370 protein-coding genes, 4 tRNA genes, 1 other RNA gene and 1 riboswitch (2 of these 376 only partly in view) are annotated in these 461,373 nt (G+C 33.4%); of the genes, 143 read left to right on the top strand and 232 right to left on the bottom strand.

Annotated elements, in window-relative coordinates:
- From FUA22_RS07435 to FUA22_RS07425, 3 genes are all read right to left on the bottom strand, one after another.
- Positions 1-15 carry the start of an AAA family ATPase gene (locus FUA22_RS07435; RefSeq protein ID WP_147767260.1) on the bottom strand. Its footprint begins 1,947 nt before the window's first position, so only the first 15 of its 1,962 coding nucleotides appear in the window; it begins with the start codon at positions 13-15; the stop codon falls past the left edge of the window.
- Between the two features lie 55 nt (positions 16-70).
- Positions 71-1,138, bottom strand: a complete 1,068-nt coding sequence (locus FUA22_RS07430; RefSeq protein WP_147767259.1) for a hypothetical protein — start codon at positions 1,136-1,138, stop codon at positions 71-73.
- Positions 1,139-1,274: 136 nt separating this feature from the next.
- On the bottom strand, positions 1,275-2,618 hold the full coding sequence (locus tag FUA22_RS07425) for a microtubule-binding protein (protein WP_147767258.1): 1,344 nt from the start codon (positions 2,616-2,618) through the stop codon (positions 1,275-1,277).
- A 328-nt stretch (positions 2,619-2,946) separates the two neighbouring features.
- Here FUA22_RS07425 and FUA22_RS07420 point away from each other — a divergent pair, with 328 nt between their 5' ends.
- Together FUA22_RS07420 and FUA22_RS18530 are read left to right on the top strand one after the other, a co-directional pair.
- Positions 2,947-3,168, top strand: a complete 222-nt coding sequence (locus tag FUA22_RS07420) for a hypothetical protein (RefSeq protein ID WP_147767257.1) — start codon at positions 2,947-2,949, stop codon at positions 3,166-3,168.
- Positions 3,169-3,180: 12 nt separating this feature from the next.
- Entirely contained in the window at positions 3,181-3,360 is a 180-nt protein-coding gene (locus FUA22_RS18530) for a hypothetical protein (protein ID WP_206667092.1), read from the top strand.
- A gap of 235 nt (positions 3,361-3,595) precedes the next feature.
- Here the strand turns inward: FUA22_RS18530 and ettA are convergent, their stop codons facing one another.
- The 6 genes from ettA to FUA22_RS07395 form a co-directional block, all read right to left on the bottom strand.
- Positions 3,596-5,287: an energy-dependent translational throttle protein EttA gene (gene ettA, locus FUA22_RS07415; protein ID WP_147767256.1), complete on the bottom strand. Its 1,692-nt coding sequence runs from the start codon at positions 5,285-5,287 to the stop codon at positions 3,596-3,598.
- Positions 5,288-5,326: 39 nt separating this feature from the next.
- A complete protein-coding gene (locus FUA22_RS18405; RefSeq protein WP_170309866.1) occupies positions 5,327-5,509 on the bottom strand; it encodes a CAL67264 family membrane protein in 183 nt (60 codons plus the stop codon).
- 83 nt (positions 5,510-5,592) lie between these two features.
- On the bottom strand, positions 5,593-6,465 hold the full coding sequence (locus tag FUA22_RS07410; protein WP_241664781.1) for a pirin family protein: 873 nt from the start codon (positions 6,463-6,465) through the stop codon (positions 5,593-5,595).
- A 50-nt stretch (positions 6,466-6,515) separates the two neighbouring features.
- The gene (locus tag FUA22_RS07405; RefSeq protein ID WP_147767254.1) at positions 6,516-6,953 is read right to left on the bottom strand and encodes a MarR family winged helix-turn-helix transcriptional regulator; all 438 of its coding nucleotides are present in this window, start codon (positions 6,951-6,953) and stop codon (positions 6,516-6,518) included.
- Between the two features lie 29 nt (positions 6,954-6,982).
- A complete protein-coding gene (locus FUA22_RS07400) occupies positions 6,983-7,513 on the bottom strand; it encodes an NADPH-dependent FMN reductase (protein ID WP_147767253.1) in 531 nt (176 codons plus the stop codon).
- A gap of 3 nt (positions 7,514-7,516) precedes the next feature.
- Positions 7,517-7,873 carry a DoxX family protein gene (locus FUA22_RS07395; protein WP_147767252.1) on the bottom strand — a complete coding sequence of 119 codons (357 nt, stop codon included), beginning with the start codon at positions 7,871-7,873 and terminating at the stop codon, positions 7,517-7,519.
- Positions 7,874-8,018: 145 nt separating this feature from the next.
- On the opposite strand from FUA22_RS07395, the gene FUA22_RS07390 reads away from it, so the two are divergent.
- Together FUA22_RS07390 and FUA22_RS07385 are read left to right on the top strand one after the other, a co-directional pair.
- Complete coding sequence (locus tag FUA22_RS07390; protein WP_147767251.1) at positions 8,019-9,662, top strand: acyl-CoA carboxylase subunit beta; 1,644 nt, start codon at positions 8,019-8,021, stop codon at positions 9,660-9,662.
- Between the two features lie 58 nt (positions 9,663-9,720).
- Positions 9,721-10,143, top strand: a complete 423-nt coding sequence (locus FUA22_RS07385; protein ID WP_147767250.1) for a DoxX family protein — start codon at positions 9,721-9,723, stop codon at positions 10,141-10,143.
- A 53-nt stretch (positions 10,144-10,196) separates the two neighbouring features.
- On the opposite strand, the gene FUA22_RS07380 is transcribed toward FUA22_RS07385, so the two are convergent.
- The 8 genes from FUA22_RS07380 to FUA22_RS07345 form a co-directional block, all read right to left on the bottom strand.
- A complete protein-coding gene (locus FUA22_RS07380; RefSeq protein WP_147767249.1) occupies positions 10,197-11,261 on the bottom strand; it encodes an AMP-binding protein in 1,065 nt (354 codons plus the stop codon).
- The gene (locus FUA22_RS07375; RefSeq protein WP_147767248.1) at positions 11,251-12,225 is read right to left on the bottom strand and encodes a CPBP family intramembrane glutamic endopeptidase; all 975 of its coding nucleotides are present in this window, start codon (positions 12,223-12,225) and stop codon (positions 11,251-11,253) included. Before FUA22_RS07375 ends, FUA22_RS07380 begins: the two co-directional genes overlap by 11 nt.
- 3 nt (positions 12,226-12,228) lie before the next feature.
- On the bottom strand, positions 12,229-13,266 hold the full coding sequence (locus FUA22_RS07370; protein WP_147767247.1) for an o-succinylbenzoate synthase: 1,038 nt from the start codon (positions 13,264-13,266) through the stop codon (positions 12,229-12,231).
- A complete protein-coding gene (locus FUA22_RS07365; protein ID WP_147767246.1) occupies positions 13,267-13,944 on the bottom strand; it encodes a metal-dependent hydrolase in 678 nt (225 codons plus the stop codon).
- 39 nt (positions 13,945-13,983) lie between these two features.
- Positions 13,984-15,480 (bottom strand): hypothetical protein, encoded by a 1,497-nt coding sequence (locus FUA22_RS07360; RefSeq protein ID WP_147767245.1) that lies wholly within the window; start codon positions 15,478-15,480, stop codon positions 13,984-13,986.
- A gap of 22 nt (positions 15,481-15,502) precedes the next feature.
- Positions 15,503-16,405 (bottom strand): 1,4-dihydroxy-2-naphthoate octaprenyltransferase, encoded by a 903-nt coding sequence (menA, locus tag FUA22_RS07355; protein WP_147767244.1) that lies wholly within the window; start codon positions 16,403-16,405, stop codon positions 15,503-15,505.
- A gap of 1 nt (position 16,406) precedes the next feature.
- On the bottom strand, positions 16,407-17,246 hold the full coding sequence (locus tag FUA22_RS07350) for a 1,4-dihydroxy-2-naphthoyl-CoA synthase (protein ID WP_147767243.1): 840 nt from the start codon (positions 17,244-17,246) through the stop codon (positions 16,407-16,409).
- A 456-nt stretch (positions 17,247-17,702) separates the two neighbouring features.
- Complete coding sequence (locus FUA22_RS07345; RefSeq protein WP_147767242.1) at positions 17,703-18,368, bottom strand: uracil-DNA glycosylase; 666 nt, start codon at positions 18,366-18,368, stop codon at positions 17,703-17,705.
- 64 nt (positions 18,369-18,432) lie between these two features.
- Here FUA22_RS07345 and FUA22_RS07340 point away from each other — a divergent pair, with 64 nt between their 5' ends.
- Positions 18,433-19,926 carry a YfcC family protein gene (locus tag FUA22_RS07340; RefSeq protein WP_147767241.1) on the top strand — a complete coding sequence of 498 codons (1,494 nt, stop codon included), beginning with the start codon at positions 18,433-18,435 and terminating at the stop codon, positions 19,924-19,926.
- 4 nt (positions 19,927-19,930) lie between these two features.
- On the opposite strand, the gene holA is transcribed toward FUA22_RS07340, so the two are convergent.
- Positions 19,931-20,935 (bottom strand): DNA polymerase III subunit delta, encoded by a 1,005-nt coding sequence (gene holA, locus FUA22_RS07335; protein WP_147767240.1) that lies wholly within the window; start codon positions 20,933-20,935, stop codon positions 19,931-19,933.
- 26 nt (positions 20,936-20,961) lie between these two features.
- Between holA and FUA22_RS07330 the strand changes: the two genes are divergently transcribed.
- The 3 genes from FUA22_RS07330 to FUA22_RS07320 all read left to right on the top strand — a co-directional run bounded on the left by FUA22_RS07330 (position 20,962) and on the right by FUA22_RS07320 (position 23,338).
- Positions 20,962-21,408, top strand: a complete 447-nt coding sequence (locus FUA22_RS07330) for a type I restriction enzyme HsdR N-terminal domain-containing protein (protein WP_147767239.1) — start codon at positions 20,962-20,964, stop codon at positions 21,406-21,408.
- Positions 21,405-22,394: a glycosyltransferase family 2 protein gene (locus FUA22_RS07325; protein WP_147767238.1), complete on the top strand. Its 990-nt coding sequence runs from the start codon at positions 21,405-21,407 to the stop codon at positions 22,392-22,394. The genes FUA22_RS07330 and FUA22_RS07325 overlap by 4 nt, the downstream gene beginning before the upstream one ends.
- Positions 22,395-22,501: 107 nt before the next feature.
- Positions 22,502-23,338: an OmpA/MotB family protein gene (locus FUA22_RS07320; RefSeq protein WP_147767237.1), complete on the top strand. Its 837-nt coding sequence runs from the start codon at positions 22,502-22,504 to the stop codon at positions 23,336-23,338.
- Between the two features lie 172 nt (positions 23,339-23,510).
- Here FUA22_RS07320 and FUA22_RS07315 read toward each other — a convergent pair whose 3' ends face one another.
- Positions 23,511-24,131, bottom strand: coding sequence for an L-threonylcarbamoyladenylate synthase (locus FUA22_RS07315; protein WP_147767236.1), 621 nt, complete (start codon positions 24,129-24,131; stop codon positions 23,511-23,513).
- A gap of 10 nt (positions 24,132-24,141) precedes the next feature.
- On the opposite strand from FUA22_RS07315, the gene FUA22_RS07310 reads away from it, so the two are divergent.
- The 3 genes from FUA22_RS07310 to FUA22_RS07300 are packed head-to-tail and all read left to right on the top strand — an operon-like array spanning position 24,142 to position 27,022.
- Complete coding sequence (locus tag FUA22_RS07310; RefSeq protein WP_241664780.1) at positions 24,142-25,047, top strand: alpha/beta hydrolase; 906 nt, start codon at positions 24,142-24,144, stop codon at positions 25,045-25,047.
- 44 nt (positions 25,048-25,091) lie between these two features.
- Positions 25,092-26,057, top strand: coding sequence for an aspartyl protease family protein (locus FUA22_RS07305; protein WP_147767234.1), 966 nt, complete (start codon positions 25,092-25,094; stop codon positions 26,055-26,057).
- Positions 26,054-27,022, top strand: a complete 969-nt coding sequence (locus FUA22_RS07300) for a hypothetical protein (RefSeq protein ID WP_147767233.1) — start codon at positions 26,054-26,056, stop codon at positions 27,020-27,022. Before FUA22_RS07305 ends, FUA22_RS07300 begins: the two co-directional genes overlap by 4 nt.
- Positions 27,023-27,025: 3 nt before the next feature.
- Here the strand turns inward: FUA22_RS07300 and FUA22_RS07295 are convergent, their stop codons facing one another.
- Both FUA22_RS07295 and FUA22_RS07290 read right to left on the bottom strand, forming a co-directional pair.
- Complete coding sequence (locus FUA22_RS07295; protein ID WP_147767232.1) at positions 27,026-27,676, bottom strand: hypothetical protein; 651 nt, start codon at positions 27,674-27,676, stop codon at positions 27,026-27,028.
- 14 nt (positions 27,677-27,690) lie between these two features.
- Positions 27,691-30,021, bottom strand: a complete 2,331-nt coding sequence (locus FUA22_RS07290; RefSeq protein ID WP_147767231.1) for an ATP-dependent helicase — start codon at positions 30,019-30,021, stop codon at positions 27,691-27,693.
- Between the two features lie 264 nt (positions 30,022-30,285).
- Between FUA22_RS07290 and FUA22_RS07285 the strand changes: the two genes are divergently transcribed.
- Both FUA22_RS07285 and FUA22_RS07280 read left to right on the top strand, forming a co-directional pair.
- A complete protein-coding gene (locus FUA22_RS07285; protein WP_147767230.1) occupies positions 30,286-31,857 on the top strand; it encodes an FMN-binding glutamate synthase family protein in 1,572 nt (523 codons plus the stop codon).
- A 5-nt stretch (positions 31,858-31,862) separates the two neighbouring features.
- Positions 31,863-32,384, top strand: coding sequence for a DUF7935 family protein (locus tag FUA22_RS07280; protein ID WP_147767229.1), 522 nt, complete (start codon positions 31,863-31,865; stop codon positions 32,382-32,384).
- A gap of 7 nt (positions 32,385-32,391) precedes the next feature.
- Here FUA22_RS07280 and FUA22_RS07275 read toward each other — a convergent pair whose 3' ends face one another.
- Positions 32,392-33,306: a patatin-like phospholipase family protein gene (locus tag FUA22_RS07275; RefSeq protein ID WP_147767228.1), complete on the bottom strand. Its 915-nt coding sequence runs from the start codon at positions 33,304-33,306 to the stop codon at positions 32,392-32,394.
- A gap of 8 nt (positions 33,307-33,314) precedes the next feature.
- Complete coding sequence (locus FUA22_RS07270; protein ID WP_147767227.1) at positions 33,315-35,279, bottom strand: M1 family metallopeptidase; 1,965 nt, start codon at positions 35,277-35,279, stop codon at positions 33,315-33,317.
- Between the two features lie 70 nt (positions 35,280-35,349).
- Here FUA22_RS07270 and recG point away from each other — a divergent pair, with 70 nt between their 5' ends.
- From recG to FUA22_RS07255, 3 genes are all read left to right on the top strand, one after another.
- Complete coding sequence (gene recG, locus FUA22_RS07265; RefSeq protein ID WP_147767226.1) at positions 35,350-37,455, top strand: ATP-dependent DNA helicase RecG; 2,106 nt, start codon at positions 35,350-35,352, stop codon at positions 37,453-37,455.
- Positions 37,456-37,685: 230 nt separating this feature from the next.
- Positions 37,686-39,851, top strand: coding sequence for an endonuclease MutS2 (locus FUA22_RS07260; RefSeq protein WP_147767225.1), 2,166 nt, complete (start codon positions 37,686-37,688; stop codon positions 39,849-39,851).
- A 34-nt stretch (positions 39,852-39,885) separates the two neighbouring features.
- Positions 39,886-40,761: a polysaccharide lyase family 7 protein gene (locus tag FUA22_RS07255; RefSeq protein ID WP_147767224.1), complete on the top strand. Its 876-nt coding sequence runs from the start codon at positions 39,886-39,888 to the stop codon at positions 40,759-40,761.
- 68 nt (positions 40,762-40,829) lie between these two features.
- Here FUA22_RS07255 and FUA22_RS07250 read toward each other — a convergent pair whose 3' ends face one another.
- Together FUA22_RS07250 and FUA22_RS07245 are read right to left on the bottom strand one after the other, a co-directional pair.
- The gene (locus tag FUA22_RS07250) at positions 40,830-41,741 is read right to left on the bottom strand and encodes a leucine-rich repeat domain-containing protein (protein WP_147767223.1); all 912 of its coding nucleotides are present in this window, start codon (positions 41,739-41,741) and stop codon (positions 40,830-40,832) included.
- A gap of 28 nt (positions 41,742-41,769) precedes the next feature.
- The gene (locus FUA22_RS07245) at positions 41,770-43,350 is read right to left on the bottom strand and encodes a thiol-activated cytolysin family protein (protein ID WP_147767222.1); all 1,581 of its coding nucleotides are present in this window, start codon (positions 43,348-43,350) and stop codon (positions 41,770-41,772) included.
- Between the two features lie 283 nt (positions 43,351-43,633).
- On the opposite strand from FUA22_RS07245, the gene FUA22_RS07240 reads away from it, so the two are divergent.
- From FUA22_RS07240 to FUA22_RS07230, 3 genes are all read left to right on the top strand, one after another.
- Positions 43,634-45,511, top strand: a complete 1,878-nt coding sequence (locus FUA22_RS07240; protein WP_147767221.1) for a tetratricopeptide repeat protein — start codon at positions 43,634-43,636, stop codon at positions 45,509-45,511.
- A gap of 17 nt (positions 45,512-45,528) precedes the next feature.
- Entirely contained in the window at positions 45,529-45,948 is a 420-nt protein-coding gene (locus FUA22_RS07235) for a thiol-disulfide oxidoreductase DCC family protein (RefSeq protein ID WP_147767220.1), read from the top strand.
- A gap of 118 nt (positions 45,949-46,066) precedes the next feature.
- Positions 46,067-47,992, top strand: a complete 1,926-nt coding sequence (locus tag FUA22_RS07230) for a DUF4139 domain-containing protein (RefSeq protein ID WP_147767219.1) — start codon at positions 46,067-46,069, stop codon at positions 47,990-47,992.
- A gap of 35 nt (positions 47,993-48,027) precedes the next feature.
- On the opposite strand, the gene FUA22_RS07225 is transcribed toward FUA22_RS07230, so the two are convergent.
- The 7 genes from FUA22_RS07225 to aroC all read right to left on the bottom strand — a co-directional run bounded on the left by FUA22_RS07225 (position 48,028) and on the right by aroC (position 54,269).
- Positions 48,028-49,188 (bottom strand): flavohemoglobin expression-modulating QEGLA motif protein, encoded by a 1,161-nt coding sequence (locus FUA22_RS07225; RefSeq protein WP_147767218.1) that lies wholly within the window; start codon positions 49,186-49,188, stop codon positions 48,028-48,030.
- Between the two features lie 2 nt (positions 49,189-49,190).
- On the bottom strand, positions 49,191-50,021 hold the full coding sequence (locus tag FUA22_RS07220; RefSeq protein WP_147767458.1) for an N-formylglutamate amidohydrolase: 831 nt from the start codon (positions 50,019-50,021) through the stop codon (positions 49,191-49,193).
- Positions 50,022-50,023: 2 nt separating this feature from the next.
- Positions 50,024-50,845, bottom strand: a complete 822-nt coding sequence (locus tag FUA22_RS07215; protein ID WP_147767217.1) for a sulfurtransferase — start codon at positions 50,843-50,845, stop codon at positions 50,024-50,026.
- 12 nt (positions 50,846-50,857) lie between these two features.
- Positions 50,858-51,370, bottom strand: a complete 513-nt coding sequence (locus FUA22_RS07210) for a hypothetical protein (protein ID WP_147767216.1) — start codon at positions 51,368-51,370, stop codon at positions 50,858-50,860.
- A 13-nt stretch (positions 51,371-51,383) separates the two neighbouring features.
- Positions 51,384-52,421, bottom strand: coding sequence for a glutathione synthase (gene gshB / locus FUA22_RS07205; protein ID WP_147767215.1), 1,038 nt, complete (start codon positions 52,419-52,421; stop codon positions 51,384-51,386).
- Positions 52,422-52,493: 72 nt separating this feature from the next.
- Positions 52,494-53,030, bottom strand: coding sequence for an acyl-CoA thioesterase (locus FUA22_RS07200; protein WP_147767214.1), 537 nt, complete (start codon positions 53,028-53,030; stop codon positions 52,494-52,496).
- 177 nt (positions 53,031-53,207) lie between these two features.
- Positions 53,208-54,269 carry a chorismate synthase gene (aroC, locus tag FUA22_RS07195; RefSeq protein ID WP_147767213.1) on the bottom strand — a complete coding sequence of 354 codons (1,062 nt, stop codon included), beginning with the start codon at positions 54,267-54,269 and terminating at the stop codon, positions 53,208-53,210.
- Positions 54,270-54,563: 294 nt separating this feature from the next.
- Here aroC and FUA22_RS07190 point away from each other — a divergent pair, with 294 nt between their 5' ends.
- The 5 genes from FUA22_RS07190 (at position 54,564) to FUA22_RS07170 (ending at position 59,217) form a co-directional block, all read left to right on the top strand.
- Positions 54,564-55,052, top strand: coding sequence for a porin family protein (locus tag FUA22_RS07190; RefSeq protein ID WP_147767212.1), 489 nt, complete (start codon positions 54,564-54,566; stop codon positions 55,050-55,052).
- Between the two features lie 137 nt (positions 55,053-55,189).
- Positions 55,190-56,254, top strand: a complete 1,065-nt coding sequence (locus tag FUA22_RS07185) for a ThuA domain-containing protein (RefSeq protein ID WP_147767211.1) — start codon at positions 55,190-55,192, stop codon at positions 56,252-56,254.
- A gap of 7 nt (positions 56,255-56,261) precedes the next feature.
- Positions 56,262-56,681 (top strand): DUF1801 domain-containing protein, encoded by a 420-nt coding sequence (locus tag FUA22_RS07180; RefSeq protein WP_241664779.1) that lies wholly within the window; start codon positions 56,262-56,264, stop codon positions 56,679-56,681.
- Between the two features lie 13 nt (positions 56,682-56,694).
- Complete coding sequence (locus FUA22_RS07175) at positions 56,695-58,824, top strand: beta-N-acetylhexosaminidase family protein (protein WP_147767210.1); 2,130 nt, start codon at positions 56,695-56,697, stop codon at positions 58,822-58,824.
- 21 nt (positions 58,825-58,845) lie between these two features.
- Positions 58,846-59,217: a VOC family protein gene (locus FUA22_RS07170; RefSeq protein WP_147767209.1), complete on the top strand. Its 372-nt coding sequence runs from the start codon at positions 58,846-58,848 to the stop codon at positions 59,215-59,217.
- On the opposite strand, the gene bshA is transcribed toward FUA22_RS07170, so the two are convergent.
- The 9 genes from bshA to FUA22_RS07125 form a co-directional block, all read right to left on the bottom strand.
- On the bottom strand, positions 59,218-60,354 hold the full coding sequence (bshA, locus tag FUA22_RS07165; RefSeq protein WP_147767208.1) for an N-acetyl-alpha-D-glucosaminyl L-malate synthase BshA: 1,137 nt from the start codon (positions 60,352-60,354) through the stop codon (positions 59,218-59,220).
- A 10-nt stretch (positions 60,355-60,364) separates the two neighbouring features.
- Positions 60,365-63,283 (bottom strand): glycoside hydrolase family 3 N-terminal domain-containing protein, encoded by a 2,919-nt coding sequence (locus FUA22_RS07160; RefSeq protein WP_147767207.1) that lies wholly within the window; start codon positions 63,281-63,283, stop codon positions 60,365-60,367.
- Positions 63,284-63,405: 122 nt separating this feature from the next.
- Positions 63,406-64,629, bottom strand: a complete 1,224-nt coding sequence (gene serB, locus FUA22_RS07155; RefSeq protein WP_147767206.1) for a phosphoserine phosphatase SerB — start codon at positions 64,627-64,629, stop codon at positions 63,406-63,408.
- Positions 64,630-64,705: 76 nt separating this feature from the next.
- Positions 64,706-65,191, bottom strand: a complete 486-nt coding sequence (locus tag FUA22_RS07150) for an ABC transporter ATPase (protein WP_147767205.1) — start codon at positions 65,189-65,191, stop codon at positions 64,706-64,708.
- 1 nt (position 65,192) lies between these two features.
- Positions 65,193-65,807, bottom strand: coding sequence for a hypothetical protein (locus tag FUA22_RS07145; protein WP_147767204.1), 615 nt, complete (start codon positions 65,805-65,807; stop codon positions 65,193-65,195).
- A 19-nt stretch (positions 65,808-65,826) separates the two neighbouring features.
- Positions 65,827-66,618, bottom strand: coding sequence for a (Fe-S)-binding protein (locus FUA22_RS07140; protein ID WP_147767203.1), 792 nt, complete (start codon positions 66,616-66,618; stop codon positions 65,827-65,829).
- 19 nt (positions 66,619-66,637) lie between these two features.
- Positions 66,638-67,975, bottom strand: coding sequence for a (Fe-S)-binding protein (locus tag FUA22_RS07135; protein WP_147767456.1), 1,338 nt, complete (start codon positions 67,973-67,975; stop codon positions 66,638-66,640).
- 1 nt (position 67,976) lies between these two features.
- Positions 67,977-68,918, bottom strand: coding sequence for an MlaD family protein (locus tag FUA22_RS07130; protein WP_147767202.1), 942 nt, complete (start codon positions 68,916-68,918; stop codon positions 67,977-67,979).
- 50 nt (positions 68,919-68,968) lie between these two features.
- Positions 68,969-70,087, bottom strand: coding sequence for an N-acetylmuramoyl-L-alanine amidase family protein (locus tag FUA22_RS07125; RefSeq protein WP_147767201.1), 1,119 nt, complete (start codon positions 70,085-70,087; stop codon positions 68,969-68,971).
- Positions 70,088-70,238: 151 nt separating this feature from the next.
- Here FUA22_RS07125 and FUA22_RS07120 point away from each other — a divergent pair, with 151 nt between their 5' ends.
- Genes FUA22_RS07120 through FUA22_RS07110 form a run of 3 tightly spaced genes read left to right on the top strand, consistent with a single transcriptional unit; the run spans position 70,239 to position 74,446 of the window.
- Positions 70,239-72,962, top strand: coding sequence for a putative LPS assembly protein LptD (locus FUA22_RS07120; RefSeq protein WP_147767200.1), 2,724 nt, complete (start codon positions 70,239-70,241; stop codon positions 72,960-72,962).
- Between the two features lie 5 nt (positions 72,963-72,967).
- Entirely contained in the window at positions 72,968-73,348 is a 381-nt protein-coding gene (locus FUA22_RS07115) for a RidA family protein (RefSeq protein WP_147767199.1), read from the top strand.
- Positions 73,349-73,405: 57 nt separating this feature from the next.
- Positions 73,406-74,446, top strand: coding sequence for a GMP reductase (locus tag FUA22_RS07110; protein ID WP_147767198.1), 1,041 nt, complete (start codon positions 73,406-73,408; stop codon positions 74,444-74,446).
- 72 nt (positions 74,447-74,518) lie between these two features.
- Here the strand turns inward: FUA22_RS07110 and FUA22_RS07105 are convergent, their stop codons facing one another.
- Positions 74,519-75,931 carry a fasciclin domain-containing protein gene (locus tag FUA22_RS07105; RefSeq protein WP_147767197.1) on the bottom strand — a complete coding sequence of 471 codons (1,413 nt, stop codon included), beginning with the start codon at positions 75,929-75,931 and terminating at the stop codon, positions 74,519-74,521.
- Positions 75,932-76,067: 136 nt separating this feature from the next.
- Complete coding sequence (locus FUA22_RS07100) at positions 76,068-77,015, bottom strand: NAD(P)H-dependent flavin oxidoreductase (RefSeq protein WP_147767196.1); 948 nt, start codon at positions 77,013-77,015, stop codon at positions 76,068-76,070.
- Positions 77,016-77,194: 179 nt separating this feature from the next.
- Between FUA22_RS07100 and FUA22_RS07095 the strand changes: the two genes are divergently transcribed.
- A complete protein-coding gene (locus FUA22_RS07095) occupies positions 77,195-77,695 on the top strand; it encodes a nicotinate-nucleotide adenylyltransferase (protein ID WP_147767195.1) in 501 nt (166 codons plus the stop codon).
- Here FUA22_RS07095 and FUA22_RS07090 read toward each other — a convergent pair.
- Together FUA22_RS07090 and dnaK are read right to left on the bottom strand one after the other, a co-directional pair.
- Complete coding sequence (locus tag FUA22_RS07090) at positions 77,692-78,915, bottom strand: class I SAM-dependent rRNA methyltransferase (RefSeq protein WP_147767194.1); 1,224 nt, start codon at positions 78,913-78,915, stop codon at positions 77,692-77,694. The two genes, FUA22_RS07095 and FUA22_RS07090, sit on opposite strands and share 4 nt — an antisense overlap.
- Before the next feature lie 111 nt (positions 78,916-79,026).
- On the bottom strand, positions 79,027-80,937 hold the full coding sequence (gene dnaK, locus FUA22_RS07085; RefSeq protein ID WP_147767193.1) for a molecular chaperone DnaK: 1,911 nt from the start codon (positions 80,935-80,937) through the stop codon (positions 79,027-79,029).
- Positions 80,938-81,296: 359 nt separating this feature from the next.
- Here dnaK and FUA22_RS07080 point away from each other — a divergent pair, with 359 nt between their 5' ends.
- The 5 genes from FUA22_RS07080 (at position 81,297) to FUA22_RS07060 (ending at position 86,547) form a co-directional block, all read left to right on the top strand.
- A complete protein-coding gene (locus tag FUA22_RS07080; protein ID WP_147767192.1) occupies positions 81,297-82,718 on the top strand; it encodes an L-serine ammonia-lyase in 1,422 nt (473 codons plus the stop codon).
- 69 nt (positions 82,719-82,787) lie between these two features.
- Positions 82,788-83,003, top strand: coding sequence for a PLDc N-terminal domain-containing protein (locus tag FUA22_RS18680; RefSeq protein ID WP_147767191.1), 216 nt, complete (start codon positions 82,788-82,790; stop codon positions 83,001-83,003).
- 572 nt (positions 83,004-83,575) lie between these two features.
- Positions 83,576-84,394 (top strand): 3-methyl-2-oxobutanoate hydroxymethyltransferase, encoded by an 819-nt coding sequence (gene panB, locus FUA22_RS07070; protein WP_147767190.1) that lies wholly within the window; start codon positions 83,576-83,578, stop codon positions 84,392-84,394.
- Positions 84,395-84,408: 14 nt separating this feature from the next.
- The gene (locus FUA22_RS07065; protein WP_147767189.1) at positions 84,409-85,104 is read left to right on the top strand and encodes an RluA family pseudouridine synthase; all 696 of its coding nucleotides are present in this window, start codon (positions 84,409-84,411) and stop codon (positions 85,102-85,104) included.
- A gap of 60 nt (positions 85,105-85,164) precedes the next feature.
- Positions 85,165-86,547, top strand: coding sequence for an aldehyde dehydrogenase (locus tag FUA22_RS07060; protein ID WP_147767188.1), 1,383 nt, complete (start codon positions 85,165-85,167; stop codon positions 86,545-86,547).
- On the opposite strand, the gene FUA22_RS07055 is transcribed toward FUA22_RS07060, so the two are convergent.
- The 6 genes from FUA22_RS07055 to FUA22_RS07025 form a co-directional block, all read right to left on the bottom strand.
- Positions 86,531-87,340: a sensor histidine kinase gene (locus FUA22_RS07055; RefSeq protein WP_147767187.1), complete on the bottom strand. Its 810-nt coding sequence runs from the start codon at positions 87,338-87,340 to the stop codon at positions 86,531-86,533. The genes FUA22_RS07060 and FUA22_RS07055 overlap by 17 nt on opposite strands.
- Before the next feature lie 40 nt (positions 87,341-87,380).
- Complete coding sequence (locus FUA22_RS07050) at positions 87,381-88,097, bottom strand: hypothetical protein (protein ID WP_147767186.1); 717 nt, start codon at positions 88,095-88,097, stop codon at positions 87,381-87,383.
- Positions 88,090-88,830 carry a hypothetical protein gene (locus FUA22_RS07045; protein WP_147767185.1) on the bottom strand — a complete coding sequence of 247 codons (741 nt, stop codon included), beginning with the start codon at positions 88,828-88,830 and terminating at the stop codon, positions 88,090-88,092. The genes FUA22_RS07050 and FUA22_RS07045 overlap by 8 nt, the downstream gene beginning before the upstream one ends.
- Before the next feature lie 745 nt (positions 88,831-89,575).
- On the bottom strand, positions 89,576-90,103 hold the full coding sequence (locus FUA22_RS07035; protein ID WP_147767183.1) for a hypothetical protein: 528 nt from the start codon (positions 90,101-90,103) through the stop codon (positions 89,576-89,578).
- A gap of 86 nt (positions 90,104-90,189) precedes the next feature.
- On the bottom strand, positions 90,190-90,816 hold the full coding sequence (locus FUA22_RS07030) for a CPBP family intramembrane glutamic endopeptidase (protein WP_147767182.1): 627 nt from the start codon (positions 90,814-90,816) through the stop codon (positions 90,190-90,192).
- Positions 90,817-90,818: 2 nt separating this feature from the next.
- Positions 90,819-91,277 (bottom strand): Lrp/AsnC family transcriptional regulator, encoded by a 459-nt coding sequence (locus FUA22_RS07025; RefSeq protein WP_147767181.1) that lies wholly within the window; start codon positions 91,275-91,277, stop codon positions 90,819-90,821.
- Between the two features lie 157 nt (positions 91,278-91,434).
- Here FUA22_RS07025 and FUA22_RS07020 point away from each other — a divergent pair, with 157 nt between their 5' ends.
- Positions 91,435-92,661 (top strand): aminotransferase class I/II-fold pyridoxal phosphate-dependent enzyme, encoded by a 1,227-nt coding sequence (locus FUA22_RS07020; protein ID WP_147767180.1) that lies wholly within the window; start codon positions 91,435-91,437, stop codon positions 92,659-92,661.
- 3 nt (positions 92,662-92,664) lie between these two features.
- Here FUA22_RS07020 and FUA22_RS07015 read toward each other — a convergent pair whose 3' ends face one another.
- Complete coding sequence (locus tag FUA22_RS07015; RefSeq protein ID WP_147767179.1) at positions 92,665-93,687, bottom strand: metal-dependent hydrolase; 1,023 nt, start codon at positions 93,685-93,687, stop codon at positions 92,665-92,667.
- Between the two features lie 91 nt (positions 93,688-93,778).
- Here FUA22_RS07015 and nhaC point away from each other — a divergent pair, with 91 nt between their 5' ends.
- The 4 genes from nhaC to FUA22_RS06995 all read left to right on the top strand — a co-directional run bounded on the left by nhaC (position 93,779) and on the right by FUA22_RS06995 (position 96,610).
- A complete protein-coding gene (nhaC, locus tag FUA22_RS07010; RefSeq protein ID WP_147767178.1) occupies positions 93,779-95,263 on the top strand; it encodes a Na+/H+ antiporter NhaC in 1,485 nt (494 codons plus the stop codon).
- Between the two features lie 143 nt (positions 95,264-95,406).
- Positions 95,407-96,051: a peroxiredoxin gene (locus FUA22_RS07005; RefSeq protein WP_147767177.1), complete on the top strand. Its 645-nt coding sequence runs from the start codon at positions 95,407-95,409 to the stop codon at positions 96,049-96,051.
- A 6-nt stretch (positions 96,052-96,057) separates the two neighbouring features.
- On the top strand, positions 96,058-96,372 hold the full coding sequence (locus tag FUA22_RS07000) for a thioredoxin family protein (protein WP_147767176.1): 315 nt from the start codon (positions 96,058-96,060) through the stop codon (positions 96,370-96,372).
- Positions 96,353-96,610 carry a DUF6952 family protein gene (locus FUA22_RS06995; RefSeq protein WP_147767175.1) on the top strand — a complete coding sequence of 86 codons (258 nt, stop codon included), beginning with the start codon at positions 96,353-96,355 and terminating at the stop codon, positions 96,608-96,610. Before FUA22_RS07000 ends, FUA22_RS06995 begins: the two co-directional genes overlap by 20 nt.
- A 158-nt stretch (positions 96,611-96,768) precedes the next feature.
- On the opposite strand, the gene FUA22_RS06990 is transcribed toward FUA22_RS06995, so the two are convergent.
- Both FUA22_RS06990 and katG read right to left on the bottom strand, forming a co-directional pair.
- Positions 96,769-97,239 carry an ankyrin repeat domain-containing protein gene (locus FUA22_RS06990; protein ID WP_147767174.1) on the bottom strand — a complete coding sequence of 157 codons (471 nt, stop codon included), beginning with the start codon at positions 97,237-97,239 and terminating at the stop codon, positions 96,769-96,771.
- A 77-nt stretch (positions 97,240-97,316) separates the two neighbouring features.
- The gene (katG, locus tag FUA22_RS06985) at positions 97,317-99,509 is read right to left on the bottom strand and encodes a catalase/peroxidase HPI (protein ID WP_147767173.1); all 2,193 of its coding nucleotides are present in this window, start codon (positions 99,507-99,509) and stop codon (positions 97,317-97,319) included.
- Between the two features lie 241 nt (positions 99,510-99,750).
- On the opposite strand from katG, the gene tpx reads away from it, so the two are divergent.
- From tpx to ribB, 6 genes are all read left to right on the top strand, one after another.
- Positions 99,751-100,251, top strand: coding sequence for a thiol peroxidase (tpx, locus tag FUA22_RS06980; protein WP_147767172.1), 501 nt, complete (start codon positions 99,751-99,753; stop codon positions 100,249-100,251).
- Between the two features lie 6 nt (positions 100,252-100,257).
- Positions 100,258-100,626, top strand: a complete 369-nt coding sequence (locus tag FUA22_RS06975; protein ID WP_147767171.1) for a diacylglycerol kinase — start codon at positions 100,258-100,260, stop codon at positions 100,624-100,626.
- 64 nt (positions 100,627-100,690) lie between these two features.
- A complete protein-coding gene (locus FUA22_RS06970) occupies positions 100,691-103,078 on the top strand; it encodes a DNA translocase FtsK (RefSeq protein ID WP_147767170.1) in 2,388 nt (795 codons plus the stop codon).
- A 5-nt stretch (positions 103,079-103,083) separates the two neighbouring features.
- The gene (locus tag FUA22_RS06965) at positions 103,084-103,725 is read left to right on the top strand and encodes a LolA family protein (protein ID WP_394344016.1); all 642 of its coding nucleotides are present in this window, start codon (positions 103,084-103,086) and stop codon (positions 103,723-103,725) included.
- A 7-nt stretch (positions 103,726-103,732) separates the two neighbouring features.
- Positions 103,733-105,721, top strand: coding sequence for an LptF/LptG family permease (locus tag FUA22_RS06960; protein WP_147767169.1), 1,989 nt, complete (start codon positions 103,733-103,735; stop codon positions 105,719-105,721).
- Positions 105,722-105,737: 16 nt separating this feature from the next.
- Complete coding sequence (gene ribB / locus FUA22_RS06955) at positions 105,738-106,898, top strand: 3,4-dihydroxy-2-butanone-4-phosphate synthase (RefSeq protein ID WP_170309864.1); 1,161 nt, start codon at positions 105,738-105,740, stop codon at positions 106,896-106,898.
- Positions 106,899-106,902: 4 nt separating this feature from the next.
- Here ribB and FUA22_RS06950 read toward each other — a convergent pair whose 3' ends face one another.
- A complete protein-coding gene (locus FUA22_RS06950) occupies positions 106,903-108,096 on the bottom strand; it encodes a DegT/DnrJ/EryC1/StrS family aminotransferase (RefSeq protein ID WP_147767168.1) in 1,194 nt (397 codons plus the stop codon).
- 122 nt (positions 108,097-108,218) lie between these two features.
- Positions 108,219-108,848: an NAD(P)H-dependent oxidoreductase gene (locus FUA22_RS06945; RefSeq protein WP_147767167.1), complete on the bottom strand. Its 630-nt coding sequence runs from the start codon at positions 108,846-108,848 to the stop codon at positions 108,219-108,221.
- Positions 108,849-109,034: 186 nt separating this feature from the next.
- Here FUA22_RS06945 and FUA22_RS06940 point away from each other — a divergent pair.
- Both FUA22_RS06940 and FUA22_RS06935 read left to right on the top strand, forming a co-directional pair.
- Positions 109,035-109,119: transfer RNA gene (locus FUA22_RS06940), tRNA-Ser, on the top strand.
- 240 nt (positions 109,120-109,359) lie between these two features.
- On the top strand, positions 109,360-110,598 hold the full coding sequence (locus FUA22_RS06935; RefSeq protein WP_147767166.1) for a site-specific integrase: 1,239 nt from the start codon (positions 109,360-109,362) through the stop codon (positions 110,596-110,598).
- Between the two features lies 1 nt (position 110,599).
- Here the strand turns inward: FUA22_RS06935 and FUA22_RS06930 are convergent, their stop codons facing one another.
- The 17 genes from FUA22_RS06930 to FUA22_RS06845 form a co-directional block, all read right to left on the bottom strand.
- Positions 110,600-111,400 carry a DUF4138 domain-containing protein gene (locus tag FUA22_RS06930; RefSeq protein WP_147767165.1) on the bottom strand — a complete coding sequence of 267 codons (801 nt, stop codon included), beginning with the start codon at positions 111,398-111,400 and terminating at the stop codon, positions 110,600-110,602.
- Positions 111,401-111,416: 16 nt separating this feature from the next.
- On the bottom strand, positions 111,417-112,349 hold the full coding sequence (gene traM, locus FUA22_RS06925) for a conjugative transposon protein TraM (protein ID WP_147767164.1): 933 nt from the start codon (positions 112,347-112,349) through the stop codon (positions 111,417-111,419).
- Positions 112,330-112,956 (bottom strand): conjugal transfer protein TraK, encoded by a 627-nt coding sequence (locus FUA22_RS06920; RefSeq protein WP_147767163.1) that lies wholly within the window; start codon positions 112,954-112,956, stop codon positions 112,330-112,332. The genes traM and FUA22_RS06920 overlap by 20 nt, the downstream gene beginning before the upstream one ends.
- A 57-nt stretch (positions 112,957-113,013) precedes the next feature.
- Positions 113,014-113,853: a hypothetical protein gene (locus FUA22_RS06915; RefSeq protein ID WP_147767162.1), complete on the bottom strand. Its 840-nt coding sequence runs from the start codon at positions 113,851-113,853 to the stop codon at positions 113,014-113,016.
- The gene (locus FUA22_RS06910; protein WP_147767161.1) at positions 113,853-114,434 is read right to left on the bottom strand and encodes a conjugal transfer protein; all 582 of its coding nucleotides are present in this window, start codon (positions 114,432-114,434) and stop codon (positions 113,853-113,855) included. Before FUA22_RS06910 ends, FUA22_RS06915 begins: the two co-directional genes overlap by 1 nt.
- Positions 114,435-114,489: 55 nt before the next feature.
- Positions 114,490-116,895 (bottom strand): TraG family conjugative transposon ATPase, encoded by a 2,406-nt coding sequence (locus FUA22_RS06905; protein ID WP_147767160.1) that lies wholly within the window; start codon positions 116,893-116,895, stop codon positions 114,490-114,492.
- Positions 116,896-117,165: 270 nt separating this feature from the next.
- The gene (locus FUA22_RS06895; protein ID WP_147767158.1) at positions 117,166-117,453 is read right to left on the bottom strand and encodes a hypothetical protein; all 288 of its coding nucleotides are present in this window, start codon (positions 117,451-117,453) and stop codon (positions 117,166-117,168) included.
- A gap of 555 nt (positions 117,454-118,008) precedes the next feature.
- Positions 118,009-118,608, bottom strand: a complete 600-nt coding sequence (locus tag FUA22_RS06890) for a hypothetical protein (protein ID WP_147767157.1) — start codon at positions 118,606-118,608, stop codon at positions 118,009-118,011.
- A 273-nt stretch (positions 118,609-118,881) separates the two neighbouring features.
- Positions 118,882-119,091, bottom strand: coding sequence for a hypothetical protein (locus FUA22_RS06885; RefSeq protein WP_147767156.1), 210 nt, complete (start codon positions 119,089-119,091; stop codon positions 118,882-118,884).
- Between the two features lie 86 nt (positions 119,092-119,177).
- Positions 119,178-119,315, bottom strand: a complete 138-nt coding sequence (locus tag FUA22_RS18395; protein WP_170309863.1) for a hypothetical protein — start codon at positions 119,313-119,315, stop codon at positions 119,178-119,180.
- A 25-nt stretch (positions 119,316-119,340) separates the two neighbouring features.
- Complete coding sequence (locus FUA22_RS06880) at positions 119,341-120,054, bottom strand: STING domain-containing protein (RefSeq protein WP_147767155.1); 714 nt, start codon at positions 120,052-120,054, stop codon at positions 119,341-119,343.
- A gap of 8 nt (positions 120,055-120,062) precedes the next feature.
- Positions 120,063-121,124: a hypothetical protein gene (locus tag FUA22_RS06875; RefSeq protein ID WP_147767154.1), complete on the bottom strand. Its 1,062-nt coding sequence runs from the start codon at positions 121,122-121,124 to the stop codon at positions 120,063-120,065.
- A 216-nt stretch (positions 121,125-121,340) separates the two neighbouring features.
- Complete coding sequence (locus FUA22_RS06870; protein WP_147767153.1) at positions 121,341-124,307, bottom strand: tetratricopeptide repeat protein; 2,967 nt, start codon at positions 124,305-124,307, stop codon at positions 121,341-121,343.
- A 339-nt stretch (positions 124,308-124,646) separates the two neighbouring features.
- Positions 124,647-125,309, bottom strand: a complete 663-nt coding sequence (locus FUA22_RS06865) for an ATPase (RefSeq protein WP_147767152.1) — start codon at positions 125,307-125,309, stop codon at positions 124,647-124,649.
- Positions 125,310-125,839: 530 nt separating this feature from the next.
- Positions 125,840-126,118, bottom strand: coding sequence for a helix-turn-helix domain-containing protein (locus FUA22_RS06855; RefSeq protein ID WP_147767150.1), 279 nt, complete (start codon positions 126,116-126,118; stop codon positions 125,840-125,842).
- A 270-nt stretch (positions 126,119-126,388) separates the two neighbouring features.
- The gene (locus FUA22_RS06850; protein WP_241664777.1) at positions 126,389-127,180 is read right to left on the bottom strand and encodes an RteC domain-containing protein; all 792 of its coding nucleotides are present in this window, start codon (positions 127,178-127,180) and stop codon (positions 126,389-126,391) included.
- Between the two features lie 81 nt (positions 127,181-127,261).
- Positions 127,262-129,658, bottom strand: coding sequence for an aminotransferase class I/II-fold pyridoxal phosphate-dependent enzyme (locus FUA22_RS06845; RefSeq protein ID WP_147767148.1), 2,397 nt, complete (start codon positions 129,656-129,658; stop codon positions 127,262-127,264).
- 204 nt (positions 129,659-129,862) lie between these two features.
- Between FUA22_RS06845 and FUA22_RS06840 the strand changes: the two genes are divergently transcribed.
- The 4 genes from FUA22_RS06840 (at position 129,863) to FUA22_RS06825 (ending at position 132,133) form a co-directional block, all read left to right on the top strand.
- Positions 129,863-130,240, top strand: a complete 378-nt coding sequence (locus FUA22_RS06840) for a DUF7793 family protein (RefSeq protein ID WP_147767147.1) — start codon at positions 129,863-129,865, stop codon at positions 130,238-130,240.
- An 84-nt stretch (positions 130,241-130,324) separates the two neighbouring features.
- The gene (locus tag FUA22_RS06835) at positions 130,325-131,284 is read left to right on the top strand and encodes a helix-turn-helix domain-containing protein (protein WP_147767146.1); all 960 of its coding nucleotides are present in this window, start codon (positions 130,325-130,327) and stop codon (positions 131,282-131,284) included.
- A gap of 103 nt (positions 131,285-131,387) precedes the next feature.
- Positions 131,388-131,855 carry a MauE/DoxX family redox-associated membrane protein gene (locus FUA22_RS06830; protein ID WP_147767145.1) on the top strand — a complete coding sequence of 156 codons (468 nt, stop codon included), beginning with the start codon at positions 131,388-131,390 and terminating at the stop codon, positions 131,853-131,855.
- A gap of 35 nt (positions 131,856-131,890) precedes the next feature.
- Positions 131,891-132,133: a DUF6520 family protein gene (locus tag FUA22_RS06825; protein ID WP_147767144.1), complete on the top strand. Its 243-nt coding sequence runs from the start codon at positions 131,891-131,893 to the stop codon at positions 132,131-132,133.
- A 166-nt stretch (positions 132,134-132,299) separates the two neighbouring features.
- Here the strand turns inward: FUA22_RS06825 and FUA22_RS06820 are convergent, their stop codons facing one another.
- The 3 genes from FUA22_RS06820 to FUA22_RS06810 form a co-directional block, all read right to left on the bottom strand.
- On the bottom strand, positions 132,300-134,606 hold the full coding sequence (locus tag FUA22_RS06820) for a zinc-dependent metalloprotease (protein ID WP_147767143.1): 2,307 nt from the start codon (positions 134,604-134,606) through the stop codon (positions 132,300-132,302).
- Between the two features lie 80 nt (positions 134,607-134,686).
- The gene (locus FUA22_RS06815; RefSeq protein WP_147767142.1) at positions 134,687-136,120 is read right to left on the bottom strand and encodes a RagB/SusD family nutrient uptake outer membrane protein; all 1,434 of its coding nucleotides are present in this window, start codon (positions 136,118-136,120) and stop codon (positions 134,687-134,689) included.
- Positions 136,121-136,139: 19 nt separating this feature from the next.
- Entirely contained in the window at positions 136,140-139,199 is a 3,060-nt protein-coding gene (locus FUA22_RS06810; RefSeq protein WP_147767141.1) for a SusC/RagA family TonB-linked outer membrane protein, read from the bottom strand.
- A gap of 813 nt (positions 139,200-140,012) precedes the next feature.
- Here FUA22_RS06810 and FUA22_RS06805 point away from each other — a divergent pair.
- Positions 140,013-140,318, top strand: a complete 306-nt coding sequence (locus FUA22_RS06805) for a helix-turn-helix domain-containing protein (protein WP_241664776.1) — start codon at positions 140,013-140,015, stop codon at positions 140,316-140,318.
- Positions 140,319-140,754: 436 nt separating this feature from the next.
- Here the strand turns inward: FUA22_RS06805 and FUA22_RS06800 are convergent, their stop codons facing one another.
- The 10 genes from FUA22_RS06800 to rhaT form a co-directional block, all read right to left on the bottom strand.
- Positions 140,755-141,666 (bottom strand): nucleotidyl transferase AbiEii/AbiGii toxin family protein, encoded by a 912-nt coding sequence (locus tag FUA22_RS06800; RefSeq protein ID WP_241664775.1) that lies wholly within the window; start codon positions 141,664-141,666, stop codon positions 140,755-140,757.
- Between the two features lie 37 nt (positions 141,667-141,703).
- Complete coding sequence (locus tag FUA22_RS06795) at positions 141,704-142,303, bottom strand: hypothetical protein (RefSeq protein ID WP_147767139.1); 600 nt, start codon at positions 142,301-142,303, stop codon at positions 141,704-141,706.
- A 168-nt stretch (positions 142,304-142,471) separates the two neighbouring features.
- Positions 142,472-142,720, bottom strand: a complete 249-nt coding sequence (locus FUA22_RS06790) for a hypothetical protein (protein ID WP_147767138.1) — start codon at positions 142,718-142,720, stop codon at positions 142,472-142,474.
- A 140-nt stretch (positions 142,721-142,860) separates the two neighbouring features.
- Positions 142,861-144,441, bottom strand: coding sequence for a type IV secretory system conjugative DNA transfer family protein (locus tag FUA22_RS06785; protein WP_241664774.1), 1,581 nt, complete (start codon positions 144,439-144,441; stop codon positions 142,861-142,863).
- 10 nt (positions 144,442-144,451) lie between these two features.
- Positions 144,452-145,471, bottom strand: a complete 1,020-nt coding sequence (mobB, locus tag FUA22_RS06780) for a MobB family relaxase (RefSeq protein ID WP_147767137.1) — start codon at positions 145,469-145,471, stop codon at positions 144,452-144,454.
- A gap of 2 nt (positions 145,472-145,473) precedes the next feature.
- Positions 145,474-146,052, bottom strand: a complete 579-nt coding sequence (locus tag FUA22_RS06775) for a BfmA/BtgA family mobilization protein (protein ID WP_147767136.1) — start codon at positions 146,050-146,052, stop codon at positions 145,474-145,476.
- Positions 146,053-146,497: 445 nt separating this feature from the next.
- Positions 146,498-146,695 carry a hypothetical protein gene (locus tag FUA22_RS06770; RefSeq protein ID WP_147767135.1) on the bottom strand — a complete coding sequence of 66 codons (198 nt, stop codon included), beginning with the start codon at positions 146,693-146,695 and terminating at the stop codon, positions 146,498-146,500.
- A 15-nt stretch (positions 146,696-146,710) separates the two neighbouring features.
- Positions 146,711-147,154, bottom strand: coding sequence for a JAB domain-containing protein (locus FUA22_RS06765; protein WP_147767134.1), 444 nt, complete (start codon positions 147,152-147,154; stop codon positions 146,711-146,713).
- A gap of 76 nt (positions 147,155-147,230) precedes the next feature.
- Positions 147,231-147,572 (bottom strand): single-stranded DNA-binding protein, encoded by a 342-nt coding sequence (locus FUA22_RS06760; RefSeq protein WP_147767133.1) that lies wholly within the window; start codon positions 147,570-147,572, stop codon positions 147,231-147,233.
- 806 nt (positions 147,573-148,378) lie between these two features.
- Positions 148,379-149,431: an L-rhamnose/proton symporter RhaT gene (rhaT, locus tag FUA22_RS06750; protein ID WP_147767132.1), complete on the bottom strand. Its 1,053-nt coding sequence runs from the start codon at positions 149,429-149,431 to the stop codon at positions 148,379-148,381.
- Positions 149,432-149,842: 411 nt separating this feature from the next.
- On the opposite strand from rhaT, the gene FUA22_RS06745 reads away from it, so the two are divergent.
- The 3 genes from FUA22_RS06745 to FUA22_RS06735 are packed head-to-tail and all read left to right on the top strand — an operon-like array spanning position 149,843 to position 152,536.
- Positions 149,843-150,595 (top strand): (Fe-S)-binding protein, encoded by a 753-nt coding sequence (locus FUA22_RS06745; RefSeq protein ID WP_147767131.1) that lies wholly within the window; start codon positions 149,843-149,845, stop codon positions 150,593-150,595.
- 2 nt (positions 150,596-150,597) lie between these two features.
- Positions 150,598-151,965 (top strand): LutB/LldF family L-lactate oxidation iron-sulfur protein, encoded by a 1,368-nt coding sequence (locus FUA22_RS06740; protein WP_147767130.1) that lies wholly within the window; start codon positions 150,598-150,600, stop codon positions 151,963-151,965.
- Positions 151,931-152,536 carry a LutC/YkgG family protein gene (locus FUA22_RS06735; RefSeq protein WP_170309862.1) on the top strand — a complete coding sequence of 202 codons (606 nt, stop codon included), beginning with the start codon at positions 151,931-151,933 and terminating at the stop codon, positions 152,534-152,536. Before FUA22_RS06740 ends, FUA22_RS06735 begins: the two co-directional genes overlap by 35 nt.
- 80 nt (positions 152,537-152,616) lie before the next feature.
- On the opposite strand, the gene aldA is transcribed toward FUA22_RS06735, so the two are convergent.
- The 5 genes from aldA to FUA22_RS06710 all read right to left on the bottom strand — a co-directional run bounded on the left by aldA (position 152,617) and on the right by FUA22_RS06710 (position 160,337).
- Positions 152,617-154,056 carry an aldehyde dehydrogenase gene (gene aldA, locus FUA22_RS06730; protein ID WP_147767128.1) on the bottom strand — a complete coding sequence of 480 codons (1,440 nt, stop codon included), beginning with the start codon at positions 154,054-154,056 and terminating at the stop codon, positions 152,617-152,619.
- Positions 154,057-154,084: 28 nt separating this feature from the next.
- Positions 154,085-155,374: a class II aldolase/adducin family protein gene (locus FUA22_RS06725; protein ID WP_147767127.1), complete on the bottom strand. Its 1,290-nt coding sequence runs from the start codon at positions 155,372-155,374 to the stop codon at positions 154,085-154,087.
- Between the two features lie 79 nt (positions 155,375-155,453).
- The gene (locus FUA22_RS06720; protein ID WP_147767126.1) at positions 155,454-156,830 is read right to left on the bottom strand and encodes an FGGY-family carbohydrate kinase; all 1,377 of its coding nucleotides are present in this window, start codon (positions 156,828-156,830) and stop codon (positions 155,454-155,456) included.
- An 8-nt stretch (positions 156,831-156,838) separates the two neighbouring features.
- Positions 156,839-158,119, bottom strand: a complete 1,281-nt coding sequence (locus FUA22_RS06715) for a sugar isomerase (RefSeq protein WP_147767125.1) — start codon at positions 158,117-158,119, stop codon at positions 156,839-156,841.
- A 112-nt stretch (positions 158,120-158,231) separates the two neighbouring features.
- The gene (locus FUA22_RS06710) at positions 158,232-160,337 is read right to left on the bottom strand and encodes a bifunctional aldolase/short-chain dehydrogenase (RefSeq protein WP_147767124.1); all 2,106 of its coding nucleotides are present in this window, start codon (positions 160,335-160,337) and stop codon (positions 158,232-158,234) included.
- Positions 160,338-160,646: 309 nt separating this feature from the next.
- Between FUA22_RS06710 and fbp the strand changes: the two genes are divergently transcribed.
- Positions 160,647-161,669: a class 1 fructose-bisphosphatase gene (fbp, locus tag FUA22_RS06705; RefSeq protein WP_147767123.1), complete on the top strand. Its 1,023-nt coding sequence runs from the start codon at positions 160,647-160,649 to the stop codon at positions 161,667-161,669.
- 148 nt (positions 161,670-161,817) lie between these two features.
- Positions 161,818-162,861: a GntR family transcriptional regulator gene (locus tag FUA22_RS06700; RefSeq protein WP_147767122.1), complete on the top strand. Its 1,044-nt coding sequence runs from the start codon at positions 161,818-161,820 to the stop codon at positions 162,859-162,861.
- A 1-nt stretch (position 162,862) separates the two neighbouring features.
- On the opposite strand, the gene FUA22_RS06695 is transcribed toward FUA22_RS06700, so the two are convergent.
- The 25 genes from FUA22_RS06695 to FUA22_RS06575 all read right to left on the bottom strand — a co-directional run bounded on the left by FUA22_RS06695 (position 162,863) and on the right by FUA22_RS06575 (position 211,039).
- The gene (locus FUA22_RS06695; RefSeq protein ID WP_147767121.1) at positions 162,863-164,011 is read right to left on the bottom strand and encodes a lactonase family protein; all 1,149 of its coding nucleotides are present in this window, start codon (positions 164,009-164,011) and stop codon (positions 162,863-162,865) included.
- A 77-nt stretch (positions 164,012-164,088) separates the two neighbouring features.
- Entirely contained in the window at positions 164,089-165,495 is a 1,407-nt protein-coding gene (locus FUA22_RS06690; RefSeq protein ID WP_147767120.1) for a sulfatase, read from the bottom strand.
- 14 nt (positions 165,496-165,509) lie between these two features.
- Complete coding sequence (locus FUA22_RS06685) at positions 165,510-167,006, bottom strand: sulfatase family protein (RefSeq protein WP_241664773.1); 1,497 nt, start codon at positions 167,004-167,006, stop codon at positions 165,510-165,512.
- A gap of 12 nt (positions 167,007-167,018) precedes the next feature.
- Positions 167,019-168,671, bottom strand: a complete 1,653-nt coding sequence (locus FUA22_RS06680) for a sulfatase-like hydrolase/transferase (protein WP_147767119.1) — start codon at positions 168,669-168,671, stop codon at positions 167,019-167,021.
- 30 nt (positions 168,672-168,701) lie between these two features.
- Positions 168,702-171,206: a GH39 family glycosyl hydrolase gene (locus tag FUA22_RS06675; RefSeq protein ID WP_170309861.1), complete on the bottom strand. Its 2,505-nt coding sequence runs from the start codon at positions 171,204-171,206 to the stop codon at positions 168,702-168,704.
- A gap of 192 nt (positions 171,207-171,398) precedes the next feature.
- The gene (locus FUA22_RS06670) at positions 171,399-171,788 is read right to left on the bottom strand and encodes a hypothetical protein (protein ID WP_147767117.1); all 390 of its coding nucleotides are present in this window, start codon (positions 171,786-171,788) and stop codon (positions 171,399-171,401) included.
- A gap of 79 nt (positions 171,789-171,867) precedes the next feature.
- Complete coding sequence (locus FUA22_RS06665) at positions 171,868-173,391, bottom strand: sulfatase (protein WP_147767116.1); 1,524 nt, start codon at positions 173,389-173,391, stop codon at positions 171,868-171,870.
- 28 nt (positions 173,392-173,419) lie between these two features.
- Positions 173,420-175,345: a hypothetical protein gene (locus tag FUA22_RS06660; RefSeq protein WP_147767115.1), complete on the bottom strand. Its 1,926-nt coding sequence runs from the start codon at positions 175,343-175,345 to the stop codon at positions 173,420-173,422.
- Between the two features lie 43 nt (positions 175,346-175,388).
- Positions 175,389-176,723, bottom strand: a complete 1,335-nt coding sequence (locus FUA22_RS06655; protein ID WP_147767114.1) for a sulfatase-like hydrolase/transferase — start codon at positions 176,721-176,723, stop codon at positions 175,389-175,391.
- Between the two features lie 21 nt (positions 176,724-176,744).
- Complete coding sequence (locus tag FUA22_RS06650) at positions 176,745-178,166, bottom strand: BNR-4 repeat-containing protein (protein ID WP_147767113.1); 1,422 nt, start codon at positions 178,164-178,166, stop codon at positions 176,745-176,747.
- A 109-nt stretch (positions 178,167-178,275) separates the two neighbouring features.
- Positions 178,276-181,122 (bottom strand): glycoside hydrolase family 2 TIM barrel-domain containing protein, encoded by a 2,847-nt coding sequence (locus FUA22_RS06645; RefSeq protein ID WP_147767112.1) that lies wholly within the window; start codon positions 181,120-181,122, stop codon positions 178,276-178,278.
- Between the two features lie 430 nt (positions 181,123-181,552).
- Positions 181,553-183,859, bottom strand: a complete 2,307-nt coding sequence (locus FUA22_RS06640) for a glycoside hydrolase family 78 protein (protein ID WP_147767111.1) — start codon at positions 183,857-183,859, stop codon at positions 181,553-181,555.
- Positions 183,860-183,863: 4 nt separating this feature from the next.
- Complete coding sequence (locus FUA22_RS06635) at positions 183,864-187,196, bottom strand: DUF5107 domain-containing protein (RefSeq protein WP_147767110.1); 3,333 nt, start codon at positions 187,194-187,196, stop codon at positions 183,864-183,866.
- A 71-nt stretch (positions 187,197-187,267) separates the two neighbouring features.
- Positions 187,268-188,653 (bottom strand): sugar porter family MFS transporter, encoded by a 1,386-nt coding sequence (locus tag FUA22_RS06630; protein ID WP_147767109.1) that lies wholly within the window; start codon positions 188,651-188,653, stop codon positions 187,268-187,270.
- A gap of 199 nt (positions 188,654-188,852) precedes the next feature.
- Positions 188,853-191,882 (bottom strand): sugar-binding domain-containing protein, encoded by a 3,030-nt coding sequence (locus tag FUA22_RS06625; RefSeq protein WP_147767108.1) that lies wholly within the window; start codon positions 191,880-191,882, stop codon positions 188,853-188,855.
- A 243-nt stretch (positions 191,883-192,125) separates the two neighbouring features.
- Positions 192,126-194,903 (bottom strand): alpha-L-rhamnosidase, encoded by a 2,778-nt coding sequence (locus FUA22_RS06620; protein ID WP_241664771.1) that lies wholly within the window; start codon positions 194,901-194,903, stop codon positions 192,126-192,128.
- On the bottom strand, positions 194,896-197,682 hold the full coding sequence (locus FUA22_RS06615; protein ID WP_147767107.1) for an alpha-L-rhamnosidase: 2,787 nt from the start codon (positions 197,680-197,682) through the stop codon (positions 194,896-194,898). Before FUA22_RS06615 ends, FUA22_RS06620 begins: the two co-directional genes overlap by 8 nt.
- 391 nt (positions 197,683-198,073) lie before the next feature.
- Positions 198,074-198,769 (bottom strand): fibronectin type III domain-containing protein, encoded by a 696-nt coding sequence (locus FUA22_RS06610; protein WP_147767106.1) that lies wholly within the window; start codon positions 198,767-198,769, stop codon positions 198,074-198,076.
- Position 198,770: 1 nt separating this feature from the next.
- Entirely contained in the window at positions 198,771-200,963 is a 2,193-nt protein-coding gene (locus tag FUA22_RS06605) for a BNR-4 repeat-containing protein (protein WP_147767105.1), read from the bottom strand.
- 122 nt (positions 200,964-201,085) lie between these two features.
- Positions 201,086-201,400: an L-rhamnose mutarotase gene (rhaM, locus tag FUA22_RS06600; RefSeq protein ID WP_147767104.1), complete on the bottom strand. Its 315-nt coding sequence runs from the start codon at positions 201,398-201,400 to the stop codon at positions 201,086-201,088.
- A 118-nt stretch (positions 201,401-201,518) separates the two neighbouring features.
- Positions 201,519-202,364 (bottom strand): T9SS type A sorting domain-containing protein, encoded by an 846-nt coding sequence (locus FUA22_RS06595; protein ID WP_147767103.1) that lies wholly within the window; start codon positions 202,362-202,364, stop codon positions 201,519-201,521.
- Between the two features lie 295 nt (positions 202,365-202,659).
- A complete protein-coding gene (locus FUA22_RS06590) occupies positions 202,660-204,831 on the bottom strand; it encodes a beta-xylosidase (protein ID WP_147767102.1) in 2,172 nt (723 codons plus the stop codon).
- Positions 204,832-204,855: 24 nt separating this feature from the next.
- On the bottom strand, positions 204,856-206,247 hold the full coding sequence (locus tag FUA22_RS06585; RefSeq protein WP_241664770.1) for a cellulase family glycosylhydrolase: 1,392 nt from the start codon (positions 206,245-206,247) through the stop codon (positions 204,856-204,858).
- Between the two features lie 155 nt (positions 206,248-206,402).
- Positions 206,403-207,986 (bottom strand): RagB/SusD family nutrient uptake outer membrane protein, encoded by a 1,584-nt coding sequence (locus tag FUA22_RS06580; RefSeq protein ID WP_147767101.1) that lies wholly within the window; start codon positions 207,984-207,986, stop codon positions 206,403-206,405.
- An 11-nt stretch (positions 207,987-207,997) separates the two neighbouring features.
- Positions 207,998-211,039 (bottom strand): SusC/RagA family TonB-linked outer membrane protein, encoded by a 3,042-nt coding sequence (locus tag FUA22_RS06575; protein WP_241664769.1) that lies wholly within the window; start codon positions 211,037-211,039, stop codon positions 207,998-208,000.
- A gap of 319 nt (positions 211,040-211,358) precedes the next feature.
- Between FUA22_RS06575 and FUA22_RS06570 the strand changes: the two genes are divergently transcribed.
- Entirely contained in the window at positions 211,359-212,240 is an 882-nt protein-coding gene (locus tag FUA22_RS06570) for a hypothetical protein (protein WP_147767100.1), read from the top strand.
- 79 nt (positions 212,241-212,319) lie between these two features.
- Here FUA22_RS06570 and FUA22_RS06565 read toward each other — a convergent pair whose 3' ends face one another.
- The 10 genes from FUA22_RS06565 to FUA22_RS06520 all read right to left on the bottom strand — a co-directional run bounded on the left by FUA22_RS06565 (position 212,320) and on the right by FUA22_RS06520 (position 228,564).
- Positions 212,320-212,562 (bottom strand): hypothetical protein, encoded by a 243-nt coding sequence (locus tag FUA22_RS06565; protein ID WP_147767099.1) that lies wholly within the window; start codon positions 212,560-212,562, stop codon positions 212,320-212,322.
- 192 nt (positions 212,563-212,754) lie between these two features.
- Positions 212,755-214,230 carry a glycoside hydrolase family 30 protein gene (locus FUA22_RS06560; RefSeq protein WP_147767098.1) on the bottom strand — a complete coding sequence of 492 codons (1,476 nt, stop codon included), beginning with the start codon at positions 214,228-214,230 and terminating at the stop codon, positions 212,755-212,757.
- Positions 214,231-214,251: 21 nt separating this feature from the next.
- On the bottom strand, positions 214,252-215,688 hold the full coding sequence (locus tag FUA22_RS06555; protein ID WP_147767097.1) for a glycoside hydrolase family 30 protein: 1,437 nt from the start codon (positions 215,686-215,688) through the stop codon (positions 214,252-214,254).
- Positions 215,689-215,790: 102 nt separating this feature from the next.
- Positions 215,791-216,663, bottom strand: a complete 873-nt coding sequence (locus FUA22_RS06550; RefSeq protein WP_147767096.1) for a hypothetical protein — start codon at positions 216,661-216,663, stop codon at positions 215,791-215,793.
- A gap of 18 nt (positions 216,664-216,681) precedes the next feature.
- Positions 216,682-218,193, bottom strand: a complete 1,512-nt coding sequence (locus FUA22_RS06545; protein ID WP_147767095.1) for a RagB/SusD family nutrient uptake outer membrane protein — start codon at positions 218,191-218,193, stop codon at positions 216,682-216,684.
- 16 nt (positions 218,194-218,209) lie between these two features.
- Positions 218,210-221,326 (bottom strand): SusC/RagA family TonB-linked outer membrane protein, encoded by a 3,117-nt coding sequence (locus FUA22_RS06540; RefSeq protein ID WP_147767094.1) that lies wholly within the window; start codon positions 221,324-221,326, stop codon positions 218,210-218,212.
- A 269-nt stretch (positions 221,327-221,595) separates the two neighbouring features.
- On the bottom strand, positions 221,596-223,239 hold the full coding sequence (locus FUA22_RS06535) for a DUF6377 domain-containing protein (RefSeq protein ID WP_147767093.1): 1,644 nt from the start codon (positions 223,237-223,239) through the stop codon (positions 221,596-221,598).
- A gap of 229 nt (positions 223,240-223,468) precedes the next feature.
- Positions 223,469-223,837, bottom strand: coding sequence for a VOC family protein (locus FUA22_RS06530; protein ID WP_147767092.1), 369 nt, complete (start codon positions 223,835-223,837; stop codon positions 223,469-223,471).
- An 83-nt stretch (positions 223,838-223,920) separates the two neighbouring features.
- Positions 223,921-226,893, bottom strand: coding sequence for a glycoside hydrolase family 2 protein (locus FUA22_RS06525; RefSeq protein WP_170309859.1), 2,973 nt, complete (start codon positions 226,891-226,893; stop codon positions 223,921-223,923).
- Positions 226,894-226,905: 12 nt separating this feature from the next.
- Positions 226,906-228,564: a GH39 family glycosyl hydrolase gene (locus FUA22_RS06520; protein WP_241664768.1), complete on the bottom strand. Its 1,659-nt coding sequence runs from the start codon at positions 228,562-228,564 to the stop codon at positions 226,906-226,908.
- A gap of 188 nt (positions 228,565-228,752) precedes the next feature.
- Here FUA22_RS06520 and FUA22_RS06515 point away from each other — a divergent pair, with 188 nt between their 5' ends.
- Positions 228,753-230,165 (top strand): sulfatase, encoded by a 1,413-nt coding sequence (locus FUA22_RS06515; protein WP_147767089.1) that lies wholly within the window; start codon positions 228,753-228,755, stop codon positions 230,163-230,165.
- 12 nt (positions 230,166-230,177) lie between these two features.
- Here the strand turns inward: FUA22_RS06515 and FUA22_RS06510 are convergent, their stop codons facing one another.
- Entirely contained in the window at positions 230,178-231,998 is a 1,821-nt protein-coding gene (locus tag FUA22_RS06510; RefSeq protein WP_147767088.1) for a tetratricopeptide repeat protein, read from the bottom strand.
- 127 nt (positions 231,999-232,125) lie between these two features.
- Between FUA22_RS06510 and FUA22_RS06505 the strand changes: the two genes are divergently transcribed.
- Both FUA22_RS06505 and FUA22_RS06500 read left to right on the top strand, forming a co-directional pair.
- Positions 232,126-232,533 carry a c-type cytochrome gene (locus FUA22_RS06505; RefSeq protein WP_147767087.1) on the top strand — a complete coding sequence of 136 codons (408 nt, stop codon included), beginning with the start codon at positions 232,126-232,128 and terminating at the stop codon, positions 232,531-232,533.
- Positions 232,534-232,538: 5 nt separating this feature from the next.
- A complete protein-coding gene (locus FUA22_RS06500; RefSeq protein WP_147767086.1) occupies positions 232,539-233,891 on the top strand; it encodes an FG-GAP repeat domain-containing protein in 1,353 nt (450 codons plus the stop codon).
- A gap of 146 nt (positions 233,892-234,037) precedes the next feature.
- Here the strand turns inward: FUA22_RS06500 and FUA22_RS06495 are convergent, their stop codons facing one another.
- From FUA22_RS06495 to FUA22_RS06440, 12 genes are all read right to left on the bottom strand, one after another.
- On the bottom strand, positions 234,038-235,825 hold the full coding sequence (locus tag FUA22_RS06495) for a glycoside hydrolase family 43 protein (RefSeq protein ID WP_147767085.1): 1,788 nt from the start codon (positions 235,823-235,825) through the stop codon (positions 234,038-234,040).
- Between the two features lie 13 nt (positions 235,826-235,838).
- Positions 235,839-236,798 carry a T9SS type A sorting domain-containing protein gene (locus tag FUA22_RS06490; RefSeq protein ID WP_147767084.1) on the bottom strand — a complete coding sequence of 320 codons (960 nt, stop codon included), beginning with the start codon at positions 236,796-236,798 and terminating at the stop codon, positions 235,839-235,841.
- A gap of 154 nt (positions 236,799-236,952) precedes the next feature.
- Positions 236,953-238,275 carry a BNR repeat-containing protein gene (locus tag FUA22_RS06485; protein ID WP_170309858.1) on the bottom strand — a complete coding sequence of 441 codons (1,323 nt, stop codon included), beginning with the start codon at positions 238,273-238,275 and terminating at the stop codon, positions 236,953-236,955.
- A 60-nt stretch (positions 238,276-238,335) separates the two neighbouring features.
- Positions 238,336-241,200 (bottom strand): alpha-L-rhamnosidase, encoded by a 2,865-nt coding sequence (locus tag FUA22_RS06480; protein WP_147767082.1) that lies wholly within the window; start codon positions 241,198-241,200, stop codon positions 238,336-238,338.
- A 258-nt stretch (positions 241,201-241,458) separates the two neighbouring features.
- Entirely contained in the window at positions 241,459-241,761 is a 303-nt protein-coding gene (locus FUA22_RS06475; protein ID WP_147767081.1) for a hypothetical protein, read from the bottom strand.
- Between the two features lie 225 nt (positions 241,762-241,986).
- Positions 241,987-243,378, bottom strand: coding sequence for a sulfatase (locus FUA22_RS06470; RefSeq protein ID WP_147767080.1), 1,392 nt, complete (start codon positions 243,376-243,378; stop codon positions 241,987-241,989).
- Between the two features lie 116 nt (positions 243,379-243,494).
- Positions 243,495-247,016, bottom strand: coding sequence for a glycosyl hydrolase (locus FUA22_RS06465; protein WP_147767079.1), 3,522 nt, complete (start codon positions 247,014-247,016; stop codon positions 243,495-243,497).
- 14 nt (positions 247,017-247,030) lie between these two features.
- Positions 247,031-250,312: a glycosyl hydrolase gene (locus FUA22_RS06460; protein ID WP_147767078.1), complete on the bottom strand. Its 3,282-nt coding sequence runs from the start codon at positions 250,310-250,312 to the stop codon at positions 247,031-247,033.
- A gap of 12 nt (positions 250,313-250,324) precedes the next feature.
- Positions 250,325-253,213 (bottom strand): glycosyl hydrolase, encoded by a 2,889-nt coding sequence (locus FUA22_RS06455; RefSeq protein WP_170309857.1) that lies wholly within the window; start codon positions 253,211-253,213, stop codon positions 250,325-250,327.
- Between the two features lie 10 nt (positions 253,214-253,223).
- Positions 253,224-254,636 carry an L-fucose/L-arabinose isomerase family protein gene (locus tag FUA22_RS06450; protein WP_147767076.1) on the bottom strand — a complete coding sequence of 471 codons (1,413 nt, stop codon included), beginning with the start codon at positions 254,634-254,636 and terminating at the stop codon, positions 253,224-253,226.
- A gap of 40 nt (positions 254,637-254,676) precedes the next feature.
- Positions 254,677-257,502: a glycosyl hydrolase gene (locus FUA22_RS06445; protein ID WP_170309856.1), complete on the bottom strand. Its 2,826-nt coding sequence runs from the start codon at positions 257,500-257,502 to the stop codon at positions 254,677-254,679.
- Positions 257,503-257,577: 75 nt separating this feature from the next.
- Positions 257,578-260,853: a family 78 glycoside hydrolase catalytic domain gene (locus FUA22_RS06440; RefSeq protein ID WP_147767074.1), complete on the bottom strand. Its 3,276-nt coding sequence runs from the start codon at positions 260,851-260,853 to the stop codon at positions 257,578-257,580.
- A 192-nt stretch (positions 260,854-261,045) separates the two neighbouring features.
- Here FUA22_RS06440 and FUA22_RS06435 point away from each other — a divergent pair, with 192 nt between their 5' ends.
- Positions 261,046-261,930 carry an AraC family transcriptional regulator gene (locus tag FUA22_RS06435; RefSeq protein WP_147767073.1) on the top strand — a complete coding sequence of 295 codons (885 nt, stop codon included), beginning with the start codon at positions 261,046-261,048 and terminating at the stop codon, positions 261,928-261,930.
- A 1-nt stretch (position 261,931) separates the two neighbouring features.
- On the opposite strand, the gene FUA22_RS06430 is transcribed toward FUA22_RS06435, so the two are convergent.
- The 3 genes from FUA22_RS06430 to FUA22_RS06420 all read right to left on the bottom strand — a co-directional run bounded on the left by FUA22_RS06430 (position 261,932) and on the right by FUA22_RS06420 (position 269,181).
- Positions 261,932-263,848, bottom strand: coding sequence for a hypothetical protein (locus FUA22_RS06430; protein WP_147767072.1), 1,917 nt, complete (start codon positions 263,846-263,848; stop codon positions 261,932-261,934).
- Between the two features lie 139 nt (positions 263,849-263,987).
- Positions 263,988-265,547: a T9SS type A sorting domain-containing protein gene (locus FUA22_RS06425; RefSeq protein WP_147767071.1), complete on the bottom strand. Its 1,560-nt coding sequence runs from the start codon at positions 265,545-265,547 to the stop codon at positions 263,988-263,990.
- Positions 265,548-265,728: 181 nt separating this feature from the next.
- Positions 265,729-269,181 carry a glycosyl hydrolase gene (locus tag FUA22_RS06420; RefSeq protein ID WP_147767070.1) on the bottom strand — a complete coding sequence of 1,151 codons (3,453 nt, stop codon included), beginning with the start codon at positions 269,179-269,181 and terminating at the stop codon, positions 265,729-265,731.
- Between the two features lie 235 nt (positions 269,182-269,416).
- Between FUA22_RS06420 and FUA22_RS06415 the strand changes: the two genes are divergently transcribed.
- On the top strand, positions 269,417-270,346 hold the full coding sequence (locus FUA22_RS06415; protein ID WP_147767069.1) for a hypothetical protein: 930 nt from the start codon (positions 269,417-269,419) through the stop codon (positions 270,344-270,346).
- Between the two features lie 292 nt (positions 270,347-270,638).
- Here FUA22_RS06415 and FUA22_RS06410 read toward each other — a convergent pair whose 3' ends face one another.
- From FUA22_RS06410 to FUA22_RS06345, 14 genes are all read right to left on the bottom strand, one after another.
- Positions 270,639-272,402, bottom strand: coding sequence for a sulfatase family protein (locus tag FUA22_RS06410; protein WP_147767068.1), 1,764 nt, complete (start codon positions 272,400-272,402; stop codon positions 270,639-270,641).
- An 84-nt stretch (positions 272,403-272,486) separates the two neighbouring features.
- Positions 272,487-273,614, bottom strand: coding sequence for a glycoside hydrolase family 88/105 protein (locus tag FUA22_RS06405; RefSeq protein ID WP_147767067.1), 1,128 nt, complete (start codon positions 273,612-273,614; stop codon positions 272,487-272,489).
- A gap of 6 nt (positions 273,615-273,620) precedes the next feature.
- Positions 273,621-275,885, bottom strand: a complete 2,265-nt coding sequence (locus FUA22_RS06400) for a glycoside hydrolase family 3 N-terminal domain-containing protein (protein ID WP_147767066.1) — start codon at positions 275,883-275,885, stop codon at positions 273,621-273,623.
- Between the two features lie 15 nt (positions 275,886-275,900).
- Positions 275,901-277,256, bottom strand: coding sequence for a family 43 glycosylhydrolase (locus FUA22_RS06395; protein ID WP_241664767.1), 1,356 nt, complete (start codon positions 277,254-277,256; stop codon positions 275,901-275,903).
- A gap of 9 nt (positions 277,257-277,265) precedes the next feature.
- Entirely contained in the window at positions 277,266-278,237 is a 972-nt protein-coding gene (locus tag FUA22_RS06390) for a Gfo/Idh/MocA family protein (protein ID WP_147767065.1), read from the bottom strand.
- Between the two features lie 236 nt (positions 278,238-278,473).
- Positions 278,474-280,327 carry a DUF5060 domain-containing protein gene (locus FUA22_RS06385; RefSeq protein WP_147767064.1) on the bottom strand — a complete coding sequence of 618 codons (1,854 nt, stop codon included), beginning with the start codon at positions 280,325-280,327 and terminating at the stop codon, positions 278,474-278,476.
- A 6-nt stretch (positions 280,328-280,333) separates the two neighbouring features.
- Positions 280,334-282,436, bottom strand: a complete 2,103-nt coding sequence (locus FUA22_RS06380) for a BNR-4 repeat-containing protein (RefSeq protein WP_147767063.1) — start codon at positions 282,434-282,436, stop codon at positions 280,334-280,336.
- 64 nt (positions 282,437-282,500) lie between these two features.
- Complete coding sequence (locus tag FUA22_RS06375; RefSeq protein ID WP_147767062.1) at positions 282,501-286,013, bottom strand: family 78 glycoside hydrolase catalytic domain; 3,513 nt, start codon at positions 286,011-286,013, stop codon at positions 282,501-282,503.
- Between the two features lie 499 nt (positions 286,014-286,512).
- Complete coding sequence (locus tag FUA22_RS06370) at positions 286,513-287,688, bottom strand: DUF5627 domain-containing protein (RefSeq protein WP_170309855.1); 1,176 nt, start codon at positions 287,686-287,688, stop codon at positions 286,513-286,515.
- 40 nt (positions 287,689-287,728) lie between these two features.
- Positions 287,729-289,447: a RagB/SusD family nutrient uptake outer membrane protein gene (locus tag FUA22_RS06365; RefSeq protein WP_147767060.1), complete on the bottom strand. Its 1,719-nt coding sequence runs from the start codon at positions 289,445-289,447 to the stop codon at positions 287,729-287,731.
- A gap of 27 nt (positions 289,448-289,474) precedes the next feature.
- Entirely contained in the window at positions 289,475-292,555 is a 3,081-nt protein-coding gene (locus tag FUA22_RS06360) for a SusC/RagA family TonB-linked outer membrane protein (protein ID WP_147767059.1), read from the bottom strand.
- Between the two features lie 39 nt (positions 292,556-292,594).
- Positions 292,595-294,469: a RagB/SusD family nutrient uptake outer membrane protein gene (locus FUA22_RS06355; protein WP_147767058.1), complete on the bottom strand. Its 1,875-nt coding sequence runs from the start codon at positions 294,467-294,469 to the stop codon at positions 292,595-292,597.
- 12 nt (positions 294,470-294,481) lie between these two features.
- Positions 294,482-297,604: a SusC/RagA family TonB-linked outer membrane protein gene (locus FUA22_RS06350; protein ID WP_170309854.1), complete on the bottom strand. Its 3,123-nt coding sequence runs from the start codon at positions 297,602-297,604 to the stop codon at positions 294,482-294,484.
- 326 nt (positions 297,605-297,930) lie between these two features.
- Positions 297,931-298,932, bottom strand: coding sequence for a GntR family transcriptional regulator (locus FUA22_RS06345; protein ID WP_147767056.1), 1,002 nt, complete (start codon positions 298,930-298,932; stop codon positions 297,931-297,933).
- 651 nt (positions 298,933-299,583) lie between these two features.
- Between FUA22_RS06345 and FUA22_RS06340 the strand changes: the two genes are divergently transcribed.
- Positions 299,584-300,378, top strand: coding sequence for a gluconate 5-dehydrogenase (locus tag FUA22_RS06340; protein ID WP_147767055.1), 795 nt, complete (start codon positions 299,584-299,586; stop codon positions 300,376-300,378).
- A gap of 129 nt (positions 300,379-300,507) precedes the next feature.
- Here FUA22_RS06340 and FUA22_RS06335 read toward each other — a convergent pair whose 3' ends face one another.
- A complete protein-coding gene (locus tag FUA22_RS06335; RefSeq protein WP_147767054.1) occupies positions 300,508-303,303 on the bottom strand; it encodes an outer membrane beta-barrel protein in 2,796 nt (931 codons plus the stop codon).
- A gap of 708 nt (positions 303,304-304,011) precedes the next feature.
- Here FUA22_RS06335 and FUA22_RS06330 point away from each other — a divergent pair.
- The 3 genes from FUA22_RS06330 to FUA22_RS06320 all read left to right on the top strand — a co-directional run bounded on the left by FUA22_RS06330 (position 304,012) and on the right by FUA22_RS06320 (position 307,345).
- Positions 304,012-304,770, top strand: a complete 759-nt coding sequence (locus FUA22_RS06330; RefSeq protein ID WP_147767053.1) for a carboxypeptidase-like regulatory domain-containing protein — start codon at positions 304,012-304,014, stop codon at positions 304,768-304,770.
- 62 nt (positions 304,771-304,832) lie between these two features.
- Entirely contained in the window at positions 304,833-306,398 is a 1,566-nt protein-coding gene (locus FUA22_RS06325; RefSeq protein ID WP_147767052.1) for a hypothetical protein, read from the top strand.
- An 80-nt stretch (positions 306,399-306,478) separates the two neighbouring features.
- Positions 306,479-307,345: a glycoside hydrolase family 16 protein gene (locus tag FUA22_RS06320; RefSeq protein ID WP_147767051.1), complete on the top strand. Its 867-nt coding sequence runs from the start codon at positions 306,479-306,481 to the stop codon at positions 307,343-307,345.
- Between the two features lie 115 nt (positions 307,346-307,460).
- Here FUA22_RS06320 and glyA read toward each other — a convergent pair whose 3' ends face one another.
- Entirely contained in the window at positions 307,461-308,735 is a 1,275-nt protein-coding gene (gene glyA / locus FUA22_RS06315) for a serine hydroxymethyltransferase (protein ID WP_147767050.1), read from the bottom strand.
- Positions 308,736-308,949: 214 nt separating this feature from the next.
- Here glyA and fahA point away from each other — a divergent pair, with 214 nt between their 5' ends.
- The gene (gene fahA, locus FUA22_RS06310; protein WP_147767049.1) at positions 308,950-310,233 is read left to right on the top strand and encodes a fumarylacetoacetase; all 1,284 of its coding nucleotides are present in this window, start codon (positions 308,950-308,952) and stop codon (positions 310,231-310,233) included.
- Positions 310,234-310,358: 125 nt separating this feature from the next.
- The gene (locus FUA22_RS06305) at positions 310,359-311,540 is read left to right on the top strand and encodes a hypothetical protein (RefSeq protein WP_170309853.1); all 1,182 of its coding nucleotides are present in this window, start codon (positions 310,359-310,361) and stop codon (positions 311,538-311,540) included.
- A gap of 58 nt (positions 311,541-311,598) precedes the next feature.
- Here FUA22_RS06305 and FUA22_RS06300 read toward each other — a convergent pair whose 3' ends face one another.
- Positions 311,599-313,875 (bottom strand): alpha-L-fucosidase, encoded by a 2,277-nt coding sequence (locus tag FUA22_RS06300; protein WP_147767048.1) that lies wholly within the window; start codon positions 313,873-313,875, stop codon positions 311,599-311,601.
- A 258-nt stretch (positions 313,876-314,133) separates the two neighbouring features.
- Here FUA22_RS06300 and FUA22_RS06295 point away from each other — a divergent pair, with 258 nt between their 5' ends.
- Positions 314,134-315,705 carry a helix-turn-helix transcriptional regulator gene (locus tag FUA22_RS06295; protein WP_170309852.1) on the top strand — a complete coding sequence of 524 codons (1,572 nt, stop codon included), beginning with the start codon at positions 314,134-314,136 and terminating at the stop codon, positions 315,703-315,705.
- On the opposite strand, the gene FUA22_RS06290 is transcribed toward FUA22_RS06295, so the two are convergent.
- Positions 315,702-317,387, bottom strand: a complete 1,686-nt coding sequence (locus tag FUA22_RS06290; RefSeq protein WP_147767046.1) for an RluA family pseudouridine synthase — start codon at positions 317,385-317,387, stop codon at positions 315,702-315,704. The genes FUA22_RS06295 and FUA22_RS06290 overlap by 4 nt on opposite strands.
- Before the next feature lie 269 nt (positions 317,388-317,656).
- Here FUA22_RS06290 and FUA22_RS06285 point away from each other — a divergent pair, with 269 nt between their 5' ends.
- Complete coding sequence (locus FUA22_RS06285; protein WP_147767045.1) at positions 317,657-318,151, top strand: hypothetical protein; 495 nt, start codon at positions 317,657-317,659, stop codon at positions 318,149-318,151.
- A 3-nt stretch (positions 318,152-318,154) separates the two neighbouring features.
- Here FUA22_RS06285 and FUA22_RS06280 read toward each other — a convergent pair whose 3' ends face one another.
- The 6 genes from FUA22_RS06280 to FUA22_RS06255 form a co-directional block, all read right to left on the bottom strand.
- A complete protein-coding gene (locus FUA22_RS06280; RefSeq protein WP_147767044.1) occupies positions 318,155-320,263 on the bottom strand; it encodes an outer membrane protein assembly factor BamB family protein in 2,109 nt (702 codons plus the stop codon).
- A gap of 65 nt (positions 320,264-320,328) precedes the next feature.
- Entirely contained in the window at positions 320,329-321,552 is a 1,224-nt protein-coding gene (locus FUA22_RS06275) for an ATP-binding cassette domain-containing protein (protein WP_147767043.1), read from the bottom strand.
- A gap of 98 nt (positions 321,553-321,650) precedes the next feature.
- Positions 321,651-322,511 carry an N-acetylglucosamine kinase gene (locus FUA22_RS06270; RefSeq protein WP_147767042.1) on the bottom strand — a complete coding sequence of 287 codons (861 nt, stop codon included), beginning with the start codon at positions 322,509-322,511 and terminating at the stop codon, positions 321,651-321,653.
- A gap of 83 nt (positions 322,512-322,594) precedes the next feature.
- The gene (gene gap, locus FUA22_RS06265) at positions 322,595-323,602 is read right to left on the bottom strand and encodes a type I glyceraldehyde-3-phosphate dehydrogenase (RefSeq protein ID WP_147767041.1); all 1,008 of its coding nucleotides are present in this window, start codon (positions 323,600-323,602) and stop codon (positions 322,595-322,597) included.
- An 18-nt stretch (positions 323,603-323,620) separates the two neighbouring features.
- Positions 323,621-324,607, bottom strand: coding sequence for a 6-phosphofructokinase (gene pfkA / locus FUA22_RS06260; protein WP_147767040.1), 987 nt, complete (start codon positions 324,605-324,607; stop codon positions 323,621-323,623).
- Between the two features lie 152 nt (positions 324,608-324,759).
- Positions 324,760-329,139 carry a translocation/assembly module TamB domain-containing protein gene (locus FUA22_RS06255; protein WP_147767445.1) on the bottom strand — a complete coding sequence of 1,460 codons (4,380 nt, stop codon included), beginning with the start codon at positions 329,137-329,139 and terminating at the stop codon, positions 324,760-324,762.
- Positions 329,140-329,323: 184 nt separating this feature from the next.
- On the opposite strand from FUA22_RS06255, the gene tsaD reads away from it, so the two are divergent.
- Genes tsaD through FUA22_RS06205 form a run of 10 tightly spaced genes read left to right on the top strand, consistent with a single transcriptional unit; the run spans position 329,324 to position 336,960 of the window.
- Entirely contained in the window at positions 329,324-330,346 is a 1,023-nt protein-coding gene (gene tsaD / locus FUA22_RS06250; RefSeq protein WP_147767039.1) for a tRNA (adenosine(37)-N6)-threonylcarbamoyltransferase complex transferase subunit TsaD, read from the top strand.
- A 3-nt stretch (positions 330,347-330,349) separates the two neighbouring features.
- Positions 330,350-331,054 carry a 16S rRNA (uracil(1498)-N(3))-methyltransferase gene (locus tag FUA22_RS06245; RefSeq protein ID WP_147767038.1) on the top strand — a complete coding sequence of 235 codons (705 nt, stop codon included), beginning with the start codon at positions 330,350-330,352 and terminating at the stop codon, positions 331,052-331,054.
- Between the two features lies 1 nt (position 331,055).
- Positions 331,056-331,697 (top strand): DUF4159 domain-containing protein, encoded by a 642-nt coding sequence (locus FUA22_RS06240; RefSeq protein WP_147767037.1) that lies wholly within the window; start codon positions 331,056-331,058, stop codon positions 331,695-331,697.
- Positions 331,698-331,754: 57 nt separating this feature from the next.
- Positions 331,755-332,042 carry a hypothetical protein gene (locus FUA22_RS06235; protein WP_147767036.1) on the top strand — a complete coding sequence of 96 codons (288 nt, stop codon included), beginning with the start codon at positions 331,755-331,757 and terminating at the stop codon, positions 332,040-332,042.
- Positions 332,042-332,233 carry a hypothetical protein gene (locus tag FUA22_RS06230; RefSeq protein WP_147767035.1) on the top strand — a complete coding sequence of 64 codons (192 nt, stop codon included), beginning with the start codon at positions 332,042-332,044 and terminating at the stop codon, positions 332,231-332,233. The genes FUA22_RS06235 and FUA22_RS06230 overlap by 1 nt, the downstream gene beginning before the upstream one ends.
- Positions 332,234-332,260: 27 nt before the next feature.
- Positions 332,261-332,761, top strand: coding sequence for a TrmH family RNA methyltransferase (locus FUA22_RS06225; protein WP_147767034.1), 501 nt, complete (start codon positions 332,261-332,263; stop codon positions 332,759-332,761).
- 43 nt (positions 332,762-332,804) lie between these two features.
- Complete coding sequence (locus FUA22_RS06220; RefSeq protein ID WP_147767033.1) at positions 332,805-333,893, top strand: AI-2E family transporter; 1,089 nt, start codon at positions 332,805-332,807, stop codon at positions 333,891-333,893.
- 6 nt (positions 333,894-333,899) lie between these two features.
- On the top strand, positions 333,900-335,075 hold the full coding sequence (locus FUA22_RS06215; RefSeq protein ID WP_147767032.1) for a THUMP-like domain-containing protein: 1,176 nt from the start codon (positions 333,900-333,902) through the stop codon (positions 335,073-335,075).
- Between the two features lie 9 nt (positions 335,076-335,084).
- Positions 335,085-335,444, top strand: a complete 360-nt coding sequence (locus FUA22_RS06210) for a hypothetical protein (protein WP_147767031.1) — start codon at positions 335,085-335,087, stop codon at positions 335,442-335,444.
- 52 nt (positions 335,445-335,496) lie between these two features.
- Complete coding sequence (locus tag FUA22_RS06205; protein WP_147767030.1) at positions 335,497-336,960, top strand: arylsulfatase; 1,464 nt, start codon at positions 335,497-335,499, stop codon at positions 336,958-336,960.
- A 1-nt stretch (position 336,961) separates the two neighbouring features.
- Here FUA22_RS06205 and FUA22_RS06200 read toward each other — a convergent pair whose 3' ends face one another.
- The 5 genes from FUA22_RS06200 to FUA22_RS06180 all read right to left on the bottom strand — a co-directional run bounded on the left by FUA22_RS06200 (position 336,962) and on the right by FUA22_RS06180 (position 339,886).
- Positions 336,962-337,420, bottom strand: coding sequence for an RNA methyltransferase (locus tag FUA22_RS06200; protein ID WP_147767029.1), 459 nt, complete (start codon positions 337,418-337,420; stop codon positions 336,962-336,964).
- A 62-nt stretch (positions 337,421-337,482) separates the two neighbouring features.
- A tRNA-Arg gene (locus FUA22_RS06195) sits at positions 337,483-337,559 on the bottom strand.
- A gap of 6 nt (positions 337,560-337,565) precedes the next feature.
- A tRNA-Pro gene (locus FUA22_RS06190) sits at positions 337,566-337,640 on the bottom strand.
- Between the two features lie 17 nt (positions 337,641-337,657).
- Positions 337,658-337,741 (bottom strand) — tRNA-Ser (locus tag FUA22_RS06185).
- Between the two features lie 96 nt (positions 337,742-337,837).
- On the bottom strand, positions 337,838-339,886 hold the full coding sequence (locus FUA22_RS06180; protein WP_147767028.1) for an HD family phosphohydrolase: 2,049 nt from the start codon (positions 339,884-339,886) through the stop codon (positions 337,838-337,840).
- 191 nt (positions 339,887-340,077) lie between these two features.
- Here FUA22_RS06180 and FUA22_RS06175 point away from each other — a divergent pair, with 191 nt between their 5' ends.
- Together FUA22_RS06175 and FUA22_RS06170 are read left to right on the top strand one after the other, a co-directional pair.
- The gene (locus FUA22_RS06175; protein ID WP_147767027.1) at positions 340,078-341,256 is read left to right on the top strand and encodes an acetyl-CoA C-acyltransferase; all 1,179 of its coding nucleotides are present in this window, start codon (positions 340,078-340,080) and stop codon (positions 341,254-341,256) included.
- A 9-nt stretch (positions 341,257-341,265) separates the two neighbouring features.
- On the top strand, positions 341,266-342,015 hold the full coding sequence (locus FUA22_RS06170) for a C40 family peptidase (protein WP_147767026.1): 750 nt from the start codon (positions 341,266-341,268) through the stop codon (positions 342,013-342,015).
- A 52-nt stretch (positions 342,016-342,067) separates the two neighbouring features.
- Here FUA22_RS06170 and FUA22_RS06165 read toward each other — a convergent pair whose 3' ends face one another.
- Both FUA22_RS06165 and gyrA read right to left on the bottom strand, forming a co-directional pair.
- Positions 342,068-343,324: a tetratricopeptide repeat protein gene (locus FUA22_RS06165; RefSeq protein WP_147767025.1), complete on the bottom strand. Its 1,257-nt coding sequence runs from the start codon at positions 343,322-343,324 to the stop codon at positions 342,068-342,070.
- A 17-nt stretch (positions 343,325-343,341) separates the two neighbouring features.
- Positions 343,342-345,912, bottom strand: a complete 2,571-nt coding sequence (gene gyrA, locus FUA22_RS06160) for a DNA gyrase subunit A (RefSeq protein WP_147767024.1) — start codon at positions 345,910-345,912, stop codon at positions 343,342-343,344.
- Between the two features lie 262 nt (positions 345,913-346,174).
- Here gyrA and FUA22_RS06155 point away from each other — a divergent pair, with 262 nt between their 5' ends.
- The 4 genes from FUA22_RS06155 to FUA22_RS06140 all read left to right on the top strand — a co-directional run bounded on the left by FUA22_RS06155 (position 346,175) and on the right by FUA22_RS06140 (position 350,703).
- The gene (locus FUA22_RS06155) at positions 346,175-348,721 is read left to right on the top strand and encodes an ATP-dependent Clp protease ATP-binding subunit (protein WP_147767023.1); all 2,547 of its coding nucleotides are present in this window, start codon (positions 346,175-346,177) and stop codon (positions 348,719-348,721) included.
- 118 nt (positions 348,722-348,839) lie between these two features.
- Positions 348,840-349,403 (top strand): RNA polymerase sigma factor, encoded by a 564-nt coding sequence (locus FUA22_RS06150; RefSeq protein WP_147767022.1) that lies wholly within the window; start codon positions 348,840-348,842, stop codon positions 349,401-349,403.
- Between the two features lie 12 nt (positions 349,404-349,415).
- Positions 349,416-349,970, top strand: coding sequence for a hypothetical protein (locus tag FUA22_RS06145; RefSeq protein WP_147767021.1), 555 nt, complete (start codon positions 349,416-349,418; stop codon positions 349,968-349,970).
- Positions 349,971-349,980: 10 nt separating this feature from the next.
- Positions 349,981-350,703, top strand: a complete 723-nt coding sequence (locus tag FUA22_RS06140; protein WP_147767020.1) for a head GIN domain-containing protein — start codon at positions 349,981-349,983, stop codon at positions 350,701-350,703.
- Positions 350,704-350,758: 55 nt separating this feature from the next.
- On the opposite strand, the gene FUA22_RS06135 is transcribed toward FUA22_RS06140, so the two are convergent.
- Together FUA22_RS06135 and FUA22_RS06130 are read right to left on the bottom strand one after the other, a co-directional pair.
- Positions 350,759-352,060, bottom strand: coding sequence for an MFS transporter (locus FUA22_RS06135; protein ID WP_147767019.1), 1,302 nt, complete (start codon positions 352,058-352,060; stop codon positions 350,759-350,761).
- A 61-nt stretch (positions 352,061-352,121) separates the two neighbouring features.
- Entirely contained in the window at positions 352,122-352,940 is an 819-nt protein-coding gene (locus FUA22_RS06130) for a M48 family metallopeptidase (RefSeq protein WP_147767018.1), read from the bottom strand.
- 163 nt (positions 352,941-353,103) lie between these two features.
- Between FUA22_RS06130 and msrB the strand changes: the two genes are divergently transcribed.
- Together msrB and FUA22_RS06120 are read left to right on the top strand one after the other, a co-directional pair.
- Positions 353,104-353,583 (top strand): peptide-methionine (R)-S-oxide reductase MsrB, encoded by a 480-nt coding sequence (gene msrB / locus FUA22_RS06125; RefSeq protein ID WP_147767017.1) that lies wholly within the window; start codon positions 353,104-353,106, stop codon positions 353,581-353,583.
- A 3-nt stretch (positions 353,584-353,586) separates the two neighbouring features.
- Positions 353,587-354,138 carry a DinB family protein gene (locus FUA22_RS06120; RefSeq protein ID WP_147767016.1) on the top strand — a complete coding sequence of 184 codons (552 nt, stop codon included), beginning with the start codon at positions 353,587-353,589 and terminating at the stop codon, positions 354,136-354,138.
- A gap of 49 nt (positions 354,139-354,187) precedes the next feature.
- On the opposite strand, the gene FUA22_RS06115 is transcribed toward FUA22_RS06120, so the two are convergent.
- Both FUA22_RS06115 and FUA22_RS06110 read right to left on the bottom strand, forming a co-directional pair.
- A complete protein-coding gene (locus tag FUA22_RS06115) occupies positions 354,188-355,114 on the bottom strand; it encodes a nuclear transport factor 2 family protein (protein WP_147767015.1) in 927 nt (308 codons plus the stop codon).
- A gap of 107 nt (positions 355,115-355,221) precedes the next feature.
- A complete protein-coding gene (locus FUA22_RS06110; protein ID WP_147767014.1) occupies positions 355,222-356,505 on the bottom strand; it encodes an NAD(P)/FAD-dependent oxidoreductase in 1,284 nt (427 codons plus the stop codon).
- A 106-nt stretch (positions 356,506-356,611) separates the two neighbouring features.
- Between FUA22_RS06110 and lpdA the strand changes: the two genes are divergently transcribed.
- Positions 356,612-357,988, top strand: a complete 1,377-nt coding sequence (lpdA, locus tag FUA22_RS06105; protein WP_147767013.1) for a dihydrolipoyl dehydrogenase — start codon at positions 356,612-356,614, stop codon at positions 357,986-357,988.
- Positions 357,989-358,082: 94 nt separating this feature from the next.
- On the opposite strand, the gene FUA22_RS06100 is transcribed toward lpdA, so the two are convergent.
- The 3 genes from FUA22_RS06100 to FUA22_RS06090 all read right to left on the bottom strand — a co-directional run bounded on the left by FUA22_RS06100 (position 358,083) and on the right by FUA22_RS06090 (position 359,906).
- On the bottom strand, positions 358,083-358,565 hold the full coding sequence (locus tag FUA22_RS06100) for a PorT family protein (RefSeq protein WP_147767012.1): 483 nt from the start codon (positions 358,563-358,565) through the stop codon (positions 358,083-358,085).
- 13 nt (positions 358,566-358,578) lie between these two features.
- Complete coding sequence (aroQ, locus tag FUA22_RS06095) at positions 358,579-358,992, bottom strand: type II 3-dehydroquinate dehydratase (RefSeq protein WP_147767011.1); 414 nt, start codon at positions 358,990-358,992, stop codon at positions 358,579-358,581.
- Between the two features lie 68 nt (positions 358,993-359,060).
- Positions 359,061-359,906 carry a hypothetical protein gene (locus FUA22_RS06090; RefSeq protein WP_147767010.1) on the bottom strand — a complete coding sequence of 282 codons (846 nt, stop codon included), beginning with the start codon at positions 359,904-359,906 and terminating at the stop codon, positions 359,061-359,063.
- An 89-nt stretch (positions 359,907-359,995) separates the two neighbouring features.
- Here FUA22_RS06090 and FUA22_RS06085 point away from each other — a divergent pair, with 89 nt between their 5' ends.
- Positions 359,996-360,328, top strand: coding sequence for a TM2 domain-containing protein (locus FUA22_RS06085; RefSeq protein WP_147767009.1), 333 nt, complete (start codon positions 359,996-359,998; stop codon positions 360,326-360,328).
- Positions 360,329-360,394: 66 nt separating this feature from the next.
- The gene (gene xerD, locus FUA22_RS06080; protein WP_147767008.1) at positions 360,395-361,291 is read left to right on the top strand and encodes a site-specific tyrosine recombinase XerD; all 897 of its coding nucleotides are present in this window, start codon (positions 360,395-360,397) and stop codon (positions 361,289-361,291) included.
- 49 nt (positions 361,292-361,340) lie between these two features.
- Here the strand turns inward: xerD and rny are convergent, their stop codons facing one another.
- From rny to FUA22_RS06060, 4 genes are all read right to left on the bottom strand, one after another.
- Entirely contained in the window at positions 361,341-362,915 is a 1,575-nt protein-coding gene (gene rny, locus FUA22_RS06075) for a ribonuclease Y (protein ID WP_147767007.1), read from the bottom strand.
- A 57-nt stretch (positions 362,916-362,972) separates the two neighbouring features.
- Positions 362,973-363,081: non-coding RNA, 6S RNA (ssrS, locus tag FUA22_RS06070), on the bottom strand.
- A 56-nt stretch (positions 363,082-363,137) separates the two neighbouring features.
- Positions 363,138-363,431: a cell division protein ZapA gene (locus FUA22_RS06065; protein WP_147767006.1), complete on the bottom strand. Its 294-nt coding sequence runs from the start codon at positions 363,429-363,431 to the stop codon at positions 363,138-363,140.
- A 15-nt stretch (positions 363,432-363,446) separates the two neighbouring features.
- On the bottom strand, positions 363,447-363,737 hold the full coding sequence (locus FUA22_RS06060) for a hypothetical protein (protein WP_147767005.1): 291 nt from the start codon (positions 363,735-363,737) through the stop codon (positions 363,447-363,449).
- A 177-nt stretch (positions 363,738-363,914) separates the two neighbouring features.
- Between FUA22_RS06060 and FUA22_RS06055 the strand changes: the two genes are divergently transcribed.
- The 4 genes from FUA22_RS06055 to FUA22_RS06040 are packed head-to-tail and all read left to right on the top strand — an operon-like array spanning position 363,915 to position 369,806.
- Positions 363,915-365,600 carry a M23 family metallopeptidase gene (locus tag FUA22_RS06055; RefSeq protein WP_147767004.1) on the top strand — a complete coding sequence of 562 codons (1,686 nt, stop codon included), beginning with the start codon at positions 363,915-363,917 and terminating at the stop codon, positions 365,598-365,600.
- Between the two features lie 13 nt (positions 365,601-365,613).
- Positions 365,614-368,073: a TonB-dependent receptor gene (locus FUA22_RS06050; protein WP_241664766.1), complete on the top strand. Its 2,460-nt coding sequence runs from the start codon at positions 365,614-365,616 to the stop codon at positions 368,071-368,073.
- A gap of 10 nt (positions 368,074-368,083) precedes the next feature.
- Positions 368,084-369,289 carry a retropepsin-like aspartic protease gene (locus tag FUA22_RS06045; RefSeq protein WP_147767003.1) on the top strand — a complete coding sequence of 402 codons (1,206 nt, stop codon included), beginning with the start codon at positions 368,084-368,086 and terminating at the stop codon, positions 369,287-369,289.
- Complete coding sequence (locus tag FUA22_RS06040; protein WP_147767002.1) at positions 369,273-369,806, top strand: PH domain-containing protein; 534 nt, start codon at positions 369,273-369,275, stop codon at positions 369,804-369,806. Before FUA22_RS06045 ends, FUA22_RS06040 begins: the two co-directional genes overlap by 17 nt.
- A 1-nt stretch (position 369,807) precedes the next feature.
- Here FUA22_RS06040 and FUA22_RS06035 read toward each other — a convergent pair whose 3' ends face one another.
- Positions 369,808-370,953 (bottom strand): cysteine desulfurase family protein, encoded by a 1,146-nt coding sequence (locus FUA22_RS06035; protein ID WP_147767001.1) that lies wholly within the window; start codon positions 370,951-370,953, stop codon positions 369,808-369,810.
- 163 nt (positions 370,954-371,116) lie between these two features.
- Here FUA22_RS06035 and FUA22_RS06030 point away from each other — a divergent pair, with 163 nt between their 5' ends.
- Entirely contained in the window at positions 371,117-372,022 is a 906-nt protein-coding gene (locus tag FUA22_RS06030; RefSeq protein WP_147767000.1) for a hypothetical protein, read from the top strand.
- On the opposite strand, the gene FUA22_RS06025 is transcribed toward FUA22_RS06030, so the two are convergent.
- Both FUA22_RS06025 and FUA22_RS06020 read right to left on the bottom strand, forming a co-directional pair.
- A complete protein-coding gene (locus tag FUA22_RS06025) occupies positions 372,015-372,575 on the bottom strand; it encodes a Smr/MutS family protein (RefSeq protein ID WP_147766999.1) in 561 nt (186 codons plus the stop codon). The two genes, FUA22_RS06030 and FUA22_RS06025, sit on opposite strands and share 8 nt — an antisense overlap.
- 1 nt (position 372,576) lies before the next feature.
- The gene (locus tag FUA22_RS06020) at positions 372,577-372,765 is read right to left on the bottom strand and encodes a hypothetical protein (RefSeq protein ID WP_147766998.1); all 189 of its coding nucleotides are present in this window, start codon (positions 372,763-372,765) and stop codon (positions 372,577-372,579) included.
- A 288-nt stretch (positions 372,766-373,053) separates the two neighbouring features.
- On the opposite strand from FUA22_RS06020, the gene FUA22_RS06015 reads away from it, so the two are divergent.
- From FUA22_RS06015 to FUA22_RS06005, 3 genes are all read left to right on the top strand, one after another.
- Positions 373,054-374,700 carry a T9SS sorting signal type C domain-containing protein gene (locus tag FUA22_RS06015; protein WP_170309851.1) on the top strand — a complete coding sequence of 549 codons (1,647 nt, stop codon included), beginning with the start codon at positions 373,054-373,056 and terminating at the stop codon, positions 374,698-374,700.
- Between the two features lie 82 nt (positions 374,701-374,782).
- Positions 374,783-375,067: a DUF2752 domain-containing protein gene (locus tag FUA22_RS06010; RefSeq protein WP_147766996.1), complete on the top strand. Its 285-nt coding sequence runs from the start codon at positions 374,783-374,785 to the stop codon at positions 375,065-375,067.
- A 10-nt stretch (positions 375,068-375,077) separates the two neighbouring features.
- A complete protein-coding gene (locus FUA22_RS06005; RefSeq protein ID WP_147766995.1) occupies positions 375,078-375,401 on the top strand; it encodes a CCC motif membrane protein in 324 nt (107 codons plus the stop codon).
- Between the two features lie 44 nt (positions 375,402-375,445).
- On the opposite strand, the gene rocD is transcribed toward FUA22_RS06005, so the two are convergent.
- The 3 genes from rocD to FUA22_RS05990 form a co-directional block, all read right to left on the bottom strand.
- A complete protein-coding gene (rocD, locus tag FUA22_RS06000; RefSeq protein WP_147766994.1) occupies positions 375,446-376,693 on the bottom strand; it encodes an ornithine--oxo-acid transaminase in 1,248 nt (415 codons plus the stop codon).
- A gap of 138 nt (positions 376,694-376,831) precedes the next feature.
- Positions 376,832-377,218: a DUF6768 family protein gene (locus FUA22_RS05995; protein ID WP_147766993.1), complete on the bottom strand. Its 387-nt coding sequence runs from the start codon at positions 377,216-377,218 to the stop codon at positions 376,832-376,834.
- On the bottom strand, positions 377,208-377,765 hold the full coding sequence (locus FUA22_RS05990; RefSeq protein ID WP_147766992.1) for an RNA polymerase sigma factor: 558 nt from the start codon (positions 377,763-377,765) through the stop codon (positions 377,208-377,210). Before FUA22_RS05990 ends, FUA22_RS05995 begins: the two co-directional genes overlap by 11 nt.
- A 133-nt stretch (positions 377,766-377,898) precedes the next feature.
- Between FUA22_RS05990 and rlmD the strand changes: the two genes are divergently transcribed.
- The 3 genes from rlmD to FUA22_RS05975 are packed head-to-tail and all read left to right on the top strand — an operon-like array spanning position 377,899 to position 380,591.
- Positions 377,899-379,308: a 23S rRNA (uracil(1939)-C(5))-methyltransferase RlmD gene (rlmD, locus tag FUA22_RS05985; RefSeq protein WP_147766991.1), complete on the top strand. Its 1,410-nt coding sequence runs from the start codon at positions 377,899-377,901 to the stop codon at positions 379,306-379,308.
- A gap of 40 nt (positions 379,309-379,348) precedes the next feature.
- Positions 379,349-379,894, top strand: coding sequence for a DUF6452 family protein (locus FUA22_RS05980; RefSeq protein ID WP_147766990.1), 546 nt, complete (start codon positions 379,349-379,351; stop codon positions 379,892-379,894).
- Positions 379,866-380,591, top strand: coding sequence for a DUF6048 family protein (locus FUA22_RS05975; protein ID WP_241664765.1), 726 nt, complete (start codon positions 379,866-379,868; stop codon positions 380,589-380,591). The genes FUA22_RS05980 and FUA22_RS05975 overlap by 29 nt, the downstream gene beginning before the upstream one ends.
- A 51-nt stretch (positions 380,592-380,642) precedes the next feature.
- Here FUA22_RS05975 and ychF read toward each other — a convergent pair whose 3' ends face one another.
- Positions 380,643-381,737, bottom strand: coding sequence for a redox-regulated ATPase YchF (ychF, locus tag FUA22_RS05970; RefSeq protein WP_147766988.1), 1,095 nt, complete (start codon positions 381,735-381,737; stop codon positions 380,643-380,645).
- A 254-nt stretch (positions 381,738-381,991) separates the two neighbouring features.
- On the opposite strand from ychF, the gene FUA22_RS05965 reads away from it, so the two are divergent.
- On the top strand, positions 381,992-383,941 hold the full coding sequence (locus tag FUA22_RS05965) for a T9SS type A sorting domain-containing protein (protein WP_170309850.1): 1,950 nt from the start codon (positions 381,992-381,994) through the stop codon (positions 383,939-383,941).
- A 38-nt stretch (positions 383,942-383,979) separates the two neighbouring features.
- On the opposite strand, the gene FUA22_RS05960 is transcribed toward FUA22_RS05965, so the two are convergent.
- Both FUA22_RS05960 and FUA22_RS05955 read right to left on the bottom strand, forming a co-directional pair.
- Positions 383,980-385,428 (bottom strand): hypothetical protein, encoded by a 1,449-nt coding sequence (locus FUA22_RS05960; protein WP_147766986.1) that lies wholly within the window; start codon positions 385,426-385,428, stop codon positions 383,980-383,982.
- Positions 385,429-385,650: 222 nt separating this feature from the next.
- Positions 385,651-386,004 carry a 4Fe-4S dicluster domain-containing protein gene (locus FUA22_RS05955; protein WP_147766985.1) on the bottom strand — a complete coding sequence of 118 codons (354 nt, stop codon included), beginning with the start codon at positions 386,002-386,004 and terminating at the stop codon, positions 385,651-385,653.
- 76 nt (positions 386,005-386,080) lie between these two features.
- On the opposite strand from FUA22_RS05955, the gene FUA22_RS05950 reads away from it, so the two are divergent.
- The 8 genes from FUA22_RS05950 (at position 386,081) to FUA22_RS05915 (ending at position 393,867) form a co-directional block, all read left to right on the top strand.
- On the top strand, positions 386,081-387,139 hold the full coding sequence (locus FUA22_RS05950) for an acyl-CoA reductase (protein WP_147766984.1): 1,059 nt from the start codon (positions 386,081-386,083) through the stop codon (positions 387,137-387,139).
- 76 nt (positions 387,140-387,215) lie between these two features.
- Positions 387,216-388,280, top strand: coding sequence for a 3-phosphoserine/phosphohydroxythreonine transaminase (gene serC, locus FUA22_RS05945; protein WP_147766983.1), 1,065 nt, complete (start codon positions 387,216-387,218; stop codon positions 388,278-388,280).
- A gap of 49 nt (positions 388,281-388,329) precedes the next feature.
- The gene (locus tag FUA22_RS05940; RefSeq protein WP_147766982.1) at positions 388,330-389,280 is read left to right on the top strand and encodes a D-2-hydroxyacid dehydrogenase; all 951 of its coding nucleotides are present in this window, start codon (positions 388,330-388,332) and stop codon (positions 389,278-389,280) included.
- A gap of 113 nt (positions 389,281-389,393) precedes the next feature.
- Positions 389,394-390,032, top strand: a complete 639-nt coding sequence (locus FUA22_RS05935; protein WP_147766981.1) for a DUF937 domain-containing protein — start codon at positions 389,394-389,396, stop codon at positions 390,030-390,032.
- Positions 390,033-390,246: 214 nt separating this feature from the next.
- Positions 390,247-390,690 carry a DUF6146 family protein gene (locus tag FUA22_RS05930; RefSeq protein WP_147766980.1) on the top strand — a complete coding sequence of 148 codons (444 nt, stop codon included), beginning with the start codon at positions 390,247-390,249 and terminating at the stop codon, positions 390,688-390,690.
- Positions 390,691-390,725: 35 nt separating this feature from the next.
- On the top strand, positions 390,726-391,223 hold the full coding sequence (locus FUA22_RS05925; protein WP_147766979.1) for a DUF6787 family protein: 498 nt from the start codon (positions 390,726-390,728) through the stop codon (positions 391,221-391,223).
- On the top strand, positions 391,216-391,554 hold the full coding sequence (locus FUA22_RS05920) for a hypothetical protein (RefSeq protein ID WP_147766978.1): 339 nt from the start codon (positions 391,216-391,218) through the stop codon (positions 391,552-391,554). Before FUA22_RS05925 ends, FUA22_RS05920 begins: the two co-directional genes overlap by 8 nt.
- A gap of 54 nt (positions 391,555-391,608) precedes the next feature.
- The gene (locus tag FUA22_RS05915; protein ID WP_147766977.1) at positions 391,609-393,867 is read left to right on the top strand and encodes a TonB-dependent receptor; all 2,259 of its coding nucleotides are present in this window, start codon (positions 391,609-391,611) and stop codon (positions 393,865-393,867) included.
- A 35-nt stretch (positions 393,868-393,902) separates the two neighbouring features.
- On the opposite strand, the gene FUA22_RS05910 is transcribed toward FUA22_RS05915, so the two are convergent.
- On the bottom strand, positions 393,903-394,172 hold the full coding sequence (locus FUA22_RS05910) for a hypothetical protein (protein WP_147766976.1): 270 nt from the start codon (positions 394,170-394,172) through the stop codon (positions 393,903-393,905).
- Positions 394,173-394,226: 54 nt separating this feature from the next.
- Positions 394,227-394,814: a GTP cyclohydrolase I FolE gene (gene folE, locus FUA22_RS05905; protein ID WP_147766975.1), complete on the bottom strand. Its 588-nt coding sequence runs from the start codon at positions 394,812-394,814 to the stop codon at positions 394,227-394,229.
- Between the two features lie 136 nt (positions 394,815-394,950).
- Between folE and FUA22_RS05900 the strand changes: the two genes are divergently transcribed.
- Entirely contained in the window at positions 394,951-395,613 is a 663-nt protein-coding gene (locus tag FUA22_RS05900; RefSeq protein WP_147766974.1) for an ABC transporter ATP-binding protein, read from the top strand.
- An 11-nt stretch (positions 395,614-395,624) separates the two neighbouring features.
- Here FUA22_RS05900 and FUA22_RS05895 read toward each other — a convergent pair whose 3' ends face one another.
- Positions 395,625-396,170, bottom strand: coding sequence for a VOC family protein (locus FUA22_RS05895; RefSeq protein WP_147766973.1), 546 nt, complete (start codon positions 396,168-396,170; stop codon positions 395,625-395,627).
- A gap of 107 nt (positions 396,171-396,277) precedes the next feature.
- Between FUA22_RS05895 and FUA22_RS05890 the strand changes: the two genes are divergently transcribed.
- The 3 genes from FUA22_RS05890 to FUA22_RS05880 are packed head-to-tail and all read left to right on the top strand — an operon-like array spanning position 396,278 to position 399,238.
- The gene (locus FUA22_RS05890) at positions 396,278-397,042 is read left to right on the top strand and encodes a TIGR02757 family protein (protein WP_147766972.1); all 765 of its coding nucleotides are present in this window, start codon (positions 396,278-396,280) and stop codon (positions 397,040-397,042) included.
- 44 nt (positions 397,043-397,086) lie between these two features.
- Positions 397,087-398,574 carry a S10 family peptidase gene (locus FUA22_RS05885; protein WP_147766971.1) on the top strand — a complete coding sequence of 496 codons (1,488 nt, stop codon included), beginning with the start codon at positions 397,087-397,089 and terminating at the stop codon, positions 398,572-398,574.
- 7 nt (positions 398,575-398,581) lie between these two features.
- Positions 398,582-399,238 carry a hypothetical protein gene (locus tag FUA22_RS05880; protein ID WP_147766970.1) on the top strand — a complete coding sequence of 219 codons (657 nt, stop codon included), beginning with the start codon at positions 398,582-398,584 and terminating at the stop codon, positions 399,236-399,238.
- Positions 399,239-399,430: 192 nt separating this feature from the next.
- Here FUA22_RS05880 and FUA22_RS05875 read toward each other — a convergent pair whose 3' ends face one another.
- Positions 399,431-401,323, bottom strand: a complete 1,893-nt coding sequence (locus FUA22_RS05875; protein WP_147766969.1) for a M61 family metallopeptidase — start codon at positions 401,321-401,323, stop codon at positions 399,431-399,433.
- A 97-nt stretch (positions 401,324-401,420) separates the two neighbouring features.
- Here FUA22_RS05875 and FUA22_RS05870 point away from each other — a divergent pair, with 97 nt between their 5' ends.
- Genes FUA22_RS05870 through FUA22_RS05840 form a run of 7 tightly spaced genes read left to right on the top strand, consistent with a single transcriptional unit; the run spans position 401,421 to position 407,728 of the window.
- Complete coding sequence (locus tag FUA22_RS05870) at positions 401,421-402,428, top strand: glycosyltransferase family 2 protein (protein ID WP_147766968.1); 1,008 nt, start codon at positions 401,421-401,423, stop codon at positions 402,426-402,428.
- Positions 402,429-402,462: 34 nt separating this feature from the next.
- The gene (locus FUA22_RS05865) at positions 402,463-404,388 is read left to right on the top strand and encodes a BatA domain-containing protein (RefSeq protein WP_147766967.1); all 1,926 of its coding nucleotides are present in this window, start codon (positions 402,463-402,465) and stop codon (positions 404,386-404,388) included.
- The gene (locus FUA22_RS05860; protein ID WP_147766966.1) at positions 404,385-405,641 is read left to right on the top strand and encodes a dihydroorotase; all 1,257 of its coding nucleotides are present in this window, start codon (positions 404,385-404,387) and stop codon (positions 405,639-405,641) included. Before FUA22_RS05865 ends, FUA22_RS05860 begins: the two co-directional genes overlap by 4 nt.
- Positions 405,642-405,643: 2 nt before the next feature.
- A complete protein-coding gene (locus tag FUA22_RS05855) occupies positions 405,644-405,982 on the top strand; it encodes a hypothetical protein (protein ID WP_147766965.1) in 339 nt (112 codons plus the stop codon).
- Positions 405,983-405,985: 3 nt separating this feature from the next.
- Complete coding sequence (locus FUA22_RS05850) at positions 405,986-406,639, top strand: alpha/beta hydrolase (RefSeq protein ID WP_147766964.1); 654 nt, start codon at positions 405,986-405,988, stop codon at positions 406,637-406,639.
- Positions 406,640-406,673: 34 nt separating this feature from the next.
- Complete coding sequence (locus FUA22_RS05845; RefSeq protein ID WP_147766963.1) at positions 406,674-407,186, top strand: YybH family protein; 513 nt, start codon at positions 406,674-406,676, stop codon at positions 407,184-407,186.
- Positions 407,187-407,200: 14 nt separating this feature from the next.
- Positions 407,201-407,728, top strand: coding sequence for a hypothetical protein (locus FUA22_RS05840; RefSeq protein ID WP_147766962.1), 528 nt, complete (start codon positions 407,201-407,203; stop codon positions 407,726-407,728).
- A 107-nt stretch (positions 407,729-407,835) separates the two neighbouring features.
- Here the strand turns inward: FUA22_RS05840 and FUA22_RS05835 are convergent, their stop codons facing one another.
- The 13 genes from FUA22_RS05835 to FUA22_RS05775 all read right to left on the bottom strand — a co-directional run bounded on the left by FUA22_RS05835 (position 407,836) and on the right by FUA22_RS05775 (position 420,514).
- Positions 407,836-408,540, bottom strand: coding sequence for a response regulator transcription factor (locus FUA22_RS05835; RefSeq protein WP_147766961.1), 705 nt, complete (start codon positions 408,538-408,540; stop codon positions 407,836-407,838).
- 3 nt (positions 408,541-408,543) lie between these two features.
- On the bottom strand, positions 408,544-410,118 hold the full coding sequence (locus FUA22_RS05830) for a sensor histidine kinase (RefSeq protein WP_170309849.1): 1,575 nt from the start codon (positions 410,116-410,118) through the stop codon (positions 408,544-408,546).
- Between the two features lie 76 nt (positions 410,119-410,194).
- Complete coding sequence (gene coaE, locus FUA22_RS05825; RefSeq protein ID WP_147766960.1) at positions 410,195-410,782, bottom strand: dephospho-CoA kinase; 588 nt, start codon at positions 410,780-410,782, stop codon at positions 410,195-410,197.
- On the bottom strand, positions 410,779-411,738 hold the full coding sequence (locus tag FUA22_RS05820) for a YbbR-like domain-containing protein (protein WP_241664764.1): 960 nt from the start codon (positions 411,736-411,738) through the stop codon (positions 410,779-410,781). Before FUA22_RS05820 ends, coaE begins: the two co-directional genes overlap by 4 nt.
- Complete coding sequence (locus tag FUA22_RS05815) at positions 411,735-412,742, bottom strand: glycosyltransferase (protein ID WP_147766959.1); 1,008 nt, start codon at positions 412,740-412,742, stop codon at positions 411,735-411,737. Before FUA22_RS05815 ends, FUA22_RS05820 begins: the two co-directional genes overlap by 4 nt.
- Positions 412,743-412,944: 202 nt before the next feature.
- Entirely contained in the window at positions 412,945-413,763 is an 819-nt protein-coding gene (locus FUA22_RS05810) for an enoyl-ACP reductase FabI (protein ID WP_147766958.1), read from the bottom strand.
- 58 nt (positions 413,764-413,821) lie between these two features.
- Positions 413,822-415,474 (bottom strand): DNA repair protein RecN, encoded by a 1,653-nt coding sequence (gene recN / locus FUA22_RS05805; protein ID WP_147766957.1) that lies wholly within the window; start codon positions 415,472-415,474, stop codon positions 413,822-413,824.
- Between the two features lie 16 nt (positions 415,475-415,490).
- Complete coding sequence (gene porD / locus FUA22_RS05800; protein WP_147766956.1) at positions 415,491-416,378, bottom strand: type IX secretion system protein PorD; 888 nt, start codon at positions 416,376-416,378, stop codon at positions 415,491-415,493.
- On the bottom strand, positions 416,371-417,582 hold the full coding sequence (coaBC, locus tag FUA22_RS05795) for a bifunctional phosphopantothenoylcysteine decarboxylase/phosphopantothenate--cysteine ligase CoaBC (protein WP_147766955.1): 1,212 nt from the start codon (positions 417,580-417,582) through the stop codon (positions 416,371-416,373). Before coaBC ends, porD begins: the two co-directional genes overlap by 8 nt.
- A gap of 159 nt (positions 417,583-417,741) precedes the next feature.
- Positions 417,742-418,071, bottom strand: coding sequence for a DNA-directed RNA polymerase subunit omega (locus FUA22_RS05790; protein WP_147766954.1), 330 nt, complete (start codon positions 418,069-418,071; stop codon positions 417,742-417,744).
- An 11-nt stretch (positions 418,072-418,082) separates the two neighbouring features.
- Positions 418,083-418,937 carry an outer membrane protein assembly factor BamD gene (locus tag FUA22_RS05785; RefSeq protein ID WP_147766953.1) on the bottom strand — a complete coding sequence of 285 codons (855 nt, stop codon included), beginning with the start codon at positions 418,935-418,937 and terminating at the stop codon, positions 418,083-418,085.
- 184 nt (positions 418,938-419,121) lie between these two features.
- Entirely contained in the window at positions 419,122-419,994 is an 873-nt protein-coding gene (gene dapA / locus FUA22_RS05780; RefSeq protein ID WP_147766952.1) for a 4-hydroxy-tetrahydrodipicolinate synthase, read from the bottom strand.
- Positions 419,987-420,514 (bottom strand): DUF6913 domain-containing protein, encoded by a 528-nt coding sequence (locus tag FUA22_RS05775; RefSeq protein WP_147766951.1) that lies wholly within the window; start codon positions 420,512-420,514, stop codon positions 419,987-419,989. The genes dapA and FUA22_RS05775 overlap by 8 nt, the downstream gene beginning before the upstream one ends.
- Before the next feature lie 98 nt (positions 420,515-420,612).
- Here FUA22_RS05775 and FUA22_RS05770 point away from each other — a divergent pair, with 98 nt between their 5' ends.
- Genes FUA22_RS05770 through FUA22_RS05760 form a run of 3 tightly spaced genes read left to right on the top strand, consistent with a single transcriptional unit; the run spans position 420,613 to position 422,686 of the window.
- Positions 420,613-421,329, top strand: coding sequence for a 5'-nucleotidase C-terminal domain-containing protein (locus tag FUA22_RS05770; protein WP_241664762.1), 717 nt, complete (start codon positions 420,613-420,615; stop codon positions 421,327-421,329).
- 6 nt (positions 421,330-421,335) lie between these two features.
- Positions 421,336-422,253 (top strand): bifunctional metallophosphatase/5'-nucleotidase, encoded by a 918-nt coding sequence (locus FUA22_RS05765; RefSeq protein ID WP_147766949.1) that lies wholly within the window; start codon positions 421,336-421,338, stop codon positions 422,251-422,253.
- 52 nt (positions 422,254-422,305) lie between these two features.
- Entirely contained in the window at positions 422,306-422,686 is a 381-nt protein-coding gene (locus FUA22_RS05760) for a DoxX family membrane protein (protein ID WP_147766948.1), read from the top strand.
- A gap of 14 nt (positions 422,687-422,700) precedes the next feature.
- Here FUA22_RS05760 and FUA22_RS05755 read toward each other — a convergent pair whose 3' ends face one another.
- The 4 genes from FUA22_RS05755 to FUA22_RS05740 form a co-directional block, all read right to left on the bottom strand.
- A complete protein-coding gene (locus FUA22_RS05755) occupies positions 422,701-423,441 on the bottom strand; it encodes a hypothetical protein (RefSeq protein ID WP_147766947.1) in 741 nt (246 codons plus the stop codon).
- An 85-nt stretch (positions 423,442-423,526) separates the two neighbouring features.
- A complete protein-coding gene (gene ligA, locus FUA22_RS05750; protein WP_147766946.1) occupies positions 423,527-425,524 on the bottom strand; it encodes an NAD-dependent DNA ligase LigA in 1,998 nt (665 codons plus the stop codon).
- Positions 425,517-426,392 (bottom strand): peptide chain release factor N(5)-glutamine methyltransferase, encoded by an 876-nt coding sequence (gene prmC, locus FUA22_RS05745; RefSeq protein ID WP_147766945.1) that lies wholly within the window; start codon positions 426,390-426,392, stop codon positions 425,517-425,519. The genes ligA and prmC overlap by 8 nt, the downstream gene beginning before the upstream one ends.
- Positions 426,389-426,880, bottom strand: a complete 492-nt coding sequence (locus tag FUA22_RS05740; protein ID WP_147766944.1) for a GNAT family N-acetyltransferase — start codon at positions 426,878-426,880, stop codon at positions 426,389-426,391. Before FUA22_RS05740 ends, prmC begins: the two co-directional genes overlap by 4 nt.
- Before the next feature lie 46 nt (positions 426,881-426,926).
- Here FUA22_RS05740 and FUA22_RS05735 point away from each other — a divergent pair, with 46 nt between their 5' ends.
- From FUA22_RS05735 to FUA22_RS05720, 4 genes are read left to right on the top strand one after another with little or no spacing between them, the layout of a single operon-like run.
- On the top strand, positions 426,927-427,388 hold the full coding sequence (locus tag FUA22_RS05735; RefSeq protein ID WP_147766943.1) for an LEA type 2 family protein: 462 nt from the start codon (positions 426,927-426,929) through the stop codon (positions 427,386-427,388).
- A 4-nt stretch (positions 427,389-427,392) separates the two neighbouring features.
- Positions 427,393-428,397 (top strand): bifunctional diaminohydroxyphosphoribosylaminopyrimidine deaminase/5-amino-6-(5-phosphoribosylamino)uracil reductase RibD, encoded by a 1,005-nt coding sequence (gene ribD, locus FUA22_RS05730; protein WP_147766942.1) that lies wholly within the window; start codon positions 427,393-427,395, stop codon positions 428,395-428,397.
- Positions 428,390-429,004: an HAD family hydrolase gene (locus FUA22_RS05725; protein ID WP_147766941.1), complete on the top strand. Its 615-nt coding sequence runs from the start codon at positions 428,390-428,392 to the stop codon at positions 429,002-429,004. Before ribD ends, FUA22_RS05725 begins: the two co-directional genes overlap by 8 nt.
- Positions 429,001-429,609, top strand: coding sequence for an IMPACT family protein (locus tag FUA22_RS05720; protein WP_147766940.1), 609 nt, complete (start codon positions 429,001-429,003; stop codon positions 429,607-429,609). The genes FUA22_RS05725 and FUA22_RS05720 overlap by 4 nt, the downstream gene beginning before the upstream one ends.
- Here the strand turns inward: FUA22_RS05720 and FUA22_RS05715 are convergent.
- Positions 429,606-430,010: an acyl-CoA thioesterase gene (locus tag FUA22_RS05715; protein ID WP_147766939.1), complete on the bottom strand. Its 405-nt coding sequence runs from the start codon at positions 430,008-430,010 to the stop codon at positions 429,606-429,608. The genes FUA22_RS05720 and FUA22_RS05715 overlap by 4 nt on opposite strands.
- A 186-nt stretch (positions 430,011-430,196) precedes the next feature.
- Here FUA22_RS05715 and dnaA point away from each other — a divergent pair, with 186 nt between their 5' ends.
- From dnaA to FUA22_RS05700, 3 genes are read left to right on the top strand one after another with little or no spacing between them, the layout of a single operon-like run.
- Complete coding sequence (gene dnaA, locus FUA22_RS05710; RefSeq protein ID WP_147766938.1) at positions 430,197-431,624, top strand: chromosomal replication initiator protein DnaA; 1,428 nt, start codon at positions 430,197-430,199, stop codon at positions 431,622-431,624.
- A gap of 12 nt (positions 431,625-431,636) precedes the next feature.
- Complete coding sequence (locus tag FUA22_RS05705) at positions 431,637-432,086, top strand: low molecular weight protein-tyrosine-phosphatase (protein WP_241664761.1); 450 nt, start codon at positions 431,637-431,639, stop codon at positions 432,084-432,086.
- Position 432,087: 1 nt separating this feature from the next.
- The gene (locus tag FUA22_RS05700; protein ID WP_147766937.1) at positions 432,088-432,801 is read left to right on the top strand and encodes an SAM-dependent methyltransferase; all 714 of its coding nucleotides are present in this window, start codon (positions 432,088-432,090) and stop codon (positions 432,799-432,801) included.
- Between the two features lie 5 nt (positions 432,802-432,806).
- On the opposite strand, the gene FUA22_RS05695 is transcribed toward FUA22_RS05700, so the two are convergent.
- The 5 genes from FUA22_RS05695 to dapF form a co-directional block, all read right to left on the bottom strand.
- The gene (locus FUA22_RS05695) at positions 432,807-433,454 is read right to left on the bottom strand and encodes a peptidoglycan-binding protein LysM (protein WP_147766936.1); all 648 of its coding nucleotides are present in this window, start codon (positions 433,452-433,454) and stop codon (positions 432,807-432,809) included.
- A gap of 111 nt (positions 433,455-433,565) precedes the next feature.
- Entirely contained in the window at positions 433,566-434,474 is a 909-nt protein-coding gene (locus FUA22_RS05690) for a DUF2279 domain-containing protein (RefSeq protein ID WP_241664760.1), read from the bottom strand.
- Complete coding sequence (mltG, locus tag FUA22_RS05685; protein WP_147766935.1) at positions 434,474-435,517, bottom strand: endolytic transglycosylase MltG; 1,044 nt, start codon at positions 435,515-435,517, stop codon at positions 434,474-434,476. The genes FUA22_RS05690 and mltG overlap by 1 nt, the downstream gene beginning before the upstream one ends.
- The gene (locus FUA22_RS05680) at positions 435,507-436,043 is read right to left on the bottom strand and encodes a GNAT family N-acetyltransferase (RefSeq protein WP_147766934.1); all 537 of its coding nucleotides are present in this window, start codon (positions 436,041-436,043) and stop codon (positions 435,507-435,509) included. Before FUA22_RS05680 ends, mltG begins: the two co-directional genes overlap by 11 nt.
- A complete protein-coding gene (gene dapF, locus FUA22_RS05675; protein WP_147766933.1) occupies positions 436,040-436,813 on the bottom strand; it encodes a diaminopimelate epimerase in 774 nt (257 codons plus the stop codon). The genes FUA22_RS05680 and dapF overlap by 4 nt, the downstream gene beginning before the upstream one ends.
- Positions 436,814-436,964: 151 nt before the next feature.
- Between dapF and FUA22_RS05670 the strand changes: the two genes are divergently transcribed.
- The 4 genes from FUA22_RS05670 (at position 436,965) to FUA22_RS05655 (ending at position 441,531) form a co-directional block, all read left to right on the top strand.
- A complete protein-coding gene (locus FUA22_RS05670) occupies positions 436,965-438,374 on the top strand; it encodes a trypsin-like peptidase domain-containing protein (protein WP_147766932.1) in 1,410 nt (469 codons plus the stop codon).
- A gap of 141 nt (positions 438,375-438,515) precedes the next feature.
- Positions 438,516-439,964 carry a glyceraldehyde-3-phosphate dehydrogenase gene (locus FUA22_RS05665; RefSeq protein WP_147766931.1) on the top strand — a complete coding sequence of 483 codons (1,449 nt, stop codon included), beginning with the start codon at positions 438,516-438,518 and terminating at the stop codon, positions 439,962-439,964.
- A gap of 122 nt (positions 439,965-440,086) precedes the next feature.
- Entirely contained in the window at positions 440,087-440,701 is a 615-nt protein-coding gene (locus FUA22_RS05660; protein WP_147766930.1) for a tRNA (guanine-N1)-methyltransferase, read from the top strand.
- A 188-nt stretch (positions 440,702-440,889) separates the two neighbouring features.
- Positions 440,890-441,531: an SIR2 family NAD-dependent protein deacylase gene (locus FUA22_RS05655; protein ID WP_147767439.1), complete on the top strand. Its 642-nt coding sequence runs from the start codon at positions 440,890-440,892 to the stop codon at positions 441,529-441,531.
- Between the two features lie 6 nt (positions 441,532-441,537).
- Here the strand turns inward: FUA22_RS05655 and FUA22_RS05650 are convergent, their stop codons facing one another.
- The 6 genes from FUA22_RS05650 to FUA22_RS05625 all read right to left on the bottom strand — a co-directional run bounded on the left by FUA22_RS05650 (position 441,538) and on the right by FUA22_RS05625 (position 449,557).
- Positions 441,538-442,245, bottom strand: coding sequence for an alpha/beta fold hydrolase (locus tag FUA22_RS05650; protein ID WP_147766929.1), 708 nt, complete (start codon positions 442,243-442,245; stop codon positions 441,538-441,540).
- 69 nt (positions 442,246-442,314) lie between these two features.
- Positions 442,315-443,796 (bottom strand): sulfatase family protein, encoded by a 1,482-nt coding sequence (locus tag FUA22_RS05645; RefSeq protein WP_147766928.1) that lies wholly within the window; start codon positions 443,794-443,796, stop codon positions 442,315-442,317.
- Between the two features lie 11 nt (positions 443,797-443,807).
- Positions 443,808-444,431 carry an alpha-ketoglutarate-dependent dioxygenase AlkB family protein gene (locus FUA22_RS05640; RefSeq protein ID WP_147766927.1) on the bottom strand — a complete coding sequence of 208 codons (624 nt, stop codon included), beginning with the start codon at positions 444,429-444,431 and terminating at the stop codon, positions 443,808-443,810.
- Between the two features lie 24 nt (positions 444,432-444,455).
- Positions 444,456-447,770 (bottom strand): Ig-like domain-containing protein, encoded by a 3,315-nt coding sequence (locus tag FUA22_RS05635; protein WP_170309848.1) that lies wholly within the window; start codon positions 447,768-447,770, stop codon positions 444,456-444,458.
- Between the two features lie 60 nt (positions 447,771-447,830).
- On the bottom strand, positions 447,831-449,072 hold the full coding sequence (locus FUA22_RS05630; protein WP_147766925.1) for a glycosyltransferase: 1,242 nt from the start codon (positions 449,070-449,072) through the stop codon (positions 447,831-447,833).
- 11 nt (positions 449,073-449,083) lie between these two features.
- A complete protein-coding gene (locus FUA22_RS05625) occupies positions 449,084-449,557 on the bottom strand; it encodes a heme-binding domain-containing protein (protein WP_147766924.1) in 474 nt (157 codons plus the stop codon).
- 49 nt (positions 449,558-449,606) lie between these two features.
- On the opposite strand from FUA22_RS05625, the gene FUA22_RS05620 reads away from it, so the two are divergent.
- The 3 genes from FUA22_RS05620 to FUA22_RS05610 all read left to right on the top strand — a co-directional run bounded on the left by FUA22_RS05620 (position 449,607) and on the right by FUA22_RS05610 (position 451,830).
- A complete protein-coding gene (locus FUA22_RS05620) occupies positions 449,607-450,182 on the top strand; it encodes an adenylosuccinate lyase (protein WP_147766923.1) in 576 nt (191 codons plus the stop codon).
- A 106-nt stretch (positions 450,183-450,288) separates the two neighbouring features.
- Complete coding sequence (gene purB, locus FUA22_RS05615; protein ID WP_147766922.1) at positions 450,289-451,632, top strand: adenylosuccinate lyase; 1,344 nt, start codon at positions 450,289-450,291, stop codon at positions 451,630-451,632.
- 9 nt (positions 451,633-451,641) lie between these two features.
- On the top strand, positions 451,642-451,830 hold the full coding sequence (locus tag FUA22_RS05610) for a hypothetical protein (protein WP_147766921.1): 189 nt from the start codon (positions 451,642-451,644) through the stop codon (positions 451,828-451,830).
- Between the two features lie 57 nt (positions 451,831-451,887).
- On the opposite strand, the gene FUA22_RS05605 is transcribed toward FUA22_RS05610, so the two are convergent.
- The 4 genes from FUA22_RS05605 to FUA22_RS05590 are packed head-to-tail and all read right to left on the bottom strand — an operon-like array spanning position 451,888 to position 454,036.
- The gene (locus tag FUA22_RS05605; RefSeq protein WP_147766920.1) at positions 451,888-452,430 is read right to left on the bottom strand and encodes a DUF4252 domain-containing protein; all 543 of its coding nucleotides are present in this window, start codon (positions 452,428-452,430) and stop codon (positions 451,888-451,890) included.
- Positions 452,431-452,444: 14 nt separating this feature from the next.
- Positions 452,445-453,038 carry a DUF4252 domain-containing protein gene (locus FUA22_RS05600; protein ID WP_241664759.1) on the bottom strand — a complete coding sequence of 198 codons (594 nt, stop codon included), beginning with the start codon at positions 453,036-453,038 and terminating at the stop codon, positions 452,445-452,447.
- A 19-nt stretch (positions 453,039-453,057) separates the two neighbouring features.
- Positions 453,058-453,540 (bottom strand): hypothetical protein, encoded by a 483-nt coding sequence (locus FUA22_RS05595; RefSeq protein WP_147766919.1) that lies wholly within the window; start codon positions 453,538-453,540, stop codon positions 453,058-453,060.
- On the bottom strand, positions 453,527-454,036 hold the full coding sequence (locus FUA22_RS05590) for an RNA polymerase sigma factor (protein ID WP_147766918.1): 510 nt from the start codon (positions 454,034-454,036) through the stop codon (positions 453,527-453,529). The genes FUA22_RS05595 and FUA22_RS05590 overlap by 14 nt, the downstream gene beginning before the upstream one ends.
- Positions 454,037-454,183: 147 nt before the next feature.
- Between FUA22_RS05590 and FUA22_RS05585 the strand changes: the two genes are divergently transcribed.
- The gene (locus FUA22_RS05585; protein WP_147766917.1) at positions 454,184-455,668 is read left to right on the top strand and encodes a S41 family peptidase; all 1,485 of its coding nucleotides are present in this window, start codon (positions 454,184-454,186) and stop codon (positions 455,666-455,668) included.
- Positions 455,661-456,380, top strand: coding sequence for a Dph6-related ATP pyrophosphatase (locus tag FUA22_RS05580; protein ID WP_147766916.1), 720 nt, complete (start codon positions 455,661-455,663; stop codon positions 456,378-456,380). Before FUA22_RS05585 ends, FUA22_RS05580 begins: the two co-directional genes overlap by 8 nt.
- Before the next feature lie 76 nt (positions 456,381-456,456).
- On the opposite strand, the gene FUA22_RS05575 is transcribed toward FUA22_RS05580, so the two are convergent.
- The gene (locus FUA22_RS05575) at positions 456,457-458,328 is read right to left on the bottom strand and encodes a TonB-dependent receptor plug domain-containing protein (protein WP_147766915.1); all 1,872 of its coding nucleotides are present in this window, start codon (positions 458,326-458,328) and stop codon (positions 456,457-456,459) included.
- A gap of 67 nt (positions 458,329-458,395) precedes the next feature.
- Positions 458,396-458,580: riboswitch (cobalamin riboswitch) on the bottom strand.
- 126 nt (positions 458,581-458,706) lie between these two features.
- Positions 458,707-459,348: a Dph6-related ATP pyrophosphatase gene (locus FUA22_RS05570; RefSeq protein WP_147766914.1), complete on the bottom strand. Its 642-nt coding sequence runs from the start codon at positions 459,346-459,348 to the stop codon at positions 458,707-458,709.
- An 87-nt stretch (positions 459,349-459,435) separates the two neighbouring features.
- Between FUA22_RS05570 and FUA22_RS05565 the strand changes: the two genes are divergently transcribed.
- A complete protein-coding gene (locus tag FUA22_RS05565) occupies positions 459,436-460,575 on the top strand; it encodes an ABC transporter substrate-binding protein (protein WP_147766913.1) in 1,140 nt (379 codons plus the stop codon).
- Positions 460,576-461,373: the 5' portion of a FecCD family ABC transporter permease gene (locus FUA22_RS05560; RefSeq protein WP_241664758.1), read on the top strand. It continues 231 nt past the right edge of the window; only the first 798 of its 1,029 coding nucleotides appear in the window; it begins with the start codon at positions 460,576-460,578; its stop codon lies off the right edge, out of view.

Here is a 461,373-nt window from a genome sequence, read left to right as displayed (position 1 = left end):
TGAGTTATGTTCCATTTTTAAGTTTTCAGTTATAAGTTAAAAGTGCTCTTCGGTTTTCAGTCTTCTGCTTCTAACTTTTTATTTTATCAATTTTCAAACTAGCCATTTCAATAGGTGGTTTAGCCAGCTGATTCATTAATTCAGGGGTTTTATTATATAAGAGCTGAATAATTCTATGCGGTGCAAATACGTATTTTTGTCTAAACACATCATCCCACCTTTGTAAAATCTGTTTATTGAAAAAGCTACCTTCTTTAAACTCACTTTTAGATTGCACTTCATCTATTTTAAATGATAATGCATAAGATTCAATCGGTATATCCTTTTTGCTAATGCCTTCTAAAATGGTATGTGTTAATTCGTTTTCATCTTTAGCAAACATGTTATGTAATGGGCCCAGATCAATTCTCTTTATAAGCTTTGGCGATACTTTGGCTAATTTTCTGTCAATACCATAAGCCATGGTATCTAAATTCATTTTTCTATCTGCAACATGTTTCAAAACTTCATATATATCATCTTTATAATCGTTAACCTTATGTCCGTCATAATTGAAGTACATAAAACAAACAAAAGGGCGGTTACTAGCAACATCATAAAAACTCCAACTAGTCAATAAATCGGCTCCTGAATCTATTGGTGCATTAACTATTTTACCTTGAACAAACCGATTGAATATATAGCGTTTATTAACAGAGGAATAGTATACAATTGACGCCGCTTGAAATAACTTACTTCGCTTTATTGGCTCCTTTTTACGCATCAGAGTGTCTAAAAACTCTTCTTGCAGTGTATCAACCGGTGTGAGGTTTCCTAAATAATCGTCACGCAGTTCCAGATCGTTAAATAAATACCGAAACTCTAAATAATTAGGGAACCCAGACTCTGTTAAATCCACCTTCATATTATCCTCATCATCATACATATACTTAATACGCATAGCCTCAACTGAATACAATAGCAAATCGCAGTATTGCCTGAACATATCAAGCTCTTGATTATTGAGAATCCTGTTACGTTGTACAGCAACTATGAGCTCTTTAAACACATAGTCTACCATTTTGTGGTAAAAAATATAATGTTCTTTAGAGTCTAGAATTGCCGAATCTAATGGTGTGGTAATATGATTAATTGACATATTCAATTAGTAATTGACAGATACTTTTGTTTGCGTTAAGGATTAATGCGGTATCCTTTTTTATGACCTTAGACATAAAAAAGATTTAGCGGAAAGCCTGACCACGCTTATTCAGCGTGGTAACGCCCCAATAATTTTAAGATAACAAATCGTCTTCTTCAGCATCTGGTTTAGGGTCTCCTTCTGGAGCATCACCTTCACCCGATGGTTTGTTTGCATCTGCTTTATAATAATCTTCAAAAAGTTCTTTCATATCAATACCATAACGCTCTGCAAAATTCTTTTGGATATCAACATCTTTTGCTCGAATTTCTTGTAAAGCCTCTGCATAACTGCTGTATACACCCTGCATTACTTTTTCATGAACCGGAATATTATCCATCATGTCTTGACGTGCTTTAGCACTTGCTGTATGCATTGCTGCAAGGGTTTCACCTATATGCTCATCGGTTTTAACACCTAAATGCTCTAAAATAGCTGCAAACTCTTGGTCTGTACGTGCTTTTAAAGCCACAATGTAGCCATCATAATACTTCAATCGCTCCTCAGTATCAGATTTTAATTTAGCTCTATGCGTTTGTAAGTTGCTACGTAATGACGTTAGCACCTTAATGGTTAAATTATGCTTGTGTACAAAGCTGTCTTTACTGGCAGCTAGTGTAGTATAAGCATTTTTAATACCTTCTAACTCTTCCACCTTTTGCTCTAGTTCTGTTACTTTACCAATGGCTTGAGCATATTCTGCAGATTGTTTATCTACAATGTCTTCTAACTCTTGTCTAGCTTGCTTTAATAAGGCATATTGTTCTTCAAGTTTATCTTCAACCTCTTTCTTCTTCTCTAAAGCTTTGGTGTGATTTTTAGTAGCTTCTACTATAGCAACCTGTAGTTTGTCTTCAACCTCCTTAATTTCAAGCTCACGGTTCTTTAAACGGGTAACAGCTGCTTGACTTTTATAAGACAACTCACTTAAAAGGGTTTGTACATCGGCATTTTCAATACGCTCTTGAAACATAGCCTTCGCTTTATTATCGGCCGCAGCTCTAACTTTTTCAGCTGCCTTGAGCTCTTCTTGAGCCTTTTTAATCTTGCTTTTTCGTCCCCAAAGGTTGTTCCACCAAGTATCTGGTTTACTTTCGGCATCTTCCAATTCTACTCTGGCGCGTTCTAATGCTTTTTGTGCATCATCAATCACTTTCTGCTCTGTAGCATTTAATGAAGAAAATTTTTCAAATAAAATTCCAACTTCGTCCTGATAATCTGTTAAGTCTTTAATAGCATCAAGAAGTGTAGTTCTATCTTTTTCAGCCATATGCACTACATCATCTAAAGTGGCGTTTAGTATTTTTTGGCGTACTTCAGGGTCGTCTTCTTGAGATAACTTAGATTTCATAGTGTCAATGGCTTTTCCCCAATTAACATCTACTTTCTCTGTTTTTTCATTTGAATTGGTTTCTAATAAATCGAAATCATCAGACATAGTCAGTTTAGTATTTAAGTTGAACAATTTTACGGACAAGCAATTTCGTTAAAAAAGATGACTTTTGAAATAGAAATCACTCAAATAATTGGTATGAATTATTATTAAAATGTTACATCAATTTTCTGTTTTCGATGAAATACATATATATAATGTAAGATTTTATAACTATAACAAGTAATCTAAAACCCTTGAATTTAAAGAAATTAGAGACGAATCATCCCCAAACTATTAACATATTATGTTTATATCCTTTTCATTTTAAATTGTTTAGAGGTCTAATTAATGGTATATTTGAAATGGAATTAACCAGATTTCAGACTTAATTATGTCTTTTAACCTAGCTTCATATATTCTTCTAACTAGTGAATACACTATACTTACAGTTTTAATTGTAGTTGTTATTTTTTTTGCGTTGTTATTGATTTTAGGAATTAGAAAATCCTATAAATTGAAAAAGGAAAATGAAAAACTTAACAAGATAAGTGAAGACCTTGCAAAGAAAAAGGATGAATACAAAGACTTTACTGGAGGTCATATGTACCAATAATACTCAACTGTTATGGGAGCCATATTTATACCTGTAATCTTTTTAATTATAATGGTTTATGCTGTTATAAAAAGAATACGGATTCAGATGAAACTAGATGACACAATCAAAAAGTTTAATACTCTAAAAGATTCTATATGTAATTTAAACGATTCCAATTATGAAATAGGAACTGGTCATTTATACGAATAAAACCTGCTATCATGAAAATTTTAATAACCTACTTGATTCTCTTTTTGAACATACATGAACAAAAAGAATCTCTAGCCACCCTAATTAGTATTTTATCAATATTCTCAATTACAGTACTACTTCTTCTAATTTTAAACCTTATAAAGGTTTACAAACAGAAAAAAAGGATTGAATTTTTAGAAGATCAATTAAATTCATAAAAAAAGCTCACTTTTCAGTGAGCTTTTTTTATATTCTATCTTATTAGCTTTTTATACTTTATTCGTTTAGGCATCAAATCACCCCCTAGTCGTTTCTTTTTGTTTTCTTCATAATCTGAAAAACTACCTTCAAAGAAATATACTTGAGAATCGCCTTCAAAAGCTAAAATGTGCGTACAGATTCTATCTAAGAACCATCTATCATGCGATATTACAACAGCACACCCTGCAAAGTTTTCAAGACCTTCTTCTAATGCTCTTAAAGTATTGACATCAAGATCATTAGTGGGCTCATCTAAAAGCAACACATTACCTTCCTCTTTCAGAGTCATTGCCAAATGCAAACGGTTTCTTTCACCACCAGAAAGTAGGCTTACTTTTTTATTTTGTTCACTTCCTGAAAAGTTAAATCTGCTTAAATAGGCACGAGAATTAACTTGCTTTCCTCCCATCATAACCAACTCCTGTTCATCACTGAAATTTTGCCATATGGTCTTTTCAGGATCAATATTTGTATGACTCTGATCTACATAAGCTATTTTAGCTGTATCACCTACTTGAAACTCACCTTTATCCGGAGTTTCTTCTCCCATTATCATTCTAAAAATGGTAGTTTTACCAGCTCCATTAGGACCAATAACTCCAACAATTCCTGCTTGCGGTAATTTAAAGTTTAAGTCCTCGTATAGTAATTTATCTTCATAGCCTTTACTAACTCCAATAGCCTCAATTACATTAGTCCCTAAACGAGGTCCGTTTGGAATATAGATTTCAAGCTTTTCGTCTAATTGTTTTTGATCTTGGCTCATCAACCTATCATAATTCTTTAAACGCGCTTTTTGCTTAGTCTGACGTCCTTTAGCACCTTGTCTTACCCATTCCAACTCACGTTCCAAGGTTTTTTGACGTTTTGAAGCAGCTTTACCTTCCTGAGCCATTCGTTTAGACTTTTGGTCTAACCAAGATGAATAGTTCCCTTTCCAAGGAATACCTTCACCTCTATCTAATTCTAAAATCCAACCGGCAACATTATCTAAGAAGTACCTATCATGCGTTACAGCAATCACAGTACCTTTATATTGACCTAAATGATGCTCTAACCAATGAACAGATTCCGCATCTAAATGGTTGGTAGGTTCATCTAAAAGTAATACGTCTGGCTCTTGAAGCAATAAGCGACATAAAGCCACCCGACGACGTTCACCACCAGATAATACTCCAATTTTTTTATCACCATCTGGGGTTCTTAAAGCGTCCATTGCAATTTCTAATTTGGTATCTAACTCCCAAGCATTGGCTGCATCTATTTGATCTTGAAGCTCCGCTTGACGGTTCATTAGCTTCTCCATTTTGTCCGGATCGCTATATACCTCTTCTAAACCAAACTGATCATTAATACTATTGTATTCATCAAGAATAGCAACGGTTTCTGCAGCTCCCTCACGAACTACTTCCATTACCGTTTTTTCATCATCTAACTGAGGCTCTTGTTCTAAATACCCTACCGAATAGTCTTGTGAAAAGACTACATCTCCCTGATAATTTTTATCAACTCCAGCAATTATTTTAAGTAAAGTAGATTTACCAGAACCATTTAAACCTAAGATTCCAATCTTAGCGCCGTAGAAAAAACTTAAATATATATTTTTAAGTACTGGTGTATTAGCAGACTGAAATGTCTTTGTAACACCAGACATTGAGAAGATTATCTTTTTATCGTCACTCATTATTTTAGATTAATTAAAATTTTAGAAAATTAGATTTCTTTAGACACGTCCTTTAAGCGCATTAAACACCCAGGCATTGGCAAAAAAGCCGAATCCTACTGCTGCAAAGCCCCAACCGGCTATTTCATCATATCTAAAAGCTCCAAGAGCGATTAAACCTAAACCTACAAAAATCATAATCCAAGTTGCCCATGCTAACACGGTATTTTTATTCATTGCCATATTTTGTGCTATTTATTCTTTTCAGGATAGCAAATATCGCATTTTTAAATAAAAAAGCATTCAAAAATTTGAATGCTTCTTTATTAAGAGTTTGCTAAAAACCCCATTTTCCCCATTTGGTAGTCCCTCATGGCCTCTAAAATCTCTGTTTGAGTATTCATTACATATGGTCCGTAAGACGAAACGGGCTCCCTTAAAGGTTTTCCTGAAAGGAATAGCAACTTAGACGTATCTTTACCTTGAATATGAAACCCTTCTCCATCTTCATTAAAATGAATAAGTTGATTTTCATTTTGCTTTAATGACATTGAATTATTAATCAGAACCTGTCCATTTAATAGGTAAAGCATGGATTGATGCTTATTATTAGTTGGAATATTGAAACTACCTCCTTCTTTAACATTAATCAAATAAGCATTAACTGATGTTTGTGTTTGAATACTTCCAAAAGTTTCATTCAAATTTCCGGCTATAATTTGGATGTTTACCTTTCCATCTTCAGAAGAAATTACTCCAAATTCATCCTTAGATACATGTTGGTAATTGGGTTGTATCATCTTTTTTTCTGCTGGTAAATTCAACCAAAGCTGGATACCTTCAAGAGTACCACCCTTTTCAACAAACTCTTTTCTTGGTCCTTCCGCATGAATAATACCTCTTCCTGCAGTCGTCCATTGTACATCACCTGCTTTTACAACGCTTTCATTACCTAAAGAATCTCTATGTAATTGTTCACCTTGAATCAAAAACGTAATGGGCTCAAAACCACGATGTGGATGTGGCCCTAGATCGAAAGGGTTGTTATCTGCCGAAATTTCATAAGGACCATAATGATGTAATAACACGAACGGATCTATATTATCAATTAGACTTGTTGGAAACGGTTGTCTTAATTTTATTGGTCCCATATTAACGAAATCACTTCGCCCTACTGTTTTTATTGTATTTAATTTCATAATAATTGTTTTTAAAATAGTTTCCATGGAAACTATTTGGTTAAATTTTTTTAGCGAATCTTATCTAAAAGATTGCTTAATTGTTTTGCTTCTTCTTTGGTTAAATTCTCTAATAAATCCTCTTTAAAATCTTTATCTATAGTATCTAACAATTGTAGGCCTTTATCTGTTATTTCAATATGTACTACACGTCGGTCACCAGGACAAGGCAATCTATTAATAAACTCCTTAGCACATAATTTATCCATTAAGCGTGTCGCATTAGGTGCTCTTTCAATCATACGCTCTTTAATAGTTTGCACCTTAATAGCCTCTCCTGCTCCGCGTAGAATGCGCAAAATATTAAATTGTTGGGGTGATATGCCAAAAGGTTTAAAAAACTCATTCTGATGACTGTTAATCCAATTAGCCGTATAAATAATATTAATCAAAGCTTTCACTTTATCATTTACAAACGTTGAGTTTATATCTTTTGAAAGATCTCCCATATTTTTAAAAATTGAATTTCAGCATAAAGTTACAAAGCTTTACTAAATGTGTCTACTTTTAATAATAAAGCTGCGTTTAATTCTTCATTAGTAATTTTACCTTCTGAAAAATTAGCTCCAAATGAAGGAAAGCTAAAATCGGCCACAATATTACCACCCATATAAGGAAATCTACTTTTAGCAATTTCTAGAACACTAGCTCCTCCTCTAGCTCCTGGAGACGTTGCCATAAGCAGCATAGGTTTTTCAGCCCATAATTTTCCATCTATTCTAGACATCCAATCAAAAATGTTTTTAAAAGCGGCTGAATAAGCCCCATTGTGTTCTGCTAATGATAATACCACTCCATCAGATTCTTGAATTAATTTCAAAAATTTTTGCGCATTATCTGGTATGCCATGTTCATTTTCATAATCTATTCCGTAAAGAGGCAGTTCATAATCGTTTAAATCTATAATACTAACTTCGGCTTCTTGAACCAAGTTAGCTGTGTAAGTTGCCAATTGTTTATTTATAGATTCTTTACTGTTACTTCCTGCAAAGGCTATTATATGTTTCATCTGTTATTTGTTTATTCTTTTGTTAAATATATAGGATATAATTAGTAAAATCATTGCTATTATAGCTCCTGCTTGTTCTCCATCTCCAATCATAAAATGAGCAAAAAACGCCAATATAAAAGCAAAGAAAAAGCCAGCATAAGCCCACTCTTTAATAGCTTTAAAATTAGGATTCCAAATTGCAAATAGCCCTAGTAACTTCGCTGCTCCGTAGGGGTAAATGATATATGTTGGATATCCAAAACTTTTAAACATTCCTGATATTTCTTCATGATTAAAGAAATACATACTTGCCGAAAATAGCATTAATAAGGATAATAATCCGGTTGATATATAAAATATAATTTTATCTCTTTTCATTTTACTTTGTTTTGATAGGTCAAAAGTACAACATATATATTTATATTCCTAGGAATATATTTCCATGTTATATTTTTTATGATTTCGTTAACAATTTCCTCAGAAATAACAACTTTTGTACTTTAGCATAAACTAATGACTTAGGATGGATATCAACTTCAACAAAAACGAAGATCACAATAAACTTTTATTATCAGAATTAAACCAAAGACTTGCTAAAGTTAAATTAGGTGGTGGAAAATCTAGAATTGAAAAACATCATTCTAAAGGTAAAATGACCGCCAGAGAACGTGTTGATTTCCTGTTAGATGATAAATCAAAATCTATTGAAATTGGTGCTTTTGCTGGTGAAGATATGTATCAAGAACATGGTGGCTGTCCGTCTGGAGGTGTTGTTGTAAAAATAGGCTATATAAAGGGTAAACAATGCTTAGTTGTGGCCAACGATGCCACCGTTAAGGCAGGTGCTTGGTTTCCTATTACTGGAAAAAAGAATCTTAGAGCACAAGAAATTGCCATAGAGAATAAACTTCCTATTATTTATTTGGTCGATTCTGCCGGAGTTTATCTGCCAATGCAAGATGAGATCTTTCCGGATAAAGAGCATTTCGGAAGAATTTTTAGGAATAACGCTGTAATGAGCAGTATGGGAATCACCCAAATTGCTGCTGTAATGGGTAGTTGTGTTGCTGGTGGTGCTTATTTACCAATAATGAGTGATGAAGCTTTAATAGTTGATAAAACTGGAAGTATCTTTTTAGCTGGAAGCTATTTGGTTAAAGCAGCTATAGGAGAAAGTATTGATAATGAAACTCTGGGTGGTGCCACTACACATTGCGAAATATCTGGAGTTACGGATTATAAGGCTAAAGACGATAAGGACGCTTTAAATACGATAAAAAATATAGTTGACAAAATTGGGGATTATGACAAAGCTGGTTTTAACCGAATAGAAACAAAAAAACCAAAAGATAATCCAGACGATATCTACGGTATTCTTCCAAAATCTAGAGCAGACCAATACGATATGTATGAGATTATAAAACGATTGGTTGATAACTCTGAGTTTGATGAATACAAAGCTGGGTATGGGCAAACAATCATTACCGCTTATGCTCGTATTGATGGGTGGGCCGTTGGTATTGTTGCCAATCAACGTCAAATTGTAAAAACCAAAGGTGCCAAAACCAAACCAAGTGAAATGCAATTTGGTGGGGTAATCTATAATGACAGTGCTGATAAAGCAACTCGATTTATTGCTAACTGTAATCAAAAGAAAATCCCATTGCTTTTTTTACAAGACGTTACCGGCTTTATGGTAGGTAGTAAAAGTGAACACAGTGGCATTATTAAGGATGGTGCTAAAATGGTGAATGCTGTAAGCAATTCAATCGTTCCCAAGTTTACAGTAATAATTGGTAATAGCTATGGCGCTGGTAATTATGCCATGTGTGGTAAAGCTTATGACCCAAGATTAATTGTTGCATGGCCAAGTGCGGAATTAGCAGTTATGAGCGGAAACTCAGCGGCAAAAGTTTTACTTCAAATTGAAAAAGCTTCTTTAGAAAAACAAGGCGAAAAATTTACCAAGGAAAAGGAAGAAGCCCTTTATAAAAAAATCAAAGACCGATACGATAATCAGGTATCCCCGTATTATGCCGCGGCAAGAATTTGGACAGATGCCATTATTGATCCTTTAGATACTAGAAATTGGATTAGTATGGGTATTGAAGCAGCTAATCATGCACCTATCGATAAGCCGTTTAACTTGGGTATACTTCAGGTATAGTTCGCATTTCTTTTTATTTTTTCGTATCTTATAAGTGTAAATCAACAACTTATAAGTCATGGGGACAATAAAAGTATTAAACAAATGGGCGAATAGGCATTCCTATTTACCTCTTGATATTCTACGTGTTGCCTTGGGTGTGTTTCTTTTTATAAAGGGAATAGACTTTATGGGTAATAGCGCAATGTTAGCAGAGCTTTTCAAACCAATTCAAAATATGGCTGGCGGTATGATTATGATTCATTATGTAGCCCCTGCTCATTTTATAGGTGGTTTATTGATAGCGACAGGGTTATTAACAAGATGGGCAATTTTGGCTCAATTACCTATTTTAATTGGGGCAATAGCTATAAATTTTGTTGGAGATATGCATACAACAAACCTAATCCTAGCCATAATTACGATATTAATTTGTGGTTTTTTCTTAGTATATGGTTCAGGCAAACACTCTTTAGATTACTATTTTAAAATGCAGAAATAAGAAAGAGCAACTTAAAGTTGCTCTTTCTGTTTTTAAATTATGACCTAACATAATTACTTCAATAATTCTAATGTTTCTCTACGTTGAATTTTACCAGATCCAGTTTCAACAAATTTCTTAACAGAATGAACAGCCTTAGGTTTTTCAAATTTCTCTAAACTATCAAATGCCGCCGTATCTATTTGGCTTGTATCACCTTGAATAACCAAAACAACTTTTTCGCCTAAAGTTTCATCTGGTATAGAACCAATAAAAAAGCGTTGATCTATAACACCTCTAAGTTTTTTCTCAATCTGCTCAGGAAACACTTTAACACCTCCAGAATTAATCATATTATCATAACGTCCTAACCATTCAAACTCTGTTTTTGAATAAAGTTTTACAATATCATTTGTAACAATTTTTTCATCATTAAGATAAGGTGCATCAATTATCAAACAACCTCTATCGTCCTGAGAGATTTGAATGTTTGGTAGTATTTTATAATGCAAATCATGTGGTCTTCCAATGTTATTAAGCTTTTTTAATGCTATATGTGTAACGGTCTCAGTCATTCCATAAGTAGCATAGACTATACTTGGAAAACTCTTAATTTGTTTTAATATAGCTCCTGAAACAGCAGCTCCTCCAACAATAATAGTCTTAATATTATGGCATCTTTCTATAGAATTACGCAACTGCATAGGGACCATGGCACAAAAATCATAATCCTTTGTGCTATCAAAAACAGGAGTAGCCGAAGGCTCAATAATATCTACTTCAAGGCCCAATATTATAGACCTAACAAGCATCATTCTCCCAGCAATAAAAGTGGCTGGAATACAATGAAGAGCCTTATCTCCAGGGTTTAAATGGAAAAAATCTCCTGTTGCTATAGCCGAATTTACCATAGCCTGCTTGTTTACTTGAATAAACTTTGGTGTACCTGTAGAACCTGAAGTTTTAACTGTTATGCTCTCATTTTGATCTAACCAATCTAATAAGAAATTACCTAAATCTTGTTGGTAAGACTCACCTTCTTTTACGTAACTATACGCTACTTCCATGAGGTCTTCATAAGTATAATGAATACCATTAAGTTTAAACCTATTATGTACTTTATTATAACTAGGAATCATTGCTAATATCTTCTAAAATTTTATAATCTTCTTTTGGAGGAGGCACTACAGCTCCGAATAATTTATCTTTCCAATTGGTCCATTTATACTTTTTAGAAAGAACAAATAGTAATATAGGGAATACTACAAAAACCGGAACAAAAATTTCCATAATACCAATTTTCCCTGGATCTGACATATCTTTTAAAACAGAATGTGTTTGGAAAGCAGTCCAATCTGCGGTTAATAACAAAGCGGTAAACAAATTATTTGCCGCATGAAACCCAAGAGCTAACTCCAAACCTTCATCCATTAGGGTCATTATACCCAAAAACAGGCCGGTTCCTATATAATATACCATGATAACGTAACCTAATTTCTCAACTTCAGGATTCATGATATGAAGCATACCAAACACTACAGAAGTTATAATTAAAGGCACCCATTTATTTCTTGCTAAAACGCCAATTCCTTGCATTAAATAACCTCTAAATAAATACTCCTCAAAACTTGTTTGCAGCGGCACCATAAGTATTGCTATAACACAAAGAATAAGAAATGGTATAAGTTTAAAATTGACTTCATAATTTTCTGGAGTCAAAAAATATTCTACAATAATAAAACCACTTGAAACAACACCCCATAAAATAAATACAAACCAAAACCGTTTCCAATCTATTTTTTTTCTAATGGTTGTTAAGTGTGTTAATGACTGCTTATGTAAATATTTTGATACTAATAAAACTCCTACCAAACCAACCGCAAAAGATAATAGCATTAAAAATAAATTTAAGTTTGGTTCAAGTAGTGATAACATTTTAGATTCATCTAAGTTAGACATATCACTACCATTGGCAAAAGCTTTTGCTATTACTGCAACCGTAAAGGGAATTTGCCCAATTACAACAGCAATTACCACAATTATGACACCAACTAAATACCTCCACCAATCGTGTAATACGTTAAAAGCTTGACTTATATACATACTTTATAAATTAAAATTCCACTCTATTTTTTTATTGTAGCGCAATGTACCATTTTTTACTTGTAAAGGACTATCAAAATTATTTGTAAATAAGCTACCTGTTCCTAATCCTTGGGGTAATTTACTGTTTTTCAAATAAGTATATTGTGCTATGGCATTAAGGCCAACATTACTTTCTAGAGCACTGGTAATCCACCATCCAACATTATTCTTTTCGGCTAAATTAATCCATTCATCACTACCCACATAACCTCCAACTAAACTAGGTTTTAAAATAATAAATTGAGGATTTATGGTTTGTATCAATTCACGTTTATTTGTTACAGAAAAAACACCTATTAATTCTTCATCCAAAGCAATAGGTAATGGGGTTTCTTCGCATAGTTTAGCCATTTCATTTATTTGACCTTGTTTTATAGGTTGTTCTATGGAGTGTAAATCAAAATCTGATAAGGTTTTTAGTTTATCTAGAGCCTCGGAAACAGAAAAAGCGCCATTCGCATCTACACGCAATTCAATTTCTTTTGAAGAAAATGATGCTCTAATTGATTTTAGCAGATTGCACTCTGTTTCAAAATCAATAGCTCCTATCTTCATTTTTATACAACTGAAACCCGCTTTGATTTTATCCTCAATTTGCTGTTTCATAAAGGCTTCAGACCCCATCCAAACTAAACCATTAATTGAAATTGAATCTTTACTTTGTGTAAACTTTGAAGGAAATATTTCAAAAACATCTTCACTTTTTAATGACCTGAAGGCTATTTCTAAACCAAATTGAATGCTTGGGAATTCTAAAAGCTGTTTTAATAATTCCTCAAAACCTAAATTTATATTTTCACAAACCCATTTAAGTTTTTCTTCGTAATCAAGTCTATCATCAGCAGACAAACCTCTAAATAAGCTGCATTCTCCTATGCCTACTTTACCATTTGAATTTAAAATAATAAACCAAGTCTCTTTGGTTTTGAGAATACCACGAGAGGTACCGCTGGCTTGTTTAAAGTTGAGTATGTATTTTTGGTAAGATGCTTTTATCATTTATAATTCTATAAACTCACCAATTTCTAAAAGCATTAAATCTTTTTCCTTCTCAAAGAATTTTCTCTTAGCAGCATCATGATCAATTTCTATATAACCAAATGTGTCAAAATGATATCCCAAAATTTTATCACAGTCAACAAAATCACTTGCAATAATTGCATCGTCTACGCCCATTGTAAAATTGTCGCCTATTGGTAAAATTGCCAAATCTAATTTGGTTTGCATGGAAATTAGTTTCATGTCATATGTTAAAGCAGTATCCCCAGCAATGTAGATGTTTTTGTGCTCCCCTTCAATTACAAAGCCTCCTGGTTGACCACCATAACTTCCGTCAGGAAACGAAGAAGTATGAATAGCATTTACATATTTTACTGTTCCAAAGTCAAAATTCCATTGCCCACCATGATTCATTGGGTGCCCTTCAATACCTAGATTTCCATAATGGGTCACAATTTCATAATTAGAAACAATTTTAGCACCCGTTTTTTTTGCAATAGTCTCAACATCTAAAATGTGATCTTGATGTGCATGAGTAATAAGAATATAATCGGCTGCAAGCTCTTCAATATCAATATTAGATGCATTGGGGTTTCCAGTAATAAAAGGGTCTACCAGAATATTTACGCCTTTAACATGTATGCTTAAACTAGCATGACCTAAAAATGTGATTTTCATTTATTGAGAGTTTAATTTTGATACAGTAAAATAGTGAATTTACTCCAGAATTAAAAATTGTTTTTTACCACCACTTCTGCTAATTGTTACAAAGCGATCGCCGTTGTAAGCTCCATAATAAGGGGTGTAAAATGTATTACCTTTATTGTCTTGAATCTTGTTATATTGAACTCCTGCTTCATCAAAAACAATATCATATAAAGATGTAGATTCTAACCATCCTTTTGAAACTTTCACTCTACCATCTTCTTTTTCTGATAGATTTTTTCCTGAATTTAAAATAACATGCAACTGATTATCTTTAACAAAAGCATTATAAGATGGCGCCGAGGCTCGTTTAAAAATACTTCTTCCCCATTCTAATTCGCCAGCTTTATTAAGTTTAATAACCAATACATTATTATAATGAAACGTTGTTGTCCAATACCCTCCATTCATTCCATTAGATACATAAACTTGCGTGATAAAAAATTCTTCTGCTAACAAATACGTGTTACCTAAACTATCATCCAAAACATAATCAACATAATAACTAGATAATTCTGCTTCCTTATCTTTTTTTCTTTTTGCTTTGTTTTCGCTATACAAATCTTTGTAAACAGATTCTGGTAATTTAAAAACTTTGTTTTCTGTAATTTTCAGATAATCAGTATCTACATTAAAAATTAAAGTTCCCTTTATTTTACCTGCTCTTTCATCTGAATAAAAACCAATTAATCTAATTTCATTATTAATGTTTGAAATAATCAAAGAATTTATATGTTCGTCTTTACTATCATTAACTTTTTCCGTAATAATACCACTTTCTGAAATTTTGTTTAACAAAAAATCATAATTAGCTCTACCCCCTTTTTTTTCACTTCGTCCGTTTAGAAATAACTTGCCTAAAGAGTAAACATTGCGGTTGTCATCAATTGACAAATCATTAGCTTCATAAAACTTCTCTTTGTTTTCTTGATATTCCTTTTTAAATATTAAATCTAAAGTCTCAGAATTAAAAATATGAACCGTATACGAATTAGAATTTTTCTTGATGTTATCTGTAGAGACTACAAAATATTGTCCGTTAGGGGACATTGCAAACCCCGTTTCTCTTTTATTTCCACCAGAAAATATGCTCTGATTTTTCTCTACTTCAGTTCTAAATAGCTTTGTTTTACTATGTGAGCCATCACTAATATTAAACTCATGACAGTAAACTATTCGCTCCTTTTTTGATGGAGAAAATACTGTGAAAATCTTAGTTATATTTCCAAATGACAAGTTGCCATAAACAGATTCTTTTTTATCAATTTCTATGAGTATATTTTTCTTCCTTTCAAGAGATTCATTAAAAACATCAAAAAGCAAATGCTTTTTACTGTTTCTAACAATCCCTGTTAAACCAGAAGGTGAGGTATGTAAAGAAATTACACCTTCGGATTTCACCTTATCCTTAAATTGATTACTCTCAGATACTTTTAATGAGGTTGTTTTTTGTGAATAGCCCATTGATGTTATAAAAACAATTATAACACAGTAGATTAATTTTTTCATGTATTGAAATGATTTAAAGCTTCTATAATAAATGTCCTATACCCATTAGAATAGCTAACAAAACAGTGGTTAAGGCAAGCTTTTTTAATTCAGGGTCCAATAATTTAGGATTTGTATTTTTTTGTACGGTTCTTAAATGCATGATTAGCGGAATATATGCTACAAAAAAAATAAGATTAAAAGGTGAGGTGTAGTACAATATTCCGAATAATGTTGACAAAATAATTGCAAACACAACAATGGTGTAGTGATACTTTTTTATTGCTTTTCCTCCTAATTTAACTGCTAATGTTACCTTTTCAGATTTTTCATCCGAAATTATATCTCGCATATTATTAAGATTCAATACAGCCGCACTTAATAAACCTATAGTGCAAGCTGGCAATAACGTAACATGGTCTATAGTTTTAGCATACAATACGTAGCAACCACAAACACTTACTAACCCGAAAAATATAAACACAAAAACATCACCCATTCCTCTATAGCCATATGCATTACCTCCAACTGTATACCTAATAGCAGCAACAATACTAGCTATTCCAAGCAAAAAGAAAATTAAAGTGAGAAAAAAATGATGTACCCCAAACGCCGAAAAAATAAGTGTAAATGCTAAACCAATAGATATTAAAACATTAATTTTTATAGCATTAAACATTTCTTCAGGAGAAATTTTACCAGTTTGTATGGCTCTTTCAGGACCAATTCTATCATTGTTATCAGTTCCTTTTATACCATCACCGTAGTCATTAGCAAGGTTAGAAAGTATCTGTAAACTTAAAGTGGTTAAAATAGCCAGAATAAAAATGTTCCATTTAAAATAGCCATTGTACTCAGCTAGACAAGAGGCCAGAATAATTCCAGAAATAGATAAAGGAAGTGTGCGCAAGCGCATTGAGGTAATCCAAACAGAAATGCTTTTCATACTAAGGAATCCATTTTTTTTCAAAATTAGGAGCTCGTTTTTCTAAGAAAGCATTTCGTCCTTCAACTGCTTCATCTGTCATATAAGCTAATCTTGTAGCTTCTCCAGCAAATACCTGTTGCCCCACCATACCGTCATCTGTTAAATTCATGGCGAATTTCAACATTTTTATTGAAGTAGGCGATTTGGCTAAAATCTCTTGAGCCCATTCGTAGGCAGTGTCTTCTAACTCATTATGCGGAATAACAGCATTAACCATACCCATCTCAAAAGCTTCCTGTGCAGAATAGTTTCTACCTAAAAAGAATATTTCGCGTGCTTTTTTCTGTCCAACCATTTTTGCTAAATACGCAGAACCATAACCGCCATCAAAACTGGTAACATCTGCATCCGTTTGCTTAAAAATAGCATGTTCTTTACTAGCCAACGTTAAATCGCAAACAACATGCAAACTATGTCCGCCACCCACAGCCCAACCAGGTACCACAGCAATAACTGCTTTAGGCATAAAACGAATTAATCTTTGAACTTCTAAAATATTTAAACGATGATAACCATCTTCACCTACATATCCCTGATGTCCTCTTGCTTTTTGATCGCCACCACTACAAAATGAGTAAACACCATCTTTGGTTGAAGGCCCCTCAGCAGATAAAAGTACAACCCCTACATTTACATCTTCATTCGCATTATAAAATGCGTCATATAATTCACTTGTTGTTTTTGGCCTAAAAGCATTTCTAATATTTGGTCTGTTAAAAGCAATACGCGCTACTCCATTACACTTTTTATATGTTATGTCTTCGTATTCTTTAGCTACTATCCAGTTAGCTTTCTCCATTATTCAATGTTTTGTTCAAAAATAAATTTATTTCAACAAAAAGCTTAGTATTAATTAAATAATTTTAATGTTAAAAAATTGCAGTTTTGAAAGAAAAAACACCCAAGAATTATACATCTGCTAAAAAGATAAATTAGTAGATGTACGTATATTTTTGTAGTATTTTTTTTAGTAAATTTGTGATTAAGTTCTAATAATTAGACAAAATTTGTTTTTTAACGATAAAAAATGTATTTTGTCGAAGTTTTAATCCCAAACGCCTATGTTATTAACTATTACTCTAACCATTACATCATTAGTTATTTTTAATTTATTACTGCTAAAATTTAGTGTTAATAAAATTAAAAGGTCTTCTAATATTAATAAAAAGCCTGTTATTCTCCATCCAAACGCCTCTGTTGATTTAGGAAAACAAAAATTAGCACCAACTGGAAGTTAATTTTATAAGCTTTCTCATCACCATTGTATAAAGGGAACACCAAGGTCTCTTAAGATACTGTTCGTTTTGCTAAAATGACCGTTCCCAAACCAATAGCCTCTATTAGCACTTAAAGGAGAAGGGTGACCAGAAGTTAATATATGATGCTTATTGCTGTCAATTAGTTTTACTTTTTTTTTGGCAAAACCACCCCACAGCAGAAATACTATATCTGATTTATTTTCACTAATTGTCTTAATAATAGCATCAGTAAAAGTTTCCCAGCCTTTTTTTTGATGACTCCCTGCATTGTGAGCTCTAACCGTTAATGTGGCATTTAAAAGCAAAACCCCTTGTTTAGACCACCGCAATAAATCACCGCTCTTTGGGTAAGGTAAACCCAAGTCTTTTTCAATTTCTTTAAATATATTTATTAATGATGGTGGGTGTGTAATACCTTCTTTAACAGAAAAACATAAACCATTGGCTTGCCCAAAATTATGATAAGGATCTTGACCTATTATAACAACTTGTGTATCATCAAAACCACAATGATTAAAAGCATTAAAAATTTCTTTCCCTGAAGGAAAGCATGTGTAATTTTCATATTCATCCTTTACAAAATCAACCAAACTCTTAAAGTAGGGTTTGTTGAATTCTGTTTCTAAATAAGGTTTCCAACTTGGATGGATATCTACATTCATAATGTCTATTTCTAAAATCAAACTAAAATAATATTATCTTCGGAGGAATTAAAAATTATTTAGATTGAAAAAAATAAAGTTTCCTTCAGCACAAACCATTCTTCTAATTATTGCCGCTTTAACTGCTTTACTAACCTGGGTTATTCCTTCTGGAAAATTTGACACATTAGGATACAATAAGGTAGATAAGCATTTTACGAAAACCAGTTTAGATAAGACTGAAATTTTAGAAGCATCTCAAGAAACTTTAAACAACTTAGAAATAAAGATACCTTTAGAAAAATTCACCAATGGTGATATTTGGAAACCTATTAGTATTCCGAATACTTATAAAAAGGTAGAAGCCACACCCCAAGGGGAATTGGCATTTATAAAATCACCTATTAAAGGAATAATTGCTGCCGCCGATATCATTTTTCTAGTTCTGTTTATTGGTGGACTAATTGGCATCATGAATCATACAGGTGCTTTTGATGCGGGAATCTCTTGGTTAGCATCCACTTTAAAAGGCTATGAATTCATATTAATAATTCTGGTTACATTGCTCATTGCCGTGGGAGGAACTACTTTTGGACTTGCAGAAGAAACCATTGCCTTCTACCCTATTTTAATACCCATATTTTTAGCAGCAAAATATGATGCTATGGTAGCATTGGCTTGTATTTATATAGGATCTTCAATAGGAACGATGTGCTCAACAACAAATCCGTTCAGCGCCATAATTGCCTCCGATGCTGCAGGAATCAACTGGACTACTGGTTTAACCGGAAGAGTAATTATGTGGACGTTGGGATTAATTATTTGTATCATTTACATTCTCAGGTACGCCCAACGCGTAAAAAAAGACCCAACAAAATCTGTTATTTATGATCAAAAGGAAGAAATTGAAAAGTTGTTTAAAAACAATATTAGTTCAACTTCAAAGTTAACCATACAACTCAAAGTGATACTTTTTGTTTTTGCTATGTGCTTTGTTGTTATGGTTTACGGTGTTTCAAGATTAGAATGGTGGTTTGAAGAAATGACAGCTGTATTTTTAGTAGGAGCCATTCTCATTGGGGTCATTGGGCGTATTAAAGAATTTACTTTTATAGAAACCTTTATGAAAGGTGCTGGCGACTTATTAGGTGTTGCTGTTATAATAGGAATTGCTAGAGGTGTTTCGGTTCTTATGGACGACGGACAAATAAGCGATACCATGCTTTATTACGCTAGTACAGCAACAAATGACATGAATAAAGGTGTTTTTATAAATGTCATGTTATACATATATGGAGGCTTATCCTTTTTTATCCCATCTTCTTCAGGAATGGCAGTCTTAACCATGCCAATTATGTCTCCACTTGCAGATGGAGTCGGTATTGGTAGAGAACTTATTGTTAATGCCTATCAATATGGCATGGGTTTATTTGCTTTTATAAATCCTACTGGCTTAATATTAGCATCTCTTGCCATTGTTAAAGTTGGTTATAATAAATGGTTAAAGTTTGTAATGCCACTGGTAATAATTCTAACAATTTTTACAATGCTGGTATTAACTGTATCAGTTTATTTGTAAAATTCTAATTTAATATTGTAGAAAGCAATTCCTTTAGTAAATCACCTTGTGGAACTGCATTAGCACCTACTCCTTTACTTTTAACATCGAAAGTTCTTAAAGTAGCCACAACAGTACTTACTTTTCGCATGGGGTAGTTTCTAGCAGCGGTAATATACTCTTTTACAAAATACGGGTTCACCCTTAAAGCAGATGCAACATTTCTTGGTGACTTATCAGTTAACCCATGAAAATGAAGTAATTGAGAAAAGAAATTAAATAGTAAGGAAACCGTTACAACCATAGGATTATCTTTTGGGTTTTCGGCAAAATAATTAGCGATTCTATATGCTTTAACGGCATTCCGTTCTCCAATCGCTTTACGCAACTCAAAATTATTAAAGTCTTTACTTATGCCTATATTTTCCTCAACATGCTCTGGTGATATCTGGGTTCCCTTGGGTAAAATAATTTGAAGCTTCTCAAGTTCGTTATTAATCTTGCTTAAATCAATTCCTAAAAACTCCACTAGCATTTGAGCCGCTTTTGGTGAAATAGAATAACCTTTTGGCGACAAAACACGTCTAATCCAATCCGCCACCTGATTTTCATAAAGCTTTTTACTTTCGTAAACAACGCCGGATTTTTTTATTGATTTATAAAGCGCTTTACGCTTGTCTATTTTCTTATACTTGTAATTAACAACTAATACCGTTGAAGGCTGTGGATTATCAGCGTAAGAGGCCAATTTTTCAATAGTTCTAGATAAATCTTGTGCTTCTTTTACTATAACCACTTGGTATTCCGCCATCATTGGGAAACGTTTTGCATTTCCAACAATATCTTCAACTGAAACGTCACGACCGTATAAAACCATTTGATTAAATCCGCGCTCTTCTTCTGCTAAAACATTATGTTCTATGAAATCAGAAATCTTATCAATATAATAAGGTTCCTCACCCATTAAAAAGTATATGGGTTTAAGGTTTCCGTTTTTAATATCGGTAACTAATTGCTTGACTTCGTCCATTGAAAAAAAATCACCAAATTTGTGATGTGCAAAAACTAAATTTCCCTACATATTCGTTTCGATTCAAAAGTAACGAAAATAAAGTTTCTATTTTCGATAGTATTCGCAAAAAGTTTGTGGTTTTACAACCAGAAGAATGGGTGCGTCAGCATTGTGTTCAATATCTAATTGACGAAAAAAAATATCCGAAATCATTGATTAATGTAGAAAAGGAATTGATAGTGAATGACTTAAAAAAACGATACGATATCGTAGTTTTTAATCCTAACGGAAGTATTCACTTAATTGTGGAGTGTAAAGCCTCAAAAATTGAGATCGACCAAAATACATTTGACCAAATAGCCAGATATAATCTAGTATTGAATGCTAGTTATTTAATGGTAACTAATGGATTAAATCATTATTATTGCCAAATGGATTTTGAACAAGAACGTTATAACTTTTTAAAAGATATCCCAGATTATTCCTTATGAAAATTGCCGTAGTCATATTAAATTGGAATGGAAAAGGCTTGCTTGAGCAATTTTTACCATCGGTTATAGCATATTCAAAAGAAGCCAATATTTATGTTGCTGACAATGCTTCGTCGGATGATTCAGTAGATTTTGTACAGAAAAATTATCCATCAATCCAAATTATTCAAAATAAAGAAAACGGAGGTTATTCTAAAGGTTATAATGATGCTTTAAGAGATTTAGACGAAGATATTTTCTGTTTATTAAATAGTGATATAGAAGTTACTGAAAATTGGTTAAAACCAGTGATAACCACTTTTGAAAAAGAACAAAATACAGCTATTGTTCAGCCCAAATTATTAGATTATAAGCAAAAAGATTATTTTGAATATGCTGGAGCCGCAGGAGGCTTTATTGATAAGTATGGCTACCCATATTGTCGTGGAAGGATTTTTAATACCTTAGAAAAAGACGAAGCCCAGTTTAATGATAATTCGAATATTTTTTGGGCATCAGGCGCTTGCCTATTCATAAGAAAAATTGTTTTTAAAGAACTAAATGGGTTAGACGAAACCTTTTTTGCGCATATGGAAGAAATAGATCTTTGTTGGCGTGCTAAAAACTCAGGTTATAATGTAAAATATGTTGGAGATTCAGAAGTCTATCATATTGGAGGTGCTACGTTAAAAAATACCAACCCAAAAAAAACATTTCTCAACTTTAGAAATAGTTTATTTGCTTTAACTAAAAATGCAAAAGGAAATATATTTCCTCTTGTTTTAATTCGTCTTATTCTTGATGGCGTTGCAGGTATTAAATTTTTACTAGAATTTAAACCAAAACATACTTTTGCAGTCATAAAAGCTCATTTTAGTTTTTATAATAATTTAAGACAATTATTAGAAAAGCGGAAATCTGTTAAAAGTAGAATAAAATATTATCAAAGAACATCTATTGTAGTTGATTATTTCGTAAATAGAAAGACCATTTATAAGCGTTTATAACATAGTTAGCAAAAGTTTTGTTAACTATACTTATTTAACTGGTTTTTTATATATTTTTGCACAGTCAACTAAATAAATTAATCCATAAAATTTTCTTATAATTCATTATGAAAAAACTCTTATTACTTAGCTTATCTTCATTATTAGTTTTAAGCTCATGCGTATCTAAAAAAGAATTTACAGCGCTACAGGAAAAACAAAAAGAAACTCAAGATTTATTAAATTCTGCAACAGTTAAACTAAACTCTTGTTTAGAGGATAGAGCTTCATCTACAGCAAGAGCTCAGGCTTTAGAAGAGCAAGTAGCAGATTTACGAAAGTATAATGAAAACTTACAAGTGTTATCTGCTAAAGGAGCAAGTAACATTGAAAAAACTTTAGAAAGTCTTAAAGAAAAAGATTTAAAAATTACACGTTTATCAGATGCACTTACAAAAAAGGACAGTGTTACTTTAGCTTTAGTTACAAGCTTAAAGCGTGAAGTTGGTATTAACGACCCAGATATTGAAGTTAACGTTGAAAAAGGCGTTGTATTTATTTCAATTGCCGATAAGTTATTATTCCAAAGTGGAAGCTACAATGTAACTGCTCAAGCTAAATCTGTTTTAGCTAAGGTTGCTAAAGTTGTTAACAGTAAGCCAGATTTTGAATGTATGGTTGAAGGACATACAGATAGTAGATCTTACCAAAAAGGTGTGTTATTAGATAACTGGGATTTAAGTGTTAAGCGTTCTACTTCTATTATTAGAGTGTTAGAAAGCTTAGATGTTAACCCAAGTCAGTTAATAGCTGCTGGACGTAGTTCTTATGTTCCTTTAGTAGATAATGACACTGCTGAAAACAGATCAAAAAACAGACGTACTCGTATTGTTGTTTTACCAAAAATCGATCAGTTTTATGACATGATTGAAAAAGAAATGAAAACACTTTCTGCTGGTAACTAATCAGTATTTCAATAAAAAATTAAAAGCTCAACTGTTAAGTTGGGCTTTTTTTTGTCCTGAATATATTTCAGAAAACCACTATTAATTTAGAATTACCATTTGCAATTTAGACATTTGGAGGTCACTTAGACAAAAATACATCCCTCAATCTTCAGCTTATTCAAACTCGATTTTAAAAGATCTCTGCACTTCCTTTACCTGCCCTTAGAACAACAGGTTCATCATCAGATAAATCAATAACTGTGGAAGGCTCATTCCCTCCGTAACCACCGTCTATTACTAAGTCAACCAAATTACCCCACTTTTCTAAAATTAATTCTGGATCTGTGGTATATTCAATCACCTCATCTTCATCTCTAATAGAAGTGGATATAATGGGGTTACCCAATTGTCTAACAATTTCTAAAGCAATATTATTATCAGGTACTCTAATACCAACCGTCTTTTTCTTTTTAAACGGATTTGGTAAAGATCTAGAACCAGCAAGAATAAATGTATAAGGACCTGGAAGCGCCCGTTTTAATATTTTAAAAACAGATGTGCTTATTTGTTTCGCGTAATCACTCAAATTACTCAAATCATGACAAACAAAAGAAAAGTTAGATTTCTCTAACTTAACTCCTTTTATTCTGGCAATACGCTCCAATGCTTTTATATTAGTTATATCACACCCTAAACCGTATACCGTATCTGTTGGGTAAATTACTAATCCGCCTCTTTTAAGAATCGCTACAACCCTATCAATCTCTCTTGGGTTTGGGTTTTCTTCATATATTCTTATAAACTCAGCCATAATAATTATATTGCAATATCGTTTACAAAGTAACTATTATTTTCTTATGAAACTACTGAGATTTGTCATCTTAAATTTTTTAATATTAGCTATATGTTTTAGTTGTGAAACTGAAAAGACAGATATTAATCCAGAAGAAGGTATCATAATTGAAACTCTAGAAGCTTACCAGGAATTAGATGTTTCTTACGGAAGCGATACTAACCAGACTTTTGATTTATACTTACCAGAAAATAGAACCACAAATACTAAAACAATTATTTTGGTTCATGGAGGAGGCTGGACTTCTGGAGACAAAAGCTCTATGAACTATATAAAAGATTTATTGCTTCAAGAAATTCCTGATCTTGCCATAGTTAATATAAATTACAGATTGGCCGATGCTAATAATTTGGCCTACCCCATGCAGATTAACGACATAACATCTATTGTTAATCATTTAAAAGACAAACAATTAGAATATGTTATTTCAGATAAAATTGGTTTTATAGGAACAAGTGCTGGAGGTCATTTATCATTACTCTGGAGTTATGCTTTTGACACCGAATCAAAAGTAAATATGGTATGTAGTATTGTTGGACCAACAAACTTTACAGATCCAGAATATTTGAATAGTACAGACCCTACCATTCTAGGTTTAATAAGTTCATTTGGTTTGAACCCCACAATTGAATTTTTAGAAGAAGTAAGCCCTTATCATCAAGTTACTGCAGGTGCTCCACCTACAATTTTGTTTTATGGCGGACAAGATCCACTTATACCAGAAAGTCAAGGGATTGATTTAAGTTTAAAACTTCAAGATTTAAACGTAAAAGAAGAATTTGTTTTTTACCCTAACGAAGGCCATGGTTGGATTGGAGTAAACACATTAGATACTTGGGCAAAACTTAAACTTTTCACAATTAACAATTTATAAGGATAAACTGTAACATTTCCTAAATAAATTAGTCTTAGTAATATATGCTAAGGCAAATTAAATTCATATTATTTTTAGTATTAGGCACCAACTTTGTTTATGCAAATAATGGCGCCCTAAATCCTATTCTCTTTTCTAAAGCTGAAACTGTAAATCCACATACTACTAGGATACCATTTAAACTTGTAGATCATTTAATGATTGTTGAAGCTGAACTTCTTGACCAAAAAGGGAATTTTATTATAGATACGGGTTCAGAAAGTATGATACTTAACAAAGTTCATTTTTCAAAATTGTATGAGCATCAAAGAAAATCACAAAATTCTTCTGGAGTATTAAACGGCGTTGAGGATTTATACGAAAAACAAATAAATGAATTCATACTACATAACTTCAAATTAGAAAACAGAACCTCCGATGTTATTGATTTAGCTCACATTGAAAAAACTAAAAAAGTTAAAATTCTAGGTATCATTGGTTATAATATTTTGAAAGATTATGAGGTCTTTATAGATATGCACTTAAACCAAATTACTTTAACAAAAGTGGATGCTCTTGGAAATAAATTAGATAATCGTGTATATTTAGAAAAAATAGTGGATAGTTTAGATTTCAAATTAAAAAATCACACTATTATTGTTAACGGAACTATCAATGACCAAAAGGTAAAACTAGGAATAGATACAGCCGCAGAATTCAATCAAATTAATAAAAGTATTAATAAAAAAGCTTTAAAATACTTTATCCCAAAAAAGCGTCTATCACTCTCAGGGGCAAGTAAAAGGCGTATTGAAGTTTTGGCAGGAAAGTTGCACCGTGTTAAATTGAGTAATTCTATTTATTTTGGACCTATGTATACAGTACTTACTAATTTAAACAAAATGAATGAAGCCTTTGGAACCGATTTAGACGGTATTTTGGGTTATGAATTTTTTGCTCAAAAAAGAACTATTATTAATTATCAAAAGGAAAAATTATACTTTATAAATTATCCGCTAAACCATCAGTGAAACAAATAATAACGCATATAACTTTTATAATAATTGTATTTTTCCATTTTACAGCCTTTTCTCAAAAAGAAGATTTTAAAGGTTATAAGATAGAGAATGATACAGTAGTTTTTACTTTTGATGTTCGCGAATACTCTAAATTCACCCAAGAATATTCAGGTCAAGTCATAGAATTTGATGATTTTGATATAGAAAACGTTGTTGTTGCGGGAGAATTCAACCTTTGGTCTAGAGATCATTGGAAAATGAATAAAGTAAGTGAGCATATTTATCAGCTTAAAAAAAGTGTTTTTGACTTTACGGATGAATTCTCTTATGAATTCAAATTTGTTATTAATAACGCATATTGGGCTGAGCCTTCTAAAAAAGTACCAAACATTACAAAAGCAACCAAGAATGGTAGAAAATTAAGAGGCATCTATAATTTAAAAATGTATACCGCGTATCCTGATGAAAACGGTAATGCTCATTTTAAGTTGCTTGGATTTACCGATGCAAAAAAGGTGGTTTTGGCAGGTTCATTTAACAAATGGAATGAGTCACTTTTCAAAATGAAAAAGACAAGTACTGGTTGGGAATTAACACTTCAAATGAAGCCCGATGTATATCAATATAGATTTATTGTTGATGGGCAATGGATGGAAGATCCACACAATACCAACAAAACACATAACGAGTACAATGAATATAACTCAGTTATTGATATAAAGGAATATACAGCATTTAAACTTAGAGGCTACACCAATGCTAAAAAAGTAATTCTTTCTGGCTCTTTTAATAATTGGAATGAACATCAATTTGAAATGAACAAAATGGATTACGGATGGAAATATGTTGTACCTTTATCTGGTGGAAAGCATCACTACAAATTCATTGTTGACGGAGAGTGGATTATAGATCCAACTAATGAAGTTAAAGAATATGACGGTGAAGGGCATATCAATTCCGTTTGCATGGTAAAATAAGATTTATCCCCGGCCACCACCAGCACCTTGTCCTGCTCCTTGCATTCTTTGTCCTCCTTGTTGATTAAAACCTCTTTGTGAATTTCCCGAAGTATTTCTATTAGGTCTATCACCATTACTTCTATCGGGTCTTAAACTGGCTTTAACTTCAATTTGATAGTTTTTCCATTTTTTGAATTGCTTTTCATTAAGCAATCCATTCAAATCATCATTAAGTTTAGATTCCTCTTTCATTACAGAGCGTCTCACCGGTCTTATCTTTTCTTGTACAGAACCACGAATATTTTGTATCTTACTTCTATCTCCATCAGCTTGTAAAGATTTCATAACATCATTCATATAAACATTTAAAGTATCAAAATTATGTTTATTCTGTAAAGCTATTTTCTTTACATTTTGGTTGTAGTTGTTAATTGATTTTTCAACAGCAAACTTTAGTTTATTATCATCCTTAATTTTAAGTCTTTTTATCGTCTTATTTACGTCATAATAAGCTATACCAGCCGCATTTGAAGCTTCAAAAGCAATTGCTCTTTGACCTTGCGGCATTTGGCGCATACTATTTCCTTGCCCTGAACGCCCAGAACTACCTTGTCTTTGGGCATTCAAACCAATAACACTTATAAAGCTAAAAAAGAATAGGATATGTTTCATAGCAATAATTTTATTTAACCAACAACCTCTAATTTAGCAAATCTTAGCAATAGTTTCTTAACACCACCACTATCAAACTTAATTTCAGCCTTCATATCTGCTCCAGTTCCTTCAATTTTCAAAACCTCACCAGTACCAAAACGTAAATGCTTTACCATATTACCAACTGCCAACTTACTATCAAATAAATTAGTGTTTCCATTAGATTTTGATACAGGTTTTAAGTTTTTCGGTGTGGTCACTTGAAATTTGGTAGGTTCTTTTTTTGGAGCACCTTTTTTTATTGAGACTTGTTTAGCAGGTTTAAACCTAATTTTATTCGGTTCCGGGTCTCCAAAAATATCAGCATCCAACATGGGGTTAAAACGGCGTTCTTCCACAGGTGTTAACACCTCCAAATATTGTTCATCTATTTCCTCTATAAACCTACTAGGGTCAGAATCCACTAATTTACCCCAGCGGTAGCGGGATAAAGCATAGGTTAAATACGCCTGCTTTTCCGCTCTGGTTAAGGCTACGTAAAACAATCTTCGTTCCTCTTCCAATTCACTGCGTGTATTCATACTCATAGCACTTGGAAACAAATCTTCTTCCAACCCAACAATGTACACATACGGAAACTCCAACCCTTTAGCCAAATGAATAGTCATTAATGCTACTCTATCCGGATCTCCCTTATCATTATCAAGATCTGTAGCTAAAGCAACATCCTCTAAAAATTCGGCTAAAGACCCTGTGGCATCAGCAATCTCTTTTTGTCCTTCAACAAAATCTTTCATACCATTTAGGAGCTCTTCTATATTCTCCATTCTGGTAACACCTTCGGGTGTGCCATCTTTATTGAATTCTCTTATCAAACCACTAGTTCTGGTAACATGTTCAGCCAGCTCAAAAACATCGGCTGTTTGATTTAATACCTGAAAACTCTCAATTAGCGTGACAAAATCCTGTAACTTGTTTTTTGTACCAGAATTAACCTTAACATCCGCCCTATCAATGTTCTTCATTACCTCAAAAATAGTACTATTATAACCATTAGCAGCTACAATGAGCCTATCAACTGTTGTTTGACCAATGCCCCTAGGCGGAAAATTAATAACACGTTTTAAAGCTTCTTCATCAGCAGGGTTTACAACCAACCTTAAATAAGACAAAACATCTTTAATTTCTTTACGCTGATAGAAAGATAATCCTCCGTAAATTCTATACGGAATATCTCGCTTACGTAATGCATCCTCTATAGAACGCGATTGCGCATTAGTTCTATACAAAATAGCGAAATCACTATTCTGTAACTGATGATTCATTTTATTATCAAAAATGGTACTTGCTACATAGCGTCCTTCATCGGCATCAGTTAAAGAACGGTGTACCTTTATCTTTCCTCCTTCATCATTGGCAGTCCAAACTATCTTATCTAATTTAGTTTGATTTTTATCTATAATTGAATTTGCAGCATTAACAATATTTTTTGTGGAACGATAATTCTGCTCCAATCTAAATACTTTCACATCATCATAATCCTTTTGGAAATTCAGAATATTATTAATATTCGCGCCACGGAAAGCATAAATACTCTGCGCATCATCACCTACAACACAAATATTTTGAAATTTATCAGATAATGCTCTAACAATCAAATATTGAGAATGATTGGTATCTTGATACTCATCTACCAGAATGTATTTGAACCTATTCTGGTATTTAGCTAAAACTTCAGGAAAACGCGTTAACAACTCATTGGTTTTCAATAACAAGTCATCAAAATCCATCGCACCTGCCTTAAAGCATCTATCTACATATTCTTTGTAAATATCACCAAGTCTTGGTCTACGTGCCATAGTATCGGCTTCAATCAACTCTGGATTTTGAAAATAAGCTCTAACCGTAATTAAACTGTTCTTATAAGACGAAATTCTAGACCGTACCTGTTTATACTTGTAAATATCCTTGTCAAGATTCATTTCCTTGATAATAGAAGCAATTAATCTATCAGAATCTTGTGTATCATAAATTGTAAAATTACTCGGGTATCCCAATCGTTCAGACTCAATACGCAAAATCTTTGCAAATACAGAGTGAAACGTTCCCATCCACAAATTTTTAGCTTCACTAGCACCAACAATAGTGGCAATACGTTCTTTCATCTCCTTAGCAGCCTTATTTGTAAAGGTAAGCGACAATATATTGAAAGGGTCAATCCCCTTACTCATCATATAAGCAATCCTATATGTTAATACGCGCGTTTTCCCAGAACCAGCACCTGCAATAACAATCATTGGGCCATCAATCTGTATGGTAGGCTCTAATTGAGCATCGTTTAACTGGCTTAAATACTTTTCCAAATCATCTTCATTTTATCTCGTGAAAATAACTAATGTTGCGCTTTTATTAAGAGCTAATTATTAATAATTATAAACAATTCTAAGTATTATTTGGGTGTTCGCACGCTAAAGACGTGGTCGGGCTTTCCGCGTTACAAGGTAACTTGCTACAATCCCTAACACTACTACCTGCTATGTTAATTATTAAAACTAGTTTTGTATGATTCAAGAACCTATAGTTCCTTAAATTTTGAATATATTTAACTTCAAATATTTTCAAACCGAATGAATATAATTCTAGATACAATTTCTTTATGGCCTTGGTGGGCTTGGGTTTTAATAGTTTTAGCACTAGTGGCCATACGTGATGTTTTTTTTCAAAAGAAGCATACCATTAGCCACAACTATCCCATAGTTGGACATTTGCGTTATTGGTTAGAAAGTGTTGGTCCAGAAATGCGCCAATATTTTGTTGCAAACAACAGAGAAGAATTACCATTTAACAGAATAGAACGTGGCTGGATTTATGCTTCAGCCAAAAAAGAAAACAACTACGAAGGTTTTGGAACCGACAGGGATATTTATGAGCATCAACACATTTTTGTAAACAATGCTATGATGCCTTTTAAACTTAAGGACAACCATCCTAACATTACGGACAAAACCTTTCTGCCCTGCGCAAAAGTAATGGGTCTACATAGCAAACGAAGAAAACCATATCGTCCTGCCTCTATAATTAATGTTTCGGCAATGAGCTTTGGCTCTTTGTCTGCCAAAGCAGTAGAATCTCTAAATAAAGGCGTTAAAATAGCCGATGCCTATCATAATACTGGCGAGGGTGGATTATCACCATACCATAGTAATGGTGGTGATGTCATATTTCATTTTGGAACAGGATATTTTGGCGTAAGAGATGATAACGGAAATTTCTCAATGGAGAAAATGATTAAATTGGTTGAAGACAACCCCTTCGTCAAAGCTATTGAAGTTAAACTATCACAAGGAGCAAAACCAGGGAAAGGTGGCGTGTTACCAGGAAAAAAAATCACCAAAGAAATAGCAAAAATAAGAGGTGTTGAAATTGGGAAAGATGTGTTATCTCCCCCAAATCATTCAGCATTTTCTAACGTCCCAGAACTAGTAGATTTTATTGAGGCTATTGCAGAAGCTACCGGTTTACCCGTTGGCATCAAAGCTGCCATTGGAAAACTAGACCAATGGGAAGAGCTGGTAAATATCATGATTTCAACCGGTAAAGGTCCCGATTTTATAGCGGTTGACGGTGGCGAAGGAGGTACAGGTGCAGCGCCTCCAAGTTTTGCAGACCACGTGTCATTACCTTGGGTTTATGGTTTTAGTGATTTATACAAACTCTTTAAGAATAAAAGTTTAACGGAGCGTATCGTGTTTATTGGTAGTGGGAAACTTGGTTTTCCTGCTAAGGCAGCTATGGCTTTTGCCATGGGTGCGGATTGCATAAATGTTGCACGAGAAGCTATGATGAGTATTGGTTGTATTCAAGCTCAGGTGTGTCATACCAATCGTTGCCCAAGTGGTGTTGCCACACAAAGTAAATGGTTACAAAATGGCATTGATCCTACTTTAAAATCTGTCCGGTTAGCCCAATATTTCAAAACATTCAGAAAAGAACTTATAGAAATCACGCATGCGGCAGGTTATGAGCACCCTTGCCAGTTTAAAATGGAAGACATTGAATTGAATGTTGATGATCACAACCTCTCAAAAGAATTAAACAGAACCTATATGTATGAAAAGGATTCTATCTCCTTTTCCGGCATACAAGATTTAAAAGAATGTGTATATTTGGGAGGCAAATACAAACCCCAATCTCAATAGAAACTATGGATGTAGAACAGATTTTAGGCCTATTTTTATACGCTGTACCAGCTTTAATTACAGGTATTATTGCATATTATTTTTTTAAAGAACACACTAAGAATGAAGATGGTAGAAGGCGTTTTTTATTAAAAAAAGATTTACAAGTAGATGCACTTCCAATACGGTTACAAGCTTATGAAAGAATGGCTTTATTTTTAGAGCGCATTACACCATCTAAATTATTAATTAGGGTTAACCCAACTTCTTCAAGTAAAGAAAGTTATGAAGCTTTACTCATTCAAAGCATAGAGCAGGAGTTTGAGCATAATTTATCTCAACAAATTTATTTAAGCGATAAATGTTGGAATATTATTGCCGCTGCAAAAAATGCTACCATTCAGCTAATTAGAAAAGCGAGTTTATTAGAGAAAACAAATTCCGCAAACAAGTTAAGAGAAGTACTTTTAACAGAAATGATGGAACGTCGAGCACCTAGTGACGCAGCTCTTGCCTTTATAAAAGAAGAAGTAAAGAACATATGGTGATTATAATTTAATCTTCTAATCTTAACTCATTAAACCTAGCCTGTTCACATTTTAATTTTGCATAATCAAAACCCTGCTCCCACCAATTAGTCATTAATTTTTTGTCAAATATTAAGGAATTCTCTGTGAGTTTTGATGGCGTATAATACAAATTAAGTTTTACATTATTTGTTTTAGCAGCCAACTTTCCTATGGTTACATCGTTTCGCTCCATTCTATCCAAAAGATGTCCAAACAAACTAATCATTAATGAAAAAGGGTTTTTACCAAGAATTTTATTCTGATCTAATGATTCAGATTTTAAAACAATAGCATCCACCTCTGTTGCGCCTCTTAAAATAGCCTCTCGAATAGGTACAATACAACCCAAACCACCATCACCATATTCGTAACCATTCTTTTTTACTAAAGACATAAAAGGTATATAGTTACAAGAAATCCATATCCAATCACAAAACTCATCATATGTACAATCCTTAATAGATTTGTATTCTACACTATTTCTAGATAAATTAGAGACCGTAATTACCAAATCATCTTTAGTTGCCCTAACTATATCATATTCTTCCTTTGTGAATTTTCTTCTAATTAATTTACGAAGTGATTTACTTTCACCAAAGGTTCGTTTCATTTTAATAAATTGCCAAAGTGTATTTAAAAAATCAATCGATACAAATTCACGATTCCCTCTTTTTCTTATAACAAACGGATTCACACTAAAAATATCACTTTGACTGACATTGGTATAAATATCATGTAATTTATCAATTCTATTTGCTGCCAAATGAGGTACTAATAAGCTTCCAGTGGATGTGCCTAAAAATAAATCATAGTCATGTCCTTCTTCCTCAATTAAATACTGTGCCACACCTCCAGCATAAGCTCCTTTACTACCACCTCCCGAAATAACCAATGCTCTCATTTTTCTAATTATTTTAAAAGTGTTTTGGCAAACTTTTTAAATCGCCAGTTATGATGTTTTCCTGCTTGTTTTAAATTTTCTTTACATGCATCATTACAAGCTTTAATCTGATTTAAATACTGAAATGCATTTTGACGCACTTCATACCCGTATTTTGAACTTGTATAATCAGTTAATTCATCAAAATATGACTTTTTGTTTTCTGGCTCGTAATCTTCCGTTATTAAAGCTAATGTTAACCAAAGTGTTCTAATGTTCTTATCATTAAAACCATCAATATCTTTAACTTGATTAAGATATTTTGTTTTTTCTTCTGGGAAATTACGCCATAAATTGAACAAAGCAGCTTCAATAGTAATATATGATTTATCGTTGAGAAGTGATTCGTAATCTGCTTTTAAATCGGTAGTAATATCCGATAAACTTTGAGCAATAGCTTGTCTTACTTTTAAAGGATTTATAAACGCCTCTTTTTTAATAAGTTCATGGTTTTGAAATATTATCTTTGATTTCGCTTCATCAGAAATCCATGATGATAAATACTCATAACACTTTGAAGTTTCTACCTCACAGTCAACCATTAAATATTCTTGAATAAAAGTCGACTTCTTAAGGCTTTTCATGGCTTTATCATACATAAACGCCTTATTATTCAACCAAACCTTTACAAACTCACTCAAATCCTGTCCACTTGCCTTTTCAACTTCACCCATAAAATCATCAGTCTTCACATTTTTAAATTGATGTTTTAATAAATAGTTCTTCACAGCTTCTTTAAAAGCCTCATCTCCCACTTTCTCTCGCAACATATGCAATACCCAAGCACCTTTTTTGTAAAATGTTGTACTACTTGATTTAGGGTCTAATAAAGACGTGCTTTGTCCTGCTTTATCCTGTTCTAACAATTCCTGAGCATATTCATACAATCGCCAATAATAGTAATCTTCTCCAAAAATGTCTTTTTCGGCTAACAAAGCATAATAAGTAGCAAAACCCTCTTGCAACCAGTGGTGTGTCCCTGATGTTTCGGTAACCAAATCTCCGAACCATTGATGCGCCAATTCATGCGCATTAATATTTACAAAATTCTTATCTACAAAAGCAATGGAATCTACCACAAAAGCATCAGAATATATATTAAGGCTTGTGTTTTCCATTCCGGCATATAAAAAGTCTTTTACCGGAACCATTTTATAATTTTGCCAAGGATAAGACACACCAATTTCTTCTTCTAAAAAATCAAACATCCGTTTAGTATATCTATATGTGGGTTCAAATTTTAAAGAATCCTCAGGATAATAAAACATTTCTAGAGGGATACCGCTTTTAGAGTTCTCTACTTTCTTGTTGTATTTACCAATAGTCAAAGCCACTAAATAGCTAGACATTGGTTTTTCCATATCGTAACGCCATGTCGTAGTGAATTCATTGGTTTTCTTATCCGTTAGATTACCATTAGCAACAATTTCATAATCCTTATCATAGGTTATTGACAAATCGAATTCAATTTTATCATTCATGTCATCAATACTAGGTAGCCAATTGCTGGTATATTTTCCTTGACCCTGTGTCCAGATTTGATTTCCTTCATCCTTTTCGATGAAATAGAGTGCTTTTTTAGGTAAAGCTGAATAATTCATATGCAGTTCAAAAATCTGCTCTCTTTTAAAATTATTATAAACTATTATTTGTTTTGAGTTGTTTTGGTATCTTATTCCAATATATTCCGTGTGTATATGAGGTCTAATTTCTAATAGCTGCATGCTATCTAGTTTTATGCTTTGAGCATCCAAATAAATAGAATCTACATCTTTTAGTATCTCAAATGTATATTCAATATGCCCTTCAACTTGTTTCTCCTTGGAATTGATACTAATTTCGACCTTAGCCTCTTTAAAATCCACATAATCTGTTTGTTGAGAAAAACCAAAAAAGCTTAATAAAAGAAGGAAAATGAGGCATACTCTAATCATATAACTAATATAACAAACTTTAGTCCAAAATGCCACTTGCAATTCGTTTCAAAAGAATTATTTTAGTTTTATGAATACCGCTTTATTACAAACCCCTATAGATTACCTTAAAGGTGTTGGCCCCAATAGGGCTGATTTAATGCGTAAAGAGTTAGGTGTTCACACATATCAGGATTTATTAAACTTGTTTCCTAACAGATATATAGACCGTACCAGATACTATAAAATCAATCAAATAAAACAAAGTAGCGCAGAAATACAGGTAGTTGGCGTTATAACCGGATTTAAAGAAGTAGCTCAAAAGCAAGGTAAACGTTTGGTAGCAACTTTTCAAGATGATACTGGAACTATGGAATTGGTATGGTTTAGAGGGCAAAAATGGATTAGAGACAGTCTAAAACTAAATACGCCTTATGTGATTTTTGGCAAAACCAATTGGTTTAATGGTAGATTTAATATGCCACATCCCGATATAGAAACTACTGAAGAACATAAAAAAGGACTAAGCTCGGGTATTCAACCTATTTACCCCTCAACCGAAAAATTATCAAATAAAGGTATTAGCAATCGAGTGGTAAGTAAAATAGTCCAACAACTATTTTTAGAAACCAAAGGACGATTTACAGAAACACTATCTCCAGATTTACTTTCAGAATTACGATTAATTTCAAAAAGTGATGCCCTGCTAAATATTCATTTTCCAAAGAGTCAGGAGTTACTTTCTAAAGCACAATCTAGATTAAAATTTGAAGAATTATTCTTTATTCAGCTACAATTAATTCTGAAAAATTTAATCCATAAATCGAAAATTAAAGGACATTCTTTTGATAAGGTTGGAGAATACTTCAACACCTTTTTTCAGGAACAATTACCCTTCAATTTAACAAATGCACAGAAGCGTGTATTGAAGGAAATAAGATCAGATTTAGGAAGTCATGCCCAAATGAATCGTCTTTTACAAGGGGATGTGGGTTCCGGCAAGACCATAGTGGCGTTCATGTCAATGTTAATAGCACTTGACAACGGTTTTCAAGCTTGCTTAATGGCTCCGACTGAAATTTTGTCAGTTCAACACTATAATGGATTATTAGATTGGTGTAATAAACTGAATATCAGTGTAAAACTGTTAACTGGATCAACTAAAACTTCAAATAGAAGAAAGATTCACGAATCTTTAGAAAATGGCCATTTACAGATACTCATTGGCACTCATGCGTTACTTGAAGATAAGGTGAAATTTAAAAATTTAGGACTAGCAATTATCGATGAGCAACACAGATTTGGAGTTGCTCAAAGAAGCAAATTGTGGCATAAAAATATTTCTCCCCCACACATTTTAGTTATGACCGCCACCCCTATCCCAAGAACTTTAGCCATGTCAGTATACGGTGATTTAGATATTTCAATAATTGATGAATTACCACCCGGAAGAAAGTCAATTAAAACCGTTCATCGCTATGATAAAAACAGATTAAATGTTTTTCGTTTTATTAGAGATGAGATTCAAAAAGGCAGGCAGATATATATTGTCTACCCATTAATAAAGGAAAGTGAAAAAATGGATTATAAAGATTTAATGGATGGCTATGAGAGCATCTCTAGGGATTTCCCTATGCCTGACTACCAGATTTCTATAGTTCATGGTAAAATGAAACCAGCTGACAAGGATTACGAGATGCAACGCTTTATAAAAGGAGAAACTCAAATCATGGTTGCTACTACCGTTATTGAAGTTGGCGTTAACGTTCCCAATGCTTCCGTAATGATTATAGAAAGCGCAGAACGTTTTGGCTTGTCTCAATTACATCAATTACGCGGACGTGTGGGTCGAGGTGCAGAACAGAGCTACTGTATTTTAATGACTAGTCACAAACTAACAAACGACAGTAAAACGCGCTTAGAAACTATGGTTAAAACCAATGATGGATTCGAAATTGCTGAAGTAGATTTAAAGCTTCGTGGCCCTGGAGACGTTATGGGGACACAACAAAGCGGTGTATTAAATTTGCGTATTGCAGATATAATAAAGGATAAAGATGTTTTACAAAACGCAAGACATTATGCTAAACAAACTCTAAAAGGCGACCCTACTTTATCTAAACAGGAAAACTTAAATATTTTAAACACTTACAGAGCTATGTCTAAATACAAAAACATCTGGAATTATATAAGTTAAAAAACCCAATCATTTCTGATTGGGTTTTACACTTAGCCGTTCGTAGTTTGATTAATGTTTGTATTTCTTTTAGATTTCAATTACAAGGTAAACACTATCTCAATACACATACGTTAGAGTTTTGTTAAAGAATTACCTCACTTTGTTAATTAACATTTATTATGATGACTTTAGCATTAGAAACATCTGAATAGAATGTGTAAATTTGCTAGCCTTAATTGAAAACTAGAATGATAAACATTCACGAAAAGACATTACAAGATTTAGAATTCCCAACTGTTTTAGAACAAGTGAGCAATCACTGTATTACACCCCTTGGAAATGAACGTGCATTACGGTTATCACCTTACAAAAACAAAAATGAAATTCTACAAGCCCTAACGCTTACTAATGAATTTTTATCTTCTTTTGATAACGATAATCGTATTCCAAGTCACAGATTTGAAACTATAAACAAAGAGTTGAAGTTACTAAACATAGAAAACACATACTTAGAAGTTTATAGTTTAAAAAAAATAATCTCAATATCCTCAACAACCAATGAAATTGTTCTTTTCTTAGAAAAATTTAAAGAGTACTATCCGCAGCTAAATAATTTCAGTTCAAACATAGAAATCACCAAAGAGATCATTCAAAAAATTGATAGTATTATTGATAGATTTGGTGATATAAAAAACAATGCTTCAGACCTTCTTTATCAATTAAGACAATCTATAAATCTGGTTAAAGGAAAAATAAATCAAAGTTTTGTAACCGCATTAAATCTATATCACGGTCAAGATTATTTAGACGACATCAGAGAATCTGTTGTAGAAAACAGACGAGTACTTGCTGTTAAAGCCATGTATAGAAAAAAAGTTAGAGGCTCTATAATGGGTAGTAGTAAAACAGGCAGTATTGTTTATATAGAACCAGAAACCACACTTCAATACACCAGAGAATTAAATAATTTGGAATATGAAGAGAAAGAGGAAATTGTTAGAATTCTAAAAGATCTTACCAACTTCATAAGACCATTTACACCGCTTTTAAAAGATTCTCAGGAGTTTTTAATTCAAATGGATGTTATTTCTGCCAAAGCAAAATATGGGCATTCTATGAATGCCATACTCCCTGAAATTAACGAAGAACGTAGTATGTTCTTGCGGGACGCCTACCACCCTCTGCTCTATTTAACCAATTTAGAAAAGAACGAGAAAACTTTCCCACAAACCATTAAACTAAAACAAGACAGTAGAATTATTGTAATCTCTGGCCCTAATGCAGGCGGAAAAAGTATTACGCTTAAAACTATTGGCCTATTACAGGTTATGCTTCAAAGCGGTATGCTAATTCCGGTTCATGAACGTAGTAAAGCTTGTTTTTTTGATAGAATTTTAAGTGATATTGGTGACAATCAATCCATTGAAAACCATTTAAGCACATACAGCTACCGATTAAAGCAAATGAATTATTTCTTAAGAAAATGCAATAAGAATACTTTGTTTTTAATTGATGAATTTGGAACGGGAAGTGATCCTGAGCTTGGTGGTGCTTTAGCTGAAACTTTTTTAGAAGAATTCTATCACCGTGAAGCTTTCGGTATTATTACAACCCATTATTCAAATCTAAAGATATTAGCTACAGAATTACCTTGTATGATAAATGCTAATATGATGTTTAATGAGCGTACTCTAGAACCTATATTTAAACTAGTTGTTGGACAAGCGGGAAGTTCGTTTACTTTTGAGGTAGCTCAAAAGAATGGTATCCCATACAGCCTAATTAATAGAGCCAAAAAGAAGATTGAACGTAGTAAGGTTAGGTTTGATGCCACCATAGCCAAACTTCAAAAAGAACGTTCTAGACTAGAAAAAACGGGACAGTCACTGAAGTTTAATGAAAAGAAAAAAGGTGAAGAAGCTGATAAATTGGAGGAAATCAATGCTAAAATCCAGCGAAAGTTAGAAAGCTATCAAGAATTATATGATAGTAATCAACGTTTAATTTACCTAGGGCAGAAAGTCAATGACTTAGCCGAAAAATATTTCAATAACAAACAAAAACGAGAGTTAATGTCTGAACTTTTTAAGTTAGTTCAAATTGAAAACTCTAAGCGTAAAAAGGTTTCGGTAAAACAAAAAAAGGCAGAAAAAGCCAAGGAAACTGAAGTAAAACAAGAGGTAGAAAAGAAGGTAGCCGTTATTAGGAAAAAGAAAAAAACAGAAAAAGCACTTAAGGCTAAACAGCCACCAAAGCCCAAACCAATTTTAAAAATTGGAGATCGTGTGAGAATGGAAGATGGGCGTTCCGTAGGAACCATTGATAAAATTGAAAAAAACAAAGCAGTGGTTAACTACGGCATGTTTACAACCAATGTTAGCGTTGACCAATTAGAGTTAGTAGAAGCTAAATAAAGAACTTTAAATTATCTTTACAAATAAAAAATTAATGAAAAAGAATGCTATAATACTTCTGTTTTTATGCTCAATTGGGCTAATTTATAATTGTAGTTCACAAAAGAATGAAGATGATATAGAGCTTGAAGAAGAGCAAAATGAAGAAGAACAACCGGAAACCCCTGATGAAAACATAGTTTGGAAAAATTGGTATTTGTCCGTTCCTCTTAACAATGGAGAAGGAAAAGCTACATCTATATTTTATCAAGACATTGTAAATGATAAACTTACGGCAGAAGAAGCTAAATATTTTTACAAAAACGATGATGGAAGCTACACCATGTACACAAAGTTTACAGGCTATACTACCTCAGGTTATTCTGAATTAGGAGGCAAATATTGTAGAACTGAACTTAGAGAATTTTGGCAAGGTAATCAAACTACTACAGATAACTGGTCTATGTCTACAGGAACGCATATTCTAGAAACTACGTTGAAGGTGCGTTTTGTTGAAGGCAATGGCAGAACCATAGTAGCTCAAATTCATGGTAAAGAAACCCCTGGTTTAGAAGGAGCTCCAGCGACGGTTAAAATAAGATGGAATAGCGGTACTATACAAGTAGATTATTACACAAAACCGGATAGTGGCGAACCATGGACCAGTGCTTTTGACGACAAAATAAATATTACCGATGTTGATAACGAAATTTTCACTTTTAAAATTAAAATTGAAAATGGTAAATTTTATTATGGTTTAGTATGTGAACCTAAAGGTATTGATATAGACTACACATTAGTATATGATTATGTTGGCAATGGTTATGGTCATGAAAACTATTTTAAAACTGGTAATTATTTCGGCTGGCACGACGATTATATAAAAGCTGCACAGGTTACCTTATATAAAGTAGTTACAGAGCATTATTAAAAATAACAGCCAACACCAAGTTGCTGAATCACAACTTAAGGTGCCGACTGATTTAAAAAGATTGCTTTTTAGTTTTTAATAAACTTTATAACGTCTTTATCATTAAATATCAAGAAGTACAATCCTGGAACCACACCTTCTAAATTAATAGATTCCTTATTTAAAATTTCACTTTTTATTACCACGTTCCCTAAAACATCATGAATTTTAAATGATTCAGGTTGGTCTAATCCGGAAACTTTTAACTCATTTATAACAGGGTTAGGATAAACTTTTAATGTTTTTGTGAATTTTACAGTATCTGTACTAAGTATACTAATACTGCCGAAGTCTTGCCAAACAGATGCTGAAGCATAAGCGCTTTCACTACCTGATGGTACATTTAAGGTTATTAATGATAAATCAAGATTCCAAAACATATGTATAGAAATAGCAATGGGAGATACCACAAATATGTTTACGGTACTTAAACTACTACAACCACTAAACGCATAGGTAGCTATTGATGTAACAGATTCTGGTATAGTAATAGACATCAATTCATAACATTGCGAAAAAGTTCCATAATTAATAGTTGTTAAATTTTCAGGTATGTTGATAGACACCAATTTAGTACAATATAAGAAAGCAGACCTTTCAATAAGTAATACAGAATCAGGTATGGTCAAAGATGTAATTTTTCTGCAATTTCTAAATCCATATTCTCTAATAATAGTTAAAGAATTTGGCAAAACAACACTAGTAAGGTTTGAACAATCTCTAAAAGCCTCATAACCAACAGTAGTTACATCATATGTACTAGAATCATAATTTACAGTAGCAGGCACTGTTATATTCCCTGTATAGTACCCCGCTTTAGCTATAACTTCAACATCAGTTGCATTTAAAATATTATAATTAATACCATCTACTTCAAAAGTTTGTGCTGTTAGTTCTCCTACACCCAATAGGATAAACAATAAGTATATATATAATTTCATTTTTTTATTTTTTTAATTATGAAGTTGATTAGTAAATACGCCACACATAAAAATAAGCTCTCATATCACTACCTGGGTCATCTTGTAGGTTTAACCTAATGTATGGTTCCTTTGTGCTTTGAACATCTTTTAACAATATCTTCTTAGAAACACTACCAAAATAATCATCGTATACAGCATCTTCTTCTGAAAACTCTGCCCATATTTCTACATAATCAGTTTCTAAATTGGGCTTGTATAATTCTACTTCCATGGCATCAACATTTACATTGTAAAATAGACCTTCTTGAACCTTAACAACACTTTTATCATCTCTCCACCAAAACACATCATTAATTCTTGAATTGTTCTGATAAACCTCACCTGTCATCCTACCATAAATTTCCAGAGTACCAGACTCACCATCATTATCCACACAATTAAACCCATGCAGCTGAATACCGAATTTTTGATATGCTTCATAACATACTCTAACATTATATTCACTAGATAATACTACATTTGCAATTGGAAAATCTTTTTTAATATATCTAAGCGTATAAGCAAGTGGCGCTCCAGGAGAATCACTAGAATATTCACCTCCATTTGTTATGTAATCATACGCACCAGAAGGTCCGTTAACAATTTTTGCTGCATCACCAGAAGACCCACCAACCACCAAAGCCTTTACAGTTGAGCTATTCCAAAACCCTTGATGTTCTCCAGATGCCCCAGCTGACCCACCACTGAATGCGGCATTAAATGCAGCTTCAGTATCGGTAAGCTCAGAATCTGTTTCAACTGTATATAACAACATTCTACCATATTTTACTGAAGAAACAATTACGGGACTAGTACTATCTAAATTAGGCTTTCCTGTAAATAAAGCTGCTGGATTATCGTTTTCTGGTAATGTTAAATCTATTGTATAATATACCTGCAGATATTTAATGATATATCTGTATTTTTTAGTTGACTTACTAAAATCAAACGAAGCTGATACACTATTTTTTCCTTTAGAATAACTTGCTCCCAAAGCAACACTTAAGTGCTCTTCTGAATATACTTCTTCTGTTGTAAAATTAACTCTAGCCGAAGCAGACCCTGTAACCCCTTGCTGAAGAAGGTTTTTAACACCTTCTCTTACTGTATCTAACCTTGGGTTTTCAACTACAGCTGAAGGTTTACCATTTAGATTTTCTAATGATACTGAAAGCGTTATTGGTGCTCTACCACCATTAATACCAATGTATTCCCCTGTAGGAATAGACTCCCCCTTTAACATGGCTCCAGGATAAATGACATCACTAGTAGGATCCAATAAAATCATTTCACTAAATCCAGGAGCTACTTTGTATTTTTCTACAACACACTCGTTAGTTTGACCTTCTCTTTCAGGATTATCTGTCCCATCATCTAGTAGTTCTTCTTCTGATGCTTCAGGTTGGCTAAACTTATTTAATGTAGCTAAATAATCGTTTATTTCTTTTGATATTTCTTCTGAAACTTCATTACTGTCTTCATCATTATTATTAATATTTTCACTACTACATCCGTAGTAATTAAATATTAAGACGATAAAACTTAAAACATAAATAGTTCTTTTAATTGTTAATAGTTGTGTTTTCATGATTTCTGTTTTTTGTGATTCAACACTTCAAAACTAAATTGCAGCTCACCAGAAATCTAATTCTTCATCCGGACATAATCTGGACAACTTACTTCTTTTTTAAATTTAGAATGCAAAAACGTCTAGATTACAAAATCTTATAACACTGTTTATCAGTTATTTACACTTGACTTATGGATAGACCTCTATGGACAAGTCATGGACATGGTTGTTTTAAGCATTCTAACATATTACCTTAGAATAAGATATTAAGTAACTTAGTAACATTTTAAAAATCAACTTCATGCTTAGATATAGATTAACAACCTTATTATTCTTTGGATTTCTATTAACAATAAATTCTCAAAACAAAATGAAGATTGATAGTTTATTAGCTATTTATAAAAAACAACCCTTAGATACATTAAAAGTAAAAACAGCAAATAATATCATAAATTATTATATGTACCGCTCTATTGATCATGCTAAGAAATATGCTTTTGAATCTCTTAACCTTTCAAATAAAATAGACTTCGATACTGGTAAAAGTTTAGCCCTATATCAGTTAGGCGTGGTTTATAACAACCAGGACAAATTAGACTCTGCCAAATACTATTATAATTCCAGTTTAAAAATTGCCAACAAAATAAATAACAGAATATTTAAATCGCAAGCCAACAGAGGTCTTGCTATACTGGAGTTTTCTCAGGGTAATCTACTTATTGCGGATAGCATTAATACTATAGATTTAGAAAATTGCATAAAGTATTGTGATACCATGGGAATGGCTTTAGCCTATGACTTTAAAGGAACAATAAATCAAAACAAGGGGTATTATTCCATCGCATTAAAAAATGTAATAAAAGGAACTCATCTGTTTGAAACCATTAAAGACTCCATTAGAATTGCAGATTCTTATAATCACCTAGCTACAATTGAACAAAATTTAGGAAACTATAAAAAAGCCATTAACTATAATGAAAAAGCACTCAAGATCTATGAAGATTTTAACGACATATACTATCAGGCTCAAGCATTAAATGATATTGGAACAATGTATATGAATTTAAATAAAGAAGAAACAGCAATCTCTTATTTTGAAAAAAGTATAGAGAAAAGCAAAGAAGCAAATGTTAAAGCTATTGAAGCTGCTGCTCTTACAAATATTGGTAATTCTCACATGCAAATTAATAAAATAGATGAGGCCATTAATTATTTAAACCAATCTCTGGAGGTTTCCAAATCAATAGGCGCTAAAAGGCGTATAGCTATAGCTGAAAATAAATTAGCGGAAGTATATCTTTTGAAAAATGAACCAAACATGGCTATTAAATTTGGTAAAAGAGCAAAAGAATATGCAGAAAAAAATGAAAACCTATCTATAAAAAGAACAGCTCTAAAACTTTTGAGTAAAGGATATGAGCAAATAAACAATACCTCCTTAGCCTATCTTAACTTTAAAGAATTTAAACTTATAAGTGACTCTCTTCTTAACAAAGAAAAAATAAATAAAATTGAAGAATTACGAATTCAATTTGACTCTGAAAAGAAGGAAAGTCAGATAGCCATACAAAACGAAGAAATTAAAACCTTAAATGTACAGGTGAAAAACAAAGAACTAACAAAGACCCTTTACGGTATTGGTATGTTATCTTTTTTAACCATAGCTGGTCTACTCTATTTTGGTTTTAAACAACGCATAAAGAAGAATAGAATAGCACGTGAAAAACAGGAAGCTAGCTATAAACAAGAAATTGAATTCAAGAAAAAAGAATTAGCAAGTCAAACCCTGCATCTAGTTCAAAAAAACACCTTTATACAAGAACTAAAAGAAAACCTAGAAAAAATTAAGAAATCACCAGAATTGTTTAAAGTAGAATTCCGTCGTTTAGTATTACTTCTAAAAAAAGAAAGTGCCGAAGATAAAGATTGGGAAGTTTTTAAATCATACTTTTCTGAGGTACATAAAAACTTTGATGGTAAAATCAAATCTTTAGGAAAAGGTATTACTGAAAAAGAAATAAGATTAGCATCATTTTTACGAATGAACCTAACTACAAAAGAGATTGCCTCTATGCTTAATGTGCAACCAGATAGTGTTTTTAAATCTAAATACCGCCTCAAAAAGAAGCTTAATTTAAACAAAGAGACTGACTTAAACTCCTTTTTGAAAAGTTTATAAAATGGTATCTTTGTTTAATGACAATTAATGTCCCAAAAAGCAAAAAACTCATTCTGTTTGACGGTGTTTGCAACCTTTGCAACAACTCTGTGCAATATGTTATAAAACATGATAAAAAAAATATGTTTTTGTTTGCTCCTTTGCAAAGCAAAATAGGCGAAGAAATTATTCAAGCCTATAATATTGACACTTCTAAAATAGATTCTATTTTACTTTATACTCCTGAAAAAGGCATTAATCACAAATCTACTGCAGCATTAAAAATTGCCCACCAATTGGGGTTTCCAAGGAATTTAATGGGTATTTTTTTTATCATTCCTCCCTTTATTAGAAATTGGATATATGATTATGTAGCCAAAAACAGGTATAAATGGTATGGTAAAAAAGAGGCTTGTATGATTCCAACTCCAGAATTAAAGAGTAAGTTTTTAGGGTAATTTTTTTCTAAACTAACTTAAACTCAAGGTTCACCTCATTAAAAGTATTGTTCACTCAATGTAAGTTTTAATTTAAATGATGTAGCGGTAGTTTTACTTCAAACTAAAGTCCATCATCATGAAAAAATTATTATTCTTATTGGTATTTAGCACTACTCTTACATTTGCAAACGCATTTACCAACCCAACACAGTCCTCTATTACAAAAGTTACTGTTTATGTAAACGGAGCTCAAATTACGCGTTCTGCTAAAGTGTCTCTTAGTTCGGGAACTACGGAATTTACTTTTGACAAACTATCTCCAAAAATTCAAGAAGGTAGTATTCAAATTTCAGGCTTAAATCAAGCTTCTATTTTGTCAATTAATTATGGTATAAATTATATTAATAAACAAGACCGGTCAGAAAACGTAACTGCATTTCATAACAAAATTGATGGGTTAAATTATGCCATTCAGGTTGAGGAAAATTTAATTGCAGGGTTTGAGGAAGAATTAAAGCTTATTGAAGGTAATAGGAGGTTAGGAAACGAAAACCAAGTAGTTAGTCTTGAGAAACTACAACAATTCACAGCCTATTACAGAAAGCGGGTTACAGAAATAAAAGGGCAGATTTTCAAATCAATAAAAAAGAAACATCTTCTTAATAAAGAAATTAAGGAAATTAATCAGCAACTAACAGAATTAAATGTAGATGATAAAATTCAGACTGGGGAGATTAAAGTAAAATTGAATTCTGAAATATCACAGCAATTACATCTTATAATAAAATATAATGTTACTAATGCTGGTTGGTTTCCTGTTTATGATTTAAAAGCCGATAAAATAAACACACCACTACAGCTAAATTACAAAGCTCATATTTATCAAAAAACTGGTAACAATTGGGATAATATTAACCTCATTCTTTCAACTGGAGACCCTAATACAAACAATTTAAAACCAGACCTTAAGCCTAAATATTTAAATTTTATAAGCAGGTATTCAAACTATAATTCTGGAAGTACAACAAAAAATTATAATTATAAATACAACCCTTTTATACAAAGCGTAAGCGGCGTAATTACAGATAATACAGGCTTACCTCTACCTGGAGCAAATGTTTTAGTAAAAGGAACCAGCAATGGTGTTGTAACAGATTTTGATGGGCAATTTAGTATTAACACAAATGGCGGAAAAGAATTAGAAATTACTTTTTTAGGATATAATCCAGAAACCATTCCTATCCATTCAAGCAATATAAACTTAAGTTTACAAGAAAGTGTGGAAATGCTTGAAGAAGTTGTAGTGGTAGGATATGGAACTAAAAAGAAGAAGGATATCACAGGAAGTGTCTCTAGCATTGATTTTGGCGAAAACTCACCCAGAAGCTATTCTTCATCAAACTATAAAAGAAAAGAGGAAGTTAAAACCAATTATGGTGACGTTATAGAACAAGGTATTACAAACCAAAGATTTGAAATAAAAAAAGTTTACAGTATTCCTTCTGATGGTGATTTAACAGTTATAAACATAGATGCTTACAAGGTGCCCGCTAGTTACTCTTACTTTTCTGCTCCAATAATAAATGAAAATGTATTTTTAACTGCGAAAATTGGAGACTGGGAACAATACAATCTTTTACCAGGCGAAGCTAATATTTACTTTGAAGGTAGTTTTTCTGGAAAGACTAATATAAACCCGCAAGCCACTACAGATAGTTTAACAGTGTCTTTAGGAGTTGACCCAAATGTAGTTGTAAAACGAACTACCTTAAATAATTTCAAAAAAACAGCATCAATTGGTAGTAGCAAAACCTTAAACAAAGCTTTTGAGATTGAAGTAAAAAACAATAAATCTTCAACTGTCAATTTGATTCTTATGGATAGAATTCCCGTAAGTCAGAACAAAGACATTAAGATTGATGATATAGATTCAGGATCTTCAGAATACGACACCAAAAAAGGTATACTTAAATGGGATTTAAAACTCCCATCACATACATCTGAGAAATTTAAACTCTCTTATTCTGTCAAATATCCAAAGTACAAAAGAGTCAATCTCTAATATTTCAAAAGGCTTCAAAATCTAATTTTGGAGCCTTATTTCAAACTTTTTAAAATAAAATCAACCGTTTTATTTGTATTTATATTTTCAGCGTATGCATCAGTAATGTGTTTAGCATTAATTGCTAATCCCTTACTTATTAAACTTTCAATTTCATCGGCATATTCTAAGGTTACTTTTCCAGTTAGCAGTAAACTTAAATCTTTTCCTTGATGGTAATAATCATAAATCTTTTTTAACCCAGTTAAATACAGATAGTCCTTGGTAAAACCACCTCCTCTGTGTACTCTAAGTGTTATAAAAAAAGCTGTTTCTCTATCTAAATCATACTGATTATGAAGTAACCTAAAGGTTTTTGAAAAAGTGTAACCTTTTGCTAAACTATCTACAGCAATAACTCTATAAGCCAATTCTTTTAAACGCTTTACAGTAAGATTATTACTCATATATTCTGCAAAAACTGCTAAACCTTCTTGTGTCTCCTCATTGTTTGGAAATCCATGAGAAAATATTTTTAATGGGTGCAATACGCCATTAAAAGTGGTTACCATATGAACCCCAATTTCATGATGAGTTAATACTGCAATTTCGTTGTCGGAATACACATAGTTAGAGTTTAACACTAGGGTTTGAATATTATTCAAAACCATAGCAATTGCTGAAATTTTATCAGATTGCTCTATATTATAATCAAAATCATATTGTTTTGAATACTCTTTAAAAAACACCTTGGCATCTTCAGAGCTATATTTGGGTTCGAAAATACCTTCCTTTTTTTCTTCCTCTTCGAAGTGTAAAATGAACTTAGCATTTTCTACATCTTGCTCTGTTGGTGTACCAAAACAGTGCAAACAATTGTAGTAAAACTTTTTTCCACTTCCAATAGTCTCAATACATTGAATTAATCCTGAATACTGATAGATTATATCTTCGTAAAGCTTTCTTATTGATTCATTTTCAATAATTTCTAGGTCATTTTCAAATAATTTTCTATGAAGCTTAAAACGATCAAAATTTATATTAGGGTATTTAAAAACCGGATCTGTTAAATATTTTGATGCGAAAAAACGTTCTTTTTCTTCCTCTATATTTGTTGGGTTAACATAACTAAGCAACTCAATTTGCTTAACCAGTTCGTCAATATTATGATCTATTTCTAGAAGTGCTTTAGTGGCAACATTGTTTTCAATCTTCATAATTATCTTTTAAAAGCCGCATAAACTATAAGTGCATGCTTGGGAATACGTGTCTTTAATTCTTCTTCTACAGCATTTACCACTTCTGGATAGATAACCTGTTCGTATTCATCGCAATACACCTTTGCAATTTCGGTTGCCAAAACTAAGGTATTTTTAAAGTTTTTAGTTATATATTTTAAAAAATATCCATTTCCGTAAAAAGTGTCATTGATTTTTGAAGTTGACTTGATATCATTAGGAAGTCTAATTTTAGATAAACTTTGTCTCCAATCTTCAATTACATTGCCAAATCTCTTATTATCAAGATTTGTTGTTCCTAAATTCCAAGTGGGTACTTCCCTATCCCATCGCTTCCAGTTATAACTATGCATATCATAAACCGTACAGAAACCAAACTTTCGTTCTAAAGTTTCTATTAAAGCATGGGTAACTTTATAAAAGTTGGTGTGCTTTTGAAGGCTTTTAGCTTTCATAGTTTCAGAAAGTGGTTCTTTCCAAAGCTGCTTACCCCAAGCCGTTTCAAAAACAGCTTCTTCTGGAGCACGGTTCAAATCATATTCAAAACGAGAATCACAACCGGTTATAACTATAGGATGTGTTGCTACCATAGTTTTGGTTTCTGGATCTTCTTCGTACCACCGGTTGTATGCTGTATGCAAACAATTACTCCAAAGCTCTTTTCTAAACTGATGTCCGTTATGAATAGCAGCACAGGCATAAGGCACGTAATCATCAATTTTTATAGTAAAGCTGTAATCTGACGAAACCGCCTCAAAAATTTCTTCTGCTGCTATTTTAGAAATGATATCTTTTACAGAAAGTTTTTCCATAATTATTCCTTCACTAAAGTCCCCCATTCCGTCCATGAGCCATCATAAACGGTTAAATTATTATATCCTGCTATTTCAGCACCAAGAGCCAAAACACAAGCGGTAATACCAGATCCACATGAGAAAATAATTAGCTCTTTTTGATTTTTAATTTTATTTGCAAATATCTCCTGTAAGACTTCAGTAGATTTTAATAATCCGTTTTCTAATAAATCTGTATAAGGTAAATTAATGGAATTTGGTATAGTTCCAGACCTTAAGCCTTCTCTTGGTTCAGGAACATTACAATTAAATCTTCCAGAAGAACGTGCATCAATTATTTTATGAGTCTCAGTTTCTGATGCTTCTTTTACATCTTCAAAAAATTTCATGTATTCTGGCTGCAAGTCAGCTTCAAAATTACCTTTTTCATCATTATACAAGATCATATTCTCTGTTTTAAAACCTGTTTTTTGCCATTCTGGAAAACCACCATCTAAAACTGCAATATTATTAAACCCAAAAGCTTTAAACAACCACCAAACGCGAGCGCTAGAATAAATACCCTTGTCATCATACACAACAATGAAACTGTTATTATTAATTCCTAAATTCCTAGCTTCTTCCTGAAATTGTTCTTTAGTTGGAAATGCGCTTGGAAACAGATTGGAAGTATCACTAAACTTTTTCTTAATATCGAAAAATCTAGCATTTGGGATTTGTAATGATAAGGAATCAAAAGGTTTTGCAATTGTGCCATCTAAAACTACAAGATTATTGGCTTCCATGTTTTTATGAAGCCATTCTACTGAAACCAAGTTTTTATTTAATGCAATCTTATTCATATCCAAGATATACTAATAGAATGCCTCAAAAACATTTGGGATGAATATCCACCTTCCTTCAATATTGAAAAAAGCTGCTCTTGATTTTAAATGCATACCATCTACATTAACAAAATAAAATCCACAAACAACAATATCCTCATTCAAAAATTCAGCCATAGATGCATAATCACTAGACAAACCATTATATATTGATTTTTCTAATTGAGATTTGGTAGTCATGGCAACTACAACATCATCATCTTCATTTATAGGTTTCATGGCATTTGCAGGAAGATTATCAATGAAATCCCATTTCTTATCGGAATATTCTATTGCTTTTTTAGCCGATGCCCTATCTTTAAATATTTTATAAAAATCTTTATCTAAAGGCTTCAAAGTCTTTAGGTATTTGTGATTCTTATCCTTTCTAAGTTTATTAATTATTACTAATAGTTCCGTTTCTAGGTTGCTTGACACTTCTTTTTTACAAGAAAAAATAAATACTGTGTAAAGAGCAATTACAAATAAAATATTTCTTTTCATTTTTAATTAATGCTTATGCTTCTTCAACAGCCTTACGTAACCTAGTTCTTCTATCGAAAGCTTGTAACTTATCTAATACTTTCATTTCTAAAAAATCGATTACCTTTTCTTCAATTTTTGTTTTTAATTTATACACTTTATTAATATATGTAATACCTCCCGGAGACATTACATTAACTTCCACCAGTTTTCCTCCAATTACATCTATACCTACAAAGTAGAGACCGTCATTCACCAATTTAGGGCCAATTTGTTTACAAAGTGCCTTTTCCTCTTTTGTTAACGAATGCTTTTGGACACTACCTCCGGCAGATACATTAGACCTATGGTCATCATTCCCAGGAACACGTTTCATTGCCCCAACTGGTTCACCATTCAATATCAAAATTCTAACATCGCCTTTATCAGCACCTTCTATATAATCTTGAAGAATGACATAATTTGAAGAACCATCACGATTGGTTATATAAAAATCTAACAACGAAGTAATATTACTCATTGCACGTTTTTCAATAAGAATTACACCAGAGCCCCCAAAACCATTAAGTGGTTTTAGTATCATCTTGTCTGATTTAGATTCTTTAATCTGTTTAATTAAATAGTTTTTACTTTTTGATACATGAGTTGCTGGAATAATATTACTATGTGCATCTCCAAATGCCGCTGTATATAGTTTATTATTAGCCTCACGCATACCCTCTAATGAATTCATAATAAAAACATCGTCTTTAACCGAGTCTAAAAAATTAAGCATAATAGGATCTAAAGGCGGATTTGCTCTAAAGAAAATAACATCAAAACCTGCTAATGGGAGCATTTCTTGACGTAAACTTACCTTATTATAAAATGATTTTAAGGATGCTGGCGTTTTATCCATCCTATTAACAACCGAACAATTAGCAGTGGTTACACTATTCCTAATAGTTAAATCTGCAGGAATACACATGGCAACACCATGCTTACGCTTAACACATTCCTTAATTAAAGCAAGTGTGGTATCATTATCTGGGTCTATAGTTTCCCATGGATACATTATAAAACAAACATTCATATATGCCGAATTTTATCGTGATTATGTAAGCTAAAAGTAATTATTTTTTTGAATTGAGAGAAGACCATATAATTATTTTTCTGTGGTCTTTAAGATATTATAGTCATTATCAAACATTTTTAAAACTTCTGAAGAAACTGGCTTTTCCTTAAGTTTTATTCCGCTTTCAAAAATTATTGGTCTTATTTCTTGAATCTTATGCTTGTACCAAAACCCAACTTTGGTAAAACCTATGGCATAAACTTCGTTATTTCGAGAAAAGACTTGACGGTGATATACCCAATTATCATCCCAACCTTCAAGAATTAGTGTGATCTTAAATTTAGTCCAACGTTTTAAAGGCTTTTTATAGATAATTTTCTGAGAGCCAATTACAGGGTATTTTCTTTTCTTTATGGTATTCTTATACAAGTCTGTACGGAAAGTAATTTCTAACCGAATTAAATCCATGTAGTAGAAATACTTAGAATTGGCCATAAACCTGAAGGCATCGCAATCTAAAATACTTACACGTCTGGTCCTCGAAAAATTTTCGTCTAGGTTTACCCTTTTCCAGAAGAATTTTGAGCCAAAAAAGACAAAAACAATGTGCAACCAATAATAAATCATGCTTTATAATTTACTAGTAGGTATTGCTTAGGTTTGGGTTGGCTTTATAACTAAGTTTAAAAGGTAATAAAAAATTAATGTATTGCAACTATTTGGCAAGTATGTTTAGCCCCGATTGAAGCGGCATCCTTTTTTGAGTTTCGAAAAAAAGATATAGCGGAAAGCGGGAAATAGCTACTAAGAATACATCTTGTTAATTAAAAAATAGTCTACAAGAACCAATGCTGCCATAGCTTCTACAATGGGTACTGCTCTAGGTACCACACAAGGATCATGACGTCCTTTACCCTGCATTTCTACAGTATTGCCATCTTTATCAATAGTTTCATATTTCTGAATTAAGGTAGCAACGGGCTTGAAAGCAACATTGAAATAAATATCCATTCCGTTACTTATACCACCTTGAACACCCCCCGAAAAATTGGTTTTTGTACTACCATCGTTGTTAAAAGAATCATTATGGTCACTACCGTACATGGTACTTCCATGGAATCCACTACCATACTCAAATCCTTTAACGGCATTTATAGACAACATGGCTTTTCCTAATTCAGCATGTAGTTTATCAAATACGGGTTCGCCTAATCCAACAGGTACATTTTTAATAACACAGCTAACAACACCACCAACGGTATCACCTTTACTACGCACCTCTTTTATGTAGCTTTCCATCTGAGAAGCCATTTCTATATCTGGACAACGTACAATGTTTTCCTCTGCCTTAGATAAATCTATTTCTGAATACGGTTTATTAAGTTTCATAGTACCAACACTAGAAACATAAGCCGTAATTTCAAGATTCTTTAAAACTTGTTTAGCAATAGCACCTGCAACTACTCTACAAGAGGTCTCACGTGCTGAACTGCGTCCTCCTCCACGGTAATCTCTAAAGCCATATTTTTTGTCGTACACAAAATCGGCATGACTTGGTCTATAACTATCTTTAATATGTGAGTAATCATGAGACTTTTGATTGGTGTTTTCTATAACAAAACCAATAGGAGTTCCTGTAGTTTTTCCTTCAAAAATACCAGAATGAAATTTAACAGTATCTGGTTCTTTACGCTGTGTAACAATTGCGGATTGACCTGGTTTACGTCTATCTAATTCATGCTGAATTGCATCAAAATCTAAATCAACTCCTGGAGGACAACCATCAATCACACCTCCTAAAGCTGCTCCATGAGATTCTCCATAAGTAGTTAAATTAAATAGTTTTCCAAAGGAATTTCCTGCCATGTCAAAAGTTTTGCGCTAAAATAAATCTATTCTAAGAGATACAAAAGCGAAATACTGAAATTATACTACATAGCCTAAAAAACGCTTAGATATAATAACATTGATAATATTAAGTCCATAGTTAATAAGTCCATAACTATTTTTTCATATATTATTAAATGTATTGTTAATAATTCTTTCAATTAGTTAAATATTGCACCTTTTTTGGTGTTATTTTTGTTCAACAAATCTGAAATATAATTTGTGACGTATTTATATAATAGTGTCAAATATTAAACAACAAAAATTAATCTTATGAAAAAATTATTTTTATTATCATTAGCCCTTATAGGTTTTATGTTTAGTTCAGAGGCTCAAGTTATTTCTGATAATGCCATTGGTTTAAGAATGGGAGATAGTGACGGTTTCGGAGCTGAAATATCATATCAAAGAGCTTTAGGTGACAATAACCGTTTGGAGCTTGATTTAGGCTGGAGAGATGGCAACAACTATGACGGTTTTAAATTAGCTGGTTTGTACCAGTGGGTGTATCCTTTAGATGGTGGCTTTAACTGGTACGTTGGAGCTGGAGGTGGTATTGGGTCTTTCAGTATAAACACTCCAGGTGCTGATATAACGGATACATTTATTTTTGCTGCAGGTGATATAGGCATAGAATATGATTTTGAAATCCCACTACTAATCTCTTTGGACTTCAGACCAGAAATTGGGTTTGGAGATGATGCATACAATAATAACGATTTAGATTTTGACATTGCTTTAAGTATCCGTTACCAATTCTAATATTAAATTCAATATTTATATATAAGCGCCTTTTTGGGCGCTTTTTTTTGTTGTATAAATTATCCCTATGAAAAATTTCAAACTATCTCACGCATTTATTTTTTTATCTTACACAATAAATTTAAATATTAAACATCATGCGATTCATTTACACCCTTTTCTTTCTTTTAATGAGTCTTTTTTTTATTAACTGTAAGGACAATTCTAAAACGAAAAAGGAAATAATAAAACCAAAACTTAAAGCACTTATTATTGACGGCGAAAATAACCATGGTGTATGGCCCAAAACCACTTTTATGATGAAAAGTTATTTGGAGGAAACGGGCTTGTTTGATGTTGATATAAATCGAAAAGCATTTACTTGGATTGGCCCTCATTATAACCCAATTGAAGGTGTTGATGATATAAATGATTTATTGACCATGTATCCGCTTAATGATGAAGTAAAAAGAACTGCGGTAGACACACCAATGGTAGACCCAAGTTTTAGTCCGAAATTTGAAAATTATGATGTAGTTATTTCTAATTTGGGATGGTTATCTTCTGAATTACCAGTAAACACAAAAACAAGTTTTGAAAATTACATGAAAAATGGCGGCGGATTAGTGGTAGTTCATGCTGCTAACAACGCTTGGGGAGATTGGGATGAATATAATAACATGATTGGTCTTGGTGCATGGGGAGATAGAGATGTCAATTCGGGTCCGTATATTTTTTATAACGATAAAAATGAAATTGAACATGACCCATCTGAAGGTATTTGTGCTTCTCACGGCCCTCAATATGAATATCAAATTAAAACAAGAGCTGCAGATCACCCAATAATGAAAGGCCTTCCGGATGTCTGGCTTCACACAAAAGACGAATTATACGACCGTATGCGTGGTCCAGGAGAAAATATGACAATTCTTGCAACAGCTTATTCTGATGTTGAAAGAAACGCACCGCCTTGGATGGAAGAGGTATCGGGAACAGGACGTCATGAACCCATGCTTATGGCAATAGAATATGGTAAAGGGCGTGCCTTTCATTCTGCTATGGGTCATATGGATTATTCATTTGAATGCGTTGGTTTTACAACTACGTTTCAGCGTGGTGCAGAATGGGCAGCTACAGGAAACGTTACTCAGGATATTCCTGAAGATTTCCCAAGTGCAGATAGTACAAGCTCTAGAAAATGGACGTATAAGCCCCTTAATTAAAACAAGTTTGAAGTTATTTACTAATCCAAAAGTCGAATCACATTTTAATCATTATCCTGATTCTGTTAGTAATCAGATGTTAGCTCTCAGAGAATTGATTATTGAAACAGCAAGAGAGACTGAAGGGATTATATCTTTAGAAGAAACTTTAAAATGGGGAGAACCAAGCTATATTACCAAACACGGTAGCACCTTAAGAATTGATTGGAAAGCAAAGTCACCCAACCAGTATGCTATGTATTTCCAGTGTACCAGTAGATTAGTTTCAACGTTTAAGTCCCTTTTTAAGGACTCTTTCAACTTTGATGGTAAACGTGCCATTATTTTTAAAATTGATGAGGATATTCCAAAAGAAGCTCTAAAACATTGTATTAAAGCTGCATTGAAGTATCATAAAATAAAACAATTGCCAACGTTAGGAATTTAAAACTGATTATTACATGAAAGCAATTCTTTTTTTCTTATTCAGCATTATTGTATCATGCAATAATCAGTCTAAAATAGATTACGATAGCAATAACCCTAAAGTGTCCTTTGCTGTATCTAAAATTCAGGATCAGATTACAGACAGTACTGTATACAGAAACATTTTTTTCAAACTTAAAAAAGACATTTATGAAAAACAGGCCTATGAGATTGATGTAAATAATGATAAAGTCATAGTATATGCTTCTGATGATTTAGGGTTAATGTATGGAGGTCTTGAGGTTGCGGAACAGTTAGAACTTTACGGAAAGATAAAACATACCTCACATTCTCCATACATTCTAAAGCGAGGGCTTAAAATGAATATTCCGCTTGATGCAAGAACACCTGGGTATGATGACACGGGTGATGCGGCTCAAATGAATATTGATACTGTATGGGAATGGGATTTCTGGAAAGCACACCTTGATCAAATGGCAATAAATAGATTCAACATATTAACACTCTGGAATCCACATCCATTTCCATCCATGATTAAACAACATAATTTTCCTAATGTGGCTTTAGATGATATTTGCATAACTACGTTAAAACCAACCGGGAAGGAGAACGAATGGGCAGAACCTCAAATGGTTTCACGAAACGTAGTTGAGAATTTGAAGGTTGTAAAGAAAATAAGAATTGATGAAAAAATAGCGTTTTGGCAAAAGGTGATGCAACATGCTCATAACCGTGGAATTGACATTTATTATTTCAACTGGAACTTATGCGCAAACGGAGCAGCAAACCCTGTTGAACCCTTTTACAGAACTTATGGACAACCTTTATGGGATGAAAAACCGGGAAAGCATGGTATTAACAATCAAATGGATAATCCTATCAACGTATCATATTACCGTGATGCCGTGAAAACGTTTCTAAAAACCTATCCCCATGTGAAGGGTATCGGAGTTACTGCTGGAGAACATATGATGGATGATGCCGGACTTTATACACGTGAACAATGGATTTGGGAAACTTATGGTTTGGGAATTATAGAAGCTAAAATAGATATGCCAGAGCGTAAGGTAGATTTTATCCACCGTGTTTGGAATACCAATATGGATAAGATTTTTAAATATTGGACGGAGTTTCCGGATTCATTTGAGGCTAGTTTTAAATATGCTAAAGCCCGTTTGTACTCAACTCCAACCCCAAACTTTGCAAAAGGACATATAGAAAACATGAAAGAGTACGGACTTAAATCTTGGTGGAATCTCAGAAACGATGATATATTTGTTCACAGATGGGGAGATCCTGAGTATGTTCGAGACTTTATAAATCATTTCCAATTAGAACACACTGCTGGGTTTTACATGGGGTCTGATGGTTATTTCTGGGGGCGTGAATTTAATAGTAAAAAGCCAGATTTGGCTGGCAAGTTGGAAGTAGATAAGCATTGGTATAAATTTATGTTATGGGGACGGTTAGCTTATAACAACACATTAGATTCAGACTTTTTTATTCACAAGATAGGCAAACATTTTCCTGAAGCAAATGCTCAGAAACTTTATACTGTTTGGCAAATGGCTTCAAAAATTATTCCAGCTGTAAATTGCTATCACTGGAATGACTGGGATTATCAATGGTCTGTAGAAGCTTGTATTGATGCGAGAAATGGATTCCATGATGTGAATCGTTTTATATCGAACCCTACTCTTAAAGATAGCGGTGTTTTAAGTCCAAAACAATATGCTGAAAATCCAAAATCAGAGAAAACCACACCCTTTGAAATTGCTTCACAGATTCGCTCCTATGCTACTAAAACATTAATTCAAGTTAATGAACTTCAAACTAATAGTAGCTCGGTAGAATTAAAATCATTACTAGAAGATCTTCAATCTATGTCTTATCTAGGACTGTATTACGCTTCCAAAATTGAAGCAGCAACGGAATTAGCTCAATTCAAAAAAAATAAAAACATTGAAAACAAAAATAAAGCTATTCTTCTTTTAGAAGATTGCGTTGGGCAATGGAAGGTTTATGCAAAAATTCAAGATAAAAATAACAAACCCCAAATGTTAGCACGAACAGGCAATTTTGATGTTAATGTAATATTGAAGGATGTGGAAAACGATGTCGAAATTGCCCGAAACATGAATTAAATTTCAGATAATTAAAAATACATGAAACTAGGTGCTTTTTCTATAAGTCTTGCTGTTAAAGACATTCACAAGTCAAAACAATTTTACGAAACTTTAGGTTTTACAGTTTTTGCCGGAGATATTGAAAGAAACTATCTTATAATGAAAAACGGAAATGCATTAGTTGGCTTATTTCAGGGCATGTTTGAAAACAACATTCTTACCTTTAATCCAGGTTGGGATGAAAACGCTAATACTTTAGAGCAATTTGATGATGTTAGAGATATTCAAAAGCACTTAAAATCAAATGACATTAAACTTGAAAATGAAGCCGATGAATCTTCATCTGGACCAGCAAGTTTAGTGGTTTTAGATCCCGATGGAAATGCTGTACTTATTGATCAGCACGTTTAACTACAATACTAGACACTTGGTAAGTGTATCTTCATAAATAGCTTCATATTGTGGCACTATTTCATGCAAATCAAACTTTAAAGATTGTGTCCTAGCATTATCCTTAAAAGTTTTTAACCTATTAGCATCACTTAAAATATGAAGTGCGTTCTTAGTCATATCTTCCACATCACCAACATCACTTAAAAAACCAGAAAAACCATTAATATTAACTTCTGGAATCCCACCAGTATTACTTGAAATAACTGGTACTCCAGAAGCCATAGCCTCTAAAGCTGCTAAACCAAAACTCTCTGTTAAAGAAGGCAGTAAAAATAAATCACTGAAGCAAAGAATTTTATCAATCTCATTACTTCTTCCAAAGAAAATTACTTTATCTATAATCCCTAATTCCTCACAACGTCTTTCAACATTTTCTTTTTCAGGTCCTTCACCAATAAACATCAATTTCGCCGGCATTTCTTTTTGAATGTTATAAAATACACTTATAACATCTTGTACACGCTTAACAGGTCTTAAATTACTAATATGAGTAATTATTTTTTCATTATCGCTAGCCATCATTCCACGCTGACAGTCTGTAAATTCATGATTGTATTTATCTAAATCTATGAAATTAGGCACTACATGAATGTCATTTTTTATATCGAATAATCGAATGGTATCATCCTTTAAATTTTTTGAAACAGCAGTAACCGCATCAGATTTATTAATACTGAAGGTTACAGCAGGTTTATAAAACGGATGACTTCCAACTAAGGTGATATCAGTTCCATGAAGTGTAGTTACAATGGGCACATTAATGCCCTCTTCCATCAACATTTTCTTAGCCATATATGCAGCATAAGCATGCGGGATAGCATAATGTACATGTAAGATTTCAATATTGTGAAGTTTTACCATATCAACCAATTTACTAGACAAAGCCAATTCATAGGGTTGATAGTGAAACAATGGATATTCTGGAACATTTACCTCATGATAATGCACATTATGGCTTACCAATTCTAAACGTACAGGTTGGTTATATGTTATGAAATGAATTTCATGTCCACGCTTAGATAATTCTAAACCAAGTTCTGTGGCTACTACTCCACTTCCTCCAAATGTAGGATAACAAACAATTCCTATATTCATTTATTTACTTTTAGTTTTCAATAGCTTCATAAATAAAGCGTTGAATTTCTGTTCGTATATTTTCTCTTAGCAACAAATTCTTTCCAGCTTTTGGGTAGGTTCTGTTGGCCAGAAATATATACACTAATTCTTCTTCAGGATCTGCCCACGCATAAGTTCCAGTGAAACCGGAATGCCCAAAACTTGTCATTGATACACAACCACATGTAGGTCCTTCTTCATCAAGTTGAGGTTTATCAAACCCTACACCTCTCCTATTGTCTTTTTCACAAAAATAACAAGTATTAAACTTATCAATTGTTTCTGGTTTTAAATAGCGTTTGCCTCCATAAAAGCCTTTTTGCAAAAACATTTGCATAATTTTAGCTACGTCATTAGCATTGCTAAAAACGCCAGCGTGCCCTCCAACTCCGTTCTGCATAGCTGCTCCCATATCATGCACAAAACCGTGAACCTTTTGATGCCTATAATAATCATCAATCTCTGTTGGTACAATCTTCTTGTTACTAATTTTATAGTAAGGATTGTACAAAGTGTTATTAGCCCCTAAAGACTGATAAAAATGTTCTTGTACCAAGTTGTCCAAACCTTTGTCGTAATGAGATTCAATAAATTTCTTTAAAATATAATATGGAAAATCACTGTAGCGATACCTTAACCTATCTAATAATTCTGAATCTTTGATTATTCTTTGAATAGAGTCTTGATAATCAGATCTTAAATACAAATTTTTAGTGACTTCAATATTAAATTTTTCTGTCTTGGTTTTCCTGTAATACGAGTCACTTGGCTTTTTAGTGATTGAGTCTAAAGTATGATAATAAAAAGGTTCCCATGGACGCAACCTAGCATAGTGAGATAACATTTTCTTAATGGTTATATCTTCCTTATTTGAACCTTTATACTCTGGTAATATTTCTGATAATTTACTATCTAATGATACAATTCCTTGCTCCACTAATTCCATCAACAAAGGTAAAGTAGCTAAAATCTTTGTTAAAGAGGCCACATCATATATATTGTCATAGCCAACTTTGGTTTTTCCGTTATAGGTGTGTTTTCCAAAATTTTTGTTATAAATTACTTTGCCTTTTCTCGCGATTAATAATTGAATACCTGGTGTCATTTGAGCATCTACAGCATATTGAGCCACAGAATCAACCTTTTCCAATTTCATTGAGCTCATACCAACGCGTTCTGGTCTAGAATAACCTAAACGTTTAATAGCATTAATTTTTATGCCATCACCAACCTTAAAAAAATCGCCTGATGAAACTGGTAAAACACCTTTAACTTCTAACGCTCCAAATAAAATTTGTGCGGATTTTCTTTGGGCTATCTCACTGTTTTGATAGCTAACTACAATACTTTCAATATTTTTAATCGTTTTTAAATCGATTAAAGTGTATGGTCTTACAAATACATCTAAAACAACATTGTGAGTTCTAGCAATTTCCTGTAACCAAACCAATTCTTTATTAGTAAACTTAAATGATTTCCAAGGGTTCTCATTAGATCTATGTAGCCCAATAACCACCGTATTATAAGCTTTTAATTTACTCATTAATTCATCAAGTTTTGTTGCTTTTACATGATGAACTTTAGTGTATTTTTTTAGTTCATTTAAAAAAGCTGAACCACTATCATCTCCCAATTGCACATAGGCTATCTTTTTAGTTTCCAAATGCTTCAATGGAAGCAAATTGCTTTCATTTTTAAGAACTGTAATAGCATTTTCAATGAGCTCTTCATACAAAATATCATCTTCTATCCTATTCAAATCCTCTTTCAAATTGGATAATTCTATAGGCTCATAATTATGAAGTCCTACCTTATATTTAGCCTGAAGAATCTTTTTAACCGAATGTTCTAAGCGTGTTTCTGAAATTTCACCATCATTATAGGCTCGTATAATTTTTAAAATACCAACTTCAACATCTTCTGACATTAACATAACATCATTTCCCGCTTTAAAAGCTGCCACATCAATTTCACCTATTAAGTCAAAATCCGCTGCACCTTTCATAGTCAAGGCATCAGTAAAAATAAGTCCTTGAAAACCTAAGGAATCTTTTAAAATATTGCTTACAATATTTTTTGATAGCGACGATGGGTAACCGAATTTACTCTCTAAGCTAGGAACATTTAAATGCGCTACCATTGCACTTGAGAGCCCTTTTCTAATAAGTTTCTTATAAGGATACAACTCAACTGAGTCGATTCGTTTTGCATCAAAACTAATTGTTGGTAGCGTTTTATGAGAATCTTGGTCGGTGTCACCATGACCTGGAAAATGCTTGGCATTAGCTAAAACACCAGCTCCTTGCATACCTGCCATAAAAGCTAAAGCTTTTTCAGTAACATTATCTCTACTTTCACCAAAAGATCTATTCCCAATAATAGGGTTCTCTGGGTTGGTATTTATATCTACCACAGGTGCAAAATTAAAATGAACCCCTAATCGCTTGCAGTGTTCTCCAATATGCTTACCTGTTTTTTCTATTAAATCATTATCCTTAATAGCACCAAGCGTCATATTCCAAGGAAAGGCATATGTTGAATCTAAACGCATATTTAGTCCCCATTCTGCATCCATTCCTATAAGCATGGGGATTTTTGACATGGATTGTAGCTCATTATTCAATTTAGCCTGTTTTATAGGACCTCCATTTGAATAAATAATACCACCTATTTTATGGTCTTGTATTAGCTTTACAATCTTGTTTTTTGTTACAGCATCCTGATTAGACATAACCTGAACCATATAAAGCTGTCCTACTTTTTCCCTTAAAGTTAATGAGCTATAAACACTATCAACCCATTTCTTTTGAGCTTCTACCTCTTCTGAAAGCAATGGATTAGATGTTGTTTGCCCCTGTAGGTTAATAAAGGCAAAAAGAGAACATATAGCAATTAGGATTTGACGCATAATAGATTTGTTAAGCAGATTAATATTAAATTAATAATACTAATAATCATGCCAAAATACTACTTTTAGCAAGAAGATAAAAAGACTTTAAGATAGTTTTATAAAGAAGAAATTAACTGAAACTACTCAATTAAATCTATATGCCTATCGTGGTATCCCAATAAGTACAATACACCGTCTAAACCTATACTAGAAATTGAACTTTGCGCATTGTCTTTAACAGTAGGTTTCGCATGAAAAGCAATTCCCAAACCTGCTAGATTAAGCATAGGCAAATCATTGGCACCATCACCTACAGCAATAGTTTGACTGATATTTATACCTTCCCTATTAGCAATATCTAAAAGGTATTCTGCCTTTTTCTCACCATTTACAATATCTCCAATGTAATTACCCGTTAAAGCACCGTCTTTAATTTCTAATTGATTAGCATAGACATAATCTATTCCTAACTCCTTTTGTAAATAATGACCAAAATAAGTAAATCCACCAGATAAAATTGCCGTTTTAAAGCCGTAACTTTTTAAAGTATCTATAAGCCTTCTAGCTCCTTTGGTAATTGGTAAATTAACAGCAACATTTTGCAATACATCTTCGCTTAAGCCTTTTAAAAGCTTCATGCGCTTTTCAAAACTTTCATTGAAATCAATTTCACCCTGCATCGCAGATTCAGTAATAGCCTTTACTTGTTCACCAACACCTGCTAATTCTGCAAGTTCATCAATAACTTCAGTTTGAATTAAAGTTGAATCCATATCAAAACAAACCAAACGCCTGTTTCTTCGGTAAATATTATCTTCTTGGAAGGCTATATCAACATCTAAATCATGTGAAATTTGCATGAATTTCTCAGTGAATTCGGCTTTATTGTCAATTCTTCCTCTAATAGATAATTGTATGGAAGCTCTTGGATATTCTTCGGTTTTTATCAAAGATAAACGTCCTGTTAAACGCTTTATAGAATCAATATTTAGTCCTTTGTCAGAAACAATTTTTGTAACCTCAGATATTTGTTCAGCGGCTAATTTTTCTCCTAAAATGGTAACAATATACCTGTCTTTTCCTTGAAGATTCACCCAGTCTTCATAATCAGTAAGAGAAATAGGATTAAACTTAGCTGTAATTCCTAACTCATATGCTTTAAACAATAAATCTTTTAATACAGCTGCAGACTTTTTTCCTGATTCAATTTCAAACATTATTCCTAAGGAAAGGGTGTCATGAATATTTGCCTGTCCAATATCTAAAACCTTAGCACCATATTCTGCCAAAACAGAAGTTAATCCTGAAGTCAACCCTGGTTTATCTTGTCCTGAAATGTTTAATAAGAAAATTTCTTTAGCCATAAGTATATTGTTTACGCTGTGAAAGCTGCAAAAATCACTATTCTATTTGAATTATGAAAGTTAATAAAGTGAATTATTAATTAAGAAATCTATTGTGCCAACTTTCACTAGCAGGAACTTCCCAATTTTCGTTAAACTCAGCAATATTATTTACTAAATTATTGAAAACAATGGTGTTTTTAGAAATAGCTCTATCCTTGGCCATTTTCTTAAATTCAGTCAATGATTTGTAGGCAATAAACTCACCCTGCTTGTAGGATACGTTCATCTTGTCCATTAAATCAACATTATATTGCTTTTCTAATTGTTGAATAAAGTTTACTGAGGCATCAATAGAACATCCGGTAGCAGTATTTAAATTCTGATTTAAACCTAATACGATAAAACGCTTATATTTAATGAGATAGCCTGAATGTAAATCACCACCATGAGCTGTCCAATTTTCTATGAAAGTATCCAATTTTGATTCTATTTCTTGTATTTCTTGTTCTGTAAAAGATCTATTTGCTTGGTATATCCAAACTCTTGATTCTTCTGGCAATGTATTAAAGTCAACTAGCATACTATTTAATTTTCTTTATTACTTTAAAATTACGGTAATCTCCAATTTTTGGGTCATACATTTCTCTTTCTTGATAGGTGACTCTAACTTTTTTATTTTTCAATTTGCCTAAATCACTTAATTGGTTTTCACCTTCGAAAAATTCTAACCATAATAGTTTTTGTGTTCTATTATCGGTATCCTTTAATTCAATAATATTAAATTGAGATTTCTCAACATTTGCTATAAACCCCACAACTACAATATCATTCTTAGCTTCTTCGAACTCATCCGCTGCATAATCTCCAGCCAGTTTCATCATAAATTCTGAGCAATAGGTCATCATTTTTAATGCTACTTCAACTCCTAAGCTTTCTAATGATTCTTCATCATCAAAAGAAATCTCTAAAAATTTATCTGCATTTTTTTTATTCTTGCCATAGCTTTCCATTACACATAAACCATATTCTAATTCTATTTGAGACGAAGAAATTCCCAATTCATTCAAATTTTTCTTATTAACACATTCACAAGTTTCTTGGGCAATTTTATTTAAAAGAGCGTCTTTTGAATCAATCTTTTGAGCATTTGTAATACTCCAAAACGCAAGTGAAAAAAATAATAAGTAGGGTTTCATATGCTATAAATTTGTAAAATTAAAGGTTTTCATTATTAGCAATCAATTCAGCAATATCTAAAACTGCTACATCTTTTTCTTTTTCTTTGGCTTTAATGCCGTCAGTCATCATGGTATTACAGTACGGACAACCAGTTGCAATAATATTTGGTTTAGTTTTTAAGGCATCTTCTGTTCTCAAAACATTAATATCCATATCACCTTTTTCGGGTTCTTTAAACATTTGGGCTCCACCTGCTCCACAACATAAGGCATTTAGCTTATGCCTTTTCATTTCAACAATATTTGCCTTGGTACTCTCCAACACAGTTCTAGGTGCATCATATTCATTATTGGCTCTACCTAAATAACAAGGGTCATGAAATGTTATACGCTTTCCTTTATATAATTCGCCTTCTACCTCTAATCGACCTGAAGCAATAAGATCTTGAATAAATTGCGTATGATGTACTACTTCATAATTACCTCCCAGGCTTGGGTATTCATTCTTTAAACAATTAAAGGAATGCGGATCACAGGTTACAATCTTTTTTACTTCGTAAGCATTCAGAACTTCAATATTCATTAAAGCTTGCATTTGAAATAAGAACTCGTTTCCGGCACGTTTAGCTACATCTCCTGTACAACTTTCTTCAGTTCCTAATACAGCAAAATCAACATTTGCCTTATTTAGAATTTTCACAAACGCTTTAGTTATTTTCTTTGCTCTATCATCAAAACTTCCTGCAGAACCTACCCAAAACAAAACCTCAGGTTGCTTGCCTTCTGCCATGTAATCTGCCATTGTTGGCACTTTAAGTTCATCACTCATGCTTACTTGGTTATTTTGATTATTCGTTTTTCCAGTTTAAACGATCCATTTGGTTATATGGCCATGGCGCTCCATTATTCTCAATATTGGACATCATATTATTCAACTCTGATGGTGCCGCAGATTGTTCCATAACCAGGTAACGGCGCATTTCAAGAATAATTGACAATGGGTTAATGCTTATAGGACATTCCTCTACACAAGCATTACATGTGGTACATGCCCACAATTCTTCATGAGAAATATAATCACCTAATAACTGTTTCCCATCATCTTTAAACACACCATTATTAGCATCAATATTTTTACCAACTTCTTCTAATCGATCACGTGTATCCATCATAACCTTTCTAGGAGACAGTTTCTTTCCTGTTAAATTTGCTGGACAAGATGAAGTACATCTTCCGCACTCTGTACAAGTATAAGCACTTAGCAATTGTACCCAACTAAGATCTTGTACATCACTAGCACCAAATTTTGCAGGCACCTCTTCTTCAGCTCCTTCTGGGGCAGCCGCAAACGGATCAACACTAGGATCCATCATCATTTTCACTTCTTTTGTGACAGCTTCTAAGTTATTTACTTGGCCCTTTGGTTTTAAACTTCCAAAATAAGTATTTGGAAATGCGAGTAGAATATGTAGATGCTTTGAATAATATAGATAGTTTAAAAAGATTAAAATCCCCACAATATGTAGCCACCAAGCTGCACGCTCTACAATAACGGCACTTTCAAAATTAAACCCTTGAAATAATGGCACTAAAAATTGACTTATCGGGTAGCTTCCTGCCTCAACATAATGATTCTCTGGAGTTCCAGGCATTATTTGAATGGTTTGATCTACAGCATTCATTATTAAAAACAAACACATTAAAACCATTTCGAAATACAATATATAGTTGGCATCGTTCTTAGGCCAACTAGTCATTTCATTTTTCCAAAAACGTTTGAGCTTAATAATATTTCTACGAATCCAAAAAACTATTACCGCAACTAGAACTAATAGTGCAAAAACCTCAAAAGAACCAATAAGAACGTCATAAAAGGTTCCTAAAAAAGCAAAAACTCTGTGTGTTCCAAAAAGGCCATCAATAATAATTTCTATAACTTCGATATTAATAACAATAAATCCAACATATACAATAGCATGCAAAAACCCCGCAATAGGGCGTCGTACCATTTTACTTTGCCCAAAGGCAATCATAGTCATGTTTCTTAACCGTTGCGATTTATTATCACTTACATCTACATCTAGTCCTAGTTTAATGTTTCTAATTAGTTTTTTTACGTTTTTAACAAAAAAACCAATTGCAATTATAAGGATGATTGCAAAAATCATGTTTGGCAAATACTGCATACTAGTTGTTTTCTTCTTCTGAGTAAGGAATTTCTTTTTTAGAAAGAATTCTAAAATAACGTTTTGGATGAAGCTTAACATCTTTTAAGAGCGCCTCTAACTCTCCTGTGGCACCCTCCAGATTATTATACAATGTTTCGTCTTTCAACAATTTACCCATTGAACCTTCACCATTTTCTAAATTAGCAAGAATACCATTGAATTTATTTAAAGTAGATTCTAAATTATTTATAGTTTCTGCAATATTAGTATTTGCAATAGAGTCTGATACTTTAGAGAAGTTAGCAGAAATATTATCAACATTACTCAAAGTGTTATCCAGTTTACTCTTATTAATAATAACTAGAGCGTCAATTGATTTTGAAGTTTCTTTAAAATTGGAAATAATCTCATTTAATCCACCAATACTACTTCTTAAATTCGCCTTAGTTTTTTCGTCAAAAACATCGTTTATATTTTGAAGCAAAGAGTCTGCATTTTTCAACATAGAGCCTAAATCTTCTTGAAGTGGTGTTAATTTTTGATTAACCAATTCACTTAAACCAGCTTTTACAGCTCCTATTAGCCAATCACCATCTTTAGCATTTTCAGATTTATCAAAAGAAGGAACAATAGCAATGGCTTTACCTCCTATTAATCCTGTTTCGTATAATTCTGCTTTACTATTTTTTGAAAATTCAAAATCACTATCAACTAAAAGTTCAACAATTAAATCTGCAGAACCATCGTTTTTAAATTTAATATTAGATACTTTCCCAACAACCTTACCACTTATTGTTACTGGCATTGAAGGGGTTAAACCCTCAACATTATGATATTCTGTATAAAAAGTTCGAGAAGAATCTAGTAGATTTTGACCTTTTAAATAATTAAAACCAAAAATTAAAAGAACTATTCCTGATATAACTAATACAGCTGTTTTTACTTCTTTAGATATTTTCAAAATACAAGTGTTTGAAAAACAAATTTAAAATAAATTTAAAAAGAACAGACTTAATTAGTAGTTGTTTTTAAAGCATCTACTAAGGCAATCTTCTTTCCGTCTTTAAAGGCAACAACAAAACTAGATTTATAACCCTTATTAATAGCTTCCTTCTCTAATCTTAAAATCTCATTATAATCAGAAGCCCCGCCATAATAATATTTGTATAACTTACGGTTTTCATCATAATTTCTTGTTATGTTATTTAAACCTTTAAAATTATATGGTTTTGTTTCTAAAGCCTTAGAGCTAGCTGCTATCTGCACTTTAAACTCAACATTACTAGAAGCTTGTACTGCGCTAGTTTCTTCAACAAAAACAACGCTGTGACCATCTATATTTAGGTATTTAAGGTATTTTTCAAGAGCATTAAATAAAGACTTGGTCATTATATCTTTACCACGTTTTGAGTTTAAAAATTCTTCCTCTTTTTTATGTGTTAGAAAACCTAACTCAACTAAAACACTGGGCATATACGTATAAGCTAAAACGTAAAAAATATTTTGTTTAACCCCTCTACTTCTACGTTTACCTGTAGTTTGAAATTCGTCTTCTATATAACGTGCCAGTTTTATACTATGATCTAAATACTCCTCCTGTGCAATCATTAAACCTAATAAAGACTCTGGGGAATTAGGATTAAAATCTTTATAAACTTCTGTATTATCCTCTAAAGCAATTACACTATTCTCTCGCTTTGCTACTTCTAAATTCTGTTTGTTCTTAGTAGTACCCAGAACATAGGTTTCTGAGCCATAGGCTGTTCCTTTTTTCCCTGGTTGTGCATTACAATGAATTGAAATAAACAAATCAACATCCTTTTTATTAGCTACAACTGCCCTACCATTCAAAGATGGAAAAACATCTTTATCTCTTGTGTAAACAACTTTTATATTTGGCAACTTCTGTTGTATCATTTTACCCAAAGCTAAAGATACATCTAATGCTATATCTTTTTCGGTAGTTTTATATCTGCCTGTTCCAGGAGTTCCCGAATCTCTACCTCCATGACCTGGATCTATCATAATTACAAACGAATCTGAAGATGACTGACCATAAAGAGTCATATCAAAAGAAAATGTTAATACTGAAAAAAATAATACGAAAAGTGATAATCTGTACGTTTGCATAAATGTTTTAACGTCTAAAAAACTCAGTTTATTATTTTACTTTTTTTAGTGTAGATTTTATTTTAATTTTTAAATCAATCACAGAAAAAATATATGTAATTTTGGCATTTCAAAAACCGAGCCATACTTTTACAAAAATACATTAAAAGCGTTGCATAAAAACAACATTAAAATACTTTTTGCTCTAAGTTTTACAGTGTTTATTAACACGTTTAGCTTCGGTCAAGACATCCCCAAAAAAGGTGTGACAATTGATACTGCGGTTAAAGATACTTTGATTCAAGACACAGAAAAAATCAACTTAGAGACACCTGAAATATCTGAAAAAAGTCAAGACTCCACAGTAACTGATTCTATAAAACCCAAAGAACTTTTAGAAAATATTGTTAAATATACGGCAACGGACTACACAAGATTCAATCAGAAAAAGCAAAAACTATATTTATATAATAATGCAAAGATTGATTATGGTGATATGAATATAAGTGCTGGTAGTATAATTATTGATTATAACAAAAATATTGTTTACGCAAAAGGTATAACAGACACTATTGAAGGTTATACTCAAAAGCCTGTTTTTACTCAAGGTAGTAATGTAGTTGAACCAGACTCCATTATTTTTAATACAGACAGTAAAAAAGCCCTTATTTATAATTCTGTTACTGAACAAGGGGAAGGAACAGTTATAGCTAGTCTTACTAAAAAGGAAAATGACTCTGTATATTTTATTAAAAATGCAAAATACACTACCTCCCAAAATATAGAAGATCCAGATTATTATATTAGGCTTTTAAAAGCCAAAATTGTTCCTGGTAAAAAGATTGTAACTGGTGCTGCAGGATTATATATTTATGATGTACCAACTCCTGTGTGGTTGCCTTTCAGTTTTTTCCCGCAAAGCGAAAAACATACATCTGGAATTATTATTCCAACCTTTGGCGAGCAAAATGATCGCGGTTACTTTTTGCAAAATGGTGGTTATTATTTTGCTATTAACGATTATGTAGATTTAGCGGTTTTAGGTGATTACTACACCAACGGAAGTTATGGTACACGTTTAGAAAGCACATACTCCAAACGATATCGGTTTAGAGGAAATGTAGCATTTAGATATGAAAATTTAATTACAAGTGAACGTGGTTTTCCAGACTACTCAAGAAACACTATCTATAATTTAAGGTGGTCACATAGTCAGGATTCAAAAGCTAATCCAAGTTCAAGGTTTTCAGCTTCCGTTAACTTGGGTAGTAGCACTTATTATCGGTCATCAATTAATCAAATTAACTCAGGTAGTAACTATTTAACAAATACATTATCATCCTCAGTTTCTTATTCTAAAACTTTTCAGGGCGAACCTCAAGTCAACTATAGTTTAACAGCTACACATTCTCAAAACACCAATACGGAGACCATTAATATGACACTTCCAACATTCCAAGGAAGTGTAGGTAGAATGTATCCATTTGCATCTAAATCAGGCTCAAAAAAAGGTATCATTCAAAATGTTAATCTACAGTACAATGTTAGGGGAGAAAATAGAATCCAGACTACAGATTCTCTTTTCTTTAAAAAAGAAATGTTTGATGAGGCAAGAGCTGGATTTCAACATACTATACCATTGAGTACTAACTTTAAAGTATTTAAACATTTTAGTGTGAGCGCTAGTACAAGCTTTAATGAAGTTTGGACTTTTAATACAGTTAAAGACACTTATGATTATTCTACAAGACAAACTACAACAGAAGACTTAAAGGGTTTTGATTCTTTTAGAACCTATAATTTTAGTACAAGTATAGGTACTACTGTTTATGGAATGTTTAATTTTGAAAAGGAAGGAAAAGACACTAAATTAAAGGCTATAAGACATGTAATGAGACCTTCTATTAGTTATAACATCAATCCTTCATTTGATAAATACTATGAAACTGCTGAAGTAATAAATGCCGATGGTTTAACTTCTGGAGAATTAGAGGCATTACAAAGTAGTTTGGAATACTCTCGGTTTGATGGCTCTATTTTTGGTTCTCCTAACAAGAATTTCTCAAGTTCAATGGGCATTTCTATTGCTAATAATTTAGAAGCTAAAGTAAAAGACTCCGATAGTACTGCCACAGAACCTAAAAAAATAAAGCTTCTTAATAGTTTTAACTTTTCATCCGCGTATAATTTTGCAGCAGACTCCTTGCAATGGAGTCCTGTAAGAGTAAGCGGAAGCACGCAACTGTTCCAAAACCAAATGAGTATAAATTTTGGTGCTACATTAGACCCATATGCTTTAGATAATAACAATGCAAAAATTAATAAGTTTAATATTGATAATGGTGGTAGCTTATTTAGACTTACAAGCGCAAACTTAACAGCAAGTTGGTCTTTATCTAATAAGAATAAGGGAAAAAAGAAAAGTGATAGCAACGATGTTGGTGCCGATAATCCTGATGACGTATTACCCAAAAACATGGATTTTGCTAATCAACAATTAAACAGAAATCAAGAAAAAGATAAAGGTGACGAAAATAAAGAGCCTTCTAAATTTTATAATCACAAAATACCATGGAGTTTGCGTCTGGCTTATGCCGTAAATTATGCTAACTCCAGACGACAAAGTGAAATTTCATCACATTCTCTAATGTTTTCTGGCGATATAGATTTAACTGAAAAGTGGTCTATTGGTGCATCATCAGGTTATGATCTAAAAAACCAAGGATTTACCTATACGCAATTTCGTTTTCAGCGAGAGCTTGAGAGTTGGAATATGAATTTTACTTGGATTCCTTTTAGTGATAGAGCTTCTTGGAATTTCTTCATTGGAATTTCATCTAGTATTTTAAAAGATTTAAAATACGAAAAACGTAGACAACCAGATCAACAATTATAATTGGCATGAAAAAAATAATTAGAACTTCAAAAGCTCCAGCACCTCTTGGGCCATACAACCAAGCTGTATTGAGTAATGACACGCTTTATATGTCTGGTCAAATTGGCATAAATATAAATACAGGCGAAATGGTTTTAGATGATATTAAATCTGAAACTACTCAAGTCATGCAAAATTTAAAAGCTGTTTTGGAAGCTGCAGATATGACTTTTGAGAATGTGGTTAAGACTTCTATTTTTATAAGTAATATGGATGACTTTGTTTTAATAAACGAAGTGTATGGCAGTTATTTTAACGAAAATACAGCCCCAGCTAGAGAAACCGTTCAGGTAGCAAGATTACCAAAAGATGTTAATGTTGAAATTAGCATGATTGCGGTTAAATAATTTTCCTTTTTACCTTAAAACAGTTAATTTTGAGTGAAGCCATTAACTCAAAATACTATGCGCATAGAATATGATATAAAATTGGGATTTAAAGATGTTATGATTCGTCCAAAACGATCTACTCTAAAAAGTAGGTCTCAGGTTGATTTACAGCGTGATTTTAAATTTTTACACAGTCCTCATTCTTGGTCGGGCATACCAATTATGGCTGCAAATATGGATACAGTTGGTACTTTTGAAATGGCTAAAGCTCTATCCGAAAAAGGACTTTTTACTACCATTCATAAGCATTATTCTGTGTCAGATTGGAATGTTTTTTCTACAAACTTACCTGACAATATTGAAGATTATATTGCCATTAGCACTGGGATAAGTGAACAAGATTCTGAAAAATTAGCTGAGGTTTTAAAATTTAATCCTTATTTAAAATTTATTTGTATTGATGTAGCTAATGGTTATTCAGAACATTTTGCCGAATTCGTAAAAAAAACCAGAGAAAAATATTCGGATAAAACAATCATAGCAGGAAACGTTGTTACTGGAGAAATGGTAGAAGAGCTTTTGCTTTCTGGAGCCGATATTGTAAAAGTAGGCATTGGACCAGGTTCTGTATGTACGACAAGGGTGAAAACAGGTGTAGGCTATCCTCAGCTTTCGGCAATAATAGAATGTGCTGATGCAGCACATGGATTAGGAGGACAAATTATCAGCGACGGTGGCTGTGTTATTCCTGGTGATATAGCAAAAGCTTTTGGTGCTGGAGCAGATTTTGTAATGCTTGGTGGTATGCTAGCGGGGCATAATGAAAGTGGTGGAAAAACAATAGAAAGAAACGGCAAACCATATAGACAGTTTTATGGAATGAGTTCTTCTACGGCTATGGATAAACATATTGGTGGAGTTGCTGAATATAGAGCAAGTGAAGGAAAAACAGTTGAGGTCCCTTATAGAGGTGAAGTTAATTCAACAATTCAAGATATTTTAGGAGGGTTAAGAAGTACTTGCACTTATGTGGGTGCTAAGCGTTTAAAAGAACTTACTAAAAGAACAACTTTTATTAGAGTTGCTGAACAAGAAAATAGAACTTATTCAAAATAAAAAAGGGTATTACAAAAATTACTTGTAATACCCTTTTCTAACTAACTCAATCAAACTAAAACTTTTAACATTCTATGATGACGGTGGAACCAATACTTTATTAATTACATGTATCACTCCATTGGTAGATTGGACATTTGGAGTAACTACACTAGCATCATTTATCATTACTCCCATATCGAGATTTACATCTATATTATTCCCTGACAATGTTGGTACCATGCCATTGGATAAATCGCTAGAATATACACGACTTGCAACTACGTGATATAATAGTATATCCGTTAAAATTGTAGTATCAAGACTTTGAATTACAGCTTTAGCTTCTTCTATATCTGTTAATTGCAAGTAATTTAAGAAAGCTTGATTTGTTGGAGCAAAAACAGTAAAGGGTCCTCCCATAGATAAAGTATCTCCTAACCCTGCATTGGTTGCTGCCTCAAGCAGTAATGAGAATTCTGGAGCAAAACTTGCAGCAGTTTCAACTAAATTCATTGTTGGTGGTGATAATACTTTATCAATTACATGCACTACTCCATTAGTTGCTTGAACATTAGGCATAACAACATTAGCATCATTAATCATGACTCCCATACTTAAATCAACTTCAACAGCAGCGCCATTTGCAGTTGAAACAAACCCATTACTCAATTGATTACTAAAAACATAACCACCAACAATATGATATTTTAAAATGCTTGCTACAACCATTGGATCCAGGCTATTTATTGTAGATATGGCAGCCTGAGTATCAGCTACACCTAAGAAATCTATAAATGCCTGATTTGTTGGAGCAAAAACAGTTTCAGGTATATCATCACCTAAAGCTCCAGCTAAATTAGCATGTACAGCTGCTGCAAGTAAAACTGAAAAATCCGGGTTAGTTGAGGCTATACCAGCTATGCTCATAGTTGGAGGAAAAAGAACACTATCAATTACGTGAATAACTCCATTTCTTGCTTTCATATCGGCCATTGTGACTATAGCATTGTTTACAAGGACACCATTGTCTATATTTATAACGACATCTGTTCCGTTTGCTGTAGGAACAGCTCCATTTTCTAGTTGTGTACTGTAAACAGGCATTCCAATAACATGATATAGAAGTATATCTGCTAGGTTATCAACCTCAGTTATATTTTTGGTTGTAATTCCTAATTCTGCAAAGGCCTCATCTGTTGGAGCAAAAACGGTGAGCCTGTTCCTTGAAACAGTACTTGCTAATTTTGTCCTCGCCAAAGCCTTACTTAAAACTTCAAAGGTAGGAGCTCCATAGTCGCCTTTATAACTAGCACTTTTCGCTGAAACCTCTTGATCTCCACCAAAACTATCAAGTAATTCTACTATGTTAGGTAAGTCATATGCAATATCATTTGTTTCTACTTCTTCATTACTACATGAAAAGTTTACTAAACAAATTAACATAGCTGAAAGGAAGTACAAGTAGATTTTTGGGAGTCGATTTACTGTTAATAATGTTTTCATTTTGTTTAATATTTTTTAATTTTTCATAAACATAATATATTTGTTTAACTTTTTTGTTTTTTTATTAAACATATTAGACAAAGTGCAAAAAAACCACGCTTAAATGCGTGCTTTAAAAACTAAATTTCAGATTTAACTATCCTATTAATCTGTTTGCAATGTCTTGTGTCGGCAAAATTTCATTAGTGTGTTCAATACTAGGTCCAGCTACCCAAACAGTTTTATAAGTGGCCTTAGTAGCAGCATTTTTTGTAGCGTTCATTCCAATAGAAAATCGAATCATCTTTACCCATTTTTTGAACTTACGGTTTTTATTAAGCAAATTTTCAATCCACGTAGCCTTAGTGCCAATCTTTTTAACATAGGGCGTATTTATTACTGTACATGGTGTTCCAGAAATACGCTCGGTCATAACAATATCTTTAGCTCCATATGTAACACAAGCTTGTTTATATTCATTTGTAACATTTGCTTCAACTGATGCAATAAACGGGCTACCTACAGAAACACCAGCTGCACCATAACTTAACATTCTCAATACATCTTCATTACAACCTACCCCTCCAGCAGATATTATAGGAATAGAACAATTTGAACTTAATTCATTTATGAGTTCTTTGGGAGACTTATTCCCACGGTGTCCACCAGCCTGATTGTTTACAGCAATTATAGCATCCGCTCCCAATCCTTCAACCTTTTTAGCAAACTTTAAGTCAACAACATCACAAAAAACCTTAATATCGACTCTATGAGCTTGTTTAATAGTTTCTTCAGGACTACCCAACGAGGTTATTATAAAATCACAACCTTCTTCACAAATGACTTCTAATTGCTTTATATATTTAACATTAGATTTATTGACTATTAGATTAAATCCGAATGATCCGCCTTCAATCTTTTCTTTTTTTAGACTTTTAAGTGCAGAGCGTAATTCTTCAAGAGTTCTGTAATTCAATGCTGGAATACAACCTGCTATACCACTCTTCATTGCTTCAGTCACCATATCTACATTTGACACCAAAAACATGGGTGCCTGAATTATAGGATACTTAATTTTAAGTAATTCTGTTAGCTCTCCCTTCATTTTAAAAATATATTTTCACAAATATAAAAATATTATGCATGCATAGCAACTTATACTCAATTACTTAGAAAAAGTAAGCTATATAAAAAATTCTAATTATCTGATTATATGACATATATCATTGTTTTATTATGCATGCATAGTTATTTTTGAGTTCATTAATACAAAACATATATGCCATGAGAAAAATAATTCTGAGCATTATCTCTTTCATCATTGTCTTACAGGTTTACGCTCAAACCATCGAATTGCCTAACACAGTTATTTCTGTAAATTATCAATACTTAAATGCCAAAGATTCAGATGACGCCCCTCTACGGGTAAAGGTTCTTGAAGAAGCTGTATTAAACTATAATAATTCAGACATATCCCAACTTTATGACGATGAATATGAGACTTACAGAGTTTCATTCTACATTCCAGAAGGAAAGATTGTTGCTGCCATAGACAAAAGTGGTAAAATTATTAGAACAATAGAAAAGTATAATAACGTTAGATTACCGTTAGAAGTTATGCAAGCTATTTCTGCACGTTTTCCAAATTGGGCTATTGTTGAAGATGTTTATTTGATTAAATATCACTGCGATGATGATGCATTAAAAAAGGAATATAAAGTTAAAATTAAAAACGAAGATAAAGTCATCTCTGTTAGGACAAACGAAAAGGGCGAGTTTATCTAATCTTTAAAACGATAGTAAGCACATTTTAAATAAGAACCCTCTGGAAAAGTTACTGGATGGTCTATATCATGCTGGGTGTTTAAAATATTTTTGAACACCCTTTTTTGTTTTCGAAAGGTTTGAAGGTTTATATCGAAAAAAGACTGTACCACTACCCTTGATGAGCAGGATGCTAATACTAGCAATCCATTTTTAGATGTAAGTTTTTCACCTAATTCAGCCAATTGAGCATATTTCTTTTTAGCTAACTCAATTTCCGATTGTTGTTTAGCAAAACTTGGTGGATCAATTACTACAACATCATAAGTTTTGTTGTTGTTTATCAACCTTTTAAGTTCCGAAAAAGCATCTCCCGCAATGGTAATATGCTTTCCATTGTAGTCGTTCAACTTTCCATTTTCAATGGCTATTTCAAGGGCTTGCTTGCTTATATCCAAACTAGTAACTTCTTGAGCATCATTATATAAGGCATGAACTGAAAAACCACCAGCATAAGAAAAAACATCTAATACCCTTTTCCCTTTGCTAAATCCTCCTACTAGCCTCCTATTTTCTCTATGATCTAAAAAATAACCTGTCTTATGTCCTAAAATAACATTTGCGGAAAACCTCACCCCGTGCTCAACAAACTGAACCACTTCATTCTTTAAAGAACCATAAACAACTTCTCCATCATTTAATTCATGATTATTTGATTGTTGAAGGTTTCTACTTAACCTAATAACAATGGTTTCAGTTTCAGAAACTTTTTGTAAGCTTTGTAAAATAGCTTGCAAGTAAGGCAACCAAATCTCGGAATATAATTTTACTACCAAAACAGTATTATAAACGTCGGCTATTAGTCCTGGAAAACCATCATTTTCTCCAAACAATAAGCGGTAACTATTAGTATTTGTCTGAAGTAATTCTAATCGTTTTTCAAAAGCAGTTTCAACTTTATTAAGGAAAAATGATTCATCTACTTGTGTTGTTTCAAAATGAATCATTTTAATGCGTATTGGAGAATTGGCATCATACAATCCTAAACCTATGACTTTGTTTTTATTCTTACTAAAAACAATTGTTAAATCACCTGTATGTGCATTATCATTAATTTTCACTATACTATTTGAAAATACCCAAGGATGTTTTTTAACAACAAATTGCTCTCCTTTTGCATTAAGTTTAACAGCCAAACGTTTTGGATTATAATTTGATTTAATATTTGAAATAAATGACATAAATTTTTAGTTACATATTCAAAAGTATAGTTTTATAAGTTATAAAAAAACGCAACTCTTTGAGTTGCGTTTTATGCTTAATGCTTCAGTCTTCCGACTTCTAGCCTATTTTTATTTTACTTCCTCGAAGTCTACGTCTTCAACGTCGCTTCCTTCGTTAGTATCAGCTCCTGCTCCTGCATCTGGCCCTGGTTGAGTACCACCAGCTTGTTGAGCTTCGGCTTGAGCTTTATACATTTCTTCACTAGCTACTTTCCAAGCTTCGTTAATTTTCTCTAAAGCAGGGTCAATAACCGCAATGTCTTTAGTTTCATAAGCTTTCTTCAATTCCTCTAAAGCTTCTTGAATTGGTTGTTTTTTATCATCTGATAATTTATCACCAAACTCTTCCAATTGCTTTTCAGTTTGGAAAATCATAGAATCTGCTTCATTCAATTTCTTAGCATTTTCAGCAGCTTGAGCATCTGCCTCTGCATTTGCTTCAGCATCAGCTTTCATCTTTTGAATTTCTTCCTCACTTAAACCAGAAGAGGCTTCAATTCTAATATCTTGTTTCTTACCAGTTGCTTTATCTTCCGCAGATACTTTAATGATACCATTGGCATCAATATCAAACGTTACTTCAATTTGAGGTGTACCACGTCTTGCTGGTGGAATATCACTTAAATGGAAACGTCCAATTGTTTTATTATCTGCAGCCATTGGTCTTTCACCTTGTAACACGTGAATTTCAACAGATGGCTGATTATCAGCAGCTGTAGAGAATACTTGAGATTTCTTAGTAGGAATGGTAGTATTCGCTTCAATTAATTTAGTGAATACGTTACCCATAGTTTCAATACCAAGAGATAATGGCGTTACATCTAATAACAATACATCTTTTACATCTCCAGTTAATACACCACCTTGGATTCCAGCACCTAATGATACTACTTCGTCAGGGTTTACACCTTTACTTGGTGTTTTTCCAAAGAATTTCTCAACCGCTTCTTGTACAGCAGGAATACGTGTAGAACCACCTACTAATATAACTTCATCAATATCACTTTTGCTTAAACCAGCAGCTTTTAATGCAGCCGCACATGGCTCAATAGTACGTTTTACTAAATCGTCAATTAATTGCTCAAATTTAGAACGTGTTAATGTACGTACTAAGTGTTTTGGTCCACTAGCTGTAGCTGTAATATAAGGTAAGTTAATTTCCGTTTGTGCAGAAGATGATAACTCAATCTTAGCTTTCTCAGCAGCTTCTTTTAAACGTTGAAGTGACATTGGATCTTTTCTTAAATCCATATTCTCCTCAGCATTAAACTCGTCTGCTAACCAGTTAATTATTTTTTCATCTACATCATCACCACCTAAGTGCGTGTCACCATCAGTAGATAATACTTCAAATACCCCGTCTCCTAATTCTAATATAGAAACGTCATGCGTACCACCACCAAAATCAAATACAACTATTTTTTGGTCTGTACCTTTTTTATCCATACCATATGCTAATGCAGCAGCGGTAGGCTCATTTATAATTCTTTCTACTTTTAATCCAGCAATTTCTCCAGCTTCTTTAGTCGCTTGACGTTGAGAATCATTAAAGTATGCAGGTACTGTAATAACTGCTCTACTAACATCTTGTCCTAAATAATCTTCAGCAGTTTTCTTCATTTTTTGAAGAATCATTGCCGATAATTCTTGAGGCGTATATAATCTACCCTCAATATCAACTCTAGGCGTGTCATTATCTCCTTTAACTACTTTATATGGTACACGTTCTGCTTCGTTTTTAGACTCAGAATATTTATTCCCCATAAAACGTTTAATAGAATAAACCGTTTTTGTTGGGTTAGTAACAGCTTGTCTTTTTGCAGGATCACCAACTTTAATCTCACCGCCTTCTACAAAAGCGATTACCGATGGCGTAGTACGTTTTCCTTCAGCATTAGGGATCACAACAGGATCGTTCCCCTCCATTACAGAAACGCATGAGTTGGTTGTTCCTAAATCTATTCCAATAATTTTACTCATAATATATTTTACTTTATTGTGTTGAATGTTCTTTTTTAAACTCGATTTGTATTAGTCAATCTTTATGCCATTACAAAAATGCTGACACAGTGTCATATTTCTTTCAAAATATAGTCATAGTGTTGGTTTAGAGCCTTTAATTACTGTCAATATTATACGATTGGCGCATCCCGTTGGGTCAGGCTTTCGGTAGTCGCTCCCTCCTTTTGTCGGGGAGCTTCAACAAATACCTCAATCCTTTGCGCACCTGTTTGCAGCAAAATTGCCTTTCTAAAAATCTGTTCTTTAAATTAGAACATTTACCGCTTTGCGAGCACATAAAAACAATCTATATTTGCCAACTACAACGTTTGCGTAATATGGAATGTATTTCAGTTTTCGATATGTTAAAAATTGGCATTGGCCCTTCAAGTTCCCATACTTTAGGACCTTGGAGAGCTGCTCAACTTTTTATCAAAGAATTAAAAGACTCTAATAGTTTCAATAACATTGAAAATATTAAAATTGACCTTTATGGTTCATTGTCGCTAACCGGAAAAGGGCATGCCACAGATTACGCTATCATCTTGGGATTGCTTGGAACCGACCCAGAAACCATTCCTGTAGAAGATATTTCTAAAAATATTGAGGTTGTAAAATCAACTAACAAATTAAACTTTAATAACGAAAAGGAAATACACTTTTATTTTGAAAAGGATATTGCTTTCAAAAAAACATTTTTACCATTTCATGCCAACGGAATTTCCTTTAGTGCCTTTACTAACTCTAATAAAATAACATCAACTTTTTATTCCATTGGTGGCGGATTTGTAATTAAAGAAGATAATGATAACGCCAAAAAGAATTTCGAAATTAAATGTGCTTTCCCCTATCCTATTGCCAAGGGCACTAAACTTTTAGAATATTGTAAAACACTAGATAAGTCCATTTCAGAAGTTGTTTTAGAAAACGAAAAATCCATTCGTTCAGAAGCAGACATAAACAAAGAAATAAAACGAATTTGGGAAGTGATGTTAGAATGTATGTATACAGGTTGTCATACTGAGGGCACCCTTCCTGGTGGCTTGAATGTAAGACGTCGTGCTTATGACATGAACCAAAAGTTAAAAGGCAAAAAACCATATTCTAATCCAGTAGAATGGATTTATAGTATTAGAGACACGGAGGTTAAATTCCGTCAAATCATTAAATGGGTAAGCTGTTTTGCATTGGCCGTTAATGAGGTTAATGCCTCACTTGGGCGTGTGGTAACTGCTCCAACCAATGGTAGTGCAGGCGTTATTCCTGCAGTACTTATGTATTATCTGGTAATAGAAAACCACGATGGGAATTTTGAAGACATCAAGAAGTTCCTATTAGTAGCTGGAGAAATAGGAAGCATCTTTAAAAAAGGTGCAACTATAAGTGCTGCTATGGGTGGTTGTCAAGCAGAAATTGGTGTATCATCAGCTATGGCAGCTGGGGCCTTATGTGAACTTTTAGGTGGCACACCAGAACAGGTTTTAGCAGCAGCCGAAATTGCTATGGAACATCATTTAGGTTTAACCTGCGACCCTATTGGTGGATTAGTACAAATACCATGTATAGAGCGTAACGCCATGGGCGCCATAAAAGCCATTAATGCTGCAGAATTGGCTTTAGACACTTCTCCTGAAAACACGAAAGTACCTTTAGATAAAGTAGTTAATACCATGTGGGAAACCGCCAAAGACATGAATACCAAATACAAGGAAACAAGCGAAGGTGGTTTAGCTGTTGGGGTTCATTTAACGGATTGTTAAAACCAACTTGATTTTGTTCAAAAAATCGGCTAACTTCGTTAACCTTGTAAACAACAATACATTGAATTTATGGATATACTACTAAAAAACACTTCTTCCCCAATAATTTGGACAGGTATTATTCTTATTTTAATTGGGTTTAGCATTTTTTGTGCAATTGACATTTTTAAAAATTCATTCAAAGAGAAAGATTATATTACTTGGATTACTGTTGTCTTGCTTGTTCCAATACTAGGACCATTTTTATACATATTTATTGGAAGAAAACGGAAACTGAATTTATAAACCAATTGACTTTGTACGAAAAATTGGGTAAATTTGATTATTTCTGCAGAACTTTATTCAGTTACGTTAAATATTAACATTGCACAATACTATCTAGCCTAATTTTTAGGGAAATGAATAAATTAGATTATAGCATATCATTGAGAGAAAAGGGTCTTGCTTCTAAGGATATTAAAAAGAAAATGAAAGAGAATGGGTTTGAGGATTCTGAAATACATTATTATTTGAAAAAATCTGATGAAATCTTTCTTAATCAGTTAATTGAATATAGGAAATCGAGGTCCAGAAAAAATAGTAATAATGGTATAAAAATGATTATCCTAATACTTAGCCTTATACTCTTAATTGGGGTGTTTTTTGACTACGCTACAATAGGTCTACTTGGATTATTTATCATATGGAGTTTGGTGGGATATAGTTCATTCAGAAAATGAGGCATTTAAATTAATTAAAGTTTTAAAATCAAAACTGTTACTACAAATAGCTTTACTTCCTCTAAAAAGGGTTCCACATAAACAAAAGTTTAACAGTTTAATTTCTTACTTTTACGTGCTATTTTAAACTAAAACAACATGTCTACAGCAAAAAAAGAATATAAGCGCGTTACTGTGAAATCATTAGTCGATATGAAGGCTACTGGTGAAAAAATATCAATGCTTACAGCCTATGATTACACCATGGCTAAAATAGTTGATGGTGCTGGTGTAGATGTGATTTTGGTTGGTGACTCTGCAAGTAACGTTATGGCAGGTCATGAAACTACTTTACCTATTACTTTAGACCAAATGATTTATCATGCGTCTTCCGTTATTAGAGCTATTGATAGGTGCTTGGTTGTAGTAGATTTACCTTTTGGCAGCTACCAAAGTGACCCAAAGGAAGCCCTACGTTCTGCTATTAGAATTATGAAAGAAAGTGGTGCGCATTCAGTAAAATTGGAAGGCGGTAAAGAAGTAAAAGAGTCCATCAAGCGTATTTTAAATGCTGGTATTCCAGTAATGGGGCATTTAGGTTTAACACCTCAATCAATTTATAAATTTGGCACATATACAGTTCGTGCTAAAGAAGAAGAAGAGGCAGAACAACTTATTAAAGATGCCAAAATGTTAGAGCGCACTGGGTGTTTTGCTATTGTATTAGAAAAAATTCCTGCTGCTTTGGCTAAACAGGTAGCAGAAAGCGTTAGTATTCCAATTATAGGAATTGGAGCAGGTCCTCATGTTGATGGACAAGTTTTAGTATTACATGACATGCTTGGTATGACACACGAATTTAATCCACGTTTTTTACGTAGGTATTTGAGTTTATATGAAGAGATGACTAACGCCATGAAACAATATGTATCTGATGTTAAGAGTGTTGATTTTCCAAACGAAAGTGAACAGTATTAATCAACGGTTTTTAGGTGTCTAAAATTCTATCCAATAAATCCAACATAAATATTCTTTATGAAGATAATCACATTATTGTGGTTAATAAACGTGCTGGTGATATTGTTCAAGGTGATAAAACCGGAGACAAACCCCTAAGTGATGTTGTTAAAGAATACATTAAAGACAAGTATAACAAGCCCGGAAACGTATTTCTAGGCACTGTACATAGATTGGACCGACCAACCACGGGTAGTATAGTTTTTGCACGAACCAGTAAGGCATTACCCAGACTTAATAAGTTATTTTCAGAAAATAAAGCGCAAAAAACCTATTGGGCTGTAGTTAATAATAAACCTCCCAAAAATGAAGACACCCTGGTTCATTGGCTTAAAAAGAACCCGAAGAACAATAAGTCCTATGCACATTTAACGGAAGTAGAAGGAAGTAAAAAGGCTATTCTCCATTATAAAATTCTGAAAACACTGGACAATTATGTTTTACTGGAAATAAACTTAGAAACCGGAAGGCATCATCAAATTCGTTCTCAACTGTCAAGTATAGGCTGCATTATTAAAGGAGACTTAAAATACGGTGCAAAACGAAGTAATAAAGATGCAAGTATTCATTTGCATGCTAGACAAATACAATTTGTTCACCCAGTTTCAAAAGAAGATATTAATTTAATAGCACCATTACCAATAGACTCCATTTGGGATGCCTGCTTATAGCTATTTCATTTAGTTCGGGCATAGTCGATAACTATTTAATATATTTATAAAAAACTTTATTTGAATAATATTTCAGACATACTTTCAGCTCAAAAAACTTTATTTAGATCGCAAAAAACCAAAGATGTTGCGTATAGATTACAGCTTTTAAAAACCCTAAAAACAGAAATCATATCCAAGGAACAAGCCATTTATGATGCCTTGAAAAAAGACTTTAACAAATCTGATTTTGAAAGCTTTATAAGTGAATATGGTTTGGTCATTTCTGAATTGGATTTGGTTACCAATAATTTAAATAAATGGGTAAAGCCTAAACGTATAAAATCGTCAATGTTAACCTTTCCATCTAAAGATTATATCTATAAGGCAGCATATGGAAATGTTTTAGTTATTGGTCCGTGGAATTACCCTTTCCTTTTAACATTAGAGCCATTAATTATGGCCATTGCAGCAGGTAATACCGTTGTTTTAAAGCCCAGTGAATTAACTAAAAACACCTCTAAATTAGTATCCGAAATTATAGAAAATGTTTTTCCTAAAGAAGTTGCTGTTTCAGTACAAGGAGGGATTGATGTTGCCACTGAATTATTAACCCAGAAATGGGATTATATTTTCTTTACGGGAAGTGTTCCTGTTGGAAAAATTGTAGCCAAAGCAGCTGCAAAACACCTAACACCTGTCACTCTTGAACTTGGAGGGAAAACACCATGTATTGTTGATGATACTGTAGATTTAAAACTATCGGCAAGAAGAATTGTTTGGGGAAAATTTTTAAATGGCGGACAAACCTGTATTGCTGCAGATTATCTTATTGTTAAAGAAAGTATCAAAGAAGCATTTATAGAAATACTTAAAAAGGAAATTATAAGGGCATATGGTGAAACTCCTAAACATTCTAAAGATTTTCCTAAAGTAATCAATACAAGAAACACTGAGCGTTTGGTTAATTCGCTTGAGAATGTTAATGTAATCTTTGGAGGAGACTTTGATATTGACGCATGCTACATTGCTCCTACTTTGGTTGATGAACCTGGTTTAGATAGCTCATTAATGTCTGATGAGATTTTTGGCCCTATTCTCCCAATTCTTTCTTATAAGACGGATGAAGAAATTGAAAACATCATTTGGAATTTTGAAAAACCGTTGGCTTTTTACGTCTTCTCTAACAACAAATCTTTTGTTGAAAAAACCTTAAACAAATTTGAATTTGGTGGTGGTGTGGTTAACGATTTACTCATTCATTTCGGAAATCACAGATTGCCTTTTGGAGGCGTTGGTGCAAGCGGCATGGGAGCTTACCATGGTAAACATGGGTTTGATACTTTTTCGCATAACAAAGCCATTGTAAAACGAGGAAACTGGACAGATCCTCCAGTACGTTATGCTCCTTACAATAAGAAAAAATTGAACATCTTAAAAAAGATGTTTAGGTGGTTTGGTTAAATGGGTAACTAATTACCATTTCAACACCTTTACCTTCTTCTGAGTTTAATTGTAAATCGGCATTAACTAAAGTGGCTCTACTTTTCATATTTAAAAGTCCAGAACCTTTTTCAACAGTTTCTACATCAAAGCCTTTACCATCATCTTTAGCAGTAATGATTAAATTTTCAGTCTGATAATCTAAAGTAATACTTAGGTTTTCAGCTTCGGAATATTTCACTGAATTAGACAAAAATTCCTGAATAATCCTGAAAAGAATAATTTCGTGTTTCTTGTTATTGAATGGCCTTTTTTCTCCAATTGTGTGTTTTTGGGCTGATGCAAATTTCATTTTCTTTAATCGGTCTAGTTCATTGGAAACCGATTTCTCAAAACCAATATTCAGTACAACTTCATTATTTAAAGTTCTAGATAACGCACGCACTTCTTGCAAACTTTCTTTTAGGGCATCTGAGGTGTCTTTAAACTTTTCTTTAATATCATCAGAAGCCTGCATTTTTAAAATACTTAATTGCATACTGGCAAAAGACAGCAACTGCCCTACGTTATCATGTAGCTCCCAACCAATGTTTTTAAGCGTTTGTTCTTGAGTTTCGGTTTGAGCTTGAGTTATTTCTTCCTCAAAGGCTTGTTCTTGTTTTATTTTATCAAGTAGTAGTTTGTTTTTTCGTTTTAAAAACACTACAAAAAACACAATAACTAAAGCCGTTACAATTACCAATACGGCAATCATATAAATTAATAAATAGCGCTCTGAGGCTGTACTAGCTAATCTTTCTCCGGATTGTACCATATCACAAATATATACTTAATTATTCTACAATATTATCCCTTTAAATTTTATCAATGTCCCTTTTAGGCTTACAATAAATTAAGGCAAAAGTAAATGTCAAATACATTAAAAGATTTGATAATATATACAATACCTGTCTAAGCTCCATATATTTATTATCATTTCCTAAGGACATGTAGTTGTCATAAAACACAACATGCGTTATAATAAGCCACCAAATAAAAATAGCTGCTGTAACATAGAAATTGATATCTTTATAAAATGATAATATTTCTTCAGTCTGTAACAACTCAATAAAGTAAAATATAACACAAAAAAAAATCACTACAGAACCGATTATACTTATAACAGGAAAAAAGGAAACAAAGAATGCTCTCCAATGAAAACCTATATAAACTATAGAAAAAACTAAAAACAAATAACCAGAGTACTTTAAGATTAATTTATACTTTTCCTTTGCTAAAACTTTATAATAGTAAAAAGCAAAAAAAACTATGGCTCCAATTTTCCAATAGGATGTTGTCCACCAATAATTCCTTTCAAAAACAGTGCCTTGTAACAAACTTAGAAACCCATCTTTAACATAATACTTATAACCCCCTATTAAGTCGCAAATGGATAAGTAAATTAAAAACCAAATAAAATATTTAGCGTTTGTATGTTTATAGCTTTTATAAAGAATAACTCCTGTAATAGCAGCCAACCATTCTACCGAATGTGTTAATAGACTATAGTTTTCTAATAAAAAATCAACCATCAGTCTTATTAATTTCAGTTCCAGGTTTACAAAATATTAATGCAAAAATGAAAGTGGAATACATGAAAATGTTTGAGAATAAAAATATTTGCCACTTTAAAAAAATAAAGTCTATATCTTGATACCTGCCAACGACTTCATAAGTAACGTAAACGTCATAAAATGTAAATGGGGTTATAATTAGCCACCAAATAAAAATAGCTGAGCTAATGTAAAAGCTTAATGACCTATAAAAGGTTAATATTTTGTCACTTTTTAAAACTTCTACAAAATACAAAACTGTACCCTCAAAAATCACAACTGCTCCAGCTAATATAATTACAGAAAAGAACTTACTGAAAAAATCTTGCCATCCGACAATAATTTGCACTATGGAAATCCCAAGAAACAGATAGGCACTATATTTTAAAACAATCTTAAATCTATTAGTTTTTAAAATCTTATTATAATAAAATACAAAGAAAATAATAGCTCCAATATCCCAATAAATTGTTCCTAACCAATGATTTTTTTCAAAAGGCGTATCAATAAGAAAACTTAAAAATCTATCTGGATGAACATACCTTGTATAGCCTGATAGAGTATCAAAAAATACCACGTAAACTAAAAACCATATAAAATATTTTGCAGCAGTAAACTTATACTTTTTATAAAAAAGCAGACCAGTTAGGGCTGCTAAAAACTCTACCAAATGAGTTATAAAACTGTAATTGTTTAATAAAAAGTCTTTCATCAAACTTTATCAATTTTTATTTCAGGTTTACAAAAAATTAAGGCAAAAGTAAACGTTGAATACATAAAAATATTCGCAGAAATATAGATAAGTCGTCTAAGCTCAATATAATCCCAATCTCTTTCATATATACCTACCGTATAGGACGTATAGTTATCATAAAATACAATAGGTGTAATGATAAGCCACCAAATAAAAATTGCAGCACTTATATAAAAATTTAAAGACTTGTAAAAAGTTAGAATTGTTTCACTTTGTAGTAATTCAATAAAATAAAATATGGTACATAAAAATATTACAATAGACCCCAAAATGCTAATGATTGGGAAATAACTTGTAAAAAAAGCACTCCAGTTTAACAAGATGTAAATTATAGAAAAGACAAAAAAACCATAACTGATATATTTGATGATGTTTTTAAAAGATTGATAATTCAAAATTTTGCCATAATAAAACGCGAAAAACATAATGGCTCCTATTTTCCAATATAGTGTGGAAAGCCAATAATTTTTTTCCAAAACAGTTCCTTTTAAAAAACTCATAAATAACTCTGAGTGAATATAACTCGGATATGTATACCCAGACAAAAAATCAAAAAAAGTTAAATAAAACAAAAAATAAACAAAATATTTAGCTGCTGTCAGTTCGTATTTTTTGTATAAAAATAAACCAGTAACAGCAGCCATAATTTCAAGGCTATGAGTGATTAGTGAATAATACTCTTTTAGAAATTCATTCATATAGCCTATTGTGGATACCCACCTCCACCTCCAGTTCCTTCATTTAATGGTGGACAAGTAGGACAATCACCATTACCTTGCATATTCACATTAAACAAATTTACACCAGCCTTTTGAATAGATTTCCCAACCGTAGGCACCATAAACATGGTGGTTAAATTCTTTTTACTCTGTCCTGCATTTTTACCATAAACCCCTAGATATACACGAAATCCTGTCATATCATACCCCAAACTATCAGTTTGTTGTTTTGAATACGCAATATAGTTTTCAATATCGTCAATAGACCACCATACAGATCTATCATCTTTATTTCTTCCTTGTTTTCTAGCCGCTGAGTCTACAGCAGCTTCTCTGTAATCAGTCCAATTTTTATTCAAAGCCTTGGCTTTATCAACAGAAATAACGCCTTTAGGTTTTATTACTTTTACAATTTCTAAAGTAGAATCTTCCACGGCTTGTCTTGGGCAAAAAAAGTAAGTTGCCAAAGCGCCAATAATAATCCCTAAAATGAGAGGTCTTAAGTTTTTCATACTAAAAATCTTATTTAGTTAATAATAGTTTTTTTAAAAATAGCAAAAAGAATTAACACCTGTAAGAATTAGAATATAAAATATTTTCAACTTGGAAACCCTAACATATCACCCATACCAACTGTGAATAACCAGCAACCGTAAATGGCATGCTCAATTGAAACCAGTAACGTAGAATTAGTTTTTTTATAAGTTATGGCGAACAGCAATCCACCAAGAAATGTAAGCACTATTACCAAGGCATTTTTAAAAAATATGTGCCCTAATGAGAATATTATGGCATTTAAAAAGAGGAAGAACTTTTCATTTTTAATTAAACCTTGATAGCGTTGAAAAAAGAATGTGCGATAAACTAACTCTTGAGGATAAACAGACAGAAATGTGTAAATAAATAAAATAATAACCCACATTTTAGGTTTATTCAACAGAACGACAAAAAGAGATTCTTTGTTGGTAGTCCAAACAAATACTGTAGTAATTGCAACTATAATTAGTAGTTTAAGAAAGGTTGCCTTCCAAAAGCTTTTCCAATTTAGATTAGGTACAATTTTAAAACTAAGTTTTTCTACTTTGAGTAACACATAAATAATATATATAAAACCCATTAGCCCAATAACACCTTTAACTAATGGTGCATAATTAATGGTAAAACTTACTGGTACTAAAACAAAAATGATAAAAAACTCAAGGCCTTTATATAAGGTTGATTGCATATTTACATATTTATGATTGTAGTATGTTTAACTTCATTTATAACAAACATACTATGTGTGCTCCCAATATGATTGATGGTTGTTAGCTTTTTTACCATGAATTCTCTGAATTCTGCCATATCTGTTACCAAAACTTTTAAAAGGTAGTCGTAATCACCACTTAAATGATAACACTCTAACACCTCTTTTAATTTGGCTACTTCTCTTTCAAAGCTAACCACATAATCCTGACTGTGTTGAACCAGCTTTATATGACAAAATACGATGAAATTTTTTTTAACCTTTTCTTTATTTACCAAAGCAATATAGCCATCAATAAAACCTTCTTTCTCTAATTTCTTTATACGTTCATAAACTGCTGTAACCGAAAGATTTAACTTATTTGAAAGTTCCTTGTTTGTTTGCTTACTGTCTTGTTGCAAAAACTCTAAAAGCCTCTTATCTGTAGCATCAAAAATCATAATAGAAAATTTTTCTTAAATATACTTAAAACTAACTAATTAATAAACTTTATTTCTATTTTAATAAATAATAATAGTTTTATTTTCTATGATTTTAAATACTTATTGATTATTATTCATAATATATCGAAATTTGATAAAACTAAATCAAATCATTATGTCTTTTAAGCCCGCAAACAATATTCAGGATTTACAATATTTTGGAGAATTTGGTGGTGTAAACCCTTCTATTTCTGACTCTTCAACCTATACTTTTTTATCAGCAAAAACCATGTTCGATACTTTTGAAGGTAATGCAGATGGTTGCTATTTATATTCACGCCATTCCTCACCTTCTAACTTGTATTTGGGTGAAGCTTTAGCAGCAATGGAAGTCACCGAAACTGCCAACGTAACATCTTCAGGAATGGGCGCTATTACTTCAGTGATTTTGCAATTATGTAGCGCAGGAGACCATGTTATATCTAGCAGAACCATTTATGGTGGCACCTATGCCTTTTTGAAAAATTTTACTCCTAAACTTAAAATAGAAACATCATTTGTTGATATCACTAATTTAGAAACCGTTGAGGCTTCAATTACAAAAGACACAAAAATAATTTACTGTGAATCAGTCAGTAATCCGCTTTTAGAAATAGCCGATATAAAAGGGCTTTCAGACATTGCCAAAAGACACAATTTAAAATTAGTAGTAGATAATACATTTTCGCCTTTATCAATATCCCCTACCGTTTTAGGTGCAGATGTGGTGATTCATAGCTTAACAAAATTCATAAACGGATCTAGTGATACCGTTGGTGGTGTGGTTTGTGGCACTCAAGAATTTATTAATGAATTACGCAATGTAAATGATGGCGCCTCTATGCTTTTAGGTGTTACCATGGATAGTTTACGAGCAGCATCAGTACTAAAAAATCTTAGAACGCTGCATATTAGAATGCAACAGCATAGTAAAAATGCGCTGTATTTAGCTGAGAAATTTGAAGCTGACGGACTTAAAACCGTTTATCCCGGCTTAGAATCACATCCTTCTCATGATTTATTCAGAAAGATGATGAATACGGAATATGGCTTTGGTGGACTACTTACCATAGATGTTGGCTCATTAGAGCTAGCTAACGAACTCATGGAAATGATGCAAGAACGCAACTTAGGTTATTTAGCGGTTAGTTTAGGGTTTTATAAAACCTTATTTAGTGCTCCAGGAACATCAACCTCTTCTGAAATACCTGAAGAAGAACAGTATGAAATGGGATTAACAGACGGTTTAATACGCTTTTCAATTGGATTGGACGCCGATATTGAACGCACTTATAAAACAATGAAATCTTGCATGACAGAACTAGGTGTGTTAATGCCTAAAAAGGAAACGCAATTGGCTTAAGCCTTATTTTCCTTTCATACGAACCCATAGAGCGTTGAGGGCATCAGAAATGTTGTCCTCATTACGTTCAAAAGGTTTCATGTTTAGTTTTCCATCGTCGTCATACAAAAGAAATCTAAAAACTGAAGAGGTAGAGTTTTCTTCACTGGTGACAGGGTAACGCAAATCGTTATATTGATATTCGTTCTCTCCTACTTTATAAATACTGAAATAATCGTTGCTGAACCATGCCAATTTTTTAACACGTTTATATTTTTCAGCAGATAAGTCCCGTTCCTTCTTCAATTCCCTAAAATCAGAAAACAAGTCATCCTTATCTAAGAGTGAATAATACCCAACCCAATAAGTTGAATCCGTTTCGGCTACGCCATACCACAGAATATTATTAAAAATGGTGGGCTGTGTATAGCCACGTTTAAAATCTACTTTATTACTTATCAAAGATTTTTTAAATACCGAATCCATGTATAACTTATTACCAAAAGTAAAGAGTAAATACAATGAACTTATGCCAATACCAAGCTTTAAAACAAACCGTCTTTTACTAGATGTTCGTCTAAAAAACATCAATACAATAAGGCACAACAGAAATGGCAAGGTGTAAATAGGATCAACTACAGCTATATTATTTAAAGCCACTCTATAATTACTTATTGGCGCAAATAATTGGGTGCCATAAGGTGTAAAACAGTCTAAAATAGGATGTGTAAACAGTGACCAAAAGAATAGATACATCCAATCTTTCAAGTCGGTACTACCCTGCCTGCTTCGGGTGTTATAAAATTTAAAAGTTAACCAACCCAAAATAACTGCGGCAAAAACCGAAAACAAAATGGAATGCATAAATCCGCGATGGAATAACATAGCATCAATTTCATTACCATAAATCCAGCTCCCCACAAAAACATCTAAATCAGGAATAGTCCCTCCAATAGCACCAAAAAGAAGCGCCTTGTTTCCTATTTTCTTACCTAAAACTGCTTCACCACAAGCAGCTCCTAAAACAATTTGAGTTAATGAATCCATACCTTATTTAAAGTCAAGACAAATTTACTGAACTATTTTCATTTGCAAAGGTTACATGATTATTGTAACATTACATTTATAAAATTACTTCATGGAGAGCCAAAACATCAAACCTAGAGAACCTCAAGACGAAAACATAATTGAAAATAAAGAACTAAATATCTGGGAAGCTTTAATTCCGGTTATTGCTTTAGTAGGCATGCTTTTCTACAATGTGTATTTTGTTTATGGTGATGATGCTTTAAGCGGAAGTAATCAGTTTATCCTGCTATTAGGTGGTGCTGTTGCCGCCATTGTTGGTTTCTATAACAAGGTATCATATAAGCAAATGCTTGATGAAGTAGCCGAAAACATAAAATCAACCGCTGGCGCCATTATAATCCTTCTTATGGTTGGTGCTTTAGCAGGTACTTGGTTAATTAGCGGTATTATTCCATCTATGATTTATTACGGGCTTCAAATATTGAGTCCTTCTATATTTTTAGCAGCCTGTGTTGTAATATGTGCCATAATATCTATTGCTACCGGAAGTTCTTGGACCACATCAGCAACCGTTGGTATTGCCTTAATTGGAATTGGCGAAACTTTGGGTATTTCTTTAGGAATGACCGCCGGAGCAGTGCTTTCGGGAGCCTATTTCGGAGATAAAATGTCGCCATTAAGTGATACTACAAACTTAGCGCCAGCTATGGCTGGTGGCGAATTGTTTTCGCATATTAAATATATGACCATCACAACGGTACCTACAATTACGGTTACCCTCATTATATTTATAATTATTGGTTTAAACATTGATACAATGGGTACTCCAGATATTTCAGATAAGCTTGAAGCTATAAATGGAGCCTTTAACATATCACCTTGGCTATTCTTAGTTCCTGGAGCAGTCATCTTTCTAATAATTAAAAAAACACCTCCCTTAGTTGCCTTATTGGTAGGTACGCTTTTAGGTGCTTTAGCTGCTATAGTTGCGCAACCAAATATTATAATGGCTGTGGCCGAAGCAGAAACACTTACATTTCAATCGGCTTATAAAGGTGTTATGCAAGCCATTACTGTAGATACCGCTGTTGAAACCTCAAGTACTGAGTTAAATGATTTATTCACAGCTGGTGGTATGAGTGGTATGCTTAATACCATTTGGCTTATAATATGTGCTATGGTTTTTGGCGGTGTTATGGATGCTATAGGCGCACTTTCTAGAATTAGTAAATCTGTATTAAATTTATTCGATTCCGTCTTTGGCTTATTCTTAAGTACAGTTATAAGTTGTTTAGGTTTAAATGCTCTTGCTAGCGACCAATATTTGGCAATAGTTGTACCAGGTAGAATGTATAAAAAAGCTTTTGAAGACAAAGGTTTAGCCCCAGAAAACCTGAGTAGAACGCTAGAAGACTCTGGTACAGTAACCTCGGTTTTAATTCCTTGGAATACCTGTGGTGCCTACCAATCTGGGGTACTTGGTGTTCCGGTTATGGATTACTTCGCTTATGCTATTTTCAATTGGTTAAGCCCGTTTACAACTTTACTTTTTGCGGCTTTCAGAATCAAAATCAAGCAATTAACTTCGAAATAGTAAAAATTTATTGTTAAGTTTTTTAACTATAAGTATTATCTATTTACAAATAGTAAATTAAAATTTTATTCTTGAAAGAATTCTAACATGTGTTTTATATTTGCGGCTTAGAAAATTAGTAACAATTTAAATATAAAAAACACATGTCATTAGTAGGGAAAAAATTTCCAAATTTAAGTGTTGACGCCATGAATGATTTAGGCGACACTTTTAAAGTAAACGTACTTGAAGAAGCAGTAAAAAACAACAAAAAAGTGGTTTTGTTTTGGTATCCAAAAGACTTCACTTATGTATGTCCTACAGAGCTTTTTGCTTTCCAAGATGCTCTTAAAGATTTTGAAGCTAAAAACACTATAGTTATTGGAGCTTCTGTTGATACAGCCGAAGTACACTTTGCGTGGTTAAACACACCAAAAGACCAAGGTGGTATTGAAGGTGTTACGTATACCCTATTAGCCGATACAAACAGAAACTTATCTGATCAATTAGACATTAACCAAATTGGTAATGAAACTTATGATGAAGCATCAGATACGTACACTATGGATGGACCCTATGTGCCATGGAGAGCTACCTATTTAATTGACGAAGAAGGAACTGTATTTCATGAGAGTGTAAATGTTGAGCCAGTAGGTAGAAACGTTGCAGAATATTTAAGAATGATTGATGCTTATGCACATTTCCAAAAGCACGGTGAAGTTTGTCCTGCAAACTGGGAAGAAGGAAAAGAAGCAATTTTAGAAAGTAGAGATAGTGTTGCTGCTTATTTAGCAAAACGCTTAAACTAGGACGGTATGATACAAGAACTAGAACAAGATAATTTAGCAGACATTGTTTCAGATAACAATACTGTTGTTGTACAATTTTCGGCTACTTGGTGTGGTAATTGTAGAATCATGAAGCCTAAAATGAAACGTTTAGCTTCAGAATTAGAAGACGTTGCTTTTGTTATTGCTGATGCCGAAAAGTTTCCAGAAAGCAGAAAGCTAGCAACGGTTGACAATTTACCAACTTTTGCAACTTATAAAAATGGGGCATTTGTAAACCAAGTGCAAACCAATAAGTTTGATAGTTTAAAAGACTTAGTAAATGAAGTTACCAGTAATTAAACACCTTACACAGTTTATTGAGGAAAACGACGAAGATTTCGTGGTTGAAACTATTGAAACTTTAGAAGCTTTAACCGAAGTACCTTCACTTAAAGATGAAGAACTAGATGTTATAGGAGAGCTAATCTCTAATATGTACGGCGCCGTAGAAGTGAATAAAATGATAAAAGATGGAACACCTAAAAAAGAGGCATTAAACAGTTTTATGCAACGTGTTTTAGGAGCTATAGACGCATAAAGAAAAAGAAAAATTTGGATTAAAAAACCACTCCTGTTTAGGAGTGGTTTTTTTGTTGAATTAGATTGATTCTGTAAGAATTTTTAACTAACTTCGTTTAACGTCGGATATAAGTCATTAAAACGACGCATATCCCTAAGTTAAACGAAATTTCAAAATTACGCTAAAAGCTCCAAAATCTCTTTAAACCCTTTTTCATTAGCATAATCAAAGGCGGTATTACCGTCTACATCTTTAATGGTAGTATCAGCTTCATATTTTAACAACAATGCTACCATGTTAACTTGATTATACATGGTTGCAAAAATTAAAGGTGTTACGCCTTGTGCATTTTTAGCATTTATATGCGCGCCATTTTCTATTAATAGTGTAGCTATATCGGTATTCCCTTTAAAGGCCGCACCGATTAATGCGGTATTACCAGCAGCATCTGTACCATCAACATCGGCTTGGTATTTTAATAGTATTTCAACTACCTCTTTTTTATCAAAATAGGTTGCAAAAATTAAGGGTGTAAAACCACGTTGGTCTTTACCATGCACCAATTCTGGGTGTAACTTTAATAGGGTTTCTACACGGTCTGGTTCTACAGATTTAACTGCTTCTAGGAAAAAATTTATATCGTTCATAGGGTTCAAATATCAAAAAAATTGGGACAAACACAAATATATGTTTATCCCAATTTCAACTAAACACTCAACTAAACTTACTTTATATCAAATCTATCTGAATCCATTACTTTGGCCCAAGCTGCCACAAAGTCTTGCACAAATTGTGCTTCACCATCATTGGCACCGTAAACTTCGGCCACGGCTCTTAACTCTGTGTTAGAACCAAAAATTAAATCTGCTCTGGTACCTGTAAACTTAACCATACCTGTTCTTCGGTCTCTACCTTCAAAAACAGTATCATCATTTGATGTGGCACTCCATGTATAAGCAAAATCTAAAATATTAGTAAAGAAATCGTTGGTTAAATGCCCCACATTTTCTGTAAATACACCGTAATTAGAGCCATCATAATTAGCTCCTAATACGCGCATACCTCCTACTAATGCCGTCATTTCTGGTGCAGATAGGTTCATTAAATTAGCTCTATCTACCAATAAATCTTCGGCATCTACTTTTAAACCAGCTTTTATATAATTTCTAAAACCATCAGCTAATGGTTCTAAATATCCAAAAGATTCTAAATCGGTCTGCTCCTGAGAAGCATCTCCTCTACCTTGAGTAAAAGGCACTTCAACAGTATGACCTGCATTTTTAGCAGCTTCCTCTACACCAGCGTTTCCGGCCAGTACAATTAAATCTGCCATAGAAATGTCTCCACTAAATTCCTTTTGAACACCTTCTAAAACATGCAATACTTTTTCTAATTCCGCAGGGTTATTAACCTCCCAACTTCTTTGAGGTTCTAAACGTAAACGTGAACCATTAGCGCCACCACGCTTATCAGAATCTCTATATGTTGAAGCCGAAGCCCAAGCCGTAGTTACTAATTGAGAAATGCTTAAACCAGAAGCTAAAACCATCTTTTTAATAGATGCAATATCTGCATCACTTAAAGTATAATCTACCTTAGGAATTGGGTCTTGCCAAATTAACTCTTCTTGAGGTACTTCAGGACCTAAATAACGGTCTACTGGCCCCATATCACGATGGGTTAATTTATACCAAGCGCGTGCAAAGGCATCTTCAAAAGCAGCATGGTCTTTATGAAAACGTTGCGAAATCTCTAAATACTTAGGATCTATCTTTAAAGCCATATCTGCTGTAGACATCATTAAAGCTTGTGTACCTTCTCCTCCTGCTGCCGGAGCTTTTCTAGCATCGGCATCTTTTGGAGTCCATTGATGTGCACCTGCCGGACTTTTAGTCAATTCCCAATCGTAGTTTAATAATACATCAAAATAGTCATGATCCCATTGTGTTGGGTTTGGTGTCCATGCCCCTTCTAAACCACTGGTAATGGTATCATCTAAAACGCCTGATTTATATGAATTCTTCCAACCCGTACTCATCTCCTCAATAGAGGCTCCATGAGGTTCTGGCCCCACATAGTCATCAGGATTGGCAGCTCCATGTGCTTTTCCAAAAGTATGTCCACCAGCAACAAGCGCCACGGTTTCTTCATCTTTCATGGCCATTCTACCAAAAGTTATTCTAATATCGTGAGCAGATTTCATAGGGTCTGGCTCGCCATTTGGTCCTTCCGGATTTACATAAATTAATCCCATATGAACGGCTCCTAAATGGCCTTCTAAATCACCATCACTTGTATCATAGCGCTCATCATTATCTAACCATCCAGTTTCTGAGCCCCAATACACATCTTCTTCTGGTTGCCATACATCTTCACGTCCTCCGGCAAAACCAAAGGTTTTAAAGCCCATAGATTCTAAAGCACAATTACCGGCTAGAATCATTAAATCTGCCCAAGATAACTTCTTACCATATTTCTTTTTTATAGGCCATAATAATAAACGTGCCTTATCTAAATTTCCGTTATCTGGCCAACTATTTAAAGGGGCAAAACGTTGCGTACCCGTAGATCCGCCTCCCCTACCATCTCCAACTCTATAGGTACCCGCACTATGCCACGCCATACGAATCATAAAAGGTCCGTAATGACCATAATCTGCTGGCCACCAGTCTTGAGAATCTGTCATTAAATCAATGACTTCCTGCTTTAAAGTATAGTAATCTAGACTCTTAAAGGCTTCAGCATAGTCAAAATCTGCTTGATAAGGATTTGGACTTTTTCCATGTTGGCGTAAAACATTAAGTTTTAATTCATTTGGCCACCAATCACGATTTCTGGTGCCACCGCCTGCAGGTTGTTTTTGCGTGCCACTCATGAATGGGCACTTACTAACGTCGTTACTGTCTGTGCTGTGCATGATATATATTTTATGTTATTTAATACGTTTTTGTGAATACTCTAAAGTTACTAAATGTTTGAATATAAAACCAGTAAAAACATTTGTATAAATTATATCAAAATCAATAAAATTTATAGAAATCAAATTTTTACAATACAGCCTATTCTGGAAGTGAAAATATTTTATAAAGATTCTCTTTAATACTCATATTAAAGTATATATTATTCTTATTTTAGTTTCGAAATTAAAACGTTTAAAAATGGCAACAGTAAGTTTAAAAGGAACAGCAATTAACACAAAAGGAGATTTACCAGCAGTTGGTAGTCAAGCTCCTAATTTTGAATTAGCAGCAGCTGATTTATCAGATAAATCTTTAGGAGATTATAAAGGTTCAAGAGTTATCATGAACATTTTTCACAGTATTGATACAGGTACGTGTGCAGCGTCTGTAAGACAGTTTAATCAAGAAGCTAGTGAATTAGAGAACACAAAAGTGCTTTGTATTTCTAAAGACCTTCCTTTTGCTATGGCTAGATTTTGCGGCGCAGAAGGTATTGAGAATGTAGATGTACTTTCTGATTTTAGAGATGGTAACTTTGGTGAAGCTTATAACTTAACTTATGTTGATGGTCCTATTCGTGGTCTTTTAGCACGTTCTATCGTGGTATTAGATGAAGCTGGTAAAATATTACATACAGAGCAAGTTCATGAGGTTGTTGAAGAGCCAAATTACAAAGCTGCTTTAGAAGTATTGTATTAAAAGTATATGACTAAAAGAGAATCCTTCTTGGTTAACCGCTTAAAAAGTGTTCGATACGCTTTTAAAGGTGCTATTTTTCTTTTAAAAACTGAAGCTAGTATTAAAATTCAGTTTGTAATAGCCATTTTGGTTACCCTAGCAGGATTCTACTTTAATCTTTCCTCTACAGAGTGGGTTTGTCAATGTTTGGCCATAGCCCTTGTAATGTCTGTTGAAGGCGTTAACACCACTATTGAAGCTGTGGCAGACTTTATTCATCCAGAACATCATAATAAGATTGGAATTATAAAAGACATTGCTGCCGGTGCTGTATTTATCTCAGCCTTTTTTGCCGTAATTATTGGTTTTATTATTTACTTACCTAAGATTTTTTAAAATAAAATTCTAACTAGGATAAACGTTAGTAATTTGTATTTTTGCTTAAATCAAGAGCGCATTAATGGCGAAGAGGAAAACCAAAACAAAAAAATCAACTACAAAAAAACTTAAAGCTCCAAGTTTTAAACTATCTAGCCAACAGAAACTGGTTTTTGGTAGTTTTCTGGTGATTTTTGGTATTGTACTTTGTATTGCATTTGTATCTTTCTTTTTTACAGGAGAAATTGATCAGAGTGCACTTTCAGATTTTTCATCAAGAGATACCAAAGCAGAAAATTGGTTAAGTAAATCTGGCGCTTGGTTAAGTGATTTTTTTATTCAGAAAGGTTTTGGGATTGCGTCGTTTATTTTTTCTGGTCTAATATTTCTTTCTGGTGTTTATGTGCTTATGGATCTTCCGAAGTCCAAACTCAGAAAACATTGGTTTTGGGGCACTTTAATTGTATTATGGCTTTCTGTCATTTTTGGCTTTTTTGCTCATAAAAATGATATCTTAGGTGGCACTGTAGGTTTTGAGATTAATGCCTTTCTTCAAGATTTTATTGGGAAAATTGGAACCATACTCCTATTACTATTTGGTTTAATAACCTATTTAGCCATTCGCTTTAAAGTTACTTTTGAAAGTATATTAAAACTGTTTAAATCGGCTAAAAAGGATATTAAAGATGAGTTTTCTGATTTAAAAGATGAAACATTTGTTCCTGTTGACAACGCACTTTCTGATGAAGCCGAAGCTATAAAAGCTGCTTTTGAAATTCCTTTAGAGAAAAAAGAACCCGTTGTTAAGAAAGCACCTAAGGTTGTTAAAGAACCTCCGGTAAAATTAGAAGTAGCTCCTGAAACGAAAGTTGAAGAGCCAGAAATTGAAATTAAAGTTGAAGAAACGGCGGAAGAGCTTTCTGAAACCGATAATCTAGCAAATAAATTAGTTGAAGATTTTGGGCAATTTGACCCAACTTTAGAATTAAGTAACTATCAATTCCCGCCTTTAGAGCTTCTTAAAAAATATGATACCGAGGGTATCACAATTAATCAAGAAGAGTTAGAGGAAAATAAAAACCGAATTGTAGATACTTTAAGTAATTACAAAATAGGTATTGCTAGTATAAAAGCTACTATTGGTCCCACAGTAACGCTATATGAAATTGTTCCTGAAGCTGGAATACGTATATCAAAAATTAAAAACTTAGAAGACGATATTGCTTTATCGCTTTCAGCATTAGGTATTCGTATCATTGCTCCAATTCCTGGCAAAGGAACTATTGGTATTGAAGTACCAAATAAAAATGCCACAATAGTATCCATGCATTCTGCAATTTCATCAAAGAAGTTTCAGAGTTCAAAAATGCAGTTACCTATTGCATTAGGTAAAACTATTAGCAATGAAACCTTTGTTGTAGACCTTGCTAAAATGCCGCATTTACTAATGGCAGGTGCTACAGGGCAAGGTAAATCGGTTGGATTAAATGCTGTTTTAACATCCTTATTATACAAGAAACATCCAGCGGAAGTTAAATTCATTTTGGTTGATCCTAAAAAGGTAGAGCTCACGCTGTATAATCATATTGAGCGTCATTATTTAGCAAAATTACCTGATAGTGAAGAAGCTATCATTACAGACAACACCAAGGTTATCAATACATTGAATTCGCTTTGTATTGAAATGGATAACCGTTACGAGTTATTAAAAAACGCTATGTGTAGAAACATAGCCGAATATAATGCTAAATTTAAAGCCAGAAAATTAAACCCGAACGACGGACATCAATTCCTTCCATATATTGTATTAGTAGTTGATGAGTTTGCAGATTTAATTATGACTGCCGGTAAAGAGGTTGAAACACCTATTGCACGTTTAGCGCAATTAGCTCGTGCCATTGGTATTCATTTAATTATTGCAACACAAAGGCCTTCTGTAAATGTTATTACCGGTATTATTAAGGCAAATTTCCCCGCTAGAATTGCGTTTAGGGTAACCTCTAAAATTGATTCTAGAACTATTTTAGATGGTTCTGGCGCTGATCAATTAATTGGTCGTGGAGATATGTTATATACTCAGGGCAATGATATGATTAGAATTCAATGTGCCTTTGTAGATACCCCAGAAGTAGAAAGAATCACAGACTATATTGGCGCTCAAAAAGCGTATCCTGACGCATATCTTTTACCAGAGTATGTTGGTGAAGAAAGTGGCACAAGTCTTGATATAGACATTGAAGATAGAGACAAACTATTTAAAGAAGCTGCTGTAGTTCTGGTTACTGCTCAGCAAGGTTCTGCTTCTCTTTTACAGAGGAAATTGAAATTAGGGTACAACAGAGCAGGTAGATTAATTGATCAGTTAGAATCTGCAGGAATAGTAGGTCCGTTTGAAGGCAGCAAAGCAAGACAAGTATTAATTCCGGATTTGGTTGCTTTAGATGCCCATTTAGAAAATGAAAAATTATGATGAAAATGAAAATAAAATATATTGTTACACTCTTCGTTTTAGCAATGACGGTTAATGCATTTGCTCAAAACAAAGGAAAAACATTATTAGATGAAGTTTCTCAAAAAGTAAAAAGCTATGATAATATTTCAATAGACTTTAAATATACTTTAGAAAATATTTCTGAAAATATTAAACAAGAAACAAGAGGAGACGTAGTCATGCAAGGTGAAAAATACAAATTAAATATTCTTGGAATCACCCGTCTTTTTGATGGCAACAAACTTTATTCTATAAGTCCGGAGGATGAAGAGGTTACTATTTCTTCAGAAAGTGAAGACGAGGAAGACGCTATCACTCCAAGTAAAATGTTATCTTTTTATGAAGATGGTTATACCTACGAATTTGATATTCAACAGAATATTAATGGAAGAAAAATTCAGTATGTAAAACTTACTCCTATTGACTCAAATTCTGAATTAAAAAGCATTTTATTAGGAATAGATGCCCAAACTAAACATATATACAATCTTATTCAGGTAGGCAAAAACGGTTCAAAAACCACGCTTACTGTTAATTCTTTTAAAACAAACCAACCCATTTCAAAAACCTTATTTACCTTTGATGCCAACAAATACAAAGACTATTACATCAACAAATTAGACTAGGGTAAGTTTGAAAGTATTAGACAGATACATACTAAACACATATCTTAAAACTTTTATCAGTGTTTTTTTAATATTAATGCTGATATTTATTTTACAGACTATTTGGCTATACATTAAAGAGCTAGCAGGTAAAGACCTAGACCTCATGATAGTAGGCAAGTTTTTAATGTATTTTATGCCTAAGCTCATACCATTGGTAGTACCTTTAACAATATTGCTATCATCTATAATGGTATTTGGGAGTTTTGCCGAGAACTATGAGTTTGCTGCCATGAAATCTACAGGGATTTCATTGCAACGATCTATGTCTGGCTTAAGTATTTTTATAGTGGTTCTTGCCTTCATGACCTTTTGGTTTTCAAACAACGTAATCCCTTGGGCTGAATTAAACTCTTATAATTTACGCCGAAACATTGCCAAACTTAAGCCCGCTATGGCCATAGCCGAAGGTCAGTTCAATGAAATAATGAATTATAACATTAAAGTTGAAAAGAAAAGTGGTGATAAAGGGCAATTTCTTGAGGATGTAACTATTCATATAAAAGGTTCTGACGGAAGGAAAAATGCCACTACAATAAAATCTAAAACTGGAGAATTAGCAAGCTCTAAAGATTCTGAAGTGCTGAAATTAATTTTATATGATGGGAATTATTATAGTGATGTAACCCCTTCAAAGGCACAAGATAAAAAGAAAGTACCTTTTGCAAAAAGTACCTTTGAAAAGTATATCATTAATATTGATTTATCTAAAATGAATGAGGTTGACCTTGATGAACAATCTCAGACAGACAAATACAATATGCTTAGTATTAATGGTTTGAGTAAGGCTATAGATTCTTTAGAAAAAAGAAAAGTAGACGATCATAAATCATTAGCCAAAATCTTGTTACAAAGATCTACAGTTATTAAAAATCCAAACACCAAAACTGTAAAAGACAAAGCTACAGAGGAAAATATCAAAAGAGACTCTATTTATAGTGGTGAGATTCTTGATTTATTTAATACTAGAAAAAAAGTAGAACTTGTTGATGCTGCTGCCCGAAGGTCTGTAAGTGTTAGACAAATAATTTCTTCAAAAAAGGCCACTCTTAAAAAATCAAAAGAATGGCTTAACAAACATTACATTTCTCTGTATGAGAAATTTGCCCTTGGTTTTGCTTGTATTATTCTCTTTTTTGTTGGCGCGCCTCTCGGAGCATTAATCCGTAAAGGTGGTATTGGTTTACCTATGGTTGTTGCTATCCTGTTATTTTTAACTTACCACTTTATTGGTATTTTCGCTACTAATAGTGCGAAAAACGGAAGCTTTAACCCTATTCTTGCTAGTTGGTTTTCTACTTTAGTAATGCTTCCTTTAGGTATCACGCTTACTAGAAGAGCTACCGCAGATAGGGGATTATTTGAAATGGGAAGTATTAGTGAACCATTAAGAAAAATATTCAAAATAAAGGAAAAGAATGGTGTTGATTATAAATTCTTGAATTCACTAACAAACCAAGAACTTTTTAATATCATTAAAAACTATGAAACTCTTGGTCATGAAGAGGGTGTTCGTTATGAGGCTATTCAAATTTTAAAATCAAAAGGAATTGATTCCAAAGCGTTAAGAGAGTATTATGTTGAAATAGATAATAGTTTTGACTCTTCTGAGTCAATCACTGATGATTACCATGACCATTCTAAATTCGCTATCATCCTTTACAGTATTGGGGCGGTGTTATTAGTTTTGTTTTTTATTTTTAGAAACAACAAGCTACCTTCACTTGCTTCAGCTTCTATTCAATTAAGTATAGTGTCCTTCACATTATTTATAGTGTATTACATTAAGTCCATAATTAATACTTTCCAGTTCTACCGCCATATAAATAAGAGAGAAAAGAAACTATCAATATTCTTTTTAATACTTGGAATACCACTCTATATGATAGCCTACCCCTTTTTAAGAGTGAAAGTGAAAGAAGACTTAAGACTTAATTGTTTAGAATCTTTAAAATAAGCAATATCTTTGCGCCATGATAGCCGAAACTATGACACAGGATACAACAGATCAATACCAATTAAATACCATTCATGAAGCGATAGACGACATTAGAAATGGTAAGGTTATTATTGTTGTTGATGATGAAAACAGAGAAAACGAAGGAGATTTTGTTGCTGCAGCTGATAAAGTAACTCCGCAAATGATAAACTTTATGGCAACTCATGGTAGAGGTCTTATTTGTACGCCTCTCACTGAGAACCGCTGTAAAGAGTTAGAATTGGGTATGATGGTTAGAAATAACACAGACCCTATGGAAACAGCCTTTACCGTTTCGGTAGATTTAAGAGGTGGTGGTGTTACAACAGGAATTTCCGCCAGTGATAGAGCAAAAACGGTTAAAGCTTTAATTGATCACGATACCAAACCGTTTGAATTGGCACGTCCTGGTCATATTTTTCCTTTAGTTGCTAAAGAAGGTGGAGTTTTAAGAAGAACGGGGCATACTGAAGCTGCGATTGACTTTGCACGTTTAGCAGGGCTAAAACCTGCAGGTGTTATTGTAGAAATCATGAATGAAGACGGTAGTATGGCAAGACTACCTCAATTATTTAAAGTTGCAAAAAAGTTAAATTTAAAAATAGTTTCTATTGAAGATTTGGTAGCATACCGTATGCAACATGATTCTTTAATTGATAAAAAAGAGGATTTTCAAATTGAGACCAGGTTTGGAAGCTTTAGATTAAGAGCTTACAAACAAACCACTAACAATCAAGTACATATTGCTTTAACAAAAGGGCAATGGAAAGATGATGAAGGTGTAGCTACTAGAATTAACTCTACACTAATTAATAATGATATATTAGGAACATTAACTAATAATGTTGACAAGCAATTAGATGATATGTTCAGAACTATAAATAAAGAAGGTAAGGGCGCCATCTTATTTATAAATCAAGAATCCCAGTCAATGAACATTCTTAAGCGATTATCATTTTTAAAAGAACATCAAATTAAAGACGACATTGCCAAAGCACCAAGAATTAATATGGATTCTAGAGATTTTGGTATTGGAGCTCAAATACTACACGATTTAAATATTCACAAATTAAGACTAATTACAAACTCTACTCAAACTAAACGTGTTGGATTAATAGGTTATGGATTAGAAATTATTGAATATATAAACTATTAATATTTTACAAACAAGCCTTTATGGCTTTAACCATCTTTGAAGCTCTCTCTTTCACTTCTGCTTCTGTCCATGATAATTTTATTAAGCATGAAATGTTTCTTGCTATAAAATAATCTGATTTTTCAAAAGTTTTAGTTTCTAGATATTTCAAGCCTTCTTTGACTTCTTTTGTAATGGGAAAAAGGGACTTTAATTCCTTTAAATGTTCCCACTTACGAATATAATGCCAGTTATTATCATAATAATTCCAACAGGCATCTACCCCATGCGCAGCTAAACTTTTAATAACCTCTCTAGAAGTTTCTAAGTCTGGTAAAAAGAAATTTAAGAATGCTGCACTCTCCTCTCCACCATCTGGTACAGTTCTAAAAGTTACTTCTGGTATATCAGATAAGGCATCTCTTAAAATTTTAAAATTTCTCTTTTGAATATCTATAAATTCAGGTAATCTTTTAACCTGAGCTAAACCAACAGCTGCATGTAATTCTGAAATTCTGAAATTATAACCTAAAAACGGATGTGTTTCTGCTCCTCTATCATTTCCAACATGGTCATGACCATGATCACTAAAATGATCTGCATTAATATAATACTCCTCGTTATTTGTAATAACTGCACCACCTTCTCCACAGGTGATAGTTTTTACAAAATCGAATGAAAAGCAACCTAAATCACCTATACTTCCTAAAGGCTTTCCGTTATATGTACCGCCAATAGCTTGACAAGCATCTTCAACAAGTAACAAGTTGTGTTTATCACAAATATTTTTTAAAGCAGTCATATCTCCCATACTACCGCACATTTGCACGACCATAACCGCTTTGGTTTTGGGGGTTATGGCTTCTTCTACTGCTTCGGGATTTAATGCTAAGGTATCATCAATATCCACTAAAACGGGTATAGCTCCAAGTGCCATAATAGCTTCAAAACTTGCCACAAAAGTAAAAGTTGGCATAATGACTTCATCTCCCGCTCCAACTCCTGCAACCCCTAATGCTACCGAAACAGCTGCTGTACCGCTTGATACTAATTGAACGTAATTGGTTTGAAATGCATCTTCAAGAGCTGACTCTAACTCTTTGGCTTTCCAATGCCCCTTTCGCATACCATCAAAACCATAGCGCATTAAAACGCCATTATCTAGTACATCGTTTACTTGTTTTCTTTCTAAATCACCAAATAATTCAAATCCTGGCATAATTGTATTCTTTTATTTTGCGTTAGGGATTAAGGTTTTGTTGGAGCTCTTTTTGTGTTGTTGCATCTATGCAACACAAAAAAGCGACTACCGAATGCCCGACCCTTGGGTAACGCCCAAATTTATATTTCTAGCACACTTTCTGTTATGTTCATACGCACTTTTTTGAAACCTGCAAACATGTCATCTTCTGCCCTGTAGCCAACTGGTAATAATAATACCGAATTCAGACCTTTTTCATTAAGCTTCAATACCTGATCATAACTTTTTGAAACAAACCCTTCCATTGGGCACGAATCAATATTCTCTATCGCACAAACCGTCATTAAATTACCCAAAGCAATGTAGGCCTGGTTTTTTGACCAATGTTGTTGTTCTTCATTTGACTTTCTTTTCATCATTTTAATTAAATCTAGCCTGTACGGGTCTAAAATTTCATCGGGTGTATTGCGTATGCTTTTAATATTATTGTAATAATTGTTGACATCTACCTCATTTATTTCATCTTGAATACATATTATAAGAAGATGCGAAGCTTCCAAAACTTGTTTTTGATTATAGGAATGCTCAACTAAAGATTCTCTTATTTTCTTATCTTCAATGACAACCATTTTGATAGTTTGCAATCCGAATGATGTTGCTGTTAGGTTGAAAGCTTCTTTTAAAACGTTGAGTTTTTCATTGGAAAGCATTCTAGATTCATCAAACTTTTTAGTTGCGTAACGCCACTTTAACTTATCAATAATATTCATTTTTAGCTTAGATTTCTGCAAATGTAATATTTGAAATTTTCATTACTAAGCTATTGTTGAATAATTTAAATTATTATTAAAATATGACTTAAATTATTTTTTAAAAAGTTGAAGTTTTATTTGAAAGAATTAAAAAAGGATTCTATATTTGCACCCGCATTCAAGGAATACTTGATGAGACACACTGGAGAAATGGCAGAGTGGTCGAATGCGGCAGTCTTGAAAACTGTTGAGGGTCACACCTCCGGGGGTTCGAATCCCTCTTTCTCCGCTGAAATTTTATCAATTTCTACTAAAACCCTGTAAATTAAATGTTTACAGGGTTTTTTAATTTCCAAAAACATCAAATAAAGGTATAAAATAGCATATAATAGGTGTCCAATTCGGTGTCACTTTTAAAAATCAAAAAGTGACACCGAATTACCTGAAAACCATTGATTTTAAAGGGTTTTATGAAATAAACTTTAGTTTGTTTTTTGTATATTTAAAGGAGAATCTTTAAGTGACACCGATGCAAAACCTATTTTCTCTTCTTTTTTATATTAGACGCAGTAAATCCGACAAGAATGGATTTGCAAATATTTACCTAAGAATTACTGTAAACAGTAAGCGTGCAGAGTTAAGCATTCGAAGAAAAGTTCATGTTGAAAAATGGAACTCGAATGCTGGAAAAGGGAAAGGTTATGGTCAGGATATTCAAGAATTAAATCATTATATCGATATAATTAAGAGTAAGGTTTACGAAATTCATAGAACATTAGTAAACCAAAATAAGGAGATTACCGCTTCCTTGCTAAGAGATATTTATATAGGTAAAGACAATAATCAAAAGATGCTTCTTAAAATTTTCCAAGATCATAATGACCAAGTAAATAAATTAGTTGGTAAAGATTTTGCCCATGGAACTGCAGAACGCTATAGAACCGCAAAAAAACATATTGAAGACTACATCAAGGTGGAGTACAAAAAGGATGATATTCCTGTAAAAGATGTTGACCACAAATTTATCAGTGGATTCGAGTATTATTTAAAGACCGTTAGAAAGTGTGGGCACAATACGGCTATTAAGTATATTACTAACTTCAAAAAGATTATTCGTATAGCATATGCTAACGATTGGATAAGTAGAGATCCCTTTTACAACTGGAAAGCAAAATTAAAAATTGTTGATAGAGAATTTTTATCTGAAGGCGAAATACAAAAAATGGTTACCAAGGAGTTGCATACACCACGTTTGGACCAAGTTAAGGATATATTTATTTTCTGTTGCTTTACTGGTTTAGCTTATGCTGATGTAAAAAAACTATCAAAGAACGACATTGTTATTGGTATTGATAGTGAACGTTGGATTAAGACCAAAAGAACCAAAACCGATACTAGAAGCAATATCCCCTTATTACCAACAGCGGAGGCTATCTTAGGAAAATATAACGGTCATCCTGATATTATAAATAGTGATAAAGTTTTACCTGTTTTAAGCAATCAAAAGATGAATGCCTATTTAAAAGAAATAGCTGACTTGTGTGAAATACATAAAAACCTAACTTTTCATCTAGCTCGCCATACATTTGCTACAACTGTAACGCTAACCAATGGTGTTCCTATTGAGTCTGTAAGCAAAATGCTAGGTCATAAATCTTTAAAAACGACCCAGCATTATGCCAAAATATTAGATAGAAAAGTAAGTGATGATATGAAAGCTTTAAGAGATAAATTTCAAATTGAGAAAACCATTAGTAATATAGTTTAGCCTATAATCTTGTCTTCAGAATGACTTTCCTACTCCCCTTCATCTCCTGCAATTCAATTTCCAACTTCTCATTATCTCCCAACACAAACTTGGGTAACACATAAACAAACCGATTGATTTGTTTATTCTTAACCTCCGAGAGCATTTTGTGCTTATAGACTCCATACAGTCGAAGTTTTTGATAGGAGGCCTTGCGTTTCTTATTACCATTAGTTCTATAAATATTCAGATAATCAATTTCAAAATCAATTCCGGACTTGTTATCAATTTCCAAAACCAAATAGACTTCAGAAGCATTATAAACCATTTTTTGTAGTTGAAGCTTCATGCCTTTTTTTCGTTTGGTTGCCATCTTCTCATACTTGGACTTTAGTAGATAATCACTAAACTTTTGAAAATAGGGCCCTCTGTCCTCAATTGGATCAATTACTTTTTTCTCTTTTGGTAGCAGTTTTAACTCAGGGGTTTCTGTTCCTATACTTTCATTTTTGGTTATAAAATAATTAACCTTCGAGATTTCCTTATTATATTTCAGAATATATGAATATACCTGGCCATCATTGGTTATTGCCAAAAGGTTACTTTCCACACCCGGTTGTGCCTGTATTAATCCGAAGTATTGCCCTTTCTCACGGTTATATGTAAATACGAAATGATTTGCTCCGGTAATCCCTTGGCGAATAGATTCAGGGAAAAACAGAGCCACATTTTTGCTTTCGTTAGCGTATATAGTATCAAGTGGTATTTGTGCTACTAGGTAATTTGAAGTCAGGATAAGTGATATGATTATATATTTTCTCATGATGATTATTTTATGATTAATGCCTCTTAGAGGCTAAAATGAGTTGGTAATTATCGGCTATAGTTACTTTTATAGTTCGGTTATTTCGTTGAAATATCTTTTTAATTCCGCTGACTTGTGGTACGCCAGCAATATTGATATCATCAACCACATCCCCAACCACTTGTTGCTTAGCTTCAGCCTGAAAACTATTTTCCGTATAAATACCTTCGCTTCCATCCTGTAAATCGAAAGCTTTTAGCTTTACGGGTATTTGGTTAATATTCTGAATGGTTATCATGGTCCGGTTGGGTTTAAAGCTCACAAAACCATATATGGGTGTGTTTTTAGAAATCAGCATACCGTCAATAGTGGTATCTTTAGTAAAGCGCATTTGCAAACGAAAATCCTTTTTTACTGTTTGGGTACCATCTACTCGCACATAGATTATTTCATCATTGTCCTCAATATTCGACTTTTCATTTTCCATAGGATGGGATGCAAAAAATAATTGATGTTCTAAGCCTAATTCTTTAACCGATATACTTGTTTCCAGTTCTTTAAAAATTATAGGTTCATCATTCGGAGCTTCTTCAAATTCGATTTTATGTTCTGGTAACCTATAGCTTCTATCCGTATAACTAATATGCCCGTCGTTGAATATACTATCAACCATATACTGCTTTTCTTTTTGCAATAAATCCGGATCATAAACACCCATCGAATCCAAAAAGCGCTCATCATAAATACTTGGGGCATTGGTCTGTCTAACTTCTTTTAAGTCGTCCAGGGCTTCTAATTTAGAATTGTATTCCTTTTGTTTGTCTTCTAGTTTTGGAATGGGAATCTGGTTATTCTCAATGGTAGGGCCTTCATCTTCTCCCAAATATATTACGGAGTATGCGCCTATAAAAAGCAGCACACATAAAATGACTGCCGCAAAAACGATTTTATTCTTCTCTATTTTCATAATCTTCTATTTTTCTTAATGTATTTTCAAAAAAGTTGGTAATTAATAATCCGTGGGTGTTATTAGGGAAATTCCTGTCCACATGGATTATATTACCGGTTGTTGTCAGCTGGTAGGTATCCGTGATGGATCCGCGGTTGATTTCAAAGACAGTGCTAGTCTCGAAACCATAGGGTTCGCTTTGAAGATTGACCTTGGTTTCTATACTGATGACCTTCTGTACCAGAGAATACTGAAGTAAACGATTGTAAACCCCATCTGCTTTTTTTTGTCGGTATAAGGCATCTACAGAACTGTTTCCAAGCCATAGTGCCTTTTTCAAATGCTTTGCATAATTACTGGCATCAATGTGATAAAAGTAGGTGTGAAATAGTTCTAGGTGTGCCAATGCCTCCACTTCTAAATTTTCAATTTGAGAAACCAATTTCAAAGGAATCACACTGCCATCGGTATTGACCACAAAAGCACTACCCATAGATTCTTTATGGAGTTTGATTACAAATAAGACCGAAGATATACAGGTTAGTGTAGTCCCAATTATCAGGGTCAAAACAATAAAGCGATTTAGCTTCAGTACATTGTAAATATTTTTATAAGGTGTTTTCATTTATTGTTTTTTTTAATGTTGGTTCATTGGCTTACAAACTTTTTTGCCTAATGCACATTATGCACTAAAGAGTTTGAATACAAAAGAGGTTGCCTTCCTGTATAATTTGAATTTCAGCAAAACAATAAATCCAATGGCTGCGAATTGAATCAATGGTGCAAAGAAGCTACTTCCCCAATCTGTTCCAAATAGGTCACTCCAGAAATTGGTATTGATTTCTGTATAGAGGTTATTGACAAAAACGTTCACTAAGAAAAATGCTGGCACCAACATATACACCCCGGCATAGAGTTTAAAAAAGTTATATGCTAGAGTTCTGAATTTTTCGAATACCGCTAAACTGATTACCAAAGGGAAAAAGGCTTGCATGATCCCCAAAAGGAAAAAGCGTTCTGCTAGAAAGAGCGGATAGATAAACAAATCCAATAGCCATAAAAATATACCGATGATAAAAGCCACTAATTTTAATCCATAAAGCGGTGTTACTAGGGCCTCATAGAGCATGGCCATAGCTTTTTTGGCGGCTTCCAAGGCACCCACATCCTGTTCGATGTCAGTATCTTGCATCTGTAGTGGGAGGAGCGCCGGAGCCGTATCACGATATTGGCCTTCAATAGCTACCAAAATAGTATCAAAAACGGTCAATATTTGCGTGGAAAAAATAACCAGAATAACAACCGCAAAATTCTTCGCTAGTTCGGATGGTGTCAGTCCCCAAGTGTAGCCCTCATTATTGGCAATGCCTTCATTGTATTTCTTTAGGATGTTGATCAGAAAGAATAGAATGGCCAGGGTTTTCATCCCAGTAATGGTATACTGTGAAAAATCACTGTTCTTTATGGTCTGAAAAACGGTATCTACATATTCCAATCCGATGCCTAAAAAGATGCCTGACATTAATAGTTTGTTTCCCGATTATTAATTTTATCCTGCATTTCCCTAAAAGAAATAATTTCTCTGTAGCGTCTGGTCTTTGCTTCTATTTCGGCCACCATTTCTTTGGACTGTGTTTCCATCCTTTTTAAAACTTCAGCACGCTCTGCATCCGTCATTTTTAAATTGCCACTGGAGAGTATTTGGTCTATATAGTCAAGCCCCTCCAGAGAGTTTTCTATGATGTCATTAAAGGATTCTGATACTCGATTAACTTCATCTGATTTGATATAGGGTGAGTTTAGAATTTCTCGTAAATCATCTTGCACAATATCAAATAGCTTTTGGTTGTTTCGTGCTATATCACGTACAGCTTTTAATTGCTTGATGACATTATTGACCTTTTCAATGTTCTCCTTCTGTGTTTTTAGAAACTGAACGGTCTTTAATAATTGGGAAGTCTGTTTTGCAGATTCTACAAGTGATTTGGCAAAACTGATGAAGTTCGTATTGTCATATACAGGCATTCCTTGGCCGGTAGCACGGGCGGGTAATAAAAAGATAATGGCTACTGCAAATACTAAAATTTTGATTTTATGTTTCATGTTGTTAAATTTTTGATACTGAAACAAATTCAGCACAGGTTAATGATTATTGTTATTAATTTTTATTGATGAATTCGTTAATGGCTTGTTCCATATTGCCGGTTTTCTCATAAATGGCCATTATGGCTTCGCTTTCTTTACCGTCGGTGAGATAAGCGGCGTAGACTTCTTTAGGTACTTCCAATCGGAAAATGTTGCTCTCCTTTCCTATTTTGATAAACATCTCCGTGTACTTTCTCGCTCCAGTTAAATTGTTTCTTATGGATTTTAATTGATTGAGGTCATGGCTTGATAGGTTCAACCTCTTTTGAAGTTCTTCATAGCCCTTTTCATTCCGAAGACTGTAAATAACCTGAGTGTTTTCCAGTATACTTGCTGACGTGGAGTTATCCGGTAATTGATTGATGGATTGCAAAATGATTCCGATAGCGCCATTTTGTTTTCTAATAGCCTGATAATAGAACTCTACACTTTCAAGTACATTCTCGAATTTGAGTTGTTTGGCAAACTCATCAAAAAGAATGATTCCGCGTTCGCTCCGGTTACGCCAAATTGTTCTTTGAATGGCCGACTTGATAAGTTTGAGCATCACTGACAGGATTTCCTTGTTATCCTTGACTTCATCAAGTTCAAAGACAATCATACGCTTATCTTCTATCTTATAGCTTTGGTCTTCACTAACATTAAACAGGAAGCTATACAGGCCGTCATCTACATACTCTGAAAGGATATGCAAAAAGTTATAGACGCTAAAATGTTCTTCATGGATTTTAAGTTCCTCTATAAGAGTGTCTTTTTTGTTATCTACAAATTGATACATAGATGCCAAAGAATGGGTGTCATCTACACCATTTTGATAATAATAGCGTAGCACCTTTTTTATAGCTACTTCTTTTGCCTTTGACACCTGGTTTCCTTCTGCTAGCAACTCTAGTAAAAAAACACCCAAATCTTGGAATCGCTCTGGTGTTAAATCTTCTTTGGAAGTAATATAAAAGGGGTTGATGCCCAAATTTTTCCCTTGTTCGTAACGAAGTATCATATGGTCATCCGGATAGAGCTTGGCAAATTTGGAGTATGAACCTCCCAAATCGATAATGACCAGCCGAACGTCAGCCTCGAAGTATTGTCGAAGAATATTATTTGCTAAAAAGGATTTGCCCTCGCCTGTAGGCGCAAATATGGCAAAATTACGAGCTTTGATACGTTTCTTTTCTGCATCCCATACATCCTTTAGCACAGGAATGTTATGCTGACGGTCATTAAAAATGACACCAGTTACGTCTGATAAGTAATTTGTATTATTTATGAATAGGCAAAGTGCATGCTTTAAATCCGTAACATACAAGTCTTCATTTGAAAAATTGGAAGCAAAGCACGGGTAGGAATTTAAAAAATAGTTTTTACGCTCTTCTCCTTTGGGATAGTAGGGAACGATATCCAGCTCTTTGAATTCCGTTTTTATCTTTGAAGCGATATTACTTAGCTGGTCAGCTTCCCGACACCAGAAAATGATGTTTAAATGCCCGCGGATTATTCGCGAAGAATCATCTTCATATATTTTGGAAATGATATCCTCAATCTTTTTTAGGACAACCTTATTCTGAGTCCCGAAATTGGAACTCTTGTTAAGCTCTTCAATTTTCTTCTCCAGTAGTTTTCGCCATTTATGTTTATCATCTAAATAGATAATCTGGTTCACAATATGATTTTCATTAAGGTTTAACCCTAACCCGTCGATAAATCCCTGATGGAATACAAAATCATCTGAGGTGAATTTATCATTGGTCTTACTGCTTTGTACCATGTCCCCGAAACAGAGTTCGCTATTTACTGCCAACACATCAAAAAGGTTGTCTCCAATTTCAATCTGGGATTTCTTTAACTGTATATCCGTATCAAAACCTTCATTAAACCCATTAAAATAGTTATTGGTCATTCCAAGGATTTCATGCTTCTTTAATGGTGTCAGAGACACTTTGCGACTATTGTTAACATAAGAAACCGCATCGTTTACTGAAGCTATAAACTCACTTACATTTTGGTTCAATTCCTTATGGATTCTCTTTTCTACCTTCCGTAATGGGTTGGTAAACTTGGAATTATTTAACGCTTTATTATGAGGAAGGATAAAATATAAATAGCTTTGATGTTTCAAGTACCCTCGATCTTTATAGTATTTACGGGTGGCCCTTTGCAGGAACGTTCTGTTAGGTAACCTATCTGCCTCAAATTGCCCTTTTTGGTAGATATCCTGTTTTTGGATAACGGTACTTGTTGGTAAAGATTTAAAGGCTTGAAACCAGGATCCATGGATATCCTCAAAATCCGCTTCGGATTGGCTATAAATTTCTGGTAAATCGACTCTATAACATAGCACCACGTTCCCATTACTGGCGAATACCACATGCCCTTGTGTATCCAGGATGGGATGATAATCTGAAAGGTTAATGGTTTTCATAAAACAAGTGGCTTAATTTTTTGTTGCTGATGGATTTTGGGAACACTTTTTTAAAATGTAATAAGGTGGTGTTCTTGGTGAAGTGGGTCAATGCGACATATAATGTTCCATTAAAAATCCCTGCCGAAATAATGACCACAAAACTGAACGAAAAGATGATCAGTAATAGTGAACCGATAACCGCAGTCATCATGAGGGCGAACAGTGAAATGGGTAAGCCCATAACCACTGCACGCTTTCTAATGTTCTTATAGACCTCGTACTTTTTCATTAGACAACAATGCCAATGAGATAAGTAAATATGCCCACTACTGCACCGGCTATAAGGACGAAAACTAGCACCCTTGTAATGCCCTTTTTTAAGTCGGCATTTTCACCAAAGAAATGGCCCGCATTAAACAGGAAGCCTATTAAAAAGATAACTCCCAATATGATAGGGAAAATGGTTCTGATGGTATCGGAAACATCATTAACGGAATCTTCAATGCCTCCAATTTGGGCAAATATTGAATTTGAAATAAGTAATAATAAAATGGTTGGATAAAGTGATTTTCTCATATCGAAATAGATTTAAAATTGGTCTAATATTGACATGTGAAAGCTACTTTATTTATCAATTCAAAACACTGATACTCAGCATTTTGTTAATAACATATTTTTTGATTTAGACTGTTTATAATTGAAGTGAATTGATGGCAAATTTTATGGGACTTTAGGAATGATATGTTGATAACTTTAAAATTTGCGATTACATTAAATTCCAAAAACGTCAGATTTTTGATTTTGACAATTTAATTTTGCTACATTTTTTCACAGTATAAAGTAAAAATGAATGCCCTATAATTTATGAATATGTGCCGAATAATTTCCAACAATTAAACTTAAAAATGTACTATAATTTGCCGTTATGTACAATATCCGCCACCCAAGCGCTCGTCCCGATTTCACGTCGGGATATCCATCCCTTGCCAACGGCAAAATAAAAGCTAACCTTTTTACTCTTATTAAATATCGCGTATTCGATAAAATGTACGTAATAAAAAATTTTAAACGATTCTCGAAAGCTTGCCACAAGAGTATAAAATTTAAGAAAAATAAATTTCTATACACTTGTTATATTAAAGCATCAATTAATGTTTGAACATCTTGCGTAAGATTATCAAATTCATTTCTATATGTTTTTTCATCCTTTATTTCATTGATTGGTAATATATCTTCAATATTCTTTATACTCGGTATTGCTCTGTTATACTCATTTTGAAACATTCTTAATAGAACATTTTTAGTTATGAATATGCATCCTATTAAAAGTTTATAATCATAAAAAGAATATGGGCAATTTAATTTTCGAGATGTATTAAATATAGCAAGTGAATTATTCTCTTTTTTTATTCTATGGTTATGAGCAAGCATATTATTTCTAAATTGTCTCATATCTTTCCATTCATTGATTCTATCAATTACTGGTTTAGTAATCTTTCGAAGAGTAATTATTCTCGGCTCTTGTTCTTCCTTTATAAGTTTCCCGAAGTATTCCCATTCGTCTAGATATGAACAGGACGTTATAATTATTTGGCTTGAAATAATTGAGAATAAAACAGAATCAGGTTTCTTTTCTTCCTTGGTTAAACATTTAAGGTATTCGTCCAATAATGCTTGAAGTGTGCATAAAACAAGTATAGACTCTTGTGTTTTAGTTAGATTGTTTTTCATAAATTATTTAATCTTTTTTTCTTGATAAAAAAAGAAACAAAAAAATCAAGGCTGCATATAATTTTGGAAACAATTAACGGCTCATTCACTATATTTTAGGAAACATTGTAACTCTTTAACATTGCTTTGAAATCCCTTTTATAACTGAAACTCTTAAGAAACGGTATTACTAAACCCCTAAAATATGCACGCTCATTTCTCCTATTGTTTTGCTAAAATTTTATGAGGCCAAGTTTAACATCGAGACTCTATTTTACATAATATTGTGGTCTTTTAATTGAATTTCGCGTTTTCAATTATTTTCTTGGCTACTGACTCGAAATCGTCACCAGAATAAACTTGAACCTTAATTTTTTGATTATTAAATATGGCTTCGATGTCATCTAAATGATCCTTATTTATAGTATTGTAATCTAATGATTCAACGCTACCAAATATACCACTAGCTACTAATTCTGTTACTAAATTTGATAACCCCAACATATTTTCGTTTTATTAAATTAATATTCTATATTTTTTTAGATTCTATTCAAATGCAATTATCCCCAAGGATAATTGCATTTGTAATATTAATCACCTTTTTTATGTCTATGTTTTTTTAACGGTGGATATGATTTCTTTTTGTCTGGAGAAACTCTCCTCCTTCTATCTAGTGATCCATCATCTTTTTTAGGCTTTGGTCCAGGTTTAATTGCTTCAATTATCATTATTATTCTATTTATAAATTAATTACTAAAACGAAAACTGTAAACTTTTATCACAATACTTCACATACGCATCTAAATTCTTGGTTTTTAACAACTCTTCTACTTTACTATAAAACATATCAAATAGTACTTTTGTTAATTCTGTTTTCCTATTTACATCTGCTTCATTTTTTCTTGATGCAATTTTAAAATCTATATATGCTGATAAAGACAAAAGAGTATTAGGGAAATCAAAATAAATCATTTTTGTTTTTGATTTTTGGATTGTCAATATATCTCTAGCTCTTCCATGTTTTAAATCCAATTGTAATTCGTTTATCTCAAACGAATTATTTTTTATAGTAGCTTTAGTCCTATCTATATTTGGCTTATATAATTCTGAAATATCTGTAGGTTTATAGATGTAAAGCAATGGCTGTTTAATTCCGTTTTCAATTAGTTGTACTATTGTTGGCTCAATAAAATTATTTACATAACCCAATGCTAAGGCATAAGATGGCGAATATTCTGCATCCTCTAATAACCACTTATACGCCTGGTTAAAAAACACAGCCAATGTTGTTAATAAGACAAACAAAGCCTCTAATTCAATTTCAGTACCTAAAACGTTGAATGGCTTATTTAATAACCAGAATATAAGAGCAATAACCGCTATAATATTTAAGATAAGGCTTAATACCTTAACTGTTTTGGGCTTTCCTCGTAAAATTTTAATTACATTTTTTTTAATACTTTTCATAATCTCTTTCATATTGCTTTTTTCATTAAATGTAAATCTATATAGATGCTCTCTACTTCACTCAGTATGAGCTTTAAATGTTCTATTTTTTCGGGTTTACCTCTAAATATTGTCTCCGTTCCATCGACAGAAATTAATTTATCAGCGTGAGTTGAATCATTTGCTAAACTCTTTAATTGATTGTAAATGACAACTACTAACTCAAAGAAGCTTTTATCTTTATAAATGTCGATATTAATATCATAACAAATTGCATTTATTTCAAAGCTATTCAAATCAATATCATGACCTGAATCTTCTTTTAGGTTTTTTATAAACCTTATCATTTTCTTTAAACGTCCGTTAGTCTGCGAGCTTCTATTATTAATTCTTGAGATACTTAAAAAAGGAAAACTTACCTCCCCTCTATCATGTTTGTCTTTATTGTAGATTTGTACACCTCTGTAATCTCCTCTATCATTTATTATAGAATCTACACTATCGTACCAATTAGCAATGACAGTATCGACTTCCCTATTTAAATTTAAATTTTTGATTTTAATGGCTTTAGGCTTAGTAATATCACACTCCTGATATATTCTTTGTAATATTATTTCACTATCTAACCTTAATTTTCTTAAATCCTCTAAGGCATTCCCCTGATAATTACCTAATGCAGCTTCTCTTTCTAATTTTGAAATCTGACTTTGATAATACTTCTGTTTTAAAGAAAAATTATTTAAAATGTTATTTAATTTCCCCCAAGCAATACGATAATACTTGCTAGTAATCACTAATAAGTCTATATCACTAGCACCTTTTATATGTGTGTCAGTCATAACAGAACCTTGATATTTGTATACAACATCAATCAATTCTTTACTCAAATGTTTTTTAACCATTTCTCCAGCCTCTTTACTTTTAGCTGTATAATCTGGTGGAACTGCATTCATAGCCAACCTAATATAAACTAGTAAATCACTATAAGAAATTGTAGATAAATCTTCATTTAAAGCTTTTTGAAAACTTATGTTTTCGGGATTTAATCTTTCTCTAACCCTTGTTGCTAAATTTTTGTAATTCTTACTCATAATAGTTTTTCTCTTTATTAATTTTATAATTGCAATAACGATTACGGACGTTATTGCATAAACCGTGAAAGGATATTATGATATTTTGTAGAGAAGATATTATAGTTTATATTGCACCTACAAAATATGGGGTAGTATCCTTTACATTATACTACTCACTTTCAATCTAAAAAGTCCTTCCGGTCGAATGTTGGGACTTTTTTTTGTTTAAAACTCTTAAATTGAATATTCTATTTCCATTTTATTAATTTTTTCTATTATTTCAACAACTGTTTCTTCAAGCTCTTCACCCATTCTTAAATACTCATTAGGTAAATCATCTCTAAGAAAAGAAACAAGTGCATACCATATTGGCTTTAGCCTATCTTTAATGTTCAGTTCATTACTTTTTTCATTATTAAAGTAATCATATACAAATTGAAACTCTCCTTTTGCAATAAGCAGGTATAAATAATCACTAAAAAATTCTCTATAATTACTTAAAAACTTTTCATCATGCATGAAATATTCAGCAATCTTTTTTGAATCGACATACCTTTCGTTCCATAAAAGATTTTTTGCATAAGTTAGTCTTGCTGCATCTAACATATTTTGATCTGTAAAAGTATCTACTTCATTCTTATAGGAAAGTTCTGAGATTTCTAATGCTTCTTTAGGTTTTACTTTTTCTGTGTAATACAAATAGGCTAGATTATTCATTGCTTTAGTATTACCCTTATCTATTCCTATTAAATAATATTTTTCAGCCTGTTTGAAGTCTTCAATCAAATGATATAAATCTCCAAGCTCCGTTAAGGATTTTTCATGACCATTTTCAATAGCTTTTAAATAATAATATTCAGCTTGCTCATAATTTTCATATTCGTATTTATATAATTCCGCCAATCCATACATCGCATTAACATTGTCCTTTTCAACAGCCTTTAAATAGTAATGCTCTGCTTTTTCAAAATCTTTTAAATCGTATGCATATAATCCTGCCAAACCGAAATATGAGTCTTCAATCTCATGATTAATAGCTTCTAAAAAATATCTCTCAGCTTTTTCAAAATCTTTCAGTTTTAGTGCATAAAATTTAGCAAGTCTAACTAATGCATATCCTTTTTCGAAATCAACTGCTTTTTTATAAAATAATTCTGCCTCTTCTAAATTATTGAGTTTAAAATCATATAATAAAGCCAATCCATAATAAGCCGATTCATTTCCATTCTTAATAGCCATTAAATAATACTCTTCGGCCTTTTTATGGTTGTCAGTATCAAAATTGTATAAGTTGGCAAGTCTATACATAGCATCAGGACAATCACCTTGAGCCCCTATTAAATAAAATTCTTCAGCTTTGTCAAAATCATTATGCTGGTAATAATGTAGATTTCCTAATCTATAATTAGCTTCAATTAAGTCATTCTCTATTGCCTCCAAATAATATTTTTCAGAAGTATCATATTCTTTGATTCTAAAATAGAATAAGTTACCTAGCTTTAACATTGCATCGCTACTACCATTTACATAAGCCATTAAATAGTACTCTTTAGCTTTAGAGAAATCTTTGTAATAATTTTCATAAAGAACACCAAGATTATTCATAGCGGCAACTGTTCCTTTTTCAATAGACTTTAAATAATAATCTTTAGCTTTATCATGTCTCTTCAAGAAAGCATTACAGTTAGCAATCTTAAAAAAATCTTTGTCTTTCATTTTTAATAATAGTTCTAGACAAGATTCATAAAGACCCTGTTTGTAAAAACCCTCTGCCTTCTCATTTATTTCTAAATCAGACTCAGTCATATGTTGTAAAAACTCACTATTGTTATCTGCTAGAAATGTTCTAGTCACTTTAATAAGTTTGTCTTGATCTTTTTTTGGCAAAGTTTTGGTTGAAGCTAAAGCCTCTGTCATATAGTACGCACCATTTACATTATAGTCACCTGATTTTAGCATTTCAATATGCCTTTCTGCGCGTGTTATTAATTCACCTTCATCACACCAATCTTCAAGAAAACGTACCAACCAAACAACTTTCCTTCTATCCCCTTTTCTTCCATGTCTCATCAAATACCAAATATTAAAAAAGCGCTCACTAAGTTGATAGAAGTGATTTTTATTATTCGTTGATTTTTTCTTAATTATTTCATTTTTCTCCATTTGAAATAACTGAGCAGAAACTGTTTTGCTAACAATTCTTGTTTTTTGGCTTATTTCATTTACATTAATAGCGTCCCATGAGAATGCAATTGCTTCTACTATTTCTTGTTGTTGCGCAGGCAAGTCATCCATTCTGTGCTTATATAGAGGTGTCACCCTATCTAGAATAGCTTCTAAATCTGAAAATGCACTTCCTTGATTTTGATCAACAAAAATATCTGAAAGTAAAACTATCGTCCTTATTACACCTCCAGTCAACCTTCTTAAAGCCTCAATTCTACCTGGTTGGTTGATTATTATATTCTTAATATGACCTTCACCATAAGCTTCTCCAAGTTTTAATAACAGCTCTTGTGTTTCTAGTTTCTTTAATCCTTTTAAACGCTTAACTTTAAAAAGATTAGAAAAAGGATGATTGTCATCATGAAAATCTGAAATTACATTTGATGAAGCTCCAAATATTCTAAAATTCGATTTTGATTTTAAGACATCTATCAATCTTTGTACTTCTTGCTTATTAAATTTTTTATATATATCTCCGAAATTATCTATGAACAAGATGATTTTTTTGCCTTCGTCAGAAAGTTTATCATTCAACAAATTAAAGATTGTTAATTCATAATCTTGCTCATCATCACATTTTGAGAAATTCAAATCCATTTCATCATATATACCAGTAAAAATCATTTCTTTTTCCTCCAACAAAAGAGCAACTCTTTCCCATAGTTTATAAAGACGTCTAATACTATATTCTTCTTCATTAAACACAATTGGTATTAGCCAATCATTTAGATTTTTATCATTTTCTATCTCATATCCCATTCTAAGAAGCATGGTTGTTTTTCCCATCCCTCTTTTTCCTTCTAACATAAAATGCTTCTTATGTGAAGTCATTTTCGAACCTTTAATTTCATTGAAAATCTTTGAGAATGTACCAAGGCGTACCACAAAGCTGTCTATTAGTTGAATTTTAGACTGATTATCTGGGTTATAAACAAAGTCAATTGTTTTCTTATTCCAGGTGTTTTCTGCGTTCATTATTCAATATTTTTACTTAACTATAAAATTATAGTCATGCAAATATACTTAACTATTTTCTTATAGCCAAGTTCTTGGCTATAATTTTATAGTCAAATAGGTTTTTAATGAATAATTGATTTAAATTAATTAGTGCAGTAATAAAAAAATAGTAGACAATACATAGAATTTCCATTCCACACACTATGCTTCCCACCTACGTCGTCGCATAAAAAGTGTTCCATTAACTTTGTAGAAGAAACTTTTTAGAATAAATCTTTTTAAGAAACTGTAGTAACAACTTTCGCTTTTAGCCAAAGATCAAGTTACATAACGCAGAACATTATAGCACAAATGTTATCAATTTCTCTTATCACGAGAATCTCTTTCAAAAGCCACCAAATTAAACAACTCCCGCATCCTAGATCGTACCCGGTTACCATATTTATCTTCCAACTCCTTGGCATTAAGGTTGGTCGTTCCATGTGTTTTTACATGATGCTTTAGAAACAAATCATGACGTGATAACAGAATTTCCCCTATGACATTACAATCTTTTCCATAATGCCTACCTATTGGTTCTATCCCTAAATCATCAAAGCAGAAATATTGCCCGTTTCCATAGTCCTCAATGGTTTTATAACCAATATGGTTAAACCCAAAAACCACATTACGAGCCGGAATCATTTTATAAGGCTTTTGGTAGGGTACAATATGTCTAAGCAATTTCATCAAGCTGGTTTTTCCACAACCTACAGGGCCACTGAGTAAAATACCTTTATTGACATCAATATTCAGTTTTTTACAGTTGGCTTCATCCCTGATAAAATAATTACATAGTTTGAACAAGGTATCCCGGTCTTCATCATAAAGCTTAAAAGTTTCCCCAAACATGAGCTTGCCTTTGGCATTGAGATAAAGGAGAATTTTATCAAAGTCATAGAGAATCTTATTTCTTTGGATACTACCCAAGGTAAACTTTGTATTCCCTTCCATGATGATATGCGGTGTTGGGTATTTCATAGGGGCTCATTATAATTTTTATCTGTCGCTGTTTTTAAGTTGTCCTGATATGGGACAGTTGATTCTTGTTTGTTTTTTGATTCGGAATTTGAAAAATTTAAATTTTGCTGTTTGTTTAAGTTTTTATTGTTTTCTATAGTTTGTATATGTTTGTTTATAGGTACCAGTGCTTGTCCACTGCTTGTCTCGATATTGGTACGACTTAGGTACAGAGCTTGTCTAGAGCTTGTCCCAAAATCGAACATCTTAATTCTACTTCCCTTAAATGGGTTATGCGATGGCGCGTATAGAATATAATTCCAATGACTTAATTCTTTAATGCAGCGGTGGTACGTACTCTTAGAGCCTATCTTAGAAAATGACATCACTTCTTCTCGATTGATATAAAATTCGTCTTTAAAGAAATTGCTATTCCATAACTGAAATAAAGCAACATAGAGGCTAATATGTGTTGGATTCAAACGAGTGTCCTTAGAAAACTGTTCAAACACAGCATTGAGATGTTTGATGTAATTGATTTCTTGCAATCCTTAAAATTTGTTATGAATTCTGTTATCTTCTAGCACTTGCATGATTTCCTGATAATCATAATACAATACGCCTCCTACTTTGGTATATGGCAATGTGCCATTAATTCGCAGGTTTTGTAAGGTCCCAGGTGAAATGCCCAATAAATCTCTTACCTCAGGTGATTTTAACCATTTCTTTGTTACTTGACCAGATTGACTACTGAGTAATTGTTTGATATCATCAAGTAGTTCCATTTTGAATTCCCGAAGATCTTCGGTGGTAATAATTGTTGCTGCCATACTTTAAATGTTTTTTAAAACAAAGCCGCCAATGATCACATTTTTTAATGACGACTTTGCTTCGATTTGACTTTCGTTTGACAAATTTGAATAAGAATATGCATACTTAATCCATAGTTAACCCCAAGGTGGGGCTTTTTTTCTTCCATTTATTTTGAGAGATATTTATAATAGAATAGCATGAGGCGTACTACAATAAACTCACAATTACTCGTAAAAAATATGATTTCAGAGGTCCAATAATTATCCCAACTTGGGGGCACCTTGGGGTTATTGATCTGCCTCATCAAAACGTCGCTTTAGTAAGTCAATCAGCTTGTCTAAGAACTTCGTTTTACTACATTTTCGAGCCCTTATTTCTATGAACGTATGGTAGTAATGCCCTAGATCTATATTAAAAAGTTGTTCAAATGCGGATGCCACCATTTTAATATCAGCAGTGCCACTATTAATTGAACCGCTGCTATCTAAGGCATAGATTAGTTCAATTAATTCTGTCTTACTTCCAGTCCAAAATAGTTTAGATGTCTCCCTCATGGTATTTGTTTTTATAGTATCCTTATGCGCTTCTAATTTTTCAATTTCCTGCTTTAAGTACACAATCAACATATCAAATGCTATTATGGTTGCCACAGTACTATCCTGACAAGTTGAGAATTGCTCGTCTATAAATGCGTGAAAAGATTCTGTTGAAGATCGCAAATCGGACTTCCCCCGAACAAAATATTGTTCATCTAAGGTTGTTGCTCCTCTGCGATAGTAGTGATAAAACTCTAAATTTTCATTGAAGTAGAGCTGAAGTTTGTTTATTTGATGGTTTAAATATTTAACCTGAAATTTAGAGCTGCTTCTAGGACGTTTGCTTTCAATATTAAACAGTTTAACATAGTAAATGAGCTTGCTAAAGATTTGTGGCTTAATATGCTTAAAGAAATGTATTTCTTCTTGAGTTGAAATAAACCCTTTTTGAACCACTTCATTTCGAAGTTTTTTAATGCATGTTTCAGTATGGGCAATACCATGTTCAGCCTTGTGCAAAATATCATCTTTGCAAGATTCCAAAGATTCTAATTTACTTTCAAATTCTAAAATATGTTTTTGATATTTCACTCAGACACAAATCTTAGCTGCTCTAAAGAGGTATCATTCTAAAACACCCAAGAGTTCCATAGTGTAGTTGTCGGACGTTTGTATATAGGCATATTTTTCTTCTACTAAAGCTCCTAGTTTTCTTTTTTCAAAAGAAGCTGTCATTCCCAAATCAATATGCTTAAATTTTAATTCTATGCCTCGTTTAATAGTTTGATATAATAACTGACGATAGGTATAAAATTCCCTGAGATACTGATAGTCCATGCCAACAAAAGCAGGTACATATGTATGATTTTCATTGTTATAACAAAGCATAACTCCAATAATTTGAGTTGGTTTATCTTGTGAACTAATTGTAATAAATTCCCAATTAGGGTGCTCAGACATATTCAGAAATAATTTTTCTGGAAAGGAAAACGTATTCAGTCCTAAATTATTTTGATGTACCTGAGCATATAATTCTTGGATTTGTTTTAATTGCTCTTTGTTACACGCTTTCATAACTTCAATTTTTAACAAAGGCTCATATTCCAATATTTCTTTTCGTAAATGCCTCCTATTTCTTGATGATAACTTTGTTATAAACTCTTCTATAGTTTCATTAACTTCAAGATGAATTTTACATGAATTAGGCATTTGAACTCTAACAAAACCCTGGCCTTGAAAATAAGGGTGTAGGCTATCCTTTTCGGAAAAATCCCTAAGCACGACCATTTCCGCTTTAAAACGTTGTTCCAAGCTTTCTACAGATTGCATAAGTGCATGTAACGCCTGCTGCTTTAACGGATGCTCTTCATCAATAAATAAATGATTCCCTTCAGTAAAGAGCGAGCCTATACTCAGTACTTTGGATGTTAAATAATAGGGATTTGTTTTTCTTTCCTCTTCAATAGTTTTAGAAGCACTTACTTTTGCCAGCATATCATCTTTCCATAACCCTACGGTCAAAAAGGTTGCTATTATAGGCTTATGGCCACTATCATATATAATCACATAATGAAACGTCCAATTATGCTCTTTTAATTCATTATTTCTAAATGTTTGTTCCAAAAATTTAAGCCCCTCCCAATCATAAACTCCATGCTTACCAACATGATTATTCCATAAGGTCTTATCAATTTTCAAGATGGAATCTTCAATTTTAACGATAACCTCTGCTTGTTCTTTATCTTCTACCACTGACTTTACCTCTAACTTAAATGCTTTGCATACCCGTTGGATGTTGGTATGAGTATCTTCTAAAGCTTTTGGGTAATGATACACCATGGCGGCAACCAAATCTTCGATTTCCGATTTCTCATTGTGTCTGGATATGGTTATACGCACTCCAGTATTCTTTACGGGTACTGCGGGGAATATACCCAGGTTTACATAAAACCCTTCTTTCATGAGTCGGCTAACAAAATTATAACCTGTCCTAGGCATGCCTGTACCAATAAAAAAGACAGGAGAATTATTTTTATCAATAAGCGGCAAATCGGTGTCCTCTAATAAGTTGTTAAAATATTCTATACGCTCCCTCAAATCATTTTGAATCTCATAGATTTCAGGTGTTAAATGAATTTGCGCGGAGGCTGTTGCCGCCGCCACCGAAGCCGGCTCAAGTTGCGCAGAAAACGTCAAAGGTCCTCCAAAGGTTTTTATTTCATGGTACATCTTCTTATTGGAACAGACTAGCACGGCACCACTTGCTCCAAAAGTCTTACTTAGCGTTCCAAATAATAAGATGTTTTCAGAAAGCTCGTCTAATTGACTCAAAGCATAGCCTGTTCCATTTTTCCCTATCCAACTCATTCCATGAACATCATCAATATAAAGATGTAATTGTGGATATTTTAAACACAGGGATTTTAAATCTTTAAGCGGTGCAAAATCACCATACATGGAATAGATACCATCAGCCATATACCATATTCTTTGTTGCTTATCAGAAAGCGACCTTATCTTATCCTCCAGCATATTTAGATCGTTATGTCTAATCATATCAATGGGAACACTTCTGTTCTTTAGTACTTTGGCAGCACTTTGAACGCTCCAATGTACCTGATGGTCTAAAATAATAGCATCTTGGTCGCTAACAGCATTTGGTATCACTCCCATGTGCCCTAAAGTGCTATTTTTAGTGATTATTATCGGATTCTGGTACATCTCGGTAACTTTCTCTTCCAATGCTTTATAGAGTGGGTTGGAGATATAAGATTTGGAAAGTGGAAACTGTGTGCCGTATTTAGAAATAGCATTTATAGCTGCGGCTTTCAGTCTAGGGTCCTGTTCCAATCCCAAATATCCAGTGGTTCCAAAATGAAATAGTTTCCTATTATTAATACCGATTGTTCTTCCAGAAAAATCATCTCCTTGAGCATACAAATGCATAACACCTTCTTGTTTCGCATCTGTGAAAACCTCGTTTACTGTGTCTAAAAAATTGTTGTGTTTTATTTTCGCCATCTAATTATATATTTATTTGTCATATAATTTAGCTGAATCTGTAGGAAATTAGAAAATTACTTCATTTCAAAATCCTTTAGGGTAAACTTATAATCCTTAGTAGGCAAACAAAAGCTAACATTCACTGGTGATAATCAATGCATGGTTAATGATTGTGTTGATAATTTTGTAAGTTTATATTGAAAAACCAGTTTTCTATTACTAATGCGAAATTATTTTGAAAATGACTATGCGTCCTATAGGTTCCTAGATGATGGCATCTTACATATTGTCTATCATCAAGGTGTTTCCATAGATTTAGATGCTGCTATCCAAGTAGTCAAAGACAGATTACTGTTGCAAGAAGGGCAGTCCTTTCCCATACTATGTGATATCCGAGGTATTAAAATCATTAATAAACCGGCAAGAGCTTATGTGGCTATTGAGGGGTCCACATTAATAAAGGCCGTTGCTGTTATCGTAGAGCCTCCTGTTTCCGAGATGTTATCTGAACTTTATATACGCACCAGTACCCCTCCTATTCCAACACAATCCTTTGAACATATCGAAGACGCTTTACTATTTTTAAATAAATACATATAATTAGCTTAAACCCCTTTTTTTCTCTCACATAAAAATTATAGAAACCCAAATTCCTAAAATGTGAGTACCAAAAAAAAACACAGAATGCAACGAATTAACCAAATGCTATTGGAAATGGCTTCTGGTAATTTCTTTTATCGTTTAGAGCGATCTACAAAAAATGACAATATAGAAGCTCTTGGCTTGACACTAAACATACTGGCAGAAGAAATACAGGAAACCATGCTGCATCAAGGTTATGTAAATTCCAATAGCACCATTATGGAAGTGATTCAGATGAGCTTTATTCTTGATGAGAAGGGACAGATTCAAATGGTCAATCAACAAACTTGTAATATTCTGTCTGTATTACATACTGATATTATTGGAGGGTATTTTACTGATTTTTTAACTGAAACATCCTTATCAAAATGGCAAGATTTCTGGAAAACAGGAATGCAAAAGGAGTTTTCCGATACGTCGTTTGAATTAACTTTTAAAACCAAAGGAAACTTAGTGATTCCTAAAACCTGCCATATTACAACCTTTAATGGCAAAAACAATGATGAGAGAAAAGTACTTATAACCGTTATTCACCATTCTAATAGACAGGATAAATTAGAAAATGAGTTAAAGCGAAGTGTGTTTCAGTTCAATGAAAACCATAGTCTTGCGCAGGATGAAACACAAATTGATTCCCGAAAACCTAAACTCAGATTAAGTTTTGAAGATATTCGAAAAATACGTGAAGGTCATGATATCATTATTAACAACTTAGAGAAAGAATTGCCTTCGTTAAAAGATTTTGCGCTTCAGTTAGGAACTAATGAATTCAAATTAAAGTATGGTTTCAAGGAATTATATGGGACTTCGGTCTACCGCTTCTTAACCGCTGAACGATTGAGAAAAGCAAAAATGATGATTCAATACACGGACCAATCTCTTAAGTCCATTGCTCATATGACCGGGTTTAAAAGTATCTCGCACTTTTCCAGAACTTTTAAAAAACGTTATGAATATACCCCGAGTGATTTGCGTAAAAAATCATTGAATAGGGATGAATAAACACCTTTAATTGACACTTTTATAACTAAATCCTTTACAGTCAAAAAACTATCCTTTACAAATAAATTTTATTGAGGAATTTCACCATATCAAATCAAAAGGTATGGATGGTTCTAATAAAGGATATCAAATTCTAACAAATACTATAGGCATTATATTAATAATGCTATTTGTTTATACCGCCTCAAACAAGTTTCTTGATTTTGAACATTTTAAAGCTCAATTAACAGGATTTCCTTTTATCGCTTCATATGCTAATTGGATTGCATGGGCTGTTCCCTTAACAGAATTAATAATTGCAGTATTATTTCTTTTCCCTAAACATAAACTAACCGCCTTTTATATGAGCCTATTACTATTGCTTGTATTCACCACATATATAATTGTAATTCTAAATATTAGTGATTCGATACCATGTTCATGCGGAGGCATATTATCAACTCTTGGGTGGAAAGAACATATAATATTCAATTGTGTATTTATTGCTCTTTCTCTAACAGGTATATTATCAATTAAAGTTCATAAAACAAAAACACTACGTAGTGACAGGGATAAGGCTGAAAACCTGTAAAAAAGAGTAGGCCATTAATTTAAAAACAGAATATTATGAAATCAAAAGTTTTCAAATTCATTTTACCAGCTTTCGCTCTTTTACTAGCAGTTGGTTTTGCCTTTGCAGCAGAAGACAATTACGTTAGTCAAACGGCATATTACAATCACCCTATTTTAGGTGTGCAGTCAGTTATCATTGGCGATGAATGCCAACCTTCCGGAGCCATTTCTTGTGAGTTTAATGGACATCAATTGTATCAGGAAGCGTCCTTAACTACACCTTTACGTAAAAATTAGTCTGTAGTTAACTAGTTAGTTAAAGAAAGGTGTCCTGAAATCAGGACACCTTTTGACTAATTCAAAAAACTGAATATACAGATAAACAAAGTGCTTCGTTTACCTATTTCTTAATGTGTTATTAATCCGGTTTAATTCATTTCTAAAATTAACGCCAAGGTTATTTCTATTTTTTTTTGGCTTCATTCAATGTCATTAGGCATAGTTTCCAATGTCCTATAGTTTTTTTTCTTATTTCCATTTTCAATTTCTCTTCCAGACTTTCCTTTAAAAATATTAACTGTTCCAGTATGAGTCCTCTTGAGTAGTCCGTGTAATCATTAATTTTATCATCAGCGTTCACATGCTCGCGCCTCTGTTTAATCACCCAAACCATTTTATCTATAAAGGTATTTTGAATCTCCTGCTTTCGTGCTTCTACAACCTCTAAATCTTGGTTTAACTCATCAAATAATCCCAACTGGAGTACTTGCAAAAACCTACCAGTAGCACCTTCAAAGCCATTGATTTTTTCCATTTGTTCCAATCTTTTCATCCTTTGAGGCCGCAATAACTCAAACAAGATTCTTTGTTGGTAATCTAATATCTTATCTGGGTAAACGGAGTAGTTTATTTTGTAACCAAACTCAGGGTTCACCAACCAATATGGAGGATTAAACGCATTCTTAACCAGAAAACCAATTGCTGCTTCTTGCTGTTCCCAATTAATGGGCGTATATATGCTTCCACCCTGACTTATAGCTTTATAGTGAATATCATAGCCGCCAACAAGAGAAAGCACATGCCTCATATGATGATACCAAAGCTCCAATGTTTTTTTGTAAAGCCGTTCCACCCGGGCATTATCAGTTTGACCATAGTTGACTTTCGGAATTAGCGCTATAACCCGTTTAAGATTCTTTAGTGCCATTTCTGCACTTTTTATTGGATCATCATTATCAACCACCTCATTTGTACACCCAGGTCCAACAACCTCATAATTACCATTATTGTATCTATACCATGGAATAGAATCCTGCATTCTTATGATGCGCTCTAATTCAACTAATTCAGCATTGATTGAAACAGTATTTGGAAATGATGTATAGGCCCATTTGATATAGTATACATCTGTTGGCCCAACTTTTTGAATAAGTAATGACGCTGGTATACTATCCTTTGGTTGCGCGATGTTGTTGTGTCTTGCATAGGTCATAATACTTGGTGTATGTCCCATTTTTTTCAACCAATTTCTATCATTCATCATCTCAAAAGGATAACTGTACTCACCAAAGTTATTGTCCATGATTCCGAATGCATGTCCTGCTTCATGGGCTGTTAAAGACTTAATGAGTTCTCCCATAAGGTCATCAGGAAAAGGATATTTATGCGCTCGTTTATCTAATGGAGCACATCTAAGAAAATACATATCAGCTAGCTTTTGAAGAGTCGCCCCCAAATGAATGTCTGCTTTAAGAATTTCACCAGATCTCAAATCAATAATATCTAATACCGTACCACCTCCAGCATCTTCAAAACCTCTCACATTTCTGTAATCACCCCAATGCACAATAGAACTATTAACACTATAAGTTTGCCAATAATTTAGACTATCTACCTCTTTAACAACCAAGGCATCTTTAAAACCAGCCGATTCAAATGCTGGCAACCAAGATTCTATCCCTGCCTTTACATAGGGTCTCCATTTTTCTGGAATCTCTGGAGAAAGAATAAATGTTATTGGTTTAATTGGTACGCTAATTTTTTTGTTCTTATTTCGCTTTTCAATACGCCACCTGATTATATTAGCCTTGGTATTTTTCATGCCATGACTAATACTATTCTTTTCTTCATTAAAAAAACCCATGCGGTAATCAAATTTTCTCGGTTTCATTAATTCTGGCAATGCGCAAAAACTAAAATGAACAGGGATTACCACCTTAGACTGGTTAATAACCAAACCTCTTTTGGTTCTAATAATCACTTCATTATGCAAGTTTTTCACCTGCTCTAAAAATGAAAGTTTTGGCTTAAGAGTTTCACTAAAACCAGGTGTCCATTCAATTCCTTGATTCAAAACAAGATTGGTGATGTTTACACAATAACCCATTGAATTACTGTACTCTTTATTTATCGGAAATACGGCCATAATATTCTCCCTAAGTGAAGGGTTATCATTCAGTGGTATAATGTTTCCAGCCGAAGATTGAATCCTGGGAATCTTCAATAAGATCTTGTCATTTAACCGTGCCCAAACTACTTGCATATATTTAAACTCTTGACTTTGATCATACCTCACAAAAAGAATAGATTTACCAATAAGCTGATTAGGAATGTTTAAGTAAAGTTGATCTTCTTCAATAAACGATGTCAAAAAGGATTGCTTTTCAAGAACCTCTGAAATTGATTTATTACTGTACAGATCATTATCAGGGTTTATGGTAAACCCTGAATAATAGATCAATAAAAACCACATTAAGATGAAATATTTCATAATGGTAAAAGTTTTAAATAAACTGCCATGTCAACTATATTCATAACAGGAAGAAGGATTAACACAGCGTTCATATCAAATCAGTAACCTGAATTTTGTGGTTTTAAATTAGGGTTCACTTCCAATTCCGTAGCAGGGATAGGTAATAATACATTGGAATCCTTCCAAGCTGGCTTGATAGCACTCAACACGTCACTAGCCTTATGCATTCGTTTTAAATCTATCCACCTATGCCCTTGTTCGGTAAACAATTCCACTTGGCGTTCCTTAAGTATAGCATCCAATAGACTCTCTGTAGTTGTAGCCATCGTATTGGCCAAACCTGCTCGATTTCTTATAGCGTTTAAGTCCTGTTGCGCACCAGCTACATCACCCAAGTGAGCTTTAGCCTCTGCCCTAATAAGATATTGTTCAGTTAAACGGAAGATTATGGAATACTCCAAAGAAGTGGTTTCACTAAAAATAGCTTTGTATTTATTAGCATATTGCAACGTAGTCAATCCGTCAGAACTTGTTTTACTTGCTGTCCATTTACTATATCTTAAGTCCCCGGTTTCAAAAGCCTGCAATAGGTTATTGGTCAATGCATAGGATTGACCGGGAATAAACCTTATAACCAATTGATTGGCCTCATAGGTGTTATAATGTGTAGTTCCATTGGTTTTAAATTGCCAAAGGGTTTCTGAAGAATTTTTCAAAAAAACCTTGTTGATATCCAATTCCAAGCTATGGCGATTTATAAGTTCCGAAGCCACAGATTCTGCTAAAGCCCATTGTTCAGTATATAAATACATTCTTGCTAACAAAGCTTTTGAAACTGATTGGTTTGGTAATACATGTTCACCAGTTACGTCATCATCACTCATCAAACTTACAGAGCTAATAAGGTCTGTGATAATATTCTCATAAACCTCATTTACAGCCATTCGAGCAACGGTATTATTCTCTAAATAATTGGTGGTACTTATAAAAGGGATATCTCCATAAATAGCAGCTAATAAACTATGCAAATAAGCGCGAACAAAAAGTGCTTGTCCCTTAAATTGTTCTTGATGCTCTAAACTTAAGGTTGTTGTACCCTCCAGTCCCTTTAAAATATCATTAGCAGCATAAATTAACTTATAAGCAGCACGCCACCAACCCAACACCACAGTATTAGCAGAAGTTACCGTATGACTATAAAGCTCCTGATTGCTACCATCAAAACCAAAATAATCAAGTTCATCAGAGTACGCGGCTATTAAAACACTTAAGCCATTATTACCCGATACCATACCCTGTTCTCTCATTTGGTAGTAAATATTAGCCAATGCAGATTCTACGGTTGCGGCGTCTTCAAAAATAGTTTCAGAAATCAAGGTGTTTTTTGGAGCATCTACTTCCACAAAATCAGTACAAGCCGTCATTCCAATGATTACAAAAAAACATAAAATGTTTCTCAAAAAAAGTGTTGTTTTCCAACAGGCTTTAAGCCCAAATACTTTTATATAGTTATAATTTTTATTAAGTTTCATAATTCTAAAAATTTTAAGGTTAAAAAACCAGTTGTAGTCCTAGGGTAATTTGACGCAGTGGTGGCAAAATAAGGTATGAGGGCTGTTCCGGGTCTGGACCATTATACCCAGTTATGGTTAATAGATTTTGTCCTTGTAAATAGAGGTTTATATCCATCCCATGACTCAGATGTTTAGGCACATGATAGTTCAATGAAACATTTCGCAACCTGATAAAAGAGGCATCCGCCACAGCCGCACTACTACTAGCTTGCAATTGCCCAGTATCCAAGCCCCCAGATAAACCTGCCGAAGCTTTTTGGATAGGATGGTTATCTCCTTCCTCCTGCCATCGATCTAATAATTCAACTGGGGCATTTCGCCTATATCCGGGAATGGCCTGAAAACTGAAATAATTATATGCCTTTTGTTTTTTGAATTGGAAAAACACGTCTAAGCTTATATTTTTGTAGCTAAACGTGTTTCCAAAACCGCCATAAAACTCAGGTGCAAAATCTTCCAGCCATTGTCTGTCTTCTACACTGCTAATGTTACCATCACCATTATAATCCTCAAACTCATAGATACCTGTTTCTGGATTGACTCCTAAAGCATGGTATAAACGCAACACCGTTAAAGGTTCGCCTATAATAAATCTATTGGCAAAGGTTGATGTTTCTAACCCGGGAAACGCCATTAGTTCATTTTTGGGCACTGTTATATTAAATGCTGTACGCCACGTAAAATGATTGCCTTGTATATTAACCGTGTTTAACTCTATCTCAAAACCTCTATTTTCTACAGTAGCTTTTAGGTTTGTTGTTAATTCAGAAAAACCTGTTGTAGCAGCTAACGGCATACCTATAAGCTGGTTTGAAGACTGGTTTTTGTACCATGCTGTATTAAGACGTATTCTATCCTTTAAAAAACCTAGCTCTAGAGCTACTTCTAGTTTTTTATTGGATTCCCAACCAAATAAGGGATTAAAAATCCCTGTAGGTTCCAATATTGTGGTTCCATTATAATCAGAACCGGTAACGCTATAAGTGTCCAGAAACCTATAATCACCAATATTATCACTACCTGTAGTTCCGTAACTCCCACGTAATTTTCCAAAGCTTAAAATGTTACTATCATTTAAAAAATCTTCTTCTGAAAATACCCATGCTACACCAACAGCTCCAAAATTACCAAACTGCTTACCAGAACCAAACCTTGAAGAACCATCTCTACGGCCTGTTACATTCAAAAAGTATTTGTCCTTCCAGTTTACATGAATTCTACCAAATAGCGCATGGTAGTTATATTCACTATCACTGTCTTGTCTTACTTCATGTGTGGTTGCTGCAGAAAGATTTTGTATAAGGCTGTTATTAGGAAACCCCGTAGCTTTTTGAACCAATTGAGTTGTAGATTGTTGTTGAAACGTGGTTCCTACCAAAATATTTAAAGTAGCGTCTCCAAATTTTGACTCCCAGTGCAATTGCGGCTCTACAATCCAAGATGTTCTTTTAGAACTATTGGTTGTTATAGATGAATAATTTTCTGGGGTAAAACCAAAACTAGGGTTTCTTGCTGAACTTGGTAATGTTCTATAAGATTCAAGCCCATAATTATTATAACCCAAATTGGTTTTAAACTGTAGATTTGGTAAGAACTTATATGATACGCCTGCATTGGCCATCAATGTATTTATATTTGCTTGATAATCTTCTTTTAATGATGACAATGGGTTATCCCAAGTATTATTTTCCCAGTTTAAATTACCTGCTTCATCATATAATTCCGGAGCATTAGGTTCTAACCTATAAGCCATACTTGTAAAATCTGTACGCGGTAGTTTGTTATGTTCAACCGTATAGTTAGTTGATAGGTTTATTTTAAATCGTTTGTCTAAAGACTGGTGATTTAAAGAACTATGTATAGCGGTCTTTTTATATTTAGAATCACCCGGAAATACGGTGGTCTCTTTTTGATGACCACCACTTATTAAAAATTGGGTTTGTTCATTACCACCAGAAATTGAGAGTTGCCCATGGTTTCTATAAGCGGTACCCCCTATCAATTCTTTTTGCCAATTGATATTACGATTAGAATCCCATGTTTTTATATCTGGCCAAATAAAATCAAAAGCCGGCATATCTAAAAAAGCACCAAAACCATCATTGGTTACTCCTTCTCTTCTGGTTTCTAAATACTGCTCGGTATTCATTAAATCTAAGAAATGAGATACACGTCCTAGGGTGCTGCTTAAATTAACCTTGACCTGTGTTTTTCCTGCTTTCCCTTTTTTTGTGGTAACTAGTACCACCCCATTGGCTGCTCTAGAACCATAAATGGCCGTGGCATCGGCATCCTTTAACACTTCAATGCTTTCAATACTAGTAGGATCCATGGCATTTAACGGATTGATATTGCCTCCATTAATTTGGCCCGACACCTCTACCGCCCCCAAAGACTGACCTCCATAAGGTACACCATCAATGATATACAAAGGATTGGTGCTACCATTTATAAAGTTTTTCCCTCTTATTTCTATACTATAACCACCCCCAGGAACTCCTGTTTGCTGTACAATATTTACACCTGTTAAATGCCCCTGCATGGCACTAAGCGGATTATTCACAGGCTGTTTTTCTATGGTTTTAGCACTTATTTTAGCAATACTACCAGTGCGTTCTTTATCCTTAACAGTATAATAACCGGCATTAAGCGTTACGGCATCTAATTGGGTAACATCCTCCTGTAGGCGCACATTAATTTCAGATGCATTATTGATGGCTATAGTTTGCGTAATAAACCCAAGTGCTGAAAAAATAAGGGTATCGTTTGGGTTTGCTTTTGTAGTATAACTACCATTTATATTAGAAACCACCCCCTGTTTAGTAGCTTGTACCACCACATGAACACCGGCAAGAGGCATTCCAGACAAGTCTGTTATGGTGCCATGAACTTCAGGCTGTTGGTCACAAATGTACTCCCAGCCAGTTCTATGCCAGTCATGTGTAGTAGTTAAGGCATTAGTAAACAATGAGCTAAACGAGAAGCAAAAAATATAGAATAGGAGGCTCCTACCCTTAGTTTTATAATTATTTTTCATAATTTTGAATTAGAAGTTGAACATTTATTTGTTTAATCCATAAACGCCTCCTAAGAACCCTGCAAAAGTTTACTAGGAGGCTTTATTATTTTTAGTGTCTATTCATAGGCGGTTTTGTGTTTTATTAGTTTTAAAAATGTTAAGGATATGCGCTTTAACCTTAGATGAAAACCCATCTTATATGAATGGCGTTTATTGCCAATCAAAAGAAAGCACACCTAAGGCTTAAGCACTACTTTGCTAGCTATTAATAATCCTTGGTTCGGATACCATTAAAAAGTGAATCGTATGGTTATGGGATAAAAAGGGGGTTGTCGTAATCCGAAAGAAAATTGTATCGTCAATCCCATAACAAAAATTGCCTATATGGGGCATTTAGGTTTTTTTACAAACAGGAGTTCATAATTGGTTTTACCAGACCTGTAGCTGATACCACTCCAAAAGTTGGGGTAATTAGCATCCATTCCGTTATGATCTGATTTTGTAAAGTCCAATTAATATAGAACGTTTAGTTTGTAAATGACCTATTTAAAACTTACGGCTCCTGAATAAAATTAAAACTAGTGCCTTGAATTGTTGAATACAGTAACCAAAAAAAGCGTGAAACTCAACTTACCTGAATAGAGGTACTGGTATACCATGCAGAGATAAGAGAGCTCACGCCTAGGTCGTGAGCCAATCTACTTATCATCTCATCTGCAAAAAATTACCAGTTTTCTATTCAGAGATTCAAAGCGATAGCTTCAAATATTTTTAATACGAAGAATCGCAAATATATATAATCAGGTACTAATATATTAAAAATATTAATTTATGGGTCAGAAAACCCATGTTTTTTTTTTGAAATCTGATGAGATTGCTAACTACATACTATTTACAATGGACTCAGAATACAAAAAAGAAGACTTCCTGCTACTATTTGGCTCTCGAATTGACATAATAAGAAGAAAAAAGGGATATAGTTATGAAAGAATAGCTCAAGGGTGTAATATCGATGGAAGTGATATTAGCAAAATTTCGAAAGGTAGGGTTAACATTACGTTATCTTCAATACTAGAACTTTCAAAAGGCTTAGATATTCATCCCAAAGAATTATTTGATTTTGAGATTGAAGCTTAATAGTTAATTCATCCAAAATTCTTCAATATTCTATAATTGTCTATTTAAAAACATTAAAATTCCGTTTGACAATTTATGAAATTGGTATATCCGTATGGATTTTCGCCTTTTCATTTTGCCAGGCTAAAAGGAATTACATTTCATCAAAAATTCCATATTTAAACAAATTGTGATTAATTTAAAATAATCAATAATCTAAATTCTGTTATTTTTTAAAGACAAATGTGGAAAAAATAATACTCCATGTAACTGCACCGACAAGGAAGCAACTCGTATTTAAAATAGGAACTGAATTCTATGTTGGTGACCATTATTGGACTAAAAAGCCATTGTAGTTTGCGGAGAAAGAGGGATTCTCCACCCCGGAAAAGTTTTATAGAAAATGAGAATATGATCCCATTTAGAAGTATCCTTATTATAGAATACCAAACCTACTTTACAACTTCCCAATATACTTCTTAATTCTTGCAAGCAATTCTTCAAAATCAGGCTGGCCGTTATAATACAGTGAAGCTGTACTCTCATAACGTTTTCTATAAGCATCTCGTATTTCAGGGTCGTTTAATAAAAAAGCTTCATTCTGTGACATAGGCACTACTAAGTCAGCGTTAGGAAAACGTGCTTGTATATGTTCATGATAGGCTTTTGTTCCAATAAAATCCTGCACATCTTTATGTTCCAACAAACAATATACATCATAATACTGACGCATAAAATTTGGTCGCACCGCTCCCCCATTTTGTTCTTGCCTGTATTTTGTAGCAATGGTTTGTAGTTTCTCCACAAATGTATATCCTGGGTGATAACATGCTATATCAAAGGCTCGATTATCAATAAAAGATATGTTAGGACTACCGCTTGCTTTATCAAAGGCCCACGAGCTTATTGTTATTTGAGAGTTTGGGGTTACGGTATCAAATCCAGCTTCAAGTAATATTCCTTCTTTTACACCATCGACATGGCCCGTTTTAGCTTCATAATGTAAACGAATACCACCACTGCGGTAATAGGCTTCATCATCAAAAGCCGTATCTCTTTCAATAGAAACAATACCATCAATTTTGATATGGTTGGCAAGCCAATCATAAAATGTTTTTCGGGATTGAACGCTTTTACTTTTGGTGTTTTTTGGATTTTCGTTTACTTCTAACTTACTGGGCGGTTTAATATGAATATCTATATCCTCAGAAAAGCGATCTATAATTTTATAGCCTTTAGATAAAGATGTACCACCTTTAAGTTCAAAATCCAGTCCTTGTTTTTTAAGCCCATACAGAGCATGCATAATCCAGTAATCTTTTTCAATAAGTTGAACTAGAATTCCCGTATCTTGTTCTATAATCCGCAATAGATCAACGAAATCATCACGCTGATGAAGATAATTATTAGGCTGCATATTGAGGTTGTTCTGAGGTATTTAATACAGACCTAAACACTTTCTTCGCTTTAACACCACCATACATTTTGACCGCTTTTTGAAGTTTCTTTAGGTCCATTGTTGCCGCTTTACTTTGAACCTTTGATAAGACATCTTCCAAATCTTCTGCAAGCGTCTCATGATTATTTACCAAATCAACCAATAAGAATTCAGTAGTCAGTGTTTTTGGAAAACGTGGCTTTATATGAAAAAAAAAGGTTCGTCCCCCTAATTCAAATTCACCATGGCGTTTATGATTATATACAACCCGCTTGTTATAAAGCTGTGTAGTACCAACTCCTAGGCTATTATAAGCATTTGGGGAGGTCAAGAGAAACATATCATCCTTAAGAAAACTACGCACCAAGGTCTTCTCGTCTGGTGGCGCATATCCAAATGGTGTTGCTTTAGGATAATAGTAAAGTCCTTGTGAAAGCTTTTGAAGTGTTCCATCTTCTAAAAGTTCACCTAAATGACGATCGACAGCTTTAGACCATTGTTCCAAGTCGGCTCTACGATATACATTACCACGTCTAAGGTGTTTTACTAATGCTTTTAACTTACTCATATCTAATTTCTTTTAAGCATAATACAACAAATCCCATACCAAAATGCATGATTTTTAAATTAAAATATATGCAAATATAATAAATAAAATATTGATTTACAACATTTAACACAGGTGGTAGTAATTTAAAAAAACAATACTAAATACTACGATTTGAAAAGAATAAGATTAGAGATATTTTATAAGCCCCCTAAACTTCAAACAAATATTACTATATAATTCATGATATGCAGATTCATTAATATCAATATAGTCTTCCCATTCCTCTAATTCTTCCATAATGGCATTCCAATTAGAAAATCGATACACCATAAAATCATAACAATTAGAATTCATAAGGGTTTCTTTAGATTCCTTAAATAATTCCATAGCTACTTTATTGGCAGCTAGAATGTATGTCAGTTCAGTGTGTTCCATATGTTTCTTGATTCAATGGAATGAATTTAGAAAGATTTTAGTTGCGTTTCAAACAAAATAAGTCCTTTTAACTAGGTTCATACTATTTAATCCCTTACAGTCAACTTCTTATCCTTTAGAGATAAATTTCACACTATAAACTATTTAAACATAGATTTCACCTCATTGTAGATTCTGTTGAAGTTTAATTCCAATTCTGCTTCAGTATAAGCCTTTGGAGGATTTGGGAGTTCCTTAGAAATATGTGGACGCTTAAACCGTACCTTTTTATCCTTACCATCTGCGAATACTACAAACTCCCCCTGTTTCAATCTAAAAAAGATTTCAGCTCTTCTTTTGGGAACTTCTCTTTCTCCTTTAGTAATTCGGGCTTCCCAAGTAAGTCCCGTTCCTTTGCTAATACTTTTGGTCGGGTTCTTAACAATCTCGAAGAATCGTTCGTAGTACTTGGCTGTATCCGGATCATTAACTTTTCCAAAGAACTGATAGGACAAATTGCTAAGTATGGCTCTACTGGCCTTATCACCGTATAACATATCATTCTGGATTTTATCTTGCATCACATAAACTGTTGCTATATCATAGCTTCTCAGTGTAGCCGGGATGCGGTGCATATGTAAGAGCCTAATGGTGGGTGCTTCCTCTAATAGTATAAACGAAGGCAACCGCTTTCGTTCACTCATTTGTTTTGTTATGGTGTGTAAAATAGTAGCTATGACCGGTGATAATGAGGCATCTTTTTTAGGGTTGTTGACCACACAAATAACAGAAGGGTTTTCGGGGTTATTGATATCGAGAGGAATATCATCGGATGACAATGCCATGAATATTTTTTTGGTGCTAATTTTTTTAAAAGCATTCGCCAAGGTACTTTTCACACCAGCCGTTTGTCTTTCGGATCCTACCCCGCTAATAAAGGCATCGGCCATGGCTCTGGAGGTCAAATCAACTTTTAAGAATTTTATGAGTCCTTTGGTCCCCAATTGCTGATAAAGGGCCATTAAATGTGGTATCGAACAATAATCCTTATAATCCATCTTTAAACGCCAAATCAGTCCACTGATAAGCCCTTCTACAGCATCTTTGAAAAACCGTGAGGTACTATTGTTATCAGATTCTTTGGTCTCCATTAAATTCTCCAGGAGCACTCTTGAAACTTCATAAACGCTCTCTTCATCCGGTAAATATTTTGGAGCAATAGGGTTTACCCTAGAATGAATAGGGTCAAAAGAAACAATATAGAATTTGTTTCCACTGTTTAGGTATAAGGGAAATGCCATTTCGGTTATTTCGAAATTCTTATAGTCATGGATAACACCACAGAACTTATGGTCTTTAAAATGCTGCATCAGGCTAAAGATTATACTTTCTGTTTTTCCACTTCCTGCCGCTGCTATTACTGAGATCCCTCTTCGAATATTTTCTAAAATCAGATTAGTTCCTCTGGTTTTCATAACCACTTTGTATTCCTTTCGGATTATTGGACCTTCGGTGCTCCTTCCATAGGCATAGCATACAAGGTTTATAAATTGCCATGGTAAAACCAAAAGGAGTAATGCTTTTAGCAACGCTTGTAATTCTACCATCGCAGCAATAATGACAGAAGCCAAAATCAAGCACATGAATATCATAAAAGCCCCTTGACGATTATATTTGTTGACCATATAAGAAACAAGTCCTCCCAAGATTAATGATGGAATTAGTAGTTGTGAGTTTATCATAATGCTTTGTTTAAACGCCTATTGAGCCCGAGTTAATGGCTACTTCCACACCTTTTTTAAGTTTCATTAGGGTTTTATAGGCTAACTGCACCTTATTGGTTGGAATGATTGGTACTTTAACACCGGCCTTAAATAACATTTTAAATGCGGCCTGTTTTTCTGATGTAGGGAGTCCTGCCAACATGCCCAGAAAACGTTTAGGATCTTTATCCAATACATTTCGTGCCATATAGCTTTCGACAAAGTTTCTCTTATAATTAAATGTCTTATCAAAGGTCTTTTCTGCTGCCTTATAAAATTTGTCACGGTTAAAACCTTGCTTGATTTTTTTTCCATTTAAAATGGTCTCGTTTTCTTTATGCTGTGATAAAGGAGACAGTTTGAAAGTGTTGGTTGCATCTTTATGACTAACTATAATATGGACATGGTTCTGCATGCCATCCTTTTTCATGCCCCGAACAATTCTTTTCCCATTAATTTGGTGAGGCGCATCGGTTTCCAAACGTTCGATCTCTTTTTTAATGCGATTTATATTGACTTTTAATTCCCCGTTCTCAATAGCCCTTATTTCTTTTTTGAGTTTTAATATCTTGGTCGCATAAGGTTGGTTCTCCTGTATTTCCCTATCGGTACCCTTAAAAGTTCTTTCCTTTTCAATTTTTGCATAGTATTTTATATCATCAACCTTGACTACTTCATTTCTATGGAAAGAAGCTGCATAGTCATTCATAAGTGCTCTTATATACTGCCTTAGTTTCTCAGGATCATTATTGATAGCCTTCAATTCTCTTTGAGATGGGCTCACCACCATGGAATAAAATTTGGGATCTTTCTTATTAAGTTTAGATGTGTTATTATCAATTTGTGCGATGACCTCTTCTGCAGGGATATTATCATTGTACTGGTCAAAAAAAGATTCCTGGAGCCCTAGATTATTTTCTTCGTTTTCTTTTTCCAGGTATTTAACAAAGTCCCGAACACTGCCGCTAAAATTTTCTCCTTGGCTTTGCTTACTAATGGCTATATACATACTTATAAATTTTTGATCGTTCGTTTATACTTTTCTATTTCTTCTAGTGTTAGTTCCATTTTTAAATAGTCCTTCCCGAAGCTGCTCTTAACTTTTTTCACATGTTCCAATACATAACTAAAATCTACTTTAAGCAGTTCCATTTTTTCCTCCAATCGATCATATCTTATTTTGGGAACGGTCGTTTCCTCGACACATGCTTCTCCTCTTTCAACATCCTCAAACTTCTTCTCTATGAATTCAAAATCTTCGTCAAGAAATTCGTTGTCGTTTTCCGGTTCAAATTGTTGCTCAAACAACGACTGTAACATGGCAACTGTTGGTAGAGTTTGACTTTTCTCTATGTCCTTGATTATGGCAATGGCAGCACTTATTCTTCTATTGATTCTGATTTCAATGGCACTTAAACTGCCTTCGATGGAATCCATAGGTGAAATCTCATGAATCTCAAAAAAGTCTAACATAGCCTCCAAAGCTTCAGTATTGGACAGTGAAATGTTTTTAGAAAAACTTCTAAACCTATTGGCGGTTTTCCTTTTAAAATTGACCCCTGAGAACTTATATTCTGAAAACTTTATCATTTTTTGCTGCAAAAATTTGCCGTTTTATTGGTGATTTGAACGTTTTTGCGGCAAATCACCATTTTATGCTTTTTCATCATCCAGCTTAAACCCATATAAACAGGGCTTTGCGAAGCAAATGGATTATGTAGCGTTGCGATAGCACGCTACCCTCTTGCTTCTCCTTTTCGTCACGCCAAAGCGTGACAAAAATCCAAACAACCTGACTGTAAAGTCAGTTGCATTTTTAAGATTATGATGGCTTATTAAAGTTATAGATAAATCCTTTGAAAACGAAACAGGGTTTGTTCTCATTTAAACAGTTTTCAAACTAGTTTAAATGATTTTTGTTCAATATTGAAAATAAGACATCAGATATTCCTAAGCTTCTCAAAAAACGGATTAGAAACTGTATAAAAAAACCTTAGATTTCTCCAAGGTCTTAATTCATTGTTTTGTCAATTTCTTATATCTGAAATTTGAATTTATAATTATATAAATTCTTTACGGCTTCTTCGTATAGCAGTTCATCATAGTTTAATTCGTGTTGTTTTGAAAATACTTTGAGTTCATCTCCAAATTTAGACTGTATCTCTTCTTTGGATTTGGACAATAAACGTTCTTGGGTTTCTGTCTCCAGATTATTATAATTCAAATGTATCATAATCGAATGTTTAAATTATAATATGCCTTCATCGGCAAAACTGTAATAGTCTCCATTTGGGACTATTATCAAATGATCGAGTACTTTAACATCCAAAAGTTCTGCTGCTTTCTTTATCTTCTCGGTAAGTTGTTTATCTGCTTCACTAGGCTTTAATTTACCACTAGGATGATTATGAGCTAAAATGATGCCCACCGATAAAGATTTAAGGACTATAGCAAACAAGATCCTTATATCTACCATTGTGCCAGATATACCTCCTATAGATAGCTGACAAATCCCTTTTACTTTATTAGAATTATTCAATAGTACTATTTTAAAACTCTCAAAAAGTGCGATGGTATTTTTATCCCAATAGTTGTATAAAAGTGCATTAACTTCCTTAGAGCTTTTTATCGTTACAGAAGTCTTTAAATGCTCCTTATAACTTAGTTTTATTTCGTTAACTTTGTGTTTCATTATTTAATTGCTTTTGAGGGATAATGATGTAAAAAGAGGGTGCACTTTCGACGGTATCACCCTCTTAATTTTTAGTTTAGTTTTTATTATTTCCTAATAACAACACTTCAGAAACCACCACTTCGGTTACATAGCGTTTATTACCTTCTTTGTCATCGTAAGACCTTGAGTTTAATTTTCCCTCAATGGCAATTTCTTTGCCTTTGGTTACATACTTTTCAATGATGTCAGCGGTCTTACCCCAAGCGACAAGGGTATGCCAATTGGTATCCGTTTGCTTTTCACCTTCAGAGTTTTTATAACTCTCATTTGTCGCTAATGATAAACGGGCAACTTTTTTTCCGCTTTCTAACATGGTGATTACAGGTTCTTGACCTATGTTCCCGATTAATTGTACTTTGTTCTTTAATGTACTCATAACTTAAAAATTTTTAGATGCCTATCAAATAGATAGACTTGTTAATAATTTCCCTTTTTTTAAGGGGTGTTTGTTTGAGTTCTTTCGTGCATAGCACAATAAACGAAGTGGGTTTTGTCAAGACTTTTAGGAATAAATCAGGAGCTTCTGCGACGTAGTAAAATCCTTGGATTTTCAAGGAAGTGAAACCTTATTTATTTCTAAAACTTGTATAGTCTTTGACAAGTTCCATGATGGTACTTAGAAATTCTTTTTAAACCTCTTTACAAAGAAGTGTACGGAAAGTTAAACGCGTGAAGTTAATGAGGTTTTATTTAGAATTCTTGTGCCATACCTGTTTTTCGATGCCCCGAAAAACAACAGAGGCTTCTTTTATTATAAACCCTTTAAAAAATGACTAGACCAAATACTGATTTTTAAGAATTGTCAATAAAGAGTTCTATAGAAACCTATAATGACAAAAGACCTCACTTGAGCCTTAACATGAAAACACCTAACTTTATACATAATAAAAAACCAGAACATCTAGATGTTCTGGTTTGATTTAATTATTTATTAACTCTCAACCTATTTTAGGACGACTCATTTAAAATGAAGTGAATTATCGTTTTTGAAATTTTTTACTAAATACTAAGAATAATATTCCACATAACAACTAAGCTGGAAGTGTAACAAAAGACAAGAACACCTCAAATTGGATTGATATAAAATAGAACACCCAAAACTACCAGCCCAAGCCCAAAACACTTATACAATCAACAATAAATTTGCTGTTTCAATAAGGACATGTAATGGTAAATTTTACCTTAAATAGAATTCCCAATCCCCACTAAAACCACAGATAAAAGAATAACCGCAATTCCAGCTGTTATAGTCCATTTGGTTTTTTTAGCAACACCTTTCCATTCTTTGCGGTAAATACCCCAAAAGTTTGCTGTTAGAATAATGGTAGACATGTGCAAAATCCATGAACTTGCGCCACTACCTAATTTACTTTCACCCATACCATAAAAGAAGAACTGTAAAAACCAAATGGTTCCTGCCAATGCTGAAAAAAGTATGTTGTTACGGATTGGTGTGCTTTTATTTGTAAAATCTTTATACGCTTTATTTTTAATACTTAGTATGGTTGTCCAAACTAAATTAGTTACTAAACCTCCCCATAGAATAACCACAAAGGTTACATTATTAGCAAATAAATGATCATATCCTGCTTCTACCGCAGCATCTGCTAAAGGCTTTCCTGACTCAATACCAAAGCTAAAAAAAGAACTTAAAATACCTGAAAGAACAGCAACAATTAAACCTTTTACAAGATTAAATTCTAAAACACTTGCCTTTTTTTCTTCGTCAGAAAGTTCTTTTTCTTTCAACATACCTGCTCTACCTGAGAGCCCAATACCAATAAGACAAACTAAAACACCAAGTAATACAATTTGACCTCCAGAAGATCCTAGCATATCTGTAAAAGACACTTTCCCTTCCATAGGATTAAAATTATAATATATTGAAGGCACAATAGCACCAAATGCAGCACAAAAACCAAGTACAACTGAATTACCCAAAGACATTCCTAAATATCGCACTCCTAATCCATAAGTTAAACCTCCTACACCCCAAAGTAAACCCATTAAAAAGGTAAAACCAACAATTGTGCTAGAACCAGCAGCAATGATGTCCAAAAATCCTGGAACAGTTAAATAGGCAGCTAAAGGAGGAACAATTAACCAAGACATTAAACCACCAACTATCCAATAACTTTCCCATGCCCAACCTTTAACTTTGTTAAATGGCATATAAAAACTACCTGAGGCAATTCCGCCTAATGAATGAAATATTACTCCTAATAATGCTTGCATAATTTTATAATTAGTTTTTTAACGAATTTTTAATGTCCTAAATTTTTAAATTCTCTTGTTTATCAATCTCATTAACAAAATACTCCCTATTAATAACACGTTGATAATAAGACTCTTGATTAGACCTTTTGCTTGTAAAAACTTTTTGCCAGTTTAAATGTGGTTAAGTCTATTCATGCAATAATTAAAATAATTATGACGAAAATAAACTTTGAATTGAAGGACTCTATCCTGTACTGTACCGCTCATTGCAATACCAAAAATAATAATTCTAATTAAAGCGAAATATTAAATTACGTTGTTAGAAGTAGACAATTTAAGATTAGCATTCTACTAAAACAGGTCAGAACAGGACAGCGAATGATTCACAATACTATATTTTTATCTTTAGTTTAGTATTGTTACAAACAAATGAATAAAAAAAGAATAAAAGTAGGCTTATTTATCCCTTGCTATATAAATCAATTATACCCGCAAGTAGGAATCGCAACATTAGAATTATTAGAAAAATTAGATGTAGATGTTGTTTATCCTCAAGGGCAAACCTGTTGTGGTCAACCTTTAGGTAATTCAGGATACGAAGAAGACTCTAAAGGTATATGTAATCATTTCGTTGAAAATTTTAAAACATATGATTTTATAGTTGGCCCTTCTGGAAGCTGTATCTACCATATAAAACAACATTTTGATATTTTAGAACAAACTCCAGAAGTTCAGAAAGTAAGAGCAAATGCTTATGAACTTTGTGAGTTCATAGTGAAAATATTGGGAAAGACTGATTTGGGAGCATCGTTCCCATATAAAGTTGGATTGCACAAAAGTTGTCACGGACTAAGAGGTTTGAAACTAGGCTCTTGTTCAGAGGTACAAGGTGAACATTATTCGACGGAAGAAGATTTATTAAGCTGCGTAAAAGGATTAGAACTTATGTCTCTAAATAGAAAAGATGAATGCTGTGGTTTCGGAGGAACCTTTGCTGTTTTTGAAGAAGCTATTTCTGCTAAAATGGGTAAAGACCGAGTACAAGACCATTTAGATAGTGATGTAGAAGTTCTTACTGGAGCAGACCATTCTTGTTTAATGCATCTTGAAGGCATTGTAAACAGAAATAAACAACCATTAAAGGTGATGCATATTGCCGAAATACTTAATAGTACGTTATAGTTATGAGTCACGCTAATCGAGCAACAGAATTTAACAAAGACGAATCAAAGGTCAACTGGCATGACAAAGCCTTGTGGTATGTAAGGGAAAAACGCGATAAATCAGCACATAATGTGCAAGGTTGGGAATATTTAAGGCAACTTGGATCTGGAATTAAGGCCAATGTTCTATCAAATTTAGATGAATACTTGGTACAGTTTGAATCTAATGCCAAGAGTAATGGTGTTCAAGTTCATTGGGCCTCAAACGCCCAAGAGCATAATGAGATTGTTAGCAGCATATTAGACAGGCACAATGCCAAAAAGGTTGTTAAAAGCAAATCTATGCTAACAGAAGAATGCCATTTGAACCCCTATTTAGAAGCCAAAGGCATTGAAGTAGTAGACACCGATCTAGGAGAGCGTATTGTTCAATTAGCCGAAGAGCCACCTAGCCATATTGTACTTCCTGCCATACATAAAACAAAAGAAGAAGTAGATGAATTGTTTCAAGAACATTTAGGAACAAAACCAAGTGGAGGTAATCCTGAGTATTTAGTTGGTGAAGCCAGAAAACACTTAAGAGATAAATTCATGAAAGCTGATGCCGCCATTACCGGAGTTAACTTTGCAGTGGCTGATACCGGAGGTGTTGTTGTTTGCACGAATGAAGGAAATGCCGATATGGGAGTACACTTATCTAAAGTGCATATTGCCTGCATGGGAATTGAAAAAATTATTCCAAAGGAAAAACATTTAGGTGTATTTCTAAGGTTATTAGCTAGAAGCGCCACAGGACAACCTATTACTACCTATTCTTCTCACTTTAATAAGGCTGAAGAAGGTAAAGAAATGCATATTGTAATTGTAGACAATGGCAGAACAGAACAATTAAGTAGAGAGGATTTTAGAGCATCACTACATTGTATTCGTTGTGGAGCTTGTATGAACACATGCCCTATATATAGAAGAAGTGGGGGGCATAGTTATGACTATACAATACCAGGACCAATAGGTTCCATTCTTTCCCCAGGAAAAGATTTGAAAAAACATAGTTCACTACCGTTTGCCTCTACCCTATGTGGCTCTTGTTCAAATGTGTGTCCTGTTAAAATAAATATCCACGAGCAATTATATAAATGGAGACAAGTTATAGTCCAAGAAGAAAAACAGCCGATTTTAAAAAAATCTATTATGAAAACAGCAGGTGTTGTTTTATCTAAACCAAAGCTTTATAAATTGGCTGGTAAATCTGCACGTTTTGCACTTAAATATGCGCCAAAATTTATGATTTACAATAAGTTGAATGCTTGGGGAAAAGCTAGAGATTTACCTGAAGTAAAAAATGATAATTTTGATGATTGGTATAAAAAAAGAAATAAAAATGGGTAGAGAAGCTATATTAAAATCAATAAAGAAAAACAAGCCAGAGTTGTTGCCTTTACCTGATATTAACGAGGAAGCATTTGATGAGTCGATTGATTTAATTGAAACTTTTAAAAGCAATATTGCCATAGTTGGTGGAACTGTTAGAGAAGTTGATAAGGAAACTATTGATGCCGAAATAAAAGAACAATATCCTAACAAAACCAACATTATAAGCACAACCAATAAATCTATTTTAGGGACTGTTCAGGTTGATAAAAGCACAGACCCACATAATCTTGAGAATATTGATTTAGCAATTATTGAAGGAGACCTAGGAGTTTCAGAAAATGGTGCTATTTGGGTAACCGCAAATAGTAGCATTATACGTGTGCTTCCTTTTATTACAAATGATTTAGTAATAATACTTGAGAAGGAAAAAATACATCTTCATATGCTTGAAGCCTATGACCAAATTGCTCAAAGAGATCGTAACTTTGGCGTATTTATTTCTGGTCCTTCAAAAACAGCCGATATAGAGCAATGTTTGGTTGTTGGTGCCCATGGTGCCATGAGTTTAACCGTTTTACTTGTATAAAGTTTTTAATCACATATACATAACTAAAAACGCGGTTAAAATTAATTTAACCGCGTTTTACTTTTTTATAAAATAAACTTCTAGTAGTATTTAGCATACACCACTTTTGTATGCAAGTACTCTTCCATACCATGTTTACCATCTGCTCCACCTACACCTGATTTTTTCCATCCTGCATGGAAACCTTGAATAGCTTCAAAATGTTCTCTATTTACATAGGTTTCACCAAAATGTAACCCGTTGGTAGCTTTCATAATGTTATTGAAGTTCTCAGAGAAAATAGACGATGTTAAACCAAATTCCGTGTCATTAGACATGGCAATAGCTTCATCTAGCGTATTGAATTTCATAACCGGTAATACAGGCCCGAAAACTTCCTCTTGAATGATTTGACTATCCTGACTACAATTTGTTAAAACAGTAGGATTATAGAAATAACCTTTATCAAACTGTTCAGGACGATTTCCACCAACTAATACTTCAGCGCCTTCATTCTTCGCAAATTCCACCATTTCGGTTATTTTATCTAATTGAGATTTTGACACTAAACTACTCATATCTGCATTAGTTCCAGTTAAAGCATCTTCAATAATAACTTCACTCATCTTTTTGGAAAGCTTCTCAACAAACTCATCGTAAATACTATCTTCGACATAAACACGCTCTGCACAATTACAAACTTGTCCACTAAAAATAACCTTGGATGATACAATGGAATTCAATGCTAAGTCTAAATTTGCATCGGCACAAACTATAGCAGGAGCCTTCCCTCCTAGCTCTAAGGATACTTTTGTAATATTTTCAGCAGCTGCACTAATAACTTTTTGTCCTGCAGAAACACTTCCTGTTAAACTAATAATTCCAGTAATTGGGCTTTTAGAAAGGGCATTACCTACAGTTCTACCCGCTCCACATACAAAATTCAATACACCAGCTGGTAATTCAATTTTTTGAATGAAATCTGCAAATTCCATTATGGTATTAGGTGCTTCTGAGCTTGGTTTAATCACACAGGTGTTACCTGTTATTAATGACGCCGCCACTTTACGTGCCATTACAAAAAACGGGAAATTCCAAGGACAAATACCTACAGCCACTCCAATAGGAACCTTATGTAAATAAATATGCTCCTTTTCTCTATCACTCTGGATAATCTCACCTTCAATTCTGCGCGCCCAACCTGCATTATAATCAAAATAATCAGCAGTCACATCTATTTCAACTTGAGCCAACCCAATAACTTTTGCCTGTTCTTTTGAAAGTGTTTCAGCTAAAAATACCCTATTTTCTCTAATAACGTCTGCCATTTTGTGCAAAAATGCCGCTCTTTGAATTGCTGGTAGAGCTTCCCATGCTGGTTGCGCAGCTTGAGCAGCTTCCAAGGCATTATTTGCATCTTCAACAGTACCTGTAGTAATGGTACTCAATACCTCCTCTGTACATGGGTTTAATATTTCAATAACCGATGTAGCTTTAGAGTCTACAAATTGTCCGTTAATATATTGCTTGTAATGTTTCATGTTTTTTAGTAATATCTATTATACTTTTTTAAGCCAAAAATTTCTTTCTTAAATCTTCTACTTGATCATCATTAATAGGTACCATTTCTCCAAGAGAATGTCCCATAACAATAGACTTAGCACTAAACTCGGCCACTTCTAAATAATCGAAAGTTTGAAGTAATTTATCACCAGTAATGATAACTGAATCATTCTGAATTATTAAGGCAGTAGTACAGTTTTCAACTATTTCAGAGTTGTTATTGTTCTTAAAATGAGTACCATACTTCACGGATGGTATATCTTGAAGAAAAATCCAACTTTCCGGAATAGTTCTTACATTTAAATAAGAATCTGTAACACCAAAAGCCATTAAATATGGAGACTGTGTCATTATAATGGAGTTAATATCTGGATTGTTTTTGTAAATTTCCTGATGAATCCAAGTGGCTCTACTAGGTGTTTTACCTGTTTCTCTCTTCCCATCTTTTATTTGGACAATATCATCTAAATCTATATCCCAACGATTAACATCTGTTGGTGTAATAAGGAAGTCATTATCCTTCCAACGCATAGAAACTGTTCCGTAAGAGCTAATCATCAACCCTTGTTGACATGAACGCTTAACAATTTCGCAAATCTCCAAGCGCTTTTCAACTTCATCAGAAGTATACTCTATAGATTCCATTTCTGGTCTCTCAGCGGGCACCTGAGCTTCAAATTGGTCTATTTGATCATCAGTTAAATAATTAGGTGTTCCAATTTGAGAACCATAAAGAATTGTACGTGCACAAAACTCTAAAGCTTCAAAACGCTCAAAGGCATCGGTTAAATCACTTCCTCCTAAAACGGTTCCGTGATTCTCCATGATAATGGCTTTGTATCCTTTTTCGAACTCTTCTGCTATTACTTCACCTAAATCATCACTTCCGGGTAATCTGTATTTTGCGTATCCTATAGGTCCACAAATATGTTTAGCCTGAGAAATAATATTAGTATTCGGTATTTGACGCACAATACTGAAAGAAACCAATGCTGGTGGGTGTGCGTGAATAACAGACTTTATGTCTGGTCTTGCTTCATAAATAGCTTTATGAAACGGAAACTCTGATGATGGTTTATGTTTCCCAACAATAGTTCCGTCTTTTTTAACACATATAATATCAGATGATCTTAACGATCCTTTATCAATTGCGGAAGGGGTTACCCATATATCTCCGTTATCGTCAATAATTGAAATATTCCCTCCAGATGTAGTGGTCATACCTCTTTTATAAATTCTACTTATCACTTCTGTGATTTGATCTCTTGGATGAACCAGTTTAATATTTTTTGACATTTTATTTGATTTTTGAGTAATAGGCTCCATGAAGAAGACCACTTCTCTATAATATTTATTTGCAATTTTTAAGAAAATCTTACCCGCTTATAATAAACGGTACGTGCTTTTTAAGCGCGTAGTTTTTTTTCAAAAACTTAGAGTTGAGTTTAGTATCTGATATTGATATTGCTGCCCCTAGTGCAGAACCTAAAGACGCGTTAGTTGTTCTTAATTTCTTATCTCTAAAATAGTGAGATAATAACTTTATATACACATCGTTATCACTAAAACCGCCATCTACATATAACCTTAAAATAACATCATCACCTATAGCTTTTTTAATACATTTAATTTGCAACAAAGTAAGTTCTATCATTAATTGATGATAGGCATGCTCATATTTATGATAAGACATTTCAGTTTTAGCTGGCATATCATCATCTGTAACACTTTCCCATTTGAAACAGTGCTTAAAATCCTTCATGATTTCAAAGTAGGTGTCATAATCAAATTTCACGGTACGATGATAATCCTCATCTACACCAAAAACCTCCTTTAATTTTCCAACTTGAATCTTGTATTCATTACCTAAAAACAATCTTGATGCTTTTACAGGTTTTCCATTAATACGCATGTAATTAATGGCATCTTTATCATCTGTATCAGTTGAAATAGGATTTTCTGTAAACGGATTAAAAGCAATACTCCAGGTACCTGTAGATATTAAAACAAACTTTTTTCTAATACTTCTTACATATGGTAATAATGCCGCAGAACTATCATGAATACCAACTCCAATTTTAATACGATTACCATTGTAATTCATATTTATACTGGTCTCTGTTGAAACTATTGGCGGTAATATTTTATCAATACCTTCTGCATAAACCCAATTGTGATAATCTTTTTCACCATAATCCCAAAGTGCTGTATGACAGCCAATACTTGTATATTCACTTAAAGGTATACCTGTAAAAACATGACTTAAATATTGAGGTAAGTGTAAAGAGTATTTAATCTTTTTAAAAACTTCCGGTTTTGTTTGTTTTAACCAAAATAATTGAAGTCCTGAATTTAGCATACTTAAATCTGCACACCCCGTAGTTTTTAGAAAAGCTTCCTTAGGTCCGTACTTTTCAAAAAATGACTCTACTACACTCTCAGGTAAAGGTTTAGTATAGTTGTAAAGTGGAGTTAATGGTTTTCCGTTCTCATCTATATGAACAAAACTTGCTCCATAGGTTGAAAAATTTATGGCCTTTACATTGAATTCTTTCTTTTCTAAAATTCGGTCAAAGACCTCTTTTAACCATTTTTTTAAGGCTGGTAAGTTTTCTGTTGGATGCCCGTCTTCATCTTCTATCTCTTCAAACGAAGTATATTCTTTATGGACCTCCTTAAAGTTTTTATCAAACAGAAAGAACTTTTTGTTTGTCTTTCCAATATCAAAAACCGCAGTTACTTTTTGTTTCATTTTAAAGGTTATAAACCGGTGGCTATTGTATGTTTTCCTCTTTCAGAAATCAAACTATTTCTTATATCTAGTGAACGATAAGCATTGATAGGACTTAATGCACCTCCAGTACTTAAACGTGCTTTTTCCAATAGTGGTCTAACGTCTGTTCTATAAGCTCCTTGTAAAATCTCTTGACATCTTACAACATCATTATTTAATTGTGCTGCTTTTAAATCATTTTGATCAATTAACATAGCTTTTGCATAAGCCTCTTGTATTGCTTCTAATGATTGTATTAAATCTTCTAATGGATCTTTTACGTTATGACTCGCATCAATCATCCACGCTAAATCTGGGTTTTGTGGATTATTTTGCATACCATAAACCAACTCGTTAAATATTAAGAATAATGCATAAGGCTTGATACTTCCTACCGTTAAATCATCATCTCCATACTTACTATCGTTAAAATGGAAACCACCTAATTTACCTTTCAATTGAAGTATAGATACAATTTGCTCTATATTAGAATTTGGTAGGTGATGTCCTAAATCTACTAAAGTATATGCTTTATCTCCACAACCATTAGCAAGCATTAAAGAAGCTCCCCAATCTTGAATAACCGTACTGTAAAAATTTGGCTCATATGGTTTGTACTCAACCAACATCTTCCAATCATCTGGTAACCCTTTGTAAATATCAATTAAGCTATCCTGTGTATTTTGAAAAGCGGTTTGAAAGTTATTTTGCCCAGGAAAACAAGACCCATCTGCCAACCAAACGGTTAAAGCTTTAGAACCTAATTTATCTCCAATATTAATAACATCTAAATTATGTTGAATAGCTTGTTCTCTTACAGCCTTACTTATATTACTCAATGAACCATACTTATATGTCTCTGCGGCATCTTTTTGATCTTGAAACGTATTAGAGTTTACAGCATCAAATTTAATGTTTAAAGCATCTGCCTTTTCTTTGATTGCAGCATAGTCTGAAGGAATATCCCAAGGAATATGTAAAGACACGGCTCCTGCAGTTTGAGTTAAACTATGAAGCACACCAATATCTTCAATTTTTTGTTCTAAGTTCGAAGGTTCACCATAAAATGAAAATCTACCAAAACGCGTACCTCCTGCTCCTAAGGCCCAACTTGGAATAGCTACTTGGAAATCTGATAATTTTGATACTATACCCGAGATATCATGACCTTCTTTACTTAACTTATTAGCTAAAAAATCAAAACTTTCTTCATGACTTTTTAAGCTTTTTTCGTTATAATCTAATACTTGTTGCTTTTGAATTTTCATACTATTTTCACCTTTAAAAGAAAAGAAACCCCCATAAACCTACTCGAAATTTATGGAAGTTTTTCTTTTCAAACTAAACTAAACTAATCTATTTTATATTTCTTATTTTAAATTATCTAACGAAAGCATTGGCCATACCTCCATCAACATTTATAATGTTTCCGGTAGATTTATCTAGTATCCCAACTAAAGAGAATACCCCGTTTGCAATATCATCTGGTGTAATGATTTCATTTAACAGATTTCTTTTGGCATAAAATGCTGGCAATTCTTCCACAGTTATTCCATTTGCCTTTGCTCTACCTTCTGCCCAAGCACCTTCCCATATTTTACTTCCAACAATAACACCATCAGGATTTACAGTATTTACTCTCACTTTATCTTTTGCTAATTCAGCAGCTAATAAGCGTACCATATGTTGTTGAGCAGCTTTTGCTGTTCCATATGCAACATTGTTTGGACCTGCTACTAAACCATTTTTACTAGCAATAGCGATATAATCTCCTCCTAAACCTTGTTTACGAACAATTACAGCAAATTGTTTAGCTAAATCGAACTGACCTTTTACTAAAATGCTTTGTAAAATATTCCAATCTTTATCAGTTGTATCCGTTAAAGGTTTTGAAATAGCTAATCCTGCACTATGTACAATCATATCTACACCTCCAAATTCTAAGGTAGCTTTTTTATAAGCACTTGCAATAGAATCTGTATTGGTTACATCACATAAAGCATATGTAGAAACATCTCTTGCATACGTTCCGTTTGCTTCGATTAATGCATCCTCATTGATATCAGTTAATACAACATTAGCTCCTTCAGCAGCTAATTTATCTGCAATCGCTTTACCAATTCCACCACCTGCACCAGTAACTAAAGCTACTTTACGAGATAATGGTTTTTCCTTTGGCATACGCTGTAATTTTGCCTCTTCCAATAACCAATACTCAATATCAAATGCCTCTTGTCTTGGTAAAGAAGTGTAAGACGTAATAGCCTCAGCTCCTCGCATAACATTAATGGCATTAATATAAAATTCACTAGCTACACGCGTAGTTTGCTTGTTTTTAGCAAAACTAAACATCCCGACTCCTGGATAAATAATAATCACTGGGTTGGCATCACGTATTGCTGGACTATTGTCTTTTTTACATGTATTGTAATAATCAACATATTCTTGACGATATGCTTCAAAAGCAGGTTCTAATTTTGCTTTTACTGCCTCTGCATCAGATAAATCTTCATTTTTATCTAAAGTCAAAACTAAAGGTTGAATTTTAGTCCTTAAAAAATGATCAGGACACGAAGTTCCCATTGGTGCTAATCTTTCTAAATCGTTACTATTGATGTATTGCATTACAACATCAGTATCAGAAAAATGACCAATCATTCTGTTTTCTGAAGAACATAAACCTCTTAATAAAGGCATTAATTGTGCTGCTTTTTCTAAACGCTCTTCTTGTGGTAAGCTTTCAACTTTTTGCCCACCAAAAACTTCACCTTGTTCTTTTAATTTCCTTTCTATGAATTCAGAAGCCATTTCAATAACTTCTAAACTATTCATATAACACTCATAAGAAGTATCTCCCCAGGTGAATAAACCATGACTACCTAATACTATACCTCTAATACCAGGATTATCTGCCAAACATTTTTCTAATTGCAACCCTAAATCAAACCCAGGTTTTTGCCAAGGCACCCAACCCATGGTATCTCCCCAAATTTCTTTGGTTACCTTTTCACTGTCCTTTGCGGCAGCTACAGCAATTAATGCATCTGGGTGTAAATGATCTATATGTGCAAATGGCAATAAACCATGCAAAGGTGTATCAATTGATGGCGCTTTACTATCTAAATCATAAATACAATGATTAAAAAGTCCTACCATTCGGTCTTCATCATGAAGTCCTTGATATACGTTCTTTAAATCACGCAGTCTTCCTGTATACAAACCAGCAATACCGGAACGTGTTAAAGTACCAATATCTCCTCCAGAGCCTTTAACCCACATCACTTCAACGTCTTCGTTGGTTAACGGATCTTTTTCAATGGTTTTACAACTAGTGTTTCCACCGCCATAATTGGTGATTCTTAAATCTGCTCCTAATATATTTGATCTGTATAAAAATAATTCTACTTGATTATCTCCAAATGATGCCGCCTTTTCCTCGTTCCATAGATAATCAACGTATTTAAAAGTTTTTGTAGTGTTTTCCATATTAATTGTTATAATAAGTAATACGTCAAAAATATATCACGATGCAAACTTTTGTATCCTGTACTGTACCGTATCACCTATAAAAGTATCGAATTTGAATTAACAAACCTTAATATAACGCTGTTTTTCAACACATTATATTATTTTTATTCCTTTAAAAGTGATTAATGTTTCTTCTTATCAACCTTAAAAAGCTTTCTATTTAAGAACAACAACAGGATACCACAGGATTAAATACCTATGGCTACAGACTAATTTCGAAACCAGAAAATTAAGAGCGTCATTACGCTTAAATAAATTATATAAATAATGGAAGGAAGTCATAAAACATTAGGTGAATTTATTATTGACAACCAAATGCACTTTAAATATTCATCTGGTGAGCTTTCGCGGTTAATAAATTCTATTCGTTTAGCAGCTAAAATTGTTAATCATGAAGTAAATAAAGCTGGTTTGGTTGATATATTGGGTTCTTCTGGTGACACAAATATTCAAGGAGAAGATCAACAAAAATTAGATATTTATGCCCATGATGTTTTTATGTCTGCCTTGGTTAATAGAGAAATTGTGTGCGGTATTGCCAGTGAGGAGGAAGATGAATTTATTACTGTACAAGGCAAACACAATGCGCATGATAATAAATATGTTGTTTTAATAGATCCATTAGATGGGTCTTCAAATATTGATGTAAACGTATCGGTTGGAACCATTTTCTCGGTATTCAGAAGGGTAACACCATTAGGAATGCCTGTACGGGAAGAAGATTTTTTACAAAAAGGGAGTGAGCAAGTGGCCGCAGGTTATATTGTATATGGAACATCTACCATGTTAGTTTATACTACTGGGCATGGTGTTAATGGGTTTACTCTTAATCCTGCCATAGGGGCATTTTATTTATCTCATCCAAATATGAAATTTCCTAAAACTGGTCAAATATTCTCTATTAACGAAGGTAATTATGCGCATTTCCCTCAAGGTGTAAAAGATTATATTAAATACTGTCAAGCCGAAGAAGATGATAGACCATATTCATTTAGATATATAGGCTCTATGGTTTCTGACTTTCATAGAAACATGATAAAAGGAGGAATATACATTTATCCCACAACAACAAAAGCACCAAAAGGAAAGCTTAGATTATTATACGAATGTAACCCCATTGCTTTCTTAATAGAACAAGCTGGTGGAAAAGCCTCTGACGGTTACAGAAGAATAATGGATATAGAACCAACTGAGCTTCATCAAAGAGCTCCTATTTTCTGTGGTAGCCTTAATATGGTTGAAAAAGCAGAGTCTTTTATGCAGAAATATCCTGATGACAGTAAGTATTAATTCCACTTTCTTTAATCCAGTTTAATTCATTTTTATTTTTCTCAATTAAACTTGGATTATTATACTCTCTTTTTGTACTTTTCTTTTTCCTTAAGTGGTGATATTTGTATAACAAAATACATTTCATTTTAAAGCACGTATTATGGAAATGATGAAATTTATAAAAATTGATGAAAACTCAAGGGTACCAAAATACCAGCAAATAATAGATTCTATTATTCATAATATTTCAATTGGGAATTTAACCATGGATGAAAAAATCCCTTCAATAAATATGTTTAGTGAAGAGTTTTACTTGTCTCGTGACACTGTTGAAAAAGCGTATAGTATTTTAAAAGAACGAAATATTATCACTTCAATTAGAGGAAAAGGCTTTTATATATCTAGGACTAAACTAATTTCTAAAGTCAATGTTTTATTTCTAGTAAATAAATTAAGTAATTATAAACTTATAACTTATAATTATTTTATAGATAGTATTGGTCCTAATTCACATATAGATTTACAGGTTTATCATTGTGATGAAACATTATTTTCAAACCTTATCGATAAGAACAAATCTGCATACGACTTTTATGTTATTATGCCGCATTTTACGGCTGATGGATACAAACATGTTAGTTTCCCGGAGAAAGCCTTAAGCTTATTAAAGAAAATTCCTCTTGATAAATTAATTATTTTAGACAATGTTGTACCAAAAATTCTTGATGGTGCTTTAGGTAAAATTCACCAAGACTTTGAAAATGATATATTTAATGCTTTAAGTGAAGGTTTAAATCGTATAAAAAAGTACAAAAAAATTGTTCTGGTATTTCCAGAAAAATCTGTTTATCCGTACCCAAAACGCATATTATTTGGATTTAGAAAGTTTTGCGTAAAACATAAACTGGATTTTGAAGTATTGGATACCATTTATGATGACACTGTTTTAAAAAAAGGAGATTTATTTATTACCATAAGGGAACCAGATTTAGTTAATTTGGTTAAACAGATAAGAGAAGACGAATTCAATTTAGGTAGCGATATTGGTGTAATTTCATATAACGATACGCCGTTAAAAGAACTTCTTGGTATAACCGTAATATCTACAGATTTTAAAATTATGGCGGAAACTGCGGCAAAGATTATTGTAAATAAGAAAAAAACATCTCTTAAAGTACCTTTCAATATTATAGAAAGGGAATCACTCTAAATTAGTTTACAATATAACGGTGCATTTGTAGACTTGATGGACTACCCACTTCAATCTCATGAGTTATCTTGGTTAATTCACCAGTTTCAATATCCCTTTTAAAAACAACAATATTGTTTGTGAACTGGTTTGCTACCAACAGAAAGTTGCCAGTTGGGGAAATTGCAAAATTTCTGGGATGCTTGCCATACGTAGGTTTGTGTCCAATCAAACTTAACTTTCCACTGTTTGCATCAATTTTAAAAATTGAAATACTATCCTCTTCTGGTCCTCGGTTTGAAGCGTATAAGAATCTTCCATCTGGTGAAATATGTATATCTGCGGCTCTATAAATCTCTTGTTTTTGTTGATAGGATTGATAATCTTCAACAAACTTCAACTGACCTTTCTTATATTTAAAAGCAGTTACCTTTCCACTTAATTCAGCGATGCCATAACCGAATTTGCCATTTGGATGAAATGTAAAATGGCGAGGACCACTACCTGGTTTCGTTTTTATTTGATTTTCATTTTGAAGCTTTGGATTTTCTCCAACAATTAAATTAAAGCCCCGAATTTTATCGGCGCCTAAATCTTGGGCAAAAATGTATTGATTATCTGGCGACACATTTGATGAATGAATATGGGCTTCTTTTTGACGACTTTCAATGATGCTACTGTCTTTAAACTTTAAAACTTGACTATAAGGATTTAAGCTCCCATTTCCATTGATTTTGAAAACACTTAAACTTGGGTCTGAATAATTTGAATTTATCAAATATTTACCTTTTTTATCAATTTCTAAATGCGTAGGATTTCGTCCGCCACAATCTTGCATATTCAATAATTCTATATGTGCATTTACTGAATCAATCTTAAAAGCAGCCACTTTTCCATGATGTGGCATTTGGCTCTCAACTACAGAATAGAGGTGTGTTCCGTTTGGTGATAATCGCAAAAAAGAGGTGTTTATAATACTATCTAAAGTATACTTTAAAACAGCTTCTCCTGTTTCATTATTAAACTCATAAATATGTATACCATCTCCTGGTATTTTATCGGTAAAGCTACCTACAAACAGTAAAGTTTTATCGCTTTTTTCTACTTTTTTACATGCTACAAAAAACAAGAAGCATACTAAAATTGAACCTATAAACTGTACTCTATTCATTTTAATTAGAGCTATAATAAAAATCGGGTGAATCTGTCTAAACGGCTTAATTTCTCATCAATCTGCCACAAGTCATTTTATTTATAATTATTTGCTTTTTCCTGTTTATTTTTTAAAGCATTTCGCATGTCTTCAAGCACTTTCTTGTAGCTAGCATTCGCCACTACATTCTTATTCTCATCAGGGTCTAATTTACGGTTGTACAACATCTCTTCACCATTTTCATATAATGAATAGGTAAAACCTTCCGTTATAATAGCATCAGCCTTTTTAAAACGCGCATAAGCGTTTTCTCTAAACGACTGTTTAGGATTATCTAAAACGGATTTAAAGCTCTCACCCATAATATAATCAGGTGTGGCTAAGTTGGCTAAATCACAAAGTGTAGGGTAAATATCAACACTCTCAACTAAAGCTTCGGATTGCCACCCCTTAGCTTTTCCAGGAACTTTTACAATCAAAGGTACCTGCAAAGCATTATGTAAGGTATTGTGTTTACCCCAAAACTCGTGTTCTCCCAAATGCCAACCATGGTCTCCCCATAATACCACAATCGTATTTTCTGCTAAACCAAGAGTTTCAAGTTCATTAAGCACCTCGCCTACCAATTCATCTATGTAACTCACACAGGCATAATAGCCATGACGCATCATTTTATGAAATTCGTCCGTATTAGGCTTATAGTCTCCAAAGCTATAGGTTTTAAATTCAGTACTACCTCTTAATGAACTTGGCGCATTTTCAGGTAAATGGCGGTTATCTGCTATCTCTATTGAATCTCTATCATACAAATCCCAATACTTTTTGGGTGCATAAAACGGCATGTGCGGACGAAAAAATCCACAAGCCATAAAAAAGGGTTCTCCCGATGCTTTTAAACGTCCCAAATCACTAATGGTTTTTTGAGCTATTTTATAATCAGGATACGCACTATTATCTACTTCGGGCGCTTCATATACACGACCATTCCCTGATTTCATTATCACTTTTGTAGTCTCAGGGTCATAACTAACTCTGTGTCCTCCCTCTGGCATCCATGGGTTTTGACTCCAACTAGCCTCTTGAACATCTTTATTATAGTGAAAAATCTTTCCGTTAGAAATGCTGGTATAACCAGCATCTTTAAAAATACTAGGTAGTGTTTTAGCGTTCGGTACGTCTTCTTCGGCCTTTGCTCTATAATCTATAAAACGTGTTTTTGTAGGTAGAATACTTGTAAGCAAACTCACTCTTGAAGCACCACAAACAGGAACGTTACAATAGGCTCTATTAAAAACAAGAGCTTCTTGTGCCAATTTATCTATGTTTGGCGACTTTACTTGTGGCGCATCATAACAACCTAGTTCAGGTCGCAAATCATCAATGGCAATGAACAAAACGTTCATTGGTTTTTGATCTTCTGTCTCTGCGGTTTTTTCTTTTCCATTTTTACAAGAAAGCAAAAGAATAGATACACTAAATATGTATGCGAAGAATTTATTCATTTTATGATGTTTTTTTACCAATGTTCAATTACAATATAATCGCCTTTTTTCAAGGTGCTCTTTATAGAATCAGGAATTTTTCTTCTAGGTGTGTCTTGGTCTAGTTTGAATCCTTTTTTTCCTTTTGGTGTGATGATAGGCATGTTTCCAATGTTACCGTCTAAAAAATCACCTTGAGATTTCATCCAACTAAATAAATCTTGTTTCAATTTTTCTTTGACAGATTGTAATTCTGGATTTTGAGTTAAATTATGCTGCTCAAATGGGTCATTCTGTAAATCATATAATTCTTCAAGAGGCTCCTTTTTATGTGCCTTTGCACCTCTTTTAATGAAGTAATCTACATTAGGTTTTCCTGTTAGGTTTTGCTCAACCACTTCTAAAGAATTAAAATTCCTAATATATTTATACCGTTGATTACGAATCATTCTCGAAGGAAACACTTCAGAATTTAATATATTTTGATTGGTTCTTACTCCATAAACGTATTGGTTAACTTGAACATCTTGCCCTTTTAGTAATGGTAAAAAGCTATTACCATCCATATCTTCAATTGGATTACCTCCTGCAATATTCATAAATGTGGGTAAAACATCTGTATAATGAATGAGTTGATTTGAAGTTGTTCCAGACTTAATAACTTTTGGCCAACGTACTACAAATGGTACTTTTAAACCAATATCTTTTACCGTGAATTTTCCTGAAACTCCATGATCTGCACTGTAAACAAATAGCGTATTATCATTTAAATAATTATCTACCAGTTTTAAGACACCTTCTAGTTGCGTGTTATCTTCTTCAATGCTTCGGTAATAACCTGCTTTAGATTTTACAAATGCTTTATCCTTTTTTTTGTGTTCATTGAATGGGTAAAACTTTATATCATTAGCATTTGGGTTTTCAACATCAAAATACTTCCCATGCGGATACTTTGAAGTGATGAACATACAAAATGGCTTTTTGGTCGTTTTGAAATAACCTTCTATACTGTCTAAAGGAATATATTCTCTAGGCACATCCTTTTTAGGAACTGGTTCCCATTCTCTATCCCATTGATATACACTTTCAGGTTTTACGTGACTTTTTCCAGCCAAAACCACTTCGTAACCCAAGTTTTTCATTTGAGTAGTCACACTTTTTATATCAGGTCTTGTCGCGGTATGGTTGGCAAAACATCCATTTTTTAAAGGATAATTACCCGTAAAAAGTTGCGACCTACTTGGTGCGCAAATAGCCTGTGCTGTAAATGCACTTGTAAATAACATGCCTTCTTTTGCCAACCGGTCAACTGCTGAAGTATTTACTTTTTCATTGCCGTAGCAACCATAATCATAAACATCTTGATCGTCAGCTAAATAAAAGATCATATTGGGTTTTTTCATGACCTTTGTTTCACTTTCAACTCTAGCCAAGTCATTATGTTTTGAATCTGCATGCTTGTTACCCAAACAGGTTGTAAAGACGTAAGACGAAAACCCCAATAAAATCAATACTAGATATTTTTTATTCATTTTTTTCTAATCTTAATTTTTATATTTTTTAACACTATCTACCAACGGATGAGGTACTTTTTCTCCATTTTTAATCCAAGTCCCTGTTGGGGCATTATTAGCTTTTAACCATGCTAACATATCAGAATTCATAGATAAGGCGATTCTCATTTCTTTTGAAGTAGGGTTTTCTAAAAGATTGTTTTCTTCTGATAAATCTTTATTCAAATGATACATAGTAAATTCTTCTGATTCGTAAAAATAGAAGAGTTTATAATAGTCATCTCCAAATCGTTTTTGAATCACTGTTGAAGGCGAAAACCGTTCATCCATATATCCTGGAAGGTGCCAATATAAATTGGTTCTTGATAAATAGTTCTTTTTTCCTGTAAGAATGCTAGCAAAAGACACCCCGTCATACTGAGGTTGACTTCCATCTATCTTTTTAAGTTTTGAAATATCTACTCCTGCAAAGTCGGCTAACGTAGGTAGAAAATCTATACAATGCACGGCTTGATTTGTTACTGTATTTTCCGCAATTACATTTGGATAACGGAAGATTAATGGCACTCTAATACCTCCTTCTGTTAAATTTCCCTTCTTCCCAATAAGTGGCTTATTCCCTAGCAAACCTCCATTATCAGAATAAAATATAAAAATAGTGTTGTTTGAAATATCATCTGAAAAGTCACCGTCACCATTAGGGTCTTTTAAAGCCCTATTTATCTTCCCAACATTTTGATCCAACAGTTCAATCATTGAAGCGTACTCTGCGAAACGTACGTTTAAGCCATTTTTAAGATACTTTTTAGTTAAATCTTTGCGCCCTGTAACTTTAGAATGTACAGCATTAAAGGGCACATATAAAAAGAATGGTTTTTCATTATTTGCCTTTTCCTTAATGTAATCTACCGAAAAATCTCCAATAGCATCAGTTAGGTGTTTCGGTGTATCTAGTAAAAGAGATTGGTCGCTTTGTGATTTATAAGGTTTTAGTTTATTATCGATATATTCTTGATCGTATGGATCGGCATATTTATCCACATACTCCGAATTAAAGGTCCATCCTTTTTTATCAGAATTTAAAGCTAAATAGAATGATTTTACTCTTTTTCCATTAACAGGAGCTGGGATAATATGATGAATATCGGCAGGTAAATCGATACCATAATCGCCTTTTAATGGGTGTGGTGTACCATGACTTTTACCCACTAAAGCCGTTTGATAGCCTTTTGTTTTAAGTACATCAAATATATTGACACCATCTTCTGATATTACTTTTTGTTGGTGGAATGGTTTTATTGGTAAATCAGGAAACCCTTTCGTTCTTTTGTCTTGCCTGCTTAATGAACCCACGTTAAAAACTTGATTATCTATTCCAGTAGGATATTGACCGCTAATTAATGAGGCTCTTGATGGTGCACAGTTTTGATTGGTATAGGCGTTTGTGAAAGACATACCTTGAGACGCCAATTTATCAATTTCAGGGGTTTTATATAATTTTGAACCTCGATTGCCATTAGTATTCCCTGTGCTAACATCTGTCCAACCTAAATCGTCGGCAAAAATTAACACAATGTTTGGCTGTTTCTTAAAATGCTTCTTTTCTTGAGCAGTAGTGGTGTTAAAACCTATGAACAGAATTTCTGAAAAAACTAAGAATGAAATTTTTGAAAATATATTCATACTAACGAATCTTTTAGTTGCCCAACGTTCTTAGTTAAACAATACTTTTTTAAAAGCATTATCCATTTTTATTATATAAATTCCATTTGAAAATCTAGAAATATCTACTGTCTTTCCTTTACCAGACAGAACTTTAACTCCCGTTAGGCTATACACTTCCCAAAGCTCTTTTGAATTACTTTTTATTGTAAATAAGCCATTAGAACTTGGATTTGGAAAGACAGTAAAAGCATTGTTTAGTTTATTTTCATCTACAGATAAACCATCTTGAACAAATGTTGCAGTAATATTTAAGTTTGAATTCACGGTAATTGTTAACGGATTTTCTGTGCTAACTATATCACCTGTCCAACCTTGAAATATCCACCCCTGTTCTGCAATGGCATTTAAATCAAATTGCTGCCCTCCATAAGATGTACCACTACTATAATTTAACAAACCATTGCCTTCTTTGTTTAAAATTACATCAAATACCTCAACATCTCCTTTGGGTATAAATTCAATTCTATCAAAAACAATACTACCTGTATTAACTCTTTCATATACCTTAAACTCAGTAATAATTCCTGCCCAATGAGACCAATTTGTTAAATCTACATTAATAGTATGCCACTCATTATCATTAGGTATAGTGATTTTTTTTCTACCTGTTGCAAATTCTGCACCTGGAATGTTTGCCGCCATTTGAAGACTTGTATCTTCAGTGTTATTCCTAACTACCAATTGTAATGTTTCATATAAATCTGAATTGATATTTAAGCCTGTTATTGCTGCCATGGGTAATGCAAATCCACTTGAATAATTTAAAGTTAATTTGTCATCATCAGTATTTACATTAATTCCTGCAGTTACGGCAGTCCAAGGGGCAAAATCTTCTGAAGTTGTCCAAACTACAGTTGCCGGGGCTATAGTTTTAAAAAAAAAATCTTCGGTTCTAAATTCAATTTTTTCAAAGGCAAATGAAGGCAGTTCAGTGTCTACACTTATTACAGAACCTGATTCACCATCATTACGTGCAGTTGTTGTAATGCTTTTCCATTCACCATAAGCATGTGGGTTTGGATTTTCATAGGCTTCATATGCAGCTAAACCGGCTTCAGTTAAAATTCGGTTTGGATCTCCTTTCTCATCAAATCCACTTTTAACATATCCTGAGTTATTTATTAAGAAATTCTGAAGTTTATTATTCTCTTTACCGTATGCAATACTTCGGTAATATAAGGTTTCACCTTCTGATAATTCTGATGCGAAAGTCACATTTATATTCTCACTATTTTTATAGTCTATAGAATTGTTGTTATAATTATAAATTAACACATCAAATTCTTTAGCATTTTCTTTTCTTGAAAAAATAGCATCCAAATCATTTGTGGAAGTCTGTGGAGTTCCAGAAATAGTTGTTGAATAATGAATTTTATCATTCATTGAGTTTAAAGCACTTATTCCCGGAGCCTCTTGAGAGCCTGTTCTATTATTCCATCTATACGCTAAATCTAAACCTTTGTCTTTATTCTTATAAAAAATATTAGAAAAATAGAGTTCAACAATCTCTGCATGAGAAGTTTCTGCCGGTATAGTCCCTTTACCATCTGCACCATTCATAGTGGTTACTGTGTTGTATTCCATTAAATCAATAGTAGCATTGGCATTCCATTTAGGATGATTTACCAAGTCTGCAAATAATTTATCGTATTTGCCTTGCATATTTCTCAAATCACTATTACCGATAACCACATAACTTGATACTCCCCAAAAATCATATCTTACATTATTATCAGCACAATATTCTATCAAGCTACTAGCAAAAGAAGCAAACGGTTCTCCTTTATAATTTAATATGGTTCCGTTTTTATATAAAAAATCTGGAGCTCTTGTATGTAAACCAACAACAGCATTTGGGAGTACCGCTCTTACTGCTTTTTCAGTATTTTCAAAATGCTCAATAAAATCTTGTTTGGTACCAAACCAATGATCTGGGGTTTCTATCTCAGAACCCACTCTAAAACGCCATGATAATACTTTTTCTTCTCCATAAGTTTCAACCAGTTTAGTCATTAAAGCTTTTATATAATCATGATACGCTTGTTTATTGGCTGGAGGTAAAGAATTCCCATAAGTAGATATTTGTTCATCTTCACGAAAATTAATATTGTCTCTTGTTCCTTCTGGAATAAAGGTATAACCATGTTGAAATGCCCATGGCGGTTGATCTAATACAATTTGATGAATTTCTGTTTGAGAATTTACTATTTTGTTCAATCGATCTATAAGTGGATCAAATCTATAAACGTATTGATTATTGATAGAATCGTATAAACAGGTATCAAAATCTAAGTCTTTTACATTTTGTCCATTTACAACTTTTTTAATGCCACCAATCATCCTAATCGTATTCATCTTCAGTCCTGGACGAATATTAGATCCATTTTTTGGACTAATACGATTAGCTATAGACCAAATATTATGTAAAGGTTCATTTTTTTTAGTGTCATCTGAAAAGTCTGTAGAAAGAGTGACTTGAGCCTCTATACTCATTAAACTAAAGATTAACACTATAAAAGGGAATCCTTTTATTATTTCTATTCTATTGGACATTTACTATAAATCTATATGATTAATTAGCTAAGTTACCAGTATTTATAACAATAACTGTCCTGAAGTGTCCTGATAAAAATTAATAAAACAAATGAATGTTTCTATTAATATATGCCAATTTATACGACATTATTAATTAAAATATTCTTCTAAAACTTGTTCTCCCCATTTAAATTCTTCATTCGTTTCTCTGTTCTTGGATAAACCATAAATTCCTCGGTCATCATACCAATAATAATATTTTGCATAAACACTATTAACCCCTAAAGAATCAAAATGAACCCAAAGCATAGGATAATTATAATCTTGCTCTTCAGTAAACTGAAAGGTCATGTCTCCTCCATGGAAACCTCTAGAATATTTCCTTACTGGCTCTTTTAGAATTTCAATTACTTCATTTCTACTCATACCAAGTTTAACTTGTAAAATTTTTATGGCTGTTATATGTTCAGGAGCACTATGCTCAGAGCAACTACTCTGAAATAATCCTAAGAATATTATTATCCATAATTTCAATTTCATTTATTACTTACAAATTCTGTATTTATTGGATAGGTATATTATTAATCCATTTTTTCATAAATGCTGCACAACACAAATATTATCTATCAGCTCCAATCACTTTAATAGGTTCATCTGATGAATCATTTACCCGGGCCTTCTGCTCCACAAAATAGGGTTGAAAGGTATAGTTTGATGCTGAATCCCATTTGGAGTTTTCTTTAGGCAACAAAGCTTTCATCTTTTCTATTTGAGCTTTATACTCCCGATTGTTAGCCTCATTTGTCCATTCATTAGGGTCAGAACTATGGTCATAAAACTCTTCTGTACCATCTTCGTATTGTATGTATCTATACCCTTTTACCTTAACCGCATGATTGTTCATACCGTATGTTGTTAGCGCATAAGCATCTTTTACAGCTTCATTATTATTCATCATAGACACAAGGCTTTTCCCTTCATTTCTATCATAAGCATTAAGTCCACTCAACTCTAAAAGTGTTGGATAAATGGATAACATTTCAGCTGGAGCATCAATTTTCTTTCCTTTAGGTAAATTAGGTCCAGCAAACATTAAGGGTGCTTTGGTGGCTGTTTCCCATAAGGCATGTTTAGCAAAGGTACCTTTTTCGCCTAAGCGGTATCCATGATCAGACCATAACACAATGACCGTATTATCGGCATAATCACTAGTTTCCAGTGCATCCAAAACACGACCTAGTTCATAATCCACATAGCTCATACAAGCTAAATAGGCTTGAACTATTTTTTTCCATTCGCCACTTTCTTTTGCCCATTCTGTAGAAGGCATCATGGGTAAGTCATTTATTTGTAATCCTACTGGCGGGATATCCTTTAAATCATCTGGTAAATACGGAGGTGTATCTATACCTTCCAAAGGATGCATATCGAACCATTTTTGAGGCACATACAATGGTACGTGAACTCGCAAAAAACCGAGTCCCATAAAAAAGGGCTTATCATATTCTTTATTTAAACGCTCTACCACCCAATTGACAGATTGATGGTCTGGCATTAAGGTATCATTTTCAGGGAAAGCACCCCAATCGGTACTCGTTCTTCCGTGGGTTCCTTTAATACCTTTTCCAAAACCGTCCCAAACAAATCGTTTGTCTGGATAAGGCCCAAAACCTTTTACCCGTCCTCCAGATTCGTTAAACACACTATCTGGCGCATGGATATGGAACAGCTTTCCAATGCCCATAGTATGGTAGCCGTTATTTTTAAAATATTCCGGAAGAAAGGTTATATCTTTTGTAGCAAGATTTCCCTCTCTTCGTATTTTATTATCTGGTGTCATACCATAAATACCCGTTGTAGATGGACGCAAACCAGACATTACTGATGCTCTGGATGGCCCACATAAAGGGGCTTGAACATGAGCATTTGTAAAAGTAACCCCCATGGCCGCCAACCTATCAAAATTTGGTGTTTTTGCTTTTGAAAATCCATCAATAGGTGTTATCCAATTGTTTAAATCATCAACTGCTATAAATAATACGTTTGGTTTTGTTGCTTGATTTAAGAGTTTCTGCTCTTCCTTTGTTTTGCATGATGAAACGAATACCGTGATAACCGCAAAAAGTAAGGTTATTTTTTTCATATTACTGGCTATATTATTATCTACTAATTTAAATGACTTCAATGCTAATTTCAACCTGTCTTTTACCGGACTCAAAAGTTGCAATTATTGGAACTGCTTCAACGCCTGGAACCATGTTAAAGGTTCTGCTTTTGGGCATTTCTTTAATTTTAATAGGATTTCCTGAAGACACCTTAACAATCCCGTTAGGTTTTTCTATCCTTATTTCGTTTTCAGAAAGCTGTTCTACTTTCTCTCCTGATGGTGAAACAATGGGGAGAACAAATGAAGTCTCCTTTTTAATATTCTGATTAGTGGTTGCAACAATCTCAATCTTTTCTGCTGTACAGATGTAGTTTAGGGTAAAGTCTGAGGCTGTTTCTGAAACTACCTCCTTGGCCTCATTCTTTAATTGAGTATGAACAGTATATTCAATTATATTTCTGTCATCATTTGAAGTAAATGTTGCTTCCAAATCGAATAAATTCGTGTACCAATCCTCATCTTTAAACGTTTCTAGTCTTGGGGTTAATGCAAAATCTGCTCCTGGTTGCGGTTGTATGTTATAGGATTCTAAGATGTTATAAACCGCCAAACTCGATGTACACAGCAAACCTAATTTACTATGATGCAATATGGTAAGCGCTCCTCCTGTGCCTTGTCTCACTTCTTTTCTTATACTATATGTAGAATCGTAAGCTGAAATGGTCCCCCTCCAATCGCCCTTCCCAAATAATGAAACATCTAATTCCTCAAAATAAGTTTCACCATCAGCAATTGCTCGTGGAATCTGTGTTGATTTATCTATTTTAGGTAAGTGTTCCCAATTGTCTAGCAAAAAGGCTAATGGTTTTGCATGGGCGAATGTGTGATGTACACAAGGTTTTATACCATGAGATACATAATGAGGTCCGCCATGCAATAATCCATCATGGGTGCACTGTCTTAAAAGTTCTGTGTTTTTAAAACTTGCCGTACCCAAGGCAGGATTATAATTGGCCATGAAACTAAAGGCGGGCTGCATACCATCACTTGTTCTACTCCCCCAATAGGTCCACTTAAACATTCTATTTCCAAAACTATTATCAATACCTCCGTCTGGTAAAATAAACTCTAAATGTGCATCTAAAGATTTTTTTAGTGTTTCTAATAGCTCCTCATCCTTTTCTTCTAAAGCATATAACACTAAATTGTTTAAGGATTCTTCTATGTTGTAGCCTAAATCTATTCCTGTTAAACCTTTAGGACTTAATTTCTTTTTATTCTTTCCTTGAATCTCCCCAAATAAAAGTCCATTGGGTTCGGTAAAATGGCTTTTAATCTGTTCTACTAATTCTTTACTTCGCTTTAAATATTTGGGTTGATTTAACTGCTTCCCTATTAAGTTTAAGGCGTAAATTGTTGTTGCGCTATAATTAATATTGGCATTGCCAACCACAGGAAATCTATTATAGACAAATTCAGTGGCACTTTCTAAACGTTTGTACCATCTATTCCGAGTACTTTCATCTAATAAACTTCCATGATACTTTAAGGTTTCGGCTAGAGCTATAGCTGCAAAAACTGTTGTACCATCCCATGACTTCGGGTCTAACTCGTTGGTCCAAGCACCATCATCTCTGGTTACATTTTTACCCCATTGGAAAGCTGCTAAGCCAGCTTCTAAATACTTTTTATCACCTGTTGCCCTTGCCATGTAAAAAAACGGATAAACAGCATCCATTACTCGTGCATGCAAATGCTCGCAAGCAGGGCAATCAAAAAGCCCATGAACTTTTGGGTCTGACGGCTTTATAATTTGTGTTTTTATCATACCATCACACCAATCTTTCAATAAATTAAATACAAGTGTTCTGTATTCAGAAGAATGGAACTCGTTTTTACCTATTCCACAGGAATATAAAAAACTTGATCCTGACAAAGATAGTCCAACACCAGTAATTGTTGATAATTGAATAAAGTTTCTTCGCTTCATCTTTATGCTTTATGCTTTAATTTAATTACTGGAATTTGCAGCTCTATTGGGCTCTAAAGTCAGTAATCTTATCCTGTAAATCTTTTACAATTTCTGGTTTATTTTTAGCTATATTATTTTTCTCAAAAGGGTCTTCATCAATATTGAATAACTGAATTTTCTCTTTAGCTTTTCTAACCGCATCTGGAACTATCAATTTATAAGGTGGTGCAATTGCTATATTGTAAAACATGCTAGACTCTACGGTATCAAAATCATGTGCATAAATTTCTCCAAAAATTACCTCACGGTTATTTAGTTGTTCTTCATCTAAAACATCAATTCCTGGTAACGCTTTTGGTTTTTCAATATCTAACAAACTTAAAACCGTTGGCACCATATCAATACTACTAACAACGGTTTTAGTATCCATATTAGGTTTTATTTTTCCAGCCCATTTATACATGATTGGTGTACGCATTCCTAAATCATAAGGTGCACGTTTTGATTGTTTCATATAGCCACTTTCATCCGGGTTTTGAACCCAACCATTATCACATACATAAACAAACAAGGTGTTTTCAGTTAGCCCCTTGTCATCAATAATATCAAATAACTCACCACAAGTTTCATCAAACCATTCACACATGGCCCAATATTTGGCAAGATGTTCAGACTCCGTTTTTTTCTTGTATTTATCAAATAAACGCTGCGGAGGATTATGAGGTCTATGTGGTAAAAAGGGTGCGTACCACATAAAGAATGGCTTTTTTTCTTTTAAAGCTACATCCACATAGGTCCTTAAAGTATCCATTCCTTTTCGTCCTATTTCCAAACCATAATCACCATGACGCCCTCCTCTATTTGGGTTCCCATGAGTCATACCATCATCAAAACCGCCGTTTTTATGATTTCCTATCCACCACTTACCGGTTTGAAATGATAAATACCCTTTGTCTTTCAATAAATCTGGTAGCGTATTTAAGCCAACAAAATTATCGATTACTGGCTGGTAGTTTTTTGCTCGCCATTCTTTTCTATTTTCTCCTTTATTCCCCTGAAGTACTCTATCGTTTCCTAAAACACCATGGTCTTTTGGGTATAATCCTGTTATAATAGTCGCTAAAGATGGAGAGCATAAAGAAGTTGGTACATAGCCTCTTTGAAAGGTTAAACTCTCGGAAGCAAATTTATCTAAACGTGGTGTTTCTATGTTCTCATCACCCATAAAGCCATAGTCTGTCCATGATTGGTCATCTGATAGGATGAATACAATATTTGGTGGCTGATTTGCTTCTTCACTTTCTTGAGTTTCTGCTTGTGCTGTTTTGGTTTTATTTCCGCAGGAGAAACAAATAACTAGGATTATTGAATAGCCTAGTTTGCTTAATTTATTCATTGTCTTGGATTTATTATTTTATTACTTTTTTTTTAAAACTTTTGCTTCGCTTTTTAAACGCTGAATGGGTCCATTATCTCCCAGAAGGTACATTTTTCTAAAATCTGTTCCTGGCTCTTTTTCACCTACAATAAGTCTAGCATCTGGATGGGGATTATCTATAAGAGCAGAAATCACAAAACCGGATTTTTCACGATTTAACAAAACAGATCCTTTCACAAACGAATTGCCTCCATCAAAGCTGTCCCATCTACTTATTTCTGAAGTATCACCATCAGTTTCACTTTCTAAATATATACTTACTTCTTTTGCTGATTTTACTTCTAAATCTCCATTTCCGATTGGAAGATTAGAATTCATACTTTTTAACCATGCTTGTCCATCCCATCTAAAAAGTTGTATGCCTTTAGGACCACTTCTGTTTCCGCCTACATCAGCACCAATCAACACTCCAACATGTGGATTTCCGTTTGAGTCTACATCTGTTATAGCTTGAAAGGTCCAATCCTCAGCTATCGTGCTTACCAAGGCTTTTTCATCAGCTAATTCTTTAGTTAAAGGCATTGCTAAAGGTTCATTTTTAACATTTTTCCAAACACCCATTTTTGTATCAAAAACCATATAATATAGGTTGTGTCTTTCTGGAATATGACCCCGTGCGTCTTGAGCATTATTTTTATCTCTACAAATATGGTAGTCAAATGCTACAATGATATCTTCTCTATTGCCTCTACTCACCCAAGGATACCAAGAATCTTCGGCTTCAATATCTGTTCTACGTTTATGTTTCAAAAAGGAAACTGGCGTACCAAAAGTACTGCCATTATCAGTTGATTTTTGGTACACCCAGTTACTTCTGTGGGCACCATGGCGATAAAACAGATAAATGTCTCCATTATCCATTTTTATAAACTGACTATACGTTCCAAATAACGAAATGTTATCCAATGTTTCCCACTGAGAAATATCTAAAGGTTTTTTAGAAACCGCATGTAAATTTTTGCCATAATGATGATTCCCTAAGGGGTTTTTACCATCTTCGGGTGTTCCTCCATGACCACCAAAAGCAATATGTATAAAGCCTTCATCATCAATAAGAACGGCAGGTTTACCATGATTGTCAATCTTTTTCTTGCGATTTGGGTCTTTACCCATTTCACTAATACCAACTTTGAAAGGCCCTTTCCACTCTTTAGTTTCATGATTGTATGAAGCCACATAAGGATCTTCCAAAGCGCCCTGGTAGGCTACGTAGGTAATGCCTTTGTGATAAACACCTGATGGATGCTGTACAATGGCGACGGCATTACCGAAGCCGTTATCTGCAAAGTAGTCAACCATTTGCTCTGGTTCATCATTACTTTGAAAGTCTTTTTTATTAGACTTACAGCCAAATATGATTAAACAAAGGAAGATTTTAATTATGTATTGCTTTTGAATCATTGATACTGATTATTTTAAAAACTTTATCTTAATACAGAGCTTTGTTGATTAATTTTCGATAAAACCGCTTCCTTTTTGCGCATTTTCAACAACCAATCAAGTAAACTTTTTATTCTATTGATATTTTAAAAGTATTATTATTGTTTTCAGCATTATTCCAATTAACAAATAAGGACACCGAACCTGATAAAGATGTATTTATTTTATTCGGTTGCGCATCAGGTCCAAATTCTGTTGGCCTTTTCCATTTTGAACCTACCGCCGGAATACCATTAAAGAAGTAAAAACCTTCTTTCTTTGGATATTCCCATGCAGCCATTTTAGGGTCCTTCCCATTTACGGGGTTTAATACCCCTAAAATAACATCGCTATTATTTCGAAAACCTATTGAAAGGTTATCTTCTATATGAAACTCAGCCCATTTCCAAGGCCCAAAACAGCCTTCAAACTCAGGTTGATTATAAACTTGTCCTGGAATATTAATTAACTTATCAACCGCATACACATCATAAAGACCTCCTTGGGTCCGGTTCTTCCAAATTCTTGCTGGCCCTTTGCCTAACCACCGTTTACTCTTAACCGCTTGGGCATTTATTTCCATACCTACTCCTACATATTCATATGCTCCTTCTTGTGGGGTATATTTATAATCCAATCTTAATTCTCCCGATGGTTTAATAGTCCATTTTATAGTATCAAAACCATTACAATTATGATTTTCAATAATAAAATTTTCATTTTCTTTTTTCACCGAAGCCCTTTGCTCTTTATAAACTATATGCTCTACTTTCAATGTATCGGCTCGTTTTAGATTGATAAAGGGAAAATTTTTAATACTCGTTTCCTTTCCTTTTACTGCTACTTTTTTTAACACACCGCTAGCCTCATTAAATAAAACAGTGGTGGTTCCTAAATAAAAAAGGAACGGATTATTTTTATCTTGTTTTACTGTATTACTTCTTGAAGTTTGAAAGAAAACTGACTCCTTTTCTAGCATTAATCGTTTCTCATAAACTAAAAGTCCTTTATTCTCAAATACTTCAATAACTAATGCGTCGAATTTAGGTTGATTTTGTGGTAAATCTATCCTTATCTGTCCTGTAGTATTTGGCGCAACATCAGGCGAGACAATTTTATTGGATACCACAGTTCTATATCCTGATGCCGATGTGTTAGGTGTTTCGAAAGCAATTAATTTCCATCGGATTTCACATTCCTTTAAATTCACAAAATCGAATTTATTCTGAATGGTTAATTCGCCATTAAAATTTGATGCAATTTCATCTTCCTCAATGATTACCGGCGACCATATTTCTCTAACAGCATAAAAACTGCCGTCTTTTTCTGAATTTGGACCAACAATACCATCTGGAGCATTATTACCTTGATGAAACGGCTGGTTGTTCATATCCGTTCTTCTCAAACCTTCGTCAAAAAGTGCCCAAATCATCAAGCCGCCACCAACTTTAGACATTTCAATGGCATCCCAATAGGTTTTTAAATTAGCACCTCCACCTCCGTCATAAAGTGCATGTAAAGCCTCATTTGGTAGCACAATATGATTTTCTTCAAATAAACGTTGTTTTAATAAATCATACCCTGGATAAAAATTCGTTTTTACAATATCAAAATCAGGAGAGTAATCCTTATATATATCACCTGTTTTGGTTTCGTTTTTTAAAGGGCGGCGTTTTTGTATATCCCATTTAAAAAAATCTTCATCAAACTTTGGGTTATGGGCTAAGTGGTTGCCATTACTCCAAAGTACAACCGATGGGTGATTAACATCTCTTATTACTAATTCTTTTACGATTTTTTCACCAATATCATCGGGGTACGGATGTCTCCAACCCGGTAATTCGTCCATTGCCATTAGTCCTAACGAATCACAAAGGTCTAGAAATTCTGAATCGGGCGGGTAATGGCAAATACGTACGGTATTAAAGTTCATGTCTTGCATCAACTTTATATTATCGAGCATATCTTGCTTGGTTAAAGTACGTCCCGTTTCTGGTCTAAAACTATGCATGTTTGCACCTTTTAACAATACCCGTTTGCCATTTAAATAAAAACCATCATGGTCTCTAACATCAAATGTTCGGAACCCAAATTTTTGTTCAAACTTATGTAATGTTCGCTTTTTTGATTTTAAGCAAACCTCAACGCAATAAAGGTTTGGGTATTCATGAGACCATAACCGTACCTCCTTAAAAGTTGAACTCAATCTGGTTTTGCTGTTCTTTAACTTTGAAGTAAATGGTTTGCCTATTTTTTCGTGGTTGGCATCATAAACTTGTGCCTCAAGCATGAGATTTCCTTTTGATATATCTGTAAAAACATCCATGAAAAAATCCCCATTCATTTGGGCATCAATAGCTACGCGATCTATAAAATTTACTGGTAACTCTTCAATATAAACAGGTCTAAAAATACCTCCAAACAGCCAATAGTCTGCGATACGTTCTGCTTTTACAACTTGCGGATGTGTTGCTGGTTTTAAAACTTGAACTTCTAAAAGGTTGTCTCCCGATTTTAAAAAATCTGTTACTTCATGTTTAAATTCTGTAAAACCACCTATATGGGTGTCTCCAACTTGTTTTCCATTTAAAGTTACTGTAGTTTCAGTCATGGCACCCTGAAAAACAATAAAATAACGTTTGTCTAATTTTAAATTGAATTTAAAATTATAACGATAAAAACCAATTTCAGGTTTCGTTTTATAATCTTTATGGTCTTTACCATAAGTATAATATCCAAAGCCTTTAGTTTCCCAATTAGATGGTACGGGTATGGTGGTCCAATAGCCACTATTTCTACCTTCAGACATTTTAAATTCCCAGTCTATAGCGGTGTTGGCGTAAGTTCCTGAAAGATAGGTTTTTGTTTGGGCACTTAAATTTCCAAAGGTGAAAAATTGAACCAGAATAAGATAAACTATAGTTTTACAGTTCTTCATTTTTGATGTTTCACTTTAAACACTTCACTTTTAGCATATTTTCTTAAAAGGTCATAACAACCAAATGGGTAAGTTTTTTATTCTATTGAAATTTTAAGATTTTTTTTTAACACTGTTCTGCTCATTCAATACTTTTATAACCGAAGTATCGAATTTAGTTTGGTTTTTTAGTAAAACTATCCTGTACTATTTGCTAAAATATGAGTAAGTTGACTCTATCGGATATGAACGAATTATAACCAAATATAAAAAGGTAAAGGATTTCGAAGACAATTCATTTTCAACGGCATTTGTATGATTTCGGATTCACCTAATAAACATATTTATTAATGAATGAGACCCTATCATATAATCTGACGGATTCACTCTAATAAAAGGGTTTATGATTCATATCTGCTTGCATTAAAACTTCATCAAAAAGTGTCTTCTATTATGGAGTTACCTCAAGATTATCAAACAAATTACCATCATAAGAGCTTCCTAACATAACATAACCAGACTTTTTATCATGACTAACTTTTGTTATAGCATGACCATCCACGAAAGCTTCTATTTCCCTGTCCTTGAATGTCAATTTCAATTTATGCCAAATATTGGCGTCAAAATTTTCAATACTCCCTTTTGCTAGGGTCTGTTTATCAAAACCTAGTGTCCAATTTCCATTTTTTTCAAGCATAAACCTATAACCTTTCAAATAACTTCCTTGAACACGACCGCCTAGTTCCACGTTACCACCTTCTATAAAAACGTCTACACTACAGGTAAAGTTCGACCATGTTACATCTCCAACCAAAGTGTTAGGTTTTATATTTGAACGGCGGTACACGCGCATCCAATCATAACCTTGCTCCGGATTTATTTGCTTTAAACAATTGGTCCCATCTTCTTTTTGGACGATTTCAAAACTACCAGTTTGATCAGAATGGTATTTTGGTAAATCACCAACTTTACGATCCTCATAATCTTCTTTATATGGAAATGGAAATGGCGTTTCTTCAGGTATGCTGTATTGTCCTTTTTGTTGACCTGTTGTAGTTGTTAACGAATAAATACATTTAGGGTCAAGTTTAATTCTGAATACACCTTTCTTTGGCTTTATACTTTCAAGCTGTATAAACTGGTCCTTCTCACTAGATTTCCAAACATACACAAGGCCATTAGACAAGCCTTTTTCAATAGCCACCTCAATAATTTCAGGTTCCTCGGTACAGATAATCATACTCCAGTCTGAACTATTTTTATCTTTCATGGTTACACAGCTACCTTTATAAGTTGACGCATCAAACAATCCACAAGCATCATCTAAATATTGCCAATCATTAGCTTCTGTAAATTGTGTGGTATGAGCAGTAGCCCAAATAGTTGGCCATACTTCATAATAGCCACTCCAAGGACTATTGGCTTTCATGGCTCCTGCTTTATCCCAGGTTACCGATTTATAAATGGAACCTATAGGTGCCCAAATTAGTGTTTTGGTTATTTTATCTCTTATATAAAACTTGTTGTATATGCGCGCTAAATTCAGAGCCCCAGCTCCACCCCAATCCTTACCCGTCCAGCTCCAATCTTCACTTGCCCATAACGGAGTACCTGATGCTTTGGCCTTTGCTGTTGTTGGTCGCCCACGACCATCTACCATATCTTCTGTGAACTCTCTCCCCGTTACGTAATGATACCCCACAGCCTCAATCACTTTATCAAATTCGGGGTCTTTTTCAAGTTCTTCAAATATCTGCCAGTCACCACTATTATCATCAGGACCTTGAATCTTAACGTTTTCATAGCCCCTTGCATCTAACATAGGACGTACTTCATTTACCAACCAATCACGATCGGTATAGTTTTCGTTCTCTGCTGCTGCTACCCAATCAATATCTAAATCCCAATCTCTTTTTGCTACATCAAGGAACGTAACAAAATACTCCGCAGACTCTTTAGTATAAATATTAGGTTTTAAATACCCTGGAAAACTCCAAGGCAAATATTCCAAAATCATTTTAGGGTTTCTGTCTTTAGCAGCTTTCATAAACCAAAACTCATAACCTCTTGAAACAGGATTCTTTAACTCTTCACGCGTAATGGCATGCGATGGTTCAGAACCACAAGTAGAGTTTTCACCACCACCTAATTCGACTTTTAAATGCTGAAAGCCCGCACCAAATTTAGGTTTAAAAAGAATATCGAGAATATGGTCTCGGTATGGATCTTTATAATCGTACAACAAATCGGTTGAAGCTCCTGCACTTACACCCCCTATACCTTCAAAGGTTCGCCCTTCATCTTTAGGATTTAGAGTGATTTTTACTACACCATCCTCTTGTTCAAAAACCGGTGGTTCAAAAGCTTTTTCTGGATTTATAATGTCTCCCATTTCAAACCAAGCGGGTTCGCTATGACTCACGCCGCGATTATTGCCCCATACAGTAACTCTCCAATATACTTTTTGTCCAGGTTTTAAGGGTTCCCCTAAATATTGGTATGGACCTGTCTCTGACTTGCTAGTTGGCCCTGTATCCCAAATATCTGGGTACTTTAATTTCTCAATACTTGTTGCCATCATAATTCGAAAACCTCCCTGTTCTTGGCTAATATCGTTCCCAACAAAAGTCCAGCTAAAAGATGGTCTAGGCAAAGTTATTCCAGTTGGGTTACTTTGTGACTCACACTTTAAGTCTTTTACTTGAATGGCTTGAGCTGCAGAGCACAAACACCATAGATAAATTACTATATTCTTCATGATGTTATTTTTGTTTTAATTCATTAATCAAATCTTTTGCACCCACATGTGCAGCATTTAAAGAAAGTATTTCCTTGGAAAGTTTACATGCTTCTTTTTTGTTTCCTAAACCATATTCAGACAATGCTATTAAAAACATAGCATCAACTGTATTCCCTAGTTGCAAGTTATCTTCAAACACAAGCAATAAAGGCAAAGACGTAGCAAAATAATCTATACAAGCCTCTTCCTTCAACTTATTTAATCCGTAATGCTTCATATTGTTTAACATCTCAATACACTGTGCTTCCTGTTTTAGTTTTCTTAAAGACAAGGCACTATAATATGAGAGTTCGGAATAGGCACTTACCGCCATATCAATAAAATCACCTTCTTCGTTAGCACTTGCTTCAAAGCACCTAATAGCTTCATCTTCTCTACCTAAATCTAGTAAGGCTATACCCTTTAAATAGTTAATATGTGCTTTAGCTTGCAAAGGGTGTATTTTTTCTCCTAGATTATCAGGTGTATCTAATGACATTTTAAAATATGTTAAAGCCTTTTGTGCATTAGCTTTACTCAATTCTTCTATACCTTTGTGCCAGCAGGCATTTGAATATTGTTTCAACACTTGGCCTTCTCCACCTTCCCATGGATGAAAATTTCTACTGTTTAATAAAGCGATGACTTGGTCATATTTGCCTTCAAAATTGTAAAGAGAAGCTAACTCTACACAGAAATCATCACGTTGAACCAATTGCTTTTTAATTTTTTCTAAGCCCTTTAAACGATCTGACGGACTATCATTCATTTTTTTGCGTAGTTGATCATACTCATATTGAATGCGCATATCTGAAGGAGCTAGCTCTATTGCTTTAACGAATGCCTCACGCGCCCGTTCTCCATCATGAATTGAATTCCAATAGGCTATACCCAAATTACGATACAAGGTTGCATTGGTACAATTATTCTGTGCAGCAACTTCCCATATTTTTATGGCATCCTGATGACGCTTAAGATTAAAATAATAATTTCCTAAACCATAAGCTGCCAATGATGCATCCATGGTTTGTTTCATAGCCCATTCCAGTACGATTTGTTCGTAAATACGTGAAGGAAAAAAATAATTATCATTTTGAGATGTTGCCTTAATTAGTTTTTCGGTTGCCATTGCATCCTCTCCTTTTTGACTGTATAACCATGACCATATATACTGCACCATTGATGAATGCCCCATTGGATTAGGCACTGCAGTTTCGGCAACAGGATATTCATAGTGTGTCTTAATAAGTTGAATGGTTTCATCATAAAATCCGCCTTCGGCGTAATCAAAAGCTATATCTATTATTGTTTGAGCATCATTTCTTGATGATTTAATGAAGTTGCTCAAATCATTTCTAAATAAACCCAATTGAAAGTTTGCCCATTGATCAAGCGCATCGGTTTTTGCTAATTCCGCAAGTATTTGTTCCGCTTCATTTGGTTTACCTAATTTACTCTGAACAATCGCTTTAACAATCTGTGCTTTGTTATTTTGTCTATTGGTATCTAGCGAAGCTTCTATATGCGCTAACGCCTCATCAAAATTATGTTTTTTACAATCTAGTAATCCTAGTTGATAATAAGCAGATCCCCTCCACTCATAATTCCAAGTGGCTTTGTAAAAATAAGTATAGGCTTCGTCTAGTTTATTCTGATATGTACATGCCAAACCACAAAAATAATGAGACTCTCCGCTTGCCGGATTTGGGTGATACGTTGATATTATTTCTATGGCCTGTTTTAGATACTTTTCGGCTAGCGAAAACTGCCCTTTCTTTATGTAGGAACGACCTAAGGCAATATGTGATTTATAACTATATGCATCTTTTTCTATAGCAGCTTCCCAATAAGGTTCTGGATAACGAGTAGGATGCCTGTACAATTCCAAATGCTCACCAATCAATTCAAGTTCATTAGCACTCTTTACTTCATTAGGCTGCTTAGGCTCAAAAGCAACCTTACGATTTTTCTCTTTTGAAAGTTCTTTTATTTCATAAGATATTAAAACACTTCCTGTATGATCAAATACTACCGCTGATATATTTTCTGCGTGAGAAACATCAATTCTAAGGGTATTGTCCTGCCAAGGTGCATCGGGAGTTATGCTAATATTTTCAAATGATTTTTTCTCACTACCAAACTGAAGCACCAAAGTTAATCCTTCAAACTTTTTACTACCCGCAATTCCTAGATCTAAACTAAAGTCCTTATTCACTTTTAAACGTATAGCCACATCTTTATTTGCATTTTGAACCGGACCTAGATTTTTATAGCTCCACCAAAACTGTGAAAAAGTTTTTGTCTCATAAGGTAATAAATAGGCAAAATCAGGTTGATTATCAGTATAAACACCAGCCATTAATTCAAAATAAGGGCCTCCTTCATCTGTAAGTTCTTTATCCCATGCTTTACCGAATGTATCATTACCCCATGTCCACTGTTTTTTACCCGGCGCAATATGTCTATTTGCCACATGTACAAAACCTCCTTTTGTATTGTGATCATATCCTCCGAAAAAATTAAATTCAGTATCACAAACCATATAACTCGTTGGCACAGGAATGTTTGCGTATTTACGTAAATCGTTTTTACCCTTTCTCTTATGATAAGGGATACCATAATAATCATTTTCGGCATTGGGGAAGCTACTCATTGCTCTAACCGCATGGTCTGCTACATAATTTACATCTTCAGGAAAAAAGCTTTCGTAATTATCATGAACCTCAACAGCAACATTGGCCCACCATAAAAAGGTTTGTGTAAGCGGAGTTCGGTTAAACAATCTACCTCTTAATTCAATAAGTGAGCTATCCGGTCTCAAACGGATTCCGTGCATACCTTTTAAGCGATTTATAGGATCATATTCAGACATCCATATGGTTCGTGCTCCATCTTCTTCCTCTTCAATATGCACATCTGTGGGCAAGTAAGTTCCAGGTCGATGGTGCTGCGGCCAATTAAACTCTACTCCTCCACTAATCCAAGGACCCGCCAAACCTACCAATGCAGGTTTGATTACTTTTTGCTGATAAAAAAAATTATAATCGTTATTGGTTTTATCTTGTGCTTCGAAAATACGCCCACCAATCTCTGGTAACATTACCAACTTTACAAAGTCATTTTCAAGAATGGCCGAATTGTATGCCTGGTCTGATTTAGTGTCAAAAACCTTATCAATAAAAGGGACTGGATATACTTTTCCTGAAGAACCTTGATACACTCTTTTTTCAAAAAAAACTGGATTAACTTCAGGTTTTCCTAATTTATAAGTCGGTATATTAATTGATTTTAAAGCTGCTTTTACTTTTTTACTCATATTTAATATCGAAAGCTATTGCACATCATAATTGAACTATATTCTAGAGGTACTTTCCTTTTGAACGAATATTATTTGGTTATTTCTCGTTCAATTTCCTCAAGTGTTTTTCCTTTTGTTTCGGGTAACATTTTACGAATAAATAAGAATCCGAATAAACAAATTATTCCATATAGCCAGAAAGTACCAGATGCTCCCAATGCCCAATTAAGCAATGGAAAAGTATACGTTAGTAAAAAACTAGCTAACCACAGCGATACGGTAGCTACAGCCATAGCAGCACCACGCATCCGGTTTGGAAAAACTTCCGATAGAATTACCCATGTTACTGGTGCTAAAGACATAGCATAACAAGCAATTGCTAATACGACTAGTAGTAACAAAGGCCAACCAGATATTTGAAAATAATAACCTGTACCCATAAGTGCATATATACCAAACAAACCAACTGCTCCTAATTGCATAAGATATTTACGCCCCCATTTATCTACTGTGAAAATGGCTATAAATGTGAAAATTAAATTTACACTCCCGGTTATTACAATATTAAATAAAGTATCAGAAACACCATAACCAGCCGCCTTAAATACTTCTTCGGCATAATTAAATATTACATTGATACCACACCATTGTTGAAATGCCGCCAACACAACACCGATCAGTAATATTTTGCGAATACCAGGTTGGAAAAGCTCTTTTATTTTAAAAGCTGATGTGTTTGCATTTATTGATGCTAATATATTTGCATACTCATTATTGGCATAACTAGCACCTCCTACCTTAGTAAGTATATTTTTTACTTTAAACTCATTTCCTCGTATTGCCAACCACCTTGGGCTCTCTGGCACAAAAAACATAAATAAAAAGAAAAGTCCAGCTGGAATGGCTTCCGCCCAAAACATCCAACGCCAAGCATATTGACCATTCCATGAATTTAACAATTCGCTATCTGAAATTCCTTCTGGTACAGGTTGAGCAATTTGCCAGTTCACTATTTGGGCTAGCAAGATACCTATAACAATAGTCAATTGATTCAAGGATACAAACTTACCTCTAAAAGCTGCGGGAGATATTTCAGCAATATACATAGGTGATAAATTTGAAGCCAAACCAATACCAACACCACCAATTATTCGATAAATTATAAATGTATTAAACGTATATGATGCTCCAGTACCAATGGCAGATAGTAAGAAAAGGGATGCAGAAACCATTAAAAGGCGTTTACGCCCATACTTATCACTAAAAATACCAGAAACAATTGCTCCCATTAGGCAACCTACAAGTGCACAACTCATAGCCCACCCCTGCAATTCAGCCGATTCAGAAATATGAAAAAACTGCTCATAAAATGGTTTTGCTCCACCAATGACAACCCAATCATACCCAAAAAGCAATCCGCCCATGGCCGAAACAATGGAAATCATGTAAATGTATTTTGTGTTTATTGTTTTCATATCAATTAATGAATCATACTTCTTTTCTAAATCTCCTTACAACTAAAATGATGAATACATCTAACGATTTTAATGAATTACTACCTCAATTCTGGTATATTCAATTTAATTCTTTTAATCTTTATTGCAACTAAATTTTATAAGTAGAACGTTAACTACTAGCAACACTATTATAATTGTAATAAATGTATCCATAAACTTAATCAATAAACAACTCATCAATAAAAGGCCCACTTTCTCCAACTGTTTCTAACTTTATATTATTAGCCCCTGCCTTTAATGTTATAATGGTTGGTACAAATTTCCATTCCTTTTCCCAGCCTCCAGTAGGCTTAAATTCAAGTGTTCTTATATATTCATCATTAACATATAATTTCATAGGATGCAACTGCCCTTCATTATTGTGCATATATCTAAAACGAATACTATAATCACCCATCTCGCCATCATTTTCTTGATAAAAGGTAACTGCACCTTCATTTCCATCAAACTTCACGAAACCACTACCTTTATATCGGTGCGCATCATCGCTTACTTTAGCTGCCCCTTCCAGAACACCTTCTTCGGCAGAAATATTAACACCTCTACCTATCCACATATCTGCAGAGTGTTCATCTCCCCAGAACAAGCCTTCATTTTTCCCGAAAGTTTCTTCCATTCGTAACATTAACGTTCCATTTTGTTTTATAATGGCTTTTACAGTAGTTCCGTCTGTAATTTCAAAAGCTTTTTTGTAAAGGACACCATCTGTTTCAGGATTGTCTCCATTAAGGGTATAAAATATATTTAAATCTGAAGATGAATTTTTACCTAAAATTGAGATTTGTTTAGCATCTATTGTAATTATATTTGATGTATACAAGGCCTTATCTCCTAATATTGAAGCGGTAATTATTGACGCCTTTTGGGCATTTGGTTGCTCTCTTAAAAACAGTCTTGTTTTACCGAAAAACAAAGCTCTAAAATCAGATGTAGTTCTACTTGTAGGGTCAATAGGACTTCCATTTTCCATAGAAATTTTCTTTACGTCACCTTGAATCTTATAATAAACTTTGCTTTCTCCATATGGATATAGATTATCATAAGCATCTAATCCTTCTGAAGTGACAATATAGCTTGTGGTAAAACTTTCTTCAGCTTCTAATTTATCTATGGTTGTTTTTAATTTTGAAGGTCGTTTTGCAGTAGTAAATGAAGTACGCTTAACTTCCTTACCGTCAATGTAAGCAACAGCTTCTAAAGTACCGGCTTCATATGGCACCATCCATTCGCATTGCATTTCATTCCAAATGGTTCCTGGTTTGTCTTTACCTAAAGATGTTCCGTTTAAGAACAACTCCACTTCTTCTGCATTAGAATATACCCAAACCGGAATTACGGTTCCTTTTTTCATTCTAGGATGCGTCCAATGTGGTAACATATGAATCATGGTTTCTTTGGTCCATTGACTTCGATAGAAATGAAATAAATCCTTTTTAAATCCAGCTACGTCTAAAGCGCCTCCCATGAATAAATTGAAAGGTAATCCACCATGAACTAAACCAGCTTCTCCATAATAATCAAACCCCGTCCAACGGAAATGTCCACTATGCCAAGGCGTATCACGCATAACCTCCCAATATTTTCTTGCCGACACACGCACTGTGGCATTGTCATAAGACGAATTAAACCGTTGTTTTCTATTTCTCCAGTTTTTAGGGTTAATACCTTCGTAGAAAAATATTTCTTTCTCAGTTAAATTTGGCAGTTCATAAGTTCCTGGTAATTCATTATCACGCCACCAAGTCTGTGTTCTATAGTAGCCTCTTGTTTGCCAAGTATGGGGCGCTTCGGTAGAAATAAATGGTTTGTCAAAACTCTTATTTTCTATAAAAGACCTCGTTTCAGATCCTCCATTAACACCTTGAATATCCATATCTTCTGGATTTCCTGCACCCGATGTAAATAACCTTGTGGGGTCTAACTTTTTACCATATCCTACTAATTCTGGCGCTACATCACTATGGGTTTCATTGCCTAAACTCCACACAAAAATACTTGGGTGATTTCTGTCTCTAGTTATCCATTCTTTAACATCTCGTTGCCACCACTCATCAAAAGCTTGTTTGCCATAATCTTGGGGTGCCTTTTTATGCCAACCGTCAAAAATTTCATCCATAACCAACAATCCTATTTCATCACAGATGTCATAAAACATGGGTGGCGTTGGGTTGTGAGACGGACGAATGGCATTAATTCCCATATCTTTCAGGGCTTGTAATTTCCAACGTAACATAGGTTTTGTCCATGCACCTCCAACAGGACCGCCTTCCCAATGTTCACAAACACCCTTTAATTTTACATTTTCTTCATTTAACCAAAATCCAGTTTCAGTTTTCCATTCCACAGTTTTAAAACCAAACGTGGTTTCAACTTCATCAATTACTTTTTTACCATCTAAAATTAGGGTAACCGCCTTATATAGGTTTGGTGTTTCAGGACTCCATAATTTTGGGTTATTAACTTCTAATTGAATACTTGGGTTTACTATTTTTAATTTCTCACAGTTTTTATCTAGTTCTTTCCCATCTGGAGAATACAAGATAACTTTATATTTTAACCCTTTTTGAGGACTTGTAACTTCGGCATCAATATTTACAATCGCTTTTTGGCTTTCAATTAAAGGCGTGGTTACAAAAATGGTGTTGGGTTTAAAATGAACAGGGTTTACTTCTATCAACTTCACAGCAGCATAAATGCCACACGGGTGATACCAACGTGCAGAGGGCTCTAAACTATTATCTACTCTTACTGCAATATTATTTTTACCTGCTTTTAAATATTTAGAAATATCATATCTAAAACTTATGTAACCATAAGGCCTTTTAGCTAAATAGTTTCCATTTACCCAAACTTCGCTATTCATATACACTCCATCAAAATTGATGTATGTAGTTTTTGAAAGACTTTCTTTTTCTACGCTAAACGTTTTTCTATACCAACCTATTCCTCCATCATGATAGCCACCACCTTGCCCTTGGTCTCCGCCTTTTCTAACACCTTTTTCAAAGGACCAATCGTGAGGTACATTTAATGTTTCCCAAGAAGAAGAATCAAAATTTTCTTTTGAAAATGAAGCATTATCTTCTAAAGTAAACTGCCAATTATTATTAAAATTGGTTGTGATACGTTGTGCATAAGACGAGTATACGCAGACTACTAATAACAGGATTAAAAAGGGCTTCTTCATTTAAGATTAGAATGTCTAAAACATGATTAAACAAACATAGATTTAAATATCCCTAAAATAATCCTGTGGTATCCTGTAGTTTCCTTTATAATAATTACTTAAATAAAGCTTTAGGAGCTTCACATCTAATTGATTAGCAACTGCATAATTCAATTCTATTTTAACCTCCTTATTACAACTTATTTGTGTTAATAATTAGCTTTAAAAAATAGAATTATTCTATTATATTTCGTTAGACCTTATTTATTTAATTTTTGATATGAAGCTGTAAGTTCCGGGTTGAGTCAATACTTCAACATGGTTTCCTTCGGTATTCAATAATTCTATATCTGGATTATCCTTTAAAGAAACGCCATTCAACAATATTTCATTTGCAACTATTTCTGGAAATACTACTTTTGACGAAGTGTTGGGAGGAACAATAATGCTTAATTTAAACGCTCCGTTTTCCGTTTCCCATGCGCTAGATACTTTTCCGTAAGGTGTGTTTAAACTTGCAGATGCTGACTTTAGTTGTTCCCGCGGCTCTGGAGCTATCCTAATAACCTTATAACCTGCTTCTAAAGGTGCAATACCTCCAATACGCTCATACATCCATTCACCAATAGCTCCATAGGCATAATGATTTAAACTATTCATGTTCATAGGGTTGAAGCCTTCCTTTTTGCTATAACTATTCCAACGTTCCCAAATCGTGGTAGCCCCTTGGTTAATAGAATAAAACCAAGACGGATAGGTTTCATTAAACAACAGTTTATATATTAAATCTATTTCACCCATGTCATCTAAAACTTGTGATAGTAAGGGCGTACCTAAAAAGCCAGTACGCAAATGGTTATCGGCATCTTTTAACTTTCTTAACAAATTAGCTTGCGCATTTTTTTGCTTACTTTCTGGCAATAAATCGAACGCCAACGCCAATAAATAAGACGTTTGTGTTTCGGTAACGCCTTTTACTTTTCCAGTTTCATCAAAATATTTCTCGTCAAATGCCTTGGCCACAGTTTTGTATAAAGCTTCATACTTAGCTTGTTCTTCATTTTCCCCCAGTACTTGGGCCGTTTGTGCAGTTAATTTAGCTGAATGTGCAAAAAATGCAGTTCCAATCAAATTACGAGATGTGTCGCCTTTAGTATCTCCATTTTCTGGATGTGGTTGTAACCAATCTGAAAAAGACATCATATTAGAAATGTAGTTTTTTGATTTTAGTTCGTGATGAGCTACCCAATCTTTCATCATAGCAAAATTGTCTTCTAAAAAGCCAATATCGCCAGTTCTCATATAAATTTTCCATGGAATAATGGTACAAACATCGCCCCATCCCGAGCTTGCTATTTTATTACCTCGGGAATCTGGAACCGTCCAAGGTATAGCACCATTTTCAAGTTGTGCTTCACGTACACTTTGTAACCAACTGGCCCAAAAACTATACACATCTGCATTAAACATAGACGTTGGACCAAATACTTGAGCATCACCAGTCCACCCCAAACGCTCATTACGTTGCGGGCAATCTGTTGGGATATCTAAAAAATTACCTCGTAAGCCCCAAACAATGTTACTTTGTAGCTGGTTTAATTTATCATGCGAAGATGTAAACCTACCGTTATCATCAAAATCTGAATATTGTACAATACCAGTTACCCAATTTTTAACAGGTTCTTTTGAAGTATCAAACCCACTTAATTCAACAAACCTAAAACCGTGAAAGGTAAATTTAGGCATATAGCTAATGTCTCCATCTTTAGCAGCTATATAATAATCTGTAGAATGTGCGCTTCTATAATTTTTAGTATAAAAAGTACCATCTGGCGACAGCATTTCTGCAAATCTAATTTTAAGGGTATCCCCTTTTTTCATGGGTACATTTACCATAGGCACACCCACCATATTTTGCTTTAAATCAAAAATTACTGCACCATCTTTCTCTGTTATGACCTGAGGTGTTAATTCAATTTTATTCTGAACGGTTTTATGACGTTTAGGCTCAAGCTGAATCTGATTATCAATTTCTGCCTCTTCAACTTTTGCCCAATCTTTATCATCAAAATTATTAGTTGTCCAATTAGGCATTTCCTTATTCGCGTTATAAATTTCACCATCATATATTTCCGCGAATTGTAGCGGACCGTTTGTCATTCCCTTCCAACCTTTATCGGAAACAATCACTTCTTTTGTACCATCCTTCATTGTCATTTCCAACTGAGCTAATACTTTTGGTGAAATTGTATTATCCCATGGGGTTGTTCCCCATAGTAAACGCCCTGAATACCAACCAGAAGCCAGTTCAACACCAATGGTGTTTTGTCCAGATTCTATTAAATTGGTTACATCATATGTTAGTGTTTCTATGCGCTTATCATACGTTGTAAACCCTGGTGACATAGCATCATCTGAAACATTTTCTCCATTTATGGAAACATCAAAAACGCCTTTTGATGTAATATATAATCGTGCAGAAGCTATATCATTAGATAGCTCAAAACCTTTTCTTAAATATTGAGGTTTATGTATGAGTACTTTTCCTCGTCCTCTTATACTATCTTTAGCTGTATCTAAGCCAACCCATTTAGCTTTCCAATCGCTATTTTTTAATAAGCCTAATTCAAAATGATTGACTTCACTCCATTGGGACACTTCATCATCTTGGTTCCAATATTTTATTTGCCAATATGCCTTTTGGCGAGATGCTAAAGGCTTACCATCATATTTAATCCATACAGATTGATTAGTTTCTTGCTTTTCTGAATTCCATAAATCTGCATTATTAGGTAACAAATCAGGGCTACTTGCCACTACAATTTGATAAGCCGATTGACTTTTATTTAATTCAGATACAGGTAATTGCCATGAAAAAGTAGGGTTAGCATCATAAAACCCTAATGGATTTTTAAACCCTTCAGAAATTGTTAGGTTTTCTGCAGAATTTAAGGTTTCTTTTTCTGAACAGGACATCTGACTGAAAGCGACCATTAACACAAATAGTCTTAGCATATTTTTTAAAGTGAATCTGTTAATCATTTATCTGAAATTTTGTTTGAAATTTATATGTACCGGCCTTAGCCAAAATTTTGTTTGAACCTATCATTTTTAAGTCTGAATCTTCTTTAAATACCTGCCCGTTTAACATTAAATCTGAAACATCACTAGTAGGTAAACTAATTTCTGCTGTGGTATTTGGTGGAATTACCACATCAAGATAAAACATATTGTTTTCTACCTTCCATGAAGACGATGCTTCACCAAAAGTGGTATTTACTGTTGCAGCTGCAGCATTTAAAAAACTTGTGTTTGGTATTGGTGCAATTCTTATTTTCTTGTATCCCGGTTCTAAAGATGCTAATCCAGCTATACGCTCGTACATCCATTGTCCGATAGCTCCGTATGCATAATGATTAAGACTGTTCATACTTTGTGGGTTATATCCCTCGGCTTTACTGTAACTGTTCCAACGTTCCCACATGGTAGTGGCTCCTTGATTAATGGAATAGAACCATGAGGGGTAGGTTTCTTTAAAAAGTATTTTATACATCAAATCAATTTCACCCATATCATCTAAAACCTTTGGTAAAATTGGTGTGCCTAAAAAGCCTGTACCTAAATGATAATCGGCATTCTTAATTTCTTCAAGCAAGTGGATCTGTGCTTTTAGTTTGGTTTCAGCTTTAAATAAATCGAAATATATTCCTAACAAATAACTTGTTTGTGTTTGTCTTTCCTGCTTAAACCTAGCGTTTTCATCAAAGAATTCATTTTCAAAAGCATTGGCTATGTCTTTATACAGATCTTTATATTTTTTTTCATCATCTGTTTTACCTAAAACACCAGCAATTTTGGATATTAAATGTGCCGAATGTGCAAAAAAAGCGGTATTAATTAATTCCTTTGGTGTATCACCTCTATTTCCTCTTTTCAAGCTTTTAGAAGGGTAAGGTTGTAACCAATCTCCAAAAGAATGCATTATTGGTATATAAGCTTTCTTTTTAACTTTAGATTGATAGTACCCAACCCATTTTCTTGCTGATTCATAACTCTCTTCAAGTACTGTTATATCACCTGTTATATTATAAATATCCCAAGGAATAATAACACAGGCATCACCCCAACCAGAACCTCCGTTTTTGTTTTGCAGTACATCTGGCACTATAAAAGGTACCAAACCATTTTTGTGTTCAGACTGATTTTCTCTAAGACTCTGTAACCAAGCAGTCCAAAAGGCATGGGTATCATAATTAAATAAAGCTGTTGGTGCAATGACTTGTGCATCTCCTGTCCATCCCAAACGTTCATCACGTTGCGGACAATCAGTAGGAATATCAAAAAAGTTATCACGCAACCCCCAAGTAATATTACTTTGAAGTTGATTCAATTTATCATGAGATGAAGTGAATGTTCCATAAGATTCAAAATTGGAATGTTGTACTATTCCCTGTACCCAACTTGAATGAGGTTTAGCCTGTTTATCAAATCCGCTTAATTCTACGAACTGAAACCCGTGAAATGTGAATTTTGGCAAGTACTCTATTAATCCATCTTTAGAGGCTATATAATAATCTGTAGAATGTGCTGAACGATAATTTTTGGTGTAAAATCTATTATCTGATAACAACATCTCAGAAAATCTAATTTTTAAAGTATCGCCTTTTTTCATGGGAACTTTAATTTTTGGTACACCTACCATATTTTGTTTTAAATTGAAAACAACTAAATTATCTTCTTCTGAAACTATTTCTGTATCATTAATAACTGTTTTATTCTTTACGCTGCTATGACGTTTTGGCTCTAACTTTACTTCATCATCTATCTCTTCTACTTCAACAGCATCCCAAGATGTATCATTAAATTGAGAATTATCCCAATTAGGCATTTTGAAATTCGCATCATAAACTTCGCCATCATAGATACTTGCTAATCTAATCGGACCATTTGTTGTTCCTTTCCAACTTTTATCTGATACAATGGTTTTTTGAGTACCGTCCTTCATCGTTATTTCTAGCTGACATAATAATTTAGGTGAAGCAAAATTTTCGTAAAGTGCTCTACCTCTACTAATTCTTCCGGAATGCCAACCTGAAGCTAATTCTACTGCTATTACATTTTTACCTGTTTCTAAAAATTTTGTAACATCGTAAGTAATTGTTTCTATACGATGATTATAGGGTGTCCACCCCGGAGGCATCACATCGTCACTTATATCTTTTCCATTTAAATGTACATCAAAAACCCCTTTAGCGGTAATGTACAACCTTGCCGAAGCCACATCCGAAGACAACTCGAATCCTTTTCTTAAATATTGTGGTTTGTGCATTAAAAATTCACGAACACCTTTAATGCTATCTTTTGCCGTATCTATACCTGTCCATTTAGACTTCCAATCGGAATTATTAAGTAAGCCTAATTCAAAAGTGTTTATATCGCTCCACTCAGAAATAGTATCATCTTGATTCCAAAAGCGCACTTGCCAAAATACTTTTTGACGTGACTTTAATGCTTCACCTTGATAATTTACAAAAGTTGATTGTGAGTTTAATTGTTTTTTAGAATCCCATAAATCAGGATTGTTTGGTAACAATTCTATTGAAGATGCTACAATTACTTGGTAAGCAGATTGCCATTTAGTTTTTACTGAAACAGGTAGTTTCCAAGAAAAAGTTGGTTTTGAATTATAAAACCCTAAAGGATTTTTAAAACCTTCGGATATTGTAAGAGCCTTAGGTTTAAGTGTTTGAGATGTATTACATGAACTTAAAAATGTAAGTGTAAAAAAACTAATTGTTAAAAATAAATATCGAATCTTCATTGGTTATCGAAAACGTAATCTACTACTGATTTAGATTATAAATTTAATTCCTATTCCCTAGTAATATTTGTGACCGTGTTACTTAAGTTCTTTATCATTTTACTATTTGAATATACACCCCAACTCAAATGATATAAGGTATCTATATTTCCTTGTTCTTCCGGTTACTGCTTTTCTTCTAACACATCATTATTACTGTCGTCTCCTGAAAAGTTAAACAGAACAAAACAACTAAAAAAATAAACTATGTGTTTTTTCATATACCCTATTTAAAATAGATAAGCAAGATGGCTTTTTTATGGAAAAAAACTATCCTGCTCTGTCTTTTAAAAGATGTATTTTACTATAAAATACTTATATAATATATCCACTTATTAATCCTAAGAGATATCTACTTTGTAGCAAAACTCCAAACTTGCCCAATACTTGTTCCTCCTTTATCGTCTTTAACTACTACTTTAAAATAATAAGTTGATGCGGGACTTAAGCCTGTAACATCAAAAGTAGTTCCTGATTGGTTCTCAGATACTTTAGTTGTAGGTTGTGCACTAGTATCTAAATACACATCAAATGTTAAAGGATCATTATCAACGTCTGATGCTGACCAACTTAAGGTCGTACTTGTTCCGGCTATTTCAGAATCTAAAGCAGGTGCTAATAAACTTGGAGCAAATGGTATGTGATTACTAATACCCTCTCCTTCTGTTAAAAAATGACTTACGGAAGAATAGCCACTTTCTGCATATTGACTATCTACTGCCTTTATACGCCAATAATAAGCCTTACCCTTGGTTAAACTTATGGTTTTAGAATCAATAAAACTCGTTTCACTATATGCCAATGGAGAGAACGAACTATTCTCAGACACCTCAATCTTATAAGTTATTCTATTCCCTTCTGCATCTATAGAGGAATTCCATTCAAATTTTACCTCATTATTAACGCAAAGTGTATTGTTTAATGGATATACTATACTCGGTACAGTAGGTGCCGTATTTTCAGGCTCTATAATTTCGTCTTTATCACTTCCGCCACAAGATAAAATCAGTCCAAAAAATAGTGTTATATATAAATATGATTTTTTCATGCTATTTCTTTATTACTTTTACAAATACTGGTTTCTTTGAATTCACTTTCACAAAATAGACACCTTTTGGTTTGTCCTCTAAATTCAATTGCACTTTTCCGGCTTGTACTGAGAACGTTTTATCAACTATTAATTGAGAATGAATATTATAGACTTCTAAATGTATTGTTTCAATGCTATTAGGTATATATAATTCAAATAAACCGCTTGTAGGATTAGGATACGCTTTGACATTCTCAAGTAAATTGATAGTTTTTAACATTTCACCCTGGCAAGCTTCTTTACTACTAATCTGAATATTATCGCCGTGATTCACAGCAATAGAAAAGTTTGACTGATAGGTTTCAAATAGTTTTTGTCCGTTTTTAACAACCGTATATGGTGCTTCTCCAGAATCCACAGAGACTTGTGCAGATTGCTTACTCACACTAATTTTTCCTGTTAAGGTTAATGCTTCTTCTATGGTTATTTCATAACAATGACTAAAATTTTCTCCAACTACGTCAATACACAAATCATATGTTCCAGGACTTAAACCTTCAATGGTTTTGTTTTTGTTAAAATCATAATTAACTCCATTAATAGTTGCTAGATAATTATGGGTAGCAGCACCATTAATAATAAGTTTACCATTATTCATGTCTTCACAAGTTTCTCCCTTAGCCTGAATTGTAAAATTATTAGGCCCTTTAGGGTCTACCGGCACAATATCTAAATCAATAATTTGTAAATAAAGAGGCTGTGCATTTCCTGTTTTTTTCTCCATTAAATAATAGTAAACTTTACCATTCTCTATATGCACTACACCATGATCAAAAGTTTTACCACTTGTTGCTTCATAAACCCTTGTAAAGTTATTGGTTCCTCCTTCTGCCTTTTCTATAAAAATACGCTTGCTACTCGTTAGCCCAATTAGAAATATACTGTTTCCTGAAGTATATAGTGCTGCCCCACCTGCAAAATCTTCTGACGTAATAAATTCTGTTGAACCAGCTGGTTTATAGGTGTGTAAATTCTTAGTAACGTTATACTCATTATCTTTTACTTGACTTATGATGTGTACATCTTCATTCTCAGTAACTGTCCAATCAAATCCTCCAACAATATAAACTTTATCTTTCTGGGTAGTTTGCACATAATCGCCAGGTTCCATAACCTTTATAAAATCCGCATCCCATAATGGAAGACTAAAAGGTTCTTCTTTGTAATTCTTCCAACCTGTAGCGGCCGTTTGATCATCTGAATAGGCGTAGTACACGCCATTTTGATAAAGATATTTATCATCATTGTTTTGAGACCTGCGTTGAAAACCAATACGAAACTTCCCATTTACATATTTCATATCACCGTAAAGTCCCCAATTATAATCAATTCCTGGTTGGCTTCTTGCATTTAACCTATTAAAATCTGTGAAGTTACCCCAATCTCCTGTATTGGTATCGTATCTTATAAACTTATACATACCATTATTATTTCCACCTTCACGCATGAGCATAAAAAGTTCCCCACCATCATTTTGAAAAAACCTTGGATAGGTTAATGATACAAATTCTGATTGAGCAGCAGTACCTGGCATTCTTAAATGTTTATAACCTCCAGTACCATTTTGAACGAATTTGTCTAAAGTAAAATCAGCATCTGGTAACGAAGCTGCATCTTTCACTGAATATGAATATCTAAAATAGTCATTAGCTAGACTTCCATTGGAAGGTCTTGAAGCACTGTAAGCATGCATGTCATAAAGCAAATGAATTGTTCCATCTAAAGGACTTACACCTATCGCTATGGTATTATGAGATTCTCCAATCCAGTATTGATTTTGATACCCTGTGTGCCTATGCGGAAACTCAATAGTTGCCATTGTACCTGTAAGCGTATTGTAACGTGTTAACATAACATGACGGTCTGCCTTACCCCCACGATACCATGTCATAAAAACAAAATTCCCATAAGTTTTAATACAATCGCCATGTGCAGATATATTTCTGCCAAAAAAATAGTCGTAAGGAGCGCTATCACCGGTATTTGAAGCTGTGCTACCAACCTTGCTTCCATCAAAATGCAAGCCTAAATCAGTGATTTTAACTTCATTTTCCAAAACTACTTGAGCACTCATTAAATTAGAGTAACACAAAACAATCATTAGAAACAGGTTTCTGAGAATTAAATTCACTGTGATGTATTTCTTTTTCATATTCCTTTTTAATTTTCTTTGTTCTATCCTTTTAAAAAGATCAGCGGGATAAAATTACTATTGAAACACGCATAATGCATCCTGCACCGTACTGCTGAAAAACAGGAAATCCCCCACTAATTCTAAGGCATGTAAAACACTTCTTCTAAAGGAATTGAAACTGGTGAATTGTCTGGATTAGTTTCCATAATATCTGCCATAAAATCCCACCATTTTTTTACAATTTCATTATTGGCTAAATCTTGAGAACCACCTTGACCTGATACCTTTTGAAACGCAAATAATGTGCTGGTTTCTTCATCTAAAAAAATAGAGTATTCACTCACCCCATTATCTTTAAGCAATTGTCTCAATTCAGGCCATAATTGGTTATGACGTTCTTTATACGCAGCCTTTTCCCCTTCATTTAATTTCATTTTAAATGCTAGTCTTTGCATAGTTTTATTTTTGTATTCTATTTAATTGAATTTTAGAGTATTTAGATTGAAAAAAAAACATTCTACCCTAAATTAAGGATAGAATGTTTTTTAATTAAGTGTTGTAAAGTATAAAATACTATTGCTTTACTATCTTTTTAGTAAGGCTTCCATTTTCTCCTTTAAAATCTACTATATACATGCCACTTGTTAAAGCACTAATATCTAAATTAAGTGAAGATTCACCATTTAATTTTCTAGAAAGAACTTCTTGACCTAACAATGAATAAATTGCAACTTGACTAATGTTTGAAGTTAAACCTTTAACAGACAATTCATTTTTAACAGGGTTAGCAATAAAAATTGAACTAGCATCAAAAGCCTCTGTGCTTAATGCAGCTATAAAGTGGTAATCAATCACATCTATTCCTCCACCATTGAATTCTACAGGGTCACCTGCTGCAGTTGGAATTACACCATATCTTGAATTAGTACCCGCTGGTGCTTGTATAAACAATGCATTGTTTCCAGTTGCTGGATTTGATCCACCAGAGTCAGGATCCCCGTTTGCATCTACTTTAGCTTTTCTTCTTTGGAACTGATCCAAACCAGACCAATCACCTGCTGAAACCACTTTTGGAAGTCTTTGTTCAACAGTAATGGTAACATTTGGATAACCTGCATCAGAAGCTATACACATGGTCCAGTCAAGTCCGCCAGCTTGTGAAGTAATTTCCATCAATCCCGTAGAAGCTGGTGATCTATGGTCCACTATAGCCCAAACTTGAGTTGGATCATCGCCTGGTAATTCTGTTTGCCATTCTAAAGCACCGGTACCACCATTAATTGTCATAAATAAATTAGTACCTCTTGCACCTATTTTATATGTACCATTTTCAGTCCATAATATAGGTTGAGCATCTACTTGAGACCCAAACATGACTAGTAATAAAAATGCAGAAATTTTTAAAGTAATTTTTTTCATAATTGTTTATCTTTTAGTTTGTTAGTTTCACACCAACTGGATTAATAATGTTTAAAATTACACACTATACTTATTTTTTGTATCCTGTACCTACCTGCTGTGTGCTGCACTTTACTGTTTAGCATCGGGAAACTCTTTAAATATGTGGTATTATCGATTTTTTTTAAACTAATTTTTACGTGTTTTTCAATAAAAAAGGGATGCTTTTATAAATGTTTTTTTCTATTATATTTCAAAAAAAAAGAGAGGAGTTGAACTCCTCTCTTTAAACATTCAGCTAACTAAATTCCAATTTTTATCTCACCTCAAGAGTTACTTTTTGTAGATCTTTTTCTAAAGAAGAATTTCCAACAGAAATGGTAAAAGTGCCTGGTTCCACAACCTTTTTCATCTCTTGATTTAATACATTTAACTCTTCAAAACCTAAATCAAAACTAACCGTCTTAGTTTCTCCCGGTTTCAGAGTAATACGTTTAAAGCCTTTTAACATTTTAAGATACCTGCCTACAGAAGCAAAATCATCACGAACATACAATTGTACAACTTCATCGCCTTCTCTTTCACCTGTATTTGTAACATCTACTGAAACTGTTGTGGTTCCATTTATATCTATACTAGTATTTTTAAGTTTAGGTCCGCTTATTTTAAAAGTTGTATAACTCAATCCGTATCCAAAAGGAAACAATGGTGACTTATCACTAAATCGATACTTTCCTTTTCCAGATCCAATAAAGTCAGGACGCTCCAAATAAGTAACAGGAACTTGTCCAACAGAGCGTGGAAAAGACATTGTTAGTTTACCTCCCGGGTTTACGTCTCCAAAAATTACATTTGCTACAGCATCACCTGCTCTCATGCCGCCATACCACGTTTCAAGTACAGACGGTATATTTTCGGCGATGTAGTTTATGCTCAACGGACGACCATTAACTAGAACAACAATTACAGGCTTTCCTGTTTTGTGAATGGCCTCTACTAATTCATTTTGTACGCCATACAAATCAAGATCAGAACGGTCTCCTCCTTCACCACAGGTTTTATGAGAGCTACCCACAACTAGAACAACAGCATCCGATTTTTTTGCAGCAGAAACCGCCTCAGAAAACCCTTCTTTTGAAAAACTATTAATATCACAACCTTTAGCGTAGTTTATTTTTACTTTATCGCCAACTTTATTTTTTAAACCATCTAGAATTGAAACATAATATGGTGGTAATCCTGAATACCCACCCAATAGTTTATACGTTCCTTTTTTAGGTCTTTTTTCGTGGGCATTAGGCCCAATGACAGCTAATGATTTTATTTTTGATAAATCAATTGGTAAGAGGTTATTATCATTTTTAAGCATGATAGTAGATTTTTCAGCAATTTCCAATGCAAACTCACGGTGTTCTTCACGACCTGCATTTACTGTTTCCTCATCAATTTCTTTTTGCTCTGTATCAAATAAACCTAGTTTATATTTTGCGGTTAAAATTCGTGATGTAGCTTTGTCTATGTAAGGCATCAACGAAGGGTCTTGCATTACTGTATCCTTCAAAACGTTAGCGTGATACGTTGCTAATTCAACGTTCTTCCCAATTACCAAGTCCATATCAACACCTGCTTTTAAACCTAAAATAGCCGCTTTAGTTCTGGTTTCAGAAATAAAATGCATCGTTTCTATTCTCCCTACATCATTATTATCAGATACAATAAAACCGTCAAAACCTAGCTCATCTCTTAAGATATCTTTTAACAACCAAGTATTCATATGACATGGAATTCCGTTATAATCTTGATGACCAGGCATTACAGAACCTACCTGTGCTTCCTTTACTGCTGCCTCGAACGATGGCAAGTAAACCTCACGTAAACGACGTTCAGACATATCACTAAATCCACCATTTATACCACGTCGGTTTTCTGGATATCCAACAAAATGTTTAGCTGTTGCAATGACATGATTTTCATCAAATTGCTCATCACCTGTACCTTGTAAACCTTGAATAAATGCAACGCCCATTCTCGAAACTAAATAAGGGTCTTCACCATACGATTCTTCAACACGACCGTAACGCGCATCTCCTGCGTAAACATCTAAATTAGGTGAGTAACAATGGGTAACACCTAAAGCCCGTGCTTCTAGTGCAGTTTGAGACGCCATTTTTTTAATGAGTTCTGGTTCCCAAGTTGATGCACAGGCTACCGCTTGCGGATAAACTGTTGTATTACCGTAGTAATCAAGTACAAGCCATAATCCATGTAATGCTTCTCCATATTTCATAAATGGGATTCCCAGTCTGTCATTTGCAGGAGCATCCTGAGTCATTTCAGCTATTTTTTCATCAAGCGTCATTTCACTTATAAGCTGCTCTACTTTTTTAGCTATTTCAGAATCCTTTTGATTAACTTCTTTCTTATCATCTTTTGAATTACAGCAAAAACAAGCGAATGTAATAATGCTGATAAATAATAATTTTTTCATGGGTTATTTTCTAGTTTGTATTAATTAAAAGTTTCGAATCCCTGGAACAATTTTCAGATTAAGTTCTTCTTTATCAAAAGGCCATTTTAAAATGATTAGTTTTTGGCTTTTTTCATCCCAAATATAATCTGAAGGATTTGTGCCTATTGGTGCCCTATATGTTTCTAAACCAACATTTTTTAAAGGGTTGTAATACAAGATAAAGTCCTTATTTATAATGATTGAAAAACCATCTGGATAATGTCTGTTAGCGCCAATAAATATTTTTGAGGGTCCTTTACTATTATCAGATTTAATATTTAAATTAAGTGTTCGGGTGGCATGATTAAATAAAAAAGACTGAATATCTCCTGCTATTGATTGAGGAAAAGGTCTGGAAATCACATCGGTTATATATTTTCTTTCTACGGTACCAGCATCTGTACTATCACTAAAAATGGACCATGTTGAAGGGCCTCCTGAAAGAAAATGTTGCATGGTGCGGTTTCCTAAAAACCAAGCTTTGATGGAACCTACACCCATGAGGTCAAAAACTTCGGCTGTCCTAATATATAATTCCCTATATTTTAATTGCCCTAGCTTTCCTTCAATTAACGTATCTGTAGTTGCAAAAGTTGGAAAACCCCACTCTCCAATTAATATGGGAGCTTTTAACATATCTGATTCTTTATCGAACCTATCCATATTACGTTTTATATAGTCGATATTATCTTGGTAAATATGTGGCGCAAAAATGATGTTTTCTCTATTTATCGGTGCTGTAATTTCGGCATATTGATTATTATCTATTTTCTCTCCTTTATTCATGAAAATAGACTGAAATAATATCTTCTTGTTTGAATTAATTTTTTGGCTTTCGTAAATTATTTTTTGGTAAAGCGGAATCAAGTATTGCTTGGTTAAATCGGAATACGAAATGTCCATAGTTAATTTGCGTGGTTCATTTACCACATCGTAGCCTAATACAGATGGGTCTTCTGCATACCTATTCCATATTACTTTCCAAGCATCTATATAAGTATTATACTCGTTCTTTTTATTTTGCCAGAAGGTTTCCCATTTAAATTCATCTACCCCATAAACAGTCATTTTAAAAACTGTTTTTATACCAGAATTTCTTCCCATAGCTACCAATGAATCCAATTTTAATAGATACTTTGGTTCTAGTTGGCCACCTGAAAAATCACTTAATTTTCCTAATTCTAAACGTACTACCTGAGTATTAGCACCCATTCTAACCATACGTGCATAATCATCTGAATTAAAAAACACTTCTCCACCACCATCATTGGTATTTACCACAAAGCCTCTTGGTATTATATGTCTGCCTAATTCATCTCTAAGTCCGTGCTTTATTTGGGAAAGAACATTTAACGAACTTAATATACAAGCTATAAGAATAAATTTAAACTTCATGAAGATATGTCTGAAATCCAAAATTAGTATCCAAGTTTATTCTTTTTGTCCTGTACTGTGCTGCATTGAGCTTTGTTTCATAAAAAAAGGCCGAAGAACTTAGTTCTTCGGCCTTTACACAAACTGAACAATTCATAAATATAAATTGCCTACTACTATTGTCTATATCCGTTATTTGTTGGATCTGACTCTAACAATGCAGGGTTATTAATCAATTCCTGTAGAGGAATAGGTAATTTAACATGATAAGGTCTAATATTATCATTTGGAGTCCAGAAACGGAATTCTAAATTTTGAACTACATCTAATAAGATACCCCATCTAATTAAGTCATATCTTCTATGCATTTCTGCAGCTAACTCCCATTTACGTTCATCATAGATAGCCTCTCTAAATTCTTGTTGACTTAAACCAAGTATTGCTTCAGCCTCTGGAACAGTAGCAAACGCACGCTCCCTAACCTTTCTAATATATTCGAACGCCATGTTTGGATTTCCACCTGGACGCTCATTTTCACATTCTGCAGCCATTAAATGAACATCTGCTAAACGGAATACCATTCTGTTATCTGAGTGATTAAAACGTGGTGATCTGTCTAACTCTAAATTCCAAAACTTGGCCATGTATGGGAATACCAAATCGAACCCTAAATAGTTATCAACTATATTTAATTCTCTTCTTAAATCATTTGTTGGGAACTTCTCGGCAAAATCCTTAGACGCCACCTGAAGTCCAGTTCCGTTAAAGGCTTCACCGCGAGCAGCCAATGCATCTCCTAAAGCACCTCTCTCAGCAGTGTTTAATGGCTCATCTCTTAAACGCGGATTAAACATACTAGGACGCCAGTTATTATTACCTGCAAAGGATCTTCCTGGGAATGCAGGGTCAAATTGACTATTAATGTCTCTAGCAAAATCCAAAGACCAAATAATCTCTGCATTATACTCGTTAAATTGATCAAATACTTCATTATAAGAATCTAACAAACTATGAGGTGATTGATTGATAATTTCCAAACATTTATCTAAGCCCATTTGCCATTGTTGCTGCTTCATATAAATTTTTGCCATTACTATAGCTGCAGCCCATTTTGATGCTCTACCACTTTGATCTCCTGTATAAGCATCCTGTAAATTGTCTTGTGCAAATTGTAAATCCGCTAAAACACCGTCAATGATAGTTGCCTCTGGTGCTCTTCCTAATGAACTAATTTCTTCTAGGGTAAGAGCTTCAGTATAATATGGTGCATCACCCCAAAGATTGGTAATATGCCAGTAGCATAAGCCTCTTATAAATCTAGTATCAGCAAGAATATCAGTTCTTACCTCTTCAGTACCAATAGCCTCATTTCCAGTTACCCTGTCAATGATTACATTGGCATTCAAGATTATTCTATAAAGGTCTTTCCATGTATCTGAAACACTCATTTTTTGAACGGACACATCTGCAATCGCTTCATTAAGTGTATAATTTCCAATTGGCTGCACAAAATTTGCCGCACGGTTTGGTTCTATGATATCACAACCGTTATCATAAAAATGATCCAGTCCTACCTGACCATACAATGAGTTATTCTTCAATATGGCATACATACCTTGAACCGCTTGTCTTGCATCATTTTCTGAAGCAAAGAACGATTCAGGCGATATAAGCGCCTTTGGATCTTCCTCTAAAAAACTCTCACATCCAAAACATGTGAAAATTGCAAAGATGTATAAAATTATATTTTTTGTTTTCATATTATTTTTTTTTAAAAAGTTACGTTAAGACCAAGTGTTATAACTCTTGGGTTAGGGTACTGAGCACTAAGGTACCCTTGCGCTATATTACTACGACCAAAGTTACTTGCTTCTGGATCAATTAACCTTGTCTTAGAAGACAACCATAAATTAGTTCCTGTTAAATATACGGTAGCATTTTTAACACCATTTAATCCCATTTTATCCACAGGAAAATTATAGGCTAATCTTACGTTTTTAAGGCGAATATGCGACCCATCTTCAACATACTCTGAGTTTGGTAATGTATTTGTTACCGAATCTGCACCTGCTCTAGGAATATCAGACGTTGGATTATCTACGGTCCAACGGTTACGTAAATCTCCAAATTTCACAGTTTCACCACGGTTGAAATAGTGATTTCTCATCGATAAATTATATACTTCATTACCCTGCGTTCCTTGTAAGTAGAATGAAAAGTCCCAATTCTTGTAAGATAAATTATTTTCTATACCAAATATTAAATCAGGAAATGGACTACCTAAAACTACGGCATCTTCTAACGAAGCAATACCGTCTCCATTTAAATCTTCAAAATGTGAACCACCTACAACCTGCGGGTCTGTTCTACCAGAAGCATCTATCTCTGCTTGGCTTTTCCATGTTCCTAAGTATCTAACCCCTGTATATGAAGGAACCGATTCTCCTACAATTAAACGCGTGTTACCAGAGCCGATAATTGGATCAACTACGATATCTATAAAATCTACACCTCCAAGATCTAAGATTTCGTTATCATTTGATGATAATGTTACTGTAGAATTCCAATTAAAATCTGAAGTACTTATGTTGGTAGAATTAATTAAAAGTTCCCATCCTGTATTTCTTAACGATCCTATATTTTGTAATTGACTGTTAAAACCTGTTTGTCTAGGAATGGTTACATCCAATAGTAAATCTTCAGTTGTCTTTCTGTAGTAGTTAAACTCTGTAAATACTTTACCTCCAAACAATGATGCTTCTAAGGCAATATCAAAAGAATTTGTTGTTTCCCACTTTAAATTAGGGTTTGAAGGTCTACCTAAAGTTACTCCCGGAACTTCTGCACCATTAAGCGTTGTATTAGCTCCTGTTAATAAACCAAAGGTTCTGTAAGGTCCAATAGCTTGGTTACCTGATCTTCCCCAACTTGCTCTTAATTTTAAATCTTGGAAAATATCCTGATCTTGCATAAATGATTCTTCGGTAATTTTCCATGCACCTGCTATGGACGGATAGAACTCATACTTATTACCTGGTGCAAAACGCGAACTACCATCAGTTCTACCTACTAAAGTCAATAGATATTTATCTTTATATGAATAATTTATTCTTCCGAAAAAAGATGCGATTTGAAATCCAGAGAAGTCACTTGACACTACAGCTCTAGTAGGGTCTGAATTACCTAGATTATTAAACCCGGTAGCATCACTTGTAATACCAAATGCTTCTGCCATTGCTATTTCTGTTGATACTTTCTGAAAAGAAGCACCTGCAAGGGCTGTAACACTATGATCTTCACCAAAATCAGAACTATACTGAATAGTGTTTTCATTGTTCCAACCTGAAGTTGCAGTAGTACGAACACTAGCACTTCCTTGTCCAGTATCGCCTATAGACAATAATGCAGGAGATTGGCTAGAATTAAATCTGTTCTGTTTAGTATTATTAAATTCTGGACTAAATGTTGAACGGATAACCCAATTTGGTGCAGGGCTATATTCTAAGTAAACTGTTGCTAATAAGTTATTAGTAAATGTTTCATTAGTATTTAACTCTCTATTAGCTAATGGATTAGAAAATGGCGACCCCACCACATCATTAAATCCGTTATAAGAACCGTCATCATTATAAACGGGTTGTGTTCTAAGAGTACCAAATGCCGCTCCACTAAAACTAGCCAATGCATTATCCTGCTCCAATCTAGAATAGTTTACTCTAAATCCAGTTTTTAATTTATCACTTAAATTAACATCTAAGTTCGTTCTAAAGATATACTTCTCAAGACCTGAACTTTTTATAATACCTTCTTGGTTAAAGTAATTTAAAGAAGTATAGTAATTAACCTTATCTGTAGCTCCTTGGATAGAGACATCGGCATTATAAATTGGTGCCGGCCCTAACACTAAATCAACCCAATCGTTATCAGGATATTGAGAAGGATCACCTGGGAAAGGTTCTGCTGCAGATCTAAAGTTAGCACTTTCATTTGTGAATTCAATCTGCTCTAACTTATTAAGTCTGTCTGGTAATTCTGGTAAAAATTGTGAACTTGTGTACAAATTTACACTTACCTCAGGTTTCCCTGAACCAGCACCTCTACCACTTTTGGTAGTTACTAGCACGACTCCATTTGCTCCTCTGGAACCATAAATAGCAATAGAGGAGGCATCTTTTAGGATTTCAATAGATTGAACATCATTACTGTTTAAGTTATTTAGGTTAAAATTGGTTCCCACTACAATACCATCAATTACCCAAAGAGGCTCATTACTACCAGTAATGGAATTACCACCACGAACACGGATTACAGTTCCAGCACCAGGAGCACCATTCACCTGCGTAACCTGCACACCAGAAGCCCTACCCTGTAATGCCTGATCTACTCTTGGTACAGGCAATGCAGTTAAATCTTCTGCACTTACAGAAGAAACAGATCCTGTTAAATCAGATTTTCTTTGTGTACCATAACCAATAACAACTACTTCATCTAGTTTGTTGTCAGCTAAAAGTTCAATATTAATTGTTGTTTGGCTACCTACCACTACTTCTTGTGATGAATAACCCACGTAAGAAAAAACAAGTGTACTAGAAGCATCAGCATTAATGGTATAGTTACCATCAAAATCTGTACTTGTACCTGTTGTTGTTCCTTTAATGATCACGGTCGCTCCAGGAAGCGGTTGACCATCTGCGGTCACGGTTCCCTTTACCGTTTGAGCACTTGACATTGCCATACAAAACAAAATCATAACTGCGCCCACAAGAGTTTGCCTAACTCTGGCAACCTCTTTCATTGTAGTTTTTAATTTCATAAATTTTAGTTAATTTTATTAATAGATGTGCAAAATATTTGTTAAAACTTGGTATTGCATCCTGCACTGACCCTTACTATCCTGCACTTACCTGTAATTATTATCATTTGATATAAGCAAAATCTTATTAAACAAATCAATAGTTTTTCCTACAAAACACCCAAATACTCAAGTATATTTAATTAAAAAATCCTTTAAGAAGAATTATTAAATCAATTAATGATATGCCACTATTTACAGGATAGAACAGGTTAGAATTACCTAATGTACTTTTTATTTTTATCTTCTTTTAAACCTATTACATAAATACCATTTTAGCATGAAATCTTTTAAGGCCGTAAATAAAATATACATTATAGTATTAAGCATTTTTATAATTACCCCTGCATTGGCACAAACCAATATTGAAGCTCCAAAAGGCCGAATAGCCATAGTAGCAGATGGGAATTCACCAGACCCTGATGACCTAGGAGGTACCGCTATTAGTATTGCCTTATTGCGTGCTGCTGGTTTAGAGGACAGGTTAGTACATTATTCGCATAGTTGTGATTTGGTAAGGGACGACCGAATTTCTGAACAAGCCGAAAAAGAACGCCACCATTTAATGCAAGTAACATGTGATATGACTGCAAGACGTTGGGGTGGTTTTAATCACTTAACATTTTATGATGCCATTTGGCAAAAAGAAGAAACAATTAATGATTTATGTTGGGCCATTAATGCCTCTACTAAAGATGACCCCTTATGGATTATAGAAGCTGGTGAACCAGATATAATTGGAATGGCTTTAAAAAAGACGCCTAAAGAAAAACACAATTATGTTAAAGTAGTAACACACCATCCTGCCAATGATAATGCTGGCGATTTTTATACTTGGCAACAAATATTAGATTTTGGTATTGAAGAAGTGCGTATTCCAGACCAAAATATAAATTTAAAATTAGACCACGAACAATGGGATTGGGCAAAAAACCATGAAGACCCTCGTATAAGATTGGTTTGGACGATAGGAAACATAGCAGAAATAGATAACATTGTAAACTTTCAAAAAGGTAAATGGGACTGTTCTGATGCCGGTATGGTATTATATTGGATTACTGGGGCTAATGTAAATGATGGATTAAAAGCTGGAAGTTTAGATGTTGTAAAAAATCTTTTGGAAGATTATATTACAAATAATCCGGAATCAAAAAAAGAGTAAAGAGTATAAAAAGAATTTGAAAATTTATATAGTGAACCGTTTACCAACTTTGCTTAATCTGGTAAACGGTTCATTCTCATTAGGGCCCTACCTCTAAATTATCAAACATGTTGCCATTGTAAGAACTGGCCAAAATAACATATCCTGTACCAAGTTTATTGGTTTGTTTAGACATAGCCGTTCCATCAATAAAGGCTTCCACACAATTACCCCTAAATTTTAGTTTTATCTCATGCCAAATAGCACTATAAAAGTCATTTAGTTGGCCTTTTGCCAGAGTCTTTTTACCATAAACAATTTCCCACTTTCCATTTTTTTCCAACCTTAAACGAAACGATATTCTTTTAAAAATGCGCCTTGTACCCGACCACCAAACTCCACATGGCCAGCTGCAATATACACATCGGCTTTACAGGTGTAATCTCATTTGGTTAAAATCACCTGTTAGCGTATTGGCTTTATAATGAATTAGGATATACGATCTGAAAGAATATTTTATCTATTATTTAGACTATTAATAAATAATTGTTTGTATAGCGTGTTTAGGGATTTCAAGTATCACTTCGCTTTTTCCAACAATTAATTTATATGTTATAGCAACGTCCGTTCTGTTTAAAACTACGGTCACTATTTCTCCATCTACATTTCTAAACGAGGTGCTTTCTAGGGTACTTCTGCTTGTTGTAGTACTAATTCTATGGGCACCTTGTTCTATAAATCTTGAAAAATGCCCGATATAATAATAAGAAGGGGTAAAAATCAGTTCATTTGTTCTGGTATCTGCATGGACTGGCGCAAAACAAAGATTGTTAACATGATTAGGGCCACCTGTTTCATCTAATAGTATATTCCAGTCAGTCCAGCCTACAGTTCCGTTATTAAAATCATTAATCATAGAACTTCCGTAGCGTTCTGCATTAGACCAACGGTAATAATGGTTACTATCAAACTTTTCCTGACAGCCTTCGGTAAATAAAATTTTCTTTTCGGGAAATGATTCATTTATATTACTTAGGTTATCATATTTAGGTTCTCCCCCTGTCCAAGTTTCATACCAATGCAATCCAATACCCCAAGCATATTTAGCCGCCTCGGGATCTTCAAAAATAGTATTTGCACGATGTGAGATTAAATCTCTATTATGGTCCCAAACCACAATTTTCTTATCGTTAAACCCTGCTTTATCAAATGTTGGACCTAAATAATTCTTTAAAAAATCACGTTCTTCTTCCGCTGTGTAGATACATGATTCCCAACGTTGCTTAGCCATAGGTTCATTCTGTATTGTAACGCCCCAAACTGGAATACTTTCCTTTTCATAGGCTTGAATAAATTTCACATAATAGTCTGCCCACGTTTGATAATATTCTGGTAATAGCTTACCTCCTTGTAGCATATTTCTATTACTCTTCATGAATGCCGGCGGACTCCAAGGGCTGGCATAAAAAACCAAATCGTTATCACCAATTAAATTCATGGCTTTTTTGATCATTGGGATCCTGAATTCTTTATCATGATCTATCGAAAACGTTTTCAACTCTTTGTCTCCTTCTTCTATATAGGTAAAACTATATGGACTAAAATCACAGCTATGAATGCTGGTTCTAATTATGTTATAATTATTGCCAGCTACACTAAAATAAGCATCAATCAATTCTTCTTGTTTGTCTTTACTTAATTTAGCAAATACTTCTGCTGCGGCATCTGTAATAGCACCTCCTATGCCCAGAAATTCCTGAAAAGACTTTTCAGGATTTACGAATACAGCAATTTCTGTTTCTAAAGGTTGAGTAGTATTTTGAAAAGTACCCGCCCCTGTTTCTGTCAACTTCAAATCTGTACCCTCTGCCGTAGTATACAATTTTAGCTTTTGGTTTAAATAAGTCTTTTGTTTATTATCTGTTTGATGAACTAAATGTTCTTCCTTATGCCTTTGGCATGATAGAATTGTAATCATTAGTATAATTACTACTATAAGTCTTTTTATCATTTCACTTAATTTATTGATGAATTAATCCCAAACATAAGTCGCTACTGCACCTGCACTAAGTGATGCCGTAATTGGTTCATTGGTTCCTAGAATATTGAAAGACCTATCTGTGGAGGAGTTGTTCAATACAATCACTATTATTTTACCTGCTGGTGTTTTAAATGCAACATTTGGTAAATCTGTTGAATAATTTGTACTTATTCTTACAGAACCAGGTCTTACAAATTTGGCAGCATGAGCAATTATGTAATATCCCTCATTTCTTTTTACTGCGTTCCCGTCAATGGTTAAACCACCTAAACATTCTGTGCACCCGCCAGGTGTATGAGGTTTTAGCTGAGAATTTGACACTAGGTTCCATTCTAAAACACTTTTGCACCAATTTCTTGAAGCTCCAATTATGAGTTCCCTTACATGCCATTTTAAATTATCTTCAAACTCTGAATTAACACCTACCCACTGTTCTGTGAAATAGAGATTCTTATCCGGGTATGCATTATGAACTGAACTTAAATTATCGATAGATCCTCCATAAAGATGAAAAGCAGAACCATCAATGTATTGATTAGCTTCGGTGTCATTAAATATACTTATAGGGTAATTAGTATTATCTGCATTATGATCCCAAACAATGATTTTGGTTTGAATATTTTCAGCAACAAAAACAGGTCCTAAATGATTTTTTACAAAATTGGCCATTTCATTCGCCTCCATTCGCATACTCGGATTATTACTATCATGATGAGGTTCATTTTGCACAGTGATAGCATCAATAGGAATACCTTCTGCCTCATATGCTTTGATATATTTTACAAAATAATTAGCATAAACTGAATAATACTCAGGCATTAAACTACCTCCAATAGTACTATTACTGGTTTTCATCCATGATGGCGCTGACCAAGGGGAGCTCAAAATTTTTATGTTTGGGTTTATTGCTAAAATTTCTTTTAAAATCGGAATAAGGTGCTCCTGATCTTTAGCAATAGAAAAATGATTTAAATTCAGATCTTCGGTTTGTCCAATTGGAAGATCATCATACGAAAATGGCTCTATGTCTAAATCGGAAGCCCCTACACTGATTCTTAAATAACTAATCCCTGCTCTTTTGGTATCAAAAAGTTCATTGAGAAGTTCTGCCCTCTGACTAGTGCCCATGTTATTAATATGTAACGCGCTACCACCAGTTAAAGCAAAACCAAAACCATCCATTTCCTGATAAGTAATATTGGAATTGACCTGAATAGAAAAATTTATATTACTAGAATATTTTAGAAGGCTATTTTCATGTAGCTGAAATAATTCTGATTGATCTGCTTTGGTTAAATAATAATCTACATTACTATAATTATTCTCAACAGGAGGTTTTGTCTCAACAGGATCTCCAATACCACTATCAGTTGACGAACAGTTTATAATTAAGCTGGACAAAAACAATATTTGAAAGTATATCTTCATTATGTTTCATTAAATATTTTTATTATGAAGCCTTTGATTAATGCCCATACTCAGTTGAACATGGGCATAATCAAAACTAAAACTAAACAACAACTAAAAACATTAGTTTAACGCTCTCATTTCCACATTGTCAATTGATACGCCATCCTTTAAGTCTTCACCTCCACACTTAATTACCAAATAAATGGTTTCCGTAGCTTCCGCAATATAAATTCCTTGTTCTCCATTAAAATCGCATCCTACAATCGATAATTTCCCACTAAATGGTTCATTAGCACATCCTCCCCAAGTACTGAACTTAGCTATGGCCCCACCGTCAGAGTAATCAGAACCATCAACAGGTTGTGTCGATGAAGCAAAAACTTCAAACCAAGTATTTTGAACACCTGAAGTGGAGCTTACTAACATATCAACTTTATAAGTTAATCCTTCAATAACATCAACAGTTTGATAAAGTCCTTTTTGATTCCATCCACCTCCTGTTACTGTTGCTTTTCCATCAGCCAAAGTCCACTCTGTTCCAGAAGCGCTTATATTTAAGACAGTCCATTCTGCTATGTCGTCATCTGTATCAAATCTTCCGCCTTTAACAATGTTTCCAGCTATAGGGTCTGATATCTCTACATTTAAAGTCTTAGTAACAATATTTGCTGCTCCACCAATACCAGTAACAGTGTGCTTAACGTTATAAATTCCTGCATCTGGAATAAAAACTTCTTCAGTATCTCCAACACTAATTCCATCACCACCTGTCACATCCCAAGATGAAGTTATATACTGATCATTATCAGCTGTAAACAAGTAGGTGTTATTATTGTTATCGGTAACTTGAGTAATTGTAAAACTAGCGTCCAAATCTGATGCTACGAGTCCGTTACCCTCTCCTAGTTTATCAGGTTGACAAGACATTATAGCTGCCAATATTACCACTGATAAGAACTTAGTAATACTTTTTAATTTTATACTTAAATTCATAATGTTTTGTTTTAAGAATTAATAATTTGGGTTTTGAACTAATGCAGTATTTTCCAATTCTGGTAATGGAATTGGTAATATTTCATTTTTACCCGCAACAAAACCTCTATCTGCTAAAACTGTTGCTGCTCTTCCAGTTCTTACCAAATCATACCATCTATGGCCTTCTCCTGCCAGTTCCATTCGTCTCTCATTATATATTGCTTCCATTGTCACTGGTATAGAAGACAGCCCAACTCTAGCTCTTACGGCATCCAATAAAGCTTGAGCTCTTGCTCCGGTTCCTCCTAAGGCCTCGGCCTCCATTAAATATGTGTCTGCCAAACGTATCATGTATGTGTGTTGCTTATAATTTAGAGCATCTGCACCACCCCCCGTTGAAGTATCTGATTTTAAAGGCATGAATTTTTTAAGATAATAGCCAGTGTTTTGGTAACTGTGCTCATATTCAACCTGCCCAGCATCGGACCAGGCTTGAATGTCTTCAATGGTAGAGTCAAATCTAGGGTCTCCAGACATAGTATCATATAAATCTTGAGTTATAATACTAAATCCCCAACCTGAAACATAATCTGGAGCAGAGGAACCAGAAGTTCTTGTGAATCCTCTTGGACAAACCATAATATTAAGGCTATTACCTTCATCTGCTCCTGAACCCCAAAAGCCCCAATCTGCATTACTCTTATTTGTATGAGCTATTTCTATAATTGATTCCGTATTATAAGTGTTACTGATAACCCACAAGTCTGCAAAATTATCAAGTAATTTATATCCAAATGAACTCGTTGAACCCGGTGTTCCGTTAACCTCGGCTAGCTGCGTTGCAGCTTCCGTATTTTTTCCTTGGTATAGATATACCTTACCAAGAATGGCCTTACCAGCCCCTCTCGTTAATCGACCAGCTTCGTTAGCAAGATCTAAGGTCATAGGTAAATCTGGAATGGCCTCCAATAAATCGGCCTCAATCTGTGCGTAAACATCATTTGGGTTAGCCTGAACTACTGTATAGAATTCATCAGAAGTTAAAGGTGTAGTAATAAGTGGAATATTCCCAAACAACCTAACTAGTTCAAAATAATAAATAGCCCTTAAAGCCTTAGTTTCTGCCGCAAATCTATTTTTTAGAGATTCTTCCATATCAACGTCCGGTAATTTTAACAACAAGGTGTTTGCTCTAAAAATCCCTTGATAAAAATCGGTCCAATAACTTGTTGCGATAGTTGATGGGTCTATGGTATAATTAGAAAAGCCTTGTAATTGAGACCCATCCGTAGAGCTTCCTCCTCCTGTATAATGGTCATCTGAACCAGAATTTAAAAGGGCAATCATATTTTCAAAACCTTTAGACTGTTTCCCGATTATATCGTATACAGCAACTAATCCAGAATAAGCTTCAGCTTCATTCTTATAATAATTTTCCTCTAAAGATGTTCCTTTTGGCTCTACTTCTAAATAAGATTCGCTACATGATATTAAGAACATTAGCATTAGAACACCAATTCTTAATTTATTCAATTTTATTAGTTTCATATCTATCTTTTTTTAATTAAAACTGCAGATTAACACCTATTTGATTTGTCCTTGCCTGAGGGTAATAGCCGCGGTCAATGCCAAATACACCACCACCAATCTCTGGGTCATAACCACTATACTTAGTAAAAGTGACTAGGTTCTCAGCAGTGTAGTAAATTCGAAGTCTTTCAATGCCGTATTTTTTTAGGGCATCTGAAGGTATTGTATATCCAACTTGAAGGGTCTTTAATCTGAAATAATCGCCGTCCTCTAAATAAAAATCTGAAGGGTTTGAAAAGTTGTTATTTGTATCATTGGTAGTTAACCTTGGATAGGTGTTAGATGTTCCTTCTCCAACCCATCTTCCTAAGGCAGCTGTTTGAAAATTAGCATTCTCTATATCCAACCTTCTTAAACCTTGAAAAATTTTGTTTCCAGTTGCTCCTTGACCAAAAACCATTAGGTCGAAATTCTTGTAATCTAAATTAAGCGTAAAACCAAAGGATAACTTTGGAATAGAACTACCAAGAAAATCTCTATCATCAGAATCGATATTACCATCACCATCTAAATCTACCCACTTAAAATCTCCGGGTTTAGCGTTAGGTTGAATTACGGTTCCTTCTGAATTGGTATAAGCATTAATCTCTTCTTGACTTTGGAAAATGCCATTAGTTTTAAAACCAAAAAATGAATTTATAGGTTGCCCAACTTGCGTTCTAGTAATTGGATACGTGCTAGATTGGATGCTTTCACCTCCGGATAAAAAATCCACACCATTACCTAAAAAGGTAACTTCATTCTCTAAGTAAGAAATATTTCCATTTAACGAAAAGTTAAGTTCATTGAATTGTTTAGAATATCCCAATTCTAAATCTATACCTGTATTTTCCATATCGGCAACATTGCCAGTTGGACTGCCTATGGCTCCAACATATCCTGGAATAGTGACCGGTTGTAAAATACCCGACGTTTTTTTCTTATACCAATCAAAGGCAACAGAGATATCTTTAAACAATCTAGCGTCAAACCCAATATTTAGCTGACTCGTCTCTTCCCATTTTAAATCTGGATTTGATGGTGCATTTGGACTATTACCAATCGTTACGGAACCAGACGTACCGATAGTATAGTTTCTTCCGTCACCAATAGTAGATAAATACTGGAAATCACCAATATTGTCATTTCCTGTAATACCGTAACCCCCTCTAATTTTAAGCTGCGTTATGACGTCGTTCTCATTCCAAAATGACTCCTTTGAAGGCACCCAACCTGCAGAAAAAGAAGGGAAAAACCCATATTTGTTATTACTACCAAAACGAGAAGAACCGTCTCTCCTAATAATTGCGGTAAGTAAATATTTCTCATCAAAGTCATAAGTTAACCTAGAGAACAATGAAGTTACCTTATGTTCTGTTCCTGCCCAAGCACCAGCATCTATTTGATCCTTAGGAACGCTAAAATTAAAGGAAGCATCCTTATAATTATCCACAGGAATATTGAAATAGGTTACATAATCTCCTGTTGTAATATTATCTACATAAACGCCTTGCCCAATAAGTATGCTGAAATTATGATTCTTTATTTCCTTGGAATATGAGATGATGTTTTCTAAATTCCATCCAAAACCTTTATTAGTTCCTCTGGAAATATTATTCTGAGTGGTAATTGTAGCTGCATTTAGGTAAGATACCGGTGAAAAACTTTCATAGCCCCAATAAGCCAATTTACCACCCAATGTACTTCTCAATTTTAGCCCTTCAATTGGCTGTAACTCAACATAGGCATTTCCAACAAAATTGTCCGACCAACCATAATTGCCCAAGCGGGTATTTTGATAAGCCAAAGGATTGGCCATTTCTTGTGCAACTAATGCCGAAACTCCAAAAGGGTTTCCATTTACATTTCTTTGAATCCCGTTGTTGGTATAAGGAGCCTGACCTAGCAATACAGGGTCTGTTTCCACTATAGGAGTTAAAGGATCTAAATTAATTGCAGAAGATAACGGCCCTCCAAATTCACTGTTAGTATTGCCCAATCCAACATTTTTCTCATTTGAGTAACCTACAGATTGACCAAAAGTGATTTTATCTGAAATCTTATGTGTTGAATTTAATCTGATATTCTTCCTAGTATAGCTGGATATGTCACTCATTACAATACCTTCTTGATCCGTGTAACCAAAAGAAGCATAGAACTTGGATACATCATTTCCCCCGCTAACACTCAACTCATGGGTTGTACGTTGTGCACTATCATTAAAAATTACAGATTGCCAATCCGTTCCTCCGCCAACAGATTGTGGATTAGGAATTAATATATTTCCTCCGCCATTTACAGATTTCTCATTTAATAATGTTGCGTATTGGGTAGCATTCAGTAGATCTAATTTTCTAGCCGCCGAAGACACCCCTGTGTAACCATTATAATTTACACTTAATTTACCAGACTTTCCTTTTTTCGTTGTTATAAGTATAACTCCAGTAGCCGCGCGAGCACCATAAATGGCTTGGGAAGCGGCATCTTTCAGCACTTCAACTGAAGCAATATCTGATTGATTTAAAAACCCAATACCCCCGGAATCAACAACAACCCCATCTACCACCCATAATGGCTCATTATTTCCCAATGTAGTTATCCCTCTAACACGTACTGTTGATGAAGAACCAGGTTGTCCCGAATTGGCTGCTATAGTAATACCGGACACCCTTCCCTGCAACGTCTGTTCAACACGAGTTATTGGTAAGTCTTCAAGTTCACTTTGCTTGACACCAGAAATAGCCCCAGTAACAACGCTTTTTTTCTGAGTACCATACCCCACAACTACAACTTCATCAAGCTGTGCTAAGTCTTCAATTAATACTACAGTTAATCTTGAATCATGGCTGATAGCAACCTCTTGAGTTACATAACCCACATAACTAAATGTTAGTGCGGTCCCCACATTAAGGTTGTTCATTGTAAAATTCCCATCAAAGTTGGTTACGGCACCATTATTAGTTCCCTTCTCTAGGACATTAACACCGGGCAAAGGCATTCCCGATTCATCTTGTACAATTCCACTTATTGATAATTCCTGAGAGAGTGCACACCAAGAAATAGAAACAAATAGAATAACGAACAATTTAAAGTTCAAATAGTCTTTTTTCATATTTAGTAATTTTAGTTGGTTTTTGATTTGGAAAACAATAGAGTTTTTAAATCAAAAAATTAATGGAACAAATGAACACAAGAAGTAATCGAAGTACAACCTAAAGTAGCTAAGAAGTAGGTTGTTCACACACAAAAATAATCACAAAACACTTATAAACAACCACTTAACCTAAAAATAGTTTTTCAAAAAAGTAGATGTTTTATACAATACACATAGAAGTGTGTGGGTTAATATAGACCCCTATATATACTCTATTGGGAAAAAACTTAGCCAATATTTTTCACTAGGTCTTCAAACTCATCTCTTTTTATAGCACCATTTCTGAGTTTAACACGATAATTATAAATGGTATTAACAGAATACCTTAATATTTTAGAAATCTTGGAACTATTGGTTATTCCTAACCTAATTAACGCTAATATTCTCAATTCGGTGTTCAGCTGCTCATTATCGCCAATTTGGATTTGCTCTTCGGGTTTCAATAATCCATTTACACTATTTATAAAATTAGGATAAATATGAAGGAATGATTTATCAAAATTGGAATAAAACAACTTTAATTCTTCTTCAATCACCTGTTTGGATTTAGTAAGCTCTAAAAGTTTGTTTACTTTATTTGTTAAAATATATTTCCTAACCATTTTTCTATATCCATCAAGTTTATCTATATATTCAGAATAAAGATTCAGAAAAGAACCTATATATTGTTCCTTAACACGACCAACATCGGCCAATTCATCATGAATTTGCCTTAGGTCCTCATTCTTTACTTTAAGTTCCTCATTTAGCTCTCTCAATTTCACATTAACAACTTTTGCTTGTTCTCTTGCCTGTTTAATCTTTTGAAATTGTTTAAATATAAAATAGAGAGCCATTAACAGAATAATCGATAATGCACTAATAAACATTAGTTGTTTTTGCAGCTTGTTTCGCTGCTTTTGTATTCTTGCTTCAAAGGAATTGGAAATCTGAGGCGATATATTTGATATATGTAAAAAACGAAGCTGAGAATTATAAAATTGAGCGTCTTCCAATGAAAAATTTATGAATTTATGTGCCCTTTCCACATCTCCTTCCTCAAAAAGTACTTCAGCAAGATTGGTCAAAGACGCGTTATCCTTAATAGCTCCTTTTATATCCGAGATGGCAGATAAAATCAAATATTTCTTTTGGTTAAGCTTATCATCATTAAGCCATCTAAGCATATAAGATCGGTTAAAGGCTGCAAATGAAAAATCCCTAGTTCCAGAAATTGATTTTGATAAAATTTCCTCATTTATTTTAAGAGCCTCTCCCAGTTTGTTTGCATCTCTATAGTTTTGCTCAATCACAATTAAATATTCAATAGACTCCTTGTCATTTCTTGATATTTCCGTATTAAGAGAATCTGAATAAGCTCTATAGAGGCCGCGATACTTTTCGCTAATTCTCTTCACCTCTGAACTATTTTTTAACTCGTCATAACACTTTTTATAATTTCCATAAAAACGCAGAAGTAAACCATTGGGAATAACTTTTCTATTTATACCATCCAATAAATTAAGGCTTTCAGTATACCTCCCTGAAGTGGCCAAAATATTTGAAAGCTTCAAAATAGATTCAGTTTTAAGTGAATCCTTCCCAATTGAAGTGGCTAAATCAATATTATTATTTATATAATGTAAAGATTCATTAAAGCTATAATACTCATTTTCCAAAATGAGTCTACTGGTCAAAAAATACCTGTTTTCTGAATTAATATCCTGATCGGAAAGTAACTTTTTAATATTATTAATTCTTGTTTTTTTCCGTTCGTCATAATGTTTTCTTTTAGACATTGTTGTTTCTAGTTCCTGAAACAAAGAATCTAAGTTTTGCGCATTCAAAGTACTAGTGAAAAGAAATAAAATAAAAAAAATGCTTCTTGCCATGTAAACAAAAGTAATTTAATCTTAGATATATCAATAATAAACCGAAATTTTTCCCTGTGTTTGATAATATATCTTTACCAACAAACCCCATTTATAAAGAAGGACTGTAGTAGTATTTGATAAGCCAGAGATTAACATGTTCGTATAGCCCTAACTATCATTTACTTTGAAAAACTCAGGTACCAGCGGGATTTTAAATTAGCTTGTATTATTTTATTAGTTGCATAGATTAAACAACTTTCTCTATTAATTCTATGCGGTTATCCCAATAATCGTAAAATGAAAACCTACCAATACCCGGTATTTCCGCATCTTCTTTTACTTTAACACCATTTTCAATTAGGTAAGCCTTTACCTGATTTATATTTTTAACTTCAAAAGCAGGGTGCCTTTTTGACTTGCCCTCCAAGTTTTCAGTTCCTATATGCAAATCAATATTGGCCAGCTCTAACCAGAAACCACCCATATGTTTTAAGGATTGTGGTCTTTCTATTTCTTTTAAGCCCAAAATTCCACAATAGAATTCACGCCCCTTATCCTCTTCACCAATTGGAATACATATTTGAACATGATTAATTTTTTGAAAGTCTATTTTCATAATATTAATAAACTATTAGGTCATAAAACAAAGTCCCAGTATTTATTTAAAGTTCTACCTATTTATGAATTCGGTTAAAATATCTAATGACTATATTTCTTACCAACAACCGTATACATTCTGCAATTTTTAGGAGAATCACCATCACTATTTCCAGCCATAATGATACTATCTCCAGCTTCAGCCACTCGATGAAATATTGACATCATAACTTTACCAACTGTAATATCATCACCAGAATCTTTATAATCACTCAATAAGAATTCTGGTCTTTTTACAGTATCATCATGCAGAACATAAATATGCATCTTCACTCCTGCAATGAATTGTAGTTGATCTCTTGCCCAATATCTATTATCAGAATTTGGTGTTCTTATATATTCTGACCCTCGTAAATATTGTGGTACAACTGTATAGTTTTCTTCCATATCAGTATACGCCTTTTTACCCCAATGCATATTGGTACGCAACATGGCTTTACCATCTCCTGTATAACTGAATTTTGTAAAAAGTTTACTTTTATTGGTTTTACCTGGAATGTATTCTGGAATTTCAGGCGTGTACACTGGCATAGGTTCTTCCGTTAGCACATCCCTAAAAACCTGTGGTAGTTCTGTAGTTAATCCATTTTCAATTTCTACAGAATTAGAAGTTAATTCTATACTTACAGATGGTAAACCTTCTTTAGTTGCGGTGATTGAAACAGTTCCAGACTTTAAAAGAGACCGAACAGAAACACGGTTTATACCAGCTTCAATATCTAAATATAAATTATTAGTTGAATTTTCTTTTCCGCTATTATAACCTCCTCGCCAAATGGCTGGTCCGTCAACAGTAAAATCTACACGCCCTTTAGCTAATGGACATCTTCTACCTTCTGCATCAACCACTTCTATATCAATCAACGCAATATCTGACCCATCTGCTCGCCATCCTTTTGGACCGGTAATTGGTGTTAATTTTAAAGCTGCGGGCTTTCCTGCTGTGGTTTTAGTTTGGGTAACACGAACTTCATTATCAATAATACCTTCTGCTTTTATTTCGCCTGCTTCCCATTCAACATTTTTAAATGTATATAAATAACCACTTTTAGGTGTTTTATTTACACCAATAAGTTTCCCATTAACATATAGTTTTACACCAGCGGTATTTGAAACTACAAATATGTCTTTTTTAGTTCCTTCATTATAATTCCAATGCCCAATAATATGTATTTGTGGTTCTGGTCGCCACATAGCTTTTAAAGCATAAAACGCCTCTTTTGGCAAGCGTACTGCGTCTACCTCTCCACTAGCTCTAGTAACTTCGGTTTGTCCACGACCACCATGAGTTCCATCGGAAAAAATCCAATTGGCACCTCCTACATGATAAGCCTTTCTGCCCATTTTATCCCACCAATGATGCACTTGTCTTTCCGCAAATTGTTCTGAAGTTATTTTATAAGTGTTTTTTTCAATATTAGGATGGCTATAAAAATTATCATCGGGTGAATGCTTATCCCAAACACGTCTTGGTGCTTCTTCTCGCATATATTCACTCTCTATGAGTGGTAAATCTGGATATTCACGCTCCCAACCTTCTGTACCAATTTCTATAGACACATAACCTTCGGAATCATTTTTAACATCAGCCCTTCTATTACCCATTAAACGTTTTCCGTTAGAATCGAATGTATTAATAACATCTAAAATTTCTTGATAATGAGCTTCGCTTTCGGCCCAATTTCCACCTTCCCAAATCATTATAGATGGATGATTTCTATAATACACAATCATGTCTTTAAAGGCTTTAATACGGATATCCCAAGTTTCACCTTCATCTTCAGATTCGCCACTTACACCTGGCATTAAATTGACAAAACCATATTTATCTCCCATAGCAACCTCGGCAGGTGAACCGGCACAATGTCCCCATCTAATAAAATTACCTCCGGCCTCATCCATAAGTTGGAATGTATGGTCGCGTAACCAATCGGGTAAGGCTGCACCTAATCCAGCCCAAGCATTTGTTGGTTTTTGACCCCAACCATGTAACTTAGCATATTCACCATTGTTTGAAAACCCAGTGTCTTTATTAAATTCAAAACTTCTAATACCTAATGGTGTACTATAAGAATCTACAGCTTCACCTTCAACCTTTAATACAGTTTCTACTGAGTACATATAAGGATGACGTGTATACCATCTATTAGGTTTTGAAACATTTGTTGTGGCAGAAAATGTGAATTTTTCTCCTGCAGCCATACTTTTTTCTACGGATGCAACCGCTACAACTTTACCCTCATTATTAACAATTTTCGATTCGCATGTTACATTTTTAGCTTCAGCATATTCATTTTGAACTTCTGCGTTTATAGTAACCTCTGCATTTTCCGCACTAATGTTTTCAGCGTAAACATAGGTTCCAAGTGTTTCTAAATTATCGTAAAGTGGAAGCGTAATATGAAGTGGGTCTGTAACATGTAAAAATACATTTCTATAAATACCTCCATGAGTAGGATGCCAATGCTCATGATTCCAAACTAGCGGGAAATTATCTCTAAAATGATCACCTCGATCGTTATTGACTTTTACTGCAATAACATTATCTTCATTAAACTTAAGATGTGAGGTTAAATCAAATCCAAAAGGAATAAACCCTGTTTGATTTTGCCCTAAATGCACACCGTTGATATAAACATCTGCAATTTGACGCACCGATTCAAACTCAATAAATACTTTTTTTCCAGCATCAGATTCTGGTAATTTAAAATGTTTACGATACCAAACTGTTCCTCTCCATTGGTTTTCTTCACCATCATGGTGGCCTAAACTATAATCATCAAAAGTATCTACATCATTAAAGGTATGTGGACAACTTATTGTACTCCAAGACGAATCTTCAAAACTCTTATTTTGAGCGTCTTGAGGATTTTCTTTGATGAATTTCCAATCAAGATTAAAGTTGTACTTTGTTCGGGTTTCTTTGGGAGTATGTACTACATCTACGCTCTTGTTATTACAAGAAAAAACGCCTAATCCTATTAATAATAGAAACATGGCGTTTAGAAATTTCATTCTCATACTTAGTTATTGAGGTATTAATTCTATGAGCTTAACACTATGTGGTTCTAAATCTACTTTTATAGTTAATTTGCCATCCTTCTTTTGAACAGTAGCATTTGTTACGGTTTTCGATAATTTTGCCATGTCTTCATATTTGGAAAGATTAGTACTTAAAACCGTTTTCCATCCATCTTCAAATCGGTCTGAAGGTCTGTTACCATAAATACGACCATTAGTTTTTTCTGTAACTCCTGCTGCTCTAACATCTTTGTATAATTCATGTAACATGATACTGTGGGTTTTATCAATCGTCCACTCATTCATTTTCCAAGACGTTTCTCCTGTTATTAGCCCTCCTTCTAACTGCGGGTACAAGGTTCTATTTGAAGTGCTATTTCTAGTTGTATTATGGTTATAAACCAATAAATATATTTTATCTCCTTTGGTTACAGGTATAACCCCAGCATGACCACTAATGTTATCAATAGTTTCTAATCTGTTACCGCCTTCCATCTTCAAAAACATCTCGGTAACATTTCTTCTACCCTGAGGTAAATTGCTTGATTCAATTTCTTGTCCCCAATCATAAATTTCTGTGATTCTATTTTGGTAAGCCAAATCTGCTATTCTAGCATACCAGCTAGCTCCCAATTCCGTCGCATCAGTTAAACTAACACCTCTTACGCCATTCTCATCTCGTAAAATTCCAAATTCCTGTATATCAAAAGGGATATTATTAAACTGCGGGTAACTATTTAATTTAGCTCTGTACGATGCAACCGTTTCTGGGAACTTGATGGTATTTTGGTCAATTTTTTCATAATATGAAATACAGAAAAAATCCATTTTTGTTCCTGTTGCTCCTGTAACATAGTTTGTTCCGTTGGCACAATGGTCTATAATTTCCGTAGTATAAGTTGCCGCACCTTCAGTAAGGTTATTACCAGGGCCAATGATAGCATCAGGAATTACTTTTAAAACTTCATCTACAGTTATATCATAATGCTTAAAAAATTCTTCTTTGGTACCATTCCAGTGTTGTGGTGTATAATTTGGCTCTGTAGCTACTCTAAAACGCCAAGTTTTAACCTCGTTCATTCCAAATTCACCAATCAATGTTTGTAAAAACGCATTGATATATTGTCTCCAAATATCATAATCATCTGGTGGATTTGTATTTCCGTAAGTATTAACCTCTTTTACAGCATTCATTTCCCATGGTACATTATCTAAAACAATCCTAGGTTTAAAACCTGTTTGCATAAAACCGCGCATACTAGTTATTAATCCACTAAAATCTGTTATAATATTACCCGAACCATCTACACCTTGGTAAAACGTATTTAAGTTATCTGTTCTTCCACCAAGTACCCTTACCATATTATAACTTTTTACATATGGCTTAATATCTTCAAGCGACGCTCTAAAATTAGAACCACTAAATCGAGTTTGATTAACCATAGGTCTTGTTGACCAGAAGTTATACATTTCACCAACCACTGCACCTGTATTAATACTTACAATTTTATTTGGGTCAATTGGTGGATCTTCAGGTTCTTCAGGGTCAGGAGTTACAACAATTTCTTCTTCCTCTACAGGGTCTGATTTTGAACAAGTAAATAATACAAAACTAGCTAATATAAAAGCTAGTGAAATAACTATTTTTCTATGGGACGTGTACATTATGCAATTTTTATAATGAGTATTAGTAACAAATTTAAAATGTTAAACTGAAAATAGCATCCTGCTCTGTCTTGACTGTAAGCAATATACTTAAGTCAATTTTCACCACTTTTTCAGAACAGTGCAGGATAGAATAAAGCGCCCTTAAAACTATATTTGTTTTATATTAAACCAATCCTTAGGAATTAATGAAAAAAGTATTTTTAGCATTTGCAATTAGCTATTTATCAATAGGATTATCTTTTGCCCAAGAACAACCTAATGTTTTAATATTTTTGGTTGATGACTTGCGAAATGACCTTGGTTGTTACGGAAACACCGAAGTAAAGAGTCCTAACATAGATGCTTTGGCCGAAAACGGTATTTTATTTAATAAAGCATATTGCCAGCAAGCTATTTGCGCCCCTTCTAGAATGAGTATTCTGACTGGTTTACGTCCAGAGAGCATTGGTATTTACGACATTTTTACTCCTATGCGGAAAGTACGTAAAGATATCATATCCATGCCACAGTTTTTCAAGGCCAACAACTATAAAACGGTTAGTATAGGTAAGGTTTACCACCATTCCCGAGATGATAAAAGTGTTTGGGATGTTTACTTCGAAAAAGAGCGCAACAGCTATGTAAAGAAAGAAAACATTGAAGACCTAGAGCTTCAAAAACAATCTGGTAAAAAGGTGGTTAAAGGTGCCGCTTTTGAGGATGCCGATGTTGCAGACGAAGCCTATAAAGATGGTCGCGCAGCTAATTATGCCATTGAAACATTAAACAAGCTAAAAGATGATAAATTTTTAATGGTAGTGGGTTTAAGCAAACCTCATTTACCATACAATGCACCAAAAAAGTACTGGGATTTATACAATAAGGACAACTTTAACGTACCATCTAGAAATAAACCTGAAGGTATGTTCAGGCTTTCTTTAAGTAAATGGGGTGAATTAAAAAACTATTCTAATATCCCAAATGAAGGGGATTTGGACGATGACTTAACAAAAGAACTCATAAACGGTTACTATGCTTGTATAAGCTATATTGACGCTCAAATTGGAAAAATAATAAACACTTTGGAAACATTGGATTTAAGAAAAAACACGCTTATTGTTTTTATGAGCGACCATGGTTATAAATTAGGTGAATACGGTGCTTGGTGCAAGCATTCTAATATGGAAATAGACACAAGAGTACCATTAATTATTAATGATGGAAGTAAGAAGAAAGCAACACAATCTAACGCTCTTGTTGAAAATATAGATATTTTCCCTACAATTGCTGAACTGAGTGGTTTGAACATTCATGAAGTAGACGGAAAAAGCCTTTTACCATTAATTGACAACCCAAATAAAGATTGGGACGAAGCTGCCTATAGTTTATTTCCAAGAGGAGATAAATATATGGGATGTACCGTAACTAATGGTAAATTTAGATACACAGAATGGAGAAACCCAGAAACTAAGGAAGTTATTTCTACAGAGTTATTTAATCATGAAACCCATTTAATTGCAGACAAGAATTTATCTGGTATTCCTGAATATAAAAAGCTAAAAGCTAATATGAAAAGGTTGCTATTAAAGCAATTTCCTAAAGATTACGAGTTTTATTAAAATCTGTTTTACTTATAAGTTAGAATTCATAATTCTTTGAAACTCCCTTGACAGTTCTTCTAGACTTGCAATGTGTTCTATAGGAAATCTAGCATCTTTGGCAACCCTTATAGTCTTATTAATATAATATAAAGCTTTACCCCTTTCATTTAATTGAAAATAAGACATTGCTAAAGACTGACCAGCTGCTACTTGTGTTTGCATATCAGATCTGTAATTTATTAATGCTCTCTGGCTAAATTCTTTAGCTTCTTTTGGGTTTCGGATTTTTTTATCAGGACAATTAATTAAAAAAGTACCATATGCTTCCTGCATGTGCGGATTATTAGGAGAAAACTTTAAAGCGGTCTCATATAAACCTGCTAATTCTACCCACATTTTATTATTTCGATAATAATCAGAAATGTAATTAATAATAAATGCTTGGTCTGGTGTATCTTTAAATGCCCGTTTATAATAAGTTAGTGCCCCTTTTGTATCTCCAGCATTCTTAGCAATAATTCCATTAAAAATATTAATTCGTGGGTTTTTAGAATCTAGTTTCTTTAATCTGGATAAATACTTATTTGCCTTTACCATATCTCCCGTTTGAAGAGATAAAAATGTAGCTCCACCTATAACAGCAGGATCATTTGGGTATTGCTCTAATAATTCATTCATTAATTCTAACCCCTTCTCCTTCATCCCTAGCCTATCAAAAAACATTCCTGCTAGTCTAGATTTAGTTTCTGGTTTTTCATTTTCACTTTTTTCAGCCATTAAGAAGTATTTTTTGGCTGCATTTTTCAAGCCCGAATTTGACAAACCCACTCCTACATCAATTATCTCACCATAGTCATCTTTAAACGCTTCCATATGCTTGTCTAAATATGGTATTGCTCTTCTTGCCATGTCCATAGATATATATAATCTAATGGCTTTAGAGACTATATATTTACTTTCTGGATCATTTTTTAAACTAAAATCAACCAACTCCAAGGCCCAAGGCAAATTACTAGTTCTAATAGCATCTTCTATTTGTTTTAATAAATAATTTTCAGTTCTAGAATGATAACTCAACTTATCCAACAAAGGGTCCACAGGTGAAGTATAATCCACTAAATCTTTAGATCGGTCTGAATAATACTTACTCAACTCCTTATCCCCTTTTTCGGCATAAATAATACTTAACTGTCTATATGCGGGACCAAATGAGATCTCATTAGAAATCAATGTTTTTAATTGATTTTCAGCTAATTTATCTTTACCAGCACTAGCATAAAGCTTTGCCAATTCTAAACTAGCATAAACTGGTAACGGAAAATAAGACGTTCTTTTTGTTTCCTTTAAAACAAAATATTTCTTATCTATTCCCAATAGACTTTTAAGTATTTCCTCAAATTTAGCGGTCTCTCCCATTTGCTTATAAGCTTCTCCTTTATAATACTGTGCCAGATATAGATTGGGTTGAATTTCTAAGACATTATTAAAGTGCTCAATAGTATTTACCGAATCACTAAGTTCTCGTTTTAAACACCCTAAATAATAACTCCATATCCACTCTTTAGGTGCACGCTCAATGGCTAACAGATAACAGGCCTCTGCTTCTTCAAAATAATTATTAGCATGATAAACCATTCCCAGCTCTCCAAGATTACTAACAGTTGGTTTGCTTAGAGTTTTTGCATTAACATTTGTGATATGTTTTTGAAATGGTATTGAAGTCTCACTTAAATTCGGGACAGCAGGTAGTCGATTAGTATATTGATTATCAATATAATTATTGATTAAAAAATATGATAAACCAAGCACAATAATAATCAAAATACCGAAAAATATTTTTTTTCCATTCATATCAATAAAATTACTTTGCTAAAGTAACAAAAACCATGATGAACATTAATATAACTAGAGAAATAACACTCATAAATTTCTAAATTTATGTACTTTAGTTCCTGTGTTTTTAATGTAAAATTCAACAATGTATCCTAAACAAAAAAATAACACAAAAACCGTATGTTTTTTACCTTTGCTTGTTTCATTTTTGGTTATAGGGTGTAAAGATTCAAAAGAAAAAATTAATATAGAAAAAGGACAAGAATTATTCACTTCAGTAGGCTGTGCAACTTGCCACTCTCTATCTGGAGATAAACTTTACGGACCTTCTTTAAATTCCATTTTGGGGACTAAGACTAAAGTAATTCGGAATGACAAAGAATACTCTTTTATTATTGATAAAAACTATATTAAAAAATCAATTATAGATCCAGATTACGAAAAACCCATATTATTTAAGAGTAATAAAATGCCTAAACCTAGTCTTACTAATTTTGAAGTTGATTGTATTACTAACTACCTATTAAGTATTAATAATACATCAAAAGAATAATAATTATGCTAAATAATAAGATCGACTTACTACTAACAAATTTAGAATCAAAAAAACTGTTATTTCAAAAGAAATATACAGTACTTTTTCTGTTTTGCTTTTCAGTTTTACTTATTAATTGTAAGAACAAAGAGCATAATAATAATGTTATTGAACAACTGAAAAATGAAGTGCAAATTGAAAATAAATCATTGAAATATATTACTAAAAAATTTATACCTACTGCTATTGGCAACAAATTTGAGGAACCTCCCCAAATATCAAATCTTACTGTTGGTGATGTTAACCAAGACGATTTACTAGATGTTGTAGTTTGCGATATAAAGAATAACACAATTTCTATAATTAGTCAAAACCCTAAAGATACATTTACAGAAAAAATAGTTGCTGATAGTATTAAAGCACCTGCCCATGTTCAGATTTTTGATTTTGATAGTGATGGCGATAAGGATTTAATTGTTGCTCTACTTGGCATGCTTTTTCCAAATAATGACAGAATTGGATCTATTATTGTTCTTGAAAATGATGGGAGAAATAATTTTTATAAACGAGTTGTTATTGAAAACATATCCCGTGTTGCAGATGTAAGAGCTGGAGACATAGATGGTGATGGAGATATAGATTTAGTTACTGCGCAATTTGGTTATGATGATGGAGAAACCTCTTGGATAGAAAATTTAGGGAACTGGACCTTTAAAAATCATAGTTTGCAAAATCTTTCTGGTCCCATAAATGTAGAATTAATAGATATTGATTTTGATAATGATTTAGATATTATTTCTTTAGTTACCCAAGAATGGGAAAAAATATATTGCTTTGAAAATGATGGAAAAGGTAACTTTAAACCTAAACAATTGTGGGGTGCAAGTAATGAAGATTATGGATCTAGTGGTATTTCAATCACAGATATAAATAAAGACGGAAAACCAGATATACTTTATACAAACGGAGATGCTTTCGACTATCTACCTCCTTTACCAAGACCATGGCATGGGGTACAATGGCTTGAAAACTTAGGTGGTATAAAGTTTAAACATCACCATATCACCAATTTTCCAGGGGCATTTAGTGCCAGAGCTACAGATGTTGATAAAGATAATGATGAAGATATTTTTGTTGTGAGTGGCTTTAACTATTGGGATAAACCAACAGCCGAAAGCATAATATTACTTGAAAATGATGGTAATAATACTTTTAATAAACATACTATAGCAAAATCTCCAACACACTTAATAACATTAGAATTAGCTGACTTTAATAAGGATGGACATATGGATATGGTAACAGGGGGTGTGTATATTTATCCACCTTATGACAAATTAGAGCGTGTAACACTTTGGATGAATGCGGGAAACTAACACTTAACACCTCCTTGAAACTAAAGAACTTCACAATTTCTAACTTTTTCACTTGAATCTTGTTTGCAAGAGAAATTAAAAAAACATAAAATACTGAAAGCTTTAATTATGAACTTAATTCTTTTCATATTAACATGGTATATACTTTACTTTTTTCGTCTTGCTTTTGGTCCATCGTAATCATAGGTAAACCAATCTACGTCTATGTGTCCTGCGTCTTCTTTTTCATTCCATGAAAAGAATCCTAATCGGTCACCAGTCCATTTTCCAAATACTATAGTAAATGTTGGTCCAAAAGCTTTATAGTTTTCACCATCCAAGCTATACTCGTAAGTTGCTTGATTACTATTATTTGATGTTCTAACAAATAAATCATTCCCAACTAATTCCGGCCCATTTGTTTTTTCTGCCATAGGGTTCATGTAGAATAGATTCTTTTTCCCGTTCTTGTCAACCTCAACACCTAACAAATTAAAAACACCACCATATCTTACAAATCCTGCCAACTGATGTGGTTGCATTCCAGAAATATCAAACTTGGCAACTGCAGTACCTGTAGTAATTCCCATAATACGTTGGCTCAAAGTATTGCAAGCTCGCCAAAAATCTGAATCTGAGCCATCATTATTCGTCCACTCATTTATATTTGGCCCATAGCCTTTTTCGTTAGGTAACACCTTACTTGCTTTTAAACGTAACCAACCCCGTCTTTCTGTTAAAGACCAATGCGTATTTCTTGGGTTATGGTTCCACTCCCACTGAAAGCCTAATTTTTCGTTTGAGAAATCATCATCAGAACTTGGAGCTGCTACCGGATAACCATCTATAGGTTTTTTATGTTGCTTTACAGGTTCTCCAATACCATCATTATCTTCATCTACACCAATAATTGGCCAGCCATCAACCCAATTTACAGGTTCTAAACATTGTGGTCTTCCTTGGAAAGGAATTGTATCATTTTGAATTAATTGATGCATATACCACCATGACTTATCTGGAGCTTGCATTAAGGCGCCTTGACTTGCACTGCGGTTTTTAAACACCGTTCCTTTTTCTAAAACTGTTTTCACCTCGTAAGGCCCGTAAATGCTTTCTTTAGAACGCAATACAATTTGTTTTCTATCATTTTTCGGGTTTTTAACCCCGGGTTTTGTGGATTTATCACCAATAGTCCATTGTGCCAAAAAGATATACCATATACCATCAATTTTATAAATTTTTGCAGCTTCAGCTCCCATACCCGTGTAAACCAATTTACCTTCGTCTAAGATTTTAGTTCCATCCCAGCTCATTTCGTAAATTCTGTTTTCGTTGCCTTCAATGGTGTTTTCTTTACTTTTTTGTTTTCCAGCCGTATTAATTATAACGTATGCTTTATGTGTTTCTTCATCCCAAAACACAGCTGGGTCGTCTAATACTTTTGCTTTTGGAAGCATCATGATAGGCTTGCTCCATGGACCTTTGATATCTTTTGCTGTGGCAACCATTAAACCATGTTGATAATCTATTTGGTAGCAATACCAAGTACCTTCATGATAGGCTAAATCACCTGCCCAAGTACCAAAAGAATAACCATTCATTCTATCCCAATTGTATTCTGGCGCCCATGATAGGCTGTCAAAAACGTGCCCAACATTCGTCCAATTTACCATATCCTTAGATTCTAGAATTGGCATCCCTGGCGACATGTGTTGTTTTGATGTAATCATGTAATAAGTATCACCTACTTGCTCGATATCTGAATCTGGATAGTCGGCATTTAAAATGGGGTTGATATACGTACCATCTCCTTGGTCTCCAAAACTTCCTATTTGAGCTTGGGCTAGGTTTTCAGATGTTGAAGTGTCTGCATCTTCCTTTTTTGTGTTTGATTTACAAGATAATGTACATACTAAAATTAGCGCATGAATAATGACTAAACGTGATATTTTCATCAATAATTTGTATTTATATTTTAATAATTTTTTGTGTAAACGTAAAATTAGTACCTACACTACTAATAAAATAAATACCGCTTGTTAAATCAGAAATATTAATTGTCAGTCTTTTTGAAATAGTTTCTATCGTTTTTACTATTGCACCGTGGACATTAGAAATAACAAGATTTGATTTCACTGGTAAATTATCAAAATTAATAAAATCCTTAGTTGGATTTGGATATACTTTGATTTGATCCAACTCGTTTTTGGTAGTAGACAATGCGCTATAACAGCTTGACTCTGAATTACTGAAATTAAAAGCTACACTTCCAGAAACATTACTTCTATGCAATACCATTTTATCAATAAATAAATATGAGGATCTAGCATCCACAGTTATAGTATACTCTTTGGCTTCATTAAATGTTACCCAAACTCTGTGTGAATCACCATCATTGGTATTTGTTACAAAACCCCAATCTAATCTATTACCAAAAGCTTTTATGAAATTTTGAGTTGAGCTTCCTGCAGCACAGGTTAAATTTGGGTCTGAATTACACAAAGGTTTTGGATATACTTTAACCCCATTTTTTATACCGTAAAAATCTTCGCCATCTATTTTTAACCATGCATCATTATGCTCTCCTGTGTTAGTGCCCATACCAACTCTCATTCTCCAAGCAAACCTATAGGTGCCTGGATTGTTTATTTTTATTTTGTACACAATTGGGGCACCTGATAGTGCGTTAAAAGATTCAGGACCTGTCCAATATATGTAATTAATAGTTGATCCAGGTAAATTAGGGTCTGATTCACTTCCTGTTTGCCAATTTGATCCAGAAGGTAAGATACCAGATTCCATCTCTATTGTTAACAGACCATTTTGCTCTTCAAAAGGCAGTGTACCATCACATGTAGCTGTTTGTGCAAACACACCTGTTGAAACTATTAAAATAATAAGAAGTGTAATTGTAATTCTACATTTCATTTTATAAACTTTCTAATTAAGGGAGTAATATTAATTAATTCAATATAATTAAGCATCCTGCACTGTAAGGTGTTATTTTAGTATTTTATTGAATTTGATAGCATCTTGAACTGTAGTGTTCAATTTTATAAAAAATGAATTTAGAAAAGTTAGTTTATTGAATTTTCAATAAAACTAATGCACTTAACGGGCCTTCTGGTATTACTTTAGGTGCATGCTTTTTAAAACCACCATGTTCCGTTTCCCATTTAAGTACATACCTAGAACCATCCTTTTGAGGGCCACTTTGGTCATTTGCCAATCGGACATTCATATTGGGTCTATTGGTCAAAGGCTTGTTAATATCTTTTGGATATTTAGTTTTTATATCTACTGCCTTGTTAGTATGCTCCAGATTAGAATAATCAATAGAATATTGTCCAGATTCTCCTTTTTCGGTTTTCCAATCTATGGCAATAATATTGTCATTAGAAATCCCAGCAAAACTAAATTGACCGCCTATTGACATAAAAGCGCCTCCATCAATAAATTTCCAACGGAAATCCCAATTAGATATCTTTTTAGACATCCATTTACCATCCATAAACTTAGCCAAATAGAATTGTGTCAATCCAGCTTCATCATATTTCACATAGCCTATTATGGGCTCACCATCTTTAGACAACATGATTTTATATCTGCTGTTATGCATTCCTCCTTTAGTAGGAGTGTCATCTACCAAAACCTTTTTATCATCTGGTCTAAAAGGTAGATTTACTGTTTCTCCAGCAGCATTTTTCCAGTTTTTAAAGTCAGATGTTTTAGCATAACAAATATGATGGCTGGTTTCAACCATCGGTGTCCAACGCCATATCCATACAAAATGAAAATCACCATTAGCATCTTTTACCCAATGATGGTATGCTGCTCGGTCATCATTAGCTTCTATTCCTTCAAATAATGGTTGTTCTAAATAACGCTCCCATTTTTTTTCTTTTGCTAAAAACCGGTTAATTAGTATGTTCCCGTTACCACAGGAACCAGCCCTATAGGAAAATAAAAGGCTTCCTGATTTATCATGGAAAAATTTAGGGTAAGTTACACTTTTCTCATCCTGTCCAATCATTTCATTAACCATAACCATAGTATTAACGTCAAATGGTTTGGAGCTTTTAAAATAGGCCAATGGGTGTACGTGCATATTTCCACTCACATGAATATATCCCAATTCATCTATACCCAATTTTACCGAATTATGCGAATCCCACATGAGTTGATTGGGAAGTGTCTTTTTAGTCCATTCTTTACTTCCAATATCTCGTGAAGCAACAGTCATCATTCTTTTTCTATCATAATAAGCCACAAACTGTTTGTCTCCTACAGTTTTTAAATCAAATCCAACGCCATTGCCTGCCCAAATAGAATCTACTTCTATTTCCTCAACAATTTCAGGGCCATTTTTTTCTTTTAGCTCACCTGAGTCCTTTGATTTATTCATACAAGAATATAACAGGAAAATTGATAAAATTATAAGGCTAATTCTTTTCATAAGTCCATATTATTTTGAAGCTTTTAAATATTGAACTTGGTACACTCCTGAACCCAAAATCACATTAGAAGCCTCTTTGATTGCTTCATTACTTTTTTGAAATTCTTCCAAAGATTCTCCATTAATATTAAGTGTTTCCAATTCCTTACGAGCCAAAACAACCATAGCTTTAGTGTTAAAGGGGACCTCAAGTTTCATTGACAATATCCCTTCACTAACTGTCCAATCATTTTTAATTTCACCATAAGGTGTGGGTACCGTTAAAGTAGTACTGCTTAACTTACTTGGAAATTCTGGATTAACAGTAAAAACTTTATATCCAACTTTGTCTTTAGAAGATTTTATTCCTCCTAAAGATTCATAAAAATATGCTGCAAACCCACTATGCATAGGGTGATTTAAGGAGTTTGTTGGTCCTTCCATTTTCTCCCATTCAAATTGACGTTCTGGCCATGTAGTAAAACCAGAATTCATAACATAGGTCTGACTTGGAAATTCTGGTGCTGTTAAAATTTCATGCGCTAAATCTCCTTTTCCGTATGCTGTTAAAACAGTATAGATATACCTGTTTCCGTGTATACCAGTTGAATGGTGACCGTCTTTAACTTCAACAATATCATGTACTAAACCATTTACTACATTTTCAATTTCCTGTTCTGGCACTAAACCAAATTGTAAAGCCTGCACGGTAGCTGTTTGACTTTGATACCATTTGTGATTTGTATCTGGTATTTCAACCAAAAACTCTTTATTAAAAGCCGTTTTTAAAGCTTCCTTTTCGGCTTTCATCTTAGCTTCATATACTTTATCATTATTCATTTCAGCAAAGAATTCCATAATACCTAAAACATCATAGAAATAGGCATTTGCAGAAATAATAGGGTCGCACTCCATAGCACCAGGATTTTTTCTTCTATCCCAGCTTGGTGGACACCAATCTCCCATACCATCTTGCATAATGCCATTTTCATCTTTATAATTTAGATAAAAATTGGTTAAGCCCTTCATATTATTGTAATACTCTTTTACAATAGCATCGTCACCATAATACTGATAGTTGTACCAAGGTAAATACATAGTAGCCACACCCCAATCTATTTTGGCATAGGTTGATGTTCGCTTTCCTGGGGCAATCATGGTTGGCACTTGAAATTTAATTTCAGGATTGTTATGGCCCTTGGTTGGTCGCATTTGTGTACGGATGTCTTCCATATATTTCTTGTAGAAATCATACATGTCATAATTATACAGGGCGTATTCACAAAATGCGTGTGCATCACCTAACCAACCACATTTTTCACGATGAGGACAATCCTCTGGAATGCCATGTAGATTATCAACTATAGTCCATTTACTAATGCTATGCATTTTATTTAATAATTCATCTGAAGATGTAAAACTTCCTGTTTCTTGAATATCTGTGGCTACTAAAACTGCTTTAATCATATCAGCATCAGGCTTTGTAGAAATACCTTTAATTTTCGCATATCTAAAACCATGGTAACTAAATTTAGGTTCCCAAGATTCTACACCATCACCTTTACAGATGTACTTATATATTTGTGCCATTCCATTGGCACCACCACCTGTGGAGCCTTGAAAAACATCACTTCCATCAGTAAGTAATGCTTCTGTAGTAATAATTTCTATGAGCTGCCCTTCTTTTTCTTTAACATTCAACTTTACCCAACCTGCAATGTTTTGTCCAAAATCAACAATCCAATTACCATCTGCTCCTTTAAATACCTTTTGAGGTTCAAATTCTTTTAACTTTTTAATTGGCGGAATTTGACTCGCATTTATTTTTTTAACATGCGGAGATGCTACTTTTACATTACCCCATTTGGTGTCATCATAACCAACCCTATTCCAGTTACCTATCTCGTAACGCGCATCGTAGGTGTCTCCTCCATAAATATTATTAAATACTATTGGTCCTGTAGATTCTTTCCAGTTTTCGTCAGTATAAAAATCTGCTGATGTACCATCTTTATAATTTAATTTTACCAAACAACGTACGGTTGGTGGACCGTAAGAAACTCCTTTTTTATTCGATTCTGGGTCTCGGCTCCAAGAAATATTTTGCCCATAAAAGCCATTTCCTAATATAATTCCGAAGGCATTCTTACCAGATTGCAACTGTTCTGTAATATCATAATTTACATAATAAGCTTGTTTGTCGTAGTTTGATGGTGCTGGATCTAGGACATGGTCACCAACCTTTTCTCCATTTATATACATCTCGTAATAGCCCAATCCACAAATGTAGGCCTGTGCATTCTCAATTTCTTTATTGATGTCTATCTCATTTCTAAAATAACTAGCAGCAAAACCATCAACTGGTTTCGCTTTCTTCATATTACCTCTTTTATAACCTCTAAAACGATGCTCAGAAGTTCGTTTATCTTTATTTAGTGTAATCCATTTTGAATTGCCCCAATTTTCAGCATTCATTAAACCCATTTCGAATTCCTGAATACTTGACCATTTTGAAGCCGTTCCTTGTTCGTCCCAAATTTTGACTTTCCAAAAGTATTTTTGCATTGCTTGTAAATCCTTACCCTCATATTTTATAAAAGTGGATTTATCACTTTTTACTTTTTCAGAATTCCATATATCTACATCATCTTCATTAAGCTTATCTTCCGTAGAGGCAACTAAAATATGATAAGCCGATTGCGATTTATTAAAACCCTCGGCATTTGCAACCCATGAAAAAAGAGGTTGTTGGTTTTCTATGGTTGTTGGGTTTTTCTTAGAATTGACTAATAATTCATCAAAAGCTATTGGTGTTCGAGACGTTGATACTTTATTACAAGAAAAACTAAAAATAACTAATAATACAATTGAAAAAAGGTGCTGTTTTTTTATCATTATTATAGAGTGAATAGAATATTATGCTGTGAAATTTTAATTGTTGAAAGTACCAAAATTCATTAAAAATATTGTCCTGTACTATCATGTACTTACTGATGATTCATTTTAGAGTTAAAAGAAAAAACGCTACCATAGCCTACTTTGGTAGCGTTTTACTTCAAGTATTATTTATGTTTTGAATTCAATTCAAAAACAATTTTGATTTAAAAGCTTAATTAACCACAATTTTATGAGTTGAAATACCTTGACTGCTTTCTAATTGTAATATATACTTTCCGTTCCAAAAAGTCGCATAACATCACATCTCCAATTAGACCATAAACCATGTGGAAATCTTATGGTTATGGGTTTTAATTTGTTTACTAAATCCTTTTCTGTTGTAGTTGTAAAATTATGCGTATTTGTTCCAAGCAATAAATTGTTATACACTTCTTTAGATGAAGAAGTTATATTAATAGTTGCCTCCATATTTGCAGGTAAACTAAATGGATAATTCTGAGAATATCCCGAAAATGAAATTAGTAGTACCAAAAACAAATAAGGTAATTTCTTAATCATAATTTCATTTTGAATCAATTAAACAATATTAATGCTATCCCCAACATGAAGCGTCCTGCACTGTCTGTTTTACAGGTATAACACAAGACTGAACAGGATACATCCCCGACTTTAACAATCTATCTTTCCAAAAATTGAATTTTAATATAAGTTTTCCCAAAAAGAATTAGAATGCAAAACAAATTAATACAGTTAGGCATATCAGGAATCTTTGTTTTATCAGGTCTAGTTGTTATTGAGGTATTCGGGGTTTTGAGTTTTTGGAATTGGAGCTTTCGTTTCTTTCCACCATTTTTTTAGAAGTTTCAATAACTCTTCTGTTTTTTCAGGATTAGTAGTTGCAAGATTGTTTCTTTCTCCAATGTCCTCTGAAAGATTATATAATTCAATGCCATCATCCTCAAAATAATAATGAAGTTTCCAATCTCCTTTTCTTACCACAGACCCTGGTCGTGTTCTAAACAAGGCATCTCGAGTTTCGTTATCATTTATATTATAGGCTTGTAAATAAACCGGGAAGTGCCAAAATAAAGGTCTTTCAAGTTTATTTGCTTTTTCTTCCAAAACGGGAATTAAACTACTACCATCTAGTTTTAATGAAGGATCTTTTATCTTAGCATAATCCAGAATAGTTGGAAAAATATCCAAATTTGTTATTGGAACATCACTTTTAATATTTTGTTTAATCTTACCGTTTAAAACAAAGAAAAAGGGTTCTCGAATTCCACCTTCATAGTAGCTTCCTTTTCCTGCTCTTAATGGCTTTTGCCTTGTAACTCCATACAAACCACCATTATCTGAAGTAAAAACAATTAGTGTATTATCAAAAAGATTTCTTTTTTTTAATTTATTGATAAGCAACCCAATATTTCTATCAAGATTATCTACCATCGAAGCATACTCCGCATTTGCTTGTCCATTCCATGATGCCTTTTTCTCATACTTAGGAAGCAAACTATCAACTGGCATTATAGGAACATGTACCGCATATGGTGAGTAATTAAGAAAAAATGGTTTTTGCACCGTATCTACAAACTGTATAGCTTTTTCCATAATCAAATCCGTAAGATATTGGTCTTTTCCTCCTTCAATATTTACATTTTTATATGGCGGATAATAACTTTTAGGGAGGCCATTATGACCACCACCAATATTTATATCAAATCCATATTCTAATGGATTGTCACTTAAATGCCACTTTCCTGCATGACAAGTCACATACCCATTTTCCTGTAAAATCTCAGATAGAGTTTCATGTTCTGGAGACAGAGTATGCGTGTTTTTTATAGGAATAAGTTTTCTGTCTTCAGATTTTCCCCTTGCCGAAGGACTAACTGTGAAAACACCATGACGCGGTGTCCATTGTCCCGTCATTAAACAAGCCCTACTCGGGGCACAATTGGAGGCAGATGCATACCCATTTGTAAATACCATTCCTAAACTAGATAAATAATCTAAATTGGGGGTTTCATAATATTCACTTCCCATAAAACCAACATCTTTCCAACCTAAATCATCAACATTTATAATGATTATATTATGACGTGATTGACTGCATGAAGTTTGAAATAAAACGCATAAAATCAATAATGCAAGCTTAAATATAACTTTCCTCATTTTATTTTAATTAACCAATTCTTAATTTCAAACATAAATCTTAAATTCCATTGTACCGTCCTGTTCCATCATGACAATATTCTACTTTTTAATAACAAATCATTCATTATTATTTACTACTTCATAACCTTTACTCTAGAAACCACAATTTTAACGGGTCCCAACAAACCAGATGGAAGCAATTCTGAATCCTTATGCCAGTGTTTGAAAGCTGCAAGTGTTTCACGCTCGGTTGGGCGCTCGGTTTTGTTTAAAAGCCACTCTGGCCATTGTTTTATATGCGGACCTTTCCGTTCATAATCTAGAGGTAATTGTTCATCACCAATTAATCTATTAGGCCAAAGATTTGTAATTTTTATTTCTAGTGTATTGGTGCCTTTTACGATTGCTTCATCAATATTTATTCTGTAAGGGGCCTTCCATAATATTCCTAGATTTTTTCCATTTAGAATCACTTCAGCAATTACCTTAACATTACTTAAATCTAAATCTAAAGAATAACATGATTTTATAAGTTTTGCATGGATTTGAAACTCTTTCTTATAGCTAGCCGTCCCCGAAAAATAACGGATATCATTTTCTGATGCCTCTGACCATGAAGTCAAATTCTTAAACGTTTTATCCAAAACCGGTTTATCTTTCTGAGGAAATTTCACGTTCCAGTTTCCAGTCAACACCATAGGTTCAGGCACTGATTTTACTTTTAATGTTTTTTTCTTTCCGTTAGAAGATTCATACGTCATTTCACCCGAAAAAGGCGTAACCAAATTCAATTTATCATGTTTATACACCAACTTTGGTTCTGATGTTGTTTGAGTGAATTTTAATAGACCGCCATTGGAAACGGTTAGCATTTTCTCTTCATCATTAGTGGTGTAAGTTACACGTATGTCTTTTTTTGTTTTGATCTCTTTTCCTTCAAGAAAACTGTCATTTACCGGTATTTCATAGACTCCTGAAGCCACTATGGATTTTACTTTCTCAGTGACATCAAAAACAGGTTTATTTGGGGGGATGCCATCAACACCCCCTGCAAACTTTCCAAAGACTGCTTTCAAGATTTCTAATGTACCGCTTCTAGGCGCGTCAATTTCTAACCATTCTTTTTCCATGGCGTTTTTTTCAAATACCACTTCTCCTATTTTATATTGAATGCGCAATTCTTTTTTATAACCAGGTGCCGGATCTCCAATAGAAAGTTCTCGTGTGGCACGTATATGTAATCCATTATTTTGAATCCTGTCTGCAACTACCTCCGTGACATCAACCAAACCATCAGGTAAAAATGTACCGTATTCCGCTTTTATAATTTTCAAGTTTGAAAGTGGTGTTACCACAGGTTTTTCCAAATTCATTGAAACATTTACAATGTGTTGACCTGAATGCACTGGATTTCTAAAAACAACAAATACAGAACCTTCTGGCTCAAACGGAATGGACACTGAGGTAGTACCATCATTATTTTCATGCCATATTATGGCTTTAGATATTTCTCCGGTTTCGGCATACCAAAGCTCTGGTTGTTTTCCTGATACTCGAAAACGACAAGCTAATTCTCGACTTTCTTTTTTAGAATTTACTACAAAATAAATGTCTGTATCTTCTGTTTTTCTGTGAATAAAATCTATAGATTCACCGCGTCCTTCTTCTATAGAAAAATCCGGAGGCCGTGTTCCATTCTTCAAAACTTCTGAGATGGAATGCTCCTTTATCAATCCATTATCCCATAATTTACTTGCCGTTTCTTCAACATCTTCATCACAGTCAGGGTATTTTTTAAGACTTGGAGATTTGTTAGGTTTAGAACCAATTACTAAGGCGCCTTCTACAGTCAACTCTTCAATTTTTGCAAGTATTTCCGGGGTTACCCATTCAGTTGAAGGCATTACTAAAGCTTGATATCTTTCTCCAACTGATGTACACACTAAACCGTCCTTTACCGTTAAAGAGTTTATCTTGTTTGACCCTATCACATCATAATCATATCCTAGTTTTTTTATTTCTGGCATTAAAAGGGCATCATTTGGTGATGCTTCTCCTGTAAATACCAATACATCGGCTACTGATGTTCCTTGTTGCAATAAAAACTGACCTCTACTGATATACTCTACAAAGGGCTTACCTTGATTCCACCAGGTATTTAAACGATTAAAATCAGTTCCAAAAGCCTGTAATGTCAATCCAGGCCCAACATCCCAAGGTTGATGGACATAGCAATGAAAAACGAAACGATTGATTCCTTGTGCCCATGCTAAATCTCCCATGGCTTTCAAAGTACTGGGGTGCTGGTCCCACCCTCCCATGCCTGTAAATGCTTCTGCTTCTGCAATTGAATTTCCATTTAATTTTGCAATAGAGGCCACAAATTTAGGCGAATCAAAAAAGGCAAGGCTTCCGCTCCAAAACTCAGACATAACCATATCTGCCTTTTCTCCAATTTGCATATTGTCAAAAGGTCCCCAATACGGTTCTATAGAAAGTAACATGTTGTTTTTATGACTGAGTTCAGCAAAACGCCCATAATAATTTTCTGCTATCAAATCTCCAATGGTACGACGGAAATCCCAAAGAAACCGCTCTGTTTCTTCGCCATTCTCAACGTAATATCCCGCCAATGTTGGCAAATATGAGCGACAATCGTAAGAACGAAGGTTTTTAAACGCTGTTGCAAAGTTTGACGTCCAGTTAGTAGTGCCAACTTCATAACTATCAATATGACACCTTTTAACTGTGGTACCAACTAACTTGTCTAACTTTTTTAGTATGGGCTTAATGCTACCATCCCAAAATACATCAACAGCTTGTTTATTCATTTTATCACATTCTAATCCACGACCTCCGTCACTAGGAAAACGATTCATTTCACCGGTTGGCGTATGTCCTATTCTCAAAACCACCCACTCTCCTGGAGGTGCTTCCCAATCTAAAGTCCCATCACTTTTTAACTTAGAGGTTAAATCAATAATATCTTGTTTTTGAACTACGGCTAAATCAGAAATAAGTTTATCATCTGGGTCTAAATGACTACGAACTTTATGAGAAAGCGTTTTTATTTCTAATTCATCAATACAAACATCACTTTTAGGTTTTGGGAAAGCCAGAATGGCTATATCTTTATAATAGTCCAATTTAGTTTTTGGTTGTTCTAACTTATCATTAAATTTTGTAGTTCCCTGATGAATCGTTTCAGTATAAACGAGTTCTTGCATAGCGTATTCTGGAGTGATAGAAGGTCCTCCTGAAGATGACCAACCTGCACCGTTATGAAAACCTAATTCAAGCCCAAGGCGTTGCGCTTCCAATGCGGCATAGTTAAAGAGTTCCAACCACTTTGGACTTAAATAAGGCGCCACACCTTGAGGATTTCCCAAACTTACATTAAATATTATTGCGCCTTGAATGCCTACCTTTTTCATGGCTTCTAAATCGGCTGTTATACCCGTTTTCGTGACATTTCCATTAATCCAAAACCAAATAGTCTGTGGCTTAGCATCTGACGGAGGATTTTTAAAGTTCTGTTCTAAAGAGACATCTTGAGCTTGTAGACCTGATACAAACAAACTAAGCAACAAGGCTACAAAAATGGTTTTACCCAACGTACTATTGATTTTGTTATTGAGCACTTTACTACGATTCATATTGTAAAATTGTTTTATTTATTATTTTTAGTTGAAATCCATACTTTACCATAAATACCCGAGGACATGATGCCGTTATTTGGCATTTTTTCAAGTGTGTTTGCTAGCACCCAGATGTCTCTTTCGGCTTTAGGTCTTTTATTTTGCCACAACATTTGGTTCATCCAATTATTTGTAGCATCAATTTCAAGTGTATTTGTACCTTGTACAATAGTGTTTTCAATCGAAATGCGATAAGGGGTTGTCCAAAGTGTTCCAAGTTCTTTGCCGTTGAGTTTGACGGTTGCTATGGTACCGATGTTTTCAAAATTTAAAGCGATTGATTCTTTTACTTCCACCTCATTTAATTCAAAAGACGTTTTATATGTGGCAGTTCCAGAGAAATACTTAATCTTTTCATCAGAGGAAGTGGTCCAGTCAAATAAAGGTTGTTCTTTTATAATGAAATCCGTTTCTAACCATTTGTTTTTAAATTGAATGTCCCATAATCCACTTATTTGTTTCAAAGGTTTTTCTACTTTGAAGTTCTGTGCTACAGAAAGATTTTTCTTCACTCCATCACCTTGACCTCTAAAAACAATAAAATAGCTTTCATTCACATTAAAACTTAAAGGAACAATGGTACGCTCTCCTTCATTACTATAAATAGGTAGTCTTCGAGATGAAGCATCTAGTGCAGACCAAAGTTCAGGACCTTTTCCAGCAATTCTAAACGAAGCGTCAAAAGTCACTTGGGTATCCCCTTGATTAGTTATAAAATAAATATCCGCTCCCTTTAACTTACGATGTATCCATTTTACATTTAACGAATCAGGGAATATCAAATCTTCATAGACTTGATGTTTGTTTAAAATCTCATTGATATTTCCATTGGCATATACATTTCCTTTGCCTAATTTATGATGGAAAAAATCTTTAGTGTTTGGTAATGATTCACCCCATAATTCCTTAACCAGTTGCTGTACTTCAATATCACAATTTGGATAATTTTGAAGACTAGGCGATTTTTCGGGTGGCATTCCTATTAAAATTGCACCTTGTTCAACCAAATCTTTAAGCTTTCGCAACACCTCAGGGCGCATTGTATTCCAAGGCGGCAAGACCAATGCTCCATAACTTGCGCCACTTTGTAAAACCAATCTACCGTTTTCTACTTTAGTTTGTTCTGTAATGATTTCAGCATTGATAAAATCATATTCATAGCCAGCAGATAGGTTTTGATCGACCCATCCTCTCATTTTAGGAGATTCCTCGCCAATATAAAAGCAAACATCGGCAACATGTTTACCTTGTTGCAATAGGAAATAATTTCTACGTTGATAAGTAATCCACTCTTTGCTTTGCGCAAACCAGGTGTTGTTTCGATTAAATTCAGTTCCGAACCAAGCATTCATACCAGGGAATTTGTCTTCATAAGGCTGATGAATATACACATGTAAAATACCTTGATTCACGCCTTGTGTATAACTCCAATCTCCTGATTTCTTTAACCTAATAGGGCTTACAGAAAAAGGGACTTCTCGTGAAGTATAAGACTCTGCATAAACTCGATTTTTACCATAAATATGACTAGCAGATGCTGCAAGTTTAGATTCAGGCCCTTGTCTATGAATCCAGAATTCTCCTCCAATTTCATCGGCGCGACCACCATATTTTAAAAACTCTGAAGGAAAACCAAAATGTCCATAATTTTCAAGCCACATAGACACACCATTGTCTTCACAGATTTCTCTAAGCCCACCTACATATTCATCGGCAACCTTATCCGCTATTAATCGACGTAAATCCCACAAAAAACGGTCTGATTCTTCTGCAGAATTGACTACGTTTCCTGTCAATGTTGCCAACCAAGGTGTAGGGTCATAGCCATAGGTTTCCTCAAATGATTCCTTCATATCCTCTGTCCAGTTTTGAGGTCCAGTTTCGTAGCTGTCTGCAATAACACGTTTTAGAGATTTACGCTCATCCAAAGTCATGGATTTTATCATTTTACCCATGTAGGCATCAAAGTGAGAACGCAATGCTTTTTTACTTAATTTATCTACTTCAAGTCCACGAGCATCAGGGGTTGCAGGTCGGTTAGTTTGCCCTGTAGGTGTCATGCCTATGCGCAATATTTTCCATTGCCCTGCAGGTGCATTATCCCATTTTAGCACCTTACCATCAAAATGTTCGGTTAAATTTATAATTTCATCAGTGCTTAATACGTCTTGCTGACCACTGTATTCTGGTGTTTTCCATTGAAACACATCCCATCCCGGAACGCCTTTATTGGCCATTTTATTAAGCCATTTTTCATTCCCGTGTTCAATTTTATAATCTTCAGAAATATGTATGCCTGTTAATTCAAAATTAGCAGCCACTTTGTCCATTACAATTCTAAATTTTTGATCTTCAATATTATCCAATGCCATAATCATATCTGCATCGGGTATAGGACCACGCCCAGGCAAACTAAAAGCACGGTCAAAAAGACTTTTCTTTACAGATTTGAATTTTCCATCTTCAAAGACTTGCACTTCAATATGCGATGTAAAGTGCATTTTTGTTGGGCTAACCGTTAGACTTCTTGCTGTGATAGGCCTATCAAATGAAACCTCTAAGATTAAAGGTTCTTGTCCATTATTACTGAAAGTGGTTACTGTGGATTTATTTTGATCGAGCAAGTTTTTTAATGCCGAAGCTTTACAGTTTATAACCTTGATTTTCGGTTTAGCCGTTTGCTTTTGATGAATAGGGTACCCTAGAACAGATACGTCCTGAAAAAATCCTCTTGGCTTTTCTAGTGCTATCTCAATATTTTTATCGCCAGAAACAACGGTTTCAGAATACGTCAAATATCGCATAGCCTGTTCTTCTTTCACCCATGGTCCACCAGATTGACTCCAACCCGGTGAGTTGAAAAAACTAATATTCATCCCTAATCTCGTACCTTCACTTATCGCATGACGCATACAATCCCACCATTTTTCACTCAGTGAAGGGGTGTTTCCCATTGGTGTATCATAACTTAATCCATGAGGATTGGTTGAAGGAGGCATGTAAAATATATCACCAATAAAGACCTCACCAATACCCACAGCATGCATGGCTTCTAAATCTTTCGTTATCCCCTCTTTGGAAATATGACCACTTAAAAAATACCAATATATTCCTGGTTTTGTTGAATCAGGTGGATTGATAAACCCCTCTTTTAAATTGGCATATTCTTCAGGACTTACTGATGCTACTTCGTCTTTTTTACAAGAAGACATAGCCAAAACGAATAGCATTAGAATTGAAAAATATCGTTTCATAATCAAGATAAATTAATCAGTTTTTGTAGTTAAAATTTTGACAGGCCCAATTAATCCAGAAGGCAGAAGTTCTGTTGCTTTAGTGAACTTTCTGATATTGGTTTTAGTGAATTGTTCTTCTTCTGGCAAAAAAGTGTCTCCAATAAGTCGATTTGGCCAAAGGTTTACAACATCTATTTCTAAAGTGTTGCCTTTTGCTTTTATATGTGATGTGATGTTTACGCGGTAAGGTTTTGACCAAGCAATTCCTAAATCGACACCATTCAATGTAACACGAGCCAACTCATGTACTTCTCCTAAATCTAAGTAAAGCCGTTGATTTTCATTTAAAGAAACCATATCGAAAGTTTTGGTATACGTGGCTGTACCCGAGTAATATTTAATACCTGAGATATCGTGTGTAGACCAATCTACTAAATTTGGAAAAACGATAGATTCCGGTCCTCCCCAATTATTATCAAAACTCATATTCCAAGCCCCTTCAATGTTTTGAACTGTTTTAAATTGAGGCCAATTTGAAACTGAATTTTGAATTGATATTGGTTCTTTAAAAACAACAAAATAAGAACTAGAAGGACCAAATTCCATAGGAATAATGGTTTGTCCGTTTTCTACTTTAAAATTAGTTAAAAGACGTGTCTCGCCTGTAACAGGGTTCCAAAGTTCTGGTTGTTTGTTAATCACTCTAAAACGACAAGCTACTTTTTCAGCAGGTTGCCATTTACTGGCAACATAATAGATATCGGTATCTTCGGTTTTTCGGTGGATATAATCGATTACGCCGACATCACTTAAACCAGTACATTCAAAATCTGGAACAATGTTTTTATTTAGCAAGACTTCTCTTATGGATTTATTCCAAACAAATTTCCCTTTACCAATTTTATATTCCCCATTTTCAAGATTACCCCAAATACGCTTAATCAAATTTTGGTACTCAGTAACATTATCTAAATTACCCAACATTGAGGCTTCTATTTTACCCACAACTGTTGCGCCCTGTTCTACAAGTTTCACTATTTTTTGTAGTGCTTTTAGTGATACAGGTGTTTTTTCGTCAATAACCAAAACCTTATAGCTCATGCCATCTGGCAATACCAACTTGTTATTTTTGAATTCTAGTCTGGTTAACAAAACCTCTTCGTTGCACTTATCATAATCGTAACCTGAACCCAAACTTTCGGGTGGGTTTTTCATGCCATCCTCCCATTCAAATGCATCAGCTCCTGATCGTAAACCGTGCCCGTTATAAAAAAGTACATCAGCAACAAACAAACCCTGCTGTAGCATGTAAGAGCAACGTGAAAGATAATCAACAAAAGGCATTGACTGGTTCCACCACGTATTGGTTCTATCAAAATGTGTACCGGCACTGTGTGTCAAACCAGGTACATCAGTAACAGACGGACGATGTGAAAACGTGTGAAAACAAATCCAATTGAGACCATCACAAAATGCCTGATCTGCAGCTGCTTTCATTTGAAAAGGAGCAACCTCCCAGTTCGGACCAACGGAAGTAAACGATTCAGCAAATACTTTTTTAATGCCATAGGTATGTGCTGCAGTTGCCGCTTCACGTACTAAAAACCGACCGCTCGGTTTTTCTCTGTGAGGTGATGGCATCCAAAATTCTCCCATCGCAACATCACATTTGCTCACACATTTTTTTAAATCGGCTTGATATTGGTGTGGCCCTGAAGCTTCGGCATAAGATTCTAATTTGTGTTCGTGTGCAACTTCTTGCTGACGACCATAATGATTTTCAGAAATTAAGTCGCTAATGGTTAGTTTAAAATCATTTAAAAAATGTTCAGTTGTCTCATCAGATTCAATGGTTACTCCAACTAATGCAGGCATGTATTTTATAATATCATAACCGCGACGTTGTTTAAATTCTTCTGGAAAATTTTTTGTCCAATTTGGGTCACCTGCTTCCCAGCTATCGCATTCTACATATTTAAAAGCTTTTCTTTCCTCAGGGCTCATCTCATTTAGCAAAGTTCCAACCGTTTTTTGCCAATGCAAATCAAAAGCTTCTCTACTTAAATGGTCTATATAAAAAACACCACCTAAATTACGACCGGTTGGGCGGTAACCGAACCTAAGAACACGCCAATTTCCTTTAGGAACATTCCAGTTTAGATGGCCTTTTTCATCAAACTTGTCAGTTATGTTTATAATGTCATTTATCGAGGTCATTTTCGTATCAGGAAACGCCAAAATAGCAAGGTCATTGTAGTAGGTGTTTTGCGCGTCTTTTACAGTTTGATTTTCTCTTTGCCTTTTTGTTTGAACAGAAAAATTTGGTTTTGGAAATTCTTGGTTAATCATATTTCCTCCTTCAATCAATAACTCGCCCCAAACCAGCTCTTGTTGACCATAATTAGGTGTTACCCAAGGCGCAGCACAACCTGCTGGACCAATAAAAACGCCAAAGTCTAGTCCCAATCTTCCAGCTTCAAGAGATGCAAAACGGACCATGTCTCTCCATGGTTTTGACCATGTTTCCATTTTATCATTGGGCTGACTCAAGCTTCCGCCTTCGTATTCATCTGTAATTTCGTATCTGATTTCTGTAGTATCAATCACGGTTTTCTTTTTCCACTTGTACGGCCCAAAAGGACCTACGCCACCGTCTAATACCATACATCCCGATAAGCCTTTGGCTTTCATTTCTTCCAAATCGCGAGTGATAGCTTCCTTGTTGGAAGGTGTTTGCAGCCACCACCACCATGCTTGTGGTCTTACCTCATGTGGTGGGTTTTTAAAATTTTGTTGAAGGGAGGTGTTTTCGGAATCACCGAAATTTAAATTTGTCAAACAGGAAGAAAGAAGTATTATTAATCCAATACAAATACTCTTTACTGCAGGTATGAATTTTATTGTAATGAGACCTTTCATATATAACATCTTAACAAATCTTAACCACCTTAAGGCCAAGAATCTGCCCAAGCTTTTCAATTTTATTAGCAATATGTCCCACACCAATAGCACAATGATGAGACGGGCCTTGTTTAGACCATTCGTTCATAAAAGCTCTGGCTCCTATTGAAAAACGGTAACGGCTATTGGTATTTCCAATGTGTAGAACAGGACCTTCAACAGACTCGCCTTCAGCTACCAGTAAAAAAACATCGTCTTTTCCTTCTACAACCGACAATAAGGTTACTGGTCCATGCTTTACGGTCATTTGAATGGATAAGCCTTTTCCTGGTTTACCGTGATATACAGGTAATGGCACTAATTGTACATTGCCTTCGGCAATAGCAAAATGTGCAGGCCCATCATGCCCCAACATTACAATATCATCATGAAAATCCATGGCATAAAACTCAGAAAAAGACCCACCAACACCAAAGGCATCCATAATCTTCATAGCTTGCGCATTTTTTACTTCATATTCTCCTGCAACTGGTATATTTTTACCTGTAAGCAATGTGTTTCCCGCTATTACTGAGGTCACTATATTTTCATATTCGTTAGCGGTTTCCCCTTCGTAATAATAGGCCATAGAACCTAGATTGTGATTTTCAACCAATTTATCTAGAGCAATTGATGTTTTTGCCGCACGCACCAACTCTTCTTGTTCACAGGCGTCAATAACTTCAAAAGTAGTTTTAAACTCTTCAATCTTATTTTCTATTTCTGTTGAAGTTACTGAGTCTCGGTGTTTTTTCACCTCACACATTTCTAAAATTTCGATATGTGTGCCAAAAGCAGCCGATTGTTTTGTAAGGTCTGAATATACATCTAACATACCGCAGTAATAATGTCCTAAAACCCCAAGCCTATTATTTGCCATTACCTTAGCAACATTTGCTGCATCAATCCAATCATGAATCTCATTCCAAACGGCTGGTTCATCCAAATAGCCAGTAACAAATTCATAATCTATTCCTGAACGATTAAATACGTTCGCCAACTCTGGTACAGAACACGCTTGACAATGGGCTAACCATTCGCCTGTCATTGTTCCTCTATCTCCAAGCTTATTAAAACTTTCGTAATCAATAGCCGCCACGGGTTGAATATTTAATATCACAACGGGGCATCCTAATTTTTGAACCACGGGCAAAACCGTAGATGACAAAGCATAGGTAGATACATATAAGAATAACATATCGACGTCTTCAGTTTTTAATACTTGTGCTTTTTCTCTTGCCTTCACAGGAGAATCAACTAAACCGACGTTAATCACCTCGGCTCCAAAGCCTTCCATTTTGTCTGCAACTTGTTTTTGATAGCTCTCCAATCGTTCTAATAAGCCTTCAAACTGTGGCCAATAGGTGTCTAAACCAATACCAAATAATCCTACTTTTATCATTATTATTTTTTTTATTTCTGTCTTTTTCCAAATATTTATCTTAGTTCATAGTAAGAAGAGTTATTGGTCCTTCTATACCTGTTGGCACCAAATCTTTATAGCGCTTTGTCCATTCATACGCCATCTTATTATCTTTAAGAGATTTGGCATAATTTGCTAGAACGGTTGTATAATGAATTTCTATCTCGTTATCTCCCTTCTCAAGGTAATCTGCAATTGAATAGACTGCTTTTCCGTACCAGCGTTTTCCAACATTTTCACCATTTACAAATAATTCCGTTACTCCTTCATTTACATCTCCTAAATCTAAATGCGTGAAACCTTCTGCGTTATTAATTGTTGTTTTGTAAACAATTTCGCCTCCAAACGTATTTTGAGTAATATCTTTTGATTTACTGAAATCAATAAGCGTGGGCACATCCCAAGTAAATACTTTTTCATCTTTGCGCTTACCAATGACTTTCCAATGAACATCAAGTACTTTTGATTCTTTTATTTTAGTCACAACTTCTATGGCTTTTTCTAGTGGCTTTTCATCTTCAAAAACTAACAGAAGGGATTCTAAAGGATTCAAAGTGACGCTTAACTCATTTGAATTTGACGCAAAACAATAGGGGATTTTCACTCCTGTTTCAGGATTCCAGATATATGGATATTTTCCATCAACAGGAAATTTAGCGTCAAATGATGTTGTGCTATAACGGTGTACATTGGTGAAGAAATAAATATCTTTCTCATCGGTATATTGATGTATTTGATACACGTTTTCCGAAGGGTGACTTATTGCCACATCAGCTTCTAATTGGGTTGTTTTAAGAACATCACTTGTCCAGTTGAATAAGGCGTCTATTGACTCCGGTTGTTTCACTTGGATTACTGATTCAGGATAATTCGCCAATAGACTCATCATGGTTGTATTAACTAAATCATCGTTCTTTTCATATTCTGAAAAATGTAAAGACTTCAATGGCAATTGATCTATGACAATAATTTTACCTCCAGATTCTAAAAATAGCTTGATGTTCTCTGCTGCCCTTGGACTTAATGATTTTAAACTGGCAAGCACTAATAATTTGTAGGTCATGTTACCATAGGTAATTCCCTTTTCGTTTATAGTAGCGCTTTCAAGAACACCTTGATTAATATATTCAGCGGAATATCCTAATTGACTTATAGGTTCCCATAATCTATACAAATACTCTGGCTCCATATGGAAAGGCGTTCTTGCTAAACCTTTATCTCCCCAAAGGTCAGGAGTTGGACCTAGGATTGCAATAGATTTATCGGCTTGAGAATTTTGAAAAACATAGGATAATCTAGAATTATAAGTTATCCAATTAGGCAAATGTCTCCACCAAGTGTTTTGCTCACTAAAATAAGCCCCAAAACGAATCCAACCCGGAAATTCCACTTCTGGTGGCGAATAATTATAGCCGTGCAATACAGAATGATTAATTCCGGTTATGAAATTCATATCATCATGCTGCTTTATTTCTTCTAGTGTCGCTTTAAACACACCGCCCAAATTGGTCATGGTTTCGCAACTTGTTATCTTTTTATCTGTTAAATGCGCTCCCGCCGAAGCAAACATATTCCAAATCATATAGCCGTGTGATTGCTTCCAATCCCAAACAGAGTCTTTCATCTCCACCGTGTAAATCCAGTTATTGCTCTCTGGTATATCTGGTATCATGTAACCATCTAACATGCCCATTAAAAAGGGTGTACCATAAGCCTGATAGCGGCACAGAATATTATTGTCTTCGCAAAAATCTTTATACGTCTGCGTGAAGTTTTTCAAAAAGACCTCAACCAATAACTTATTATAATCGTAACGTACACGCTTTAACTGGTCTTTAAACTCAGGAGTGAAATTTCTGGAATACCTCCCTTGTGAGTAGTTACCATTGGCTTGATAAAAAACAAATGGCAGCCAATTGTCTAGTTTATAACCATAGGCCTCAAAAAACAAATGTTCAAAACCATCGGTCCAATTGGCTCCAGAAACTTCAATGCTATCACAAAATATGGCTCGAATTAAATCACTCAAAGATATGCCTGAACGTTCAGAAATTTTCTTCATCCGATTTAAGTACGCCAAGGTTATTTCCTTTTTATAATGGTCCATTACAGGACCAGCCCCACCCGGAGCACCCAGTGTAACATCTCTAAAATTTTGCTGAATTAAACCATAAGACAATACATAATTACCTTTTTGTTCTATTTGATAAGATATTTTTCCGTTGGCATCTATGTGGTTTTTTAAATCGACTATTTGGTTTGTATCATTGCAATTTTCAGGCACTAATTTCACATAAGACAATCTGTACGTCGTTCTTTCACTGATGTGTTTTTGTGCTCTTTTATTTTCGTACTTTTCCTTATATAGTTGTATTAACTCAGCTTCATCAACTTCAATATTAGAATTGTTTTTATATGGAATATAATCTGAAACCATACGCTGAGAGGTTTCATCATCTTTCAGAAATTCACCTCCAAATGGCCAACCTGTTCCGGCAATCATATCGGCAATCATACCCAAATCTTTCGTTTTCTTACATGCATGAACTACCATATCAATCCATTCATCACTCATCCAAACCAATGATTCATCTCCATTATCAGGACCTACAGGCATTGCAATAGGGTTTATTTCAACACCACCAAAACCAACACTATGTAAAGACTCCAATTCTCTTTCCAGTTCACTTGCTTTAACTTTATTTCCGTTCCACCACCAACGTACAAAAGGTCTTGCTTCGGCTGGTGGGTTTTGAAAACCACTATACAAATCTTGATTTACTTCTTCTTTATCTTGAGTAGCACAGGCATTTAAAACCAATAGACATAATAATGAAAATAGCATTCGTGCTACTTTTTCTTTAGGAAATAGAATCATTTTACTTATCGTTATTAATTGCCTTAAAATATCTTGGATTGTTTACTTCGAATTATAAATTTCTAATTCATTAATTGACGGTGCTTTTTTGGTATCAACAATATATATTCTACATTTAGCAGAAGTAATCGCATCAAAACTATGCGACTTATTTGCACCACAAGTTGTCCCCACTAAAATGTCTTTCCATGTATCATTTTCAAAATACTGAAGCTTATAATTCGATATTTGATTTCCAACCTCATCAATAACTATTTTATTAAACGTTTGTGGCTTTACCCATGCCACTTCTAAATATTGGTTTTTGGATTCGGCCGCCAACCAACGTGTATCATTATTTTCATCGTTAGCTTTAAAGGCTTCAAATCCCGGTAATTTTTCAGTTTCAATAAACATGGATGAGGCATTCATTCTACCTAAAGTTGCCAAGTTTTTAGAGGTTTTTATAGGGTCTGGGTATGACACTTCAGGCAATACTTCAACATTAAAATCGTAAACCCCCGAAGCAACATTATATATGACGTAGTTGCCCACAGCATCACTTTCTTCAGAACCAACATAGCTAACTTCTTTAACATTTTCAGCTAAAACACCAGTTTCTGTAACATCTTCTTTATTCAAAGCTGGCAAATACACTTTTGCTGTGGTATTCACAGGAACTTCAATATGAAAAGAGGCTCCCTTATCTTGTTTTTTCCAATTTACAATCACATTACCGTACATGGATTCGTATTCAGTATTTGCATAGGTTAAATCGCCAACAGGCATTGGTTTAATAAGCATATGTTGCATGCCTAAATGCTCAGGGTTGGGGCGGATTCCTCCAAAACCTTTGATAAAGTAGCCTCCAATGCCCGTATAGCACGTATGAATTTGACTCACTCCTACAGCCGACCAACGCTCTGGCCATACCGTTTTACCTTGCTCTATAAAATAACCATAGCTAGGGTGATGTTTATCTTGAAGTAGTTCGTAAATTAAATCCATGCGCTCACCCGACTCAATAAAATATCGTGTATACAATGCTTGACCAGAACTACCCGTATCGTAATACGGAAACTTGTAAAGAACATTATCCACCAAATTATCATATACTTTTTTGCGTTCAGATTCTGGTGTTACACCCGCTAAAAGTGCAAAAGCTTGGTCTACTTGTTGTCCGTTCACATATTTTCCTGTTTCTGCATTATAGGATAATTTATGTGTAGCTTTTCGTTGAATGTTTAACCTATCGGAATATAATTTTACATCGCCTGTTTTTCCGAGGACTGTAGCCATTTTAACAGCTTTATCTAACATATAGGCGTAAGTACAATTATTAAAATGTAGTGCTCCGGGTGAATTAAAACTCGACCAAAAATTACCTCTTGGCGTACACCAATCTCCTAAGCCAGGGAATGCTCTTGTACCCTGCTCACCAGCTTTTAAGGTGCCTCCCGTTTCGTAATTGGAGTTTTCATACATCCATTCCATCCATTTTTGCATAGACACATAATTATCTTGAAGCACTTTTTTGTCGCCTAACATTTTATAAGTTTCCCAAACAGTTAAAGGGCTATTCGCTTTCCACATTAAAAATGGTCTGTCATTTTCGTTTATAACACCGCGCATCTGTCCGTCTGGAAGTTGTGCGTCGCGAGTATATTGTAAATATTGGTCCATGTAGGCACCACTTTCAAAATTTGGAAGTGCATCACCATACATAGCAGCCACAGTAACTTCTCCCCAGCCACGTCGCTCCCTATGCGGACAATCAACTAGAATACCATCCATGGTATTGGCTATATAGGTATCTAAATTTATTTTATAAATCTTATTTAACTGCTCGCTAGAAGATTCAAATTTGCTTATAATTTTTCGGTCGTTGGTCACCACGTAACCTTTTATATCTTCTAGTTTGGGTTCGTATTTTAAACCATAAACCGTTATCCATCTTCCACCAGCAACATTAAAACGATTTGTAAACTTACCTTCTCCCGATTTCCCATAGATATATTTACTTTTTTGTTTCCAGTTCATCACCTTTTCGGTTTGGTCACTGATTTCAAAGAGAATAGAATCGCCTTCAATACCTTGATATAAATTCATTTCGAAAAACCCCGTATAATTTTCCCCCATATCAATTCGATAAGTTCCATCGTTATTATCCTTAATAGCAATTGGAGTTACTTCTTTATATTTTACTTGTGGCTCAACCATTTGTGCACTTAGAATAGCCGTAATTTTACTGTACCTCCTGTTTTTAAATTTGCCTTTTCCAATTAATTGGTCCTCCAACACTTCAACTGCATCGTTAATTTCATCAAGTTGAGCGTTAAGTTTTTGTGGATTATAAATGCTAGCATGCATCCATTGACTATCATTATATTCAGCTTTATTCCAATCATTTTCACGTTTTCTATCGTCAATAGTTTCGCCTCCAAAATCCAGAATATCCCAATCACCATAATACTCACTGTGACTTTTTTTACACTTCCAGGTTTCATCTGTACTAAGTGTTAATTGATTTGTACCGGTTAGGATTTCGGCTTGTGCCTTAAACACAAATGGCGGATTTCTATATTCGGTTATACGATCCCATCTTGCCCACCCTGCAGCGTGCCAAATAGCTATAACATTTTTACCTGTATTCAAAAATTCGGTTACATCATAAGTCAAATAAGGAATCCGCTTTTTCATATATGAAGACACTGGATTCATTACATTTTCAGTTACTTTTTTTCCATTCACATAGAGTTCATGATAACCAAATGAACCAACGTATACGTATGCCGAAGAAGCTTTTTCTGGTAGATTAAATGTTTTTCTGTACCAATTATGGTCCGTCTTTTTTTGGTCTATTTTATGAATCCAATCACCTTTCCAGTCGGCTTTTTCCAATAAGCCCATCGAGAATAAACGATAGTCACTCCAGTTTGATTCTTCGCCAAACACATCCCAAACCTTTACCTTCCAGAAATATTTTTTTGTCGCTTCCAAAACATTTCCATTATACACATTGTTCACAGACTTATTGGTTTCAACTTTTCCAGAATCCCATAAGTCTCCAATGTTTTTGTTTAAGTTATCCAGACTACTTGCTACTAAAACTTGAAATGCCTTTTGTCTTTGACCTCTTAATTGTTTCTCTTCAACAAGTTTCCAACTAAATCTTGGTTTGGTATTATCTATACCCAAAGGGTTTACACGATATTCGCATTTAAGGTCTCCCAATGAAACCTTAGACTTAACTTCACAACCCATCATTGATATTGCTAATACAACAAGAATTAGCCTAAGTACAATTTTGTTTTGATTTTTTGTAAGTTGATTTTTCATATTAATTTCAAATTAGCATTTTTTGATGTATTTATTTCATCCTTTTGTTTTCCCGATTTCACATCTAAAAAACAGCATATTCTATTTAATTTTTCAATATTTCCTTAATTATGTATACATAATAGGATAAAATTCTACCATTAAGCCCATATTTCAAATTGACATTTTGATATATTTGTTGCACAAAATGATATGAAAAACAAGTACAGAAAATATCTTATCGTCCTAGAACAGGATAAAAAATGGGGGTTTTATATAAACAGCTTAGGGCGAACAGTTATAGAAAAAAACACAACCTATCCGTCTAAAGACCATCCCGATAGCTATGTTTTCACTTGGGAGACGGGGCGCGTTTTAGATGAATTCCATTTGGTACTTATAACTAAAGGAGAAGGAACTTTTGAAAGTAAGACTTCAGGAAAAACAAAAGTTTCAGATGGGGATGTATTCTTACTCTTTCCTGGAGTTTGGCATCGTTATAAACCTAATAAAAGGACAGGATGGACAGAACGCTGGGTTGGATTTTCTGGAACCATTGCAAATCAGTTTCTTTTAAATGGATTTTTCTCTCCAGAGAATCCCTTAATTTCGAAATGCAACAAACCGAATATTTTAAACCATTTTAATACGCTTTTTAAATTATTTGATGAAGAACCATTTGGTTTTCAACGATTAGCCTCTGGTGTTTGTTTACAGCTCATGGCTGAACTCCATAATGTAAAAAACGCAGGAAACAATATTGAAAACCTTAACTCCATGGTATCTCGTGCAAAGGGCATTATGTATAAGAACATTGACCAATCTATAGATTTGGCAAACATGGCTTCTGACTTAGGGGTAAGCTATTCAAAATTCAGATTGGATTTTAAAACCCAAACTGGAGTATCTCCATTACAATACTATTTATTACTAAAAATTGAAAAATCTAAAGAACTTCTTTTAAACACAAAAATGACTCAAAAAGAAATTGCTTATAAACTTGGTTTTGAATCTTACTATTATTTCAATAGGCTCTTTAAACGCAAAACAGGTTTGGCACCCGGTAAGTTTAGAGCCATGAGCAAAAAGCAACTATAACCTAGCTTACTGTTATTTTTAACGCTAACTCATTAACACCCTCTTGAAAAAAAGCTTCTATAGGTATGGCCTCAACTCCTGGCACCATATTAAAAGTTCTATTTCCTGCAATTTCTTTAATATTTAAAGGCACGTTAGCTTTAATGGTTACAAGCCCTTCTGGCTTTTGAATTGAAATTTCGTTTTCACCTAGTTTATTCACCGCTTCCTTATTAGGAGATATTAATGGCAAAACGAAAGCCGTTGCCTGTGAAATTATTTGATTTGTTTTCACTTGTATTTTCATCTCCTCAACAGAACAGCTATATAGAAGTTCAAATTCAGAAGCAGTATCCACTACAACTTCTCTAGCTTCATTCTTGAGTTTTACATTTGATAACAATTTAATTTCGCCTTTGGTGTCTGCCGATTCTACATCCGCCGTTAAATCGAATAGATTAGTGTACCACACATTATCTTTAAATGTTTCAATACGTGGAGTTAAAGCAATATCCTCACCTGGCTGTGGTTGTTGATTATAAACTTCTACCATATGATAAACAGCCATACTTGCTGCACATAATAAGCCGACTCTATTATGATAGAGCACACCTAAAGCGCCACCAGTTGCTTGACGAAAATCGTATTTATAATGATACTCAGCATCGTAAGCACTAACTGTTCCTCTCCAATCTCCTCTAGCAAAAAGGGACACGTTCAAATCTTTAAAATATTTTACACCATCGGCTGTAACTCTCGGTAAGGCAGTGTTTTTATTGATTTCTGGCAAATGCTCCCAATGGTCTAACATCGCCGCTAATGGTTTAGCATGTGCAAAAGTATGATGCACACATGGCTTAATTCCTGCCGAAATATAATGAGGTCCTCCATGAATAAGCCCATCGGCTGTACATTGCTGTAATAACTCTGTATTCTTATATGCTGCCGTTCCAAAGGCCGGATTAATATGGGCCATCATACCATAGGCTGGTTGACTGCCATCACAGGTACGACTTCCCCAGTAACTCCATTTATACATTCTATTACCCCAACTATTATCCCAAGCCCCATCTGGCAACATGAATTCTAAATGACTATTTAAAGATTTTGTTACTAACTCTAATAGTTCTTCATCCCTTTCTTTAAGTGCATACATTACTATGCTATTTAAAGATTCCTCAACATTATATCCTAAATCAACACCATGTAATCCTTTTTCACTTAGTTTACTCGAACTTTTTTTACACTCTCCAAACAGAAAATGATTTTCTTGAGTAAAATAGGATTTAACACCTTCGGCCAGTTCCTTACTTTTAGCTTTAAAGGCTTCATTATTCAGAAAGCTACCTATTAAACTTAAACCATAAATAGCCGTCGCACCATAGTTAATGTTTGTAAAATCTATGGTAAATGTATCGTGAATATATTGACCAGCTCGCGCTAAACGGTCTGTCCAAGCTTCACGTGTTTTTTCATCTATAACATGTCCATGATAGTGCAATGCCTCTGCTAAGGCTATCGCTCCAAAAATGGTAATACCTTTCCATGATTTGGGATTAGGTACAACTGTCCAAGCACCGTTTTCCTGAGACACATTATTTTCTGCCCAAGTCATAACCAACTTAGCGGCTTCGATATATTTTTCTTCTCCTGAAACATCGGCCATATATAGAAATGGATAAACGGCATCCATACAACGCCCATGAATATGTTCACATGATGGACACCCTAAAGCACCATGTTCTTCCAAGTTTGAAGGATTATTGATTTGTACTTTTATCATCCCGTCACACCAGTCTTTTAAAAGCCCCGAAATCAAATTTTTAAATCCTATGGAATGTTCTGGATGATTTGTACAAGAATTTAAAACACCAACTATGGGTAACGAAATCCCTATTCCTGCGAGTGTTGAAAGCTGTATAAAATTGCGTCTTTGCATTTTTTATTAAGAATATAATTTATTGCCTTGTGAAAAGTATTTAAAATCATGTGTTAATCTGTCCTGTTTCATCCTGTATATTACATAAAAAAGCCAGAAAACTATTTTCTGGCTTTTTTATAAACTGTTTTTATGTCTCTTATTTCATGACAAGTCTTGTATGATAAACTCTATTGGCATTATCAATAACTTTAATAAGATAAATGCCTGATTTAAATCGGCCATCATTATTTATTTTAAGATTTTCATCTGAAGATTGACTTTCAAAGATGGTCTTCCCTAAAACATCAAATATTTTAACTTTTACATTATCCAAATTTTTTAATCCAATAGTAAAGTTATCATTTGCTGGATTAGGAAAAACTCTTACTGCAGACAAGAGCTCATTTTTATCTATGCTAAGGGACTCGCTTGTTGGAATAACTTCCCATATACTTCTATCATCAGTTGCTGGAACATCCTTGTGATAAACACTCCCATCTGTTTCATGGTACAAGTATCTGCCAAATCGAGATTCAAACCTATAAGTATCCTCTAATTCATCATAATGTATTGTCCAAGATTTATCAGTATCTGTTGTTGGAGCATCTTTACCTGTACTTACCACTAGATAAGGGTCGGCATTTATAGCTCTGAGCACATCAATATTATTACCCTTATCTTCACTGTCAATATTATAATAAGCGCCACTTTCTACAAAAGTCCAATGGGTGTTTATGGCCTCACCTGAATCAGTCATAGTAACAGGTGTAGCACTATTACCCACAGCAGTTAAGAATTTCCCTGTAGCTACATTTCTCAACCTGTAAATATCATCAGATGGACCTGAACCACCGGTATCTTCTACTTCTGCCTTCTGGTAAGCAGTATTTGCCCATCTAATTTGACCCCTACCTCCTTTAACTCGGTATGCACCATATCTAATACCAGATTCAGTTCCTTTTTCTGGCTCAGGAATGTTCCAGTTAAAAGCTTCTCCTCCAATGACGGCGTCGCAATAATGTATTTTTTTTGTGGCATCATCTGGATCTACCCTAAAACCCACTTCTAATTCAAAACTAGTTTCAGCATCTTTAGTAATATTCTTAAGAAAAATAACTTCTCTACCAATATTTAAACCTTCACCACCACGATATAAGATACGTTCCGCATAAATATCAAAAGATACCTGCTTGGCTGCATCTGCACCGGTCCCATAAACAGGCTTAGCTAAATACAAACAAATAGCAGGATCGGCGGACCCACCACCACCTGTATGTTTTCCTTTGGCCTGTGCTATGTATGTTCCGTCACTGTTTGTTCCTGAAGTATCTCCTACTTCAAGGACCCTAAAAGTCCCTGTGAATCTTGCATAGCTTCCAACACCTGTTTCTTGAGACCTGCTTAATGAGCGCTCTATTCTAGGCTGTAAAGTTGTATCTAAATGATTGGAATCATAAGTTATGTTGTACACCCCCCAAGTTTTTCCATAAACATTACTTTCAGAGTAATCGGCATAACAGGTTCTATCATCAATAGTTCCTACGTTAACAGGACTTGGCAAATCTGATGACGTCCTGGTAGCATTCTCGAATTCTCCAGAAACTGGACATGTAATGTCTGGATTAGTATCTTCATCAGGTGCGGTTTGTGCTGTTAAAAAAAGTGAAAGGCACGAAAAACTAAAAAACAATAAGAATTTAAAAGTATTTTTTTTCATAGCTATGCAATACCGAAGTATTAATTATAATTTCTAATATTTTATAAAATTCATAGAAACTATAATAACATCCATCCTGAGCTATCCTGATTTCAAGGCAATCAGATTATTAATTCGCTGAAATACAAAATCATAACAGACAATATCGATTTGCTACTTATCATTTTCAAAAGCACTTTGATTATTGTATTAACTGCAGAACCACCGGTCCAATTAAACCTGAATCTTCCAATTCAGTTTCATCTTTTTTAGGTGGATTGGTAGTCCATGTTTTTTTCTTGCCTTTGGGTCTTGTATTATCAAAAATGAGTTGATTACGCCATGTATTTGTAACCTTTATTTCAAGTTGATTCTCTCCCTTTTTTAATATTTCACTAATATCGAACATATAAGGTGGGGCCCATTTCACACCTACTTTTTTACCATTACACCATAGTTCTACAATATTACATACCTTACCTAAATCGATGAATGCAGAATCACTTATTTCATCAACATTAATCGTTTTGGAATATATAGTGGTCCCAGAATAATGCTGGATGGCTTCATTATCTATAAGTGTTAATGATGTTAACTTAGGAACATCAAAAGAGTTTGGTACATCCCAACCTGATTCAAAAAGCAAGCTCCAGTCATTTTGTAAAGATATTTCTTTTATAACACCTTTAAATGTTTCTATATTTCCTTCTTTATGGAATTCATACACTTCTGAATTATTAGCTATTATAACATCATTTTTCCAAATAAAACTATTCGGATTATCAGTTTCATGTATTTTATACCAGCCCGTATCGGTGTTTAAAATAGTCTCTTGATTAGCAGTTACTTTATGAGCATATGGTTCTTTTTCTTTATTAGAAAAAACCACAATAGAACTACCATTTTCAGGTAAAGAAAGTACAACATTGGTTCGGTCTCCCAAGGACTTCCAAATTTTAGCATCTTGTTGATTTCCTGTAAAAGCATCCCATAATTGAACACCTCCTTTTGCTTTAAAACTAAGTGATACATCCACAGGTTTGTCCATTTTGGATGCTATAAAATAAATATCAGCATCATTGGTTTTTCGGTGAATCCAATTGATATCTAAACCTTCAGGAACTATGACATCTGGTTCAACACTTTCTGCTTTAATAACTTCATCAAGTGTCATCCCCCAATAAACTTTTCCTTTTCCAACCTTATTTACACCACTTTCGGTATTCCCCCATAATTCATCTGATATACTTTGAAGAACCTTTAAATCGTTTTCATCATCCATTAAACTTGGTGAATCTATTGGTTTATCACCAAGAATAACAGCCCCTTCTAATACAAGCTCTTTAAGTTTTTTTACCGTAGAGAGCAACATTTCTTTTGAATCTCTAAGTGTAATTATGCGATAGTCCCCGCCATCTTTTACATGGATTTTACCATTTTTTACACTTAGTTTTTCCTGAAGGATTTCAGCATTTAAATAATCAAATCTATAGCCTTTGGGGAAATAATCTAAATCAAATGGTGGACGTTCAAAATGGTCTCCGTAATAACGTAAAACATCTGCCACATATTCTCCTTGTTGCAATACAAATTGATTGCGAGAAAGGTAATCTGTCCAATCTTTCATATAAGGCCACCAAGTTTGTTGGCGTACTAAAGGAAAGCCAATATGTCCTCCAAAACTGGAACCCGGATAAACATCAGTTTGTGGCGTATGTGAAAAGGTATGAAACACCAAATGATTCACCCCTTTTGCAAAATTATAATCTATTAAATATTTAACCGAAAATGGATGCTCATTCCATTTAACACCTATTTGTGTACAAGCTTCTGCAGCTAAAACAGGTTTGTTATATAAATGTGTTGCCGATGCGGCCGAATATATGGGTTTTGCATATTCATTTTGTGCAGATGGTGCTTTTGGATACCAAAACTCGGTCATAGGCACATCACTTACACCATAATATCGCATAGGGTCTATAGGTAAAACTTCTCCGCCTGCGCCTTCGGTATATACTTCGGCTCCCATATCATTCGCAACTTTAGCAAAATGCACAAAGAAATTATCTATAAACACCTCATCCATAGTATGTCTTAAATCTCTTAAGAATTTGGTGGTTATCTCAGGACTTTCAACTATATAACCCATAGTAGCCGGTAAATAGGTCTTCATACTGTAACCTCTTCGTTTTTCAAATTCGGTAAACATATCTTCGGAGTTCATGGTCCATGTAGGTACATGACTTTCCCAGCTATCAATTAATAAACCGTGCAATTTACCATCACCTATTGGCCCTCCATCTTTAATTAAATTTCCAATCATGCCGTTACGCAAATGATTTTCTATGGCTATTTTATCCAATTTACTGGACTCCCAACCTGTAGCTTCAGGAACCGCAGGTTTATTTGTGAGACGCATATTAATATGTCCAAAACGTACTATTGTCCAATCGCCTTCCGGAGCTTCCCAATTTAACCTTCCATCACTCGACATCTTATCAGTGAGATTAATAATTGTATTTGACTTGATTACAGTATTTTCAGCATAATTATATTGTACATCCTTTTGAAGACGTCTCAACACTTTTGCTGCTTTCGCCTCATGGTTATTAAATTTAGGTTTTGAACTTAAGCGCATAAATTCTGGGGCTATTTTATGGGCGCCTTCAAACGTAAATACAAACGAACTCGATGTTGTTTCTGGAATGGCTAGGGTAAGATGTTTTCGTCTATCATTCCAATTGGCATCTGGTAGATTTACAGTAGTTATTTCGGTTAACTTATTATCAACAAGCGCTTCAACCCTAATAGCAACATCTATTTGAGGGTATTGCGTACCCATGATGATATGACGAGATTGTGGTAAAGTAATTGTACGGATTGTTACTGCTTGATTGAACGTTGTTTTAACCCACGTATTTGTTTTATTTACTTTTGAAATACCTTGCGCCCTATATGCCTTTAAATGCTTATCTAGTCGGGTTGTAGTTCTGGTTACAGTAATTTTTGAATTTGGATTGAAGATGTCTTGCCATGGTACTATATTATTATTTGTTTCAATCTTAGAAGGGTTAAAAGGTTCTAAATAGTCTCCTTCTGGTGTAGGAAAAGCTAAAACCTCAATATCTTTATAGTTATAATCACGAGTCTGATATAATGAATCTAGTTTAAGCACCTCATTAAAGTTTTTTCCACCAGAGATATAATAAACCGATTCAACCATTTCGCGCTGTGCTTCTTCAGCTGGCACCCAAGGGCCACCAGCCATTGACCACCCCGGACAATTCTGCATAGTAAATTTTAAACCCAAGCGCTTACATTCATCAGCTGCATGACGAATCATGTCTTCCCATTCTGGAGATAAAATTTTAATAGGTTTTACATTAGGATATAATCTCCCAGATTTATTAAACAAATGTATTCCTTGTAAACCGGCTTCTTTTATAGCTTCTAAATCTAGGGTAAGCCCTTCTTTACTTATATTATTTCCATTAAGATGGAACCATGTTTCCGGTCGGTATTCAATAGCGGGTGATTTAAAATTCTCAGATAATTCGCTAAAGCTTATTTTGAAAGAATCACCCAAGTTTTCCTTTGGTTTTGACTGACAACTTAAAATTAGGAATACAAAAAGAGCACTTAAAAAATTACGCATAGTTTGTGGAAATGTTTAATAAATAAAATAACTCCTTTTTTTGATTGCATCCATCCTGCAGTGTCTTGCAAATAATTTTGAAAATCAATTCTATTTTTAAACATTTTTTTGATGTTATTGAAAAAACATAAAAATGATGGATTATTTAGTTCCATCCTACATTAATCAGGACAGCACAGGATGGTAAGATTGTATACATATTATAATTTTACATTTAAATATTGCTCTATACATTATGAAAAAATCAAAATTTAATTACAAACTATTATCAATTACCACTTTAATTGTTTTTGTGGCTTTCTTTTCATGTACAAAAGATGGACTTGGGCTATCTGAAGACATATTATTTACAGACGCTCCAGATCTTACAGATCCTGTAGATCCTGTGGCTATATCAGATGAAGACACGGGCCCTTATACCACCTGCAATCCAGAAGGAGAAAATGCTACAAGGACTTCAGACGATTTACCAAACCCTGTTAATGTAGGAACTATTGATGACAGAAGTTGTTATGCGAATTACAAAGAAAGCACTATTGATGGTGTTACATGGGGAATATATAATATAACAGCTGGTTCTAATAATCAAGATGCACCAAACACCTTACAGCCTAGAATAGAACGCTCATTACCCATTGCCAACCCTAACGTAGGGTCATTTGTTAAATTTAAAGGAGACTTTAGAATTCTTGAAGTAGCCGATGCGGGATCTTTTGCTCAAGATGGCACTTACATAGCTCAAGCCAAAGGTCAACATACTGGCGGTGGTGGTTCTCCGGATCCTGCTATTTGTTTATATAGAGCACATCCTGTTTACGGTTCTGGTAGTAATGCAGACAAGCAAGTGGCGTTTGATATTTATGCAGAACGCATCTTAGAACGTGGTGGATCAGGAAGCGGTAGGGAAGTTGTACTGCTAAAAAGAGTTAATAAAAATGAAATAACCTCTTTTGATTTAGAAGTAGGTTTTAAAGTAGACCCAAACGATGCTACTAAAAAAATACATTATTGTAATGCGATAATTGGAGGTGAAGCCTTTAATTGGAATGTTCCTGATCCTGATAGAGGGACGCAATCGAAAATTAGATATGGCGCATACCGTGTTAGAGGTGGTAGAGCACAAATAAGATGGGCAAATACTACGCATGAAAGAGTTGAAAAATAATCAGATTTAATGATTTCTTTTTGAAATCTATAAAGGGTATACTATATAACATAAAATCTGTCTATTAAAAAATATAATTTTCAAATTAAAAAGCCAGCAAATTTAATTTGCTGGCTTTTTAATTTTTTTAATGTTTATTGTAAAACTATTTAAATAGTTCAAAACTCAAGTACATCACCTAGTTTGATATTAACCTTATAGGTCTGTAATTCACATTCTATATAAAACAACACTTATCTTTTTTAGAATGTTTTATAAAAACATAATATTCATTTAAACTATTAGATTTAAACTAAAGTGATTTAGAGCTAGAAAATGTGACAAGCTTACTAGGAATGTATCCTATACGATGAGCCTTAACCTGTAGCTTAGTACCAGTTGAAATTTCAAATGGTTTTTGATACATATTCCATGTTTTTGGTACTTCTCCTTCACCATCAATAAGTTTGTAGCATAATGAAGCTCCTTTTGTTTCACAACTAATGGTTATTTTACCATTTTCACTGGTTATTATTGGTTCTAAAGTTGTTGGCTGAATATCACTACCTTCCCAGAGTTTGGCGACTAATTGGTTTTCTGGAAGACTTGGATTGTCATTAATTACTGTAAGCCATTTATCCATTTCTGCGCTTAACTCATTTAACTTTTCTTGGCAAGCTGGGTCATTAGCTAAATTATTTAACTCATACGGGTCCGCGTCACAATCAAACAATTCTTCTTTTGGTTTACTTTCTCTAAACCATTGCTTTTGAATGTTGTTCAACTTGCCTTCTTCTTTAAGTCTTAATAATTCCTGCATAGTTGGAATTTTTTCGCGGTATTCTACTGGCAAATAATAGCCTTGTTCTGGCCTATAGTTTCTTATATACTTGTATTGCTTATCTCTAACCGCCCTAATAGCATCAGTAAATCCATCAAACCTGTCGGCAGCTGCATGAATATAAGAACGATCTTGCGCTTTATGTGAACCCAAAAAGGATTGTCCTTGCATGTAACTTTTAGGTTTTTCATCAATTAAAGACAATAATGTTGGAGCAAAATCAACAAAACTTATCAATTCATTATTTTTTGTTCCGGCATCTTTCTTATTAGGATATCTGACTATCATAGGGGTGTTTAAACCCGAATCATAAATTAATCGTTTTTCTCTTGGTAATGGGCCTCCATGATCACCATAAAAGAAAATAATGGTGTTTTCTAACAAACCATCTTCTTCCAATTGTTTTAAAACCACTCCAACTTGTTTATCCATTTCCGCAATATTATTATACAGTTTCCACATATCGCGACGTGTTACTTCGTTATCTGGTAAGTATGGCGGAATATTAAACTTAGTATCTTTTGGCAAATGTACTGGTGTCTCTTCCTCTTTCATTCTATTTTTAGCATGCGACCCACCAAAATTCTTCCATTTGTAATTTTTATCACCTGCTTTATAAAATCGTGTTTCAATTTCCCTAAATCCATAAGGCTCAAACAAACCTGATTCGTGGGTTTCGGTAAAATTAAATATTGCAAAGAAAGGTTGCTCATCTTGCCTGTTTCTCCAATGTGCATATGGACTACTTTCATCCCAAGCAGTAACAGGAGGATTAAATTGATAATCTGTTTTATAATTATTTGTACAGTAGTACCCTTTATGTCTTAAAAGTTCACTTACCATTTTCACATCTGAGGGTGGAACAGCTTCATATTTAGGTAAACCCGTTACTTCTGTATATGATGTTGTTCTCATATGGTTGGCTCCTATACTTGACGGATACATACCCGTAGCAATAGCAGCTCTACTTGGTGCACAAACCCCTGAAGTTGAAAATAAATTCGGGTATATCACACCTTCTTCTGCCAAACGACTTAGATTAGGGGTTGCTACTGTAGAATCTCCAAAAGGTGGAATATAAGGGCCCATGTCTTCGGTAACTAACCAGAGTATGTTTGGTCGTTTTGGAAACTCTAAATCAACCTCTTCATTCAATTTATCTCTACTTGATTTCTCTTTTGATTGACAACCCAAAAAAAGGAGAATTGCAACTATTAATAGTTTTGTTATTTTCATGTCCTTAAAATTAAATAAAAAAAGAGTAGAAATTTAATAACTGCGTTATTAGCTCCTACTCCTTCTTCATTTATGATTAATTTATTAATTCAACTTCAAAATCTCACTACCCGCCATTAAAAAGGCACCTGTACCAAAATTTTGCCAACTATCTTTAGATGCAGGCTCTGGGGAAGCTCCAATATTTTGTACCCATCCAACTCTACCATCTTCATGTTGACATCCCGCTAAGGCATTCCAAGCCTTTTTTACTGCTGGAATATGTTTTTTAGCTAATAGACCATTATTTATTCCCCAAGCTAAAGCAAACGTATGGAATCCACTTCCGCTTACTTCACCATGGTTATATGACTCTGGACAAAGCAAACTGGTTCTCCATAAACCATCTTCTGGTTGAATCTCTAACATTTTTGCTGCCAATTCTTTATATAATTTTTCATAAAACGGACGATGCTTATAATCTTGAGGCATGTCATCTAATATTAGAGCTAGACCACCAAACACCCAACCGTTCCCTCTGGACCAAAATATTTTCTTTCCGTTGGCTTCTTTTTTATCTTTATCTGATCCTTTCCAAACATAGCGCATATCTCTTGCAAATAGTTGTTCTTCTTCATCGTACAACTGATTATATGTTTGCATATAAAACTTATGCATCTCATCCAAATATTTAGGTTGTTTGGTATGTTTGGCATACAAATTAAGAACAGGTGGCGCCATAAATAAGGCATCGCACCACCACCATAAAATGGTTTGTCCCATTTCATTCTTTCTAGTTCCCCTTTTCCAAATATCATCTTCATACAAATGAGCATCCAAGAATTTTTTAGTAGGCTCTAAATCCACAAAATTTCTTCTACTGTCAGTCATATCAATATATAAGTAACTATATGAGATAGCCACATCATCGGCATGATGAAGTCTTGAAAAAGTTTGCCATTTGTTCCAATAACCCTGATTTTTTAAAGCAGCCATATACATCATATCCTTAGTGGTTTTATGCGCTCTAGCTACACCTGTATAATAGGCTCCATTTGTCCAATCTGTTGGAGCAATAGCAATAATAGGATGTGCTTCCTGCCATTCTAAAGCTTTTATCATGGATGCTTTTACCTGAGCTTTATCTATAGCTTGTGTTTCAGCAACTTTTTGAGCTGTTGAACAATTGAATAATAATACAACTGCTAAAAGTGTTAAAATCGTCTTATTCATTATATCTTATTTTTTTAGTTTAAATGTAGTTTCTAAATAGTCTTTTGAAGAGGTTCCAAGCATTACGGTATAATCTCCCGTTTCTAAAACCTTTTCCATTGTAATTCCTGTAAACTCTAACATTTTTGGTGTTATTTTAAATGAAACGGTTTTATTTTCACCTGCATTTAATTCTATTTTTTCAAAAGCTTTGAGCTCTTTGTCCGGTCTTGTTACGGAGCCAATTTCGTCTTTAAGGTACATTTGCACCACTTCTTTAGCTTTTACATTACCTTTGTTAGTAACTTTAACACTAACTTCCAACTCAGTACCTGGTGTAATTTCAGCATTTGAGATCGAAATATCCGAGTATTCAAAATCTCCATAACTCAAACCATGTCCAAAGGGATAAAGCGGCCCTTGCCCTAAGAATAAATATTCTTTCTTATAGTTAATCTCTTTCATACTGTAATGAAATGGTATTTGACCAATAGATCTAGGAATTGTAACCGGTGATTTACCAGATGGTGATACCTCTCCAAATATAATTCTTGCAGTAGACTCATCTCCAAATTCACTTAAATCCCAAGTATCTAAAATGGCATCCGCCTCCTCAGCTATAGTATTAATCGATAATGTTCTTCTGTGCTTTAATACAACAATTACAGGCTTTCCTAAAGCCTTAATTTTTTCTATTAACTCATCTTGCGGTCCAACTGGGTCTAAGGTTGCACGGTCTCCTAAAGTACTATTACTAAAATAAGCTTCTTTAGACGTAAACTTATCTCCTCCTAAAAATAAGATAGATACATCTGCAGACCTTGCTTTGTTAACCATACTTGCTATGGCTTTAGGATCTCTATCTAAAAGTTTAGGTGCACCACCTTTTTGGTTTGTTAATTGAAATCCTTTTTCTGCAATAAATTTAATATTTGAACCCGAAACCGATTCAAACATTTCCTTTGTATTATCTTTTAATAAAGGCCCTAACAATGCTACTTTTAAAGACTTATCTTTTGATAACGGTAAGATTTTATCTTCATTTTTTAATAGAATGATAGATTCTAAATCTGATTCTTTTGCCAATTCTAAAGAAGAAGCTGCTCTGTTTCCTTTCTCTACATCTTCAATGTTGATATAAGGATTATCAAATAGCCCTAAAATGAATTTTGTTCTTAAAACGCGCCTTACCGATCTGTCTATTAATTTTTCAAGTTCTGGGTTTTTCTTTACCATTTTTGGTAAATATGCATAAGAATCCTCAGCATATAAATCGATATCAATACCTGCCTCTAAGCCCATTTGTGCAGCCGCCTCTGGAGACTCGGCTACATTCATAAAATAAAATAATCGGGCGATATCATTTGAATCTGAAACAACATACCCTTCAAATCCCCATTGATCACGAAGTACCCCCGTTAACAATTCTGGGTTACCATGACTTGCAACACCGTTTAAATCACCATGAGATGCCATTATACCAAGAGTTTTAGCTTCTTTAACGGCTGCTTCAAAAGGAGGATAAATTTCATCAATCAAGGTTCTTTCAGAAATCTCAATAGCAGCAAAATTGGAACCTCCTAATACTTGTCCGTATCCAGCAAAATGTTTTGCAACTGCACCAATATGTGTACCGTTACCTAATCCTTCATAATCACCTTGCACTCCTATTATGGCATTTTTAACCATTTGCGTTGTTAAGTACGTATCTTCTCCAAAAGCCTCACTCATACGTCCAAAACGAGGGTCACGAACAATATCCGCTTCAGGTGAATGGCACATATGCATACCTCTTAATCTCGCTTCTCTACCAACTACATCCCATTGACGTCTAACCAATTCTGGATTGAATGATGCTGCCGATGTCATTGGGCGACCAAATTTTGTACAACCTTCTGCATCTACACCATTATAAGACTCTGTAACAAACAATGCAGGAATACCCCATCGGTTATTTTCTATAATATACTTTTGAAGTTCATTATTCAACTTAGCTGCAGCAACAGCATCAATATGCTCTCCTGGGTTTTTAATACCAGCAATACCTAACTTCAGTTTTTCCACAACCTTATCGGAAAGTTTTAATTTTCCATTTTCATCATGTTTCACGCCGATGTTGGCATGAAATATACGCATCTGCGCTACTTTTTCTTCAAGCGATAATTTTGGTAATAAGGCTTCAACCCGATCCTCGATAGACAAAGAAGCGTCTTTATAATCTTTGGAACTAGACTCCTTATTGTTGCATGAAGCAAAAATTAAGAATGTCGCTAAAACAAGTAATTTCTTCATTAGTTTTAAATAGTTTTAGTTTTTAAATTTAAATCGGTTTAAAGTGAAAGACTTCCTATTTACTCCTTTAAACACAAGGCATATAGACTGATTATCTTTCAGGTTCTTAGTATTAAAATTTCTTTTTTGAATTGTGTAAATGTCATTTTTAGGTACTTCACAAGAAAAAAGCAGATTTCCTTCAGGATTGCCCTCCCTAACCTCTATTTGTGAAGCTTCCTCGGCTATTACTTCCAATTCTAAAATAGTTTTATTATTCAAATTTTTAATATTAGGGTAAACCGCATAACTTATACTTTCAAGTGGTTGTACTGAAAACCCTCCTTTAGTATTTTCAACTTTAATTAAATTATTTGATTTGAAATAATCTTCAGCTTCAATACTATCATTTGCATCATAGTTCCCCACACCATTACCGTCCACTCTAATAGTTTCCATTTCACCATTATCCTTATAGTGTACATAGCTTATAAAGGCATCTCTAAAATATCTATTTCCTGTTTGACTGATGTCACAATAAATATAATACCATTGATTATGCCACTCAAAAAAAGAACCATGGCGTCCTTGTAAAAAGCCATTTGGCCATGTAGGCGCATCATATCCTTCAGCAAAACTTTCTTCTTTAATTACAGTGTCCTTATAATCATAAGGTCCATAAAGATTATTAGACATGGCGTAAAAACAGCCCCAAGAAAGATAATACTTACCATTATACCTATGAACAAACGGTTTATCATCTGTTGGCATTTTATTGTTATTTCCGAAGGGATTATAAGGCCCTCTAGGGTTTTTAATTTCTATTTTTTTTGGAGCCTCGGCCAAACTTATCATGTCATCATTTAGCTTAGCTATGTAATAATCCCAAACCCCAAATATGATATAGTGCTGACCGTTTTCTTCAAAAATAGCCATGTCGTATTCGTGAGTTGGGGTTAATTCTGCAGATAATAGTGGCTTCCCAAGAATATCCTTCCATGGACCAACTGGTGAATTTCCAACAACAACACCTGTTTGCTCATTACCCTCAGAAAAATAGAAATAATACTTTCCATTTTTATGAGCCGCATCTGTTGCCCAACAACGTGAAAAATCTTTTCCTATATAGGTTTCTTTAGGGTTAAGAACACTACGCTGTGTCCAATTTACTAAATCAGGCGACGACCAAACCCACCAATCTTCCATAATAAACTTGTCGTTATTTATGGATTTATCATGAGAAGCATAAACGTAAGCCGTATCATTAAATATGTGAATATGCGGATCATTTAGACCCTTATTTGAAACTATGGGGTTTTGTGAAAATAAAGAAGAAACCATAAATAATGCTGCATAACTTACTCCTTTAAATATTTTAATATGCTTTCCCATTAATCTGTTTTATTCAATTCCACAAAATTCATCTATGATTTTAGTCACTACAGCAGCCTCTTCAACTGAACATGGATTTTCATTTTTTCCTAAAAAATAACCCACAACTTGTTCTATCATTGGTTGTTGCACATGTTTAGGATTTTCAAACTTGTAGTTTTCTGTTATATCATCAATAGAAACAGTTATCTCATCGCCATAAAAAGAAAACGAAATAATTCCCTTTTCTCCTTTAATAATGCAGTTATCACAATCTTCTGAAGCTACAAAATTCCAACTTCCTTTAAATTGAATACAATTATTAAACTCCACTTCTCCAGTTACAAAATCACTAGGAGGGACAGTATTTTCAATATGACCTCTTTTAATTTTAGTTACATCTCCAAAATAATAACACATTAAATCTATTTGATGTGGTGCTATATCATGAAAGTAACCTCCCCCTGAAACTACAGGATTTAACCTCCAATTTTCATCAGTTTTGGCTATTAAATTTGCGTTTTGAGATTGGGTTATATTTATTTCTGCTGAAGAAACATTACCGATAATATTAGAATCTAACAATTCCTTCACCTTAATAAACAAAGGTAAATTTCTACGATAATGAGCTACCGTTACTTTTGTATTGCTCTGGTCTAATGCTTTTGAAAGAACAATGGCTTCCTTAGTATTTAGAACCATTGGTTTTTCTAAATATACGTCTTTACCAGCTTGAATAGCTTGCAACGCATAGGTTAAATGCGAAGAAGGTGGTGTTGCAATATAGACCGCATTAATATTTTTATCCTCAATTAATTCAGTAACACTGGTGGTCCAATGTGACACGTTATGCCTTTTAGCAAAATCTTTTACCTTTTCTTCATTTCTTCGCATTACGCTAATTAAAGATGATCCCTTTACTTTCTGAAAAGCAGGACCACTTTTAACTTCGGCAACATCACCGCACCCAATAATTCCCCAATTGACACTATTCGCACTCATCTTCTGCGTATTCTTACTTACATGTTGTTTCACTTAAAGCGGCAGCCTTTACTTGATTACTTAAACATGAAGTAGTTGTTGAAAACAACAGTAAAAGACCAACCGAAAGTTTATTTAATTTGTTTCTCATTATTTATTAAAACCGAACATAGTTTGTATGAACGATAAAGATAAAATATGAAACCTTTAGACCTGTCCTGTACTGTTATGGTGAAATTGCGTTTTTAGCAAAACATTTATTCTTTCTTACTTAATAAAATTACCCAGTCTTTATCTGGTGAAGATGGAGGCGAACCTAATTTAACAACTCCCGTAGAATTAAACGATAAAACAGAACCATCTTGTAAGTTTCCCCCTTGTCTTGGATCATACCATTTAATCTCATATTCCCCTTCTGGTTTTTGCAAATTAATTTTTATTTTATCTGCATTAGATTCTGTGTAAACCACATAAACTTCACCCTCTTTGGCTAAACAATATGATATATCGTCTGACATTAAATCATCACGAGGCTCCATGTCCCAAAAGGGAATGTGGTTGTTAAAAAATTGCAAAGCGTACCGATTCTGATCCCAAAACAAATCGCGACTTCTAAAATCCTGACAGGTTAAATCTGAATTAGGACTTGCATAACCAAAGTACCATTCTACGCCAAAACCACCAGCCATAAGCACACCCCACATAGCTCTACCTCTGGCCTGATTATGTTCAGGGTCTTCGTCATCAGGTAATAAGGCAATATTTGCTTTTCCGGGTTCATCAACAGCCAGGGCCCACTTTTTTCCTGTGGCATTAGATTTATCACGCCATTTTAAAACTCTTGGGTGTACATCAATAAACTCGGGGTGTCTTAATTGCAATGAAGCTCCGGTTAATGGTGATTGGTCTCCAACCAATTCTGCATACCTATCGTCTTTATTCGGAAAGGTGTGAATAACTAGATGACTGTTATAAGCATCTAATTTAGATACATAATCGGCCACTTTTTTTACTTCTTCAATAGGCTGATTATTTTCTTCTCCTAAATTCCAATTCATGGATAAATGATGTCCAAATCTTGCAATTAATTCTCGGTAATACAGTTTTCCTTCAATACCGAAAACACCTTTATCCATTAAATGATCCGTTTCTGTTTCATGAGTTTTAAAATGAAGAAACATACCTTTTGTTTCGGCATATTCAAAAATGCGCTCCCATTGGTCTAACTTTGAAACGTCAAACCGTGTTTTGTGAAACATGGTTTCCCAAGCTCCTTTATTCTTTTTAACACTGGCGTATGTTTCGTATTCTTGAATTGGTACTTTTAATATATGAGGAAATATATTTCTATCATCGCCGTCTACATTAAAAGTTAAAAATGAAAATACGTTAAGTTCTTCACTGGCTAAGTAATTTATAGCTCCTAATAGGTTTTTTCCTTTATTTTCTTGCCACACATAGGTTTTTGAAGTTTCATCAAAATCTTTAGCATGAGGCTCCCAAGTTTTTTGAAAACCTAAAGCATTTGTAGACACATCAAAATCAGTATAGGCTAATAAATTTTCTGGAGCATCAACACCAAGTTTTATGAAATAGTCTTGGGTTTCGGCAAATTTTAAATACGATTCTCCAACATATTGCAAGCGCCCTTTTGCTCTATTATCATTTCCCGTTTTATCTGATTTTGAAATGTTAAAACGTCCTGTTTGACCATCCATAAAACCCGCACTTGAGGATTTTGTGATATCTTCGGCAACCGCTATATTTTCGCCTTTTTTAAATGATACTGAATAAGTCCATTCCCCTATTGTACCGGGTGTAAATCTTACCTGCCATACATTTCCTGAATTACTGCTGGTTTCGGCTGTATTACCATCTGCTGCATAGAACCCAGGTATAACATAGGTTTTATTTCCACATTTGAAAGTCACATCCAAACGGTAGTTTAAAAATGGATTATTTTCATCTATTTCGGTAGTTTCGGGTCCTTCAAAATTTAAGGTAACCCGATGCCACTTTTTAAGTTCCCCTTCAATCTTAACTTCTTTTTGTTTTGAACATGAATTAAAGGTTATAAAAACCAAAACCAGGATGGAAATGTATTTATACATTGTATTTTATTTAATAACTATCTTTTTTATCAGTCTATCTGTTTCACTAAATAATTTTAAAAAATAAACTCCTTGAGCATTATTAGTGAAATCTACCTTATTTCTTGAAACTTTTCCACTTTCTATAACCTGACCATGAAGATTTATCAAATTATATTGAAAATTTTGAATGTTCGACTTTAGGTTAAAAACACCCTCACTAGGATTAGGATAAATAGACACTTTTTTTGTACTAAATTTATTAATACTTAAAGCTGATTTAAGTTCAAATTCAATCTTATCAGGTTCGCTAGATAATGATCTCCGTTGTGTTATTGTTACTGTATTTTCCCCTTGGTTTAGTATAATATTAGGGATCCGAGTTTCTAAATACACATTCCAATCAAAGGTTCTTGTTATTAAAACATCTTCAAACAGCGTTCCATTGATTTCAATATCCATAATGGAATCATCTCTATTTCTATTTGCTGCAAAAAGAATAAAATCATAAGTACCTGCAGTAGTTACCTGAAATTTATGTTCAATAAACTGAGCTCCTGCAAACGCATCAATATATTCACCTCCAGATGCTGCTGGATTAGTACCCACAACAATATTATTAGAAGCCGTTGTATAATCCTCAGCCTCCAGAACAATATCAGGATTTGTTGGAGTGTCTTCCTCGGAAAGTGTGAATTCTTGAAAATACAATGGGCGTTTATCACCCACTCCTGGTGAATTGTTTCCAGTATCTTCCATGAGATAAACATATAGTTTATTACCTTCTACGAAAGCATCAAAATGATTAAAGTTTATAGATTCTGTTCCGATATAAACTATTTTCCAATCATTTTGTCCTTCTAAAGTGGTTTTAATATTTACTTTTCCTCCTAAAAGTTCTACCATAAATACATGGTTTTTGTAACTGTAAATTTCTCCACGAGTTTGGGGATTCGGGATGAGTCCGCCTACATTACTAGAAAAATTAATATCGGCATCCAACTTATAATAGTGTACGTTTCTACTATCAACACGTTGTACAAAATGAATCGCACCATTTTCAGTAACTGTCCATGCTGGATCAGAAGACGATTTAGGTAATGAGGCTGTTCCGTAATCATCTCCTGGTTGTGCAATCTGAACTGGATCTAAGTTTGGATTAATATTATTTCGGATTGGTAAAGAAATAGAAGTATCATTTACATCAAACCATGGTGTGGATGCATTTTTAGGAATTCCGTTAGTGTAAGCATAATATAATCCGCTATTTAACATATAACCATTACTGGTATTGATATCATTGTTAGTAGAGTATCTTATCGAAAAGCCGGAGTAAAATTTACCGTTTAAAAAGCGCTCACCGCCATACATATTATTCGTATTTGGTGAAGACAAAGTTCCTTCATGAAACAACCAATTATTGCTCCATACATTACCATCATAATGCGCTAAAAGTATATCTCCATTACCAGAGCCACCTTGTCTATATCTTGCAATCAAACTACCATCATCAGCCCTATGTATCATAGGGTAAGTCATACGTTCGTAATCGCCTCCAGATTTTAAATAATTTTGCTTTGGATTAAAAATAGCTAATGTAAATTCATTATCAGGCACAAAAGCTTTATTCTTTAAAGACACTGAATAATTAAAAAAATCATTAGGTAAAGAAGTAGATCTGTAAGCATGCATATCGTATATGATATGAATTGTATCATCTATTGTACTGATTCCTATGGCTGCCGTATTATGAGAATCACCTCTTATGCCGGTACCGTTAAGTAACTCACCGCCTTGACCTACATGTTTATGTGGAAATTCAATAGTAATCCAATTGGAGTTTGATACATTTAAATTTTTTCTAGAAAGCATTAAATTTCGAGTATCCATACCTCCTTTGTACCAGGTAACAAAAGCATAGCCATTAACCACATCAACACAATCGCCATGAGGTGTTATTCGCTGTGAAAATCTATAGTTTACATCCTTAGTTCCTGCAAAATACAGACCACCTTCTCCAGCTCCTGTTACCTGACTCAATTCTTCTAAGGCAGCTATGAGTTGTTTTTCTTGCCCAGAATGGAACTGAGAAAAACAAAACATTATTAAGAATAAGTAAACCTTTTTCATCTTTTTATCTTTTCTTTTTTCAAAAAAAAAAATGCCAATAATTTAAATTATTGGCATTAATTATTTAAAACGAATTTATTTTAAGTTGTATGGTATGCTTTCCTGGAGCGAGTCTTATAGACTCAAAAGCGGGAGGCACCTTTTTTCCATTATGAAGTAAATCTTTTCCATCTAAACCATTTAAAGAAAACTCTGCAACCATATTTCCTGGTATCTCGATTTCATATGTTTGAAGTCTCGGTCCATTATGGTTATAGTTTGCTTTAATTGTACCTCTTACCGTTGGCACTTCTATTTCACTAGACTTTAATTTACTCATTTGTGGTTTAATAGTAGCAACACTAAATCCTGGTGTTTTTGGTTTAATTCCCCATAATCCTCTTGGAATAACATTTGCTGGTACAGCACCCCAAGCATGATTCCAATCTAAATTATTCTTGTACTTATTATCCCAAGCTTCTAAAGTTATGGTTGAACCAATTTTGATCATGTTATACCAACTTCTATCAGAGGTATCGGTTAATAAATCTAAGGCATAATCCGCTTCACCTGCGTTGTATAAACCATCCATTAAAAATTGCGAACCGTAAACACTACAAGCCATTCCTCGAGATTTTACAAAATCTATAACCGTTTGATAATGTTCTTCTGGCACTAATCCAAATGCTAAAGGCATCATATTAGCATGTAAAGAAGCATGGTCTGTACCAATACCATCTACATAAACACCACGTTCTTTGTCAAACATTTGTTCATTCACTGCTTTTTTAGCTTTTGCGGCTCGGTATTCAAAATCCAGAGCTTCTTGTGTTTTTCCTAAAATCTGAGCAAACTCCGCCATAATTTTCATGTTCTCATAGAAAAATGAATTAATTACAGTACTATAAGGTTTAAATACAAAACCGTCACGTTCACCTTTAGTTTTACTTCTGTTAAAATTTGCTCCTGGCCAATCTACAATATCAGTTAATGGTTTCTTATAACCGTCAGGAAAACCTAATTTTTTCATGAATGCAGCATCAACCTTCGTAGACGTAATTAAACCATCTTCATTAGATAATTCGAATAACGATTTATGTTTTAATGGTTCGTAATAACGTTCAATAAGTTCCGTATTTCCCGTGTACATGTAGTCTGCATAAATTAATAGCGGTACATGTTGTTGCCACTCTGTTGGCCATGTTGGGTGTTTCATAAAATACTCAATAGTGCGTCTTGCCATAGCAAATTCTCTATCTGTAGTATAATGACTTAATTGATTTAAATATGCATCAGCTTCATAAGGAATACGTTCTCTATCACCATCTACATATAAACCATTAAATGTTGTGGCCTTAATTGAGTATTTACATAAATCCCAAACCTGGTTTAAAACCTTGTTATTACTGTCAAAGCTACTTGCCCTTTCATCCCAGTAGGTATGAAAAGCGAGTTGTGTGAAATCATTTGCTGCAAGTGTTTCTTGTGCTCCTTCAATTTCTGCGTATCTAAATGGAACTAGTGGTGGAAAACCATCTGGTAAAGGAATAGCCTTATTAGCTCTTGTGTTTCTCTCATCTGTTTGTACCTGTATCTGATACTCCCTTTGCCCGGGCTTTACATCAACTTTAATTTCTTGATATCTGATATTGCTTTTTGCAGGTGGTGTTCTGTTAACATTACCATTATCATCAACCATTTCACCAACTCGCACTGTCAAGGTATGTGTTGTTTTAGCATTATAATTAAAGTTCATTGTTGCAAAAGCTGCTTTTCCGAAATCTAAAAAATAGAAATCACCTCTTTTCTCAAACTTTACTGGTTTGATTTCTGATTTAATAAATTTATTCTCAGTAGATATTATATAGCTATCACTTTTACCGGTGGTAAACTTTTGCGGTTCAGAATAATCTACAAGTCTATTTTCTTGCTCCCATATTCTCACTTTCCAGTAATATGTTTTTCCTATTTCCAATTTATTACCACCATACTCAACATCGGTTGATTTTGTAGAAGCTACTCTTCCACTATCCCAAACATCTCCATTATTATTATCGATATTAGCCTTATTTGATGCTACCAAAATTTGATAAGCCCCTTGAAATTTAGATCCTAAAGGCACTGTCCATCCAAACTCAGGTTTTAAATCGAATATTTTAACTTCAGATTCAGGTTCCCTTATTAATTCAATAGATAAATTGGTAGGTGCTGCTCTATATTCATTACTGTTTTTCTTGATAAGCTCATCAAGTTTAGTTTTTAATTTATTGGCTACTCCTCTATATTTTTTCTTTCCTATTAAGTTTTTAATCTCTTGTGGGTCCTTTTCTAAATCATAAAGTTCTTCAATAGATTTATCGTTAACATATCTGAAGTATTTCCACTTTTTTGTTCTTACTCCTTCACTTGGTGGAATATGTTCAAAGTCCCAAAGGTGTTCTATTAAAATAGTATCTCTACCAATAGTATTAGTTTCTTGCTTAACAATTGGTAACAAACTTTTTCCTTGCCAAGTATCTGGTGCCTTTACGCCTGCAATATCAGCAATGGTTTGAGGCACATCTATATTAAGCACCATGTCTTTGATATCTTGATGCTTTTCAACTCGTGGGTCAAAAACAATTAAAGGTACACGGATAGAATTATCATACATTAACCACTTTCCAGCAAATTGACGCTCTCCCAAGAAATAACCGTTGTCTCCCATTACGATAATAACCGTATTCTTGTCAAGACCATTAGCTTTAAGTTTTTCTCTAATTTTTTTGATTTCCAAATCTACTCCAGATATCATTCTGTAATATCCTTTTAAACTATGCTGATACTTTTCAGGTGTATCATAACGCCATGTCCAACGTAATCTGTTAAAACCATCTCTTACCATTTTTGGTTGTGCCAAAAAGTATTTATCATCACCCAAAGCAGGTTCTGGAATTGTAGTATCTGCTAGTAAATTGTCAGTAGTATTTTGCCAAAAGTATTGTTCTGGAGCTCCATCATGGGCATGTGGTGCACTAAAACTTAATGATAGACAAAATGGTTTATCATTTGAAGCATTTTTATCTATAAACTCTAAGGCCTTATGCCCTGTGTATCTTGTTAAATGTACGGTGTCATTATCAATAGTTTTGTAATAATACCCCCTTTTGTCTTTATATCTATTATTTCTATCGTATGACTCGAACTCATCAAATTGTTTATCCAAATCATTATACCTCACTCCATATTTACCATAAAACCCAGTGTAATAACCGTTGTTTTTCAGAAGTGTTGGATACGAGTTCGCCATATATTCCTCACGTACATTTCCTGTTTGAAAATTGAAATTATGAGCTCTTTCATGTAAACCTGTAAAAAGACTTGCTCTACTTGCTGCACAAATAGGTGTTGTAACTATTGCCGAATGAAAATAAGTTCCAGAATTTGCAAGATTATCCATTTCTGGTGTTTCAACAAACTGATTACCTACATACCCAATGGCATCAAAACGTTGGTCATCGGTTAAGATGAAAATAATATTTGGTTTGTCTTGAGCAATTGTAATATTTAAACTTCCAATTGATAGAATAAGACCGAATAAAACTTTGATTTTTGACATTAAATTGTAATTAACTGTTAAAGATTTTTCAACTACTTTTATGCAATGACATAAAAATAGCTAAAGATTATTATAGTTTATAAAGTTAAATCATTTAAGCATTTACGTTATCCTGCACTGTCCTGAAAAAAAGTCAAACTTCAAAAAAAATAGATAACAAAAATGCTCTCCGCTATAAAAACAACATTTATAACAGGGAGCATCGACTAACTCAAACAATTCTAAACTAAACTAACTTTCTTCTTGAATGCTTCAAATTTAAAGGAATACAACTAACAATCCATCCTGCACTGTCCTGAAATATTATGTTTCACATCAAAGACCAGACCTAAACACAGGACTACATCAAAAATTTAAGGTATCATCAAAAAATTATTAGGTAATAATTCTCCTATATTGTTAATACAAATTTATCTCAGTCCTATTTAATTAGTACTAATAAAAAAAGCGAGGACAAACCTCGCTTTTTTTAAAAATTATTTTGACAGTCTTTACAAGATTATGGAGTTTCTTCCCTTAAATCTACAGTAAACTCTTCAAACTTAACATCTCGGTCTCTTATTACTAAAGTATCTTTAACTGTATGCAATAAATCAAATGTTGATGTGGTTGTTGATTGTAATGTACCAAAAAAGCGGACCTCAGTGACTTCAACTTCTAGTTCTCGATATTGATAATCTAAGTAAATTACGTCTCGACTTTCTCCTCCCCATTCATCTCCATTTTCTACAAATTTCCCTGAGCCCGTCACAGTAACAGAGCTAGCTGGGTCAGCATTAGTAACAGTAATATCTTCATTATCGTTAAATGTCAATTGTAAAGACAACTGACTATTAGTAGGAATACCTGGTCTTCTAACATTAATAGTAGTATTTGCTTTATTCCTTCCTGCGGTTGATAGTGGAAGTAATTCATCACCTACAACAAACTCAGATCTATAAACTGTAGATCCTTCAATATTCTCTGATATTGTTTCTGTAGGATTTCCATTTTCATAAACCGTAACTGATTCGTTAGATCCTACTGCTTCATCCTCACCGCGTCTTAAATAGATACCTTGATATTTATTCATAAACTTAATACCGAAAAGCGTATAATCTTTAGGTAAAGAGCTCCAATCATCTTCTCTAATCTTGATTGGGTCTAAAACTTCTTCATTAGGCACACCTACTAAAAGTGAATCTAAACCTTCATAATCTGTAATTCTTAAAGGAATTACATAATGTACTTCACCAAATTCTGCAAATGACAATGGATCATCAAAAAAGGCATCATTTAGTTGTACAGGAATACGCCCCTTAGTAGAACCTGCGGGAATAGTTACCGGACTTGCTTGCTCTATAGTATAATATGAAGATGGCAAAATTTGTACATTCACTGAATCTATACCTGGTATGACATTAGGATTTATCAAATCTGGTGCCACTTCAAAATGTACTTTTCGGTCTGTGGTATTTTGATACACTCCAGACATGATAACACCCATTTCAAACCGACCATTATTGTCGTTCTCATTATAGCCTAAGTCATACTTCCCTTGAATTAATGTTCTTACGGGTGTTTGAAATGGAAAATATACCGAAGTTGAGCCAAAGTCATCAAATTCATTTTCCTGATTTTCGCAAGCCATTAAGCTAAAGGCTATTGCGCATATTATTAAATATTTTATTTTCATGTCTAATATTTTTTTAATTCTTTTAAAATATGCAATTATCCTACCAGCCATTATTTTGTTCAAGTGCAGAAAACTTCAACGTTTCAGCATTTGGAATTGGCATATAGGTAGCAAAAGGTTGATAATTTCTACTCTCAATTGATGGTAACTCAACATAATTACTTCCATCATAAAAATATCCCTTAGCCGTTTCATTTAATGATGAGCCCCATCTTCTAAGGTCCCAAAACCTGTGTCCCTCAAAACTTAGTTCTAAACGGCGCTCATTTTTGATAAGATCGCGCATAGCTTCTTTAGTTGTAATAGATGCTAAGTAATTATCAGGTTGTGTTATACCAGCTCTATCACGAATTGCAGCAATCACATCACGTGCAGACATTCCATTCACCTGTTGGTCTGGACCTCCTACTTCATTGGCTGCCTCCGCTAAAATTAAAAATAATTCTGTATATCTAAAATACACATTAAAGTGTCTCTTACCTGTTGTAGTTCCATCACTATTAATTCTAACATCTGGACGTAATAACTTTTTTAAGTAATACCCAGTAGTTGTTGAAAATTGAGGAATAGAGTCTAATCTATCAATTCCTCCTCCTTCTCCAGTGTTAATATTACCTCCACCAAATGAAGATCCATTAAGAACAACATATTTATCTAATCTAGGATCTCTATTGGCGTATGGGTTTTGCTCGTCATAACCATTTGCAGCGGTTGCCGGATAACCATCCTGCATAGGGAATGCCATTACAAAGTTATGAGTTGGGTTTATCTCTCCCTTTCCATTTACAGAAGGCGGAAACATTCTTTCCTCATAAGTTGAGCTATTGCCTCCTTGAGAACCACGCCATAACATTTCAGCACTGTCTTTATCATCATCTGATGTATAAAACTCTACACCATCTGACGCCAATCCAGAAATACCTCCAATAGTATTTAGTACATCACCTGCATAATTTGCCGCCATATTATAATACCCTTGATCGTTTAAAAAAGAAGGACTAGCCGCAAAAAGAGCCAAACGTGCTTTAAGTGCTTTTACTATTCTACCTGTAATACGTAAATCATATTGACCTCCATTCACTACTTCATACTTAGAATAATCATAACTCGCATACAACGGGTCTACATCACCCTGATTAAGTCCATAATCTGTTGGTAATAAAGCTAAGGCATCATCAAAATCTTGCATAATAGCTTGTACGGAAGCTTCAAATGATAAACGTGGCGTATTAAAATCACCATCAGCCTCAATAAACTCAGTAAAGTATGGAATCCCTAATAAGGTACCTGAAGTCCCTACTCCAGCATGTGCCTGTAACACATAAAAATGGTGTAATGCTCTAAGCGCAAGTGCCTCTCCCTTCATACGAAGATTAAACATTTCGTTAATATCTTCATCTCTGCTCCATTGAATCTCACCAGCCTCAATAATTTCTAAGAATCTGTTCATCCAGAATACGCGTTCAAAACTATTCCAACGAGCAGCTGGATTATATTGAGCGTTTAACTCTCCTAGAGCTATTCTTTTGTACCCATTATTCATTTGATTATTGACTGCATCATCAGTAGCTGCCTCAGAAAATGAATACTGATTTACTAAGCCAGAGTACCCCTGTAACAATAAACCTTCTGCTGATGCTGGATCTGAACTAACAAAATCAAAATCTAACCTGTTTTCATCAATAGGATCTAAGGTATCACAAGCAATCATGCCAGTGAAAACCAACATAATTAATATATATTTTATTAAATTTTTCATTTTATTTATCTAAATTTTCTAATTATATTAAAATGACGCTCTCACCCCAAGCGTAAATGCTCTTGTTAGTGGTGTAGAACCAATCCTTAACTGACGAATATCTTTATTTTCTGCTATTTGTAAAAGGTTAGTCCCTTGAAGATTTAAGCTTAAATCTTCCATTCCAAGTTTATTACATAAGTTATCATCGAACTCAAATGTTAACTGAGCACGGTTAATATTAAAATAACTATTGTCATACATCCAAAAAGTTGATGGTCTAAAATTGTTTTGATTTGTTTGTGACGATAATCTTGGGAACGTTGCAGTATTTGCAGTAGCAGGTGTCCAACGTCCTAATACAACTTCAGAATATTTATCATTACCATTTACTCCATAGTAATTGTTAAAACTACTACTTAGCTTATTCCCGTCTGCTCCAGTTTGTCCAGTTCCTAATATAAAAAGATTAAATGCTTTATATTTTAAATTTAGGTTTATACCGTAGGTCCAAGGACTACTAGACTGCCCAATCGCAATTCTATCATCGTTATCAATAATATTATCTCCGTTTTGATCCTGATATTTAATATCTCCTGGTTGAACATCACCAAAATTAGGAACTGGCAAACCAGCATTTAAAATGTAATTTCCGTCTACATCTGTAGTAAATTCTGCTTCGGAATAAAAGCCTTGATCTACTAAACCAAACACTGAAGAAAGTTCTTTTCCAACTCTATTTTGATAATCAAATTCATTTATTTCAGAACGTTTTACAGCTTTTGTTTGACTATACAAAACATTGGCACCAATACCTACTGAAAGTTCATTAAAGGTCTTATTATAATTAACCCCTAATTCAAACCCAGTATATTCATTCTTATCAAAATTATCATATGGTCTAAATGTATTGTAATAAGATGGGTATTTGTCATTTAAGAACGTTAACTGCTTATCAAGTTCAGATTTAAAATAATTAAACTCTAACCAAAGTGAATTCATTAAATAACTTTCAAAACCAATGTTCAAATCTATACGTTCTTCAAATGTAAGATTAAGATTCTCTCCTTGCGAGATTTCTTGTCTACGGTTAGAACTTTGTCCATCTGCCCAAGTAAAATTTGATCCATCTGAATAGTTGGTATCATATAAATAATAACCATCAATTCCTTGATCAGACTTTATTATACCCCCAGAAGCCTTTAACTTTAGGTAGTTAATAAATTTACTGTCTTTCATGAATGGCTCTTCACTTAAAATGTATGCCACACCAGCAGTTGGTGATAAACCTCCTCTATTTCCTTCTGCCAATTTTAAAGAATTAACATAAGCTCCACTAAAATCAACAAATATTTTCTTCTTGAAATCATAAGATAGTTGAAATCCTAAGTGAGAATCAACATCAGTTTGAATAACGTTATTGCTCTTCTGTGAATTATAATAACCTAAAAAAGTGGTATTTAAAGAATGGTTCTCAGCAATAGTCTTTTGATAATTTACAAGCCCGTAAAAACCAAAGCGCGATACAAAACCATTAGTACTAACATTTTCTGTTTGATCTTTTAAGTCCTCACCAAAAATACCAGTATCATTTGGAGTAGGAGGATCAGTTGAATTATCACGACCAAAACTTGTTATACTATTTCCAGTCCAATCTGGTGCATATGTTTTAAATTGATTATTTATTGATAAATTATAAGAATCATAAAAATCAAAACTCACATAAGTTTTAGCAGATAAGCCCTTTGTTATCCTTTCTAAATCAAAATTGATTGAGTTGTTAAACTGTGTAGATCTAGACACTGTATTTTGATAACCACCAGCAATGGCCAAAGCAATAGGTGCATTTGATTTGAACTCTTGTGTTGTTCCTAATATAAATCCATTGTAGTTACGTGCATTCTGCACTTGACCAGCAACCAAATCGTCACTAGTATCTATAAGATTTGCAGGAATCAATGGTGCATAGGCATTAGGTTTAAAAGTAGTACCAGCACTCAATAAATTGGCTCTAGACCCTTTATTTGTACTAATTATAGCAATACCATCAAGACTACTAGTAATCCAATCGTTTATTTTAAAATCTATATTACCTCTAACATTAAAACGGTCTGATCCAGCGTTGATATCATCATTGATATTAACCCAAGCTTCATTACGGTTCCAGCCTACATTAACATAATACTGATTTTTTTCATTTCCACCAGAAAACTCAGTAATAACACTTGTAGAGTTCACAAAAGGTTGAACGTATTCACTTGAGTAAAGGTCTACATCTGGGTATTTATATCTGTTAGAACTTGTTCTAAATTCTTGAATAAGTGCTGGGTCATAAAAATTATCTAACCCATCATTATTTCTAGCTTCATTAAAAAGCGTCATGTATCCGGCTGAACTCAAATAATTTGGCAAAGCCAAAGGCGTTCTAATACCAGAGCGAATATTAACATTAATTTCTTTTTTATTTATTTGACCGCGTTTGGTATTAATTACAATAACACCATTTCTTCCTTGGCTACCATATAATGCAACAGAATTGGCATCTTTAAGTACCGTTATCTGCTCAACCTCTTCCATATTTAAAATATTAGGGTCACGACCAATTACACCATCAATAACAAAAATAGCATCTCCTATACCTCTAATATTAGAAGAACCTCTTACACCCAACGTTAGACCGTTAATATAATCTCTAACCCATTGAGTATTGTCATAGGTTAAACGGTCTCTTGTGTTTATTGATGAAACTGCTCCTACAATTTCAAGACGGTCTTTTGTAGCAACGCCCATTTTAATTTGATCATCTTCAGTGGCTAAGAAAGCTGATTTATCTAAGGTAATATTACCTGTTAAATCAGACACATCAATCAGCTGTGATTCATAACCCTTTTTTTGAATTACAACTGGATCATCACCAAGTAATTCTAGTTTAAATTGTCCGTTATCATTGGTTGATGCTTTAACACCGTTTGGTGCAAAAACATTAACTCCACTTATTGGGTTACCTTGTTCATCAACAACGGTTGCCGATACCTCTGTACCTTGTGTTTGAGCCATTGCAATGTTACAAAAGCTAAACAAGGCTATGGACACAAGAGTAAACAACCTATATAATTTATTTATCTTCATTTTTTTTCTTTATATTAATTAAAACGAATTTGTTAAAGACTACCATCCTGGATTTTGAGGGAATCCCTCATAAATCTGTGTTTGTTTAGCCTCAAATGGTAACCAATAATGTTTTGGGAATTCACAAACTCTCTCAACAAGTAGATTTTCTGTATATGACGAATGATCTTGAGGAAATTCAAAAGATGTTTTTCTTCTATACTCTATCTCGTGTGCTACTCCCCAACGGCGAATATCTACCCATCTATGAGCTTCATAACTTAACTCAACACTTCTTTCTCGTCTTAATTCGTCCATAAACTTGTTGCTATTAGATACAATTGATGGGTGAACATCTGGAATACCCGCTCTACTACGGAATAAATTAATAGCAGCCTCAGCAGTTAATGGATAAGAAGCAGGTGCTGTAGTTGCTCCCTTAGCCGCATGTAATGCTTCGGCATACATTAAATAGACATCAGTTAATCTCATATGTAAACGTACTCCGGTATATTGATCAATAATTCTATTCCATTTACTATGAAACTCCCCATCAATAATAGGATAAAACTTCTTGTGCATGTATCCAGTTGTAGATGGTTGATTATCACTACCTGTACTACGGTGCTCTCCACCGGTAAAAAGCTGAGCTACTCTATGCTTAGCAGGAATTGATGCTTTTGTTCCAAAAACTTCGCCATCTATAACAACCCATTTATAAAAACGTGGATCACGATTATCAAATGGATTAAGAGGATCATATAATGTTGGCCCGTATAAACCACTTAAATCATCTTCAATTGACAGACCGTTAGACATTCCAAAATTTTGATGAATAAAATTATGTGTTGGGCTAACAATTTCTGACCCATTCCTACCATGAATATCTCTATCAATCCCAGCAGTCATAAATCTTTGAGCCTGAGCCTGATTACCTCCAGGAGCTGAAAAAACGAACTCAGTACTACCAGGCCACGAATTAGGTGTTGGTGTTTTCCAAAATACCTCATCATAATTTTCCCAAGTGGCTAAATCATAAAACCCTTGGTCATCTAATTTAAGTATACCTGCAAAAGCATCAACAGCCATATTGCATAATTCTGTATCATACTCATAGGTGTTTATACTTTTATTGTTACCATGCATCAACGGGCTTCCCGCAAGAAGCAGGTTTTTACCTTGAAATGCATAAGCTACTCCTTTGGTAAGCCTCCCTTTATTTTCTCCAAAGGTTAGTTGCCCATAGGCTTCATCATCCCAATTTAAAGGCAATAACTCAATGGCCCTCTTATAATCTTCATTAGCCTCTAAAGCACATTCTTTATATGTTTCAGGACGTGGTATTGCAAAATCACCCACTAACACTTCTTTTATATAAGGAAAGCGTCCATAAAATTTCATAATCTCATTGTGAAAAAATGCTCTAAAAAAATAGGCTTGCCCTAGTATAACATCTCTTTCCTCTTGAGTGGCATCTACCATTAACCCATCTTGTTCTACACTAGCAATTACAATATTAGCTTTACGAATACCTCTTAAACTACCATCCCATAAACCAGGTCTTCTACTGGCATTAGCTTGGTTAATATTGGCATTATTGGTACCATACTCAGCACTTTGCCAATTCCACAAGTAACTATATCTATGCCTTGCAACAGCATTTAAGTTTCCAAAATCAATTTGATAACTTGCTTTCCAAGTTCTATTGCCATAGGCGTCATCGCCATATATATAATCTTGGAAGGTATGGGCTGATGTTCCATAATCCACCACTGATGCGTACATCTCTTCAACAAACCCTTGTGCGTTCTTAAAGGTTGAAAAAACCTCTTCTTGGTCTAAAGTTGACTCTGGAGCCTGATCTAGGTAGTCCTCACAAGAAAACGACAAAATGAGCCCTAGAATAATAATTAATTTTATTTTAAAATTTTTCATGACATCTTCTTTTTAAAAATTCATATTAAAACCAAAGTTAAATCTCTTTAAGGTAGGGTAATCTCCCCTAGCCTGTGCATCTGATGAAGTATTAAACTCTCTATCGTCAGGTAAGTTAGACCATAGGAACAAGTTATTACCATTTGCAAAAACTTGAAGTTTCTTTAACCCTAGTTTTTCACAAGTTTTTTTAGGTATATCATAAGACAATGAAACCGCTTTAAGCCTTGTTAATGATGCATCTAACCAGTTATCTCTAGGGTTGGTAGCACCATCTGCTCGCCACTTAGGCTGCGTGTCTGTATTATTAGGAGTATCAACAGTCCAATAATCTAAATCTTGAGTAAAAATCAAAGGAGTTTGCTGAGTAAACGTATTGTTACTAAAAAGTCTAGAAGCATTCTGCGTTCCGTATAACTGGGCTGAAAGACTAAAACCTTTGTAACGTGCTCCTAAAGTAGCACTCCAGTTTCTTTGAGGACGCGTTGCATAACCAAAGGGTGCATTATCAAAAGCACTATTATAAATACCATCACCGTCAAAATCCATTACATCATAATAACCTACTCGAATTAGGTTTTGATTGTTTATCTGTGGTGTAGACATATATACATCATCCCAATTCGTCAATATTCCTCCAGGAATTGCTGTTCTTGATTGCCCAATTGGAAAACCTGCATTCTTTTGATAATCAGGTCTAAATATAGGATCTTCTCTTTCAATAACTTCATCTATTGCTTGCGTAAAGTTAAAATTACCAAATAGATTTAAACCGCTATCAAATGTGTAATTGGCACCAAGAACAATCTCATAACCTCTTACCTCAACCTTACCAGTATTAAAATCCGGAGGTGATGTTCCAAACCAATCTGGCACACTACGTTGTGAACCAGGAACAACAATATTATCACGATCTTCTGCAAAATAATCTAATTCAGCAGTTAATAAACCATTAAATATAGAGAACTCAGCCCCTACATTGTACTTAGTAGCTGTTTCCCATTGAAGGTTAGGATTTCCAACTTGCGCCTCTCTATAGAAGATATAAGGCGATCTTCCTCCTGATCCTTGATATGAACTTGGCACTAAAAACGCAGCTCCACCATTCTCCCATTGGGTAACATATCTCCATCTACCGCTAAAATTATCATCACCAACAAGTCCGTAAGAACCTCTAAATTTAAGTTTATCTAACCAATCTACATTTTCCATAAAAGACTCGTTAGACACTGTCCAACCTAGTGCTACGGAAGGGAAGAGATCAAAACGAAATCCTGGGCCAAATTTTTCAGATCCATTATAGGCTCCATTTATATCTAAAAAGTATCTTGTATCATAGTTATAAGTTACCCTTCCAACCCAGTCTTCACGGTATCTTGGAAACTGACTACCTTTTGCATACTGTTGCCTTCTCATTAAAAATAATGCTGTTACATTATGTTTCTCTGCTATAGTCTTATTATAATTAAATGAAAAATCATAAACCATTCTACGTTCACGTTGACCATTCTCAACTTCTGAAGAACCTAAAGTCCAAGGTGCTTGAACATAATCAAAGTCATTCACACCATTTGGAATCTCAAACTCCTCTACATCACCATCATAAACCCTATACTGTACACCTCCATCATTTAAAGATTGTTTACTTCTCATGTTATTATCTAAAGAAAAACGTCCTTGAAAAGATAAACCTTCTGTAATAAAATCTAATTTTTGCTTCAATATAAAATCTGTATTTACTTGAAAGTTTGTAAAAGTATCATATCCTGAAGCGGATAATTTCACAATAGAATTCTCGAAAATAAAAGCAGGGTTTGTTGATAAACCATAAAAACCATCATCATATACAGGTGTGTATAGGTTAGGAGCTATTTGGTAAAGACCATTGGTTACATTACTTATTAGAGAAGGATTTTCTCTAATTCCTAAAAAACCAGAAAGATTTACAGACAACTCTGTGGTGCTGGTAACATTAAAATCAATATTACTTCTATAATTAAATCTTTCATATTTGTACTCACCTAAATAACCTCTTCCATTGTCATACTTACCGCCATCAAAAATATCATCTACTGTTTGGTAAGCTAAACTCCCAAAGTATTTAGCCGTTTTATTACCACCTCGTACAGAAAAATTAATTCTATAATCTTGAGCAAAATCTTTCAACAATTCATCCTCCCAATTAACATTTGCATATATACGACTTTCTTCCAAACTTGAAGGATTACGGTATCTATCAAGAATACCCATAGGCGTATAATCACCCCAAGATCCGGGTAAAACTGCCAACTCTCTTAGAATAGAACTATTAGCTTGTGATAGCCCATCATAGGAATCTAACTTATTCGGCAATTGTGAAACAAATTTAATTGTTGAATTTACATTTAAAGACAACTGCGCCTTACCTACTTGCCCACGTTTAGTGGTAATTAATATTACACCATTAGCTCCTTCTACACCAAAAACCGCTGTAGCAGAAGCATCTTTAAGTACCGAAAGTTTTTCAATATCATTCATATCGATATCGGTCATCGATCTCTTAACACCATCAACAAGAATAAGAGGACCACCTTCTCCGTTCCATGAACTTAATCCACGAATAAAAATCCTCATATTAGATTCACCAGGAGTACCACTACCTTGTATTGCAGTAACACCCGGTAAATTACCTTGAAGTGCTTCTTCAACATTTGTTATACCAGCAGCTCTCATCAGTAATTCTTCTCCTTTTACCTGAGAAATTGCCCCTACCACACTTTCTTTTTTCTGAGTACCATAACCTACAATTACTACTTCATCTAAGCTTTCTATGTCCTCATCTAAAGTTACATTGATGGTTGTTTGACCATTAACCGGAATTTCTATTGTTTTGAAACCTATATAAGAAAATACTAGAATTTCATCACCTGAAGTCAATTCAAGCGTATAGTTTCCATCAAAGTCAGTTGATGCGCCTCGGGTAGTTCCTTTTTGGATTACACTAACACCGGGTAAAGGTAGCCCACCAGCATCTTTCACCACACCAGAAATCTTATTTTGGGCTTGCAAATTAACAACCGTAAAACTGGAAAACAGTAAGACGAGCATTAATACAAACCCAGAAACAGGAAATTGTCTTTTAAATTTTTGTTTCATTTTGAGTTTTAGTTTTAACATATTTTAGTTTTATCAGTTAGAATGACAGTATGTAGAACACACTTTTGTAAAGTCATAATAATACGTAACAATTTTACGAATACATTCAAAACTATGTATCCTGTACTATGCTGTTGGATAATATTTTTTGCTTATAAATCATAACCATTTATAACAATTAAGGCAATAGAAAACTATCTGTATTTACCTTTAAAAATTTCATTTTCAGTCTTTTAAATATTTAATCTAATAGTTAATCAAATAATTTAACACATTGAAATATTCTTTTTTTTAACTTCTTTAGAGTTTGAATTAAATTGTGATGTTTACAAAGAATCTCTTAAAATTAGTTCGGTTTTCAAATTAACTTTTATGTCGTCATCAGAAGTAATAAACTTTGCAACTTTAGCCCCAAATTCTTTAAAATCTACAGATATAACTGATATTCCTTTATAGGTGAATCTTTTTAATGGTGTATCATTATAAGATAGTATCCCTACATCACTACCTATCTCCAGATTTTTATCACTGCACTGGCTCAAAAGATCATATAGAATGCGATCATTAACACTTATGTATGCCGTTTTCTTATTGACAACTAAGTCATTTGAATTTTTGCAAACTTCAAAATCCATTTTATTGGATTCGCAAAACTTCTTAAAATACTCCACACTTTCATAAGGATGGTATGAAAACTCAGGATAAATAAATACAAGCTTTTTATATTCATTAAGCTCTTCCTTAGCCTTCTGCAAACAATTATAAAAAGCTTTACCGAAGTCTTGGAAAACATAGTTTTTCGGAACCTTCAAATTTGCTTTCCAATCAATTAGCATTAATTTCTCTTCATCTATTTTAGATAAAGCTTGTTCCACTTCAGGGTGATCAAATCCCATTATTATATACTTATAATACTTCCCTTTATCTAGATCTAACATAGATTTAAAGTTCTTAATATTATAATGATGGAATTGCAAATCAACAATTACATTAGTAGGAACAAAACTCATAAATGAATGATAAAAGACTTCTTTGTAGGCCTTAAATGTGCTTATTAACAGTAGTACTTTTTTTCTACTCTCAGAAATGTAGTACCCTTTATTTGGAGTTGACTTAATAAAACCTTGGCTTTTTAACAAAACGTATGCTTTGTAAACGGTATCTCGGGAAACCTTATAATCTTTACTAAATTCATTAATAGAAGGTATAGTGTCTCCAATTTTCAGAACATCAGACTCTATAGATTCTTTTATGGCATTTACAATTTTTATGTATTTGGGGCTATCATTATTGTTTAGGTTCTTTAAGTTTATTCTTTTTTTAATCATCTTACAAATATTAAATAGCCCTTTTTAAATAATGAAGTATAAAATACTATCATTGACTTCCGAACATATTATGAATAAATCAAATAAATAGTTTTTCTTTACAAAAACTATCCTGCACTGTCCTTGTCAAAAATAGATGAGAAATGAAATATATAATAATCAAAAAACAAAATTCCACATTCATATTGGAAGTTGACCTAATACTTTTCCATGACAACCATCACAAAGTGTTAAATAATGTTAAAGTTTTAAATTAGGTGGCTAATTCGGTGTCAGTAGATTTTCTTCCCCTATTTAGCCCCTTTAAACACCAAGTTTTTAAATTAATGGATAGTTCCTCTTTCTCCGCAAACTAAACCCGTAAACGTATTGTATATCAATATTTTATGGGTTTTTTATTTCTAAATTAGTAAATATTTAATCAATTAAAATAGTTAATCAGGTCCTATACATTTCATTTATAGTCAACAACTATATAATAATTAAATATATTTATCCAGTTTAATCTACAATACAATAAATATTTACATCAAAATACAATCGATTGTATTTTCTTTTAACTACTTTTACAATCAGATAATATTTGCTCCTAAAACTCTTTAGAATCAGTAGATATTATCAAAATAAATAGTAAAACTTAAAACAAAATTTATGTCGATTAAATTATTCGATTTAACAGGAAAAGTAGCTCTTATTACTGGGGCAACTCATGGCCTTGGAATGGCTATGGCTAAAGGATTAGGAAATGCAGGAGCAACCATTGTTGTTAACGGTGCGTCATCTCAAGAAAAGCTTAATAAAGCTGTAAAAGAATATCAGGGTCTAGGGCTAAAAGCTCACGGTTATTTATTTGATGTAACCAACGAAGAGCAAGTAATAAAGAACATTACAAAAATTGAAGCTGAAATAGGTCCCATTGATATTTTGGTAAATAATGCCGGTATTATTAAAAGAACGCCATTAGAGGATATGGAAGTTACCGATTTTGAACAAGTTATAAAAGTTGACTTAGTAAGTCCATTTATTATGTCTAAGGCTATTGTGAAAGGCATGATTTCAAGAAAGCAAGGAAAAATAATTAATATCTGTTCTATGATGAGTGAGCTGGGTAGAAATACTGTAGGTGCTTATGCTGCAGCCAAAGGTGGGTTGAAAATGCTGACTCAAAACATGGCTACGGAATGGGGTAAGCATAATATACAGATTAATGGCATTGGCCCAGGATATTTTGCTACAAGTCAAACAGCTCCAATTCGTGTAGATGGACATCCCTTTAATGACTTTATTGTTGGAAGAACACCTGCTGGAAAATGGGGAGATCCTGATGACTTACAAGGAGCCGCCATATTTTTAGGATCTAAGGCTAGTGATTTTGTAAATGGACATGTAGTATACGTTGATGGTGGTATTCTAGCAACTATAGGAAAACCATCTAACGAAGATTAAATCCACAACAATAAACAATGAATCAAAAATCTCGTCTTGACTTGTTCTGGACGAGGTTCATATTTATTATTTCGGTGTTAAACCAAACTAGCTTTTATAATCTTTAACGTTAAAATTAGACAACTGTTTTTAACGCCTTCTACCATGATATCTTCTCCCTCTACTGCCACTATCATTTCCTATTTCACCTAGTTTTCCTAAACTGTTAAACTTCCAACTGAAACTTAGCATAAAATACTGCTGCAATACCGTACTTTGCGAATCTTGGATATAATCTTGAGTTGCCACTCGTCTAGCGTTGGTGTTTTGGTTTAATATGTCGTATGCTTTAAGAGTAATAATACCCTTGTTTTTAAGCACTGAATAGGCTAACGTAGAATTCCAAAACCATGCGCTTTTTTGAAATCCCTCTGCAATGTTGGGGTTATAGGTATACATCACATTATTTCTCCATTCAAAGTTCTTTGGTAAAAAGGTGGCCGTATTTATGTTTAAAGAATGAAACAAAAACTCTCTATTGTCAAACGAATCAATATCATACTTGTTTTTAGTAAAGGAAATTGTATAACGTGGACGAATTTCCATCACATTTTTCCATGTGAACATAAAATTAATATTTGGAGATATAGAATTCACATCACTGGCATATTGAATACCATTATTAAAATTTATTCTTCGGCTTTTATTTACATTAATACCAACTCCATATTTTAAAGTTCTAACGGTATCAAGTTTTACTCGTTTACCGACATTTATACTACTTCCTAAATTATAATTGCCATTTACATTGGCAAATGTTGTTTCCCTGACAAAGTTTTCGTCTACTACAGTATTTGAGACTATCTCATTATTTATAATATTCCCATATGCATTTACGTTAAATTCTGTTCCTTTCTGAGGATCAAAGGCGTTATAACCAAATCGAGTTCCATGATCATTTGTAGGCTCTAGGTTTGGATTCCCTATAACTGTATTTAATGGATTGGAAACATTCTGAAAAGCTTGCAATTGAGATAATTGTGGCGGGTCATTATTTAGCCTATATCCAAAATACATTGAGGACTTTGGGCTAAACCTGTGTCTGAAATATGAGCTCATCTCTATGGCTTCAAAATTTCTTTTAATACTAAATTGAGGCCTTAATAAATCCCTGTTTTCTAAAGTTCTGAAAATGTAACTTGTCCTAATTCTAGCATAGGTTTTTTCCGTTCTATATCTAAAAGAAATTTCTGGAGAATTTTGTACATTGATATATTCAAAATCTGTACTTAAGTCTGTATTAAACACTGAAAAATCACCGTTAATATCTTTATCAAAAGTACTTTTCTTGTCTTCTGTTTTATTCCTTCTGTAGGTGTAACTAAAGTCAACAGAAAACTCTTCCCCAATAAGTGGTATATTGTAACTTAACTCTGTATCAACATTATTTGAATTATTCTCTCCATTAGTAAATTGGTCTCTAATAATTTGTTCAGGGTTATCACCATAAATATAGGTTTCAGAATATAAAAAATCTTCACTATCTCTTGAACTGATTTCATTTTCAATGCTCAATCTCAAATAAGCACCTTTTGATCCAAATTTTTTAGTAATATCAATATCGTTACTGAAACTCTTTCCAAAGGTCTCCACCTCAGAATCTGTGGTGGCTTCGTTAGTTAATACTTCAGACTCATCTAAAGATTCTGAATTACGTGAAAAAACTGTTCTATTTTCAGTAAGTCTAAAAGATGGTTCAATATTTATCAATAACGTAGAATCTAATTTAATATCAAACTCCATATTAACACTATGATTATCACTATCACTATAAGAAGTTGAATTAGTATTAGTGAAAAATCTTGAATCTGGTAAAATATTTTCACGTTGTGTAGCTGTTTCATTTTCAGAACTACTTCCTGAGTGAAAATAATCTGCACTCAAATCAACTTTTTTACCCAATTCATCGGCATAATTAAGACCTGCATTTTTAGAAGTAACAATTCCTTGACCCCCACCAAATGAGCGCCCATCAATATTAAAAGACCCATTACCGCTAACCCGCATGCGTCCTCCACCAAACATTTTTCTTATTTCCCCAAAACTAAACCCAGGTGAGTTAATATTATTTCCACCGGCTAATAGACTTAACCTTTGATCATTATCAAACCTGTTAAACATACCAGCAAACTCATAGGTTTCATCTGATCCCGTACCAGCAGCTACACGACCAAAAATGCCCTTATTGTTCTCTTTCTTTATGGTAAGGTTTATGGTTTTATCTTCTGAGTCACTATTTTCTCCAGCAAATGCCTGTGCTTTAGTTTTGGTATCCACAACTTGTATTTTTTCAATAACATCCTTTGTTAAATTTCTGGTTGTTATTGTGGGATCGTTTCCAAAAAATGGTTTTCCATTTACCAAAATTCTACTTACAGACTGTCCGTTTACGGTAATATTTCCTTCTTCATCAACCTCTACTCCGGGAAGTAATCTTAAAACATCTTCAACATTTGCATCCTTTTTAGTTTTGAATGATTTTACATTAAACTCTAAAGTATCCTTTTTAATCGTGATTGGGGGGCTGGTCTTTACAATTACGGCATCTAAGGCGTTACTATCTATTTTTAAATTAATTGTACCCAAATTAATTACAGGCTTATCAATTTTTATTTTTTTAACATAGGTTTCATACCCCACATAAGATATGAGTAAATTCAATTCCGTATCTACAATCCTATCTGTTAATTCAAAACTTCCTGTTTTGTCCGTAATAGTGTAACTGACTAACGAACTATCTTTTACACGTTCTAAATAAGCCGTTGCAGATTCTAAAGGAGTATTACTCTCATCAGATATTAAAGTTCCTGAAATTGTAAATTGTTTCGATTGTGAAAAAGAAAATATTGTACAAAACAATATTAAAAAAGAAATTAAATTTCTCATTAGGGTTTGTTAGTTGATTGACGATAATGTTTTATGACACCTACTTTTTAAAAAGGTTTAATAAGAAATTTTAGTTTTAATAAAACTTTAACAATTCCAAATTTAAACAACTCATTAATAGAAATTTGGCCAAATCAAAAGTCCGTATTTCTCCTAAATAATACTATTAATTATTACCCAAAAACTAGTAATTATTAATCAATTGTCAATCAGTAATTTACATTATGTAAATTAAGATTTATATTACAATATTTTGAGATATTTTTGTAAAAAACAAATAACCCATTTTACCTAAATAACTGACGTGGTTGCCTTCTAAATCTCAGCTAAAATTTGTTGATATGAAATTCTCACTATTACCTTTATAAAAGTGTATTCCTCCTATATTGAGTATTGTTATTTAAGACGTGTAGTTGGCATGTGCCCTAAACGCAATATTATGGTCTTTAAAGGGTAATTCTAAAAAAGAATAAAAAAAATTTATTTATACCTTGCACTACAAATCTGCTTACCATAAAATTGTTCATAATCCTAAAAATTTTAAAATCTAGAATTTTCATAAATCATCAAAAAAAATATTGTAATTATTACTGTTTTTTGTTTTTACTTTTTTTGAGTTAAATATTCTTTAAAAAAGCTGTTAAATATTCTTAATTAGTTATCCTTCAAATTATTAATATGCTAATTTGCTCTAGTTTATTTAAGAGCATGAAACAACTATCCTTTATCCTTCTTTTAATTCCATACCTTGTATGTTCGCAAAATATTAACGGGATTTTATACGATGATGATTCTACTGTTAAAGGTGCTCTTATTATTAACTTAACCAAAAGAGATACCACATATACAGACATAAAAGGAAACTTTGAAATAGTGGCTACTAAAAATGACTCTATAATGTTTAGGTCCTTGTTTCATCATCCCAAGAAAGTAAAAGTAATTCCGTCTCATTTTAACGAAGTTGTTGTTTTTGAATTGAAGAAAAGAGTGAATGAGTTAGGAGAAGTGATGATTGCTGGAGAAAAACATAAACCTTTTGTCCCAATCGAATATGGTGAAGCCTTAGGTTTTTCAATAGCCGAAGACATGAAAAAAAATCCACATTTATATATGCCTGAATCAGCATATTCTGGTGGTATAAACTTTGGTGAATTAGCCAAATTAATAGGTATAAATAAACTTTTTAAAAAGAAAAAAACTGCAATTAAATATATGGAATACAAACAGGTAGACTCCTTGTTTTCAAATAGTAAAATATTCAATGAAAATCTCATTTTTGAAGATTTAAAAATCTCTAAAGAGCATAAACATCTATTCTATCAATACTGTACTTCTAGAAAACTAAATGCAGAATTATTATCAACTCCAGACAACTTAGTAATACTTGATTCTATTTTCAAATTCAGTCATGATTTCCTGCAAAACATGAAGGAGGCAGATACCCTAAATAATTTTGACAAGAAATAGTATGTAACAGATAATAATTCATTATTTCAAAAGTTATATTTTAGCATAAATTATTTTGATTAATGAGCCGCTACCTATATTTTGTCTTAACCCTACTATTTTTAACACTTTGGAGTTCTTGTCGTAAAGATTTTGAGTTTTCACCTAGTACAGGAAACTTAGGTTTTTCTAAGGATACTGTGTATTTAGACACTGTTTTTACTAACATTGGTTCTAGCACTTACAATCTTAAAGTTTATAACAATAGTGATAATGATATTTCTATTCCATCGGTTAGACTCGCTTTAGGTGAAGCCTCAAATTATAGATTGAGTATAGATGGAATGGCAGGTAAAGCATTCAACAATGTTGAACTATTAGCTAAAGACAGCCTCTATATTTTTGTTGAAACTACCATTGATTACAATAATTTTTTAAATCCGAACGGCGAATATTTATATACCGATCAATTAGAATTTGATGCAGGGTCTAACCTTCAAAAAGTAGAATTAGTTACGCTAGTTAAAGATGCGGTTTTTATTTATCCCAATAGAGATAATACTACGAAAGTTGTTGAAACACTCACACTGGATATTGGCGGGGAACAAGTTGAAACTGAATTACAAGGGCGTGAACTATTACCTGTAGAGCTAACAATGACCAATACAAAGCCTTATGTCATTTATGGGTTTGCAACTGTGCCAAACGGAGAAACTTTAACTATTGAAGCTGGAGCTCGTTTACATTTTCATGAAAATTCTGGACTCATAATTAATGATGGTGCATCACTACATATAAATGGTGGTTTAAGCACTAATCAGGAAGCATTAGAGAACGAAGTTATTCTTGAAGGAGATCGATTAGAACCTAATTTTTCTGATAGACCCGGACAATGGGGAACCATTTGGTTTTTAGATGGAAGTACCGATAACAATATTAATCACACCACTATTAAAAATGCTTTAGTTGGTATTTTATGTGATGGAAATGCAAATGACAGCACGGATAAATTAACGATAACGAATTCACAAATATATAACTCCAGCAACTTTGGCCTTTTGGGTAGAAATAGTTCCATTAAAGGAGAAAATGTAATTATCAATAATGCAGGCTTATCTTCGTTTGCAGGTACGTTAGGTGGTAAATATAATTTTACGCATTGTACCATCGCTAATTATTGGAGTAATGGCTTTAGACAATTCCCATCAGTTTTGTTAAACAACTTTGTTTTAGATGAAAATGATAACGCAATCATAACGGATTTAACCGAAGCCAATTTTAATAATTGTATTATTTATGGAAATGATAATCCAGAAATTCTTTTAGATGAAATTGAAGACGATGCCGTAGATTTTAATTTTAAATTTACTAATTGTCTTATTAGGTTTGAGGATAACAATAACAACTTTACTGGACCTAATTACGATTTAAATGATATCAATCATTACGAAGGCAATATCTTTAACGAAGACCCAAATTTTAAAGACCCAGATTTAAATATGCTTATTATTGGTGTGGAATCTGCAGCCATTAATAAAGGTTTACCATTGTTTGCTACTCAGGTACCAACAGATATTTTAAACGTTAACAGAACAACTTCTCCTGACTTAGGAGCATATCAGCATATAGTTTTTCCTGAGGAGGATTAGCACATCTTTTTTTATACGAAAATGAGCATATTCACCATAATATTCAAATAAAACCTTAGCTATAAATATAAAATCTAGAAATGAATAAAAAAGTAATAACGGTTATTTTAATAATTATTGGGTTATTCTCTTTTCTATACCTATATAATCACAGTTCCAATACTATTGAAATAATTAATAATGAAGCTGAAAGTACGTCTGCTGAAAACAGATCTTTAGTTTGGTCAGATGAGTTTAATGATGACGGATCTATTAACCCAAATAAATGGTTTCAACAAACAAAACTCCCGCAAGGAGGCAGTTGGTGGGGTTTACTTCAACATTACACTAACAAGGAAACCAATGCTTATGTTAAAGATGGGTATTTAAATATTGTTGCTAAAAAGGAAACATTCAATGACCAAGGAGAAATAAAACAATATACATCGGCAAGAATTAATTCAAAATTTGCGTTCACTTATGGTAAAATTGAAATTCGAGCAAAAATGCCTACTGGACATGGAACTTGGCCCGCAATTTGGATGTTAAATACAAATATTAATGAAGATGGCGCATATTGGGACAATCAAGGTTTAGGAACAACAAAGTGGCCTAAATGTGGTGAAATTGATATTCTTGAGCATTGGGGTAAAAATCAGGACTACATATCAAGTGCCCTACATAATTCATCAAGTTACGGCGATAAGGTTAAGAATCTTGGAGGTAGAAAAGTTAACGATGTTTCAAACAAATTTCACATTTACACGCTAGATTGGAATAAAGACATGATGATATTTAGTGTTGATGGGGTTGAGCATTATAGATACAATCCTTCTTTAAAGAATGCCGACACTTGGCCATATGATTCTGATTACTACTTTATAATGAATATTGCTATCGAATCTGATATTGAACCCAGTTTTACCGAAAGCTCAATGATCGTAGATTATATAAGGGTTTACAAGTAATTAAAAATTGTTTTTCGATTAAATTATTATAAATAAAGACAAAAAAAACCTACTTAAATAAGTAGGTTTTTTTCAAACATTCTAAACTTAATATAAAATATCAATTAAATTATGTTTACGCTACAAACAATGGTTTATCAGCCATCATAGCATTTACTTTGTCTTTTACAGCTTCTAACTTAGCTTCGTCTTCGTGATTAGTAACCACCTCATCAACTAAATCTGCAATAGCTGCCATATCATCTTCTTTCAATCCACGGGTAGTAACCGCAGCAACACCCAAACGTATACCAGAAGTCACAAATGGAGACTTATCATCAAAAGGTACCATGTTTTTATTAACCGTAATATCTGCCTTTACCAAAGCTTCTTCCGCCTCTTTACCTGAAACATCTTTATTACGTAAATCTATTAACATACAGTGATTATCTGTACCCCCAGAAATGATATTATAATCTTTATCAACTAAGGCTTGTGCCAATGCTGCAGCATTCTTTTTAACTTGTAATTGGTAGTGTAAGAACTCATCTGTTAATGCTTCACCAAAGGCGATGGCTTTTGCAGCAATGATATGCTCTAACGGTCCACCTTGATTCCCTGGGAAAACCGAAGAATTTAATAAAGCAGACATTTTACGCAATTTTCCACTTTTCAACTTTAATCCAAACGGGTTGTCAAAATCCTCACCCATCATTATTAGACCACCTCTTGGTCCTCTTAAGGTTTTATGCGTAGTAGTAGTAACTATATGACAATGTGGAATTGGATCATTTAAAATGCCTTTAGCAATTAACCCAGCGGGATGCGAGATATCTGCCATTAAAATAGCACCAACGCTATCAGCAACTTCTCTAAAACGTTTAAAATCAATATCTCGAGAATATGCTGATGCTCCGGCAATAATTAATTTTGGTTGCTCTTTGGTAGCTATTTCTTGAATTTTATCATAGTTTAAAACACCAGTTTCTTGCTCTACACCATAAAACACTGGGTTATATAATTTACCAGAAAAGTTTACTGGAGAACCATGGGTTAAATGTCCACCATGAGAAAGATCAAATCCTAAAATTTTATCACCTGGTTTTAAGCAGGCTGCAAATACAGCTGTATTAGCTTGACTTCCAGAATGTGGTTGTACGTTTACATATGCAGCACCAAACAATTCTTTAGCTCTATCTATAGCCATTTGCTCAATTACATCAACTACTTCGCAACCACCATAGTATCGCTTTCCTGGGTATCCTTCGGCATATTTATTGGTTAATACAGAGCCTGCTGCTTCCATCACTTGGTCACTTACAAAGTTCTCTGATGCGATTAGTTCTATACCGTGTAATTGGCGCTCTTTTTCAGCTTCAATTAGATCAAAAATTTGTTCGTCGCGTTGCATAAAATTAAATTATGGTTAATTATCCGGCAAAAATAGGAAATAGAAAAGTTATTAGCATTAAAAAAAGCATATTTACCCATAAGTTTTAAACCGATTTATTAACTATTTTATGGTTATTAAAATTTTATTGGTTTTAGCTTATTTTTTTTATGAAAATCAAAAAAAATGTGTACGTTTGAAGAGAAATCACTAATTATTAAACAATATAATCGTTATGCCATTATCAGCTAACAATCCAGATAGAAAGTCGTGGTTACACGTAGATAAAAATTCAGATTTTCCAATTCAGAATATTCCTTTCGGGGTTTTCTTAACTCGTGATGATATTATTACCATTGGCACACGTATTGGTGACACTGCGATAGATTTAGGAGCTTTACATCAGTTAGGTTATTTTGATGGCATCCCATTAACAGATGATATTTTTCTTCAAGATACCTTAAACGATTTTATTGCTGATGGAAGAAAAACGTGGCGTGCTGTTAGAAATAGAATAGCTGAAGTTTTTGATGCTGAAAATGATGCTTTAAAAAATAATGTAAAGCATAAAGAAATTGTCCTATTCCGTTTAGACGAAATTGAAATGCAACTACCAGTACACATTGGAGATTATACCGATTTTTATTCAAGTATTGAGCACGCTACCAATGTTGGCACCATGTTTAGAGATCCTGACAATGCCTTATTACCAAACTGGTTACATATTCCTGTTGGGTACCATGGCAGAAGTTCATCTATAATTCCATCTGGGATTCCTGTACACAGACCACAAGGGCAAACGCTTCCAAACGGGGCTACAGAACCTGTTTATGGACCGAGTAGATTAGTTGATTTTGAGTTAGAAATGGCTTTTATCACTACCGATGCCAACGATTTAGGAGAGTCTATACCTGTTGATGAGGCCGAAGAATATATTTTCGGGTTAGTAGTGTTTAACGATTGGAGTGCACGGGATATTCAAAAATGGGAATATGTTCCTTTAGGGCCATTTTTAGCTAAAAACTTCGCATCTTCAATTTCACCTTGGATAGTTACGCTAGATGCTTTAGAACCTTTTAGAGTTCAAGGTCCTAAACCTATTAAACCACAACTTGAATACCTTCAATATTCTGGAAAAAAGAGCTTCGATATTAATTTAGAGGTTGCTATTCAGCCAAAAGGAGCTAAAGAAACAGTGGTTAGTAAATCTAACTTCAAATATATGTATTGGAATATGGCGCAACAATTAGCACATCATACCGCTAATGGCTGCCCAATAAACTCTGGCGATATGATGGGAAGTGGTACTATTTCAGGTCCTACCGAAGATAGTTATGGTTCTATGTTAGAGTTAACATGGAAAGGCGAAAAGCCCATTAAAATGAAAGATGGCTCTGAACGCAAATTCATAAATGACAACGATACTGTAATAATGAGAGGTTATTGTGAAAATGATGGAACTCGAATTGGTTTTGGAGAAGTTAAAACCGAATTACTACCAGTTTACACGAAAAAGTAATCTAAGTCTTTCAAATAAATATTATTTTTTACATTTAAACGTATTTATTTGCGTTTAATCGTATTATATAGTATTTTGGCATCACTATTGAAACGGTTACCCCAAATAACCTAAATTTTTAACCTATGAAAAGATTTCTACTCCTATCAGTAATTGCTACAATATTAATTGCTTGTAGCGCTAAAAAGCAGGTGGAATCTGCCGTTAACACCGGTAACTACGATGCTGCCATAAGAACTGCTCTTAATAAGCTTAAAACCAATAAGGATAAAAAACGTAAGTATGATTACGTTGTTATGCTACAGGATGCCTACCATAAAGTAGTTGAACGCGATTTGAATACTATAGCACATCTTAAAAAAGATAATAACCCAGAATTATATAGAGATATTTTTGAATTGTACCTTGATTTAGATGCTAGACAAGAAGCCATAAAACCAATCCTTCCATTGTATGTAAATGGAAAGAATATCACCTTTGATTTTAATGATTATAGTAATGATATTGTTAACATAAAAGGAAAGCTCTCAGATCATTTATACGAAAAAGGTATTGCCTTGTTAGAGACTGATAATAAACCAACAATAAGAGAGGCTTATAATACGCTTGATTATCTAGAACAAATAAATCCAAATTTTGAAACCACTCGTGAGTTATTAAATGAAGCACATGAGAGAGGAACAAGCTATGTATTAGTTTCTATTAACAACCAAACGCAACAGATTATTCCGCAACGTTTAGAAGCTGATCTTTTAAACTTTGATACTTATGGGCTGAATCAGTTTTGGACGGTGTATCATGCTACTCCAAGTAAGGAGGTCAAATATGACTATACCATGCAGTTACAACTAAAACAAATTATAATTTCGCCTGAGCGTATTAAAGAACGTGAGTTTTTAAGAGAACGTGAAGTTGTTGATGGTTGGAAGTATAAAAAAGATCGTAACGGTAATGTAATGAAAGATAGTTTAGGAAACGATATTAAAATTGATAAGATTGTAAAAGTTAAAGCTCGTGTTAGTGAATTTCAACAGGTAAAATCTTCCGAAATCATAGCAGATGTGGTTTATGCCGATTTGAAATCGAAGCAATTAATTGATAAATTCTCTTTTGATAGTGGATTTGTTTTTGAAAACTATTTTGCACGCTTCAGAGGAGATAAACGTGCTTTAAACAAAGACGAAAGACGCTTACTTGACAATAGAAGAGTACCTTTTCCTAGCAACGAACAAATGATATTTGACACAGGTGAAGATCTTAAATTAAAACTTAAAAACATCATAGCAAAACAACGCTTTAATGGATAATAAAAAAAACGCCCAATTGGGCGTTTTTTTATCTATCTTTTTAGTCATTCACTTTTCTTTATTCCGAAAGCAAAATTGATTCTTTACCATTCTTCTGTCCGCAACTAACATCTTGAAAAGTTTCTGTATTTTTTAAGTCAACCATACCCATTTTATCAAATAAAGATATTTTTCCAGTATCACTAAGGACTACAATAACTTCGTCTTTTAAAGAAACATCAACAGCTCTTAAATTATCTCCTCCTAAGTTGGTCCAGATCATACCATCAAAACGCTCTAGTTGGCCTTTATTTACAATAGCTACAGTTCCAACCCAACCACCACCGCAGCCAATATCTTCAGCCTTTTTATCAAGTGACTTCCACAATAAGTCATCATAATAATTAACAATACCATTTTCGTCGGTAATCCAAATGGTACCTGTTTGATTAATATCACAGCGCTGTCCTTTTACTCCTGGTAGTTTCAACCATTCTTTGCCATCGTAACTCATATGCGTCAGACGATTTTCTCCCTTGGGAAAATCAACCCACATTAATGGATTAAAGGCATGAAAATATATACCATCATCTGAACCTACATAAACCACTCCAGCGTTACTGACACCAACATCCTTTGCCTTTATACCAAGTTCAATTTCTTTTCCTCCTTTTAATTCAACCAACATGCTATCTGCACGAATAGCCCATTTCCGGTTTTTGTTATCATTACTTACTCTTGTATAACTCTCATTTGCAATTGTTTTATCCAGAACATCAAACCATTCTGTTAAGATTTCGGTTCTATCAAATAACTTCTGAATTGGTTTTTCATCAATATTCTGAAATCCATCAGCTTCAATTTTAAAAACAAGGGCATGTTTATACTTAATTCCCTCCGGTATTTCTATACTAAGGCCATTTGTAGTTGATTCCCATTTCACTTCTTTATCCTTCAGTCCTAATATTTTGATAGAAGCAATATGTAGTGATTTCCCTTCTTGAGGTACGAAATAAGGGATATCTACCATTCCATTATTCGGCTTTTCAAAACAACTCAAGTATATAGTATTATCTCCTTTAATAACAAATCGTTCATGTTCAACACCACTAGTTAGCCATGGTTTTGTTCCGTAAATTGATTCTCCATTAATCTTCATCCAAGCTCCAATTTCCTGTAATAAATCATAAGCTTTTTGGTCTAACTTACCATTACCCATAGGACTCACATTCAACAACATATTACCATTTTTAGATACAATATCAACCAGTTCCTGAATAATCTCGGTAGCAGAACGGTAATCACCATCTTTAACATAGGTCCAATCTCCAATAGAAGTATCTGTTTGCCAAGGTTGTTTTCTAATTTGCGGTAAACGGGCACGCTCTAAGTTTAAAGTTGCTATACCATCCCAATAATATCCCCATTCTCCTTTTGGGGCTTTTTTGTACCAGTCTTTTATACACATTACAGCCTCATTTTCACCGTTATGACGCTTCTTACTTTGGTTATATAAATAAGAAATCATATCTAAACCTGTCTGCCCTTTATCATCACCAGGAAAAGGCACACCTCCATCTACATAAAAGAAATCGGGGTCGTAATTATCAAATAAATCTTTACAACGTGCCAACCAATTTTCTCTCCAATAAAGCGGCGCATTTGATGGTTGTGTGGGTTTAACATCTCCATCTGGGTCTGGTGGTAAATAAAGTGACTCGTATTCTTTTTGGTTTCCATCATATGGAATACCGGCGTAAGGACCCGATTTATCAGCACCTTTATTTGTTTGGAACCAACAAGATGCTCGTTCTACATGACTTGTAACACCCCAGCGGATACCTTGGTCTTCATATTTCCGAACCGCTTGATGAAACTCACCAATAACATCGCGTTTTGGACCGTAATTTACAGAGTTCCAAGAGTGGTGCTTTGAATCCCATAGATCGTAATTATCGTGATGATTAGCCATACCTACTATGTATTTTGCTCCTACATCAACAAATAGGTCTACTAATTCTTGCGCATTAAACTCTTCTCCTTTCCAATCTTGAATAATATCTTTATAACCAAACTCCGAAGGATGTCCATAATTTTTTAAATGGTGTATATAATGAGGATGCCCTTCAATATACATGTTTCGGGCATACCAATCACCTACTGCCGTGTGGGCATAGGCATTCCAACAAACCCAAATCCCGAATTTAGCTTCGCTAAACCATTCTGGAGTTTCATAATTTTGTAAGGACTCTACTGAGGGTTCAAACTTCTTATTTATTACCTCTTTTTCTTTTGAATTACAAGCTAAAAAAGTGATGAACAAAAGTAAAAGACTAACATTTTTAAGTTTTTTCATTATTATATTATTTATGAGTAAAATGAACTATATCCTATTAAAATCAGACACTATATTTTTGAATAAAAAATAAATAGTTTAGGAGAAAACAAAACTCTTATAAGCATCTGTAATTTAACACTTCAAAGTTCTCTCATTAATTTTAAAACAAGGAAAATCGCACTATATTAAAACTATATTTTAGTTTCTATTTGAACAATTTAAACTATATATTTAGGCCTAATTAGTACTTTAGATTAGAATACTAAATTCTTTAGTTTGACACCTAATAAATATTGCTCTAGCGTTTTATTCTTTTTCCTGATAAGTGGAATCCTATTTTCGCAATCATTAGATTCTCTTTATTCTGAAAAACGGTTTAACAAAGAGCAATATGTAATGACACAAAAAGTTCCGAAAGAAGCTTACACTTATTTTAATGAAGGGGCTATATATTTTAAGAAAAAAAGAGATATAGCCAATTATTTAATCTGTATAAATTACCTATCAGATATTGAACATAGAAAAGGCCATTTTAATAAAGCCTTTGATTTAATATGGGAATCACTTCCTTTAGCCCATAGTATTGAAAACAAAAGACCTCTTTACAAATTTCATCAAATGTTGGGGATTTTATACGGTGCTTTTGGAAAAGATAGTATTGCCTTAACACATGCTAAAGAAGGTTTAAAAATTGCAAAGGAACATGTTTTAAAAAATAAAGAATCATCTAGTTCAATAATATCATCCTATCTTGATGTAGCGGTACAATATGTAGAAATGCAAACATATAAGAACGCACTTAATTATTTAGATTCTTGTTACATTGCTCAGGGCAACAATAACAGGTTACTTTTTGTTGATGGTGTATATGCTATTACTTATTTAAAGCTAGGAAATATCGAGAAATCTAAGACTTATTTTAGAAATGTTTTACCCTATTTAGAAAAACAAAATAACGGGTTTCAAACTTCAATATCATTTCATATAGCCGAATTAAAAGACGAATTAAAACAGAATGACAGTGCAATTTATTATTATAAAAAGTCATTAAAAGCTATTGACAGTTTAGAATATAACATTAAACTAAAACCTAAAGTTTTAGAAGCGCTCGCCGATACTTATTCAAAAACAAATCAGAATTTTGAAGCCTATAAAAGCATGCAAGCAGCTAAGTCTATTTCGGATAGTTTATTCCATGCTCAAAGTGAACTTAACAAGCACTTATTCGAAATTAAAAACAATTATAAGGAAGCCTTAAAAAAGAAAGAAGAGCAATTAATTGCCCAAAACAAAATACTTACTGCAAACAAAAGTGCCAGCTCTAGGTTAAAGCTATTAATTGGTGCTTTGCTCCTATTTATAGTCATTAGCTTAATTGCAATAAAGCAGCGAAATAAAATGAAGCAAATGGCCTATACTCGCGAAAAAAATAATGCCATTTTAGAATTAAAAAATAAGGAGTTAACCGCTAACGCACTTCAAATTATTGAAAAGGAAACCTCTGTTAAAGAATTACTTAAATCTATTGAAGAAGAAAACCCTAAAAAATTTAAAATACTAAGCAGAAAACATAAACAAAGTAATAAGAAATTATGGGATGATTTTCACTTAAGGTTCACTCAAATTAATAACACATTTTATGATAAGTTGTTGGAATTGCATCCTGACTTAACAGCTACTGATTTAAAGCACTGTGCCTTAATAAAGCTAAATTTTGATAGTAAAGAAATGTCGCACTTACTGGGGATTTCAATTAACAGTGTGCATATGGCACGCTCTAGGATTCGTAAAAAACTCAATTTAAAAAGAAACGAGAATTTAACTAGTTATCTGGCTTTGGTTAACTAAAAAGGCGCTTTACACTCAATTTCTAATCGTTCTTTGGTAATAGGGTGTTCAAAATCGATATATTCCGCATGTAGATGTAAGCGATCTTCTTTTGTTCCGTATAAATCATCACCAACAATTGGTGTTTTTAACCCACTCTGATGTGCTGCATGTACTCTTAGTTGATGTGTTCTACCTGTGATAGGATAAAAATGGATTCTGGTTATTTTGTTTTCAACAGAAATAACTTCAAATTTGGTTTTAGCTGGTTTGCCATGTTCATAACAGACCAATTGTTGCGGACGGTTATCTAAATCAACGCGTAAAGGCAAATCAATTTCTCCTTCCCTCTCTTCAATTATTCCATCTAAAAGTGCAACATAGCGTTTTTTAACAGTACGTTTTATAAACTGTTTCTGAAGATTTTTGTGGGTCTTTTCATTTTTGGCTACTAACAATAACCCTGAGGTTGACATATCTAGCCTATGCACCAATAAAGGCCCAGAACTATGAGGTAAATATTGCTTCATTTTAGTTTGTACCGATTCAATAATAGTTTTACCTGGAACTGATAAAAATTCATGGGGTTTATTAACTAAAAGTAGATAATCGTCCTCATAAACAATTTCCATTGGTTCACTTAAGGTAGTGACTTCCAAAATGGGATTATCTTCTACGTTCAAACCCGTCATCATATGCCCTAAAATGGGTTCGCATTTACTTCGGCAAGATGGGTAGAATTGTTTGTGTTTTCTAACTTCAGAGTTAGGCGAAGCACCCCACCAAAACTCTGCCATAGCAATTGGTTTCAACTCATTCTCAAAAGCATATTGAAACAATTTTGGAGCAGCGCACTCCCCTGCCCCTGCAGGTGGAATACGCAGTGTTGTATTTTCAAAAATAGACAACAAATCTTTGGTTTCGCCATTGGCATTTAAAAACGAATATTGGTTATGTAACTCCTTTTGTAAGTAAGCCGATTGTAAACGTCGTTTTTCCTTAAGTTCATCTATGGATGATTGAATAGTTGCCAATTCTGATTCTGCCAGAGCTATCTTTTCCTTCCAATCATTTTTCAAATCTTTTAACCTATAATGATAAAAAATACTTTGATTTTTTAAATCTTCAAGAAGGTTCTCATAAGCCTTGGCTGATAGTTTTACTTGCTCTGATACCCTGAGTTTTTTACGCTCCTTTTTCTTTGATTTTATGGTGTCTTTTAGATGTTCTAACTCGGTTTGATAATCTTCTAGTTTGGATTTATAGTTTTCTTTTGCATTTATATAGCAGTCAGAAGATTCCAAATCTTCTATCTCCCTATTTAGTGCATTTAATTCTTGTTCGCCAATTTTATAAAACCCGTCTGGATTTAAGGTATCATAAACGGTTGGCACGAATCCTTTTAAGTCATTTCTTTCAGCTAATTTTCCAGAAAAAGCAGCTAAATACCCTAATTTACCATTTGCTTTTTGAACAACCATTACTCCAAACATCTTACCTATAACAAGACTATCAGCATTAGGGTCTAATCCAAAGTTATGTTGAAAATCTGTTTGTGACTCCAAATAATCTTGAAGGCTACTTGCAGCCAAAACACTCAAATCATGAGGCTCGTAGTAAAATGGGAAAGTAAATTTTTCAGGTAATTCAATAGATGAATTTACAGGTAAAGAATGAAATAAAGAGTCTCCAAAATTACTCATAGCACCAAAAAGGGTTACAAAGTAACGAAATTATAATGAAAAGATTTGATAAAATTACCTTGATTCGCAAGACCAAATTTATATCAAAATTGTGTCTTGAATTATATACAATCAGCTTCCTCTTAAAGTGATTCTTTAAATAAAAAACCTAAATCAACAATAGAACAAAAAACACCTAACATGCTATATTCTAATATATTACAATAACTATAAATGATTTAATATTTTTTTACTATTTTCAACATCCGAAAATTATTTTTTTAATCCCTATGAAGCAGCTAATAATAGTATTATTTGGTCTGGGCTTTTGTGCCCCTTGTTTTGGCCAAATTCATGATGAAAAATTTAGACTTGCCGTATTAATGCATAACGTAAAAGAACAAAGTTTTGTTTTTGGAGAATGGGAAGCAAACACTAATAATACCGAAACGCATTTAAATTATCTTGGTGAAATTAAAACTAATGATAATGAGGAATATAGAATAATGACATCATCTTGGTTTTGGGGTCCTACTAAGAAGGTAACCAATCAAATTTTAGTTTTTGATCAAAGTTATAACCTAATAGGTAATTATTATTTAAATACCAAATGTGAACTACCTACCAAAATTGATGACAATAAGCTAATCTTTAAACCGGCCGAGTGTACCGATTGTGATTATGCTATAACCAAAGTTGATTTTTATGAAGGGATTCCAAAAAACTTTTATTTGGGATGTAAACCTGGACTTGGTAACATATATTCTTTTTACCTGTGCTTTTAGATTCTACTCTAAAGCAAATGCCACAATTTTATTACCAATTGGAGTTCCTAGTTTTTCACCTCCACAGGCAATGGCAATAAATTGTTTTCCGTTAACCTCATACATTGCAGGTGTTGCAAAGGCTGCTGCTGGTAACTTATATTCCCATAGTAATTTACCCGTAAACTTATTGAATGCCCTGAAATAGCCATCTTTAGTAGCGCCAATAAAAAGCAAGCCATTTTTAGTTACAACAGGACCTCCATAATTTTCGCAACCCGTTTGAGGATATCCTTGGACCTTTAATTCTGGCGTCTCACCCAAAACAACAGACCATATAAAATCACCTGAATTTAAATCTATGGCGTGCATGGTTCCCCAAGGCGGTGAAATGGCAGGCCTTCCTTTACTATCTACAAAACGTTTATAGCCAGCATATTTATAAGGTAATGGATATATTTTATTGGGACTTTGCGGAATAATGGTGTCTGGTTCATCAAACAAAAAATGCATTAATGCCGCTTTTTCATCTTCTGGAATTTGTGGAAAGCCAGTCATCATGCCTTTGCCTGTTTTAATTAATTGCGACACTTCTGCTTTTGACTTTCTAGTTTTTACATCTATTAATGAAGGAAATCCACTTTGAACCATACCCTTTCTGTCTTTTTGGTGACAAGTAACGCAATATTGCATATAGGTTTGTTGCCCTAAGGGAAGGTTGCTAGCAGTAGTGTCATTTTCTTTCATTTGAATCACCCATGGGGCTTCTTGAGAATTCACATAAATAATACCTTCTTCAGGATCAGCTGCGGTTCCACCCCATTCGGCTGCACCATCTAAACCAGGAAATAGAATCATAGGATTCAAACTTGGCGGTGCGTATAACCTTTTATCCGATTCTTTTAAGAGCTTCAAAAAGTCTTCTCTATTCTCTGCATAAGGACTAATATCATCATCTGTTAATTCAGTTGATTGTCTGGCAAAAGGTTTTGGCTTTACAGGAATTGGTTGTGTTTTAGACCCTTCCTCTCCATATAAGGTAGATGCAGGAACAGGCACTTCTTCTATATCAAATAAAGGATCTCCGGTAATCCTATTAAATACATAAACATATCCTTGTTTTGTAGACTGAGATAGTGCAGGAATCTTTTTACCATCTCTGGTGACAGTAATTAAATTTGGTGGTGCTGGCATATCTCTATCCCATAAATCATGGTGTACTAACTGAAAATGCCATATTCTTTTTCCCGTTTTGGCATCTAAGGCTAAAAGACAATCGGTATATAAATTATCTCCTTTTCTAACACCTCCATAAAAATCTGGAGAAGCTGAACCTGTTGGTATGTAAATAATACCACGTTCTTCATCTAATGACATACCACTCCAATTATTCCCAGCACCAATTAACGGGTTTGTATAAGAATTCTGGTCTTCCCATGTTTCAATACCCTCTTCATCAGGATGCGGAATGGTGTTGAAAACCCACTCTAAGTTTCCAGTAACCACATTAAATGCCATAATGTTTCCTGGCACTGCACCTACATCTTCTGGTAAACGAATAGGCATTACAATAATGTCTTTATAAACCGTTCCTGGTGTATTTGAGATAACGAATTTATCCTTAGCACTTTCTCCTAAACCACTATTAAGATTAACTTTTCCGTTGTCCCCAAAACTTTCAATAATTTGTCCAGTTAGGGCGTTAAGGGCAAATAAGTGCGCTCCTGCGGTATACAAAATACGTTTATCTTCTCCTTTTTCCCAATAAGAAACTCCTCTGCTTGTGGATCCTCCTAATTTTAAAGAATCACCAAATTTCCACAATTCTTTTCCGGTTCCCGCATGAAGGGCAATGGCCCTTAATCTAGAAGTAACTCCATACAGAATTGTATCAATTATGATGGGATTCATCTGCATCTGCCCATAATCAGGCGAATCATAAGTCCACGCAATTTTTAGCTGTGTAACATTATCTAAAGTGATTTCTGATAAAGTGGAATATTGATTTCTATCTGCCCCACCTTGATAGGATCTCCAAGTTGAATAATCTTGAGACTTTCGATTTTGGTCTTGTTGACAATTAAGAACAAATAAAGAAGAAATTAATAGAACTAGGTACCAAGAGTTGCGCATAAGGTTAGTTTCGGAAATGATATATTTCACTAAATATAGGAAATATAACCAACCAAATACAAGCATTAATTTACACAAATACCAGTTGAGCCAGTTTCAGCATTTTTTAGCTCGTATACAAAATCTGGTGTCAGACCAATTTCTTGACTATGCGACACATATAAAACTGCGGTATCACTCTCTTTAGCAATTTTATTAATTAGCTCCGTAAAAATAACAACATCATTATCATCAAGACCGTTAGTAGGTTCATCTAAAATTAGCAAAGGCGGATGTTTTACCATTGCTCTTGCAATTAATACCAATCGTTTATGTCCGCTAGAAAGGGTTTGAAAATTTCGGTTTTTTATATCAAACATATTTAACAACTTTAACCACTGATGTGCTGTCGCAATTTGACTTTCATTGGGATATTTGTAAAGGCCAACAGAATCATAAAATCCTGAAATAATCATTCTTTCAATAGTATCAGATCTTTTAAAACCTTGTAACATTTCAGAAGTAAAATAGCCAACCTTCTTTTTAATATCCCAAACACTTTCACCACTACCCTTTTTTATTCCGAATAGATGAATATCTTGATTAAATGCCTTTGGGTTATCGCCCGAAATAAGGGACAAAATGGTACTCTTACCTGAACCATTAGGTCCTATTAAATGCCAAAACTCTCCAGCCTTAATTTCCCAACAAATATCTTTTATAATTGGTTTATCTAAATAAGAAACCGACACATTATCGAATTTCACCAAAGAATCACTCTCAACAGCCACCTTCTCTAGTGGTTTGGGCAAGTCTTGAATGAAATTTTGCCTTGAATTTTGAGGCATACTATCCACATTTTCAATTGGGATAATGAATTTTCCTTTAGGTCTAAATACAGCAGTAATAAATGGAAGAATATCCTTTTTTCTATTTGTGATTTGGATAATTGGGATAGATTTGCTCAAGTCTTCAAGTGTATGTACTATATCTTCTTGAGATTGTATATCTAAATTTCCAAAAACATTATCAGCAATAAGGTACTCTGGATTGTTAGCTATAATGTGTTTTATAAGCGCCTTTTTACGTTCTCCTTCCGATGATTTTGTTAAACTATGCCTATTTGCTGTAGCTACATCAAAACGTCCATGACGTTTCTCCTCTTCAATAAATTTATTAATAGTTAATTCAGAAAAAAGATCACCTTTTAACCCATTTAATCTCTCAATAAGGTTTCCGCACAAAATCTCTTTTATTAATGACTTTTTATCGTCTTTGTTAGAGATGTAAATGGCAATGTGTTTATTCAATTTTCAAGTTAGTTTTTAAAACCTCTAAGCTATTCAATTTCCGTAAAACAAAAAAGAGGGATAAACCCTCTTTTCAAAATATTTTTTAATAGAAAATTTTATAAATTACTTATATGGAAGGGCACCAATCCGTCTATTGGTCTTCTCACAAAATTCCCAACCTTAAAGCCCATTTCTTCAGCCACTTCTCTAATTTCATTTTGAGAAAAGAAAGCTATAGAACCAGCAAAGTGTACAGGAACTGTTTTAAGTTCTTCTTTAAATTGCATAATCATATTTTTAGCAAACAACCTAATACCGTCTTTTATAAGGTTGATAGTATATTCAGAGTCTTTATGTAAGAACATAAACTCAGCAAAATTTGCCAAATAAGCATTAGGATTCGGTTGTTTGTACAAGTTATACTTGATGAAATCAGAATCCATATTAAATTTTGCTCCAAATGCCACTTTTACATTTTCTGGCATGTGGTTAAAATAGTAATCTCTGATTAATTGTTTTCCGTAGTAATTACCAGAAGCATCATCCATAAGCGTATATCCTAATGAAAACACACGCTGATGTAAGGTTTCACCATCGTAGTAACTACAGTTTGAACCAGTACCCATTATGCATACAACCGCTGCTTCCTTCGGATCATTAATTGTTGAATAAACCGCAGCCAAAGTATCTTCATTAACCTCAACATTAGCATTAGGAAAAATATCTTCTAAAACACCTTTAAGCATCTCTCTTGGGTTTTCTGTGCCACATCCAGCACCATAGAAGAATACATGAGTAACCTTTTCACTATTACTAGTTAACTCTTCACTTTTTCTGATGGTTTTATAAAGCTTTCTTTCGCTTAAAATTGCCGGATTAAGACCTTTTGTTCTGATCTTCTCCATTACTTTATTACCATCTTTATCTACTGCCAACCAATCTGATTTAGTAGAACCACTATCAACAATTAAAATCATGAATTAAGAGATAAAAAAACTCCACAGTCTTAAATGAAAATACACCTAATACACTGTGGAGTGTTATAATTATATACTATAAATTATTTTACTGACGCAATGTATTGTGCTAAGTCAACTAATTTAGTTGAATAACCAAACTCATTATCGTACCAAGATACTAACTTAAGGAAGTTATCATTTAATGCAATACTTGCTCCTGCATCAAACACACTTGTTAAAGGTTCTGATACAAAATCTTGAGAAACTACAGCTTCTTCAGTATAACCTAATACACCTTCCAATTCATTTTCAGAAGCAGCTTTTAAAGCAGCTTTAACAGCATCCCAAGAAGCAGACTTCTCAGTTCTTACAGTTAAATCAACAACTGACACATCTTGAGTTGGAACTCTAAAGGCCATACCTGTTAATTTTCCGTTTAATTCAGGAATAACTTTACCTACCGCTTTAGCAGCACCAGTTGACGAAGGAATGATATTAGCTAAAGCACTTCTACCACCTCTCCAGTCTTTTCTTGAAGGACCATCAACAGTCATTTGAGTTGCTGTTGTAGCATGAACTGTCGTCATTAAACCTTCAACAATTCCGAAGTTATCATTAATAACTTTAGCGATAGGCGCTAAACAGTTTGTAGTACAAGATGCGTTAGATACAATGGTATCTGCAGCTGTAATCTTATCACTATTTACTCCCATAACAAACATTGGTGCATCTGCAGAAGGTGCAGAAATAGCAACCTTTTTAGCTCCAGCATTAATGTGTTTTTGAGCACCTTCTAAAGTTGTGAAGATACCAGTACAATCTAAAACAACTTCAGCTCCTACAGCATCCCATTTTAAATCTTCTGGGTTACGCTCTGCAGTAATTCTAATTTCGTTTCCGTTTACTACTAAGTTCCCGTTTGCAATATCAACAGTTCCATTAAATCTTCCGTGAACTGAATCGTATTTTAATAAATAAGCTAAATGCTCAACATCTAACAAATCATTAATTCCTACTATTTCAATATCATTAGGTCTAGAAGCTGCTACTCTAAAAGCAATTCTACCTATTCTACCAAATCCGTTAATTCCAATTTTTAATTTTGACATATCTAAGTTTAATTAGTGTTATGTGCTCATTATGTCTGAGACACGTAATAATTCTAAATTTATTTTTGTTTTTCCTTTAATTGCTTGTTCTAATGGTGTTAACTCCATCTTATTATTTAATAAGCCCACCATGTAATTACTTTCTCCATTTAACATAGACTCAACGGCTTTCACACCCATTCTACTTGCTAAAACCCTATCAAAACAAGAAGGTGAACCACCACGTTGCATGTGTCCTAATACTGAAACGCGAACATCATATCCATCTAAATTTTCATCAACATAATCTTTTAATTCGAAAATGTTCTTTCCTATTTTATCTCCTTCGGCAACAACAACTATACTAGAGCTTTTACCAGAAGTTCTACTTTTGTTCAATGATTCCTTTAGTCTCTCAAGACCTAAATCTTCTTCAGGTATTAGAATTTCTTCTGCGCCACCCGCAATTCCAGTGTTTAAAGCTATATGACCTACATCACGCCCCATAACTTCAATAAAGAATAATCTGTTATGTGAACTTGCTGTATCTCTGATTTTATCTATGGCATCAACCACGGTGTTTAAAGCGGTATCAAAACCTAGGGTATGTGTAGTCCCAAAAATATCATTATCAATAGTACCAGGAATTCCCATTACAGGGAAACCATATTCTTGATTGAAAACCAATGCACCAGTAAATGATCCATCACCTCCAATAACAACAATTCCTTCAATTCCTTCTTTTATGATATTCTGATAGGCTTTTTCTCTTCCTTCTTTGGTTCTGAACTCTTTTGAACGTGCAGATTTCAATATGGTTCCTCCCTTATTAATAATGCCTCTTACACTACGGGCATTCATAGGCTTAAAATCGCCTTCAATCATTCCTTGATAACCACGATAAACCCCTACACATTCAACACCATGATACGCACAAGTTCTAACTACAGAACGCACTGCAGCATTCATTCCAGGTGCGTCTCCACCTGATGTTAAAACTGCTACTTTTTTAATTCTATTTGGCATATCTCTAATTTGCCGGTAAAATTACTAAACAAAAACAATATAATCATAGCGTTTAGACCATTTTAATGCATACTTAACACTATAACGTTTTAGTTAATAATGATTGAATATTAATACAAAATCAAGGTTTGTTTTGAAGTAAAATAAAAGTTCTATTCTTTTTGAGAAGCTGTTTTATGAGTAATGAAATCCGGTAAAGCATCCTCTTTATTTTTCTCAGTGCTTTCGTGTTTTAAAGCATTTTCTTTTTCCTTTTTCTTGAATAAATTCTGAATGAGTTCTTTGAAAGTATCAAAATCTACATTGTAAGAAAGGCCTATACCTTGTGTATAACCAATGTCTTCACCAAAATTTCTAATACTATTTTCTCTATTAAAAACCTTAGCTACCAAAGTACCTTCCTCATTTAAAAGAAAATCTATCTGAACATCGCCTGCTACAACCGTATTGGCAGCATCCGCACCCCCTATTGGCACACCAACTTTACCATTTATAAGTACTCTATCACTAATTTGAGTTTGTAATGTAAAACCAACTCTATCATTGGTTTGATAATCTGGTCTGCTTTGACCAGCTTCATAATTTACCCCTAGGTTAAACTTGCCATTTCCATTAGAAAACAAGCTACTAATAATACCATTAAGCCTTTCAGCAATAGTTCCAGAAAAATTCAGCTCATCTAAACCTCCAGCAAAAGCTCCTGTTGATAATAAATATAATGCTTGATTTTGCATATCATCGGGCGAATCTAACCGATATTGTAACTCTGATTTCACAGCTGAATTAACATTTGGGAATTCTATATTAAAATCTGGAATTGGTTGTTGTAACTCTCCTGTTAACTGAATATTTAGTTCTACTGGGATACTTCTATTAATAGGATTATCTAATAAAGGTGATGGATTAGCTTGCGTTTTATACACAGCCAACATATTAAGTTGGGCTTCTAATGGGTCTCCTTCCCAATTTATAGTTCCCCCTGGTTGTACTATAAATTGTTTTTGCACTAATCCTCCATATGCAAAATTATATTTCCCCTCAAAAACAGAGAAATCACCCCACATATTAAATTTTCCGTTTGTGTTAATTTCAACTAAAACTATTCCAACTCCCTTTCCTTTTAAGGAATGACCCGTGTTTTTATCAATAATAATTTCTAAATCGGCATCTTCAGTAATATCAATTTCAAAATCTAGTTCTAACCCTTGAATCTCTTCAAAAACAACCTCTTCCCCCTTATCTCTAGCTTCTTTCTCTTCTTTGGTTATGAAATGTATATACGAATTATCACCAAAAGACTCTGTATCATTTAATGGAATTTTAAATACAGTTCCTGGTTTAGTCTCAGCAGTAACGCTAATAGTAAGCTGTTCTGTAGGCCCAAAAATTTCTGCTCTCCCTCCCATAAAACCACGACCATAATACAAGGCCTCTTCTGTTTCCTCAGTATCTAAAATGAGAAACCTATTTGTATCAATATCTAAGTCTAGACCCCATTTTGAAAGGTTAACATGACTAAGCGAACCATCAAGTCTTCCACTTGAATTAAACTTTGTATCTGTTAATTGAATATTATTAAAAACAAAACTTTGCTCTTTTAAGGTGACTGATGCATTCTCGTTAAAAGCATAATCTACATTTAAATATGGAATGCCAAACCCAGACTTATTCAAAGTAAGTTCTCCATTAATGCTAGGTCTTTTAAGATCACCTAATACTCTAGCATTACCTTTTACAAGCCCTCTAATATTGTTTAAAACACCATCAAGCAAAGGATTTAAAGGTTCTAAATTAAAATCTTCAAAGGTTAAATCAACATCTATATTAGATTGTTTACCAATTACACTAATGGCTCCTTTTGCTGCAAAAGATTCTGAAATATCATTCTTAATAACGGCATCCACTACATAATTTGTGAGATCTTCATTACCGGTAATACTTGCATCAAAGTCTCCCAATGGGAAATTGTTTATTTTAAAATCGTTAACAATAATAGTTGAGTTGGGTAAGTAGCTTCCATTTTTTTGAAGAACATCAAGTTTACCATTTACATTTCCTGCTAAAGCTAAACTATCTACATCTGGCGTAATTTTGGCCAAATTAACATTCCTAAAATTTAACCTTATGTCTTTTTCCGTAGAATCCTTTAAAAACCCAGATAATTTAATCTCTTCCCTTTTATGACTAATTTTAAAGTTATCTAAATTAAACTCTGTTAATCCTTTATCAAATGACATTTTATTTAAAGTATCGTTCTTCTCATTAACAAACCACTTTCTATCTTTCACAGTGAAATCTGATTTTTTAAATCCTAAAACCGATTGATTCTCTTCATTTATAGTGTGATAAAAACTTAAGTTAAAACTATCGTCATTTCGTTTCCCTCCTTTAAATTCAGAACGCATAAATAATGTATCGTTAACTGTTACATTAATTAAATTGAATTTAGATACGTTATAAAACTTTGTATTTAAACTATCTACTTCTACATAGGTATTAAAAAGTGGATTGCTATTATCTACCTGCAATTCAATATTATTGGCAAAATAGTCGTAAACTTTAATTTGAGGAGACTTAAATGTTAATTGAAAATTAGTTTCATCGCTCTCAACTCTACCCCTTATAAAAGTATTTTTGCCCAATTCAATTTCCGGAAAAATAACTTCGGCTATTTTATTATATATTTTAAAGTTGAAGTCTATTCCCTGATCTGTTCTTACTTCATGAGGAATGTAGTTAGTATAAATATGCCCAATAGAGTTCTCGAATAACTTCTTTAAATCTCTAAACACAAACCGTCCTTTCAAATCTCCTTCAATAATATCAGGTGATTTAAACTCAATGTATCTTATTCCTCCATCAAATCTTGAAGAGATATCAAACTTTTTAAAATAGTACTCATCATGCTCATTAGTATAAGTAGTATTACTAAATGAAATTACTCCATAGGCATCATCTAAATTACTACTGTTCATATTCATGTTCAGTCTACTCTTGAAAATAGAAATACTATCTTTTTTAACAAAATTGAGTGTGTTTAAATTGGCATAATCTACATTGGCCTCAAAATCATATTTTTTCACTTCCTCAGAGAAATCAACTAATCCATTAAAATTAAGCTGAAGGTTCCTATCATTTACAATCAGGTTGCCATCAAAAATCTTATTTCTAACATTACCTGCAACCTTTATTCTACTATAATTATAGTTGTTATAAACTACCTCATAAATATCTCCTTTAACTTTTGTGTCAAGATTATCTGTTAAAAATCCATTTCCGTCTACATCAAAATTTAGAGATCCTATTCCAATTTTTGGATCGTCTAGAAAAGCACCAAAATCAAAATTTTCAAAAACAACTTTCCCTTTGTAAGTAGCATTATCAATATCATCTACTTTAGTTATTTTTAAATTAGAATCTACAAAACCAATTTCAGTATCAATTTCAATATTAGCGTTTACCGCTGAAGATGTTATTTGTGTATTTCCAACCACTGTGAACCTACCCAACCTATCAAAAGTTGATGGAATGGCATCTCCAATAACATTGGGCAATAAAGCAGTTAAATCTTTATAAGTTGATGTTAGGTTTGAAAAATCGCCATCCATATAAAAGTTGTTTTCTTCTTTATTGAAGAGGTTTTCAAAATCTATATTTCCACGCACACTAGTGTTTCTACTTGTTTGAAGGTTTAAATTTGAAGCCTTTAAATTATTCAGTGTTCCTGATAAATCAACTCTAAATTTGGCTCTTTGATTAGCCCCAAATTCATTATAAATTATATTGAGTTCATCTAATAATACTTCGGAATCTTCAAAAGTAGCCTCAACTAAAACTTTATCAGTAAAAAATTGTAAATCTTCTCTTTTATATAAGAACTGCAATTGCCCTTTTAAAACAGATTCAGGGGTTTTTATATTGAGATTATCAAAAGTCATTCCCGTACGGGTATACTTGAAATTGGTCATCATATTTTTCATAGTCAAACCTCGACTATCTTTAAATGACAACGTATTAATTCTAGTACTTACATCACTTCCTTTAATTAAAAAATCGGTGGCATTTATGTTTAAATTTTTAAAGTCTAGACGTTCAACAGTTTCTCTATTTTCATCAGAAAGTTTGAAAATTCCGTTGTAAATAGACACATCACTTGATGACAATAAAAAGCTGCCATCTCCTTTTTGTGGGTTATCACCCTCTAACTTTTTTACAAAAACGTCCAAATTAGTATCTCTGGAATCTTTATAGGTTTTAATGTTAAAGAACAAATCCATGATATCAATATCGCCAAAAGTCATTTTGTTATTGTAAAAATTCCTAATACTTAAAATGGAAGTATTCAATTCAGCAATACTAATAAGTGTATCTTTTTTATAATCTTCTATAAAAATGTTCTTAAACTCAACATCACCATTAAATTGTAAACCAACTTTATCAATGTTTATATTGGTTCCAAATTCTTCATTAAGTTTTGCGGTAGCATAATTACCTAAACTTGTTTGAACCCCGGGGATAGAAAGTACTAACACCAAAATGATGAAGATAAGCAGTATAATTGCTGCTATTTTTGATGTTATTTTTAGTACTTTTTTGATACGTGATAAAGTTATGATATTATTAAGAATAAACTACATTTGTACTTACGAATGTTAAAGCACCTTTAGATGTCTATTCGTAATCAAAATTAACAATTATTGTGCCTAATATTTATTAATGGATTCACAAAATATTTACGTTCTTGGAATTGAGTCTTCTTGCGATGATACGGCAGCTTCTGTAATTTATAACGGAAAAATTTTAAGCAATGTTATTGCTAGCCAAAAAATACACGAAGAATATGGTGGCGTTGTGCCAGAATTAGCTTCAAGAGCACACCAACAAAATATTGTTCCGGTTGTACACAACGCTTTAAAAAAAGCAGGTATTACTAAGGAAGAATTAAATGCAATAGCATTTACGCGTGGCCCAGGATTAATGGGTAGTTTATTGGTAGGGACCTCTTTTGCGAAGTCTTTAGCGTATGGGTTGAATATTCCTCTTATTGATGTTAATCACATGCAGGGACATATTTTAGCACATTATATTGAAGAGGAAGGTTTTGAAAAACCACCATTTCCATTTTTGGCCATGACTATTTCTGGCGGACATACGCAAATTGTTAAGGTGAACCATTATTTTGATATGGAAGTTATTGGTGAAACCATTGATGATGCTGTTGGCGAAGCTTTTGACAAAAGCGGAAAAATTCTAGGACTTGGTTATCCTGCAGGACCAGAAATTGACAAACGTGCTAAATTAGGTAACCCAAAAGCATTTCAATTTACTAAACCTAAAGTTGACGGATTGAACTTTAGCTTCTCCGGACTTAAAACAGGTATTCTGTATTTTGTGCAACGTGAAACAAAGAAAAATCCAAAATTTGTTGAAGAAAACCTAAACGATATTTGTGCATCCATTCAATATACTATTATTGTTATTTTGGTTGATAAACTAAAAAAAGCATCAAAAGATACTGGTATTAAACACATTGCAATTGGTGGTGGTGTTTCTGCAAATTCCGGTATTAGACAAGCTTTAAAAGATGGCGAACAAAAATTTGGATGGACCACTTATGTGCCTAAATTTGAGTATACTACTGATAATGCTGCTATGATAGCCATTGTAGGATATTTAAAATATTTAGAAGGCTATTCTACTGAACAAAATGTGATGGCCTCGGCTAGGTTGAAGATTTAGATTATGCAACTCTTTTTCAATCCAGATATAAACGAAACTACTGAGCAATTCACTTTCCCAAAAGATGAAAGCAAACACATTGTAAAGGTGTTACGTAAAAGTACTGGAGACTCCTTGCATATTACTAACGGTAAAGGTTGGTTATTTAAAGCTGAAGTTACTTTACCGAATATCAATAAATGCTTGGTAACTATCAATTCAAAAGAAGAGCAACCAGAACGTGATTATAATTTACATTTGGCTGTGGCACCAACCAAAATGAACGACCGCTATGAATGGTTTTTAGAAAAAGCTACCGAAATTGGCATTGATACCATCACCCCTATTATCTGCGACCATAGTGAAAGAAAGGTCATTAAACCAGAACGTTTTGAACGCATTTTACAATCTGCCATGAAGCAATCTCTAAGTTGTTATATCCCTAAACTAAATGAGGCTATTTCGTTTAAAGACTTTATTCAACAAGGATTTGAGGGTGCTTTGTTTATAGCACATTGCGAGGAAACGAATAGAAAATCTTTTAAACAAGAATTAAGACCCAAAACAGATATTACCATTTTAATTGGACCTGAAGGTGATTTCAGCATTAAAGAAATTGAAATGGCTATGGCTAATAAATTTATTCCTGTAACTTTGGGAGACACCAGATTAAGAACAGAAACAGCAGCTATTGTTGCTTGTCATTCTGTTGCTTTTATAAATGAATAATATGAGGTTACTTCTATCATCTATCTTCTGTCTTTTATCCGTGCTCTCCTTTTCTCAAGAGCTTGCTGTTTTAAAATACAATGGAGGTGGTGATTGGTACGGTAACCCCACAGCCCTACCAAATCTTATTTCATTCTGTAATGATAACATCAACACTAAAATTAGTGATAACCCACAAAATGTTGAAGTTGGAAGTCCAGATATTTTTCAGTTTCCATTACTACACATGACTGGTCATGGTAATGTATTTTTTAGCGACGATGATGCTGAAAACTTACATAACTATTTAATTTCAGGAGGTTTTCTGCATATTGATGATAATTATGGTATGCAGCCTTATATAACTGAAGAATTAAAGAAAGTATTTCCAGATAAGGATATGGTAGAACTTCCATCAAACCATGGCATTTTTAGTATTGCCTATAATTTCCCAAACGGCTTACCCAAAATACATGAGCATGATGGTAAACGTCCACAAGCTTTTGGAATTTTTCATGAAGACAGACTTGTGCTACTATTTACTTATGAAAGCGATTTAGGCGATGGTTGGGAAGATGAATCTGTGCATAATGACCCACCTGAAGTAAGAGAAAAGGCTCTGAAAATGGGTGCCAACATTGTTAAATATGCTTTTGAAAATTAATAAAACATGAAACTACATTATTATTGCAGCTCTCCTTCTTGCAAGAAGTTAAATTCAATGAAAGTTAAATCGAATAACAGATTTGACTTGAAACAAGAAATAGGATTAGAAATAAACGAACGTTGCAAACATTGTGGCAATCATACTAAAAGACATATAAATAGATTACATGCCTCACCAAATTATTTCTTCATTTTAGGAGGTGTTGCACTTGCTGCCATAATAACAATATTTATTTGGGATTTAGGTTTTGTTTCAACTTTAACAGGTACAATTCCTATAGCGATTTGGATCAGTGAAGAAAAACGGGCCAGTGCATTCAATAAAATTATGATTAGAGATTAATGCTTAAAGAATTTTTAGTTATGTTGGTTGAGGGCTTTTTTGAAAACCAAAAAGAAGTAACTACATTTAGAGGAATTCTTAAAATACTTCTAAAAGTCTTATTATTCATTTTAGTAGTCATTTTGGTTTTATACTTTCTTTTAAATAAGAAGGAAACTGTTACCGTTTCTAATCTAATATTTCCATCTTAGATTGAGAAATCATAAATCGAAAATCAATTGCAACTAACTCACTACAATACCAACTTTAACCAAAGAACATTCGCAATTACAGTTGTTTGTAACAATGTTACTAATGCGCCAAACATTGGTAGTTTGTTTAGAATATGTGATGCCTTCGGTGTTGAAAAACTTATTCTTTGTGGTACTGATATTCCTTTTGGAAGAAAGATGACAAAAACCTCAAGAGCAACCGAAAAATCTGTGAATTTTGAAATTCAAGAATCGGCTTCAAAGGTGATTTCCGATTTAAAATCTGTAGGGTACCATATTATTTCTTTGGAGATTACAAATAGTAGCAAACCAATACACAACTTTCAATTTTCAAAAGAAAAACCATTAGCATTGGTTGTTGGTGATGAAAATTTTGGGGTTTCAGAAGATATTTTAAAAATGTCTAATGCGATAATACATATAGACATGTACGGACAAAATAGTAGCATGAATGTAGTGCAAGCTACCAACATTGCACTTTATGAAATGACCAAACAATTGTTGTAACATTAAGGAACTTGCAATGACAAATAGTTACTATATTTACTAAATGAATTCCAAAACAATCTCCAATGGTATTTTAAGAGCTATAGCCATTATTTGTGGTGTAGTTCTCATTTTATACTTTTTATATCAGGTTCAATCCGTCATAGGTTATGTAGCCATAGCCGCAGTAATCTCACTTATAGGAAGGCCCATTGTTTTATTTCTAAGGCGCAAATTAAAGTTTAAAAATGCCTTAGCTGTAGTGGTTACCATGGCATTACTCTTGGCAATTTTTGCTGGTTTAGTGAGTTTGTTTATTCCATTAATTATCAAGCAAGGACAAAATTTATCACTTTTAAATATTAATGAATTACAGAGCAATATTGAAAGCCTTTATACGGAAATTGTAAACTATTTTGACCTACATGAGATTGACGTAGAGCAATCTCTTAAAGACTCCAATCTATTCTCTAAATTAGATTTCTCTCTTATTCCTAACTTTTTGAATTCAGTTATTAGTGGTTTAGGTAGCTTTAGTATTGGTTTATTTTCGGTGTTATTTATCTCATTCTTCTCTTTAAAAGACAGTAAATTATTTGAAAACAGCCTACTAACTTTAATTCCTGATAACAAAGAAACTCGTTGGAAAGACTCTTCTGAAAAAATAAAGGATTTATTATCTCGCTACTTTGTGGGCCTAATATTCCAAATACTTATACTATTTATCATTTACATGATTGGTTTACTAATTATTGGTGTTGAAAATGCCGTGGTTATAGCCTTTTTATGTGCACTACTAAATTTGATTCCTTATGTAGGTCCTTTAATAGGTGCCTTTTTAATGATTACACTAACAATGACCAGTAATTTAGGACAGAGTTTTAGTGATGTAATAATGCCTAAAACCTTCTGGGTTTTATTAGTTTTTGCCATTGGACAACTAGTAGACAATTTTGGAAGCCAGCCTATAATATTTTCAAAAAGTGTTAAATCACATCCCTTAGAAATATTCCTAGTCATTCTTATTGCCGGCATTTTATTTGGAGTTTTGGGGTTAATTATTGCGGTACCAGCTTATACTGCAATTAAGGTGATTTTAAAAGCCTTTTTATCGGAAAATAAAATTGTAAAAAAGCTGACTAAAGACTTATAGTTTAGTTTGAATTTAAATATTTTAAATACTGAAATTCAAGAGTTTATTTCTAAACATTTAAACTCAAATGTTGTGTCGCTTTTATTAAAAGGAACTTCATTTGATGGTGTTGAAACTAAAGATATCATAGAACAAATAGAAGCTAAACAGCGCTGTTTAAAGAAGCTACCCAATTGGTTTAACACTAATAATATTTATTTTCCTAACAAACTAAATATTGAGCAGACTTCATCTGAAATTACTGCTGAATACAAATCGAATTTAATTTCGGGTGATTCCATTATTGATTTAACCGGAGGTTTTGGGATTGACTGTTATTACTTTTCAAAAAGATTTAATGAAGTTACACATTGCGAGATAAATACAATGCTTTCAGGAATCGTCAATCATAATTACAAACAATTTGATGTAAATAATATTGAAACTCTAAATATTGACGGTATTGAATACTTAAAATCTGGCAATAAAAACTTCGATTGGATTTATATTGACCCTTCCAGAAGAAATGATAGCAAAGGGAAAGTTTTCTTCTTAAAGGATTGCTTACCAAATGTACCAGAACATTTAGATATTCTTTTTGAGGCTTCAAAAAATATTCTAATTAAAACATCACCACTATTAGATATTTCGTTTGGAGCAAACGAATTGCAATTTGTGAAAACCATTCATGTCATAGCAGTTAATAATGAGGTAAAAGAATTGCTTTGGGTATTAGATGAAGGGTTCAATGGAAATATTCAAATTGAAACAATTAATATTAAAAAGGATACTGATGAAAATTTCAGCTTCATGCTAAATGAAGGTCAGAATGAGGTTCAATATAACGAACCACTCTCCTATCTATATGAGCCCAATGCAGCTATTTTAAAATCAGGAGGTTTTGAAGAAGTTTCCAATAAATTGAATGTTTTCAAACTTCACCAACATTCTCATTTATATACGTCAAATGAACCTATAGATTTCCCTGGAAGACGATTTAAAATTGAGAATATCATAAATTACAACAAAAAGGAACTGAAGCAATTGGGTATTGAAAAGGCCAATATTACCACAAGAAACTTCCCAGAATCGGTTCAACAAATCAGGAACAAGCTTCGTATTAAAGATGGTGGTGACATCTATTTATTTTTTACAACAGACTTAAACAACCTCAAAATAGTTGTTATTTGCAAAAAAGCTTAATCATTACAAATGACAATACAAGAGTTAGAAGGTGAATACTCCATAATTGGAACCAACCAAAATGCTGAACGAAACAAATATAAGGGCATTTTGAACATTTCAATTGATGAATTTAATAGGGTAAAAGCAAAATGGCTTATTAATAATTGGCAAGAACAAGTTGGTTATGGTTTTTTTAACGATAACATTCTCGTTATTAATTTTAAATATAATGGAGATGAGAATAATGTCTTTAAAGGAGTGGTTGTTTACAAATGCTTATCCAAGGATATTTTAGAAGGTTTTTGGTCTGAAAAACACGGTAATCCAAATTATTTAGGTCAAGAGCGATGTTTTAGAATTGAAAATAAAAAGGAGCACATTAATTAATTATTTCAGAACTCAATTATTCTAAGTAAATTGAGCTTTAAAACTTCGTTTTATGAGTTCAAAATTTTCATTTCGCATTATAACAATACTACTCACTTTTACTCTTCTTACTTGTAAAAATCATAAAGAAAAAGAAGAAAAGGAGACTGTAAAAATACTTCCATATATCATTTACATATTAGCAGACGATTTGGGCTACGGAGATTTAAGTTTAACTGGGCAAAAAAAGTTTATTACCCCTAATATTGATAAACTAGCAGAGGAAGGTATGTTTTTTACCCAGCATTACTCTGGTTCTACAGTGTGTGCACCTTCGCGGTCTACATTAATGACTGGTTTGCATACAGGACATACGCCTATTAGAGGAAATAAAGAAATTAGACCTGAAGGGCAATGGCCATTACCTTCAAATACGCAAACATTATCCAAATTATTAAAAAACAAAGGATATACAACAGGTGTATTTGGCAAATGGGGTTTGGGATATCCAGGGTCTGAAGGTGATCCCTTAAATCAAGGTTTTGACAGATTCTATGGATACAATTGCCAAAGATTAGGACATAATTATTACCCTTATCATTTGTGGAGTGATCAGGAAAAAATTATTCTTAAAGGAAATGAAGGCCATAAAAGTGAGCAATATGCTCCAATTTTAATTCATCAGGAAGCGCTAAATTTCATTGATAATAACAAAGAGAAACCTTTCTTTTTATACTACCCAAGTATTATTCCTCATGCTGAACTTCTAGCTCCCGAGAGCTATATGAAAAAGCATTTAGGCAAGTATGAACCTGAAAAATCATTTATAGGTACAGATGATGGTGAGAATTATAAAGATGGTCCCTATCAGTCACAAAAAAATGGTCATGCTGCCTTTGCTGCTATGATAAATTTACTTGATGATCAGGTTGGAGAAATTGTTGATAAAATTGAAGCTCTAGGTCTATCTGAAAATACAATCATCATATTCACCTCTGACAATGGGCCGCATTTAGAGGCAGGAGCTGATCCTGATTATTTTGATAGTAACAGTATTTTTAGAGGATACAAAAGAGACTTGTATGAAGGAGGTATTAGGGTTCCCATGATAGCTAAATGGCCAGGAAATATAGCAAAAGGGAGTAAAACAAATCATATTTCTGCTTTCTGGGATGTTATGCCAACTATAGCCGAAATAGTAGATTTCAAAACTGAAAATAAAGTTGACGGAATTTCATTCCTCCCTACACTTCTTGGTAACCAAAATCAAAAGCAACATTCTCATTTATATTGGGAATTTCATGAAAAAGGTGGAAGACAAGCTATTAGACAAAAAGATTGGAAATTGGTAAGATATAACACAAAGAAAAATGGTAATTATCAATTGTATAACTTAAATGAAGATCCTAGTGAAAATACTGATTTAGCAACTATTTATCCTGAAAAAGTAACAGAACTAAAACAGGTCTTAGAGTCTAGCAGAATACCTTCAGAAGTATTTAAATTTCAACAAACCCAATATAAAGGTGAAAAGTAAACTAAGACCTTGGCTTTTCAATACCACGATCATACATAACAATACTTCCTGCAACAGAAACATTCAAGCTTTTTGCAGAATTAAATTTCACTAAAAAATGAGATTTCTCAATGGCTTGTTTTGACAATCCGTGATCCTCTGCTCCTAACAAATAAACACAACGTCTTGGGTGATGAAAGGTTTCTAATGGTAATGCTTCATCAGTCAATTCAACACCAACTAAACGAGCTCCTTTAGGCAAATTACTAAAGAACTCCTCAAAATTTTCGTAATGAAAATAGGGCATTGATTTCACAGCATTGTGGGTATCACAAGCTTGTTTTGCATATCGATTACCAATGGTAAAAATAAAACTAGCTCCTAAGTTTTGAGCAGATCGCCATAATACACCTAAATTTTCGGGTGTTTTCCCATTTTGAATACCAATACCAAAAAACTCATTTATAAAGTTGTCATTCATAGTGCAACAAAAATAGAAAAGATTATTAAACAACAAATCCCCACTATTACTAGTGAGGATTGTGGTGATCGCGACAGGATTCGAACCTGTGACCGTCTGCTTAGAAGGCAGATGCTCTATCCAGCTGAGCTACGCGACCATTCTGTCGGGGTGGCAGGATTCGAACCTGCGACCTCCGCGTCCCAAACGCGGCGCGATAACCGGGCTACGCTACACCCCGAATTGGTTATCAATTTGCGGAGAGACCGGGATTCGAACCCGGGCAGCACTTGCGCGCTGACAGATTAGCAATCTGCTCCATTACCACTCTGGCACCTCTCCTAAATTCTAAATAGAACTTATGCAATAAAATTGCGGTTGCAAATGTAATTCATCCTTTGAAAGAACGCAACTATTTTATTTAATTTTTTATAAAAATTATTCTGGATACTCAATACGTAAATGGTAAATGTTTGCAAGCTTATGCTTTAGCACTTTTTTTATAGATTGAATTTCCTTAAAAGTAATATTTGCATTTAAAAATTGTCCTTCTTCTATCTGCTTATTTATAATATTTTCAACAAAAGCATCAATCTTTGTCGATGTAGGTTCTTTTAAACTTTTAGATGCCGCTTCAATACTATCGCACATCATTAAAATAGCAGTTTCTTTACTAAAAGGTTTTGGTCCCGGATAGCTAAAATCTGCCTTGTTAACATCTTCAAAATTCTTCTTTTCCTTCATATAAAAATAGTAAACAACACTTGTTCCATGATGAGTTCTTATAAAATCAATAACCCTATCTGGGAGTTTATTTTTTCTTGCTATTTCAATACCATCAATAACATGGTTTACTATTATATTAGCACTCTCTTTTGAAGACAATTCATCATGTGGATTAATACCTGTAGATTGGTTCTCAGTAAAATATGTTGGATTTTTCATTTTACCTATGTCATGATACAGCGCCCCTACTCTAACCAACATAGCATTAGCTCCAATTTCGCTTGCAGAAGCTTCTGCTAAATTTGCAACGTTTAAAGAATGATGAAAGGTTCCGGGAGCCTTATTAGATAATTCCTTCAGTAATTTAGAATTAGTGTCTGATAACTCTAAAAGTGAAACATCTGATACTAGTCCAAATAATTTTTCATAGGCATATATCAAAGGCTGTACAAACAAGGTCGCTAATCCACATAGAATAAACCAAATAAAGGTTTCCCATTCCAAGGTCTCAATACTTCCTTCATGAATTACAAAAAATGCAAAATAGGCTATTATATAAATAAGCGTAATTTGACCTACTGAAATAAATAAATTAGCACGTTTATACAATTCTGATACCGTTAAAATAGTAACTATACCTGCAATTATTTGAAGAAACATATACTCATAGCTATTAGGCACTATAAACCCTAAAAGCAACACCGTTAATACATGGGTAAATAATCCTAATCTTGCATCAAAAAATGCCTTTAATACTAGAGGAAGGACACAAATTGGAACTATATAAATATACTTGGAATTGTAATTAACAACTAATGTGGTTATAAAAATTAACAGCAGTACATTAAAGAAAATAAAAGTAACCTTGGTATTGTTTTCATAAACTTGGTTTCGATACTTTCTTAAAAACAACAGAAGCATTAACATAGCTAATGCAACCAACAATGCATAAGCAAAAAGCACCCAATTATAATTGGATTCATTCCAAACCTGAGATTCATATTCAGACCGTAGTGACTCTAATTTCTGGTATTTATCACCTTCAACTACCTCTCCTTTTGAAACTATAAGAGTCCCTTTAGCAACACTACCACGTGTATATGAAATTTTATCTAATTCTTCTTGAATTGCTTTATCTGTAAATGATTTATCATAAGATAAATTCGGCTCAATTATATCAAAAAATAGCGAAGTAAAGTCGGCTTTATATCCTAACAAATCATTCTTACTTAATACTTTATCTATTACAGATGAAACCTTACTCTGCTTAATTAAATTTGAATAAAAAGCATCCTGCTTTTTGGTGCGTTCGTCCAATATGGCAACGGCACGTTTTTCAGAAAAGCTATAATCTTCACTTAAAACACCGAAACCATACAATTCATTTAAAACTTCATTTCCGCAAGTTTTAAGTGCTGGAAATGATATGTTTTGAACAGAATCTGAAAACTTCTTTCCAAATTGGATTTCAAATGCACTCCTTACTTCAGGCTCTACCGCATTATCTAAATTGAAGTAAAGCACTGAGCTTTCAGTAATCTTTTGTATTTCAATTTTTATTTCTTCATCAGCCTTTTTAATAGCAAAATCAAAAGGTGCTAACAAATTTTCAGATTGCCAAGGCTTTCCTTTTTCAAAATTGTATTTAAACTTACCGCTCTTTGGAAATAGATAAACAATTAAAAATGTAGTAGCTACTAATAAAAGAGCTTTATAAATTAAGGAATGATTTCTGTATAATTTATTTATAAAGTCTTTCATTTAAAAAATAAGGTTTTCATCAAAAAAGATGTCATTTACCAATAATCTAATTGGTCACTACAATCTTATTTTTGTAGCTTATTTCAAATGTAGTAAATTCTATGGTTTCTCGTTTTTTATAATAACAGAATCCTTCTAAATTCTGTTAAAAATTGATTATTTTCGTTGCAAGTAATTCAAACGCTTGTAAAATGAGTAAAGAAGTAGTTATTGTTTCTGCAGCAAGAACTCCAATTGGTAGTTTTTTAGGTGCTTTATCAACTATTCCTGCTCCTAAACTAGGTGCTGTAGCCATAAAAGGTGCTCTTAATAAAATTGGACTAAAGCCGGAAATGGTTGAAGAGGTTCTGATGGGTAATGTAGTACAAGCTGGTACGGGTCAAGCACCAGCAAGACAAGCCGCCATTTATGCCGGTATTCCAAATACGGTTCCTTGCACAACTGTGAACAAAGTTTGTGCTTCAGGAATGAAAACGGTGATGCAAGCGGCTCAATCTATTGCGCTTGGTGATGCCAATGTTATTGTTGCTGGAGGTATGGAAAACATGAGCCTTATTCCTCATTATTTTCACGCAAGAACAGCAACTAAATTTGGACCTGCATCATTAATTGACGGTATGCAAAAAGACGGGTTGGTAGATGCATATGATCAGAATGCAATGGGAGTTTGTGCCGATGCATGTGCGAATGAATATAACTTTTCAAGAGAAGATCAAGATGATTTTGCTATTCAATCTTACAAACGTTCAGCAGATGCCTGGGACACTGGAAAATTTAATAATGAAGTTGTTCCTGTTGAAGTACCCCAACGACGAGGAGAACCTATTATTGTTAATCAAGATGAAGAATTTTCAAATGTCAAAATAGAGAAAATCCCAAGTTTACGTCCGGCTTTCACAAAAGATGGAACGGTTACAGCTGCTAATGCATCTACTATTAATGATGGTGCTGCAGCCTTGGTGTTAATGAGTAAAGAAAAAGCAGAAGAATTAGCCTTAAAACCTTTGGCGACCATAAAGAGTTATGCTGATGCTGCTCAAGAACCTGAATGGTTTACTACGGCTCCTGCCAAAGCTCTTCCAAAAGCTTTGGATAAAGCAGGAATTCTGATTGATAATGTTGATTTTTTTGAATTTAACGAAGCTTTTTCTGTTGTAGGTTTAGCTAATATGAAAATTCTAGAATTGAGTGATTCCAATGTCAATATTAATGGTGGTGCTGTATCTTTAGGACACCCTCTTGGGTGTTCTGGTGCAAGAATTTTAGTTACTTTATTAAGTGTTTTAGAACAAAATGATGGGAAAATTGGAGCAGCTGCTATTTGTAATGGTGGTGGTGGCGCATCTGCAATAGTTTTAGAACGTAATTAAACCAGTTTAATGCAGTACGGAATTTGTAGTTTAAGTGTTGTTCCTCTAAGAAATGAACCGGCCGATACTAGTGAACTTGTAACTCAAGTTTTGTATGGTGATTTTTTTAAGATTTTAGAGCAACGCAAAAATTGGAGCAGAATACGGTTAGCTTTTGACTCATACGAAGGTTGGATAGACAATAAACAATATTTGGAAATTTCTGAAGACAATTACAATTATTTAAATAAGGAAACTCCTAAACTTTCTATTGATTTGGTTGAATTTATTGAAGATTCAAACAAACAGTTACACCCTATTTTACTTGGATCATCTCTAAACGGATTATCTCTTTTAAACCATTCACATGATGGCAATACTATAGAAGAAAAAATAGATAAAGAAAATATTATTAAAACTGCATTCTTGTATTTAAATACTCCCTATTTATGGGGTGGAAAAACTCCTTTTGGAATAGATTGTTCTGGATTCACACAAATGGTTTACAAATTGAATGGTTATAAATTGCTTAGAGATGCCTCTCAACAGGCTACTCAAGGAGAAGCTTTAAGTTTTATAGAAGAAAGTGAACCTGGTGATTTAGCCTTTTTTGATAACAATGAAGGAATTATCACTCATGTTGGTATCATTATGAAAGACAACTATATTATACACGCCCACGGAAAGGTAAGAATAGACAGATTAGATCACTCCGGTATTTATAATGTTGACAAAAACATTCATACACACAAACTTAGAGTTATAAAAAAGATTATATAAAAAAAGCGATTGATAAATCAATCGCTTTTTTAACAACTATTATATTGAAATTTTAGTTAGCTGCAGCTTCAATTGCCTCAACCATTTCTTTCATTTCTTTATGCTTATCTGTTTCTCCTAGAATACTATAAATATTCATAAGTGTTTTAGCCGCACTTAGACTTTCACCGTCAATTTCAAGTGCTTTAGTTAAGAAAGGAACTGCCTCTCTGTAAATACCTTGTCTCTCTTCTCTTAACTCATCATAACGCTTATCATCAGCTTTAGAGCTTCCTAAACCATTCATCTCTTCAATTATAGCCTCTTCTTTACCTAAGATTAAAGCTGATAGATTAATATAGGCATTGATGTAATTTGGATCTAAGGCAATTGCTTTTTCGTAATATGCTTTTGCTTGATCAACTTCTCCCGAATCTGCGGCAATAACACCTAAATTGTATTGTAACTCAGGGTTAGTAGGATCCATTGTAGTAGCCTGCTTAAGCAACTTTTTGAATTCTTCAGTATTACCCATTTTGAAATGAACATTAGCCTCAGATAATATCAAATTAACATCATCAGGACTTTCTGCTCTTGCATCTTTCATTGCAGCAATAGCTTTTTCATTATCACCATTACTCACATAAATAAGTGCAATATTCTTTACTATTTCAGGCTTTTTAGAATCTGTTAATTTCTCAAAAGGCTTAATATGTGTATTTGTTTTAACAGAAATATCACGCAATTCTTTATTTTGGAACGGTTCTTCTTTTTGAGTGTTTTTATCTATTGCAAAATACTGCTTTGTGATACCGGTATAACCAATTTCTTTTAGTTTTTCATACAAAGACAAAGCTCTATCATACTCCTTTACATTAACTGCTGTTGCAGCAGCATAATAAAGAAATACAGTATCTTTCTCAGTAACTCCGTATGCTTTTTCAAAAAACTTTGATGCCGTTGAAAAATCTTTACTTTCATAAGATGTGTTTCCCTTTTTAAGTAAAGTGTTAGTTACATCTTGTTTAAGTTTAACAATTTCTACAGCATAACCTGTTTTAACATTGTCAAAACTCTCTAAAGCTTTATCAATGTCTTCTATAGAACCGGCTCCGTTAGCATAAAGCGCTTGCCCTTTCAAGAAATAAAATTTATCTTTTGTTTTAATGTCCATAGCAGATACAAAAGACTCTGCTTGATTAATTGCCGCTTTAGCCTCGGCAAAATTACTTCCTTTAATAGCTTTCTCAGCTGCTTTCATTTCCTTTTTTTGGGCAAATGAAAAGCTACACAATGCTAATGATAAAGCTATGACTAATTGTTTCTTCATTTTTAAATACTATTAAATTAATTATCAGTGTTATCTTCGTTTACAGTAGTATCAAGAGTTGTGCCATCTTCAGAACCACCAGTGTTTTCAATATTTGCAATATCTTCGGTATCTTCTACATCATCCTCATCATGCATTACTTTAGCTACCGCAGCTATAGAATCCTTTCCTTTTAGATTAATCAATTTCACACCCTGAGTTGCTCTACCCATAGTTCTTAAATTCTCAACTGCTAGTCTAATGGCAATTCCAGATTTATTGATAATCATTAAATCATCATTGTCTGTTACACTCTTAATTGATACAAGGTTACCTGTTTTTTCTGTAATGGAAATTGTCTTAACTCCTTTACCACCTCTGTTTGTAATTCTATATACTGGCTCTCCATCTTCCGGATCGTCAATATAAGTTCGTTTACCATATCCGTTTTCTGAAACAACAAGTACCGTTTCTTCTTGTGGATTTTCTATAGCTAACATTCCAATTACCTCGTCATCAGCATTAGCTAACGTAATACCTCTTACTCCAGAAGCGCCTCTACCCATAGGTCTTGTTTTGGCTTCTTCAAAACGAATGGCCTTACCAGATTTAAGCGCTAACATTACTTGACTTTCGCCAGTAGTTAATTTTGCTTCTAGTAATTCGTCATCATCCTTAATGGTGATAGCGTTAATACCATTAGTTCTAGGACGTGAATATTGTTCTAAAGATGTCTTTTTAACTTGACCATTTTTAGTAGCCATAATTACGTAATGACTATTTATATAATCTGAATCTTTTAAATCTTGTGTACAGATAAATGCTTTTACTTTATCATCTTGCTCAATATTTATTAAGTTTTGAATAGCGCGTCCTTTGGATGTTTTACTTCCTTCGGGAATTTCATAAACACGCATCCAGAAACATTTTCCTTTTTGAGTAAAGAATAACATATATTGATGGTTAGTACCAACAAATAAATGTTCTAAGAAATCTTCATTTCTTGTAGTTGATGCCTTTTGACCAACACCTCCTCTATTCTGCGTTTTGTATTCAGTTAATGAAGTACGCTTTATGTATCCTGCATGAGAAATAGTAATAACTACCTTCTCGTCTGGAATCATATCTTCAATACTTAAATCACCTCCAGCATATTCAATTGTTGAACGACGCTCATCACCATACTTATCTCTAACTACTTCTAACTCTTCCTTAATGATATCCATTCTCCGATCTTTCTTTTCAAGGATATCTTTTAAGTCTTCAATAGTTTTCATTAATTCATCATACTCAGCACGTAGTTTATCTTGCTCCAGACCTGTTAACTGGCGCAATCTCATTTCAACTATAGCCTTAGCTTGAATTTCAGACAACTTGAAACGCTCAATTAATTTTGCTCTTGCTTCATCTGCATTTGCTGACGCTCTAATTAAAGCAATTACTTCATCTATATTATCTGAAGCAATAATTAAACCTTCAAGAATATGTGCTCTTTCCTCTGCTTTTCTTAATTCATAGGTTGTTCTTCTAACAACAACATCATGTCTATGCTCAACAAAATAATGGATTAAATCTTTTAAATTCAAAAGCTGAGGCCTACCATTAACTAATGCAATGTTATTCACACTAAATGAGGACTGTAGAGCTGTGTATTTAAATAATTTATTTAATACGATATTAGGAATGGCATCACGTTTTAAAACGTATACAATTCGCATTCCGTTTCTATCAGATTCATCTCTAATAGTTGAAATACCTTCAAGCTTTTTATCGTTAATTAAATCGGCAGTCTTTTTAATCATATCTGCCTTATTCACTTGGTAAGGAATCTCATCAACTATGATACACTCACGACCATTAACTTCTTCAATATTGGCCTTACCACGCATTACAATACGACCTCTTCCTGTATGAAAAGCTTCTTTTACACCATCATAACCATAAATAGTTCCACCAGTTGGAAAATCTGGTGCTTTAACATGCTTAATTAATTCATCAATTTCAATATCATTATCATCAATATAAGCAATGGTACCATTAACAACTTCTGTTAAATTATGTGGAGGCATGTTAGTTGCCATACCAACAGCAATACCAGATGCTCCATTAACCAATAACCCAGGAATACGCGTTGGTAATACTGTAGGTTCTTGTAATGTATCATCAAAATTTAATTTATGATCTACTGTTTCCTTGTCAATATCTGCCAACATGTCTTCAGATATCTTTCGCATTCTAGCCTCTGTATAACGCATTGCTGCAGGACTATCACCATCTATAGATCCAAAATTACCCTGTCCGTCAACTAGCATGTAACGCAAACTCCACTCTTGAGCCATACGCACCATAGCATCATAAACAGATGTATCACCATGCGGGTGATATTTACCTAAAACTTCTCCAACTATTCTTGCGGATTTTTTATGTGCCGAATTTGCTCTAACACCAAGTTCATGCATACCATAAAGCACACGTCTATGAACGGGTTTTAAACCATCTCTTACATCTGGTAAAGCACGTGACACAATGACTGACATTGAATAATCAATGTACGCCGATTTCATCTCATCCTCAATATTAATAGGGATCAATTTTTCTCCTTCTGCCATAAATAATTTAAATTAAGTTTTATGAGTTTTTCAAAACATGCTAATATACGTATTTCATCAGTGTCGCTAGGTGATTTAACTTATTTTTTTGGTGTTTTTTATTAACAATTTCACCCCCTTTTTTCGTTAATAAGTATCCCTTCCAAAATTTTGATTTTTTAAAGTTTTTTTCGTCAATTAGCAACTGACAGTTAATTTAGGGAACAGTTTTTGTTTTTAGTTAACTATAATTAGTATTTTTAATGCAGAAAGGACCTTAATTATGGATGATAATTTTTCACCAAGAGTAAAAGATGTAATTGCTTATAGCAAAGAAGAAGCATTGCGTTTGGGTCATGATTTTATTGGTACAGAACATTTAATGCTAGGGCTGTTACGTGATGGAAATGGTAAGGCTATTAATATTTTAAACGCCTTGGATATAGATTTAAATCATTTAAGACGAAAAGTAGAGATTTTAAGTCCTGCCAACCCCAATATTACAGTTGCCTCAAACCAGAAAAAAAACTTGCATTTAACTAGGCAAGCAGAACGTGCTCTGAAAACCACGTTTTTAGAAGCTAAGCTATTTCAAAGTACATCAATTAATACAGCGCATTTATTGTTATGTATTTTAAGAAACGAAAACGACCCCACTACCAAGCTTTTAAATAAGCTTAAAGTTGACTATGATAATGTTAAAGAACAGTTTAAACTTATGATTACAAACGATAACGATTATATAGAACCTAAAGCGGAATCTTTTGAGGATGACACTCCAAATCCAGAGGATGAATCTTCTAAAGACATTTTTAATCCGCCTGCTGGAAAGTCAAATAAGAAGTCTAAAACACCTGTTTTAGATAATTTTGGGCGTGATTTAACAGCTTTTGCTGAAGAAGGGAAGTTAGACCCTGTTGTTGGTAGAGAAAAAGAAATACAGCGCGTCTCTCAAATTTTAAGTAGAAGAAAGAAAAATAATCCGCTTTTAATTGGAGAGCCCGGAGTTGGTAAATCTGCAATTGCAGAAGGTTTAGCGCTTAGAATTGTTAAAAGAAAAGTATCCAGAATTCTATTTAACAAGCGTGTAGTAACTCTAGATTTAGCAAGCTTAGTTGCTGGAACTAAATACCGCGGGCAATTTGAGGAGCGCATGAAAGCAGTTATGAATGAGCTTGAAAAGAATGATGATGTCATTTTATTCATTGATGAAATTCACACCATTGTTGGTGCCGGTGGCGCAACTGGAAGTTTAGATGCTTCTAATATGTTTAAACCCGCTTTAGCAAGGGGTGAAATTCAATGTATTGGCGCTACTACACTTGACGAATACAGACAATACATTGAAAAAGATGGTGCTTTAGAGCGCCGTTTCCAAAAGGTTATTGTAGAACCAACAAGTGTTGAAGAGACTATTGAAATCCTTAATAACATAAAAGGTAAATACGAAGAACACCACAACGTTGATTATACACCTGACGCTATTGAAGCCTGTGTGAAATTAACTAATAGATATATGACAGAACGCTTCTTACCAGACAAAGCTATTGATGCTTTAGATGAAGCTGGATCTCGTGTTCATATTACCAATATTGATGTTCCAAAACAAATCATAGAACTAGAAAAACAGCTTGAAGATATAAAGGAAACAAAGAATGCTGTTGTACGTAAACAAAAGTATGAGGAAGCTGCTAAACTAAGAGATGATGAAAAACGCATTGAAAAAGAATTAGCTGCTGCTCAAGAGAAGTGGGAAGAAGACACAAAACAGCATCGTGAGATTGTAACTGAAGATAATGTTGCTGACGTTATTTCTATGATGACTGGTGTGCCTGTTAACAGAATTGCCCAAACAGAGATTAATAAATTAGCTGAATTACCAGACCTTATTAAAGGAAAAGTAATTGGTCAAGAAGAAGCTGTTGGTAAAGTGGTTAAAGCTATACAGCGTAACCGCGCAGGTCTTAAAGATCCTAATAAACCGATTGGCTCATTCATTTTCTTGGGTCAAACAGGAGTTGGAAAAACGCAATTAGCAAAGGTTTTATCTAGAGAATTATTTGATAGCGAAGATTCACTTGTAAGAATTGATATGAGTGAGTATATGGAGAAATTTGCCATATCAAGATTAATTGGTGCTCCTCCAGGATATGTTGGATATGAAGAAGGTGGGCAGTTAACGGAAAAAGTTAGACGTAAGCCTTATGCTGTAATTCTATTGGATGAGATTGAAAAGGCTCACCCCGATGTATTTAACATGCTGTTACAAGTACTTGATGATGGATATTTAACTGATAGTTTAGGTAGAAAAATAGATTTCAGAAATACAATTATTATCATGACTTCTAATATTGGAGCCAGACGACTTAAAGATTTTGGTTCTGGTGTTGGTTTCGGTACGGCTGCTCAAAAAGCTCAGGAAGATTCTAATGCTAGAAGTGTGATAGAAAACGCACTGAAAAAATCTTTTGCTCCAGAATTCTTAAACAGAATTGATGATGTTGTTGTCTTCAACACCTTAGAAAAAGAAGACATTAACAAAATTATTGATATTGAATTAGAAAAACTTTTAAAAAGAATAGAAGGTTTAGGATACATCCTAAAACTTACCAAAGCAGCCAAAGATTATATTGCTGACAAAGGTTTTGATAAACAATACGGGGCAAGACCTCTAAAAAGAGCCATTCAAAAGTATATTGAAGATGCTTTAGCTGAAGAAATAGTAGCTTCAAATTTACAGGAAGGTGATAAAATTAAAATTGATTTAGATAAAAAATCTAACGAATTAAACATAACTGTTGAAAAGTCCGAAAAGCCCACAGAGTCGTAGACTTCATTTAAAACAAACTCATAAAAAATCCTACTTTCATAACGATGGTGGGATTTTTTTTTGAATGAACTGTAACAAATTAAAACAATACTAATCTATACTATAAACAATTGTTTTTTTGACGCCAACTAAAATCAATATTGAAGAACTAATCGCTTTATGTATATCGGGCAACCAATCAGCGCAATTGGAAGTTTACAACAGATATTATAAAGCCATGTATAATACAGCATTCAGAATTGTAAAAAATAGTTTTGAAGCCGAAGATATTATGCAAGATTCATTTTTAATGGCGTTCACCAAATTAGATAGCCTAAAAGACAAATCAATATTTGGTTCGTGGTTAAAAAGAATTGTGATTAACAATAGCATATATCACTATAGGAAACATTCAAAACAAAAAGAAATTCCTTTAGATGATATGTTATACAAAGTTGAAGATAGTACAAGTGGTTTTGATAGTGATTATGAGTTTACAAACCTAAGAGCGCAACAAGTTGTAGAAACTTTAAAAACACTAAAAGATAATTACAAAATTGCTTTAACTCTCAACTTAATTGAAGGGTATGATTATGAGGAAATTGGAGAGATCTTAAACATATCACAGTCTAATTGTAGAACAACGATATCAAGAGCTAAAGAGAGTTTAAGACAAAAGTTAATGATAACAGCTGAAGCTTAATACGGAAAGATTATGAGTAACGATAATATTGAAAAACTATTTAGCAGACTAGAAAATGAGTTTGACATTGAGCATCCAGATGCTAATCATTCACAACGTTTTCTAGATAAACTAAATAACCAAGGAGCGCTCTCATTGAATAAAAAAGATAGTAAATGGCGTAGATTATGGAAACCTTTAGTTGGTGTAGCTGCTACTGTAGCACTTCTAGCAACCTTTGTTTTTAATTCACCACAAGAATATAAAGTTCCTGATCTCGCTAGTATTTCTCCTGAAATGGCTGAAACAGAATCGATATTCTTGGTATCACTCACCAAAGAATTAGAGAATTTAAATAGTGAGAAAATGCCGGAATATCAGGAGTTAATAGTAGATGCCTTATTTGAAATAAAACTGTTGGAGGAAAACTACAAACAATTAATTATTGGGCTAAAAGAGAATCCTAATGATGAACTAGTTCTTTCAGCAATGATTCTAAATTTTCAAAAAAGAATTGATGTTCTAGAAGAAACCAAAGATAAAATTGAAGAATTAAAACAAACCAACACCAACCAAAATATAATATAAAATTAAAATCATGAAAAAAACGACTACATTATTAATCTTATCGCTAATATTTGTTAGCACTATTAATGCCCAAATTTGGGGAAGCAAAAAAGTTAAAGGAAACGGAAACATTATTACAGAAACGAGAAACATAGGAGACTACGATGGTATTAAATGCGCTGGATCGATGGATTTTATTTTAGTTTCAGGTAATGAAGGTGCACTAAAACTAGAAGGAGACTCCAACATACTGGAATACGTAATTACCGAAATTAAAAATAACAACCTTATAGTAAAAGTTAAGAATGGCACTAATATCAGTTCTAGTAAAGGTATTACAGTTACAATTCCGTTTAAAGATGTTGATAATGTATCTTTAGCTGGTTCTGGTGATTTAATTAGTAAGGCTCAAATAACTACTAACAAATTAGATGTTTCTTTAGCAGGCTCTGGAGACGTTAGTTTAGATCTTAAAACAAATTCTGTTAAAGCAGCAATTGCTGGTTCTGGTGATATGAAATTAAAAGGTAACACAAATAAATTAGAAGTTAAAATAGCTGGTTCTGGAGATTTTCATGGATTTGATTTACAAGCAAATAATACCGAAGTTTCTGTTGCAGGATCAGGAGATGCCGAAGTAGTAAGTAATGAAAATCTAAAAGCAAGAGTAGCAGGATCTGGTGATATTAAGTATATAGGAAGCCCGGAGAAAGATACCAAAGTAGCGGGGTCTGGCACCATAAAAGCAAACTAGAGTATTTCATCAATCAAAATAAAAAGGTCGTTCATATCCATGAGCGACTTTTTTTTTATTGAATCTGAACTCTTTCTTTAGGTACTCTAAACAACAAAATAATACCCCCTAAAAAGAAAACGAACAAAAACAGTATTGCATCTCTCATATTACTGACCTGATCTACAATAGCGAAAATAGACATACCGATTACAATACCTACTTTTTCGGCTACATCGTAAAAACTAAAGTAAGAAGTTGTGTCTTCGGTTTCTGGCAAGAATTTAGAATAGGTCGATCTTGCTAAAGATTGGACTCCACCCATAACCAAACCAACTAAAGCTGCCGCAACATAAAACTCGTTCGGGGTAATCATAAAATAAGCATAGAAACAAAGGCACATCCAAATAAAATTAATGACAATAAGTGTCTTTATGTTACCAAATTTTTTAGAAGCTCTTGAAGTAATAACTGCACCCAAAATAGCTACTATTTGAATAACCAAAATACTAACAATTAAACCAATTGTTTTCTCACTATTATTTTCCCACGCAATTTCCTGTTTGCCAAAATACACCGCCATGAGCATAATGGTTTGTACTGCCATACTAAACACGAAAAAAGCGTACAAATAACGCTTCAGTCTTAAATTTCCCTTTAATTGTTTCCACACTTGCTGTAACTCTCTAAATCCGTTAAAAATAACATCTTTAGTTACTTTATGTCCAGTAGAAGTTCCTTTTGGTAAAATATAAAATGTGTATTGACTAAATAACGCCCACCAAATACCAACAGTTATAAAAGAATACTTCATCATTTCTATTTGATCCTCAATTGCATCCTGACTCATAACCATTATTAAATTAACTATAAGTAAAAGCACACTTCCTATATAACCCATTGAAAACCCTTTAGCACTAATACTATCTTGTTGATCTTCAAAGGCAATATCAGGTAAATACGAATTATAAAAGACCAAACTACCCCAATAGCCTATTAAACCCATAAAATAAAAAAGGACACTAACATGTATATAATCTAAATCAAAAAAGTACAAGCCAATACAACCTAGGCTACCTAAATAACAGAAAAACTTCATGAAATTTTTCTTATTACCAACATAATCAGCAATACCTGACAAAATTGGAGAGGAAAAAGCAACGACTAAAAAAGTAAAAGCTGTTACAATTTCTATCAATACAGTTTGTTTCATTTCAAAACCAAAAGCCGAAACCAAAGTTTCTTTAGTTTCAAATAACGACTCATAAAATAATGGGAAAATTGAAGATGCAATTGTTAAGGTATAAACCGAATTTGCCCAATCATAAAATGCCCAAGCATTAAGTAGTTTTTTACTCCCCTTTTTTAAAACTGTCATAATTAAAAAGCTGCCCTTTTATGAGCAGCTTCTAAAGTAATCAAATATATTTTAAGAAAAACTATTTCCTGAAAGATGTAATCCCAAATTTTGCAGCTTCTTCTTTTGCTTTTGGCGCTAAAGCCTTGAGGTGTGCAATACGAGAATCATTTGAAGGGTGCGTACTTAAAATTTCTGGTGGCGCTTTTCCTCCGCTATTTGCTTTCATACGTTCCCATAATAATGAAGCCTCATCTGGATTATAACCTGCAATCGCCATTAAATAAAGTCCAATTTTATCTGCCTCAGACTCATGACTTCTACTAAATGGCAACATTACTCCTACTTGAGATCCAACACCATAATATTGATTGAATGCATTTCTGTCTTTTTCATCCTTAATAGCAATATTTCCTGCAACAGCTACACCAGCTTGTATATAGGCAGCACTCATACGCTGTTGCCCATGATTGGCCAAAGCATGCGCTACTTCATGTCCCATAATAGCCGCAACACCTGTTTCTCCTTTTGCTATTGGTAATATACCTGTGTAGAACACTATCTTTCCTCCTGGCATGCACCATGCATTAACCGTTTTATCATCAACAAGGTTATACTCCCATTTGTAATCTTTTAAATATCCTTGATGCCCATTAGCATCTAACCAACGTTCTGCTGCTACAGCAATTCGTTGCCCTACCTTAGTTATCATTTCAGCATCCTTTGTTCCTTTAAGCACTTTATTCTCAGTTAAAAACTGATCATACTGAGCAAAAGCCGTTGGAAACAATTGAGAATTTGGCACCAAGGCCAAAGTCTTTTTTTGTGTAAATGGATTTGTAGCACAGGCATAAAAAATAGCAACAACTCCTAATAATATTAAAGTATTTTTAAGTTTCATCTTAAGTAAATTTATTTATTATAAAAATACAAAAATTGTACCTTCATAATTTTATGACACACATAATTTTTATTTGTCACATGGGTTTTAGCAAATAAACTTAAATACTTCGTTATGTTTACTTCTTAGAATCGACAGATTTTAAAAGAAAAATTTTTTAAGAATGAAAAAGCTAGTAATACTATTTATATGTTGCAGTCTTTTTAGCTGCAACATTACTGCTCAAAAGGGTAAAAGGAAGATTGAAACATTCAAAATCACAAAAACTGACGAAGAATGGAAATCTCAGTTAACGGACACAGAGTATTATGTACTTAGAAAGGCCGGTACCGAGCAGCGTTTTTCAAGTCCTTTTAATAAGAATTATAAACAAGGTACTTATGTCTGTAAAGCCTGTGAAACTCCATTATTTAAAAGTGAACACAAGTATGATTCTGGTAGCGGCTGGCCCAGTTTTGACAGAGAAATAAAAGGTAATGTGGCATTTTCAACTGACCATAATATAGGTTATGCAAGAACTGAAGAACACTGCGCTACCTGTGGCGGACATTTAGGTCATATGTTTAACGATGGCCCAAAAGAAACTACTGGAATACGACATTGTGTTAACGGAGTCTCCCTCAAATTCATTCCAAAAAAATAATTTATGGAGAGCTACTTGTCTAGTGTAATTAAACAATTTAGGTATTATAAAAGCTTAAGCGATAAGACTATTGAAGCCCTAAGTTTTGAAGAATTACAAAAGGAGCTTATGCGAGATTCTAATTCCGTATCAATCATTGTTAAACATTTAGTTGGCAATATGCGAAGTAGATGGACTAACTTTTTAACTGAAGATGGTGAAAAATCATGGAGAGATCGAGATTCTGAATTTGAAGACACCTTTACTTCAAAAGATGAATTGGTGGAAAATTGGAATAATGGTTGGGCATGTCTTTTTAATGCTATTGAGGCTTCAACTGTAGAAGATTTAGAACGCATCGTTTATATTAGAAACCAGGGACATACAGTAACCGAGGCCATTAACCGCCAATTAGCGCATTACTCCTACCATGTTGGGCAAATTGTATTTTTAGGGAAATTGATCAAAGGTGAACATTGGGATTCTTTATCTATACCGAAAGGAGCATCAAAAAGTTATAACAGAAAAAAATTCAACAAAGAAAAAGGCAAACGCCATTTTACTGATGACTTATAAAACTAAAAAACTCCTTTAAATTAAAGGAGTTTTTTTCTATTGGTTGGTATTATTGCTTTAAAGCATTCGTTGTAAAATACCCCATCTCTTGGGTCATCTTCCCTTCATCATTAAAGTCATTTACTAAATGAATAGGTAACACAACTTTTTTACCGTCTTTTTTACTTTTTAATCTTAATTTCCACCAAGACTGAACTACTTTACCATTTCCAATTTCGTATTCTAAGTAATCCGGATAACCAACAACATCAATACTTTCTATCTCCCAATGTTCTAATAATCCACTAAAAGCAGCTTTCTCTTCTTCAAGAGTATGACTTTTCCCTATAGGCATATCCAAATTTCTAAAGGTTGCATCCTCCGTGAAGTCACTAAATCCTCTTTCAACATCTCCATGTTCAAGTGCCCCCATCATTTTTCTTACTGTATTTATGTTTTTATGCTGATTAAATAAAACCCCATTGGTTCTGGTAACAAATGCATCTCTAATATCCGTACCTATAGGGTAATTATAATTAATTGCCAGCTCAATCTTATTATCATCATTTAAACGATACAAATTGTGCAATGGCATTTCTATTTTTACTCCAGTTTCATTATGCATTCCTCGTAAATACGTCCAAGTTTGTACCCAAACTTTTCCACCTTCTTTATATTCAATTGCATCTGGATACGCTTCACCATGACGTGTTAAACTTGCATAAGAAACCCATTTTTGTTTATTCTCCACCCATTTTAAGAAGTCTTCTTTGTTAGTCCCTTTTGCATCTTTATTACGGGTAGTTCCGCTTATAGATTTAAAGTCATCAGAAAGGTAGGAGGCCACTTTATCAACATCACCTGCAATATCGGCCTGTTGCATTGCTTCGACTGCTACAATAGCTGGATGCTCATTATAAACAGTTCCATTTTTCTTTTTTTGAGAGTACACTACTGCCACAGAAAGTAGCATGATAATAATAACATGTTTTTTCATTTTAAATAAAATTTGATTGGTTAATAGTTTATCAATTTAATCAAAATAATTGATAATTAACAGTTTAACTATTACCAATTTATGAAGAAATAGCTTTCATATGAAAACTAAAGCGTGTTTCTTTTTTTAAATGGACGGATAATCAATCGTGCTTCCCTATCAAAACGCACATAATTATAGACCCAATTAACAAAAACCACCATTCTATTTCTGAAACCAATTAGAAAGAATAGATGTACAAACATCCAAACATACCAAGCAAAAACTCCTTGAAACTTCCATTTCTCTAAATCAACCACGGCCTTGTTTCTGCCAATAGTAGCCATTAAACCTTTATCTTTGTAGGTGAAAGGTTTCATAGGTTTTTTCTCTATCGCATTCAACAAATTATCTCCTAATTGTTGCCCTTGTTGAATAGCTGGTTGCGCCATCATAGGTAACCCACGAGGAAAATCTTTAGTTTCCATGAATGCCACATCACCAGCTGCAAATATGTGATTAAACCCTTTTACTTGACTAAATTCATTTACCAAAATACGATTTCCTTTGGTCACAAAATCTTCACTATCCAATCCTTTTATTGTAGCACCTTTAACACCAGCTGCCCAAATAAGTGTTGCTGTTTCAAAAGTTAAATCAGTATTAGTTGTTACAGTTTTGCCATCATAATTTGTAACCCTAACATTTTTCCAAATATTAACACCTAGTTTTTCTAAAAAGTCTTCAGCTTTTTGCGAAGCCTTAGAACTCATCCCTTTTAAAATACAATCACCTGATTGCACTACGTGAATTTGCGCCGAACGTGTATCTAAATCTGGGTAATCCTTTGGCAATATTCCTTTTTTAATTTCGGCAAGGGCACCGGCAAGCTCTACTCCTGTTGGTCCACCTCCAACAATCACAAAATTCATTAAAGCGTTGCGCTCATGTAAATCTGAGGTCAATAAAGCATCTTCAAAGTTTTCAAGAATTAAACTACGCAAATTAAGTGATTGTGGTATGGTTTTCATTGCCATACTATGTTTTTCAATTTCGGCGTTACCAAAATAATTTGTTTTAGAACCTGAAGCTATTACCAAATAATCGAACTTCAAATTACCAATATTGGTTTTTACTTTATTCTTTTTGGTATCAATTTCTTGAACGTTAGCTAATCTGAAAAAAAAGTTAGGAAAGTCTTTCAAAATCTTCCTTATAGGATACGCTATAGAATCTGGTTCTAGGCCACCAGTAGACACCTGATACAGTAAAGGTTGGAACGTATGATAATTGTGCTTATCTAATAAAACCACTTGAACTTCTTGCTTTGATAACTTTTTTGCCAATGCAACACCTGCAAAACCGCCGCCAATAATAACAATTCTAGGGTAACTCGTCTTAGGAATATTCATATAAAAATGCTTGCTATACAAAGGTAACAAATCATACAAATTTTATAGGGTTCTAAATTCTTTATTAAAAATCGATTTTGTAAATTTGCTGCTTAAATTTTGACACATGAGTAAATACGATATTATAGTTCTTGGAAGTGGTCCAGGTGGTTATGTAACAGCAATTAGAGCATCTCAATTAGGTTTTAAAACTGCTGTTGTAGAAAAAGAAAGCTTAGGAGGTGTATGTTTAAACTGGGGGTGTATTCCAACAAAAGCCCTTTTAAAATCTGCTCAAGTATTTGAATATCTGAAACATGCTGAAGATTATGGTTTAAAAGTCAAAGAGGCTGAACATGATTTTGATGCAGTAGTAAAACGTAGTCGTGGTGTTGCTGATGGTATGAGTAAAGGTATTGAGTTCTTAATGAAAAAGAACAAAATAGATGTAATTAAAGGATACGGAACTTTAAAACCAGGTAAGAAGATTGATGTTGATGGAACCATTTATAGTGCTGATAACATTATAATTGCTACTGGTGCACGCTCTCGTGAGTTACCAAGTTTACCTCAAGATGGTAAAAAAGTTATTGGTTACCGCGAAGCCATGAACTTACCAAAACAACCAAAGAAAATGATTGTGGTTGGTTCTGGTGCTATTGGTGTTGAGTTTGCTTATTTCTATAATTCTATTGGAACTGAAGTAACTATTGTAGAATATTTACCAAACATAGTACCAGTTGAAGACGAAGAAGTTTCAAAACAATTAGGACGTTCTTTTAAAAAGAGCGGTATTAAGATTATGACTTCTGCCGAAGTTACTAGTGTTGATACTTCTGGTAAAGGGGTTAAAGCAACTGTAAAAACGAAAAAAGGCGAAGAAGTTCTTGAGGCTGATGTTGTTTTATCTGCAGTTGGAATTAAAACAAATATTGAAAATATTGGTTTAGAAGATGTTGGTATTGTAGTTGACAGAGATAAAATATTAGTGAACGATTTTTACCAAACTAATATTCCTGGGTATTATGCCATTGGTGATGTTACTCCAGGTCAAGCATTAGCTCACGTTGCTTCTGCTGAAGGTATTTTATGTGTTGAAAAACTAGCAGGACATCATGTTGAGGCATTGGATTACGGAAACATCCCAGGATGTACTTACTGTTCTCCTGAAATAGCTTCTGTTGGTTTAACAGAACAACAAGCAAAAGATAAAGGTCTAGATATTAAAGTTGGAAAATTCCCATTCTCTGCTTCTGGTAAAGCAAGTGCTGGTGGTAATAAAGATGGTTTTGTAAAAGTAATCTTTGATGCAAAATATGGTGAATGGTTAGGATGCCACATGATTGGTGCAGGTGTTACCGATATGATTGCTGAAGCCGTGGTTGCTAGAAAACTAGAAACTACAGGACATGATGTATTAAAAGCAGTTCATCCTCACCCAACAATGAGTGAAGCGGTAATGGAAGCTGTTGCAGATGCTTATGATGAATGTATCCATATTTAGACAAATTAGATAAGTTAGAATACTTAGATTTTTAGATATAAAAAGTTCCGAGAAATCGGAACTTTTTTGTTTTATGGCATTTTTTAATGGTCTTTTATAATCTTAAACCAACTCCTACAAAAAGGCTATTGGGAGTAAGCTCCTCAAAACCGAGGGCATATTTCATATGAAAATCTAAGTCCCCTGTAAAATTATAGGATGCACTTAAATCACCACGTATTTTTAATTTATTTGAGAAGAAATCGAAAAAGTAGTTTATACTTGGTCCTACCAAAATGTTTAAACCTTTAGCAATTTCATATTTAACATAAATGGGTGCATTTAAAAACTTAAAATCATTTAGAGCTATAAATAATAACTCCGGTTGAATAGAATAACTTTCATCAATTTCAAAATCTAAAAAAGCACCGCCGTAGTAGCCAATTTCTGTGTCTTGATTAAAACCAAAACTAGATTCGGTAACTTTAAAGAATGTCAAATTAAGACCTCCTTTTAATCCAAAATCAATATTAGACTGTCCTTTTGCCGAAAAACATATGAAACAGAAAATAAAAAAGAAACACTTAGCTATTTTCATTTTGTAAAAGATTTTAAAAACTCTCTAAGGCCAACTCATAGCTCTGAAGACCAAATCCAAGAATAACGCCTTTAGCGTTAGGAGAAATGTAAGATTGATGTCTAAATTCTTCTCTACCGAATGTGTTAGAAATATGTACCTCTACAACTGGTGACTCAATACCTTTAATAGCATCTCCAATACCAATTGATGTATGTGTATAAGCTCCAGCGTTTAAAACAATACCATCATAACTGAATCCAACTTCGTGCAGTTTATCAATAAGCTCACCTTCAATATTAGACTGATAGTAATCAATACTCATATCTGGGTATTTGCCTTTTATCTCATCTAAAAACTCAGTAAAAGTCAAACTACCGTAAATATTTGGTTCGCGTTTTCCTAATAAATTCAAATTAGGTCCGTTAATGATGATTAGTTTTTTCATAAAACAAATATATCCAAAAATAAGGGCATAAAAAAAGGAAGCTTTGAGCTTCCTTACATTAATAAATTCTATTTTTTTAAAACATCTATTCTAGTCTCCTCTCCCATCTTGAGGTTAGATAAGGCTCTTATATTATTTTCCTGATCTACCAATTCAACCACAACCGTGTTCGGAGAAATTTGACCTTCATTTTCAGCTTTAATAACTATTGAAGTCTTTATTGAGTCTAGATTTAAAAGTATTATGTTCCTTTTATTAGTAGCCTTATAACTTTTTCTTATTGTTTTCCCATTACTCATAATAGAAATTCTATCTCCATCTTCTTTACCCCCGTCGTAAACAATTAGTTTTATTTTTTCATCATTAGTAAAAATACTTAAAGTTTGATTCTTCCTTAAAATATTCATGTTCATGGAATCCATCATCTTTAATGGTTGAAACTTTTGCTTAATACTATCTGGCACCCGTTTTATTTTATTTAATTTTTTAGCCACCTTATTCATTCTATCTTCAACTTTTTCAAGTGAGTTTAGAAATATCTTTCCTTCTGCACATTTCTTAAAATTAACAGTCATACCTTCAAAACTCCCACTAGTTGATTTGGTTTTTTCACTAATAAAAGGCTTTACAGAAAAATTAACAAAACAAGATTCTTCATCAATTTTTATAGGAGTCTTGGTATAAATTATACCTGTCTCCCTAATTAACAATTCTTTTTTTTGTTTATTATAATTTCCTGAAATTGTAGTTTTCGTTTCATACTCTGTTCCCATATTTGTTATAGAGTATCCTGAAACTAATTCATTGACCACTTTAAAACTAATCTTATACGAATAAGTGGTTTTTGATGTATCACTTAAAACTATTCCTCCAACATACTCATATTCAATTTGAGCATGACTGCAGAAATACATTAGTAACATAAATAAACTAAAAAAGACTTTGGAGTTCACAATCAAGATTATTTTTATAAATTGCTAGAACAAACATAAACCAATTAATTATGAAAATTAAATTATTACTTTCCTTATTAGTATTGTTACTATCGTTTTCAACAAGTTATGCTTCTTTTCCCGTAAAAAAAGCAGCCACAACTAATTCAAGCTCTGAAATTTATGAAACAGTTGAAACTTACACACCAGTTGCAGCTCCACGTGCAGGCCAAAAAGATTTGACCGTAGGTATCCTATTATGGTTTTTCTTAGGAGGTCTTGCTGGTCATAGATGGTATTACGGAAAACCAGTAGGTTGGAATATTTTGTTTATTTTGACTTTAGGTGGTTTAGGTGTATGGTGGGTTATTGATTTAATCAATATGCTATCTGACAACTTCTAAAAAACTCATAATTTATTATTTAAAAAGACCATTGAAAAATGGTCTTTTTTTTTACTTTTATAATCTATGAAATGGCAACATGCTTTAAAAGATTATCAATTATACTTAAAGATAGAACGCGGTCTATCTAAAAATTCTATTGACAATTATTCTAGGGATGTTAAAAAGTTGATAAGCTATTTAGAGAAACATGACATAAGCATCAACCCAGTTAAAATTTCTAATGAAGAAATTAAACAATTTATTTATGAAATAGCAAAAGAAGTTAATGCGCGTTCTCAATCAAGAATCATTTCTGGTTTACGCAGTTTCTTTAGCTATTTGGTTTTTGAAAATTATAGAAAAAACAACCCTTTAGAACTTATTGAATCTCCGAAAATTGGTCGAAAACTTCCTGATACACTTTCAGAAGAAGAAATTGACACTATAATAACAGCCATTGATTTAAGTAAGCCTGAAGGTGAACGCAATAGAGCCATGTTAGAAACTCTTTATGGTTGTGGCTTGCGTGTAAGTGAACTAGTAAATTTAAAAATATCAGATTTATTTTTTGATGAAGGTTTTATTAAAGTTACCGGAAAAGGAGACAAGGAGCGTTTTGTTCCTATTGTTGATGCCACACAGAAATATATCAATATTTACAGAAAACACATTAGAAACCATTTAAAAATTCAATCTGGATTTGAAGACACACTCTTTTTAAACAGACGCGGCAAACAACTCACAAGAGCCATGGTTTTTACTATTGTAAAGCAATTAGCTGAAAAAATAGGGTTAAAAAAGAAAATATCACCTCATACTTTTAGACATTCGTTTGCAACACACTTATTGCAGAATGATGCAGATTTAAGATCTATTCAACTCATGCTTGGACATGAAAGTATTACAACAACTGAGATTTATGTACATGTAGATAAAAGCCATTTGACAAGAGTTGTAGAAAAATATCATCCTAGAAAATAAAAAATCCAGCTAATGCTGGATTTTTTAAATATATAAAGTTTATAAATAATTACTTAGCAATATTAACTGCTCTTGTTTCTCTAATAACAGTAACCTTTACTTGACCAGGATATGTCATATCAGTTTGTATTTTTTGTGAAATACTAAATGATAAATCTGCTGCCTTATCGTCGTTTACTTTTTCGCTTTCTACGATAACACGCAACTCTCTACCAGCTTGAATAGCGTAAGCTTTTTTAACGCCTGTAAACCCAAAAGCAATATCTTCTAAATCCTTTAATCTTTGAATATAACTATCTAATACTTGACGACGTGCTCCAGGGCGCGCTCCAGAAATAGCATCACATACCTGAATAATTGGCGCTAAAAGTGATTTCATCTCTACCTCATCATGGTGAGCACCAATAGCATTACATACATCTTTCTTTTCTCCATATTTTTCAGCCCATTGCATACCTAAAATAGCGTGAGGTGTTTCCATATCAGCTTCAGCATCTGGCACTTTCCCTATATCATGAAGTAATCCAGCACGTTTTGCTAATTTAGGATTGAGTCCAAGTTCCGCAGCCATCACTCCACAAAGTTTAGCAACTTCTCTAGAGTGCTGCAATAAGTTTTGTCCGTAAGACGAACGATACTTCATGCGTCCAACCATCTTAATAAGCTCCGGATTCAAGTTATGAATACCTAAATCAATAACAGTACGCTTACCTACTTCAATAATCTCCTGCTCTATCTGCTTCTGTGTTTTCTTAACTATCTCTTCAATTCTAGCTGGATGAATTCTTCCATCTGTAACTAACTTATGAAGTGATAAACGAGCAATTTCTCTTCTAACAGAATCAAAACATGATAAAATAATAGCTTCTGGAGTATCATCAACTATTATCTCTACACCGGTAGCAGCTTCAATAGCACGAATGTTTCGTCCTTCACGACCAATAATTCTACCTTTAACATCATCAGATTCAATATTAAAAACAGACACACAATTATCAACAGCTTCCTCTGTTCCAATACGCTGTATGGTGTTTATAATAACTTTCTTAGCATCTTGTTCTGCAGTTAATTTAGCTTCTTCCAAAGAACTTTGAATAAATGCCATAGCATCATTCTTAGCTTCGCCCTTTAACGATTCTACTAATTGCTCTTTAGCCTCTTCTGCAGAAAGACTTGAAATAACTTCTAATTGTTGTACTTGACTTCTGTGGAGCTTATCAAGTTCTTCTTGTTTTTTCTCTATTACATCAAGTCTATGATTATAGTCTTTTATTTTATCCTCAAGACTCTGATTTAGTTTTTTTCCTTTTGCAAGCTCATTAGAAATCTGAGATTCCTTATCTCTAGTGCGCTTTTCGGCTTCCGCCATTTTTTTGTCTCTAGATAAAATTACTTTTTCATGCTCTGCTTTAAGTTCTATAAACTTTTCTTTAGCCTGAAGTATTTTATCTTTCTTAATATTTTCACCGTTGCTCTTAGCATCTTTAAGTATTAATGTTGCATTCTTTTTCGCTTCTTTAATAAGCTTTGATGCCTTATTCTTTTCCAACGATTTTGCAATTATAAAGCCTATTATTAAACCTAAAACTGCGCCTCCTACTGCAAATATAATTGAGTTATCCATCCTTAATTTAGTTGATTTATATATAAAAAAAGCCTACACCGGTATAAAGTTTTGTATAAACTCCTTAAAAACAAGTTTAGGGCTAACAAGCTGATCAAGGATCTGCGACTAAGGCAGCATGCTTTTACAACTTAAACTCACCCTTTTTAAAGAATTAACGTTGAGTTTATCAAAAAAAATAACCAATGCAGGCAGTAACTTTTAATTTATTTTAAAGAACGTTTAAGAGTTTAAATGCGAATGCAGTAATTCATCAAGCTCTTTAAGCTTTACTTCTACATGCTCACTCACATTTTTTTTATCAATAGTTTTCTGTTCAACTTGAGACGCAAACTGTAAAGCACACATGGCCAATACATCCTGTTTATCTCGAACAGAATAACTTTGCTCAAATTGTTTAATCATATATTCAATATTCTTAGCCGCTTTACGTAAGCCTTCTTCCTGATTTGCTTCAACAGTTAAAGGATATACCCTATTAGCTATAGACAGCTTTATTTTAAGCTTTTCTGACATTGAATTTATGTTACATTAATCTGAGAGTTGAGCAATACAATGATCTATATCTCTAATTAATGCATTTATTTTAAGCTTAGTTTCTCTTTTATTTTCGTCACCACCAAGTATTGAGTTTGCCATTTTAAGAGTATCGTATTTTTCTTCCCACTCTGCTATGTGCAATTTTTGGTTCTGAATTTCCTTTTTTGAAGTATCCAATTCTTCGGTTAATTTTAAATTAGCTTGCTTTAAAAGCTCTACTTTGTGTAATACCTTGCTAATTTTGTTTTCTAAAGAATCTACAATATCTTCAATATTACTCATTTACAAAATTCAATACTTATCTCACAAAGTTAACATACCTACCACTAAATAACAATTGTTTTCCTATAAAATTTCAAAATCTATTTCTAATACTCTGTTTAAAAACAATGGTTTGATTTTTGTTCTATCCTTTTGCTTATTCAAGTCAAATTAATATTTTAGCTACAATACTTTTCTATGAGATTAATCCTTGGTTTTCTTTTGTTTTTTGCGCTTCTCTCTAATGCTCAAAGTCATTATCCGCAGGACTATTTTAGTAGCCCTCTAGATATACCGATAATACTTTCTGGTACATTTGCAGAATTACGCTCAAATCATTTTCATTCTGGTTTAGACATTAAAACCCAACAACGTGTAGGTTTAAAAGTAAAGGCATGTGCAGATGGTTATGTAAGTAGAATTAAAGTATCACATTATGGCTATGGCAAAGCTTTATATATAACTCACCCCAATGGTTACACCACTGTTTATGCCCACTTGCAGAAATTTTCACCTGATATTGAAGCTTACATTAAAAAACAACAGTACAAAAAAGAATCTTACGAAATAGAATTATTTCCAAGTGCCGAGACCTTACTCATAAAAAAAGAGAGCTTAGTTGCATATAGTGGAAATTCTGGTGGTTCTGGAGGTCCTCATTTACATTTCGAAATTAGAGATAATGCTGAGCGCCCCATAAACCCAATGCTTTTTGGAATTGACATTGCCGATACTACCAATCCATACGTTAAATCTTTTTATGCGTATCCGTTAGACGAAAACTCTTATGTTAATAATTCAAATGAAAAACAAAAACTAAGATTAATCCCTATAAAAGGAGGCGATTATGTAGTTGAAAACATTGAAGCCATTGGTAACATTGGCTTTGGAGTTGAAACTAATGACCGACAAAATTTAGCAGCCAATTCAAATGGCGTTTATAATATTAGATCTTTTGTAAACGGGAATAATAATTTTGAATTAGATTTTAAGCGCTTTTCATTCAGTGAAACCAAGCACATTAATCAGCTAATTGATTATGAACATTATGCCACAAAAAAACAACGCATTCAAAAGTTATTCAAAAAAAACAATCCGTTAAGTATATTCAAATCGGTTCTAAATGATGGAGTTCTATCAATTGAAGACAGCACATATACTGTTTATAAGGTTAGAGTTGCCGATTTTAAAAATAATGAATCGTGGATAACGTTAAACATAAAAGGTGCTAAAACTAGTAATCCCAAAGCTTCTAAAACCAAAACAACACCCTATCATATTAAAGCAGACCAAACCATCAACCTAAAAGAAAATAAAGTTTCTGTAGATTTTTATAAGGACACCTTTTATGAAGATTTCTATCTAGATTTTGAAGTTAAAAGTGATACCTTAATACTACATAAAAATGTAAAAGCTGCTAAAAAGAACTTTAGTATTACCTATGATATTAGTAATTATAATAATGAAGATAAAAGTAAATTATACATTGCCCGCTTGGTAGGTTACAAAAAATATCCTTCTTATACCTATACTCAAAGAAAAGGAGACTTATTAACTGCAAGCACAAAAACTCTTGGGACTTTTGCTTTAGCAACAGATTCAATTAGACCAAGCATTAAAGCTATTAACTTTAAAAACGGGCAATGGTTGAGCAAATACCGTTATTTAAAAGTGAAGATTGACGATAAACTTTCGGGAGTTTCAAAATATAGAGCAACAGTAAACGGTAAATGGATTTTAATGGAGTATGACTATAAAACCAAAACACTTACTCATGATTTTAATGATGGTGTGGTAAGAGACACTAAAAACAATTTAAAAGTAATTGTTACTGATAATGTTGGAAATAATTCTACTTTTGAAACGTTGTTTTACAGAAAATAAACTATAACCACCTTTGAGACAGAAATACTTATTCTTCGTTTTATTTTTTTTAATTGCTTTTTCAAGTTTTTCTCAAAATGCAACCATAAGAGGGATTATTTTAAATGAGAACAAACAGCCTATTGAGGAAGTAAGCATTAAAGCTAACAATTCAGGAACAGTTACAAATAAAAACGGATTTTTTATATTAGAAATCCCTTCAAATACAGATGTTTCTGTTGAATTTACACACCTTTCTTATAAAAAGGTTTCAAGTATTTTCAATCTTAAAAACGGAGAGGAATTGGAATTTAATCCAGTGATGAAAACTTCAGTAGAGCAAATTTCAACCATTATAATTAACACAAAGAGAAGAAAAGAAGTAGAAGGTATTATCACACTTCAACCAGAAGTTATTAGAAAAATTCCTGGTGCTAATGCTGGGGTAGAAAACTTATTATTAACACTTCCAGGGGTTAGCAATAATAATGAGTTAAGCACACAATACTCGGTTAGAGGTGGTAACTATGATGAAAACTTAGTATATGTTAATGATATTCAAGTTTATCGTCCTTTTTTAATTCGTTCAGGCCAACAAGAAGGACTAAGTTTTGTTAATACTAACATGGTGCAAAACGTTGATTTTTCAGCTGGTGGTTTTCAGGCTAAATATGGTGATAAATTATCTTCCGTATTAGATATCACTTATAAAACACCATATCAATTTGAAGTAAATGCCGATTTAAGTTTACTAGGTGGTGGAATTTCTATAGAAAATATTAGTAAAGACTCAAAATTCACCAGTATTGTTGGCGCTAGATACCGGGATAATAGTTTATTGGTTAACGCAAAAGAAACTGAAACTAATTTCAATCCAACCTTTGCAGACCTTCAGGCGTATTTCACTTATAAATTTACTAACAAGTTTCATTTAAGCTTTTTAGGGAATGCATCTATTAATAAATATAATTACCAACCACAAACACGTCAAACAAATTTTGGAACTTTAAGTGACCCCATTGCACTTTTAGTATTTTACAATGGTCAAGAAAAAGACCAATACCAAACCTATTTTGGAGCCTTTAAAGGAACTTATTTTGCTAACGATGACCTAACGCTTAAGCTTATTGCATCAACCTACCATACTACTGAAGAAGAATATTTCGATATTCTTGCTCAATACCGATTAGGTGAAGTAAACACCAATATTGGTGATGAAGATATTGGTGAGGTGGAATTTAGTGAAGGTATTGGAAGTCAGTTAAATCATGGCAGAAACGATTTGGATGCACTTATTACAAATATTGAACATAAAGGTGATTTTAAAATTGACGATAATAGAATTGAATGGTCTGTAAAATACACAAATGAAGATATTAGAGATAGACTTGTTGAATGGGAAGTAATTGATTCTGCCGGCTTTTCTATTAGACCACCAAAAACGGTTCCAAGCAATGAGCAGCCTTATATCGCGTATAGCGGTCCATTGGAGCCTTTCCAAAATGTAAGAGCCACAAATAATACACAAATAAATAGGTTACAAGCATATGCACAATGGAGCAGACGTTCTACTTTAGGTAACAGTGATGTTTGGTATAATGCTGGTGTAAGAGTGCATAATTGGTCTGTAAAAGGAGAAGGTATTTCTTCATCAAACCAAACTGTATTTAGTCCACGTGCTCAATTTACTATTAAACCTGACTGGGAAAAAGATATGCTTTTCAGAGTAGCCACAGGCCTGTATTATCAACCGCCATTTTATAGAGAATTGAGAGATGCCACAGGTACCGTTCAACCTAATGTAAAAGCACAAAAATCATTTCATTTGGTTTTAGGAAATGATTATAGTTTCAAAATGTGGGACCGCCCTTTTAAACTTACTTCAGAAGTTTATTATAAGAATCTATCAGATGTAAATCCATATACCATTGAGAATGTTCGTATTCGCTATAGAGCAAATAATGATGCTAAAGCTTATGCTTACGGGTTAGATATGAGGTTAAATGGAGAGTTTGTACCGGGAACAGAGTCTTGGTTCAGTTTTGGATATTTAAAAACCGAAGAAAACATTGAAAACCAAGGGTATATTGCAAGGCCAACAGATCAACGTTTAAAATTTGCAGCCCTTTTTCAGGATTATGTTCCCAATATGCCTCACTTAAAAATGTATTTGAATTTGGTTTATAATACAGGGCTTCCTGGTGGATCACCAAGTTATGCTGATCCTTATATCTATCAATCAAGATTGCCAGATTATAAAAGAGCAGATTTAGGTTTGCAGCTTGTTTTAGTTGATGATAAAAAGCAATTTAAAAATGGTTGGAAAAAACCTTTTAAGGAACTCTCTTTAGGTTTTGAAATCTTCAATATATTTGATGTACAAAACTCAATTACAAATACTTGGGTAAGAGACGTGTATAGTAAACGCCAATTTGCTATTCCAAATTACTTAACTCCACGTGTGTTTAATGTAAGGACTACAATGAAATTCTAATTTCTTTTATATGTATAGAATATTATTAAGCATTTGTTTCTATCTAAGCTTAACAACGTTAATCTATGCTCAAAAATCATATTTCAAAACAGGTAAGACTACTAGCAAAAATTATTACACCGAAATTGAATATGAAAATGTTAGGGATAAAATAATTATTCCCGTCTCCATTAATGGAAAATCTTATCGTTTCCTTTTTGATACGGGAGCTCCTAACCTAGTCTCCAAAGAGATTTTGAGTTCTATAAACTTCAAAAAAAGTAGAAGTCTTTCGGTTACAGATGCCAATCAAAAAAAGCAGCGTATGGACTTAGTGTCCTTACCTAACCTAACTATAGGCAATGTTACTTTTAAAAATACTAGTGCTTTAGTTTTTAATGGTAAAGACAATTTGGTATTTGATTGCTTTGAGGTAGATGGTATTATAGGTAGCAACCTATTAAGAAAATCTATTGTTAAAATAAATTCTAAAAAACAGATTATTATTTTAACCAACGATGTTAAAAAATTGACTCTTAAAAAAGAGCATGCTTCTAAACTTACACTTGTAGGAAATCAAAGCAGTCCATATATTTATATTAAATTAAAAGGAGAACATTCTGGAAATGAAAACCTTTTGTTAGATACCGGTGCTAGTGGCTTTTATGATCTCAGTAAAAACAACTATAAGGTATTACAAGAAAAAAAAATAGTTGAAGTAATTTCTAAAGCAAACGGTTCTTCAAGTGTTGGCATGTTTGGAGTTGCGGAAAAAAGCGAGCAATACCGCTTAAAAATACCAGAACTAATTATTAATAATCAGGTTTTTCAAAATGTAATTACCACTACAGGTGATGATAATAATTCTAGAATAGGCTCAGACATTCTTAAATACGGAAATATCACTTTAGACTTTGTAAACAAATTGTTTTATCTAGATGTATTTGAAACTGAAAATGATTTAAACGAAAAGCTCTATGGCTTCTCTCCTACCATAGTAAACAATAAGTTAACCGTTGGTTTTGTTTGGGAAGATACTCTAAAAGATCAAATAGAATTTGGTGATGAAATAATTGAAATTGACGGTGTTAATTTTCAGAATAAAGAAGTATGTGATTTCCTTGTAAAGCCTTCTGTTTTTGGCCAAAAGGAGCGTTTAAATGTAAAAATTAAGAACAAAACTGGAGAAATAGTAAACATCATCTTAAAAAAAGAGTATTATGGAGAAAGGAACTAACATAATAATAAAGGCAGAGTTTAATCCTAAGATTAAAACCTATATTCTTTTAACAGTAGCATTTTTCTTGGTTATCTCTTTGGCAGGTATTCCTTTTTTGATTATTTGGTTTTTAGGACTTGGCCAACACATAAGTAAGCGTTATTATCAAAACTTGCGATGTCAACTAACTACAAAACATTTAGAATTTAAAAAAGGTGTGCTCTTTAAAGTTGAAAAAACCATTCCGTTAGAAAACATTCAAGATTTAACCTTCATTGAAAACCCTATATTGAATATACTAGATTTACGAATCTTAAAAATTGAAACAGCAGGTCAAAGCAACCCAAAAGGCAGTGATATGAAACTTATTGGAATAATTGATTCTGCAAACTTTAAAGAATCGGTATTAAAACAAAGGGAGGCTATTCAATCTAAAAACTACTCATTAAATCAAACCAGCGATAATTCAACAGAAAAAACTCATGAATTATTAGAGGAAATTAGAGATCTTTTAAACGATATTAAAAACAAGTAAATTAAGCATTAATCAGCTCATTCAAAACATCAACCACGTAATCAATTTCGGCTTTGGTATTATAAATACTAAACGAAAACCTAACAGATGGTTTCTGCATATCTTCATCACTTAAAATTTCTCCTAAAACATGAGAACCTCGAGAACTTCCACTTTGGCATGCACTACCTTTAGAACATGCAATTCCTTTTAGATCTAACTGAAACAACAACATGGTTGCTTTTTGAGGATCCACCGGTAAACAAACATTTACAAGCGTATAAGTACTCTTTTCTAAATTTTTTGAAAGACCGTTAAATGCTATTTCAGGAACAGCCTCAGATAACTTATCAATAAAATATAGCTTTAAGTTTTTTAAGTATTCAGACTCACTTTCTAAATTATCATAAGCAAACTTTAAAGCCGTTTCAATACCAACAATATTATGAACACTTTCTGTACCAGCTCTTAGCCCTCGTTCTTGTTCACCTCCAAAAATTAGAGGTTTTAAACCTGTATTCTTTCTAATAAATGCGAACCCAACACCTTTAGGCCCATGGAATTTATGAGCAGAAGCCGCAAAAAAATCTATTTGTAGATCTTGTAAATCCATATAATAATGACCAACGCCTTGTACCGCATCAGTATGAAATAGGGCATTATTTGCTTTACACAAATCTCCCACACGTTTGAGATCTAAAATATTTCCTATTTCATTGTTAACATGCATTAAGCTCACTAACGTATTTTCTTGAATTTGTAAAAGTTTTTCTAGTTCTACATAATCAATGGTTCCATTAGCATCTACATTTACAAAACTAACTTGTAAGTTATGTTCTATTACTAACTGCTCTATTGTATGTAAAACGGCATGGTGTTCAATTTTTGAAGTAATTATATGTGAAACTCCTAAATCTCTTACAGCACTTCTTAAGACTAAATTATCCGCCTCAGTTCCACCTGATGTAAATATAATTTCACTTGCAGACACATTGAAAAAGCTAGCAATGGTTTTTCTACAACTTTCAACTAAAGATTTTGATGACCGCCCAAAACTGTGTGATGACGAAGGATTACCATAATTATTTTGCATAACCTCTGCCATAGAAGTAATAACTTCTTCGCGCATTTGCGTAGTGGCAGCATTATCAAAATAAACCGTTTTCATAGCTTTAAATGTATAACTCAATTTAATAGAAATTGAAACTAGTGAGCAAATTTAAACGTTTAAAATCTCAATTATTGAGTCAAAAATACTTGAAATAAAATTATTATCAATATGATACGTTATAAATAACAATTCTATTATTTTTGCTCTAAAATCAAACCCAATGCGCAAGTTATTATTTGTTTTATTTTCAATCGGCTTAATCGGCTTCAATTCATGTGATGACGGAGATATAATTGATTTTAATCTCGATTTTGATGATGAATTTCAAGCTTGCGATGGTATTAATGGGCTTACTTTATATAAAATAAAAAATGATCCTTCTGAATCTTTGTCAATTTTCATTTCTAATTTCACTAAAGATGAATTATTAGCAGTTGAAGAGAATGACTCTTTAATTATAGAAAATAAAGCAGTTGATTTTATCTACAGAACTTATACAGATGAAAGCATTTCCAACTTGTTTTGTTCTGATATTCCAGCCAATGTAAATATTGAAGTAGATGAAGAAAGTCCTGATAGTAAGGTAGATGTTTTAACTGTTTTAACAGAAGATGATAATGATGGTATTCCTGCCGAACTAGAAGATATTAATGGCAATGGTAATTTGAAAGATGATGATACAGATGGTGATGGTATACCCAACTATAAAGATGCTGATGACGATGGGGATAATGTACTGACTAAGGATGAAGAGCCAGACCCCAATGAAGATGGTGATTTAAGTGATGCGCTGGATACTGATAACGATAATATACCGGATTATTTAGACACTGATGATGACGGAGACGGAGTTGATACGCGAGACGAGGAAAATGCCAGTCAAGACCAAAATCCTGGAAACGATATTACCATTGAGGCAGCAGGTGCAGATTATTTAAACCCTGAGGTTGCAACAAATATTCCGGCCACAGCCTTTAGACTGCATTCTTATAAAAAAACGTATTCGGTTTCTGTAACTGTTAAAGATATAAGTATTAATGGAGCAAAAATAACAACGCTTTCTTTTGGTATTTTAAACGATGGAAATACTTCTGATACAGAAAGCTTAACTCCAGATTTTAATTAGGCTTTACACTCTGATAAATATAAACCTCTGTAGCTCCTAATCCATATTTTTGATAATTGGCATCGTAAAACTTCACATTGTTATAGCGTCCAAATAAGTATTCAAGCTCAAGTTTTAATACGCCCTCTCCTATGCCGTGAATAAATACTACTTTTTGAATGCGCTTGTTAATTGCAAATTCCAGTTGTCTTTTCGCTGTATCTAATTGCAATGTCAACATATCATGTTTAGACATTCCCTTAGGCGATTTCAACAATTGATTAATATGTAAATCAACCTCTAAAGTGGGCTGAAAACGTTCTTTTGCCTTTACTTTGACTTGCTTGTGTCCTTTAGGTTGTTCTTTTTCAGAAACAACAGAACTTAAACTAGAATGCGAAAAGATTTGGTTTTTAAATGAAGAAGGTTTTGTCATTATTAACTCCTCTTCAAAAAATTCAAGCAAAAAACCGTCATCTGTTTCAATAGAAACCTTGCCACCGGATGTATTTTTAACCACACCAGATAAATCTTCGTCTAAAACAGATACTTGATCTCCTACTTTAAATGGCATACTACTCCTCATTATTTAAATCATCCTCAATATCCCTCTTACTCGGAATAGTTTTCGAAATTCTGTAAATACCTATCATTAAAAGTATAATACCCCCAATAAGAATATATTGATTCTGTTCTTCCTCACTATTCGCATATAGGGCCACAACAGCTCCCAAAATAATAAGAATATAGTTAAAATACTTCATGATGTACGATTCTCAATTGATAAGACAAAATTACGGCAAAAATTCACATTTTCTCCTTTGTTTAGAATCTAAAATTATTATGCGTGAATACCGTTTAAAGTCATTTTTTATCGGTAAAATGTTGTATTCAATAAAAATATTATATATTTGCTTCGTAATTTTGCTATTCTCTCAATAAAGATGTGCTATAGAGTCTCTCTAATTTTGCTATTAATTAGCAACCTTTTATATGCCCAACTTTCCGTAAGGAATGATGCGTTCGTTTTTATAAACGACCAAATTGTTTTTGTGGAAGACGACATCAATCTGAATGAAACCGATAGTAGAATATACCTAAGGACCGAAGCACAAATAATTCAAGGAATCGGCACTACTGGAAATTCTGGTGTTGGAGAACTAAGTGTATATCAAGATGCTAATGGTGACGAATATGAATACAACTATTGGTGCTCACCTGTTGGAGATAATACTAACAACAACGCTAATAACCAATTTGGTATTTCTCTTTTAAATGATGTTACAGGGTTAACAACCTCCACGCCAGCAACCTATAACAGATCATCAAACTATAATGGAACTTCAAGTCCGTTAAATATCGAACCTTATTGGATTTGGAAGTTTATTGCCTCAAGTGGTTATTCAGGATGGTCTCATGTACAATCTGCTACAAGTATCAACCCAGGAGAAGGTTTTACCATGAAGGGGACATCAGGGTCTAGCAATGCACAGCTCTATGATTTTAGAGGAAAACCAAATAATGGTACTATTAGTGTATCAGTTTTGGATGATAATCTTTCATTAGTTGGAAATCCGTATCCTTCAGCTCTAGATGCTGTTGCTTACATTCATGATTCTGAAAATGCAGAAATTATTTCGGGGGTATTACATTATTGGGAGCAAGACTCCAATGTAAACTCACATAATCTCCGGGATTACAATGGTGGGTATGCTACATATACTATTTCAGCAGATGGTCTAACAGAAACGTTTATTTCAGCTGTATTTAACACCTATAATGTAGACGGAACAATTAATACTAGTAATACAGGAACAGGAAACAAAACGGCCAGACGGTATATACCAATTGGTCAAGGTTTTATGGTTGAAGGAACGGCAACCGGCACTGTAAAAGCTAAAAACAGTCATAGGGCCTTTGTAAAAGAAAGTGCCTCCAACAGCGAGTTTTTCAAACAAGAGACTACCAAGGAATCAAAAATTAATTCAGAAAATAAATTTTCTATTATTCCAAGCGATTATAAACGCTTTCGATTAAATATTGATTTTAATAATACCTATACTAGACAATTGGTACAGACATTTCACAATTCTGCCACCCCTGGCTTTGATTATGGTTTAGAAATAATAACTGACCCCAATCAGCTATTAAACACAGATGCCTACTTTAAATCAGAAGACAACACCTATTTAGCTGAAGCCTCATTGTTTGATGAAACATTAAAAATTCCTTTAAATATTAACCTTCAAAGGAAGATGCCTATAAAAATCAGAATTGCTGATGTTCAAAACTTCGAAAGTAATCAACCGATTTTTATTCACGACATTGAAAATAATACATTCACCGATTTAAGAAGTCAAGATTTTGAAATTACTCTAAGACCAGAAAACTATAATGACAGATTTGAAATTGTTTTCAATAAACAATTGTTAAATACAGTTGACAATAGACAAATTGACATTAAGGTTTTTCAGGATAATAATCTATCTAGATTACGTGTTTTAAACCCTAACAATCTTGATTTTAAATCTATTTTTGTTTATGATATTACTGGAAAAAGAGTTTTAAAACGAAGAAAACTGCGTAATATTAAAGAACACCAGCTATCTACTAATTCTTTAAGTCAAGGCGTTTATATTATTAAAATAGAGCTGAGAAACAATCAAGTAATTACCAAAAAAGTAGTTGTTTCCAATTAACTTCATGCATTAAATTAAAACAAATGGTTGAAAACTTCTTTCTTTTCTGTATTTTTTTAATTTTGAAATCCAAAACTATGAAATGCGGGCAATAGAAGAATACATGCTACCATGCTTAAACAAAACACTTTTTGGAGTTGAATGTTTAGGTTGTGGTATTCAACGGTCTGTAGCACTAATATTTAAAGGTGAGTTTGTAGAGGCATTTCATATGTATCCAGCAATTTATAACATTTTTATATTGCTGATTTTTCTTATATTTAATCTTTTTATAAAATTTAAGCACGACTATAAAATTAAAATGACATTGATAGCTATTACTGTCATTGTAGTTGTGGTTAGCTATCTAATCAAAATAATTAATTAAAACCAATAACATGGAACAACAAAAATTACCAAATTCAACACTTATTTTAGTTTTCGGAATCTTATCAATAGTAACATGTTGTTGCTATGGAATTATAGGTTTAATACTAGGAATTATTGCTATTATTTTAGCAAATAAAGCCACTAAAGTTTATGCAGAAAACCCAGAAGCCTACACAGGATATTCCAATGTTAAAACAGGTAAAATTCTTGCAATAATAGGAGTTGTTCTTAGTGCTATTTATGTAGCCTATGTAATTTTCTTGTTTGCCACAGTTGGTTATGCAGGAATCATGGAACAGTACCAAGATGCTTTACAACAAATGGGACAGTAATCTCATTTAATCAATAAAAAAAGCGACCAAATTGGTCGCTTTTTTTATTTCTCAAACTGTTTAAATGTTCTAGTAATAATATCTACACAATCTAATAGTTGCTCTTCAGTCATTACCAACGGTGGTGCAAACCTGATGATATTCCCATGTGTAGGTTTAGCAATTAAACCATTATCTCGTAACGCTAAACAAATGTTCCAAGCTATATCACTTTCCTCTGTATCATTAATAACAACAGCGTTTAACAGTCCTTTTCCTCTTACTAAATTAGCAACGTTACTAGTTGCAATATATTTGCTTAATTCACTTCTAAAAAGTTTTCCTAATTTATCAGCGTTTTCTGCTAAATTCTCTTCTTTAACAATCTCTAAAGCAGCAATAGCAACCGCAGCAGCTAATGGATTACCACCAAATGTACTACCGTGAGTTCCAGGTGTTAAAACATCCATAATTCTATTTTCCGCTAAAACTGCACTCACTGGATATGCTCCTCCGCTTAATGCCTTACCAAGAATTAAAATATCTGGTCTAACATTTTCATGATCAACCGCTAAAAGTTTACCTGTTCTTGCTATTCCCGTTTGTATTTCGTCAGCAATAAACAAAACATTGTGTGCTGCACATAATGCTTTTGCCTTTGCCAAAAACCCTTCAGACGGTACATAAACACCTGCTTCTCCTTGAATGGGCTCAACCAAAAACCCTCCAATATTTGGATTATTTTTTAGCACCAGTTCCAATTGCTCTAAATTATCATAGTCGATACTAATAAAACCATCTGAATATGGACCGAAGTTTTTATTAGAAGTAGAATCACTTGAAAACGACACAATAGTAGTGGTACGGCCATGAAAGTTGTTTTTACATACTATAATTTTAGCTTGATTTTCTTCGATGCCTTTTACCTCATAAGCCCATTTTCTACAAAGTTTAATTGCCGCTTCTACTGCCTCAGCACCAGAATTCATAGGTAATAACTTATCAAAACCGAAATACTCGCATGTGTACTTTTCGTAAAGACCTAATTTGTCATTGTAAAAAGCTCTGGATGTGAGCGTAATGGTTTTTGCTTGCTCCACCATGGCGTTAATAATCTTGGGATGACAATGCCCTTGGTTTACTGCTGAATATGCAGACAGAAAATCGTAATATCGTTTTCCATCTACATCCCATACATAAACACCTTCTCCTCTGCTTAATACTACCGGAAGTGGATGATATGTGTTAGATCCGTACTTTTTCTCTAATTCAATTGCTTGCTGTGATGTTAATTGTTTTTGTAAAACAGCCATTTTAAATAGTTTTTAATTATTAATAAAATAACCATTCCTGCTCTACCTTTATCCTTTCAGAGGGTTCTGAAAATTCAGCGTGGGAGAGAAATCATCCCTGGATAGGTTTGCAAGGTACAAATATTATTAACAAAAAAACTAATCTGCTATCCTTCCAGATAAAGATGATACCTGAAGTTCTAATCGTTTTATTTCTCTAAGCAAAGCATTTTTATCCATTTGCATCCAGGCAAAAATCTTTAACATACTTACCCCAAAAAGAAAAACTAAGGCTCCAATTCCCCATTTAAGCATTTCGTTTGTTACATCGGTATTAAAGAATTCAATGGCACAATACACGAATAATCCGAAAAAAACTAAAGTCATGAAATTCATTAAAAACATGATCCATTTGTTTTTTCCTTTAAATAAGCCTAAAACCATTTGGAAAATATTTTGCTCTTCTAATTCATCGTAGAATTTTGCTTCTTCCTGTGTCAACGTTTCCTTAATTAATTTATCAATGTCTTCCATATTATTTTTCATTTGTTCTATTTTTTAAAATTAATTTTAGCTTTTCTCTAGCATGATATAACCTTGATTTTGCTGTCCCTTCAGAAATATTCAAGGTATTACTAATGTCTTTTAACGAATAATCCTCTGCATAAAACAATCTAATCACCATTTGCTGATGCGCCGGTAATGTTTTAATTGCTTTCAACAATGTGGCTTGCATCTGCTCCTTTTCATCTAAGGCTTCAAAATCATCCGCTTCTTCACCATAATTATAAGTTTGAAGCTTTTGCCTAGTTCTATTGCGCTTTTTCACCCAATCAAAAGATTTGTTGCAAACAATACGTAATGACCAACTAGCAAAAGTATTGGGATCTCTTAAATCATGAATCTTTTCAATAATTTTATTCCAAGAATCTTGGGCAATATCTTTAGCTACATTGGCATCCTTCACAATCCAATACGCCTTATCACAAAATATTTTATGCCACCGCTGCACCAATTGAGTTAAAGCCTCTTTATTTCCAGATTGGTACGCTTGTACCAATTTTGTATCAATTTCACGTTGTTCCTTACTCATTTAAACAAATAGGCATATACTTTAAAGACGATAAAAATTAAAAAAGGTTCATTTTTTTAAATGAAAATTAAAATCATTTAAAGTTAACAGAAATAAAGCTACGATTATTTGTGGCTATTATTATTTTTGCAGCATGTCTAGAAGAAATAGAAAACAGGTTTTTACAAACGTTGAAGTTATTGATGCCGGAGCCAAGGGAAAAACAGTGGCCAAAGCACCTGATGGAAAAGTGATTTTTTTACCAAATGCTGTTCCGGGTGATGTAGTAGATATTCAAACTTTTAAGAAACGTAAAGCCTATTACGAAGGTAAAGCTACAGTGTTTCATAAACTTTCTGATAAGAGAACGGAACCTGTTTGTGAACATTTTGGTACTTGTGGCGGTTGCAAATGGCAACACATGGATTACAAGTATCAATTGGAATACAAACAAAATGAAGTAGTAAATAACTTAACCAGAATTGGGCACATTGAACTGCCAAAAGTAACGCCTATTTTAGGTTCTGAAAAGCAATATTTCTATAGGAATAAAATGGAATTTTCCTTTAGTGATAGCCGTTGGTTAACTATAGAAGAAATTAAAAGTGATGAAGATTTAGGTGATAAAAATGCCTTAGGTTTTCATATTCCCGGAATGTGGGATAAAATTTTAGATGTTAAAAAATGTCATCTTCAAGAAGATCCTTCAAATGCTATAAGAAATGCTGTTAAGCAATTTGCTATTGAAAATGGTTTAGCATTTTTCAATACTAGAAATCAAAACGGACTGTTGCGTACCATGACGATTAGAACCTCTACTACTGGTGATATTATGGTATTAATTCAGTTTTATAAAGATGATAAAATCAAACGCGAATTATTGCTAGATTTCCTTGCAGAAACTTTTCCAGAGATAACATCGTTGCAATATGTTATAAATGAAAAGGCTAACGACACCATTTACGATCAGGAAGTTGTATGTTATAAAGGTAAAGACCATATTTTTGAAGAAATGGAAGGCTTACGCTTTAAAATAAACGCCAAGTCTTTTTATCAGACCAATTCTGAACAGGCGTATGAACTTTATAAAATAACACGAGATTTTGCAGGATTATCTGGAAATGAATTAGTTTACGACCTATATACCGGAACTGGAACCATAGCGCAGTTTGTTTCAAAACGGGCAGAAAAAGTTGTTGGTGTAGAATCTGTACCAGATGCTATAATCGCAGCCAAAGAAAATGCACAATTAAATAACATTACAAACGTTGAATTCTTTGTTGGTGACATGAAACAAGTATTCAATTCAAAATTTATTGAAACACACGGACAACCAGATGTAATTATTACAGATCCACCACGTGATGGTATGCATAAAGATGTGGTAGAACAAATACTAAATATAGCACCAACCAAAATCATATATGTGAGCTGTAACAGTGCAACACAAGCTAGGGATTTAGCTTTAATGGATGCTGTTTATAAGGTTACAAAAACACAAGCTGTAGATATGTTTCCACAAACGCATCATGTAGAAAATGTTGTACTTTTGGAAAAGAGATAAACTCATAAACAAATCAGCGAATAAACGTACAAACACATTAATGAAATATATTAGATTAATAATCATTCCAATTATAGCCGTAGTAATTGGATTCACAATAAGTTGCGAACGTGACGATATTTGCCCCGAAAGTACTCCCACAACACCACGATTAATTATCGATTTATATGATAATGACAATCAGGAAAACCAAAAGAATGTTTTTAATTTGGTGGTCATTGGAATTGATAATGATTTTATTCTTTCAGGATATGAGTTTACAACTGCTGATGATTTGGTTTTGCCTTTAAAAACAGATGCAAACACCACGCGATACAGACTTGTAAAAGATGCCTCTATTAATGATAATGGCACCCCCAATGATCCTGATGATGATTTTATAGAAGGAAACATAGATATTATTACCATAAACTATAGTAGAGAAGATGTATATGTATCTCGTGCATGTGGATATAAAACTATTTTTGATAATATAACCTTAAATATTGAAGCTGACGGTGATAATTGGCTTCTATCAACTCAAGACTTAACTGATAACGAACCTATTACAAATGAAGATGCGACACACTTTAACATGTTCCATTAGTAGCATTATACTAATGCTTACTTTTTGTGTGTCTGTAAACGCACAAAATGACAGTATACCAACTGCTGTGAATGATTCTCTAAAGGTTAAACATAAATACGGACTAAGAATTGGTGGAGATATTGGAAAAATAGCACGTTCTTTTCTTGATGATGAATACACTGGTTTTGAAATAACTGCCGATTTTCGTCTTAAAAAAGATTTATATGTAGCTGGTGAATTAGGTTTTGAAGAAAAAAACAACATCACAGACTATATGGATGTTAGCACTTCTGGCTCATATTTAAAAGGTGGAATAGACTATAATATGTACGACAATTGGCTAGATATGGACAACATGGTTTTTGCTGGATTCAGGGTTGGAGCTAGCTCATTTAGTCATGATAGAAATAGTTATAGTATTTATAGTACTAACCAATATTGGGCGCCTCAGTTTTCTTCAGATAGTATTGAAGAATTTAGTGGCTTAACAGCTTTTTGGGCAGAACTTATTTTAGGAATGAAAGTAGAATTGTTCAATAATCTCTATATGGGACTCAATGTTCAATTAAAGGTTTTAGCTAGCGAAACCGTACCCGATAATTTTGAAAATATCTATATACCTGGATTTGGAAAAACTTATGATAGTAGCGGTATAGGAGCCGGTTATAGTTATACCATTTCATACCGTATTCCCTTGTACAAAAAAGGAAAATAATTATAATTAAATTGTTTTGGGAGATAAAGTATCCCTATAATACAATTAATACTACACGTTAAAGAGGAAGTGCATAACATCACCATCTTTAACAATGTAGTTCTTACCCTCAACACGCATTTTTCCCGCCTCTTTCACTTTAGCCTCACTTCCATAAGACACATAGTCTTCATAGGCTATAACTTCTGCTCTAATAAAGCCTTTTTCAAAATCTGTATGAATAACTCCGGCAGCTTGAGGACCTGTAGCACCAATGTCTACTGTCCAAGCTCTTACTTCTTTTACACCGGCAGTAAAATATGTTTGTTGATTTAACAACTTATAGGCACCTCTAATAAGTTTTGCTGATCCCGGCTCATCTAAACCAATATCTTCTAAGAACATTTGGCGCTCTTCGTAATCTTCCAATTCATTGATATCAGCTTCGGTTCCTACAGCTAAAACTAAAACCTCAGCATTTTCATCTTTGACAGCTTCTCTAACTTGGTCAACATAATCGTTTCCAGACACTGCCGCACTTTCATCTACATTACAAACATACATTACAGGTTTATCAGTAATAAACTGTAATGGCTTAACATATTCTGCATAATCTTCATCGCTAAATTCTAGAGCTCTAACTGAAGTTCCTGTCTCTAAACCTTCCTTAATTTTAAGCAATATAGATTCTTCTGCTTGTGCTTCTTTATTACCAGTTTTAGCTGCACGCTTAACTTTGTCAAGTTTCTTTTCAGCAGTCTCAAGATCCTTTAACTGTAGTTCCATATCAATAGTTTCCTTATCTCTAATAGGATCTACACTTCCATCAACATGCACAATATTATCATTATTAAAACAACGCAAAACATGTAAAATAGCATCGGTTTCACGAATATTTCCTAAAAATTGATTTCCCAAACCTTCTCCCTTACTAGCTCCTTTTACCAAACCAGCAATATCAACTATTTCTACAGTAGCCGGAACAACTCTTTCAGGGTTTACCAAACTCTCTAGTTTTTCTAAACGAGGATCTGGTACGTTAACAACCCCAATATTAGGTTCAATAGTACAAAATGGAAAATTTGCACTTTGTGCCTTGGCATTTGATAAACAATTAAATAAAGTTGATTTTCCAACATTTGGTAATCCTACTATTCCCGCTTTCATTATTCTTTAGACTTTTAGATTAAAAAAACAAGAACCATGACATTGGTTTTTGCGAGTGCAAATGTAATTAATTCATTACTTATTTAAGTATTTAATATAATTATTATAACACCCCATTTGGTAAGATGCTATTGGTTTTAAAACCACATTTTCATTTTGAAATATATTTTCAATAGATGATTTAAATCATTGTTTGTTATTTATTCAAAATATAACTTATGGGTTTAATATTTGGGAGCATTATATACCACATTATGAAACGAATAGAATTAAAGCTAGGTCTTTTACTCATACTAATATTCCTATTAATGAGTGGGATGGTTAGAATAGTAAGTAATTATTATGTTTCAACTACTTTGGACGATTTCTTTATGCCAGGTTCACAGCCTCATGAGTCTGGAACATTTTACTCCCCATCCCAATGCGACAAATGCCATGGAGATTACGACTCTGATGTTGAACCATCGTTTAATTATGATGGAAGCATGATGGCTCATAGTATGCGGGACCCCCTTTTTGAGGCCTCTCTCTCCATTGCAAATCAAGACGCTGCATTTTCTGGTGATTTGTGTATACGATGTCATACACCAAAAGGTTGGCTTGAAGGCAGATCTGTTCCCACTGATGGTTCTGCTCTTACAGCAGCAGATCGAGAGGGTATTCAATGTCATTTCTGTCATAAACTTGTAGATCCACTAAGTACTAGTGCTGAAGATTTGAATTACATTAACACCATGGATCATGTACCATTACAACATGGAAATGGCATGTATGTAGTTGATTCAAATGATAATTTACGAAGAGGTCCCTATGATGATGTCAATGCTAATCATCCCACCCTATATTCTTCCTTTCACACTAAATCTGAATTTTGTGCCACTTGTCATGATGTAAGCAACCCGGTCTTTTCAAAGACTTCAGAAGGCGCTTATCTGCCAAACACTATTGGTGAAGAAGCCCCCTCCTTTAATAAACATGATATGTTTCCTGCTGAACGAACATATAGCGAATGGAAAATGAGTGCCTACAATACCCCAGAAGGAGTCCCTTCTAATGTATTTGGTGGAAATAAAGAGAATGTTTCAAGCTGTATTGACTGTCATATGCAAGATGTTACGGGTAAAGGAAGTGAAAAAAACTCCTCTCCTATTAGAAACGATTTGGCTTTGCATGATTTAACCGGTGGCAACACATTTATTCCTTTACTCATAAAAGATTTGCATGAAACCGAAGTAGATACTGTTGCTATTAACGCGGGGATAGTAAGAGCTAAATATATGCTCCAAAATGCTGCAACACTAAACGTCAATAGTACAAAAGAGGCCAATGGCTACCAAGTACAAGTAGAGGTTGTAAATGAAACAGGGCATAAACTCCCTTCTGGTTATCCAGAAGGACGTAGAATATGGATTAATGTACAAGCGATTGATATTGAAAATAATATAATTTACGAATCTGGTGCCTATAATGCGGAAACAGGAGTGCTAAATAAAAATGGAACGAAAATATACGAAGCAAAATTAGGTATGAGCCAAGAGGTAGCTGATTTGGCCAATACAAATGCGCCGGGATATTATTCATCTGGAGTGTCATTTCATTTTGCATTAAACAATACCATTGTGAAAGATAATCGAATTCCACCTCGAGGATTTACTAACGCAAATTTTGAATCAATTCAGGCCGCCCCAGTTGGATACTCCTATCCTGATGGAGCTTACTCAGACACAACCCTATATAACATACCTTTAGAAACTCATCGTATCAATGTAAAACTACTCTATCAAACAGTTTCTAAAGAGTACATAGAATTCCTAAGAGACAAAAACGTAACAGATAATAAAGGACAAATTCTCTATGACCTCTGGGTTAAACATGGAAAATCCGCTCCAGTTGTAATGAAGGAATTAGAAATGTTTACATCAACCTTAAATACTCATAATGCTGATACGCTTTCCAATAGAATTAAATTATTTCCAAATCCAGCGAACAATTTGGTGAATGTACAATTCAATTTTAGCTCCAAAAAAGAAATGCTTTTAGAGATATATTCTTTGAATGGTGTTAAAATTAAAACCATAGCTAAAGGAATTGTAATACCTAAAGAAACTATTCGTATTGAAACAGCAGGTTTAACTAGTGGAACTTATATTCTTAACTTTAAAATTGACGGAATCAAAGCTTCCAAAATGTTAATCAAGAAGTAGTGTGCTAATTACTGTCAAAAAGAGATAGCCAAATAAACTTAATTAAAAACCTGTTTTCTTAATCTTATAAGGGCCGCACTGCCTGATCGGATATTGCAATCAGTAGTTTTATTATAAATATTAAGTTTTTCAATAACATCTGTCTCCCATGCACCATCTTCATCAACTTTAGCACCCGCCAATGTAACATTATCTAAACTTTCAATAGAAGGTGCTTCAAGCCTAAATACTTCAGCCTTATTATATCCAGGAGGCAAAGGAATTTTGATATTTGCATTAGTTACAAAATCTTTATTTATAATTGTTAACCAAATTTCTTCTTCATCATTTTTTGTAGCATAAGCAGTTAAATTTAATTCATGAACACTAGTGGACAGCTTTAATAGTTCACCCTTACCTGCAAGAGAAAATGCCAACATTCCATAATATGAAGGTCTTTCAGATAAGGTATTATCTTCATTACGATAAATAGCAGAATAATGGCTTTGAAAACCTAATTGATTTACATCTGTTTGAATGTTTACACCAACTCCTCCAGAAGAAGCTACTTGAAACATAAGATTTAAACACCAAAGACTAGCCGCAAAACTATCACTTACTCCTGCTTTTCCTCCTCCAGAAAATGACCCAACTTCATTCATGCGAAAAGGAACACCATGTTTTTCATTTAATCGCTTTAAAATTGATAGTTTTTTATTCCATTTAGGATAGTGACTTAGCAAAGTTTCAATTGTAGCTCCAGACCACCCAGACCCTCCTCTATAATAATGATTAATGACCTCACTCATGTCTTGAGATTCATCTTCAACAAAATTGATATTCCATTGGATATTTCCACTAAAAGCAATATCGGCTCCAGAAAATTTGGCATTAGGCAATACTTCCCGTATGGCTGTTTTATATTCAACATAAGTTTTGTGGTAATCTTCATAATCTTTAAACCGCTCAAGAAGACTTACTTCGTTTCCAATTTCAAAAGAATGCAATTGTTCTCCCATCGCTTCAATTACAGCTAAAGCAGATTCAACAGCTTCCTCTTTAGAGCCTGTTCCCAAATTAATAGTCCACATAACTTTCCAGCCCGTTTCCTTTAAAAAGGCCCCAAGGTCGTTTAACACATCTTTATTAATTATGGTGTATTCCTTTTGAGATTTCCCAACAGGTATTCCTTCAGCTTCATATTTCGTCCAATCTCCAATAATACCTCCTATGCGCACAAGACCGCTTTTACTCAATGTTTTATATAACTGAACCAGGTGTTTGTTTTCAATATTAAACAGACCTTTATTAGCTACTGCCGAGGTTTCATACCCAAACCCAATAAAATCATCACTAATTTCATTTAATACGGTTTCCGGATCAATCTCTATGAGAATATTGTCTGTAAAACCAGACTCTTGAGCAAAAGAAGGAGCTATAACACCTAGAAATATGTAAAACCTTAAAACTGTCTGAGTACTATTTTTAATAAATCTATATTGTTTCATAATTTAATCTAATTTCTATTTGGTTAATTCGAATCAAAATAGATCATAGTTAAAATATTATTGACCTCAGGATTGATTTAAAATTTAAACTTACAGACTATATCTCAGGGTTTGAATTTCTAAATTACCTTATGCTCATTCAATTTTAACTGTATTCATATTAACAAAAAAATCCCAAGCTTTCACTTGGGATTTTCATATAATTTTGCTGTCGATTATCAACTAATCTTCAGGATGCATAAAGCGTTGCTTAGCTAACAACTCTTCCTCCGTTTCTTCATTGTCTTCATCTGGCACACAACAATCTACTGGACAAACAGCAGCACATTGTGGCTCATCATGAAAACCTTTACACTCAGTACATTTATCTGGAACTATATAGTATAATTCATCACTAATAGGCTCTTGTGCCTCATCAGCATCAACTTCAGTTCCGTTAGTTAAAACAACTGCACCATCTAAACTAGTACCGTCTTTATAGCGCCAATCATCGGCACCTTCATAAATTGCAGTGTTAGGACACTCTGGTTCACAAGCCCCACAATTTATACATTCGTCTGTTATTATAATTGCCATACCCTTTTTTCTTTTTTGTTTGCTTAAATTTGCAGACGCAAAACTAATGCCAAAACCATTCATAACCAAATTAAGCATGCAATTACAAAAAAGAATTAATGCTTTTGTAAAATTAGGAGAATTTATAAGTCAATTTTCTAACGATGTTATCACTAAAGACGATAATATTGAATATAATGATATATTCTTCGATGGTTTTAAACATCAGCTTAAATTAGCCCAAGAACACAACGGATGGTTCTCTCAAGAGAATATAAAGTTTGCTTTAAAAAGTTGGTCTGATGCCTTAACAAAAGAAAGTTTAAACAAGTGGATATCGGCATATAATTTTGATAATGTCAGCCCAAAACAAGTTGCCATTATTATGGCGGGAAACATTCCTTTAGTTGGATTTCATGATTTTCTTTCTGTTTTAATTTCAGGGCATGATGTTCTGGTGAAGCAATCATCAAACGATAAACAACTTCTACCATATTTAGCAAAATATTTAGAATATGTAGAGCCTTCCCTAAAAGGACGTATTACTTTTACTGAAGAAAAAATTGAAGGTTTTGATGCTGTAATTGCAACTGGTAGTAATAATACAGCGCGCTATTTTGAATACTATTTTAAAGGCAAGCCTTCTATTATTAGGAATAACAGGAATTCGGTTGCTGTATTAACCGGAAATGAAACTGAAGAAGAATTAGAATCTCTTTCAGAAGACATCTTCAGATATTACGGTTTAGGTTGCAGAAATGTTTCTAAGCTATTCGTTCCAAAAAATTATAATTTTGAAGGCTTTTTCAAAGCTATTTACAAATGGCACCCTATAATAGAAGGAGCAAAATATGCTAATAATTACGATTATAATAAAGCAGTGTATTTAATGAGTGAATTTGATATGCTAGAAAATGGTTTTCTTATGATAAAAGAAGATCAAAGCTACGCCTCACCTATTGCTACCGTGTTTTATGAACAATATAACAACCTAGATCAACTTAAAGAAAAAATTAAGACTGAAAACGATCAAATTCAATGTATAGTTTCAAAAGGATTTATTGAAAATGAAATAGCATTTGGCGGCACTCAGAAACCTCAACTTTGGGATTATGCGGATAGTGTCGATTCTGTTGAATTTTTGTTATCAATTTGATGAAAAAATTATTGAATTTTTAATATAAAATATGCAATTAATTAGCAACTTTGCATCTTAAATTTTACCACACAAAATGAAAAAACATAACTTTAGTGCAGGACCTAGTATTTTACCGCAGGAAGTTTTATTAAAAGCTTCTACGGCAATAGTTGATTATAATGATAGCGGGTTATCCTTACTTGAAATATCTCATAGAAGTAAAGATTTTGTTGATATTATGGAAAAAGCAAGAGCTCTGGTTTTGGAGCTACTTGGTTTAGAAGGAAAAGGATACAAAGCCTTATTTTTACAAGGGGGAGCTAGCTCTCAATTTTTAATGATTGCCATGAATCTTTTAGAAAAAAGAGCGGGTTATTTAAATACAGGATCTTGGAGTACTAAAGCAATTAAAGAGGCTGAAAAATTAGATGATATTTATGAAGTGGCTTCTTCTGCTAATGCTAATTTCAATTATATCCCAAAAGGATATGATATTCCTGAAGACTACGATTATTTCCATTGCACCTCTAACAATACTATTTTTGGAACGCAATTGAAAGAGTTTCCTAACTCTCCGGTTCCAATGGTTTGTGATATGAGTAGTGATATCTTTTCTCGAGTAATAGATTATTCTCAATTCGATCTTATTTATGCAGGAGCTCAAAAAAATATGGGGCCAGCTGGAACTACGTTAGTAGTGATAAAAGAAGATATTCTAGGAAAAGTATCTAGAAACATTCCTTCAATAATGGATTACAAAAAACATATCGGAGCAGGAAGTATGTTCAATACACCTCCAGTATTTGCAGTTTACACATCTATGTTAACCTTAGAATGGTTAAAAGAACAAGGTGGTATAGCAGCTATTGAAAAGGAAAACGAAAAGAAAGCACGCTTAATGTATTCTGAAATCGATTTAAATCCTTTATTTAAAGGATTTGCTTCAAAAGAAGATCGTTCTGATATGAATGCTACTTTTACACTTCAAAATGAAAATTTAAAAGAAACGTTTGAAGCTATGCTTAAAGAAGCAGGTATTAGTGCAGTAAACGGTCATAGAAGTGTTGGTGGGTATAGAGCATCTATGTACAATGCTTTACCTCTAGACAGTGTTAAAGCGCTTGTTGAAGTAATGAGTGAATTAGAAACTAAAGCATAATTATAAATAATAAAATATTTTCGCTTTCGCGGAAGTAAAAAACTATAAAATGAAAGTATTAGCAAACGACGGTATTTCACAAAGCGGTATTGATGCCCTTGAAAAAGGAGGATACGAAGTAAGTACTACAACAGTTGCCCAAGAGCAACTAGTAAATTACATTAATGAAAATGACATTAGCGTATTATTAGTTAGAAGTGCAACTACAGTTAGAAAAGATTTAATTGATGCTTGTCCTAACTTAAAAATCATTGGTCGTGGTGGTGTAGGTATGGATAACATTGATGTAGAATATGCCAGAGAACAAGGAAGACACGTTATTAACACGCCTGCAGCTTCATCGCATTCTGTGGCAGAATTAGTGTTTGGTCATTTATATGGTTTAGCACGTTTCTTACACAATGCAAACAGAGAAATGCCTTTAGAAGGTGATAGTAACTTTAAAGGTTTAAAGAAAGCTTACGCTAAAGGAACTGAGCTTAAAGGAAAAACTTTAGGTGTTTTAGGTTTTGGTCGTATTGGTCAAGCTACTGCTAAAGTGGCTTTAGGTGCTGGTATGAAAGTAGTTGCTTTTGATCCTTTTTTAGATAAAGCTAATCTTGAATTAGATTTCTTTGATGGACAAAAAGTAAACTTTGATATTGAAACTATTTCTAAGGAAGAAGTTTTAAAACAGGCAGATTTCTTAACACTTCATGTACCTGCTCAAAAAGACTACGTTATTGACGAAGCTGAGTTTAACATGATGAAAGATGGTGTTATTTTAGCCAATGCTGCTCGTGGTGGTGTTGTTAATGAAGTAGCCCTAGTTAAAGCAATTGAGAGTGGAAAGGTAGCAAGAGCTGCATTAGATGTTTTTGAAAAAGAGCCTAAACCAGAAGTTCAGTTATTAATGAATCCTGCACTATCATTAACTCCGCATACTGGTGCTGCTACTAACGAAGCACAAGATAGAATTGGTACAGAATTAGCGTCACAAATTATTGATATATTAGGGTAATAAAAAAATTGTGACCTAAACGATATAATTGAGTCCTAACTGTATAAGTTGGGACTTTTTTTGTACATTCAAAATCCTTTTTTTTTATCAATTTAAATTAAACAAATAATATCATGTCTGGAATTTTAGATTTATTAAACAGTGACCTTGGAAAAAGTATTATTAGCGGAGTTGCTGGTCAAACCAAACAACCTCAAAACAAAACTCAGGATGTATTAACTATGGCTTTACCAGTATTAATGCAAGCAATGAAACGAAATGCTTCTACTCCTCAAGGTGCTGATGGTTTATTAAATGCTTTAAACAATAAGCATGACGGAAGCATCTTAGATAACCTTGGAGGCTTATTTGGTGGTGGTGTAGATAATGATGTCCTTGACGATGGAGGTAAAATTCTGGGACATGTTTTAGGAAACAAACAACAAAATGTTACAAGTGCACTAGGAGCTAAAGCAGGTATGGATGCTGGCTCTGTTGCACAAATTTTAAAAGTAGCTGCGCCAATTTTAATGGGCGTTTTAGGGAAGCAATCAAGACAGCAAAAGGTGTCAAATCAAGGAGGAATAGAGAGTCTGTTAGGAGGTCTTCTTAGTGGTAATTCTCCTCAACAAGAACAAAGTTTTTTAGAATCTATTCTGGATGCTGATGGCGATGGTAGTGTGATTGATGATGTTGCAGGTATGGTTTTAGGAGGCAATAAAAAGAAAGGCGGACTAGGTGGTTTGCTTGGAGGTCTTTTTGGTGGAAAATAATATATTTACCGATTAAAATAAAAAAATGCCAAACTTAAAGTTTGGCATTTTTTTGTTAAAATCATTGTTAAACAAGGCTTTACGTAATGATTTTTGTAAATTTAATTACATAATAGTAACGTTTACTCATTAAAAAGAACAGTTAACTCATTGGTAGTTTTATTAAGTGTATTTCATATATACATTTGAAGTATAAATTGAAACCTTATTTATCATGAAACATTTAAGTTATATATTAGTTTTAGTCATTTGTGTTTTTGCTTTTAATTGCAATTCTACCAAACAGACCGTTACAAATACAGATGAACGCGCTGAAAACCTCAAGGTGAGTGATACCGTAAAAATTGCAAATGAAGAGTTAGAGTACGAAATCATAATTATAGATCCTGGTTATGCTACTTGGTTAGTTTCAATGGCCAGACCTGAAGGTTTCTATTCTCAACAGTACATGGAAACCAGAAATAGAATCTATGTTATTGAGTGGAATCAAAGGGTAATACAACCTCAACGATTCAACCCAAATCTATACGAACTTCAGATTGATTATGATACTAAAATAGATTATGGATATGAAGTAAATTATAAGCTTTACAACTACTTCATCTACTTTCAAATGAAATACAATCAAAGATTAGGACCTTTTGTTCCGAGAATTTAATTGCTTTATTTATTTTTGCAGCAAAAGAATACGCTGTGAATAAATTAAAAGAACGATGGGAGGTCAATAAAAACTGGCAATTGATATTCCTTTTAATGGGAATTGTCGGGTTAGGATATTCTTCCTATAAATTGTCATTAGTTTTCTTAAAAGATTATCACATTGGCTTTATATTTTTGTTGAGCGTCATCATTTTCTATATTTTATTACTGATTACTTTGAAAATCTTTGATAAACTAAAAGATAGATGGGATGTAACTTACAGATGGGAACTTATTTCTATTTTTCTAGTTTTTGCAATTACAGGTTCCTCTTCTGTGTATGTAGGAAAACCAATTATTAAATTACTTGGAATTACAAAAGACAATTTATCTGGATTTGCATATTGGACTTTGTATATTTTTATTGGTTTCGTTTTCTATCAAATATTACTTGTTATCTTTGGTTGGATATTTGGTCAACATAAATTCTTTTGGAATTTTGAAAAAAAAATGCTTCGTAGATTGGGATTTAAAAGATTTCTAGGTGAGTAAACTTAAAGAAAACATAGCCTTTAAAGCCATTATGCTTCTACTTGTAGCTGCATTATTTACTCCTACAGCCATTAAATTTGCCCATGTATTTGCTCACCACGAACATAAAGTATGTGTTGGAGAAAATTCTATACATTTCCATCAAATAGATTTAGATTGTGATTTTCAAGAGTTCAACGTACATCAAAATGCAACTTTTGTATCATTTTATTTCGACGTTCTTATTGAAAAAGAATACCATCCAGAAATAGAGTCGCAATATATATTTCTTAGTAAATATCAACGTTTACATTTTTCACTTCGCGGTCCTCCAGCTATTAATTTATCTTAGTTTTCACTCGGTTTTACCGAAACATTCTATTTAAATTAATTCAAATTCACAAAAATGAAGTTTATAATTAACGTACTACTACTTTTGGTAGTACTTCCAATATTTTCACAAAATACATTGAAGGGAAATGTAGTTGATAAAACAAATCAGCAATCAATTCCTTCAGCCAATATTTATTTCCCACAATTAGAAAAAGGAACCACATCTAATAATAATGGCGATTTCATCATTAATGACTTACCTAACGGAAACCATAAAATTGTAATCTCCTATTTAGGCTATGAAACCATTTCACTTAATGTTAACCTACCTTTAAAAGAACAGTTAAATATTGAAATGAGCCCTTCTGCCATAGAAATGGAGGGTATAATAATCTCTACACCGTTTCACAAATTACAAAGTGAAAACGTGATGAAAGTAGAACAAAAAAAGGTAAACGACTTGAATGCAGAAGGTGCTATAAATCTATCAAATGGTATTTCCAATTTTTCTGGTGTTGAATCTATTTCTACTGGATTAGGTATTGGAAAACCTGTTATAAGAGGTTTAAGTGCCAACCGAGTTTTAGTTTACACACAAGGAGTTCGATTAGAAAACCAGCAATATGGCGCTGAGCATGGTTTAGGGCTTAGCAGCTCTGGTATTGAAAGCATAGAGGTTATTAAGGGGCCTGCTTCCCTGCTTTATGGTAGTGATGCTTTAGGTGGTGTACTATATTTTAATCCTGAAAAATTTGCTCAATCAAACACCACAAATGCAGATGCTTCAGCCAATTATTTTAGCAATACCAAAGGGTATAATTCTAATATAGGCCTTAAACATTCAACCGATAATTTTAAATTTTTGTTTAGAGGAAGTGTAGCCGAACATGCTGACTATAAAACTGATGATTATCGGGTTACCAATACCCGGTTTTTAGAAAAAGATTTTAAAGCGGGGTTAGGCTATCAGGTAACTCACTTTAAAACGGAGTTCCGTTATAATGTTAATCATGCTAAAATTGGAATACCAGAAGACATTGGTGAGCAATCTACTTTAGTGACGCCTTTAGAGCCTTTTCAAGAAATCACCAACCATGTAATGAGTTCTAAATCTACTTTCTTCTTTGATAATTCTAAACTTGATGTAAACTTTGGTTTGACTTATAATGATAGAAAGGAATTTGAGGAACATCATCATGACGAAGAACATGAAGAAGATGAAGAACACGAGGAGGAAGAGCATGATGAACATGATGAACATGATGACGAGCACGAAGAGGAAGTTGAAGAAGCAGCGCTTCACATGAAATTAAAAACACTTAATTATGATGTAAAATATCATCTTCCAGAATTAGGAAAGTTTGAGACAATTGTTGGTATTCAAGGTTTAACACAAAGCAATACGAATTATGGAGAAGAAGAATTAATTCCTGATGCGAACATGAATGATATTGGTTTTTTCGCTACTTCACATATTCATTTTGATAATGCCGATATTCAATTGGGAGCCAGATATGACAACAGAAATATCGAAGTAACATCTGGACTAGAAAAAAACTTCAATAGCTTTAACGGTGCCATTGGGCTGAAAACAGATCTGTTCGAAAATTTTATTGCAAGAATAAATTTAGCAACTGGCTTTAGAGCACCTAATTTGGCCGAATTAACTTCAAATGGTGTCCATCATGGAACCAATCGTTATGAAATTGGAAACGAAAACCTTACCAGTGAAAAAAACTTTCAAACCGATATAGCTTTGGAGTATAAAACAGAGCATGTTGAACTTTTTGCAAACGGCTTTTATAATCGAATAAATGACTACATTTTCTTATCTCCAAACGGAGATGAAATAGATAGCGCTCCTGTTTTTATCTATGTGCAAGACAATGCCAAATTATATGGTGGAGAGTTTGGGTTCCATTTACATCCGCATCCATTAGATTGGTTACACTTTGAATCTAGTTTTGAAACGGTTACAGGAAAACAAGATGACAATAACTATTTACCCCTAATTCCTGCAAACAGTATAACCAATATTATTAGAGCAGAGTTTGAAACTGGCTCGTTGAAAAAAGGATATGCTTTTGTTAAGTTAAAATCCACATTCAGGCAAGATAATGTTAGTGCTTTTGAAACTTCAACAGATAGCTATAATTTACTAAGTGCAGGTTTTGGAGGTTCATTTAATCTTTTCAATAAAGAATTGAATGTTTCAATTTCTGGAACCAACCTAACTAACAAAACCTATATTCATCATCTGTCACGCTTAAAACCGGATGGTATTTTTAATATAGGACGAAATATTAGTTTTGGAATTACGTATAGTTTATAATTAAAAAATCCCTTTCAAAACTGAAAGGGATTTTTTTATACTTCTATAATAGTTTCTTCATTCCGCTTAAATACATAAGAGTATAACCACATTAATGTAAAAGTTGGAATAATATCTAAAAATGGTAATGCTTCTTCTACAAAGGAAACAACTGCGGCTACTTTTCCTTCTTTGCCTTTATAAAGTTTAGTCATAATTAAAGCTGAGGCCGGTGCCCAAACAATATCAAAAGGTGGAAAAATAATGGAAACAAACCCTAAAGCATCCAAAATGATACTTAAAGTTAATTTTTTGTATTTGTTCATTGAATAATATTTAATAAACTGATAACAAATAACATACCAAAATTATTGTGTTTGCTACTTCCCAATCAACTTTAAAAATTCATTTCTGGTTTCAATCTTTTCAAATTGCCCTCTAAACCCAGAAGTTGTTGTGATTGAATTTTGTTTTTGTACGCCCCTCATCATCATACACATATGAGATGCTTCTATAACCACCGCTACACCTTGCGGTTTTAGAGTATCATTTATACAATCTAAAATTTGTTCTGTTAATCGTTCCTGAACTTGTAATCGTCTAGCAAAAACATCAACTATTCTTGGTAATTTACTCAATCCAACAATTTGTCCATCAGGTATATAGGCTATATGTACTTTACCAAAAAAAGGTAAAATATGATGCTCACAAAGTGAATACAACTCAATATCTTTTACAATTACCATTTCGTTGTAAGACTCTTTAAACATGGCACTTTCAAGAATTTCAACCGGATCTTGATGATAACCTTGGGTTAGAAATTGCATGGCCTTAGCAGCCCGTTCTGGAGTTTTAACCAATCCATCACGTTCGGTGTTTTCTCCTAAATCTTCAATTATATTTTTGTAACGTTCTTTTACGTCATCAGTAACCTGAATATTGTACTCTTCTAGTTTTTTATAAGGCATAAGGCACTTTAATTATCAAATAAAAATAGGTAAAAAAACTTAGAATCAATTTCAATCTGAAACTTTCAAAAAGCAAACCATTTAATTTTGCTGATTAAATAGTAATGTAGTATTTTCAATGTTTTAATTACCCAAAATGATTCAAGCCAAAAACATTCATAAATACTACGACGATTTACACGTTTTAAAAGGCGTAGATATCAAAGTTGAAAAAGGAGAAGTGGTTTCTATTGTTGGACCATCTGGAGCTGGAAAAACAACCCTTTTACAAATTTTAGGAACTCTTGATAATGCTTCAAAACAGGAACCATTTGAATTGAACATCAATAGTACCAATTTATCAACACTTTCAGATAAAGATTTGGCAAAATTTAGAAATCAGCATATTGGTTTTATATTTCAATTTCATCAATTATTACCAGAATTTACAGCTGTAGAAAATGTATGCCTGCCTGCGTTTATCAAAGGAATTTCTAAAGCGAATGCTGAAAAGAAAGCTAAAGAACTATTAGACTTTTTAGGTCTATCACACCGCTATGACCACAAGCCAAGTGAACTTTCAGGAGGAGAACAACAACGTGTAGCTGTTGCTAGAGCTTTGATAAATAACCCAGATTTAATTTTTGCTGATGAACCTTCTGGAAATTTAGATAGTGAATCTGCTGAAAACCTACACAATCTCTTTTTTAAATTACGCGATGAATTCGGTCAAACCTTTGTTATTGTTACGCATAATGAAGAATTAGCAAATATGGCTGACAGAAAACTTACCATGGTTGACGGTAAGATTGTTGATTGATACTTTTTAAACTATTTTTTCCGATTATAGTCTTCTATCAATTCAATAGTGACAGCAAGAGAATCTACACTATCCATATATCCATATTCTCCTCCATTCCAGCCACCGTGTTGTAATATTGGCATTCCACTTTCATTAAAACTTTCAAAATAATGCTCTCCCATACCTTCTACCTCAAAGGCAAAATGATGAACACCTTCTCCATTTTGATCTAAAAAGTTTTTCCAATGACTCGGAGTTTCTCCTATTGGCTCTATTAATTCAATTTGAATATTATCTAATTTAATAAATACTAATTTTGCTTTGGCATCAGATGGTTTCCCTTTATAATGGGTTGGGTTTGTGTGATGTCCCTCAGCTACATGAACCTCTGGCACTGTTTCTAATCCTAAGAGCTTCACCCATCTATTTAAAGATGAATTAATATCTTCTACAATAATTCCAACATGCAACATTTTTTGATTTGGGAGTAAACCTTTTCCTGTACTTAATTCTCCAGCTCTAAAAGCCATGAACACCAAAACGAGTAACAACAATCCAAAAAATAACTTCTTCATTTTCTAATTTATTATTTTAAAATTCATGATATGGTACATTTTTTATTTTGAGATTTACTAATTCTATCTTCCGGAAAAGAATATTTACTTTTACAATAAAAACTAATTTGAATAAAACTGAACTTAAAGAATTTCTGGACGAAAAAGTTGTTCAATATAACAACCCAAAATTTATTGAAAGTGACCCCATTCAAATACCTCATCAGTTTTCAAAAAAAGAGGATATTGAAATAGCAGGTTTTTTAACTGCTACTATTGCATGGGGAAATAGAAAAAGTATTATTAAAAATGCTAATCGATTAATGCATCTAATGGATAATTCACCCTACGAATTTGTCTTAAATCATACCGAATCAGAATTAGAAAAACTTATGTTTTTTGTTCATAGAACATTTAATGGTGATGATTGCATACAGTTTATTAAGTCATTAAAGAATATATATATCAATCACTCAGGGCTAGAATCATTATTTGTAAAACATGCTAAAAAAGATTCTTTGCAGACAGCTATTTCAAAATTTAAAGAAGTCTTTTTTGAAAAAGAACATTTAACACGAACTCAAAAACATGTGAGTGATCCTTTAAAAAATTCAGCTGCAAAACGTATTAATATGTACCTGCGTTGGATGGTAAGACAAGACAATGCAGGTGTTGATTTTGGTGTTTGGAAAAACCTCTCTCCTAGCCAATTGTCATGTCCGTTAGACGTGCATTCTGGAAATGTTGCAAGAAAATTAGGGTTACTTAAACGAAAACAAAATGATTCCAAAGCTCTTTTAGAACTTGATACAGCATTGCGTAAACTAGACAAACAAGATCCTGTTAAATATGATTTTGCGCTTTTTAGCTTAGGTGTTTATGAAGAGTTTTAACATTTGATTTCAGTATATTTAAAGTCCACTAAAAATATTTATTTATGAAACAGTTTTTTAGCTTTTTAGTTTTAATGTCATCAATTTGTGCTATAACTCAATCTAGAGTCATTCCAACTGACACCATGGTTGTTACTTCACATAGTTCTTCTATAAAAGGCACTAGTTTGTTATATACAGCTACTACAGGAACACAACCAGTATGGAATAAAAAAGGAGATGCCATAGCAACTTTATATTATACCTATTATGAACGCAGTAATGTTAAAAATAGAGCTGAAAGACCATTAATAATATCATTTAATGGTGGGCCAGGTTCTGCTTCCGTTTGGATGCACATTGCATATACCGGGCCTAAAGTTTTAAAAATAGATGATGAAGGGTACCCAATTCAACCTTATGGTGTTAAAGACAACCCAAACTCAATTTTAGATGTTGCCGATATTGTTTACGTAAACCCTGTAAACACCGCTTATTCAAGAATGATACCTGATAAAGAAGGTAAATTACCTGACAGAAAAACATTTTTCGGTATTAATGCTGACATTAAATATTTGGCTGAATGGATCAATACCTTTGTTACTAGAAAAAACCGATGGGAATCACCTAAATACATTATAGGTGAAAGCTACGGAGGAACCCGTGTTATGGGGCTAGCCAATGAACTACAGAATAACCAATGGATGTATTTAAATGGTGTTATTCTTGTTTCACCAGCAGATTATAAATTGTACAACACCTCTCAACCAGTTTATTCGTCTATTAATCTTCCTTATTACACTGCCGCAGCGTGGTATCAAAAAGCTTTACCTAATGAGCTACAGCAACAAGACTTATTAGATATATTACCGGAAGCTGAGACTTTTGCTATTGAAAGTTTAATGCCAGCCTTAGCCAAAGGCGGTTTTATTTCTGACATAGAAAAACGTGAAACAGCTAAAAAAATGGCCTACTTTTCAGGGTTAAGTGAAAAAGTAATTTTACAACATAACTTAGATGTTCCAACATCATTTTTCTGGAAAGAATTATTACGCGATAAAACGGGACAAACCATTGGCAGGTTAGATTCGAGATATTTGGGCATTGATAAACGTGAATCGGGAAATAGCCCCGATTACAATGCCGAATTAACATCTTGGATGCATTCTTTTACCCCAGCCATAAACTTTTACATTAGAGAACATTTAAACTTTAAAACTGATGTTAAATACAGTGTATTTGGAGATGTACACCCTTGGGATAGACAAAATGATAATACCCGAGAGGGATTAAGGCAAGCCATGGCACAAAACCCTTATTTAAGAGTACTTGTTCAGTCCGGATACTATGATGGTGCAACCACATATTTTGGAGCTAAATATACCATGTGGCAGATTGACCCAAGCGGAAAAATGAAAGACCGTTTTACTTTTAAAGGTTATAGAAGCGGGCATATGATGTATTTAAGACATGATGATTTGATTTCTGCAAATAATGATTTAAGGGAGTTTATAAAAAACTCTTTATCCAAAGGGAAATCTGCAAAATACTAAGAGGTTCATGAATGAAGACTATTCAATATTTAGAAAGTTCTCCTCATTAGAGCAGGCTTTAGAACTAAAAGATCTACTGAGTAAAAATGGTATTGAATCTAAACTTGCGGATAATACACCGCCTGTTGATATTACATTTTCTGGTAACACACTTCAAAACCAAGTAGAAATTCAGATAAAACAGATAAATTTTGAAACAGCGAACCAAATTCTCGAAAAGAATACTGAAGATTTAATTAATCAAATTGACAAGGATTACTATTTATTTGAATTTACTGATGAAGAACTGTACGAGATTTTATTAAAATCTGATGAATGGAATAAGTTTGATTACACTCTTGCGCAAAGAATTCTGAAACAAAGAGGAAAATCAATTGATGATGACTTGTTGAACTCTTTAAAGAGCGAACGATTAAATCAATTAGCTAAACCCGATGAAAATCAAAAACCTTGGATTTTAGCCGGCTATCTATTTTCGTTCTTAGGTGGTTTTTTAGGATTGATAATTGGATATTTTCTTTGGACATCTAAAAAGACTTTACCAAATGGTAAAAAAGTATATTCCTATGCTGAAAATGACAGAAAGCATGGAAAATATATCTTCTTCATCGGATTAATAATTACTCCATTCATAACTATTTTAAAGGTAATAGAACAATTCTAACATTTTAAAACTTATTCACTCTTTGCTTTGATTAATGAGTAATTGTTAAATCTCTTTTATGAGATGCTGAAATAAATTCAGCTTGACGTAAAAAGCAATCTACAAAATAACACACCCAAAAAGTAGCCATTAAAAAAAACGATTGACAAACATATAGTTCGTCAATCGTAAATCTAAAATTGCAAATCGTTTTTATCCTTTTAACCAAGCCTTTCTTAATGCCTTTTGAGCATCCGTTGCATTTGCCTTTTCCATAAGCGATTTTCCAGTTGTATAAGGCTGCGTAGTTGTAGTTTTAATAACTATTTCTTCTCCGTTTCTATCTAATACAACCTTAATGTCTTTTCCTGGTTTCCACATAAACACTTCTTGCAACACCTGATTAGCATTTTGAAGTGTTAACGCTGTTCCATCAATAGATTTTATAACATCATTGGCTTGCACACCTTGTTCTTTCCAAAAACTGTTTTGTAATGCTGCATCAGTAAAGAAAATGGTTCCTTTTTGTCCATCACCACTAACAATTGGTACACCGTTTAATAAAATAAAGTTAGCTTCAACTTTTCCCTCTCCTATTTCAAGTCCTACTTTTTCAAAAAAGTCATTGTAATTAATTGGTAAATCTCCAATTACATGTGTATTAAAAAATTCGTCTAAAGATGGATAAGTCATAGCCACAATCTCTTCAATTAACCTATCATCTTCAAACGGTTTGTTTTTTCCGTATTTATTTGAAAGTTCCTTCATTAAGGATAAAATCCCTCTATTTCCTTTACTCTCTTCACGCATTAAAATATCAACGCACATGCCAATTAATGCCCCTTTCTGATATACGTTTAAGTATTGATCTTTGTATGGTGCTTTTAAAACATTCTCACTCATGATGGTAAAACTCATTGCGTCATCCAATTGAGAAGCTTGTTGGATTTTACTCATAATTTTATTGTAGAATGCAGCTTCATCAACCAAACCTTGATCTACCTGAAATAATGTTGCGAAATACTCGGTTACACCCTCGTACATCCATAAATGTTTTGAAAATGTTGGGTTGTTATAATCAAAATAATGTACATCTTCAGAGTGTACACTCAACGGCGTAACTATATGAAAAAACTCATGAGACACTACATCTATCATACTTTCCTCTAAAGCTTCGGCTGGAATGTCTTCAGGCATTACTACCACCGTAGACGTGTGATGTTCTAATGCTCCAAAACCTTTTGGAGATTCCTCTTTTCCTTCTGACAAATACACATAAATATCATAACGTGGTGTTGAATTAATATCACCCATATAAGTCTTTTGAGCTTGCATCATTTTAAGGATAGTCTCTTTTAAAGACTTTGCTGAATGCATTTTATTTGGCGAGTATACACTCAAAACAATTTTGATATCACCTACCTGAAACTCTTCAACATCCAAATTTCCATACATCATTGGGTTGTCTGTAATGTCAAAATACCTTGGTGCAGCATAACTTGTAGTTATATTTTTACCATCTTCACTAGTTTTAGAGTCAACCGTTTGTAATGCAGAGGTTCTAACAAAATCTGCAGGTGCGGTCACACTCAATTTGTACTGGTTATTTTTTAAAGAATCAAAATAACCAATGAACCCATGTAAGTTTAATACATAATTTTCAGGTTCAATATTTGTTCCTGATGGTGAAAAAGGAACATCTTTACCAATTCCTCCTTCTGACTCTACATCATAAGTATCATTAACTAAATAGGTTATTTTATCTAATTCCTTAGCTTCAGGAATTGACCATGAATTATCATCAAGTTTAGAAATCTGCATTTCTTCACCTTTATAATTATAGGCCTTAAAATCATCAACATATTTACCAAAGTTACTAACAGAATAGGTCCCTTGAACAACCTTAGGCAATCTATAAGTTACCGTTTCAACTGTAAACCTACCTGGGTTTATAGTAACAGGAGCTTTATCATCTTGAATACTAGATAAATCTATAGCGGTTTCAATTGGTAAATTAATTGCTAAATCGTTAGTTGAGTTTTTGGTAGAGCTACAACTAGCCATTAAAATAACTGCAAAAATTGCAGCAAAAATTCTCTTGTTCATCAATTTGATTTTTGAAGTTTTTTAAATGACGTGCAAAATAACATTATGTTACATGTACTGCTCTTAAGGTTATGTTAAAAGATAGTATATTCGTCCCATGCAAAAACCTTTAATAAGCATTCTAACCCCATTTAAAAACACCGCTAATTATTTGGTTGAATGCTTAGATTCAATTTTAAATCAAAGCTACACCAATTGGGAATTACTAATCATTGATGATCATTCTAATGACGACAGTTATTCGCTTGTTAAAAAGTATTCAGAAAAAGATAACCGCATTAAATTATTTAAAAATGATAGGGAAGGTATAATTTCTGCCCTACAATTAGCTTTTAAAAATAGCTCCGGAAATTATATCACACGAATGGATAGTGATGACATCATGCTTCCAAATAAATTAGAAATATTAGCTAATAGCTTATTACAATTTGGAAAGCTACATGTTGCTGTTGGATTGGTAGAATATTTTAGTGAACACGGAGTTGGTGAAGGTTATAAGAGTTATGAAACATGGTTAAATAATTTAACAGAAACTGGTAATAATTACAACGAAATATATAAGGAATGTGTAATACCATCACCTTGTTGGATGTTACACAGAGACGATTTGATTGCCTGTGGTGCTTTTAATCCAAGTATATACCCGGAAGATTACGACTTAACTTTTAGGTTTTACAAACATGGGTTTAAATGTATTCCTTGTGATAAGGTTATTCACAAATGGCGAGATTATAGCACCAGAACTTCAAGAACGCACATTCATTATGCTCAAAATCATTTTACAACTTTGAAAGTAAATCATTATTTAGTTATTGATTACAATGAAGACAAAACACCTGTGATTTGGGGTGCAGGAACCAAGGGAAAACTTATGGCCAAACTTTTTTTAGAGCATGAAATTTCTTTTGAATGGATCTGCGATAACCCTAATAAAATAGGTAGAGACATTTACGGGAAAGAGCTTTTAAATTTTGAATCCTTAGCAACTATCAAAAATTCACAAAGTCTTATAACAGTGGCTAATAAAGATGCTCAAAAACAAATAAGGAAGTACTTGGCTAAACTTAATTTAGAACCCATAAAAGATTATATATTCTTTTGTTGAAAAATTTGCTTAATTTTGATTAATCTAAAAAGGAATGCAGTTTAAACACCCCGAAATTCTTTACGCTTTATTCTTACTGCTCATCCCTATTATTGTTCATCTTTTTCAACTAAGACGTTTCAAAAAAGAATCCTTTACCAATGTTGCATTTTTAAAAGAAGTTAAGCAAAATTCCAGAAAAAGTTCACAAATTAAAAAGTGGTTAATCCTTTGTTCAAGGTTATTGCTTTTAACAACTCTTGTTTTGGCTTTTGCACAACCATTTATTTCAAAATATAATTCCTTTAAGTCTGAAAAAGAAACTGTTATTTATATTGACAACTCATTTAGTTTGCAGGCTAAGGGAAGTCAAGGCGAGCTGCTAAAACGTGCCGTACAAGATTTGGTGGGTAACATCCCGGAAGAGGAAAACATTTCGGTAATAACCAATAATAACCTTTTTAAAAACACCGAAATTAAAACCATAAAAAACGATTTGCTTCAACTTGATTATTCGTCCAATCAATTAAGTTTAGAGTCTGTCTTCTTAAAAAGTAAAACACTTTTTAGTAATAAAAAGCATACATTAAAAAACGTAGTTCTAATTTCAGATTTCCAACAAAATCACACTAATTTCAATCCTGAAATAGATTCTCTCACCCATATAAATTTAGTAAGGTTGCAACCTATAAATAATAACAACGTTTCAATTGATAGTGCTTACATCTCTGAGTCTACACCGGCTAACATCCAACTAAAAGTCATTTTAAAAAATAGTGGCAGAACCATTGAAAATTTACCGGTATCATTATTTAACGGCGAAAATCTTATTGCTAAAACCACTGTAAATATTAATCAAGTTGCAGAAACTAATTTTTCATTGCCAACAAATGAAATTATAAATGGTAAAATAACAATAGATGATGTGAATCTTAGGTTTGATAACAGTCTATTTTTCAACATAAGCAATAAGCCAAAAGTGAAAGTATTAACAGTAAATGGAAATAACGATTCCTATCTAAAGCGCATTTATACTGATAATGAATTCAATCTTGTTTCCACTTCGTTGCCTAACTTGAATTATAATATTATAGACCAACAACACCTTGTGATTTTGAATGAATTAGACAATATCCCCAACGCTCTAGTTTCAGCTCTAAATCATTTCACAACCCAGGGAGGTTTTATAATTATCATACCTTCAGAAAACATCAATACACCATCTTATAACTTGATTTTGTCACACTATAACTCAAGGCTTGGTGGATTATTATCTTCAGAAAAAAGGGTAACTACTATCAACTATTCTCACCCATTATACAAGAACGGTGTTTTCGAAAAACAAGTTTCAAATTTTCAATATCCAAAAGTAAATAGCTTTTATGAAGTAGCAACAAATAATTTTTCAGCTGCACTAAGTTTTGAAGATGGTAAACCTTTTTTGTATCAAAACAAGAATGCTTTTGTATTCACATCAGCATTAAATAAAAACAACACCAATTTTAAAAACTGGAATGTTATTGTTCCAACCTTTTATAACATTGGAAAACAAAGTTTTAAACCCCCTGAGCTTTACTATACTATTGGAAAAGACAATGCTTTTGAAGTAGAAACTCAATTACAACAGGATGATATTCTCTCTTTAGTAAATAATGGAATTAGTGTGATTCCTAGGCAAAAGTACTTTAATAATAAAGTTGCTATAAATACTTCAGAAACACCAAATATAGCTAACATCTATAATGTTCAAAATAAAAATGAAACTATAAAAAGTGTAAGTTATAATTATGATAGAAGCGAAAGTAATTTGGTTTATCAAGACCTTTCTAACTTAGAAAATGTAACAATAAGCAATTCAATTGTTGATGTCTTTAATACTTTAAAAAGTGATGCAAAAGTTAATGCCCTATGGAAATGGTTTGTTATTTTTGCATTGGTAATGTTAATTGTTGAAATGCTCATCTTAAAATATTTTAAATGAACGTACTTATAAAATCTGCTACCATAATAGATCCTAAAAGTGAATTTCATAATTTGACTCAAGATGTATTAATTGAAAATGGCAAGATTACAAAGGTTGGAAAGACCTTAAAAAACACCAATGATTACCAAGAAATAAAACTTGAGAACTTACACATTTCACAAGGGTGGTTTGATAGCAGTGTAAGTTTTGGAGAGCCTGGTTTTGAAGAACGTGAAACCATTAAAAACGGACTTAAAACTGCTGCTTCATCTGGGTTTACCTCTATTGCTTTAAACCCAAATACCAATCCAATATTAGACACCAATTCAGATATCACATTTGTAAAATCAAAAGGCGATAAAAATGCTGTTACCGTACTCCCTATTGGTGCCTTAACGGTAGGTAGTAAAGGTGTTGACCTTGCTGAACTTTTTGATATGAATACAGCAGGAGCAGTTGCTTTCTACGATTATAAAAAACCTATATCTAACCCAAACCTTATGAAAATAGCTTTGCAATACGCAAGCAATTTTGACGGATTAGTACTGTCTTTTCCACAAGAAAATAAGATTTCTGGTTTAGGTGTTATGAATGAGAATATTACAAGCACCAGATTAGGTTTAAAAGGAATTCCTGCATTAGCAGAAGAGTTACAAGTTGCCAGAGATTTGTTTTTACTTGAATATACAGGAGGCAAATTACACATTCCAACTATTTCAACAGCAAAAACGGTTGACTTAATAAGAGAAGCTAAAAAGAAAAAGTTAGATATAACCTGTAGTGTAGCTGTTCATAATTTATGCTTTACAGATGAGACTTTAACAAGCTTTGACTCTAATTTGAAAGTCTTACCTCCTTTAAGAACTCAATCAGATATAGATGCACTAATTAACGGTGTAAAAGATGGAACAATAGACATGGTTACCAGCGACCATACCCCTATTGACATTGAAGAAAAGAAAGTGGAATTTGACCATGCCAATTATGGAACCATTGGTTTAGAAAGTGCTTTTGGGGCTTTACAAACAGTTTTTACAACAAAAAAGACCATTGATGTTCTTACTAAAGGAAAACAACGTTTTGGTATAGAGCAATCTCCTCTAAATATTGGAAACGCAGCTAACATCACGCTTTTTAATCCGGAAAGCAAATACACTTTTAATAAAGGTGATATAAAATCTAAATCAAAAAATAGCATTTTTGAAGGTTCTGATTTAAAAGGAAACGTTTACGGTATTATTTCAAATAATAAAATCTCATTAAATAAATAGTAATGAACCAACAAGATATTGAGCGTGGAAAGAAAAACGCCATTATTAGCTATATAACCATTTTTGGAGTAATTATAGCTTATTTTCTCAATAATGAACCTACTAAAAAAAGTTCATTTGCAAGCTTTCATATAAGGCAGTCGTTAGGATTATGGCTAACATTTTGGGCACTTGGTTACATTATAGGAAGCTTTGACAGCTGGTATGTTACTTCAGGTTTCTATTTGTTTTTTGCGGTTCTTTTTATTTATGGGTTTTCTTCAGCAATTTCTGGAAAAACTCAAAAAGTTCCCCTTGTTGGTGAATTATATCAAAAAATATTTGCTAATCTGGGTCAATAAACTATGAGTACTTCCCTTTCTTTACACCACCTTACAAGACCATCTAATCTATCTGAAAATGCACCATTATTAATTATGATGCATGGTTATGGTAGTGATGAAAACGATTTGTTCTCTTTTGCTACTGAGTTACCAGAAGAGTTATTTATTATTTCGGTGAAAGCACCATACCCTATGGCACCTTACGGCAATGCTTGGTACACCATTAATTTTGATGCTGAACGTGGTAAATGGAATGATAAAGAACAAGCTGAATCATCTAGAGATTTAATTGCTCAATTTATTGATGAAGCTGTTGCTCATTACCCGGTAAATAAAGATAATGTCACCCTTTTAGGTTTTAGTCAGGGTACAATTTTAAGTTATGCAGTAGCTCTAAACTATCCTGAAAAGGTTAAAAACATTGTAGCTTTAAGTGGTTATGTTTATCATGATATTTTACCTGAAGAATTAGAAACTCAAGATTATTCTAATTTAGATTTTTATTGCTCTCATGGTAGTGTAGATCAAGTAATTCCAGTTGATTGGGCTAGACAGACACCTAACTTTCTTAAAAGTTTAAATATTAAACACCACTATTCGGAATTTCCTGTGGGTCATGGTGTAGCTCCTCAAAATTTTTACGAATTTAAGAATTGGTTGTCTGAGCGTATTTAGAATATTTCATATCTTTTGTTTTTAAAACATTGATATGAAAACTATTTTCTTTTCAGTTTTATTTCTAGGATTGTCTGTTTCTGCATTTTCGCAAGGTGAAGACCTAAAAGACATCAATACCCAGATTTGGGCCAACTTCACTAAAGCTTTTGAAAATTTAGACTACCAATTATTTAGTGATTTACATAGCGCAAATTTGGTGCGTGTTGGTGGTGATTCCAAAAGTGTTAAAGGTAAAACCGCCTATATTAAAGGTTATGAAAACCGTTGGAAAGAAAAAAAACTAAAGCAGACTATTTCATTTAGATTTTTAGAACGCATTGCAAAAAACGGTAAAGCATCGGAACGTGGTATTTATAAACTCACCATAGACCCAAATACCGAAAAAGAAAAGAGTTATTACGGTAAATTTCATGTTATACATAGAAAAGAAAATGGTGTTTGGAAGATTTTAGTGGATTATGACTCTTCAGAAAACAATTCGATTAATGAAACCTCTTTTCTAAAAGCTTTTGCAATTAATGATTTTAATATAAATAACCCTTAACCGTCTATAATCATATGAAAAATGGACTTCAAAAAATAAGCATTATCACAGAGATTGTGGGTGCTATAGCGATTGTCATTTCACTAATTTTTGTTGGAATTCAATTTACTGAAAATACTAAAGCAACAAAATCGTCAACAGCTGCAAGTACAGTTGCAACTATTTCTTCATGGTATACAGAAATGGGAAATAATCAACAATCAAGCAGTTTATTTTATAATTTCATGGCAGATCCTGAATCTCTAACATCAGAAGAAAGATTTCAAGTTATTATTAGTTTACACGGTTTATTTTTAACCTTTCAAAATAGTTATTATTTAAATCAACAAGGAACCCTAGATTCACATATACAAGAATCGATTACAAAGGCTGCAGTTGGGGTAAAAGATCAACCTGGATTTAGGCTTTTCTGGAAGTTACGTAGAGAATTATTCTTTCCAGAATTCCAGAAACATATTGATGAAATTGTAGATACAGAAATATATATTTCTGAAGGGATGTATAAGGCGGTTGAAGATCAAAAACCAGTTGAGAAAAAATAAAACAAATACCTCTTCACAAGCTTCTTAATGGGAACACCCACAAGTATAAAAAAATCCAGTTACACCATAATGGTGTAACTGGATTTTAAATATAATTTCGAATTCTATTATTCGTTTATCACCAACCTAAAGCCTTCTCCATGAATATTAAGTATTTCAACTTTTTCATCAAGCTTTAAATACTTGCGTAATTTGGCAATATAAACATCCATACTTCTGGAAGTAAAGTAATTGTCGTCTCTCCAAATCTTTGTTAAGGCCAATTCACGCGGCATTAAATCATTTTCATGTAAAGCTAATAAGCGCAATAACTCATTTTCTTTAGGCGATAGTTTTACAGGATCACCACCATTAAAACGTAAGAAACGTAGTTTAGAATTTAAATCAAATCTTCCAATTTTAAATTCAAACTGCTTACTGTCAGAAATTGTTTCTGTAGCTTTTCTTTGAATGATTGCCTTAATCTTCATTAATAGCACTTCACTATCAAATGGCTTATTCAAATAATCGTCAGCTCCTACTTTATAACCTTTTAAAACGTCTTCTTTCATAGTTTTAGCGGTTAAAAATATAATAGGCACATCGGTATTCTTTTCACGTATTTCTTTTGCAAGTGTGAAGCCATCTTTATAAGGCATCATCACATCTAAAATACATAAATCGAAATCGTCTTTTTTAAATTTCTCAAAGCCTTCCATTCCATTTTTTGCATGAGTTACCTCATAATCATTCATCATTAAATAGTCTTTAAGAACGGTACCAAAGTTAGGGTCGTCTTCTACTAATAAAATTCGTTTTTTCTGTTCTTCCATGGTTTATGATATTAAGGGAAGTTTTATAATAAATGTACTTCCTTTTCCTTTTTCACTTTCTACTGATACATAACCCTGATGGTCATCAACAATGCGCTTAACATAGGCTAAGCCTAATCCGTGACCTTTAACGTTATGAATATTACCTGTGTGTTCTCTATAAAATTTTTCGAACACCTTTTTTGCAGCGGCTTTACTCATTCCGCTACCATGATCTTTTATTTTTAATATAATGTTTGTACCAACATTTTCTGTGTAAACTTCAATTTCTGGGGCATTTGGAGAATACTTAATGGCATTATCCAATATATTTACAATAACATTAGTAAAATGGGTTTCGTTAGCCAAAACAGACGATTTGCTTGCATCTAAAAAGGTTTTTATATAACCTTTCCTATCTTCTACTATAAGCGAAATGTGCGTTATAGCATCCTCAATTAAGTCGTGTAATTTAACTCTATCCTTACTAATGTTTAATTCATTCTTTTCTAGCTTAGATATTCTTAAAACGTTTTCTACCTGCGCATGCATGCGTTTATTTTCTTCTTTTATCATGGTAAGGTAACGCTTTACCTTAACTTCATCTGAAATAATTGCAGGGTTTCTAATAGCATCTAAAGCCAAATTAATTGTAGCTATAGGTGTTTTAAATTCATGCGTCATATTATTGATGAAATCTGTTTTAATTTCAGATATTTTTCTTTGTTTAATTAACTGATACAAAGCACTTGAATAAGCAATTACAATAACGGAAGTGAAAATAATTGAAAGTAATATCATTCCTATTATTGATGATAAAATAAAACTTTTATCATCCGGAAAATTCACCAAAAGCTTATAGGGTGTTTGGTCATTTTCATCTGGAAAAATTGGTACCTTAAAAGTAGATTTCACATCGTACTCAAAATTATCACTTTGTACTTTTGTTCCTAAATCATTACTATAAATGGCATATTCAAAGGATATATCAATATTCTTATTTTCAAGTTTTTGAGATAATAGCTTTTCTATAGTTCCTTTTTCAACCCTTTTATGAACCGGAGTTCTTTTTTGAAGTGCTTTAAAATCTTTTTCAAAACTAATCTTTTGAGCTTCGGAAATATTAGCGCTTTTGGTAATTCTTGATATTGGACTTTGTCCGAAATCTTTATCTTCCAACTCTACATTACTATAAATCTCAGTACTTGAACTACCAATAATATTTTGAATAGTTAGACTGTCTAAACCTATGTCAAAGAGCGATGAAGACAGCTTATAATCTTCTTCATAAACGTTACTTCTGTATATAAGAGTTTCTTTTGTTCCTCTGTTTTGCTGATAAATCAATAATTGAGAGACCGCCGTAGTATCAACCTTTCCGTACTCTTCTTTTAACCTCTGAACATTAGCATAATAAGACGACACCTCTTCTTCCTCAATCGTATTAGATACATCATATAAGGTAGCAATTACATTTGAATGAAATCGCTTTTTCTCATTAGCAACAGAATCTTTTATAAAATATGCTTGAACAAATATTATCCCTATTAAAGATAAACTCATTAAAAGTACCAGTAGGAAAAATATTCTTTTGCTCATTAATCAAAATTAACATTTTAACATTTAGGGCACTTATGTTTTAACCTTACATTAACAAAAATGTTAAAACGCTAAATTATTTAAGCTTTTCAAGTAGTTTTTTGTGTATTTTAGAGGCCTGATTTTCAACATCTTGAAGCTCTATATTTTCAACAACAAAGTCGGATAGTTTTACTTTATCTTCATCTGTCCATTGATTTTTCATAATGGCTGCAATCTTTTCTCTGGAAGTATTATCTCGTAGCAACAACCTTTCAACTCTAACTTCTTTTGGTGCCACAACAGTAATAACATAATCGCATTGTTTATGTCCGCCATTTTCAAATAATATCGCTACTTCTTTTATAACATAAGAAGCCTCTTGTTTTGACACCCAACGCTCAAAATGTTTTGCAACTTTGGGGTGCACAATGGCATTCATTTTTTCTAAATACGATGTATCATTAAAAATAATGTCTGCTAAAAATGGTCTGTTGAGTGTATCATTAACATAGGCCTTTTCACCAAATAACCGAATTAGTTTTCGTTTAATAACTTTAGACCTATTCATGAGTTTTTTAGCCTCCTCATCAGCTATATAAACAGGTACACCTAAACTTTTAAATTGTTTAGCAACTGTGGTCTTCCCACTACCAATACCTCCTGTAAGCCCTACAATAATCATTTGCTAATTATAAATTCAATTTGTTGTTGATTTATTTTAGGGTTCTTAATCGTTTCTGGAAACTGTATCAATTCTGGAACCAAAAAGGATTGATTTCCTTTTACTTTAGCATAATCGCAAACTAACCTAAAATCGTTAATCTTGACAGCATTAAAGTTATCTAAACTCACATAATAAGACACATTGACCTCCTTTGGAAAATATTTTAAACTAATGCTATCTGGTACATTTATAGTGCGTATAGGCACTTTTAACGTGCCTTCTGTAAACTTTTCTACAGTTGCCCTTAAATTTATTGTTGAAGTTGAAAACTTTAAATCTGCACTGTGCTTTGGTAATTTTAGTTTTGCCTTTTCTTGTAAATCTTGTCTAATATCAATAAACTCTACTTTTTCTGTTTCTAAACTATTAATTTCTGAAACCAAAATATGAGGACCAATAACCACAACAGAATCGGGCTCTATACTAACTGGTTTAGTGATATTATAACCAGCACTGAATTTAATATCTGCATTTAATTTTACCGGAACCTTTTTAACCAAATTTACATCATACCTAAAAACCAAAGTGTCTGGTGACTTACTTAAAAGCTCAACTTGTTTGTCAAATTGAGTGTTATTCAAATAAGCAGTAGATTTACTGTATATATAAACAGACTCTGTTTTAGTGACGTCTTTATTGAAATCAATAACAATTTTAGGTTTTTCAAAATAATAATTAAGCCATTTAAAACCGTGTGTTTTTAGAGTTATATCTAGCGTAGTAGAATCATTTAAAATTACCTGCTCTTCTGGAACATTTAGCTTTTCAATTTCGAAAGAAACAGTATTGGTATACTCTTTAGAAAGTTTTGAGAAAATCAAAATAATAAATGCAAAAAGTAAGAATAACAGAAAAACATTTATCCGTTTACTCTTAATAGAAGATGCTATTTTAGATTTTACTTTTTTTATCATTTTTGCTTGAAAAACAAGTTAGGAAAATGTGACTCTGGATCCTTATTTAATACTCCTACAGCCCAAGTTGATTCCAAGAAACCAAAACCATAACCAATAAACTGTACACCAATTGCCCATAAAGCCATAAAAGCTACTTTAATATTTCCTGTAGTTAATAGAGCTACAACAAACGCCAATAAAAAATAAAACACATATAAATAAAAAAACCAGTTAACACCAAAGATTGCTAACAATATTGATATATCAAAACCTATTATAAACAAACTTGGAAACCAATAGGTTATTTTTTTTGTAGATGGATGCCACTTATTTAAAATAGGCCTAACCAGCCCAAACTTATTAACCTGGATATAAAACTTACTCCAAGAAATTCTACGCTTATGAAATACCTTAGCTTGAGGTATTAATTTGGTTTTGAAACCTAAATTCCATAGTCTTATAGATAAATCTGGGTCTTCACCTGGATGAATTCTACCAAAGCCTTTTGATGCCTCAAAAGCTTTTTTTGAAATACCCATATTAAAACTTCTTGGTTGAAAGGCATCGACACTATTTTTATTACCTCTTATCCCGCCAGTTGTTACAAAGGAAGTCATTGAAAAATTAATTGCCTTTTGCAAATTGGTAAACGATTCATGTGCCGCATCTGGTCCGCCAAAACAATCAACATAGTTTTCTACTAAACTCTTTTCTACTTCAGTCAAATAGTTTGTTGGCAGAATAACATCACTATCTAAAATGATAAAGTAATTTCCCTTGGCATGTTGCATTCCAAAATTTCTGGAATCTCCTGGGCCTGAATTCTCCTTGAAAAAGTATGAGATATTTAGCTTCTCATCAAACTTAGTAACTATTTCTTTTGAGGAAATTGAAGAGCCATCTTCTACAATTACAATTTCATAACCTGTTTTTGTCTCTAACGCCTCAAAACTTTGCAAAAGTTCTTCAATTTCGTCCGGACGATTATAAACGGGAATTATAAATGAAAACTGTAATTGCATTATAATTTAAAGTTTGATGCTTTAGCGTTAGGGATTGAGGTTTTGTTGAAGCACTTTTTGTGTTGTTGCACCTATGCAACACAAAAAAGCGACTACCGAAAGCCCGACCCCTGTGGTAACGCCCAAAAAACATTTTAATTTACACAAATGTAACAAAAAAGCCACCTATAGGAGGTGGCTCTTGAATGTATATTTTGAAATATTATTCTTCTCCCATAAAGGTATCCATAACGGCATCACTTACACCCATATTGCTAAATCCGCCATCGTTATAAAGGTTTTGTAACGTAACACGTTTTGTTAAATCACTAAACAGTGACACGGTATAGTTGGCACAGTCTAGAGCTGTAGCGTTACCAAGTGGCGACATTTTATCTGCATATGCTATAAAACCATCAAATCCTTTTACACCGCTACCCGCTGTTGTTGGTGTTGGCGACTGTGAAATAGTATTTACACGTACGTTTTTATCACGCCCAAAAAAGTAACCAAAGCTACGTGCAATACTTTCTAAATAGGCTTTATTATCGGCCATGTCATTATAATCTGGAAACACACGTTGTGCAGCCATATATGTTAAAGCCACAATACTTCCCCATTCATTCATAGCATCTGCTTTATAAAGCGTTTGCATTACTTTGTGAAATGACATAGCAGAAACATCTGTTCCTTTCTGTGTCCATGAGTAGTTTTGATCTGTATATGATTTTCCTTTTCTAACATTGATAGACATTCCTATAGAGTGTAAAACGAAATCAATCTTTCCGCCTAAAATCTCCATAGATTTTTCTACCAAGTTCTGTAAATCTTCTTCTGAAGTAGCATCGGCAGGAATAATTTGAGAACCTGTTTTTTCTGCTAACTCATTTATCTGCCCCATTCTCATTGCTACAGGTGCATTTGTTAATACAAACTCACCACCTTCTTCATGAACTCGTTCTGCAGTTTTCCAGGCAATGGAGTTAGAATCTAAAGCTCCAAAAATGATTCCTTTTTTTCCTTTTAATAAATTATGCGACATACGTATTTGATTTATATGTTGATTGGTTATTATTTTATTTTGGGGTCAAAGATACTAATTAATTCAGCAATTCTTTAGCATGGGCTATAGCTGAAGATGACATTTCTACACCACCCAACATTTGAGCAATTTCTACAATTCGTTCATCATAGTTTAACTTAACCAAATTAGTTTGAGTAACCTCATTTACATCTTCTTTATATACTTTAAAATGTGAATGTCCCTTGGCTGCAATTTGCGGTAAATGCGTAATTGAAAACACTTGCATAGTTTTACTCATTTGCAACATAATATCCCCCATTTTGTTTGATATTTCTCCCGAAACACCTGTATCAATCTCATCAAACATAATGGTTGGTAACTGAATATATTTTGATAAAATAGATTTTATTGCCAACATTATTCTTGACAATTCACCTCCAGAAGCTGCTTTTTTAAGCTCATTGAAATTACCGCCCTTGTTTGCCGAAAATAAAAATGATAATTCATCTTTTCCGTTTGAAAGGAAATTATCGCCTATTAAAACCTTAATGTTAAACTGAGCATTTGGCATTCCTAAATCAACTAAAATACTTTCTAATTGCTTTTTCAAATTAGGTATTGCCTCTACTCTATTTTTATGAATAGATTCTGCTATAGTATTTAATTTCTTTGTTTGGGTTTTAATAACATTCTGTTTTGCAGAAATAGTGTCATCTAAACTTTCTGTAACTGATACTTTATCTTCAAGTTTATCTCGTACTTCTATTAATTCTGAAATATTACCTGCAACATGTTTTTGCATTAAATCATGCAAAGTTTTTAGTTTAGAGTCAACTGTTTCAAGCCTGCTAGGGTCTGCATCTAGATTCTCTTGAAGCACATTAACCTCTCCAAACAAATCATCCATTTCTATGAAGCTACTATTAACTCTATTGAATAAATTTTCATATTTTGATGACATGGCAGATAACCTTTGAAACACCCCTTTTAAAGATGCCAATATAGATAAGGCTCCTATTTGTTCATCACTTAATAACTGATAAGCCTCAGATAGTTTTTCTTGAATCCCTTCAATATTATTAAGTGTTTCGTATTCTTCCTCTAAAGTTTCCAACTCGCCATCAACCAAATTAGCCTCGACTAATTCTTTCAATAAAAATGAATTATAATCATGTTCTTTTATGGCTTCCGCTTGAAAAGTTAAAAGCTCATTTAACTCCTTTTGCAGTAATTTATAAACCTTTAATTCATTTTGATAATTACTTAATTGAATAACATTTTTAGCTAAAGCATCAATAACCTGAAACTGAAAATCATCATTAGTAAGTTGCAAGGTTTGATGTTGCGAATGAATATCAATTAAGCGCTCACCCAAATTTTGCAAACTATTTAAGTTTACCGGAGAATCATTAACAAATGCTCTTGATTTACCAGAAGGTAATATCTCTCTCCTTATAATAGTATGGGGTTCATAATCAAAATCCTCAGCATCAAAAAGTACTTCTAATTTATAATCGGCCACATTAAAAACGGCTTCAATAATACATTTTTGAGAAGTGTCTTTTAAACTTGATAAATCTGCACGTTTGCCCAGAATCAATGACAAACCTCCTAACAAAATAGATTTACCTGCACCAGTTTCTCCTGTGATGATAGAAAACCCGTTATTAAAATCAACCTGAAGATGGTCAATTAACGCGTAATTTTTTATTGAAAATGAAATTAACAAGTCTTCTTTTTAATATTTAAAACTTAATATTTTGCCATTTGCTACTATGCATTGGCGCTACTTTTTGAAGTATTTCCTTTAGACTAGCAATGTTTACGTTTGGACCTCCACTAAAAATTTGAGCAATCTCATCAGCCTTCGCATCAAAAAAAGTGCGTTGTAAAAAAGAATTAGGTCTTCTACTATTCATTGCCTGAAACTGTTTTAACGCTATGGCAATTTTTTCTTTGCCTGCTTTAGTGTTCTCACTCATAACATCTAATCCTTGTCTGTGATAATCACTTATAATTTGTCGATATTCTTTAAAAGTAGGAGACATTACATTATCTATGAGTGCAAACCTACTTTGCAAACCATCTTCTAACTTCCAACCTTTAAAATTACCTTGTTGAGAATAATTAGTAATGGTTTGAGCTTGTTTAAAATAAGTATCACCTCCTTTTGCAGCAAATGAATCAGCATCTAAAGCCAAAATCATATAAACATGAAAGGCCAATACTGATATCAAATTAGACTCAAATTGCGATGAATTATAAATCAAATTCTGAAATTCTAAATACCTAAAGCTAAAATCCTTATCGTTAAAATTGTAAATAGGTGTACTATATGAAGATCCAAAAACAGGTCTAGACGATTGAACTTGCAATGACGCTTGAAAAGCATCACCGCTGTAGTTAGTAATATTAATAACCATATTACAATCTATGCGTTCTTGAGGCTTAAGTATTTGGTCTGTCCACTTTGTATTGTTGATAAATTCGGTTAATTGCTTTTCTAAAGTTTTAAATATTGGAAAATTTTCATTTCCTGTTTGTCTTGCATTTACAACCAAATTACAATTCAACTCTTGTGAAAAACCTGAGAAAGCAATAAAAAAAGTTAAAACAATTAGAATATTACGCATGTATTTGTTCAATAATTTTATTTAATAAATCTTTAGCAACCTCTGCTTTTGATTTCAATTCAAATTCTGTGATTTCTTCTTTTCTATCAATAAAAGTTACTTTATTTGTATCTCCTTTAAAGCCAGCACCTTTATCATTTAACGAATTTAAAACAATTAAATTTAAATTCTTTCTTTTTAATTTGTCTTTTGCGTTTTCTAATTCATTATTAGTTTCTAATGCAAACCCTACCAAAAACTGATGTTTTTTTACAGCTCCCAAAGATGCCAAAATATCCTTGGTTTTTACCATCTCTAAAGTTAACGCTGAATCTTTCTTTTTTATTTTCTTAGAAGCCACTTCTTTAGGTCGGTAATCAGCTACTGCTGCCGAAAGAATAGCAACATCAAATTCTTGGAAATATTTATGAGCTTCAACATACATATCTTCAGCACTAATTACAGGAATCACTTGCACCAAACTATTTGATATTTTTTGATGGGTTGGTCCAGTTACCAAAATAACATAAGCTCCCAAATTAGCAGCAGCTTTGGCTATTTCAAATCCCATCTTACCACTGGAATGATTTCCTATAAAACGAACTGGATCTATGGCTTCATAAGTTGGGCCCGCAGTAATTAATACTTTTTTACCTTTTAATGGTAGCGATTCCATAATATCATTTTCAATAAAAGCAACAATATCTTCTGGTTCTGCCATTCTACCCTCACCTACCAACCCGCTAGCCAACTCACCTCTTGTAGCAGGAATCATAGTATTTCCAAATGACTTTAATTTCTCAAATGATTTTAAAGTTGTTGGATGCTTATACATATCTAAATCCATTGCCGGCGCAAAATACACAGGACACTTAGCAGATAAATATGTTGCCAATAATAAATTATCACAAACACCATTGGCCATTTTAGACAATGTATTTGCCGTTGCAGGAGCAACAACAAACAAGTCTGCCCAAAGCCCCAATTCTACATGATTATTCCATACGGTATTATCATCTTCCTCGTTGGTGAAAGAATAATGAACTGGATTTTTTGAAAGGGTGGATAAGGTTAAAGGTGTTATAAATTCTTTAGAATTTGGAGTCATCACAACTTTTACTTCAGCTCCAGCTTTGATTAATAACCTTACTAATGAAGCTGTTTTATATGCAGAAATACCAGCACTTATGCCCAATAGAATATTTTTGCCGCTTAGAATACTCATAAAAAAATAGCTTTTCAGAAATTTAGTTTAACTCTTTTTATATTTAATTTCACAACTATAACCTTTGTTATGCTCCAAAATTTGTGATTCAAAAAAGAAAATTAAATGTACTAAATTCTCCTGAAAAGCTACTTGCTTTTAAGTTTTTACTTTAAGAAATTATTCCTGAGAATCTTCCTCGGTATTTCTGAAGTAAATTTTATCTGTTAACCACTCTTGAACAGCTAAAGCATGAGGTTTAGGTAATTTTTCATAAAATTTAGAAACCTCAATTTGTTCTTTATTTTCAAAGATTTCTTCTAAGCTATCGTTATAAGTAGCAAACTCTTCTAACTTATCAATAAGCTCTTTTTTAATCTCTGTGTTAATTTGCTCCGCTCTTCTAGAAATAATAGAAATTGACTCATAGATATTCTCTGTTGGCTCATCTATTTGATTTCTATCATAAGTTACTGTATTAACAGGAGCATTGATTTTCTTTAAATCCATTGTGAATATATTTAACTTTTTGTGCTATATTTTTTTAATTCTTCTTCTAAAACTCTATTCATTTCATTTACCTGTTCAATGTATTTAGAATTTGCAAAAGTTTTTAAAAATGAACTACTGTATTCTTTTGTTGCTTCTATACGTTCTTTTCGAATATGAACAATACCTTCTGCTCTAGAACGTTTATATTCTATACTATTAACAGCTTGTTTGTAAGCAGCATCTAATCTTTGAAACAAAGCATCTTCTCTTAAACTAGAACCAGGGAAATCATAAAGAAAATTATCAAAAGACTTTATTGCCGCCGTATAATCCCTCGTAAACCCAGGCGCTATATCACTATATTGTTTTGCTATACTAAAGGCTTTCTTTTCTAATTTGAAATCCAATTCTTGAACCAATTTATTGGCCTCTGGTAAATATTCCGACTCAGGGAATTGATTGATAAATCCTTGAATTTTCTCAATGGCTTCCTTTGTTTCCTTCTGATCTTTTGAATAAACAGGAGAAAGCATATAGTAGCTCTTAGCACTTAAAAAAGAGGCCTCTTCCAACTTTTCACTTTTTGGATAACTCGTTGCAAATTGTTCAAATCTATAAGATGAAATATAGTAATCTTTCATCTTATAAAATGTTTGGGCATATAAATACATAAGCTTTTGAGCCTGTGGCTTACCTCTATATTCTGGAACTATCTGCCCAAGAATTCTGTTTGCCTTGGCCCACTTACCCGCGTTATAAAGAGAGTCTCCCATTTTAAATTTTTGAGCTGTAGCTCCTTCACCAGAGGCTTTTAAAACCTTTTGATACTCACTACAAGAACTTAAAATGACTAGTGATATTAATATGTATAAATACTTATTCATAGATTTTAAACAGAATGCAAAATTAAGTTATTAATATGGATTTTAAAAATAATATTTTACAGCTAAAATAGCAGCTAAAACTTGGTAATAATAAGGTTTAAGTAATATTTAACTTTTTGAATAATCAAAATAGAAAATCCATTCAAAATTATTAATTACGGTATTAAAATTGCAACTAACAAAACTAACTTAAATATGCTTTAATTTTCTCTTTTAATCCGTCTGTAGCAGGAACAACTGGTAACCTTACAGTGTCATCGCATAAACCTAAAGCTTCAAAAACAGCTTTAATACCCGCCGGATTATTTTCTTCAAAAATGTATCCAATAACATCCATTAATTTAAAGTGAAGTTTGTAAGCCTCTTTTGTATTTCCCTTTAAACCAAGACGAATCATTTCAGAAAAATCTTTAGGAAATGCTTGCCCTATTACCGAAATAACACCTGCTCCACCAGCCAGTACAGTGCCTAATGCTAAATCATCGTCACCAGAAATCACTAAAAAATCTTCCGGCCTATTTTTTAGCAATTCTAAATACTGTGACATGTTATTACCAGCCTCTTTAACTGCGATAACATTATCAAAATCATTAGCAAGTCTTAAGGTAGTTGATGGCTCCATGTTTTTAGATGTTCTACCAGGAACATTGTATAAAATAATATCAACCGGTGACGCTTCAGAAATTGCCTTAAAGTGCTGGTACAAACCTTCTTGAGTTGGCTTGTTATAATATGGCGATACAGATAAAATTGCATCAATACCACTTAAATCTGTAGATTTAATTTCATCAACAACTTGGGCTGTATTATTACCTCCAATTCCTAAAACCAAAGGTAAACGTCCGTTATTAGTTTCAGAAATAGTTTTTATTACATCTTTCTTTTCTTGCTTAGTTAGTGTAACACTTTCTCCAGTTGTTCCACAAATTACAAGATATTCTGTGCCGTTTTTAATATTAAAATTCACAATATTTGCCAGTGCCTCATGATTTACACTTAAATCTGAATTAAACGGTGTAACCAATGCAACTCCAGTTCCTAAAAACTTACTATTCATTTTTAATTTTATTTAAAATAGTTAAGTACCTAAAAATTTCACTTTTAAATACCTTAAATTCATTTATTTCAGTTTTAATAATTAAATCATTTAAACGCTCGTCTGTTTGAAGAATCCCAACTTTAAATTTAGCTTTTGAAGAAGCCGTCATCATTTTTAATTCTAGTGTATTATGTTTATAATAACTCACTAAAACGTCAAAATTATAATCTAGAAAAGATTTTAATCCAGTATTCTTAACCGTTCCGTTCCATCCAAAATCTTCTGCATGGAAGCACTCTTCCCAAGCATTTACATGATCATTTTTATTTACCGAAAAAGCTATGATTTTCAACTTATTTGGACGCACTTTTATAAAATTTGCAAGTTTCCTAAACAATTCAAAATCATCAATTTCATCAATATTCAAGATAACACCTAAACTTTCTATTTTGTTTTCAGTAACCTCTACATGTCGTTCTGATAACAATTTGTTCAAGTACTTTTTATTAGATTTTTCCTTAAAACCCTTTAAAAACATTTATCTTTATACTTTGCGCAAAGGTAGCAAAACTACATTCAAATTTTTGATTTAATATAATGAGGTTAACACATTTATTTTTTTTGTTAATTTTTTTAATGTTTTCAAGCTGCAAAGAACAAAAACCTCAGTTAATAAAAATTGAAGGGCAACAAATTCAAATTACCGACTCCATTTCTTTCAATGAAGAAATTGAATCCTTCATAAAACCTTTTAGAGAACATATTGACAGTGATTTAGATAGCGTTTTAGCATATTCTCCTGATACCTACACGAAAGATGATACCGAATTAAATACAGCTATTGGTAATTTAATGGTGGGTATTATGTTTTCTGAAGGAAATCCAGTTTTCAGAAAAAGAACAGAAGCGAATATTGACATTGTGGTTTTAAACCGTGGAGGCATTAGGGCGGCCATTCCTAAAGGCTCTATAACCGAAAGAACCGCTTACAAAGTTATGCCTTTTGAGAATAAAATAGTGGTAGCTGGTCTTAAAGGTGATAAGATTTATGATATTGTTGAATACTTAGTTACCAGAAAGCAGGCACATCCTATTTTAGGTCTTAAAATTATACTTGACAAAGGATACAATCTAATTGAGTCCTCAATTAACGGAGAACAGATTGATAAAAACAAGACCTATTATGTTGCCACAAGTGACTACCTATATAATGGCGGAGACAACATGACTTTCTTTAAACCAAACGAAAGCTATGAGAATTTAGATTACAAAATAAGAAATGCCATGATTGATTACTTAAAAAAGGTTGACACCATTAACCCTAAAAGAGACGACAGGTTTATAAGAAAGTAGGCAGAAATGAAAAGAAGAGATTTTATACAACAACTATCTGCCGGAAGTGCTTTAACTATAGGAGGTTTGGGGTTGCAATCTTTTGTACAAGATCCTAAAACCACCAAAATCACTATCCTTCACACTAATGATGTGCATAGTCATATTGATCCGTTTGATCCAAATGATGGGAAAAATGCTAATCAAGGTGGTGTGGCTAGACGCGCTAACTTAATAGAATCTATTAGAAAAGAAAACCCTAATACACTTTTATTAGATGCGGGTGATATCTTTCAAGGCACTCCGTATTTTAATTATTATGGTGGCGAATTGGAATTTAAGTTAATGAGCATGCTAAAATATGATTTGGCCACCATTGGGAATCACGATTTTGACAACAGTATTGAAGGTTTATACACCCAGCTACCTCATGCAAAATTTGAGTTTGTTTCTGCCAACTATGACTTTAGTAATACCATTATGAACACGCATGTTAAACCCTATAAAGTTTTTAAAAGAGGCGGTATTAAAATTGGTGTTTTTGGATTAGGAGTTAAACTGCAAGGTTTGGTGGATAAATCATTGTTTAAAGAAACTAAATATCTTGACCCTATTGAAATTTCTCAAGATATGAGCCGTATTCTTAAGACTGAAGAAAAGTGTGATTTAATTATTTGCTTGTCTCATTTGGGCTATTTTTACAAAAATACTCCAAATAAAATAAGCGATTTAAATCTGGCAGCTGCAACTAAAAACATTGATCTTATTATTGGGGGGCACACACATACGTTCTTAGAAAAACCTACAATAGTAAAAAATAGCAATGATGAAAATATGCTGGTTAACCAAGTGGGTGCTTATGGTATTAACTTGGGTCGCATTGATTTTTATTTTGATAGGGATAAGAATAAATCTACAAATGGCACATCAATAATAGTTCAATAACCACAGTAAGTTTTTGTTTCTACCTCGTCTAATATTGCAAAATATTATAAAGATGAAAAAGTATACTCCTTTTGCATTAAGGCTTATTGTTGCCATTATTTTAATTCAAACATTACGCTTTAAATTCACAGCTCACCCAGACAGCGTTTATATTTTTACGCAAGTTGGACTGGAACCTTTTGGAAGAATTAGTATTGGTGTACTAGAACTTATTGCAGGTATTTTACTTCTAATCCCTAAGGGTGTTTGGGTAGGAGCTACGCTTGCCTTAGGTATTCTTGGAGGAGCCATTTTAATGCACTTAACCAAACTAGGAATTGAAATTAACAATGACGAAGGAGCTTTATTTATTACTGCGGTAGTTACATTTACATTATCAGCAATAATTCTTTTTCTATATAAAAAAGACATTCCGTTTTTAAAACTTAATTAAAGTAATGCATTACATTATTCCATAACTACATGGGCCTCTTCACCTCCCCTGACATCTGATAAATTTGTTTGTATACAGAAAAAATAAAAGGCTGATAAGGTTAATGTTGTTGAGAAAATATTAAGTAGACATTTTGGAGTTTTGTATATGTATGCAATATCAATCACTTCAGAAAAAACGATACATAAGGCACCTAAAAATAGCAGTAAAGTTTTTTTATTATCACGATAAAAGTAATTAAGTAATGCTCCTGAAAGTAATAGCAACATAATTATATTATAGACCATTTCCAGATAATACTCTCCAGACATACTTGAATCTGAGTCAACCATTTCTTGTAAAACAAATATCAACCATATATTAAGGCCTGTTAAAACAATCAGGTGAATTTTGAAATTTCTTAAAATATGGAACACATTTAAAGCTTTACATATCTCTATAAAAAGAAAACCATAAGCCATTATATACATGGAATTTCCTATAAAATAATCTAAATCGAAAAGAAATTGATACGATTCATTATATGGAATAAAATTCACAATTAAACCTATTAAATCAGAACCAGCATAGCATATTAGAAAAAGCGAAAAGAACAAAGTCTTCTTTTCAAATAAAACAAAATAAAATAGCGTTATTAATGGTAAAATTAATGAATCTAGTGTAAAAGCAACAGTTTCATAACCAATAAGCCCAAAGGTAACAAATAGGACATAAATAGTTAAAACTAAACTCACCAAGACTTTCGACTTGAACATTATAATAGATTTGGTTACAGGACAAATATAAAAAATATTTACAATTAAACGATAAAAAAATGCTTTTTATCGGTTTTTTTTGAAATTATTTTATTTTTTGTAAGAAATCATACTCATTAATCATATCTATATCAAGCTTTTCTGCCTTTTCTTTTTTACTTGGTCCCATCTTATCCCCAGCAACTATAAAACTAGTCTTAGATGAAATAGAACTACTTACCTTTCCGCCATTGTCTTCTATTAGCTTTTTTAAGTCATTTCTTGAAATAGATTCGAACACTCCAGACACCACAATAGAATGTCCTTCTAATATATTTGTTTGACCTATAAGTTGCTCTGCAGACATTTCTAACTGAACTCCAAACTGCTTTAATCTATCAACTATATTGTTATTTTCCTCAGAGCCAAAAAACTCTACAACACTCTCTGCTATTTTAATCCCTATTTCATCAACATTTACCAATTCTTCTTCCGAAGCATTTATAATAGCATCTATACTTTTAAAATGCTTAGCTAGTTTTTTAGCAACAGTCTCACCAACATATCTAATACCTAAAGCATACAAAACTCGCTCAAATGGAATATTAACTGACTGCGCAATACCTTCAATTAAATTATCAGCACTCTTTTCTGCCATTCGATCTAAAGGAATAACTTGTTCCTTGGTTAACTCATATAAGTCTGAATAATTATTTATAAGACCAGCGTTGACCAATAAAGCTACAGTTTCCCCACCTAAGCCTTCAATATCCATAGCTTTTCGGGAAATGTAATGTTGAATCCGTCCAATAATCTGTGGGTTACAACCATTATAATTTGGGCAATAGTGCTGCGCCTCTCCTTCTTTTCTTATTAATTCGGTTTCACATTCTGGACAGTTGTTGATATATTCTGTTCGTTTGGATGTTTTAGGGCGTTTACTTAAATCAACACCCAAAATTTTAGGGATAATTTCTCCTCCCTTTTCTACATAAACCTCATCTCCTACCCTAATATCCAGTTTTTCAATTTGATCTGCATTATGTAAAGAAGCCCTCTTAACTGTTGTTCCAGCCAACTCAACAGGTTCTAAATTAGCAACCGGAGTTATCGCACCAGTTCTACCTACTTGATATGTAATGCTATTTAATCTGGTTGACACCTGTTCTGCTTTAAACTTGTAAGCCATAGCCCAACGTGGTGCCTTGGCTGTATAACCCAATTCTTCTTGCTGTTGCAAATTGTTTACCTTGATAACCACACCATCGGTTTCATATGGTAAATTATGACGATGTATATCCCAATACTCCACAAATTCTAATACTTCATCAATAGAATTAGCCAATTTTGCAGCATCAGGTACCTTGAACCCCCATGCTCTTGCTTTATCTAAATTTTCAAATTGCGTTGTGATACCTAGATTAACACCTTGTAAACTATAAAGCAAACATTCCAATGGTCTTTTTGCAACCTCAGCACTATCTTGAAGCTTTAAACTCCCTGACGCGGTATTTCTGGGATTTCTATAAGGTTCCTCTCCATTGGCAATACGCTCTTCATTCATTTTATTAAAACCTTCAAAAGGCAATACAATTTCTCCTCTTATTTCAAACTTTGATGGATAATCACCTTTTAATTGAAGTGGCACCGATTTAATAGTCTTCACGTTAGCAGTAACATTATCACCTTGAAAACCATCTCCTCTTGTTACAGCTCTAGCCAATAAACCATTTTCATAAATTAAACTCATGGAAGCTCCATCATATTTTAACTCACAAGTATATTGAATATCGCCATCCACCATCTTTTTAATGCGAGTTTCCCAATCTTCCAAATCTTCTTTAGAATATGAGTTGTCTAAAGAATACATTCTATTTTCATGAACAATAGTTTCGAAATTTTTTGTTACCTCTCCACCTACACGCTGCGTTGGCGAATTAGCATCAAAAAACTCAGGATGCCCATCTTCCAATTGCTGTAATTCTTTAAGTTTAATATCAAACTCATAATCAGAAATAGTAGGATTATCCAGAACATAATAATTATAATTATGCTCTCTAAGTTCATCTCTTAATTGGTTTATTTTTTGTTGAATGTTACTCATTAATATTAACAGCTTTAATCATTCTATCTTTTTCAAAGATATCCTGTTTTAATTCTATATTTTTAAAATTATAATTTTTCAATAACTCTTCCATATCATTTCCTAAATACTCATTTATTTCGAAAAACAATCTACCTTCCTCCTTCAAATTAGACTTTGAAAATTCACAAATAGCTTTGTAAAACAATAAAGGGTTATCATCATCAACAAAAAGTGCTAAATGAGGTTCATTATTCAATACATTTTGCTTCATCAATTCTTTTTCCTTCACTCTTACATATGGCGGATTGGAAACGATAACATCAAACTTTTGAGATGCTGAAACAAGTTCAGCATGACGAGGATTTAGAATATTGTGTTCTATAAATTCAATTTCAACATTATTTAATTCAGCATTCATTATGGCTACTTTTAAAGCCTTCTTACTAACATCAAGCGCATAAACTTTGGCATTTGGTAATTGTTTTGCCAGCGAAATAGCAATACAACCGCTGCCAGTTCCAATGTCTAAAACACTTAACTCACTAGATTCTTCACTTCGTTCAGAATGACAATTTAAAATCCAATCTACAAGTTCTTCAGTTTCAGGTCTTGGAATCAAGACATCATCATTCACCTTAAACTGTAACCCATAAAACTCTGTTTCACCTAAAATATATTGAATAGGTTTTTCTTCCTTCAACTGACTCAAGGCACCCAGTATAAAATGGGGTTTTTCTAAAACAATATCTGGATCCAAAGCCAATTTCAGTCTGGAAACATCAAAATAAGACTCCGTTAACATAAAAAAGAAATTATCTATTTCTTCTTTTGCATAAATTGAATCTAATTCATTGTGAAAGTCGTTCTGAATATCCTGTAGTCTCATAAATCCTTTATCATCCAAACACCGCAGCTATAATGCCCTGTATTTCCTAAAGCTGCGTCTAAATGTTTAAAACCGTAGCTTTCATAAATATGAATGGCAGCTTTTAACTGAGGAGCCGATTCTAAATAACATTTCTTATACCCCAAATCTTTCGCGGCTTTCAAGCATTTTTCAAACATCTTTCTTCCATATCCATTCCCTCTTACTTTAGGTGAAAAATACATTTTTTGTAGCTCGCAAATATTCTCATCAAAGTCTTTAAGTGGTTTTATTCCAGCGCCTCCTAAAATGTCTCCATCATCATCAATAACAAAATAAATATCATCATCATTCTGATAAGATTCATACATTCTGGGAGTTTCCTCATCTTCATAAGCAGTACCAGTTAAAGGTATTTTAAACTCATGAAAACATGCTCTTATAACCTGCTCAACTTGAGCATTGTCTTGAGACCTAATTTCTCGAATAACAATAGTATCTTTACTCACTTAAAATGGTACTTTTATAAAAGTGAATATACTTAAATCTAAAAAAATGAAACTTAAGCCATTCATTATTTTATCAACAATATTATTATTGTTTTACAATTGCAAATTAAAGGAGAAACCTGAGTTTTTAAGTGTTGAAAATATTCAAGTGTTAGAATCTACATCAAAACACGTCACAATTACAGCTGATGCCATTTTTTTAAATCCAAATGATATTGGAGGCGAGTTAAAAACGGATGCCATTAAAGTGTTTGTTAATGATAATGAAATGGCAACTGTATCAACCGAAAGCTTTAAGGTTCCAGCAAAAAAGGAATTTTCTATTCCATTAAAAGCTAATGTCCCTACTGATAGCATTTTAAGCAACAAAAGTATTGGTAGGCTGATTGGAAGTTTATTCAGTAAAAAAATTAAGATTCAATATAAAGGAGACCTTATATATAAGGTGTTTGGATTTTCATACACCTATAATATTGATAAAACCGATAATATAAAAATTAAGCTGTAGCGTTTTGAGCAATCATGAAATCTACATAAAACGATGCATAGAAATTGCTAAAAACGGATTGGGAAAAACTAGCCCCAACCCTATGGTTGGGGCTGTTATAGTATGTAATAACAGTATTATTGGTGAAGGTTTCACAAGTGCTTATGGCGGGAATCATGCCGAAGTAAATGCTATAAATTCTGTTACAGATAAAGAACTTTTAAAAGAAGCAACGCTTTATGTGACCCTTGAGCCCTGTTCTCACTTTGGAAAAACACCTCCTTGTAGTGATTTGATTATTAAAAATGAAATCCCCAACGTTGTTATTGGATGTGTTGATGACAACGAACAGGTTGCAGGTAAAGGCATTAAAAAACTTATTGAGGCCAGAATAAAGGTAACTGTTGGCATATTAGAGAATGAATGCAAACAACATCACAAACGCTTTTTCACATTTCACAACAAAAAAAGACCTTATATCATTCTAAAATGGGCTGAAACCGACAATGGGTTTATTGCTCCCGAAACAAAGAACGAACAGAAACCTGTTTGGATAACTAATAAATACTCTAGACAACTGGTTCATAAATGGCGAACTGAAGAACAAGCTATTCTTGTTGGAACAAACACAGTTTTACAGGACAACCCCAGCTTAACGGTTCGTGATTGGACTGGAAAAAACCCAACTAGAATTGTAATTGACGAAAATAATACGCTTTCTAAGGGTTTTAATATTTTCAATGATGAAGCCGAAACAATTGTAATTTCAAATAAAAATATTGATTTCTCAAAAAATATAGCGCAACAGATTTGTAATGTACTTTTTAAAAATGATATAAACTCTATTATTATTGAAGGCGGCGCAAAAACACTTCAAACATTTATTAATGCCAATCTTTGGGAGGAAGCAAGAGTCTTTACTGGGAACTTAAATTTTAAAAATGGTACCAAAGCCCCTTCTTTTAGAGGTAAAATGATTTTGGAAGAAAATATAAATGGAAATATTCTTAAAACTTACCTGAATGATTAAAACCATTATTTTCGATTTTGGTAATGTTTTTATCAATCTTAATGACGCCTATACGCTTGATTATATCAAGCATTTTGAATCTTCAGAACATTTTGATGACATAATAAAAACTAATATAGCATTTGAAAAAGGGTTAATTTCTACCGAGGTGTTTCTTGACAATTACTCGAGCTATTTCCCCGAACAATCTATAGATGACATTATTTTTAAATGGAATTCAATTCTGGCAGAATTCCCAAAACACAGATTAGCCTTTTTAAAAGAACTTAAAGCATCTTCAAAATATAAACTCATTCTATTAAGTAACACCAATGATTTACATATTAGTTGGATTCAAGAAAACATTCTTTTTTATAATGAATTCAAAGATTGTTTTGATGTGTTTTATCTATCACATGAGATAAATTTAAGAAAACCAGATGCAGATATTTTTAATTTCGTTTTAAACAAAAACAACCTTGTAGCTAACGAATGCTTGTTTGTTGATGACAATTTAGACAATATTAAAACTGCAAAAAATCTAAACTTTATCACCTGGCATATAAACCCTAATACTGATGATGTGAGTAATTTGTTCAATATTAATAACAGCTTAATTAATCCTTGACAGAACAAGACACATATAAAACTATTACAAGCAAAACATTGAACGTTCTATTTAAAGATAAGAACAGTAAATTTTTTGGATATGCCTTTCCAGTTTTAAATGAAAATGACGTAAAAAAACACATTGAAACCTTAAAAAAAGAACATCATTCTGCAAGACATTGGTGTTATGCTTATAAAATAGGTAGAGAAAAGGTGTTTTTTAGAGCCAATGATGATGGCGAACCTAATAATTCTGCAGGAATGCCAATTTATAACCAAATACAATCTTTTGAGGTTACCAATATTTTAATAGTTGTAGTACGTTATTTTGGAGGGGTTAAATTAGGAGTTAGCGGATTGATAAATGCTTATAAGACTACTGCTCAAATGTCTTTAGAAGCTTCTAATATTGTTGAAAAGACAATCAATATTGAATACCTCATCTCTTTTGATTACAAAAACATGAATACAGTAATGCGTATTATAAAAGAGAAAAAACTCAATGTGGTAAATCAAGAACTAGAAATGAATTGTAAAATCACTGTTTCCGTTAGAAAAAAAAATGCGGAAACCGTTTTCAATATTTTCGATAAACTTTACGAAATTAAAATAAAAAAAGTTTAACCTAAACGCTCAATGGCATCCAAAATATATTTTGGCGCTCTAGTTGGTCTATTCGTTTTCATATCAATAAAAACTAAAGTTGTATTTGCAGTGGTTAAAATTTCACCTTTTTCATTAGAGATTTCATAATCAAATTCAATCTTAGCAGTTGGTGTTTTTTTTAGTTGAGTTTTTACATTAATTAGATCATCATAACCAGCTGATTTTTTATAGTTTATATTCAATGAAACCACTGGTAACATAATCCCATTTTCTTCCATAGACTTATAAGAGATTCCTTGCTTTCTTAACCATTCTATTCTTCCCATTTCCAGATATAATGCGTAATTACCATGGTACACCACTCCCATTTGATCAGTTTCGCCATATCTCACCCTTATTTGTATTTCATCGAATTTCATAGTAATTATTAAATATTTTTTTGTAGTTTCGAAAAGCAATTAAACATGAGGAAAAATTTCTAGAAATTCAATAGATTTTCATTTTTTTTTTAAGAATTTTGTTCACATATTTGCCAAAGAGAATGAGGAACGTATGATTTGGGATTCCTCTCTTATAACTAACTAACAAAACCACAAAATTTAACAATGAGTGTAACTGCGCAATCGGTATGGAATAATTGTCTGGAATTTATAAAGGATAATATTCAACCGCAAGCTTATAAAACTTGGTTTGAACCTATTATTGCAGTTAAACTCACAGAAAATGCTTTAAGCATTCAAGTACCAAGTAAATTCTTCTACGAATGGCTTGAAGAGCATTATGTTAAAATTTTAAAAGTTGCCCTTACTAAAGAACTAGGAGAAACTGCCAAATTAGTTTACATTATTAAAATGGAAAACACCTATGGCAACAAACAACCATTTACTGAAAAAATTCCAAGTTCTAATAGAAGCGCTGTAAAATCTCAAGATGTTGATATTCCATTAAATAATAAAAGTCCAGAATTAAGAAATCCTTTTATTATACCTGGTATTAGAAATGTCAAAGTGGAATCTCAACTGAATCCTAATTATAGTTTTGACAACTTTTTAGAAGGAGACTCTAACCGTTTAGGAAGAAGTGCCGGATTAGCGGTTGCAAATAAACCAGGTGGGACATCTTTCAACCCATTATTGGTTTTTGGAGGTGTAGGATTGGGTAAAACACATTTAGCCCATGCTATTGGTGTTGATATAAAAGATAAGTACCCAGAAAAAACAGTTTTATATATTTCTGCTGAAAAATTTACACAACAATATATTGATGCTGTAAAAAAGAACAATAGAAATGATTTTATACATTTTTATCAAATTATAGATGTTCTTATTATTGATGATGTGCAATTCCTTTCTGGTAAATCTGGAACACAAGATGTTTTCTTTCATATATTCAATCATTTGCATCAAAATGGCAAACAAGTTGTTTTAACAAGTGATAAAGCACCGGTTGATATGCAAGATATTGAGCAACGCTTACTATCTCGTTTTAAATGGGGACTTTCTGCTGAATTACAAACTCCAGATTTTGAAACAAGGGTTTCAATATTGAAAAATAAATTATATCGTGATGGTGTTGAGATGCCTGAAGATATCATAGATTATGTTGCAAAAAACATAAAATCGAACGTTAGAGAACTTGAAGGTGCTATTATCTCGCTAATTGCGCAATCTTCTTTCAATAAAAAGGAAATAACAATTGATCTTGCTAGAGTTGTAGTTGAAAAATTTGTTAAAAATACAAAACGGGAGGTTTCAATTGATTATATTCAAAAAGTGGTATCGGATTATTTCCAAATGGATATTGATACACTGCAATCTAAAACTAGAAAACGCCATATTGTTCAAGCACGACAATTAGCTATGTTTTTTGCTAAAAAATTCACGAAAGCCTCTTTAGCAAGTATCGGCTCTCAAATTGGTAAACGTGACCACGCAACAGTATTACATGCTTGTAAAACAGTTGATAATCTTTCTTCAACAGACAAACAATTTAGAAAATACGTTGAAGATATCTCTAAAAAACTTTCTGTATAAAACTTAATTCAGATGATTAAAATACTAATGGTTTGTCTAGGCAATATTTGTCGTTCACCATTAGCTGAGGGCATTTTAAAATCAAAACTCCCTGACTCTTTCTTAGTTGATTCTGCAGGAACAGCCAATTATCACGCTGGAAATCAACCAGACAAACGCTCTATTGCTGTGGCTAGAAAATATGGCTTAGATATATCACATTTAAAAGGACGTCAATTTACAGTTAATGATTTTGACTTATTTGATTTTATCTATGTAATGGACGGATCAAACTATCAAAACGTCAATAAACTGGCTAGAAATCAGAAGGATATTGATAAAGTTGAAATGATTTTAAATCTGGTTTATCCAAATCAAAACTACGACGTACCCGATCCGTATTACGGAGGTGAGCGAGGTTTTGAAAATGTTTACAAAATGCTAGATGAAGCTTGCTCTATTATTGCTGAAAATTTGACTTAAAATGAAAAGCAAAGGCAACCTTTATTTAATACCCTGTACTTTAGGCGATAATGAACCAATAGAGGTTTTACCTATAACTATAAAAGAAACTATAGACCATTTAAACATATTTATTGTTGAAAATGAAAAAACAGCCAGACGATTTATAAAAAAAATAGCTCCCAGTAAATCTCAACCATCTTTAAAGTTATTTGTTCTTAATAAACATACAGAAGATACAGATTTTCCAGATTTCTTAAATCCGTGTTTACACGGTAAACATGTAGGTGTTATATCGGAAGCTGGTTGTCCCGGAATTGCAGACCCAGGAGCTGATATTGTTAAAATAGCTCACGATAAAAACATAAAAGTTGTGCCTTTAGTTGGTCCTTCATCTATTCTTTTGGCCTTAATGGCTTCTGGAATGAATGGACAGAGTTTTGCTTTTAATGGCTACCTTCCAATTGATAAAGGTGATAGGAAACAAGAATTAAGACGCTTAGAAAGAGCCTCCTTTGAGAATAATCAATCTCAAGTTTTTATAGAAACTCCTTACAGAAATAACAAAATGCTAGAAGATATTACTAGTGTGTTGGCAAATGATACTCAAATCTGTGTAGCTTGTGATATTACACTTTCAACCGAGTTCATTAAAACTAAAACTGCAAACCAGTGGAAAAAAAATATGGTAGACCTTCATAAAAGACCTACCATATTTATTATTCACAAAAGCTAAAATAACTATATAGCTTTTGCTTTTTTATTAGGCTTTATAAAAGAAGTATCATATCCTGAAAATCGCTTCATATAGGTGTAAACCGTAGTTCCAAAACCATCCGCAAAATTGTCAAGTCCATAACTTCTTAAATATTTTTTCACACTACCAGGTCCAGCTAAATGAGCAGCTGCTAAAATTCCAGATTCTGTAACAATAATACCGTTTATTCGTTTTCCAACAAAATTTCTAATATCACGTCTTAGAATCCACTTGTTACGTTCTGCATTTGCAATAAACGCTTTTTCCTGTAGTTTGGGGTCATTTAAAAATTGTTTAGGATTGTTAATCCCAATCATTTTTAATGTTTCTTTACCAAATTGATACTTGCCTAAATACCCATATGTATTAACGCATGAATAATCACCTCTAGACTCTTTAAAAGCAACCGCTTCTTTAAAACCTACAAAAGATTTGTCTAAAAATGGTGAGAAACCTTCATTTGATGCTAATAGATTCTTATCCTTAGCATCTAGACTTACTGTGTAATTTAAGTCTAGTCCTTTAGTAGAATACTTACTCAAATCTACTGTTTCGTTTGATGAAAACGAAACATACAATAAAAAGCATATTGTAAGCGTAAGAAATGAATAACTTGCAATATTCTTTACCATAATTTTAAATTTTTTCAGCATATTTTCCAAATTAAATATGCCTTGAAATTTGAGCGTGCAAAATTATAAAAAATTTTTATTTCTTCAAAACTACTCGTTTAAATACTTGTTTTAATAGTAGAATAGATGAAATACACTCCTTTTTTTGCTAAATTCTAAAGCAGGAAAAGGTATTTTTATCATATCAAAAATGCTAAAAACAGATCTTAATAGGGGAGAATTTGTTTTAATTCTTCTTAAAGATACATCAAAACTTAAATAGAACTGACGCATACCGTTATTATTTATTAACAACTGACTGTCAGTATCTTCACTTATTCCCAGCATACCTGTAGCACCGTAACCTAGTGCAACATTAAACCATTTAGGAATTTTACTTTCTTTAAAAAACGAATGTAAGTTTACACTTAACCAATACGTTTGACCGTTATAGTCTTTTAAAGACTCCTCTAAAAGTGATTCCCCAAGCTTATTTGGGCTTTGAAAAGCATATTTTGTTTGATGAAAAGAGTACTTAAAGTCAATTCTTTGTTCTTTCCATAGTAATTCTTGTCCAATATAGAGTCCTGTTCCGGCCGCATTTGCGCCAATATCACCCCAAGAAAAACCCCATTCCTGAGAATAACCATCTAACACCTCTACAGCGGTTAAAAACCCAAAACCAAGTGTTGCTCCATATATTAATTGATCTTTTTTACTTACACCACTCCAATTCAACACATCGGACCCTACCCTACCTAATTGATACGATGTGAACACATGTCCCATTTTATCCATTTGAAGCCATTGGTCATTATCATTAACTGTATGGAATTTTGACCGATCATAATCAGAATACCATAATTGATTCAATCCAATTAATGAAATACTAGCTAAAGAAGCTTCAGAAATAACAACTAGATTCCTTCTCGAAATATTTAGAGTATCACTTGGAGTTAAAAACGAATTAAACTTAGATTGTGAAAATGACGATACAGAAATTAAAGCTACAAGTAAATATTTAACTCGAAGCCAATGCACTATTTATAAATTCCTTGTGAAGACAAATATTTATGATAGGCTCTGGCGTTTACATTATGCTGTGACAACGTTTTAGCGAATTTATGAAATCCTACGCGTTTAGGATCTGCTGCAAAATACAAATACTTATGCTTTTCATTGTTCAAAACAGCTTCAATAGCCGATAGATCCGGCATTGCAACAAGTCCTGGGGGTAAACCTGCATATTTATAAGTATTATACGGAGAGTCAATCTCTTTATGAACATTCAAAACGCGTTTTATAACCGTGTTCTGATATTTTGGTAATTGATAAGCCGCAAATTTAAGTGTTGGGTCTGCTTGTAATGGCATACCAATTTTTAACCTGTTAAGATATACTCCGGCTATTCTTGGTTGCTCTGTAGGTTCTTTAGATTCTTCATAAACAATAGATGCCAATGCCATTACCTCATCTTCAGAAAGCCCAATGGATTTTGCTTTATTCAAACGAGACTCGTTCCAAAAACGTTTGTACTCCTTATGCATTCGTTCTCTAAATGCTTTAGCTGTTGTATTCCAGAAAAACTCATAGCTGTTAGGTAAATACATACCTAATGCAGTCTCGGTTTTAAAATTATTGTCAGAATAAAAAGATTCGTCCTTCATAGCTTTCAACAAAGAAACACTATCAGCTTCTATTTGAAGAGCAATTCTACCAGCCAATTTCTCTAAAGAATTCTGATTATTAAAAGACACCTTAATAGGCAAGTTTTTGCTTCTAATAGAATTAATAATATCATTATTACTCATTCCCTTTTTAACAACAAATCTTCCCGCTTTTAAATTACTTACATATTTTTTTTGTTTAGCTAAGGCATCAAACTTGTCAATATCCTTCAATAAAGGCTCCAGCTGTTCTCTTACATCATTATAATCATCAGTAGATTTAACGTATATATAGGCTTTTTCATTATTAAATGCTGTATTAGGCACCATCATAGCCGAATAAATGTAGTATGCAAAATAACCTGCCACTACAAGACCAATTAATGCAATGGCCCAAAGGATTTTTTTAATGTACATCTTGTTTATTTAAAAGCTGAAATAAATATTCGTTCTTGTAGGAGTTATTAATGTAGTTCCAATCTTTTTTAAGTCCAACTTGTTTGAAACCTTGTTTTTCAAACATTTTAATACTGACTTTGTTGTCTTCGGAAATATTACAATACAATTGATGCAAATTCAACTGATTGAAACAATACGAAACCAATAATTTGAGGGCTTCTGTACCAGTACCTTTACCTCTGTTTTCTTTATCCTTCACCAAAATCCCAATTCCTGCCCTACTATTCTTAAAATCGAAATCAAAAATATCAATCATTCCTAGTGGTTTTTCATTATAACTTGAAATAACCAATCTTAATTGTTTTACCTCATAAATATCTTTATGAGCATTCTCTATATATTGCTTGATTAAAAATTTTGAAAAAGGTGTTTGTGTATTACTAACATCCCATATAGATTCATCATTTTCAACTGCATGAACAAACTCCAGATCTTCTGGCTCTAAAGCTCTTAGATATATATTTTCTCCTTTAAGAGTAATCATACAGTTCCTTTAAAAACAAATTTAGCAGGACCAATTAACCAAACATTTTTGTAAGCTTCGTTATCAACATCAAATGATACTTTCAGCTCACCACCCTGAACTTTCAAATTAATTAATGAATCTTTAGTTTCATTGGTAGCGTGCATCGCCAATGCGACAGCTGTAACTCCGGTTCCACATGATAGGGTTTCGTCTTCAACACCACGTTCATAAGTTCTTACAGCAAAAGTGTCATTCGTAATTTTCTTTACAAAATTTACATTACTCCCTGCTTGATTATAAGGGGCACCATATCTAATTCTAGCACCTTCTGTTTTAATATCAAAAGTTTCAATATCATTTTCAAACTGAACATGATGTGGAGAACCTGTATCTAAAAACACATGATTTTCATACTTTTGAATCTCGTCAACATCTAACATTTGTAATTTTACAATATCACCTTCAATTGAGGCATGGTGCATGCCATCAATAGCTTCAAAAGTCGCTTTATCTTCTATTACTCCCAAATCTCTTGCAAAAGCTACTAAACAGCGCCCACCGTTTCCGCACATAGTACTTTCATTTCCATCAGAATTATAATAAACCATTTTGAAATCATACTCATTATGGTTTTCTAATAAAATAAGACCATCGGCCCCTATGCCAAAACGTCTGTCACATAAAAAAGCAACTTGTTTGGTATTATTTTTGTCGAATGTTTGTTGACGATTATCAATCATCACAAAATCGTTTCCTGTTCCTTGATATTTAAAAAATTCTTGTTGCATATTATTGGAACAAATATATAAATATTAAACTGTTTTATTGATTGTTAAATAGTCGTTAAAGTTGGCGTTAAAAAACCGTTAAATGAAAATATAAAACCAATAAATATTTAATTTTAGTCGTTGAATAAATAAAACTTAATACTGAAAAATTATGAAGAAGATTTTATCGTTAGTACTGATTTCGGCCTTAGGTGGCGTTTTAACCCTAGGTGCCTACAAATTATTTTTAGAAAAAGAAAACACTGTAATTATTGATAATACACAAGCTACACCCGCCTTTTTACCCACTAATAACTTAAATACTTTATATAATACAACCGAAGCTCCTGATTTTGTTTCGGCTGCTGAAAATACGGTAAATGCTGTAGTACATGTAAAAAATGTATCTATGAGTTCTGGACCTATGACTTTTGAAGACTTCTTTTCTGGAAGAAGTTCACAACGCCCTCAATTAGGTACTGGCTCAGGGGTGATTATTAATGCTGATGGTTATATTATCACTAATAACCATGTTATTAAAAATGCTCAGAAATTATCAGTAACCATGAACAATAATAAAACCTACGACGCTGAATTAATTGGAGCCGATGCCAAAACCGATATCGCACTTTTAAAAATTGAAGCTGATGAAGAATTACCATTTGTAACATTTGGAGATTCTGATAATGCTAAAATTGGTGAATGGGTATTAGCAGTTGGAAATCCGTTTAATTTAACATCTACGGTAACTGCAGGTATTATTAGCGCTAAGGCAAGAGATATTTCTGGAAGAAGTGAACAATCTTTTATTCAGACTGATGCTGCCGTAAACCCTGGTAACTCAGGTGGTGCCTTAGTAAACACAAATGGCGAGCTGGTTGGTATAAATACTGCTATTACCTCACAAACTGGTTCTTATATTGGATATTCTTTTGCAGTGCCAAGTAATATTGCCAGAAAGGTGATAGAAGACATCATGGAATATGGTAATGTACAAAACGGAGTTCTTGGTATCAAAGGAGGGACATTTACAAGCGAATTTGCAGAAAAAGAAAATATTGAATATTCGGAAGGTGTATATGTTAATGAAGTTATTAAAAATTCTGGAGCTGAAAAAGCAGGAATTAAACCTAAGGATGTTATTAAAAGACTTGATAATATTGAGATTTCAAAATTTGAAGACCTTAGTGGTTATATTAGAACAAAAAGACCAAATGACATTGTTAATGTAGAACTTGAAAGGAATGGTGAAATTAAGACCTTAACAGTTAAACTTTCTAATACAAATGCTTTTACTATCAACTTCATTAAAATGGAACTTCAAGATCTTTCAGATTCTTTTAAAGAAGAATATGATGTAGAATATGGAGTGATGGTAAAAGAAACTAAAAACAAATGGCTTTACTCCAACTTGGGTATTTCTGAAGGGTATATCATTACCGGAATAAATGATAAGAAAATTGAAAGTATTGAAGATATTTCTGAGTTAAAAGAAAAATATGGCGATGACGTTTTAGACAATATTGAAAAATTGGAATACATTAACAGAAGACTAGAGAAAAAAGAAGTGATATTTAGATAAGGTACTTCAAAAAAACCAATAAATAAGACAACCTCTTTAATTAAAATTAAAGAGGTTATTTTTTGTTAAAATGTGCTACGAAAACGTTTGAAATATGATAATTTTGCCAAAACTAAAACACAAAACTAAACAATTTTAAGCATGAATTTTAATGAAACCTATGAAAAAGAATTAGCATTCCAGGCAGACCGTAGAAGAGCCACTGTTGAGTTTATAAAAACAGTAAGCGATCTTTGGTATGACAAGTCTATTGAGCTAGTCATCTTTAGGAATCAACTAATTGACAGAAATGTTAGTCAAATACTAAACTTGCACAATTATGCTGGTAAGTTTGTGCAAAAGCCCATTTCTATTTTTGATTCTGTTGAAATAGCACGAGCTATTAAAACTTTAGATGTTCCACCTGCTAAACTTGATATTGGAAAATTAACTTATGAATTTCATTTAGATGAGAACAAACATGCCAATGCTACAGCTTTTGTTGCCAGAAAGCTAAAGGATGCCGACAAAAACAATGGTATTGAACCTAAAGATGTAGTTCTCTACGGCTTTGGTAGAATAGGAAGACTGGCTGCTCGAGAATTAATGGCTAAAACAGGTAAAGGGAGTCAACTTAGACTTAGAGCCATTGTAACTAGAGGGTCTATTGATGCTTCCATTCTTGAAAAAAGAGCATCTTTATTACGTAACGACTCCGTTCATGGTGATTTTCCAGGTACAGTATCGGTCGACGCTAAAAATAACGCCTTAATAATTAATGGCACAACGGTAAACATTATTTCAGCTAATTATCCAGAAGATATAGATTATACTCAATTTGATATAAACCAAGCTTTAATCATTGATAATACTGGTGCTTTTAGAGATAAAAATTCATTAAGTAGACACTTAATTGCTAAGGGCGCTGAAAAAGTGTTGCTTACCGCTCCTGGAAAGGAAATTCCAAATATTGTTTATGGCGTTAATCATAAAGATAATGATCCTGACAAAGTGAAAATATACTCTGCGGCTTCCTGTACCACAAACGCCATCACGCCAGTTTTAAAGGTTATTGAAGATTCTTTTGGTATAAAAAGCGGGCATTTAGAAACTATTCATGCTTATACAAATGACCAAAATTTAGTTGATAATTTCCATAAAAAATACCGTAGAGGTCGTGCTGCTGCATTAAATATGGTCATTACCGAAACTGGAGCAGGTAACGCTGTTGCAAAAGCACTTCCAGTTTTAAAAGGTAAATTAACTTCTAATGCCATTCGAGTTCCCGTGCCAAACGGATCTCTGGCTATTTTGAATTTAGAGCTTAACAAAAAAGCAACGTTGAATAGTATTAATAGTACCCTTAAAAAGTATGCTCTTGAAGGTGATTTGGTAGAACAAATTAAATATGAATTAAGTGATGAACTTGTTTCTAGCGATATTGTAGGCAGTTCTGCACCATCCATTTATGACAGTAAAGCTACTATTGTAAGTCCAGACGGAAAGAACGTTGTCTTATACATATGGTATGATAATGAATATGGTTACAGCCATCAAGTTATAAGGCTTGCAAAATATATAGCTAAAGTAAGACGTTTTACCTATTATTAAAATTGTAAATCCAGAAATCAATTATTTTCGTATATATTAAAGCCTCACTAAGTGAGGCTTTTTATAATATAAATTTTATAACTTCGTAAAATCCAAATACAACCAAAATAAACTAAGCCAATATGAAATTGTTGAAAATATCTTTTTTAATTTTCTTTTTAAGCTTCTCAATAACTAAAATGTTTTCTCAAGAAGCGCAAACCGAAACTATAAACGAAGGCTCAATAAACGAACAATTTGATTTTATTCTTAGAAAATCAGGTAATTTTAAGAGTACCAACGGTCAAGCATACGAAGCTGTTAAACAATCATGGCTATTAGCCTTAAAATCACATACTTTAGATTCTTTAAAAACGATTAGAAAAAGCTTAAATGACACTAAAATTGTTGTTAATAATCAAACTAAAGAAATTTCAGATTTAAAATCAAAGCTTACAAACACACAAAGCGATTTGGATAAAACTAACTTAGATAAAGATAGTATGGCATTATTTGGATTGCAAATGAGTAAAGCCAATTATAATATGCTAATGTGGTCTATAATTGCCATATTGTTAGCTTTATTAATCTTGTTTATTTATAAATTCAAAAACAGTAATACTATAACTAAAGAAGCAAAAAAAGCTTTAGGTGAGATTGAAGAGGAATTTGATGAACACCGAAAAGTTGCCTTAGAACGAGAACAAAAGGTTAGACGACAGTTACAAGATGAAATAAACAAACAAAAAGGTATTTAATAAAAAAAATAAATAAATGAAAAAGGTCTGCAACAAATTGTTGCAGACCTTTTTCTGTGATATTTGAAACCTAAATTTTTTATGAAAAATACTAAATTTGTATTATATGCTATTCATTTATAAAACAGTTAATATTTTAAGCAGTATTGAATAAACAAAAACACATTGTAATTCTTACAGGTGCAGGTATGAGTTCAGAAAGTGGTGTTAAAACTTTTAGAGAAGCTGGTGGACTTTGGGAAGGTCATGATGTTATGGAAGTAGCATCACCTCAAGGTTATGAGGCTAATCCTGAATTGGTTTTAGACTTTTATAATCAAAGACGACGACAATTATTTGAAGTTGAACCAAATAGTGCTCACATTGATTTGGCTAAACTTGAAAAACACTATAGAATTTCTATTGTCACCCAAAATGTTGATGATTTACACGAACGAGCCGGTAGCACTAATGTGCTTCATTTACATGGCGAACTTTTAAAAGTGAGAAGCTCATATGATGAAAGCGACATTCAGGAATGGAAAACAGATTTAATATTAGGCGATTTATGTGCCAATGGCTATCAATTACGTCCGCATATAGTTTGGTTTGGTGAAGATGTACCATTAATTAATAAAGCCATTAACATATGTGAAACTGCTGATATTTTAGTAATAATTGGTACTTCTATGCAAGTATATCCTGCTGCCGGATTAATGCACTATATACAGGAAGGTACGCCTATTTTCTATGTTGACCCTAATCCTGCTTTGTCCAATAAAGGTAATGTAACTGTTATTTCAAAACCTGCTACTATTGGGGTAAAGCAGATGATTAACACTTATTTTTAGTAAAACCTATTTAGCCTCAATATCTTTCAACATTTTAACAAACTCTTCAGGTGCAGACCACTGTGCATTATGATCTGCTTCAAGTTGAAACATCGTCCATCCTTTAGCTTTAGCCCTTTTTGCTTGAGAAGCGAATGCATCTTTTTCAGGATCTTTTCCTTTTTCAACCGTTAAAATATATGATGTTGGTATTTCCAACCTTTTTTCGCTTTTCAAAATTATTTTATCTGTCCAAGTTTTCAAAGGATGTGGAACATCTTTAGGCGGTTCCTGTCCTTTGGTAACCCAAGGCGGCACAACATGACCATTTACCACCTCTAAACTTGTATTTCTATTTCCATTAATAGATCGGACACTTTCATTGTTTTCAGGAACAAAAGCATCAATATAAACCATTTTAGAAATTCGCTCCGGAACTTTATCTACTACTCCTATTACAACCATACCACCGTAACTATGCCCCACCAGTATAATATCTCTAAGCTCTTCAAAAAGTATTGTATTTACAATATCATTTATATGTGTATCTAGTCCAACATTAAGACCTGCTAAATGAACACGTTCTCCTTGACCTGTAAGTGTTGGAAGATAAACTTTACTGCCAGAATCGGTTAGTAATGAATCCACCGTTTTAAATGCCCAACCTCCTCCAAAAGAACCATGAACAATAACAAATACTTGCTTAGTTTTTTTTGAGAGAAAGTATATTGACATATAAAAATGGCCATTAATACAACCCTAATTACTCTCATAATATTCATAATATTTGTTGTTTTATATAATTTATTTCAATCTTCCAATTTCTCTATTTTCAGTACCCTGAGGAATTCCAACGTTTAAATCGCCCAATTCTTTTCTAGCTTGTTCTACAACCAGCATTAGGTCTCCAACTTTATCTGGATAATAATCGTAAACATTGTATTGCTCTCCTGGGTCACGCATCATATTATAAAGCTCAGGTGATTCTATAGTTTTTTTAGGGCGCTTTGCTCCATGACCGTCATTACCTGGTTCTGTATCATATGTAGCCCAGGTATGAGGTAACACTAATTTCCAATTGCCTTTTCGAACTCCATTCAAATGATTTTTTCCAAAATAATAGAGAATAGTTTCTCTGGGGTTCGACTTAAAATCACCTTTAATAAGTGACGTAATATCAACACCATCAATTTTGTTATCTGACAACTCTCCACCAGTAATAGAAGCTAATGTTGGTAATAAATCAACAGCACAGGCCAACTTGTTACATACCACACCTTCAGGTGTATTATTTGGCCAATTAATAATAAAAGGAACGCGCTGCCCTCCTTCCCAACTGGTGGTTTTACCTTCTCGTAATCCGCCTGAAGACCCCGCATGATTGCCAAAATTCAGCCAAGGTCCATTATCAGTTGTAAAAATTACAATGGTATTATCAGCAATATTATTCTGCTCTAAAGCTTTATTGATTTCACCAACAGACCAATCTATTTCCATCATCACATCACCATAAAAGCCCTGTTCACTTTTACCTCTAAAATTATCTGACACACCTAAAGGAATATGTCCCATGGTATGCGGTACATATAAAAAGAATGGACTATCTGCATTCCTATTAATAAAGTCGACAGCCTTTTCTGTGTATAGTGTAGTAAGCTTATCTTGGTCTTTTAAACTGGCTATGGTATCAATGGTATTATTTCCTTCTATCAATGGTAATGGTGGCATTTTCCCTCTTCCCTTTTCTTTTGGTAGCTCGTGACCCGTTACATTACTATGTGGCCACATATCATTAGAATATGGCAAACCAACATATTCATCAAAACCATGTTGTAATGGCTGAAACTCTTTTTGCCAACCTAAATGCCATTTACCAAAACAAGCAGTTGCATAATCTTGTGCTTTAAACATTTCGGCTATAGTCCATTCATCTTGACTTAAGCCAATTTTATGGTGTGGGAAAAGTGCTCCAGAAAAACCAATCCTGTTTGGGTAACAACCGGTAAGTAAGCCCGCTCTTGATGCACTACAAACTGGTTGCGCCGCATAAAAATTTGTGAAACGCATCCCTTTACTTGCCATCTGGTCTAAATTTGGTGTTTCAAATCCGGTGGCACCATAGCATCCAACATCACCATAACCCATATCATCAATGAATACAATGACAACATTTGGTTTTTTATTAGTTATCTGTTCTTTATTTTCTTTAGCTGAATTACAGCATAAAAGTAAAACTGTAATAATCAATACGCTGCTAATTTGTTTCAGGTTTTTGAATGAATTCATAGTTAATTTGGTTAATTCTTTATAATCCTAAAAGTAAGGTTTATTCTTGGCTTTATTTTCTTTTTTGTTTTAGGAATTTTATGTTTCCAAAAATGCTGAGTTTTTCCCTGCATTAATAAAAAACTACCATGAGAAAGTGGAATATCTATTTTTTTTAAATCTGGTTTATGTAGATGTTTTAGCTGAAATGGACGCGTTTCTCCAAACGACATAGAAGCTATCACGGGATTATGCCCTAGTTCCTTTTCATTATCCTGATGCCAATCGTTACTATCCATTCCATCACGATAATAATTTAGTAAACAGGTTGAAAATTCAACTTTTGCCACCTCCTCGATTCGCTGTTTGATAAGTAACAAATCTGGAGTCCACTCATGTGGATACATAGTTATACCAGAATACGAATACGGTTTGTTTTTATCACCATATAAAGCGGAAAGCCTAGGAACATTAAAAGTTTTTCCATAAAACTGAATTTGATCTTGTTGCCATTTGATGGAATCTATTAAACTTCTGAATAATTCATCAGATTCTTCATTTGAAAAAAAATTATTGGAAAGTTCAATTTCGGCATCTGGTAAATCAAAAACCACTTTCTGATTATCCTCATCAAATAAAAGCTTTTGATTACTCATAATATTAAAATGAATCAATTTCCATTATCTTACCAAACTAAAATGGCCTTTATATATTTTTAAATTTCCGGAAGTATCAACTAAATTAGCTACAAACCAGTAATCATCACCACTTAAAGTTTCTCCATTAAATGTTCCGTTCCAACCAGAAACTCCAGGGATTAGTTGTTTTATCAACTTGCCGTATCTGTCATAAATACGAATTGTAGAATTAGATGTATAATCATTACCTAATCCTCTAATATTCCAAGTATCATTGTAGGTATCTCCATTTGGGGTGAAAAATTTTGGGAACCCTAAAACAAATACTGGCAATTCCTTAGTTCCACAACCATTTTTATCTCTTACAAATAACAATCGATCTCCCGAATGAACATGATCAAAAAATGGATTATCTTGAAAAGGACCAAATTCATTATCTAAAGAAAATTCATAGTCTCCAATACCAATATCCGTAGTATCAATTGTTATCGTATTATTATCTGATAAGTCTACAACCGTAACGTCTTCAATAGTAATATCTGAAATTCCAGATTCAACCACCTTAAAAGTTTCAGGAAAAGATTCACAATTAAAAACGGAAGTTGCTATTACTGAGTACTCTCCGCCCTCATTTACTTGAACAGTTGGTGAATTTCCAATTACAGCCCCATTTTCATCCATCCATTCATAGGTCAAATTTCCATTAGGGTTATAAGTGCTCAATGTAATTGGGCTGCCATTTAAACAAAAAATATTGTCTTGATCTACCTGAAATTCTGGTCTTGGATGAACCGTTAGCAGCAAATGAGGGCCAATTCCAAAACATTCCCCGTTGTCATCACTTTCAACTCTAACAAATAAAGTTTCTGAAAAAGGTGTTTGGTTTTCGTAATTAGAAACATTTGTTATCTCATTCTGTTCTAATTGGGCATCAGATAAATTATGAAAATAATGAACACTTAAATTCTGTCCCGTTGGAAAAACACTTATAAATACAGTGGAAGCGGACGTTAAATCAAATTCAGCAATACCATCAATAATAGCATCGGTATCACATATTTCTAACTCATGAATATAACCTAACGGAAACGACGTTGTTGACACTTCTAAATTAATAGTTGACACCCGATAGCATCCGGTATTTGCAAATTCTACTCTAGCATAAACAGTATTCGCCGTTTGATTATTAAAAGGAGACGCATTTACTTGGTTAACATCTTGTTCTGCATCAAGAGGAGATAAATAAAAAGTAATGTTTACAACTGTCATATCTTCGCTTGTAATAATAGAATTGACTTCATTTAAATTAAAATCTGTAAAGCCGTCGGGGGTTCCGTCTTCATCACAATTTTTAAACACTTTTGAGGCCAAAACATTAGGTAACGGATTAACTTGAATATTAAAAGACGTGTCTGTAAAACAGCCGGAATCTGCATTATTAGACATTCTAACATAAATAGTCTGACCTCCTGATATTGTGTTTTGAAAAGTTAGCGGGTTAGCAATTAGATTGCTATAACCTATATCAGTAAAATATGTAAAGTTAAAATCTGCACTAGACATACCGTTTAATAAAATAGACTCTTGACTTGTTAAATCAAACTCAGTAACTCCATTAGTATAATCTCCATCCAAGTCATCATCACAAGTTTCTAACACAGGAATATCTATAGCTGCTAAAGGCACAATGGTTTCAAAAATAGTAACATCTATAGCTAATCTTGACGTACTCTCACAAGTATTTTCGGTTTGAGTAGCGTAGTAAGTTCCATTAGTTAACAAATCTGTTGAGCTTAGCAGTGTAGTATCTGTATTAGTAGCATACCACAAAATATCAGTTCCTGTTACCCTTAAATCACCTACAGTAGCATTATCTATATCACAAAAAGTTTGTGGTGAATTACCTGTTGGAGCTGGTGTATGTTGAACTGTTAACGTTACCGGTGTTCTTGTAGTTGTGGTACAGCCAAATTCTGTGGCATCAACATAATAAATAGTTGTGGCCGTTAAAACTGGGGTTGTAAAAGACGTCCCTGTTGCAATAGCAATTCCTCCTGTTGAAACGTTATACCAATTGATGACTCCAGCAGAAGAAGTAGCTATTAACGTTGCAGATCCTTGGTTACAAACCAATTCATCAGTTACAGATGTTATAGTTGGAATCGGTTTAACAGTTGCTGTAACTTGAGTTCTTTCTCCTTCTAAACACCCATTAACAGATGCCAATACATAATAACTAGTATTAACTGTTAAAACTGGGGTTGTAAATATTGTTCCGGTATGTACCTGATTCCCTCCTGTTAAAGCATCAAACCAAACCACCATTCCGTTAGAAGCGGTAGCTTCCAAAGTCATACTACCTTGACCACATATTTCAGCATTAAATGTATTAGTTATTGAGGGTGTTGTTATTTTAGTACTAGCAGAAATGTTTAAATTATCAAGATCTCCAGGAATCAAATCTCCATATTCAACAACATAACCTTGTGGGTGATAAGGACTTGAAGGGCTAGCATCACCAGTATTAGGTAGATCATTCCAAGACCCTGGTGTTCCAATGTTCGGAGCTGTAACATGAGCGTAATTCTCTTCTCCATTTATACCACTACAGCAATCATTGGGTTCATTTGTGTTCCAATTAGCATAATTCGGTGTTGTACCATTTATACCTCCATTCCAAAAAACAGTTCCCGCTTCGGGCCCTGTTTCCCATTGCCAAACGCCTTCAGAATTAGCATCACTTCCTCCAATCCAACCCGCACCTGCTGCTTGCTCACCAGATAATTGTGCTTCTTCAGCAGAAGTTATTGTTGCCAAATAGCCCTGTAAACCGAAATAAGTTCTTGCAGCGGCATCAGTTTTTGCAGCGGTCCATGTAATTCCGACATCTGGCACATATTCATAATAATGACCAGTTGATGGTAAATAATTGGCATCTCCTACAGTAAACGAAAAAAACTTATCTCCTGAAACACTTGCAGAACTACTTTGATATACCACATCATAAACTGCAGTAATTAAATCAGTATAACTTACATTTACACCACCTACTCCTGATAATGATAATTTTCCTTCCAAATTATCCCACGAACTAACGACATTAGGGTGAATTCCAGTTAACACCAGAGAATCCTCTCCATTAACATAACCTGTGGATATTTGAATATATAAGGCTTCAATCTCAGTATCATCCGGATCAATAATATCAAAAGTTGAAACCACATTAATTTGACTTAAAGGGCAATAATTTTGATCTCCTGTAGCCTGTATATTTGGAGGTACATTAACTTGTGACCAACTTTGACCAAAGATTAATAGACAAAACGTTGATATGATAACACTTAAAACTTTTTTCAAAATCATTTTTTTGGAAGCCCTAAAATAAAACAAAAAAGGAATAAACTAGATTATGATAGATTAAAGGTTTGATTTATTCTTTGCTTCAATCCATTTACTCATAAATTTGGTGCTTTGAAGCACATGATGGTGAAGCATTTGACCTGTGAAGTTTTCCAGTCGTCTATCTTTAAGTTGGTCTTTTATTAGTCTTATTCGTTCCAAAAATAATTGCTGAAATTGTTCTTTATTGAATCTAGTATTTAAAACCTGAAAACCGTTATACTGCTTTTCTTCCCAAAGACTTTCGTTTTTATAAAGCTTAATAGCTTTTTCCGAAAATGCTTCGGCATTATCTTCAATAAACCCGTTGGGCTCAATATTTCCAAACATACCTTCTGCTCCAATTGTGGTTGTAACAGCCGGCGTTCCATTCTTCATGGCATCAATTAACTTACCTTTTAGGCCAGCCCCAAACTGTAAAGGAGCTAAACAAATTCTGGATTGCCTTAAAACAGTGCTAGCACTTTCTGCAAACCCATTAATTATAAACCCTTCTTTTGAATTATGAAGCTGATTAACCTTTAACGACGCATAGGCACCATAAATATGCATTATTGCCTTAGGCAACTCCTTCTTTATTAATGGCCAAATATTCTGCTTTAAGTGTAAAGCGGCATAATAGTTAGGTTCATGTAAAAAATTTCCAATAGTTACAAAATGTTGACGGTCTTCAAATTTCGGTAAATTACTCATTGTTTTCTTTTGCACTTCCTCTAGCATAAAAGGTAAATACATTAAAAGTGATTCATCTATTTTAAAATCATTTTTAAGTATTTCCATTTCAACTTCAGAAATAATCAAACTTAAATCACATCTATAAATACAAGCTATTTCCCTTTTGGCAGTATCATTGAACAAGTAAGCCTTATCAAATTTAACCCTATCCTTAAAAGCTTGCTGTCTACCTCTTCTTAAACAATGCAAATCTTCGGTATCTAATATTTTAATAGCTTCAGGGCACTGTTCTGAAACGCGCCAACCAAATTGTTCTTCGGTCATAAATCGGTCAAATAAAACAACATCTGGATTTAATGCTTTTACAAAAACTTCAAAACTGGACTTGTTTAACTCAATTGGCACTTGTAGAACACCAATACTTTTTAGGTTAAAAGCATTTTCAGATTTAGCGCAAGCACTGGCAAAAGTAATTTGATAATCTTTTAATTGAAAAGTTTCAATTAACTGCATCATCCTGTAACCAGCCGCAGAACTTGTGGGTTCTGGCCATACAAAACCTATAATCAATAACTTTTTATGCATATGGTACAAGCCTATTCTGGTTTAGGTTTGAAATCATAAAATAAACGAACTTTATGAGCCCAATCAATAACAGATTCAATCTGAGAATCTGTTAACTTAGCGTCAGAGTGCGTCCATGTATATGAGTTCAAAGGCATGCTTTTATCCTCAACCATTTCAATAAGTTCCTCTAATTTGTGATCCTTCCGTTTTATAGAATTTCCTTCCCATTTAGATACATTGAAGTGCTTTTTTCCATGATCTATATGCCCTTTTAACCAAAAATTTACAGGTGTAATATTATTATACCAGGGGTACCTAGTAACATCACTATGACAGTCAAAACAAGCTTCTTTTAAAATGAGTTTCACATCTTCAGGAGGATTAGTTTCTACTAAAAAAGGTTCAATAGTCGTAATATCTCCTTGATTTTTTTCTGGTCTAAAAAATTGAGCAATTACAAATACTATTAGGAGAAACAATAGTGCTTTTTTTAATATCTTCATTTTGAAATATTTCTTATAAATTTACTTTTTAAAAGTAATAAATTTCCTTGTGACCACTGAGCAACTATACAACGAATTAAATTACGTCAATCACTCACGTGAAAAACGCACCTATTATGCTAATTTGGTTATTGGAAACCCTGATTTAATTTCTAAATTATTAGAGATTTTATTTAAGGTAAATGACAAAATTTCAGCCCGTGCTGCCTGGGTGTTTGAGTTTATGTGTACGGATAATATTGAAACTATAATTCCGCATTTAGATAAATTTACCGAACAAATGCACAAAGTTCATTTAGACTCTGCAGTTAGACCAGTGGCAAAAGTATGTGAACTTATAGCAAAAGCTTATACCTCTAAAACTGAAAATAAAATCAAAGAAGTTCTGACCCCAATTCATAAGGAGCGGATCATTGAAGCTTGTTTTGATTATATGATTAATGATGAAAAAGTTGCACCTAAGGCGTACAGTATGTCTACACTTTTTATTTTTGGTAAGGAGTATGATTGGATCTACCCTGAGTTAATTACAATTCTTGAAAGGGACTTCTCTGAGCAAAGTGCTGCCTTTAAGGCTCGAGCAAGACAAATTCTAAAAAAGATAAACAAAAACGGTAAACGCTAAAAAAACATAAACCACTTATAATTTTTTAGGTTAAACTTCGGGCTTCATGCTTCAATTATATGTCTAAAAAACTTATCTTTGCAACTTCTTAAATTTTACATTAAATATGTCATTATCTGTATTAAATGCCATCTCTCCAATAGATGGTCGCTATAGAAGTAAAGTCAATGAATTAGCTCCTTTTTTCTCAGAAGAAGCATTAATTAAATATCGTGTTTTAGTTGAAATAGAATATTTTATTGCGCTTTGTGAATTGCCTTTACCGCAACTTACAGATATTGACAGCTCACTGTTTAATAAGCTTAGGAATATTTACAAAGATTTTTCGTCTGAAGATGCCTTAGCAATAAAAGACATTGAAAGTGTTACCAATCATGATGTTAAAGCGGTTGAATATTTTATAAAAGAAAAATTTGATGCTTTAGGTTTATCCCAATATAAAGAGTTTATCCACTTTGGGCTAACCTCTCAAGATATTAACAACACTGCTGTTCCTTTAAGTGTTAAGGAAGCAATGAATGAAGTTTATGTTCCCGAATACTTCACAGTTTTAAATAAACTAAAGGAATTAACTCAAGATTGGGCTGAAATACCAATGTTGGCAAGAACTCACGGCCAGCCAGCATCTCCTACGCGTTTAGGAAAAGAGATAGCTGTTTTTGTTACGCGTTTAGAAGAACAATTTAATTTATTAAATGACATACCAAGTGCCGCTAAATTTGGTGGTGCAACTGGAAATTTTAATGCGCACCATGTAGCATATCCAGATATTGACTGGAAAGCTTTTGGTGATTCTTTTGTGCAGGAAAAATTAGGATTACACCACTCTTTCCCAACTACTCAAATTGAGCATTATGACCATATGGCTGCTTTGTTTGACACCCTTAAGCGTATTAACACCATTTTAATTGATTTGGACCGGGATGTTTGGACTTATGTTTCTATGGATTATTTCAAACAAAAAATTAAAAAGGGTGAGGTTGGTAGTTCTGCTATGCCACATAAAGTAAATCCAATAGATTTTGAAAATAGTGAAGGAAACCTAGGGATTGCAAATGCCATTTTCGAACACTTATCTGCTAAATTACCAATTTCAAGATTACAGCGTGACTTAACAGATAGTACTGTTTTACGTAATGTTGGCGTTCCGTTTGGACACACTATCATTGGTTTTAAAGCCACTTTAAAAGGGTTAAACAAACTTTTACTAAACAAAGATAAGTTTGCTCAAGATTTAGAAAATAATTGGGCTGTAGTTGCTGAAGCTATTCAAACTATTTTAAGAAGAGAAGCATACCCTAATCCTTATGAAGCTTTAAAAGGGCTTACAAGAACCAATGAAAAAATTAATCAGGATTCTATTTCTAATTTTATTGATACCTTAGAGGTATCTGAAACAATAAAAACAGAGTTGAAGCGTATTACACCTAGCAACTATACAGGAATCTAAAATTTATATATGCTAACCGACAAACAATCCTTAATATTATGTGGCATTATGGCTGGTGGTATTTTTATTGCTGGGGTGTTAGATATATTAGATAATTTTGTCATTTTAACCTTACTCACTATTATTTTTCTGGCTATAATTCTTAATCTAGTTGCTACTAGATCTTTTGAGAAAAAGGAAGAAGAGTTAGAAGAATAAAAAAAGCTCGCCTAAATTATAGACAAGCCTTTCATTAACATTTAATCTATTATGAGTTTATTTAAAGAAATTCATAATATCTTGTATTTGATTTTCATCAACATTGGCGTTCTGCAAACTATGCAATAAAACACCCATTTTTTCTGGGTTCATATCATCACCTAAAATCCGAACAACAGCAAACCCCATTTCCTTGGCACTTCCAAAAACAATTACTTCATCGGCTTCTTCATCTGTTCCAATATACTTAACGGAGATTTTTCTTCCTCTATCACTTACATCCATTAAATCATTGTACTTATCATCACTTAAAATAGTTTTAACCTTAGCCAATTCTGCATTATATGTCTCTAAATCGGTTTCCGACGTTTTATACCCTAAAAAGTTAAGCCTTTTTACAGAATTGTAAGCTTCTTTTTGTTCTTCGGTGAAATTGGATTTATCAATTTCAACCATAGAAATAGGGATATCTTGGGTGATAAAGTTTTTGGTTTCTTGATTATCTACAAAATAACGTTGTAAACTAACACCTTCACCACAGCTTACTAAAAAAGCTATGGTAAAAACGGTGCATAAAATATATATGATTGTTCGTTGCATGATTAATGATGTCTTTATTTCTTATTTAAATGCTCTCCGGCAGGAATATTCATTTTTTCAGTCAATTTAGATATTTCATTTAAATCTATATCACCTGTAAATGATACTACAACAGTTTCAATATTTCTAGTTTCACCATTAATTTCAACACCTTTTCCTTTCATAGCTTTATCAACTCCATTTACAAATATTAAAAGCTCTTTTACATGATCTTCATCTTTTCCTTCTTTAACATAGAATTTCACTTCAGTTCCGTCGTCTTTAACTTCCATTAACTCTTCCAAAGAACTTGAATGAGATTTAACCCATTTTGAAATATCTGCAGAAATAGACTTATTATCCGTAACTATAGTTCTAAAACTAGTAATACTCTTTACCATATCCATAAAAGCTTTTGCTTCTGGGTCACTAGTATCAACACCTACTTTTGCAATCATTTGAAACATTTTAGGTTTAATGTTTACATAAGTTACATCAGGGCTATCACTATATTTTTCAAAAATATTCTTTTGTGCCATTCCTGTTAATGGCACTAACATAATGGCCATTACAAATACTATTAATCTTTTACTCATTCTTCCCTTATTTAATTTTAATATTGATTTCATTTTGTTCGTTTTTTAATTGTTAATTCTTAAAAATAATACTGGTTGTGTTCTCTATTTCATTTAAGTATCCCAATGCAGATGTCCCTTTATCTACTTCATTTAAGTACCCTACAGTTTGGGTTCCTTTATTGAAATGATTTGAAATCATTGCTAGTTGTTTTGATACTTCTTCTAGAGCTTGTTCGGGTTCACAATATGTGCCTAAATCATTGCAATCACTATTAGCAATGATTGGACTAAAGTAAAATCCCATCATAAGAACCGCTACGGCAGCGACAGAAATCCATTTATAATTAAAAATGTTCTTAGTTTTTAATGGAACGTCTTTAGTAAACTGTTCTTGTTGATTTACCAAAAAATAGTCAAACATGGGTTTATACATTTCTAAATGCGGAGCTACAGTGTCGCTGGAAAAATAGTTTTTCAACACTTGCTCTTCTTTTAGAGTGGTTTCACCGTTCTCATACTTTTTTAGTAATTTCTCTATATTATCTAACACCATAATTGTGTGTTTTAGTTAATTTTTCTCTTATTGCTTTTCTTGCTCTTGATAAGGTTACACGTACTGCTGTATTATTCATATCAAGCATTTTTGCAATCTCATCATAATCATATTCTTCTATATCTCTCAATTGAATTATTACTCTTTGCTGTTCTGGCAATTCTTCAATAATTCGTCCTACCCAACTTACACTATCATTTAATTCTATTTGCTTTTGTAAAGGCGTATTTTTTTCTTCGTAATTACTATGAACAATTTTTAAATTTTGAGCTTGTTTAGACTTTAACTTGTCATAACAAAAATTCTTGGTCATTGTCATAGAAAAAGCTTCAACATTTTTATACTCCTCTATTTTAGCTTTGTTATTCCACAATTTCAACAGAACTTCTTGAGTTGCATCTTCAGCCTCTTCGGTAGATACTAGTAAACGTTTAGCTAAACGAAATACTTTATCTTTAAATGGCATTACAATATTTAAAAACTCTGTTTGAGTCATTCTTGATTGGTTTAGCTTAAATTGCTCTTTCTGGTTATTTAATATTACGACGAACTACTTCCTTATTTGTTACAAAAATTTTTTATTACACAATAATGTAAGTAAATTTAGGGTTTTAAAGACTAAACTTTATATAAAAAAAAAGCTATGAAATTTTATAAAGCCTTAATAATAACCCTTGCAGTTTCTTATCTTTTAACTAGTTGTTTTGAGGATAATGATGATAATATTATTCAAGCTAGTGAGATAAATGATTTTGTTTGGAAAGGCATGAATACCTTTTACCTTTATAAAGAGAATGTTTCTAATCTAGCAAACGATCGCTTTACAAGTGACGCTGAATATGCTGATTATTTAAATGATTTTTCATCTCCAGAACAGTTATTTGAAAGTCTAATTTATGAACGTCAAACTTTTGACAGGTTTAGTTGGATAACTGATAATTACTTTGAAAACGAAGCCCTTTTAAACGGAAGAACGCTTACTAACGGCATGCAGTTTACAATTATGAGACGTTCTGATACTGATCCTGTTAGATATGGTATTGTACTTTATGTTTTGCCAGGAAGTAGTGCTGACATACAAGGTTTAAAAAGAGGTGATATTTTTTATGCGGTTAATGGTTCTGATTTATATTATAACTCACCTAGTGATAATAACTATTCCCTTTTTGATTCTGTAACATATAGTATAGACTTAGGCACCTACAATACTAATGGTACTCCGGAATTGGATGACGACTCTGTAACATCCCTAGGGGAAAGTGTATCATTAACGAAAGAGGACTTTACAGAAAATCCAATCCATGTAAATAAAGTACTTGATGTAGGTGGTAAAAAAATTGGGTATTTAATGTATACTGGTTTTAACGGCAGTTCATCTGAGTTAAATAATGTATTTGCAACTTTTAAAAGTGCAGGAGTTACTGAATTAGTTTTAGATTTAAGGTACAATTCAGGAGGGTTTAACTCTAAAGCTATTTTAATGTCCAGTTTAATTACGGGGCAGTTTACTGGAGATGTTCTAATCAAAAAATATTTTAATAATGAACTACAGACCATATTTGAAGATCAAGATCCTGATTTTTTAATAGACAAATTTATTAATAATGAAGATGGCATGTCTTTAAACAGTCTTAACCTCAACAAAGTTTATGCTTTAACAACCGTTTGGAGTGCTTCAGCAAGTGAGCTAGTTATCAATTGTTTAAAGCCATATATTGATGTAATTCAGATTGGAACAAATACAAGTGGCAAATATCAAGGCTCTTTTACTTTATATGATTCACCCGATTTTACTAAAGATGGCGTAAACCCAAATCACACCTACGCAATTCAACCACTAATATTTAAATATGCTAATATTGATGATAAAACTGACTTTTTTGATGGGTTGGAACCGGATATATTCTTAGGTGAAACAAGAACAAATCTTGGAATTCTAGGAGATGAAAATGAACCTCTTTTAGCTGAGGCTATTGGAAATATTACTGGAACTGGGAAATTTATAAATCAAAAAGGCCAGAACACAATTGAGTCAGATAATTTAGAACCTATAAATTCTATTAAAGGTAAACTGATTGATGATAGAAAAATACCTAAACACATTACAAATAGACTCATTTTTGAATAAACACAAAACCTACTTTAATTGGAGCTCTGGTAAGGATTCCGCGTTAGCACTTTATCATTTATTACAAGAAAAAAACTATACTGTTAATGAATTAATTACAACAGTTAATAGTCATTACAATCGTGTATCTATGCATGGTTTAAGAAAAGAGCTTTTAATTGCTCAAACAGATGCTCTTAATATAAAGGCAAGTTTAATTGAGCTACCTGAAATGCCAGATATGGAAACTTATGAGCAAAAAATGAGCGAAACCGTCTCTAGATTAAAATCTGATGGTTTTACACATGCTGCTTTTGGTGATATTTTCCTTGAAGACTTAAGAGAATACAGAGAAAATCAATTAGCTAAACAAGGTTTTAAAGCAGTGTTTCCTATTTGGAAACGAGATACCAAAGAACTGATTAATGAGTTTGTAGATTTAGGATTTAAAACTATTATTGTTTGTGCAAACTCTAAATACTTTGATGAAGATTTTGTAGGAACCGTGATTGACAAATATTTTATTGATAAACTACCCGAAGGCGTTGATCCATGTGGTGAAAATGGTGAGTTTCACACCTTTTGCTTTGATGGCCCCATTTTTAAAAACCCTATCAAATTTAAAATTGGGGAAAAAGTATACAGGGAATATAACAATCCCAATGCCGATGATTCAGTTTGCAAAAGTGATAGTGACAAATATGGCGTTTGGTATTGTGATTTGATTCCATAAAAAATGCCACCAAATAGCAGTATGATGGCATTTAATAATTTTGGCAAAAAGCCAAAGAATTGACCTTATTCTCTCACTATAAAGTCAATTGTAATCCTAAATTCACGTTTCTTCCTTTAGTTGTATAACCTAATATTTCAAAATAATCTTCATTAAACAGGTTAGTTATACTAGCAAAAAGTTTCACTTTGTTTTCAAGCAGTTTCTGGCTGAAGTATAAATCAATCAATGAAAAAGCATCTAAATCAACATTAGAAAATGTTGAAAAATCCATATCTGTTCGTTTTCCCACAAACTGATAATTCAGTGATGCGAAGGTTCTCTCACAAAAGCTATAGCCAAAGCTAGCATTTGCTTTATGCTTTGGTATTCTTAAACGTACACCATCTTTCAACTCTGTAAACGTATAATTAGCACCAAAAGTTAAATCCTTTACTAAATCAATTTGCGTTTCAACTTCAAATCCATGCACGGTGGCATCGGTTGTGGCATTTTCATAACCTGTAGTATATACAATTGTATTTTCTTCTTTTCTGTTGTAATAGATCCCACTAAATCTAAAACCTTTTTTGTTAGTGAATTCAAAACCACCTTCTATGGTTTTGTTTTCTTCTGGTTCTAAATCGGGGTTTGCCCCATAATAACCAAATAATTGTGACAAATTAGGTGCAATAAATGAAGTAGCGTAAGACCCTAATATTTTAAAATAACCGTCATTTACTAATAGTATATATGAAGGGTTCAAATTATAAACGAATTGAGAACCATACTCACTATGATTATTTAAACGTCCTCCAATATTAAGATTAAACCCATAGTCAGACACATAAACCATATTCAAATATGGGTCTGTTGATGAGTAGTTTTGCTCTTCTGTAAACAAACTATTATAGTCTCCATAATTCAACCCTAAAATGGTGTAGAATTTATTATTAAACGTGTATTTATTAAAGGCATCAACAATATAACTTTCAGCTTCATTTGTAGAACCAAAATCCGAAATGGTTTCCCTATCAATTTTAGTATAAGCAGCATTTATTTGAAAACTTCCGTTATTATAACTAAGTTTTGGAGACACGCCTACCCTACTTTGTTTTGAATGGTATTCATCATTAGTATCAGCAAACGTATAATTTGGTGCTGGAAACCCATCAATATCTGTTTTAAACTTATCATGATTAGCAAACGTTGTTAATTCAAAATTATCAGAAAATTGATATGCTAATTTCAAATTCATATTATATCTAGAAAAGGCATCTTTCTCAGGGTTATCTGACTTTGCAGCCGATAGACCATCAGCAAAACTATTACCAAAACCAGCAACATAATTAAACTTATTTATGCTTCCACTTATAGAAGCACTATTTGTAAAATTAGCTCCATTATAATTTAAATCGTCTTGTGTTTGATTTGTGCCCACAACAGTTAAAAAGCTCCCAGAAATAGTTTCTTTTGAGGCTTTTTTGGTAGTAATATTAATTACTGCCGTTGCTGCTGCATTTCCGTAAAGGGTACTAGCTGCACCCTTTATAATTTCGATAGATTCAACCGTGTTTAAATCTAAAAAGCGAAAATCAAAATCGTTCGCAACAATAGAAGGGTCGTTCACTTGAACACCATCAATTAAAACTAAAACTTGACGGTTATTACCACCTCTTATAAAATTTCCTAAGTTTTGCCCTGCAGCACTTCTACTACCGTTTACTTCAATACCACTCTTGGAATTGATTAACTCAGAAACGGTTCTTCCTTGATTGTTTTCAATTTCTTTTTTTGAAATTTTAATAACCGTTTTACCAGAGTTTTCACGTTTTAAGTTAAATCGTGAATCTGAAACAACAACTTCATCAAGTTGTTCCACTTTTGTTGAATCGATTTCTTGTTGTGAGAAACCAACCATTGATATACCTATACAAAGCATACCAAAAACATTTGTTCTTTTGTTCATTTTAATGAATAATTACTCGAGAATCGCATGGATTATCATACGCAAACTTTTATCCCGAAAGTTTAACTTATTTGTTTTGAAAATGGCAGGTCTCCTGACTTGCGTCTTCATGTTGGTCTTCCCAAAGATGTCTCTTCAGTGACAAGAAGTTTAACATGAAGCTTTATAGCTTACAGTTGCGGGAACAGTCCTGGATTTACACCAGATTCCCTTTTAATTAGTTCCATCGTTACCCTTTTATTGGGGCTCATATAACGATTTTGCTAAACCAAATTTCGATGCAAAGGTAGCACCTATTTTTATAATTAAATTATATTTTGGATAAAATTTTAGAGTAAAAACGAGAAAGAATTTGTTTAGGTTTTGAAATTAACCTACCTACTTTAAAAGAGCAAAATTGTAATTTCCATTTTGTTGATTTTCTAATATTTCAACACACAATCTGTACTTAAAAAATGGGGCATTCACCACCAATGTGTGAAACTCACCATTTTCACCACAAGCATCAATTCCCATGTTTTCGAGTTCTTCTACGAGTTCCTTCGTAATGATTTTGCCTAAAAACCTAGGTCCCAATACCTCATTGCAAGATACAATTATAGCCTCTATGCCCACATCAATCATCTCTAAAACCAACTCTCTTCTGTTTCCTTGCCACAATGGCAATACAGCCTTAAGATTGGCCGCTTTTGATACTTTTTCCTCCCATTCCCTATGAAACTCAATATCTATATCTCCAAAAACCGTATGAGTTATGGGGTATTGCCTTGCTATTTCTTTCAGGTGTTTTATATAATTGGTTTCATAATCGCCCCATGAACTGCTAAAAAAATGAATTGGCAATCCTATAGATTTGGATTGAGCTTGTAATATGCCTTTAGGAATTCCATGAGAACGAGACCTTTCTCCTAATTCATTCATCACATTCAAAAGTACCTTAGGTTTATACCCTAATTTCATGGCTTTAAAAAATGCATAAGTACTATCCTTACCACCACTCCAAGAACATAAAAAATTCATCACAGATTTATATTAATCGCTCAAAAGTAAACTTAAGTGTACGGTATTACAAAAAAAATAATGACCTTTGATGCTCAATTTTAACTTATGCGTTTTTTAATCTTGTGCATTATCAATTGCATGCTTTTCTTCTCTTGTAAGAAGGATAAAGGCATTGATAATTCTATTCCTCTAAAAAACACCACTCCTTTTGAAATCAAGTACGCCAAAGGATTCACCATTACAAATTTTGAAAGCTATAAAGAAATTAAAGTGATTTCCCCTTGGCCAGACAGCAAAGAAACATTCCATTATTATTTGGTTAAAAAGGGCAAGAAGATACCATCACAAATTAAAAACAACATCATTATTAAAACACCCATAGAAAAGGTTGTTGCTATGTCTACTACAAATATTCCTGCTTTAGAATATTTATCTGTTGATGATAGGTTAGTTGGATTTCCCAACACTAAATTCATCTCTTCAAAACGAACCAAAGAAAGAATTGACAATGGTTTTATTAAAGATTTGAATAACAATTTAGATATTAACATGGAACTACTTTTGGATTTGCAGCCTGAACTGGTAATTGGGTTCTCTGTTAACGGAAATAATAAAGTTTTAAATCAGATTGAAAAATTTAAAATCCCTGTTGTATTAGATGGTGCTTGGACAGAGCAGCATCCTTTGGGCCGTGCTGAATGGATTAAATTTATTGGAGCTTTTTTTGATAAAGAAAAAGAAGCCGACAGTATTTTTAAAAGCATTGAAATCAACTATACAAAGGCAAAAGAAATGGCTTTAAAATCTGAAGAAAAGCCAATTGTTCTTTCCGGTTCTATGTTTAAAGATGTTTGGAATATCCCTGGAGGTAAGAGCTTTATAGCTAAATATCTCGAAGACGCCAATACTGACTATCTTTGGAAAAACAATAAATCTAACGGAAGTTTGCAACTTAACTTTGAAAATGTTTTAGAAAAAGGACGGAATGCCAAATTATGGATTGGTGCTGGGGCTTTTCAAAATAAAGAACAAATGAAAGCCCAACATAAAGGCTATACCTATTTTGAAGCCTATAAAAACAATAGCATATACTCATACACAAAACAAGACACTTCCAATAGTGGCATACTTTTCTACGAACTAGGTCCCTTAAGACCAGATATTATTTTAAAAGATATTATTAATATTGCACATCCTGAGTTACTACCTAACTATGAATCTTTTTTCTATAAACGCCTAGATTAATTGCAGAAAAAGCAACCATATATCGTTTCATTTTTATTATTAGTCCTTTTACTAATAATGGTTTTTATTGCAAACATAAGTTTAGGTTCCATTTCAATACCCACCAAAGCCATACTTGATAGTTTTATAGGCACCCAAGACAATATTTCTTGGCAACATATTATTATGGATTACAGACTACCAAAAGCTATTACAGCCATTATTGTAGGTTCTGGATTGGGAATATCTGGATTATTAATGCAAACTTTATTCAGAAACCCTCTTGCAGGTCCTTTTGTATTGGGTATTACATCTGGGGCAAGTTTAGGAGTAGCCATAGTAATTATGGGGGCATCTATCTTTGGAGGGGTTTTACTTGGTATTTTAGCCTCTAAATGGAGCATTGTAATTGCGGCCACATTAGGTAGTTTTTTAGTCTTGCTAACCGTTTTAATTGTCTCTTCAAAAGTAAGGGACACCATGGCTATTTTAATAATTGGCCTCATGTTTGCCAGTATATCTGCCGCGGCTGTAAATGTACTCTCCTATTTTAGTTCAGCCGAAGAATTACAGCAATTCTTCTTTTGGGGTTTTGGGAGTTTAGGCAATCTTTCTTGGGATGAAATTTTGGTTTTAGCAGCATTATATATTCTTGGGTTATTGCTTAGTGTTATTTCAATTAAAACTCTTAATTCTTTACTTCTTGGTGAAAATTATGCCAAAAGTTTGGGCATTAACATCAAACAAAGTCGCTTGCTCATAATTATTGCAACCAGTTTATTGGCAGGAAGTATTACAGCATTTGCTGGTCCTATTGCG

The sequence above is a fragment of the Seonamhaeicola maritimus genome (assembly GCF_008056315.1).
GTDB classification, from domain to species: Bacteria; Bacteroidota; Bacteroidia; order Flavobacteriales; family Flavobacteriaceae; genus Seonamhaeicola; species Seonamhaeicola maritimus.
Note: the sequence above shows the minus strand (reverse complement) of the source record. Positions and strands in the feature narration are given on the sequence as shown.

Bases quoted from the DNA above. Each gene is read 5' to 3' on its own strand.
- FUA22_RS07430 (WP_147767259.1), bottom strand. From the start codon at position 1,138: ATGTCAATTAATCATATTACCACACCATTAGATTCGGCAATTCTAGAC.
- FUA22_RS07425 (WP_147767258.1), bottom strand. From the start codon at position 2,618: ATGTCTGATGATTTCGATTTATTAGAAACCAATTCAAATGAAAAAACA.
- FUA22_RS07420 (WP_147767257.1), top strand. From the start codon at position 2,947: ATGTCTTTTAACCTAGCTTCATATATTCTTCTAACTAGTGAATACACT.
- FUA22_RS18530 (WP_206667092.1), top strand. From the start codon at position 3,181: ATGGGAGCCATATTTATACCTGTAATCTTTTTAATTATAATGGTTTAT.
- ettA (WP_147767256.1), bottom strand. From the start codon at position 5,287: ATGAGTGACGATAAAAAGATAATCTTCTCAATGTCTGGTGTTACAAAG.
- FUA22_RS18405 (WP_170309866.1), bottom strand. From the start codon at position 5,509: ATGGCAATGAATAAAAATACCGTGTTAGCATGGGCAACTTGGATTATG.
- FUA22_RS07410 (WP_241664781.1), bottom strand. From the start codon at position 6,465: ATGAAATTAAATACAATAAAAACAGTAGGGCGAAGTGATTTCGTTAAT.
- FUA22_RS07405 (WP_147767254.1), bottom strand. From the start codon at position 6,953: ATGGGAGATCTTTCAAAAGATATAAACTCAACGTTTGTAAATGATAAA.
- FUA22_RS07400 (WP_147767253.1), bottom strand. From the start codon at position 7,513: ATGAAACATATAATAGCCTTTGCAGGAAGTAACAGTAAAGAATCTATA.
- FUA22_RS07395 (WP_147767252.1), bottom strand. From the start codon at position 7,873: ATGAAAAGAGATAAAATTATATTTTATATATCAACCGGATTATTATCC.
- FUA22_RS07390 (WP_147767251.1), top strand. From the start codon at position 8,019: ATGGATATCAACTTCAACAAAAACGAAGATCACAATAAACTTTTATTA.
- FUA22_RS07385 (WP_147767250.1), top strand. From the start codon at position 9,721: ATGGGGACAATAAAAGTATTAAACAAATGGGCGAATAGGCATTCCTAT.
- FUA22_RS07380 (WP_147767249.1), bottom strand. From the start codon at position 11,261: ATGATTCCTAGTTATAATAAAGTACATAATAGGTTTAAACTTAATGGT.
- FUA22_RS07375 (WP_147767248.1), bottom strand. From the start codon at position 12,225: ATGTATATAAGTCAAGCTTTTAACGTATTACACGATTGGTGGAGGTAT.
- FUA22_RS07370 (WP_147767247.1), bottom strand. From the start codon at position 13,266: ATGATAAAAGCATCTTACCAAAAATACATACTCAACTTTAAACAAGCC.
- FUA22_RS07365 (WP_147767246.1), bottom strand. From the start codon at position 13,944: ATGAAAATCACATTTTTAGGTCATGCTAGTTTAAGCATACATGTTAAA.
- FUA22_RS07360 (WP_147767245.1), bottom strand. From the start codon at position 15,480: ATGAAAAAATTAATCTACTGTGTTATAATTGTTTTTATAACATCAATG.
- menA (WP_147767244.1), bottom strand. From the start codon at position 16,405: ATGAAAAGCATTTCTGTTTGGATTACCTCAATGCGCTTGCGCACACTT.
- FUA22_RS07350 (WP_147767243.1), bottom strand. From the start codon at position 17,246: ATGGAGAAAGCTAACTGGATAGTAGCTAAAGAATACGAAGACATAACA.
- FUA22_RS07345 (WP_147767242.1), bottom strand. From the start codon at position 18,368: ATGAATGTAGATATCCATCCAAGTTGGAAACCTTATTTAGAAACAGAA.
- holA (WP_147767240.1), bottom strand. From the start codon at position 20,935: ATGGACGAAGTCAAGCAATTAGTTACCGATATTAAAAACGGAAACCTT.
- FUA22_RS07325 (WP_147767238.1), top strand. From the start codon at position 21,405: ATGAAAATTGCCGTAGTCATATTAAATTGGAATGGAAAAGGCTTGCTT.
- FUA22_RS07320 (WP_147767237.1), top strand. From the start codon at position 22,502: ATGAAAAAACTCTTATTACTTAGCTTATCTTCATTATTAGTTTTAAGC.
- FUA22_RS07315 (WP_147767236.1), bottom strand. From the start codon at position 24,131: ATGGCTGAGTTTATAAGAATATATGAAGAAAACCCAAACCCAAGAGAG.
- FUA22_RS07305 (WP_147767234.1), top strand. From the start codon at position 25,092: ATGCTAAGGCAAATTAAATTCATATTATTTTTAGTATTAGGCACCAAC.
- FUA22_RS07295 (WP_147767232.1), bottom strand. From the start codon at position 27,676: ATGAAACATATCCTATTCTTTTTTAGCTTTATAAGTGTTATTGGTTTG.
- FUA22_RS07285 (WP_147767230.1), top strand. From the start codon at position 30,286: ATGAATATAATTCTAGATACAATTTCTTTATGGCCTTGGTGGGCTTGG.
- FUA22_RS07280 (WP_147767229.1), top strand. From the start codon at position 31,863: ATGGATGTAGAACAGATTTTAGGCCTATTTTTATACGCTGTACCAGCT.
- FUA22_RS07275 (WP_147767228.1), bottom strand. From the start codon at position 33,306: ATGAGAGCATTGGTTATTTCGGGAGGTGGTAGTAAAGGAGCTTATGCT.
- FUA22_RS07270 (WP_147767227.1), bottom strand. From the start codon at position 35,279: ATGATTAGAGTATGCCTCATTTTCCTTCTTTTATTAAGCTTTTTTGGT.
- recG (WP_147767226.1), top strand. From the start codon at position 35,350: ATGAATACCGCTTTATTACAAACCCCTATAGATTACCTTAAAGGTGTT.
- FUA22_RS07260 (WP_147767225.1), top strand. From the start codon at position 37,686: ATGATAAACATTCACGAAAAGACATTACAAGATTTAGAATTCCCAACT.
- FUA22_RS07255 (WP_147767224.1), top strand. From the start codon at position 39,886: ATGAAAAAGAATGCTATAATACTTCTGTTTTTATGCTCAATTGGGCTA.
- FUA22_RS07250 (WP_147767223.1), bottom strand. From the start codon at position 41,741: ATGAAATTATATATATACTTATTGTTTATCCTATTGGGTGTAGGAGAA.
- FUA22_RS07245 (WP_147767222.1), bottom strand. From the start codon at position 43,350: ATGAAAACACAACTATTAACAATTAAAAGAACTATTTATGTTTTAAGT.
- FUA22_RS07240 (WP_147767221.1), top strand. From the start codon at position 43,634: ATGCTTAGATATAGATTAACAACCTTATTATTCTTTGGATTTCTATTA.
- FUA22_RS07235 (WP_147767220.1), top strand. From the start codon at position 45,529: ATGACAATTAATGTCCCAAAAAGCAAAAAACTCATTCTGTTTGACGGT.
- FUA22_RS07230 (WP_147767219.1), top strand. From the start codon at position 46,067: ATGAAAAAATTATTATTCTTATTGGTATTTAGCACTACTCTTACATTT.
- FUA22_RS07225 (WP_147767218.1), bottom strand. From the start codon at position 49,188: ATGAAGATTGAAAACAATGTTGCCACTAAAGCACTTCTAGAAATAGAT.
- FUA22_RS07220 (WP_147767458.1), bottom strand. From the start codon at position 50,021: ATGGAAAAACTTTCTGTAAAAGATATCATTTCTAAAATAGCAGCAGAA.
- FUA22_RS07215 (WP_147767217.1), bottom strand. From the start codon at position 50,845: ATGAATAAGATTGCATTAAATAAAAACTTGGTTTCAGTAGAATGGCTT.
- FUA22_RS07210 (WP_147767216.1), bottom strand. From the start codon at position 51,370: ATGAAAAGAAATATTTTATTTGTAATTGCTCTTTACACAGTATTTATT.
- gshB (WP_147767215.1), bottom strand. From the start codon at position 52,421: ATGAATGTTTGTTTTATAATGTATCCATGGGAAACTATAGACCCAGAT.
- FUA22_RS07200 (WP_147767214.1), bottom strand. From the start codon at position 53,030: ATGATTTATTATTGGTTGCACATTGTTTTTGTCTTTTTTGGCTCAAAA.
- aroC (WP_147767213.1), bottom strand. From the start codon at position 54,269: ATGGCAGGAAATTCCTTTGGAAAACTATTTAATTTAACTACTTATGGA.
- FUA22_RS07190 (WP_147767212.1), top strand. From the start codon at position 54,564: ATGAAAAAATTATTTTTATTATCATTAGCCCTTATAGGTTTTATGTTT.
- FUA22_RS07185 (WP_147767211.1), top strand. From the start codon at position 55,190: ATGCGATTCATTTACACCCTTTTCTTTCTTTTAATGAGTCTTTTTTTT.
- FUA22_RS07175 (WP_147767210.1), top strand. From the start codon at position 56,695: ATGAAAGCAATTCTTTTTTTCTTATTCAGCATTATTGTATCATGCAAT.
- FUA22_RS07170 (WP_147767209.1), top strand. From the start codon at position 58,846: ATGAAACTAGGTGCTTTTTCTATAAGTCTTGCTGTTAAAGACATTCAC.
- bshA (WP_147767208.1), bottom strand. From the start codon at position 60,354: ATGAATATAGGAATTGTTTGTTATCCTACATTTGGAGGAAGTGGAGTA.
- FUA22_RS07160 (WP_147767207.1), bottom strand. From the start codon at position 63,283: ATGCGTCAAATCCTAATTGCTATATGTTCTCTTTTTGCCTTTATTAAC.
- serB (WP_147767206.1), bottom strand. From the start codon at position 64,629: ATGGCTAAAGAAATTTTCTTATTAAACATTTCAGGACAAGATAAACCA.
- FUA22_RS07150 (WP_147767205.1), bottom strand. From the start codon at position 65,191: ATGCTAGTTGACTTTAATACATTGCCAGAAGAATCAAGAGTTTGGATA.
- FUA22_RS07145 (WP_147767204.1), bottom strand. From the start codon at position 65,807: ATGAAACCCTACTTATTATTTTTTTCACTTGCGTTTTGGAGTATTACA.
- FUA22_RS07140 (WP_147767203.1), bottom strand. From the start codon at position 66,618: ATGAGTGATGAACTTAAAGTGCCAACAATGGCAGATTACATGGCAGAA.
- FUA22_RS07135 (WP_147767456.1), bottom strand. From the start codon at position 67,975: ATGCAGTATTTGCCAAACATGATTTTTGCAATCATCCTTATAATTGCA.
- FUA22_RS07125 (WP_147767201.1), bottom strand. From the start codon at position 70,087: ATGCAAACGTACAGATTATCACTTTTCGTATTATTTTTTTCAGTATTA.
- FUA22_RS07115 (WP_147767199.1), top strand. From the start codon at position 72,968: ATGAAAAAAATAATTAGAACTTCAAAAGCTCCAGCACCTCTTGGGCCA.
- FUA22_RS07110 (WP_147767198.1), top strand. From the start codon at position 73,406: ATGCGCATAGAATATGATATAAAATTGGGATTTAAAGATGTTATGATT.
- FUA22_RS07105 (WP_147767197.1), bottom strand. From the start codon at position 75,931: ATGAAAACATTATTAACAGTAAATCGACTCCCAAAAATCTACTTGTAC.
- FUA22_RS07100 (WP_147767196.1), bottom strand. From the start codon at position 77,015: ATGAAGGGAGAGCTAACAGAATTACTTAAAATTAAGTATCCTATAATT.
- FUA22_RS07095 (WP_147767195.1), top strand. From the start codon at position 77,195: ATGAGAAAAATAATTCTGAGCATTATCTCTTTCATCATTGTCTTACAG.
- FUA22_RS07090 (WP_147767194.1), bottom strand. From the start codon at position 78,915: ATGTCATTTATTTCAAATATTAAATCAAATTATAATCCAAAACGTTTG.
- dnaK (WP_147767193.1), bottom strand. From the start codon at position 80,937: ATGAGTAAAATTATTGGAATAGATTTAGGAACAACCAACTCATGCGTT.
- FUA22_RS07080 (WP_147767192.1), top strand. From the start codon at position 81,297: ATGGAATGTATTTCAGTTTTCGATATGTTAAAAATTGGCATTGGCCCT.
- FUA22_RS18680 (WP_147767191.1), top strand. From the start codon at position 82,788: ATGGATATACTACTAAAAAACACTTCTTCCCCAATAATTTGGACAGGT.
- panB (WP_147767190.1), top strand. From the start codon at position 83,576: ATGTCTACAGCAAAAAAAGAATATAAGCGCGTTACTGTGAAATCATTA.
- FUA22_RS07055 (WP_147767187.1), bottom strand. From the start codon at position 87,340: ATGGTACAATCCGGAGAAAGATTAGCTAGTACAGCCTCAGAGCGCTAT.
- FUA22_RS07050 (WP_147767186.1), bottom strand. From the start codon at position 88,097: ATGGTTGATTTTTTATTAGAAAACTATAGTCTATTAACACATTCGGTA.
- FUA22_RS07045 (WP_147767185.1), bottom strand. From the start codon at position 88,830: ATGAAAGACTTTTTATTAAACAATTACAGTTTTATAACTCATTTGGTA.
- FUA22_RS07035 (WP_147767183.1), bottom strand. From the start codon at position 90,103: ATGAAAAACTTAAGACCTCTCATTTTAGGGATTATTATTGGCGCTTTG.
- FUA22_RS07030 (WP_147767182.1), bottom strand. From the start codon at position 90,816: ATGCAATCAACCTTATATAAAGGCCTTGAGTTTTTTATCATTTTTGTT.
- FUA22_RS07025 (WP_147767181.1), bottom strand. From the start codon at position 91,277: ATGATTTTTGATGCTACAGATAAGAGGCTTTTAGAGTTTTTGCAACAA.
- FUA22_RS07020 (WP_147767180.1), top strand. From the start codon at position 91,435: ATGTCTTTTAAGCCCGCAAACAATATTCAGGATTTACAATATTTTGGA.
- FUA22_RS07015 (WP_147767179.1), bottom strand. From the start codon at position 93,687: ATGGATTCATTAACTCAAATTGTTTTAGGAGCTGCTTGTGGTGAAGCA.
- nhaC (WP_147767178.1), top strand. From the start codon at position 93,779: ATGGAGAGCCAAAACATCAAACCTAGAGAACCTCAAGACGAAAACATA.
- FUA22_RS07005 (WP_147767177.1), top strand. From the start codon at position 95,407: ATGTCATTAGTAGGGAAAAAATTTCCAAATTTAAGTGTTGACGCCATG.
- FUA22_RS07000 (WP_147767176.1), top strand. From the start codon at position 96,058: ATGATACAAGAACTAGAACAAGATAATTTAGCAGACATTGTTTCAGAT.
- FUA22_RS06995 (WP_147767175.1), top strand. From the start codon at position 96,353: ATGAAGTTACCAGTAATTAAACACCTTACACAGTTTATTGAGGAAAAC.
- FUA22_RS06990 (WP_147767174.1), bottom strand. From the start codon at position 97,239: ATGAACGATATAAATTTTTTCCTAGAAGCAGTTAAATCTGTAGAACCA.
- katG (WP_147767173.1), bottom strand. From the start codon at position 99,509: ATGCACAGCACAGACAGTAACGACGTTAGTAAGTGCCCATTCATGAGT.
- tpx (WP_147767172.1), top strand. From the start codon at position 99,751: ATGGCAACAGTAAGTTTAAAAGGAACAGCAATTAACACAAAAGGAGAT.
- FUA22_RS06975 (WP_147767171.1), top strand. From the start codon at position 100,258: ATGACTAAAAGAGAATCCTTCTTGGTTAACCGCTTAAAAAGTGTTCGA.
- FUA22_RS06970 (WP_147767170.1), top strand. From the start codon at position 100,691: ATGGCGAAGAGGAAAACCAAAACAAAAAAATCAACTACAAAAAAACTT.
- FUA22_RS06965 (WP_394344016.1), top strand. From the start codon at position 103,084: ATGAAAATAAAATATATTGTTACACTCTTCGTTTTAGCAATGACGGTT.
- ribB (WP_170309864.1), top strand. From the start codon at position 105,738: ATGATAGCCGAAACTATGACACAGGATACAACAGATCAATACCAATTA.
- FUA22_RS06950 (WP_147767168.1), bottom strand. From the start codon at position 108,096: ATGCCAGGATTTGAATTATTTGGTGATTTAGAAAGAAAACAAGTAAAC.
- FUA22_RS06945 (WP_147767167.1), bottom strand. From the start codon at position 108,848: ATGAATATTATTGATAAGTTAAAGTGGCGTTACGCAACTAAAAAGTTT.
- FUA22_RS06935 (WP_147767166.1), top strand. From the start codon at position 109,360: ATGCAAAACCTATTTTCTCTTCTTTTTTATATTAGACGCAGTAAATCC.
- FUA22_RS06930 (WP_147767165.1), bottom strand. From the start codon at position 111,400: ATGAGAAAATATATAATCATATCACTTATCCTGACTTCAAATTACCTA.
- traM (WP_147767164.1), bottom strand. From the start codon at position 112,349: ATGAAAATAGAGAAGAATAAAATCGTTTTTGCGGCAGTCATTTTATGT.
- FUA22_RS06920 (WP_147767163.1), bottom strand. From the start codon at position 112,956: ATGAAAACACCTTATAAAAATATTTACAATGTACTGAAGCTAAATCGC.
- FUA22_RS06915 (WP_147767162.1), bottom strand. From the start codon at position 113,853: ATGTCAGGCATCTTTTTAGGCATCGGATTGGAATATGTAGATACCGTT.
- FUA22_RS06910 (WP_147767161.1), bottom strand. From the start codon at position 114,434: ATGAAACATAAAATCAAAATTTTAGTATTTGCAGTAGCCATTATCTTT.
- FUA22_RS06905 (WP_147767160.1), bottom strand. From the start codon at position 116,895: ATGAAAACCATTAACCTTTCAGATTATCATCCCATCCTGGATACACAA.
- FUA22_RS06895 (WP_147767158.1), bottom strand. From the start codon at position 117,453: ATGAGAAAATCACTTTATCCAACCATTTTATTATTACTTATTTCAAAT.
- FUA22_RS06890 (WP_147767157.1), bottom strand. From the start codon at position 118,608: ATGAAAAACAATCTAACTAAAACACAAGAGTCTATACTTGTTTTATGC.
- FUA22_RS06885 (WP_147767156.1), bottom strand. From the start codon at position 119,091: ATGTTGGGGTTATCAAATTTAGTAACAGAATTAGTAGCTAGTGGTATA.
- FUA22_RS18395 (WP_170309863.1), bottom strand. From the start codon at position 119,315: ATGATAATTGAAGCAATTAAACCTGGACCAAAGCCTAAAAAAGATGAT.
- FUA22_RS06880 (WP_147767155.1), bottom strand. From the start codon at position 120,054: ATGAAAAGTATTAAAAAAAATGTAATTAAAATTTTACGAGGAAAGCCC.
- FUA22_RS06875 (WP_147767154.1), bottom strand. From the start codon at position 121,124: ATGAGTAAGAATTACAAAAATTTAGCAACAAGGGTTAGAGAAAGATTA.
- FUA22_RS06870 (WP_147767153.1), bottom strand. From the start codon at position 124,307: ATGAACGCAGAAAACACCTGGAATAAGAAAACAATTGACTTTGTTTAT.
- FUA22_RS06865 (WP_147767152.1), bottom strand. From the start codon at position 125,309: ATGAAATACCCAACACCGCATATCATCATGGAAGGGAATACAAAGTTT.
- FUA22_RS06855 (WP_147767150.1), bottom strand. From the start codon at position 126,118: ATGGCAGCAACAATTATTACCACCGAAGATCTTCGGGAATTCAAAATG.
- FUA22_RS06845 (WP_147767148.1), bottom strand. From the start codon at position 129,658: ATGGCGAAAATAAAACACAACAATTTTTTAGACACAGTAAACGAGGTT.
- FUA22_RS06840 (WP_147767147.1), top strand. From the start codon at position 129,863: ATGCGAAATTATTTTGAAAATGACTATGCGTCCTATAGGTTCCTAGAT.
- FUA22_RS06835 (WP_147767146.1), top strand. From the start codon at position 130,325: ATGCAACGAATTAACCAAATGCTATTGGAAATGGCTTCTGGTAATTTC.
- FUA22_RS06830 (WP_147767145.1), top strand. From the start codon at position 131,388: ATGGATGGTTCTAATAAAGGATATCAAATTCTAACAAATACTATAGGC.
- FUA22_RS06825 (WP_147767144.1), top strand. From the start codon at position 131,891: ATGAAATCAAAAGTTTTCAAATTCATTTTACCAGCTTTCGCTCTTTTA.
- FUA22_RS06820 (WP_147767143.1), bottom strand. From the start codon at position 134,606: ATGAAATATTTCATCTTAATGTGGTTTTTATTGATCTATTATTCAGGG.
- FUA22_RS06815 (WP_147767142.1), bottom strand. From the start codon at position 136,120: ATGAAACTTAATAAAAATTATAACTATATAAAAGTATTTGGGCTTAAA.
- FUA22_RS06810 (WP_147767141.1), bottom strand. From the start codon at position 139,199: ATGAAAAATAATTATAAAACTAAGGGTAGGAGCCTCCTATTCTATATT.
- FUA22_RS06805 (WP_241664776.1), top strand. From the start codon at position 140,013: ATGGGTCAGAAAACCCATGTTTTTTTTTTGAAATCTGATGAGATTGCT.
- FUA22_RS06795 (WP_147767139.1), bottom strand. From the start codon at position 142,303: ATGAGTAAGTTAAAAGCATTAGTAAAACACCTTAGACGTGGTAATGTA.
- FUA22_RS06790 (WP_147767138.1), bottom strand. From the start codon at position 142,720: ATGGAACACACTGAACTGACATACATTCTAGCTGCCAATAAAGTAGCT.
- FUA22_RS06785 (WP_241664774.1), bottom strand. From the start codon at position 144,441: ATGATAAACTCACAACTACTAATTCCATCATTAATCTTGGGAGGACTT.
- mobB (WP_147767137.1), bottom strand. From the start codon at position 145,471: ATGTATATAGCCATTAGTAAGCAAAGCCAAGGAGAAAATTTTAGCGGC.
- FUA22_RS06775 (WP_147767136.1), bottom strand. From the start codon at position 146,052: ATGATAAAGTTTTCAGAATATAAGTTCTCAGGGGTCAATTTTAAAAGG.
- FUA22_RS06770 (WP_147767135.1), bottom strand. From the start codon at position 146,695: ATGATACATTTGAATTATAATAATCTGGAGACAGAAACCCAAGAACGT.
- FUA22_RS06765 (WP_147767134.1), bottom strand. From the start codon at position 147,154: ATGAAACACAAAGTTAACGAAATAAAACTAAGTTATAAGGAGCATTTA.
- FUA22_RS06760 (WP_147767133.1), bottom strand. From the start codon at position 147,572: ATGAGTACATTAAAGAACAAAGTACAATTAATCGGGAACATAGGTCAA.
- rhaT (WP_147767132.1), bottom strand. From the start codon at position 149,431: ATGCAAGCATTATTAGGAGTAATATTTCATTCATTAGGCGGAATTGCC.
- FUA22_RS06745 (WP_147767131.1), top strand. From the start codon at position 149,843: ATGAATAAAAAAAGAATAAAAGTAGGCTTATTTATCCCTTGCTATATA.
- FUA22_RS06740 (WP_147767130.1), top strand. From the start codon at position 150,598: ATGAGTCACGCTAATCGAGCAACAGAATTTAACAAAGACGAATCAAAG.
- FUA22_RS06735 (WP_170309862.1), top strand. From the start codon at position 151,931: ATGATTGGTATAAAAAAAGAAATAAAAATGGGTAGAGAAGCTATATTA.
- aldA (WP_147767128.1), bottom strand. From the start codon at position 154,056: ATGAAACATTACAAGCAATATATTAACGGACAATTTGTAGACTCTAAA.
- FUA22_RS06725 (WP_147767127.1), bottom strand. From the start codon at position 155,374: ATGTCAAAAAATATTAAACTGGTTCATCCAAGAGATCAAATCACAGAA.
- FUA22_RS06720 (WP_147767126.1), bottom strand. From the start codon at position 156,830: ATGAAACAAAAAGTAACTGCGGTTTTTGATATTGGAAAGACAAACAAA.
- FUA22_RS06715 (WP_147767125.1), bottom strand. From the start codon at position 158,119: ATGAAAATTCAAAAGCAACAAGTATTAGATTATAACGAAAAAAGCTTA.
- FUA22_RS06710 (WP_147767124.1), bottom strand. From the start codon at position 160,337: ATGGAAAACACTACAAAAACTTTTAAATACGTTGATTATCTATGGAAC.
- fbp (WP_147767123.1), top strand. From the start codon at position 160,647: ATGGAAGGAAGTCATAAAACATTAGGTGAATTTATTATTGACAACCAA.
- FUA22_RS06700 (WP_147767122.1), top strand. From the start codon at position 161,818: ATGATGAAATTTATAAAAATTGATGAAAACTCAAGGGTACCAAAATAC.
- FUA22_RS06695 (WP_147767121.1), bottom strand. From the start codon at position 164,011: ATGAATAGAGTACAGTTTATAGGTTCAATTTTAGTATGCTTCTTGTTT.
- FUA22_RS06690 (WP_147767120.1), bottom strand. From the start codon at position 165,495: ATGAATAAATTCTTCGCATACATATTTAGTGTATCTATTCTTTTGCTT.
- FUA22_RS06685 (WP_241664773.1), bottom strand. From the start codon at position 167,006: ATGAATAAAAAATATCTAGTATTGATTTTATTGGGGTTTTCGTCTTAC.
- FUA22_RS06680 (WP_147767119.1), bottom strand. From the start codon at position 168,671: ATGAATATATTTTCAAAAATTTCATTCTTAGTTTTTTCAGAAATTCTG.
- FUA22_RS06675 (WP_170309861.1), bottom strand. From the start codon at position 171,206: ATGAGTATAGAGGCTCAAGTCACTCTTTCTACAGACTTTTCAGATGAC.
- FUA22_RS06670 (WP_147767117.1), bottom strand. From the start codon at position 171,788: ATGAAATTGAAATTATGGATAATAATATTCTTAGGATTATTTCAGAGT.
- FUA22_RS06665 (WP_147767116.1), bottom strand. From the start codon at position 173,391: ATGAAAAAAATAACCTTACTTTTTGCGGTTATCACGGTATTCGTTTCA.
- FUA22_RS06660 (WP_147767115.1), bottom strand. From the start codon at position 175,345: ATGAAGCGAAGAAACTTTATTCAATTATCAACAATTACTGGTGTTGGA.
- FUA22_RS06655 (WP_147767114.1), bottom strand. From the start codon at position 176,723: ATGAATAAATTAAGCAAACTAGGCTATTCAATAATCCTAGTTATTTGT.
- FUA22_RS06650 (WP_147767113.1), bottom strand. From the start codon at position 178,166: ATGATTCAAAAGCAATACATAATTAAAATCTTCCTTTGTTTAATCATA.
- FUA22_RS06645 (WP_147767112.1), bottom strand. From the start codon at position 181,122: ATGAAGAACTGTAAAACTATAGTTTATCTTATTCTGGTTCAATTTTTC.
- FUA22_RS06640 (WP_147767111.1), bottom strand. From the start codon at position 183,859: ATGAAGAATATAGTAATTTATCTATGGTGTTTGTGCTCTGCAGCTCAA.
- FUA22_RS06635 (WP_147767110.1), bottom strand. From the start codon at position 187,196: ATGAGTAAAAAAGTAAAAGCAGCTTTAAAATCAATTAATATACCGACT.
- FUA22_RS06630 (WP_147767109.1), bottom strand. From the start codon at position 188,653: ATGAAAACAATAAACACAAAATACATTTACATGATTTCCATTGTTTCG.
- FUA22_RS06625 (WP_147767108.1), bottom strand. From the start codon at position 191,882: ATGAAGAAGCCCTTTTTAATCCTGTTATTAGTAGTCTGCGTATACTCG.
- FUA22_RS06620 (WP_241664771.1), bottom strand. From the start codon at position 194,903: ATGATTAACAGATTCACTTTAAAAAATATGCTAAGACTATTTGTGTTA.
- FUA22_RS06615 (WP_147767107.1), bottom strand. From the start codon at position 197,682: ATGAAGATTCGATATTTATTTTTAACAATTAGTTTTTTTACACTTACA.
- FUA22_RS06610 (WP_147767106.1), bottom strand. From the start codon at position 198,769: ATGAAAAAATCATATTTATATATAACACTATTTTTTGGACTGATTTTA.
- FUA22_RS06605 (WP_147767105.1), bottom strand. From the start codon at position 200,963: ATGAAAAAGAAATACATCACAGTGAATTTAATTCTCAGAAACCTGTTT.
- rhaM (WP_147767104.1), bottom strand. From the start codon at position 201,400: ATGCAAAGACTAGCATTTAAAATGAAATTAAATGAAGGGGAAAAGGCT.
- FUA22_RS06595 (WP_147767103.1), bottom strand. From the start codon at position 202,364: ATGAAAAAAATTACTTTAAAAATTTCTGCATTTTTATTACTAGTCATG.
- FUA22_RS06590 (WP_147767102.1), bottom strand. From the start codon at position 204,831: ATGAAAAAATTATTATTTATCAGCATTATTACATTCGCTTGTTTTTGC.
- FUA22_RS06585 (WP_241664770.1), bottom strand. From the start codon at position 206,247: ATGAAGTTTAAATTTATTCTTATAGCTTGTATATTAAGTTCGTTAAAT.
- FUA22_RS06580 (WP_147767101.1), bottom strand. From the start codon at position 207,986: ATGAAAACAAAAAATATAATTTTATACATCTTTGCAATTTTCACATGT.
- FUA22_RS06575 (WP_241664769.1), bottom strand. From the start codon at position 211,039: ATGAAATTAAAAACTACAATGAAAGAGGTTGCCAGAGTTAGGCAAACT.
- FUA22_RS06570 (WP_147767100.1), top strand. From the start codon at position 211,359: ATGAAATCTTTTAAGGCCGTAAATAAAATATACATTATAGTATTAAGC.
- FUA22_RS06560 (WP_147767098.1), bottom strand. From the start codon at position 214,230: ATGATAAAAAGACTTATAGTAGTAATTATACTAATGATTACAATTCTA.
- FUA22_RS06555 (WP_147767097.1), bottom strand. From the start codon at position 215,688: ATGAAGATATACTTTCAAATATTGTTTTTGTCCAGCTTAATTATAAAC.
- FUA22_RS06550 (WP_147767096.1), bottom strand. From the start codon at position 216,663: ATGAATTTAAGTATAAAATTAAAAAGTATTACTAAGTTCTTATCAGTG.
- FUA22_RS06545 (WP_147767095.1), bottom strand. From the start codon at position 218,193: ATGAAACTAATAAAATTGAATAAATTAAGAATTGGTGTTCTAATGCTA.
- FUA22_RS06540 (WP_147767094.1), bottom strand. From the start codon at position 221,326: ATGAAAAAAGACTATTTGAACTTTAAATTGTTCGTTATTCTATTTGTT.
- FUA22_RS06535 (WP_147767093.1), bottom strand. From the start codon at position 223,239: ATGGCAAGAAGCATTTTTTTTATTTTATTTCTTTTCACTAGTACTTTG.
- FUA22_RS06530 (WP_147767092.1), bottom strand. From the start codon at position 223,837: ATGAAAATAGACTTTCAAAAAATTAATCATGTTCAAATATGTATTCCA.
- FUA22_RS06525 (WP_170309859.1), bottom strand. From the start codon at position 226,893: ATGAAATTTCTAAACGCCATGTTTCTATTATTAATAGGATTAGGCGTT.
- FUA22_RS06520 (WP_241664768.1), bottom strand. From the start codon at position 228,564: ATGTACACGTCCCATAGAAAAATAGTTATTTCACTAGCTTTTATATTA.
- FUA22_RS06515 (WP_147767089.1), top strand. From the start codon at position 228,753: ATGAAAAAAGTATTTTTAGCATTTGCAATTAGCTATTTATCAATAGGA.
- FUA22_RS06510 (WP_147767088.1), bottom strand. From the start codon at position 231,998: ATGAATGGAAAAAAAATATTTTTCGGTATTTTGATTATTATTGTGCTT.
- FUA22_RS06505 (WP_147767087.1), top strand. From the start codon at position 232,126: ATGTATCCTAAACAAAAAAATAACACAAAAACCGTATGTTTTTTACCT.
- FUA22_RS06500 (WP_147767086.1), top strand. From the start codon at position 232,539: ATGCTAAATAATAAGATCGACTTACTACTAACAAATTTAGAATCAAAA.
- FUA22_RS06495 (WP_147767085.1), bottom strand. From the start codon at position 235,825: ATGAAAATATCACGTTTAGTCATTATTCATGCGCTAATTTTAGTATGT.
- FUA22_RS06490 (WP_147767084.1), bottom strand. From the start codon at position 236,798: ATGAAATGTAGAATTACAATTACACTTCTTATTATTTTAATAGTTTCA.
- FUA22_RS06485 (WP_170309858.1), bottom strand. From the start codon at position 238,275: ATGAATAAATCAAAGGACTCAGGTGAGCTAAAAGAAAAAAATGGCCCT.
- FUA22_RS06480 (WP_147767082.1), bottom strand. From the start codon at position 241,200: ATGATAAAAAAACAGCACCTTTTTTCAATTGTATTATTAGTTATTTTT.
- FUA22_RS06475 (WP_147767081.1), bottom strand. From the start codon at position 241,761: ATGATTAAGAAATTACCTTATTTGTTTTTGGTACTACTAATTTCATTT.
- FUA22_RS06470 (WP_147767080.1), bottom strand. From the start codon at position 243,378: ATGAGGAAAGTTATATTTAAGCTTGCATTATTGATTTTATGCGTTTTA.
- FUA22_RS06465 (WP_147767079.1), bottom strand. From the start codon at position 247,016: ATGAATCGTAGTAAAGTGCTCAATAACAAAATCAATAGTACGTTGGGT.
- FUA22_RS06460 (WP_147767078.1), bottom strand. From the start codon at position 250,312: ATGAAACGATATTTTTCAATTCTAATGCTATTCGTTTTGGCTATGTCT.
- FUA22_RS06455 (WP_170309857.1), bottom strand. From the start codon at position 253,213: ATGAAAGGTCTCATTACAATAAAATTCATACCTGCAGTAAAGAGTATT.
- FUA22_RS06450 (WP_147767076.1), bottom strand. From the start codon at position 254,636: ATGATAAAAGTAGGATTATTTGGTATTGGTTTAGACACCTATTGGCCA.
- FUA22_RS06445 (WP_170309856.1), bottom strand. From the start codon at position 257,502: ATGCTATTTTCATTATTATGTCTATTGGTTTTAAATGCCTGTGCTACT.
- FUA22_RS06440 (WP_147767074.1), bottom strand. From the start codon at position 260,853: ATGAAAAATCAACTTACAAAAAATCAAAACAAAATTGTACTTAGGCTA.
- FUA22_RS06435 (WP_147767073.1), top strand. From the start codon at position 261,046: ATGAAAAACAAGTACAGAAAATATCTTATCGTCCTAGAACAGGATAAA.
- FUA22_RS06430 (WP_147767072.1), bottom strand. From the start codon at position 263,848: ATGCAAAGACGCAATTTTATACAGCTTTCAACACTCGCAGGAATAGGG.
- FUA22_RS06425 (WP_147767071.1), bottom strand. From the start codon at position 265,547: ATGAAAAAAAATACTTTTAAATTCTTATTGTTTTTTAGTTTTTCGTGC.
- FUA22_RS06420 (WP_147767070.1), bottom strand. From the start codon at position 269,181: ATGCGTAATTTTTTAAGTGCTCTTTTTGTATTCCTAATTTTAAGTTGT.
- FUA22_RS06415 (WP_147767069.1), top strand. From the start codon at position 269,417: ATGAAAAAATCAAAATTTAATTACAAACTATTATCAATTACCACTTTA.
- FUA22_RS06410 (WP_147767068.1), bottom strand. From the start codon at position 272,402: ATGAAAATAACAAAACTATTAATAGTTGCAATTCTCCTTTTTTTGGGT.
- FUA22_RS06405 (WP_147767067.1), bottom strand. From the start codon at position 273,614: ATGAATAAGACGATTTTAACACTTTTAGCAGTTGTATTATTATTCAAT.
- FUA22_RS06400 (WP_147767066.1), bottom strand. From the start codon at position 275,885: ATGAAGAAATTACTTGTTTTAGCGACATTCTTAATTTTTGCTTCATGC.
- FUA22_RS06395 (WP_241664767.1), bottom strand. From the start codon at position 277,256: ATGGGAAAGCATATTAAAATATTTAAAGGAGTAAGTTATGCAGCATTA.
- FUA22_RS06390 (WP_147767065.1), bottom strand. From the start codon at position 278,237: ATGAGTGCGAATAGTGTCAATTGGGGAATTATTGGGTGCGGTGATGTT.
- FUA22_RS06385 (WP_147767064.1), bottom strand. From the start codon at position 280,327: ATGTATAAATACATTTCCATCCTGGTTTTGGTTTTTATAACCTTTAAT.
- FUA22_RS06380 (WP_147767063.1), bottom strand. From the start codon at position 282,436: ATGAAAAAGGTTTACTTATTCTTAATAATGTTTTGTTTTTCTCAGTTC.
- FUA22_RS06375 (WP_147767062.1), bottom strand. From the start codon at position 286,013: ATGTCAAAAATCAAAGTTTTATTCGGTCTTATTCTATCAATTGGAAGT.
- FUA22_RS06370 (WP_170309855.1), bottom strand. From the start codon at position 287,688: ATGAAAATAAAATATTTAATAATATGCGCAATAGCCTTTAGCTTAATG.
- FUA22_RS06365 (WP_147767060.1), bottom strand. From the start codon at position 289,447: ATGAAAAATTTAATAAAATATATATTAATTATGTTGGTTTTCACTGGC.
- FUA22_RS06360 (WP_147767059.1), bottom strand. From the start codon at position 292,555: ATGAAGATAAATAAATTATATAGGTTGTTTACTCTTGTGTCCATAGCC.
- FUA22_RS06355 (WP_147767058.1), bottom strand. From the start codon at position 294,469: ATGAAAAATTTTAAAATAAAATTAATTATTATTCTAGGGCTCATTTTG.
- FUA22_RS06350 (WP_170309854.1), bottom strand. From the start codon at position 297,604: ATGAAACAAAAATTTAAAAGACAATTTCCTGTTTCTGGGTTTGTATTA.
- FUA22_RS06345 (WP_147767056.1), bottom strand. From the start codon at position 298,932: ATGATTAAAAAAAGAATAAACTTAAAGAACCTAAACAATAATGATAGC.
- FUA22_RS06340 (WP_147767055.1), top strand. From the start codon at position 299,584: ATGTCGATTAAATTATTCGATTTAACAGGAAAAGTAGCTCTTATTACT.
- FUA22_RS06335 (WP_147767054.1), bottom strand. From the start codon at position 303,303: ATGAGAAATTTAATTTCTTTTTTAATATTGTTTTGTACAATATTTTCT.
- FUA22_RS06330 (WP_147767053.1), top strand. From the start codon at position 304,012: ATGAAACAACTATCCTTTATCCTTCTTTTAATTCCATACCTTGTATGT.
- FUA22_RS06325 (WP_147767052.1), top strand. From the start codon at position 304,833: ATGAGCCGCTACCTATATTTTGTCTTAACCCTACTATTTTTAACACTT.
- FUA22_RS06320 (WP_147767051.1), top strand. From the start codon at position 306,479: ATGAATAAAAAAGTAATAACGGTTATTTTAATAATTATTGGGTTATTC.
- glyA (WP_147767050.1), bottom strand. From the start codon at position 308,735: ATGCAACGCGACGAACAAATTTTTGATCTAATTGAAGCTGAAAAAGAG.
- fahA (WP_147767049.1), top strand. From the start codon at position 308,950: ATGCCATTATCAGCTAACAATCCAGATAGAAAGTCGTGGTTACACGTA.
- FUA22_RS06305 (WP_170309853.1), top strand. From the start codon at position 310,359: ATGAAAAGATTTCTACTCCTATCAGTAATTGCTACAATATTAATTGCT.
- FUA22_RS06300 (WP_147767048.1), bottom strand. From the start codon at position 313,875: ATGAAAAAACTTAAAAATGTTAGTCTTTTACTTTTGTTCATCACTTTT.
- FUA22_RS06290 (WP_147767046.1), bottom strand. From the start codon at position 317,387: ATGAGTAATTTTGGAGACTCTTTATTTCATTCTTTACCTGTAAATTCA.
- FUA22_RS06285 (WP_147767045.1), top strand. From the start codon at position 317,657: ATGAAGCAGCTAATAATAGTATTATTTGGTCTGGGCTTTTGTGCCCCT.
- FUA22_RS06280 (WP_147767044.1), bottom strand. From the start codon at position 320,263: ATGCGCAACTCTTGGTACCTAGTTCTATTAATTTCTTCTTTATTTGTT.
- FUA22_RS06270 (WP_147767042.1), bottom strand. From the start codon at position 322,511: ATGATTTTAATTGTTGATAGTGGTTCTACTAAATCAGATTGGTTGGCA.
- gap (WP_147767041.1), bottom strand. From the start codon at position 323,602: ATGTCAAAATTAAAAATTGGAATTAACGGATTTGGTAGAATAGGTAGA.
- pfkA (WP_147767040.1), bottom strand. From the start codon at position 324,607: ATGCCAAATAGAATTAAAAAAGTAGCAGTTTTAACATCAGGTGGAGAC.
- tsaD (WP_147767039.1), top strand. From the start codon at position 329,324: ATGGATTCACAAAATATTTACGTTCTTGGAATTGAGTCTTCTTGCGAT.
- FUA22_RS06245 (WP_147767038.1), top strand. From the start codon at position 330,350: ATGCAACTCTTTTTCAATCCAGATATAAACGAAACTACTGAGCAATTC.
- FUA22_RS06240 (WP_147767037.1), top strand. From the start codon at position 331,056: ATGAGGTTACTTCTATCATCTATCTTCTGTCTTTTATCCGTGCTCTCC.
- FUA22_RS06235 (WP_147767036.1), top strand. From the start codon at position 331,755: ATGAAAGTTAAATCGAATAACAGATTTGACTTGAAACAAGAAATAGGA.
- FUA22_RS06230 (WP_147767035.1), top strand. From the start codon at position 332,042: ATGCTTAAAGAATTTTTAGTTATGTTGGTTGAGGGCTTTTTTGAAAAC.
- FUA22_RS06220 (WP_147767033.1), top strand. From the start codon at position 332,805: ATGAATTCCAAAACAATCTCCAATGGTATTTTAAGAGCTATAGCCATT.
- FUA22_RS06210 (WP_147767031.1), top strand. From the start codon at position 335,085: ATGACAATACAAGAGTTAGAAGGTGAATACTCCATAATTGGAACCAAC.
- FUA22_RS06205 (WP_147767030.1), top strand. From the start codon at position 335,497: ATGAGTTCAAAATTTTCATTTCGCATTATAACAATACTACTCACTTTT.
- FUA22_RS06200 (WP_147767029.1), bottom strand. From the start codon at position 337,420: ATGAATGACAACTTTATAAATGAGTTTTTTGGTATTGGTATTCAAAAT.
- FUA22_RS06180 (WP_147767028.1), bottom strand. From the start codon at position 339,886: ATGAAAGACTTTATAAATAAATTATACAGAAATCATTCCTTAATTTAT.
- FUA22_RS06175 (WP_147767027.1), top strand. From the start codon at position 340,078: ATGAGTAAAGAAGTAGTTATTGTTTCTGCAGCAAGAACTCCAATTGGT.
- FUA22_RS06170 (WP_147767026.1), top strand. From the start codon at position 341,266: ATGCAGTACGGAATTTGTAGTTTAAGTGTTGTTCCTCTAAGAAATGAA.
- FUA22_RS06165 (WP_147767025.1), bottom strand. From the start codon at position 343,324: ATGAAGAAACAATTAGTCATAGCTTTATCATTAGCATTGTGTAGCTTT.
- gyrA (WP_147767024.1), bottom strand. From the start codon at position 345,912: ATGGCAGAAGGAGAAAAATTGATCCCTATTAATATTGAGGATGAGATG.
- FUA22_RS06155 (WP_147767023.1), top strand. From the start codon at position 346,175: ATGGATGATAATTTTTCACCAAGAGTAAAAGATGTAATTGCTTATAGC.
- FUA22_RS06145 (WP_147767021.1), top strand. From the start codon at position 349,416: ATGAGTAACGATAATATTGAAAAACTATTTAGCAGACTAGAAAATGAG.
- FUA22_RS06140 (WP_147767020.1), top strand. From the start codon at position 349,981: ATGAAAAAAACGACTACATTATTAATCTTATCGCTAATATTTGTTAGC.
- FUA22_RS06135 (WP_147767019.1), bottom strand. From the start codon at position 352,060: ATGACAGTTTTAAAAAAGGGGAGTAAAAAACTACTTAATGCTTGGGCA.
- FUA22_RS06130 (WP_147767018.1), bottom strand. From the start codon at position 352,940: ATGAAACTTAAAAATACTTTAATATTATTAGGAGTTGTTGCTATTTTT.
- msrB (WP_147767017.1), top strand. From the start codon at position 353,104: ATGAAAAAGCTAGTAATACTATTTATATGTTGCAGTCTTTTTAGCTGC.
- FUA22_RS06120 (WP_147767016.1), top strand. From the start codon at position 353,587: ATGGAGAGCTACTTGTCTAGTGTAATTAAACAATTTAGGTATTATAAA.
- FUA22_RS06115 (WP_147767015.1), bottom strand. From the start codon at position 355,114: ATGAAAAAACATGTTATTATTATCATGCTACTTTCTGTGGCAGTAGTG.
- FUA22_RS06110 (WP_147767014.1), bottom strand. From the start codon at position 356,505: ATGAATATTCCTAAGACGAGTTACCCTAGAATTGTTATTATTGGCGGC.
- lpdA (WP_147767013.1), top strand. From the start codon at position 356,612: ATGAGTAAATACGATATTATAGTTCTTGGAAGTGGTCCAGGTGGTTAT.
- FUA22_RS06100 (WP_147767012.1), bottom strand. From the start codon at position 358,565: ATGAAAATAGCTAAGTGTTTCTTTTTTATTTTCTGTTTCATATGTTTT.
- aroQ (WP_147767011.1), bottom strand. From the start codon at position 358,992: ATGAAAAAACTAATCATCATTAACGGACCTAATTTGAATTTATTAGGA.
- FUA22_RS06090 (WP_147767010.1), bottom strand. From the start codon at position 359,906: ATGTATTTCTGCAGTCATGCTCAAATTGAATATGAGTATGTTGGAGGA.
- FUA22_RS06085 (WP_147767009.1), top strand. From the start codon at position 359,996: ATGAAAATTAAATTATTACTTTCCTTATTAGTATTGTTACTATCGTTT.
- xerD (WP_147767008.1), top strand. From the start codon at position 360,395: ATGAAATGGCAACATGCTTTAAAAGATTATCAATTATACTTAAAGATA.
- rny (WP_147767007.1), bottom strand. From the start codon at position 362,915: ATGGATAACTCAATTATATTTGCAGTAGGAGGCGCAGTTTTAGGTTTA.
- FUA22_RS06065 (WP_147767006.1), bottom strand. From the start codon at position 363,431: ATGTCAGAAAAGCTTAAAATAAAGCTGTCTATAGCTAATAGGGTATAT.
- FUA22_RS06060 (WP_147767005.1), bottom strand. From the start codon at position 363,737: ATGAGTAATATTGAAGATATTGTAGATTCTTTAGAAAACAAAATTAGC.
- FUA22_RS06055 (WP_147767004.1), top strand. From the start codon at position 363,915: ATGAGATTAATCCTTGGTTTTCTTTTGTTTTTTGCGCTTCTCTCTAAT.
- FUA22_RS06045 (WP_147767003.1), top strand. From the start codon at position 368,084: ATGTATAGAATATTATTAAGCATTTGTTTCTATCTAAGCTTAACAACG.
- FUA22_RS06040 (WP_147767002.1), top strand. From the start codon at position 369,273: ATGGAGAAAGGAACTAACATAATAATAAAGGCAGAGTTTAATCCTAAG.
- FUA22_RS06035 (WP_147767001.1), bottom strand. From the start codon at position 370,953: ATGAAAACGGTTTATTTTGATAATGCTGCCACTACGCAAATGCGCGAA.
- FUA22_RS06030 (WP_147767000.1), top strand. From the start codon at position 371,117: ATGCGCAAGTTATTATTTGTTTTATTTTCAATCGGCTTAATCGGCTTC.
- FUA22_RS06025 (WP_147766999.1), bottom strand. From the start codon at position 372,575: ATGCCATTTAAAGTAGGAGATCAAGTATCTGTTTTAGACGAAGATTTA.
- FUA22_RS06020 (WP_147766998.1), bottom strand. From the start codon at position 372,765: ATGAAGTATTTTAACTATATTCTTATTATTTTGGGAGCTGTTGTGGCC.
- FUA22_RS06010 (WP_147766996.1), top strand. From the start codon at position 374,783: ATGCGGGCAATAGAAGAATACATGCTACCATGCTTAAACAAAACACTT.
- FUA22_RS06005 (WP_147766995.1), top strand. From the start codon at position 375,078: ATGGAACAACAAAAATTACCAAATTCAACACTTATTTTAGTTTTCGGA.
- rocD (WP_147766994.1), bottom strand. From the start codon at position 376,693: ATGGCTGTTTTACAAAAACAATTAACATCACAGCAAGCAATTGAATTA.
- FUA22_RS05995 (WP_147766993.1), bottom strand. From the start codon at position 377,218: ATGAAAAATAATATGGAAGACATTGATAAATTAATTAAGGAAACGTTG.
- FUA22_RS05990 (WP_147766992.1), bottom strand. From the start codon at position 377,765: ATGAGTAAGGAACAACGTGAAATTGATACAAAATTGGTACAAGCGTAC.
- rlmD (WP_147766991.1), top strand. From the start codon at position 377,899: ATGTCTAGAAGAAATAGAAAACAGGTTTTTACAAACGTTGAAGTTATT.
- FUA22_RS05980 (WP_147766990.1), top strand. From the start codon at position 379,349: ATGAAATATATTAGATTAATAATCATTCCAATTATAGCCGTAGTAATT.
- FUA22_RS05975 (WP_241664765.1), top strand. From the start codon at position 379,866: ATGCGACACACTTTAACATGTTCCATTAGTAGCATTATACTAATGCTT.
- ychF (WP_147766988.1), bottom strand. From the start codon at position 381,737: ATGAAAGCGGGAATAGTAGGATTACCAAATGTTGGAAAATCAACTTTA.
- FUA22_RS05965 (WP_170309850.1), top strand. From the start codon at position 381,992: ATGAAACGAATAGAATTAAAGCTAGGTCTTTTACTCATACTAATATTC.
- FUA22_RS05960 (WP_147766986.1), bottom strand. From the start codon at position 385,428: ATGAAACAATATAGATTTATTAAAAATAGTACTCAGACAGTTTTAAGG.
- FUA22_RS05955 (WP_147766985.1), bottom strand. From the start codon at position 386,004: ATGGCAATTATAATAACAGACGAATGTATAAATTGTGGGGCTTGTGAA.
- FUA22_RS05950 (WP_147766984.1), top strand. From the start codon at position 386,081: ATGCAATTACAAAAAAGAATTAATGCTTTTGTAAAATTAGGAGAATTT.
- serC (WP_147766983.1), top strand. From the start codon at position 387,216: ATGAAAAAACATAACTTTAGTGCAGGACCTAGTATTTTACCGCAGGAA.
- FUA22_RS05940 (WP_147766982.1), top strand. From the start codon at position 388,330: ATGAAAGTATTAGCAAACGACGGTATTTCACAAAGCGGTATTGATGCC.
- FUA22_RS05935 (WP_147766981.1), top strand. From the start codon at position 389,394: ATGTCTGGAATTTTAGATTTATTAAACAGTGACCTTGGAAAAAGTATT.
- FUA22_RS05930 (WP_147766980.1), top strand. From the start codon at position 390,247: ATGAAACATTTAAGTTATATATTAGTTTTAGTCATTTGTGTTTTTGCT.
- FUA22_RS05915 (WP_147766977.1), top strand. From the start codon at position 391,609: ATGAAGTTTATAATTAACGTACTACTACTTTTGGTAGTACTTCCAATA.
- FUA22_RS05910 (WP_147766976.1), bottom strand. From the start codon at position 394,172: ATGAACAAATACAAAAAATTAACTTTAAGTATCATTTTGGATGCTTTA.
- folE (WP_147766975.1), bottom strand. From the start codon at position 394,814: ATGCCTTATAAAAAACTAGAAGAGTACAATATTCAGGTTACTGATGAC.
- FUA22_RS05900 (WP_147766974.1), top strand. From the start codon at position 394,951: ATGATTCAAGCCAAAAACATTCATAAATACTACGACGATTTACACGTT.
- FUA22_RS05895 (WP_147766973.1), bottom strand. From the start codon at position 396,170: ATGAAGAAGTTATTTTTTGGATTGTTGTTACTCGTTTTGGTGTTCATG.
- FUA22_RS05885 (WP_147766971.1), top strand. From the start codon at position 397,087: ATGAAACAGTTTTTTAGCTTTTTAGTTTTAATGTCATCAATTTGTGCT.
- FUA22_RS05880 (WP_147766970.1), top strand. From the start codon at position 398,582: ATGAATGAAGACTATTCAATATTTAGAAAGTTCTCCTCATTAGAGCAG.
- FUA22_RS05875 (WP_147766969.1), bottom strand. From the start codon at position 401,323: ATGAACAAGAGAATTTTTGCTGCAATTTTTGCAGTTATTTTAATGGCT.
- FUA22_RS05870 (WP_147766968.1), top strand. From the start codon at position 401,421: ATGCAAAAACCTTTAATAAGCATTCTAACCCCATTTAAAAACACCGCT.
- FUA22_RS05865 (WP_147766967.1), top strand. From the start codon at position 402,463: ATGCAGTTTAAACACCCCGAAATTCTTTACGCTTTATTCTTACTGCTC.
- FUA22_RS05860 (WP_147766966.1), top strand. From the start codon at position 404,385: ATGAACGTACTTATAAAATCTGCTACCATAATAGATCCTAAAAGTGAA.
- FUA22_RS05855 (WP_147766965.1), top strand. From the start codon at position 405,644: ATGAACCAACAAGATATTGAGCGTGGAAAGAAAAACGCCATTATTAGC.
- FUA22_RS05850 (WP_147766964.1), top strand. From the start codon at position 405,986: ATGAGTACTTCCCTTTCTTTACACCACCTTACAAGACCATCTAATCTA.
- FUA22_RS05845 (WP_147766963.1), top strand. From the start codon at position 406,674: ATGAAAACTATTTTCTTTTCAGTTTTATTTCTAGGATTGTCTGTTTCT.
- FUA22_RS05840 (WP_147766962.1), top strand. From the start codon at position 407,201: ATGAAAAATGGACTTCAAAAAATAAGCATTATCACAGAGATTGTGGGT.
- FUA22_RS05835 (WP_147766961.1), bottom strand. From the start codon at position 408,540: ATGGAAGAACAGAAAAAACGAATTTTATTAGTAGAAGACGACCCTAAC.
- FUA22_RS05830 (WP_170309849.1), bottom strand. From the start codon at position 410,118: ATGAGCAAAAGAATATTTTTCCTACTGGTACTTTTAATGAGTTTATCT.
- coaE (WP_147766960.1), bottom strand. From the start codon at position 410,782: ATGATTATTGTAGGGCTTACAGGAGGTATTGGTAGTGGGAAGACCACA.
- FUA22_RS05820 (WP_241664764.1), bottom strand. From the start codon at position 411,738: ATGATAAAAAAAGTAAAATCTAAAATAGCATCTTCTATTAAGAGTAAA.
- FUA22_RS05815 (WP_147766959.1), bottom strand. From the start codon at position 412,742: ATGCAATTACAGTTTTCATTTATAATTCCCGTTTATAATCGTCCGGAC.
- FUA22_RS05810 (WP_147766958.1), bottom strand. From the start codon at position 413,763: ATGTCGCATAATTTATTAAAAGGAAAAAAAGGAATCATTTTTGGAGCT.
- porD (WP_147766956.1), bottom strand. From the start codon at position 416,378: ATGCGTAATATTCTAATTGTTTTAACTTTTTTTATTGCTTTCTCAGGT.
- coaBC (WP_147766955.1), bottom strand. From the start codon at position 417,582: ATGAGTATTCTAAGCGGCAAAAATATTCTATTGGGCATAAGTGCTGGT.
- FUA22_RS05790 (WP_147766954.1), bottom strand. From the start codon at position 418,071: ATGGATTTAAAGAAAATCAATGCTCCTGTTAATACAGTAACTTATGAT.
- FUA22_RS05785 (WP_147766953.1), bottom strand. From the start codon at position 418,937: ATGAATAAGTATTTATACATATTAATATCACTAGTCATTTTAAGTTCT.
- dapA (WP_147766952.1), bottom strand. From the start codon at position 419,994: ATGAATAGTAAGTTTTTAGGAACTGGAGTTGCATTGGTTACACCGTTT.
- FUA22_RS05775 (WP_147766951.1), bottom strand. From the start codon at position 420,514: ATGTTTTTAAAGGGTTTTAAGGAAAAATCTAATAAAAAGTACTTGAAC.
- FUA22_RS05770 (WP_241664762.1), top strand. From the start codon at position 420,613: ATGTTTTCAAGCTGCAAAGAACAAAAACCTCAGTTAATAAAAATTGAA.
- FUA22_RS05765 (WP_147766949.1), top strand. From the start codon at position 421,336: ATGAAAAGAAGAGATTTTATACAACAACTATCTGCCGGAAGTGCTTTA.
- FUA22_RS05760 (WP_147766948.1), top strand. From the start codon at position 422,306: ATGAAAAAGTATACTCCTTTTGCATTAAGGCTTATTGTTGCCATTATT.
- FUA22_RS05755 (WP_147766947.1), bottom strand. From the start codon at position 423,441: ATGTTCAAGTCGAAAGTCTTGGTGAGTTTAGTTTTAACTATTTATGTC.
- ligA (WP_147766946.1), bottom strand. From the start codon at position 425,524: ATGAGTAACATTCAACAAAAAATAAACCAATTAAGAGATGAACTTAGA.
- prmC (WP_147766945.1), bottom strand. From the start codon at position 426,392: ATGAGACTACAGGATATTCAGAACGACTTTCACAATGAATTAGATTCA.
- FUA22_RS05735 (WP_147766943.1), top strand. From the start codon at position 426,927: ATGAAACTTAAGCCATTCATTATTTTATCAACAATATTATTATTGTTT.
- FUA22_RS05725 (WP_147766941.1), top strand. From the start codon at position 428,390: ATGATTAAAACCATTATTTTCGATTTTGGTAATGTTTTTATCAATCTT.
- FUA22_RS05715 (WP_147766939.1), bottom strand. From the start codon at position 430,010: ATGAAATTCGATGAAATACAAATAAGGGTGAGATATGGCGAAACTGAT.
- dnaA (WP_147766938.1), top strand. From the start codon at position 430,197: ATGAGTGTAACTGCGCAATCGGTATGGAATAATTGTCTGGAATTTATA.
- FUA22_RS05705 (WP_241664761.1), top strand. From the start codon at position 431,637: ATGATTAAAATACTAATGGTTTGTCTAGGCAATATTTGTCGTTCACCA.
- FUA22_RS05700 (WP_147766937.1), top strand. From the start codon at position 432,088: ATGAAAAGCAAAGGCAACCTTTATTTAATACCCTGTACTTTAGGCGAT.
- FUA22_RS05695 (WP_147766936.1), bottom strand. From the start codon at position 433,454: ATGGTAAAGAATATTGCAAGTTATTCATTTCTTACGCTTACAATATGC.
- mltG (WP_147766935.1), bottom strand. From the start codon at position 435,517: ATGTACATTAAAAAAATCCTTTGGGCCATTGCATTAATTGGTCTTGTA.
- FUA22_RS05680 (WP_147766934.1), bottom strand. From the start codon at position 436,043: ATGATTACTCTTAAAGGAGAAAATATATATCTAAGAGCTTTAGAGCCA.
- dapF (WP_147766933.1), bottom strand. From the start codon at position 436,813: ATGCAACAAGAATTTTTTAAATATCAAGGAACAGGAAACGATTTTGTG.
- FUA22_RS05670 (WP_147766932.1), top strand. From the start codon at position 436,965: ATGAAGAAGATTTTATCGTTAGTACTGATTTCGGCCTTAGGTGGCGTT.
- FUA22_RS05665 (WP_147766931.1), top strand. From the start codon at position 438,516: ATGAATTTTAATGAAACCTATGAAAAAGAATTAGCATTCCAGGCAGAC.
- FUA22_RS05660 (WP_147766930.1), top strand. From the start codon at position 440,087: ATGAAATTGTTGAAAATATCTTTTTTAATTTTCTTTTTAAGCTTCTCA.
- FUA22_RS05655 (WP_147767439.1), top strand. From the start codon at position 440,890: ATGAGTTCAGAAAGTGGTGTTAAAACTTTTAGAGAAGCTGGTGGACTT.
- FUA22_RS05650 (WP_147766929.1), bottom strand. From the start codon at position 442,245: ATGTCAATATACTTTCTCTCAAAAAAAACTAAGCAAGTATTTGTTATT.
- FUA22_RS05645 (WP_147766928.1), bottom strand. From the start codon at position 443,796: ATGAATTCATTCAAAAACCTGAAACAAATTAGCAGCGTATTGATTATT.
- FUA22_RS05640 (WP_147766927.1), bottom strand. From the start codon at position 444,431: ATGAGTAATCAAAAGCTTTTATTTGATGAGGATAATCAGAAAGTGGTT.
- FUA22_RS05630 (WP_147766925.1), bottom strand. From the start codon at position 449,072: ATGCATAAAAAGTTATTGATTATAGGTTTTGTATGGCCAGAACCCACA.
- FUA22_RS05625 (WP_147766924.1), bottom strand. From the start codon at position 449,557: ATGAAGATATTAAAAAAAGCACTATTGTTTCTCCTAATAGTATTTGTA.
- purB (WP_147766922.1), top strand. From the start codon at position 450,289: ATGTCATTATCTGTATTAAATGCCATCTCTCCAATAGATGGTCGCTAT.
- FUA22_RS05610 (WP_147766921.1), top strand. From the start codon at position 451,642: ATGCTAACCGACAAACAATCCTTAATATTATGTGGCATTATGGCTGGT.
- FUA22_RS05605 (WP_147766920.1), bottom strand. From the start codon at position 452,430: ATGCAACGAACAATCATATATATTTTATGCACCGTTTTTACCATAGCT.
- FUA22_RS05600 (WP_241664759.1), bottom strand. From the start codon at position 453,038: ATGAAATCAATATTAAAATTAAATAAGGGAAGAATGAGTAAAAGATTA.
- FUA22_RS05595 (WP_147766919.1), bottom strand. From the start codon at position 453,540: ATGGTGTTAGATAATATAGAGAAATTACTAAAAAAGTATGAGAACGGT.
- FUA22_RS05590 (WP_147766918.1), bottom strand. From the start codon at position 454,036: ATGACTCAAACAGAGTTTTTAAATATTGTAATGCCATTTAAAGATAAA.
- FUA22_RS05585 (WP_147766917.1), top strand. From the start codon at position 454,184: ATGAAATTTTATAAAGCCTTAATAATAACCCTTGCAGTTTCTTATCTT.
- FUA22_RS05575 (WP_147766915.1), bottom strand. From the start codon at position 458,328: ATGAACAAAAGAACAAATGTTTTTGGTATGCTTTGTATAGGTATATCA.
- FUA22_RS05570 (WP_147766914.1), bottom strand. From the start codon at position 459,348: ATGAATTTTTTATGTTCTTGGAGTGGTGGTAAGGATAGTACTTATGCA.
- FUA22_RS05565 (WP_147766913.1), top strand. From the start codon at position 459,436: ATGCGTTTTTTAATCTTGTGCATTATCAATTGCATGCTTTTCTTCTCT.